The organism is Pseudomonas sp. LBUM1640, assembly GCF_059716225.1.
This window is the reverse complement of record NZ_CP166816.1, coordinates 5,111,779-5,567,238: the sequence shown is the minus strand read 5'-3', so window position 1 is coordinate 5,567,238 and position 455,460 is coordinate 5,111,779. Positions and strand designations below refer to the sequence as shown.

The 455,460-nt window shown below is 59.6% G+C and carries 421 protein-coding genes, 6 tRNA genes, 1 other RNA gene, 11 pseudogenes and 1 riboswitch (2 of these 440 cut by a window edge); of the genes and pseudogenes, 242 read left to right on the top strand and 197 right to left on the bottom strand.

The window, feature by feature from the left end; translation table 11 throughout:
* Positions 1-71: the 3' portion of a tetratricopeptide repeat protein gene (locus tag ACA065_RS24650; protein ID WP_497691910.1), read on the top strand. 304 nt of this gene lie to the left of the window's left edge; the window shows 71 of its 375 coding nt (coding positions 305-375); its start codon lies off the left edge, out of view; the stop codon is at positions 69-71.
* A 222-nt stretch (positions 72-293) separates the two neighbouring features.
* Positions 294-653, top strand: coding sequence for a PilZ domain-containing protein (locus ACA065_RS24645; RefSeq protein ID WP_497691909.1), 360 nt, complete (start codon positions 294-296; stop codon positions 651-653).
* 88 nt (positions 654-741) lie between these two features.
* On the opposite strand, the gene ACA065_RS24640 is transcribed toward ACA065_RS24645, so the two are convergent.
* From ACA065_RS24640 to ACA065_RS24615, 6 genes are read right to left on the bottom strand one after another with little or no spacing between them, the layout of a single operon-like run.
* Entirely contained in the window at positions 742-2,073 is a 1,332-nt protein-coding gene (locus tag ACA065_RS24640; protein ID WP_497691908.1) for a DUF58 domain-containing protein, read from the bottom strand.
* Positions 2,074-2,080: 7 nt separating this feature from the next.
* The gene (locus ACA065_RS24635; protein ID WP_497691907.1) at positions 2,081-3,076 is read right to left on the bottom strand and encodes an AAA family ATPase; all 996 of its coding nucleotides are present in this window, start codon (positions 3,074-3,076) and stop codon (positions 2,081-2,083) included.
* On the bottom strand, positions 3,073-4,230 hold the full coding sequence (locus ACA065_RS24630) for a DUF4350 domain-containing protein (RefSeq protein ID WP_497691906.1): 1,158 nt from the start codon (positions 4,228-4,230) through the stop codon (positions 3,073-3,075). The genes ACA065_RS24635 and ACA065_RS24630 overlap by 4 nt, the downstream gene beginning before the upstream one ends.
* The gene (locus ACA065_RS24625; RefSeq protein ID WP_497691905.1) at positions 4,227-5,756 is read right to left on the bottom strand and encodes a DUF4129 domain-containing protein; all 1,530 of its coding nucleotides are present in this window, start codon (positions 5,754-5,756) and stop codon (positions 4,227-4,229) included. The genes ACA065_RS24630 and ACA065_RS24625 overlap by 4 nt, the downstream gene beginning before the upstream one ends.
* Positions 5,743-6,723 (bottom strand): stage II sporulation protein M, encoded by a 981-nt coding sequence (locus tag ACA065_RS24620; RefSeq protein WP_497691904.1) that lies wholly within the window; start codon positions 6,721-6,723, stop codon positions 5,743-5,745. Before ACA065_RS24620 ends, ACA065_RS24625 begins: the two co-directional genes overlap by 14 nt.
* A complete protein-coding gene (locus ACA065_RS24615) occupies positions 6,720-7,412 on the bottom strand; it encodes an RDD family protein (protein WP_497691903.1) in 693 nt (230 codons plus the stop codon). The genes ACA065_RS24620 and ACA065_RS24615 overlap by 4 nt, the downstream gene beginning before the upstream one ends.
* Before the next feature lie 167 nt (positions 7,413-7,579).
* Here ACA065_RS24615 and sbcB point away from each other — a divergent pair, with 167 nt between their 5' ends.
* Positions 7,580-9,007 carry an exodeoxyribonuclease I gene (gene sbcB, locus ACA065_RS24610; protein WP_497691902.1) on the top strand — a complete coding sequence of 476 codons (1,428 nt, stop codon included), beginning with the start codon at positions 7,580-7,582 and terminating at the stop codon, positions 9,005-9,007.
* 91 nt (positions 9,008-9,098) lie between these two features.
* On the opposite strand, the gene mvaT is transcribed toward sbcB, so the two are convergent.
* On the bottom strand, positions 9,099-9,473 hold the full coding sequence (gene mvaT, locus ACA065_RS24605; RefSeq protein ID WP_005790963.1) for a histone-like nucleoid-structuring protein MvaT: 375 nt from the start codon (positions 9,471-9,473) through the stop codon (positions 9,099-9,101).
* Positions 9,474-9,823: 350 nt separating this feature from the next.
* On the opposite strand from mvaT, the gene purU reads away from it, so the two are divergent.
* Together purU and ACA065_RS24595 are read left to right on the top strand one after the other, a co-directional pair.
* Positions 9,824-10,672 (top strand): formyltetrahydrofolate deformylase, encoded by an 849-nt coding sequence (purU, locus tag ACA065_RS24600; RefSeq protein WP_497691901.1) that lies wholly within the window; start codon positions 9,824-9,826, stop codon positions 10,670-10,672.
* A gap of 90 nt (positions 10,673-10,762) precedes the next feature.
* Positions 10,763-10,933, top strand: a complete 171-nt coding sequence (locus tag ACA065_RS24595; protein WP_497691900.1) for a hypothetical protein — start codon at positions 10,763-10,765, stop codon at positions 10,931-10,933.
* Between the two features lie 35 nt (positions 10,934-10,968).
* Here the strand turns inward: ACA065_RS24595 and ACA065_RS24590 are convergent, their stop codons facing one another.
* Complete coding sequence (locus ACA065_RS24590) at positions 10,969-11,733, bottom strand: methyl-accepting chemotaxis protein (RefSeq protein ID WP_497695416.1); 765 nt, start codon at positions 11,731-11,733, stop codon at positions 10,969-10,971.
* A 93-nt stretch (positions 11,734-11,826) separates the two neighbouring features.
* Positions 11,827-12,861, bottom strand: a pseudogene (locus ACA065_RS24585) (HAMP domain-containing protein); the annotation flags it as partial.
* A 203-nt stretch (positions 12,862-13,064) separates the two neighbouring features.
* Here ACA065_RS24585 and ACA065_RS24580 point away from each other — a divergent pair.
* Complete coding sequence (locus ACA065_RS24580; RefSeq protein ID WP_497691899.1) at positions 13,065-14,543, top strand: helicase HerA-like domain-containing protein; 1,479 nt, start codon at positions 13,065-13,067, stop codon at positions 14,541-14,543.
* Positions 14,544-14,547: 4 nt separating this feature from the next.
* Here the strand turns inward: ACA065_RS24580 and ACA065_RS24575 are convergent, their stop codons facing one another.
* Positions 14,548-15,003 carry a DUF721 domain-containing protein gene (locus ACA065_RS24575; RefSeq protein WP_497691898.1) on the bottom strand — a complete coding sequence of 152 codons (456 nt, stop codon included), beginning with the start codon at positions 15,001-15,003 and terminating at the stop codon, positions 14,548-14,550.
* A gap of 305 nt (positions 15,004-15,308) precedes the next feature.
* Here ACA065_RS24575 and secA point away from each other — a divergent pair, with 305 nt between their 5' ends.
* From secA to ACA065_RS24560, 3 genes are all read left to right on the top strand, one after another.
* A complete protein-coding gene (secA, locus tag ACA065_RS24570; RefSeq protein WP_497691897.1) occupies positions 15,309-18,044 on the top strand; it encodes a preprotein translocase subunit SecA in 2,736 nt (911 codons plus the stop codon).
* Positions 18,045-18,166: 122 nt separating this feature from the next.
* Positions 18,167-19,384, top strand: a complete 1,218-nt coding sequence (gene argJ / locus ACA065_RS24565) for a bifunctional glutamate N-acetyltransferase/amino-acid acetyltransferase ArgJ (protein ID WP_497691896.1) — start codon at positions 18,167-18,169, stop codon at positions 19,382-19,384.
* Positions 19,385-19,404: 20 nt separating this feature from the next.
* On the top strand, positions 19,405-20,349 hold the full coding sequence (locus ACA065_RS24560; RefSeq protein ID WP_497691895.1) for a Nudix family hydrolase: 945 nt from the start codon (positions 19,405-19,407) through the stop codon (positions 20,347-20,349).
* A 173-nt stretch (positions 20,350-20,522) separates the two neighbouring features.
* Here the strand turns inward: ACA065_RS24560 and ACA065_RS24555 are convergent, their stop codons facing one another.
* From ACA065_RS24555 to ACA065_RS24545, 3 genes are read right to left on the bottom strand one after another with little or no spacing between them, the layout of a single operon-like run.
* Positions 20,523-21,101 (bottom strand): cob(I)yrinic acid a,c-diamide adenosyltransferase, encoded by a 579-nt coding sequence (locus tag ACA065_RS24555; RefSeq protein ID WP_497691894.1) that lies wholly within the window; start codon positions 21,099-21,101, stop codon positions 20,523-20,525.
* Between the two features lie 2 nt (positions 21,102-21,103).
* Entirely contained in the window at positions 21,104-23,137 is a 2,034-nt protein-coding gene (locus ACA065_RS24550) for a sensor histidine kinase (protein WP_497691893.1), read from the bottom strand.
* A 46-nt stretch (positions 23,138-23,183) separates the two neighbouring features.
* Positions 23,184-24,101 (bottom strand): putative 2-dehydropantoate 2-reductase, encoded by a 918-nt coding sequence (locus ACA065_RS24545; RefSeq protein ID WP_497691892.1) that lies wholly within the window; start codon positions 24,099-24,101, stop codon positions 23,184-23,186.
* Between the two features lie 123 nt (positions 24,102-24,224).
* Here ACA065_RS24545 and ACA065_RS24540 point away from each other — a divergent pair, with 123 nt between their 5' ends.
* Positions 24,225-24,710 carry a YajQ family cyclic di-GMP-binding protein gene (locus ACA065_RS24540; protein WP_053135814.1) on the top strand — a complete coding sequence of 162 codons (486 nt, stop codon included), beginning with the start codon at positions 24,225-24,227 and terminating at the stop codon, positions 24,708-24,710.
* A gap of 136 nt (positions 24,711-24,846) precedes the next feature.
* On the top strand, positions 24,847-25,689 hold the full coding sequence (locus ACA065_RS24535) for a mechanosensitive ion channel family protein (RefSeq protein ID WP_497691891.1): 843 nt from the start codon (positions 24,847-24,849) through the stop codon (positions 25,687-25,689).
* Between the two features lie 190 nt (positions 25,690-25,879).
* Here the strand turns inward: ACA065_RS24535 and ACA065_RS24530 are convergent, their stop codons facing one another.
* Positions 25,880-27,178, bottom strand: coding sequence for an OprD family porin (locus ACA065_RS24530; RefSeq protein WP_497691890.1), 1,299 nt, complete (start codon positions 27,176-27,178; stop codon positions 25,880-25,882).
* Between the two features lie 740 nt (positions 27,179-27,918).
* Here ACA065_RS24530 and ACA065_RS24525 point away from each other — a divergent pair.
* Both ACA065_RS24525 and ACA065_RS24520 read left to right on the top strand, forming a co-directional pair.
* Positions 27,919-28,344: an HIT domain-containing protein gene (locus ACA065_RS24525; protein ID WP_497691889.1), complete on the top strand. Its 426-nt coding sequence runs from the start codon at positions 27,919-27,921 to the stop codon at positions 28,342-28,344.
* Between the two features lie 3 nt (positions 28,345-28,347).
* On the top strand, positions 28,348-28,554 hold the full coding sequence (locus tag ACA065_RS24520; protein ID WP_017847119.1) for a SlyX family protein: 207 nt from the start codon (positions 28,348-28,350) through the stop codon (positions 28,552-28,554).
* 77 nt (positions 28,555-28,631) lie between these two features.
* On the opposite strand, the gene ACA065_RS24515 is transcribed toward ACA065_RS24520, so the two are convergent.
* The gene (locus ACA065_RS24515) at positions 28,632-29,234 is read right to left on the bottom strand and encodes a cold-shock protein (protein ID WP_083356990.1); all 603 of its coding nucleotides are present in this window, start codon (positions 29,232-29,234) and stop codon (positions 28,632-28,634) included.
* 442 nt (positions 29,235-29,676) lie between these two features.
* Here ACA065_RS24515 and ACA065_RS24510 point away from each other — a divergent pair, with 442 nt between their 5' ends.
* The 19 genes from ACA065_RS24510 to ACA065_RS24420 all read left to right on the top strand — a co-directional run bounded on the left by ACA065_RS24510 (position 29,677) and on the right by ACA065_RS24420 (position 44,825).
* The gene (locus ACA065_RS24510) at positions 29,677-30,150 is read left to right on the top strand and encodes a Dps family protein (protein WP_003193874.1); all 474 of its coding nucleotides are present in this window, start codon (positions 29,677-29,679) and stop codon (positions 30,148-30,150) included.
* A gap of 181 nt (positions 30,151-30,331) precedes the next feature.
* Positions 30,332-30,673, top strand: coding sequence for a ribbon-helix-helix domain-containing protein (locus ACA065_RS24505; RefSeq protein ID WP_497691888.1), 342 nt, complete (start codon positions 30,332-30,334; stop codon positions 30,671-30,673).
* 168 nt (positions 30,674-30,841) lie between these two features.
* On the top strand, positions 30,842-31,063 hold the full coding sequence (locus tag ACA065_RS24500; RefSeq protein ID WP_497691887.1) for an FmdB family zinc ribbon protein: 222 nt from the start codon (positions 30,842-30,844) through the stop codon (positions 31,061-31,063).
* Between the two features lie 107 nt (positions 31,064-31,170).
* Positions 31,171-32,946 carry an aspartate--tRNA ligase gene (gene aspS / locus ACA065_RS24495; protein ID WP_497691886.1) on the top strand — a complete coding sequence of 592 codons (1,776 nt, stop codon included), beginning with the start codon at positions 31,171-31,173 and terminating at the stop codon, positions 32,944-32,946.
* Positions 32,947-33,096: 150 nt separating this feature from the next.
* Complete coding sequence (locus ACA065_RS24490) at positions 33,097-33,843, top strand: YebC/PmpR family DNA-binding transcriptional regulator (protein ID WP_497691885.1); 747 nt, start codon at positions 33,097-33,099, stop codon at positions 33,841-33,843.
* A 157-nt stretch (positions 33,844-34,000) separates the two neighbouring features.
* Positions 34,001-34,525: a crossover junction endodeoxyribonuclease RuvC gene (gene ruvC / locus ACA065_RS24485; protein ID WP_024077147.1), complete on the top strand. Its 525-nt coding sequence runs from the start codon at positions 34,001-34,003 to the stop codon at positions 34,523-34,525.
* A 67-nt stretch (positions 34,526-34,592) separates the two neighbouring features.
* A complete protein-coding gene (gene ruvA / locus ACA065_RS24480; RefSeq protein WP_025854761.1) occupies positions 34,593-35,204 on the top strand; it encodes a Holliday junction branch migration protein RuvA in 612 nt (203 codons plus the stop codon).
* Positions 35,205-36,263, top strand: coding sequence for a Holliday junction branch migration DNA helicase RuvB (gene ruvB, locus ACA065_RS24475; protein WP_122306421.1), 1,059 nt, complete (start codon positions 35,205-35,207; stop codon positions 36,261-36,263).
* A 140-nt stretch (positions 36,264-36,403) separates the two neighbouring features.
* Complete coding sequence (ybgC, locus tag ACA065_RS24470; RefSeq protein WP_497691884.1) at positions 36,404-36,859, top strand: tol-pal system-associated acyl-CoA thioesterase; 456 nt, start codon at positions 36,404-36,406, stop codon at positions 36,857-36,859.
* A gap of 1 nt (position 36,860) precedes the next feature.
* Complete coding sequence (tolQ, locus tag ACA065_RS24465; RefSeq protein WP_048727035.1) at positions 36,861-37,556, top strand: protein TolQ; 696 nt, start codon at positions 36,861-36,863, stop codon at positions 37,554-37,556.
* A 23-nt stretch (positions 37,557-37,579) separates the two neighbouring features.
* On the top strand, positions 37,580-38,032 hold the full coding sequence (gene tolR / locus ACA065_RS24460; protein ID WP_161630238.1) for a protein TolR: 453 nt from the start codon (positions 37,580-37,582) through the stop codon (positions 38,030-38,032).
* The gene (gene tolA / locus ACA065_RS24455; protein ID WP_497691883.1) at positions 38,032-39,105 is read left to right on the top strand and encodes a cell envelope integrity protein TolA; all 1,074 of its coding nucleotides are present in this window, start codon (positions 38,032-38,034) and stop codon (positions 39,103-39,105) included. The genes tolR and tolA overlap by 1 nt, the downstream gene beginning before the upstream one ends.
* A gap of 17 nt (positions 39,106-39,122) precedes the next feature.
* On the top strand, positions 39,123-40,403 hold the full coding sequence (gene tolB / locus ACA065_RS24450; RefSeq protein ID WP_205900072.1) for a Tol-Pal system beta propeller repeat protein TolB: 1,281 nt from the start codon (positions 39,123-39,125) through the stop codon (positions 40,401-40,403).
* A 55-nt stretch (positions 40,404-40,458) separates the two neighbouring features.
* Positions 40,459-40,959 carry a peptidoglycan-associated lipoprotein Pal gene (gene pal, locus ACA065_RS24445; protein ID WP_003209827.1) on the top strand — a complete coding sequence of 167 codons (501 nt, stop codon included), beginning with the start codon at positions 40,459-40,461 and terminating at the stop codon, positions 40,957-40,959.
* Positions 40,960-40,965: 6 nt separating this feature from the next.
* Positions 40,966-41,799: a tol-pal system protein YbgF gene (gene ybgF, locus ACA065_RS24440; RefSeq protein WP_497691882.1), complete on the top strand. Its 834-nt coding sequence runs from the start codon at positions 40,966-40,968 to the stop codon at positions 41,797-41,799.
* Between the two features lie 165 nt (positions 41,800-41,964).
* A complete protein-coding gene (queE, locus tag ACA065_RS24435) occupies positions 41,965-42,612 on the top strand; it encodes a 7-carboxy-7-deazaguanine synthase QueE (protein WP_497691881.1) in 648 nt (215 codons plus the stop codon).
* A gap of 1 nt (position 42,613) precedes the next feature.
* The gene (queC, locus tag ACA065_RS24430) at positions 42,614-43,291 is read left to right on the top strand and encodes a 7-cyano-7-deazaguanine synthase QueC (protein ID WP_497691880.1); all 678 of its coding nucleotides are present in this window, start codon (positions 42,614-42,616) and stop codon (positions 43,289-43,291) included.
* 63 nt (positions 43,292-43,354) lie between these two features.
* Positions 43,355-43,430: transfer RNA gene (locus ACA065_RS24425), tRNA-Lys, on the top strand.
* Between the two features lie 360 nt (positions 43,431-43,790).
* Positions 43,791-44,825, top strand: coding sequence for a hypothetical protein (locus ACA065_RS24420; RefSeq protein ID WP_497691879.1), 1,035 nt, complete (start codon positions 43,791-43,793; stop codon positions 44,823-44,825).
* Positions 44,826-44,996: 171 nt separating this feature from the next.
* On the opposite strand, the gene pstB is transcribed toward ACA065_RS24420, so the two are convergent.
* The 6 genes from pstB to ACA065_RS24390 form a co-directional block, all read right to left on the bottom strand.
* Positions 44,997-45,776: a phosphate ABC transporter ATP-binding protein PstB gene (pstB, locus tag ACA065_RS24415; protein ID WP_497691878.1), complete on the bottom strand. Its 780-nt coding sequence runs from the start codon at positions 45,774-45,776 to the stop codon at positions 44,997-44,999.
* Entirely contained in the window at positions 45,776-46,648 is an 873-nt protein-coding gene (gene pstA, locus ACA065_RS24410) for a phosphate ABC transporter permease PstA (RefSeq protein ID WP_497691877.1), read from the bottom strand. The genes pstB and pstA overlap by 1 nt, the downstream gene beginning before the upstream one ends.
* Entirely contained in the window at positions 46,645-47,640 is a 996-nt protein-coding gene (gene pstC / locus ACA065_RS24405) for a phosphate ABC transporter permease subunit PstC (protein WP_497691876.1), read from the bottom strand. Before pstC ends, pstA begins: the two co-directional genes overlap by 4 nt.
* A gap of 55 nt (positions 47,641-47,695) precedes the next feature.
* Positions 47,696-48,712 (bottom strand): phosphate ABC transporter substrate-binding protein PstS, encoded by a 1,017-nt coding sequence (pstS, locus tag ACA065_RS24400; protein WP_497691875.1) that lies wholly within the window; start codon positions 48,710-48,712, stop codon positions 47,696-47,698.
* A gap of 171 nt (positions 48,713-48,883) precedes the next feature.
* On the bottom strand, positions 48,884-53,839 hold the full coding sequence (locus tag ACA065_RS24395) for a hemagglutinin repeat-containing protein (RefSeq protein ID WP_497691874.1): 4,956 nt from the start codon (positions 53,837-53,839) through the stop codon (positions 48,884-48,886).
* 105 nt (positions 53,840-53,944) lie between these two features.
* Positions 53,945-55,615, bottom strand: a complete 1,671-nt coding sequence (locus ACA065_RS24390; protein ID WP_497695415.1) for a ShlB/FhaC/HecB family hemolysin secretion/activation protein — start codon at positions 55,613-55,615, stop codon at positions 53,945-53,947.
* Between the two features lie 382 nt (positions 55,616-55,997).
* On the opposite strand from ACA065_RS24390, the gene ACA065_RS24385 reads away from it, so the two are divergent.
* The 4 genes from ACA065_RS24385 to nadA all read left to right on the top strand — a co-directional run bounded on the left by ACA065_RS24385 (position 55,998) and on the right by nadA (position 60,566).
* Entirely contained in the window at positions 55,998-56,132 is a 135-nt protein-coding gene (locus ACA065_RS24385) for a hypothetical protein (protein WP_497691873.1), read from the top strand.
* 147 nt (positions 56,133-56,279) lie between these two features.
* Complete coding sequence (locus ACA065_RS24380) at positions 56,280-57,566, top strand: OmpP1/FadL family transporter (protein WP_497691872.1); 1,287 nt, start codon at positions 56,280-56,282, stop codon at positions 57,564-57,566.
* Between the two features lie 129 nt (positions 57,567-57,695).
* Positions 57,696-59,273: a lactate dehydrogenase gene (locus tag ACA065_RS24375; protein WP_497691871.1), complete on the top strand. Its 1,578-nt coding sequence runs from the start codon at positions 57,696-57,698 to the stop codon at positions 59,271-59,273.
* 234 nt (positions 59,274-59,507) lie between these two features.
* Positions 59,508-60,566, top strand: coding sequence for a quinolinate synthase NadA (gene nadA, locus ACA065_RS24370; RefSeq protein ID WP_122542851.1), 1,059 nt, complete (start codon positions 59,508-59,510; stop codon positions 60,564-60,566).
* Between the two features lie 132 nt (positions 60,567-60,698).
* Here nadA and ACA065_RS24365 read toward each other — a convergent pair whose 3' ends face one another.
* From ACA065_RS24365 to arcD (ACA065_RS24310), 12 genes are all read right to left on the bottom strand, one after another.
* Positions 60,699-61,187 (bottom strand): RDD family protein, encoded by a 489-nt coding sequence (locus ACA065_RS24365; protein ID WP_497691870.1) that lies wholly within the window; start codon positions 61,185-61,187, stop codon positions 60,699-60,701.
* A gap of 94 nt (positions 61,188-61,281) precedes the next feature.
* The gene (locus ACA065_RS24360; protein WP_003220045.1) at positions 61,282-61,494 is read right to left on the bottom strand and encodes a cold-shock protein; all 213 of its coding nucleotides are present in this window, start codon (positions 61,492-61,494) and stop codon (positions 61,282-61,284) included.
* Between the two features lie 390 nt (positions 61,495-61,884).
* Positions 61,885-63,009, bottom strand: coding sequence for a glycine cleavage system aminomethyltransferase GcvT (gcvT, locus tag ACA065_RS24355; RefSeq protein ID WP_497691869.1), 1,125 nt, complete (start codon positions 63,007-63,009; stop codon positions 61,885-61,887).
* A 39-nt stretch (positions 63,010-63,048) separates the two neighbouring features.
* On the bottom strand, positions 63,049-64,425 hold the full coding sequence (locus ACA065_RS24350) for an L-serine ammonia-lyase (protein WP_263273898.1): 1,377 nt from the start codon (positions 64,423-64,425) through the stop codon (positions 63,049-63,051).
* Positions 64,426-64,589: 164 nt separating this feature from the next.
* The gene (gene gcvP, locus ACA065_RS24345; protein ID WP_497691868.1) at positions 64,590-67,430 is read right to left on the bottom strand and encodes an aminomethyl-transferring glycine dehydrogenase; all 2,841 of its coding nucleotides are present in this window, start codon (positions 67,428-67,430) and stop codon (positions 64,590-64,592) included.
* Between the two features lie 10 nt (positions 67,431-67,440).
* On the bottom strand, positions 67,441-67,824 hold the full coding sequence (gene gcvH, locus ACA065_RS24340; RefSeq protein ID WP_497691867.1) for a glycine cleavage system protein GcvH: 384 nt from the start codon (positions 67,822-67,824) through the stop codon (positions 67,441-67,443).
* 1,356 nt (positions 67,825-69,180) lie between these two features.
* Positions 69,181-70,689, bottom strand: a complete 1,509-nt coding sequence (gene gcsR / locus ACA065_RS24335; RefSeq protein WP_497691866.1) for a transcriptional regulator GcsR — start codon at positions 70,687-70,689, stop codon at positions 69,181-69,183.
* A gap of 227 nt (positions 70,690-70,916) precedes the next feature.
* Complete coding sequence (locus tag ACA065_RS24330; RefSeq protein ID WP_497691865.1) at positions 70,917-71,279, bottom strand: DUF5064 family protein; 363 nt, start codon at positions 71,277-71,279, stop codon at positions 70,917-70,919.
* Positions 71,280-71,297: 18 nt separating this feature from the next.
* Positions 71,298-72,227: a carbamate kinase gene (gene arcC / locus ACA065_RS24325; protein WP_497691864.1), complete on the bottom strand. Its 930-nt coding sequence runs from the start codon at positions 72,225-72,227 to the stop codon at positions 71,298-71,300.
* Between the two features lie 137 nt (positions 72,228-72,364).
* Entirely contained in the window at positions 72,365-73,375 is a 1,011-nt protein-coding gene (locus ACA065_RS24320; RefSeq protein WP_027605559.1) for an ornithine carbamoyltransferase, read from the bottom strand.
* Positions 73,376-73,444: 69 nt separating this feature from the next.
* Positions 73,445-74,701, bottom strand: a complete 1,257-nt coding sequence (gene arcA / locus ACA065_RS24315; protein WP_497691863.1) for an arginine deiminase — start codon at positions 74,699-74,701, stop codon at positions 73,445-73,447.
* 24 nt (positions 74,702-74,725) lie between these two features.
* A complete protein-coding gene (gene arcD / locus ACA065_RS24310) occupies positions 74,726-76,153 on the bottom strand; it encodes an arginine-ornithine antiporter (RefSeq protein WP_497691862.1) in 1,428 nt (475 codons plus the stop codon).
* 446 nt (positions 76,154-76,599) lie between these two features.
* Between arcD (ACA065_RS24310) and arcD (ACA065_RS24305) the strand changes: the two are divergent.
* Both arcD (ACA065_RS24305) and ACA065_RS24300 read left to right on the top strand, forming a co-directional pair.
* Positions 76,600-78,027: pseudogene (gene arcD, locus ACA065_RS24305) on the top strand (arginine-ornithine antiporter).
* Positions 78,024-78,887: a DNA-3-methyladenine glycosylase family protein gene (locus tag ACA065_RS24300; protein ID WP_497691861.1), complete on the top strand. Its 864-nt coding sequence runs from the start codon at positions 78,024-78,026 to the stop codon at positions 78,885-78,887. The pseudogene arcD (ACA065_RS24305) and the gene ACA065_RS24300 overlap by 4 nt, the downstream one beginning before the upstream one ends.
* Before the next feature lie 1,277 nt (positions 78,888-80,164).
* Here ACA065_RS24300 and ACA065_RS24295 read toward each other — a convergent pair.
* The 7 genes from ACA065_RS24295 to ACA065_RS24265 all read right to left on the bottom strand — a co-directional run bounded on the left by ACA065_RS24295 (position 80,165) and on the right by ACA065_RS24265 (position 86,700).
* Positions 80,165-81,514 (bottom strand): CoA transferase, encoded by a 1,350-nt coding sequence (locus ACA065_RS24295; RefSeq protein ID WP_497691860.1) that lies wholly within the window; start codon positions 81,512-81,514, stop codon positions 80,165-80,167.
* 40 nt (positions 81,515-81,554) lie between these two features.
* Positions 81,555-82,898: a sensor histidine kinase gene (locus ACA065_RS24290; protein WP_497691859.1), complete on the bottom strand. Its 1,344-nt coding sequence runs from the start codon at positions 82,896-82,898 to the stop codon at positions 81,555-81,557.
* A 67-nt stretch (positions 82,899-82,965) separates the two neighbouring features.
* On the bottom strand, positions 82,966-83,430 hold the full coding sequence (locus tag ACA065_RS24285; RefSeq protein WP_497691858.1) for an LTXXQ domain protein: 465 nt from the start codon (positions 83,428-83,430) through the stop codon (positions 82,966-82,968).
* Positions 83,431-84,589: 1,159 nt separating this feature from the next.
* Positions 84,590-85,267 (bottom strand): response regulator transcription factor, encoded by a 678-nt coding sequence (locus ACA065_RS24280; RefSeq protein WP_497691857.1) that lies wholly within the window; start codon positions 85,265-85,267, stop codon positions 84,590-84,592.
* Positions 85,268-85,274: 7 nt separating this feature from the next.
* Positions 85,275-85,682 (bottom strand): SH3 domain-containing protein, encoded by a 408-nt coding sequence (locus ACA065_RS24275; RefSeq protein ID WP_497691856.1) that lies wholly within the window; start codon positions 85,680-85,682, stop codon positions 85,275-85,277.
* A 120-nt stretch (positions 85,683-85,802) separates the two neighbouring features.
* A complete protein-coding gene (locus ACA065_RS24270; RefSeq protein WP_497691855.1) occupies positions 85,803-86,102 on the bottom strand; it encodes a YciI family protein in 300 nt (99 codons plus the stop codon).
* Position 86,103: 1 nt separating this feature from the next.
* Positions 86,104-86,700: a septation protein A gene (locus ACA065_RS24265; RefSeq protein ID WP_497691854.1), complete on the bottom strand. Its 597-nt coding sequence runs from the start codon at positions 86,698-86,700 to the stop codon at positions 86,104-86,106.
* Between the two features lie 87 nt (positions 86,701-86,787).
* Between ACA065_RS24265 and ACA065_RS24260 the strand changes: the two genes are divergently transcribed.
* The 7 genes from ACA065_RS24260 (at position 86,788) to rluB (ending at position 92,326) form a co-directional block, all read left to right on the top strand.
* On the top strand, positions 86,788-87,651 hold the full coding sequence (locus ACA065_RS24260) for a PHP domain-containing protein (RefSeq protein ID WP_497691853.1): 864 nt from the start codon (positions 86,788-86,790) through the stop codon (positions 87,649-87,651).
* Positions 87,652-87,664: 13 nt separating this feature from the next.
* Positions 87,665-88,294, top strand: a complete 630-nt coding sequence (locus tag ACA065_RS24255; protein WP_017139161.1) for an L-threonylcarbamoyladenylate synthase — start codon at positions 87,665-87,667, stop codon at positions 88,292-88,294.
* Positions 88,295-89,113: a segregation and condensation protein A gene (locus tag ACA065_RS24250; RefSeq protein WP_159959409.1), complete on the top strand. Its 819-nt coding sequence runs from the start codon at positions 88,295-88,297 to the stop codon at positions 89,111-89,113.
* Between the two features lie 12 nt (positions 89,114-89,125).
* A complete protein-coding gene (scpB, locus tag ACA065_RS24245; RefSeq protein WP_497691852.1) occupies positions 89,126-90,082 on the top strand; it encodes an SMC-Scp complex subunit ScpB in 957 nt (318 codons plus the stop codon).
* 171 nt (positions 90,083-90,253) lie between these two features.
* Positions 90,254-90,664: a hypothetical protein gene (locus tag ACA065_RS24240; RefSeq protein WP_497691851.1), complete on the top strand. Its 411-nt coding sequence runs from the start codon at positions 90,254-90,256 to the stop codon at positions 90,662-90,664.
* Between the two features lie 81 nt (positions 90,665-90,745).
* Positions 90,746-90,937 carry a DUF1289 domain-containing protein gene (locus ACA065_RS24235; RefSeq protein WP_497691850.1) on the top strand — a complete coding sequence of 64 codons (192 nt, stop codon included), beginning with the start codon at positions 90,746-90,748 and terminating at the stop codon, positions 90,935-90,937.
* Positions 90,938-91,081: 144 nt separating this feature from the next.
* Complete coding sequence (gene rluB / locus ACA065_RS24230) at positions 91,082-92,326, top strand: 23S rRNA pseudouridine(2605) synthase RluB (protein ID WP_497691849.1); 1,245 nt, start codon at positions 91,082-91,084, stop codon at positions 92,324-92,326.
* A 193-nt stretch (positions 92,327-92,519) separates the two neighbouring features.
* Here the strand turns inward: rluB and ACA065_RS24225 are convergent, their stop codons facing one another.
* Positions 92,520-93,479 (bottom strand): CgnE/CgnB domain-containing protein, encoded by a 960-nt coding sequence (locus ACA065_RS24225; RefSeq protein ID WP_497691848.1) that lies wholly within the window; start codon positions 93,477-93,479, stop codon positions 92,520-92,522.
* A gap of 73 nt (positions 93,480-93,552) precedes the next feature.
* Positions 93,553-93,690: a hypothetical protein gene (locus ACA065_RS24220; RefSeq protein ID WP_003175756.1), complete on the bottom strand. Its 138-nt coding sequence runs from the start codon at positions 93,688-93,690 to the stop codon at positions 93,553-93,555.
* A 647-nt stretch (positions 93,691-94,337) separates the two neighbouring features.
* Here ACA065_RS24220 and ACA065_RS24215 point away from each other — a divergent pair.
* Positions 94,338-95,759 carry an amino acid permease gene (locus ACA065_RS24215; protein WP_497691847.1) on the top strand — a complete coding sequence of 474 codons (1,422 nt, stop codon included), beginning with the start codon at positions 94,338-94,340 and terminating at the stop codon, positions 95,757-95,759.
* 58 nt (positions 95,760-95,817) lie between these two features.
* Here ACA065_RS24215 and ACA065_RS24210 read toward each other — a convergent pair whose 3' ends face one another.
* Together ACA065_RS24210 and ACA065_RS24205 are read right to left on the bottom strand one after the other, a co-directional pair.
* Positions 95,818-96,444, bottom strand: a complete 627-nt coding sequence (locus tag ACA065_RS24210; protein WP_497691846.1) for an RloB family protein — start codon at positions 96,442-96,444, stop codon at positions 95,818-95,820.
* 2 nt (positions 96,445-96,446) lie between these two features.
* The gene (locus ACA065_RS24205; protein ID WP_497691845.1) at positions 96,447-97,769 is read right to left on the bottom strand and encodes an AAA family ATPase; all 1,323 of its coding nucleotides are present in this window, start codon (positions 97,767-97,769) and stop codon (positions 96,447-96,449) included.
* Between the two features lie 115 nt (positions 97,770-97,884).
* On the opposite strand from ACA065_RS24205, the gene ACA065_RS24200 reads away from it, so the two are divergent.
* Both ACA065_RS24200 and arfB read left to right on the top strand, forming a co-directional pair.
* Positions 97,885-98,568: a pentapeptide repeat-containing protein gene (locus tag ACA065_RS24200; RefSeq protein ID WP_497691844.1), complete on the top strand. Its 684-nt coding sequence runs from the start codon at positions 97,885-97,887 to the stop codon at positions 98,566-98,568.
* Between the two features lie 12 nt (positions 98,569-98,580).
* Entirely contained in the window at positions 98,581-98,994 is a 414-nt protein-coding gene (arfB, locus tag ACA065_RS24195; protein WP_024077108.1) for an alternative ribosome rescue aminoacyl-tRNA hydrolase ArfB, read from the top strand.
* On the opposite strand, the gene ACA065_RS24190 is transcribed toward arfB, so the two are convergent.
* The 3 genes from ACA065_RS24190 to ACA065_RS24180 all read right to left on the bottom strand — a co-directional run bounded on the left by ACA065_RS24190 (position 98,991) and on the right by ACA065_RS24180 (position 101,158).
* Positions 98,991-100,187, bottom strand: a complete 1,197-nt coding sequence (locus ACA065_RS24190) for an MFS transporter (protein ID WP_497691843.1) — start codon at positions 100,185-100,187, stop codon at positions 98,991-98,993. The genes arfB and ACA065_RS24190 overlap by 4 nt on opposite strands.
* A gap of 104 nt (positions 100,188-100,291) precedes the next feature.
* The gene (locus ACA065_RS24185) at positions 100,292-100,474 is read right to left on the bottom strand and encodes a hypothetical protein (protein WP_497691842.1); all 183 of its coding nucleotides are present in this window, start codon (positions 100,472-100,474) and stop codon (positions 100,292-100,294) included.
* A 372-nt stretch (positions 100,475-100,846) separates the two neighbouring features.
* The gene (locus tag ACA065_RS24180) at positions 100,847-101,158 is read right to left on the bottom strand and encodes an Mpo1-like protein (protein WP_497691841.1); all 312 of its coding nucleotides are present in this window, start codon (positions 101,156-101,158) and stop codon (positions 100,847-100,849) included.
* 161 nt (positions 101,159-101,319) lie between these two features.
* Here ACA065_RS24180 and ACA065_RS24175 point away from each other — a divergent pair, with 161 nt between their 5' ends.
* Entirely contained in the window at positions 101,320-102,378 is a 1,059-nt protein-coding gene (locus ACA065_RS24175; protein ID WP_497691840.1) for an AraC family transcriptional regulator, read from the top strand.
* Here ACA065_RS24175 and ACA065_RS24170 read toward each other — a convergent pair.
* The 7 genes from ACA065_RS24170 to ACA065_RS24140 form a co-directional block, all read right to left on the bottom strand.
* Entirely contained in the window at positions 102,335-103,789 is a 1,455-nt protein-coding gene (locus tag ACA065_RS24170) for a TrkH family potassium uptake protein (protein WP_497691839.1), read from the bottom strand. The genes ACA065_RS24175 and ACA065_RS24170 overlap by 44 nt on opposite strands.
* A 251-nt stretch (positions 103,790-104,040) precedes the next feature.
* The gene (locus ACA065_RS24165; protein WP_497691838.1) at positions 104,041-105,384 is read right to left on the bottom strand and encodes an imelysin family protein; all 1,344 of its coding nucleotides are present in this window, start codon (positions 105,382-105,384) and stop codon (positions 104,041-104,043) included.
* A 127-nt stretch (positions 105,385-105,511) separates the two neighbouring features.
* Positions 105,512-107,563, bottom strand: coding sequence for a putative bifunctional diguanylate cyclase/phosphodiesterase (locus ACA065_RS24160; RefSeq protein ID WP_497691837.1), 2,052 nt, complete (start codon positions 107,561-107,563; stop codon positions 105,512-105,514).
* Positions 107,564-107,779: 216 nt separating this feature from the next.
* Complete coding sequence (locus tag ACA065_RS24155) at positions 107,780-108,037, bottom strand: hypothetical protein (RefSeq protein WP_497691836.1); 258 nt, start codon at positions 108,035-108,037, stop codon at positions 107,780-107,782.
* 147 nt (positions 108,038-108,184) lie between these two features.
* On the bottom strand, positions 108,185-108,781 hold the full coding sequence (locus ACA065_RS24150; protein WP_003212997.1) for a superoxide dismutase: 597 nt from the start codon (positions 108,779-108,781) through the stop codon (positions 108,185-108,187).
* Positions 108,782-108,959: 178 nt separating this feature from the next.
* The gene (locus tag ACA065_RS24145) at positions 108,960-109,559 is read right to left on the bottom strand and encodes a LysE/ArgO family amino acid transporter (protein WP_497691835.1); all 600 of its coding nucleotides are present in this window, start codon (positions 109,557-109,559) and stop codon (positions 108,960-108,962) included.
* 5 nt (positions 109,560-109,564) lie between these two features.
* On the bottom strand, positions 109,565-109,966 hold the full coding sequence (locus tag ACA065_RS24140; RefSeq protein ID WP_497691834.1) for an ACT domain-containing protein: 402 nt from the start codon (positions 109,964-109,966) through the stop codon (positions 109,565-109,567).
* A gap of 98 nt (positions 109,967-110,064) precedes the next feature.
* On the opposite strand from ACA065_RS24140, the gene ACA065_RS24135 reads away from it, so the two are divergent.
* From ACA065_RS24135 to ACA065_RS24090, 10 genes are all read left to right on the top strand, one after another.
* Positions 110,065-110,958 carry a LysR family transcriptional regulator ArgP gene (locus ACA065_RS24135; RefSeq protein ID WP_497691833.1) on the top strand — a complete coding sequence of 298 codons (894 nt, stop codon included), beginning with the start codon at positions 110,065-110,067 and terminating at the stop codon, positions 110,956-110,958.
* Positions 110,959-111,010: 52 nt separating this feature from the next.
* The gene (locus ACA065_RS24130) at positions 111,011-112,009 is read left to right on the top strand and encodes an NAD-dependent epimerase/dehydratase family protein (protein ID WP_497691832.1); all 999 of its coding nucleotides are present in this window, start codon (positions 111,011-111,013) and stop codon (positions 112,007-112,009) included.
* Positions 112,010-112,137: 128 nt separating this feature from the next.
* The gene (locus ACA065_RS24125) at positions 112,138-112,962 is read left to right on the top strand and encodes an ATPase (RefSeq protein WP_497691831.1); all 825 of its coding nucleotides are present in this window, start codon (positions 112,138-112,140) and stop codon (positions 112,960-112,962) included.
* 273 nt (positions 112,963-113,235) lie between these two features.
* Complete coding sequence (locus ACA065_RS24120; protein ID WP_497691830.1) at positions 113,236-114,495, top strand: D-mannose isomerase; 1,260 nt, start codon at positions 113,236-113,238, stop codon at positions 114,493-114,495.
* 104 nt (positions 114,496-114,599) lie between these two features.
* Entirely contained in the window at positions 114,600-115,886 is a 1,287-nt protein-coding gene (locus ACA065_RS24115; RefSeq protein WP_497691829.1) for an ABC transporter substrate-binding protein, read from the top strand.
* A gap of 92 nt (positions 115,887-115,978) precedes the next feature.
* Entirely contained in the window at positions 115,979-116,887 is a 909-nt protein-coding gene (locus ACA065_RS24110; RefSeq protein ID WP_053257700.1) for a carbohydrate ABC transporter permease, read from the top strand.
* Positions 116,880-117,725 (top strand): carbohydrate ABC transporter permease, encoded by an 846-nt coding sequence (locus tag ACA065_RS24105; protein ID WP_178925093.1) that lies wholly within the window; start codon positions 116,880-116,882, stop codon positions 117,723-117,725. Before ACA065_RS24110 ends, ACA065_RS24105 begins: the two co-directional genes overlap by 8 nt.
* 2 nt (positions 117,726-117,727) lie before the next feature.
* Positions 117,728-118,888, top strand: a complete 1,161-nt coding sequence (locus tag ACA065_RS24100; protein WP_497691828.1) for an ABC transporter ATP-binding protein — start codon at positions 117,728-117,730, stop codon at positions 118,886-118,888.
* A 97-nt stretch (positions 118,889-118,985) separates the two neighbouring features.
* On the top strand, positions 118,986-120,332 hold the full coding sequence (locus tag ACA065_RS24095; protein ID WP_497691827.1) for a carbohydrate porin: 1,347 nt from the start codon (positions 118,986-118,988) through the stop codon (positions 120,330-120,332).
* A 162-nt stretch (positions 120,333-120,494) separates the two neighbouring features.
* Positions 120,495-121,340, top strand: coding sequence for a D-hexose-6-phosphate mutarotase (locus tag ACA065_RS24090; RefSeq protein WP_497691826.1), 846 nt, complete (start codon positions 120,495-120,497; stop codon positions 121,338-121,340).
* Positions 121,341-121,463: 123 nt separating this feature from the next.
* Here ACA065_RS24090 and ACA065_RS24085 read toward each other — a convergent pair whose 3' ends face one another.
* The gene (locus tag ACA065_RS24085; RefSeq protein WP_170039859.1) at positions 121,464-122,324 is read right to left on the bottom strand and encodes a MurR/RpiR family transcriptional regulator; all 861 of its coding nucleotides are present in this window, start codon (positions 122,322-122,324) and stop codon (positions 121,464-121,466) included.
* A 219-nt stretch (positions 122,325-122,543) separates the two neighbouring features.
* Between ACA065_RS24085 and zwf the strand changes: the two genes are divergently transcribed.
* Genes zwf through ACA065_RS24070 form a run of 3 tightly spaced genes read left to right on the top strand, consistent with a single transcriptional unit; the run spans position 122,544 to position 125,393 of the window.
* Positions 122,544-124,010, top strand: coding sequence for a glucose-6-phosphate dehydrogenase (gene zwf, locus ACA065_RS24080; protein ID WP_497691825.1), 1,467 nt, complete (start codon positions 122,544-122,546; stop codon positions 124,008-124,010).
* On the top strand, positions 123,997-124,710 hold the full coding sequence (gene pgl / locus ACA065_RS24075) for a 6-phosphogluconolactonase (protein WP_497691824.1): 714 nt from the start codon (positions 123,997-123,999) through the stop codon (positions 124,708-124,710). Before zwf ends, pgl begins: the two co-directional genes overlap by 14 nt.
* A 17-nt stretch (positions 124,711-124,727) precedes the next feature.
* Entirely contained in the window at positions 124,728-125,393 is a 666-nt protein-coding gene (locus tag ACA065_RS24070; protein WP_026067364.1) for a bifunctional 4-hydroxy-2-oxoglutarate aldolase/2-dehydro-3-deoxy-phosphogluconate aldolase, read from the top strand.
* 217 nt (positions 125,394-125,610) lie between these two features.
* Here the strand turns inward: ACA065_RS24070 and ACA065_RS24065 are convergent, their stop codons facing one another.
* Together ACA065_RS24065 and ACA065_RS24060 are read right to left on the bottom strand one after the other, a co-directional pair.
* Positions 125,611-126,786, bottom strand: coding sequence for an aminotransferase class V-fold PLP-dependent enzyme (locus ACA065_RS24065; protein ID WP_497691823.1), 1,176 nt, complete (start codon positions 126,784-126,786; stop codon positions 125,611-125,613).
* A gap of 11 nt (positions 126,787-126,797) precedes the next feature.
* Positions 126,798-127,034, bottom strand: coding sequence for a DUF3820 family protein (locus tag ACA065_RS24060; RefSeq protein ID WP_057704239.1), 237 nt, complete (start codon positions 127,032-127,034; stop codon positions 126,798-126,800).
* A 206-nt stretch (positions 127,035-127,240) separates the two neighbouring features.
* Between ACA065_RS24060 and ACA065_RS24055 the strand changes: the two genes are divergently transcribed.
* On the top strand, positions 127,241-127,708 hold the full coding sequence (locus ACA065_RS24055) for a ferritin-like domain-containing protein (RefSeq protein WP_497691822.1): 468 nt from the start codon (positions 127,241-127,243) through the stop codon (positions 127,706-127,708).
* Between the two features lie 154 nt (positions 127,709-127,862).
* Here the strand turns inward: ACA065_RS24055 and ACA065_RS24050 are convergent, their stop codons facing one another.
* The 3 genes from ACA065_RS24050 to ACA065_RS24040 form a co-directional block, all read right to left on the bottom strand.
* On the bottom strand, positions 127,863-129,224 hold the full coding sequence (locus tag ACA065_RS24050; RefSeq protein WP_497691821.1) for a Kelch repeat-containing protein: 1,362 nt from the start codon (positions 129,222-129,224) through the stop codon (positions 127,863-127,865).
* Positions 129,225-129,714: 490 nt separating this feature from the next.
* The gene (locus ACA065_RS24045) at positions 129,715-130,185 is read right to left on the bottom strand and encodes a MaoC family dehydratase (RefSeq protein WP_003175719.1); all 471 of its coding nucleotides are present in this window, start codon (positions 130,183-130,185) and stop codon (positions 129,715-129,717) included.
* A gap of 60 nt (positions 130,186-130,245) precedes the next feature.
* A complete protein-coding gene (locus ACA065_RS24040; RefSeq protein ID WP_497691820.1) occupies positions 130,246-131,190 on the bottom strand; it encodes an alpha/beta hydrolase in 945 nt (314 codons plus the stop codon).
* Between the two features lie 211 nt (positions 131,191-131,401).
* Here ACA065_RS24040 and fadD2 point away from each other — a divergent pair, with 211 nt between their 5' ends.
* Positions 131,402-133,090 carry a long-chain-fatty-acid--CoA ligase FadD2 gene (gene fadD2 / locus ACA065_RS24035; protein ID WP_497691819.1) on the top strand — a complete coding sequence of 563 codons (1,689 nt, stop codon included), beginning with the start codon at positions 131,402-131,404 and terminating at the stop codon, positions 133,088-133,090.
* A 384-nt stretch (positions 133,091-133,474) separates the two neighbouring features.
* Positions 133,475-135,166: a long-chain-fatty-acid--CoA ligase FadD1 gene (gene fadD1 / locus ACA065_RS24030; protein ID WP_497691818.1), complete on the top strand. Its 1,692-nt coding sequence runs from the start codon at positions 133,475-133,477 to the stop codon at positions 135,164-135,166.
* A gap of 165 nt (positions 135,167-135,331) precedes the next feature.
* Here the strand turns inward: fadD1 and ACA065_RS24025 are convergent, their stop codons facing one another.
* The gene (locus ACA065_RS24025) at positions 135,332-135,709 is read right to left on the bottom strand and encodes a hypothetical protein (RefSeq protein WP_497691817.1); all 378 of its coding nucleotides are present in this window, start codon (positions 135,707-135,709) and stop codon (positions 135,332-135,334) included.
* 198 nt (positions 135,710-135,907) lie between these two features.
* Between ACA065_RS24025 and ACA065_RS24020 the strand changes: the two genes are divergently transcribed.
* From ACA065_RS24020 to def, 3 genes are all read left to right on the top strand, one after another.
* Entirely contained in the window at positions 135,908-136,093 is a 186-nt protein-coding gene (locus ACA065_RS24020) for a CsbD family protein (protein ID WP_497691816.1), read from the top strand.
* A 182-nt stretch (positions 136,094-136,275) separates the two neighbouring features.
* On the top strand, positions 136,276-137,226 hold the full coding sequence (locus tag ACA065_RS24015; protein ID WP_497691815.1) for a YihY/virulence factor BrkB family protein: 951 nt from the start codon (positions 136,276-136,278) through the stop codon (positions 137,224-137,226).
* Between the two features lie 3 nt (positions 137,227-137,229).
* The gene (gene def / locus ACA065_RS24010) at positions 137,230-137,769 is read left to right on the top strand and encodes a peptide deformylase (RefSeq protein ID WP_497691814.1); all 540 of its coding nucleotides are present in this window, start codon (positions 137,230-137,232) and stop codon (positions 137,767-137,769) included.
* A gap of 134 nt (positions 137,770-137,903) precedes the next feature.
* Here the strand turns inward: def and ACA065_RS24005 are convergent, their stop codons facing one another.
* On the bottom strand, positions 137,904-138,722 hold the full coding sequence (locus ACA065_RS24005; protein ID WP_497691813.1) for a class I SAM-dependent methyltransferase: 819 nt from the start codon (positions 138,720-138,722) through the stop codon (positions 137,904-137,906).
* A gap of 67 nt (positions 138,723-138,789) precedes the next feature.
* The gene (locus tag ACA065_RS24000) at positions 138,790-139,221 is read right to left on the bottom strand and encodes a GNAT family N-acetyltransferase (RefSeq protein ID WP_497691812.1); all 432 of its coding nucleotides are present in this window, start codon (positions 139,219-139,221) and stop codon (positions 138,790-138,792) included.
* Positions 139,222-139,522: 301 nt separating this feature from the next.
* On the opposite strand from ACA065_RS24000, the gene ACA065_RS23995 reads away from it, so the two are divergent.
* From ACA065_RS23995 to ACA065_RS23970, 6 genes are all read left to right on the top strand, one after another.
* Positions 139,523-140,452, top strand: a complete 930-nt coding sequence (locus ACA065_RS23995; RefSeq protein WP_497691811.1) for a fatty acid desaturase — start codon at positions 139,523-139,525, stop codon at positions 140,450-140,452.
* Between the two features lie 9 nt (positions 140,453-140,461).
* Positions 140,462-141,253 carry a phosphate/phosphite/phosphonate ABC transporter substrate-binding protein gene (locus tag ACA065_RS23990; RefSeq protein ID WP_497691810.1) on the top strand — a complete coding sequence of 264 codons (792 nt, stop codon included), beginning with the start codon at positions 140,462-140,464 and terminating at the stop codon, positions 141,251-141,253.
* Positions 141,254-141,361: 108 nt separating this feature from the next.
* Positions 141,362-141,943, top strand: a complete 582-nt coding sequence (locus ACA065_RS23985; protein ID WP_497691809.1) for a sigma-70 family RNA polymerase sigma factor — start codon at positions 141,362-141,364, stop codon at positions 141,941-141,943.
* A 174-nt stretch (positions 141,944-142,117) separates the two neighbouring features.
* Entirely contained in the window at positions 142,118-143,131 is a 1,014-nt protein-coding gene (locus tag ACA065_RS23980; RefSeq protein ID WP_497691808.1) for an ABC transporter substrate-binding protein, read from the top strand.
* Positions 143,132-143,259: 128 nt separating this feature from the next.
* Positions 143,260-144,189, top strand: coding sequence for an aliphatic sulfonate ABC transporter substrate-binding protein (locus ACA065_RS23975; protein WP_497691807.1), 930 nt, complete (start codon positions 143,260-143,262; stop codon positions 144,187-144,189).
* Entirely contained in the window at positions 144,170-144,430 is a 261-nt protein-coding gene (locus tag ACA065_RS23970; protein ID WP_497691806.1) for a hypothetical protein, read from the top strand. The genes ACA065_RS23975 and ACA065_RS23970 overlap by 20 nt, the downstream gene beginning before the upstream one ends.
* A gap of 125 nt (positions 144,431-144,555) precedes the next feature.
* Here ACA065_RS23970 and gstA read toward each other — a convergent pair whose 3' ends face one another.
* Positions 144,556-145,158, bottom strand: a complete 603-nt coding sequence (gene gstA, locus ACA065_RS23965; protein WP_497691805.1) for a glutathione transferase GstA — start codon at positions 145,156-145,158, stop codon at positions 144,556-144,558.
* A gap of 96 nt (positions 145,159-145,254) precedes the next feature.
* On the opposite strand from gstA, the gene ACA065_RS23960 reads away from it, so the two are divergent.
* From ACA065_RS23960 to ACA065_RS23945, 4 genes and pseudogenes are all read left to right on the top strand, one after another.
* Positions 145,255-146,124, top strand: a complete 870-nt coding sequence (locus ACA065_RS23960; RefSeq protein ID WP_497691804.1) for a LysR family transcriptional regulator — start codon at positions 145,255-145,257, stop codon at positions 146,122-146,124.
* Between the two features lie 167 nt (positions 146,125-146,291).
* Positions 146,292-147,020: pseudogene (locus tag ACA065_RS23955) on the top strand (PAS domain-containing protein); the annotation flags it as partial.
* 18 nt (positions 147,021-147,038) lie between these two features.
* Positions 147,039-147,611, top strand: a complete 573-nt coding sequence (locus ACA065_RS23950) for a methyl-accepting chemotaxis protein (RefSeq protein ID WP_497695414.1) — start codon at positions 147,039-147,041, stop codon at positions 147,609-147,611.
* A 117-nt stretch (positions 147,612-147,728) separates the two neighbouring features.
* Complete coding sequence (locus ACA065_RS23945) at positions 147,729-148,619, top strand: amino acid ABC transporter substrate-binding protein (RefSeq protein ID WP_497691803.1); 891 nt, start codon at positions 147,729-147,731, stop codon at positions 148,617-148,619.
* A 55-nt stretch (positions 148,620-148,674) separates the two neighbouring features.
* Here the strand turns inward: ACA065_RS23945 and ACA065_RS23940 are convergent, their stop codons facing one another.
* The 12 genes and pseudogenes from ACA065_RS23940 to gntR form a co-directional block, all read right to left on the bottom strand.
* Positions 148,675-149,187: a hypothetical protein gene (locus ACA065_RS23940; RefSeq protein WP_497691802.1), complete on the bottom strand. Its 513-nt coding sequence runs from the start codon at positions 149,185-149,187 to the stop codon at positions 148,675-148,677.
* 189 nt (positions 149,188-149,376) lie between these two features.
* A complete protein-coding gene (locus tag ACA065_RS23935) occupies positions 149,377-149,790 on the bottom strand; it encodes a hypothetical protein (RefSeq protein WP_497691801.1) in 414 nt (137 codons plus the stop codon).
* Between the two features lie 177 nt (positions 149,791-149,967).
* A complete protein-coding gene (locus ACA065_RS23930) occupies positions 149,968-150,393 on the bottom strand; it encodes a hypothetical protein (protein WP_497691800.1) in 426 nt (141 codons plus the stop codon).
* Positions 150,394-150,515: 122 nt separating this feature from the next.
* On the bottom strand, positions 150,516-151,931 hold the full coding sequence (locus tag ACA065_RS23925; RefSeq protein WP_497691799.1) for an MFS transporter: 1,416 nt from the start codon (positions 151,929-151,931) through the stop codon (positions 150,516-150,518).
* A 161-nt stretch (positions 151,932-152,092) separates the two neighbouring features.
* Positions 152,093-152,503: a hypothetical protein gene (locus tag ACA065_RS23920; protein WP_497691798.1), complete on the bottom strand. Its 411-nt coding sequence runs from the start codon at positions 152,501-152,503 to the stop codon at positions 152,093-152,095.
* A gap of 153 nt (positions 152,504-152,656) precedes the next feature.
* A complete protein-coding gene (locus ACA065_RS23915) occupies positions 152,657-153,400 on the bottom strand; it encodes an NAD-dependent epimerase/dehydratase family protein (protein ID WP_497691797.1) in 744 nt (247 codons plus the stop codon).
* A gap of 15 nt (positions 153,401-153,415) precedes the next feature.
* The gene (locus tag ACA065_RS23910) at positions 153,416-154,048 is read right to left on the bottom strand and encodes a glutathione S-transferase family protein (protein WP_497691796.1); all 633 of its coding nucleotides are present in this window, start codon (positions 154,046-154,048) and stop codon (positions 153,416-153,418) included.
* 190 nt (positions 154,049-154,238) lie between these two features.
* A complete protein-coding gene (locus tag ACA065_RS23905) occupies positions 154,239-154,478 on the bottom strand; it encodes a DUF6124 family protein (protein WP_497691795.1) in 240 nt (79 codons plus the stop codon).
* Positions 154,479-154,922: 444 nt separating this feature from the next.
* A pseudogene (locus tag ACA065_RS23900) lies at positions 154,923-155,042 on the bottom strand (HTH-type transcriptional regulator GntR); the annotation flags it as partial.
* Between the two features lie 121 nt (positions 155,043-155,163).
* Positions 155,164-155,286, bottom strand: a pseudogene (locus tag ACA065_RS23895) (HTH-type transcriptional regulator GntR); the annotation flags it as partial.
* 118 nt (positions 155,287-155,404) lie between these two features.
* Positions 155,405-155,527: pseudogene (locus ACA065_RS23890) on the bottom strand (HTH-type transcriptional regulator GntR); the annotation flags it as partial.
* A gap of 118 nt (positions 155,528-155,645) precedes the next feature.
* Positions 155,646-156,677, bottom strand: coding sequence for an HTH-type transcriptional regulator GntR (gene gntR / locus ACA065_RS23885; protein ID WP_497695413.1), 1,032 nt, complete (start codon positions 156,675-156,677; stop codon positions 155,646-155,648).
* 211 nt (positions 156,678-156,888) lie between these two features.
* On the opposite strand from gntR, the gene ACA065_RS23880 reads away from it, so the two are divergent.
* Positions 156,889-157,422, top strand: a complete 534-nt coding sequence (locus tag ACA065_RS23880) for a gluconokinase (protein WP_497691794.1) — start codon at positions 156,889-156,891, stop codon at positions 157,420-157,422.
* An 84-nt stretch (positions 157,423-157,506) separates the two neighbouring features.
* The gene (locus tag ACA065_RS23875; protein ID WP_497691793.1) at positions 157,507-158,859 is read left to right on the top strand and encodes a GntP family permease; all 1,353 of its coding nucleotides are present in this window, start codon (positions 157,507-157,509) and stop codon (positions 158,857-158,859) included.
* Between the two features lie 139 nt (positions 158,860-158,998).
* Here the strand turns inward: ACA065_RS23875 and alaC are convergent, their stop codons facing one another.
* Complete coding sequence (gene alaC, locus ACA065_RS23870) at positions 158,999-160,210, bottom strand: alanine transaminase (protein ID WP_497691792.1); 1,212 nt, start codon at positions 160,208-160,210, stop codon at positions 158,999-159,001.
* Positions 160,211-160,406: 196 nt separating this feature from the next.
* Here alaC and ACA065_RS23865 point away from each other — a divergent pair, with 196 nt between their 5' ends.
* The gene (locus ACA065_RS23865; RefSeq protein WP_497691791.1) at positions 160,407-160,889 is read left to right on the top strand and encodes a GyrI-like domain-containing protein; all 483 of its coding nucleotides are present in this window, start codon (positions 160,407-160,409) and stop codon (positions 160,887-160,889) included.
* A 40-nt stretch (positions 160,890-160,929) separates the two neighbouring features.
* Here ACA065_RS23865 and ACA065_RS23860 read toward each other — a convergent pair whose 3' ends face one another.
* Genes ACA065_RS23860 through ACA065_RS23845 form a run of 4 tightly spaced genes read right to left on the bottom strand, consistent with a single transcriptional unit; the run spans position 160,930 to position 163,587 of the window.
* Entirely contained in the window at positions 160,930-161,535 is a 606-nt protein-coding gene (locus tag ACA065_RS23860; protein ID WP_497691790.1) for a pyridoxamine 5'-phosphate oxidase family protein, read from the bottom strand.
* Positions 161,536-161,571: 36 nt separating this feature from the next.
* A complete protein-coding gene (locus ACA065_RS23855; protein ID WP_497691789.1) occupies positions 161,572-162,780 on the bottom strand; it encodes a type II toxin-antitoxin system HipA family toxin in 1,209 nt (402 codons plus the stop codon).
* A complete protein-coding gene (locus tag ACA065_RS23850) occupies positions 162,773-163,027 on the bottom strand; it encodes a helix-turn-helix domain-containing protein (protein ID WP_497691788.1) in 255 nt (84 codons plus the stop codon). Before ACA065_RS23850 ends, ACA065_RS23855 begins: the two co-directional genes overlap by 8 nt.
* Before the next feature lie 26 nt (positions 163,028-163,053).
* Positions 163,054-163,587, bottom strand: coding sequence for a GNAT family N-acetyltransferase (locus ACA065_RS23845; protein ID WP_497691787.1), 534 nt, complete (start codon positions 163,585-163,587; stop codon positions 163,054-163,056).
* A gap of 148 nt (positions 163,588-163,735) precedes the next feature.
* On the opposite strand from ACA065_RS23845, the gene ACA065_RS23840 reads away from it, so the two are divergent.
* Genes ACA065_RS23840 through ACA065_RS23825 form a run of 4 tightly spaced genes read left to right on the top strand, consistent with a single transcriptional unit; the run spans position 163,736 to position 166,271 of the window.
* On the top strand, positions 163,736-164,155 hold the full coding sequence (locus ACA065_RS23840; RefSeq protein ID WP_497691786.1) for a YybH family protein: 420 nt from the start codon (positions 163,736-163,738) through the stop codon (positions 164,153-164,155).
* Between the two features lie 42 nt (positions 164,156-164,197).
* Complete coding sequence (locus tag ACA065_RS23835; protein WP_497691785.1) at positions 164,198-164,542, top strand: YciI family protein; 345 nt, start codon at positions 164,198-164,200, stop codon at positions 164,540-164,542.
* Between the two features lie 35 nt (positions 164,543-164,577).
* Positions 164,578-165,054, top strand: a complete 477-nt coding sequence (locus ACA065_RS23830; protein WP_497691784.1) for an SRPBCC family protein — start codon at positions 164,578-164,580, stop codon at positions 165,052-165,054.
* Positions 165,051-166,271, top strand: a complete 1,221-nt coding sequence (locus ACA065_RS23825) for an RNA polymerase sigma factor (RefSeq protein WP_497691783.1) — start codon at positions 165,051-165,053, stop codon at positions 166,269-166,271. Before ACA065_RS23830 ends, ACA065_RS23825 begins: the two co-directional genes overlap by 4 nt.
* Before the next feature lie 42 nt (positions 166,272-166,313).
* On the opposite strand, the gene ACA065_RS23820 is transcribed toward ACA065_RS23825, so the two are convergent.
* Positions 166,314-167,168, bottom strand: a complete 855-nt coding sequence (locus ACA065_RS23820) for a LysR family transcriptional regulator (protein WP_497691782.1) — start codon at positions 167,166-167,168, stop codon at positions 166,314-166,316.
* An 88-nt stretch (positions 167,169-167,256) separates the two neighbouring features.
* Here ACA065_RS23820 and ACA065_RS23815 point away from each other — a divergent pair, with 88 nt between their 5' ends.
* Complete coding sequence (locus ACA065_RS23815; protein WP_497691781.1) at positions 167,257-167,697, top strand: multidrug/biocide efflux PACE transporter; 441 nt, start codon at positions 167,257-167,259, stop codon at positions 167,695-167,697.
* Here the strand turns inward: ACA065_RS23815 and ACA065_RS23810 are convergent.
* Together ACA065_RS23810 and ACA065_RS23805 are read right to left on the bottom strand one after the other, a co-directional pair.
* On the bottom strand, positions 167,684-168,589 hold the full coding sequence (locus ACA065_RS23810; RefSeq protein WP_497691780.1) for a LysR family transcriptional regulator: 906 nt from the start codon (positions 168,587-168,589) through the stop codon (positions 167,684-167,686). The two genes, ACA065_RS23815 and ACA065_RS23810, sit on opposite strands and share 14 nt — an antisense overlap.
* 50 nt (positions 168,590-168,639) lie before the next feature.
* Positions 168,640-169,398 (bottom strand): SDR family NAD(P)-dependent oxidoreductase, encoded by a 759-nt coding sequence (locus ACA065_RS23805; RefSeq protein WP_497691779.1) that lies wholly within the window; start codon positions 169,396-169,398, stop codon positions 168,640-168,642.
* 106 nt (positions 169,399-169,504) lie between these two features.
* On the opposite strand from ACA065_RS23805, the gene ACA065_RS23800 reads away from it, so the two are divergent.
* Positions 169,505-170,401: a LysR family transcriptional regulator gene (locus ACA065_RS23800; RefSeq protein ID WP_497691778.1), complete on the top strand. Its 897-nt coding sequence runs from the start codon at positions 169,505-169,507 to the stop codon at positions 170,399-170,401.
* Here the strand turns inward: ACA065_RS23800 and ACA065_RS23795 are convergent.
* Entirely contained in the window at positions 170,398-171,315 is a 918-nt protein-coding gene (locus ACA065_RS23795; RefSeq protein ID WP_497691777.1) for a LysR family transcriptional regulator, read from the bottom strand. The two genes, ACA065_RS23800 and ACA065_RS23795, sit on opposite strands and share 4 nt — an antisense overlap.
* Before the next feature lie 151 nt (positions 171,316-171,466).
* Here ACA065_RS23795 and ACA065_RS23790 point away from each other — a divergent pair, with 151 nt between their 5' ends.
* The 3 genes from ACA065_RS23790 to ACA065_RS23780 are packed head-to-tail and all read left to right on the top strand — an operon-like array spanning position 171,467 to position 174,130.
* Entirely contained in the window at positions 171,467-172,225 is a 759-nt protein-coding gene (locus tag ACA065_RS23790) for a 5-oxoprolinase subunit PxpA (RefSeq protein WP_497691776.1), read from the top strand.
* A gap of 55 nt (positions 172,226-172,280) precedes the next feature.
* Positions 172,281-173,159, top strand: coding sequence for a 5-oxoprolinase subunit B family protein (locus tag ACA065_RS23785; RefSeq protein ID WP_497691775.1), 879 nt, complete (start codon positions 172,281-172,283; stop codon positions 173,157-173,159).
* A complete protein-coding gene (locus tag ACA065_RS23780) occupies positions 173,156-174,130 on the top strand; it encodes a 5-oxoprolinase subunit C family protein (protein ID WP_497691774.1) in 975 nt (324 codons plus the stop codon). Before ACA065_RS23785 ends, ACA065_RS23780 begins: the two co-directional genes overlap by 4 nt.
* Before the next feature lie 123 nt (positions 174,131-174,253).
* On the opposite strand, the gene ACA065_RS23775 is transcribed toward ACA065_RS23780, so the two are convergent.
* From ACA065_RS23775 to ACA065_RS23755, 5 genes are all read right to left on the bottom strand, one after another.
* The gene (locus ACA065_RS23775) at positions 174,254-175,870 is read right to left on the bottom strand and encodes an inorganic phosphate transporter (RefSeq protein ID WP_497691773.1); all 1,617 of its coding nucleotides are present in this window, start codon (positions 175,868-175,870) and stop codon (positions 174,254-174,256) included.
* A 233-nt stretch (positions 175,871-176,103) separates the two neighbouring features.
* Positions 176,104-177,126, bottom strand: coding sequence for a transporter (locus tag ACA065_RS23770; RefSeq protein ID WP_497691772.1), 1,023 nt, complete (start codon positions 177,124-177,126; stop codon positions 176,104-176,106).
* Between the two features lie 100 nt (positions 177,127-177,226).
* Complete coding sequence (locus tag ACA065_RS23765; RefSeq protein WP_497691771.1) at positions 177,227-178,399, bottom strand: GAF domain-containing sensor histidine kinase; 1,173 nt, start codon at positions 178,397-178,399, stop codon at positions 177,227-177,229.
* 185 nt (positions 178,400-178,584) lie between these two features.
* Positions 178,585-178,890 carry a PepSY domain-containing protein gene (locus ACA065_RS23760; RefSeq protein ID WP_497691770.1) on the bottom strand — a complete coding sequence of 102 codons (306 nt, stop codon included), beginning with the start codon at positions 178,888-178,890 and terminating at the stop codon, positions 178,585-178,587.
* 101 nt (positions 178,891-178,991) lie between these two features.
* A complete protein-coding gene (locus ACA065_RS23755) occupies positions 178,992-180,119 on the bottom strand; it encodes a glycerophosphodiester phosphodiesterase (protein ID WP_497691769.1) in 1,128 nt (375 codons plus the stop codon).
* A 231-nt stretch (positions 180,120-180,350) separates the two neighbouring features.
* On the opposite strand from ACA065_RS23755, the gene ACA065_RS23750 reads away from it, so the two are divergent.
* On the top strand, positions 180,351-180,674 hold the full coding sequence (locus ACA065_RS23750; RefSeq protein ID WP_497691768.1) for a DUF2025 family protein: 324 nt from the start codon (positions 180,351-180,353) through the stop codon (positions 180,672-180,674).
* A gap of 1,196 nt (positions 180,675-181,870) precedes the next feature.
* Here the strand turns inward: ACA065_RS23750 and ACA065_RS23745 are convergent.
* Together ACA065_RS23745 and ACA065_RS23740 are read right to left on the bottom strand one after the other, a co-directional pair.
* Positions 181,871-182,191, bottom strand: a complete 321-nt coding sequence (locus ACA065_RS23745) for an antibiotic biosynthesis monooxygenase family protein (RefSeq protein ID WP_497691767.1) — start codon at positions 182,189-182,191, stop codon at positions 181,871-181,873.
* On the bottom strand, positions 182,188-182,895 hold the full coding sequence (locus tag ACA065_RS23740; protein WP_497691766.1) for a CTP synthase C-terminal region-related (seleno)protein: 708 nt from the start codon (positions 182,893-182,895) through the stop codon (positions 182,188-182,190). Before ACA065_RS23740 ends, ACA065_RS23745 begins: the two co-directional genes overlap by 4 nt.
* Before the next feature lie 80 nt (positions 182,896-182,975).
* On the opposite strand from ACA065_RS23740, the gene ACA065_RS23735 reads away from it, so the two are divergent.
* Positions 182,976-183,860 (top strand): LysR family transcriptional regulator, encoded by an 885-nt coding sequence (locus ACA065_RS23735; protein ID WP_497691765.1) that lies wholly within the window; start codon positions 182,976-182,978, stop codon positions 183,858-183,860.
* Positions 183,861-184,039: 179 nt separating this feature from the next.
* Here ACA065_RS23735 and ACA065_RS23730 read toward each other — a convergent pair whose 3' ends face one another.
* The 4 genes from ACA065_RS23730 to ACA065_RS23715 all read right to left on the bottom strand — a co-directional run bounded on the left by ACA065_RS23730 (position 184,040) and on the right by ACA065_RS23715 (position 188,093).
* Positions 184,040-184,558 (bottom strand): DUF1003 domain-containing protein, encoded by a 519-nt coding sequence (locus ACA065_RS23730; RefSeq protein WP_497691764.1) that lies wholly within the window; start codon positions 184,556-184,558, stop codon positions 184,040-184,042.
* A gap of 75 nt (positions 184,559-184,633) precedes the next feature.
* The gene (locus tag ACA065_RS23725) at positions 184,634-185,953 is read right to left on the bottom strand and encodes a methyl-accepting chemotaxis protein (RefSeq protein ID WP_497695412.1); all 1,320 of its coding nucleotides are present in this window, start codon (positions 185,951-185,953) and stop codon (positions 184,634-184,636) included.
* A 263-nt stretch (positions 185,954-186,216) separates the two neighbouring features.
* Positions 186,217-187,275, bottom strand: coding sequence for a diguanylate cyclase (locus ACA065_RS23720; protein WP_497691763.1), 1,059 nt, complete (start codon positions 187,273-187,275; stop codon positions 186,217-186,219).
* 191 nt (positions 187,276-187,466) lie between these two features.
* Entirely contained in the window at positions 187,467-188,093 is a 627-nt protein-coding gene (locus ACA065_RS23715) for a TetR/AcrR family transcriptional regulator (protein WP_497691762.1), read from the bottom strand.
* A gap of 122 nt (positions 188,094-188,215) precedes the next feature.
* Between ACA065_RS23715 and ACA065_RS23710 the strand changes: the two genes are divergently transcribed.
* The 3 genes from ACA065_RS23710 to ACA065_RS23700 all read left to right on the top strand — a co-directional run bounded on the left by ACA065_RS23710 (position 188,216) and on the right by ACA065_RS23700 (position 191,756).
* Positions 188,216-189,274, top strand: a complete 1,059-nt coding sequence (locus ACA065_RS23710) for an MBL fold metallo-hydrolase (protein WP_497691761.1) — start codon at positions 188,216-188,218, stop codon at positions 189,272-189,274.
* Positions 189,275-189,384: 110 nt separating this feature from the next.
* Positions 189,385-190,164 carry a hypothetical protein gene (locus tag ACA065_RS23705; protein ID WP_497691760.1) on the top strand — a complete coding sequence of 260 codons (780 nt, stop codon included), beginning with the start codon at positions 189,385-189,387 and terminating at the stop codon, positions 190,162-190,164.
* 89 nt (positions 190,165-190,253) lie between these two features.
* The gene (locus tag ACA065_RS23700) at positions 190,254-191,756 is read left to right on the top strand and encodes an amidase family protein (RefSeq protein WP_497691759.1); all 1,503 of its coding nucleotides are present in this window, start codon (positions 190,254-190,256) and stop codon (positions 191,754-191,756) included.
* A 12-nt stretch (positions 191,757-191,768) separates the two neighbouring features.
* Here ACA065_RS23700 and ACA065_RS23695 read toward each other — a convergent pair whose 3' ends face one another.
* Positions 191,769-192,560 (bottom strand): SDR family NAD(P)-dependent oxidoreductase, encoded by a 792-nt coding sequence (locus tag ACA065_RS23695; protein ID WP_497691758.1) that lies wholly within the window; start codon positions 192,558-192,560, stop codon positions 191,769-191,771.
* Positions 192,561-192,675: 115 nt separating this feature from the next.
* On the opposite strand from ACA065_RS23695, the gene ACA065_RS23690 reads away from it, so the two are divergent.
* Both ACA065_RS23690 and ACA065_RS23685 read left to right on the top strand, forming a co-directional pair.
* On the top strand, positions 192,676-193,614 hold the full coding sequence (locus tag ACA065_RS23690; RefSeq protein WP_497695411.1) for a GlxA family transcriptional regulator: 939 nt from the start codon (positions 192,676-192,678) through the stop codon (positions 193,612-193,614).
* A 38-nt stretch (positions 193,615-193,652) separates the two neighbouring features.
* Positions 193,653-194,210, top strand: a complete 558-nt coding sequence (locus tag ACA065_RS23685) for an AAA family ATPase (RefSeq protein ID WP_497691757.1) — start codon at positions 193,653-193,655, stop codon at positions 194,208-194,210.
* Here the strand turns inward: ACA065_RS23685 and ACA065_RS23680 are convergent.
* The 7 genes from ACA065_RS23680 to argH all read right to left on the bottom strand — a co-directional run bounded on the left by ACA065_RS23680 (position 194,140) and on the right by argH (position 201,108).
* A complete protein-coding gene (locus tag ACA065_RS23680; protein WP_497691756.1) occupies positions 194,140-194,520 on the bottom strand; it encodes a helix-turn-helix domain-containing protein in 381 nt (126 codons plus the stop codon). The genes ACA065_RS23685 and ACA065_RS23680 overlap by 71 nt on opposite strands.
* A 107-nt stretch (positions 194,521-194,627) precedes the next feature.
* Complete coding sequence (locus ACA065_RS23675) at positions 194,628-195,575, bottom strand: hypothetical protein (protein WP_497691755.1); 948 nt, start codon at positions 195,573-195,575, stop codon at positions 194,628-194,630.
* A gap of 92 nt (positions 195,576-195,667) precedes the next feature.
* Positions 195,668-196,843, bottom strand: a complete 1,176-nt coding sequence (locus ACA065_RS23670) for an MFS transporter (protein ID WP_497691754.1) — start codon at positions 196,841-196,843, stop codon at positions 195,668-195,670.
* A gap of 161 nt (positions 196,844-197,004) precedes the next feature.
* Positions 197,005-197,826, bottom strand: coding sequence for an ABC transporter substrate-binding protein (locus ACA065_RS23665; protein ID WP_497691753.1), 822 nt, complete (start codon positions 197,824-197,826; stop codon positions 197,005-197,007).
* Between the two features lie 25 nt (positions 197,827-197,851).
* Positions 197,852-198,616 carry an amino acid ABC transporter ATP-binding protein gene (locus ACA065_RS23660; RefSeq protein ID WP_017134648.1) on the bottom strand — a complete coding sequence of 255 codons (765 nt, stop codon included), beginning with the start codon at positions 198,614-198,616 and terminating at the stop codon, positions 197,852-197,854.
* Positions 198,617-198,640: 24 nt separating this feature from the next.
* Positions 198,641-199,519, bottom strand: coding sequence for an amino acid ABC transporter permease (locus ACA065_RS23655; protein ID WP_497691752.1), 879 nt, complete (start codon positions 199,517-199,519; stop codon positions 198,641-198,643).
* Between the two features lie 161 nt (positions 199,520-199,680).
* Positions 199,681-201,108 (bottom strand): argininosuccinate lyase, encoded by a 1,428-nt coding sequence (argH, locus tag ACA065_RS23650; RefSeq protein WP_497691751.1) that lies wholly within the window; start codon positions 201,106-201,108, stop codon positions 199,681-199,683.
* Between the two features lie 228 nt (positions 201,109-201,336).
* Between argH and ACA065_RS23645 the strand changes: the two genes are divergently transcribed.
* Positions 201,337-202,296 (top strand): LysR family transcriptional regulator, encoded by a 960-nt coding sequence (locus ACA065_RS23645; protein ID WP_497691750.1) that lies wholly within the window; start codon positions 201,337-201,339, stop codon positions 202,294-202,296.
* A 187-nt stretch (positions 202,297-202,483) separates the two neighbouring features.
* Positions 202,484-202,708, top strand: coding sequence for an AbrB/MazE/SpoVT family DNA-binding domain-containing protein (locus tag ACA065_RS23640; protein WP_497691749.1), 225 nt, complete (start codon positions 202,484-202,486; stop codon positions 202,706-202,708).
* Between the two features lie 123 nt (positions 202,709-202,831).
* On the opposite strand, the gene ACA065_RS23635 is transcribed toward ACA065_RS23640, so the two are convergent.
* The 5 genes from ACA065_RS23635 to ACA065_RS23615 all read right to left on the bottom strand — a co-directional run bounded on the left by ACA065_RS23635 (position 202,832) and on the right by ACA065_RS23615 (position 207,367).
* Positions 202,832-203,473, bottom strand: a complete 642-nt coding sequence (locus tag ACA065_RS23635; RefSeq protein ID WP_497695410.1) for an HAD-IB family hydrolase — start codon at positions 203,471-203,473, stop codon at positions 202,832-202,834.
* A gap of 70 nt (positions 203,474-203,543) precedes the next feature.
* Positions 203,544-204,257 carry an HNH endonuclease gene (locus ACA065_RS23630; RefSeq protein ID WP_497691748.1) on the bottom strand — a complete coding sequence of 238 codons (714 nt, stop codon included), beginning with the start codon at positions 204,255-204,257 and terminating at the stop codon, positions 203,544-203,546.
* A 99-nt stretch (positions 204,258-204,356) separates the two neighbouring features.
* A complete protein-coding gene (locus ACA065_RS23625; RefSeq protein ID WP_497691747.1) occupies positions 204,357-204,935 on the bottom strand; it encodes a BRO-N domain-containing protein in 579 nt (192 codons plus the stop codon).
* A gap of 312 nt (positions 204,936-205,247) precedes the next feature.
* The gene (locus ACA065_RS23620) at positions 205,248-206,498 is read right to left on the bottom strand and encodes a ribonucleotide-diphosphate reductase subunit beta (RefSeq protein ID WP_167663725.1); all 1,251 of its coding nucleotides are present in this window, start codon (positions 206,496-206,498) and stop codon (positions 205,248-205,250) included.
* Positions 206,499-207,097: 599 nt separating this feature from the next.
* Positions 207,098-207,367, bottom strand: a complete 270-nt coding sequence (locus ACA065_RS23615) for a DUF2790 domain-containing protein (RefSeq protein WP_497691746.1) — start codon at positions 207,365-207,367, stop codon at positions 207,098-207,100.
* A 397-nt stretch (positions 207,368-207,764) separates the two neighbouring features.
* Here ACA065_RS23615 and acs point away from each other — a divergent pair, with 397 nt between their 5' ends.
* From acs to ACA065_RS23580, 7 genes are all read left to right on the top strand, one after another.
* Positions 207,765-209,720: an acetate--CoA ligase gene (gene acs / locus ACA065_RS23610; RefSeq protein ID WP_497691745.1), complete on the top strand. Its 1,956-nt coding sequence runs from the start codon at positions 207,765-207,767 to the stop codon at positions 209,718-209,720.
* A 693-nt stretch (positions 209,721-210,413) separates the two neighbouring features.
* Positions 210,414-211,199, top strand: coding sequence for an ABC transporter substrate-binding protein (locus ACA065_RS23605; protein ID WP_497691744.1), 786 nt, complete (start codon positions 210,414-210,416; stop codon positions 211,197-211,199).
* Between the two features lie 92 nt (positions 211,200-211,291).
* The gene (locus ACA065_RS23600; protein WP_053257623.1) at positions 211,292-211,981 is read left to right on the top strand and encodes an ABC transporter permease; all 690 of its coding nucleotides are present in this window, start codon (positions 211,292-211,294) and stop codon (positions 211,979-211,981) included.
* The gene (locus ACA065_RS23595) at positions 211,978-212,676 is read left to right on the top strand and encodes an ABC transporter permease (RefSeq protein WP_497691743.1); all 699 of its coding nucleotides are present in this window, start codon (positions 211,978-211,980) and stop codon (positions 212,674-212,676) included. The genes ACA065_RS23600 and ACA065_RS23595 overlap by 4 nt, the downstream gene beginning before the upstream one ends.
* A 1-nt stretch (position 212,677) precedes the next feature.
* Positions 212,678-213,790: a succinylglutamate desuccinylase/aspartoacylase family protein gene (locus ACA065_RS23590; RefSeq protein ID WP_497691742.1), complete on the top strand. Its 1,113-nt coding sequence runs from the start codon at positions 212,678-212,680 to the stop codon at positions 213,788-213,790.
* 27 nt (positions 213,791-213,817) lie between these two features.
* Positions 213,818-214,582, top strand: coding sequence for an ABC transporter ATP-binding protein (locus ACA065_RS23585; protein ID WP_003214336.1), 765 nt, complete (start codon positions 213,818-213,820; stop codon positions 214,580-214,582).
* A 245-nt stretch (positions 214,583-214,827) separates the two neighbouring features.
* Positions 214,828-215,808, top strand: coding sequence for a GlxA family transcriptional regulator (locus tag ACA065_RS23580; protein ID WP_497691741.1), 981 nt, complete (start codon positions 214,828-214,830; stop codon positions 215,806-215,808).
* Here ACA065_RS23580 and ACA065_RS23575 read toward each other — a convergent pair whose 3' ends face one another.
* Positions 215,809-220,854, bottom strand: coding sequence for a dermonecrotic toxin domain-containing protein (locus ACA065_RS23575; RefSeq protein ID WP_497691740.1), 5,046 nt, complete (start codon positions 220,852-220,854; stop codon positions 215,809-215,811). It lies immediately after the preceding gene.
* A 305-nt stretch (positions 220,855-221,159) separates the two neighbouring features.
* On the opposite strand from ACA065_RS23575, the gene ACA065_RS23570 reads away from it, so the two are divergent.
* The 7 genes from ACA065_RS23570 to astE all read left to right on the top strand — a co-directional run bounded on the left by ACA065_RS23570 (position 221,160) and on the right by astE (position 229,041).
* Positions 221,160-222,380, top strand: coding sequence for an aspartate aminotransferase family protein (locus ACA065_RS23570; protein WP_497691739.1), 1,221 nt, complete (start codon positions 221,160-221,162; stop codon positions 222,378-222,380).
* Between the two features lie 247 nt (positions 222,381-222,627).
* Positions 222,628-223,647, top strand: a complete 1,020-nt coding sequence (aruF, locus tag ACA065_RS23565) for an arginine/ornithine succinyltransferase subunit alpha (protein WP_159959192.1) — start codon at positions 222,628-222,630, stop codon at positions 223,645-223,647.
* 51 nt (positions 223,648-223,698) lie between these two features.
* The gene (gene astA / locus ACA065_RS23560; RefSeq protein WP_497691738.1) at positions 223,699-224,727 is read left to right on the top strand and encodes an arginine N-succinyltransferase; all 1,029 of its coding nucleotides are present in this window, start codon (positions 223,699-223,701) and stop codon (positions 224,725-224,727) included.
* A complete protein-coding gene (gene astD / locus ACA065_RS23555) occupies positions 224,724-226,190 on the top strand; it encodes a succinylglutamate-semialdehyde dehydrogenase (protein ID WP_497691737.1) in 1,467 nt (488 codons plus the stop codon). Before astA ends, astD begins: the two co-directional genes overlap by 4 nt.
* Before the next feature lie 174 nt (positions 226,191-226,364).
* Positions 226,365-227,711 (top strand): N-succinylarginine dihydrolase, encoded by a 1,347-nt coding sequence (gene astB / locus ACA065_RS23550; RefSeq protein ID WP_497691736.1) that lies wholly within the window; start codon positions 226,365-226,367, stop codon positions 227,709-227,711.
* A 23-nt stretch (positions 227,712-227,734) separates the two neighbouring features.
* Positions 227,735-228,025: a topoisomerase II gene (locus tag ACA065_RS23545; RefSeq protein ID WP_497691735.1), complete on the top strand. Its 291-nt coding sequence runs from the start codon at positions 227,735-227,737 to the stop codon at positions 228,023-228,025.
* An 11-nt stretch (positions 228,026-228,036) separates the two neighbouring features.
* Positions 228,037-229,041, top strand: a complete 1,005-nt coding sequence (gene astE / locus ACA065_RS23540; protein ID WP_497691734.1) for a succinylglutamate desuccinylase — start codon at positions 228,037-228,039, stop codon at positions 229,039-229,041.
* Between the two features lie 132 nt (positions 229,042-229,173).
* Here the strand turns inward: astE and ACA065_RS23535 are convergent, their stop codons facing one another.
* Positions 229,174-229,683: a 6,7-dimethyl-8-ribityllumazine synthase gene (locus ACA065_RS23535; protein WP_242166764.1), complete on the bottom strand. Its 510-nt coding sequence runs from the start codon at positions 229,681-229,683 to the stop codon at positions 229,174-229,176.
* A gap of 113 nt (positions 229,684-229,796) precedes the next feature.
* A riboswitch (FMN riboswitch) is annotated at positions 229,797-229,966 on the bottom strand.
* Between the two features lie 191 nt (positions 229,967-230,157).
* On the opposite strand from ACA065_RS23535, the gene ltaE reads away from it, so the two are divergent.
* From ltaE to mgtE, 8 genes are all read left to right on the top strand, one after another.
* Complete coding sequence (ltaE, locus tag ACA065_RS23530) at positions 230,158-231,162, top strand: low-specificity L-threonine aldolase (protein ID WP_497691733.1); 1,005 nt, start codon at positions 230,158-230,160, stop codon at positions 231,160-231,162.
* A 146-nt stretch (positions 231,163-231,308) separates the two neighbouring features.
* Positions 231,309-233,927, top strand: coding sequence for an alanine--tRNA ligase (gene alaS / locus ACA065_RS23525; protein WP_497691732.1), 2,619 nt, complete (start codon positions 231,309-231,311; stop codon positions 233,925-233,927).
* Between the two features lie 97 nt (positions 233,928-234,024).
* Entirely contained in the window at positions 234,025-235,266 is a 1,242-nt protein-coding gene (locus ACA065_RS23520) for an aspartate kinase (RefSeq protein WP_424489160.1), read from the top strand.
* Positions 235,267-235,441: 175 nt separating this feature from the next.
* Positions 235,442-235,630, top strand: a complete 189-nt coding sequence (gene csrA / locus ACA065_RS23515; protein WP_003175645.1) for a carbon storage regulator CsrA — start codon at positions 235,442-235,444, stop codon at positions 235,628-235,630.
* 62 nt (positions 235,631-235,692) lie between these two features.
* Positions 235,693-235,783: transfer RNA gene (locus ACA065_RS23510), tRNA-Ser, on the top strand.
* 108 nt (positions 235,784-235,891) lie between these two features.
* A tRNA-Arg gene (locus tag ACA065_RS23505) sits at positions 235,892-235,968 on the top strand.
* Between the two features lie 72 nt (positions 235,969-236,040).
* Positions 236,041-236,117, top strand: a tRNA-Arg gene (locus tag ACA065_RS23500).
* 338 nt (positions 236,118-236,455) lie between these two features.
* The gene (gene mgtE / locus ACA065_RS23495) at positions 236,456-237,898 is read left to right on the top strand and encodes a magnesium transporter (protein ID WP_497691731.1); all 1,443 of its coding nucleotides are present in this window, start codon (positions 236,456-236,458) and stop codon (positions 237,896-237,898) included.
* A gap of 173 nt (positions 237,899-238,071) precedes the next feature.
* On the opposite strand, the gene ACA065_RS23490 is transcribed toward mgtE, so the two are convergent.
* The 3 genes from ACA065_RS23490 to ACA065_RS23480 all read right to left on the bottom strand — a co-directional run bounded on the left by ACA065_RS23490 (position 238,072) and on the right by ACA065_RS23480 (position 239,218).
* On the bottom strand, positions 238,072-238,398 hold the full coding sequence (locus ACA065_RS23490) for an Arc family DNA-binding protein (protein WP_003193592.1): 327 nt from the start codon (positions 238,396-238,398) through the stop codon (positions 238,072-238,074).
* A 405-nt stretch (positions 238,399-238,803) separates the two neighbouring features.
* Positions 238,804-238,983 (bottom strand): PA3371 family protein, encoded by a 180-nt coding sequence (locus ACA065_RS23485; protein WP_497691730.1) that lies wholly within the window; start codon positions 238,981-238,983, stop codon positions 238,804-238,806.
* Positions 238,984-238,993: 10 nt separating this feature from the next.
* Positions 238,994-239,218, bottom strand: coding sequence for a hypothetical protein (locus tag ACA065_RS23480; RefSeq protein WP_497691729.1), 225 nt, complete (start codon positions 239,216-239,218; stop codon positions 238,994-238,996).
* Between the two features lie 322 nt (positions 239,219-239,540).
* Between ACA065_RS23480 and ACA065_RS23475 the strand changes: the two genes are divergently transcribed.
* Positions 239,541-239,617, top strand: a tRNA-Arg gene (locus ACA065_RS23475).
* Positions 239,618-239,897: 280 nt separating this feature from the next.
* Positions 239,898-241,283, top strand: coding sequence for an MFS transporter (locus tag ACA065_RS23470; RefSeq protein WP_497691728.1), 1,386 nt, complete (start codon positions 239,898-239,900; stop codon positions 241,281-241,283).
* A 61-nt stretch (positions 241,284-241,344) separates the two neighbouring features.
* Here the strand turns inward: ACA065_RS23470 and ACA065_RS23465 are convergent, their stop codons facing one another.
* The 4 genes from ACA065_RS23465 to flgA all read right to left on the bottom strand — a co-directional run bounded on the left by ACA065_RS23465 (position 241,345) and on the right by flgA (position 243,943).
* Positions 241,345-242,094, bottom strand: coding sequence for a flagellar brake protein (locus ACA065_RS23465; protein ID WP_497691727.1), 750 nt, complete (start codon positions 242,092-242,094; stop codon positions 241,345-241,347).
* A 96-nt stretch (positions 242,095-242,190) separates the two neighbouring features.
* On the bottom strand, positions 242,191-242,661 hold the full coding sequence (locus ACA065_RS23460) for a flagella synthesis protein FlgN (RefSeq protein ID WP_497691726.1): 471 nt from the start codon (positions 242,659-242,661) through the stop codon (positions 242,191-242,193).
* A gap of 48 nt (positions 242,662-242,709) precedes the next feature.
* Positions 242,710-243,036, bottom strand: coding sequence for a flagellar biosynthesis anti-sigma factor FlgM (flgM, locus tag ACA065_RS23455; RefSeq protein WP_497691725.1), 327 nt, complete (start codon positions 243,034-243,036; stop codon positions 242,710-242,712).
* Positions 243,037-243,178: 142 nt separating this feature from the next.
* The gene (gene flgA, locus ACA065_RS23450; protein ID WP_497691724.1) at positions 243,179-243,943 is read right to left on the bottom strand and encodes a flagellar basal body P-ring formation chaperone FlgA; all 765 of its coding nucleotides are present in this window, start codon (positions 243,941-243,943) and stop codon (positions 243,179-243,181) included.
* A gap of 81 nt (positions 243,944-244,024) precedes the next feature.
* Between flgA and ACA065_RS23445 the strand changes: the two genes are divergently transcribed.
* Both ACA065_RS23445 and cheR read left to right on the top strand, forming a co-directional pair.
* Positions 244,025-244,957: a chemotaxis protein CheV gene (locus tag ACA065_RS23445; RefSeq protein WP_159959138.1), complete on the top strand. Its 933-nt coding sequence runs from the start codon at positions 244,025-244,027 to the stop codon at positions 244,955-244,957.
* A gap of 43 nt (positions 244,958-245,000) precedes the next feature.
* Complete coding sequence (gene cheR / locus ACA065_RS23440) at positions 245,001-245,828, top strand: protein-glutamate O-methyltransferase CheR (RefSeq protein WP_497691723.1); 828 nt, start codon at positions 245,001-245,003, stop codon at positions 245,826-245,828.
* Positions 245,829-245,919: 91 nt separating this feature from the next.
* Here the strand turns inward: cheR and ACA065_RS23435 are convergent, their stop codons facing one another.
* Complete coding sequence (locus tag ACA065_RS23435) at positions 245,920-246,285, bottom strand: hypothetical protein (protein ID WP_497691722.1); 366 nt, start codon at positions 246,283-246,285, stop codon at positions 245,920-245,922.
* 759 nt (positions 246,286-247,044) lie between these two features.
* On the opposite strand from ACA065_RS23435, the gene flgB reads away from it, so the two are divergent.
* The 5 genes from flgB to ACA065_RS23410 all read left to right on the top strand — a co-directional run bounded on the left by flgB (position 247,045) and on the right by ACA065_RS23410 (position 251,284).
* Entirely contained in the window at positions 247,045-247,452 is a 408-nt protein-coding gene (flgB, locus tag ACA065_RS23430) for a flagellar basal body rod protein FlgB (protein WP_003214246.1), read from the top strand.
* Between the two features lie 3 nt (positions 247,453-247,455).
* Entirely contained in the window at positions 247,456-247,908 is a 453-nt protein-coding gene (gene flgC / locus ACA065_RS23425; protein WP_017138385.1) for a flagellar basal body rod protein FlgC, read from the top strand.
* A 16-nt stretch (positions 247,909-247,924) separates the two neighbouring features.
* On the top strand, positions 247,925-248,650 hold the full coding sequence (flgD, locus tag ACA065_RS23420; RefSeq protein ID WP_497691721.1) for a flagellar hook assembly protein FlgD: 726 nt from the start codon (positions 247,925-247,927) through the stop codon (positions 248,648-248,650).
* 31 nt (positions 248,651-248,681) lie between these two features.
* Positions 248,682-249,992: a flagellar hook protein FlgE gene (gene flgE, locus ACA065_RS23415; RefSeq protein ID WP_497691720.1), complete on the top strand. Its 1,311-nt coding sequence runs from the start codon at positions 248,682-248,684 to the stop codon at positions 249,990-249,992.
* A gap of 233 nt (positions 249,993-250,225) precedes the next feature.
* A complete protein-coding gene (locus ACA065_RS23410) occupies positions 250,226-251,284 on the top strand; it encodes a hypothetical protein (RefSeq protein WP_497691719.1) in 1,059 nt (352 codons plus the stop codon).
* A 103-nt stretch (positions 251,285-251,387) separates the two neighbouring features.
* Here the strand turns inward: ACA065_RS23410 and ACA065_RS23405 are convergent, their stop codons facing one another.
* Complete coding sequence (locus ACA065_RS23405) at positions 251,388-254,282, bottom strand: ribonucleoside-diphosphate reductase subunit alpha (RefSeq protein ID WP_497691718.1); 2,895 nt, start codon at positions 254,280-254,282, stop codon at positions 251,388-251,390.
* A gap of 715 nt (positions 254,283-254,997) precedes the next feature.
* Between ACA065_RS23405 and ACA065_RS23400 the strand changes: the two genes are divergently transcribed.
* The gene (locus tag ACA065_RS23400) at positions 254,998-255,723 is read left to right on the top strand and encodes a response regulator (RefSeq protein WP_497691717.1); all 726 of its coding nucleotides are present in this window, start codon (positions 254,998-255,000) and stop codon (positions 255,721-255,723) included.
* Complete coding sequence (locus ACA065_RS23395; RefSeq protein WP_497691716.1) at positions 255,720-257,330, top strand: ATP-binding protein; 1,611 nt, start codon at positions 255,720-255,722, stop codon at positions 257,328-257,330. The genes ACA065_RS23400 and ACA065_RS23395 overlap by 4 nt, the downstream gene beginning before the upstream one ends.
* An 82-nt stretch (positions 257,331-257,412) precedes the next feature.
* Here ACA065_RS23395 and ACA065_RS23390 read toward each other — a convergent pair whose 3' ends face one another.
* Entirely contained in the window at positions 257,413-258,129 is a 717-nt protein-coding gene (locus ACA065_RS23390) for a 4'-phosphopantetheinyl transferase family protein (protein WP_497691715.1), read from the bottom strand.
* Between the two features lie 137 nt (positions 258,130-258,266).
* On the opposite strand from ACA065_RS23390, the gene ACA065_RS23385 reads away from it, so the two are divergent.
* From ACA065_RS23385 to ACA065_RS23375, 3 genes are read left to right on the top strand one after another with little or no spacing between them, the layout of a single operon-like run.
* Positions 258,267-258,575, top strand: coding sequence for a hypothetical protein (locus ACA065_RS23385; RefSeq protein ID WP_497691714.1), 309 nt, complete (start codon positions 258,267-258,269; stop codon positions 258,573-258,575).
* Positions 258,576-258,593: 18 nt separating this feature from the next.
* Complete coding sequence (locus tag ACA065_RS23380) at positions 258,594-259,271, top strand: response regulator (protein WP_497691713.1); 678 nt, start codon at positions 258,594-258,596, stop codon at positions 259,269-259,271.
* Complete coding sequence (locus ACA065_RS23375; protein WP_497691712.1) at positions 259,268-260,614, top strand: ATP-binding protein; 1,347 nt, start codon at positions 259,268-259,270, stop codon at positions 260,612-260,614. Before ACA065_RS23380 ends, ACA065_RS23375 begins: the two co-directional genes overlap by 4 nt.
* 130 nt (positions 260,615-260,744) lie before the next feature.
* On the opposite strand, the gene ACA065_RS23370 is transcribed toward ACA065_RS23375, so the two are convergent.
* A complete protein-coding gene (locus ACA065_RS23370) occupies positions 260,745-261,743 on the bottom strand; it encodes an AraC family transcriptional regulator (RefSeq protein WP_497691711.1) in 999 nt (332 codons plus the stop codon).
* Positions 261,744-262,082: 339 nt separating this feature from the next.
* On the opposite strand from ACA065_RS23370, the gene ACA065_RS23365 reads away from it, so the two are divergent.
* From ACA065_RS23365 to ACA065_RS23355, 3 genes are all read left to right on the top strand, one after another.
* Positions 262,083-263,414, top strand: coding sequence for a dicarboxylate/amino acid:cation symporter (locus ACA065_RS23365; RefSeq protein WP_497691710.1), 1,332 nt, complete (start codon positions 262,083-262,085; stop codon positions 263,412-263,414).
* A gap of 239 nt (positions 263,415-263,653) precedes the next feature.
* The gene (locus ACA065_RS23360) at positions 263,654-264,640 is read left to right on the top strand and encodes an XdhC family protein (RefSeq protein ID WP_497691709.1); all 987 of its coding nucleotides are present in this window, start codon (positions 263,654-263,656) and stop codon (positions 264,638-264,640) included.
* Entirely contained in the window at positions 264,637-265,227 is a 591-nt protein-coding gene (locus tag ACA065_RS23355) for a nucleotidyltransferase family protein (RefSeq protein WP_497691708.1), read from the top strand. The genes ACA065_RS23360 and ACA065_RS23355 overlap by 4 nt, the downstream gene beginning before the upstream one ends.
* Before the next feature lie 176 nt (positions 265,228-265,403).
* Here ACA065_RS23355 and rne read toward each other — a convergent pair whose 3' ends face one another.
* The gene (rne, locus tag ACA065_RS23350) at positions 265,404-268,607 is read right to left on the bottom strand and encodes a ribonuclease E (RefSeq protein ID WP_497691707.1); all 3,204 of its coding nucleotides are present in this window, start codon (positions 268,605-268,607) and stop codon (positions 265,404-265,406) included.
* Between the two features lie 758 nt (positions 268,608-269,365).
* Between rne and rluC the strand changes: the two genes are divergently transcribed.
* Genes rluC through ACA065_RS23335 form a run of 3 tightly spaced genes read left to right on the top strand, consistent with a single transcriptional unit; the run spans position 269,366 to position 271,979 of the window.
* Positions 269,366-270,325 (top strand): 23S rRNA pseudouridine(955/2504/2580) synthase RluC, encoded by a 960-nt coding sequence (gene rluC / locus ACA065_RS23345; RefSeq protein WP_071483181.1) that lies wholly within the window; start codon positions 269,366-269,368, stop codon positions 270,323-270,325.
* Entirely contained in the window at positions 270,312-270,974 is a 663-nt protein-coding gene (locus tag ACA065_RS23340) for an HAD-IA family hydrolase (protein WP_497691706.1), read from the top strand. The genes rluC and ACA065_RS23340 overlap by 14 nt, the downstream gene beginning before the upstream one ends.
* 21 nt (positions 270,975-270,995) lie before the next feature.
* Entirely contained in the window at positions 270,996-271,979 is a 984-nt protein-coding gene (locus tag ACA065_RS23335) for a S49 family peptidase (RefSeq protein ID WP_497691705.1), read from the top strand.
* A 133-nt stretch (positions 271,980-272,112) separates the two neighbouring features.
* On the opposite strand, the gene ACA065_RS23330 is transcribed toward ACA065_RS23335, so the two are convergent.
* On the bottom strand, positions 272,113-272,691 hold the full coding sequence (locus ACA065_RS23330; protein WP_497691704.1) for a Maf family protein: 579 nt from the start codon (positions 272,689-272,691) through the stop codon (positions 272,113-272,115).
* A gap of 105 nt (positions 272,692-272,796) precedes the next feature.
* Between ACA065_RS23330 and ACA065_RS23325 the strand changes: the two genes are divergently transcribed.
* From ACA065_RS23325 to ACA065_RS23225, 21 genes are all read left to right on the top strand, one after another.
* A complete protein-coding gene (locus tag ACA065_RS23325) occupies positions 272,797-273,327 on the top strand; it encodes a YceD family protein (RefSeq protein ID WP_497691703.1) in 531 nt (176 codons plus the stop codon).
* Between the two features lie 13 nt (positions 273,328-273,340).
* Complete coding sequence (gene rpmF / locus ACA065_RS23320; protein ID WP_008152339.1) at positions 273,341-273,523, top strand: 50S ribosomal protein L32; 183 nt, start codon at positions 273,341-273,343, stop codon at positions 273,521-273,523.
* Positions 273,524-273,527: 4 nt separating this feature from the next.
* A complete protein-coding gene (gene plsX / locus ACA065_RS23315) occupies positions 273,528-274,538 on the top strand; it encodes a phosphate acyltransferase PlsX (protein ID WP_497691702.1) in 1,011 nt (336 codons plus the stop codon).
* A gap of 143 nt (positions 274,539-274,681) precedes the next feature.
* Complete coding sequence (gene fabD / locus ACA065_RS23310; RefSeq protein WP_497691701.1) at positions 274,682-275,620, top strand: ACP S-malonyltransferase; 939 nt, start codon at positions 274,682-274,684, stop codon at positions 275,618-275,620.
* A 30-nt stretch (positions 275,621-275,650) separates the two neighbouring features.
* Entirely contained in the window at positions 275,651-276,394 is a 744-nt protein-coding gene (fabG, locus tag ACA065_RS23305) for a 3-oxoacyl-ACP reductase FabG (protein ID WP_497691700.1), read from the top strand.
* A gap of 191 nt (positions 276,395-276,585) precedes the next feature.
* On the top strand, positions 276,586-276,822 hold the full coding sequence (acpP, locus tag ACA065_RS23300; protein WP_004371293.1) for an acyl carrier protein: 237 nt from the start codon (positions 276,586-276,588) through the stop codon (positions 276,820-276,822).
* A 127-nt stretch (positions 276,823-276,949) separates the two neighbouring features.
* Positions 276,950-278,194: a beta-ketoacyl-ACP synthase II gene (gene fabF, locus ACA065_RS23295; protein WP_497691699.1), complete on the top strand. Its 1,245-nt coding sequence runs from the start codon at positions 276,950-276,952 to the stop codon at positions 278,192-278,194.
* Positions 278,194-279,009 carry an aminodeoxychorismate lyase gene (gene pabC, locus ACA065_RS23290; RefSeq protein WP_497695409.1) on the top strand — a complete coding sequence of 272 codons (816 nt, stop codon included), beginning with the start codon at positions 278,194-278,196 and terminating at the stop codon, positions 279,007-279,009. The genes fabF and pabC overlap by 1 nt, the downstream gene beginning before the upstream one ends.
* A 1-nt stretch (position 279,010) precedes the next feature.
* Positions 279,011-280,156 carry an endolytic transglycosylase MltG gene (gene mltG / locus ACA065_RS23285; RefSeq protein ID WP_497691698.1) on the top strand — a complete coding sequence of 382 codons (1,146 nt, stop codon included), beginning with the start codon at positions 279,011-279,013 and terminating at the stop codon, positions 280,154-280,156.
* Positions 280,157-280,175: 19 nt separating this feature from the next.
* Entirely contained in the window at positions 280,176-280,808 is a 633-nt protein-coding gene (gene tmk, locus ACA065_RS23280) for a dTMP kinase (protein ID WP_497691697.1), read from the top strand.
* Complete coding sequence (locus ACA065_RS23275; RefSeq protein ID WP_497691696.1) at positions 280,801-281,790, top strand: DNA polymerase III subunit delta'; 990 nt, start codon at positions 280,801-280,803, stop codon at positions 281,788-281,790. Before tmk ends, ACA065_RS23275 begins: the two co-directional genes overlap by 8 nt.
* A 77-nt stretch (positions 281,791-281,867) precedes the next feature.
* A complete protein-coding gene (locus tag ACA065_RS23270; RefSeq protein ID WP_497691695.1) occupies positions 281,868-282,653 on the top strand; it encodes a TatD family hydrolase in 786 nt (261 codons plus the stop codon).
* 445 nt (positions 282,654-283,098) lie between these two features.
* Positions 283,099-283,767, top strand: a complete 669-nt coding sequence (locus ACA065_RS23265) for a TetR/AcrR family transcriptional regulator (protein ID WP_497691694.1) — start codon at positions 283,099-283,101, stop codon at positions 283,765-283,767.
* 139 nt (positions 283,768-283,906) lie between these two features.
* A complete protein-coding gene (locus tag ACA065_RS23260; RefSeq protein ID WP_159959073.1) occupies positions 283,907-284,875 on the top strand; it encodes a GTP 3',8-cyclase MoaA in 969 nt (322 codons plus the stop codon).
* Between the two features lie 241 nt (positions 284,876-285,116).
* The gene (locus tag ACA065_RS23255) at positions 285,117-285,722 is read left to right on the top strand and encodes a DUF4823 domain-containing protein (RefSeq protein ID WP_122720832.1); all 606 of its coding nucleotides are present in this window, start codon (positions 285,117-285,119) and stop codon (positions 285,720-285,722) included.
* Between the two features lie 16 nt (positions 285,723-285,738).
* Positions 285,739-286,299: a DUF1285 domain-containing protein gene (locus ACA065_RS23250; protein ID WP_497691693.1), complete on the top strand. Its 561-nt coding sequence runs from the start codon at positions 285,739-285,741 to the stop codon at positions 286,297-286,299.
* Positions 286,300-286,369: 70 nt separating this feature from the next.
* Complete coding sequence (locus ACA065_RS23245; protein ID WP_497691692.1) at positions 286,370-287,083, top strand: GntR family transcriptional regulator; 714 nt, start codon at positions 286,370-286,372, stop codon at positions 287,081-287,083.
* Positions 287,080-288,081, top strand: a complete 1,002-nt coding sequence (locus ACA065_RS23240) for an ADP-ribosylglycohydrolase family protein (RefSeq protein ID WP_497691691.1) — start codon at positions 287,080-287,082, stop codon at positions 288,079-288,081. The genes ACA065_RS23245 and ACA065_RS23240 overlap by 4 nt, the downstream gene beginning before the upstream one ends.
* Positions 288,082-288,275: 194 nt before the next feature.
* The gene (locus ACA065_RS23235) at positions 288,276-289,742 is read left to right on the top strand and encodes a purine-cytosine permease family protein (RefSeq protein ID WP_497691690.1); all 1,467 of its coding nucleotides are present in this window, start codon (positions 288,276-288,278) and stop codon (positions 289,740-289,742) included.
* Complete coding sequence (locus tag ACA065_RS23230; protein WP_497691689.1) at positions 289,735-290,652, top strand: PfkB family carbohydrate kinase; 918 nt, start codon at positions 289,735-289,737, stop codon at positions 290,650-290,652. Before ACA065_RS23235 ends, ACA065_RS23230 begins: the two co-directional genes overlap by 8 nt.
* Positions 290,653-290,678: 26 nt before the next feature.
* Positions 290,679-291,407 (top strand): class I SAM-dependent methyltransferase, encoded by a 729-nt coding sequence (locus tag ACA065_RS23225; RefSeq protein ID WP_497691688.1) that lies wholly within the window; start codon positions 290,679-290,681, stop codon positions 291,405-291,407.
* A gap of 140 nt (positions 291,408-291,547) precedes the next feature.
* Here ACA065_RS23225 and ACA065_RS23220 read toward each other — a convergent pair whose 3' ends face one another.
* From ACA065_RS23220 to ACA065_RS23210, 3 genes are all read right to left on the bottom strand, one after another.
* Positions 291,548-291,814: a hypothetical protein gene (locus ACA065_RS23220; RefSeq protein WP_497691687.1), complete on the bottom strand. Its 267-nt coding sequence runs from the start codon at positions 291,812-291,814 to the stop codon at positions 291,548-291,550.
* 50 nt (positions 291,815-291,864) lie between these two features.
* Entirely contained in the window at positions 291,865-292,218 is a 354-nt protein-coding gene (locus tag ACA065_RS23215; RefSeq protein ID WP_497691686.1) for a hypothetical protein, read from the bottom strand.
* Between the two features lie 85 nt (positions 292,219-292,303).
* Positions 292,304-293,500 (bottom strand): MFS transporter, encoded by a 1,197-nt coding sequence (locus ACA065_RS23210; RefSeq protein ID WP_497691685.1) that lies wholly within the window; start codon positions 293,498-293,500, stop codon positions 292,304-292,306.
* 189 nt (positions 293,501-293,689) lie between these two features.
* Between ACA065_RS23210 and ACA065_RS23205 the strand changes: the two genes are divergently transcribed.
* The 6 genes from ACA065_RS23205 (at position 293,690) to ACA065_RS23180 (ending at position 299,716) form a co-directional block, all read left to right on the top strand.
* The gene (locus ACA065_RS23205; RefSeq protein ID WP_497691684.1) at positions 293,690-294,169 is read left to right on the top strand and encodes a GNAT family N-acetyltransferase; all 480 of its coding nucleotides are present in this window, start codon (positions 293,690-293,692) and stop codon (positions 294,167-294,169) included.
* A 235-nt stretch (positions 294,170-294,404) separates the two neighbouring features.
* Positions 294,405-295,226, top strand: a complete 822-nt coding sequence (locus ACA065_RS23200) for an SDR family oxidoreductase (RefSeq protein WP_497691683.1) — start codon at positions 294,405-294,407, stop codon at positions 295,224-295,226.
* A gap of 32 nt (positions 295,227-295,258) precedes the next feature.
* Positions 295,259-296,239, top strand: a complete 981-nt coding sequence (locus ACA065_RS23195) for a substrate-binding domain-containing protein (protein ID WP_497691682.1) — start codon at positions 295,259-295,261, stop codon at positions 296,237-296,239.
* Positions 296,236-297,735 (top strand): L-arabinose ABC transporter ATP-binding protein AraG, encoded by a 1,500-nt coding sequence (gene araG / locus ACA065_RS23190; protein WP_497691681.1) that lies wholly within the window; start codon positions 296,236-296,238, stop codon positions 297,733-297,735. Before ACA065_RS23195 ends, araG begins: the two co-directional genes overlap by 4 nt.
* A 17-nt stretch (positions 297,736-297,752) precedes the next feature.
* The gene (gene araH, locus ACA065_RS23185; RefSeq protein WP_497691680.1) at positions 297,753-298,718 is read left to right on the top strand and encodes an L-arabinose ABC transporter permease AraH; all 966 of its coding nucleotides are present in this window, start codon (positions 297,753-297,755) and stop codon (positions 298,716-298,718) included.
* A gap of 194 nt (positions 298,719-298,912) precedes the next feature.
* Positions 298,913-299,716: an IclR family transcriptional regulator gene (locus ACA065_RS23180; RefSeq protein ID WP_497691679.1), complete on the top strand. Its 804-nt coding sequence runs from the start codon at positions 298,913-298,915 to the stop codon at positions 299,714-299,716.
* Here the strand turns inward: ACA065_RS23180 and ACA065_RS23175 are convergent, their stop codons facing one another.
* The gene (locus ACA065_RS23175; RefSeq protein WP_497691678.1) at positions 299,717-300,769 is read right to left on the bottom strand and encodes an NAD(P)-dependent alcohol dehydrogenase; all 1,053 of its coding nucleotides are present in this window, start codon (positions 300,767-300,769) and stop codon (positions 299,717-299,719) included.
* Between the two features lie 181 nt (positions 300,770-300,950).
* On the opposite strand from ACA065_RS23175, the gene ACA065_RS23170 reads away from it, so the two are divergent.
* Positions 300,951-301,841: an AraC family transcriptional regulator gene (locus ACA065_RS23170; protein WP_497691677.1), complete on the top strand. Its 891-nt coding sequence runs from the start codon at positions 300,951-300,953 to the stop codon at positions 301,839-301,841.
* 166 nt (positions 301,842-302,007) lie between these two features.
* On the opposite strand, the gene ACA065_RS23165 is transcribed toward ACA065_RS23170, so the two are convergent.
* Positions 302,008-303,672 (bottom strand): electron transfer flavoprotein-ubiquinone oxidoreductase, encoded by a 1,665-nt coding sequence (locus ACA065_RS23165; protein ID WP_497691676.1) that lies wholly within the window; start codon positions 303,670-303,672, stop codon positions 302,008-302,010.
* A 531-nt stretch (positions 303,673-304,203) separates the two neighbouring features.
* Here ACA065_RS23165 and ACA065_RS23160 point away from each other — a divergent pair.
* The 14 genes from ACA065_RS23160 (at position 304,204) to ACA065_RS23095 (ending at position 315,807) form a co-directional block, all read left to right on the top strand.
* Positions 304,204-304,953, top strand: coding sequence for an electron transfer flavoprotein subunit beta/FixA family protein (locus ACA065_RS23160; RefSeq protein WP_025857810.1), 750 nt, complete (start codon positions 304,204-304,206; stop codon positions 304,951-304,953).
* A 2-nt stretch (positions 304,954-304,955) separates the two neighbouring features.
* Positions 304,956-305,885, top strand: a complete 930-nt coding sequence (locus ACA065_RS23155; protein WP_497691675.1) for an electron transfer flavoprotein subunit alpha/FixB family protein — start codon at positions 304,956-304,958, stop codon at positions 305,883-305,885.
* 81 nt (positions 305,886-305,966) lie between these two features.
* Positions 305,967-306,776: a substrate-binding periplasmic protein gene (locus ACA065_RS23150; protein ID WP_497691674.1), complete on the top strand. Its 810-nt coding sequence runs from the start codon at positions 305,967-305,969 to the stop codon at positions 306,774-306,776.
* A gap of 9 nt (positions 306,777-306,785) precedes the next feature.
* Positions 306,786-307,148, top strand: coding sequence for a DUF4398 domain-containing protein (locus ACA065_RS23145; protein ID WP_497691673.1), 363 nt, complete (start codon positions 306,786-306,788; stop codon positions 307,146-307,148).
* Positions 307,145-307,960, top strand: coding sequence for an OmpA family protein (locus ACA065_RS23140; protein WP_497691672.1), 816 nt, complete (start codon positions 307,145-307,147; stop codon positions 307,958-307,960). The genes ACA065_RS23145 and ACA065_RS23140 overlap by 4 nt, the downstream gene beginning before the upstream one ends.
* A 252-nt stretch (positions 307,961-308,212) precedes the next feature.
* The gene (locus tag ACA065_RS23135; protein WP_159959031.1) at positions 308,213-309,655 is read left to right on the top strand and encodes an aminotransferase-like domain-containing protein; all 1,443 of its coding nucleotides are present in this window, start codon (positions 308,213-308,215) and stop codon (positions 309,653-309,655) included.
* Positions 309,656-309,769: 114 nt separating this feature from the next.
* Positions 309,770-310,261 (top strand): translation initiation factor 2, encoded by a 492-nt coding sequence (locus ACA065_RS23130; RefSeq protein WP_497691671.1) that lies wholly within the window; start codon positions 309,770-309,772, stop codon positions 310,259-310,261.
* A gap of 162 nt (positions 310,262-310,423) precedes the next feature.
* Positions 310,424-310,678: a YkgJ family cysteine cluster protein gene (locus ACA065_RS23125; RefSeq protein WP_497691670.1), complete on the top strand. Its 255-nt coding sequence runs from the start codon at positions 310,424-310,426 to the stop codon at positions 310,676-310,678.
* A gap of 41 nt (positions 310,679-310,719) precedes the next feature.
* On the top strand, positions 310,720-311,325 hold the full coding sequence (locus ACA065_RS23120; RefSeq protein WP_497691669.1) for an START domain-containing protein: 606 nt from the start codon (positions 310,720-310,722) through the stop codon (positions 311,323-311,325).
* A gap of 103 nt (positions 311,326-311,428) precedes the next feature.
* Entirely contained in the window at positions 311,429-311,665 is a 237-nt protein-coding gene (locus ACA065_RS23115) for a hypothetical protein (RefSeq protein ID WP_015885396.1), read from the top strand.
* Positions 311,666-311,878: 213 nt separating this feature from the next.
* Entirely contained in the window at positions 311,879-312,220 is a 342-nt protein-coding gene (locus tag ACA065_RS23110) for a ribonuclease E inhibitor RraB (protein ID WP_003193463.1), read from the top strand.
* Positions 312,221-312,642: 422 nt separating this feature from the next.
* Positions 312,643-314,052 (top strand): circularly permuted type 2 ATP-grasp protein, encoded by a 1,410-nt coding sequence (locus tag ACA065_RS23105; protein ID WP_497691668.1) that lies wholly within the window; start codon positions 312,643-312,645, stop codon positions 314,050-314,052.
* A gap of 4 nt (positions 314,053-314,056) precedes the next feature.
* Positions 314,057-315,007: an alpha-E domain-containing protein gene (locus tag ACA065_RS23100; protein WP_497691667.1), complete on the top strand. Its 951-nt coding sequence runs from the start codon at positions 314,057-314,059 to the stop codon at positions 315,005-315,007.
* Positions 315,004-315,807: a transglutaminase family protein gene (locus ACA065_RS23095; RefSeq protein ID WP_497691666.1), complete on the top strand. Its 804-nt coding sequence runs from the start codon at positions 315,004-315,006 to the stop codon at positions 315,805-315,807. The genes ACA065_RS23100 and ACA065_RS23095 overlap by 4 nt, the downstream gene beginning before the upstream one ends.
* Before the next feature lie 146 nt (positions 315,808-315,953).
* On the opposite strand, the gene ACA065_RS23090 is transcribed toward ACA065_RS23095, so the two are convergent.
* On the bottom strand, positions 315,954-316,760 hold the full coding sequence (locus tag ACA065_RS23090; RefSeq protein ID WP_497695408.1) for a c-type cytochrome: 807 nt from the start codon (positions 316,758-316,760) through the stop codon (positions 315,954-315,956).
* Between the two features lie 647 nt (positions 316,761-317,407).
* Between ACA065_RS23090 and ACA065_RS23085 the strand changes: the two genes are divergently transcribed.
* The 3 genes from ACA065_RS23085 (at position 317,408) to ACA065_RS23075 (ending at position 321,677) form a co-directional block, all read left to right on the top strand.
* Positions 317,408-318,613, top strand: coding sequence for an acetyl-CoA C-acetyltransferase (locus ACA065_RS23085; protein WP_497691665.1), 1,206 nt, complete (start codon positions 317,408-317,410; stop codon positions 318,611-318,613).
* 16 nt (positions 318,614-318,629) lie between these two features.
* Positions 318,630-320,777: a 3-hydroxyacyl-CoA dehydrogenase NAD-binding domain-containing protein gene (locus ACA065_RS23080; protein WP_497691664.1), complete on the top strand. Its 2,148-nt coding sequence runs from the start codon at positions 318,630-318,632 to the stop codon at positions 320,775-320,777.
* 174 nt (positions 320,778-320,951) lie between these two features.
* A complete protein-coding gene (locus ACA065_RS23075; RefSeq protein WP_497691663.1) occupies positions 320,952-321,677 on the top strand; it encodes an amidotransferase in 726 nt (241 codons plus the stop codon).
* Here ACA065_RS23075 and ACA065_RS23070 read toward each other — a convergent pair.
* The 3 genes from ACA065_RS23070 to ACA065_RS23060 all read right to left on the bottom strand — a co-directional run bounded on the left by ACA065_RS23070 (position 321,674) and on the right by ACA065_RS23060 (position 324,429).
* The gene (locus ACA065_RS23070) at positions 321,674-322,645 is read right to left on the bottom strand and encodes a magnesium and cobalt transport protein CorA (RefSeq protein ID WP_497691662.1); all 972 of its coding nucleotides are present in this window, start codon (positions 322,643-322,645) and stop codon (positions 321,674-321,676) included. The two genes, ACA065_RS23075 and ACA065_RS23070, sit on opposite strands and share 4 nt — an antisense overlap.
* Before the next feature lie 137 nt (positions 322,646-322,782).
* Positions 322,783-323,523 carry a 1-acylglycerol-3-phosphate O-acyltransferase gene (locus ACA065_RS23065; protein ID WP_497691661.1) on the bottom strand — a complete coding sequence of 247 codons (741 nt, stop codon included), beginning with the start codon at positions 323,521-323,523 and terminating at the stop codon, positions 322,783-322,785.
* Positions 323,524-323,736: 213 nt separating this feature from the next.
* Complete coding sequence (locus ACA065_RS23060) at positions 323,737-324,429, bottom strand: crotonase/enoyl-CoA hydratase family protein (RefSeq protein ID WP_497691660.1); 693 nt, start codon at positions 324,427-324,429, stop codon at positions 323,737-323,739.
* A gap of 335 nt (positions 324,430-324,764) precedes the next feature.
* On the opposite strand from ACA065_RS23060, the gene ACA065_RS23055 reads away from it, so the two are divergent.
* Positions 324,765-324,854, top strand: a tRNA-Ser gene (locus ACA065_RS23055).
* Positions 324,855-325,358: 504 nt separating this feature from the next.
* Positions 325,359-326,894, top strand: a complete 1,536-nt coding sequence (locus ACA065_RS23050) for a sensor domain-containing diguanylate cyclase (RefSeq protein WP_497691659.1) — start codon at positions 325,359-325,361, stop codon at positions 326,892-326,894.
* A 72-nt stretch (positions 326,895-326,966) separates the two neighbouring features.
* Here the strand turns inward: ACA065_RS23050 and ACA065_RS23045 are convergent, their stop codons facing one another.
* The 4 genes from ACA065_RS23045 to ACA065_RS23030 all read right to left on the bottom strand — a co-directional run bounded on the left by ACA065_RS23045 (position 326,967) and on the right by ACA065_RS23030 (position 329,891).
* Positions 326,967-327,344 (bottom strand): c-type cytochrome, encoded by a 378-nt coding sequence (locus ACA065_RS23045; RefSeq protein ID WP_497691658.1) that lies wholly within the window; start codon positions 327,342-327,344, stop codon positions 326,967-326,969.
* A 319-nt stretch (positions 327,345-327,663) separates the two neighbouring features.
* The gene (locus ACA065_RS23040; protein WP_497691657.1) at positions 327,664-328,704 is read right to left on the bottom strand and encodes a DMT family transporter; all 1,041 of its coding nucleotides are present in this window, start codon (positions 328,702-328,704) and stop codon (positions 327,664-327,666) included.
* Between the two features lie 48 nt (positions 328,705-328,752).
* Complete coding sequence (locus tag ACA065_RS23035; RefSeq protein ID WP_497691656.1) at positions 328,753-329,106, bottom strand: gamma-glutamylcyclotransferase family protein; 354 nt, start codon at positions 329,104-329,106, stop codon at positions 328,753-328,755.
* 206 nt (positions 329,107-329,312) lie between these two features.
* Complete coding sequence (locus tag ACA065_RS23030; protein WP_497691655.1) at positions 329,313-329,891, bottom strand: DUF4337 domain-containing protein; 579 nt, start codon at positions 329,889-329,891, stop codon at positions 329,313-329,315.
* A gap of 122 nt (positions 329,892-330,013) precedes the next feature.
* Between ACA065_RS23030 and ACA065_RS23025 the strand changes: the two genes are divergently transcribed.
* Positions 330,014-330,163, top strand: coding sequence for a hypothetical protein (locus tag ACA065_RS23025; protein ID WP_497695446.1), 150 nt, complete (start codon positions 330,014-330,016; stop codon positions 330,161-330,163).
* On the opposite strand, the gene ACA065_RS23020 is transcribed toward ACA065_RS23025, so the two are convergent.
* Both ACA065_RS23020 and ACA065_RS23015 read right to left on the bottom strand, forming a co-directional pair.
* Positions 330,150-330,506 (bottom strand): DUF2784 domain-containing protein, encoded by a 357-nt coding sequence (locus ACA065_RS23020; RefSeq protein WP_497691654.1) that lies wholly within the window; start codon positions 330,504-330,506, stop codon positions 330,150-330,152. The genes ACA065_RS23025 and ACA065_RS23020 overlap by 14 nt on opposite strands.
* A gap of 105 nt (positions 330,507-330,611) precedes the next feature.
* Positions 330,612-330,938: a helix-turn-helix domain-containing protein gene (locus ACA065_RS23015; RefSeq protein WP_497691653.1), complete on the bottom strand. Its 327-nt coding sequence runs from the start codon at positions 330,936-330,938 to the stop codon at positions 330,612-330,614.
* Positions 330,939-331,238: 300 nt separating this feature from the next.
* Between ACA065_RS23015 and ACA065_RS23010 the strand changes: the two genes are divergently transcribed.
* A complete protein-coding gene (locus ACA065_RS23010; protein ID WP_497691652.1) occupies positions 331,239-331,928 on the top strand; it encodes an HAD-IA family hydrolase in 690 nt (229 codons plus the stop codon).
* A gap of 141 nt (positions 331,929-332,069) precedes the next feature.
* On the opposite strand, the gene ACA065_RS23005 is transcribed toward ACA065_RS23010, so the two are convergent.
* A complete protein-coding gene (locus ACA065_RS23005) occupies positions 332,070-332,816 on the bottom strand; it encodes a 3-oxoacyl-ACP reductase family protein (protein WP_497691651.1) in 747 nt (248 codons plus the stop codon).
* A 106-nt stretch (positions 332,817-332,922) separates the two neighbouring features.
* Here ACA065_RS23005 and ACA065_RS23000 point away from each other — a divergent pair, with 106 nt between their 5' ends.
* Positions 332,923-333,846 (top strand): LysR family transcriptional regulator, encoded by a 924-nt coding sequence (locus ACA065_RS23000; RefSeq protein WP_497691650.1) that lies wholly within the window; start codon positions 332,923-332,925, stop codon positions 333,844-333,846.
* A gap of 105 nt (positions 333,847-333,951) precedes the next feature.
* Here the strand turns inward: ACA065_RS23000 and ACA065_RS22995 are convergent, their stop codons facing one another.
* From ACA065_RS22995 to ACA065_RS22985, 3 genes and pseudogenes are all read right to left on the bottom strand, one after another.
* A complete protein-coding gene (locus tag ACA065_RS22995) occupies positions 333,952-334,671 on the bottom strand; it encodes an aspartate/glutamate racemase family protein (RefSeq protein ID WP_497691649.1) in 720 nt (239 codons plus the stop codon).
* 13 nt (positions 334,672-334,684) lie between these two features.
* Positions 334,685-334,879 (bottom strand): annotated as a pseudogene (locus ACA065_RS22990) (NCS1 family nucleobase:cation symporter-1); the annotation flags it as partial.
* Between the two features lie 452 nt (positions 334,880-335,331).
* Positions 335,332-336,066, bottom strand: a complete 735-nt coding sequence (locus tag ACA065_RS22985) for a phosphoadenylyl-sulfate reductase (protein WP_497691648.1) — start codon at positions 336,064-336,066, stop codon at positions 335,332-335,334.
* Between the two features lie 152 nt (positions 336,067-336,218).
* On the opposite strand from ACA065_RS22985, the gene thrH reads away from it, so the two are divergent.
* Positions 336,219-336,836, top strand: a complete 618-nt coding sequence (gene thrH / locus ACA065_RS22980; RefSeq protein ID WP_497691647.1) for a bifunctional phosphoserine phosphatase/homoserine phosphotransferase ThrH — start codon at positions 336,219-336,221, stop codon at positions 336,834-336,836.
* Positions 336,837-336,967: 131 nt separating this feature from the next.
* Here the strand turns inward: thrH and ACA065_RS22975 are convergent, their stop codons facing one another.
* From ACA065_RS22975 to rloA, 6 genes are all read right to left on the bottom strand, one after another.
* Positions 336,968-337,324 carry a helix-turn-helix domain-containing protein gene (locus tag ACA065_RS22975; RefSeq protein ID WP_497691646.1) on the bottom strand — a complete coding sequence of 119 codons (357 nt, stop codon included), beginning with the start codon at positions 337,322-337,324 and terminating at the stop codon, positions 336,968-336,970.
* Complete coding sequence (locus tag ACA065_RS22970; protein WP_497695407.1) at positions 337,324-337,626, bottom strand: type II toxin-antitoxin system HigB family toxin; 303 nt, start codon at positions 337,624-337,626, stop codon at positions 337,324-337,326. Before ACA065_RS22970 ends, ACA065_RS22975 begins: the two co-directional genes overlap by 1 nt.
* A gap of 224 nt (positions 337,627-337,850) precedes the next feature.
* The gene (pabB, locus tag ACA065_RS22965) at positions 337,851-339,194 is read right to left on the bottom strand and encodes an aminodeoxychorismate synthase component I (protein WP_497691645.1); all 1,344 of its coding nucleotides are present in this window, start codon (positions 339,192-339,194) and stop codon (positions 337,851-337,853) included.
* 172 nt (positions 339,195-339,366) lie between these two features.
* On the bottom strand, positions 339,367-340,353 hold the full coding sequence (locus tag ACA065_RS22960) for an alpha-L-glutamate ligase-like protein (protein ID WP_497691644.1): 987 nt from the start codon (positions 340,351-340,353) through the stop codon (positions 339,367-339,369).
* Positions 340,353-341,885, bottom strand: a complete 1,533-nt coding sequence (gene rloB / locus ACA065_RS22955; protein WP_497691643.1) for an osmotic stress tolerance membrane protein RloB — start codon at positions 341,883-341,885, stop codon at positions 340,353-340,355. Before rloB ends, ACA065_RS22960 begins: the two co-directional genes overlap by 1 nt.
* Positions 341,886-341,890: 5 nt before the next feature.
* Positions 341,891-342,427, bottom strand: coding sequence for a retropepsin-like aspartic peptidase RloA (gene rloA, locus ACA065_RS22950; RefSeq protein WP_497691642.1), 537 nt, complete (start codon positions 342,425-342,427; stop codon positions 341,891-341,893).
* A gap of 272 nt (positions 342,428-342,699) precedes the next feature.
* Here rloA and ACA065_RS22945 point away from each other — a divergent pair, with 272 nt between their 5' ends.
* The 6 genes from ACA065_RS22945 to prpD all read left to right on the top strand — a co-directional run bounded on the left by ACA065_RS22945 (position 342,700) and on the right by prpD (position 351,193).
* Positions 342,700-343,422 (top strand): GntR family transcriptional regulator, encoded by a 723-nt coding sequence (locus ACA065_RS22945; protein ID WP_497691641.1) that lies wholly within the window; start codon positions 342,700-342,702, stop codon positions 343,420-343,422.
* Positions 343,419-344,312 carry a methylisocitrate lyase gene (gene prpB / locus ACA065_RS22940; protein ID WP_016979248.1) on the top strand — a complete coding sequence of 298 codons (894 nt, stop codon included), beginning with the start codon at positions 343,419-343,421 and terminating at the stop codon, positions 344,310-344,312. Before ACA065_RS22945 ends, prpB begins: the two co-directional genes overlap by 4 nt.
* Positions 344,313-344,355: 43 nt before the next feature.
* A complete protein-coding gene (gene prpC / locus ACA065_RS22935) occupies positions 344,356-345,483 on the top strand; it encodes a bifunctional 2-methylcitrate synthase/citrate synthase (RefSeq protein WP_497691640.1) in 1,128 nt (375 codons plus the stop codon).
* Between the two features lie 202 nt (positions 345,484-345,685).
* On the top strand, positions 345,686-348,280 hold the full coding sequence (gene acnD / locus ACA065_RS22930; RefSeq protein WP_497691639.1) for a Fe/S-dependent 2-methylisocitrate dehydratase AcnD: 2,595 nt from the start codon (positions 345,686-345,688) through the stop codon (positions 348,278-348,280).
* 10 nt (positions 348,281-348,290) lie between these two features.
* A complete protein-coding gene (gene prpF / locus ACA065_RS22925; protein WP_497691638.1) occupies positions 348,291-349,481 on the top strand; it encodes a 2-methylaconitate cis-trans isomerase PrpF in 1,191 nt (396 codons plus the stop codon).
* A gap of 227 nt (positions 349,482-349,708) precedes the next feature.
* Complete coding sequence (prpD, locus tag ACA065_RS22920; RefSeq protein WP_497691637.1) at positions 349,709-351,193, top strand: 2-methylcitrate dehydratase; 1,485 nt, start codon at positions 349,709-349,711, stop codon at positions 351,191-351,193.
* Positions 351,194-351,352: 159 nt separating this feature from the next.
* Here prpD and ACA065_RS22915 read toward each other — a convergent pair whose 3' ends face one another.
* Positions 351,353-352,672, bottom strand: coding sequence for an ABC transporter ATP-binding protein (locus ACA065_RS22915; RefSeq protein WP_497691636.1), 1,320 nt, complete (start codon positions 352,670-352,672; stop codon positions 351,353-351,355).
* 14 nt (positions 352,673-352,686) lie between these two features.
* Positions 352,687-354,432, bottom strand: coding sequence for an ABC transporter permease (locus ACA065_RS22910; RefSeq protein WP_497691635.1), 1,746 nt, complete (start codon positions 354,430-354,432; stop codon positions 352,687-352,689).
* 401 nt (positions 354,433-354,833) lie between these two features.
* Between ACA065_RS22910 and ACA065_RS22905 the strand changes: the two genes are divergently transcribed.
* The gene (locus ACA065_RS22905; RefSeq protein ID WP_497691634.1) at positions 354,834-355,814 is read left to right on the top strand and encodes a hypothetical protein; all 981 of its coding nucleotides are present in this window, start codon (positions 354,834-354,836) and stop codon (positions 355,812-355,814) included.
* Between the two features lie 58 nt (positions 355,815-355,872).
* Here the strand turns inward: ACA065_RS22905 and ACA065_RS22900 are convergent, their stop codons facing one another.
* From ACA065_RS22900 to ACA065_RS22880, 5 genes are read right to left on the bottom strand one after another with little or no spacing between them, the layout of a single operon-like run.
* Complete coding sequence (locus tag ACA065_RS22900; protein WP_497691633.1) at positions 355,873-356,601, bottom strand: alanyl-tRNA editing protein; 729 nt, start codon at positions 356,599-356,601, stop codon at positions 355,873-355,875.
* Between the two features lie 2 nt (positions 356,602-356,603).
* Entirely contained in the window at positions 356,604-357,596 is a 993-nt protein-coding gene (locus ACA065_RS22895; RefSeq protein ID WP_497691632.1) for a serine O-acetyltransferase, read from the bottom strand.
* 37 nt (positions 357,597-357,633) lie between these two features.
* Positions 357,634-358,548, bottom strand: coding sequence for a PLP-dependent cysteine synthase family protein (locus tag ACA065_RS22890; RefSeq protein WP_497691631.1), 915 nt, complete (start codon positions 358,546-358,548; stop codon positions 357,634-357,636).
* 15 nt (positions 358,549-358,563) lie between these two features.
* A complete protein-coding gene (gene moeB / locus ACA065_RS22885; RefSeq protein WP_497691630.1) occupies positions 358,564-360,426 on the bottom strand; it encodes a molybdopterin-synthase adenylyltransferase MoeB in 1,863 nt (620 codons plus the stop codon).
* A gap of 35 nt (positions 360,427-360,461) precedes the next feature.
* On the bottom strand, positions 360,462-361,355 hold the full coding sequence (locus ACA065_RS22880; protein ID WP_497691629.1) for a DMT family transporter: 894 nt from the start codon (positions 361,353-361,355) through the stop codon (positions 360,462-360,464).
* 160 nt (positions 361,356-361,515) lie between these two features.
* Here ACA065_RS22880 and ACA065_RS22875 point away from each other — a divergent pair, with 160 nt between their 5' ends.
* Positions 361,516-362,940 carry an aminotransferase-like domain-containing protein gene (locus ACA065_RS22875; protein WP_497691628.1) on the top strand — a complete coding sequence of 475 codons (1,425 nt, stop codon included), beginning with the start codon at positions 361,516-361,518 and terminating at the stop codon, positions 362,938-362,940.
* Positions 362,941-363,112: 172 nt separating this feature from the next.
* Here ACA065_RS22875 and ppsR read toward each other — a convergent pair whose 3' ends face one another.
* Positions 363,113-363,931: a posphoenolpyruvate synthetase regulatory kinase/phosphorylase PpsR gene (ppsR, locus tag ACA065_RS22870; protein WP_058412273.1), complete on the bottom strand. Its 819-nt coding sequence runs from the start codon at positions 363,929-363,931 to the stop codon at positions 363,113-363,115.
* 178 nt (positions 363,932-364,109) lie between these two features.
* Between ppsR and ppsA the strand changes: the two genes are divergently transcribed.
* The 8 genes from ppsA (at position 364,110) to ACA065_RS22830 (ending at position 372,248) form a co-directional block, all read left to right on the top strand.
* Positions 364,110-366,485 (top strand): phosphoenolpyruvate synthase, encoded by a 2,376-nt coding sequence (gene ppsA, locus ACA065_RS22865; protein ID WP_497691627.1) that lies wholly within the window; start codon positions 364,110-364,112, stop codon positions 366,483-366,485.
* A gap of 105 nt (positions 366,486-366,590) precedes the next feature.
* Entirely contained in the window at positions 366,591-367,580 is a 990-nt protein-coding gene (locus ACA065_RS22860; RefSeq protein WP_497691626.1) for an alpha/beta fold hydrolase, read from the top strand.
* 230 nt (positions 367,581-367,810) lie between these two features.
* Positions 367,811-368,302, top strand: coding sequence for a ribonuclease E activity regulator RraA (gene rraA / locus ACA065_RS22855; protein WP_032887592.1), 492 nt, complete (start codon positions 367,811-367,813; stop codon positions 368,300-368,302).
* Positions 368,303-368,327: 25 nt separating this feature from the next.
* Complete coding sequence (cmaX, locus tag ACA065_RS22850) at positions 368,328-369,323, top strand: divalent cation transporter CmaX (RefSeq protein ID WP_497691625.1); 996 nt, start codon at positions 368,328-368,330, stop codon at positions 369,321-369,323.
* 86 nt (positions 369,324-369,409) lie between these two features.
* Positions 369,410-369,655: a hypothetical protein gene (locus tag ACA065_RS22845; protein WP_005790375.1), complete on the top strand. Its 246-nt coding sequence runs from the start codon at positions 369,410-369,412 to the stop codon at positions 369,653-369,655.
* Positions 369,656-369,657: 2 nt separating this feature from the next.
* Positions 369,658-370,482, top strand: coding sequence for a mechanosensitive ion channel family protein (locus ACA065_RS22840; RefSeq protein WP_003175519.1), 825 nt, complete (start codon positions 369,658-369,660; stop codon positions 370,480-370,482).
* A gap of 87 nt (positions 370,483-370,569) precedes the next feature.
* The gene (sigX, locus tag ACA065_RS22835; RefSeq protein ID WP_497691624.1) at positions 370,570-371,160 is read left to right on the top strand and encodes an RNA polymerase sigma factor SigX; all 591 of its coding nucleotides are present in this window, start codon (positions 370,570-370,572) and stop codon (positions 371,158-371,160) included.
* 107 nt (positions 371,161-371,267) lie between these two features.
* Complete coding sequence (locus ACA065_RS22830; RefSeq protein ID WP_497691623.1) at positions 371,268-372,248, top strand: OmpA family protein; 981 nt, start codon at positions 371,268-371,270, stop codon at positions 372,246-372,248.
* Between the two features lie 60 nt (positions 372,249-372,308).
* On the opposite strand, the gene cobA is transcribed toward ACA065_RS22830, so the two are convergent.
* The 8 genes from cobA to ACA065_RS22790 all read right to left on the bottom strand — a co-directional run bounded on the left by cobA (position 372,309) and on the right by ACA065_RS22790 (position 383,853).
* A complete protein-coding gene (gene cobA, locus ACA065_RS22825; protein WP_497691622.1) occupies positions 372,309-373,052 on the bottom strand; it encodes a uroporphyrinogen-III C-methyltransferase in 744 nt (247 codons plus the stop codon).
* Positions 373,053-373,061: 9 nt separating this feature from the next.
* A complete protein-coding gene (locus ACA065_RS22820) occupies positions 373,062-375,770 on the bottom strand; it encodes a nitrate reductase (RefSeq protein WP_497691621.1) in 2,709 nt (902 codons plus the stop codon).
* Complete coding sequence (nirD, locus tag ACA065_RS22815) at positions 375,770-376,087, bottom strand: nitrite reductase small subunit NirD (RefSeq protein WP_497691620.1); 318 nt, start codon at positions 376,085-376,087, stop codon at positions 375,770-375,772. Before nirD ends, ACA065_RS22820 begins: the two co-directional genes overlap by 1 nt.
* Positions 376,084-378,552, bottom strand: coding sequence for a nitrite reductase large subunit NirB (gene nirB, locus ACA065_RS22810; protein WP_497691619.1), 2,469 nt, complete (start codon positions 378,550-378,552; stop codon positions 376,084-376,086). Before nirB ends, nirD begins: the two co-directional genes overlap by 4 nt.
* Before the next feature lie 234 nt (positions 378,553-378,786).
* Positions 378,787-380,457: a bifunctional protein-serine/threonine kinase/phosphatase gene (locus ACA065_RS22805; protein WP_497691618.1), complete on the bottom strand. Its 1,671-nt coding sequence runs from the start codon at positions 380,455-380,457 to the stop codon at positions 378,787-378,789.
* Complete coding sequence (locus ACA065_RS22800) at positions 380,457-381,668, bottom strand: nitrate/nitrite transporter (protein ID WP_497691617.1); 1,212 nt, start codon at positions 381,666-381,668, stop codon at positions 380,457-380,459. The genes ACA065_RS22805 and ACA065_RS22800 overlap by 1 nt, the downstream gene beginning before the upstream one ends.
* 369 nt (positions 381,669-382,037) lie before the next feature.
* Positions 382,038-382,613, bottom strand: coding sequence for an ANTAR domain-containing response regulator (locus ACA065_RS22795; RefSeq protein ID WP_053257467.1), 576 nt, complete (start codon positions 382,611-382,613; stop codon positions 382,038-382,040).
* 13 nt (positions 382,614-382,626) lie between these two features.
* The gene (locus tag ACA065_RS22790; protein ID WP_497691616.1) at positions 382,627-383,853 is read right to left on the bottom strand and encodes a CmpA/NrtA family ABC transporter substrate-binding protein; all 1,227 of its coding nucleotides are present in this window, start codon (positions 383,851-383,853) and stop codon (positions 382,627-382,629) included.
* 249 nt (positions 383,854-384,102) lie between these two features.
* On the opposite strand from ACA065_RS22790, the gene sctC reads away from it, so the two are divergent.
* The 4 genes from sctC (at position 384,103) to ACA065_RS22770 (ending at position 387,755) form a co-directional block, all read left to right on the top strand.
* Positions 384,103-385,581: a type III secretion system outer membrane ring subunit SctC gene (gene sctC, locus ACA065_RS22785; RefSeq protein ID WP_497691615.1), complete on the top strand. Its 1,479-nt coding sequence runs from the start codon at positions 384,103-384,105 to the stop codon at positions 385,579-385,581.
* Between the two features lie 212 nt (positions 385,582-385,793).
* On the top strand, positions 385,794-386,195 hold the full coding sequence (locus ACA065_RS22780) for a winged helix-turn-helix domain-containing protein (RefSeq protein ID WP_497691614.1): 402 nt from the start codon (positions 385,794-385,796) through the stop codon (positions 386,193-386,195).
* Entirely contained in the window at positions 386,188-386,643 is a 456-nt protein-coding gene (locus ACA065_RS22775; RefSeq protein ID WP_497691613.1) for a transglycosylase SLT domain-containing protein, read from the top strand. Before ACA065_RS22780 ends, ACA065_RS22775 begins: the two co-directional genes overlap by 8 nt.
* A gap of 86 nt (positions 386,644-386,729) precedes the next feature.
* On the top strand, positions 386,730-387,755 hold the full coding sequence (locus tag ACA065_RS22770; RefSeq protein WP_497691612.1) for a quinone-dependent dihydroorotate dehydrogenase: 1,026 nt from the start codon (positions 386,730-386,732) through the stop codon (positions 387,753-387,755).
* Between the two features lie 119 nt (positions 387,756-387,874).
* Here the strand turns inward: ACA065_RS22770 and rmf are convergent, their stop codons facing one another.
* Positions 387,875-388,090 carry a ribosome modulation factor gene (gene rmf, locus ACA065_RS22765; RefSeq protein ID WP_002553055.1) on the bottom strand — a complete coding sequence of 72 codons (216 nt, stop codon included), beginning with the start codon at positions 388,088-388,090 and terminating at the stop codon, positions 387,875-387,877.
* A gap of 532 nt (positions 388,091-388,622) precedes the next feature.
* Between rmf and rlmKL the strand changes: the two genes are divergently transcribed.
* Together rlmKL and ACA065_RS22755 are read left to right on the top strand one after the other, a co-directional pair.
* Positions 388,623-390,887 carry a bifunctional 23S rRNA (guanine(2069)-N(7))-methyltransferase RlmK/23S rRNA (guanine(2445)-N(2))-methyltransferase RlmL gene (rlmKL, locus tag ACA065_RS22760; RefSeq protein ID WP_497691611.1) on the top strand — a complete coding sequence of 755 codons (2,265 nt, stop codon included), beginning with the start codon at positions 388,623-388,625 and terminating at the stop codon, positions 390,885-390,887.
* Between the two features lie 149 nt (positions 390,888-391,036).
* Entirely contained in the window at positions 391,037-393,421 is a 2,385-nt protein-coding gene (locus ACA065_RS22755) for a sensor domain-containing diguanylate cyclase (protein ID WP_497691610.1), read from the top strand.
* Positions 393,422-393,530: 109 nt separating this feature from the next.
* On the opposite strand, the gene dacB is transcribed toward ACA065_RS22755, so the two are convergent.
* The gene (gene dacB, locus ACA065_RS22750; protein WP_497691609.1) at positions 393,531-394,991 is read right to left on the bottom strand and encodes a D-alanyl-D-alanine carboxypeptidase/D-alanyl-D-alanine endopeptidase; all 1,461 of its coding nucleotides are present in this window, start codon (positions 394,989-394,991) and stop codon (positions 393,531-393,533) included.
* 236 nt (positions 394,992-395,227) lie between these two features.
* On the opposite strand from dacB, the gene ACA065_RS22745 reads away from it, so the two are divergent.
* On the top strand, positions 395,228-395,572 hold the full coding sequence (locus ACA065_RS22745; RefSeq protein ID WP_033900540.1) for a YggL family protein: 345 nt from the start codon (positions 395,228-395,230) through the stop codon (positions 395,570-395,572).
* Positions 395,573-395,609: 37 nt separating this feature from the next.
* Here the strand turns inward: ACA065_RS22745 and ACA065_RS22740 are convergent, their stop codons facing one another.
* A complete protein-coding gene (locus ACA065_RS22740; protein ID WP_497691608.1) occupies positions 395,610-396,800 on the bottom strand; it encodes a benzoate/H(+) symporter BenE family transporter in 1,191 nt (396 codons plus the stop codon).
* 225 nt (positions 396,801-397,025) lie between these two features.
* Between ACA065_RS22740 and ACA065_RS22735 the strand changes: the two genes are divergently transcribed.
* Positions 397,026-397,790, top strand: a complete 765-nt coding sequence (locus tag ACA065_RS22735) for a GntR family transcriptional regulator (RefSeq protein WP_003175499.1) — start codon at positions 397,026-397,028, stop codon at positions 397,788-397,790.
* A gap of 139 nt (positions 397,791-397,929) precedes the next feature.
* Here ACA065_RS22735 and guaD read toward each other — a convergent pair whose 3' ends face one another.
* From guaD to xdhA, 4 genes are all read right to left on the bottom strand, one after another.
* Positions 397,930-399,234 (bottom strand): guanine deaminase, encoded by a 1,305-nt coding sequence (gene guaD / locus ACA065_RS22730; RefSeq protein WP_497691607.1) that lies wholly within the window; start codon positions 399,232-399,234, stop codon positions 397,930-397,932.
* A gap of 7 nt (positions 399,235-399,241) precedes the next feature.
* On the bottom strand, positions 399,242-400,084 hold the full coding sequence (gene xdhC / locus ACA065_RS22725; RefSeq protein ID WP_497691606.1) for a xanthine dehydrogenase accessory protein XdhC: 843 nt from the start codon (positions 400,082-400,084) through the stop codon (positions 399,242-399,244).
* 120 nt (positions 400,085-400,204) lie between these two features.
* Complete coding sequence (gene xdhB, locus ACA065_RS22720; protein WP_497691605.1) at positions 400,205-402,592, bottom strand: xanthine dehydrogenase molybdopterin binding subunit; 2,388 nt, start codon at positions 402,590-402,592, stop codon at positions 400,205-400,207.
* Positions 402,585-404,033, bottom strand: coding sequence for a xanthine dehydrogenase small subunit (gene xdhA / locus ACA065_RS22715; protein WP_497691604.1), 1,449 nt, complete (start codon positions 404,031-404,033; stop codon positions 402,585-402,587). Before xdhA ends, xdhB begins: the two co-directional genes overlap by 8 nt.
* Before the next feature lie 280 nt (positions 404,034-404,313).
* Between xdhA and ACA065_RS22710 the strand changes: the two genes are divergently transcribed.
* The 10 genes from ACA065_RS22710 to ACA065_RS22665 all read left to right on the top strand — a co-directional run bounded on the left by ACA065_RS22710 (position 404,314) and on the right by ACA065_RS22665 (position 417,229).
* Positions 404,314-404,973, top strand: a complete 660-nt coding sequence (locus tag ACA065_RS22710) for a GntR family transcriptional regulator (protein ID WP_497691603.1) — start codon at positions 404,314-404,316, stop codon at positions 404,971-404,973.
* Positions 404,974-404,975: 2 nt separating this feature from the next.
* Positions 404,976-408,464: a chromosome segregation protein SMC gene (gene smc, locus ACA065_RS22705; protein WP_497691602.1), complete on the top strand. Its 3,489-nt coding sequence runs from the start codon at positions 404,976-404,978 to the stop codon at positions 408,462-408,464.
* Positions 408,465-408,723: 259 nt separating this feature from the next.
* Positions 408,724-409,587, top strand: coding sequence for a cell division protein ZipA (zipA, locus tag ACA065_RS22700; protein ID WP_497691601.1), 864 nt, complete (start codon positions 408,724-408,726; stop codon positions 409,585-409,587).
* A gap of 87 nt (positions 409,588-409,674) precedes the next feature.
* Positions 409,675-412,032: an NAD-dependent DNA ligase LigA gene (gene ligA / locus ACA065_RS22695; RefSeq protein ID WP_497691600.1), complete on the top strand. Its 2,358-nt coding sequence runs from the start codon at positions 409,675-409,677 to the stop codon at positions 412,030-412,032.
* Between the two features lie 79 nt (positions 412,033-412,111).
* Positions 412,112-413,275 carry a zinc-binding metallopeptidase family protein gene (locus ACA065_RS22690; protein ID WP_497691599.1) on the top strand — a complete coding sequence of 388 codons (1,164 nt, stop codon included), beginning with the start codon at positions 412,112-412,114 and terminating at the stop codon, positions 413,273-413,275.
* A 115-nt stretch (positions 413,276-413,390) separates the two neighbouring features.
* Positions 413,391-413,487: signal recognition particle sRNA small type (ffs, locus tag ACA065_RS22685), an RNA gene on the top strand.
* Between the two features lie 238 nt (positions 413,488-413,725).
* Positions 413,726-414,727: an N-acetylmuramidase family protein gene (locus ACA065_RS22680; protein ID WP_497691598.1), complete on the top strand. Its 1,002-nt coding sequence runs from the start codon at positions 413,726-413,728 to the stop codon at positions 414,725-414,727.
* A gap of 156 nt (positions 414,728-414,883) precedes the next feature.
* Positions 414,884-415,930: an N-acetylmuramidase family protein gene (locus ACA065_RS22675; RefSeq protein ID WP_497691597.1), complete on the top strand. Its 1,047-nt coding sequence runs from the start codon at positions 414,884-414,886 to the stop codon at positions 415,928-415,930.
* Position 415,931: 1 nt separating this feature from the next.
* Positions 415,932-416,522 (top strand): SH3 domain-containing protein, encoded by a 591-nt coding sequence (locus ACA065_RS22670; protein WP_497691596.1) that lies wholly within the window; start codon positions 415,932-415,934, stop codon positions 416,520-416,522.
* Positions 416,523-416,611: 89 nt separating this feature from the next.
* Positions 416,612-417,229: a hypothetical protein gene (locus ACA065_RS22665; protein WP_497691595.1), complete on the top strand. Its 618-nt coding sequence runs from the start codon at positions 416,612-416,614 to the stop codon at positions 417,227-417,229.
* A 55-nt stretch (positions 417,230-417,284) separates the two neighbouring features.
* Here the strand turns inward: ACA065_RS22665 and ACA065_RS22660 are convergent, their stop codons facing one another.
* Entirely contained in the window at positions 417,285-418,187 is a 903-nt protein-coding gene (locus ACA065_RS22660) for a DUF2167 domain-containing protein (RefSeq protein ID WP_497691594.1), read from the bottom strand.
* 60 nt (positions 418,188-418,247) lie between these two features.
* Positions 418,248-419,111 carry a LysR family transcriptional regulator gene (locus tag ACA065_RS22655; RefSeq protein WP_497691593.1) on the bottom strand — a complete coding sequence of 288 codons (864 nt, stop codon included), beginning with the start codon at positions 419,109-419,111 and terminating at the stop codon, positions 418,248-418,250.
* Between the two features lie 101 nt (positions 419,112-419,212).
* Here ACA065_RS22655 and ACA065_RS22650 point away from each other — a divergent pair, with 101 nt between their 5' ends.
* Positions 419,213-420,172 carry a DMT family transporter gene (locus ACA065_RS22650; RefSeq protein ID WP_497691592.1) on the top strand — a complete coding sequence of 320 codons (960 nt, stop codon included), beginning with the start codon at positions 419,213-419,215 and terminating at the stop codon, positions 420,170-420,172.
* Here the strand turns inward: ACA065_RS22650 and ACA065_RS22645 are convergent.
* Entirely contained in the window at positions 420,086-420,457 is a 372-nt protein-coding gene (locus ACA065_RS22645; RefSeq protein ID WP_497691591.1) for a VOC family protein, read from the bottom strand. The two genes, ACA065_RS22650 and ACA065_RS22645, sit on opposite strands and share 87 nt — an antisense overlap.
* A 78-nt stretch (positions 420,458-420,535) precedes the next feature.
* Positions 420,536-420,634: pseudogene (locus ACA065_RS22640) on the bottom strand (amino acid ABC transporter substrate-binding protein); the annotation flags it as partial.
* Between the two features lie 133 nt (positions 420,635-420,767).
* Between ACA065_RS22640 and dnaX the strand changes: the two are divergent.
* From dnaX to ACA065_RS22615, 5 genes are all read left to right on the top strand, one after another.
* Positions 420,768-422,834 (top strand): DNA polymerase III subunit gamma/tau, encoded by a 2,067-nt coding sequence (gene dnaX, locus ACA065_RS22635; protein ID WP_497691590.1) that lies wholly within the window; start codon positions 420,768-420,770, stop codon positions 422,832-422,834.
* A 43-nt stretch (positions 422,835-422,877) separates the two neighbouring features.
* A complete protein-coding gene (locus ACA065_RS22630; protein ID WP_083357362.1) occupies positions 422,878-423,216 on the top strand; it encodes a YbaB/EbfC family nucleoid-associated protein in 339 nt (112 codons plus the stop codon).
* Positions 423,217-423,397: 181 nt separating this feature from the next.
* Positions 423,398-424,432, top strand: a complete 1,035-nt coding sequence (gene curA, locus ACA065_RS22625; protein ID WP_497691589.1) for an NADPH-dependent curcumin/dihydrocurcumin reductase — start codon at positions 423,398-423,400, stop codon at positions 424,430-424,432.
* A gap of 66 nt (positions 424,433-424,498) precedes the next feature.
* The gene (recR, locus tag ACA065_RS22620; RefSeq protein WP_497691588.1) at positions 424,499-425,101 is read left to right on the top strand and encodes a recombination mediator RecR; all 603 of its coding nucleotides are present in this window, start codon (positions 424,499-424,501) and stop codon (positions 425,099-425,101) included.
* A gap of 189 nt (positions 425,102-425,290) precedes the next feature.
* Positions 425,291-426,439, top strand: a complete 1,149-nt coding sequence (locus tag ACA065_RS22615; protein ID WP_497691587.1) for an acyl-CoA dehydrogenase family protein — start codon at positions 425,291-425,293, stop codon at positions 426,437-426,439.
* A 132-nt stretch (positions 426,440-426,571) separates the two neighbouring features.
* On the opposite strand, the gene ACA065_RS22610 is transcribed toward ACA065_RS22615, so the two are convergent.
* On the bottom strand, positions 426,572-427,120 hold the full coding sequence (locus ACA065_RS22610; RefSeq protein ID WP_497691586.1) for an adenine phosphoribosyltransferase: 549 nt from the start codon (positions 427,118-427,120) through the stop codon (positions 426,572-426,574).
* Between the two features lie 80 nt (positions 427,121-427,200).
* Positions 427,201-427,935, bottom strand: coding sequence for a fumarate/nitrate reduction transcriptional regulator Fnr (gene fnr / locus ACA065_RS22605; protein WP_497691585.1), 735 nt, complete (start codon positions 427,933-427,935; stop codon positions 427,201-427,203).
* A gap of 153 nt (positions 427,936-428,088) precedes the next feature.
* On the opposite strand from fnr, the gene ACA065_RS22600 reads away from it, so the two are divergent.
* A complete protein-coding gene (locus tag ACA065_RS22600) occupies positions 428,089-428,559 on the top strand; it encodes a hypothetical protein (protein WP_497691584.1) in 471 nt (156 codons plus the stop codon).
* 7 nt (positions 428,560-428,566) lie between these two features.
* Here ACA065_RS22600 and hemN read toward each other — a convergent pair whose 3' ends face one another.
* From hemN to ccoN (ACA065_RS22520), 16 genes are all read right to left on the bottom strand, one after another.
* Positions 428,567-429,949, bottom strand: coding sequence for an oxygen-independent coproporphyrinogen III oxidase (hemN, locus tag ACA065_RS22595; RefSeq protein ID WP_497691583.1), 1,383 nt, complete (start codon positions 429,947-429,949; stop codon positions 428,567-428,569).
* A gap of 103 nt (positions 429,950-430,052) precedes the next feature.
* Positions 430,053-430,736: a sulfite exporter TauE/SafE family protein gene (locus ACA065_RS22590; RefSeq protein ID WP_497691582.1), complete on the bottom strand. Its 684-nt coding sequence runs from the start codon at positions 430,734-430,736 to the stop codon at positions 430,053-430,055.
* On the bottom strand, positions 430,729-430,941 hold the full coding sequence (ccoS, locus tag ACA065_RS22585) for a cbb3-type cytochrome oxidase assembly protein CcoS (RefSeq protein ID WP_017735332.1): 213 nt from the start codon (positions 430,939-430,941) through the stop codon (positions 430,729-430,731). The genes ACA065_RS22590 and ccoS overlap by 8 nt, the downstream gene beginning before the upstream one ends.
* A 22-nt stretch (positions 430,942-430,963) precedes the next feature.
* Positions 430,964-433,414, bottom strand: coding sequence for a heavy metal translocating P-type ATPase (locus tag ACA065_RS22580; RefSeq protein ID WP_497691581.1), 2,451 nt, complete (start codon positions 433,412-433,414; stop codon positions 430,964-430,966).
* A gap of 134 nt (positions 433,415-433,548) precedes the next feature.
* On the bottom strand, positions 433,549-434,088 hold the full coding sequence (locus ACA065_RS22575) for a FixH family protein (RefSeq protein ID WP_497691580.1): 540 nt from the start codon (positions 434,086-434,088) through the stop codon (positions 433,549-433,551).
* Between the two features lie 18 nt (positions 434,089-434,106).
* Positions 434,107-435,522: a cytochrome c oxidase accessory protein CcoG gene (gene ccoG / locus ACA065_RS22570; RefSeq protein ID WP_497691579.1), complete on the bottom strand. Its 1,416-nt coding sequence runs from the start codon at positions 435,520-435,522 to the stop codon at positions 434,107-434,109.
* 206 nt (positions 435,523-435,728) lie between these two features.
* Positions 435,729-436,139: a type II toxin-antitoxin system VapC family toxin gene (locus ACA065_RS22565; RefSeq protein WP_497691578.1), complete on the bottom strand. Its 411-nt coding sequence runs from the start codon at positions 436,137-436,139 to the stop codon at positions 435,729-435,731.
* Positions 436,139-436,393 (bottom strand): type II toxin-antitoxin system Phd/YefM family antitoxin, encoded by a 255-nt coding sequence (locus ACA065_RS22560; RefSeq protein WP_016979309.1) that lies wholly within the window; start codon positions 436,391-436,393, stop codon positions 436,139-436,141. Before ACA065_RS22560 ends, ACA065_RS22565 begins: the two co-directional genes overlap by 1 nt.
* Positions 436,394-436,550: 157 nt before the next feature.
* Positions 436,551-437,528 carry a cytochrome-c oxidase, cbb3-type subunit III gene (ccoP, locus tag ACA065_RS22555; RefSeq protein ID WP_497691577.1) on the bottom strand — a complete coding sequence of 326 codons (978 nt, stop codon included), beginning with the start codon at positions 437,526-437,528 and terminating at the stop codon, positions 436,551-436,553.
* The gene (locus ACA065_RS22550) at positions 437,525-437,710 is read right to left on the bottom strand and encodes a cbb3-type cytochrome oxidase subunit 3 (protein WP_497691576.1); all 186 of its coding nucleotides are present in this window, start codon (positions 437,708-437,710) and stop codon (positions 437,525-437,527) included. The genes ccoP (ACA065_RS22555) and ACA065_RS22550 overlap by 4 nt, the downstream gene beginning before the upstream one ends.
* A 5-nt stretch (positions 437,711-437,715) precedes the next feature.
* Complete coding sequence (gene ccoO / locus ACA065_RS22545; RefSeq protein ID WP_078738505.1) at positions 437,716-438,324, bottom strand: cytochrome-c oxidase, cbb3-type subunit II; 609 nt, start codon at positions 438,322-438,324, stop codon at positions 437,716-437,718.
* Positions 438,324-439,766: a cytochrome-c oxidase, cbb3-type subunit I gene (gene ccoN / locus ACA065_RS22540; RefSeq protein ID WP_497691575.1), complete on the bottom strand. Its 1,443-nt coding sequence runs from the start codon at positions 439,764-439,766 to the stop codon at positions 438,324-438,326. Before ccoN (ACA065_RS22540) ends, ccoO (ACA065_RS22545) begins: the two co-directional genes overlap by 1 nt.
* Positions 439,767-440,234: 468 nt before the next feature.
* Positions 440,235-441,182, bottom strand: a complete 948-nt coding sequence (gene ccoP, locus ACA065_RS22535) for a cytochrome-c oxidase, cbb3-type subunit III (RefSeq protein WP_497691574.1) — start codon at positions 441,180-441,182, stop codon at positions 440,235-440,237.
* Positions 441,179-441,379: a cbb3-type cytochrome oxidase subunit 3 gene (locus ACA065_RS22530; RefSeq protein ID WP_083357379.1), complete on the bottom strand. Its 201-nt coding sequence runs from the start codon at positions 441,377-441,379 to the stop codon at positions 441,179-441,181. Before ACA065_RS22530 ends, ccoP (ACA065_RS22535) begins: the two co-directional genes overlap by 4 nt.
* A gap of 3 nt (positions 441,380-441,382) precedes the next feature.
* Positions 441,383-441,991, bottom strand: a complete 609-nt coding sequence (gene ccoO, locus ACA065_RS22525) for a cytochrome-c oxidase, cbb3-type subunit II (protein WP_017134815.1) — start codon at positions 441,989-441,991, stop codon at positions 441,383-441,385.
* A 10-nt stretch (positions 441,992-442,001) separates the two neighbouring features.
* Positions 442,002-443,426 carry a cytochrome-c oxidase, cbb3-type subunit I gene (gene ccoN / locus ACA065_RS22520; protein WP_497691573.1) on the bottom strand — a complete coding sequence of 475 codons (1,425 nt, stop codon included), beginning with the start codon at positions 443,424-443,426 and terminating at the stop codon, positions 442,002-442,004.
* A 79-nt stretch (positions 443,427-443,505) separates the two neighbouring features.
* On the opposite strand from ccoN (ACA065_RS22520), the gene ACA065_RS22515 reads away from it, so the two are divergent.
* On the top strand, positions 443,506-444,198 hold the full coding sequence (locus ACA065_RS22515; RefSeq protein WP_497691572.1) for an alpha/beta family hydrolase: 693 nt from the start codon (positions 443,506-443,508) through the stop codon (positions 444,196-444,198).
* Positions 444,199-444,282: 84 nt separating this feature from the next.
* Here the strand turns inward: ACA065_RS22515 and ACA065_RS22510 are convergent, their stop codons facing one another.
* Positions 444,283-445,848 (bottom strand): methyl-accepting chemotaxis protein, encoded by a 1,566-nt coding sequence (locus ACA065_RS22510; protein ID WP_497691571.1) that lies wholly within the window; start codon positions 445,846-445,848, stop codon positions 444,283-444,285.
* Positions 445,849-446,836: 988 nt separating this feature from the next.
* On the opposite strand from ACA065_RS22510, the gene ACA065_RS22505 reads away from it, so the two are divergent.
* From ACA065_RS22505 to ACA065_RS22475, 7 genes are all read left to right on the top strand, one after another.
* Positions 446,837-448,282, top strand: a complete 1,446-nt coding sequence (locus tag ACA065_RS22505; RefSeq protein WP_497691570.1) for a mannose-1-phosphate guanylyltransferase/mannose-6-phosphate isomerase — start codon at positions 446,837-446,839, stop codon at positions 448,280-448,282.
* 96 nt (positions 448,283-448,378) lie between these two features.
* Positions 448,379-449,473, top strand: coding sequence for a GDP-mannose 4,6-dehydratase (gmd, locus tag ACA065_RS22500; protein WP_497695406.1), 1,095 nt, complete (start codon positions 448,379-448,381; stop codon positions 449,471-449,473).
* Positions 449,424-450,413 (top strand): NAD-dependent epimerase/dehydratase family protein, encoded by a 990-nt coding sequence (locus ACA065_RS22495; protein WP_497691569.1) that lies wholly within the window; start codon positions 449,424-449,426, stop codon positions 450,411-450,413. The genes gmd and ACA065_RS22495 overlap by 50 nt, the downstream gene beginning before the upstream one ends.
* Positions 450,410-451,633, top strand: a complete 1,224-nt coding sequence (locus ACA065_RS22490; protein WP_497691568.1) for a glycosyltransferase family protein — start codon at positions 450,410-450,412, stop codon at positions 451,631-451,633. The genes ACA065_RS22495 and ACA065_RS22490 overlap by 4 nt, the downstream gene beginning before the upstream one ends.
* Before the next feature lie 71 nt (positions 451,634-451,704).
* On the top strand, positions 451,705-452,451 hold the full coding sequence (locus ACA065_RS22485; protein WP_497691567.1) for an ABC transporter permease: 747 nt from the start codon (positions 451,705-451,707) through the stop codon (positions 452,449-452,451).
* A gap of 2 nt (positions 452,452-452,453) precedes the next feature.
* Entirely contained in the window at positions 452,454-453,161 is a 708-nt protein-coding gene (locus ACA065_RS22480; RefSeq protein WP_497691566.1) for an ABC transporter ATP-binding protein, read from the top strand.
* 59 nt (positions 453,162-453,220) lie between these two features.
* Entirely contained in the window at positions 453,221-454,336 is a 1,116-nt protein-coding gene (locus ACA065_RS22475; RefSeq protein WP_497691565.1) for a glycosyltransferase family 4 protein, read from the top strand.
* Positions 454,337-454,485: 149 nt separating this feature from the next.
* Here ACA065_RS22475 and ACA065_RS22470 read toward each other — a convergent pair.
* A pseudogene (locus ACA065_RS22470) lies at positions 454,486-454,719 on the bottom strand (transposase domain-containing protein); the annotation flags it as partial.
* A gap of 137 nt (positions 454,720-454,856) precedes the next feature.
* Between ACA065_RS22470 and tnpB the strand changes: the two are divergent.
* Positions 454,857-455,048, top strand: a pseudogene (tnpB, locus tag ACA065_RS22465) (IS66 family insertion sequence element accessory protein TnpB); the annotation flags it as partial.
* A gap of 81 nt (positions 455,049-455,129) precedes the next feature.
* On the opposite strand, the pseudogene ACA065_RS22460 reads toward tnpB, so the two are convergent.
* Positions 455,130-455,460, bottom strand: a pseudogene (locus ACA065_RS22460) (GNAT family N-acetyltransferase); its annotated part runs 131 nt beyond the window's last position; the annotation flags it as partial.

The window sequence follows — 455,460 nt, the reverse complement described above, 5'->3', positions numbered from 1 at the left end:
TCGACACCCTGCAGCAGTTAGGGCATTACCCCGGCGCCAGCGCTGCGCAGCCACGTCCGGCGTCTTTATAATGATATTTGTCAGACTATTGCTGGCCGGGCGTCAGTCTTGGGCTATTCTTTGAGTGTTCGTTTGTACAAGTTTCCACTCGAACGAATGCGAGGCCCGGATTCGGCAGCTGTTTAGTGACTAAAGCAATGTGTTGTCACACCGAGATCCAGGGAGAGCGAGCCATCGGCTCGTTCCGAATCACTGGCACGGCCAAAAACATGGCCATTGGATGGCAATCTCACATGTTTACCCACCGACGGATCGAGCGGCACCAACTACATTGCTTCCTGCAAGTGTTCAATCGTCTTACCGACAAGCCTATCGGCTTTCTGGGCAATGTTTCTGAAGGCGGGCTGATGTTGATTAGCCAGCTGCCCATGATGGTCGACGCGGACTTCGAGTTACGCTTGAAAATCCCTGGGCCAGACGGCGAACTCCAGGCCATTGACCTCACAGCGAACTGCTTGTGGAGCCATGAGGATATCAATCCTCAGCATTATGACTCCGGGTTCAGCGTGACTCAGGCGTGTGAAGAGTACGGGCAACTGATCACTGCCTTGTTGAATTACTTCAGTTTCGATCCCTTACGGGCATCCGCCTAGGCGCTGTGCATTCTCGGCCCGGTTCGGGTTGTTACCCGAACTCGGTCGTATATTCGCTTTTAGAGCAGGTTTTTCCAGCGTATTCGTTTCAGAACACGCCGGCTTTCTTCCAACCCAGATAACGCGTAACCAAGGCGGCTCCCAGCGCCGAAGGTGACGTATCCAATATTGACAACCCATGCGCGGTCAGCCGGTCGTGGAGTTCGTTTCGAGTATTGAGATAGTCCACCGTGCCGCTATAAACCAACGCCTCGGGCAAGGTGTGTACGGGGGCCTGGCGCAGTTGATCAAGAACCTCCTCGCGCAGGCTCGCCACCAGCACCCGGTGCTGTCGACTGATGCGCTTGACCGCCGTCATCAGTGCTTCATCGTCCTCATCCCGCAGGTTAGTGACCATGATCACCAGGGCCCGACGTTTCTGCCGAGCCAGCAGTTGGCTGGCGGCAGCCTGATAGTCTGCGGTTCGCCGGGTGGTATCCAGGTCGTACACCGCATTGAGCAGCAGGTTCAACTGGCCACTGCCCTTGACCGGCGCCAGGTAGCGTGGCTGATCACCGGCAAAGGTGCACAGGCCCACGGCATCGCCCTGGCGCAGCGCAACATAGCTGAGCAGCAGGCAGGCATTAAGCGCGTGGTCGAAGTGCGATAACTCGTCATCCTGGCTGCGCATGCGTCGGCCGCAATCAAGCATGAACACAATTTGCTGGTCGCGCTCATCCTGGTATTCCCGGGCGATGGGCGTGCGTTGTCGTGCGGTGGCCTTCCAATCTATCTGGCGCAGGCTGTCGCCTTCGCGAAACTCACGCAGTTGATGGAATTCCAGCCCCAATCCCCGGCGCTGACGTTGTTGCACACCGAGTTGACTCAGCCAGTTATCCACACCCAATAACTGCGCGCCGTACAACCGAGCGAAGTCCGGGTAGACGCGGGTCGTATCGTCAACCTCGATAAAGCGTCGCGCGGACCACAGCCCAAAGGGGCTGGGCAGGTGAATTTCACAGCGGCTGAAACGGAAGTGCCCACGACGCAGAGGGCGTAGCCGATAACCCAGCTCACTGCGTTCACCAGGGCGCAGTTCGATGGACTGAGGCAGGTTCTCCACACTCAGGCCGTCCGGGACGTGATCGAACACCCGCACGGTCAGTGGTTGCGGGTAGTTGTGGGCCAGGGTCAGGCGAACATCCCCCCAGCGTCCGAGCGCCAGGCTGCCGGGCATTTGCCGTTGCACCTGCACAGAAGGGCGGCCACGCAGGCGTGCAGCATCCAACAGGGTCAGCAGCAACAGCGCCAGCAACAGGCCCCAGGCCACCGAGTGCAAGGTGTCGGGCACCTTGAACTGCAATGCTGCAGCAAAGCCGAGCAAGGTGTTCAGGCCCAGTAGCGCACCCAGCCAGGTCAACAATAGTCGGGTCGGCTTCATGGGCACGTCACTGCCGGGGCGCCGGGATCTGGTCCAGCAACTGCTTGAGCACCTGGTCTACCTCGAGGCCGTCGATGTCCAGCTCCGGTGCAATTCGCACCCGATGACGTAATACCGCCAGCGCACAACCCTTGATGTCGTCCGGGGTAACGAATTCCCCCCCGCGCAACAAGGCCCGGGCGCGGGCGCCGCGAACCAGGGCGATGGAGGCCCGAGGGCCGGCGCCGATGGCCAGCCCTGGCCAGGTGCGGGTAGCGCGCGCCAGGCGCACGGCGTAGTCGAGCACTTGTTCGTCCAAGGGCAGTTCACTGGCGATCTGCTGCAGTTGCAGCACGTCTTCGGCTTGCAGCACGGTGCGTAGCGGTTGCACATCGAGCATGTCCGCTCTGGATGAGCGGGTCACCTCGCGCACCATGTCCAGCTCTTGCTGTGCATCGGGGTAGTCCATGCGCACTTTGAGCATGAACCGGTCCAGCTCGGCCTCGGGCAGGGGATAGGTGCCTTCCTGTTCGATGGGGTTCTGGGTCGCCAGCACCATGAACGGTTGGCCGATAGGCAGCGCCTCGCCCTCAAGGGTGACTTGGCGTTCCTGCATGGCTTCGAGCAGGGCGGCCTGGGTTTTGGCCGGGGCGCGGTTGATTTCGTCGGCCAGCAACAAGTGCGTGAACAGCGGCCCCTTACGCAATTTGAACTGTTCGGTATGCAGGTCGTATACGGCGTGGCCGGTAACATCGCTGGGCATCAGGTCCGGTGTGAACTGGATACGCGCGAAATCGCCCCCGAAACACCGGGCCAAGGCGCGTACCAGCAGCGTCTTGCCCAGGCCCGGTACGCCTTCGAGCAGTACGTGGCCGCCGGCGATCAATGCGGTGAGTACGTCGTCAATCACCTGGTCCTGGCCAATCACGGCCTTGCGCAGTTCAACGCGCAAGGCGTGTGCCTGCCCGCTGGCGTGTTGAAGGCTTTCGCGGGTCGGAGCCGTGGCTGCTGGAAAATCGCTCATAGGGCATTCCTGAGAGTTTGCAGGCACGCCACCTGACGGCAGAAATCGGCGCTGCTGAGCCGTTTTGCCGGGAGTGGGCCGAGGGCCTGACTGATAACGTGGGAGGGTTGGCGCGTCAGGCGTTCAAGCACCTGCCACTGTGCGGCGGTTTCGAGATGTTCAAAGCCTGGGTGACGCCGCCTTGCCGCGCGTTGGACGTCACGCTGCAAGGCTTGCAGGAGTGGGCCTTGGCCGCTGCGGCGCAGCAGGAAGTCGGCGCTGGCCTTCAAGTGTTCCTGCAACTGCCGGCGAGCTTTGGGCGCCGAGGCCTGGATTGGGCCTTGGCGCATACCGGCCTGCCACAGCGCCAGGGCAATCAGCGCAATAAGTGCCACCAAGGCCTGGGGGAAATAGCGCATCAACAGGGTCAGTAGATTGTCTACGTCACTGTTGAACAGCAAGGTCACGTCAGTGCCTTGGTTGAGATACCACAGCAGCCAGGCATTATCGTGTTTGCCAATGGCTGGGGTTTTCCACAGGTCGCTGTCGGTCACAACCGTCACGGTGCCGTGCCCGAGATCGCGTTGCATCAGGTGGCTGGACTTGGCGCTATTAGCGGAAAACTGCGCCACGTGCTTGGGGTCGGTGAGGTTAAAGGCGGTATCGAAGCTGAAATAGGCCGGGGCGGTTTCATTGTCGACATAAAGTTTGGTCAGGTCCGGCGCTTTCTTTTTGCGCGGGGAGGCCGATTCGTCAACGACGTCACTCATCAGCTGATGGATGTTCAAGCGATCGAGCAGCAAGTCGCCGCTTTTACCTGTTTCTTCATCCCATAACGCTTCGGCAACCACTAGCAGGTGACCGCCGGATTTCGCCCAGTCCAGCAGGTGATCCACTTGGCGCGGGGTCATGTTGCTGCGATCGCCCAGGATTAGCAGGCTATTGCCTTTGGCGGGGAGGTTGGCGAGCCGTTCAAGGCTGTTGGCATGCTCAACTGCCAGGCCTTGTTGACGCATGAAGTACTCGGCGGCCAGATAGGGGTTTTGCCGGGCCTGGGGCGATGGGCCGCGATCCACCACTTCGTCATAAGGGATTGCCTTGTGCCAGGCATAAAATGCCCCGGCTCCCAGCAGGCATGCCAGCAGCACCGCGACCCATACTAATGGGCGGTTCATCGGGCGGCCCCCGAATTGAACAACGCACGCCAATCGGTGCAGAGTTTCTGCTGGGCAGAGGCGGGAGGCAGGTGGTGACCGTAGGCGAGGTTCTGCCAGTGACGGGTTAATTCTTCACTGAACGCCAGCAGATGCGGTTGATGCAACTGGTGAATACGCTCCAGGACCTGGCCTTCGGTATCGGCGCTTTTCAGTGGCAGGTTGTAGTCATGCAGCAACCGGCTGAGCAGGCCTCGATAGAGAAGGCCAAGGGCTTCCCGTGGCTGAGTGAGCCACAGTTGCTCGGCGGTACTGGCGAGGTCTTCCGGCAACGTCTCGATACCCAGTTCCAGGCCGAACAATTGTGCAGGCGCGGGCTTGGCGATTTTGGGGCTGCGTTGCGGACGCCGCCCGACAAAGGCGTGTAGCCAGTCACGGTAGCGCCACACCAGCAGGGCCAAGAGGCCGATCACCACGCTCCACAGGAGTATTTCCAACCCTTGGCCTACATGTTTGAAGGTGTTGCTATTGAGGCTGTCCAGCAGCGACTGAAGCCAGGCTGGTAATTTGCCGTCACCGTGCGCTTTGTTTTTAGCTGCAGGCTTTTCTTCGCCAAAACGATAACGAGTGACGGTCTCCGGGTTTTTGAACGGGGGCTGCTCCAGCACTGCCTTGATCGACTGGGCGGAGGCTTGAGTGCTGAGTGGGGCGTGCGCGTTTGAATCGTCAGCCATGGCTGGCGGGCTGGCCGGTATCAGCAACAGCCCGACAACCAGCAGTAGCAGCGGTGCAACAGTGCTCAGGCGCTGGCGCAATCTGCGGAATACCAATTCCAGGTCCCAGGCTTCCAGTACGGTGCGACGGTTGAGGTACAGGCTGAAACCGCAGGCAACATAGATGGGTTCCCAGAACACCAGGATCAGGGCGTAGAAAGCATTGGTCAGGTGTTCCAGCCACAGCCAGTCCGAGCCCGTGGTGAGCGCAAGGCGTTGCCAGTCCCAATCCAGCTCAATCTGATCCGGGATAAACAGATAAAACATCGCCATGCAGCCAAACCACAGGGCAAATTCCAAGGTTAACCCGATGACGGTCAGCCAGCGTGCGGCGCCGGCGTTGCGTTGCAGCAGTACCCCCAGGCGTTGCTGGCGTGCCTGGCCACCCAGGCCTTCCAGTTGGCTTACCGGCAACACGAAACTGCGACTAAGGCTGAGTCGACGCCAGGTCAGGCTGACCAGCAACTGGCTTTTAAGCAGGCGCGGCCAATGGCGCACGGCGTTTTTGACGCTCGGGGTTTCACCAAACAGGGCCTTGGACAGGATGTGCAGTGGCAAGCGATCAAAGGCCGGCTTCAGCCACCAGAACACGAACATTGCAATGGACGGGCGCTCCCAAAACAGGACGGTGAGCAAGGCGAACACCGGCAAGCTCACCAGCGCCCAACTGCTCATCAATAGCAGGCGATGTTGCTGGGCCATTAATACGCCGAGGTCCATGGCTTCCCAGGCGGTACGTGGGCGAATCACCACGCTGGCATCACTCAGGCGCATGGCGAGTCCGTCCAGCCAGGGTCAGGTAAGCGGCCACCAACAGCCAAAGCGCAGCGCCGACGAGGTATTTGGCCCATGGGGCGATCGTTGTGGTGGAAGACCAGTAAGCTTCAATAAAGGCTGCAATCAGCAGGAACACCATGACGCCACAGAGCATCTGCACGCTTTTGCGGGCCGCCAGGCGCAGGGATTCGCTGCGAGCCAACGGCCCCGGAGCGATCAGCGCCCAGCCCAATTGCAAGCCTGCCGCGCCTGCCAGGGCGATGGCGCTTAGCTCGAATGCACCGTGACCGATGACGAATGACCAGAAGGTCTGGCCATAGCCAATTTCGGTCAGGTGGCCGGAGATAGCCCCGATGATCAAGCCGTTGAAGATCAGGAAGAACACGCTGCCGAGGCCAAACAGCAGGCCAGCGGCGAAGGTTTGGAAGGCAATGCCGATGTTATGCATCACGTAGTAGCCAAACATCATCCAGTCTTCGCTGGACGCACGCTCGGCAGCGCGGCCCAGACGGCTGGCGTCCGGGTCGTACATGCTTTGCATCTCTGCGACCTGCTGGGGGCTGACGATGCTGTAGATCAGGTCGGGAAACACGTAGACCAACAGGGCTATGCCCACCAGGCTGCCGAAGAACAGCAGGCTGGCGATCAGCACGAAACGCCACTGTTCGCGCACCAGCCGCGGGAAGTCGGCCAGAATGAAGGCCAATACGTTCGTGCCCAATTGGCTGCGGTGACGATACAACTGTTGATGGCCACGCAGGGCCAGTTGCTGCAGCGGATCGACCAAGTAACTGCTGTAGCCACGCTCTTGGGCGAGGGCCAGGTGCTGGCATAAACGTCGATAGTGATGGGGAAAGTCGGCCACGTCACTCGGCTTGGCTTTACCTTGCTCCAGCTGTTTCAGCTGCTCGGCAAAGGCCTGCCATTGGGCCTGGTGACGGTTTTCGAACTGGCTCTGTTTCATGTCGGCCCCAACAAGCCACGGGCCACACCATTGAGCTGTTCCACGGCCCGCGCCGGAGACACTTGCAGGGGGGCGGCGAGGATTGAGGCCAGTTCATGCACCCGTTCGCTGGACAGTTCGCCCTGGCGTTCGGCGAAGCCGAGAAGGGCGCGTTGTTCGCTCAGGTCCAGGGCAAAGGGCAGGCGCAGGGCGGCAGCTTGAGGAATCTGGGGGCGAACCAGCGGCTGTTCACGGTAGATCACCAGGGTGCCGGCAGCCAAGTCGCCGAGACGCTTGAAATGCGGATGTTGCAGGCAACTGATAGCGCCTAGGAAGTATCCGAAGGGCAGCATATCGACGAAGCGCAGTAAGTTGCGGATCAGTGATGCGGACCAGCCGACAGGTGTGCCGTCGTCCTGTACCACCCGCAGGCCCATGACCTGTTTACCGGGGGAGCAGCCCTGATTGAGCACCTCAAACAGGACCATGTACCACCAGCTGACCAGGAACAGCAGCAATGAGCCCAGGCCGATACCAATATTGCCCAGCAGGGCCAAAGGCACGAGCAGGATACCCATGACCAGCCCACGCAAACCCAGGTCGAAAGCGAAGGCCAGTGCGCGTGGCAGAAGGCCTGCCGGGCGCAAGGGCAGATCAATGCCCTCCGGGGTCTCGATCTGATAGCGGGTATCCAACGGGGGTGATGGCATTGCGATCCTTGGCAGTGCGAAGCAGCTGAGAGACACGGATGCTAGCAGTGTCGACGGTGGAAGCAACCCTTCCAGTTTTTACTGGATGTTTGTACAGCTAATGTATCGCTGGCCCCGGACGCCTTGCAGCGCCTAGACTTTGACGGTCTTCAGTACAGGAACAGCCCGTGACCTCCATTTTCTGGTACGACTATGAAACCACCGGCATTAACCCGCGCAGCGATCGCCCGCTGCAGGTTGCCGGTATTCGTACCGACCTCGAACTCAACGAGGTCGGCCCGCCGATCAATCTTTATTGTCAGCCCAGCGACGATATCCTGCCTCATCCGGCCGCCTGCGCGATCACCGGTATCACCCCGGGCGTTCTGGCGGAAAAAGGCTTGGCCGAAGCCGATTTCATGACTCGCGTGCACGCCGAGCTGGCCGCGCCAGGCACTTGTGGCGCCGGTTACAACACGCTGCGGTTTGACGATGAAATGACGCGCTACAGCCTGTATCGCAACTTTTTTGACCCCTATGCCCGTGAATGGCAGGGCGGCAACAGCCGCTGGGATTTGATCGATGTCGTGCGCACAGCCTACGCGCTACGCCCCGAAGGTATCGTCTGGCCTGAGCAGGATGGGCGCGTCACGCTCAAGCTTGAGCGCTTGACCGCGGCCAATGGGATTGATCATGGCCAGGCTCACGATGCCTTGTCGGACGTGCGTGCCACGATTGCCCTGGCCCGCTTGGTCCGGGAAAAACAGCCCAAGCTATATGAGTGGCTGTTCCAGTTGCGCACTAAGCAGCGGGTGATGGATCAGGTGCGCCTGCTGCAACCCATGGTACATATTTCCGGGCGTTTTTCCGCCGAGCGTCATTACCTGGGCGTGGTGCTGCCGCTGGCCTGGCACCCGCGTAATCGTAATGCGCTGATTGTCTGTGACCTGGGGCTCGACCCGCAGGGTTTGCTGGACCTGGACGCCGATACCTTGCGCCAGCGCCTCTATACACGGCGCGATGATCTGGCGAAAGGTGAACTGCCGGTGCCGCTCAAGTTGGTGCATATCAACCGCTGTCCGGTGGTTGCCCCGTTGAATGTGCTGCGGGCACAGGATTGTGAGCGACTGCAGTTGGATAGGCAGGTGTGTCAGGCGCGGGCGCTGCGGCTAACTGACGCACAGGAAGTTTGGCGCGATAAGTTGGCGGCCATTTACGCCGAGGAAGATTTTGCGCCGAGTACCGACCCGGAGCAGCAGCTCTATGAGGGTTTTATTGGTGACCGCGACCGTCGTTTATGCGAACAAGTCCGGGCGGCTGAACCGGCGCATCTAGCGCGTCAGCAGTGGCCTTTCGATGATCATCGTTTGCCGGAACTATTATTCCGCTACCGCGCACGTAACTTTCCTGAAACCTTGAACAGCGAGGAGCAACAGCGCTGGAAACTTTTCTGCCAGCAACGTTTGTCGACGCCCGAATGGGGCGCGCCCAATACCCTCCTGGCATTTAAACAGGCGCGTGAGGAGTTGGCCGTTAGTGCTACATCGTTTCAGTGCCAGGTGCTTGATGAATGGCAGGAGTATGCGGACTCTTTAGCCGCTCGGCTGAGCCTGTAGTCGGGTAATTACAGAATATTCGGACAATAAAAAACGCCAGCAAGCTGGCGTTTTTTATAGTGTTGCATATCAGGCGAGAGCCCGACCAGGCTTAGCCCAGCAGGGTAGCCCAGCCTTCAACCACGTCGCCGCCCCACTTGGCTTTCCACTCTTTCAGAGTCTTGTGGTTGCCACCTTTGGTTTCAATCACTTCGCCATTGTGCGGGTTCTTGTATTGCTTGACCTTGCGAGCACGCTTGGTGCCGGTAGTTTTCACAGCGCCACGCGGTGCTTTAACTTTCGACTCTGGATCCAGCAGCGCGATGATGTCACGCAGGGATTTGGAGTATTCACCCATCAGGGTGCGCAGTTTGCCTTCGAATTCCAGCTCGGTTTGCAGCTTGTCGTCTTGTGACAGGTTCTTCAAACGGGCTTGCAGCTCTTTGATAGCTTCTTCGGTGGCGCGGTATTCGTTGATCAGTGACATGTGGACTACCTTATGTAGAGCGCTGATTGACAGGGAGAGTGGGCCAATAATAGTCAGGCTACTTCCTCAAGTAAACATTTAAGGGCGCATTTATGTGAATTACTTTGAATGTTTGTAGCCAAGCTACGCAATCGAGTTAATTAGTAGGTGGTAGGCCTAAAGATAATCTCAGTTATTTTCCGATAACTGCCCGTGCTTGACGTTGTACAGACATATAGCGGTAGTAAAACCTTACGCTATTAAGGGCTGTCGCCTGGGCGCGAGGGCAGAATAAGACGCAAGGAATACTGCAGTTTTTCTGCGTAATCGCTAGAATGGCGGCCTTTGCGAAGTTCTGGAGTTTCCCCCTAATGCGCACTTTTCGGCTGGTGATTGCTTGCCCGGACCGGGTTGGCATCGTTGCCAAAGTCAGTAACTTTCTGGCCTCCCACAACGGCTGGATCACCGAGGCGAGCCACCACTCGGACGATCTCAGCGGTTGGTTTTTCATGCGTCACGAAATTCGTGCCGACACGCTGCCCTTTGGTCTTGAAGCCTTCCGTGAGGCGTTTGCGCCGATCGCCGAAGAGTTTTCGATGACCTGGCACATCACCGACACCGAGCAGAAAAAGCGCGTCGTGCTGATGGCCAGCCGTGAGTCGCACTGCCTGGCCGACCTGCTGCATCGCTGGCACAGCGATGAGCTGGACTGCGAGATCGCTTGCGTGATTTCCAATCATGACGACCTGCGCAGCATGGTCGAGTGGCATGGCATTGCGTACTACCACGTGCCGGTCAACCCGCAGGACAAGGAGCCGGCATTTGCCGAAGTCTCCCGCCTGGTCAAGCAACACCAGGCTGATGTCGTGGTGCTGGCGCGCTACATGCAAATTCTGCCGCCGGAACTGTGCCGGGAATATGCCGGCAAGGTGATCAACATTCACCACAGCTTTCTGCCGTCATTTGTCGGTGCCAAGCCTTACCACCAAGCCTCGCTGCGTGGCGTGAAGCTGATTGGCGCAACTTGCCACTACGTTACCGAAGAACTGGACGCCGGGCCGATCATCGAGCAAGACGTGGTGCGGGTCAGCCACAGCGACAGTATTGAAGACATGGTGCGTTTCGGCCGTGACGTCGAGAAGATGGTGCTGGCCCGTGGGCTGCGTTACCACTTGGAAGACCGCGTGCTGGTTCACGGCAACAAGACAGTGGTGTTCTGATAACCGCGTTTTGAACGATTGAAGAATAAGGGGCCTGGGCGTTAAATCGTCCCAGGCCCTTTTTCTTTGCCTGCCCTTGAGGATTGATCGATGAGCGATCCACTGGACAAAGCCACCTCCAAAGCCCCGGCGACGCTGGGGGAGGGGTGTTTGAGTCGATTTGACCCGGATGACCTGGACGCCGAGGACGGCACCGAGTTTCCCGGTGCCGCCGAGCTGTGGGAGCGCGAGCACGGTAAATCCGAGCCCGAAAAAGAATAATCGCCCGCTGTCGTATCAGGCAGCGGGCACTGGGTTCAGATCCGGAAACTGCCCACCAGTTGCTTCAAGCGTGCCGCCTGTTGTTCAAGGTCGGTGCAGGCGCGCAGGGTTGAGTGCAGGTTTTCCACACCTTCCTGGTTGAGGGTGTTGATCTCGGTTATGTCCATGTTGATTGACTCCACCACAGAGGTTTGTTCCTCGGTGGCGGTGGCGACCGACTGGTTCATGCCGTCGATCTCGCCAATGCGCTGGGTCACGCTGTTCAAGCGCTCGCCGGCCAGGTTGGCAATTTCCACGCTGTCCTGGCTGTGGCGCTGGCTTTCGCTCATGGTGCTGACCGACTCCCGGGCGCCGACCTGCAGTTCCTCAATCATCTTTTGTACTTGTTGCGCCGACTCTTGAGTGCGATGGGCCAGGTTGCGCACCTCATCGGCCACCACCGCAAACCCGCGCCCGGCTTCCCCGGCACGCGCCGCTTCGATCGCGGCGTTCAGTGCCAGCAGGTTGGTTTGCTGGGAGATGCTGGTGATTACTTCCAAAATTTGCCCGATATTCACGGTCTTGCTGTTAAGCGCTTCTATATTGCTGCTGGAGGCACTGATCATCGCGGACAGTTGCGTCATCGCCTTGATATTGCGATCAACGACCTGTTGGCCGTCTTCTGCCAGGTGCCGCGCATCGCTGGCCTGGTTGGAGGCTTGCGCCGCATTGCGCGCGATTTCCTGGGCAGCGGCGCCCAGTTCATTGATAGCGGCGGCGACGCTGTTGGTGCGGTTGGCCTGCTCATCGGAGTTGACCATCGAGGAGTTGGACGCGCTGACCACGCGCAAAGCGACTTCGTTGACCTGCTGGGTGGCCGAGGATACTTCGCGAATCGATGTATGAATCCGCTCTACGAAGCGATTGAAAGCGTTACCCAACGTGCCGAACTCGTCGTTGCTCTGGATGGTCAGGCGGCGGGTCAAGTCACCCTCGCCATCGGCGATGTCCTGCATGGCGCGGGTCATCACGTGCAAGGGTTGCAGCAGCACGCGGATCAACATGCCCAGCAGCGCGATGATGATCACCACGGCAATGAGCGTGGCAATCACCGCCGAGGTGCGGAATTCGCTGAGCATGGCGAAGGATTTGTCTTTATCCACCGAAATACCCAAATACCAGTTCACCGACGGCAAACCCTTGATCGGCGTAAAGGTCACGATGTTGTCTTTGCCGTTGGTCTGGACTTCGCTGAAGTCGGCACTGATCTTTGGTGTGTTTTTCGGGTACACGTCAGCCAGGGTTTTCATCACCAGGTTCTTGTCCGGGTGCACCAGCACTTTGCCGTCAGCACTTACCAGGAACGCATAGCCCATGCCGCCGAAGTCCAGCGCGCCGATGTTATCCACAAGCGTTTGCAGGCTCAGGTCGCCGCCTACCACGCCGATGCTCTGGCCGGTCTTGGTGGTGCTCGGGGTGGCAACAGAAATGATCAACTGCCCGGTAGCGGCGTCAATGTAGGGTTCCGTCAGGGTTGAGCCGTTGCTGCTTTGGGCGCCCTTGTACCAGGGGCGGACCCGCGGGTCGAAGCCGTCCGGCATCTTGGTGTCGGGGCGGATGGTGAAGGCGCCTTTGCTGTCGCCCACGTAGGTCGCCATGAACGAGGAGGTCAGGGCTTTCTGCTCGAGCAGGCCGGTAACCACGCTGGGTTCAGGATTGATGGCGATGTTTTGTGCCGCGTTTTCCACCAACGCGATGCGCCCGGTGAGCCAGGTTTGAATATTGCTGGCAGTGACGTCGCCCATTTCATGCAGGTAATTATTGAGGTCGTCACGAATCGCGTTGCGTTGCAGGTAGTCGTTATAGAGGGTAAACAGCGCGAAGGCGGCGATGACGATAAGGGAGGCTGCAAGCAGGATTTTATGGCTGAAACGCAGGTTTTTATTCATGGCTTGTAGGGTCCGCTAAGGTCTTAATATCCCAAGCGCGTCCTTGTGGGATGCGCAAAATGACAGCGTCAAAAAAGGTGTGATACTTCTTGTGATAGCTCTGCTGGTCCCTTTAGGAACTATCTGACCTATTTTTAGACTTTGTGGGTCTTACATCTGTTATATCGACCTGGCGGCACTAAAGATTAACCAAAGGTGACGAAATGCCTGACTCCTCGCAACTGCTTATCGGCGCCGGCCTCGATGGCCAGCCTATCGCCCAGGCCATGCGCCTGGCCAACCGCCACGGGTTGATTGCCGGCGCCACCGGCACCGGCAAGACCGTCACGTTGCAGCGCCTGGCGGAGGCCTTCAGTGATGCCGGCGTGGCGGTGTTCGCCGCCGACATCAAGGGCGACCTGTGTGGTTTGGGCGCTGCGGCCAACCCTCAAGGTAAAGTGGCTGAGCGCATTGCTGGTATGCCCTTCCTTAACTACACCGCGAAGGCCTATCCGGTAACGCTGTGGGATATTCACGGGGAGTCGGGTCATCCGCTTCGCACCACCATCAGCGAAATGGGGCCGTTATTGCTCGGCAGCCTGCTGGAGCTCACCGACAGCCAGCAATCGGCACTCTACGCAACCTTCAAGGTGGCAGACCGCGAAGGTCTGTTGCTGCTCGACCTTAAAGACCTCAAGGCATTGCTCAACCACCTGCGCTATCACCCGGAACTGCTCGGTGACGACGCGGCGCTGATGACTACGGGTTCAAGCCAGGCGCTGTTGCGGCGCCTGGCGGTGCTGGAACAGCAGGGCGCCGAAGCCTTGTTTGGCGAGCCGGCCCTGCAACTTGAAGACATTTTGCAGCCGGCCAGTGACGGCCGTGGGCGCATCCACTTGCTCGACGCCAGCCGCCTGGTGCACGAAGCGCCGAAGGTCTACGCGACGTTCCTGCTGTGGCTGCTGGCCGAGCTGTTCGAGCAGTTGCCGGAGCGTGGCGATGCCGACAAGCCGTTGCTGGCGCTGTTTTTCGACGAGGCGCATTTGTTGTTTGCCGACACGCCCAAGGCGTTGCAGGATCGCCTGGAGCAAGTGGTACGGTTGATTCGCTCCAAAGGTGTGGGTGTGTACTTTGTCACTCAGTCCCCAGGTGATTTGCCTGACACGGTATTGGCGCAACTCGGCCTGCGTATCCAGCACGGCTTGCGTGCGTTCACCACGAAAGAGCAGAAATCCCTGCGCGCGGTGGCGGAGGGTTTTCGGCCCAACCCGGCGTTCGATGCGTTGTCGGTGCTGACTGAGCTGGGCACGGGTGAAGCACTGGTGGGTACTTTGCAGGAAAAGGGCACGCCGGAAGTGGTCCAGCGCGTCCTGGTTGCGCCGCCGCAATCGCGAATCGGGCCACTCAGTGCGGCCGAGCGCGCGGCATTGATCGCCAGTTCGCCGCTGCAGGGGCGCTACGACAAGCCGATTGACCGCGAGTCGGCCTATGAAGTGTTGATGGCGCGCAAGGAACTGGGGCCTACCGAAGACGCTAAACCCTCCACTGAAGAGCCCAGCTTTACTGACAAGGCCGGCGTGTTTTTGGGCACTGCGGCAGGCAAGGCACTCAAATCAGCCATGCAACAGGCCGCCAATCAGATGGGGCGGCAGCTGGTGCGGGGGTTGCTGGGCTCGTTGCTGGGCGGCAGCAAGCGTAAATAGCGCGTCAGGGTTTGGGCTTGGCGTGGGCGGCCAACCGCTCCAGTGCAGCGCGCAAGCCCGGGTCACTGATCCCGTCGGCCGTCGCCTGAATGGTTTCGGCCGCGTTCACCGAGAGGTCCATCGTGTGCCCGACCGCGCCTTGTTGCACGGTAGGTGGCTGCACCTTGAACTGGATACGGGTCAAACTGGCAAACTCATCAAATGCCATCAACTGTCGCTGCAGGCGTTTTTGCTGGTAGCGCAAACGGGTAGCCCAATGGCCGTCGGTGACAATTAACAGCAAATTACCTTCGCGCCAGGACGCCACATGGCAATGTTCGCGCGCGGCCGGTTGCAGCTGGCTTTCGACCAAGCGTTGTAAATGGCCCAGGCGTTGCGCATGGCCGAAGATGGCTTTCAACGGTTTGGCTTCGCGGAGCAACACGCTTGGCGCGCGGGCTGTAAGAGGGCGAAACGCCATGTTTAGACACCTTAGGTAACAGAGCCGCCATCTTAGCAGAAAGCGCCTGCGCGCCCCCAGGCAATGCATTAGCAGGGCTTTACGCGTGAAATCAATAGGTAACTTCTGCGCTCCATGGGTTGAAGTTCCAGCAAAAGCCCTTATTTTAAACAAGCCCTCTCACAGCACCATGCCAGCATCGGGGAACAACGCCACTTTCCTCACCCACGATTCCGGGTAGAATGCGCGTTCGCATGCGGCCGTGAGGGCTGCTCGGGCCACTCACGGTGCGCCCTCCATCCCTATGTGTGGAAGAACCTGCCGATATGTTTGCGCCTTTGTTAAAGAAACTTTTTGGAAGCAAGAATGAGCGCGAAGTTAAACGCATGCTCAAGACGGTGCAGCTGGTTAATGCCTTCGAAGAGCAGATGGTTGCCCTTTCGGACGAGCAATTGCGCGCCAAGACCGAAGAGTTCAAGGCCCGCATAGCCAAAGGTGAGACCCTCGACAAGCTGCTTCCCGAAGCCTTTGCGGTCGCCCGTGAAGCCGGTAAGCGTGTCATGGGCATGCGCCACTTCGACGTCCAGTTGATCGGCGGCATGACCTTGCATGAAGGCATGATTGCCGAAATGCGTACCGGTGAAGGCAAGACCCTGGTGGCAACCCTGGGTGTTTACCTCAACGCACTGTCCGGCAAGGGCGTGCACGTTGTGACGGTGAACGACTACCTGGCTCGCCGGGACGCCAACTGGATGCGCCCGCTGTATGAATTCCTCGGCCTGACCGTCGGCGTGGTAACGCCGTTCCAGCCGCCGGAAGAGAAGCGCGCCGCCTACGCTTGCGACATTACCTACGGCACCAACAACGAGTTCGGTTTCGACTACTTGCGCGACAACATGGCGTTCAGCATGGATGAGAAATTCCAGCGCGAACTCAACTTTGCCGTGATCGACGAAGTCGACTCCATCCTGATCGACGAAGCCCGTACCCCGCTGATCATCTCCGGCCAGGCCGAAGACAGCTCGCGCCTGTACACCGAGATCAACAAGTTGATCCCGCGTCTGGAGCAGCACATCGAGGAAGTGGAAGGCGTGGTGACCAAAGAAGGTCATTTCTCCATCGACGAGAAGACCCGTCAGGTCGAACTCAACGAAGCCGGTCACCAGTTTGTCGAAGACATGCTGACCCAGATCGGCCTGCTGGCTGAAGGCGAAAGCCTCTACTCGGCGCACAACCTGGGTCTGTTGACCCACGTCTATGCCGGCTTGCGCGCGCACAAGCTGTTCCATCGCAACGTCGAATACATCGTGCAGGACGGCCAGGTCGTACTGGTTGACGAACACACCGGCCGTACCATGCCGGGTCGTCGTTTGTCCGAAGGCCTGCACCAGGCTATCGAAGCCAAGGAAGTGCTCAACATTCAGGCTGAAAGCCAGACGTTGGCCTCCACGACCTTCCAGAACTACTTCCGTCTGTACAACAAACTGTCCGGCATGACCGGTACGGCCGACACTGAAGCGTTCGAGTTCCATCAGATCTACAGCCTGGCCGTAATGGTGATTCCACCGAACAAGCCGCTGGCGCGTAAAGACTTCAACGACCTGGTGTTCCTGACGGCCGAAGAGAAATACGCGGCAATCATCAACGACATCAAGGATGGCATGGCCCAGGGCCGTCCGATCCTGGTGGGTACTGCCACCATCGAAACCTCCGAGCACGTGTCCAACCTGCTCAACAAGGAAGGTATCGAGCACAAGGTTCTGAACGCCAAGTTCCACGAAAAAGAAGCCGAGATCATCGCCCAGGCCGGTCGCCCAGGCGCACTGACCATCGCCACCAACATGGCCGGTCGTGGTACTGACATCCTGTTGGGCGGTAACTGGGAAGTTGAAGTGGCTTCGCTGGACAACCCGACCCCAGAGCAAATCGCCCAGATCAAGGCCGACTGGCAGAAACGCCACCAGGCCGTGCTGGAATCCGGTGGCCTGCAGGTGATCGCGTCCGAGCGTCACGAATCGCGCCGTATCGACAACCAGCTGCGTGGTCGTGCCGGTCGTCAGGGTGACGCCGGTTCCAGCCGTTTCTACCTGTCGCTGGAAGACAGCCTGATGCGTATCTTCGCCTCTGATCGGGTGAAGAACTTCATGAAGGCCCTGGGCATGCAGTCCGGTGAAGCGATCGAGCACCGCATGGTGACCAACGCTATCGAGAAAGCCCAGCGCAAGGTTGAAGGCCGCAACTTCGACATTCGTAAGCAACTGCTCGAGTTCGATGACGTCAACAACGAACAGCGTAAAGTGATCTATCACATGCGTAACACGTTGCTGGCCGCCGACAACATTGGCGAGACCATCGCCGATTTCCGTCAGGACGTGCTCAACGCCACCGTCAGCGCGCATATCCCGCCACAGTCCCTGCCTGAGCAGTGGGATGTTGCGGGTCTGGAAGCGGCGTTGAAGAGCGACTTCGGTGTCGACTTGCCGGTTCAGCAATGGCTGGACGAAGACGACCACCTGTACGAAGAAACCCTGCGCGAGAAGCTGATGACCGAGCTTCTGGCCGCGTACAACGAGAAAGAAGAGCAGGCGAGTGCCGAAGCACTGCGCACCTTCGAGAAGCAAATCGTACTGCGCGTGCTGGACGACCTGTGGAAAGACCACCTGTCGACCATGGACCACTTGCGTCACGGTATCCACCTGCGTGGCTACGCCCAGAAGAACCCGAAGCAAGAGTACAAGCGCGAGTCGTTCACGCTGTTCTCCGAGCTGCTGGATTCGATCAAGCGCGATTCGATTCGCGTGCTGTCCCACGTTCAGGTGCGTCGCGAAGACCCGATCGAGGAAGAAGCTCGTCTGCGCCAGGAAGCCGAAGCACTGGCTGCGCGCATGCAGTTCCAGCACGACGAAGCGCCGGGCCTGGAAGCGCCGGAAGTGTTGGGCGAAGAGGTCGATGTGGCCTTGGCTCAAAGCCCGGTTCGCAATGATCAGAAGCTGGGCCGCAACGAACTGTGCTGGTGCGGTTCGGGCAAGAAGTTCAAACACTGCCACGGCGAAATCAACTAAGATTTTTGCCTGAAGCTGCAACACCCCGCGCCGCGACCGGCTTCTGCCGTCGCGGCGTTTTGCCATTAATTCACCGTCGATCGCGACGGCACAGACATCACCTATTTTTAAGGAGCGCATTCATGGCTGTTGGTCTTGGTCCTTTGCCCACATTGCACCCGGTTGCCGGTTTTGAACTCGGTATCGCTTCGGCCGGCATCAAACGCCCGGGGCGCAAGGATGTGGTGGTGATGCGCTGTGCCGAAGGCTCGACGGTCGCGGGTGTGTTCACCCTCAACGCGTTCTGCGCGGCGCCGGTGATCCTGGCCAAGCAACGTGTGGCCGGCCCGATTCGTTACCTGCTGACCAACACCGGTAATGCCAACGCAGGCACCGGCGAGCCAGGCCTGGCGGCCGCTGCGCGCACCTGCGCCAAGCTGGCCCAGTTGACCGGCGTGGACGCCAGCCAAGTGCTGCCGTACTCCACCGGCGTGATCGGTGAGCCACTGCCCGTGGAAAAAATCGAAGGCGCCCTGCAAGCCGCGCTGGACGACCTGTCTGTGGATAACTGGGCCGCCGCTGCAACCGGCATCATGACCACCGACACGCTGCCCAAAGGCGCGAGCCGCCAGTTCGTGCATGACGGCGTGACCATCACCGTGACCGGTATCAGCAAAGGCGCGGGCATGATCCGCCCGAACATGGCCACCATGCTCGGCTACATTGCCACCGACGCCAAAGTTTCCCGTGACGTGTTGCAGCGCCTGATGCTGGACGGCGCCAACAAGTCGTTCAACCGCATCACCATCGATGGTGATACCTCGACCAACGACTGCTGCATGCTGATTGCGACCGGCCAGGCCAACCTGCCGGAAATCACGTCCACCGAAGGCCCGCTGTTCGCCGCGCTGAAGCAGGCGGTGTTTGAAGTGTGCATGGACGTGGCCCAGGCCATCGTGCGTGACGGCGAAGGCGCAACCAAGTTCGTTACCGTTGAAGTCAACGGCGGCGGCAACCACCAGGAATGCCTGGATGTGGGCTACACCGTGGCGCATTCGCCGCTGATCAAGACCGCACTGTTTGCCTCTGACCCGAACTGGGGCCGTATCCTTGCCGCCGTTGGCCGTGCCGGCGTGCCGGATCTGGACGTGAGCAAGATCGACGTGTTCCTGGGCGACGTGTGCATCGCCAGCCGTGGCGCCCGCGCCGAAACCTACACCGAAGCCCAGGGCTCGGCGGTGATGCAGCAGGAAGAAATCACCATCCGCATCGAGTTGGGTCGCGGCGAGTGCAGCGAAACCATCTGGACCACCGACCTGTCCCACGAGTACGTGAAGATCAATGCGGAATACCGCACCTGATAGCAAAGAGGATAAGCGCGGTGAAACGAGTGCATGTAGCAGCAGCGGTGATCCGTGGCGTCGATGGCAGGATTCTGCTGGCACGCCGCGCCGATACCCAGCATCAAGGCGGCCTCTGGGAGTTTCCCGGTGGCAAGGTGGAGGCCGATGAGTCGGTCGCCACTGCGCTGTCGCGCGAGTTGCAGGAAGAATTGGGCATTGCGGTCATCACGGCGCGGCCGCTGATCAAGGTGCAACATGACTACCCGGACAAACAGGTGTTGCTGGATGTCTGGGAAGTCTCGGCCTTTACCGGCGAGCCCCATGGTGCCGAAGGGCAGCCGTTGGAATGGGTGGCTCCTCGGGATTTGATCAACTATGAATTCCCGGCGGCCAACGCCCCGATCGTTGCGGCGGCGCGGCTACCGGCTGAGTACCTGATCACTCCTGGCGAGCTGGAAACCCCGGTGTTGCTGCGCGGTATTCAACAGGCCGTTGCCGGTGGTATCAAGCTGATCCAGTTGCGTGCGCCTAATGGCTACGACCCGAAATACCGCGACCTGGCCGTAGACGCTGTTGGCCTGTGTGCCGGCAAGGCGCAACTGATGCTTAAGGGCCCGTTTGAGTGGCTGGGGGATTTTCCGGCTGCCGGCTGGCACATGACCGCGGCGCAGTTGCGTAAATACGCGAGCAAGGGCCGCCCGCTGCCGAAAGACCGCTGGTTGGCGGCCTCGTGTCACAACGCTGAAGAGTTGGCGCTGGCGCAAATGATGGACGTGGATTTTGTCACGCTGTCGCCGGTGCAGCCGACCCAGACGCACCCGGATGCTCAGCCGTTGGGTTGGGAGCAGGCGGCGCAGTTGATCAGTGGGTTCAGCAAGCCGGTGTTCTTGCTCGGCGGCGTTGGGCCGGCTGAGCGGGAACAGGCTTGGGCCGCTGGGGCTCAGGGTGTGGCAGGCATTCGGGCGTTCTGGCCGCAGGTTTGATGTTGTTCTGACGGGCCTCTTCGCGAGCAAGCCCGCTCCCACATTCGATCGAGTTCCAACGTTGGAATGCAGTCAAATGTGGGAGCGGGCTTGCTCGCGAAGGGGCCAGATCAGTCACCAAAAAAATCAGTGTGGCTTTGATGATCGTGCCCACGCAGAGCGTGGGAACGATCTTAGTGGGGTTTTGCGGCGGCCTGCCACAACACCTCCGCAACACCCTGTCGCTTGGCTATCACCCGCGCCGCGACAAACAGCAAATCCGACAACCGATTGATATACGCCAACCCCACGCCTTCCAGCGGCTCCACCGTGTTCAAGTGCTGACAGCGCCGTTCCGCACTGCGCGCCAGGCTGCGGCATACGTGGGCTTGGGCGATCAGCGCTGAACCACCGGGCAAGATGAAGTTTTCCAGCGGCCCGACTTCTTCATTCCAGCGATCAATCGCCGCTTCCAACCGGTCGACCTCGGCCGCATTCAGTGCCTTGTACACCGGCATTGCCAGCTCACCGCCCAAGTCGAACAACCGATGCTGGCAAGGCGTAAGCACCTCAATCACATCATTGAGTTGCGGGTGCTTGCCGCTCTGTTCTTCGAGGTTGGCCAGCAGTAAACCCAACTGACTGTTCAGCGTGTCCACTTCGCCAATGGCTTCTACCCGTGGGTGGTCCTTGGGCACGCGACGGCCGTCGCCCAGGCCCGTTTCGCCCTTGTCGCCGGTACGCGTGTAGATCTTCGACAGGCGAAAGCCCATGGTCATTGCTCCAGTTGAGTCAGGTCTGATGGAATTTGGCTGCCGGCCAACGGCAGGCGCAGGGTGAAGCAGGTGCCTTGGCCGAGGGTGGAGTGCACCTCCATCTGGCCCTTGTGGTTATTGGTGATGATGAAATATGACACCGACAGCCCAAGCCCGGTGCCTTGGCCGATCTCCTTGGTGGTGAAGAACGGTTCGAAGGTACGTTTGCGCACGTTTTCGCTCATGCCGATGCCGTTGTCTTCCACCTGGATCTCCGCCCAAGGTGGATTGAGGCGGGTGCGCAGGATAATGCGCCCAGGTTCACGGTCGTCTTCTCGCAGGTGAATGGCTTGAGCGGCGTTTTTCAGCAGGTTGAGCAACACTTGCTCAAGCTCGTTGGCGGTGCCTGGCACCGGGCCGAGTTGCGGGTCGAATTGGCGGATGATCGCCTGGCCCTTGAAGTCGAAACCTATCGTCAGGTCAAAGTCATTACCGGCAATTTCTACCGCTTGGTCAATCAGTGCCGGCAAGTCACAGGGCGCCATCCGGCGATTGCTGAGGCGGCTGAAACTGAGCATGTGGGTGACGATCTTCGCTGCCCGTGCGCCGGCTTGCTGAATGCCGTCGAGCAGTTGCGGCACTTCGCGGCTTTGCAGGTAACGGTTGACCGTGTCCAGTTCGATGCCTACCTGTTCGGCGTGTTCCAGGTTCTTCGGCAGGTCGGGGGACAGGCGACGGCGAATGTTCTGCACGTTGTGCAGGATCGCGCCCAGCGGGTTGTTGATCTCATGCGCCATGCCTGCGGCAAGGCCGCCGACGGAGAGCATTTTCTCCGACTGCACCATCATCTCTTCCAGGGACAAACGCTGGGTGATGTCGTCGATACGGATGACCACGCCGCGCCCGGCGCCGCCCATCAGCGGGTAAAACGTCAGGGCGTAATGCTTGGCCTCGTCGTCCTTGACCCATGTCACACGCTCAATACGTTCCACGCTGTGTTGCTCAACTGTGGCCTTGATTTGCGGCAGGTAGGGCTTGAGTGGCTGGAACGCGAGGAAGATCGGCTGGTTCAGCGCTTCGTCCAGGCGCGTGCCGGAAAGTGCGCTGGCCTCCTGGTTCCACTGCGTCACATAGAGCTGTTCGTCCAGGGCGATCAGCGCCGAGGGCATCGAGTCGATGATGCTGTTCAGGTAGTTCTGGAAACCGGTGAGCTTCTTCTCGATCTTGCTGCGCACCTGCACTTCCAGCTCCAGTTTGCGGTTGGTGTGACGCGTTTCTTCAGCCAGGCCTTGGGCTTGATCGTAAGCCGCCTGGGAGTCGTCGCGCGCGCGCTTGAGCTGCTGCTCGCGGGCCTCGATGCGCGACAGCATGGTGTTGAACGCTTCGGCCAGGCTGCCGATTTCATCATGGTTGCCGCGCCCGGCACGCAGGGCGTAGTTCTCTTCGCGGGTGACCTGGCGCGAGAGTTCTTCCAGCTCGTGGATAGGGCGGGTGATCAGGCGTTTGATCTGCCGGGCGATGACCAGCCAGAGCAACACACTGAAAATCAGGATGCCCAGGCTGGCAGTCAGTGTGCCGGTGTAGAAGGCCACCGGCAGTTCACTGCTGGCCACCAACAGCAAATGCCCGGAAGGCTGGCCGGTGCGGGGCAGGGTGATGACTTGGTTACTGCGAAACTCGGTAACGCGCCAAGCTTCGATATGCCGGTAGTTTTCCGGCAACTGCAGGCGATTGCCGTGTTGCATCTGCGCCAGGCGCGTGCCATCACCGTCGTACAACGCCGCAGCGCGCAGAGGGGAGTAGCTGGTCAGCTCATTGAGCAGGGCTTCGGCTTTGGCCGGGGATTCCAGGGCTTCACCGGCAAGGGAGGGGTTCGATACCAGCCGACCGATGGCCTGCAGCGCCTGGGGCGCCATGCTTTCCTGGGAGATCCAATAGGCGGCGCTGATAAACGTCAGGTTGGCCACCAGCAATACGGTGGTCAACAACACCAGCAGGGCGGCCAGCAGTTTCTGCCCTACCGGTAGATTTTCAAGACGCTGGCGCAGTGGCATCAGGGGTTTCCCAGGTGATAGACAGTTAGGCAGGGTAGCGCGTGCCTCAGTCGCTGGCCAATCCGCGTGCGTGCAAGTGGTCTACCAGGCGCGCTTGCAGCTGTTGCAGATGTGGCAGGACCAATTGGTGACGGGCGGCCGCTGAGCAGGCATAGCCCAGCAGATAACTGATTTCGGTGCGCCGGGCGTTGGCCACGTCCTGATACATGGAAGAGTAGTTGGCTGCAGTGGCCTGGATCACCCGTTCCACTTCGCTGTGCAACGCCTCGGCGGCTGCCGGTTGGCCGCAACACTCAAGTAGCTCGGTCAACTCGGCGCACAGGGTCGCGACTTCACATTGATGCGCTTGCAGGCCGCCATTGCGGCACTGGTACAGCACGGTCAATGGGTTGATGGCGCAATTGAGGGCCAGCTTGCGCCACAGGCGCGTAAGAATGTCGGTGCTCCATTCGTGGGGAATGCCGGCGGCGTTCAGCTCGTCCAGCCACAGCGGTGGCGTAGGGTGGCCCACGTCCCCCAGCCAGGTGTAGCCATGGCCGGCAAACACCACGCGCCAATCGCCATCGCGGAATGCGCCTTCGGTGCTGGAGGCAAAGATACAGCGCACCTGGGGAAGCTGTGCGGCCACCGCGTCCTGGCTGCCGAGGCCGTTTTGCAACAGGATCAGTTCGGCATCCGGCACCAATCGGTGTTGCAGCTTCGCGATGGCGCTTTGGGCATCGTAGGCTTTGCACGCCACCAGCAGTCGATGAATCGGCTCAGGGCTGTCAGGTGTTTCGCCGATCACCGGGTAGGTGTGTTCTACGCCTTGCTCAACCAGTGTCAGACCTTTAGCCGACTGATAGCTGGCCAGGCGCGCAGCGTCGCGCAGGATCAGTTTGACGGGCAGGCCCGCGCGGGCCAGACGGGTGGCCCAGAGTGTGCCCAGGCTGCCGGCGCCGAGAATGTGCCAGGTGGTCGACATCAGTTTATGCTCCGTGGGGTCGCTCACAGTGAACGGGGCGAAAGAACCGCTATAATGCCTCGGCATTTTAGCTCGGGCGCGCTCCATCTCTACTGAGCCCGCCCCTTATATTGGAGAAATGACATGCCTTCGTTCGACGTGGTATCCGAACTGGACAAACACGAAGTCACCAACGCCGTCGAGAACGCCGTCAAGGAACTGGACCGTCGCTATGACTTGAAAGGCAAGGGCAGCTTCGAATTCAAGGAAAAGGAACTGACCGTCAACCTGACCGCTGAAGCCGATTTCCAGCTGGAAGCGATGATCGAGATCCTCAAGCTGTCCCTGGTCAAGCGCAAGATCGACGCGCAGTGCCTTGAAATCAAAGATGCTTACGCCTCCGGCAAGCTGATGAAGCAGGAAGCGGTACTCAAGGAAGGCATCGACAAAGAGCTGGCGAAGAAAATCGTTGCGCATATCAAGGATGCCAAGCTGAAAGTGCAGGCTGCGATCCAGGGTGAGCAGGTGCGTGTGACCGGCAAGAAGCGTGATGACTTGCAGGACGCGATTGCCGCCCTGCGCGCCAAGACCTTCGACATGCCACTGCAGTTCAATAACTTCCGCGACTGATGGCACATTGCGGAACCTGTGGGCGTTTTTGACGTCCCACGCCCCAGAAACAGTGCCTACACTTGAGCCCTTCGGGGCTCATTTGCGTTTTAAGGCAGTCAATAAAGCCGCACATCCGCGCAACAGGAGAAGATAGATGGATTTGAACGCTGAAGTGGATCACCTGATCAAGACCTCACAGTCCTGGATCCCAATGATCATGGAATACGGCAGCCGGGTACTACTGGCTGTGATCACGCTGGCCATCGGCTGGTGGTTGATCAACAAACTGACCCATAAGATGGGTCGTCTGTTGGCCATGCGTAACGCTGACCTGGCGCTGCAGAGCTTTGTTACCAGCATTGTGAACATCCTGCTCAAGATCATGCTGGTGATCAGCGTGGCGTCGATGGTCGGTGTGGAAACCACTTCGTTCGTTGCGGCTATCGCAGCTGCAGGCTTTGCCATCGGCATGGCGTTGCAAGGCAGCCTGACCAACTTCGCCGGTGGCGTGCTGATTCTGTTGTTCCGTCCGTTTCGCATTGGTGACTGGATCGAAGCTCAGGGCACTTCCGGCACCGTCGACAGCATCCAGATTTTCCACACCGTGCTGCGTACCGGCGACAACAAGACCGTGATCGTGCCGAACGGCATCCTGTCCAACGGCATCATCACCAACACCAACCGCCAGCCGACCCGCAAGGTGGTGTTTGACGTGGGTGTCGACTACGAAGCCGACCTGCAGAAAGCCCGCGAAGTGCTGTTGGAGCTGGCAAAAGACCCGCGCGTGCTGGCTGATCCTGCGGCGGTAGCCGTGGTGTCGACCTTGGGCGACAGCTCGATCACGGTGTCTTTGCGTTGCTGGACCAAGACGTCAGATTACTGGGACGTGGTGTTCATGCTTAATGAACTGGCACGTGATCGGTTGAAAGGCGCAGGGATTGATATTCCTTTCCCGCAGCGAGTTATTCGAGTGATGCAGGAATCGGCGACTAAGTAACTAAGCAGCACGGTTTCGAACTTGGCCGATAGGTCAGGTTCGACGCGGGCCATTAATCTCGTTAGTTAGCTTGCTAGTTATTTTTCGAATGAAATAAAACTGCAATAAAAAAGCCGCTCCCTTGTAAACAGGGGAGCGGCTTTTTGTTTAAGGCCGAAGCCTTAAGTCATCGTTGTAATTAAACGGCCAATTACAAGATGTTCAGCGGGTATTGTGCGATCAGACGCAGTTCGTCGATAGACGCCGAACCGTAGTAAACACCGTCAGACGAACGATAGGTCGCTTGGCGGATACGCAGGCTCAGGTCTTTGGCTGGGCCGCTCTGGATCACGTATTTGCCTTCGATATCGCGTTCCCACTCTTTACCGTTCGACGTGGTGCCGGTGTTCGCGCCGCTACCCGTTACGTAACGCGTCATGAAGCTCAGGCCAGGAATGCCGAAGGTGGCCATGTTGATGTCGTAACGCGCCTGGAAGGACTTTTCGCCTTCAGCGTTGAAGTCGGAACGGGCGATGGAGTTGGCCAGGAAGATCGTGCCGCCGCCGTCGATGCCGTAGCCGTAGTCGCCGTCGCCGGTGACTTTCTGGGCTGCCAGGGTGAAGGTATGAGCGCCAATGGTGTAGGCACCCTGCAAGCTGAACGCGCGGTTGTCGAGCTTGGTGGTGTTGTCTTTCTCTGCGCGTTGCAGGCCGGCACCTTCGCTCTTGGTGTCGTAGATGTTGAAGTCGAAAGCCAGTGACTGGTCATTGCTCAGAGCATGGGTCCAGTTGACGTTGGCGTAGTATTTGCGCCAGTAGTCTTCGACTTTGGAGTAGTAGAGGCTGGTGGTGAGCTCTGGAGTCCAGGCATATACGCCGCCGACGAAGTTAGCTTCCTTGAGGCCTACGTTGCCCACGTTACTGCTGTCGCTGATACTGTCTTTGTAGGTTTGCGACTGTGCGACGATCGAAGTGAAGTGACCGGCTTCGAGCTTCAGGCCCTTGATCTCGTTGCTGGTGATCGAAACGCCCTGTGGCAGCTCTGGAAGCAAGCGGCTGTCGTCAGAGGCGAAAACAGGAGCGGTGGTGTACTGGTCGCCGATTTTCAAGACGGTATCAGAGATACGGAACTTGATGGCTGCGCCGCCCTTGGAGTAATCGTCCTGCGAACGACCGTCAGCACCCGTAGGGAACAAGCCCGTACCGGCGCGGCCCTTGCCGCTGTCGAGCTTGACGCCCAGCAGGCCAATGGCGTCAACACCTACACCGATGGTGCCTTGGGTGAAGCCCGACTGGTACAGGCCGTTGAAGCCCAGGCCGGTTTCTTCGCTGCGGCTTTGGCCGGAATCATTGTTACGTTTGTCGCGGCTGAAATACAGCGCACGCGTATTAATGCTGAAAGTGCTGTCTTCAACAAAGCCTTTGGAATCGCTTTGGGCGGACGCCATTGCGAACTGCGAGGTGCCTGCTGAAACAGCCAGGGCGATCATGCTCCACTTCATCACGCGCATCGTGATTTGCTCCTTTGGTTTTAGGAAGAGTACTGCCGTCCCACCTGTATTTTTATCTGGGCGGCTCTTTCTTTTTTGTGTCGGCGCAAAGTTATATCACGCAGACCCTATTGACGATACTGAGTCATCTATCCTTTCAGCTTCTTTACGAGGCTGTCGTAAATTGCTAGTTCCGTGTCGCAAATTCACAGCCCGAATGTCACCAGGCTGACAACTTAAGTGCTGTTTTCAGACCCCTTTCGAAGTTTGAATTCGTCCTTGGAGTGCACTCAAACGCTACTGTTTTTATCGCGAAACACTCGCTTCCAAACGGGTGCCGTTGCCGACGATACGAGTGTGAATGCAACAAGCGTGCACAAAGCCGTAACCGAATGTCATTTTTTCGTGAAAAACGTTACGGCCGTGTAAAAACCGCATAAGCACGGGCTTTTTACGTCGTTTGGTTTGGGCTTGACGCCCGGGTGTTTCACCTGTGGGGGCGTACATAAATCGTGTGCCAGAGCAAAACGTTACCGGTTCACCCCGCTGAGTGGGTAGTTGGCGGATCCCTTTGAGGCACAGGTGGGTCATTTTGGTGCATCCCGTTCAGGCCCGATTTAGCGTAGCTCAAATATTCGCCTGCCTCGAAAGGGTGCGGTTTTTTATTGAGCCGCTTCAAAGCTCCTCGTATTCGCGGTGAAGCCTTGAGCATTCGAAGGTATGCTGGGCGCCTGAACTGACTTGCCGAACGGAGTGCCCGCGTGTTCGCCTTAGATCAACGCCTGCAACAAGACACACTGGCTATTGGGGACTTCCCACTCTGCCGCCTGCTGCTGTCCAATGACGCGAATTACCCTTGGTTCATCCTGGTGCCGCGGATAAACGGTATCAGCGAAGTGTTTCAACTGGATGTCGCCGATCAACACACGTTGTGGGAAGAAACGACGGCTCTGGCACAACGGCTCAATGAAGGCCTGGCGGCCGACAAGATGAACATTGGCGCGCTGGGTAACGTCGTCAGCCAGTTGCATGTGCATGTGATCGTGCGCAAACGCGACGATGCTGCCTGGCCGGCACCGGTCTGGGGCAAGCACCCGGCCCGGCCGTATACCGAAGAGCAAGTGGCGGCGATTCGCACCCGACTGCGCGCGCTATTGCCTGCCGACTTCATCTTTACCCAGGACTGAGCCATGGACCTGCAAGACCGCGTCACCGATCTGGAAAGCCGCCTGGCGTTTCAGGACGACACCATTGAGACCCTCAATGACATCCTCGTCACCCAGCAGCGTGCGGTTGAGCGCCTGCAACTGCAGATGACGGCGCTGCTCAAGCGCCAGGAAGAAATGGGTGGGCAGTTTGAGTCATCCGAAGAAGAAGCGCCGCCGCCGCATTATTAATGCTTCAGTGCAGCGCATAAAAAAACCGCGACCCAGCAGTGCTGGATCGCGGTTTTTTATTGCGCCGAGGGTGGGAATCAGCGACGCGGCAATGCCGCGATCACGTCTTCGGCTTGCAGGCCCTTGTCGCGGTTCATGACGGAGAACTCCACGCGCTGGCCTTCGACCAGAACGCGATGACCTTCGCCGCGGATGGCCCGGAAGTGGACGAAGATATCGTCGCCCGAATCGCGGGAAATAAAGCCGAAGCCTTTGGAGGTGTTGAACCACTTGACGGTCCCGGTATCCCGGTTGGTCATGTCGTAGTTTTGCGACGCAGCGGCGGGAGACGAACGGTAGAAGCTGATGGCCAGGTGAAGAACGATGGCGACCACAGCAATCACCAGGCTGAGCAGGATGGCCGGGTGGCCGCCAACTTCAGGCATCGGTGCGAGGAGGGTGAGGGTTTGAACGACAACGGTCAGTACCAGCAGCGCGCTGACCAGGTTTTGCAGTTGATGACGCGTGCCTTTGTTCCAGTAAGGGATCACCGGTGCCAGCGTCAGGTTAAGAAGGCCGAACAAGGCCAGGTACAGAGCGTCGTGTTGTTCCAGGTAGGGAGGGCTTCCCTGTTGCAAGCTCGGTATAAAGGACAGCAGCAACGCTGCAACGCCCGTTAGCAGGTGGACGATTTTCAACATTTTGATTAACTCACGTTAAGAAGGATCACAAGGAAGAGCTGACTGGCACGGTTCGCTTCTGAACAATGGGAGGCGTTGGGCACGTGCACGGGTATCAGCCTATGTGGCGTGCCGCAGAAATAAACGGCTCACCACACGACGTCTATTTAACAGCAAAGGCTGTGCCTACTCAAATCAAGCATTTCGGGGTGTTGCGAGCGCGATGGCATTTCTGCGTCAAACACTTGTCCTAGACAGGTGCGGGCTTTTTGAACGGCATTTTTAGCGTTTTCCTACTCTGCGCAAAGGCTTGTGCGCCGCTGTCAGGCGGGGGGCAGAGGTAGGCGCAGAGGGGCGATTTGTCGCACACAAGCTGTGTGTGTCGGGCTGCGCACAGCCTGCACTCTTGCTAGAGTGGTCCTGCACCTGATCAATGAATGCTCGTCAATTGAAGGGGAAAAACATGGCAATCGATATTGGTATCAGTGAAGAAGACCGTAAATCCATCGTCGACGGACTTTCACGACTGCTGTCCGATACCTACGTACTGTATTTGAAGACCCACAACTTTCATTGGAACGTCACGGGCCCCATGTTTCGTACGCTGCACTTGATGTTTGAAGAGCAGTACAACGAACTGGCGCTGGCAGTGGACTCCATTGCCGAGCGTATCCGTGCCCTGGGTTTCCCGGCGCCGGGTGCCTATTCGATCTACGCCCGTCTGTCTTCGATCAAGGAAGAAGAGGGTGTGCCCAGCGCTGAAGAGATGATCAAGCAGCTGGTGGCGGGCCAGGAGGCGGTGACTCGCACCGCGCGCGGCATCTTCCCATTGCTTGACAAGGTCAGTGATGAGCCGACCGCGGATTTGCTGACCCAGCGTATGCAGGTTCATGAAAAAACCGCGTGGATGCTGCGTTCTCTGCTCGAAAACCAGTAAGCCAACGCCTGAGTGGCGCCGCCCTGGCGCCGCTCAGTTGTTTCGCCGCGCTTCCTAGCGTTGTCCTACGACTATCGACTCCCCGTCTTCTGGCCGCCCCGCGCATCCTGATGTTTTATAGACCCCACTGTTCCATGGGAGAAACCCATGGGCTGTTGTTTGGCAATGGAGTGTCAGGTGTATGTCACGCGGAGTGGGTAATGGAGTGATGGAAACCTGTGGTTTTCATAAGATAAAGGTCGACCCCTTTGCAAAAGGGTTCGACATGGGACTGGCCAAGCCATTATCCCGGTCGGTCAGGCTCAACGGGTTTTCCACCTGCCTGCGGCTCGAACAGATCTATTGGAATATCCTCACGGAGATAGCCAGGATCAATGCCTGCTCAGTCAGCGCGTTGTTGTCTTATGTCGATCGGGAAGTGCATTTGCGTTATGGGGGAGTGAAGAACTTCAGTGGGCTGGTCAGGGTGGTATGCGTGGTTCACGTATTAAAAGCTCACACAACCCCGATGAGCGCCGATTAATCCGGCGGTTTCGGAGCCGGCCTTCCGTCATGGTGGGCCGGCCTTGGGGCGCAAAGCCGGCTGCGCTGTGTCGATTTACCAGATATAATGCCGCGCTTTGCTACGCGTCCCGGGCTTGTCCACAGGGCTGGCGTGGCGCCGTTACGATCTGATCGCCGAGACATCTCCATGCCCATGTACGACTATCAATGTGCTTCCTGTGGTCATCAGTTGGAAGCCATTCAGAAGATCAGCGCCGCGCCGCTGGTCGATTGCCCTGCCTGCCAGGCGCCTGAGCTGAAGAAGATGTTGTCCATGCCGGGCTTCCGCCTTAGCGGTGGTGGCTGGTACGAGACCGACTTCAAGACCGGCGCCAAGAAGAATCTGGCGGTCGGCGACAAAGCAGACTGAGTTGAACTCTACGCGCAGGCTCCTGCATTATCCGTCCCCTGCTTAACTGTACGGTGACGAGGCGAGCCTCCACCGAATTTCGAATTACGAGAAGTGAAACCACTACCATGATGCGCAGCCACTATTGCGGCCAACTGAACGAGACCCTGGAAGGTCAGGAAATCACCCTTTGCGGATGGGTTCACCGTCGCCGCGACCACGGCGGGGTGATCTTCCTCGATATCCGTGATCGTGATGGTCTGGCCCAGGTGGTGTTCGACCCGGACCGCGCTGAAAGCTTCGCCGCCGCCGACCGCGTGCGCAGCGAATACGTCGTTAAAATCACCGGCAAGGTTCGCCTGCGTCCGGCCGGCGCGGTGAACGCGAACATGGCCTCCGGCGCCATCGAAGTGCTGGGTTACGAGCTGGAAGTGCTGAACGAGTCGGAAACCCCGCCGTTCCCACTCAACGAGTACTCCGATGTGGGCGAAGAAACTCGCCTGCGCTACCGCTTCCTGGACCTGCGTCGCCCGGAAATGGCCGAGAAGCTGCGTCTGCGCTCGCGCATGACCACCAGCATCCGCCGCTTCCTCGACGAAAACGGCTTCCTTGACGTCGAGACGCCGATCCTCACCCGGGCCACCCCGGAAGGCGCGCGTGACTACCTGGTGCCGAGCCGGACTCACGCCGGTTCCTTCTTCGCCTTGCCGCAATCGCCGCAGCTGTTCAAGCAACTGCTGATGGTGGCCGGCTTCGACCGTTACTACCAGATCGCCAAGTGCTTTCGCGACGAAGACCTGCGCGCTGACCGCCAGCCTGAATTCACCCAGATCGACATCGAGACCAGCTTCCTCGATGAAAAAGAGATCATGGGCCTGACCGAGCAAATGATCCGCAACCTGTTCAAGGAAGTGCTGGACCTGGAATTCGGCGAATTCCCGCACATGACCTTCGAAGAAGCCATGCGCCGCTACGGTTCCGACAAGCCAGACCTGCGTAACCCGCTGGAACTGGTGGACGTGGCCGACCAACTCAAAGCAGTCGACTTCAAGGTGTTCAGCGGCCCGGCCAACGACCCTAAATGCCGCATCGCCGCCCTGCGCGTACCTGGCGGCGCCAGCATGCCGCGCAAGCAGATCGACGACTACACCAAGTTCGTCGGCATCTACGGTGCCAAGGGCCTGGCGTACATCAAGGTCAACGAGCGTGCAAACGGCGTTGATGGCCTGCAGTCGCCAATCGTGAAAAACATTCCGCTGGACAACCTGAACGCGATCCTGGATCGCGTCGGTGCGGTCGACGGCGACATCGTGTTCTTCGGCGCCGACAAAGCCAAGATCGTCAGCGAAGCGTTGGGTGCACTGCGCATCAAGCTGGGCCACGACCTGGACCTGCTGACCTGCAAGTGGGCCCCGATGTGGGTGGTCGACTTCCCGATGTTCGAAGAGAACGACGACGGCAGCTTCAGCGCCTTGCACCACCCGTTCACGGCGCCGAAGTGCTCGCCTGAAGAGTTGGCAGCCAACCCGGCCGGCGCGCTGTCGCGTGCCTACGACATGGTCTTGAACGGCACCGAGCTGGGTGGCGGTTCGATCCGTATTCACCGCAAAGAGATGCAGCAAGCGGTATTCCGTCTGCTGGGCATCAACGAAGCGGAACAGGAAGAGAAATTCGGCTTCCTGCTCGACGCCCTGAAGTACGGCGCACCGCCGCACGGTGGCCTGGCGTTCGGTCTGGACCGCTTGGTGATGCTGATGACCGGCGCCCAGTCGATCCGTGAAGTGATCGCCTTCCCGAAAACCCAGAGTGCTGCGGACGTCATGACCCAGGCTCCAGGTGTAGTGGATGCCAAGGCGTTGCGCGAACTGCACATCCGTCTGCGCGAGACGCCGAAGGCTGAGTAAGGCTGCTGCGTGAAAGCGCACTGAGGTTTACGCAGTCTAAAAAGGCGCATCTTCGGATGCGCCTTTGCGTTACAAGGGTTGTGCTTTTAAGAGGGAAATCCTGCCTGGGGCGGGATTGTTAAGGTTTCTAGAGAATTTCGGAGTTGTGTTATGGCTGGCCATTCCAAGTGGGCGAACATCAAGCACCGCAAAGAGCGTCAGGATGCCAAGAAAGGCAAGATCTTCACCAAGTGGATTCGCGAGCTGACCGTCGCTGCCCGCCAGGGTGGCGGTGACCCGGGCTCCAACCCGCGTCTGCGCCTGGCGCTGGACAAGGCCTTGGGCGCGAACATGAGCCGCGACATCATCGACCGCGCCGTGGCCCGTGGGGCCGGCGCGGCCGACACCGACGACATGGTCGAGCTGAGCTACGAAGGCTACGGCCCGGGCGGCGTGGCGGTGATGGTCGAGTGCATGACCGACAACCGCAACCGTACTGCGGCAGCCGTGCGCCACGCGTTCAGCAAATGCGGCGGTAACCTGGGCACCGACGGTTCGGTGGCGTACCTGTTCGAGCGCAAGGGGCAGATCACCTTTGCACCGGGCGTGGATGAAGACGCACTGATCGAAGCCGCAATGGAGGCCGATGCCGACGACGTGGTGACCAACGAAGACGGCTCCATCGACGTATTCACCTCGTTCGCAGGTTTCTATGCGGTGCGCAACGCCTTGGAAGCCGCGGGTTTCAAAGGCACTGATGCGGAAATCGTGATGTTGCCGACCACCAGCGCCGAGCTGGACCTGGACGGTGCGCAGAAGGTGCTGAAGATGTTGGACATGCTCGAAGACCTGGATGACGTGCAGAACGTGTACTCGAACGCCGACATCCCGGAAGAAGTGGCAGCACAGCTGGTCTGAAGGATGATGTAGATCAAAATGTGGGAGCTGGCTTGCCTGCGATAGCATCACCTCGGTTCAGAAGAAGCACCGAGGTGTCTGCATCCCAGGCAAGCCAGCTCCCGCATTTGATCGATGTTGGCCGCAAAAATTGAGTTTTACCCAACCCGCAGGCGTTATGACTTTAATCCTAGGTATCGACCCCGGTTCGCGCATCACCGGTTTTGGCGTGGTGCAACACACCCCGCGCGGCTGCGTCTACGTCGCCTCGGGCTGCATCCGCACGGGTGCGGGCGAGTTGGCCGAGCGCCTGCAGATCGTCTATCGCGGCGTGCGTGAAGTGATCCAGACCTACGGCCCGGTGACCATGGGTATCGAAAAAGTGTTCATGGCCAAAAACGCCGACTCCGCACTCAAACTTGGCCAGGCGCGGGGCGCGGCTATCGTCGCCGGTGCCGAGGAAGGCATGGAAATCGCCGAATACACCGCGACCCAGGTCAAGCAGGCCGTGGTCGGCACCGGTGCAGCAAATAAAGAGCAAGTGCAGATGATGGTTATGCACATGCTCAAACTCACCTCAAAACCGCAGATCGACGCCTCCGACGCCCTGGCTATTGCCATTTGCCATGCGCACACTCGCTCAAGCTTGCTGCCGCATGGCCTGGGCACGGCACGCAGTCGTGGCGGGCGGCTGCGTCTCTGATAGCATCAGCGCAATCGTAATTTCCGGTCAGGCCTTGATCTGACCTCAAGCTTTAAGGATCTGAACCGTGATTGGACGCTTGCGCGGCACCCTGGCTGAGAAACAGCCGCCGCACCTGATTCTGGATGTCAATGGGTTGGGGTATGAGCTGGAAGTGCCCATGACCACCCTTTACCGCTTACCGTCGGTCGGCGAACCGCTGACCCTGCACACCCATTTGGTGGTGCGTGAAGACGCGCAATTGCTCTATGGTTTCATTGGCAAGCGTGATCGCGACTTCTTCCGCGAGTTGATTCGCCTGAACGGCGTGGGCCCCAAGCTCGCGCTGGCGTTGATGTCGAGCCTGGAAGTGGATGAGCTGGTACGTGCGGTTTCGGCCCAGGACACCTCGGCGTTGACCAAGGTGCCGGGGGTGGGCAAGAAAACCGCTGAGCGCCTGCTGGTGGAACTCAAGGACCGCTTCAAGGCCTGGGAGGTCGTACCGAGCATGTTTGCCCTGGTGCCGAACCAGCCGGATATGCCGGCAGGCCAGGTTGCCAGCGCCGAAAGCGATGCGGTCAGCGCGCTGATCTCCCTGGGCTACAAGCCGCAGGAAGCGAGCAAAGCCGTATCGGCCATCAAGGACAAGAACCTGAGCAGCGAAGACATGATCCGCCGAGCCCTGAAGGGAATGATTTAAGTGATTGAAGCTGATCGTCTGATCGCGGCCACCGGCCCGCGCGACCGTGAAGAAGTCCAGGACCGGGCCATCCGCCCGCTGAGCCTGGCCGACTACATCGGCCAGCCCACCGTGCGCGAGCAAATGGAGTTGTTCATCCAGGCGGCGCGCGGGCGCAGCGAGTCCCTGGATCACACGTTGATCTTCGGCCCGCCGGGGCTGGGTAAAACCACCTTGGCAATGATCATCGCCAATGAAATGGGCGTGTCGATCAAGTCCACCTCCGGCCCGGTGCTGGAGCGTCCGGGTGACCTGGCAGCATTGCTGACCAACCTTGAGCCGCACGACGTACTGTTTATCGACGAGATTCACCGGCTGTCGCCGATTGTCGAGGAAGTGCTGTACCCGGCCATGGAAGACTTTCAGCTCGACATCATGATCGGCGAAGGCCCGGCGGCCCGCTCGATCAAGCTCGACCTGCCGCCGTTCACGCTGGTGGGCGCGACCACCCGTGCGGGCATGCTGACCAACCCGTTGCGAGACCGTTTCGGCATTGTTCAACGTCTGGAGTTCTATAGCACTGCAGACCTGGCCACCATCGTCAGCCGTTCGGCGAGCATCCTCGGCTTGCCCCTGGACCCGGAAGGCGCGTTTGAGATCGCCCGCAGGGCGCGTGGCACGCCACGGATCGCCAACCGTTTGTTGCGGCGTGTGCGCGATTTTGCCGAGGTGCGGGCCAAGGGGCATATCACCAAGGCCGTGGCCGATCTGGCGTTGAACCTGTTGGATGTGGACGAGCATGGCTTTGATCATCAGGATCGACGTCTACTCTTGACCATGATCGAGAAGTTCGATGGCGGCCCGGTGGGCGTGGACAGCCTGGCGGCGGCGATCAGTGAAGAGCGCCACACTATTGAGGATGTGCTGGAGCCGTACCTGATCCAGCAGGGCTACATCATGCGTACGCCAAGGGGCCGGGTGGTGACGCGCCACGCCTATTTGCACTTCGGGTTAAACATTCCGTCACGATTGGGCGAGATGCCTGTAGTAGACGAATTCCTCGATGCAGTGGACGATTAAAAAGGTCACGCCAGTCGATTTATCTTAGCTTTGTGCTGTCCTAGTGGCTGGTAGCGTCATTCAGTTGCTGCAAATGTTTCAGAGAATGGAAAAAACAGTTGCCCAGCCGGATTGGCAACCTGAGGAGTAAGCACTAGAGTATGCGCGCGCAAAACGGGGATCAGTCGTTCGCACATCGCTGTCGCGTTTATTACGAGGACACCGATGCTGGCGGCATCGTTTATTACGTTAACTACCTCAAGTTCATGGAGCGGGCTCGAACCGAGCGGCTACGGGAGCTGGGCTTTGCCCAATCCCAGCTTGCAGGGGAGGATCTGTTATTCGTCGTGCATTCCAGCGAGGCGCGCTACCACGCGCCGGCGCGGTTGGACGACGAGTTGCTGGTCAGCGCTGATGTAATCGAATTGAACCGTGTCAGCCTGCGTTTTAAACAGCAAGTCAGGCGGGCAACGGATGCAACGCTGCTCTGTGAGGGGCAGTTCCTGGTGGCCTGTGTGCGCACCAATAGTTTGAAACCCCGGGCCATTCCCGAAGCTCTACGTGCGGCCTTTGCCGGCGTAAGCGGCGCGGGTAAACAATCAAAGCAGGAGATTTAGCGTGGAACCTACCGTCGTCGACCATTCCTCCATGTGGAGCCTGGTCAGCAATGCCAGTGTTGTGGTTCAACTGGTGATGCTGATCCTGGTAGCCGCATCGGTTACCTCTTGGGTCATGATTTTTCAGCGCAGCAACCTGCTGCGTGCCGGTCGACGTGCCCTGGAGAGCTTCGAGGAGCGCTTCTGGTCGGGTATCGACCTGTCCAAGCTGTACCGTCAGGCTGGCAGCAACCCGGACCCGGATTCGGGCGTCGAGCAGATCTTCCGCGCCGGTTTCAAGGAGTTCTCCCGCCTGCGCCAGCAACCGGGTGTTGACCCGGAAGCGGTCATGGAAGGCGTGGCCCGTGCCATGCGCGTCGCCATTTCCCGCGAAGAAGAGAAGCTTGAGCAAAGCTTGCCGTTCCTTGCCACCGTGGGTTCCGTCAGCCCGTACATCGGCCTGTTCGGTACTGTGTGGGGGATCATGAACTCCTTCCGCGGCCTGGCCCAGGCCCAGCAAGCGACCTTGGCCACCGTGGCCCCAGGTATCGCCGAAGCCCTGATCGCCACCGCGATCGGCTTGTTCGCTGCTATCCCCGCAGTCATTGCCTACAACCGTTTTGCCGCGCGTGGCGAAACCTTGATCAGCCGTTACTACACCTTCGCCGATGAATTCCAGGCGATCCTGCACCGTAAAGTGCACACCAGCGAAGAATAAGCAGGTAATTCCCAATGGCTTTAATCGCTCGAGCTCGCAAAAAGCGCAAGCCGGTCGCCGAGATGAACGTAGTGCCTTACATCGACGTGATGCTGGTGCTGCTGGTGATCTTCATGGTGACCGCGCCGATGCTCAATCAGGGCGTGAAAGTTGATCTGCCCAAGGTTTCCAGCGAAGCCTTGCCGCAAGACAACAACACTCAGGTCCTGACCATTTCGATCAAGGCTGACAAGACCTATTACTGGAACCTTGGCAGCGAAGTCGATACCCAGAAACAGCAGGACAAGGCCATGACCTTGCCGCAGATGACCGATGCCGTGACCAAGATCATCCGGTCCGGCAACGAAGGCGGCAAGCACACCCAGGTGTTCATTCGCGGCGACAAAGTGGTCGACTATGGCTCCGTCATGGGTGCCATGGGCGGCCTGCAGAAGGCCGGCGTGGGTAACGTTGGCTTGATTACCGAGGCGCCCTGATGCAGCAACAGCGAGAGCCGTCCGCCTCGGAAAGCTACTTCTGGCCTAGCGTCTGGGCAATTGCCCTGCACGTCCTGGTGTTTGGCATGCTGTTCGTCAGTTTTGCCATGACCCCGGACCTGCCGCCAGCCAAGCCGATCGTGCAGGCGACCCTGTATCAGCTGAAATCGAAAAGTCAGGCCACCACCCAGACCAATCAGAAGATTGCGGGTGAGGCCCAGAAGTCGGCTGCGCGCCAGACTGAAGTCGAGCAGATGGAACAGAAGAAGGTCGAGCAGGAAGCGGTGAAGGCTGCTGCGGAACAAAAGAAAGAAGAGGCGGCTCAAAAGGCCGAGGAATCGAAAAAGGCTGACGAAGCCAAGAAAGCTGACGAGGCGAAAAAGGCTGATGAAGCCAAGAAAGCCGACAAAGCTGCCGAAGCTAAAAAAGCCGAAGAGAAACAATTGGCTGATATAGCCAAGAAGAAGTCTGAAGAAGAAGCCAAGAAAGCTGCCGAAGAAGAGGCCAAGAAAAAGGCCGCTGAAGACGCCAAGAAAAAGATAGTCGAAGACGCGAAGAAAAAAGCCGCCGAAGACGCCAAGAAAAAAGCTGAAGCAGACGAGGCGAAGAAGAAAGTCGCCGACGACGCGAAGAAGAAAGCTGCCGCCGACGCCAGCAAGAAAAAGGCCCAGGAAGCAGCGCGTAAATCCGCCGAAGAGAAAAAGGCCCAGGCCTTGGCAGATTTGCTTTCCGACACGCCGCAGCGTCAGCAAGCCTTGGCCGATGAACGTGGTGATGAAGTCGCGGGCAGTTTCGACGACCTGATTCGGGCACGGGCAGCAGAAGGTTGGACACGTCCACCTTCGGCACGCAAAGGCATGACAGTAGTGCTGCAGATCGGCATGTTGCCGGACGGTACGGTGACTTCGGTCACGGTGGCCAAGTCCAGTGGTGACGGTTCGTTCGACAGTTCGGCGGTTGCCGCGGTCAAGAACATTGGCCGGTTGACCGAGATGCAGGGAATGAAACCAAGCGACTTCGCTCCCTATCGTTCATTCAAGATGACATTCACACCTGAGGATCTAGCCTTGTGAGAAACCTTCTTCGAGGAATGCTTGTCGTTATTTGCTGTATGGCAGGGATAGCGGCGGCGGATGAAAAGAACATCCTGGTCACCAGCGGTAGCGATCGGGCCACCCCGATCGCCGTAGTACCGTTCGGTTGGCAGGGCGGCAGCGTGCTGCCGGACGACATGGCTCAGATCGTCAGTGACGACCTGCGCAACTCCGGTTACTACGCGCCGATTCCAAAAGGCAACATGATCAGCCAGCCTAACCAGGCCAGCGAAGTGGTGTTCCGTGACTGGAAAGCCGTGGGCGCGCAGTACCTGATGGTCGGCAACATCACGCCGGCCGGCGGTCGTCTGCAGATCCAATACACGTTGTTCAACGTGGCCACCGAGCAGCAGGTCTTGACCGGCAGCGTATCGGGCACCGCCGAGCAACTGCGGGACATGGCGCACTACATCTCGGACCAGTCGTTTGAAAAGCTCACCGGTATCAAAGGTGCTTTCTCGACGCGTCTGCTTTATGTAACGGCTGAGCGTTTCTCCGTAGACAACACTCGTTATACATTGCAGCGTTCGGACTACGACGGTGCACGGGCTGTGACCTTGCTGCAATCGCGTGAGCCAATCCTGTCGCCGCGCTTCGCACCGGATGGCAAGCGTATTGCCTATGTGTCGTTCGAACAGCGCCGTCCGCGCATTTTCGTGCAGCATATCGATACGGGCCGTCGTGAGCAGATCACCAACTTCGAAGGCCTCAACGGCGCACCTGCGTGGTCTCCGGATGGTTCGCGCCTGGCGTTCGTGCTGTCCAAAGACGGCAACCCGGATATCTACGTGATGAACATGGCTTCGCGCCAGATCAGCCGTGTTACCAGCGGCCCTGGCATCAACACCGAGCCGTTCTGGGGTAAAGATGGTTCTACTATCTACTTCACCTCTGACCGGGGCGGCAAGCCACAGGTCTACAAGGCAAATGTGAACGGCGGCAGCGCGGAACGAGTGACCTTTATCGGTAACTACAACGCAAATCCGAAGCTTTCGGCTGATGAAAAGACGTTGGTGATGATTCACCGTCAGGATGGTTTCACTAATTTCCGGGTTGCGGCCCAGGATTTGCAGCGCGGAACGGTAAAAATCCTTACAGATACCAACCTTGATGAGTCAGCTACTGTTGCGCCCAACGGCACCATGGTAATCTACGCCACCCGCCAGCAGGGCCGGGGAGTCTTGATGCTCGTATCCATTAATGGACGCGTAAGGCTCCCACTTCCTACCGCACAAGGCGAAGTCAGAGAACCATCCTGGTCCCCTTACCTGAACTGACGCGGCGCTACAAAAAGAAGTACTTAACACACTGGGGTTCATTAGGAGTTTCACGATGGAAATGCTGAAGTTTGGTAAGTTTGCTGCTCTGGCTCTGGCTCTGTCCGTAGCCGTTGGTTGCTCCTCTAAAGGCGGCGACAATGCCGGTGAAGGCGCAGCTGTTGATCCAAACGCTGGTTACGGCGCTAACACTGGTGCAGTTGACGGCTCCCTGAGCGAAGAAGCTGCTCTGCGCGCTATCACCACTTTCTACTTCGAATACGACAGTTCGGACCTGAAACCAGAAGCCATGCGCGCTCTGGACGTTCACGCGAAGGACCTGAAAGCTAACGGCGCTCGCGTTGTTCTGGAAGGTAACACTGACGAACGTGGTACTCGTGAGTACAACATGGCACTGGGCGAGCGTCGTGCGAAAGCCGTTCAGCGCTACCTGGTACTGCAAGGTGTTGCTCCAGGCCAACTGGAACTGGTTTCCTACGGTAAAGAGCGTCCAGTTGCTACTGGCCACGACGAGCAGTCCTGGGCTCAAAACCGTCGCGTCGAACTGCGTAAGTAATTCGTCATGCGAACGTGCCGTCGTGCTCTAACTGTATTGGCTCTCAGCCTCGCACCGCTCGCGGTGTGGGCTGCGGTTCCTGTGGAAGATAGCAACTCTGGCTATAACAATAGCGGGAGCAGTTATCCGCCAGCGGGTTATGGCACGAACGGCGCCTATGCTGGGGGAGCGGCTACGTCCGCTCCCTCGGCACAGGGCGAACTGTTCAACCAGCTGCAACGCATGCAGGATCAATTGTCGCAGCAACAAGGCGCGATTGAGGTTCTGCAAAATCAAGTGAACCAGCTGAAGCAAGAAGGCCTGGAGCGATACCAGGATCTTGATCGACGCATTGGAGCCGGTGTTACACCTGCCGCCACTCCTGATAATTCTTCTGCCGGTGGCGCACCAAGCGCCGCCGGTGGTGCAGCGGCGGGGGCCGCGGCTGCAAGCCAAGCCCCTGCCGCCAGCAGCGAACCGGGTGATCCGGCCAAAGAAAAGCTGTATTACGATGCAGCCTTCGACCTGATCAAAGCCAAGGATTTCGATAAAGCCAGCCAGGCTTTTACCGCATTCCTGCGCAAATACCCGAACAGCCAATACGCGGGCAACGCCCAGTATTGGTTGGGCGAGGTCAACTTGGCCAAGGGTGATTTGCAAGGTGCAGGCCAGGCGTTTGCCAAGGTCAGCCAGCTTTACCCAAAGCATGCCAAGGTGCCTGATTCGCTGTACAAACTCGCTGACGTAGAACGCCGCCTGGGTCATACCGACAAGGTCAAAGGCATTCTCCAGCAGGTCGTTGCCCAATACCCGGGGACGTCCGCTGCCCAGTTGGCCCAGCGGGATCTGCAGCGCTTGTAAGCGATGCTTTCCCGTTTAGAAGAAACCCGCGCCTGGCGCGGGTTTTTTCGTTAGAATCCACGCCCTTTTATGAAACACGCTTCCTGGGGTTTACGCGTTGGCGCAATCCCTTGAAGTGCCTGACGGAGGCGGACAGCCTGTTTAGCTGTTACGCCCGTGGCGACTATGCAAGACACATTACGTATTACCGAAGTTTTTTACTCGTTGCAGGGTGAAACGCGAACTGCTGGCCTGCCCACCGTATTTGTACGGCTGACCGGCTGCCCTTTGCGTTGCCAATACTGTGACAGCGCCTACGCCTTCAGCGGCGGCACCGTGCGCAGCCTCGACGACATTCTCGAGCAGGTTGCCGGCTTTAAGCCGCGCTACGTCTGTGTCACTGGCGGCGAGCCCCTGGCCCAACCCAATGCCATCCCGTTGCTTAAGCAGCTGTGTGACGCCGGTTACGAGGTCTCGCTGGAAACCAGCGGCGCCTTGGACATCTCGGCGGTGGACCCGCGCGTCAGCCGAGTGGTCGACCTCAAGACCCCAGGCTCCAAAGAGGCGCACCGTAACCTCTACGAGAACATGGACCTGCTGACGGCCAACGATCAGGTCAAGTTCGTGATCTGTTCCCGTGACGATTATGACTGGGCGGCTTCCAAGCTGATCCAGTACGGCCTGGACCGTCGCGCAGGTGAGGTGCTGTTCTCTCCGAGCCATCACGACCTGAACGCCCGCGACCTGGCCGACTGGGTAGTGGCGGACAACCTGCCGGTGCGCCTGCAATTGCAACTGCATAAATACCTGTGGAACGACGAACCGGGGCGCTGACATGGCCGATGAGAAACGCGCAGTCATTCTGCTCTCCGGCGGCCTCGATTCCGCCACCCTGGTGGCCATGGTCCGCGCCCAAGGCTACAGCTGCTACACCCTGAGCTTCGACTACGGCCAGCGCCATCGCGCCGAGCTGGACGCCGCCGCGCGAGTCGCCCGTGACCTGGGCGTGGTCGAGCACAAGGTGATCGGCCTCAACCTAAATGGCATCGGCGGTTCGGCGCTCACCGACAGCAGCATCGACGTACCCGAGGCGCCCAGCGAAGGCATCCCGGTGACCTACGTGCCGGCGCGCAACACAGTGTTTCTGTCCCTGGCCCTCGGCTGGGCCGAAGTGTTGAATGCCCGCGACCTCTTCATCGGCGTCAATGCACTGGACTACAACGGCTATCCGGACTGCCGTCCAGAGTATGTCGAGTCGTTCGAGCGCATGGCCAACCTGGCCACCAGGGCCGGTGTAGAGGGGCAGGGCTTTCGTATCCAGGCACCGCTGCAGAACATGACCAAGGCAGACATTGTGAAGGCTGGTGTAGGGCTTGGTGTCGATTACGCGCTGACAGTTTCCTGCTACCAGGCGGACAATGCCGGCCGTGCTTGTGGGAAATGTGACGCCTGCAGACTGCGTGCAGAAGGCTTCCAAGCGGCCGGAATGACTGACCCAACGCGTTATTTCTGATTTATTTCAAATAAGGTGTTGAATAATCCTTAGAAATCAGTATTATACGCGCCACCACACAGCGGGTCGTTAGCTCAGTTGGTAGAGCAGTTGGCTTTTAACCAATTGGTCGTAGGTTCGAATCCCACACGACCCACCATTTTTGGCGGTTTAGAAAATCCGGAAGGCCCACGCAAGTGAGGATTTCCGGGTTTTTTTTTGCCTGCGATTTGGTGGCGCTTGAGTCTCCAACAGTGACTGTCAGTTACTGACCTTTTTCGTTTTAGGAAAACCCCGGGCTCACCAGGCGCTTTTTCTGACAGCCTGTTTTGGCGTCAACCCTCTACCGTTGCGTTATGAAAAATTAACGAGCCTGAGCCAGTGTCCAGCAAGGGGGACGTTCCCTAGGCACGCTTTACGTTAGTTATTCAAATTGGACAGGACGCCTTGTGATCATGCCAATGAATAGGCACTGGATTAACGTGGGTTAATTGCTTTTTTCAAAAAGGGCCTAGCTATCATGGATATTTATCGTCCTCAACTTTTTCCACAAGCGGCTCTCGAGTCGTTTGTCCTCCCTCAAATGCCACCGTTCGCCGAAGTCTCAGAAAAACAACACAGCGACCAGGACAAAGCACATCGCAACAGCCGTCAGTTGACCGCGCGTGATATCGCGTCGAAAAACGTGCGCTTTCGCACAAGCGGTGAGGCGGGCGTACGAACTGTTCTACCGAAGCTCAATAGCGATTCTTCAAAACTTGATAAAGTAAGCGATCCACGACACGAAATTAAAAAAGACGCCACATCGCCCAATGGTTTATTTGCTGTGAGCTACTCACTTGCTGCGCCCAACCCTGGGTTGAGCAATATCACCTTTCCAATGTCTATCGACGAAGGCCTTCAAAGAAAGAGTGGCAAGGATGCGGGGATTTATTACGCGATGATGTTCGGTGTTAATACTGAGCGAGGTACACCACTTGGTCGCGGCTATATCGGCATGCAGCCACGTGGGAATGGCAAGGCGCTGATTATTTTTTCTGGGTATGGCCCACACTTCAAAGCGTCACAAGGCACCGCCGAGTTTGATGGCGAAAAGGGCGCCAGCAATAGCACATTAGTAGACTTTAAATTTGGCAATAAATATAACCTTACGGTTGAGCGAGATCCTGCGAACGCCAAAAAGTTGAAAGCCTTTATCCAGGATGTTACGGACCCCGATAACCCTGAGCCCAAGCAGCATGTCAAAGATATATCTGTCGATCAGAAGGTTGCATTGGTCGGCCGGGATACAGGTTTCGTCGAGCAGTACGGCTCGAAAATAAATCAAAGTTCACAGATAGCCCCGACGCGCGGTAGTTTTTTTGCACCCTTTACAACCGATGAGGCGGGGACTATCAAAGTGGGTGAAATTAAAAGTAATGGTTTATATGGCCGGTACAAAAACTCGGTGGTAGGCCACCAGCAGATTGTCAAAGCAGGGGGCGTAGGTAAGGAGCTAGAGTTTTCTTTGCGGGGTATTGGTAAAGAGGAAACACCGGCAGGTGTAAAGTTATAGGCGCTGATCTCGAAACGCCCTTCTTTCGATATTGCCGTTGTCTTTTGAAATGCGGGGCGTTTGTTAGAACCCCGCACGCCTCACTATTACAGTGGGGGCCTATAAAATCCGGACGACCCGCGCGAGTGCGGGCTTCCGGATTTTCTGGTGGTAAAAGACATTGCCAACGGTTCAGCCAAACCGCCCCGTAATATAGTCCTCGGTCTGCTTCATCTTCGGCTTGGTGAAGACCTCGTCGGTATTGCCATACTCAATCAATTCCCCCATGAACATGAACGCGGTGTTGTCCGACACCCGCGCGGCCTGCTGCATGTTGTGGGTCACGATGATCACCGTGTACTGCGCCTTCAACTCCGTAATCAACTGCTCGATACGCCCGGTGGAAATAGGGTCGAGTGCTGAGGTCGGTTCGTCCAGCAGCAACACCTGTGGGCGCAGCGCAATGGTGCGCGCGATGCACAGCCGCTGTTGCTGACCCCCGGAGAGGCTCTGCGCACTTTGGTTGAGTTTGTCTTTCACCTCATCCCACAGCGCGCCGCCGCGCAGGGCTTGTTCGACGCGGTCGTTCATTTCGCGGCGGGACAGTTTTTCGTGGTGGCGCACGGCGTAGGCGATGTTGTCGTAGATCGACATCGGGAACGGCACTGGTTTTTGGAACACCATGCCGACGTGGCTGCGCAGGCGGTTCATCGAATAGCCGGGGGCGAGAATGTTTTCGCCATTGAGCAACACTTCGCCACGGGCTTCCTGCTTCGGGTACATCGAATAGATGCGGTTGAACACGCGAAGCAAGGTGGACTTGCCGCAGCCTGAGGGGCCGATAATGGCGGTGATGCGTTTTTCCGGGATATCGATGTCGATGGATTTGAGCGAGCGTTGGTTGTTGTAGAAAAACTCCAACCCACGCACCTGGATTTTGGTTTTTTCGTGAGCAATGCCGGTGGCGTCCATCAGTGAGACCTATTGCGTAAAAGGATCAAGCGAGATGCCAGGCTGAGCACCAGCACGAACAGCGTGAGGACCAATGCACCGGCCCATGCAAGCGCGTGCCAGTCGTCGAACGGGCTCATGGCGTACTGGAAGATAACCACGGGCACACTGGCAATCGGCTTGAGCAGGTTGCTGCTCCAGAACTGGTTGCCGAAGGCGGTGAACAGCAGTGGGGCGGTCTCCCCGGTGATCCTGGCCAGGGCGAGCAGGATGCCGGTGACCACGCCGGCCTTGGCGGCCCTTAACACGATCTGCAGCGTCAGTTTCCATTGCGGCACACCCAGTGCCAGAGCTGCCTCTCGCATGGTCGAGGGTTGCAGCTGGAGCATTTCATCGGTGGTGCGCACCACTACCGGGATCACCAATAACGCCAGGGCCAAAGCACCGGCAATGGCGGAGAACCCGACCTGATGATTGGTCAGCAGGTTCAGCGGCAGGATCACGCCGGTGTAGATAAACAGGCCCAGCACAATCGACGGCGCAGACAGCAGGATGTCGTTGATAAACCGCACCGTGGTGCCCAGGCGCGAGTGCCGCGCGAACTCCGCCAGCCAGATCCCCGCCATCAGCCCGATAGGTGTGCCGATCAACAACGCGATGGCAGACATCAATGCGCTGCCATAAAACGCATTGGCCAAGCCGCCTTCGGTGCCAGGTGGCGGGGTCATCTGGGTAAACAGCCGCAGGTTGAGGGCCTGGAAGCCGTTGATGAGGGTGGTCAGCAGAATCCACGCCAGCCACAGCAAACCGAAGGCTGTGGCGCCGCAGCTGAGGAACATGGCCACGCCATTTTTAAGCGCACGTTTGCGGTACAGGCGTTCGTTGGCATTCATAACCCTTCCTTGCGCGACAGGCGCATCAGCATCAGGCGCGCCAGCGCCAGCACCACGAAGGTCACGATAAACAGCAAGAAGCCCAGGGCGATCAGCGCGGAGCGATGCAGGTCGGTGTAGGCCTCGCTGAACTCGTTGGCGATGACGGATGCGATGGAACTGCTGGGCATCAGCAGGGAGGCGGAAAACTGCTGGGCGTTACCCAGTACGAAGGTCACGGCCATGGTCTCGCCAAGGGCGCGGCCCAAACCGAGAAAGATCCCGCCGACGACTGCCGAGCGTGTGTAGGGCAAGACGATGTCCCACACCACTTCCCAGGTAGTGCTACCAAGCGCGTAGGCCGATTCTTTCAACTGCGTTGGCACACTGCGAAACACCTCATGCATCACCGAGGTGATAAACGGCATGATCATCACCGCCAGCACAATGCCGGCCGTCAACATGCCGATCCCCAGTGGCGGGCCCTGGAACAGCGAGCCGACAAAGGGCAGGGCGCCCAGGTAGTCATTGATCAAGGGCGACAGGTGTTCAGCCATAAACGGCCCGAACACGAACAAGCCCCACATGCCATAGATGATCGAAGGTATGCCGGCGAGTAATTCAATGGCCGACGCGACCGGCATTTTGAGCCAGGGCGGCGCGACTTCGGTGAGAAAAATCGCAATGCCAAAACTCACCGGCACCGCAATCAGCACCGCCAGAAACGAGGTGACCAAAGTGCCGTAGATCGGCACCACAGCGCCGAAGTGGTTGTTTACCGCATCCCATTCGGTGCTGGTGATAAAGCCGAAGCCAAAGGTCTTGAAGGCCAACCCACCGCCCCACAGGGTCGAGGCCGCAATGGCGCCCAGCAGCACTAACACCAGCATGGCGGCGCCGAACATCGAGCGTTTGAACCACAGATCGTGGCGTTGATCGCGGGTGGCACGACGGTCGCCCGGTGTGTCGCCTGCGTGAGTCGTTAAAACCTGCGGGTAGACGATGTCGTTCATATCAGATGTGCTCACCGCCTTGCGCAATCACTGCGCAAGGCGGTCGTAGGGCGAATCAGTTGGCGAAGTCAGACTTCCAGTAACCTTCGATTCGCGACACCAGGGAGTCCGGCAGTGCTACATAGTCGAGTGCCGCTGCCTGTTGCTGGCCTTTTTCCAGCGACCACTTGAAGAAGCTGAACGCCGCCTGGCTTTGCTCAGCATTCTTCGGCTGCTTGTACATGATGATCCAGGTGGTCGCCGTGATCGGCCACGCGCCTTCGCCTGGGGCGTTGGTCATGATCAAGTTAAAGTCTTTGGCATTCGCCCAGTCGGCGGTATCCGCGGCGGCCTGGAAGGCCTTGGCGTCAGGTTTGACGAATTTGCCCGATGCGTTCTTCAACTGGGCGTACGTCATTTTGTTCTGCAGCGCGTAGGCGTATTCCACAAAGCCGATGGAGTTCTTGATCTGCTTCACGTAGGCCGAAACACCTTCGTTGCCCTTGCCGCCAACGCCAACCGGCCACGGCACGGTGGTGCCGAAACCAATCTTGGTTTTCCAGCTGTCACTGACTTTGGCCAGGTAGTTGGTGAAGTTATACGAAGTGCCCGAGCCGTCGGAGCGGTGCACCACGGTGATGTTCGCCACCGGCAGGTTCAAGCCCGGGTTGAGCGCAGCGATGGCCGGGTCGTTCCAGGCCTTGATGTCACCGAGGAAAATCTTCGCGAGCACATCGCCATCGAGTTTCAATTGCCCAGCCGCTACGCCCTCGACGTTCATTACCGGCACGATGCCGCCAATCACGCTGGGGAACTGGCCCAGGCCGCCGGCTTTGAGCTCATCGGCTGACAGCGGGGCGTCGGAGGCGCCGAAGTCAACGGTAGCGGCCTTGATCTGGGCAATGCCGCCGCCGGAGCCGATCGATTGATAGTTGATGCGGTTGCTGGAATTCTTGCTGTAGTCCTGCGACCACTTGGACAGCACCGGGTAGACGAAGCTGGAGCCGGCACCGGTAACGTCGGTGGCGTGGGCCACGCCGCTCAAGCACAGGGCAGCGAACAGAACAGACAGACTTTTTTTAGTCGGCAACATCACGACAACACCTCAAGGGAAGGGGTAAGTGGATAGGTCCACCTGTCTAAGACGTGACGATTTAATTCCTGAGATATGTCTGTTTAATGACGGTTTGGGTTTATGAAGAAACATTTAGAAATGTTTGCGGCGGTGAACGCAGGTTGCCCACGTCCACCGCCGCCGTGCGACTTAGTTGATGCTCTGCTCGATCCCGGCCTGCAACACTTGGCTATCACTGTGCCCGCCGACCCGCAGCGGCCCAAGGTTGATGGCTTGATCCTTACGCGTGGCGTCGTCCTGTTTCCGGGTCAATTCGTCCTTGGCGCCCAGCACCAGGTTGACCGGTGACTTCGACAGGTTCAGCCCCACATCCGCGCGGTAGTCGCTGCCGGCCAGTGTCGTCGCCTTTACCTTGGAGCCCCCCAGGTCGACCTTGCCCTGGTCTGCGCTGATCTGGGCGCCCGTGAGGCGTGTTTCGCCACTCACCTGCAAATTGACGCCTTGAGTACCACGGATGCCCGAGGCCTGGGTGACGCTGTCTTTCACCACATGGCTGACGTCCAGATTCAACGTCGGGGTGTACGTGGTATCGCCGCTCTTGTCGCCGAACAGCACGCTTTGGGCGGTATTGGCCACCGAGTTGCCGGTGGTGTTCTTGCCGCTGACGGCGTAGCTGTCAGTGGTTTTTGGCCAGACCTTTTCCTTGAGATTGGACAGGCGAGTGCCCACCGCCTCCTTTTTGTCCGCCAAGTAAGCCTTGGCTTTATCCACGCGTGTGCCGAAGGCGCCACGGGGCTCGGGGTTCACGTCGTAGCTAGCGCTGCGGGTGAGTTTTTCGCCCAGGCGTTCCTTGGCGTTGCCAAGACTGTTGACCACGCTGTCCTTGGCCGAGGCCAGGTGCTCGGTGCCCTTGTCGACGGCGTTCTCGAGCTTTTCGCGGTGCTTGTCGAACGCGCCCTCAGCCTTGGCTTGCACCTTGTCCTTGAGCGGGCCGCTGGCCTTGGCCAGTTTGTCGACCACGCCGGGTTGGTTTTTCTCGACGTCAAGCCGGGTGTCGACGTTGACCTGGGTGCTGCTGACGTGGTCCTTGCGGCTCTCGACGACGAGGTCGCCGCCCACTTTGCCGCTGACCTGCTGCGCTTCAATCCGCGCGCCGGCCAGATGGGTATCACCGGCACTGTTGATCACCACCTTGTTCGCCTTGATCAGGCTGTCGTGCTCAGTGCTGCCTTGCTGGTGGTCCACGTCGACCTTGACCCGCGCATTGATGCCGAACTGGGTCTTGGGGGTGTCGTGCTCACCGGCGTCGGCCAGGCTGGTTTTGCCGCCATTGCCACCTGCGCCGAGGGTCACGCCCCAGCTGTTATGGGCCTGGGTCGATTGCGCCGACTCTTGCAGAATGCCGCCGTTTTGCGCCGCCAGGTTGACCTTGTCGGCCACGACTTGAGTGCCTTGCAGGTGGATGGCGTCCGCCGCGTCGGCGCCGCTGGCGAGGGTGACGTTGCCGTTGCTGTGCAACTGCCCGACGGTAACGCCCAGGTCGTTTTCGGCCACTTTGCCGATGTTGACGTTGGCGCTCAGGCTGCCGGTGGTGCCGCTGCTTTCGGCGCTGCTGGTTTTGCCGGCACCGACCGTCAGGCCGCCGCCCAGGTTGCTGCCGCTGCTCACGTGAGTGTCGGTAGCCGCTTGCAGGTTCAGCTTGCCGCCGGCGTTGAGGCTGATGTCACCGGCCTTTGCGGTGCTGCTGCCGACCTGAGTGCCTTGCAGGGTCATGTCGCCGCCGCTGCTGAGCTGAATCGGGCCGTTGCCCTGAAGCGTCGCGACCCGCGCCTGGCTGTCCTGAGTGTCCAGGCGCTTGTTATCCAGTTGCACGCCGGCACCGAGGTTCATGTTCGTACCGTTGGTGCCCGGTGCCGTGCCCAGGGTCAATGAACCGCTGCCGCGCAGGCTGTTGTCTGTTTTGCTCTGGGTATCGTTGGCCTGGTTCAGCGCCAAATCGCCACCGGCCTTGAGGTTGACGCCTGCCTGGCCTGCGTTGAACTGGCTGCCTTGATAACGCGCGTCGCCTTGCGTCTCGATGTTCACGCCTTGCGCCCCGGTGTAACTGCCGACCACCGCCGTGCTGCTGGATTCGCGCACATCGCTGCTGCCGCCGGTGCCGCTGCCACGTATGTTCAAGTCTTCACCGGTTGTGGTGTAAACCCGCACGCCTACCTTGGCGTCCACGCCTTGCTCGCTGCTGCTGTGGGTGTTGGCGGCGGCGGTGGCGAGGTGCTCGCCGGCATTGATCTTCAGCCCGCCCTCAGTGGCACGGTAGTGCGTGCCTTCATCGTGCAACGTGCCGGCGACATTGACCTGCACCGTGCCACCACTGAACTGGCTGACCACGGCGGTGCTGTCCTGTTGTGTGCGGGTCTTGTTTGTATGGCCGACTTCGACATCGAGCCCGACATTCGGCTGCTCGAATGCATCCAGCAGACCGGGTTGATGGAACTTGGCCTGGGCCACGCCTTCGACGGCTTTTTCGATGGGCCGAGTAATGCCTTTGTATTCGAGATTGCCGCCGACATCAGCAGTCCAGCCATTCTCCTTGTGGGTGCTGGTCTCGGTGTTATGCGCCGCCTGGTTATCGACTTGGGCCGCGTTGACCTGCAACCCGGAGCCGGCCTTGACCTGTGCGCCCTGGCTGGCGAGGGTGTTGCCGGCGTTGATCGTCAGTGTGCCGGTCGCCGCCACGTTGCTGGTTTGCGCGGTGGTTTTGTTGCTGGTGTCATTGCTGCTCTGATGGCTGAACTGAGCACCATTGCCGGCCCGGTCCAGGCCGCCTGTGTAGTACACGCCGCCAGCGGTGGTGGTCTTGTCGGTTTCGTTGCGTGTGCTGTCATGCGCCGCCAACAGCTCGACGTTTTTGCCACTCACGCTCGCATCGCCCTTTGTGGCCTTGAGGTCGGAGCCCTTGATGCTCACATCGCCACCCGCCGTGACGGCCAGGCTGCCACCGCTGAGGCTGGAAGCCTGCTGCTTCGTAGTGTCGGTCTTACGGGTTTGCTGTTGATCCTGGTAGGTGACACCCGCCCGATATTGGCGGCTGCCGGCGGCGGTTTCCTTGGCGTAGCCATCAACACCACGGGTGTGAGTGCGGGTGGTGTTGAGGGCGGTGTTTTCAGCGGAAGCGACCTTGATATCGCCCTTGGCCTGCGCGTGCAGTTCACCCGCGGCAGAGACTGTTGAGCCACTGACGTTGAGGTCCTTGGCGCTTTGCAGCGTGAGGTTGCTGTCCGAGCGCAGGTTGCTGGCGACGGTGGTGCTGTCCTTGAGGTTCTTGCGGCTTTCATCCTTGGCGATGCCGAAGAACTTGCTGTCGTTGCTGTAGCTGTTGTCGTGGGAGGTGTCTTGCACGCCGTCGATCACCAGCGAACCTTTGTCGCTGACCACGCTGGCTTGCTGGCCGCCACGCGCCTGACTGCCGCTGATGCGCACCTCGTCTGCCTTGACGATCAGCTTGCCGTCGGCGTTGACCTTACTGCCGGTGTTCAAGGTTTTGCCCTTGTCGCCGTCGCCATGCTTGCCAAAGAAGCTGCCGCCCGTGAGGTCGCCGGAGTAGGCGTTGTCGCTGCTGCTCTGGGTGCGGCTGGCGCTGGTGATGTCCACTTGACGGCCGGCCAATTGGATATCGCCCGCCGATTTCAGCTCGGCGCCCTGCAGTTGCAGTTTTTGCTGGCTGGACAGGTCCAGCGTCTTGCCGGCCTTGAGGCTGCTGGTGACGCTGCGTTGTTCGCGGTTGGACTTATCCCAATTGGCTTTCCACAGGTGCTTGCGGTGGTTGCCCTGATCGCGGGTTTCATGGGTTTCGGTGGTGGCGTTCACCTGCAGGTCGGCGCCGCTGTTGACGCGCAAGGCGTCGCCCGCTTCGACCTTGCTGGCGGTGATCGTGGTGTTGGCGCCGGACGATAGCGCGGCATTCTGTTGTGCGACGACGCTGTTGCCGTGCTGGCGCGAGTCCTGGTCGCTGGTGGTGCGCTCATAGGTTTCATAGGTGAACAGGAAGTTGCTGTTGTTCCACTGTTCACGCTTTTCCTGGAGCTTGCGGCTTTCCAGGCTGCTGAGGGTCAGGTTGCGGCTGGCGTCGAGTTTGACGTTGCGCCCGCTGACGTCGGTGGCGGCCAGGTTCAAGTCCTTGGCACTGTGCAAGTCGACATCGCCCTGGCGGCTGTGCACGCCGGCGCGCGTGGCCTCAAGGCTGTTGGCGTGGACCTGGCCGCTGATAGCGAGGTCGCCGGCCGAGCTGACCTTCACCCCGTCGCGACCTTCCACTTGTACGGCGCCCACGCGCACGCCGGCACCTTCGGCAGTGCTGATGATATTGATGCGCCCGGCTTGCATCGCGCCAAACAGGCTGGCGTCGATGCGCTGGTCCTGGGTGTTGCTGGCCGGGTCGACCTGGCGCACTTGGCCGCTGGCGAAATCGACCTGGTTACGGCCCACGGTGAGGTTCAATTGATCACGGGCACTGAGGCGCCCATCGCTGTCAATGCGCGGCGCGATCAGGTTGATGGAGCCCGCGCCGTTTTGCAGGCCCTGGCCGTGCACCGTCAGTTGGCCGCTTGCATCGCGCGTGTTCAAGCCTTGCAGCTTGCCGTCGTTGAGCTCAGGGCGGCCCACCACCAGGTTGGCATTCGGGGTGTTGATGAAGCTGCCACCATTCACGGAAATGCCGTTGGGGTTGGCCAGTACATAATCGGCGGCGCGGCCAAAAATCTCTTGGGCGCCGTTGATGGCCGAGGCATTGCGGCTGACCACTTCGTTGAGGATCACGCTGGCCGCCTGGCCCTGGAACTGCGGGTTGGCCGCCAGTTGCCCGGCGAGTTGCGATTGGCCGGCCTGCAAGGCGTTGTTCAACACCACGCCCTGGCGGTCGACGTTGTAGTCCAGGAACTGGTTGTGGGACAGGCCGCCGGCATTCGGCGCGACGATGTTGACGATGGGCACGCCGCCCTGGTTTTGCAGTTGCGGCGTGCCGCCAGGCCCTTCGACGACGGTCACGCCACCGGCCAGCACCAGCTGCGGCAGCAGGAACAGGCTGGCGATGGCCCAGCGCAGTTTGCCCTGAGGGGAAAGGTGAAACGTGTGTGTGGTAGTCGGCATAAGTAAATTCGCTCTGTGTTGGCTGATCCGCGACGTGCGTTGTTCGTTGCAACGCTGCTGTGGTGGTCAGGTACGGCGGTTATTTCAGGCTAAACAGGTGTCAGCTCATATCTGCAGGCTCAAGCGCGTCAGCCAGACCTCCGGCTCCTGGCCAAACCCTGTGGGGGTGTTGAGGTTGCGTTGGTAATCGACGTCGAGCTGCACGTTCTTCCAGCTCAGGTTGAGCCCGACGCTGGCGCCGCTCAGGCGTTGGCTTTGGGCGCCGTGTTCGCGCTTGACCCAGCCGTTATCCAGGCCCAGGCGCGGGGTAATTTTGACCGGCAGGTCGCTGTTGAGTGGCAGGCGCAAGGTGTTGCGCCATACCGCTCCGATGGCGCCGGACGCGCTGTTTTCGCGGTAGCCACGCACCGCCGAATCGTCGGTGCCCAGCAGCTGTTCGATGGCCGGTAATGCATCCGGGCTGTACTGCGCCGACAGCTGGCTTTGCCACTGCCAGGGTTGCCCCCGCCATTGGCCGTTGCGCCATTGGGTGAGGTTGGCGCGGTACTTGTGGAATTGCGCCTGGGGCAGGTTTTTCTGCGTTTGGTCGGCATCGCGGTCGGCGCCGAACCAGGTCAGGCCTTGGGCGTAATTGACGTCGAGGTTCCACACCGCGCTGTTGAGCCAGAACAGATTCACGCCAGCCTCGGCCACCGTCAGTGTTGGGCTCTGGATGCCCAGGCGAACCTTTTGCAGGTAGCTGTCGACGTCTTTGTAGGCCAGTTGCAGGTTGGCGCTGAGTTGATGGCCCTGGTCGCGCCACAGCACCCGGTCGGTGCGCAAGCTGACTTGATCGGTACGGCCGCTGTTATAAAGCGTGGTGCGACTGAGCTTGAACGGCGAGCGGTATTCGGCATGGCTGGCGAACAGGCTGTAGGTCCAGTACCCGTACGGGATGGCGTAAAACAGGCTGTTGCTGCGGCTATAACGCGGCCCGTGGTTGAGTGTGTCGCTGAAGCTCAGGTTGAGTGAATCGTTAAGCTCTAATGGGCTATCCAGGCTCAGACTGATGGCATTGCGATCACGCCCGGTGCCGGCACTGCCGAGGTTATCCACCCCAAGCCCCAGCCCCCAGCGCGAGGCTGAACTGCGCGAGCGCAGGATGATGCGCGAGGCGCCGGGTTCACTGCCGGGGGCGATGTCGGCGGTGAGGTCCACCGAGCGCAGCCGGTTGAGCTGGTCGAGGCCCTGTTCCAGGTCGCGCAGGTTCAGCGGCTGGCCGAGCATGCCGGGGAACGCCCCGGCTAACGACACGGGCAGGCTCTGGTCGGCCAGCTCGATGGCTTCCAGGTAACCTTCTTCGACGTGAATATCCAGCGGCTGCCCGGCGGCGGGCGTGCTGATCAGGTAGGGACGGCTGGCGATATAACCGGCCTCGACATACAGCCGGGTGATCTCGGCCAGCAGGCGATTGATCTGGGTGACGCCCATGCACGGCGCCACGTAGGGCTCGATGCGTTTATTCAGCTCGGCCTTGCTGAACAGCGTGACCCCGGCCAGGCGCGTACCGCTCAGCGGCCAGCAACGCTCATCCTGGGTGATGTCTTTGGGCAAGGCCGGCGTTGTCGGTGGCGTACCGAAACTGCCTCGTTGCATCTGCCGCTGGCGCTGCTCCAGTTGTAATTGCTGCAGGTCGCGCTGCTGTTGTTGCTGCAAGCGCAGGGTTTCCTGGCCTGCCTGCGGTCCATCGGCGGCGGCCACTGGCAGCGCGCACAGGCAGAGCAGGGCGACACTCAGTCTCTGGATACAGCGCTGGCGTTCGGTTGAGGGCAGGCTTGGCACTCGACATCCTTAACGTAGAAATACACACGATTAGTGCCCCTGAGCCAAACCATGAACTCAGGGGTGTGCCGCACTTGAGTCATCATTAAACGGATTGTTACATCGGCCGTAGGATTTATTACATAAAACGTGAGGAATGCCGCGTTATTCACAAAATAAATGCACAAAATTAGTGCGCAGGGGCAGGCGATAGCCTGATAAGGCGGATATTTTCGCGGTTGATGGGGAAGAAAAGGTACGAAGATCGTTTTTGATTGTTGCAGCGAAATCGCTTAATCGCAGTGTTTAAGGTAAAGCCTGCATCCCCTATTGAGCGGTGTCGCACAGGCACTTGCTCATGTTGCCTGAGGTATTTGCTGCCGACCGGTTGCCGGCCCGCGGTACCCCTGGCGTGTACTCGTTGCCGATGGGGATTGGCGTGGAAATCGACAGCATCTTCGTGTTGAAACCAGTCGGTCACAACGCGGTTTAAAGGTCATAACGGGAAACCGCAAAACAGCCAAAGTCTTTGAAATACATGGGATTGTCGGACAATCGTGCAGATGAAAAACTCTTCATAAACGCCCCGCTCGAACGTTGGTAGTTTTCCCAGCGCTGCCCAATAATTCGAGTCCTAATAATGAATAACAAAAGGCTTAAAGGCGCCTTGGCGCTGTCCGTTTCGCTCGCCTCCACACAACTGCTCGCCGGTGGTTTTGCGCTCAATGAACAAAGCATCAGTTCAATGGGCACGGGCTACGCCGGCCGTTCTTCCTCGGCCGACGACGCCAGCACGGTGTTCGGCAACCCGGCCGGCATGTCCCGCCTCAAGCACAATGAAGTCAGCATCGGCGCGACTTACCTCGATGCCAAAACCACAATCAAGGACGCCAGCTCCAGCCAGGGCGGCGTCGATAACCCCGGCACCAACAAGGGCGACATGGTGCCTGGCATTGCCGTGCCGATGGGTTACCTGGTCACGCCGATCGATGAGCACTGGGCGTTTGGCCTGGGGATCTACGCACCGTTTGGCCTGGTGACCGACTATGAACACAGCTTCCAGGGCAATGGCTTTGGGAATAAGAGCAAGATTCAAGTCACCACCGTGCAGCCGACGGTCAGCTACGCGTTCAATGACAAGGTGTCGGTAGGTTTCGGCCCGACCTTCAACAAGATCAGCGGCGAGCTGGACTCCAAAGTCCCGACGTTCGGCCTCGGCACCGAAGCGGTGAAGATCAAGGGCGACGATACCGCGATGGGCTTTAACGCCGGTATCCTGGTGCAGGCGCTGGACACTACCCGTGTCGGCGTCACCTACCATTCGCAAGTGGTGTATCACCTCAGCGGCCATACCCAAGCATCGGGCGTGCTGTCCGACCTGTTGGACGGTGGGCCGCAGAAGTATGACGCCAAGCTGAATGTCACCACGCCGTCTTCCGTGGACTTCTCGGTCACTCACCCGTTGACCGATGCCTTGACCCTCTATGTCGGCAGCACCTACACCCGCTGGAGCCAGTTGAAGAAAATCACGGTGAACAACACGGGCGTGTCCGACCTTGCCGCTCAACTGGCAGGCTTGGACTCCATTACCGAAGAGCAGCACTGGCACGACACTTGGTCCCATGCAATTGGCCTGTCGTATCAGCTCAACAAACAACTGGTGCTGCGTACCGGTTTTTCGGTGGACCAGACGCCGACCAACAACACCGACCGTTCTGTACGTATTCCTACGGGCGACCGCAGCGTATTCAGCGTGGGTGCCGGCTGGACGCCTGTGGATAACCTGACCTTTGACGTGGCCTATTCCTACCTGAAGGAAGAACCGATCAAGGTTCGCGACAACAACCCTCAGTTAGCGCTGAACTACGACGCCAAGTATGAAAACAGCGCCAATGGTTTTGGTGGTTCGGTGACTTACCGCTTCTGATCGATGCAATCCGGCGAAGAGCCAGTTTTTTGGCATGGCTCTTTGCCAGTCTTGTTGACATCAATGCTGTCATTTACGGCGCGTGTTGGTTAGATTGAAAGCTACTCAGCTTTTAAGACATGGACTGTCATGACTACGTTAACGCCTGTTATCGCGACCAATCCCCTTATTGTTCGGGCTGCGACCACCGCGCCTCCCGCCACCCTGGCGAACACTGTCGATGTCTCACCGACGCGGCCTTCCGCAGTGGTCAGCCTTGGCAATCCGGCAGCCGATGTCGTCGATACCTATTCTCGAAACGGCTTGTTGCCCGGCCAGGAAAGCGTGCGGACCTGGGAAAACAACAGCGATGATTCGATCACCTGGGTCATCAACTCCAGCTTCCACTCGGTCACTACGGCCAGCCGCTACAGTGGGCTGGGCGCTGCGTTGGTGGACCAATTCACCAAAGGTGGCGGTGCCGCTATTTCCCAGTCGCTGCTCAACACCACCGCTGACCGCGCCGGCGACACCGATGCAATCAAGGCGGACCAGACGCTGCTGCACAGCAAGGCCGACAACCAAGTCAGCCTCAGCATCAAGACTGCCAGCGGCAAGACGGTGACGTTCAGCCTGTCCAGCCAGAAAGATGGCCTGGGCGTACAGGCCACTGTAGAAGGCGGGGAGTTGACCGCCGATGAACTCAAGGCCGTCGGCCAGTTGGGCAGCGCATTCCAGGCCTCGGTCGACGGGCTGACCGCCGTGCCGCCGAAACTCGACTTGAGCAAGCTGACTCAGTTCGACGCCAAGCTGCTGTCGTCGGTGGACCTCAATGCCAAGGTGAAGGCCTCGAACGGTGAGGACATTACTCTGGCCTTTCATGCCGACAGCGAGAGCCGTACCACGCGCATGAGTGGCCCGGCGGGTCAGATTGACCTCACGGTGGACCTGAGAAACGCGGCGATCCTCGGCAATGCCAAGCAGCAGGCCAAGGCGCTGCAAACCTACCTAGCGCAGTTCCACCGCGTCGAGCAGCGCGGCAGTGCCAACGCGGACCTGATGACCATGTTCAAGGACGCGTTCAGCGCCATGAACAGCAACTATCCGCCCGGGGCTGGCGCTGCGAACCCGCTGACTCATAACCCGACCGACAAAGGCTTGCTGACGGGCCTGGCTGACTTCAAGGCCTCGATCAAACAGGCGGCGGGCGCGCCCAATTCGATGCGTCGGTCGGAAGTTGAGGGCTTTTCCTACAGCGTGTCGCAGAAGACCCAGGTCAATGGCCGCAGCACGGGCGACCGCAGCGTCACCCAGAACCAGCAATCGCTGCTGTCGGCCAGCTTCCATAAAGGCCTCGACGGTGGCAAACCGCCGGTTTTTGACGGCTCTCGCGAATCGCAGAATTACCTGTATGTGCAAGTGCAGGACAAGGCCAGCAGCACCGCAACCTTCGCCTATAAAGACGGCCGACTGACGAATGCGTCCGTTGCCCAATCGGCTTCCCAGAACACCCACACGCAGAAGTACGTGATGGGCAACCGGGTGCAAGACAGCGTGGTGCCGAAGGAAGCCTCAACCAGGCGCGACTACCTGGCGCTGCTTGAGCACGCCGCCCAGGCGAGCAAAAAGTCCAAGGATGCCTTGGAGCAGTCAACCTTGAAGGATGCCTTGGCCAACATGCATGACTCGATCCTGTTGCAGAACGACCCGGATGTGCTGATGCGCTGACGTTCGGCGTGATAAAGCGGGAAGGCCCAGTGATGAGCCTTCCCGTTTTTTTTGCCCGATGAGCGTGCCTGCGCAGGCCAGATTAGGCTTTTGAATCCATTCGATATTCTGTAGCCTTGCGCAGCTTCACCCGTGCTTGATGAACACAATCACTTCGTCCGGCGGCGCCCGAAGGGCTCCAGAGCCGGTGGTACACTCGACTTTCGCGCAACTGCGCCTGCAGGTCTTGCGAACATGACGCAAATTTCCGAACGCCTTCTGGTTCAAGCCCACCTCGATGCCAAGCAGCCCAAGGCTCTGAGCGCCGAAGAAGAGGCGAGCCTGCGTGCCGCCATCGCCGCCGAGCTCAAGGCTCAGGACGCGGTGCTGGTCGCCCACTTCTATTGCGACCCGGTGATTCAGGCCCTGGCCGAAGAAACCGGCGGCTGTGTCTCCGACTCCCTGGAAATGGCCCGCTTCGGTGCGGCCCACCCGGCCAAGACCGTACTGGTCGCCGGTGTGCGTTTCATGGGCGAGACCGCCAAAATCCTTACGCCCGAAAAACGCATCCTCATGCCCACGCTGGAAGCCACTTGCTCCCTGGACTTGGGCTGCCCGGTGGATGAGTTTTCGGCGTTTTGCGACCAGCATCCCGAGCGCACCGTGGTGGTGTATGCCAACACCTCGGCGGCGGTCAAAGCCCGGGCGGATTGGGTGGTTACCTCAAGCTGCGCACTGGAAATCGTCGAAAGCCTGATGGACAACGGAGAGACGATTATCTGGGGCCCGGACAAGCACCTGGGCACTTACATCCAGCGCCAGACCGGTGCCGATATGTTGCTGTGGGACGGCGCGTGCATCGTTCACGAGGAGTTCAAGTCCAAGCAACTGGAGGACATGAAGGCGCTGTACCCGGATGCGGCAATCCTGGTGCACCCGGAGTCGCCGACGGCGGTGATCGAGCTGGCGGATGCGGTAGGTTCTACCAGCCAGTTGATCGCCGCGGCCCAGCGTTTGCCGAACAAGACCTTTATCGTCGCCACCGACCGCGGCATCTTCTACAAGATGCAGCAGCTGTGCCCGGACAAAGTCTTCGTTGAGGCACCGACTGCCGGTAACGGCGCGGCGTGCCGCAGCTGCGCGCATTGCCCGTGGATGGCGATGAACACGCTGGAGCGTACGCTGCAGTGCCTGCGTGAGGGCAGCAATGAGATTTTCGTTGAGCCGTCGGTGATTCCACAGGCGGTGCGACCGCTCAAGCGCATGCTCGACTTCACCCAGGCGGCGCGCCTCAAACTGGCCGGCAACGCATAACCCAAGCTTTAAACACGGTCGAACTGTGGGAGCTGGCTTGCCTGCGATAGCATCACCCTGGTCTGCTTGATAGACCGAGGTGCCTGCATCGCAGGCAAGCCAGCTCCCACAGTTGATTTGCGTTGCCTTGAATTACTTCTTTTGTTTCGGGATACGCACCAGCTGCGTATCCGAATAAATGTCATGCCAACTGCGTTTGTGCTTATCAAACAGCGACCAGATAAACCCCAGCCCCACGCACAACCACGACGCAATCGCCACCACAAAGCGCAACAGCGCCTGCCACAGGCTGATGCGCGAGCCATCGGCGTTCTGTACGCGCACGCCCCACACCTGCATGCCCAAGGTCTGCCCGGAATAGGTCCAGAACTTGGCGAAAAACCCAAACAACACAAAAAACAAAATCGTCGAGAGTAATGGGTCACCGTCCAGCGCGCCGGACTCGGTAAGCGTGCGCATCTTTGCTTCGCCGATAAACGCCATCCACACCAGCTTGTAGACAAAAGCGGTAACGATCAGCAGGGCGGTGCACAACAGAAAGTCATAAAACATCGCTGCCAGACGACGGCCCAGGCCAACGGCGGGGAATTCGCCTTGGGGGCTCAGCAGGGGTTTGGACATGGCAGTCTCTCTTGAGAAAAAAGCCATTTTACGAGCAAACGCATATAAAAAAGCCCCTGATGTCACCATCAGGGGCTTTTTGTCGCAGCAGGGATCAGCCTTCTGCTTGTACTTCGTCAGCCTGCATGCCTTTCTGGCCTTGCACGGCGATGAAAGTCACTTTCTGGCCTTCTTTCAGGCTCTTGAAACCGTTGCCCTGGATAGCGCGGAAATGGACGAACAGATCCGGACCGCTTTCTGGAGTGATAAAACCAAACCCTTTCTCGTCGTTAAACCACTTGACGGTACCGCTCTGACGATCAGCCATTTTCTTATTTCCTTGACGCTAAAAATTAATGACAGCCCCTTTCACATGAAAGAGTACTGGGCTGGGTTGCAGGAAAGTAAGAGACGTCGAACGGGTTGTAGCAAACATATGGCTACTGCCCAGGTCCAGGTTCAAAGCGACCCATGCAAACACAGTGGGCAAACTCTACGCCAACTAATACAGAAAAAACAAGCCCCGCCAAAAGCCCAGCGTTTGCTTGGCTTCATGACTGTTTGATCAACAATGTGGATCCAACTTATTCGATAGAATTGATCACTTGTTATAGGCGCGCGCCTATTACATTGACTATCGCCAGTGCACTGTTTTATGGCGGTTGCGTTACACTTTAGTGCACGTTAACGCAACCGCGTTACTTATAGGAACAGTCAATCAGCCACGGTAGTAACGTTGCGGTACAAATGGCATTTTACTTACACGTAATGGCACCTTTTTCCCACGTACCAACGCAGACACTTCGGTATCCAATGCGATGAATGCACTGTCCAGGTAACCCATGGCCAGCGGGCCGCCCAATGTTGGGCCGAAACCACCGCTGCACACGCTGCCGATCACAGTGCCGTGTTCGTCAACGATTTCTGCGCCTTCGCGCACCGGGGTGCGTTCCTGTGGCAGCAGGCCGACACGCTTGCGGCTCACGCCGGCTTGCTGTTGGGTGAAGATGCGGTCGGCACCGGGGAAGCCACCGGCACGTGCGCCGTCAGCGCGACGAGCCTTGGAGATGGCCCACAGCAGGCTGGCTTCAATCGGCGTGGTGTCGGTGTTCATGTCGTGGCCGTACAGGCACAGGCCGGCTTCCAGGCGCAGCGAGTCACGCGCGCCCAGGCCGATGGCCTGCACTTCGGCCTCGGCCAGCAGGCTGCGCGCCAGCGATTCTGCGTTGCTGGAAGGTACGGAAATTTCAAAACCATCTTCGCCCGTGTAGCCGGAACGGCTGACGTAGCAGTCCACACCCAGCAGGCGCAGGGTGGCGAACTGCATGAACGTCATCTTGGTCACTTCAGGCGCCAGGCGCGCCAGTACCTTCACCGCTGCCGGGCCTTGCAGGGCCAGCAGGGCACGTTCTTCGAACAAGGGCTCGATGCTGCACTGCTCGCCAATGTGTTTGCGCAGGTGCGCCAGGTCCTGATCCTTACAGGCGGCGTTGACCACCAGGAACAGTTCGTCGTTACCCAGGTTGGCTACCATCAGGTCGTCGAGAATGCCGCCTTGGTCGTTGGTGAACATGGCGTAGCGCTGCATGCCGACCGGCAGGTCGATGATGTCGACAGGCACCAGGGTTTCCAGGGCTTTGGCGGCGTTCGCGCCGGTCAGGCGGATCTGGCCCATGTGCGACACGTCAAACAACCCGGCGTGTTCACGGGTGTGCAGGTGTTCTTTCATCACGCCCAGTGGGTATTGCACGGGCATGTCGTAGCCGGCGAAGGGCACCATGCGTGCGCCCAGTTCGAGGTGCAGCGCATGCAATGGGGTTTTCAACAGGGTTTCGGTGGACATATTCAGCTCCTGAAAAACGTGCGGACGCGCTTGTAGGCGTCAGCACTCGATAATGTTGACCGCCAAACCGCCACGGGCGGTTTCCTTGTATTTGCTTTTCATGTCGGCGCCGGTCTGGCGCATGGTGCGGATGACTTTGTCGAGGGACACAAAGTGCTGCCCATCGCCGCGCAAGGCCATGCGCACCGCATTGATCGCCTTGACCGAGCCCATCGCATTGCGCTCGATGCACGGCACCTGCACCAGCCCGCCAATCGGGTCGCAGGTCAGGCCGAGGTTGTGTTCCATGCCGATCTCGGCGGCGTTTTCCACTTGCGACACGCTGCCGCCGAGCACTTCACACAGTGCACCGGCGGCCATCGAACAGGCCACGCCGACTTCACCCTGGCAGCCGACTTCGGCGCCGGAGATCGAGGCATTTTCCTTGTACAAAATGCCGATGGCGGCGGCGGTGAGCAGAAAGCGCACCACGCCGTCCTCGTTCGCGCCGGGGATAAAGCGCATGTAGTAATGCAGCACCGCCGGCACAATTCCGGCTGCACCGTTGGTGGGTGCTGTGACCACGCGCCCGCCGTTGGCGTTTTCTTCGTTGACGGCCAGCGCATACAGGTTGACCCAGTCGAGCACCGACAACGGGTCGCGCAGCGCTGATTCCGGGTTCTTGCACAGCTGTCGATGCAACGCAGCCGCACGGCGCTTGACCTTCAAGCCACCGGGCAAAATCCCTTCGTTGCGACAACCGGCGTCCACGCAGTCTTGCATCACTTGCCAGATCTTCAGCAAGCCGGCGCGAGTCTCGGCTTCCGGGCGCCAGGCACTTTCATTGGTCAGCATCACCTGGCTGATCGACAGCCCGTAGGTGGCGCAATGGCCTAGCAAGTCCTTGGCGTGTTTAAAGGGAAAGGTCAGCGGCGTGGTGTCTTCGACAATCCGGTCGGCACCGGCCGCGTCTTCATCCACCACAAAACCGCCGCCGACCGAGTAGTACTCGCGGCTGCGAACCTGGATGCCGGCGGCGTCGAAGGCACGAAAAATCATGCCGTTGGGATGGTAGGCGAGGGGTTTGCGAATCATCGCCAAATGTTCTTTCTCGTTGAACGCAATGCTGTGTTCACCGAGCAGGTTCAAGCGACCGTCGCTGCGCATCTGCGCGAGGCGTGCGGCGACAGTTTCGGTATTCACGGTGTCCGGGTGTTCACCTTCCAGGCCCAGCAGCACGGCTTTGTCGCTGCCGTGGCCTTTGCCGGTGGCGCCCAGCGAGCCATAGAGTTCCACCTTGATGCCGGTGGTGGCGCTCAGCAGGTTGTCGCGCTTAAGGCCCTCGACAAATCGGGCGGCGGCGCGCATCGGGCCAACGGTGTGGGAGCTGGAGGGGCCGATGCCAATCTTGAACAGGTCGAACACGCTAAGGGACATGGTTGTTCTCCGGTTTCTTATTATTTTTGAAGACTGGCTCGGTTCAAATGTGGGAGCGGGCTTGCTCGCGAAAGCGTTGGTTCAGTCACCAGATGTATCAACTGGTACACCGCATTCGCGAGCAAGCCCGCTCCCACATTTTTGACCGTGTTCCTCCAGTCAGATCAGGCGTAGCTCTCGATCGACGGGCACGCACACACCAAATTGCGGTCGCCAAACACGTTGTCGACCCGGCCAACCGGCGGCCAGTACTTGCCTTCGATCAGCGACGCAACCGGGTACACCGCTTGTTCACGGCTGTACGGGTGGCTCCATTCACCGACGATTTCAGCGGCGGTGTGCGGCGCGTTTTTCAGTGGGTTGTCGTCCTTGTCCAGGGTGCCGTTTTCCACTGCACGGATCTCTTCGCGGATGGCAATCATCGCGTCGCAGAAGCGGTCCAGTTCTTCCTTGGATTCACTTTCGGTCGGCTCGATCATCAAGGTGCCGGCCACCGGGAACGACATGGTCGGCGCGTGGAAGCCAAAATCGATCAGGCGCTTGGCCACGTCGTCGACGCTGATGCCGCTGCTGTCTTTGAGTGGGCGCAGGTCCAGGATGCACTCGTGCGCCACCAGGCCGTTGCTGCCGGTGTAGAGCACGGGGTAATGCTCTTCAAGGCGACGGGAAATGTAGTTGGCATTCAGGATCGCCAACTGCGACGCGCGCTTGAGGCCCGCGCCACCCATCATGGTGATGTACATCCAGGTGATCGGCAGGATGCTCGCACTGCCGAACGGCGCCGCGCATACCGCGCCTTCCTTGCGTTCCATGGCCGCGTGGCCGGGCAGGAACGGCGTGAGGTGCGATTTGACGCCAATCGGGCCAACGCCCGGGCCGCCACCGCCGTGGGGAATGCAGAAGGTCTTGTGCAGGTTCAGGTGGGACACGTCGCCGCCGAACTTGCCCGGTGCACACAGGCCGACCATCGCGTTCATGTTGGCGCCGTCGATGTACACCTGGCCGCCGTTGTCGTGAATGATGCCGCAGATTTCGCGGATGCCTTCTTCGAACACGCCGTGGGTGGACGGGTAGGTGATCATCAGTGCGGCGAGGTGCTCGCGGTGCTCGATGGCCTTGGCGCGCAGGTCTTCGATGTCGACGTTGCCGCGTGCATCGCAGGCGGTCACCACCACGCGCATGCCGGCCATGTTGGCGGTGGCCGGGTTGGTGCCGTGGGCCGACGACGGGATCAGGCAGATGTCGCGGCGTTCTTCGCCACGGCTCTGGTGATAGGCACGAATGGCCAGCAGGCCGGCGTATTCACCCTGGGAGCCGGCGTTCGGTTGCAGCGAGATCGCGTCGTAACCGGTAGCGGCGCAGAGCATGGCTTCCAGCTCGGACGTCAGTTGCAGGTAGCCGGCGCTTTGCGAGGCCGGGGCGAACGGGTGCAGGGCACCGAACTCGGCCCAGGTTACCGGGATCATTTCGCTGGCAGCGTTGAGCTTCATGGTGCACGAGCCCAGCGGGATCATGGTGCGGTCCAGCGCCAGGTCCTTGTCGGCCAGCTTGCGCAGGTAGCGCATCAGCTCGGTTTCGGAGTGGTAACGGTTGAACACCGGGTGACTGAGGATCGGCGACTGACGCAGCAGCGCGGCGGGCAGGGTGCTTTCGACCTTGGCGTCGAAGGCCGGCAGGGCTTTGCCGTCGGCGAAAATCGACCACAAGGTTTCGATATCAGCCTGGGTGGTGGTTTCGTCGACCGACAGGCCAACACGCTCAGCATCGACCACACGCAGGTTGATGCGCTGGGCGCGCGCCTTGTCGTGCAGGGCGGCGGTGTTGGCGCCAGTATTAAGGGTCAGGGTGTCGAAGAAGTGTACTTGCTCAACCTTCAGGCCCAGCGCGCTCAGGCCTTTGGCGAGAATCGCGGTCAGGTGATGAATGCGGTTGGCGATCTGGGTCAGGCCTTTAGGGCCGTGGTACACGGCGTACATGCTGGCGATGTTGGCCAACAGCACTTGGGCGGTGCAGATGTTGCTGGTGGCCTTCTCGCGGCGGATATGTTGCTCGCGGGTCTGCATGGCCAGGCGCAGGGCCGGCTTGCCGAAACGGTCGACCGACACACCGACCAGACGGCCCGGCATGTCGCGCTTGAACGCATCCTTGGTGGAGAAGTACGCCGCATGCGGGCCACCAAAGCCCAGCGGCACGCCGAAGCGTTGCGCGCTGCCGATGGCCACGTCGGCGCCGAACTCGCCCGGAGGCGTCAGCAGGGTCAGGGCCAGCAGGTCGGCGGCCACCGCGACCAAGGCATTGGCGGTGTGGAAGCGCTCGGTCAGTTCGCGGTAATCAAACACGTCACCGTTGCTGGCCGGGTATTGCAACAGGGCGCCGAAGAACGCGCTGACGTCGGTCAGCTCACGCTCGTCGCCCACCACCACGTCGATACCCAGAGGCTCGGCACGGGTGCGCAGTACGTCGAGGGTTTGCGGGTGGCTGTGGACCGACGCGAAGAAGGCGTTGCTGCCCTTGTTCTTGCTCAGTCGCTTGCAGAAGGTCATGGCTTCGGCGGCGGCGGTGGCTTCGTCGAGCAGCGAGGCGTTGGCGATCGGCAGGCCGGTGAGGTCGCTGATCAGGGTCTGGAAGTTCAGCAGCGCTTCCAGGCGGCCTTGGGAAATTTCGGGTTGATACGGGGTGTAGGCGGTGTACCAGGCCGGGTTTTCCAGCAAGTTGCGCAGGATCGGCGACGGCGTGTGGCAGTTGTAGTAACCCTGGCCGATATAGGTCTTGAACAGTTGGTTCTTGCCGGCGATGGCCTTGATCTTGGCCAGGGCCTCGGCTTCGCTCATGCCGTCTTCCAGGCCGAGCACGCTGGTGCCCTTGATGCTTTCCGGGATCACGCTGGCGCTCAGGGCTTCCAGGGAATCGAAGCCCAGGCTGGTGAGCATTTTTTGCTCATCTTCCTGGCGCGGGCCGATGTGGCGGGCGATGAATTCGTTGGCGGTGCTCAAATTAACAGTCATGGCGCGCTCCTCAGGCTTCAGCGTTGGCTTTGATCAGGCGGTCGTACGCATCCTGATCCAACAGCTTAGCCACTGCATCGGCATCGGCGGGTTTAAAGCGGAAGAACCAGCCTTCGCCCATCGGGTCTTCGTTGACCAGTTCCGGGCTGCCATCGAGCTTGTCGTTGACTTCGAGGACGTCGCCGTCCAGCGGCATGTAGACGCCGCTCGCTGCCTTGACCGACTCAACGGTGGAGGCTTCTGCGCCCTTGTCGTAGGACTGCAACTCTGGCAGTTGCACGAAAACCACATCACCCAGCGCGTTCTGCGCGAAAGCGGTGATACCCACGGTGACGCTGCCATCGGCTTCGGCGCGCAGCCATTCGTGATCTTCAGTGAAGCGCAACTCGCTCATGGAAACTCCTCAAGGCCAGATTCGTCTGGTGGACGGGATTGGAATAATGGGGAGTTGCTTAGCAATATCGCGGCCAACGTTATTAATTCGTTATAAATCAATGAATTAGTAAAAATGGTTATGACGGTATGAGTTCTGGCTGTAGCGATTTCGCTACACTCGGCGCTGTGAAAAAAAGCCTATGTGGATCAAAGCCTTGCATGGCGCGTAAAAAACAGGGTTGTAGCGATTTCGTTACGCTGTAGCGCTTTCAGTACAGTGGGTGTCGTTCTCAGACCAAAACTGCCATGCGATCTCTGGGGGAGCTGGGTGGTTGCGGGGGGCGCTGAGGGGCATATCCGGCATTTGGGTAACGGCTGATATGGGTTCCGCTCTTACAGCGGGTCACTTTTGAAAAGAGCCCAAAAGTAACCAAAAGGCTCTTGCCCCACCACTCGGCACCTCGCCTCCGGCTCGGTGTGCCCTCACACAGGCTTTGGAGCGGGGGCCGCCGCGATGGGCCATCCTTGGCCCAGCGCGGCTAAACCGGCGTCCTGCCGGTTTACCCCCGCTCCAAAGCCTGCGTTCGGCCAGCGTGGTTTAACGGGGCGCCTAAGATCAAAATCAAGATCAAGATCTACAGCACGGCGGCCTAGTAGCCGACCTGAGTGGTTAGATCAAAAGCAAATGCGAGGCGGCCTGACAGCCGACCTGATCTTGGAAGCTGAACTCAATCAAATGTGGGAGGGGCTTGCTCCCGATGGCGGTGTGTCAGTCAGCTTATTTGTAACTGACACACCGCATTCGCGAGCAAGCCCGCTCCCACATTTTGAGCTCAGTGCATCAGGTAGATGTGTGTGGCTCGGTCAAAGGTGGGAGCTGGCTTGCCTGCGATGGCATCAGCTAGGTATGCCTGATGTACCGAGGTGTCTGCATCGCAGGCAAGCCAGCTCCCACAGAAAAGCAGCTCTGCTTCTGATCTGCTTTTGCCCTGCTTTTGCTTCAACCACTCAGGTCGGCTACTAGGCCGCCGTGCTGTAGATTTTGATCTTGATCTGACAGGCCCCGTTAACCACGATGGCCGAACGCAGGCTTGAATCCGTGGGTAACCCGGCAGGACGCCGGGTTAGCCGCGCTGGGCCAAGGATGGCCCATCGCGGCGGCCCACGGATTCAAGCCGGAGTGAGGGCATGCCGAGCCTAGGCGAGGCACCGAGTGGTGGGGCAAAGACCTTTTGGTTACTTTTGGGGCGTTTGCCAAAAGTGACCCGCTGTAAGAGCGGAACCCTACGAAGCCGTTACCGCAGCAACGGATATGTACTCAATCTACCTAAACCCATCGCAGGCAAACCAGCTCCCACATTTAGAGTGGGTGCGTTCAGGGCTTGTTGGGAATGCCGTACTTGCGCAGACGATGGGCGATAGCCGTGTGCGAGGTCTGCAAGCGGCTAGCCAGTTGGCGGGTCGAGGGGTAACTGGCGTACAACTTCTCCAGCAGGCCGCGTTCGAAGTCTTCCACCGCCTGTTCCAGGCTGTCGACTTCGCCGTCGCTCTGACGTGCCACCGAGGTGCCGGCGATGTCCAGGTCACCGATGTCCACCAAGCTGCTTTCGCAAATGGCAGCGGCGCGGAAGATCACGTTTTGCAGTTGACGCACATTGCCCGGCCAACGGTTGCCCAGCAGCGCCGGATAAGTGCCAGGCGCCAGGCGGCATACCGGGCGCTGGATCTGCGCGCAAGCCTGCTGCATGAAGTAGCGGGCCAGCAGCAAGATGTCCTGGCCGCGCTCACGCAGCGGCGGCACTTCGACGTTGAGCACGTTGAGGCGGTAGAACAGGTCTTCGCGAAATGTGCCCTCGCTGACCATCTTTTCCAGGTCGCGGTGGGTGGCGCTCAGGATGCGCACATTGACCTTCACTTCGCGGTCGCCGCCCACGCGGCGGAAGCTGCCGTCATTCAGAAAGCGCAGCAGCTTGGCCTGCAAATACGGCGACATTTCGCCGATCTCATCGAGGAACACCGTGCCCTGGTTAGCCAGCTCCATCAGCCCTGGTTTGCCGCCACGCTGGGCGCCGGTGAAGGCGCCGGGGGCGTAACCGAACAGTTCACTCTCGGCGAGGTTTTCCGGCAGCGCCGCGCAGTTCAAGGCCAAAAACGGCGCACTGTGGCGCGCACTGATAGCGTGGCAGGCACGCGCCACCAGCTCTTTGCCGGTGCCGGTCTCGCCTTGGATCAACAGCGGTGCATCCAATGCCGCCACCCGTTGCGCACGCGCCTTGAGGGTGCGAATTACCGGGGACTCGCCCAACAACGCGTCAAACCCTTCGGCATGGTCATGGTGCAGCGCCGACAGTTGCTCACCGATGCGGTTGGGTTGGTAGAGGGTCAGCAAGGCGCCGGCATCGGTGATCGGCGTGGCGTCGAGCAAAAAGGTCTGGCCGTTGACACTGATTTCGCGCAGGGGCAGGCGAAAGCCATGCTCCAGCAAGGTCTCCAGCAGCGCCGGGTCATTGAACAGTTCGCTGATGCTTTCCCCGGCCGGTTCGCGGCCGTACAGGGCGATCAGCGCCGGGTTGGCCAGCAGGATCTTGCCGGCGCTGTCCAGCGCCAACACCGGGTCGGTCATGGCGGCCAGCAGGGCGTCGAGTTGCAAGTGGCGGCGCTGGCCCGGAAGGATGTCCACCACCGTGACCGCCTGTACGCCGTGCACGCTGAACAGCGCGTCGCGCAGCTCTTCGAGGACCTCGGCGCTCAGCGTCGGGGCGTCGATGTAGACGTTGGGCGGCACCATCTCCACCGCATCCAGGTTGAGATTGCGCCCACCGAGCAAGGCCAGGACTTCCTGGGTAATGCCGACGCGGTCGATGAAGCTGACGTGGATACGCATGGGGCGGTTAAAGATTCTGGAGAGCGTGAGGCGGCAAGTATGCCTGAGAGGTGATGGAGAACAAAAATGTGGGAGGGGGGTTGCTGTGGCGAGGGCGCTTGGCGAGTCGTCGCACCGTCCCGTTCGACAGCGCAGCTGGAGTCGGCTTTTTGGGGGCGCTTCGCACCCCAGCGGGAGCAAGCTCCCTCGCCACAAAAGCCTGCTCCCACATTGGATTTGCGCTGTTCTTATTCCAAGTGTTCGGGTTTGACCGGGTCGCCGGGCTTCACATCCAACTGGTTGCGCACGTCCTCGAACATCTCGTCGTACTGTTTGTGCATCTTGCCGTTGAGCGTCGCGATTTTGGGCATCCCGTATTTATGCGTGATGTTCATCGCATGCCGCGCAAAATCAAACGCCTGGTCCTTGGGTAAAAAGAACTCCTCCTTGAGGTCCTTGCCCTGCACCGAACCGTGCAGTTTGAAGAGCATTCCCTTGCCTTCCTTTGGATCCTGGCTGACCTCGTAGTCGATGCACAGGTTGTAGCTGTAGTCATCCTTGTTGAGCGCGTGACGTTCGATGTGCAAGTGACCGGGTTCAAAGGTGGCCATAGGCGTTTCTCCTCTACTTCACAGGTAGGTGATGCCAGGTTTTGCCGTGCTGATACGCGTACCGGCGTGGCCCTGGACGATGGCTTCGATGTCTGAGAGTGAACCGATGACGGCGGTTTTGCCAGTCTGGCGGGCGAACTCGCAAGCGGCTTGCACCTTCGGGCCCATGGAACCGGCGGCGAAGCCGAGCTTTTCCATTTCGTCGGGGTGCGCCTGGCCGATGGCTTTTTGGCTCGGCTTGCCGAAGTCGATAAAGGCGGCGTTGACGTCGGTGGCGATCACCAGCAAATCGGCGTCCAGTTGCGCGGCCAGCAAGGAGGAGCACAGGTCTTTGTCGATCACGGCTTCAATGCCGCGCAGCTTGCCGTCTTCGCCATACATCGTTGGAATGCCGCCACCACCGGCGCAGATAACAATCGCGCTTTTTTCCAGCAGCCACTTGATCGGGCGGATTTCAAAGATACGTTTCGGGCGCGGGCTGGCAACGACGCGGCGGTATTTATCGCCGTCCGGGGCGATGGCCCAACCTTTTTCGGCGGCGAGTTTTTCGGCTTCGGCTTTGGAGTACACCGGGCCGATGGGCTTGGTCGGGTTCTGGAAGGCCGGGTCCTTGGCGTCCACTTCTACCTGGGTGAGCAAGGTCGCGAACGGCACTTCGAAGTCCAGCAGGTTGCCCAGTTCCTGTTCGATGATGTAGCCGATCATGCCTTCGGTTTCGGCGCCGAGCACGTCCAGCGGGTAAGGCGACACGCTGGTGTAGGCCGCGGCCTGCAACGACAGCAGGCCGACCTGCGGGCCATTGCCGTGGGCGATCACCAGCTCATTGCCGGCGTGGATCTTGGCGATCTGTTCGGTGGCGATCCGAATGTTCGCGCGTTGGTTGTCCGCGGTCATGGGTTCACCACGGCGGAGCAGGGCGTTGCCGCCCAGGGCTACGACGATACGCATAATGCGATCCTTCTAGAATTGATCGTTCCCACGCTCTGCGTGGGAATGCCTCACTGGACGCTCTGCGTCCGCTCTTGTGACGCAGAGCGTCACCGGCTGCATTCCCACGCAGAGCGTGGGAACGATCAGTGTGAGGGTTAGATATCCGCCAACGCCGACACCAGAATCGCCTTGATGGTATGCATGCGGTTTTCCGCCTGCTCAAAGGCGATGTTGGCCGGCGACTCAAACACCTCTTCGGTCACTTCCACGCCATTGGCCAGGTTCGGATAACGCGCGGCGATGTCCTTGCCCACCTTGGTTTCGCTGTTATGGAACGCCGGCAAGCAGTGCATGAACTTCACGCGTGGGTTGCCCGAGGCCTTCATCATCTTGGCGTTGACCTGGTACGGCAGCAGTTGCTCGATACGCTCGTCCCACGCTTCCACCGGCTCGCCCATCGACACCCAGATATCGGTGTGGATGAAGTCCACGCCTTTCACGGCTTCTTTCGGGTCTTCAGTGATGGTGATACGCGCGCCGCTTTCCTCGGCAAAGGCCTGGCACTGCTTGATGAAATCTTCGTGCGGCCACAGCGCTTTCGGCGCGCCGATGCGCACGTCCATGCCCAGCTTGGCGCCGATCATCAGCAGCGAGTTGCCCATGTTGTAGCGCGCGTCGCCCAGGTAGGCGTAGCTGATGTCATGCAGCGGCTTGTCGCTGTGCTCGCGCATGGTCAGGGTGTCGGCGATCATTTGCGTTGGGTGGAATTCGGCGGTGAGGCCGTTGAACACCGGCACGCCAGCGAACTTGGCCAGCTCTTCGACGATTTCCTGCTCAAAGCCACGGTACTCGATGGCGTCGAACATGCGGCCCAACACGCGGGCGGTGTCTTTCATGCTTTCTTTGTGGCCGATCTGCGACGACACCGGGTCGATATAGGTGACGTGGGCGCCCTGATCATGGGCCGCCACTTCGAACGCGCAACGGGTGCGGGTCGAGGTTTTTTCGAAGATCAGCGCGATGTTTTTGCCCTGCAGGTGCGGACGCTCGGTGCCAGTGTATTTGGCGCGTTTGAGGTCGCGGGACAGGTCCAGCAGGTAGTGCAGCTCGCGGGTAGTGTGGTGCATCAGCGAGAGCAGGCTGCGGTTGCGCATATTAAAAGCCATTGTGGATCTCCTTCTGTTTAGGTTATCCCCTTGGCCGGCGCCTTATGGGCGGCGGCCAAGGCCTGAAAATTAGTAGTCGATTGGGTCGCGGATGATCGGGCAGGTCATGCAGTGGCCGCCGCCACGGCCACGGCCGAGTTCACCGGCGCTGATGGTGATGACTTCCACACCGGCCTTGCGCAGCAGGGTATTGGTGTAGGTGTTGCGGTCGTAACCAATCACCACGCCAGGCTCTACGGCCACCACGTTATTGCCGTCGTCCCACTGCTCGCGCTCGGCGGCGAAGCTGTTGCCGCCGGTCTCGACCACGCGCAGGGCCTTGAGGTTTAGCGCTGCGGCGACCGTGTCGAGAAAGTTGGTTTTCTCCCGTTGGATATCGATGCCGTGTGGCTTGCTTTCATCGGGGCGCAGGGTGAAGGGGATGATCTGGTTGACCACTTCCGGGAAGATCGTGACCAGGTCGCGGTCGCAGAAGCTGAACACGGTGTCCAGGTGCATCGCTGCGCGGGATTTCGGCAGGCCGGCAACGATCACGCGTTCCACGGCTTTGTTTTTGAACAGGTTGCGCGCCAGTTGGCCAATTGCCTGGTGGGACGAGCGTTCGCCCATGCCGATCAGTACGACACCATTGCCAATCGGCATCACGTCGCCGCCTTCCAGCGTGGCGGCACCGTGCTCCTGGTCGGGGTCGCCGTACCAGATCTGGAAGTCTGCGTTGGTAAACTCAGGGTGGAATTTGTAGATGGCCGAGGCCAGCAGGGTTTCCTGACGTCGCGCCGGCCAGTACATCGGGTTAAGCGTCACGCCGCCGTAGATCCAGCAGGTGGTATCGCGGGTGAACTGGGTGTTGGGCAGCGGCGGCAGAATGAAGCTTGCGTGGCCGAGGAAATCGCGGAACATCTCGATGGTTTTGCCACCGAAGCTGCTCGGCAGGTCATCGGCCGACACGCCGCCAATCAGGAACTCAGCGACCTTGCGCGGCTCCAGGCTGCGCAGCCAGGAGCTGACTTCATCGACCAGGCCCAGGCCAACCGTGTTGGCGGTGATCTTGCGCTCCAGGATCCAGTCCAGCGCTTCGGGGATGGCGACGATATCGGTCAGCAGGTTGTGCATTTCCAGCACATCAATGTCCCGCTCGCGCATCTTGGTGACGAAGTCGAAATGGTCGCGCTTGGCCTGGGCCACCCACAGCACGTCATCGAACAGCAGTTCATCGCAGTTGTTGGGGGTCAGCCGCTGGTGGGCCAAACCTGGGGAGCACACCATGACTTTGCGCAGTTTGCCGGCTTCGGAATGTACGCCGTACTTCACTTTTTCCGTGGTCATTACAGATCCTCCAGTGAACAAAAGTTACAGAGTCAAGAAGCCGTCGTAGAGGCCATAGGCAGCCACCAGGGCGCCAATGACTACTGCGGCAAAAATCAGCTTCTCGACATGGGTGAAAATCGGTTTGCCCAGTTCATGCTTGGCCTTGGCGAACAGGATCACGCCGGGGGCGTAGAGCAGGGCGGAGAGCAGCAGGTATTTGGTGCCGCCGGCGTAGAGCAACCAGACCGCGTAGATCAAGGCGATGGCGCCGATGAACAGGTCTTTCTTGCGTTCGCGCAGGGCGTTTTCGTAGGTCTCGCCGCGCACGGCCAGCAGCAGGGCATAGGCCGCCGACCACAGGTAAGGCACCAGGATCATCGAGGTGGCGAGGTAAATCAGCGACAGGTAAGTGCTGGCGGAGAACAGCGTGATCACCAGGAAGATCTGCACCATCGCGTTGGTCAGCCACAGGGCATTGGCCGGCACATGGTTGGCGTTTTCGCGGCGCAAAAACTCCGGCATGGTGTGGTCCTTGGCGGCGGCGAACATGATCTCCGCACACAGCAACACCCACGACAGCAGTGCACCGAGCAAGGAAATGATCAAGCCGACGCTGATCAGCACCGCGCCCCAGTGGCCCACCACATGCTCAAGCACGGCGGCCATCGACGGGTTCTGCAGCTTGGCCAATTCCGGCTGAGTCATGATGCCCAGGGACAATACGTTCACCAGCATCAGGAACAGCAGCACGGTGATAAAACCGATCACGGTGGCCTTGCCCACGTCGCTGCGTTTTTCCGCGCGGGAGGAGAAGATGCTCGCGCCTTCGATGCCGATAAATACCCACACGGTGACCAGCATCATGTTGCGTACCTGGTTCATCACGCTGCCCAGGTCCGGGTTTTTCACGCCCCAGATGTCAGCGGTGAAGATGTCCAGCTTGAACGCGAACAGGGCGATCAACACGAACAGCACCAGCGGCACGATCTTGGCGACGGTGGTCACCAGGTTGATGAACGCCGCTTCCTTGATCCCGCGCAGCACCAGAAAGTGCACGGCCCACAGCAGCACTGACGCGCCAATCACAGCAGCCGGCGTGTTGCCTTCACCGAAAACCGGGAAGAAGTAACCGAGGGTGCTGAACAGCAACACGAAGTAGCCGACGTTGCCCAGCCAGGCGCTGATCCAGTAGCCCCAGGCTGACGAGAAGCCCATGTAGTCGCCGAACCCCGCCTTGGCGTAGGCGTACACGCCGCCGTCGAGGTTGGGTTTGCGGTTGGCCAGGGTCTGGAATACGAACGCGAGGGTCAGCATGCCGATGGCGGTAATCACCCAACCGATCAATACTGCACCCACATCGGCACTGGCGGCCATGTTTTGCGGCAGTGAGAAGATCCCGCCACCAATCATTGAGCCCACGACCAGTGCAACCAGTGCGCCTAATCGAAGTTTTCCGGGAGATTCAGACATTGCATGACTCCAATGCAGGAGAAGAGAGACCACAGAATAATTCTGTGCGCTAATCAAACAGCTGACTCAGATCACTTCATTGGCACATTCCATTGTGAATTAATGACTTAGGGGGGAAACCCTTGGGCAATACGTTTCCCCGCAAAGGCGCGTTCCAGAGCGTCTCTGCGTTTTGATTAATGAGTGAGTCCGGTGATGTGGACCTTTGAAACTAGCCCTTTTTGCTGAATGTGCAAACTATTTCGGGACGGATTGCTAAATAACTAGAGGCTGGCGAAGTGCCTGCCTTATTGAATTTTTAAATAAACCTGAACTTTACAAGCTGTCATGACATTACGTTAAGCGCTTGACGGTTTTATCGCTGCCTTTAATAAACGCTACACTCGCTGAATTAATTAGTTGAGTGCACGGTTGTCAGCTCAATTGTTATTTATTCAGGAGTGTCCATGTCCCAACCGGCCCAAAAACTCAAACTCAGTGCGCTGATCGCACTGGTGGTGGGCTCGATGATCGGCGGGGGGATTTTCTCCTTGCCGCAGAACATGGCCGCACGTGCCGAAGTGGGCGCCGTGTTGATCGGCTGGGCGATCACCGCCGTCGGCATGCTGACCCTGGCCTTTGTGTTCCAGACCCTGGCCAACCGCAAACCCGAACTGGATTCCGGGGTGTATGCCTACGCCAAGGCCGGTTTTGGCGATTACATGGGGTTCTCATCCGCCTGGGGTTACTGGATCAGCGCGTGGATGGGCAACGTCGGTTACTTCGTGTTGCTGTTCAGCACCCTCGGCTACTTTTTCCCGGTGTTCGGCCAGGGCAATACGCCGGTGGCCATCGGCTGCGCATCGCTGTTGTTGTGGGCTGTGCACTTTCTGGTGCTGCGCGGGATCAAGGAGGCAGCGTTCATCAACCAGATCACTACGGTGGCGAAGATTGTGCCGCTGCTAATGTTTATCGTGATCGCCGGCGTCGCGTTCAAGGCGGATATTTTTACCCGTGATATCTGGGGCCTGGGTAATCCTCAGGTCGGTAGCGTAGTCGATCAGGTGCGCAACATGATGCTGGTCACTGTGTTCGTGTTTATCGGCATCGAGGGCGCCAGCGTGTATTCGGCGCGGGCCGAGAAGCGCTCCGACGTCGGCCGGGCCACCGTGATCGGTTTTCTTGGCGTGCTGGCGCTGTTGGTGCTGGTGAATGTGTTGTCGCTGGGGATCATGAGCCAGCCGGAACTGGCGCAATTGCAAAACCCGTCCCTGGCGGGTGTGCTGGAGCATATCGTCGGGCCTTGGGGCGCCATGTTGATCAGCATCGGCCTGGCGGTGTCGTTGCTCGGCGCGTTGCTGTCATGGGCGCTGCTCTGTGCGGAAATCCTCTACGCCACGGCCCATGACAAGACCATGCCGGCGTTTCTGAAAAAAGAGAACGCCAACCAGGTGCCGGTCAACGCGTTGTGGCTGACTAACGTGATGATCCAGATCTTTCTGGTGATCACGCTGTTTTCCCACAGCACCTACACCACCCTGATTTACCTGGCCTCGTCGATGATTCTGGTGCCGTACCTGTAGTCGGCGGCCTATGCGGTGCTGCTCAGCGGGCGCGGCGAAACCTATGAGGGCGCCCAGCGCCAGCGCTACAAGGATTTGCTGGTCGGCCTGATTGCGCTCGGCTATGCGGTATGGCTGCTGTACGCGGGCGGTTTGAAGTACTTGCTGCTCTCGGCGCTGCTGTATGCGCCTGGGGTGATTCTGTTTGCCCTGGCCAAGCGAGAGCAGGGCCAGCCCTTGTTTACCCACCTGGAAAAAGGCATTTTCAGCTGCGTGATCGCTGGCGCAGGGCTGGCGGCATATGGGCTGTATAGCGGGGTGTTGTCGTTGTGAGACTGGCGTATCGGCCGCCCTACGACTGGGCGGCGATGGTGGTTTTTTTAGCGGCGCGGGCGATCACGGGGCTGGAGACCGTCGAGGCCGGCGTGTATCGGCGCAGTATCAGCGTGAACGGGCAGCACGGTTGGCTCCGCGTGGCGCCGGGCGCGGGCGATTGGCTGGAGGTGGGCGTCGAGTTTCCTGACCCAGCGGCGCTGCCCGAGATCGAGCGGCGCCTGAGGGCCATGTTCGATCTGGATGCCCGGCCTGATTGGATCAATGCACAGTTGGCCGCCGACCCGTTGATGGCGCAACGGGTTGCTGCGCGCCCTGGCCTTCGCGTGCCGGGGACTTGGGACGGCCTTGAGGTGGCGATTCGCGCTGTGCTGGGCCAACAGATCACGGTGGCGGCGGCGATTCGCCTGGCGGGCAAATTGGTGGCGCAGTATGGCCAGGCACTGGCAACCCCATACGCCGGTATCAGCCATGTTTTCCCGACGCCCGAGGTCTTGGCGGCAGCGGATTTGGCGACGTTGGGCATGCCCAAAGCGCGGGGCCGCACCTTGTCCGGGGTGGCCCAGGCGTTGCTGGATGACCCACAGTTGTTTGAGCCCAAAGCCAGCCTCAAGGAAGGCGTGGCGCGGTTGGTGGCGTTGCCGGGGATTGGCGACTGGACGGCGCAGTACATCGCCATGCGCCAGTTGCGTGAGCCGGATGCGTTTGCGTCGGGGGATATCGGGTTGATCAATGCGTTGGCGGCGTTGGAAGGTGGGCCGGTAAGTGCACGCCAGTTGTTGGCGCGGGCCGAGGCGTGGCGGCCGTTGCGGGCTTATGCGGCGCAGCATTTGTGGACGTCGTTGAGCCGGGTGGATTGATGGCGGCTGGCAGGGCCTCTTCGCGGCATAGGTATCTACGCATCTTTTTTACGAATTTAGTTTTGTGGTGGTTGTGGGGGCCGCTGAGGGGCATATCCGTTATTTGGGTTAGGGCGGCTATTGGTTCCGCTCTTACAGCGGGTCACTTTTGGAAAAGAGCCCCAAAAGTAACCAAAAGGGCTCTTGCCCCACCACTCGGTGCCTCGCTTAGGCTCGGCATGCCCTCACTCCGGCTTTGGAGCGGGGGCCGCCGCGATGGGCCATCCTTGGCCCAGCGCGGCTAAGCCGGCGTCCTGCCGGTTTACCCCCGCTCCAAAGCCTGCGTTCGGCCAGCGTGGTTTAACGGGGCGCCTAAGATCAAAATCAAGATCAAGATCAAGATCTACAGCACGGCGGCCTAGTAGCCGACCTGAGTGGTTGAATCAAAAGCAAAAGCGAGGCGGCCTGACAGCCGACCTGATCTTGGAAACTTAACTGGGTTAATGTGGGAGGTGCGGTGCGACGGTTCGACTTGCTCCCGATGGCGGAGTGTCAGTCAGTTTATTTGTAACTGACACACCGCATTCGCGAGCAAGCCCGCTCCCACATTTTGAGCTCAGTACATCAGGTAGATGTGTGCACTCGGTCAAAGGTGGGAGCTGGCTTGTCGGACCGCCGAACCGCTGCGAAGGCATCAACTGGGTATGCCTGATGTACCGAGGTGTCTGCATCGCAGGCAAGCCAGCTCCCACAGAAAAACAGCTCTGCTTCTGATCTGTTTTTGCTGTGCTGTGCTGTTGCCCTGCTTTTGCTTCAACCACTCAGGTCGGCTACTAGGCCGCCGTGCTGTAGATCTTGATCTTGATCTTGATCTGACAGGCCCCGTTAACCACGATGGCCGCACGTAGGCACGGTGGAGCGGGTAAACCGGCAAGGATGCCGGTTTAGCCGCGCTGGGCCATGGATGGCCCATCGCGGCGACCCGCGGAAACGGGCCGGAGTGCGGGCATGCCGAGCCTAAGCGAGGCACCGAGTGGTGGGGCAAAGACCTTTTGGTTACTTTTGGGGCGTTTGCCAAAAGTGACCCGCTGTAAGAGCGGAACCATACGAAGCCGTTACCGCAGCAACGGATATGTACTCAATCTACCTAAACCCATCACAGGCTCAGCACCACACAAAGAGTTGCATAGACACCTATGCTCATCGCGTGCAAGCCCGGCTCTCACAGTTGACCGAGATGTCTGAACGGTACTCGGCCAAGTGTGGGAGCGGGCTTGCTCGCGAAAGCGATCTTCAGGTCACCACTGAGCCCGATGCGAGCCCAATTCCCCCGCCGGCAAATCCCACTGTAGCGGCGTACCGCTGATGGTCACCGGCGCCAGCAAGCGATGGGCCTGGCCCCAGGCCGTTTGCTCCACCACCAAGCCCTGATCACCTGCCTCTTCAGCCCGTAACGCCGGTTGCTCCGGCACTTGCCCGGCCTCCACCAGCAACTTCGCCGTACGCGCCAGTGACAAAAGCGCCGAGCCACCACGGCCGGTGTTCAAGCGTTCACTCAATGCCTGAATCGCACTGGCCGCCATCAAATACCCGGTGGCGTGATCCAGCGCCTGAAGTGGCAGCGGCACCGGCTTATCCGCCTGTTTCCAGGCCATGCCTGCGTCGGCAATCCCGCTGCTCATTTGCACCAGGCTGTCGAAGCCGCGGCGGTTACGCCATGGGCCGCTCCAGCCGTAAGCGTTGAGGCTCACGTCGATCAGGCCAGGGGCGAGGGTTTGCAGCTCAGCGGCGGTGTAGCCGAGTTGCTCCAGGGCATCGGCGCGGTAGCCGTGGAACAGGATGTCGGCGTCCTTGAGCAGGCTTTCAAACACCTGTCGGCCTTCGGCGGTTTTCAGGTCGAGGCGTGCGCAACGTTTGCCCAGGGTCATTTCCGGCACCACGCCGGGTTCGTTCCAGCTCGGTGAGTCGATGCGCAGCACATCGGCGCCGAGCCCGGCGAGGAAACGACTGGCCACGGGGCCGGCCAATACGCGGGTCAGGTCCAGCACCTTGATGCCGGCCAGCGGGCGCGCCACCGAGCCGAGCCAGGGTTTGTCGGTGGGGGTGTCGAAGGCCTCACGCTGCACCAACGCCTCAGCATTCACCGCCAACCCTTGGGGATGACTTTGCCAGGCCTGCCACGAACGCATCTGTGCTGCGCAGCCGCCGGCATCGACAATCGCTTGTTCCAGTTCGGCGGCGTTCCAGGTTGCGACGTTGCTGGCCATGTCGGCGCGGTCATTGACCTTGCCCAATACCTGTTCGGCGGCGGCACGGTGGTGTGGCGCATTGGTGTGCAGGCGTATCCAGCCATCGGCGCTGGCGTAGTCACCGGCCACTGAGTCCCACAGCGGTGGCACTTGCCAACCCACCGGGCGCAGCGAGGACGAGAACCAGAACGAGGCCAGGCGCCGGTCCACACTGACGCCGGGCAAGCGGCCGGTCTGTTGCTGGATAAGTTGAGCGACGGCCTGGCCAGCGGCGCCGAGGCTGGCGCTGGCCAGCTCAGTCACGGCAAAGGCCGAGGGCAGGGCGCCGGCTTCGGTGAAAGTCAGCGGGGCTTGCGGTAGTTCGAGTGCGGCTTGGATGGGAGTCAGCAGGTCAGTCATCAAAGGCCCTCCGTTAGAGAAGGGCCACTATAGAAGATCCTCACACCGGTGTGACAACCCCCGGCTCCAACGGCAGGTCGATGCTGGCGATAAAACCGCCCTCGGCGTGGTTCGCCAGGAACAGGCTGCCGCCATGGCGTTCGGCTGCGCGCCGTGCGATGGCCAGGCCCAGGCCGTGGCCTTGGGTGGTTTGGCCGGGGGCGCGGTAGAACGGCTCGCTCAATTGGCTGAGGTGTTCGGCCTCAACACCGGGGCCATGGTCACGCACACTGATGATGATGTGCTCACCGTGGAGATGGGCGTGCAACTCGATCGGCTGGCCTTTCGGGTTAAAGCGCTGGGCGTTGCGCAGCAGGTTGTCCACGGCGCGCTCGATCATGGTCGGCCAGCCCTTGAGTTGCAGCTCGTTGTCGGCGGTCAGTTGCACCACCTGATCGGGTGCGCCGAGCTGGGCGTCTTTCTGCAGGGTCTTGAGCAGCGCGTTGAGGTCCACCTCTTCAGCACTGGCGTTGTCGGCATCGACGCGGGCCAGCACCAGGATTTCGCTGATTAAGGCTTCCAGGCGATCACATTCGCGGGTCAGGCGCGGCCAGAGCTTTTCCCGCTCTTCGGGGCTGGCGCGTTCGGCCAACGCCAAGGCGATGCGCAAGCGGGCCAGCGGTGAGCGCAGTTCGTGGGACACGTCGCGCAGCAATTGGCGCTGGCTGCCGATCAGGCTTTGCAGACGCGCGCCCATGCGGTTGAAGTCGGTGGCCAGCACGCCGAACTCATCGCGCCGGTTGGCCAGTTGCGCCAGGCTGTTTTGCTGGTAGGTGGTCTGGCCGAGGTCATGCACCGCGCCACGCAAACGGCTCAGCGGGCGGGTGATGGACAGCGTCACCAGCAGGCTGAACAGGGTCAGCACCACCAGCGCAATCGTCAGCGCGCTCAACGGCCACGTCAGGCTGCTGCGGTGCCATTCGTCCAGTTCCGGGTGCGGGATGCGGTAGATCAGCAGGTAAGTGTCACCGGTTTTTTCGCTGGTGTACTCGGCGGTCAGGCGGCGCCAGGGCAGGTGGCCGTCTTTGTTGTCATTCTGCCGGGCCTCAAAGGCCGCAGCACGCCGCGGGAAAGTGCCGCGCACCACTGGCTCGCCGCTTTCATTGAGCACCTGCACGTCGATGTGGTACTGGCGTTTGCGTTGTTGCAGCAAATCCTGGGCAGCGTCCTCGCCCTGGGCTTCGTAGAGTTGCGTCCACTCCTGCGCCAGGTTGTTGAGGCCGGGGTGGCGGCTGAGAATCCAGGCATCCTGGTTGAGCATGTGCCCAAGCAGGATCGACAACCCGGCAACCAAGGCGATGGCCAACCAGAAACTGGCCAGGATGCGCCAGAACAATGAACGCACAGGAAACCCTCAAGCAGGAAAAGCCCAGCGGCGCGAGCCACTGGGCTGGGGGAGTGAAGCTAACGCATTATTGCGCTTTTTGCGGCTGTTGGGCTTTCCAGGCCTGGAATTCCTTCCACTCGGCACGGCGCTCGGCTTGTTTCTTGACGATCTCGTCGAATTTCTTCTGTTGATCGGGTTTCAGCACGGCGCGGATGTCGGCCTGGGTTTTCTGCTTGGCGGCGGCCATGTCGTTTTTCATGGCTTGCTGGTCAGCGGCCGGCAGTTTGTCCAGGTACTTGCGCACGATCTCTTTGCGGCCGTGCCATTGTTCGCCCATCAGTTTGCCGATTTGCTCGCGCTGTTCGCGGCTCAGGTCGAGCTGGCTGAATGGGCCGCCTTTGCCACGCGGACCGTGTTCACCGCCGTGGCCTGGGCCACCCATCATGTGGCCTTCAGGGCCGCCCATCGGGCCTGGGCCTTCTGGCATGGCGGCCATGGCAACGGTGGGCAGGGCAGTGGCGAACATCAGAGCGATAAGGGTCTTGCGCATGGTGATTCTCCTGTCTCTATTCCGGTGAGTCCGGATGTGAGTAGATTACGGAGATCAAGGTCAGCGGCGGTCAGGTGTGGGTAAAGCTTGGGTAAAGAGAGTTTTGGTGGAAGCTGACAAAACTTGAGTACATATCCGTTGCTGCGGTAACGGCCGCCTATGGTTCCGCTCTTACAGCGGGTCACTTTTGGCAAACGCCCGGAATGCCGGCCCAGCCAAAAGTAACCAAAAGGTCTTTGCCCCACCACTCGGTGCCTCGCTTAGGCTCGGCATGCCAGAACGAAGGCCCGGTTCCGCGGGTCGCCGCGATGGGCCATCCCTGGCCCAGCGCGGCTAAACCGGCGTCCTGCCGGGTTACCCACGGATTCAAGCCTGCGTGCGGCCATCGTGGTTAACGGGGCCTGTCAGATCAAGATCAAAATCTACAGCACGGCGGCCTAGTAGCCGACCTGAGTGGTTGAAGCAAAAGCAGGGCAACAGCAGAGCAAAAACAGATCAGAAGCAGAGCTGCTTTTGTGTGGGAGCTGGCTTGCCTGCGATGCAGACACCTCGGTACATCAGGTACACCGAGTTGATGCCTTCGCAGGCAAGCCAGCTCCCACCTTTGACCGAGTACACACATCTACCTGATGTACTGAGCTCCAAAATGTGGGAGCGGGCTTGCTCGCGAAGGCGGTGGGTCAGTTATAAATACACTGACTGACACACCGCATTCGCGAGCAAGCCCGCTCCCACAATTAGACCGAGAACAGCTTCAGTAAACAGGTCGGCTGTCAGGCCGCCTCGCATTTGCTTTTGATCTAACCACTCAGGTCGGCTACTAGGCCGCCGTGCTGTAGATTTTGATCTTGATTTTGATCTTAGGCGCCCCGTCAACCACGCTGGCCGAACGCAGGCTTTGGAGCGGGGGTAAACCGGCAGGACGCCGGTTTAGCCGCGCTGGGCCAAGGATGGCCCATCGCGGCGGCCCCCGCTCCAAAGCCTGCGTGAGGGCACACCGAGCCGGAGGCGAGGTGCCGAGTGGTGGGGCAAGAGCCTTTTGGTTACTTTTGGGCTCTTTTCAAAAGTGACCCGCTGTAAGAGCGGAACCAATAGAGGCCATCACCCAAATAACGGATATGCCCCCAACCTCAAGCCCCACAAGCAAACCACGCGAGGCTCAAAGACTGTAGTAGTACCCGCGACTACGCAACGCCACAATCCGCGGCCGGCCGTCCGCGTGTGGGCCGATCTTCTTGCGCAGGTTGCTCACATGCATGTCCAGGCTACGATCATAAAGCGTCAGCTTGCGGCCCAAGGCAATCTGCGCCAGTTCCTGCTTGTCCAGCGGCTCACCAGGCTGGCGCAGCAAAGCTTCGAGCAGGCGGCTTTCAGAGACAGTGAGAGCAAATTCCTGCTCATCAATGGTGACCACCCCGCGCACCGGGCTGAAACACAGGTCGCCGAGTTCCAACTGGGTAGACACGGCTGCCGGGTGACTGCGGCGCAATACGGCGCGCAGGCGGGCCGTCAGTTCGCGTGGATCGCAGGGCTTGGCCAGGTAATCGTCGGCGCCCAGTTCCAGGCCGAGAATGCGATCCAGTGGTTCGCCACGCGCCGAGAGCATCAGCACAGGCAATTCCGGATGATCGTTACGCAATTGCTTGAGCAACTCCAGGCCACTGCCATCGGGCAGCATCACGTCGAGTACCACCGCCGCAGGCGCGCTGTCGGCCAAGGCTTTGCGCGCGCTCAAGCCATCGTGACAGGCGCGCACCTGGAAACCTTCCTGGCTAAGCCAACTGGTCAGCAGCTCACAGAGCTCCTGGTCATCATCTATCAGTAACAGCTCGCTCATGACTCACTCAATTTAGCCATTGTCGACGGCGACGGTGCCCACCGCTGGCGAAGATCCCGCACAGCAAGGCGATCAGTGCGACGGCCCCACCGGTGACGAACCACTGCTGTTGCTCGGTCAGCCAGCGGGTCAAGGCACCGCCCTGTGAATCTTTGAGTTGCTGGGCCAGGCGTTGGTTCTCTTGGCGCAAGCGACTCAGTTGGGCGCTTTCGCGGGCAGCGTCTGCGGTTTGCAGTTGCTTGCTCAGTTCTTCACGCAGCCGTTCGCTTTCTTTTAAACGTTGCTGCAACTCGGTGATCTGGCTGCCGGCACTCAAGGACAGGGGCGTGGAGCTGCCGGTGTTCGAGGTTTCTTCAGCGTGGGCCGTAGCCCCGATCGTTAACACTGCCAACAGACACAACTGACGTAAGCGCATCGGAACTCCTGATTCCACACGAATATTCAGAACGTTGTCGGCAGGTTACCGGGAATAATGAGCAATTAGGAGCGCGCCGGACGCAATTGGTTCGGCGCGACTTCACTCAAGACAGCTCGCTTAAGGCAGGACTTGTTTGAACGGCTTGATCACTACATCGGCGTAGACGCCCGCCGTCACATACGGGTCGGCTTTGGCCCAGGCCTGGGCGTCGGCCAGGGAGGCAAACTCGGCGACGATCAGGCTGCCGGTGAAACCGGCATCGCCCGGGTCATTGCTGTCAACCGCAGGATGCGGGCCGGCCAGCACAATACGGCCTTCGGCTTGCAGCTGTTTCAGGCGCTCGACGTGGGCCGGGCGCACAGACAGGCGTTTTTCCAGTGAGTTGGCAACGTCGGTTGCAATGATGGCGTAGAGCATTTCAATCCTCGGTTTTCGGCGTGGTTGGGGTGGTGTCATGCAGATGGCGCGACAGGTAAATGCCTTGGCCGATCAGGAACAATACGGTCATGCCCAGGCTGCCGAAGACTTTGAAGTCGACCCAGTAGGCTTGGAAGGTAAAGGCCACGAACAGGTTGGCGGCGCCGCAGAACAGGAAAAACACGATCCAGGCCACGTTCAAACGTGTCCACACCGGCTCCGGCAGGGTCAGCGCGTGGCCCATGATCCGCTTGATCAGCAGGCGATCACCGATGAAGTGGCTGCCGATAAAGACCAGGGCGAACAGCCAGTTCACCACGGGGGCTTTCCATTTAAGGAAGGTTTCGCTGTGGAAGGCCAGGGTCAGGCCGCCGAATACCAGGCAGGCGATGAGGGTCAGCCATTGGCTTTTTTCCAGCTTGCGCTGGGAGATGAAGATAGCGCCGTAGACCACGATAGAGCTGATGATCAGCACGGCGGTGGCACTGTAGATGCCCCCGAACGACAGCGGGTGACCGGCGATTTCGATGACCCTGGGGTCGAGTTTGGTAACGATGAAAAACAGCAACAGCGGGATGAAGTCGATGAATTGTTTCACAGTAAGAGCCAGAAGCTGGATGTGGCGGCATAATAACAAACATCCTTGGTAGCGAAAGCGCCAGCTGACTTGAGGTTACATAACCCCGTGAATGTTGATTTGCATTGCCATAGCACAGCCTCCGACGGCGCCCTGGCGCCCGCGGTACTGGTTGCGCGTGCGTTTGAAAAAGGCGTGCGAGTCCTGTCGTTGACCGACCACGACACCCTCGAAGGCCTCGATGAGGCCCGCACAGCGGCGCATGCGTTGGGTATGCAACTGGTCAACGGCGTGGAACTGTCCTGCACCTGGGGCGGCGCCACCATTCATGTGCTTGGCTACGGCTTTGATCAAAACGCCCCGGCGTTAGTCGCCGCCATCGCCCAATTGCACGATGGCCGCTGGCTGCGGTCCGAAGAAATAAGCCGCAAACTCAGCCTTAAAGGCATGCCCAATGCCCTTGAGGGCGCTCGCGCCATCCAGCAGGAACTGGGTGACAGCGGCAATGCACCGGCCCGCCCGCACTTTGCCGACTGGATGGTGCGTGAGGGTTTTGTTAAAGACCGCGCCGAGGCCTTTCGTAAATGGCTGGGGGCCGGCAAGTTGGGCGACGTCAAGCAACACTGGCCGACGTTGGAAGACACGGTCGGGACCCTGCGGGCCTCTGGGGCCTGGGTGAGCCTGGCGCATCCCTGGCATTACGATTTCACCCGCAGCAAGCGCCGCAAGCTGATTGGCGACTATATTGGAGCGGGCGGCCACGCAATCGAAGTGGTCAACGGGCACCAACCCGCCGAACAGGTGGGCAGCCTGGCGATTCTTGCCCGCGAATTTGGTCTGCTGGTCAGCGCCGGCAGTGATTTTCATGGCCCAGGCGGCTGGTCCGAGATTGGCGAGTACCGCCAGGTCCCGGAAGATCTGCCGCTGTTGTGGGGGCGATTCAAGCATGACCCCATTATTGCCACCGTCTGAACAGGTAGAACACGTGAGTCAATTCTTCCAGATTCATCCGGAAAACCCTCAAGCGCGCCTGATTAAACAGGCCGTGGAGATCATCCGCGCCGGTGGCGTGGTGATCTATCCAACGGACTCGTCCTACGCGATTGGTTGCCAGATCGGCGATAAAAGCGCGGTTGAGCGGGTAAGACGCCTGCGTGACCTGGACAAGAACCACAACTTTGCGCTGATTTGCAGCGACCTGTCCCAGCTGGGGCTGTTCGCCAAAGTTGACACCGGCACGTTCCGCCTGCTCAAGGCCCACACGCCGGGGCCTTACACCTTTATTCTGAACGCCACACGCGAAGTGCCGCGCCTGTTGCTGCACCCGAAGAAGCGCACCATCGGCTTGCGTGTGCCGGAACACCCGATTGCCCTGGCGTTGCTGGCGGAACTGGGTGAGCCGTTGATGAGTGTGTCGTTGATTCTGCCCGGTGAAGAAGAGCCGCTGTACGACCCCTACGAAATGCGCCGCCTGCTGGAAAAACACGTCGACCTGATCATTGACGGCGGCTACGGCGGCAACAAAGCCTCCACCGTGATCAACCTGGCCGACGGCGAGCCGGAAGTGGTGCGTGTGGGCTGCGGCGACCCGACGCCATTTATGGTCGAGGCCTGAATGTCGGTCGTGGAGACTGTCGACAGCCAGGCCGGCGCCCAGCAGGAACTGCCCTTTGCCATGGTGTATGGCCAGGCGGTCATGGAAATGCCCCTGGATTTGTACATTCCGCCGGACGCCCTGGAGGTCTTTCTTGAAGCCTTCGAGGGCCCGCTGGACTTGCTGCTGTACCTGATCCGCAAGCAGAACATCAACATCCTGGATATCCCGGTGGCGGAAATCACCCGCCAATACATGGGTTATGTCGAGCTGATGCAGTCGGTGCGCCTGGAGCTGGCCGCTGAGTACCTGGTGATGGCCGCGATGCTCGCCGAGATCAAGTCGCGCATGCTGTTGCCGCGCTCGGAGACCATCGAAGCCGAAGAGGATGACCCGCGCGCCGAACTGATCCGCCGCCTGCAAGAGTACGAGCGTTTCAAGGCCGCCGCCGAAGGCATTGACGGCTTGAGCCGCGTTGGCCGTGATGTGGTAGTGCCCAAGCTTGACGCCCCGGAGGCGCGGGCGCGCAAGCTGCTGCCGGACGTCAGCCTGGAAGAATTGCTGATGTCCATGGCTGAAGTACTGCGCCGTGGCGATATGTTTGAAAGCCACCAGGTCAGCCGCGAGGCCCTGTCGACCCGTGAGCGCATGAGCGATGTGCTCGAACGCCTCAAAGGTGGAGGGTTTGTACCCTTTGTCGAACTGTTCACCAAAGAGGAAGGGCGCCTGGGGGTGGTGGTGACCTTTATGGCGATCCTCGAACTGGTCAAGGAATCCTTGGTCGAGCTGGTCCAGAATGAGCCTTTTGCGGCTATCCACGTGCGGGCGCGAGCCGAATAAAGAGCTGAATCGATGAATTTGACTGAACCGCGCGAACTGGCGCCGCTGCTGGAAGCCTTTCTCCTGGCCTCGGGTAAACCGCAATCACTGGAGCGCCTGTTCGAACTCTTTGAAGAGGCCGAGCGCCCTGAACCGCCGGTGTTCAAGAAAGCGCTGGAGATTTTGCGCAAGTCTTGCGAGGGCCGCGCCTTTGAGCTGCGCGAAGTGGCGTCGGGTTATCGCCTGCAGATTCGTGAGAAGTTTTCCCCGTGGGTCGGCCGCTTGTGGGAAGAGCGCCCGCAGCGTTATTCACGGGCGATGCTGGAGACCATGGCGCTGATCGCCTATCGCCAGCCGATCACGCGGGGCGAGATCGAGGATGTACGGGGCGTGGCGGTCAACAGCCATATCGTCAAGACGCTGCTGGAGCGCGAGTGGATCCGCATCGTCGGTTACCGCGACGTGCCCGGCAAGCCGGCAATGTTCGCCACCACCAAGGTGTTCCTCGACCACTTCAACCTGAAAAACCTGGATGACCTGCCGCCGTTGGCTGAGCTGCGCGAGATGGAAGCCGAGCCTGTGCTCGACTTCGACGACGCACCGGTCCCGGCCAGCCTGCAGGAACTCGCCGACGCCACGGCCGAGCCGGAGGAGCCTAAGGACGAAACCAGCTTCCACACGTTGTTGCTGGAACTGGACGATATGGAGCAGGGCATCAAAACCGACTTCGATGACTTGCTGCGCGATGGTGCAGCCGAGCCTGACGCCCAGGCCAGCGCTGAAACTCAGCCTGAAGTCGATATTGAAGCTGACCCGGCACCCGAGCCTGAACCTGAACCAGAGGAAGACATCCTCGGCGTTGCCCAAGCGCGTGAAAAGCTCCTGGCCGCCGTCGCCGCCTTGGGACAACCCGAATTGACTGATGAAGAGGCTGAAGCACAAGCCTTGGCCGAAGCCATCGAAAACGAGCGCCGCTCGTTCGAACCCTGATTCACCCGCAGGTCCGAGCCGTCAACGCGCGCCATGGCACGCGCGTTACCTGTTAGATCTGACAGTTGTTTCGCAATGGCGCTGGGCGTTTACTCGCTGAACGCCATTGCGCCTGTGCCGTTTCATTCGTGGTGGTCGTATTCCCTTCTCTTTTGACATGGATGACCCATCATGAAAAACACGCGTAAACACTTCATGGCTTCGCTGGGCGCGATGGCTTTAATCGGCTCGGCAGTTTTCTCCTCCGCTTATGCGGTGGCCGCGACTTATAATCCTTACGTTGACGACAAGGGCGTCAAGGACGACAGCGTCAATATTGTCGCGGGTGCCGCGCCCACCGGCGCAATCGGCCTAAGCATCAGAAAGGGCGTCGAGCGCCCTGTGTATTATCGCCCAGGTTCCTCTGACGCGTTGTGGATCGGTAATAAGAACGCGTTACCACAGGGCTGCAAACCCACGGAATTCAAGGATGATGACGGAACTACGATTCCGGTCTGGGTTAAGTTGAAGTGCAACGGAGCAGACTGGCAAGGCAAACTGTCCAAGGAGGGTAAGTTATTCAGCGTCAAGCGCTTGCCCTGATACAGGCCATACGACCGGCCCTGGGCACCTGCATTTTGATCGGCCCCACGCTTGGCGCGGGGCCGAACTCAGAGGATTCCCATGAGCTCCACCAAGGACCCCTGCATCAGCATTTGCAAATTCACCGATGACATTTGTGTCGGCTGCGGGCGCAGCAAGCGTGAAATCCGCGCCTGGAAGAAACTCGACAAAGTCGACAGACGCACGGTTCTGGCGCAAGCCGAACTGAGATTGCTGGCCCTGGGCGCCACCGGTCGGCGGAAAAGCAAATGACTTGGGCCTTATCGACTAGTCTGTGATGCGCAACGCACGCCATGCGCGTATGATTCGCGACCCTTCGGCGACGTATTCGCCAGAAGCCCCGCTTTCAACACTCTTCAGGCCACGCCTGAATCGACCCACCGGGAGGTGCTTAAGATGAACGACCAAGACCAGAACGACAGCCAGGAAATCGGCCCAGCAGGCGAAAAACTGCAGAAGGTGCTGGCGCGTATCGGCGTGGGCTCGCGCCGCGACGTCGAAGCCTGGATCACCCAGAAGCGCATCAAGGTCAACGGCGTTGAAGCCACCCTTGGCCAGCGCGTCGATTTGCACGATGCAATCACCATTGATGGCAAAGTCATCAAGCGTGAAGAGGCCGCCGAATCGGTGCGCCGCGTGATCATGTACAACAAGCCCGACGGCGAGATCTGCACCCGTGACGACCCGGAAGGCCGTCCGACCGTGTTCGACAAGATGCCCAAGCCCAAAGAAGGCCGCTGGATCAACATTGGCCGTCTGGACATCAACACCACTGGCTTGCTGATGTTCACCACCGACGGTGAGCTGGCCAACCGCCTGATGCACCCGTCCTACGAGATGGACCGTGAATACGCCGTGCGTGTACGCGGTGAAGTCGATGACGAGATGATCGAGCGCTTGAAAGCCGGCGTAGTCCTTGAAGACGGCCCGGCCAAGTTCACCGACATCAAGCAGGCGCCAGGCGGCGAAGGCTTCAACCACTGGTATCACTGCGTGGTGATGGAAGGCCGTAACCGTGAAGTGCGTCGCCTGTGGGAATCCCAGGGCCTGGTGGTTAGCCGCCTGAAGCGCGTGCGTTTCGGTCCGGTGTTCCTGAACTCCGACCTGCCGATGGGCCGCTGGCGCGAAATGAGCCAGTACGAAGTCGACATCCTCAGCGCCGAAGTTGGCCTGACGCCGGTTGCCATGCCGCAGATGAACGCCAAGAGCAAAGACAAGCTTGAGCGTATGCAGCGTAAATCGTCGCGCCCTGTGGCCCGTACCGAACGTGTTGCCCGCACCTTGCGCCCGGCGCTGAATGCTCCGGCTACCGGTGGTCGTATCTCCCGTGAGCCGCACATCGAAGGCGAGCGTCGCCCAACGGCGCCATCCCGTCAGGAAGGCGAGCGTGCGCCACGCACCCCGCGTCCTGCCCGTGGTGGTGAAGCACCAAGCGGTGGTCGCGGCAACCGTGGCGAAGGCCGTGGTGCTCCGGCATCCGACCGCCCAGCCGACAGCGCCAACACCAAGCGCCCAGCCAAGCCCGCGCCGAAAAAGCGCCCAGGCCTGAAGCTGGTCGCCGATGAGCCGTCGGGCAAGCGCCGTGGCGCACCGGCCGGTTCCGGTCAGCGTCCTGGTTTTGGTCGCAAGAAGCCGCAGTGATGTAAGTGCGGCACAAAAAAACGCCAACCTCAGGGTTGGCGTTTTTTTTTGCTCTCATTTTGAAATGCAATCAACTGTGGGAGCTGGCTTGCCTGCGATGGCGGTGGGTCAGGCGACAAATGGGCCAACTGACCCTGCGCCATCGCGGGCAAGCCCGGCTCCCACAGGAATCTCTGTGATACTGATGTTTTTGCTAGAACGCAAACGTCCCATCAAACACCGGCGTGTCATCCAGCGCCAAAACGCCGCTGGCAAAGATCAGGTCCAAGTGATGGCTGCCTTTCTGCCCGCCACCCAAGCCCAGGTGCAAACCGCAATGGCGCTCCTCGAACCCGGCGTTACGCGCATACAAATCCTTGACCCCTTCATTGGTGCCAATCCCCAATTCCTCCACGCGGCGATTGGACGGGTTGGCATTCAGGTATTTGTTGAAGTCATCCGCCAGCCCCGGCACCTCGCTGGCCACGCTGCAAATTGTCGAGTTTTCGATCCACAGCTCCAGCGGTGATTGCAGTACGCCGTACTTGCGCGCAAACGGGATAGTGCTGAGGAAGGTGCCCACAAACCGCACTTGGCCGTTGATCGCCTCGCTGTGGGTGGCGATTTCACCCGGCGCCAGGTCGTGGTTGCCGACGCCGTTGATATTGGTCCACTTCTTGATGCTGCTCATCGGCGCTTCCAGGCGTGAGCCGTGTTTGTCGGTGAAGCTCAGCACGTTGGCCTGGGACATGCGCCGGATCAGCGTGGCGTTGAGGTCGGCGATGCGCTGTGGCTCGACGCTGAAGGTGTCGTAGAAGTAGTCGCCATAATCCTTGAACAACAGGGATTTCTTCCAGTGCTCAGCCATCACGCCTTGCAGCGCGCGGATAAAGTCCGGGCCTTCGGCGCGTGGGTTGGGCAAGGTCGAGGAGTCGTAGAGAAACAGGTACAGGTCGCAGGTTTCGATGGCGTGGGCCAGGGTCTCGCTGGCGGCCAGGTCCAGGCGCTGTACCTGGAAATTAAAACGGGCGGCGCTGCCGTGGGTGATCGCCTGGGCGATGGCGTCGTAGCGCTCGGTATGGCCCAGCAGCACGGTAGGGTGGCTCAGGCCGTTGAGGGCCGGGTGGTGCGCGAGGTAGTAGAGAAAGTGTTCGACGGCGCGGGCCTTGTCCATGACGTGTGTCCTTGTGTGCCTTGGGTAAGGAGGCAGATGCAGTGCACTGCATCTGCCGGATGCCTGCCGGGTGTTAGAAAGGCCACATCGCAGTGCCAAACGGCACAACGGCATCAGCTTGCATCATTTCAACGGCGGCCTCATGGGTCGGCGCTTCAAACCAATCGTCGAGTTGCAGTTCGGTTTCCAGGTCGTTTTCCAGTGCTTGCATGGTGTATCTCCTAGAGGACGTTGTTTGAGAACGGCTTGCCAGCGGGCTTCGCTGGGCAAGTGGAAGAACCTAGGCGAGAGTGTTTCAGAATGCAAAAAATTTATTGACACGGTTTCATTTGGATTTTTTCTTCTGTTTTTTAGCCACTTATGTTTTTCCAGAAAAAACAGAGGGCTGGCTGAACCGATTGATCAGAAATTTCCTGCCGACAATTTTTTGGTGGCTGACGGATTGAGCTGTCTGTAACGCAGGGTTTACGGGGTGTAACGTGAAATTTACGCTATCGGCCAGTCATTTCTAGTTGGCGTCTTGCTGTAAGGATTACCTGACAGATTGTCGCGGGCGCTCTGCGGGGGCGGTCAGAAGCTGTCGAGCGATGTACAATGCGCCGCGTTTTACTGTGACCCCCCTTGCGTACCCACGCAAAAGGCCAAGACCCAGGGCTTACCCGCCCTGATCACTCCGCCCGACCACGAGCCGGACGGGTTCGATTTCGTCACAGATAAAAACAAACAGGTGACGCATGACCGTTAGAAAGACGCTGTACTCCTGGTGCCTGCGCTGGGGTTTGAGCGGCGCTGCTTGAGTCGACATTCAAGACAGCAACGTGCATTCAACATCATCAAACCTTGCGTGAGACCCTTTTCATGAGTGGACCCCATTCCTCTTCAGGCGAGCTGAAACGCGGCCTGAAAAATCGGCATATCCAGTTGATCGCCCTCGGTGGCGCCATCGGCACCGGCCTGTTCCTGGGCTCGGCCGGAGTGCTCAAATCCGCCGGCCCGTCGATGATCCTGGGTTATGCCATCTGCGGCTTTATTGCCTTCATGATCATGCGCCAGCTCGGCGAAATGATCGTCGAAGAGCCGGTCGCCGGTTCCTTCAGCCATTTTGCCCACAAGTACTGGGGCGGTTTCGCCGGCTTCCTGTCGGGCTGGAATTGCTGGATTTTGTACATTCTGGTGGGTATGTCCGAGCTGACCGCCGTCGGCAAATACGTGCACTACTGGTGGCCGGAGATCCCGACCTGGGTCTCGGCGGCGGCGTTCTTCGTGCTGATCAACCTGATCAACCTGGCCAACGTCAAAGTCTTCGGTGAGGCCGAATTCTGGTTTGCCATTATCAAGGTGGTGGCCATCGTCGGCATGATCGCCCTGGGCAGCTACTTGTTGGTCAGCGGCAGTGGCGGCCCGCAGGCCTCGGTGAGTAACCTGTGGGATCACGGCGGCTTCTTCCCCCACGGCGTCGGTGGCTTGGTCATGGCCATGGCGATCATCATGTTTTCGTTCGGCGGCCTGGAAATGCTCGGTTTTACCGCTGCCGAAGCCGACCAGCCACGCACCGTGATCCCAAAAGCAATCAACCAGGTGATCTACCGCATCCTGATTTTCTACATCGGCGCACTGGTGGTGTTGTTGTCGCTGACACCGTGGGACAGCCTGCTGGCGACTCTCAACGCGTCCGGCGATGCTTACAGCGGTAGCCCATTCGTGCAGGTGTTCTCGATGCTAGGCAGTAACACCGCCGCGCACATCCTCAACTTCGTGGTGCTGACCGCGGCGCTGTCGGTGTACAACAGCGGCACCTACTGCAACAGCCGCATGCTGTTGGGCATGGCTGAGCAAGGCGATGCGCCGAAAGCCTTGGCGAAGATCGACAAGCGTGGCGTGCCGGTACGTTCGATTCTGGCCTCGGCGGCGATCACGCTGGTGGCGGTGCTGATGAACTACCTGATCCCGCAACACGCGCTGGAACTGCTGATGTCGCTGGTCGTGGCCACACTGGTGATCAACTGGGCGATGATCAGCTTCTCGCACTTCAAGTTCCGCCAGCACATGAACCGCACCGGCCAGGTGCCGTTGTTCAAGGCGTTGTGGTATCCGTACGGCAATATCATCTGCGTGGCATTCGTGGTGTTTATCCTGGGGACCATGTTGATGATCCCGGGCATCGACCGCTCGGTGTACGCAATCCCGGTGTGGGTGGCGTTCATGGCGGTGTGTTACTGGATCAAGAACAAGCGCAAGGCAAATGAGCGGCTGGGAGTGGTCACTCCAGTCGTGGAGTGAAACAGCCCAGTTTGAATGACAAACCCGACTTTAGCGTTGGGTTTGTTTTTTCAGGGTTTTACAGTTCTTTGGGCTTTGAGATAGCCTCAAACTCATCCATCAGCAGATGAATTTCGGTACTTGGATTTCTATCGCCGCTCTTGAGTGCATCCTGCAAGCTCTTCGGCGCCAGCTTACGCGCGTTCTCGAATGGCTCGCCTACCAGCATTCTAAAGTAGCCCTTCAAGCCCGACTTGGCGTAGTCCGCCATTCCAGGCTTGGTGCGCAAATCTGCCCCGACACGATCACCTGCTGAATGCTTGCCTGAGCGTGAATAAGGTTTACGCGTGTAGCCGAAATGCAGCAGTAGCCAATATTCGAAGCAGGGGTATGACGCGATGATCGTTATTTTGTCGTGTGCCTTTGAAAGCCGGATGGCATCGTCAAATGATTCGTGTGTATCCCGATCAATGGCACAGAAAACTTTGTCGAATTTTCGCTGCCGCTCGATTGCATACTCAACGATTCCCTTGGGGTGGGTGACGCCGCAGTGCATGATTTCGATCTCTGCATGAGATCGAAAGTGCATGGCGGCGTCCTCAAGATAAACCTTGCTGGACTGTAGGTCTTCACAGATGACCAGTACTGTTGGTTGCTGCTGAAACCTGGGTTCTCTTCTACGAAATGAGTCAGCTGTACGAGCCATTGTTAGCTCCTGCTGAGTATCGGCAAACCGCGATAACGACCTTCGTAGTAACGTTTTTCGATATCCTCACTGTCTCTTCCTTGAAAGTCGTGTATGGAGAAAATTTGGGTTGCGCCGGTGGTATCGCGTTCAGTGACCCAAAATTGATCTCTTCTCAAAAGTTTTGTATTCATTAGGTGGGTGTCATGCGTGGTAAATATTAACTGAGAATTTACCTCGCTTTTTAAATGATCCTGAACTAAGCGCTCAACGATTTTAGGGTGCAAGCTACTATCCAATTCATCTACGATTACAACGCCGCCGTTTGTAGCCTCGCAAAGTGTAATCCAAGGTAGCCAAAAGCCCATCAGGTTTTGCGTGCCACCAGACTCGTCATCGAAGTCGAACTCAGCCTCACCCAGTGAGGTTGTGTGGGTGATTTTTGTTTTTGAATCGTTTTTTATAGCTTCTACATAATCGTTAAAGGCTGCGTCAGGGCCTATTTTGCTCTTTGACTTGTCACTCTGCTCAAACCTGACATTAGTAATAGGGATGTCTGCCCGTTGTAAGAATTCCTTAAGGTTATCTATTTTTTTTGGATCTCGCATGAGAACTGATCGTGACATTAATGACCAATCGTTCATGCTGTCTTGAGCGATGCATACTGTCGAATTTCGAAACCAGTTATAGGGTTTTTTTAACTGATTTAGTTTTTCGCTACTGTTTCGGACGGCCTGTGCCAAGAAAAGAGTCTTTGGTCCGGTCAGTTGTTTCCAAGCGTCATGGACAATGTCACCTCCCTCCAGTTGGTCGCCTATTTTATAGACTTCACCTAGTTCAGTATCGTACTTTCTTGAGTAAAGGAGCGTTTCTTTTCCTTTTGGATAGAAACTTAGTGATTCCTCGAGTACACGTTGTGAAGTCGCCGACAATATATATTGATATCGAACGCCGCTCTCGATGAAATGTGTTTCGAAACAGCTAGGTTGCGCACTTAATTCTGCGTCGAATCGAAACGATTGAACGCCAATTGAATCACGTTCTGCTGGTGGTTTGCCAAGCAGGTCAGATATCAAGTTTAGTGCTTTTATGAGATTTGACTTGCCAGAGGCGTTAGGCCCATAAATGGCGGCGACTTTCAGAAGCTTCGGTAGAGTGTCTCCTACGAGCTTGGGGTCAAAGACATTTCGTTTTTTACCTAGGCGAGGCGAGGCCACCATTGAAAGGGTTTGTCTGTCTCTAAAGGAACGATAATTGCTGACAGAAAATTCGATTAACATGCAGAAAACCCGCAGTTGAGGATGCTGATAGGCGACCAATATAGCTAATAATAAAGTTAGCTGCATTTTTTCTGCATTTCCTGATTTTTCTCCGGTTCGAATTTTCTCGTGCTCATCGAGTTCCTAGCCAGACGGGTTAGACTCTGCCGCCAATCAAGTCCATCAGTCACCCGGAGGCCCCATGCAGCACACCGACATCGACGGCGGCAGCTTGCAGCGCGATGATCTGGAAGACCTGATCAACCAGCACGGCGGGCCACTGCGCCTGATTGGCGTGGACTTGAGCGGGGCGGATCTATCGCGAATGGCGCTGGACCATTGGGTGTTCGAGCGTTGCATACTGGTCCAGACTTCCTTCCTGGGGTCGCGTCTGGAAGGCACTCAATGGACCCGTTGCCGCGCCGCTCACGCCATATTCGAAGCGGCGAACCTGCTGGAAGCGCAGTTCCACAGCTGCGACTTGAACAACACTCGCTGGCAGCGCAGCAAACTGTCCCAGGCCAGCTTTGCCCACTGCAAGCTGACCGGCGCCAACTTTACCCACTGCGCGTCCTTGGGGTTGAGCTTCAGCGAAACCCGGCTCAACAGCGCGTTTCTGTCCGGCCTGTCGTTTGCCCGCACGGTGCTCAATAACCTGGATTTCTCCGACAGCGACTTGTCGGATGCTGACTTTCGCAAGGCCGAACTGATCGATTGCAGCCTCGCTCATGCCCGCATCAACGGCGCCAACTTTGCCGGTGCCGACTTGCGCGGTGCGGATTTGAGCGGCTTTCGCCTCAATGATGCCAAACTGTTCAAAGGCGCCGTGATTTCCAAAGCCCAGGCGTCGATGCTGTTATCCGAATTGGGTTTGTCCGTTGCCTAAGGTTTTTGAGTGATGCTGGTAATTTCCAACAACGTGCAGCTGCCCGACGCCGAGATCGAGCTGACCGCCATTCGCGCCCAGGGCGCCGGTGGGCAGAACGTCAACAAGGTGTCGAGTGCGGTGCACTTGCGGTTTGATATTCCGGCGTCGTCGCTGCCGGACTTCTACAAAGAGCGGCTGCTGGCGTTGCGTGACAGCCGTATCACCAGTGAAGGCGTGCTGGTGCTCAAGGCCCAGCAATATCGAACTCAGGAACAGAACCGCGCCGATGCACTGGAGCGTTTGGTTGAGCTGATCCTCAGCGCCACCAAGGTCGAGAAGAAGCGCCGCCCGACCAAACCTACTTTGGGCTCAAAGAAGCGTCGCCTGGAATCCAAGACCAAGCGCGGCAGCATCAAGGCCGGGCGCGGCAAGGTCGACTTCTAGGCGTCACGCCCCTCGCGGGCCTTGGGCGCTTGCCGGTACAGGTACACGCTCAGCAGCAAGCCACCTGCAGCGGCGAGGGCGGCGAACAGGAAGATCGATGCAAAGCCGAAGCCTGCCGCCACCGCACCTGCCAGCGGGCCGGTGATGCCCAACGACAAGTCGATAAACAGCGAGTAAGCCCCCACTGCCGACCCGCGGCTGGAGGCCGGCACCAGGTTGACCGCCTCCACCCCCAGCGCCGGAAACACCAGCGAAAAGCCGAACCCGCTCAACGCCGCGCCAGCGAGTGCCAAGTGCGCATCCGGCGCCAGCCACAACAACAGCAGGCCGAGGATTTCCACCGACAAGCAGGCAATCGCCACGCGAAAGCCGCCGATACGGTTGATCAAATTGCCGAACAGCAGGCGCGCGCCGATAAAGCTGGCGCCGAACAGGCTCAGTGCCCACACCGCGTTGTCCCAGTGCTGGGTGGTGTAATACAGGGTGATAAACGTCGCGATGGTGCCAAAGCCGATCGAGCCCAACGCCAGCGCGCAGCCGTGGGGCAACACCCGGCCCAGCACATTCATGAACGGCAAGCGCACCCCGGCCACAATCGGCGCCGCTTCCTTGTTCCAGGCCAGCAGCACGCCTACCACTGCCAGCAGAATGATGCTGACGCCCATGCTCCACAGCCCCAAATGACTGACCAGCACCACCCCAAGCGGTGCGCCGACGGCGAGCGCGCCGTAACTGGCGATGCCGTTCCACGAAATAACTTTGGCTGTGTTGGCGGCGCCGACCCGGCCAATGCCCCAGCCGATGGCGCCCGAACCCACCAGGCTTTCCGCGCTGCCCAGTACCAGTCGCCCAATCAGCAGGCTAACCAGGCTGAAAGCTGGCAGGCTGGAAAACCACGCCGCAAGCAACATGAACACGCCACTCAGGCCGCAACCTGCCAAACCGATCAACACTGCGCGCTTGCTGCCCAGGTTGTCGATGATTTTGCCGGCATAGGGACGGCTCAGCAGCGTGGCCAGGTATTGCACGCTGATCACCAGGCCGGCGATGACCGCGCCGTAGCCGAGTTCACTGTGGACATAGCCCGGCAATACAGCCAGGGGAATGCCGATGTTCAGGTAACCGATAAAGGTGAACAGCACGATCGAAACGACTTGCAGCGTGACCGCCATGGGGCGCTGGGTATCTGGCATGGGAGAGGTCCACTGGCGCAGCAGGTAAAGATAGGCTGCTAATGATACCGGCGCTTACGCCTCGCGGGGCGGTAAAACAGCAAAAACTTCAGATTAACCAACGATCAGGATTTGGCAGGCGCCAGCATTTGTGTGGTCACCAAGGCGGCCAGGGCGTTTTCCTGGGTGCCGAAGCGCTTGAGCAGCAGGGCTTGTTTGTCGGCGCTGAGGCGGTTCCAGATTTCGATCATCTGCAAGGCTGCATCGAGTACAGCGGCGTCGGGGGTGTCGGGGAGGGTGTCTGTCATGGCGGGTATCTCGTGGGTTCAGGCAGTGTGGAAAGCGCTCAATGGTGCGCTTTCCACACGGTCTGGTACGGCGTCAGTCTTGGCGTTTGCTGTCGACTGGTTTTGCTTCTTTGGCTTCAGGCTGTTTGTTGCTGGCGTGCTGCGGTGTTGGCTGCTCAGTTGGGTGCAGGCTTGGGAAGGGGAGATTAGGTATCTCGTGCATCGTGGTCGCTCCTCGCAAGGTCTGTTTTATCAATCGCAGTGTGATTGGCGCTCTCAAAAAGCCTAGGCAGGATACAGCACTGAAAATGACAAAAAGAATTTTATGTCGACGGATGTACGAATTTTCATTTTTTAAGCAAGTGACAAGAGGTCACAGGTAAAACGCGCGCACTAGAAAGGCACTTTGCCCAAAATCATGTCGCGGTACATCACGAAATCCCCCAGCAAGCTATAGAAGGGGTGTTGAAACGTCGCCGGGCGGTTCTTTTCGAAGAAGAAGTGGCCGATCCAGGCAAAGCTGTAGCCGGCGATGGGCAGGGCCAGCAACAGGCCTAACGAACCTCTGCCGATGGCATAGGCCAAAATGCCGATCACCAGCGTCGTGCCGATAAAATGCAGGCGCCGGCAGGTGCTGTTGCCGTGTTCGCTCAAGTAGTAAGGGTAGAACTCGGCGAAGCTATTGAATTGTTTGATATTTTCCACGATGGCCGGCCCTTGGGTAGTGGTGCCGCCCAACAGATGTTCGGCGGGGAGCTTATTTGAGTCTAGAGTGATCAGTGGTAACAGCCAGTGACAATAGATGCCACTTTAGTATCCTTGGCTTCCTGGCTGCCGTTTAAGCCTGCTTTTTTCAAGAAGACGCCATGAGCGAACGAACAACTTCTGCAAGCTGGGCGATGGGTATAGTCAAGGCGTTGGAAATGGACGGCCTGGATTGCCGTGTCTTGTTCAAGCAGCTGGGCCTGGACTACGCCGCCCTCAGTGACCCCGACGCGCGTTTTCCACAGGACTCCATGACCAGGTTGTGGCAGCGGGCGGTGGAGTTGTCGGGCAACCCGGCGATTGGCTTGAACATGGGCAAAGTGGTGCGCCCGGCGTCGTTTCATGTGGCCGGTTATGCGCTGATGTCCAGCAACACCCTGGCCGAAGGCTTTATGCGCCTGGTGCGCTACCAGCGCATCATCGCCGAAAGCGCCGACCTGAGTTTTCGCCTGTTGCCCGAAGGCTATGCGTTGATTCTGACGGTGCACGGCGACCACCTGCCGCCCACGCGGCAAAGCGCCGAAGCGTCGCTGGCCAGCGCCTTGGCGCTGTGCGGCTGGTTGACCGGGCGCACCCTGCACCCGCGCAAAGTCTTACTGCAAGGTGGTCAACCGGTGGACTTGGCGCCTTACAAACACGCTTTTCATGCGCCCCTGGAATTCAATGCGCCGTATGACGCGCTGATTTTTCAGCAGGCTGACATGGATGCGCCGCTGCCCACGGCCAACGAGGCCATGGCGCTGTTGCATGATCGGTTTGCCGGTGAATACCTGGCGCGGTTTTCCGAGAGCCGCGTGACCCATAAGGCGCGGCAGGTGTTGTGCCGTCTGTTGCCCCAGGGCGAACCCAAGCGCGAAGTGGTCGCCCAGACCTTGCACCTGTCCCAGCGCACCTTGCAGCGGCGTTTGCAGGAGGAGGGCACCAGTTTCCAGACCTTGCTCGACGACACCCGCCGCGAACTCGCCGAGCAGTACCTGGCGCAGCCGAGCATGACCCTGCTGGAAATTGCCTACCTGTTGGGGTTCGCCGACCCGAGCAATTTCTTCCGTGCGTTTCGCCGTTGGTTCGATGCCACGCCCGGCGAATACCGGGCGCGGTTGTTGGCAACGTCGACGGTCAGTGCCGCCAAAACGCCGGGATGCACAGAACAAAGACTGTAATGATCTCCAGTCGCCCCAGCAGCATGCCGAGCGACAAGATCCATTTGGCCGCATCCGGCAAGCTGGCGAAGTTGCCGGCCGGGCCGATGGTTTCGCCCAGCCCTGGGCCCACGCCCGAGACGGTGCTGGCGGCGCCGGTCAATGCGGTCATCCAGTCCAGCCCGAGCAGCGACAGGGCCAGGGCGATGGCGCAGATGGTGATGGCGAAGAAAAACGAAAAGGTCAGAATCGAACGCACGATCTCTTCGTCGAGGCGGTGGCCGTTGTACTTCTGCTTGATCACCGCGCGCGGGTGAATCAGCTGGTTCAAGTTGGCCTTGAGCAAGATATAGGCGACCTGGAACCGGAAAATCTTGATCCCGCCTGCCGTGGAGCCCGAGCAGCCACCGACAAAGCCCAGGTAGAAGAACAGCATCAGTGAGAAATTGCCCCAGATGCTGTAGTCCCCGAGTGCAAAACCGGTGGTGGTCACCACTGATGTGACGTTCACCGCCACGTGACGCAGCGCGTCCAGCCAATGCAAATCGGTGGTCCACCAGTACCAAGTGCCCAGTACCAGCCAGGTCACCAGCAACAAACCCAGCAAGCCTTGCACCTGTTGATCCTTGATCAGCGCCCGCCGATTGCCGCGCAACGTGGCGACATACAAGGTGAACGGCAAGCTGCCGAGGATCATCACCACCACCGCTACCCAGTGCACAGCCGGTTGTTTCCAGTGGGCCAGGGACTCATCGGAGGTGGAAAACCCACCGGTGGAGATGGCCGACATCGCGTGGTTGATCGCATCGAACAAGCCCATCCCCGCCCACCAGAACGCCAGGCTGCCGAGGATGGTGATGCCCACATACGCCGCCACAATCAGCCGCGCCACCATGTGCGAGCGCGGCATGACCTTTTCTGAGCGGTCCGAGGATTCGGTCTGGAACAGGCGCATGCCACCAATGCGCAGCAGCGGCAGGATCGCCACCGCCATGCCGATAAAACCAATACCACCGAGCCAGTGCAGCAGCGAGCGCCACATCAGGATGCCCGGTGACATGCTGTCCAGCCCGCTCAATACGGTGGAGCCGGTGGCGGTGATGCCGGACATGCTTTCAAAGAAGGAGTCGGTGTAGCTGATGTGCTGGGTCAGCAAAAACGGCAGCGCGGCGAACACACAGACCACCAGCCAGCTACTGACGGTCAGCAGGTACATGTCGCGGGGGCGCAGGTGTACGTGTTCGGGCCGACCGGGGATGACCAGCGCCAGGCCGGCGAGAAAGGTGATCAGGCTGGCCCACAGGAACGAGGGCAGGTCGGCGGTGCGTTCGAAGATCACCAGGGTGGCCATCGGGACGACCATGGCGATCGCGAGGGTGATCAGGAAGATGCCGATGATGAAACCGATGATGCGTAGGGTCGGCAACGCCATGAAGTTCGCTCGGGTGCTGGAGGACAGGCGCCATTCTACCTGCGGTGCAGGGCATGTAAACCTGAAGCCTGAGGTCAATGAAGATCAACTGTGGGAGCTGGCTTGCCTGCGATAGGGGTGTGCCGTTCGACAACTCAGCCGCCTGACCCACCGCCATCGCCGGCAAGCCAGCTCCCACAAGGGTGATGGGGTGGTCTAGAACGCGCACAAAAAAGGCGACCCAAAGGTCGCCTTGTTCAACACGGCACCGATCAGAACTCGTGATCAGCGCTATCCGGGTTCAAGTCGCCGATGCCCAGCTTGCCTGCAGCCGCTTCGATGGAGCCGGTCTGCTTGACCAGCGCAGCGATGGCGTCACGCACGATCTGGTTGCCCGCATCGTTACCTGCTGCAATCAGCTGGTCGTAGTGCTCACCCTTGTTGGCGTGGTCAACCATGACCTGGATCTTCGCTTCGGTCGACGCCAGGTCAGCCTTCAGCGCGGTGTCGGCAGCCGGGTCAGCCTTGGCCACCAGCGACGACAAGCTCGCGCCCGTCATCTTGGTGCCATCGGTGCGGGTGTACTCGCCCAGGTAAACATTACGAATACCTTTGGCATCGTAGAAGTGCGAGTTGTGCGTGTTGTCGCTGAAGCAATCCTGCTCGTCTTCCGGCGAGTTGGCTTCCAGGGAAACCTTCATGCGCTCACCGGCCAGCTCGCCCAGGGACAGGCTGCCCATGCCGAACAGCATTTTGCGCAGGCCGTCGGTGGCAGGTTCTGCCTCCAGGGTGGCGCGGTAGTTGTCTTCGACGTTGGGCTTCCAGTTGCCGACCATTTCTTCCAGGTCGCTGACCAGCAGCTGAGTCACGGCGCGCAGGTAAGTGCGGCGGCGTTCGTTGTGGCCACCGGTGGCGCCATCGCCCGTCAGGTAGTCCGAGGCCGGGCGGTTGCCCGCGCCAGGGCCGGTGCCGTTGAGGTCTTGGCCCCACAGCAGGAATTCGATGGCGTGGTAGCCAGTGGCGACGTTGGCTTCAGAGCCGCCCAGCTCATTGAGGCTGGCGAGTTTTTCCGGGGTGATCTCTTTGACGTCGACCTTGTCTTCGCCCACCTGGATCTCGGTATTGGCGATGATGTTGGCGGTGGCGCCTGGGTTACCCAGGGCGTGCTCGTAGGATTTGTCGACGTAGTCGATCAGGCCCTCGTCCAGGGGCCAGGCGTTCACTTGGCCTTCCCAGTCGTCGATGATGGTGTTGCCGAAACGGAACACTTCGCTCTGCAGGTACGGTACGCGAGCGGCTACCCAGGCGGTACGGGCCGCTTTCAGGGTTTGGTCATTCGGGTTGGCGAGGAAGGTGTCGATTGCGGTTTGCAGGGTTTTTGCCGTGGATTCGGCATCGCTGTACACCGCGAACACCATGTCAGCGTAATGCGCGACCACAGCCTTGGCGGCCGCTTCGTCGACCTGGCCGGCAGGGGTGGCAGCCGCTGGAGCGGTAGTGCTGGCAGCCGGGGTCGGCGCCTGGTTTGCTGCGGCCTTGTCTTTACCTTCGCCGCAACCGGCGAGAGAAATGGCAATGGCCAGCAGACTGGCGGTGGCCAGGGGCATACGAATCATGGCGAACATCCTGCTTCGGTTGTTGATAGGGCGCGCGGGGGGGCGCAAAAGCTGCGACATAATGCGAAAGATTTGCATTTTGTGTAAAGGGTTATACGCAGGAAATATTTAGTATCGGTTGGTTATTTCAGAGAATCGCCGCGTTATTGCGCTCGGACTGTTTCAAGTACGCCGCCAGCTCCCGGGCCGGCAGCGGTTTACTGTAGTGGTAGCCCTGGCCCTCGTGGCAGCCCTCGGAAATGATGTAGGCCTCCTGCTCGGCGGTTTCCACGCCTTCGGCGATCACCTGCATGCCCAGGCTTTTGCCCAATTGGATGATGGCGCGCACGATGGTTGCATCGTCGTCGTCATCGAGCAGGTCCTGGACGAAGCTTTTGTCGATCTTGATCTTGTCCAGCGGCAGGCTTTTCAGGTAGCTGAGGGACGAATAGCCGGTGCCAAAATCATCAATGGCGATCAACGCGCCGGAACGACGCAGGCTCAGCAAATGCTGGGCGGCGGTGCTGATGTCTTCCATCAGGCCGGTCTCGGTCACTTCCAATTCAAGGCTGCGTGGCGGCAGGCGATAAATCTGCATCAGGTTGTTGACCACCCGTGGCAGCTCGGTGTGGTGCAGCTGCACGGTGGACAGGTTGACCGCCATGCGCAGGGTGGTGAAGCCCAGGTCATGCCACTCGCGTAATTGGCGGCAAGCCTGGTCCAGTACCCATTCGCCAATCGGAATAATCGTGCCGTTCTGTTCCGCCAAGGGGATGAACAAGTCGGGCGGCACCAGGCCGTGCTCCGGGTGCTGCCAGCGGATCAGCGCTTCCACACCGACCACGCGGTGGTCGCGGTAGCTGATCTGCGGTTGGTACACCAGGTGGAACTGGTCACGGCTGAGGGCATCGCGCAGGTCTTTTTCCAGTTCGCGGCGCCGACGCATTTCGCTGTCGACGCTGGCGATATAGAACTGATAACGGTTGCGCGAGCGGCTTTTGGCCAGCGTCATGGTCTGTTCGGCTTTTTGCAGCAACTTCTCGGTGCTGTCGCCGTCTTCAGGGAACAGGGTGATGCCGATGGTGGCGCGCAGGCGAATCTGCTCGTGCTCAAGGGCGAATTCGGCTTCCAGGTCATCCAGGATGCTTTGCGCCAGTTCGGCAGCTTCGTAGGGTTGGTCGATGTCGGCCTGCACCAGTGCGAACTGATCGCCGCCCAGTCGGGCCAAAGCGCCGAGGCGGCCGCTGTGGGCGCGCAAACGGTCGGCCAGGGCCAGCAGCAGTTTGTCGCCGGCCTGATAAGTGAACTGTTCGTTGACGCTTTTGAAGTCATCCAAGCCTACGCACAACACCGCGACTCGGCGCTGTCGGCGGCCGGCGTCGGTGAGGATCTTGTCCAGTTGTTCCTGCAGTTTCTGGCGATTGGGCAGGCCGGTGAGAAAGTCGTACTGGGCCATGCGCAGCAGGCTGGACTCGGCCTCGTGGCGCAGGTGGGTGTTGCGCTCAATGGATTCGAGCAACTGGTTGGCGGTGTTGATCCACAGCCCCAGCTCGTTGCGTTCGTGGCCTTTGAGCTGGGGGATCTTGTGTTCGCTGGGCCGGTCCGGGTTGATCGAGGTCAGGTGCTCGATGATCCGTGACAACGGTTTGGTCAGCAGCCAGTGATAGACCAGGTACAACACCAGGCCCATGGCCAGGGCGCGCAGCACGCCGGAAATAAAGATGATCACCGAGCTGACCAGAAAACCTTTGCCGTAGGTGGCCGTGTCGAGGGTGATGCTCAGGTCGCCGTAATACTCGCTATACGGGCCTTTACCGACCAGCGCAGTGGTAAATGTGCGTTCCTGGCCAAGAATCAGGTCGGTCAACCAGCGGGTAGGCGATTGCTGCAAGGCGCGGCTTTTTTCCGCGAGCATGGTTTCGTTGGGGTGGCCGATGGAGGCCATGCGCACGGCGTCGTCCTGAAACAGGCCTTCGATCACCTGCATACCCATCTCGCGGTCCAGGCTGTAGACGGCCTGGGTCGAGGGGTCGCGAAACATGTCGAGGATGCGCTGGGCATCACCGGCCACAGCCTGGCGTGTCTTGTAGGCATCGAAAACAATCTGCGCCGCGCTCAGCGCCACGCCCACGATCAATGCCGACAGCAGCACAACCCGTAGCAACTTCACCGACAAGCTGTTTTTGAGTTCCAGCTTCAAAGGGGCATTCCTTGTTCCATGCGGGTGGCCTCAATATGCCATGAGTATTGGCAATCTGGGGATGGCAGTCAAAGGAACATTAGGGCATCGGCGGGTGTGGGAGCGAACTTGAGGCGGATGATGGATCAGGGGCGAGGGCGAGGCGGATATGTATCCGCCTGCCTGAGACCGCGCCGTGGGCGCACAGGCTGCGCCTGTGGCCGGCGCTATCAATTTTTAAGCAGCGCTGGAATTGACGTTGGCGTTGATATTGATGTTGCTTGCCGAACCACCACCGGAACCGGAGAAGTCCACACGCTTGTTGTTGTGCATGTCCTCATGAGCGATCTTGTGTTGATCACCGCCACCCTCTTTGCCCGATTGCGATTTGGCCATTTGAGTGGCCATTTTGGCCATCTCGGTGCCCATTTTTAACACTTCGCCAACAAGACCCATAGCTGGGCCGGCGAGACCGGCTATTGCTCCAATGCTCATGTAATTTCTCCGACAGGTAAGAGAGGTGAATTCCTCACACTCACTACGTGGCAAGATTCGCGCACTGAGTTCCAACGACCTGAGCACAATTCACTGCGCATAAAAAAGCCCGGCACTATGCCGGGCTCTCTTTACTGCAAGCAGTGCTTAGGCTGTGAAGGTTTTGCCTTCGAACTGCTCAGCCACGAACTTCCAGTTGACCAGGTTCCAGAACGCTTCCACATACTTTGGACGCACGTTGCGGTAGTCGATGTAATAAGCGTGTTCCCAGACGTCGCAGGTCAGCAGCGGAGTGTCGCCGCTGGTCAGCGGGTTGCCGGCGCCGATGGTGCTGGCCAGGGCCAGGGAACCGTCAGCCTTTTTCACCAACCAGCCCCAGCCGGAACCGAAGGTGCCGACGGACGTTTTGGTGAACTCTTCCTTGAACTTGTCGAACGAACCGAAGGCTGCGTTGATGGCTTCAGCCAGCGCGCCGGTAGGTTGGCCGCCGGCGTTTGGCGCCAGGCAGTTCCAGTAAAAGGTGTGGTTCCAGACCTGAGCGGCGTTGTTGAAGATGCCGCCCGAAGAAGATTTGACGATTTCTTCCAGGGTCTTGCCTTCGAACTCGGTGCCTGGCACCAGGTTGTTCAGGTTCACGACATAGGTGTTGTGGTGCTTGTCGTGGTGGTATTCCAAGGTTTCCTTGGAAATGTGCGGCTGCAGGGCATCGTGTGCGTAGGGCAGCGGCGGCAATTCGAAAGCCATGATGATTCTCCTAATCAGGTCAGTTGCGGTGAGCGCAAGGCCGATCACGGGCGGCCAAACAAGCGCCGGGGAGTTTGTACTCTTTGCGGCGCAGGGGCAGGATCATAGCACCGGGGTTGCGGCATAACCACGCAACAACTGTGTGGGATAGAGGTTCCAGAGCGTTTTGGAATATTCATCAAGCACTGATCAATTGGTAGGCCACGCTGAACATCATCGCCGCTACCAGAAAGTCCAACAGCCGCCAGGTCGCCGGGCGCGCCAACCAGGGTGCCAGCCACGCAGCGCCCAATGCCAGGGTGGCGAACCACAGGAACGACGCGCTGGCTGCGCCGGCCACATAGGCGCCGGGCTCAGTTTGTTGAGCGCCCAATGAACCAATCAGCAGCACGGTATCCAGATACACATGCGGGTTGAGCAGCGTCACCGCCAAGGCACTGAGCAGCACGGCGCGCAAGGAGCGCACCTTAAAGTTTGCGCCTTGCTCCAGGCTCTGCCTGGAAAACGCCCGGCGCAGCGCCAAGGTGCCGTACCACAACAGGAACGCCGCGCCGCCCCAACGGGCAATCGCCAGCAGCAGCGGGTTTTGTGCCAGCACCGTGGCCAGGCCGAATACGCCAGCCGCCACCAGAATCGCATCACACACGATGCACAGCGCCGCCACCGGCAGGTGGTGTTCACGGCGCAGGCTTTGCGCCAGCACAAACGCATTCTGAGTGCCGATCGCCATGATCAGGCCGAGGGCCACCAACAGCCCATTCACGTAGCTTTGCCACATAACCGTTACTCCGCGTTTGCTGCCAGTTGGCGCAATACATCCATGGCCCGTTCGGCATCGTTGCGGCCGACAAACAAGTGGTCGTGATAAAAGCCGGCGATCACGTTGCAACTGATGCCAGCCTTGCCCAAGGCGCTGGCGAAGGCGGCAGTCAGGCCGACCGCTTCCAAGGCCGAATGCACATTCAAGGTGATCCACGCGGCGACGTAGTCGAAGGCCAGCCCGGCCTGTTCGGCTTGCTGGCGCTCCAGGATCAAGGTCAGGCCTTCCTGCTCGCGAAAGCTGCCGATGACCTCGCAACCTTTAGGGATACAGTTGTCGGGCAAGGTGCAGAACACGTAGTCGCCGTTATTAAGCGCGGGGCTCATGCTGCGCAGTAGGGTCGCCAGGGCGGTTTCGCCAGCCATGTGAGAGTTCCTTAATAGAGAGAAGCAATGCTGGTCATTCTCACGGGCTAAGCTGTATAAGAAAAACCAATATTGCTGATCGCTCATTAGAGAAACTGATGTTCGACTATAAATTGCTTTCCGCCCTGGCGGCCGTGGTGGAACAAGCCGGCTTCGAACGCGGCGCCCAGGTGCTGGGCTTGTCCCAGTCGGCGATCTCCCAGCGCATCAAGTTGCTCGAAGCGCGTGTTGGCCAGCCGGTGCTGGTGCGCGCGACGCCGCCCACACCCACCGAAATAGGCCGGCGCTTGCTCAACCATGTGCAACAGGTTCGGCTGCTTGAGCGCGACCTGCAAAGCCAGGTGCCGGCGCTGGACGAGGAGGGCATGCCCGAACGCCTGCGCATCGCGCTGAATGCCGACAGCCTCGCCACGTGGTGGGCCGAGGCCGTCAGCGACTTTTGCGCCGAGCAGCATTTGCTGCTGGACCTGGTGGTGGAAGACCAGACCGTCGGCCTCAAGCGCATGCGCGCCGGTGAAGTGGCGGCCTGTATCTGTGCCAGCGAGCGCCCGGTGGCGGGTGCTCGCAGCCTGTTGCTCGGCGCCATGCGCTACCGGGCGCTGGCCAGCCCGGCGTTTATTGCCCGGCATTTCCCTGACGGCGTGCGTGCCGATCAACTGGCGCGCACACCGGCACTGGTGTTTGGCCCGGATGATTTCCTGCAACACCGTTACCTGGCTTCCCTTGGCGTGGACGGCGGTTTCGAACACCATTTATGCCCATCCTCCGAAGGCTTTATCCGTTTGACGGAGGCCGGCCTGGGCTGGGGCCTGGTGCCTGAATTACAGGTGCGCGACCAACTGCAAACCGGCGTATTGGTCGAGTTGTTGCCAGATAAGCCCATCGACGTGCCGCTGTACTGGCATCATTGGCGCAGTGGCGGGCAGCTATTAGGCTTGTTGACCGACCATCTGGCCCACGCGTGTGGCCAGTGGTTGGTGCCGTTGGAATGATGGCGGGCGTCAACGCAACAGCGATGAAAAACGAAAGAACACGGGGTAATACATGAAAATTCTGGTCACCGGCGCAAGCGGCTTCATCGGCGGGCGCTTTGCGCGTTTCGCCCTGGAGCAGGGCCTGGACGTGCGGGTCAACGGGCGGCGCGCCGAAGGTGTGGAGCATCTGGTACGGCGCGGCGCCGAGTTTATCCAGGGTGATTTGAATGACGCCGACCTGGTGCGCAACCTGTGCCGCGATGTCGAGGCTGTGGTGCATTGCGCCGGCGCTGTCGGGCTGTGGGGCAAGTATCAGGACTTCCATCAAGGCAATGTGCTGGTGACCGAAAACGTCGTCGAAGCCTGTCTCAAACAGCGCGTCGGGCGGCTGGTGCACCTGTCGTCGCCGTCGATTTACTTCGATGGGCACGACCACCTCGGGCTGACTGAAGAGCAAGTCCCCAAGCGCTTCAAGCATCCCTACGCCGCCACCAAGTACCTGGCGGAACAGAAGGTGTTCGGTGCCCAGGAGTTCGGCCTTGAAGTAGTGGCCCTGCGCCCGCGTTTTGTCACCGGTGCTGGTGACATGAGCATCTTCCCGCGCCTGTTGAAAATGCAGCGCAAGAACCGCCTGGCCATCGTCGGTGACGGCCTGAACAAGGTCGATTTCACCAGTGTGCATAACCTTAATGAGGCGTTGCTGAGCAGTTTGCTGGCGACCGGCTCGGCACTGGGCAAAGCCTACAACATCAGCAACGGCACGCCAGTGCCGGTGTGGGATGTGGTGAACTACGTGATGCGCCAGATGGACATGCCTCAAGTCACGCGTTATCGCTCTTACGGTTTGTCCTACAGCGTGGCGGCGTTGAACGAGGCATTCTGCGCGATGTGGCCGGGGCGCCCCGAGCCGGCGTTGTCACGATTGGGTATGCAGGTGATGAACAAAGATTTCACCCTCGACATCAGCCGGGCGAGGCATTATCTGGACTACGAGCCCAAAGTCAGCCTGTGGACCGCCCTCGATGAGTTCTGCAGTTGGTGGCGAGCCCAGGATCCGGGGCGTCAGTAAGCTCACAACCAGCAACACTTCGGGAACCGAATTCGCGGTTCCGGGTCGATCAGTGCGGCGCAAGCGCGGTTTATACTGCCGTCGCTCGGCTTTTTCAGGTAGCCATCTCACCGATTCAGGGTTGATTCATGCGTAACGATGCTAAAGACGACTTCGACAACGTTCCCAGCCTGCGGGCCGACATCGGGGACGATGATGATTTCGAACCAAGCCCGGCCACGTCCGTGCGTTCGCGCAATACGCCTGTGGTCAAGGTCAAGAGTGCCAGCACCGGCCCGCTGTGGGCGTTGGTCGGTGCGCTGCTGATCGCCTTTGCGGGCCTTGCCTGGTGGAGCTTCCAGCAGATCTCCCTGATGGGCCAGCAACTGGTCGCCACCCAGGAAAGCTTTGCGCGCATCAGTGAGGAAGCGGCGGGGCGCCTGCAGGATATTTCCGGCAAAGTAGTGGCCAGCGAAGCCAACGTGAACAACGGCAGCGAAGCGCTGAAATTGCAGATCAAGCAGTTGGAAGCCCAGTTGCAGGAGCAAGGCAAGCAGCAGATCGGCGTCGCTGGCCAGGCCACCGAGCTCGACCAGCGCCTGGCACAAATGACCGCCAGCACCACTGACCTGTCGACCGCCAACAGCAAGTTGCAAGGCCAGGTCCAGGCCCTGACCGAGGCGGTGGCGACGCTCAAGGCGGCGCAAGGTGACGTCAAGGACCTCTCCGCCGACGTGGCCGCCCTGAAGAAACAGGGCAACCCGAGCGCAGCGATTGCCCGCATAGAGCAGGACCTGGTGGTGCTCAAAAGCGCACAGGACAGCCAGCCGGCCAACAGCGATGCGCCGACCAATAAAGAGTTCGACGTGTTCCGCATCCAGACCACGCGCAATATCACCACCTTGCAGAGCCAGGTGCAGAACCTGCAACAACAACTCAACGCGCCCGCGAAGATTCGGCCGCTGGGCCAGTGATAGCAGGTGTAAACCGGCTTTCAACGGTGTGAGCGGGCTTGTGTGGGAGCGGGCTTGCTCGCGAATGCGGTGGTTCAGTTAAAGCACTTTTGGCTGACACTGCGCATTCGCGAGCAAGCCCGCTCCCACAATTAAATCGCGCCCACCTGTTAAATATAGATCGCTTGCCCAATTGTCACCGGCTGGTGACATTTCCCATCCCCTTCGTTACTTGCCCCTACCGCGCCCTTGTTTAGACTCCCGCCATCCCATAAAAAATAATAAGGGCTACCTATGACCACGCAACCACTGCCTGCCAGCAGTTGGCTGAACGCACCTGCCCATCACACCTGGCTTGCCAGCGAAGGCCAGCGCCTGCTGGCATTCGCCAAGGCCTCGCGCCTGCCTGACGGCTTCGGCAACCTCGACGATCACGGCCAACTGCCGGCCGATGCCCACGCTGAAACCATGAACACCGCCCGCATGACCCACAGTTTCGCCATGGCCCACGCCATGGGGCTGCCCGGTTACGCCGACCTGGTGGCGCACGGCGTTGCAGCGCTCAGCGGCCCGTTGCGCGATAGCGAGCACGGCGGCTGGTTCGCAGCGCCGCATGCGCTTGACGGCAACCGTGGCAAGGCCGCGTACCTGCACGCATTCGTCGCCTTGGCCGCCAGCTCTGCGGTGGTCGCCGGCGCGCCCGGTGCGCAGAATCTGTTGACCGACGCCGTGCACATCATCGACCAGTTCTTCTGGAGCGAGGAGGAGGGCGTCATGCTCGAATCCTTCGCCCAGGACTGGAGCGGTGTTGAGGCTTATCGCGGTGCCAACAGCAACATGCACGCCACCGAAGCGTTCCTGGCCCTGGCCGATGTCACGGGTGATACGCGCTGGCTGGACCGCGCGTTGCGCATCGTCGAGCGCGTTATCCATACCCACGCCGCCGGCAACCAGTTCATGGTCATTGAGCATTTCGACGCCCACTGGAAACCGCTGCTCAGCTACAACGAAGACAACCCCGCCGACGGCTTTCGCCCGTATGGCATCACCCCCGGCCACGGTTTTGAGTGGGCGCGGCTGGTGCTGCACCTGGAAGCTGCGCGCCTGCAAGCCGGGCTGGCCACGCCGGACTGGCTGGTGAGCGATGCTCAAGGCCTGTTCGCCAGTGCCTGCGAATACGCCTGGGCCGTGGACGGCGCGCCCGGCATTGTCTACACGCTGGACTGGAATCACCGCCCGGTGGTGCGCGAGCGTCTGCACTGGACCCATGCCGAAGCCAGCGCCGCGGCCCAGGCATTGCTCAAGCGCACCGGTGAGCTGCATTACGAAACCTGGTATCGGCGGTTCTGGGAGTTTTGCGAAACGCATTTTATCGACCGCATCAAGGGCAGCTGGCACCACGAACTCAGCCCGCACAACCAACCCAGCAGCAAGATCTGGGGCGGTAAACCGGACCTTTATCACGCCTGGCAAGCGGTGGTGCTGCCTGCGCTACCCTTGTCACCCAGCATGACCAGTGCGTTGGGGCAGGGCTGCTATGTCACCAAGTGGTGACATTTGTACGTCCCTTTGTTACCTGCGCCTGGAAAATCCCTGTTTAAACTCCGTGCAGCGCAAGCTCTAGACTTGCATGCATAACAACAAGAAAAGGTACTCAGATGAACGCGATTAATCGCCTCGCCGTTGCTATTTCCATTGCCTCGTTGTTTCCCCTCAGTGCATTTGCCGCCGACTCGAAAGGGACGGTTGAAGTTGTGCATTGGTGGACCTCTGGCGGTGAAAAAGCAGCTGTAGATGTCCTGAAGGCCCAAGTTGAAAAAGACGGCTTCACCTGGAAAGACGGTGCCGTCGCAGGTGGTGGTGGCGCCACGGCCATGACCGTGCTGAAAAGCCGCGCAGTCGCCGGCAACCCACCGGGCGTTGCCCAGATCAAAGGCCCCGACATTCAGGAATGGGCATCGACTGGCTTGCTCGACACTGACGTCCTGAAACAAGTGTCCAAGGACGAGAAGTGGGATTCCTTGCTCGACAAGAAAGTCTCCGACACCGTGAAGTACGACGGTGACTACGTCGCCGTACCGGTCAACATCCACCGCGTGAACTGGCTGTGGATCAACCCGGAAGTCTTCAAGAAAGCCGGTATCACCAAAAACCCAACGACCCTCGAAGAATTCTACGCGGCCGGCGACAAGCTGAAAGCGGCGGGCTTCATTGCGCTCGCCCACGGTGGCCAGCCTTGGCAGGACAGCACCGTATTTGAAGCGGTGGTGTTGTCGGTCATGGGCGCTGATGGCTACAAGAAAGCCCTGGTCGACCTGGATAACGCCGCGCTGACCGGCCCAGAAATGGTCAAGTCCCTGACTGAGCTGAAGAAAGTCGCGACCTACATGGACGTCGACGGCAAAGGCCAGGACTGGAACCTCGAAGCAGGCAAAGTCATCAACGGCAAGGCCGGCATGCAGATCATGGGTGACTGGGCCAAGTCCGAATGGACCGCCGCCAAGAAGGTCGCCGGTAAAGACTACGAGTGCGTAGCCTTCCCAGGCACCGACAAAGCCTTCACCTACAACATCGACTCCCTGGCGGTGTTCAAGCAGAAAGACAAAGGCACTGCTGCGGGTCAGCAGGACATCGCCAAAGTCGTGCTGGGTGAGAACTTCCAGAAAGTCTTCAGCATCAACAAAGGCTCGATCCCGGTTCGGGTCGACATGCTGAACAAAATGGACTCCTACGGCTTCGACTCCTGCGCCCAGACCGCTGCCAAGGACTTCCTGGCTGACGCCAAGACTGGCGGCCTGCAGCCAAGCATGGCGCACAACATGGCCACCACCCTGGCTGTGCAAGGTGCGTTCTTTGATGTCGTGACCAACTTCATCAACGACCCGAAAGCTGACCCGGCCGACACCGCCAAGAAACTCGGCGCTGCGATCAAGTCTGCCAAGTAACGGTTAGCACTGCTGGTCCTTGTGAGGGGAAACCCCCTGACCCCTCACAAGGCATGCTCCTGTAGTCCTTTTTCCCTGTACTGGATTTTCCCATGAGTTCTGTTGCTGTGTTCAGCAAGGCCTCGCCGTTCGATGCACTGCAGCGCTGGCTCCCTAAACTGGTGCTGGCGCCCAGCATGTTCATCGTTCTGGTGGGCTTTTATGGCTACATCCTGTGGACGTTCGTTCTGTCGTTCACCACTTCCACGTTCCTGCCAAGCTACAAATGGGCGGGTCTTGCGCAATACGCGCGGTTGTTCGACAACGACCGCTGGTGGGTAGCGAGCAAGAACCTGGCTGTTTTTGGCGGGATGTTTATCGGCATCACCCTAGTGATCGGCGTGACCCTGGCGATCTTCCTCGACCAGAAAATCCGCCGCGAAGGCTTTATCCGCACCATTTACCTGTACCCGATGGCGCTCTCGATGATCGTCACCGGTACGGCCTGGAAATGGCTGCTCAACCCGGGCATGGGCCTGGACAAACTTCTGCGCGACTGGGGCTGGGAAGGCTTCCGTCTGGACTGGCTGATCGACCCGGACCGCGTCGTGTACTGCCTGGTGATTGCCGCCGTGTGGCAAGCTTCCGGCTTCATCATGGCGATGTTCCTCGCCGGCCTGCGTGGCGTTGATCAGTCGATCATCCGTGCTGCCCAGATCGACGGCGCCAGCCTGCCGCGCATCTACTGGAGCGTGGTGCTGCCAAGCCTGCGCCCGGTGTTCTTCAGTGCGGTGATGATCCTCGCGCACATCGCGATCAAGAGCTTTGACCTGGTGGCGGCGATGACTGCCGGCGGCCCGGGCTACTCGTCCGACCTGCCCGCAATGTTCATGTACTCGTTCACCTTCAGTCGTGGCCAGATGGGCATGGGTTCGGCCAGTGCAATCCTGATGCTCGGCGCGATCCTCGCGATCATCGTGCCTTACCTGTATTCCGAGCTGAGGACCAAGCGTAATGACTAGTCTCGCCTCCAAACCCTCCATCAGCCTGAGCCGCATCGCGATCTACGCGGTGCTGATCCTCGCTGTGCTGCTGTACCTGGTGCCGCTGGTGGTGATGCTGCTGACCAGCTTCAAAACCCCGGAAGACATCAGCACCGGTAACCTGCTGAGCTGGCCGACCGTGGTCACCGGCATCGGCTGGGTCAAGGCCTGGGCCACCGTTGACGGTTACTTCTGGAACTCGATCAAGATCACTGTTCCCGCCGTACTGATCTCCACCGCCATCGGCGCGTTGAACGGCTACGTGCTGTCGTTCTGGCGCTTCAAGGGCTCGCAGCTGTTCTTCGGCCTGCTGTTGTTCGGCTGCTTCCTGCCGTTCCAGACCGTGCTGCTGCCCGCCTCGTTTACCCTCGGCAAGATGGGCCTGGCCAGCACCACCACGGGCCTGGTGTTTGTGCACGTGGTCTACGGGTTGGCGTTCACTACACTGTTCTTCCGTAACTATTACGTGAGCATTCCTGATGCGCTGATCAAGGCGGCCCGGCTGGACGGTGCAGGTTTCTTTACCATCTTCCGTCAGATCATTCTGCCGATGTCGACGCCGATCATCATGGTCTGCCTGATCTGGCAGTTCACCCAGATCTGGAACGACTTCCTGTTCGGTGTGGTGTTCTCCAGCGGTGACTCGCAGCCCATTACGGTGGCGCTGAACAACCTGGTCAACACCAGCACCGGGGCCAAGGAATATAACGTGGATATGGCGGCGGCGATGATCGCCGGGCTGCCGACCCTGCTGGTCTATGTGATCGCAGGCAAGTATTTCGTGCGCGGCCTCACGGCCGGCGCGGTCAAGGGGTAATCATGGCTACGCTTGAACTTCGCAATGTAAACAAGACCTATGGCGCCGGCCTGCCCGACACCTTGAAGAACATCGAACTGTCGATCAAAGAAGGTGAATTCCTGATTTTGGTCGGCCCTTCGGGTTGCGGTAAATCCACGCTGATGAACTGCATCGCCGGGCTTGAGACCATCACGGGTGGCGCGATCATGATCGGCGACCAGGACGTGAGCGGCATGAGCCCCAAGGACCGTGACATCGCCATGGTGTTCCAGTCCTATGCGCTCTACCCGACCATGAGCGTGCGCGAGAACATCGAGTTCGGCCTCAAAATCCGCAAGATGGCTCAGGCCGATATCGACGCCGAAGTGGCGCGCGTGGCCAAGCTGCTGCAGATCGAACACCTGCTTAATCGCAAGCCGGGCCAGCTCTCCGGTGGCCAGCAACAGCGTGTGGCCATGGGCCGCGCCTTGGCGCGCCGGCCGAAGATCTACCTGTTCGACGAACCGCTGTCCAACCTCGACGCCAAGCTGCGCGTCGAGATGCGCACTGAAATGAAACTGATGCACCAACGTCTGAAAACCACCACCGTCTACGTTACCCACGATCAGATTGAAGCGATGACCCTGGGCGACAAAGTGGCGGTGATGAAGGACGGCATCATCCAACAATTCGGCACGCCGAAAGAAATCTACAACGACCCGGCCAACCTGTTTGTGGCAAGCTTTATCGGTTCACCACCGATGAACTTCATTCCTTTGCGCCTGCAACGCAAGGAAGGTCGTCTGGTGGCGCTGCTCGACAGCGGCCAGGCTCGTTGCGAGTTGCCGCTGAGCATGAATGACGCAGGCCTTGAAGACCGTGACGTGATCCTGGGTCTGCGTCCGGAGCAAATCCTGCTGGCGACAGGCGAGGGCAATGGTTCTTCGAGCATTCGTGCCGAGGTCCAGGTGACTGAGCCGACCGGCCCGGACACGCTGGTGTTTGTGCAACTCAACGAAACCAAAGTCTGCTGCCGTTTGGCACCCGACGTGGCACCGCAGGTGGGCGAGACCCTGACCCTGCAGTTTGATCCTACCAAGGTGCTTTTGTTCGACGCCAACACCGGCGAGCGCCTGGGCACTGCCGCTTCATTGCCAGCACAGGACCGTGCCGACAATGTCGCCCAATTCAAGGGACGTTGAGCGTTGCGCCTGAATGGATAACTTGTTGTTTTGGTTAAAAAAAGTAACCCGCGTTAGATAAAAACAGTTTAATAACAATAAAGACGAGGATGTAGGGATGAAAAAGCAACACAACAACACTCGGCTGATCTGCCAACTGTCAGCAGCAGCAGCCCTCGTATTGTCCGCCAATGCGATGGCGGCCGATGCATTCAGCTCCGATTCCAAGTGGATGACCGGCGATTGGGGTGGCGAGCGTACCAAGCTGATCGAGCAAGGTATCGACATCAAGGCTGACTACGTTGGGGAAGTCGGTGGCAACCTCAGCGGTGGCTACAACAACGACAAAACTGCCCGTTACGCTGACCAGTTCGGTCTGGGCGTAGCACTGGATCTGCAAAAGCTGTGGGGCTGGGATAACACCCAGGCCAAGATCCAACTGACCAACCGTAACGGCGCGAACATCTCCAATGACCGTATTGGTGACCCGCGTGCCGGCACCTTGAGTTCGTCTCAAGAAGTTGATGGCCGTGGCCACATGGTGCGTCTGACCCAGTTCTGGATTCAGCACCAGATGTTCGACAACAAGCTGGACGTGAAGCTCGGTTACTTCGGTGAAGGCGAAGACTTCAACACCTTCCCATGCGACTTCCAGAACCTGTCGTTCTGCGGCTCGCAAGTGGGTAACTATGTAAACACCTGGTACAACTGGCCAGTCAGCCAGGCCGCGATCCGCGTGAAGTACAACATCACGCCTGAGCTGTATGCGCAAATCGGTGCGTACAACCAGAACCCGTCGCAGCTCGAGCATGGCAACGGCTTCAAACTCAGCGGCAGCGGCACCAAGGGCACCGTATTGCCGGTGGAATTGGTCTGGTCGCCGAAGGTCAATGGCCTGCCGGGCGAATACCGTGTGGGTTACTACAAGAGCACCGCCGACGCTACCGACGTACGTGAAGACGTTAACGGCGGCGATGCTGGCAGCACTGGCGCGGCCTTCCGCGTGCGCAGCAGCAAAAGCGGCTACTGGGGTGTTCTGCAACAACAACTCACCACGCACAATGGCGACGCTTCGCGCGGTCTGAACATCGCGGCCAACGTGACCTTCCACGACAAAGACACCAACCTGGTCGACAACTACCAGTCGCTGATGCTTGTGTATAAAGGCCCATTCGACGCGCGTACCAAAGATGACGTCGGTATCGGTGTGTCGCGCATCCACGCTAACAGTGACGTGAAGAAAACGGCTGAGTTGCTCAATGCGGCCGGCGGCTTCACCGATTACGACCAATCGGGCTACGCGCCGCTGCGTAACACCGAGTACAACGTCGAACTCAACTACGGCATCCACGTCACCAACTGGCTGACCGTGCGTCCTAACCTGCAATACATCGCCAACCCAGGTGGTGTGAAACAAGTCGACAACGCGGTAGTAGCGGGCCTGAAAATTCAGTCTACGTTCTAACGCTGTTGCGATAAGCTCCTTCTCTCTGTGCGCATTTTGCGGGTAGCCATGGCTATCCGCTTTTTTTTGGGCAGCCGTGCACAACTCATGTGGGATCCGACAAGCCAGCGCCCACAGGGTCACCCAAGGTTTGGGCAACAATGAATTTCAGGACCGTGGCACATGCATGAGCATCCGCTGCAACGCTTTTTCAAATCCCTGCGCGAGCAACCGGTGTTCGCCTGGGAGCGCTTTCAGATGCGCGACGTGTTAGTGATCGACCATCCGCTGTGTCAGGCGGTGTTCAGTCGCCAGGGCGCGCAATTGCTGCACTTTCAGCCCCGTGGCCAGAAACCCTGGCTGTGGTGCGCGGCCAAGTGGCCACAAGTCGGCGCCATCCGTGGCGGCGTGCCGGTGTGTTGGCCTTGGTATGGGCGCCACCCAAGCGAAAACGCGTGGCCGTCCCATGGCTGGGCGCGACTGATCGATTGGAAACTGCGCAGCAGCAGCGCCGACGACGATGGCGTACGCCTGCACTGGCAATTGCAGCTGTGCGACTGGCAGGTCGACCTGCATGCACACCTGGGCAAAACCCTGGAACTGCGTCTGTGCACCGAGCACCAGGACGAGTTGCCTTGCCAGTTGAGCCATGCTTTGCACGCCTATTGGCGTATCGGTAACGTCGGTGAGATAGCGCTGTCTGGCCTCGACGGTGCGCAAGGTTATGACCAACTCAATCGCCAGGTTTGCCAGCAGGAAGGCGAGCTAAGGGTGGAGGGCGGCTGCCAGCGCGTGTTCCAGCATGACGGCGAATTGCAGCTCAAGGACCACGCCTGGCAACGCGAGCTGTGCATCGACACCGGCGACAGTGCCGACACCGTGGTGTGGCACCCGGGCAGCCGGCCACTGTTGGGCGTGAGCTTTAACGAGGCGGCGGGGTTTGTGTGCGTGGAGTCGGCGATGGCCGGGGCCAGCCTGGCGCCGGGGGAAAGGGCGCATTTGAGTTTGCAGGCGAGGGCTGGGGCATGATCGTTCCCACGCTCCGCGTGGGAATGCCGCCTTGGACGCTCTGCGTCCGCTCTGAAGTCGTGACGCGGAGCGTCACAGGATGCATTCCCACGCAGAGCGTGGGAACGATCTGGAGATTCGAGCTTAGTTAAACTCATCCCCAACCGGATACCGGCTGTCATTCAAGCTCTCTTTGATCTTGCGCAAATGCGGCTGGAAATCCACCCCACGACGCAACGTCATGCCGGTGGCCAGCACGTCCAACACCGTCAGTTGGATGATCCGCGACGTCATCGGCATATAGATGTCGGTGTCTTCCGGCAGCGGAATGTTCAAGCTCACCGTACTGGCTTTGGCCAATGGCGAGTTCTCGGCGGTCACGCCCAGCACTGACGCACCGTTTTCCCGCGCGATGCGTGCCACTTCCACCAACTCCCGGGTACGCCCGGTGTAGGAAATAATCACGAACAGCTCGCCCGTGTGCGCCACCGACGCGATCATGCGCTGCATCAGCACGTCGGCATGGGCGGTGACGGCCAGGTTGAAGCGGAAAAACTTGTGCAGCGCATCCATGGCTACCGGCGCCGAAGCGCCCAGGCCGAAAAAGTGGATCTGCCGCGCCTGAATCAACAGGTCCACGGCCTTGCTGATCAGGGCCGGGTCCAGGGCCTGGCAGGCGCTGTCCAGCGAGGCAATGGCGCTGCCAAAGATCTTCTGCGTGTACGCCTCAGGGTTATCATCGGCTTCCACGGCACGGCTGACATACGCCGCGCCACTGGCCAAACTTTGCGCCAGCTGCAATTTAAGTTCAGGGTAACCACTGACGCCGAATGAACGGCAGAAGCGGTTGACCGTCGGCTCACTGACCGAGGCGGCTTGGGCGAGGGCTGCGATAGAGAAGCGGGTCGCCTGCTGCGGGTTGAGCAGGATGACCTCGGCGACTTTTTTCTCAGCCTTGTTCAATTCTTCGAGGCGGTTCCGGATTTGTTCCAGAAGATTTCGCACGCGGTCCATTCAGTCTTTCCTTCGGGCGACGATGCAAATAGTGGGCGGTAACCAATCGACGAGTGGCCCTTTGCGGTGGCCTATCCTACTGAGGGTAGCTGAACACCACCACTCGGAATGCATATTTTGGGAAAATGTTGTGGTTATTACTACATTTTTCCTTGAGTGATGCCTTGAAAAAAGGTATTTGTAGCTTAACTTGATAAAAGAACAAACATCATGCCTTCGATAACCGTAGAACCCTGCACCTTTGCCCTGTTTGGCGCGTTGGGTGATCTGGCGCTGCGCAAGTTATTTCCTGCCCTCTATCAACTCGATGGCGCCGGGCTCCTGCACGACGACACGCGCATCCTGGCCCTGGCCCGCGAAGCCGGCTCCGAGCAGCAGCACCTGGCGCATATCGAAAAAGAACTGCGCAAGTACGTCGGCAAGGAACTGGACGAAGCCATCGCGCAACGGTTCCTGTCGCGCCTGACCTACGTGCACGTCGACTTCATGAAGGCTGACGACTACGTGGCCCTGGCTGAAATAGCCGGCACCGAGCAGCGCCTGATTGCCTATTTCGCCACCCCGGCGGCAGTGTATGGCGCGATCTGCGAGAACCTGTCCAAGGTCGGCCTGGCGGAAAACACCCGCGTGGTGCTGGAAAAACCCATCGGTTCGGACCTGGAATCCTCGCGCAAGGTCAACGACGCCGTGGCGCAGTTTTTCCCGGAAAATCGCACTTATCGCATCGACCACTACCTGGGCAAAGAAACCGTCCAGAACCTGATCGCGCTGCGTTTCGCCAACAGCCTGTTCGAAACCCAGTGGAACCAGAACTACATTTCCCACGTGGAAATCACCGTGGCCGAGCAGGTCGGTATCGAAGGCCGTTGGGGTTACTTCGACAAGGCCGGCCAGCTGCGCGACATGATCCAGAACCACCTGCTGCAGCTGCTTTGCCTGATCGCCATGGACCCGCCGGCCGACTTGTCCGCCGACAGCATCCGCGACGAGAAGGTCAAGGTGCTCAAGGCCCTGGCGCCGATCAGCCCGGACGGCCTGACCACCCAAGTAGTGCGTGGCCAGTACATCGCCGGCTACAGCGCCGGAAAAGCGGTGCCGGGTTACCTGGAAGAAGAGAACTCCAACACCCAGAGCGACACCGAAACCTTCGTCGCCCTGCGTGCCGATATCCGCAACTGGCGTTGGGCCGGGGTGCCGTTCTACCTGCGTACCGGCAAGCGCATGCCGCAAAAGCTGTCGCAGATCGTCATCCACTTCAAGGAACCGTCCCACTACATCTTCGCCCCCGAGCAGCGCCTGCAGATCAGCAACAAACTGATCATCCGCCTGCAACCGGACGAAGGTATTTCCTTGCGTGTGATGACCAAGGAGCAGGGCCTGGACAAGGGCATGCAACTACGCAGTGGCCCGCTGCAACTGAATTTTTCCGACACCTACCGCAGCGCGCGCATCCCGGATGCCTACGAGCGGTTGTTGCTGGAAGTGATGCGCGGCAATCAGAACCTGTTTGTTCGCAAAGATGAAATCGAAGCCGCGTGGAAGTGGTGTGACCAGTTGATCGCCGGGTGGAAAAAATCCGGTGATGCGCCCAAGCCGTACGCGGCGGGGTCCTGGGGGCCGATGAGCTCGATTGCACTGATCACGCGGGATGGGAGGTCGTGGTATGGCGATATCTGAATTGAAACTGCCTCAGGGCGTGACTGCCCATGAGTTCCGCACGCCTGTGCTGCTGGCTGACGGCTTGGCCAATGACGTGGCCGAGCAACTGCGCGCGGCCATCAGTGCGCGTGGCGAGGCTACCTTGGTGGTGTCCGGTGGCCGCAGCCCCGTGGCGTTTTTCCAGAACCTGGCCAAGCAAGGCCTGGACTGGTCCAAGGTCACCATCACCCTGGCCGACGAGCGCTGGGTGCCGGTGGAGCATGCCGACAGCAATGCCGGCCTGTTGAAGAAGTACTTGCTGCAAGGCCCGGCCGCCAAGGCCAAGTTCCTCAGCCTGTACAACGTTGCCGCGAATCTTGAAGACGCCGCCCAATTGGCTGATCGCCAGTTGGCAGAGTTGGCCGCCATTGATGTGCTGGTACTCGGCATGGGCGATGACGGCCACACCGCGTCGCTGTTCCCCAACAGCCCCAACCTGGGCGAGGCACTGAAGGCCGACGGCACCCGCCGTTGCTGGCCGATGCTGGCGCCGACGGTGCCGCACCAGCGCCTGACCATGAGTCGTGCGTTGCTGGCCACAGCCAACTACACCGTGCTGTCGATTTCCGGCAGCTCGAAATTGACCACCTTGAGCGCCGCGCTGGCCAGTGACGACGTCGCTGCCATGCCGATTCGCGCGTTTTTGCAACCTACTTTAGAGATTTACTGGTGCCCATGAGCCAAGGATCAGCCGCTATGAAAAGCCCTCAACCGACCGTGTCCATGGCGGATAAAGTTGCCCTGATCGACAGCCTCTGCGCCAAGGCGCGGATCCTGCCAGTGATCACCATCGCCCGCGAACAGGACATCCTGCCGCTGGCCGATGCCCTGGCAGCGGGCGGTCTGACCGCATTGGAAGTGACCCTGCGTTCGGAGTTCGGCCTCAAGGCCATTCAGGTGCTGCGCGAGCAACGGCCTGAACTGTGCACCGGTGCCGGCACCGTGCTCGACCGCCACATGCTCGAAGCGGCTGAAGTGGCCGGCTCGCAATTCATCGTTACCCCAGGCATTACCCGCGACCTGCTGGAAGCCTCGGTGCACAGCCCGATCCCGTTGCTGCCGGGCATCAGCAATGCCTCCGGCATCATGGAAGGCTATGGCCTGGGTTATCGCCGCTTCAAGCTGTTCCCGGCTGAAGTCAGTGGTGGCGTTGCTGCGATCAAGGCCCTTGGCGGCCCGTTCGGCGAAGTGAAATTCTGCCCAACCGGCGGCGTTGGCCCGGCCAACATCAAGAGCTACATGGCGTTGAAAAACGTGATGTGCGTGGGCGGTAGCTGGATGCTCGACCCAGAGTGGGTCAAGAACGGCGACTGGGCCCGCATCCAGGAAGTCACCGCACAGGCGCTGGCACTGCTCGATTGAGCTGATTTACCGAATCGTTGTTGCTGTGCTTAACGGCATTTTTGCGGTGCACTTGGTCGGTGTACCGCTTTTTTTTGCCTGCAAAAAACTCAAGTTCAACGCCGATCAATGTGGGAGCGGGCTTGCTCGCGAATACGGTGTGTCAGTCGGCGAATATGCCAGCTGAGCCACCGCATTCGCGAGCAAGCCCGCTCCCACACAAGCCCGCTCCCATATTTTAATCCGTGCTTAGCTCGATTATTGCGTTGACCAACACATTGATGTCCGCCGCCGACGTCACCAGCCCCGGTGTCACCCGAATACAGGTGCCAAACGCTGCACCGGTTCGCGTCGTGGTAAACACGTCATAGCCCTTGAGCAGCCGATCCGCCATCGCCTGCTGATCCCGCCCAATAAACTTGAACGCCGTGATCCCGCAATACAGCCGTGGATCATCCGGCGTCAGCACCTCGATCCCCGGTAACGCACGCACCTGGCTCACCCAAAGATCGCGCAGGTAATTGACCCGAGCACCCTTGGCCGCCGAACCACCCAAGTCACGGTGTTCTTCAAACACCAGCGGCAAGGTCATCAGCGCCGGAAAATTCGGCGTGCTGTAGGACGTACGCGCACGTACATCAGTGGCCGGGTAATGAAACTCGCCCATGTCGGGGTCGATGTCGGCCAGGCGCTCCGGGGCGATATACAAAAAGCCCAAGGTCAGCGGCGCGCCGATCCATTTGTGCAGGTTGAAGCCGGCGAACTGGATGCCCAGCTGGGCGAGGTTTAATTCGATCTGGCCCAGGGCGTGAGCGCCATCGAGGATCACGTCAATGCCATGCTCACGCGCGGCCTTGGCAATCGCCTCAACCGGCATCACCAAGCCTGTGCGATGGGTCACGTGGGTCAGCGCCATCAGCTTGAGGCGCGGGTACTGCACAAACGCATCGCGATAAGTCTGCACCAGGCTGTCGAAATTGGCCGGGTGAGTGTGGGACACCTCGATCACCTCCACACCGCGATAGCCTGCCAGCCAGCGCATTGCGCCTTTGACCGTGTCGTACTCCAGGTCGCTGATCAGCACCTGGTCGCCCGGTTGCAGGCAGTTGTAGTTACGGATGAGTGATTGCAAAGCCTCGGTGGCGTTACGGGTGAAGGCGACCGCCTCGGGGTCGGCCTCTATCAGCCCGGCCAGTTGGCGGCGGATCTCGACGTTTTCACCCTGCTCGAAGCGCTGGCGCACATACAGCGAGTTGCTGCGGTTGATAAACGCAACGTGCTCCAGGTACTGCGCCCGTACCACGCGGCTCATGCGCCCGAAGTAGCCGTTTTCCAGGTTGATCGGCCCAGGTTCCAGCTCATAGCGCTGGGCAATGGCCTGCCAGTGGCGTTCGTTATCTGCATTCCTTGGCATGGCGTGGGCTCTTAATGGCGAGGGGCGGGTTTGCCGTGTTTTACACGTAACGGTTCCAACAGTTCGGACAGGCCGTTGTGGTCGATTTCCTGCATCAGCGCCAGCAAACCGCCCAGCTCGCCGTGGGGGAAGCCTTCACGGGCGAACCAGTTCAGGTAAGGGCCGGGCAAGTCGGCGATGATCCGCCCTTTGTATTTGCCGAAAGGCATTTGGCGGGTGATCAGCAGTTCGAGTTTTTCGGGGTTCATGGGGTTTCAGTGAGAGGAGTCGAGGTCTTCGAAAATACAGGCATTCTGCATGAAGGCCAAATGACAGATCATGCAAATAACGTACATACAGATGGTTCAATAATTTGTAAGCTGTTGAAATATAACGAATAGTTTGTTTTCGAAAACCTGGCACGGGCGCTGCAATCATTAAGGTAAGTTTCTTAACCCGCACAAGGAATTGAAAAATGACTGACATCAATAAAGAATCGATCTCCGTACTCAACGACCTGATCGAGACCAGCAAAGACGGCCAGAAAGGCTTCGCGACTTGTGCTGAAGACATCAAGCACCCAGAGCTCAAAGCCCTGTTCGTAAAACGCTCCACTGACTGCGCTACCGCAGCTGCTGAGCTGCAAACTGCAGTTAGAGCATTGGGCGGCGACCCGGAAAAGTCCGGTTCGGTGGCTGGCGCACTGCACCGTGGCTGGGTCGACGTGAAGTCGATGGTGACCGGCAAAGATGAAGAGGCCGTGCTGAACGAAGCCGAGCGCGGTGAAGACCACGCATTGAAGGCTTACAAGGAAGCGATCGAGAAGATCAACAAGCACAACCTGCTGGGTATTCGTGACTTGGTTGAGCGTCAGTTCCACGGCGCACAACGTAACCACGACCAGGTCAAAGCCCTGCGTAACCAGGCTCGCGCTCAGTCTTGAGTGAGGCCTGTTGAACGATCGGGACTTGTCCTGCTGGTTTAACGCGTATAAAAAATCCGAGACTCGAATAGGTCTCGGATTTTTTATGCGTGCGTAGGTGACTGGCGTCTCTGTTGCAGTGAGAGTTGCGCCGAACCACTCGCAGCAAGAGTGTTTAGTTTCTGTGTTTTTCATACCCAAAGACGGGGTGAAAATTGTTCGAAATCTGATCAAGTGGCGCGGGAAGGTTGGACGCGTCGATGGGCTTAAGGCGGTACCTATTTCTATTTTCGAAAACACCTCTATCGGTGAGGGACGGGTCAAATAGAAAAACTTGCCCACCGATTGCCAGCACCCGTCCTATTTCGTCAGCGACCCGGGCAGTAATAGGCGCACCCATCAGTGTTACCGTTTGAACTTTCTCGCAGGTAATCGGAAAGTCAGGCTCGCCGTATTCTGAGACCGGCATGATGTTGGGGATTGCACTGTGGCGGTTAAGGCCATTGGAAACCTGCTGTTTATAGAGATTCAGATTGATGGCGCCTTCGAAGCCGGAGATATTACCGTCCGCATAGATGCGCCCTTCTCCCCATACATCGAGTAGTGGAATAGGCTTGTCGACAATTCTATAATGTTTATATTTGTAAGATAAGGTGTGGTTGGCATTACGGTAGAAGCAATAAAGACTGCCCTCATACTCGACTAAGCAGGGAGTGTCGGTTATGTCGTCTGATCGTAGGGATCTGTCGGCAGACCAAGTGCCATTTTCCAAATAGTTTATACATAAGTTATCGCCGTTGTTATCGATAACCCGTGCGGCATAGAGTCTATTGTTGTAGGTAAAAATAGAAGGGCTTTGCGACGCTCTCGCAGACATGCTCATCTCGTGAGACCAAGTGACCCCGTCACATTTTATGCACCAGGTTGTATGGGTGCCGTCGGCCCGATGATAAGCGCAGTAGAGCTCGCCATTGTATACGGCAAGGGAGGGGGAGTCAGACATGCGTAGTCCGGGAAGGCGATGATCTGGGCTCCACTGATTGCCATCAAAGGTCGAATACCATATCGATCCATGATCCTCCTCCCACCCTTGGTGTAAGCAGTACAGTTTGCTCTCATAAACGGCGAGGGCGGGTGACGTCATAATCCCTTTTTGCGTATTGATCGGGCTTGACCACTTTTCCCCATCAAACGTGGTGTAGGTCAGTTTTTGCGAATCGCCTCCCGGCCGATAGGCGCAATAAATCATATTGCCATAGACCGCTACGGCAGGCCTGCCGGTGACATAGACGTTGGGGATGGTGTTTTTCGAAACAGTGGTTAATTCGCCTGATGCAGACGTGCGGCATATTAAGTAATTGATCTGGCCGTTGTTAAATTCACCGTGGTGTTGGAAAAAAATATACAGTTCGCTTCGAAAGGTGACGGCGTAGGGGCCGGCAGAAGTTTTGTCGGGCAAACTATAGCCTGCCAGCCAGGTGCCGGCTACCTGGAATGGGTTGTTTTCATAGGTCATGGGTTCTTGTATGTTAGGCATTTACATTTCCTGAAAGGTTTTGGGCTATTTGAATTTTGAAGTTGGGTGGGGCAGGCATGTGTTATTTGTTTAAGCGTGTTCGATGTTATCGAAGGTGACAGGAATAAAAAGTCAGTTTTGAAGGTTGTCGGTGTGAGAAAATGCCTGAAACAATGAACGTTCATGTCAGCAGGTTTGTATACGTTGTAATGGCGTGTGGCGTATTGAAAACCAGCGATATGAAGCCATTCGCCGTGAGTTTGGCTTGGCGTGTACGCGACGTCATGAGTATGAGGGGCACCTCGACGCCTGTTAGCGGGAGCACATGGAGGTGGGGTCGAAAGACCGCAGCCAACTAACTAATAAGTGTCGGGTAACAAAGCGGTGGGGCGGGTTTAGTACGGGGCGAGATAGACTAACTTAACTGAGTAGTGTGAGTGGCTCGATAGGCACTCATAGGTACGTTTAGAAGGACGGCCGCTACGAAGCCGCCCTTCACCCATAGCTCGAATCAGCCGATGCTGATTGGCGGCAACTCAGTCAACGTCACGACTTGCTGCTTGCGGGGCGCAAGAATTTCCGCCTCGCCATCCACCACCAGCTCATCGCGCTGGTTGAATACACGGGTGGCAATGCGCACGCGAAACTTGGGCAGCTTCTCGAGGATTTCCAGACGCACGGTCAGGGTGTCGCCGATTTTCACCGGCTTCTGGAAGCTCATTTGCTGGCCGATATAGATAGTGCCCGGCCCAGGCAACTCGCAGGCAACCGCCGCGCTGATCAGTGCGCCGCTGAACATGCCGTGGGCGATACGCTCCTTGAACATGGTCGCCTTGGCGTACTCGGCATCCAGGTGCACCGGGTTGTGGTCGCCGGACATCGCGGCGAACAACTGGATATCGCGCTCCTCGACGGTCTTGCTGTAGCTGGCAGTCTGGCCGACTTCGAGGGCTTCGTACGGGGTGTTGGTAACCTGAGTCATCTAAAGGTGCATCCTGTGGCTAATCGGTAATTAATTAACTATCTGATTATAAACGATAAATTACTCGCAGCGAGTCGGCCGGCGCAACGTCAAAGCCTGCTCCAGCCACGTCAGTACATCGGCGGTGACTTCATCACGGTTGGTTTCATTGAACACTTCGTGACGCGCCTGCGGGTAGACAGTCAAATGCAGGTTCTGGCAGCCGGCCTCACGCAACGCATGGGCCAGGCTTTTGAGACGCTTGCCTTCACTCACCGGATCACATTCACCGCCCATCACCAAAATAGGCAGGCCCGGATCGATCTGCGCGAGATTGGACGCTTTACTGATTTGCTGCAAGCCGCCCAGCAGGTCGACCCACAACTGGTTGGTGCAGCGGAATCCGCAGAGTGGGTCGTTGATGTACTTGTCGACTTCATCCGGGTCGCGGCTGAGCCAATCAAATGCCGTGCGATTGGGCTTGAATGCCTTGTTGAACGAGCCGAATGACAAAAAGTCGATCAGCGCACTGCGCCCGCGCAAACCCTGGCGTGCCCGTTCGATCCGGGCAATGACGGCGGCGGCGCGGTACAGCGCAATCGGCTGAAAATTCGAACCGCTGAGAATCGCACCCTTCAAGCTGGCGCTGTGGTGCAGCAGGTAGGCCTGGGCGATATAGCTGCCCATGCTGTGGCCCAGCAGGATGATCGGCAGCCCCGGTTGCTGCTGGCCGATGTGCTGGTTGAGGCTGGCCAGGTCGCCCACGACTTTGTTCCAGCCATCTTTTTCGGCATACAGCCCCAGCGTCCCTTCGTCGGCGGTGCGGCCATGGCCGCGCTGGTCCAGGGCATACAGGCCGTAGCCGGCTGCGCACAAGGCCTCGGCCAGGCGCGCATAGCGGCCACTGTGCTCGGCCATGCCGTGGGACAACATGATCATGGCCTTGGCTTCGCCTTCCGGCAGCCATTGATTGACGTACAGGCGGCTGCGGTCATTCGCGGTCAGCCAGAAGGTGCTGTGGTTCATGACGCTTCCTTTGCTCAGGGTCGTTGCAGTGTATAGCTCATCTGTCAGAGGCCGGTGTATCTGCCTACACGTTAGGGGCAAGATTCATACAATAAATGACACAGTTGGGTGTATTTGCCTGTTTGGCCATAGCTGCTAACGTCCCCAAAGCTCCGCTTTTTATAGATGCAAAAAAGGCGGCCGGACACACTCAGGTAAGAGGACAAGAATAATGCAACCTGATTTCTGGAATGACAAACGCGCGGCGGGCGTTCCCAATGACATCGACCTCACTACCTACAAGTCGGTGGTTGAAGTCTTCGAACGCTCCTGCAAGGCCTTTGCCGACCGTCCGGCGTTCAGCAACATGGGCATCACCCTGACCTACGCCGAGCTTGAGCGCCAGAGTGCGGCGTTCGCCGGTTACCTGCAGCAGCACACCGACCTCAAGCCGGGCGAGCGCATCGCGGTGCAAATGCCCAACGTGCTGCATTACCCGATTGCCGTGTTCGGCGCATTGCGCGCCGGGCTGATCGTGGTCAACACCAACCCGCTGTACACCCCGCGCGAGATGCGTCACCAGTTCAAGGATGCCGGCATTCGCGCGCTGGTCTACCTCAACCTGTTCGGTTCGCGGGTGCAGGAGGTGTGCGCCGACACCGAGATCGACTACCTGATCGAAGCCAAGATGGGCGACTTCATGCCCGCCGCCAAAGGCTGGCTGATCAACACCGTGGTCGACAAAGTCAAGAAGATGGTCCCGGCCTATAACCTGCCACGTGCTGTGTTGTTCAAACGCGCCTTGCGCATGGGCGCGGGGCAGGGCCTGACCCGGCATCCGGTGACCCTGGACGACATCGCCGTGCTGCAATACACCGGCGGCACCACCGGCCTGGCCAAGGGCGCGATGCTCACCCACGGCAACCTGGTCGCCAATATGCAGCAGGCGCGGGCGTGCATGTCCCAGGTCAGCGACGACGGCCAGCCGCTGGTAAAGGAAGGGCAGGAGGTGATGATCGCGCCGCTGCCGCTGTACCACATCTATGCCTTCACCGCGAACTGCATGTGCATGATGGTGACCGGTAACCACAACGTGCTGATCACCAACCCACGGGACATCGGCGGCTTCATCAAGGAGCTGAAAAAGTGGCGGTTCTCCTGCTTGTTGGGGCTGAACACGTTGTTTGTAGCGCTGATGGACCATCCGGATTTCAAGACCCTGGATTTCTCCCACCTCAAGATCACCAACTCCGGTGGCACGGCCTTGATCAAGGCCACCGCCGAGCGCTGGAAGGCGGTGACCGGTTGTTCCATCGGCGAAGGCTACGGGCTGACCGAAACTTCACCGGTGGCCAGCACCAACCCCTACGGCAGCCAATCGCGCCTGGGCACTGTGGGTATTCCCGTGCCGGGTACGGCGATGAAGGTGATTGACGATGAAGGGCGCGAGTTGCCACTGGGTGAGCGCGGCGAGCTGTGCATCAAGGGCCCGCAAGTAATGAAGGGCTACTGGCAGCAGCCGGTCGCCACTGCCGAAGCCCTGGACGCCGAAGGTTGGCTGAAAACCGGCGACATTGCGGTGATCGACAACGATGGCTTCGTGAGCATTGTCGATCGCAAGAAAGACCTGATCATTGTCTCGGGCTTTAACGTGTACCCCAACGAGATCGAAGACGTGGTGATGGCGCATCCGGCGGTGGCCAACTGTGCAGTAATCGGCGTGCCGGATGATCGCACCGGGGAGGCGGTGAAGCTGTTTGTAGTGGCGCGCACGCAGGGCGTGAGCCTTGAAGAGCTGAAGGCGTACTGCAAGACCAATTTCACCGGCTACAAGGTGCCCAAGCACATTGTGTTGCGCGACTCGTTGCCGATGACGCCGGTGGGCAAGATTCTGCGGCGGGAGCTTCGCGACATCGCCTGATATGAAATGCGGTTAAAAATGTGGGAGCGGGCTTGCTCGCGAATGCGGTGTATCAGTCAGCAGATGTATCGACTGAAGCACCGCATTCGCGAGCAAGCCCGCTCCCACATTTGCTATTTATCGTCTTGAAGGCCCATTCCAGAGCATTTTGCTGGGTGATTTTACCCTGGTTTAAAGTGTGACCAAATATTGTAGGACAGTCATGTTTATGACCGTAGGGGCCACCTTTGGCTCTAGGCGGCCCTTGGCAAAGCTGCTACTCTCGGCGCGCTTTGTGACTTCTCGGCCTGCTTTAAAGCGCCAGACTCACCTTAAAAAAACATACACCAATAATAATCGCATCAAATGCGATGATGAATTCGCGTCGCTGAGGAGTGGGCTTCCATGAATGAAGACTTTTGGAAGGATAAGTACCCCGCCGGGATTGCTGCAGACATCAATCCAGACGAGTATCAGAATATTCAGGCGGTACTGAAACAGTCCTGCCAGCGCTTCGCCGACAAACCGGCTTTCAGCAACCTGGGCAAGACACTCACCTACGGTGAACTGTACGAACTGTCCGGCGCCTTCGCCGCTTACCTGCAACAACATACCGACTTGAAGCCTGGCGATCGAATCGCCGTGCAACTGCCCAACGTCCTGCAATACCCGGTTGCCGTGTTCGGCGCCATCCGTGCCGGCCTGATTGTGGTCAACACCAACCCGCTGTATACCGCGCGGGAAATGGAACACCAATTCAATGATTCCGGGGCCAAGGCCCTGGTCTGCCTGGCGAACATGGCGCACCTGGCTGAAAAAGTCGTGCCCAAGACCGCCGTCAAACACGTGATCGTTACCGAAGTCGCTGACCTGTTGTCGCCGTTCAAGCGCCTGCTGATCAACAGCGTCATCAAGTACGTGAAGAAAATGGTCCCGGCGTATCACTTGCCCAAGGCGATCAAGTTCAACGACGTGCTGGCCAAGGGGCATGGCCAACCGGTCAACGATGCCAGCCCGGCCAGCGGTGATGTCGCCGTGCTGCAATACACCGGCGGCACCACCGGCGTGGCCAAGGGCGCGATGCTCACCCACCGCAATTTGGTCGCCAACATGCTGCAGTGCAAGGCGCTGATGGGCTCCAACCTCAATGAAGGTTGCGAGATCCTGATCACGCCGCTGCCGCTGTACCACATCTATGCCTTCACCTTTCATTGCATGGCGATGATGCTGATCGGCAACCACAACATCCTGATCAGCAACCCGCGCGACCTGCCGGCGATGGTCAAGGAACTGTCGAAGTGGAAGTTCAGCGGCTTTGTCGGCTTGAACACCCTGTTCGTGGCGCTGTGCAACAACGAAGGCTTCCGCAAGCTGGACTTCTCCGCGCTGAAGGTCACCCTGTCGGGCGGCATGGCCCTGCAACTGGCAGCGGCCGAGCGTTGGAAAGACGTGACCGGCTGCAACATCTGCGAAGGCTACGGCATGACCGAAACCAGCCCGGTGGCGACGGTCAACCCGATCCAGAATATCCAGATCGGCACCATCGGCATTCCGGTGCCGTCGACCGTGTGCAAAGTCATCACCGATGACGGCGTCGAGCTGGCCCTGGGTGAAATCGGCGAGCTGTGCGTCAAAGGCCCGCAAGTGATGAAGGGCTACTGGCAGCGCGAAGATGCCACCGCTGAGATCCTCGACAGCGAAGGCTGGTTGAAGACCGGTGATATCGCGATCATCCAGCCGGATGGCTACATGCGCATTGTCGACCGCAAGAAAGACATGATTCTGGTCTCCGGTTTCAACGTGTACCCCAACGAGCTGGAAGACGTGCTGGCAGGCCTGCCGGGCGTGCTGCAATGCGCGGCTATCGGCGTGCCGGATGATAAGTCCGGGGAGCACATCAAGCTCTTCATCGTGGTCAAGCCGGGGGCGACCCTGACCAAGGACCAGGTGATGGAACACATGCGTGCCAATGTCACCGGCTACAAGGTGCCCAAGGCCGTTGAGTTCCGTGATTCGCTGCCGACCACCAACGTGGGCAAGATCCTGCGCCGTGAGTTGCGCGATGAAGAACTGAAGAAGCTCGGTCTTAAAAAGTAACCCAATAAAAAACCCCGCGAATGCGGGGTTTTTTATTGCCAGGATTGAAAGGCAATCCAAGTGTGGGAGCGGGCTTGCTCGCGAATGCGGTGGGTCAGTAACACATCCGGCGACTGACACACTGCATTCGCGAGCAAGCCCGCTCCCACATTTTGCTCTGCATTCCTACAGGGCGAACTGCGCGAAGCTCACACCAGCACCTGCCGGGCGTACATCTTTGAGGAACGAATCCTTGTCTGCGCTCAGCTCCAGGGTGATCTCCGGCTTGCGCTTGCCTGCATTGCGCACCACCAGCCCTTCGAGTTTTTCACGCATGAACGCCGTCGGCACCTTCAGGTGCAGCAACTGGTCGGACTCGGCGTTGTGCATCAACAGGTGAATCCACTCGTACTGGCCCACGGCAATACGGCCCACCGGCAGATCGAACCACCAGATGTTGCGTTTTTGGTCCAGGTCGGTGAAGTGGCAGTTGTTGACGCCGAGTATGGCACCGCCCAGTTCCAGGTTTCTGCGGGCGATGGCCTGTGCTTTATTGAGTTTCATAACCTTCCTACGGGATCTGTTATTCAGCGTTATAGCCTGAATGTGCCGGGCATTCTCGTGGGTTGGCTGCAAAACATAAAGCCAAACCTGCAGGCGGCGATGAAATGCCCGCTGAAAAATAATTGAAACTCTGCCGAACGGCTTCAGGTCAATCTCTACGTAATGACCAAAAACCTCGATTGTTCCAGGAGAAATACCATGAGCAGCACATCGGATAAGGCAAAAGGTTTGGCAAATGAAGCGGTTGGCAACATCAAGCAAGGTGTTGGCAAAGTAACTGACAACGACAAGCTGCGTGCTGAAGGCGTTGTGCAGGAAAAGAAAGGTGAAGTGCAGAAAGCCGTCGGCGATACCAAAGACGCGGTTAAGAAAGCCACCAAGTAAGCCTGAATCGTTGGCTGTATGCGTGCAGCCGGACGGCCATCCACGGATGGCCGTTTTTATGTCGGGCGTTGCAACTAAAATCTGGTAATTGTTTCAAAGTCGCCAAGTAGGCTACTTTTGATGTAGAAAACGGCCCCTGAGTCGCCCACGACCTCACCCTTTTTGCGGCGAAAGGAGACGCTATGATTTTTCCGGTATTGCAAGGCTTGCCACTGCACAAAGTGCTGGTGCGCACCGTCAAGGAGTTCGTCGACGACGAAATGCCCACCTATGCCTCGGCACTGGCCTACCAGATGCTGTTCTCGTTGTTTCCCTTCCTGCTGTTCCTCATCGCCCTGATCGGGTTCCTGCACCTGCCGGACTTCTTCACCTGGCTGCGCATGCAATCGGAACTGGTGTTGCCGCCCCAGGCGCTGGAGCAGGTCAACCCGGTGATCGACCAGTTGCAGCAATCCAAGGGTGGCTTGCTGTCCGTCGGTATCGTGATTGCGTTGTGGACCGCCTCGGCGGGCGTACGCCTGATGATGAGTGCGATGAACGCCGCCTACGACGTGGTCGAAGGCCGCCCGATCTGGAAGCGTTTCCCGCTCTCGGTGTTCTACACCGTCGGCATCGCCGGCATGCTGCTGGCTGCCGCCGCGTTGATGGTGCTTGGCCCGCAGGTGATGGAGTGGCTCGCCGGGCAGATCGGCATGCAGGAATTCGTGGTTACCTTGTGGACCATCCTGCGCTGGCCGCTGATCGTGGTTTTGCTGATGTTCGCCGTGGCCCTCATGTATTACGTGATGCCCGATGTGGAGCAGAAATTCCGCTTCATCACGCCAGGCTCGGTGCTGGCTGTGGTGGTGTGGATCGTCGCGTCCCTGGGCTTTGGCTACTACGTCAAAACCTTCGCCGATTACAACGCCATGTATGGCAGTATCGGGGCGATCATCGTGCTGCTCCTGTACTTCTACATTTCTGCCGCCGTGCTGCTGCTGGGCGCGGAGATGAATGCCGTGATCGAACACATGTCGGCCGAAGGCAAGGACCCAGGGGAAAAGGAGTTCGATGAGCATTCCAGCACGGATGAAAAACAGCACGTCTCAGGCCTAGGCCGGGACCACTCCAAGCCCCTAACTGACGAAGTCTGATTGATGATCCGTGAAATCCTGAAAATGGGCGACGAGCGCCTGCTGCGAATTGCACCCCCGGTTCCGCCTGAGATGTTCGACAGCCCTGAGCTGTGGCAGTTGATTGATGACATGTTCCAGACCATGGAACACGTCGGCGGCGTGGGGCTTGCCGCACCGCAGATCGGCGTTGACCTGCAACTGGTGATCTTTGGTTTCGAGGCCAGCGAGCGCTACCCGGATGCGCCGCCGGTGCCGCAGACCATCTTGATCAACCCCTTGATCACGCCGCTCAGCCCAGTGCTCGAACAGGGTTATGAAGGCTGCCTGTCCGTGCCCGGCCTGCGTGGCGCGGTGGACCGATACCAGCAGATTCGCTACGAGGGTTTCGACCCTAAAGGCGAGCCGATCGTACGCATCGCCGAAGGCTTCCATGCGCGGGTGGTGCAGCATGAATGCGATCACCTGATCGGCCGGTTGTACCCCTCGCGGATTACCGACTTCAGCAAGTTCGGGTTTATCGAAGTGATGTTTCCGGATATGGATCCGAACGCGGACGAATAGCTTTCAGGCCCAATGAGATCCAAATGTGGGAGCGGGCTTGCCTGCGATTGCGGTGTAACAGTCACAGTGATGTTGGCTGACCCACCGCCTTCGCAGGCAAGCCAGCTCCCACATTGTTTTTGCATGCATTAAAACTATTTGGCCGGTTTGACGAACCGCAACGTCATCCGATCCGATTCCCCAATCGCCACATACTTGGCCTTGTCCTGCTCGCCCAATTTCAACGCAGGCGGCAACGTCCACACCCCACCCGGATAGTCCTTGGTGTCTTTCGGGTTGGCATTCACCTCACTCTGCCCAGCCAGCTTGAACCCGGCGTCTGTCGCCAACTTCACCACCTGCGCGGTGGTCAGGTAACCACTGTCCTTGATGGCTTGCAGGTTCGCCCCATCCTTGGCGCGGTGATCTTCCACGCCCAACACACCACCGGGCTTGAGCACCGTGTAGAACGCGCTGAAGGTGGCCGGCGCGGTGCCCGCGTCAACCCAGTTATGCACATTGCGAAAGGTCAGCACCGCGTCGGCCGAAGCCGGTTTGCCGAACACGGGCGCCTTGGGGTCGAACTCCACCACGTTAGCCTTGGCGTAACGCGCCGGGTCGGCGGCGAATTTCTTTTTCAGATTCTGTTCGGACGTCGCGGCGTAAGCACTGCTGCTGGCAGCCTGCACGGCGGCGATGTAATGCCCGTGATCCTTGAGCAACGGCGCCAGCACTTCGCTGTACCAGCCGCCGCCCGGCGTGATCTCGATCACGGTCTGCTTGGCGCCCAAGCCGAAAAACTCCAACGTCTGCTGCGGGTGGCGATAGCCGTCGCGCGCGCTGTTGGCCGGGTCGCGCCAACTGCCGGCGAGTACGCTGGCGTACTGCTTGGCGGTTATCGGTGCGTCGGCTGCCTGGCTGAACGTTGGAGCGAGGAGGGCGGTGAGGGACAGCGCTGCAAGCGTCGTTTTCATGATCATCCTGTAAAAGGGCCACTGTGCCGTCGAGGCTAGCATGGGCCTTCTACCTGCCGATCACACATTATCCGAGGTCGACCTTCGCGTTGGTTATAAGCCCCATCGCGATCATTGGCTTGTTACGTTTATAGCGCACGAACCGCTCGCTGAGGGATTGCGGCAACACCGTGTCCTGGGTGAAGCCCATACGCTGATACATACCTTCCAGATCAGGATGGCACAACAGCCATACGGCGCCCTCCACGTCAGCCACCGCCTTTAGAATCAAGCGCGCCGCCAACCCTTGGCCGCGATAGGCCGGGTCGACAAACACCCCAGTCAACCACTGCCCGCCGACCACCGGCGTGAGGCACAAACCGGCCACAATCTCGCCGTCGCGCGCCACCCACAAACGCCCACCTTTGATGGCTTTCATCGACGAATCGTGGCGGCGGTAAAACTTGTTCAGCAGCGGCCACAGGGGCTCTTCCAGCGGTTCGAGGTGCAGTTCGGGCATGGTCGTCAAGCCAGCGTTTTCAAGGGGCCGGGATTATAAGCGCCTTCTGCCCGGCAATAGGTGGTATACCCATGCTTACATCCTCTTCAGTTGAGCAAGCATCATGGCCAAAGGTATGGATTCAAAGAAAGCCGCGAAGAAGAAACCGGCAAAAACCGCCGATGAAAAACGCGCCGACAAGAAAGCCAAGAAAACCGAGACAGGCCTGTTCGGTCACTGAGTTACAAGCTTAGAACCAAACGATCTGCAAGATTTTTGCGTCTCGCTGCACAGAGCAGGAAACACCTGCTCTGAGCTGCCGATGGCCAACTACCTTGATCTGACCCAACGCCGGGAAATCGAAGCCCTGGCGCACAGTTTTACCGCCAGAACCGAATGGCCGACCTGGCTGTTGCTGATCGGCGTGTATACCGGCTGGTTCGCCGTGATGCTCGCCAGCCCTTGGCTGGGCGTGTGGCTGAGCACCCTGTTGCTGATTCCCTTGGTGACGTTGTGGCTGTCGGTGCAACATGAATTGCTCCACGGCCATCCCACCCGTTCCCTACTCGTGAACAAACTGCTCGGCTATGCGCCCTTTGCCGTGTGGTATCCCTACACGCTGTATCGCAACAGCCACTTGTTGCACCACAACGATGAAGACCTCACCCTGCCGGGCATCGACCCGGAAAGCCGCTACCTGAATCAATCTCAATGGGACACCAGTTCGTTGTTCGAACGTGGCGTGCATTGGCTGACCAAAACCGTGCTCGGCCGCTTTGTGCTGGCCGCGCCTTTGGCGATTGGCCGCTTGGCCCGGCATGAGTTTCGACGCCTGCCGCAGGTGTGGCCGATGTGGCTGGCCCACGGCGCCGTGACGATTCTGATGCTCGCCTTTATCGCCTACTACAGCGCAGTGCCGGTGTGGCATTACCTGCTGCTGGTCACCGCGCCGGCCTTGTCCCTGGCCTCGATCCGTTCCTACTATGAACACCGCCCGCACCTGCAGCCGGAGCAGCGCACCGTGCTTAACGAAGCATCCTGGCCGTGGACCTGGCTGTTCCTCAACAACAACTTGCACCTGGTGCACCACGACCTGCCAAAACTGCCGTGGTACTTACTGCCCACGGTCTACCACGCGCGCCGCGAACAATGGGTGGCGCGCAGCGGTGGGTTCCTGGTGCAAGGTTACGGCCAATTGATCAGCCGCCACGGCCTCAAGGCCATCGACAGCCCCCGGCACCCTTTTGCTTGAGAGACGCCCATGAGTGATCACTATGCCGAGCTGCTGATGTACGTCGCCCCTGAAGCGGTGCAGCACGCCAACCAACAGTGGCTGACGCGGATATTCGAGCGCCTGAACCTGAGCCGCCGCAACGCCGGCCACCTTGACCTGCACGGCCTATGGCTGGCGCCCGAACTGCTCGTGACGCAAACGTGCGGCTACCCGCTGATGACCCAACTGCGCGGCCAGGTGCGTGTGATCGGCCGACCACGGTATGAATTGGCGCACAGCAGCCATGGCCAACATTGCAGCCTGCTGCTGACCCGCGACGACAACCCAGGCACCGCCCTGGCCGACTTCTACAACAGCCGCGGCGTGATCAACGGCCACGACTCCAACAGCGGCATGAACCTGCTGCGCGAACGCCTTGCGCCATTGCAGCGCGACGGCCGTTTCTTCGCCAGCGTCGGCATCAGCGGCGCCCACCGCGAAAGCCTGCGCTGGCTGCGCGAAAACCGTGCCGACCTTGCCGCTATCGACAGCGTCACCTACGACTACCTCGCCCGCTTTGCCCCGCAGGAAGTAGCGGGGCTGCGCATCGTCACCCACAGCGCGCCAAGCCCGACCTTGCCTTACATCGGGCCGCTGCAGTTGAGCGATGAACAGGTGGTGCAGATCCGTCAGGCGATGAACCTGGCGTTGCAGGACTTGCCGCAGGTCGTGGACGCGTTGGGTATTCAAGAAGTTCTATCCGCCAGCGAAGACGACTACCACGTGCTGTTGGGCTACCAGCAGCAAGCCGCCAGTGCCGGTTACGCGAGGCTTCAATGAGGTTATATAAAAATGCCTTTTAAATATTATTAAAGAATAAGCAGCCTTGCTAGGATCGCTCCACCGGAACACCGGACATAACGCGCAACCTACTTAGATGGAGCCACTATGTCCGGCGCCGACACTTCTCACAGCGATTACGTGGGCGGACTGTTTCGCAGTCATTACGACTGGCTGTGCAGCCGTTTGCACCGCCATCTCGATTCGCGTGCCCACGCCGAAGACATCGCCGCCGACACCTTCGCCCAACTGCTGAGTTCGCCGGGGGTGGTGCCTATTCGCCAACCCCGCGCCTTGCTCACCACCATCGCCCAGCGCCTGATGTACCAGCTGTGGCGCCGGCGTGATCTGGAGCGCGCTTACCTCGACGCCCTGGGCAGCGATGAAACCTGCAGCGCACCGTCCCCTGAAGACCTGGCGCAAATACTCCAAGCCCTGCAGGCCATCGACCAATTGCTCGACGGCTTGCCGGCCAAGGTCAAGGCGACCTTCCTGCTGTCGCAACTCAATGGCCTGACGTATCCCGAGATCGCTGCCGAACTGGGAATTTCCCAGCGTTCGGTCAGCGACTACATGGCCCGTGCGCTCAACCGTTGCCTGCGCCAGACGCCAGGCCAGCAACACAGCTACCTGTCGCCGACCGCGCCGGTAGGGGCGTTCTACTGCACGCGGCTCAGTTATGACTTTTAACAATGACCCGCGATCCAGAGGTTGCTGAAGATCAAATGTGGGAGCGGGCTTGCTCGCGAAGGCGTCGTGTCAGTTAGCACATGTACCAACTGATACGACGCCTTCGCGAGCAAGCCCGCTCCCACACTGACGCTGCCCACATTGGATCTGTTTTGAATCTCCCAGAGGCTGCTCATGAAAACAATCAAAAACCTGCTCGGTGGCTCGCTATTGGCACTGACCGTATTGGCACAGCCGGCCACGGCTGCCGAAGCCATCAAACCCATCCACTTCGGCGACATTACCTGGGAAAGCGGCAGCCTGATCACCGAAGTGCTGCGCCTGATCGTTGAGAAAGGCTACGGCCTGCCCACCGACACCTTGCCCGGCAGCACGGTGAGCCTGGAAGCCGCCTTGGCCAAGGACGACATCCAAGTGATCGGCGAAGAGTGGGCCGGGCGCAGTCCGGCGTGGGTCAAGGCCGAAGGCGAAGGCAAGGTGTATGGCCTGGGCGACACGGTCAAAGGTGCCACCGAAGGCTGGTGGGTGCCGGAATACGTGGTCAAGGGCGACGCCGAACGCGGCATCAAGCCACTGGCGCCGGACCTCAAGTCGGTGGCCGACCTGCCGCGCTACAAGGACGTGTTTCGCGACCCTGAAGACCCAACCCGTGGCCGCTTCCTCAACAGCCCCACCGGCTGGACGTCGGAAATCGTCAACAGCCAGAAGCTCAAGGCGTATGGCCTGACCGACACCTTCGTCAACTTCCGCACCGGCTCCGGCGCGGCGCTGGATGCCGAAGTGGCGTCGTCGATTCGCCGTGGCAAACCGGTGTTGTTCTACTACTGGTCGCCGACGCCGCTGCTGGGCCGCTTCAAATTGATCAAGCTGGAAGAGCCGCCGTTCAACGCGCAAGCCTGGAAAACCCTGGCCGACGGCAACAACCCGCACCCCATTGGCACCCGCTCGCTGCCGGCGCAACTGGCGATTGGCGTGTCGGCGCCGTTCAAGGCGCAGTACCCGCAACTGGTCAGTTTTTTTGAAAAAGTCGACCTGCCGATTGACCTGCTCAACGGCATCCTCGCGCAGATGAGCGAAAAACGTGAACAGCCGCGCCAAGTGGCGCTGGCGTTCCTCAAAGAGCAGCCGCAGGTCTGGCAACAATGGGTGCCGGCGGATGTAGCGGCCAAGGTCAAGGCCGGCCTGTAACCGATCGTCCCCACGCTGCGCGTGGGAATGCCGCCCCGGACGCTGCGCGTCCCGCTCTAAAGTCGTGACGCAGAGCGTCACAGGATGCATCCCCACGCGGAGCGTGGGAACGATCAGAGGTGACAGTGATGGTTAAGTTTTTCAGCGTGATTCTGGCTTCAGTTGTGTTTTCGGCAGCGGTTTTAGCCGCCGAACCTTCCACCTTGCGCATCGGCTACCAGAAAAGTTCGGTGAGCATGGTGCTGGCCCGTGAGCACAAGCTCTTCGAAGAGGCGTTGCCCGGCACCCAGGTGCAGTGGATCGAATTTCTCGGCGGCCCGCCGCTGATCGAAGCGCTGAACGGCGGCAGCCTGGACATCGGCAATATCGGCGACATCCCACCGATCTTCGCCCAGGCCGCCGGCATCGATTTGCAGTACTTCGCCGTCGAGCCCAATGAGGGTAAGACCGAAGCGGTGCTGGTGCCTAAAACCAGCACGATTCAGAACGTGGCCGAACTCAAAGGCAAGCGTGTGGCGCTGCTCAAGGGCTCCAGCGCGCACAACCTGTTCCTCAAAAGCCTGCTGCGCGCCGGGTTGCAATGGAAGGATGTGAACGTGGTGTACCTGTCGCCATCCGACGGCCGTGCTGCGTTTGAACAAGGCAAAGTCGATGCCTGGGTAGTGTGGGACCCGTACTACTCCGCCGCCGTGGTCGACGGCTCCGCCCGTGTGCTGGGCGACGGCCAAGGCCTTAACCCGGCCGGCAGTTTCTTCGTGGTCAGCAGCCCGTTTGCCAAACAGCACCCGCAGGCGGTGAGCGCGATTATCAAGACGTTGTCCAAGGCCCAGCGCCTGTCCCTGGACCAACCCGAGGAAAGCATTGCGCTGATGGCCAAGACCCTGGGCCTGCCACCGGCCGTGGTCAAAAGCTACTTCGAACACCGCTCACCTGCACCGATTCGCCCGCTGGAGGCCGTCGACATCGCCAACCAGCAACGCACTGCCGACCTGTTTTTTGCCAACGGCCTGATCCCGAAAAAGGTCGATGTGCAGCAGATTGTGTTCAAGGCCCCATAAGCACAAAAAAGCGCTAAAACCTCCCGTCAGTGAGCAGACCATACAACCGATCTACATCGACGAACTCAACCTTTCCCGCGATGAAATCCTCACCGCCATCGAAGCCAGCCTGACAGGGGTGTTGGCGAATGCGGCGAGTGTCGGGCAGGGCGCGCAGCAGGTTCATGACGCGGTGCGCAGCCAGGTGGCGCATCTGGATCATGACCGGTTGGGTTCGGTGGATTTGAAACCCTTTCTCTAAAACGAAGCAGATCAAATGTGGGAGCGGGCTTGCTCGCGAATACGGTGTATCAGTTAATGCATGTGCTGACTGACCCACCGTATTCGCGAGCAAGCCCGCTCCCACATTTTTGATTGCATTTCAGGTCATGTATTTTCGGCGGCCAGGGCAGCAATCACGGCTTGCCGCTCGCCCACCCGCTGCTGAAACGCCGCCAGCGCCGGCCACTGTTGCAAATCAATGTCGTGAAACCCCGCCCAACGCAGCACCACAAACAAATACGCATCCGCCACCGAATACTGCTCGCCCAGCAGGTAAGCCTGGCCCGCCAAGGTCTGCACCAGAATCGCAAACCGCTTGTACAGCGTGGCCACAAACATCGCCCGCACTTCGCCTTGAATCGCCGGGTTGAAGAATATCGCCAGCCCGCCATGAATCTCGCTGGCGATAAAATTCAGCCATTCCTGTAAGCGCACACGCTCCCAGCTGCCATTGGCCGGGGCGAGGTGGGCGGTGGGTTTGAGGTCGGCCAGGTATTGCAGGATCGCACTGGCTTCGGTCAGCACGTGGCCGTTGTCCAGTTGCAGCGCTGCCACGTAGCCCTTGGGGTTGATCTGCAGGAAGTCCTCGCCGTCGGCGAAGGTTTTAGCCTGGTTATTCACCAGCACCAGCTCGAACGGCAACGCCAATTCGCGCAGCACAATATGCGGCGCGAGCGAACAGGCATTCGGGAAAAAATACAGTTTCATCTAAGGCGGCTCCGTTGGATTTGCGCCAGTCTCACGGGCATGGCACCTTGCGTAAAATTAAACCTTCAGACCCTATCCATAAGGACAGCTACTGCCATGATGAACCTGATGCATTGGCGTTTGCTGGTGGCGGTAGCCGATCGCGGCAGCATCACGGCGGCGGCCGAACAGGTGGGCATGACCCAGTCGGCCGCCAGCCAAGCCATGGCGTCCATGGAGGCGACGCTGGGTGCGCAGTTGTTTACCCGTGAACCGCGCAAGACCTTACCCACAGCCCTGGGGCTGAGTGTGATTGAGCAAGCGCGAGTGATGATGGGCGCGTTGCAGGCCATTCGCACAACGGTCGATGAAGCCCGCCCGCTACTGCGTGGGAGCATTCGCATCGCCAGTTTCCCGATGGTGCTGGCGACTTTTCTGACGCCGCTGCTGCAGCGGTTTCGTCAGTTGAACCCAGGCATTGAGGTCACCACCCTGGATGTCACGGACAGTGAAGTGCACACCTTGCTCGACGCGGGCCTGATCGACCTCGGCGTGGTGCTTAACCCCAAGCCCGAGCGCAACGCCACGGTATTGGGCCGCGACTTATGGATGGCCGTGTTGCCGACGAACCATCCACTGGCGCAGCGCGTGGCCGATGCCAGCGTGTCGCTTGAGGAATTGCTCGAACAACCCTTCGTGCTGGCCACTGGCGGCTGCACCGCAAATGCCCGCAGCCTGGGCGCCGCTGCGGGGTTGACCCTGAAGGATATCCGCGTGGAAGTGCGCGAATGGAACAGCGCCTACAGCCTGGTGCGCGAAGGCGTCGGTGTGACGTTGGTGCCTGAAATGGCCCTGCCGAGCCAGCGCAATGGCTTGCGCGTAATGCCGCTGACCGTCCCGCTGCACCGTGAATTTGCTTTGGTCGGATCACAAACCCTTCCACCCTCGGCTGCCGTCAGCGCATTGTTAAAAATGCTGGCTGACTAGTGGCCTTGCATAGCGCCAAGCCCTGTCTATGCTCACCCAGAACCGTTGATGACGCTTGGCATATAAAGCGATTCGGATGGTTTTTTCCCCTGAAGGTGTGCCAGCAATAGCCAACTGAAGAATGGAATGCGCCTATTCAGGCGCCGGGAATCAAGGGTGATCTGACCATGTTCAACCGCCAGCACAAATCCGACCTGCAAGAAATCGAACGCTTTTCCTGTGCCCTTACCGAAGCCAACGCCAAACTCGCCGCCATCAGCCGTTCCATGGCGATGATCGAGTTCGACCGCAACGGCGTGATTCTCGACGCCAATAACAACTTCTGCAAAACCATGGGCTATAACGTCGAGGAGATTCGCGGCAAACATCATCGGGTCTTTTGCGAAGACGCCTACACCCACACCGAGGCGTACGCCAAGTTGTGGCGTGACTTGGCGCGGGGTGAAGCCCTCAGCGGCACGTTCATGCGCCTGAACAAGCGCGGTGACGAAGTGTGGCTCGAAGCCAGTTACATGCCGGTGCTGGACAGCAGCAACCAGGTGCAGAGCGTGATCAAAGTGGCGTCGGATATTTCTGCACGGGTCCACCACGAACACGAGAACCAGAGTTTGATCGACGCCATCAGCCGCTCCATGGCAGTGATTGAATTCACGCCCCAAGGCCAGATCCTCAATGCCAACGACAACTTCCTGCGCACCGTGCAGTATTCGCGCGAAGAAATCATCGGCCAGCACCACAGCATGTTCTGCCATCGCGCCGAGGTTGAATCACCGGCGTACAAGGCCTTTTGGGCCTCACTCAACCGTGGCGAATACCATTCCCATCGCTTTGAGCGCAAAAACAAATACGGCAAAACCCTGTTTCTGGAAGCGTCCTACAACCCGATCTTCGACACCAACGGGCGCCTGTACAAAGTGGTGAAGTTCGCCAGCGACATCACCGACCAGGTCACCACCCTGCGCACGGCTGCCGACTCGGCCCACGCCACCTCGATACAAAACGACGCCTGCGCACGCAAAGGCTCGGAGGTGGTGCAGCAAACGGTGCAGATCATCGAAGAAATTTCCCAGGATCTGAACCAGGCGGCGCAGAGCATCGACGCGGTGAGCAAGCAGTCGGACATCATTGGCGCCATCGTGCAGACCATCCGTAGCATTGCCGAACAAACCAATATGCTGGCGCTCAACGCGGCCATTGAAGCGGCGCGGGCCGGCGAACATGGGCGCGGGTTCGCGGTGGTGGCCGACGAGGTGCGCAGTCTAGCGGCGCGCACCAGCCAGGCGACGGTGGAGATTGTGGACGTGGTGCGCAAGAACCACGACCTGTCGCTGAGCGCAGTGTCGAGCATGCAGTCGAGCTTGAGCCGCACAGGGCTCGGGGTGGAGCTGGCGAATGAGGCGGGGCAGGTGATCCTGGAGATTCAGGAAGGCTCACGGCATGTGGTGGATGCGATCAGCCAGTTCAACTCGACGTTGCAGTTGCAGTAGCGGTCTTGCGGCTCGCTGTCGACCCAGGGTCGCCAGCGAGCTTTGCGATTAAACCTACAGAGCGGTTCCAAGGGGGGACGTATAAGGCTCAGGTTTAATCACTGAATAGGACGAACTATGAAGTTGCAAGGTGCCTTATGCCTGTCGCTGTGCATGCTCTCAGCCGGCGTGACTGCGAACGATGCCGTTATGGAAAAAATCCACGCAACAAAACACATGGTGATTGGTTACCCGGCCGAGGCCCTGCCGTTCTCTTACCAGCCCGGCGCCGGTGAACCGGTTGGCTATTCCATCGACCTGTGTCGGCGAATCGCCGGTGACATCCAGAAAAACCTCAAGCTTGATGAGCTGGTCTTGAGCTTTAAACCCTTGAGTTTCAAAGACCGTATCAGTGCCGTCAGCAGCGGCGCGGTGGACCTGGAATGCGGCTCCACCACCAATACGCTGGAGCGTCAGAAGCAGGTTGATTTCAGCGTTTCAACCTTTGCAGCCTCGATTAAAGTGGTCTCCAGGGTGGGCGAGAAGCTGGACACCTTGAAGCAGCTCAATGGCCGGTCCGTAATAATCGTCGAGGGCACCACCGTGGGCGAGGTGGTTAAGCAGCTTGAGAAACGCGAAGGCTGGAGCCTTAAAAAGGTGCCTGCCAAGAACCTGACCGAGGGCTTCAAGTTGTTGGTCGACAACCAGGCCGACAGCCTGGTGTTTGATGAAGTGGTGGTGGCCCCGTTAATGGCGAGCGCCGCCGAGCCTGCGCGTTATCAGTTTTTGAAGGACGTGCTGGTGGTGGAACACTTGGGGTTGATCATGCCGAAAAATAACCCCGCGTTAAAACGCACGGTGGACACGACCCTGAAGGGCTTGATGGCCTCCGGGGAAGCCAAGACACTGTATGCCAAGTGGTTTGAAACGCCGATAGTGACCAAGACGCTGAATGTGAACGTGCCGTTTTCCGCGCAGATGGACCAGATGTTCGGTGCGCCGACGGATCAGCCGGGTAAGGCGTTGTAAGGTGCTTTGAGCCAGCAAGGGAGCGGCTCTGCTCCCTTGCTCCAGGGCTGCGTATTCAGATCGCGGCCAAGGTCTCTTTGACGGTCTGCGCTTGCGGGTCAGCGGTCTTCGCCGCGACTTGCTGCTCTTGCTGCTGCTTCACGCGATCAGCCACTTGCTTGGCAATTGCATCCTGTTTTTCCTGCGGCATTGCCTGCACTTGCGCCTCGGTCAAACCCTGCTCCTTGAGCAGTTGTTCGCGAATGCGTTCGGCCGGGGATTTGCTCATGTAGTCGGTGAAGTCAGCGCGCGCGGTGCTGGTGCTCGAACCGGCCGCCGGCACATCGGTCGACGCCGTCGGGGCTGCGGTGGTCGCTTGCAATTGCACGCGCGTCTTGGCGAAGGCTTCGTCGATACGGTCGTTGGCCTTGTCCAGGTCCTTCTGCGCGGTCGGCACGGTTACGCTCTGTTGCGCCGCTTGCACGGCACCGCTGTACAGCGCGCTGGCGGCGGCGTTGGCGGGGTCCATGTCAGGGCGCTTGAGCTGTTGCACGGTCGACACAGCTTGAGTGTTGTTGTTAACCAGCATGATCGGTCACCTGTGGATATGTTCGGTGCGTCAGGTGGAGCAAATAGCATGCCGGGTGCGATAGGCCCGGTTTTATTGGGGATGGTGCGACCGTCGCGGCAAACATTGTCCTGCTGGCGGCCAAGCATTGCCGTCAGAAGGTAGGTGCAAAACGTTCGAGGTCGCGCCGAGGTGAATTCGCAGGCAGTGTTACCCACTCAAGCCTGTAATGTTGAAGTCGAAGGCGGATTCAACCTTTTTACCCGCGATGGTTGATTGGAAATGAGCTTTCCCGCTCACGTTCTGGGTGGCTTTGTTATACGTTAATTCGTAGTCGCCGCTTTCTGCATCGTAATAAATTCCTCCATCGTCTTTGTGATAACCAATGTTGGCGAAAGGGACCTTGTCATTGTTGGCGAACGTTCCTTTAGAGGGGCCTGTTACGAGGTTAACGGTTAATGAAACGGTGACTGACTCGCCAGATGCAATGCGTAAGCGACCATTCAGGTTAAGGGTTCCTCTGTCCTCGTAGATTTCTAAATCAGCAGCCTTGAAGGGGCCGCGAGGGGCTTTTGTGACGTTTAAAGTGCCGGTGGTTTTTTGTGCCGGTGTTGTAGTGGTCATGGAGGGGCGCTCTATTAATAATATTAATATGCGGGGCGCTGTCATCACGATAAGGATGAAGGCCTCGATTGTATTTACTGCAACTTTTAAGTTGCACAGGGAATATGGTTAAACGTAACTGTGCATCACTTTATTGGTGGTGTAACCGATCACGTTATAGGCGGTATGTATGTCTGCCTACTGCACGGGTGTCTGCTCCTTAAGGCGCAGTTTTCCATCGCTAAGTTTGAGTGTGAAGCCAGAAGCGGCGCCGGCGCCCATGAAGCCCGCATCCGCTGGGAGCGTCGCTCCCTCCCAGCTGAGGGTTTTAGTGACATTGAAGGATCCCTGGTCTACCCGGATGCGGAGCGGCGGTGTTTTGCTGGTATCAATAAAATACATCTCTACGTCTGAGCGGGTTGTGCCAAACAGATAATTACCCAGCGTGATGTTTTTGGATGTAACGACCTCTATCGAGATATTTCTATCGCGCCTGAAAGAAAGGCGGTATTTGGCACCGTCAATTGTCCACTCCATACCCGTTGAGGTGATGTTGTAGTGATCGTCTCTTGTCACGGCGAATGAGGTGAGCTCGCCTGTCAGGAATTTCGGGGTCTGTGTCATCATCAACTCCTTATTGACCCTGCGTCAGGCAGGGTCATGAAGGCTATTTAGTGATGTATAAAACAGACCGTCTACTGTCAATATTCACAGGTTGAGCGAATAACCGACCAGTGGGTTGCACGTCAGTGCGCAATATTTTCCAGCGCCAAATTGCGCGTGCGCGGGCCGAACCAACTGATGGTGATCATCACGATCAACATGCTGCTGGCAATAAACGCCAATACGCCCGGCGTGCCCAAGTGCTCGAGGATAAAACCGATCAACAGGCTGCTGAACACCGTGGACAAGCGGCTGAACGAATAGCAGAACCCCACCGCCCGCGCGCGGATATTGGTGGGGAACAGTTCGCTTTGGTACGAGTGATAACTGAAGCTCAGCCAGGCGTTGCAGAAGGTAATCATCACCCCGCAGATCACCAGCCCCACCGCCGTGGTTTGCAGGGCGAACAGGCTGCCGAAGATCACCGCGCCCATGGCCGAGCCGACAATCTGCCATTTGTTTTCGAAACGGTTGGCGACCTTCACAAACAGCAATGGGCCCAACGGGTAGGCGAGGGTGATGATAAAGGCGTACAGCAAACTGTGGGTCACGCTCACACCCTGGCCCGACAGCAGCGCCGGCAACCAATTGCCGAAGCCGAAAAAGCCGATGGCCTGGAACACATGAAACACAATCAGCATCAACGCGCGGCGCCGATAAGGCGGTTGCCAGATATCGGCAAAACGGCCGTTGCCCTGCACGCTGACGGCTTGTGGCTCGGGTTCATCCAGCGGTTTGCCGTGGTCTTTCTGGCAGCGTGCCTCCAGGCTGTCCATGATCTGCCCGGCTTCGTCAAAGCGGCCTTTTTGTGCCAGCCAGCGCGGTGACTCCGGCAGACGTTTGCGCAATTGCCAGATAAACAGCGCAAACACTGCACTGCTCAACACCACCCAGCGCCAGCCCGCGACCCCGAACGGCGCCTGGGGCACCAGCCACCATGACATCAGCGCCACCGCGGGCACCGAGAGAAACTGGATAAAAAACGCAAAGGCAAACGCCGAACTGCGCATGCGCTTGGGCACCAGTTCCGAGAGGTAGGCGTCGATGGTTACCAGTTCAATCCCTAAGCCGATGCCCACTAGAAAGCGCATGCCGATGATGCCCAGGGCGGACGTCTGAATGCCCATCAACACCGTGGCGACGGTGTACCAGATCAGTGCAAAGGTGAAGATTGCCCGGCGCCCGAAGCGGTCGGCAATGGGGCTGAGCAGGCTGGCGCCGAGGAACAGGCCCAGGAAAGTCGCCGAGGCGAACGCGGCCTGGTCGGAGAAACCGAATACGCCTTCGCTACCGGCGTGAAAAATCCCGTCGCTGATCAGGCCGGGGCTGATGTAGGCGGTCTGGAACAGGTCATACAGCTCGAAAAAACCGCCAATCGACAGCAGCGCCACCAGGCGCCAAACGGTGGCGACGGCGGGCAAGCGGTCAATGCGCGCGCTGATATGGGCGGCACGGATCGGGTCGATGCCGTCCGTGGCTGAGGCGGTGAGTGTCGACATGGGCAAATTCCAGGGGCAGTGGCCTGGAATCTTAGCTGGCTAACGGAAATCGGCGCTTGTGAAATTGCATACGACAGGTCACACAAACGCCGATTTATTGCGCCAGGGCTTCAGGTTTCAAGCTTTTATGGCGCTGGGGCTCAGTAGGGGCTCTACGTTTGTCAGAGCTCCACATTAATATTAAATGTACCTGCGCACTCGACTTCTTTTCCTTGGTGCTCAATGAAGAATTGATACCGACCGCTTATATTTTTTAAGCGCGAATAGTTAGCTTCGAAGGTTCCGCGTTTTGCATCAAAACTCGTACTGCCATGGTCTGTGTGCTGTACATAGCCCGCGTGGTTTTTAGAGTCGGGTATGCCGAACTTGCCCGATTTTTTACCTTCGAAATACTCGAAGTCCAGTCCAATTGCGATTTCTGGGGACAACGTGGTGGACCGTGCCGTAACGGTTAGAAATGACCCATCGCGACCGGTCATTGAAGCGTAGGAAGTATTGAAGGCGCCATTCAGCGACTTTTCAACGACGAAGGGGCCAGCGTAATTTTGTTGAGTTGAGGTATCTGCGGGCATGTGTGCGTTCTCCAGCGTTAAATGGAATTACGGTTTTTCATTCCATAGAGGGGTGAAAACCTGCTCCATTGAGGACCCGGTTCTGGAGGCGCGCAACTGTCAGAAACCACAGTTATTTTTTACGATTAAACGCTGCATGCTGAGGGTTTTTATTCATGTCAGGCGATCAACCTTAATGTCGAACGCTTGGAACGCATCATCCACTGGCTGGTAACCCAACACCCGTGTGGTCTCACTCAAGTCCAGGCGCTTGAAGCGGTTATTGGAAATGCCGTGGGCGATCAGGTGCTTTACACCTTCAGCTTCCACCGAACGTTGCAGCAATTGCACCGCATCACGCGGGCTGAGCCAGGCGCTGAGGTCGCGGGCGTTATTCAGATCGTGGGTTTCGGGGAATTCGAAGGCGCCGATGCGCAGGGCAATCGTCGACAGTGGCGTCTTGGCGGCGTAATAACCGCATAGCGCTTCGCCATAGCATTTGCTCACGCCATACAGGTTGGCGGGCAGCACCGGCATGCCGGGCGTGATCTGCCGATCCACCGGGTAGCCTTCAATGGTTTGCGCGCTGCTGGCGAATACCAGGCGTTTTACACCGCCAGCCACGGCGGCTTCGAACAGGTAAGTGGTGGCGAGGATATTGTTTGGCAGCAATTCGTCGAACGAGGCGCTGGCGTGGGGGATGCCCGACAGGTGCACGATCACGTCGATGCCGTCGAGCAGGGTCGCCAGGCTGGATTTATCGCTGAGGTCGGCGTGCACAAAGCGGTGCTCGCCCAGCTCGAAACCCGGCGCGACGCGATCAGTGAGGGTGAAGCGGTAGCGGTCTTTGCAGGCTTGGAAAAACGTCTTGCCGATTCTGCCGCAGGCGCCGGTAAGCAGTACGTTGAGTCCTTTCACGGGGGTGTCCTTATTTTAGTTATGACCGTCGAGGGCGAAAGTCTTGAAGCCCTGGCGCTGGCTGAGGCGTTGGTAATAGGCCGCGATGGCGGGGTAGGGCGGGCGCTCCATGGGCGTGTTCTGCCAACGGTGCACCGAGAGGCCGATGAGGATATCGGCCAGGGTGAATTCATCGCCGGCTACATAGGCACCGGTTTTGGCCAGCTGTTGTTCCAGCAGGCCCATCTTGTCATTCCACAGGTGTACAGCGGCGGCAATCTGCGCAGCGTCGAGGCCGTCCGGGTTGTTGCGCACCAGCGCGGTAAAGGCATCGCCCCAGGCGCGGTTGAGTTCGATGGCTTGCCAGTCGACCCATTGCTCGACCCGCGCACGTGGCGCGGGCTCGGCGGGCAGCAGGTCAGTGCGTTGGTAAAGGCCGACGAGGTAGCGGCAGATGGTGTTGGATTCCCACAGCACGCCGTGGTCGTCGATCAGCACCGGCACTTGGGCGTTGGGGTTCAGCGCGAGGAACTCGGCGGATTGGGTGGGCTTGAAGCCGATGCCCCAGTCTTCGCGCACGTAGTCGATGCCCAGTTCCTGGCAGGTCCAGAGCACTTTGCGCACGTTGATGGAGGACGTGCGGCCGAGGATTTTCAGTGAGTGTCCCATGGTGCTTCCCTGACGATGGAGAATGGCCAATCTAGCAGGGGGCGCAGATGACCGCGAGAGTCTTAAGCGGGCACGGTCAAAATGTGGGAGCGGGCTTGCTCGCGAATGCGGTGGTTCAGTTAGCCCGTTTGTAGCTGACCCACCGCATTCGCAGGCAAGCCAGCTCCCACATGGTTGACCGAGCAGGGCTTTAGGTTCGCGGTGTGTGCTGGTCCATGGCTTTGCCGACCATCAAGACTGATAACTCGCTCAGTTGATGAATCGCCAATGCAACATCGCGGTGTTTGCCGTTTAGGTCATTGGATAGGTCGAGCAGTAATGCGCTGACGGAGCACACGGTTTCGTAGCTGTTGATCAACAGGGTTTCGGTCGGCGTGTCGGGTGTGATGGTGAAAAGAGTGATTGGCGGTTTTTCAGTTTCTTTGATCATTTAAGCGTCCTGGAATAGGCCGCCGCCGTATCGCTACTAAACGAAGGGTGGCAGCTGTACGCAGGTTAGTAGACCGGTGGACACTCAAAGCCGGCGCACCCGAAAGTGCCCTACGCACAGCCGCCATCAAACTCAGATGAGGCTCATGCACTAAGAGTGTCCAAAAGTCGGGCTACTAAACCCGATCACCGAGAAATTCAGTGACCGGCAAACCTTAGAACTCCATACCCAAGCGCACAAGCCGGCGGATTCTGACGTAAGCGTAGGCAACCGGGCAAGGCGCTTACCGCAATGTCAGCCGCGTCCTACAGACGTCCCACACCACTCTGATCGTTCCCACGCTCCCGCGTGGGAATGCAGCCCTGGACGCTCTGCGTCCAAAGCATGACGCAGAGCGTCACAAGAGGCGTACCCACGCAGAGCGTGGGAACGATCAGGCCGCGCTCATGTGCTCTCGCGCACCTGCAACTCAAACCCCATATCCACCACCGGCTTGGCAATCTTGTTGCCCGCCATGATCGTCAGCAAATGCTCCGCCGAACGCCGCCCAATGGCTTCACGCGGTGCCTGATCGTTCCCACGCTCCCGCGTGGGAATGCAGCCCTGGACGCTCTGCGTCCAAAGCATGACGCAGAGCGTCACAAGAGGCATTCCCACGCAGAGCGTGGGAACGATCAGGCCGCGCTCATGTGCTCTCGCGCACCTGCAACTCAAACCCCATATCCACCACCGGCTTGGCAATCTTGTTGCCCGCCATGATCGTCAGCAAATGCTCCGCCGAACGCCGCCCAATGGCTTCACGCGGTGTCTGATCGTTCCCACGCTCCCGCGTGGGAATGCAGCCCTGGACGCTCTGCGTCCAAAGCATGACGCAGAGCGTCACAAGAGGCATTCCCACGCAGAGCGTGGGAACGATCAGGCCGCGCTCAGGTGCTCTTGCGCACCTGCAACTCAAACCCCATATCCACCACCGGCTTGGCAATCTTGTTGCCCGCCATGATCGTCAGCAAATGCTCCGCCGAACGCCGCCCAATGGCTTCACGCGGCGTCTGATCGTTCCCACGCTCCCGCGTGGGAATGCAGCCCTGGACGCTCTGCGTCCAAAGCATGACGCAGAGCGTCACAAGAGGCGTACCCACGCAGAGCGTGGGAACGATCAGGCCGCGCTCAGGTGCTCTCGCGCACCTGCAGCTCAAACCCCATATCCACCACCGGCTTGGCAATCTTGTTGCCCGCCATGATCGTCAGCAAATGCTCCGCCGAACGCCGCCCAATGGCTTCACGCGGCGTGCTGATACTGCTCAAGCGCGGCACCATGAAGGATGACGCAGGCAAGTCGTTAAAACCCAGCACCGCCACGCGTTCCGGCACTTGGATACCGTGGCGCATGGCCTCCAGCAGCGCGCCCTGGGCCAAGTCATCGTTGCCAAAGAAAATCGCATCCACATCCGGATGCGCCGCCAGCAACTGCAAAAACAGCTCGCCACCCAAACCCACGGAGGAAGGGCGCGGCGTCAGCAATTCCAGCGCCGGGTCGTACAGGCCCGCCTGTTGCAGCGCGCGGCGAAAACCTTCACCGCGCAGCAACGTGCGTTGGTCCAGCTGTGCGCCGATGTACGCCAGGCGCTTGCGCCCGCGCGAGATCAGATGCGCAGCCGCCGTTTCACCCGCGGCCAATTGTGAGAAGCCCACGCAGTTCACACCGGCATTCGGGTCCAGGTCCATCATGTACACACACGGCACATTGCTGGCCTCGACCATCCGTCGCGCGCTTTCGGTGCGGTCAAACCCGGTCAGCAGCAAACCGCGTGGCTGGTAGGCCATGTAATTGCGCAGCAGGTTTTCTTCTTCGTCGCGTGAATAGTGGGAGTTGCCGATCAGCACTTCAAAGCCCTTGGGCCGCAGCACCTGGTGGATGGCTTCGAGGGTTTCGATAAACAACAGGTTGGACAGCGACGGCACGATGACCACCACCGAGTGACTTTGCGCCGAGGCCAGCGCGCGGGCGGCGGGGTTGACCACGTAGTTGAGTTCGGCGGCGGCCAATTGCACCTTTTCGACCAGTTCGATGGCCACGGTGCTGATGCCGCGCAGGGCGCGTGAGGCGGTAATCGGGCTGACGCCGGCCAGGCGGGCAACTTCATTGAGGGTCGGGCGACCGGTGGTGCGGGTATTTTTATCGTTCTTGGAGGTCATCAGGCGGTTGCCAAACAAAAATCGAGGCACTAAGGTAGCGCTGTCTCCAAACGGCTGCAAATTCTTGAACGTTGGGTTGCCTGATCCTGTTCAAACTGTTGGAGAGGATGCACGCGTCACTCCATAAAAATGACAAGACGGCGCGGGAAAAGCCTGTTTTTGCACTAGCCTTACAGCGTGCAAAGGTAGCGCTATCTGCGTCCTGAGGTGTTTCATGAGTCAACCTGTTACCGCCCTGGTCATCATGGGTGTTTCCGGCTGTGGCAAGTCCAGCGTCAGCGAAGCCTTGTGCCGCCTGAACGGCGCCACTGCCATTGAAGGCGACAGCTTTCACCCCGCCGCGAACATCGAGAAGATGAGCGCCGGCCACCCCCTCAACGACGACGACCGCGCCGGCTGGCTCGACATCCTGTGCGATGAACTGCGCCGCTCGCTCAAAGCCGGCGAGCATCCCGTGCTCACCTGTTCAGCGCTGAAGAAAAAATACCGCGACCACCTGCGCGAAGCCGCGCCGGGCCTGGGCTTTGTATTCCTGGAGCTGACCCGCGCCGTGGCCGCCGACCGCGTGTCCCATCGCCCCGGCCATTTCATGCCGGCAAGCCTGATCGAGAGCCAGTTCGCCACCCTTGAATCGCCCGTGGGCGAACCGCTGACCCTGGCGCTCAACGCCAGCGAAGACAGCGTCGAGGACCTGGCCGAGCAAACCAATGCCTGGTGGCTGCAACACGGCTTTGAACCAACCCATTAATTTTTTGCCGGAAAAGATAGCGCTATCCCCGGCAGGAAATTCAACACCGGCTTTAATAACAACAACAAACAGGAGAGACCCCCCATGTTTGGCATGTCCCACGAGTCCTACCTGCTGCTAGATGCAGTGGTCACTATCATCGGGCTGATCGTTCTGATCACCAAGTTCAAGGTGCACCCGTTCATTGCACTGATCATCGCGGCCGGCTTCCTCGGCCTGACCTCGGGCATGCCCGTGGACAAGATCATCAAGGCGTTCCAGGACGGCTTCGGCGGCGTGCTTGGCTTTGTCGGCATCATCCTAGCGCTGGGCACGATGCTCGGTAAAATGATGGCCGAATCCGGCGGTGCCGATCAGATTGCGCAGACGTTGATTCGCGCCTTCGGCAAAGAGAAAGTCCAGTGGGCCATGATGTTCGCCGCGTTCCTGGTGGGCATTCCGCTGTTCTTCGAGATCGGCTTTGTGCTGCTGATCCCGCTGGTGTTTATCGTTGCGCGCCGCACCGGCGTGTCGCTGATCAAAATCGGCATCCCGCTGCTCGCCGGCCTGTCGGCGGTGCATGGTCTGGTGCCACCGCACCCGGGCCCACTGCTGGCCATCGGCGTGTTTGGCGCGGACATCGGCAAGACCATCCTGTACGGCCTGATCGTCGCACTGCCGACCGCCATCATTGCCGGGCCGATCTTCGGTACGTTTATCGCCAAGTACATCCCGGGCAACCCGTCCCAGGAACTGGTCGACCAACTGGCCCGCGAGCCGGAGTCCAAAAACCTGCCGAGCTTCAGCATTACCCTGATCACCGTGCTGCTGCCGGTGTTCCTGATGCTGCTCAAAACCTTCGCTGACGTGGCACTGCCGGACGGCCACGCCATCCGCAACTGGATGGACATGATCGGTCACCCGATCACCGCGTTGCTGCTGGCGTTGCTGCTGTCGCTGTACACCTTTGGCCATCGCCAGGGCATTCACTCCAAGCAAATCCTCAAGCTGCTCGACGCCAGCCTGGCACCGACCGCCGCGATTATCCTGATCATCGGCGCCGGCGGCGGTTTCAAGCAGATGCTGGTGACCAGCGGCGTGGGTGATGTGATCGGCCATATGGCGGTGAACGCGCAGATCAACCCGATTTTGCTGGCGTGGCTGGTGGCGGCGGTGATTCGTGTGGCCACCGGTTCCGCGACCGTGGCGACCATTACCGGTGCAGGCATTGTGGTGCCGGTGGTAGGCATGATTCCGGGCGTGAACCGTGAGTTGCTGGTGTTGGCGACGGGTGCGGGTTCGTTGGTGTTGTCTCACGTCAACGATGCGGGGTTCTGGCTGGTGAAGCAGTACTTCAACATGACCGTGCTCGAGACCTTCAAGACCTGGACGGCGATGGAAACCATCCTGTCGGTGGTGGCGCTGATCTTTATCATGTTGCTGTCGTTGGTGGTGTAACAGGCACACCACAAAACCTATGTGGTAACCCAATCAAATGTGGGAGCTGGCTTGCCTGCGATAGCAGTGTTGGATTCACCATCGCCATCGCAGGCAAGCCAGCTCCCACATTAATTCGGTTTCTTCAGGGCGTTAAGGGTCAGGCTTTAGTCACCAGCCCATCCGCCCGAAACATCCCGCGAATGCCGCGCACCGCTTGGCGAATCCGGTCCTGGTTCTCGATCAGTGCAAAGCGCACGTGATCGTCCCCATACTCACCAAAGCCAATCCCCGGCGACACACACACCTTCGCTTCCAGCAGCAGTTTCTTGGCAAATTCCAGCGAGCCCATGGCGGCATACGCCTCGGGAATCTTCGCCCACACGTACATCGACGCCTTCGGGTTCTGGACCATCCAGCCCAACTCATGCAGGCCTTTGACCAGCACATTACGGCGCTGGCGGTACTGCTCGGCGATATCCTTTACGCATTGTTGGTCGCCTTCCAGCGCCGCAATCGCGGCCACTTGCAATGGCGTGAAGGTGCCGTAGTCGTGGTAGCTCTTGATGCGCGCCAGGGCGTTGACCAGTTCCGGGTTGCCGACCATGAAACCAATGCGCCAGCCGGCCATGTTGTAGCTCTTGGACAGGGTGAAAAACTCCACCGCAATGTCCTTGGCGCCCGGCACCTGCATGATCGACGGGGCTTTCCAGCCGTCGTAGACGATGTCGGCGTAGGCCAGGTCGTGCACCACCAGTACGTCGTACTGTTTGGCCAGCGCAATCACGCGTTCGAAAAAGTCCAGCTCCACGCACTGCGCGGTAGGGTTGGACGGGAAGCCCAGAATCATCATTTTCGGCTTGGGGATCGAGCCACGAATCGCCCGTTCCAGCTCGGCGAAGAAGTCCACGCCGGGAATCAGCGGCACTGAACGCACCTGGGCGCCGGCAATCACGGCACCGTAGATGTGAATCGGGTAGCTCGGGTTGGGCACCAGCACGGTATCGCCCTGGTCCAGGGTGGCCAGCATCAAGTGCGCCAGGCCTTCCTTGGAACCAATGGTCACGATGGCTTCCGTTTCCGGATCAATGTCCACGGCATAGCGGTCTTTGTACCAGCGCGAAATCGCCCGGCGCAGGCGCGGAATGCCTTTGGAAGTGGAGTAGCCGTGGGTGTCTTCACGCTGGGCGACGGTGACCATTTTTTCCACGATGTGTGGAGGCGTGGCGCCGTCAGGGTTACCCATGCTCAAGTCGATGATGTCTTCGCCGTGCCGACGCGCAGCCATCTTCAGCTCGGCAGTGATATTAAAAACGTAAGGGGGGAGTCGATCTATGCGCGCAAAGCGGCGCGGCGAACCTTGGTCGGCCATTGTTGCCTCGAAATACGTAAGCGCCCGGAACCGTCCGAGCGACGTCGGCCACTGCGGTGGCCTGCGGGGCAGACAATACGGTCGATGATGGCCAGTTGTCCAGATGCTGCCGCAAAAATTTCTGCTTGGAGTACGGCGTGGATATGCCCCTATACTCGATGCGGGTTTGTTCCCTCATAAGAAGGAGACTGTTCAGATGGATCAGCAGACAAAACAACCGTTAGCGCCACGCATGGAAGCCGGTAAAGCCCTGGTGATCGCAGGCGTCCAAGGGCGTTATTCAAAGGCCACCGTGGGTGATATCCCCAAGCTGTGGGAGTTGTTCGATACCTGCATCAAGGACCTCAAGCGGCGCGTCGGCGGCGTGACGTATGGCGTTTGCCACAACCCCAAACATGGCGAATTCGACTATATGGCCGGTGCTGAAGTACCCACCCGGGGCGACGTGCCGAGCAACTTCGAGTGCATCGAAATCCCGCCGCTCAATTACGCCGTGTTCCCGCATTACGGGCCAGTGCAGGCACTTGAGCAAACGTACGAGCGCATCATGTTCGAATGGCTGCCCCATTCGGGCTATAAGGTGATGGGGGCGGATTTTGAGCGCTACAGTGCCGATTTTGATGGGCGCAAAGGTACGGGCACGGTGGAAATCTGGTTACCGGTTGGCGAAAGAGGCTGACCCTCCTGCAGGAGCCGGCAAGCCGGCTCCTGCAGATGTATCAATACAACGTGCTTCTGACCCGCTCCGGCATCTCCCGGTCATACGCTTCGGCGTCAAATTGCCCGTCATTGAGCCGCTTGTGAAACGCCCCGGCCGACGGCAAAGCCGAGCGGTCCAGATGCTTCTCGGGGTTCCAGCAGTCCGAGCGCACAAAAGCTTTGGAGCAATGGAAGTACGCGGCCTCCACCTGCACCAGAATCACCGACCGCGCGGGTTTGCCATTCACCGCAAAACTCTCCAGCAGCTCAGGCTCGATGGAAATCTGCGCCCGGCCATTCACGCGCAATGTTTCGCCGATGCCGGGGATGATGAACAGCAATGCAATGCGTGGGTCCTGCAGCAGATTGCGCAGGGTATCGACGCGGTTATTGCCCGGCCGGTCGGGGATCGCCAAAGTGCGCTCATCCACAATGCGCACAAACCCCGGCACATCGCCGCGCGGCGATCCATCAATGCCGTCCGGCCCGGATGAACTCACCACCACCAACGGCGAAGCCCGCACCATGGCCTGGTAATCCTCGTTGAGAAACGCGATTTCCTTGCGCACCGCCCGTTCGTGCGGGAGGCCGTAGAGGGTTTCAAGTTGTTCTAGGGTTGTCAGCATGGTAGTGACCTTGTCCTTGAATGAATGCGCAGGTGTTCAGCCCCCGAAACTGTACTGGTAGTTTTGCGCCGACTGTCGAATCGCTTTCGCGACATGAGGGGCTAACCGGCAGTAATCTTCCTCGCGCTTGAGCACAGCTTCAAGCGTTTGAAGCAGCGCCTGAATGCGCGCTTCGGGCTTTTCGACTTCGCAGGTCCTTGCAAACTCAAGAATGCCCAGGCGTGAGGCAAACATTGATTTGTTGCCGGAGAGGTCTAGCGCGAGTGTGTCTTCAGGGATATACGCGGTGGTATTTACGATGTCGTAAGCCGGCGCGAGCCGAGCATCCGCCTTAACCGGATCACTGTAGAGCACGCCGAAGTTTTTCAGGTGAGCATCGCCGTTACCCACGATGCAACTCAGCGCCACGCTATCGAACAATTGGTCCAGCGAACTGCGCTGGTTTTCCGGTGAACAGAATACGCGTACGGCCTTGGCCATGGCTGCGTAGCTTTTGGTGTATTTCTGCTCCGCAGAGAGGCCCATCAGCGTGGTCATGTCTTCGAAGCCAAGCGGGTTGAGCTGCTCGTCTCTGTCAAAGCGCCGCATGATGAATAGCTTATGGTTCTGCGACAGGTAAAACGGCGGTACTGGCAGGCCTGCATCCCGAGCAATAGACATGCACAGGTATTCATTGATGGCCAACCCCGCAAACTCCTCGCGCCCGCTTTTGATGATCAGGTCGTTGGTTTTCGAGGTGAGTTTTTGCTCGGGAGCAGGCGGTTTTTCCGGCACCACCACTTTGGGCTGCACACCAGAAATACCTGCTCGCAGGATGTAGCGATCCACCAGTTCTGCGAACAGATCTTCTGCTCCGTCCCACGCGAGAATCTCGTCGAGGTTCTCTCCGGTTGCGGGAGGGCCGTTGCGTTGGATTAACTCGTTTACCTGATCCGAAGACACGAACACCCGGCCAATCGGCGCACTGCTTCCCGATAAAGCCAGCAGTAGCATAGGATCAACCTTGACCGTCTTGGAGAGGCGATTACGCAACTGTTCAAGTACGTAACCTTCCGGCAAATTCATTTGGAAGATGGGATGCAATTCTCGGCGCCGATATTCTTCTACGCGCACTGGCATCGAAAGGCTGATCGCGCTTTGGGCCTGGGTCTTAGCGTCGTAGCGAAACAGGTAATCATCGGCGCCCATCAAAACGCTGCCGCTTTCACCTTCAGGGGTATGAACGCGAAGAGTAGGGCTATTCATTGAACAAGTCCTCCAGCTCTTCAAGCGTCGGCATGCTGACGGGCACTAATTTGACTTCGCTGCCCAAGGCTGCAATCACGCGGGCATAGGCATTCATGGAAACCGAGAGGCTTCCCTTCTCGATTTCGATCAGTTTTTGCCGAGTCACGCCTGCAAGTTTCGCCAGGTCCGCTTGCTTATAGCCACGATTGAGGCGCATGGCGCGGATCTGATGACCGAGCCGTTGGGTGATAATCGAAATTTCCATGTCACGTATTCATTACTTATGATTAGTTAAGTCATATATACGTTACATTTTTTCGTGTCAATACCGTCCTGACCAAACACCCATCTTAACTTCCGCTCATACCCAACCCGCCCCTTATACGCTTCCCCGCTGTCCACCCATCCGGCGCCCAGATACAAGCCCATCGCCGCCACATTGTCGGTGTCCACCGACAATTCTAACCCCTTGATCTGCGGCCAGGCCTGCAGCGCCGCCGCCGGCAGCGCTTGCAAGCACGCCTTGCCAAAGCCACGGCCTTGCTGATGCCGATCAACCTGCAGCGCATGCAGCGTGGCGCTGTGTTCATCGGCCCAATGGGGCAGGCACGGCGGGCGTTTGAGCAGCAGAAAGGCCACGGGTAAATCGTCGGCGAGCAGGGCGAAGCCTTTGATCGCGTCGGGGCTGGGGTTGACCAGCAGGCTGTTCAGCGCGCAGTAGATATCGCCCGAATAGGCCAGTTGCTCAGGGTGCACTTGCAGCGTGTCGAGCTGCTGCTTTTGCACAAGGCTCAGCGTCTCATAGGGGACGAGGCGGGTTTCCATCGGGGGCGCATCCGAAATCCTACAAAGAGGCCTGGATTCTAGCGGGTTTGCACGTGGCGAAATTATTTTTCAACAGGCTGTCGATTTACCCGCAAGCCATTCGACTAAGGGTGTTCTTCGTGATTTTCCAACCCTCAGGAGTATCGCCATGAGTACTGCAATCAACACCCTGATCGAGCAATGGAAGTTCGCTGTACTTGACCGAGATATCGACAAGGTTGTCAGCTTTTACGCCGACGATATCGTCGCGTTCGATGCCGTCACCGCGCTGCAATTCAAAGGCAAGGCCGCCTACCGCGCCCATTGGGACGACTGCATGAAGCATTGCCCCGGCCCCGGTATTTTCGAGTTCCATGAGCTGCATATCGTGGAGGCCCAAGACAGCGCCTTTGCCCACTGGCTGGCCCATTGCGGCGGTGCCGGGCCGGATGGCGTGGTAAAGGCGTGCTGGATGCGGGTGACCGCCGGTTACCAACGGCTCAACGGCCAATGGCGCGTGGTGCATGAACACTGGTCGGCGCCTTTCGACATGGAAAGCGGCACGGCGCTGTTCGACCTGAAACCCTGACCGCCACGAACTATAGTCAGTAGTCCGAAAACGGAGACGCACATGAAATACCTCTGCCTGATTTACAGCAACGAGCAGGTGCTGCACACCTCACCGGACAGCCCGGCAGACCCTGAGTGTTTTGCCTACGCCGAGGCGATCCAGGCCAGCGGGCGCATGCTTGCCGCCGAGCCGCTGGAGTCGGTGAGCACTGCCACCACCGTGCGCATGCGCAATGGCAAGTTGTCGATCACCGACGGGCCATTTGCCGAAACCAAGGAGCAGCTCGCCGGGTTTTACCTGATCCAAGCCAAGGACTTGAACGAAGCGATCCAGGTGGCCGGGGGCATTCCGGCGGCAAGGGTCGGCAGTGTGGAAGTACGCCCCGTGCGTGAATTGAATCTCTGAACACAACAACCAAAAGACTTCAGGAGGTTTACCCCATGACCACCCAACCCGCTGAATTTGAACTGTCCATCAGTCGCTTGATCGACGCCCCGCGCAATCGTGTGTTTCGCGCCTGGACCGAGCCTGCCTTGCTGCAACAATGGTGGGGCCCACACGGCATGACCACCCCCGAATGCGAAATGAACCTGTGGGTCGGCGGCCTGTTTCGCACCTTGATGCGCGCGCCGGATGGCGCCGAATACCCGACCCAAGGCGTGTTCCTGGAGATCGAAGCGCCGAGCCGGCTGGTGTTTACCGACGCTTACTCGCCAGGCTGGATCCCTTCCGGCAAGCCCTTCATGACCGCCGAAGTCACCTTCGAAGAGGTCGACGGCAAAACCCTCTACACCGCCCGTGCCATGCACTGGAGCGAGGCCGACAAGCAGGCCCACGAAGCCATGGGCTTTCATGATGGCTGGGGCCAAAGCCTGGACCGCCTGGTGACGCTGGTGACCCAAGGCCTGCCCGATTGACGCCGCAGATCGAGGCCATTTACCGCAGCGAATCACGGCGCGTGCTCGCCACGCTGATTCGCCTGCTGGGGGATTTCGACCTCGCCGAAGAGGCCTTGCATGAGGCGTTCTTCGTCGCGGTCGAACGCTGGCAGCAGGACGGCGTGCCGAGTAACCCACGCGCCTGGCTGGTGTCGACCGGCCGTTTCAAAGCCATCGACCGCCTGCGCCGCCAGGCCCGGTTTACCCCGTTATTGCAGGAGCAGGCCGACGCGCTGCAAGCGGCTGACTGGTGTGAGGACGACGTGGAAGACGACCGCCTGCGCCTGATCTTCACCTGCTGCCACCCGGCCCTGGCGCCCGACGCCCAGGCGGCGCTGACCTTGCGTGAGATCTGCGACCTCACCACCGAAGAAATCGCCCGCGCCTTTTTGGCCACGCCCACCACCATTGCCCAGCGCATCGTGCGTGCCAAAGGCAAGATCCGCGAGGCGAAGATCCCCTACCAAGTGCCGTCCCTGGACGCGTTGCCCGAGCGACTCGACAGCGTGTTGCGCGTGGTTTACCTGGTGTTCAACGAGGGCTACTCGGCGTCCATCGGCGCGGGGCTCACCCGTGAGGATTTGACCCGCGAAGCCATTCGCCTGGGGCGCCTGCTGCTGGAGTTACTGCCGGAACCTGAAGTGATGGGCTTGCTGGCGTTGATGCTGCTGCACGAATCGCGGCGTGCGGCGCGCACTTCGGCAGACGGCGAGTTGGTGTTGCTGGGTGAGCAGGCGCGTGAGTTGTGGGACGCGTCCTTGATTGCTGAAGGCTGTGCGCTGGTGGAGCAGGCGCTGCGAACACAGCGCTTTGGACCGTATTGCCTGCAAGCGGCGATTGCGGCGGTGCATGCCGAAGCGCCGAGCGCAGGGGAGACGGATTGGCCGCAGATTGTCGGGCTCTATGACGTATTGCTCAGGCAGGTGCCGTCGCCGGTGATCGAGCTGAACCGCGCGGTGGCCGTGGCGATGTGTGATGGGCCGTTGGCGGGCCTGCAATTGGTGGAAGGGATTCTGGCACGGGGTGCGTTGCTGGATTACCACTTGGCGCATTCAGCGCGAGGGGAATTTTGTCGGCAGTTGGGGCAGGTTGAGGCCGCTCGCGAGGCCTACGAAAAAGCCCTGTTACTGACCCAGCAAACCCCCGAAAAACGCTTCCTCGAACGTCGCCTGGCCGAACTCAAATCCCCCAGATAATGATGATCAAAACTCATTTAGATCTGTATTGTCTGGGGGCAATCACTCCAACATCTTGCCCAGCAACCAACTTCCCGCCGGCCCCGGCGGGTGGTGCCTTGACCACAGCGCATCGACCGCCACCGAGCGCGGCCAACTGCGGGCCTTGAGCTGCACCAAATGGTCGCCGCCAAAACGCTCCACCAACCAACGCGGAATCGGTGCCCAGCCGAACCCCAGCTGTGCCATTTCCATCAGCATCAAATAACTGGGCGCCGACCACACACGCCCGGTGGCGCGGGTTTCATTCGGGTTGATGATGCTCGCCAGGCGCAGTTCGCGGTGTTGCTGCAAGGTGTGTGCAGAGATGTTTTTAAGGTGAGCCAATGGGTGGGTGGGCGCAACGAACAGGGCAATTTCCGTGCGTTCTTCCACCGGTGCGCCAGTCAGGTCGGGCGGGTAAGTGTCCTGTTTTTCAATAAACGCTATCTGTGCTCGTCCGCTCTGCACCAAGGCAATCAGGTCTTCGCATTCGGCGATCAAACATTCCAGCTCAAGGTCTGGATAGCGTTGTTCAAAGGCTTTGAGGGCGATTTCAAAACGGTCGGATTGGTAGGTGTCCGACATGGCAATCGTCAACTTCGGCTCCAGGCCTTGTGACAGCTGACTCGCCGCCAACGCCAGGCGGCTGCTGGCCTCCAGCACCTGCTCGGCCCGCTGCAACACCACATGGCCAGCCGGCGTGAGGGTCGGTTTGCGGCTGCTGCGATCAAACAGCACCACGTCCAGGTCAATTTCCAAACTCGCCACCGCCGCGCTGACCGTGGACTGGCTTTTGCCCAACTTGCGCGCCGCCGCAGAAAACGAGCCCTGGGTGGCCGCTTGCACAAACGCCTGCAGCACTTCGTTAGAGGCCATGTCTATCGCCTTGATCGATGGTTATTAGTTATGAAGTATCGAGTCAAAGGGTAATGATGGCAACCATCGTCACTCACGGAGCCGGGTCATGAACCCTACCAAGTCGATTACTGAACGTGTTTGCCAGGCCATTGGTTTTGAAGGTTTGGCGTTGTTGATCTGCACCCCGTTGCTGGCGTGGATCATGGACAAACCCGCCCTGGAAATGGGCATGGTCACCCTTGCGATCAGCCTGATGGCGCTGACCTGGAACGTAATCTTCAACGGCCTGTTCGACCGCCTGAAGGCGCGCTGGCAACTCGCCAATAATGGCTGGACCCGTGTGCTGCACGCGCTGATGTTCGAAGGCGGCCTGATTTTGGTGTGCGTGCCGTTGATCGCAGCGTGGCTGAATATCAGCCTGATGCAGGCGTTTATTCTCGACATCGGCGTACTGCTGTTCTTCCTGCCGTACACCTATGTGTATCACTGGGGGTATGACGTGCTGCGGGAAAAGTTCGTACAGCGCCGCCTGGTCAGCCAAGTTTGAGCGACGCGACAAAATCCAGAAACGCCCGCACCTTGGCGGCGGGCAGATGCCGCGACGGGTAGTAGGCGTACAACGGAAAACGCTCGTCGGGCCAGTCGGGAAACAGGTCGACCAGGCTGCCGGTCTTGAGCGCCGGCGCCAGGCCCAGGTCGAGCATTTGCGCTACCGCGTGCCCGTGTTCACACACGCTGTATAACGTGCTGGCGTCGTTGACCACCAAGCGACCGTCGGTGCGCACGATCACCTGCTCGCCCGGGCGGTGGAACTCCCAGGCAAACGGGCGCCCGGTCTGCGAGTCGCGAAAGTCCAGGCACATATGCCCGGTTTCAAGATCTTGCGGGATGGCCGGTCGGCCGTATTGCTCAAGGTAAGCGGGGGAGGCCAGGGTGAGCACGCGCACTTCCATCAGCTTGCGCGCGATCAGCGAGGAGGATTGCGGGATGCCGAAACGAATCGCCACGTCAAAACCGTCGGCCACCAAGTCGCCGAGTTGGTCACGGGTGTGCAGGTCCAGCTGCAATTGTGGGTAGCGGCGCATGAAGTCGCCCAGCACCGGGCCCAATACCAGGCGCGAGAAGTAGGGGTCGATATTCACCCGCAAGCGCCCGCGTACGGTCAATGCACTGTCGGCGGCGGAGTGGGCGGCCTCTTCGAGACCGGCCAGCAGCGGGGCGATTTGTTGGTAGAAACGGCGGCCTTCGTCGGTCAGTTGCACCGAGCGTGTGGTGCGGTCGAACAGGCGAATCCCCAAGCGTTTTTCCAAGCGTGAAATTGCCCGGCTGACCCCCGAAGGCGTCATCGCCAGGCTGTCGGCGGCGCGGGCAAAACTGCCGCTGTCGACCACGGCCGCCAATACGCCCATGCCACCGGCCAAACCTGGATCAAAACTCATCGGTGATTGCCTGTCAGTGATCTGAAGGCATGAATGCTAGCGCACAATGCCTACAGAAACATGCCGCCCGAGGCTTCGATGCGCTGCCCGGTGATCCAGTGACTGCCATCGGCCAGCAAGGTCGAAATCGCCCCGCCAATATCGTCCGGCAAACCGGCACGGCCCAGCGCGGTGTTGTTGGCGACCATCGCGTTCACTGCCGGGTTATCGCGCACGGCGCCGCCGCCGAAGTCGGTGGCAATCGCGCCCGGTGCCAGGGTGTTCACGGTAATGCCGCGGGGGCCCAACTCCTTGGCCTGGTAGCGCGACAGCACTTCTACCGCGCCTTTCATCGAGGCATACGCCGCATACCCCGGCAGGCTGAACCGCGCCAGGCCGCTGGAGATATTGATGATGCGCCCGCCATCGCTGATCAGCGGGAGCAATTTTTGCGTGAGGAAAAACGGCGCCTTGAAGTGGATCGCCACCAGGCGGTCGAACTGCTCTTCGGTGGTTTCGGCGAAGCTGGCATGCGCACCGATGCCGGCGTTGTTGATCAGAAAATTGAAGTGATCCTGTGCGAAAACATCCTTGAGTACCGTGGCGATTTGGCCGACGAAAGCGTTGAATGTGCCGCTTTGGCTGACATCCAGTTGCAGCATGGCGGCGCGGCCACCCAGCGCTTCAATCTGGTCGACCACCGCTTGGGCTTCTGCTGCTGCGCTGTGGTAAGTGCCGATAATATCGACGCCTTGTGCCGCCAGGTGCAGCGCGGCGCTTTTGCCCAGGCCGCGGCTCGCGCCGGTGATGAGTGCGATTTTACGGGTCATGGTGAGTGCCTCTGTGAGTGATTGTGGGAGCAAGTGTATTTGTCCGACCATAACGTGATAAACAGAGATAAATCGGAATCACTGGCCGGATAAGGCGAACAATCCCATGAACAAACTTGAGCTGTTGCGCACCTTCGTGCGGGTCACCGAACTGTCGAGTTTTACCCAGGCGGGCGAGAGCCTGGGCCTGCCGCGCTCTACGGTATCCGAGCATGTGCAGGCACTCGAAGAGCTGCTGGGGGCGCGCTTGTTGCAGCGCACCACGCGCAAAGTGCAGGCCACCCAGGACGGCCGCGTACTGTATGAGCGCAGCAAGGATGTGCTCGCGCATATGGAGGAACTTGAAGGGTTGTTTCGCCAGGATGAAGCACAACTCACCGGGCGCATTCGCGTGGACATGCCCAACGTAATGGCGCGGGACTTGATCCTGCCGCGCCTGCCCGAGTTCATGCACGCGCACCCGTTGATCGAGTTGGAAATCAGCACCACCGACCGCCAGGTCGACCTGCTCGCCGAAGGGTTCGATTGCGTGTTGCGTGTGGGCGCGCAGCCCGACCAGACAGTGGTAGCGCGCCTGCTGTGCAGCATGCCGATGATCAACTGTGTCAGCGCCGAGTATGTTCAGCGCCATGGCATGCCCGAGACCTTGGCCGACCTGGCGCATCACCAGTTGGTGCATTACGTGCGGCCATTGGGTTCACGTTCGGCGGGGTTCGAATACCAGCAGGGCAACAAGGTGCACCGCGTACCGATGGCCGGGCGCGTCACGGTCAACAGCACCGATGCGTATAAATCCGCGTGCCTGGGTGGCTTCGGCATCACGCAAGTACCGGCCCTGGGAATTCGCGATTTACTCGACAGCGGCGAACTGGTGGCCGTGTTGCCCGACTACCCCGCTCCGGCGCTGGACGTATCGTTGCTCTACGCCGGGCAACGGCATTTACCGCAACGAGTGCGGGTGTTCATGGATTGGCTGGCCGCCACGTTGCAAGCCCAGCTCTAACGCCGCGCCGACAACTGCTGCGGCGCCAGGAACGCATCGTGGAAATAATCCCGAAACGCCTGCATGGCCGGGGTAAATGCGCGCTCGCGGTGCCAGGCCAGGCCGACGCTCATGGGCGTCACCGGGTCGGTCACGGTCAGCGTCTCGATGCGCTTGCCTTCCAGCGACCAGGGCCTGTGCACCAGGTCTGACAGTATCGCCACGCCGCTGCCATTGGCGACCATGCTGCGCACCGCCTCCACTGAGCTGGTGCGCAGCCGCACCTTGGGTGTTTGCCCGGCCTGTTCCCAGTAGCGCATGGCGCTGTGTTCGGCCTCGTCCACGGTGAGCAGAATGTAGGGTTCTTGCGCCACATCGGCCAGGCTCACCGCGCCACGTTCGCACAACGGGTGGTGGCTGGGCAGCCATAGGCGGCGTTCTGAGTTGAACAGAATTTCGGACACGATATCCGGGTGAGTGAGGTTGGCGGTGAGCACCACGGCCATGTCGAACTGGCCGTCGAGCAGGCCGTGTTCGATGGCCTGGCGCTCCTGCTCGAAGACCTCGATGGTCACGTCCGGGTGCCAGTGTTCCATGCGCTGCAGGTGATGCGGCAGGAAATAGCCAAGCACCGTGTAGCTGGCCGCCACGCGCAGCACGCCGCTGGCGCGGTAATCCGGCAGCGGGCTGTTCAGCGCGTCGTCTACGCTGCGTACGATCACGTAGGCGCGGTTGAGAAAGTGCCGCCCGGCGTCGGTCAGGTTCATGCCCTGGGCCGAACGCACAAACAGCTGCACGCCGAGCATGGCTTCCAGTTCCTTGATCGCCGTGGTCACCGCCGACTGGGAGATGTTCAAGTGGATGGCCGCCTGGGAAATCTGGCCGATCTCGGCGGTGGCGACGAAGTAGCGGATTTGGCGCAAGGTCAATGACATTCAGCACTCCGGTCCGATCGCTCCCACACAGAGCGTGGGAGCGATCCGCGTGTATCTGTTTTTCAGAAGATACCCTATCTGATAATAGATCTTCCCAAGGGGTCAAGCGCCAGCCTACTTTCAGCCATCACCTTTTGGCGGAGCTAACCCGATGCAGGCAGTGGATTTCAATTCAGACATGGGCGAAGGCTTCGGCCCCTGGACCATCGGCGATGGTGTCGACGCGGAACTGATGGCCTACATCAGCTCGGCCAACATCGCCACCGGCTTCCACGCCGGTGACCCCGGCACCATGCGCCGCACCGTCGCGCGCGCCAAGCAACTCGGCGTGGCCATCGGCGCACATCCGGGGTTTCGCGACCTGGTGGGGTTTGGCCGTCGGCATATCAATGCACCGGCCCAGGAGCTGGTGGACGACATCCTCTACCAACTCGGTGCCCTGCGCGAAATCGCCCGCGCCCAAGGCGTGCCCCTGCAACACATCAAGCCCCACGGCGCGCTCTACATGCACCTGGCCCGCGACGAGGAAGCCGCACGGCTTCTGGTGCAAAACCTGCAAGTCATCGAGCCGACGCTGTTGCTGTACTGCATGCCCAACTCGGTGATCTGGCGTGTTGCCAAGGAGCTCGGGCAGCCGGTGGTGCGCGAGTTTTATGCCGACCGTGAGTACGACCTGACCGGCTCCATCGTGTTTACTCGCAATGTGCGCGCGCTGGATCCTGCAACGGTGGCGGCGCGGGTACTGCGTGCTTGTCAGACCGGCTTGGTGCGCACCGTGGAAGGCGAAGACCTGGTGATCGAATTCGATTCCATCTGCCTGCACAGCGACACACCCGGCGCGCTGGAACTGGTGGAGGCCACCCGCGAAGCGTTGGACCAGGCGGGCATTGAAGTCAGAACCCCACAATAAGATCGAACCATCACTTTTTGCCTGCCTTTCTACAATGATTCCAAGAGGAACAGACATGGCTGAAACGTCCCCCATCCGCTACAGCTTCGGCGGTGATGAACACCTGTTTGCCGAGGTCAGCGACAGCATGTCCCTGCAGGCCTTTTTCAAAGGCATGGCGGTGACTCGCGCCGTGGAGCGCCTGGCGCTGGAAGGCGTGCTGGATGTGTGCCTGGCCAATGCGTCGTTCCAGATTCGCTTCGACCCTGACCGTATTGCGCCGCATGTACTGCTCGACGCCGTGCAAAGCGCCGAAGCCCAGGCCGTGGCCGAACGCACGTTGCACACGCGCATCATCGAAATCCCGGTGCTCTACAACGACCCGTGGACCCATGAAACCCTGATGCGTTTTCGCGACCGCCATCAAGACCCTACCGGCACGGATCTGGAATACGCCGCGCGCATCAACGGCCTGGCCGATGTGGACGCGTTTATCGCTGCCCACAGCGGCGCGCCGTGGTTTGTGTCGATGGTCGGGTTTGTCGCGGGCCTGCCGTTCATGTTCCAGATGGTCGAGCGTGAACGGCAATTGCAGGTGCCCAAGTACCTGCGCCCGCGCACCGACACGCCCAAGTTGACCCTCGGCCATGGTGGCTGTTTTGGCTGCATCTACTCGGTACGTGGCGCTGGTGGCTACCAGATGTTTGGCGTGACCCCGGCGCCGATCTACGACCCGGCGCAGCAGTTGGCGTACCTCAAAGAACACATGGTGTTCTTTCGCCCAGGCGACATTGTGCAATTCAAACCCATGGACCGTGACGCCTATGACCTGGCGGTTGCCGAGGTGGACGCCGGGCGTTTCGACCTGCGTATCCGCCCGGTGGAATTTTCCCTCGACGCCTTTCTCGCCGACCCCGTCGGCTATCCGAAAACCCTGCAGGAGGCGCTGGCATGATCAAGGTCCTCAAACCCGGCCTCGCCACGTCCGTGCAGGACCTGGGCCGCGAAGGGTATTACCACTTGGGTATTCCGCCATCCGGCGCGCTGGACCAGTACGCCTTGAGCGCCGCCAACCATCTGGTGGGCAACCCGCTCGGCGCGGCGGGTTTGGAATGCACGCTGATTGGCCCCGAATTGCTGTTTCAACACGATGCGTTGGTGGCACTCAGCGGTGCGCTGATGTCGCCGCGCCTGGACGGTGAAGTGGTGCACCAGGACACCGCGTTCCAGGTGCGTGCCGGGCAGGTGTTGCGCTTTGAATTTCCCAAGGCGGGCGCGCGTACGTACCTGGCCGTAGCGGGCGGTATTGATGTGCCGTTGGTACTCGGCAGCCGCTCGACTTACACCCTCGGCGCGCTCGGTGGGTTTCAGGGGCGGCGTTTGCAGGAAGGTGATGAACTGCCGGTTGGCGAGGCCAGCGGGCAGGGCCGTGCGGGCAACAGTTTGCCGATGGCGTTGCGCCGCTCAGTGGGCGGTGATGTGACCTTGCGCGTGGTGCCGGGGCTATATTACGAACGCCTGACGGACGGCGCCAAAAGCAGCTTTTTCGCCGAGCCGTGGACGGTGGGCTCCGAGGCGGATCGGATCGGCTATCGCTTCAAGGGCGGCAGTGCGTTGAGCTTCCAGCCGCGCGAGCAGCCGTTTGGCGCGGGGTCGGATCCGTCGAACATCGTCGACAGTTGCTACCCGATTGGCTCGATCCAGGTGCCGGCCGGGTTGGAGCCGATTGTGTTGCACAGGGATGCGGTGTCGGGCGGTGGCTACGCGATGATTGGCACGGTGATCAGTGCGGACCTGGACTTGATCGGCCAGATGCAGCCGAACCAAAGGGCGGGGTTTGTGGCGGTGACACTGGACGAGGCGTTGGAGGCGCGGCGGGTGTACAAGAAGCGGCTGAAAATAATGGGCGGTTTGTTCAATACCTGAAAACACATAGGACCAATGTGGGAGCGGGCTTGCTCGCGAAGGCGGTGTGTCAGCCAGCCTATTCGGTACTGACACACCGCCTTCGCGAGCAAGCCCGCTCCCACAGTTTTTAACAGTGTTGTGTCAGAACAGTTTGGTGAATAGCCAGTACAGACTGCCTGACAGCAGAATCGCCGCCGGCAACGTCAGCACCCAGGCCATCAGCAAATTGCGGATGGTCTTCATCTGCAACCCACCGCCATTGGCCACCATGGTCCCGGCCACACCCGACGACAGCACATGGGTGGTCGACACCGGCAAGCCATACATATCCGCTGCGCCGATGGTCAGCATTGCGACCATTTCAGCCGACGCACCTTGAGCGTACGTGAGGTGGGTCTTGCCGATCTTCTCGCCCACCGTTACCACGATGCGCTTCCAGCCAACCATGGTGCCCAGCCCAAGGGCGATGGCCACGGCGATCTTCACCCACAGCGGGATAAAACGCGTGGAATTGTCGATCTGTTGCTTGAACAGTTTCAGCTTGCCTTGGGTGTCGGCGTCGAAGTTGCCGACCTTGTCCTTGTCCATCAGGCGAATGGTTTCGCTGCTCAGGTACATGTCGTTACGCACGTTGCCGACGGCCTCGGCGGGGACTTTGGCCAGAGAGCCGTAGCCTTTTACTTCGTCACCAATCTGGCCGGCGAGGGCGGCGAGGGCCGGCACCAGCTCCGGGGTGGCTTCCTTGGTGCGCACGTAGGTCGAGAGGATTGGGCGCGGGTCGCCCGGCAATACCTGCGAGGCGCTTTTCATCAGTGCCACTTGGGTCACCTCGGCCACCGCCGCAAACTGCAAGGACTGCTCGGCGGGCATGGTGCGGTTCAGCGCATAGGCCATCGGCAGGGTGCCGACCAGGATCAACATGATCAGGCCCATGCCTTTCTGGCCATCGTTGGAACCGTGGGCGAACGACACGCCGGTGCAGGTCACGATCAACATGCCGCGAATCCACCAAGGCGGCGGGGTGTCGCCCTTCGGTGCTTTGTACAGCGAGCGGTTTTTCACAAACGCGCGCAGGGCCAGCAACAGCAAGGCGGCGAAGGCGAAGCCGATCAGCGGCGACAGCAGCAAGGCATAACCGATCTTGATCGCCTGGCTCCAATCCACGCCGCTGGTGCCGTCACGCCCGTGCATCAAAGCGTTTGCCACGCCGACGCCAATGATCGAACCGATCAAGGTGTGCGAAGACGATGCCGGCAAGCCCAGCCACCAGGTGCCGAGGTTCCACAGGATCGCGGCGATCAGCAAGGCGAAGATCATCGCAAAACCGGCCGACGAACCCACCTGCAAAATCAGCTCGACCGGCAGCAGGGCAATGATGCCGAACGCCACGGCGCCGCTGGACAGCAGCACCCCGAGGAAGTTGAAAAAGCCCGACCACACCACCGCAAAATGCGGCGGCAGCGAGTTGGTGTAGATCACCGTCGCGACCGCGTTGGCGGTGTCGTGGAAGCCGTTGACGAACTCAAAACCCAGCGCGATCAACAACGCCACGCCGAGCAGCAGGAATGGCGTCCAGGTGGTCACCACCGTGCCGAGTTCGTGCATGTCGTGCATCAGGCTGTAGGCGGTGAACAACAGGCCCATGGCGAGCACGGCGAAGAAAATGATCACCGTCACCAGGCCGGGTTTCTTGTCCAGCCGGGGTTTGGGGTCTGCGTGTGACGCGGTGGAGGAGGCAGTCAGGGAAGGGGTGGCCATGCCGGAGCATCCAGTGTGGGGAGGATGTCATTGATGATCATTGCAGAATGTTACAGAGATGCTGCGGTAAGTCAGTGTTTAGGGAAATTGGGCGTGCCACTGGTCCAATAAACACCACAGGTCCAATGTGGGAGCGGGCTTGCTCGCGAATGCGGTGTGTCAGTCAACTTCTCTTTAACTGACCCACCGCATTCGCGAGCAAGCCCGCTCCCACAGTTTGATTGCATTCCAAGTTAGTAATCTTTGCTTTTGCGAAACGCCCAGCGCCCGGCAATCAAGGTAAACGTCGCCACCAATGCCACCAGAATCCAGAAGCCTTCCGGGTCGGTGGAAAGCGGCACGCCGCCCACGTTCATGCCGAAAAAACCGGCAATGATATTGATCGGCAGCGCCAGCACCGTCACCACCGTGAGGGTGAACAGCGTGCGGTTGCTTTGTTCGTTGAGGTTGGCGGCGATTTCTTCCTGCAACAACTTGATGCGCTCACCCAAGGCCATCAGGTCGTTGATGATCAGCGCAAACTCCTCGGTGGATTTGCGCAACTCCTTCACGTCTTCCTTTTGCAGCCACTGCGGCGGGCGATTAAGCAGGCGCAGCAGCGAGCCGGGCTCCAGCGCCAGCAGGCGCTGCAGGCGCACCAGCACCCGGCGTGCGGCACCCAGTTCGGCGCGGTTGGTCGACAGCCGCGAAGACAGCAACTGGTCTTCGATATGGTCGACGCTGATGCTGGTCTTGCGCACGATCTGCGTCAGCACTTCGCCTTGGTCGCGCAGCAAATGCACCAGCAACTCCAGTGGCGAGCGAAAGCGTTCACCGGCCTTCACCGACGAGCGCAATTTATCCACCGAGTGCAACGGTTGCAGGCGCGCACTCACCAGCAGACGGCTGCGAGCACACACCCACAGCGTGGAAATATCCGATGAAACCATGCTGCTGAAATTGAACACCACGTCGTTGACCACCGCCAGCAGGGCTGAGTCGACGTGTTCAATTCGGGTAGAGCGTGAGCCTTCGTGCAAGGCTTCAAAAAACTCTTCAGGCAGCGACAGGTGCGTCTGCATCCAGCGTTCGCACGCAGCGTGGGCCAGGTTCAAATGCAGCCATAGAAACTCTTCCGGGTCTTGCGGCGCCTGTAAGGCTACGAGCGCGGCAGCCGAATCAATCTGCTCGCCTTTTTCACCGGGTCGAAAACGAAAACCGTAAAGCAGGCCAAACAGATCGGGATCCTGATGGCCGTGGTCGATGCTGTGGTTCATGGAGGCTCGCAGAGAAAGCGCCTGTAGGACGTTTCACAGGTTCGCGTGGGCGAATCATTGCAAGGCGGGATGACGATTTTGTGACGGTTTGAAAACCTGATCAGCGGGTTTTCAGGGAGAAGGTGAAGAGCGTGCCATTTTGCGCGCTGGACGACACTTGCAGCTGCCCGCCGTGGGCATCGGCAATCTGCTTGACGATGAACAGACCCAGGCCCAGGCCGGCTTGCGGCGTGTCTTTGACCGGCCGCGAGTAGGGCTGGAATAGCCGCGGCAAAGCGAGCTCGTCGATCTGGCCGGGGTTTTTCACCGTCAGCCTGAACTGGCCATGTTCAACCCGCGCCGTGACGTCCACTGGACCATCATGGCTGCCATGGTGGATCGCATTGGCCACCAGGTTGGAGAGCAATTGTGCGAGCCGATCGCGGTCGCCGTAGACGCCGCGCAGGTCGCCGATATCGGCCTGGATCAGGCGCTGCGGGTGCACACTTTGCACCTCCAGCACCACATGCTGCAAAGCGTCCTGCAAGTCCTGGCAGTCGTTAAGGTGCAGCGGGATGCCACTGCCCATGCGGCCTCGGGCGAAATCCAAGACATCTTCAACCAGTTGCGAGGCGCGCCGGCCGCTGGCGAGGATGTGGCGTACAAGGGTGTCGGTTGCGGGGTTCGAGTGTTTGCGCAGCAACCGCTCGGCGCCGAAGTTGATGGCGAACAGCGGGTTGCGCAGGTCATGGCCGAGCACGGCGATGAATTGCTCGCGCAGTTCGGCGGTGCCGCGTTCTTCCTGCAATTGCGCCTGGGTGTTTTGCAGCGCTTCCTCGGCTTCAATCTGCAACGACAGCACCCGGGCGAACGACTCCATGGTCGATTGGATCGTGCTGCTGCGCAGTTCGGCCGGGTTGGGGTCCAACGCGCAAATAGTGCCGAAGAAGCGCCCGTCTGTGCGGAACACCGGCACCGAGATGTAGCTTTCAAAGTGGTACATGCGCGGGGTGTGGTGGTCGTGGTAGAGCGGGTCTTCGCTGGCCTTGTCGATCACCACGCTGACGTGGGAGCCGCGTATTTCGTGGCAGATCGTTGTGGACAGGTCCAGTTCACCACCGACGCCGAGGCCGAACTCCAGTTGGTCGAGCACGGCGCAGGCGGTCCAGGTGTCTTCGGTTACCCGCGCCACGGCGGCAAAACGCAGGCCGGTCATGTCGCTGATGACTTTGAGCATCGCGGGTACGGCACTGATTCGGCCAATAGTGGCGATGTCGACGGCTTTCTGCCCCATGCAGCGATCTCGATCCGAAAAGGTGGTGGGCGTTATGCCCAGGCCAATGAGTGGGATTCTAGCGACCTTGCGCGCTGTGGGTGTAATTTCATTAACTATGTGGATACTTTTCCTGCGCTTGGCTTTTGAGCGAGCATAAAAAAACCGCGCCACTTAAAAAGTGGCGCGGTTTTTTGGCGGTTGACTCAGGTGTCTTGCTTGTTTTCCAGCACTGCGCCGGTCTTGGCGTCGAGCTTCACTTCAAAGCGCTTGCCGGCGGTGTCGGTCACGTCAACTTCATAAACCAGTACACCGTTTTTGTGGTCCAGCTCGGTGTCGGTGATGCTGGCACCCGGGTGGGTGGCCACGGCAGCGGCATTGAGTTTCTCGAATGGCGTGACTGCGCCGGACTTGAGCAGGCCTTCAATATGATCCGGGCGAACATCCGCCTGGGCCAAACCGGCAGTCAGGGTCAGGGCGGTAGCGGCGAACAAGGCAGTCAAAGTTTTCATGGTGTGTGTCCTTCTGGTTGAGCTGTTTAAGTGGCGCCAGATTAACCGGCGCAACTTAACTCATCCTTAATGGCGCACTGACACCTATTGTGGCCTGACGCTTAGTAACCGTTGTCCTTCAGCAGGTCCTGCACACTCGACGACGGCCAGCGCTTGTAGAACTTCAGCAGCTCGGCGGCACGGTTGGTGAAGATGCCATCGACGCCGGCTTTCATCACTTTCTCGAAGTCCACTGGCTCATCGACGGTATAGACGTGCACCAGCAGGCCTTTGTCGTGGGTCAGCTTGTTCATTTCAGGCTTCACCAGGTCGGTGTAGCTCTGGTCGCCATGGTTGGTCAGCTCGGCCGAAGGGCCGGTGCCGATGGCGCCGAGGCTCTTGGCTTCGTCGACCCACTTTTCGAACTCGGCGGCATCCTTCGGCTCTTGCTTGGCGTAGTAAGCGGCTTTGGTTGGCTCGCCGGACTCGGCGAAGGTCTGCGCGGATTTGGGCTCGATGCTGCCTGGGCCAACCCACAACAGCAGGATTTTCGGGGTGTTGGGCATTTCTTTCTGCAGCTCTTTCAAGCTGTCTTTTTCAAACGTTTGCAGCACCACGCGACCCTTGCCCTGGCCTACGCCGGTGTTGCTCTTGCCCAGCTTGGAGCCGGCGGAGCTCAACCAGCCCTTGTCCAGCAGCTTGTTTTTCAGGTCGGCTTCGATGCCCGGGAACTGCTTGGGCTCTTTGGTCTCGATGTACAGGCCGGGTTTGTGCTGCGGGTTGCCTTCGGCGATCTTGATGATCTCGTCCAGGCTCTGGATTTTCAGGCCGACGAACGCAGGGCGGGCGCGGTCCGGGTAGGCGGTGTTGAACCAGCTGCCGGCGTCCAGGGTGCGCAATTCGGCCCAGGTGAATTCGTTGGCCGGGGCGTCTTTACGCTCCGGGAACTTGGTGGCCACGTCGGTGGTGCGCTGCAGGTTGTTGTCGTGCAGGGCGAACAGCACGCCATCTTTACTGCGCTGCAGGTCCATTTCCAGGTAGTCGGCACCCAGGTCGCGGGCCAGCTTGTAGGCCGCGGCGGTGGATTCGGGGGCGTCGTAGGAAGCGCCACGGTGCGCAATGACGGCCGGGTACGGAATGCCTTCGTTTGTCGCCAATTCAGCCGGGCTGATCGGGTCGCTAGCCTGCGCCTGGCCAAGGCCGAGCATCAGCGCGAGCAGCAAGGCGCTCTTGGAAAACGTGACAGGCATATGCGAAGTCCTTTCGTGGAGGTAACTTTGAGAAGGTGTCCTTTTTAACAATTGATTGCGAAAGGCGCTATCTCCAAACCGACATTAAGGTGCTCACGAGGCATTTTTCTGGGTTTTTTTGTGTTGCATTGCAGTATTCTGGGCCGAGCTGCCCGTTAGAGAGCAGTAATTTCTGCCACGCGTGTAAACCATCTTTCCAGTCCCAGGTGGGACTTTTCAGTGAGGTTTACCATGCGCATCACGTCCGAGCTTATCTGCCAGGCCGCCGACCAACTCCACGGTTTTGTCGGCCTGAACCGCAAAACCGGCCAGTACATCGTACGTTTCAGCGAAGACTCCTTCGGCATGGACGTCGCCGATGACGGCATCATCCCCACCGCCGAGTTTGTCTGGCTGCCGGCCGCCGACCACGCCATGACTTTGTCGCGAGAGCGCATTCAACTGCTGTTGGACCAGAACATCGACGATCGCGTCAACATCACCGAGCCGCTGCGCGTGTACATGCGCCGGGTGGAGATCCCGCAGATCAGTGCGTTGCGCAGTTTGGTCAGCTAAGCGGATGTCGTTTTGCAGGCAAATGTGGGAGCTGGCTTGCCTGCGATGGCCATAGGTATTTACGCAACTTTTTGTGTGGCATTAGGCCTGTGGCGGGTTTAGGTAGATTGAGTACATATCCGTTGCTGCGGTAACGGCTTCGTATGGTTCCGCTCTTACAGCGGGTCACTTTTGGCAAACGCCCCAAAAGTAACCAAAAGGTCTTTGCCCCACCACTCGGTGCCTCGCCTAGGCTCGGCATGCCCGCACTCCGGCCCGTTTCCGCGGGTCGCCGCGATGGGCCATCCCTGGCCCAGCGCGGCTAAACCGGCATCCCTGCCGGTTTACCCGCTCCACCGTGCCTACGTGCGGCCATCGTGGTTAACGGGGCCTGTCAGATCAAGATCAAAATCTACAGCACGGCGGCCTAGTAGCCGACCTGAGTGGTTGAAGCAAAAGCAGGGCAAAAACAGGGCAAAAACAGATCAGAAGCAGAGCTGCTTTTCTGTGGGAGCTGGCTTGCCTGCGATGCAGACACCTCGGTACATCAGGCAAACCCAGTTGATGCCTTCGCAGGCAAGCCAGCTCCCACCTTTGACCGAGTACACACATCTACCTGATGTACTGAGCTCCAAATGTGGGAGCGGGCTTGCTCGCGAATGCGGTGGGTCAGTTAAGAATAAGCTGACTGACACACCGCATTCGCGAGCAAGCCCGCTCCCACAATTAGACCGAGAACAGCTTCAGTAAATAGGTCGGCTGCCAGGCCGCCTTGGCTTTGCTTTTGATTCAACCACTCAGGTCGGCTACTAGGCCGCCGTGCTGTAGATCTTGATCTTGATTTTGATCTTAGGCGCCCCGTTAAACCACGCTGGCCTCACGCAGGCTTTGGAGCGGGGGTAAACCGGCAGGACGCCGGTTTAGCCGCGCTGGGCCAAGGATGGCCCATCGCGGCGGCCCCCGCTCCAAAGCCTGCGTGAGGGCACACCGAGCCGGAGGCGAGGTGCCGAGTGGTGGGGCAAGAGCCCTTTTGGTTACTTTTGGGGCTCTTTTCCAAAAGTGACCCGCCGTAAGGGCGGAACCCATCTCAGCCATCACCCAAACAACGGATATGTACTCAATCTACCTAAACCCGCCACAGGTCTAATTCAACACAAAAAGTTGCGTAGATACCTATGGCCATCGCAGGCAAGCCAGCTCCCACAGCGGAAAGCATTTCAATGTTGGAAGGCGTAAGCCCGCTCCACCTTGCACACGCGTGTTTGAAACGCCGAGTACCAAGTGGCGCGCCCGTGCTCGCGCACCTCGCGATGTTCGGCCTGCTGCTTCCAGGCCAGGATCGCCGCCTCGTCCTGCCAATAGGACACGGTGATCCCCAAGCCGTCTTCGCGTGCCGACTCTACCCCCAGAAACCCCGGTTGTTCGCGCGCCAGTTCCAGCATGCGCGTGGCGGCCTGGGCGTAGCCTTGATCGCCGTCGGTGCGCAATGAGCTGAAAATCACCGCGTAGTACGGCGGGGCGGGTGTGTTGGCGATCATTGCGACACCTGCTGGCAGGCCTTGAGCAGGGCAGTGGCCAACGGCGGGGTAATGCCCTTAAGCGCGGCGCGTTCGGGTTGGAACAGGGTGGCGACGAAAAACGGGTGGTCCATCAGCTCAATGGCGCGCAGATCACCCGCCGAATCGTGGCCGCTGGGGATCATGTCGCCCTCGAGCAGTGCGTCGGCGAACGCGGGGTTGATGCCGTAGCGGCAGCGATAACCTTCATGGATATCCAGGCTGGCGTAGGCCTCGGCGATGCGGGTGTACGGCACCAGTCGCACAGTGTCAGTCGCCTCTACCAGTGCGCAGTTGAGCGGCGTTATCACCGCGCGCTTGGCCTCTGGGGCCAGTTCGCCATGATCCGCATCCGCCCAGCCCAATACGTTACGGGCATATTCCAGCACTGCGTGTTGAAAACCACCGCAGGTGCCGAGGAAAGGGCGCTTGTGCTCGCGGGCAAAACGGATCGCGAGCAGGGCGCCGTCGGTGTCGCGGTAGGGGCTGGCGGGCACGCACCAGAAGCCGTCGAAGCTATGCAGTTGGGTGGTGGGCGTGATCGAGTCTGTGTCGAGCCATTGCACGTCGACGTTCAGGCCCAAGGCGTCGGCCGCCTGTTGCAGCGCCACGGGAATGGCTTGGTGCGCAATCACGTCAGGGTTGTAGTCGCCGATCAGAGCGAGGTGCAGGGTGCTGGCTGTCATCGTGTGGGTCCCTTGGCTTGTTGTGTCCTGGTGCTCACTATAGATTGGCGCCCACGCAATCAAAATTGGCGTTCGCCCACATGCTCAATGCAGCCACGCACTATCAAATCGACTACCCGGACCTGGCGTTGATCCTCGCCTTGGTGCGTGGCGGCACCCTGGCGCGGGCGGCGGCGCTGTTGCGGGTGGATGTGTCTACGGTGTTCCGCGCGGTGCGTCGGCTGGAGGCCGCCCTGGGCCAGACACTGTTTGAAAAAAGCCGCGCCGGTTACTTGCCCACCAGTTTGGCCAGCAACCTGGCGCAGCAGGCTGAACACGCGGAGCAGGCCTTGGAAGCGGCGCGCATTGGTGTGGAACAGGGCGGTGAAGTGATCAGCGGCACCGTGCGCCTGACCTGTACCGACTCGGTGCTGCAAGGTTTGCTGCTGCCGGCGCTGGCGCAGTTCATGCCCGAGTATCCGGCGTTGACCCTGGAGTTGAGCACCTCGAATGATTTCGCCAACCTCAGCCGCCGCGATGCGGACATTGCCCTGCGCCTGACCAAGACACCGCCGGAGCATCTTGTCGGCCGTTGCCTGGGCTCGGTGGCCTATCAGGTGTGTGCCAGTGCAGGTTTCGCCCGTCAGCATGCAGGCCGCGAGCTGGCCGACCTGCCCTGGATCGCGCCGGATGACTTCCTGCCCGATCACCCCACCGTCGCCTGGCGCCGTGAGCACTTGCCGGGCGTGCGTCCCAGTTATCGCTGCAACAGCATGTTGTCGGTCACCGAACTGGTGCGCGCGGGTATGGGCGTGGCGGCGCTGCCGGATTTTCTCTTGGACGATGGCCTGCAGCCGCTGGGCCCGGCATTGGCCGGGCGCGGCAGCGCATTGTGGCTGCTGACCCGCCCGGATTGCCGGGCGCTGCGTTCGGTGGTGACGTTATTTGATGAGCTGGGGCGACACATTCGGTTGCCTCGTGACTAGGGCTTGCGCTAATGCCATTCAGTTAAGCGAACACAATGCTCAATGCAGCGAGGATCTCCCCGTGGGAGCGGGCTCGCCCGTGAAAGCGGTGGTTCAGTCAACATCAATGTTTGCAGGGCCGACGTCTTCGCGGGCAAGCCCGCTCCCACAGGCGTTACTCGCGCAAGATCGCTGTTTTTTCAGGGTTTGCGCATGAACTGCTCATGCATTTCGCAGGTCAGGGTCTCGATACGCTCGGTCAGTTGCTTGGTCATCTCCGTCAGGCGGGTGTTTTGCTCCAGCAGTTCCATCAGCTGTTGGGTGGTCTGCTCGGCCTGGGCCTGGCGCTCGGTATTGGCGATGGCCAGGGCTTCACGGTGCTGGGCATCGGCGTCGGACTGGGCTTTGTCGCGGGCCGCCTGGCGTGTCTGGGCCAGCAGGATCAGCGGCGCGGCGTAGGCCGATTGCAGGCTGAAGGCCAGGTTGAGCAGGATGAATGGGTACACGTCGAAGTGTGTGATGCCGGTGATGTTCAACACGACCCACAACACCACGATTGCGGTTTGTGCACCGAGAAAGGTGGGCGTCCCAAAAAAACGCGCGAAGGCTTCGGCCTTGAGGGCAAAGGTGTCGTTACCGAAGGTCGGCGCCAGGTGCGCGTGGCCGCGGTGAAAACGCAGGTGATCGACGGGGGCGGCGTCTGGCTTGTCGGGGGTCATGGCGGGCTCGAATCCTTAGCGTAAGACTAGTCAGCACTATAGACCGAGCCCCCGGCCAGACACATGAAGATCGGGTCAGTTGTTGCCCCGCTCGTTGGCAAACGCGCTCACCGCCTGGACTGCCTCGCCGGTACCTTCGCGAATCTGCAGGATCACTGTGCCGGCCTGGTTGGCCAACTCCACGCCCAGGGCCGCCCGGTCGCGCGTGCCTTCCATGCTGTCGATGGCTTGGCGGGTTTGCTCTTGGATCATCGCGATCATGCTGGAGATTTCCGCCGTCGACCCGCTGGTACGCGCCGCCAGTTGCCGCACCTCATCGGCGACCACGGCAAACCCGCGGCCTTGTTCGCCGGCACGCGCGGCTTCGATGGCGGCGTTGAGGGCCAGCAAGTTGGTCTGGTCGGCGATGCCGCGAATGGTATTGACGATGGCGGTGATCTGCAGCGAGCGCTCGCCCAGCTTGGCGATCAACTGCGAAGAGCTGTCAATGTCGGCGGCAATTTCGCGCATGCCACTGGCGGTTTGCTGGATCACATCGGCGCCTTTTTCGGCGATGTCGCGGGTGTTCAGGGAGATGTGGTAGGCCTGGGCGGCGCTTGCGGCGTCGGCCGCATGTTGTTGCACCCTGGCGGTGACGTCGGAGGCGAATTTCACCACTTTGCACAGGCGTCCGCTGGCGTCGTAAACCGGGTTGTAGTTGGCTTCGAGCCAGACGGTTTGGCCATTTTTATCGATGCGCTCGAACTGGCCGCTGAACAGCTCGCCCTGGTTCAAACGTTTCCAGAACTCGCTGTAGGTCGAACTGTTGGCCAGCTCCGGCTTGCAGAACAGGCGGTGATGCTTGCCCTGGATCTGCGCCAGGCTGTAGCCCATGCGCTGCAGGAAATTCGGGTTGGCGGTAATGATGGTGCCATCGAGGGTGAACTCGATCACCGCCATGGCGCGGTCGATAGCGCCGAGCTTGGCGTTGGCCTCGCTTTCGGCCTGCAGGCGGGGAGTGACGTCCATCGCGTACTTCACCACTTTGATGACCTGGCCTGTGTCATCACGCACCGGGTTGTAGCTAGCCTCCAGCCACACCGACTGGCCGTTTCCGGCCACCCGTTCAAAGGTGCCGGATTGGTATTGGCCATGGCGCAACTGCGTCCACAACTGGTTGTACTCGGCGCTACGGGCGAACGCGGGTGTGCAGAACGTGCGGTGGGGCTGGCCCACCACCTGTTCGGCGCGATAGCTCATGGTCTTCAGAAAATTGTCATTGGCCCGCAGCACGGTGCCCTGCAGGTCGAATTCGATCACCGCCATGGAGCGCTCGATGGCATCCAGCATGCTGGCTTGTTGGGCGTTGGTGTGTTGCAGGGTATTGATGGTTTTTTTATGGGCGTTGAATAGCATGGTCGAAGGCTCGGGGAAGCACGCGTCTGAGGTATCCATGAATATGCGCCTGCCCCCGTAGGGCGCCGGGCCTTACGGTTGACTTGCTCATTGTCAGCTTCCTTGTGCCGACAGGGGGGGGTGAACAACGGACTCAGAGTGATTGGCCTGCCAAGAAGTTCGCTACCACAGCCGCGTTCTTGATGGCTGTGTGGCCAATAGCGGCATTATGCTATCGCGGCAGGGCGGCGGCAGAAGATTCAGACGAGATGTCGTAGGACGACTTAGGCGGAATGGGCGACAACGTAGTCGCTGACATTGACCCGGTTGCGGCCGGTGGCCTTTGCCGCGTACAGCGCGCGGTCCGCAGCGTTGAGCCACATCGCGGCATTGCTGAAGGAGGGCTGGAAGTCCGCCAGGCCAATGCTCAGGCTCACGCGCAGTTCGGGGATCTGCGGGTTGCGGTAGTTACTGAACGTTTCACGCATGTGTTCCATGACCTTCGCGGCTTCTTCCAGGCGCATTTGCGGAAGAATCACACAGAACTCATCGCCTCCATATCGGCCGGCCAAGTCGTTGGCCCGCAGGACTCTGCGCAATTCCAGGCTCAGTTGCCGCAGCACGGCATCCCCCACGATATGGCCGTGGGTATCGTTGATTTGCTTGAAGTGGTCAATATCAATCAGGGCGACGGTGGCGTGGCTTTGCAGCTGTTGGCACTTGTGGAATTTCAAGTGCAGCAGGTCTTTCCAGGAACCGTGGTTGAGCAGGCCGGTCAGGCTGTCTGTGCGGCTCAGGGCACTGAGGGAGCGTTTGTGTTCCGACAGTTTGATTGCCAGCTGATAGCAGGCCATGCCGATGGCCATCGGATACAGCGTCAGCATCGGCAGGCAGGTATACACCTGGGTCAGGCTGACATTGGGATTGAACTTGATCCCGAACAGCCCCCACGCCATTCCGATACCCGCAGCCTGTGCCAGCAACCCGCGCAGGAACAGGCGCTTGCCTCCGGCCGCGACATTGTTCATGGCCATCATCGACAGGATGGTCACGGCCGTGAGTGGCGTGAATTGGGTGGCAGCGGCCCAGAAGCCGCCCAATAGCGAGTCGTAGAGCAAATTGCGCTGTTCAGCCTGGTAGGGAAACTGCGAGCGTGTTGAAAGCTGGTACGCCACATGCGCCCAGGCATAACCGTTGAATAACAGGAGCGCCCAGACCCAGCCTGGCATCGCCAGAGGGTAAAGGGCGCCGACGACACTGATACAACCGATACCCAGGCCGATGATCCTTGGCTTGTAGATACGCCTGGCAAATGAAAGCCCTTTGCCTCGTCTGTTTTCCATAATCTTCCGGGTCAGCTCTTTTTTGCAGATACGACAGCGTGCGTCAGCGGCTGGAACCGTTGATCGGATAAAATTTGTGAATATTGTCAGTTATTCGCGTGGGAATAATCAGTGTCCTTCCAGGCCATTTGCGCAACACAGCGTGCGAATTGGCTAAAAACGACCCGGAATGTCGTTCATGCAATCAACTTTTACTGCAGGCGCGGCGCGCTGACTTCGTAGCCGGCCAGGAACAGGTCGATAGCCGACTCGATAACGCTGGCTTGGCTGGCGTCGTCAAGCGTCGGTTGGCCCAGGGTAATCTGGGGCCAGAAGGCGAACGCCTTGAGCAGGCTTTGTATCTGGTGAGCGGCGAAAGCCGGGTCGGTGCAGCTCAGTCGCCCATCTTGCTGGGCGGCGCGCACCCACTGGGTGAAACCCTCTTCGCGTTTGCTCAGGCGGTTGACCATGTCTTGCGCGCGTTCCGGCGAATGAATGGTGGCGGCAATCGCGACACGGGCCAGGTCGAGGAAATTGGCGTCCGACATCATCTGCATTTTCGCCTGCAGCAAACCGCGCAATTGCTCGCGCAGCGGGCGGTCACTGGCGTAGCTGACGTCCAACTGGGCAACGCTACTGGCCCACAATTGGTGAAGGATTTCTGCAAACAGCTCTTCTTTGCTGGGGAAGTGGTTGTACACCGTGCGCTTGGAAACCCCGGCGGTGGCGGCGATTTTGTCCATGCTGGTGACCTCGAACCCGTTAGCCCGAAACTCGGCGATGGCCGCGGCCACGATGGCTTCGCGTTTACGGTCGGTGAGGCGCTGGGGAGCAGTCATGGATAGCGTTCGGCTCTAAAGGTAAATTACACTCGGTAGTTTACTTGCTCCGGGTTTTGTTGCAATCTAGAAACTACACTGTGCAGTGTAATTATAGAGCGGAATGTAGGAGTCACTCAGCAATGGCCACGATTTCAAGCCGACTCGACCCAGCGCCAGCGGCACCCAAGCCTGCCGAGCAGGAGCAAGGGCATTTCAGCAACGACGCCCCGGTGCAACACGGCGGCTTTGGCAAGACGTTGCGGATTTTCTGGAACATGCTTTTCAACAAGCCACGCAGCACGCGGCCCGTTGGCAAGATCCCGGTGCAACCGCTGACGCGCGAGCAACTGTTGGCCGCTCCCGATCACAGCGTTTTCCGCCTGGGGCATTCCACTGTATTGCTGAAGATGCGCGGTAAATTCTGGGTTACCGACCCGGTGTTCGCCGAGCGCGCCTCACCGTTCAGTTGGGCCGGGCCCAAGCGCTTCCACCAGCCGCCTATCAGCCTTGAAGACCTCCCGCCGCTGGAGGCAGTGATTCTTTCGCACAATCATTACGACCATCTTGACCATAAGGCTGTGGTCCAACTGGCCGACAAAACCCGGTATTTTCTCGCGCCACTGGGTGTGGGCGACACCCTGATTAAATGGGGCGTGGACGCCAGCAAGGTTCGTCAAATGGATTGGTGGGAAGGCACCGAGGTGGATGGCATTCGTTTTGTCGCCACGCCGGCCCAGCACTTTTCCGGGCGTGGCCTGTTTGATGGTAACCAGACCCTGTGGTGTTCCTGGGTGATGATCGACGGCGCACGGCGGATCTTTTTCAGCGGCGACACGGGGTATTTCGACGGCTTCAAACGGATTGGCGAACACTATGGCCCGTTTGACCTGACGCTGATGGAAACAGGTGCTTACAACGTCGATTGGCCCCACGTGCACATGCAGCCGGAGCAAACCCTGCAAGCACACATCGACCTCAAGGGCCGTTGGTTGCTGCCGATTCACAACGGCACCTTCGACTTGGCCTTCCACGCCTGGCACGAACCGTTCGACCGCATCATGGCGCTGGCCTGGGAGCGCAACGTGTCGATCACCACGCCGGCGATGGGTCAGGCCTTCAGTTTGAACCAGCCTGAACGTGGGCATGCGTGGTGGTTGGAGGTGGAAACTCAAGGTGCGAAAGAGCACGCTGCGGGCTGAAGCGAAGGGCACCGGAAAAAATGAGTTTTCAGGGTGTTTCAGCCTTGCGACAAACGTCAGATGAGAGTGCGATGATCCCGGGAATGTAATTCTCGGGGGGGCAGGTTCTGATGGAAAAAAATTGTAGGGAGCATTGGCGATTGGGTTTGCCCTGTCGCTTTGAACCTTATTTGCCGGGGGCTTGCGAAGCGCTCGGCATGCGGCCAGAGCCAGCCCTGGCGCAAACCAATAAAGCCAGCCCAGGCGGTATTGTCTTCGGCGCCGAACACCCTAAGGGGCACGCGCTTATTCCCGGCTATAACGCCATCGGCCCGCTGATTAAACCTTTGCGAGATCCTGCGCTGTCCCTCGTCGCCTTGAGCGGTGTCGATCCCACCGGGCCGGTGATGGTGGAAGTGCCCCTGGTAATGAATAACACCACCTTCACCGCTTCCCTGACGCTGTCGGGCTGGCGCATCGGGTTCGCTGAACGGTACGTGCGCGAGGGGCATTACGAGCCCGTCCAACACAGCGCAGCCTTGCTCCGAGCTTTCGACATCCTGCGCCAGGCCGGTGCGCAATTGGTGCCGGTGGACGCACGACGTGAAGATTCCAGCCTTCAATTCACTTTGCAGCGTAATGAGATTGATGACCTCGTGATCGAGCATCGTCTTGATGCCTTAGTGTCCGACGGCCAGAGCGCAGCGTTTCATGGTGCTTGCACCAGCGGCTATCCCTCGCTTTGCGAACCGCTGGAGGGTGGGGCAAAGCTCTGGTTTTATGCCGCACGTTGGGCACGTAGTGCATTGCCCACATTGCTGTGCGCCTATCGACAGAGCACCGGTGGTGGGTCGCGCGGCCAAGGGGTAACTACGCCGCGTGTTGAACCCTCCTACGATGTGAGTAGTTAAGGTCTTAACGTCGGGAATAGGCTGGGGTTCTTAGAATGGCGAACGGGTCAGCGTTGATCCTTCATGTTTCGGAACTCAGGAGAGTCCAAATGGTTGCCGTTGCTTATGGCATGTATTCGATCATCCGACAGGGTGCGCAGTCGCTGGCCGCGGGCGGCCCACCTGCCGATGCGAAACCTATTCTCCCTGGCACCGAGTACGCCGGTGTTCGCGAACTTGGCGAGCAAATGGCCAGACCGAACGGTCTCACCTCGGTTGATTTGGTCAGCTACCTGCAGGCACGTATCCGCCAGTTGGACCCGCAACTGCGCGCGGTCATTGAAACCAACCCCAAGGCGCTGGCGAGCGCGCGCGAGCTGGATCGCGAACGTGCCAATGGCAACGTGCGCGGGCCGTTGCATGGCATTCCCATTTTGCTCAAGGACACCATCGAAACCACGGGCATGCAAACCAGTGCAGGTGCATTCGGGCTGGTGGGTACACCTGCCGACAAGAATGCTCCGATTGTGGATTACCTGCTCAAGCAAGGCGCGGTGATCCTGGGTAAAACCAATATGACTGAACTGGCCGGTTTTCGCGGTGGGCCCGACGGCAGCAGCAGCCGCGGTGGGCAAACCCGCAACCCGCACCACCCGGATGCCGATGTCGGCGGCTCCAGTTCGGGGTCTGCCGCAGCGGTTGCTGCCGGGCTGGCACCTTTGGCCGTAGGCGCTGAAACGAATGGCTCGATCATCGTGCCGGCGGCATTCAACGGTGTGGTGGGGCTCAAGCCCAGCGTCGGCTTGTTGAATCGCAACGGGATCATTCCCGCCAGCCACCGGCAAGACACGCCTGGCCCAATGGCTCGTTCGGTACATGATGTGGCGTTGATGCTCAATGCGATGTCGGGCAGTGACCCTCACGACCCTGAAAGCCTGGGAGCACCGCAAGGTATCGATTACACCAACCTGTTGGTTCCGGGTGCTTTAAAGGGTAAGCGTATCGGCTACCCCACGATGTTTACCTCGAACGGTGAAAGCCTGCCGGTGGAAAACAGCCCACAATTTAGTAGGACACTGGAAGTGCTTCGCGAGCAAGGCGCCATTCTGGTCCCGGTCAATTTACGTCTGGCCGACGCGTCACGCTACGACGAACTGCTGCTCTCTGATGTGAAGGAGGAGTTGAATGCCTACTTGGCCAATCGCCCAGGATTGCCAGTCAAGTCATTGACCGAGTTGATAAAGTTCAACGAAGACCGCGATGGCACTGAGACCGATCACCAACCCCTGCTCAAGGAAGTCAGCGCCTCCACCCTGACTCCGCAGCAGCGCAAGACGCTGTGGGACGAGCTTATCCAGGATTTTCGCAACACCGTGGATGACCCGATCAGTGCGCAAAACCTGGACGTCATGGTGTCTGACTTCGCCACCAACAGTTACTTTGGTACGGCAGTCGCCGGTTACCCAGGGATCACTTTGCCTTCCGGAACCGATGAGGACGGCCTACCGACTGGCGCCTACTTTTTCGGCACCCGTTGGTCCGAACCCACCTTGTTGGCTGTCGCCTATGGCTATGAACAGGCGGCCCAGGCGGCAACAAAGCCTGGGCTTTAACTGTTGAGCTGACTACACGGCGTAACGTGCCGCAGGGCTGCGATGTGACAGGTTAGGGCCCAGGGCCAGGCGCGCTGTTTCGTAGGCCTCCCAATCCAGGCTGTCGGGCAGCGATGGAATGGTGACCGTCTCACCTTGGGCGAGCCCTGCCAGGGCCGCATCCACCAGATTTTCGGCGGTCATCACCATCGTCTCGGGCAGGTTATTCACTGGCAGTCCTGCGACATCCCAGAACTCAGTGGCGGTGGCCCCAGGCAGCACCACTTGAACGCGCACACCCTTGTCGCGCAGTTCATGCTCGAGCGACTCGCTGAACGCCTGCACAAATGCTTTCGTACCGCCGTACACACCGTTCAGCAATTTTGGCGCGACAGCCACGATCGAGCCAATGTTGATCAAGGTGCCGCGCCCCTGGGCGACAAAATTGGTCGCAGCGGCCTTGGCCAGGCGGGTCAGGGCCAGCACATTGAGCAGGATCATTGCGTCCATCTTGTCTGCATCCGACTCCAGTAAGGATGCGGTGGCGCCGACACCGGCATTGTTCACCAGCAGGCTGATGCGGCTGTCTTCATGCAGGATGTGTTCGATACGTGCCAGGTCGGACGCCAGGTTAAGGTCGGCAACCACGACTTGGACGTCCCGTTGGGTATCGGCCTGGAGTCGCGTCGCCAATTGCTCCAATCGCTGCTGATTACGTGCCACCAGAATCAGGTCGTAACCCTGGCGAGCCAGGCGGTCGGCGTAGAGGGCACCAATGCCGGAAGAGGCGCCGGTGATCAAGGCATAACCTTTGGTTTGAGTCATTGCAGTTGCTCCAGGATGGCCGAGGAAGGGGCGGCCTTGTTGGAACCCAGATTATGGGTGTAACGTAATGGCTGCAATGTCATATATCCCTCCTTTAAAGACATGAGGTTTGACCATGGTGTCTGTCGGTATTTTGCTGTTTCCGCAGTTTCAGATGCTCAATTTGAGCACGAGCACGGTGTTCGAATTCGCCAACCTGGAAATGCAGCAGCCGTTCTATCGGGTAGACCTGGTCTCTGAGAAGGGCGGCCTGGTCAAAAGCTCCATGGGGTTTGCCATTGATACCGTGCCCTTCGGTCTGCGCCCATATGACACGTTGTTAGTGGCGGGAGACAACGACGTACTGGAAACCAGCCCCGGCATGCTCGCCTACTTGCAACAAGCCGTGGTGACGTCGCGCCGCGTTACCAGCGCCTGCACCGGCGCCTTCCACCTGGCAGCGGCCGGTTTGCTGGAAGGACGCAAGGCAACCACCCACTGGTATCACGCCCGCGCCTTTCGCCAGGCCTACCCCAATGTAAGGTTGGAGGAAGACCGCATCTTCACTGTCGACGGCCCACTTTGGACCTCCGCCGGCATGACCGCCTGCCTCGACCTGGCACTGGCTCTGGTCGAAAACGACCTGGGCGTAGAGGTGGCGCGCGAGGTGGCGCGCAAGTTGGTGATCTACCATCGGCGTGCAGGCGGCCAGTCGCAGTTTTCCGCATTGCTGGAGATCGACCCCAAATCCGACCGTGTGCAAACGGCCCTGGCCTACGCTCGCCAGCACTTGCAGGAGGAGCTGTCGGTCGAGCAACTCGCGCAAGTCGCCCACCTCAGCCCGCGCCAGTTCAGCCGCCTGTTTCGCAGCGAAACCGGGCAAACCCCAGCCAAGGCAATCGAACGGCTGCGTATTGAAGCGGCGCGCCTGATGCTTGAGTCCGGCGACCACCCCATCGACATCATCGCCCGAGATACCGGCTTCGGTGACCCGGAGCGCATGCGCCGTGCCTTCCTACGCGCCTTCGGCCAGCCGCCACAAATGATGCGCCGCGCGCTGCAACTGCAAGCCTGATGCGCCAACGGATTACACTCACTGCAACGGGGGAAACCATGAGCTACAAAATTCACATCCTCGGTGCGGCGGGTGCGGGCACCACGACCCTGGGCAAAGCCCTGGCCGAACGCCTGAATGTGGTTTATTTCGACTCCGACGACTTCTACTGGCAGCCAACCGAGGAGCCTTTCACCGTTGCCCGGTTGCGGGATGAGCGCACTCGTCTGTTACAGGAACAGAGTGCCGGCCTCGAAGGCTGGGTGCTCTCGGGCTCACTGTGCGGCTGGGGCGATGTGATGATCGCGCAGTTCACCCATGTGGTGTTCCTGCGTGTAGACCCGCACGTTCGCCTGCACCGTTTGCAGGCGAGGGAAGTGCAGCGCTACGGCGACCGGATACTGGAGGGCGGCAGCCGCCATGAAAACAGCGTCGCGTTTCTCGCCTGGGCTGCCCGTTACGATGGCGGCAACCATAGCCTTCGCAGCCTGCGCCGGCATGAAAGCTGGTTGAAGCCGCTGACCTGCCCGGTGATCCGGTTGGACTCTACGCACCATTCGGTTGAGGCGCTGGTGAATCAGTTGATGCCGCTGCTGAGCCCATCAACCGCGAGATAATGCTTTGTGCGGCGGGTTCGGCCGGGGCGCTGTCAAACCTGCGCGCACTCATGCCCCACCCCGGCGCAAACCCCGGGAAAAACACCAGCCCTTCAGCTTCCAGCCGAAAGGCCAATGCCAAACGGGTGTCATCATCCACATCGCCCTGGCTTTCAAAGCGTTGCACCGCTTCAACCGCCTGCCCGGCCTGGCGGGCCAGTTCTTCCCGGCTCCAACCGAGCATCGCGCGGGCCTGCACACTGTGCTTGGCGGTGAATTGATGCAGGACGATCTGCTGTTCTACAAAAGAGCTCATTGCCAGAGAGGACATGGGGTTTCTCCAGGGTTCGACGGGGGAGGGCAAACTATACTGTGTTTTTGTACAGTTGTTTTGACCGCTCATCAACTGGATTTTTTTGATGGCATTTCAGCCACCCACTATTCCACCCCCGGCGCCTCCCGAATGATCAAGCGATCCAAGTTCTCGATATTCGCGCTGAACACCCCGAACGTCTGCTCGGGGTTCTTCTTGCTAGGCACCTGTTTCAATTCCGGCGTTACCCCATAGAAGAAGCAATACAGCGCTTTTTCACTGTCCACCGCCGCCTTGATCTGCTCCAAAAAGGCCGTGCGCTTGCGGTAGTTCTCGATGAGTTTTTTGCTCAGGTAGACGTTGACCGAGTAGGGCTTTTTGTCGAGCCACACTTTCTTTTCGAAGTCGATGCGAACGCTGGCGGTGTAGTCCTTGATCTCTTTGATTTTCCCCCAGTAGATCAGGCCCTTGTTGTCCTGCAGGTATTCGATTTTCTTGAAAAACGTCCAGTAGGTTGCCGTGTGATCGCCGATCTTCAAGGGCATGCGCTTGAGCTTGTCTTTGTCGTCGATGTTGGACACATAGCATTCCACCGGATGAGCGAACACGCTGGTTTTATCCGGGGTGGTATCGCTGGCGCTGTGGGAAACGACGGCGCGATTTGAAGGTGCTTTCGTTGGCGTTTGTGGGGCAGAACCTTCATTGCCAATCACCGCTGTCTTGCGTTCGTACTGACGTCGCGTCAGTACAAATTCCGATGGGAAATTTTCCTCGCGCTCGTCATCACTTTCACTGGTAGCGGTCTTGTGCGTGCTGGCATAGCGGCAGCCGTCAATGTGTTGAGTGCTGGCCTTGTTCTTGAAGTGCGGCGTGCGCTGGTAGTTGACGTTTTTCGCGTTGAAGGTGCTCAGCGCATTGCCCGTATCGAACGCCGCGCGGCATTCGTCGTTGGGGCACAGAAAGCTGTCCTTGTCGGAGTCGAAAGGGCTGGTTTCGTCGAAATTCAGGTCTCGTACGTCGTAGATCGACAGCTTTTCATCGAGACTCAGGCTGTAGGCCGTGTCGAATTTCATGGGGCTCGGATCCGTGAGATGAATTACTGGATATTACGCAAAACTTCGCCGTTACGGAGATCAAAAAATGTGGGAGCAAGCTCGCTCCCACATTAGATATGAGGCGTGCCAGCCACACGCCGCCCGCTTAAGAAGCATAACGTGCCACCCGCGGCGGTCAGCGCGCCGAGGGCATAGAACATGCTGACCGGGGCCGCATTGATCAGCAAGTAACCGCAAATCACCGGGCTCATCGCCCCGCCAAACGCTGCCAGGTTCTGCGCGCCGTAGTAACTGCCGCGTAGCGCGTCCGGGGCGATGGTGTCGATAAACAGGAATTCCGAGGGGTAGATGATCATCTCGCCCAAGGTAAACACGAACATCGCCAGGCACCAGGTGACCAGGCTGTCCGCCAGGCTAAAACCGATCAGCCCGACAATGAACAACAACGTGCCCAGCACAATCCAGTAGCGCAGCTGTTCGCGCTTGAGAAAACGGCCGATCTGGTATTGCATCAAAATCACGGTGATGGCGTTGCAGGCCAGCACCGCCGACAGAATCTTCAGCGCCTCGGCGGGCTTGTAGGCCACTAGCAAGAACTGCGACAGATAAAGGGTGTAGCGCCCGTGGACAATGGTGCTCAACAGGCTGCCGCTGGTGAACAGAATCAGCGTGCGGTCGCTGCGCAAGGTGCGCAGGGTGGTCAGAAAACTCAAGGGCTTATTGCTGTCGTCGCGCTGAGTCGGGGCAATGCCGATCATCAGGAACATACTGCCCAAGGCGATGGCGCTGGCGATCAGGAACGGCGCCCAAGGCACCTGCCCGGCGATCACCACGCCCACCATCGGGCCGGTGGCGTAACCGACGTTGGTGAGGGTGTAGCGCAGGGAAAACACTTTGGCGCGATCACCCACCGGCAGGTTTTCGCTGATGATGGCCTTGGAGCCAATCAGGAACAACGCCGATGCGGCTTCGGTAATCACCAAGGTCAGGGTGGTGAGGTAGAGGTTGCTGGCAAAGGTCAGCAACAAAAAACCGATGGAGCTGGAAAGCATGGCCAGGATCAGCAGTTTGCGCTTTTCCAGGCGGTCGATGATGTAGCCGCCGTAGAGCCCGAGCAGTGTGGCGATGAACACGGCGATGCCCATCAGCAGGCCGATGTCCTGCTGGTTGAGGCCCAAGCGCGTGCTTAGCCAAAGGGCCAGCAGCGGGCTGGTCATTGCGCGGCTGACGACGATGGTCACCGAGCAGATCATCAGGCGGCGGATTACCAGGGAGTAGGTGGCCACGGTGGGGGCGGATGTCCTTATTCTTATTACTGATCGGGATCTTTCATACGCAGCTGAACCCTGTGGGAGCGGGCTTGCTCGCGAAAGCGGTGGATCAGTCGGTACATTTGGCACTGACAGACCGCATTCGCGAGCAAGCCCGCTCCCACATTTAGATCGAGTTACTGGCCGGCATTGATGGTGATTTTTTCCACGGCACCCTGTTCCAGATCCCACTTCTTCAGGATCTTGCCGTAGGTCCCATCATCAATCATGCCCTGCAACGCCTCACTGATCGCTGTGACCAACTCGGTGTTGCTCTTCTCAATCCCCAGCCCCGTGAACTGCTTGGAAATCGCCAGGCCTACCGGCTTGTACTTGCCCTTATCCAGCGACATCAAATAAGGAATCGTCTCGCTGCCCTGCATCGCCGCGTCCAAACGGTTCTGCTGCAACTGCGCGCGTGCATCCGCCGAGCCTTCAGTGCCGATCACCACGATCGCCGGTTTACCCGCCGCTTCGCAGTTTTCCTTGCTCCACGCGGCAATTTCCGACGGCCAGGTAGTACGGCGGCTGGTGCCGACTTTTTTACCGCACAGGTCAGTCAATTCCTTGAGGTCTTCACGTTTGGCCAGGGTGTACAGCTGCGGGCCGCTGGTGAAGTAATCGATGAAGGTCACGGCCTTTTGGCGCTCGGCGGTGTCGCTCATGCCTGACAGCACGATATCCACGCGCTTGGTGGTCAGGCCGCTGAGCATCTGCTCGAAGCCGGTTTCCTGCCACTTGATCTTCACGCCCAGCCGCTCGGCCAGGGCATTGCCCAGGTCGAAGTCCAAACCGGTGAGTTTATTGGTGGCGGTGTCCTTGAAATCCATCGGCGGGTAGTTCGGCACGATGGCCGCGCTGATCTCACCCTTGTCCTTGATTGCCGCCGGCAATGCCGCGAATACACACGAGGAGGCCATCAGGCCTGCGAGCAACGTTGGGATAAACATTTTTTTCATGGGGGCGTTCTCGTTAGTTTTTTAGTTAAGTGCGAACGGCAGAAATAAAGCTTTGGGTACGCGGGTTTTGTGGGCTTATTAGAATTTCTTCGGGGCTGCCGGCTTCCACAATCTGGCCGGCGTCCATAAACACCATGCGGTTGGACACTTCGCGGGCGAAGCCCAACTCATGGGTGACCACAATCATGGTCATGCCGGTGGTGGCCAAATCGCGCATCACCGACAGCACTTCGCCTACCAGCTCCGGGTCGAGGGCTGACGTGGGTTCGTCAAACAACATCAACTTGGGGCGCATCGCCAACGCGCGGGCAATGGCCACACGCTGTTGCTGGCCGCCGGACAATTCCACCGGGTAGGCATTGCGCTTGTCCGCCAGGCCGACGCGGGCCAGCAACTCCAGCGCGTCCTCGATGGCTTCCTTGGGCGAGCGCTTGAGCACCTGCACCGGGCCTTCGATGATGTTTTGCAACACGGTCATGTGCGGGAACAAATTGAAGCGCTGGAACACCATGCCGGTCGCCAGGCGCTGGCGGGCGATCTGCGATTCATTCATCTCATGCAGCTTGTTGCCGACGACGCGGTAACCCACCAGTTCGCCGTCGACCCACAGGCCGCCCTTGTCGATTTTTTCCAGTTGGTTGACGCAGCGCAGCAGCGTGCTTTTACCCGAGCCGGACGGGCCGATGATGCACATCACTTCGCCTTGCTCGACCTCGATATTGATGTCGCGCAGCGCGTGATACTGGTCGTAATACTTGTTCAGGTTGACGGCCTTGACGATGCTTCTCATGGGGCAAATCTCCTCAACCCAGACTTACGAACGCTTGCCGGCGCCGCGGGCAAAACGACGCTCGAGGCGGCTTTGACCAAATGAAAGAACAGTCACCACCGCCAAGTACCAGATGCCGGCCACAATCAGCAGCTCCATGACACGGGCGTTGGCGTAGTAGATGTTTTGCGCGTTGTGCAACAGCTCCGAGTACTGGATCACGCTGGCCAGGCTGGTCATTTTCACCATGCTGATGAACTCGTTGCCTACCGGCGGAATGATCACCCGCATCGCCTGCGGCAGAATTACCCTACGCAACGCTTGCAGGCTCGGCATGCCAATGGACTTGGCGGCTTCGTACTGGCCAGTGTCGACCGACAGCAAACCCGCGCGCACTACTTCGGCGGTATAGGCGCCCTGGTTGATACTCAGGCCGAGCAGGGCGGCCACGAACGGTGTCATCAGGTCGACGGTGTCGATGCTGAACACACCGGGAATCGCGATCACCGGGAAAATCAGCGCCAGGTTGAACCACAACAACAGCTGCAGAATCAGCGGCGTGCCCCGGAACAGCCAGGTGTAGGTGATCGCTACATACCGCAGGATCGGGTTGGCCGACATGCGCATGATCGCCGTGATCACCCCGATCACCACGCCCAGCGCCATCGCCAGAACCGACATGACGATGGTGTTCACCAGGCCCCACAGAATGGCCTCAGACGTAAGGAACTGCCCGATGTAGGACCATTCGATCTGGCCATTGGCAAAGGCGCGCAACAACGCGGCCAGGGCGATTACGATCAACGTGGCAAAAAACATCCGCCCGTAATAACGACGCGGCACGTGCTCGTACTGCGTGATATCGAACTGGTTCTCGGACAACTTGCGCTCAGCTTCCAAGCGCTCCGCCGGGGTTTGGTTCATGGTGATTCTCCAAAAAAATACGTGTTGCTTGATCGTTCCCACGCTCCGCGTGGGAATGCATCCCGCGACGCTCCGCGTCACCCTCGCGCAGGACTTGAGCCTTACAACGGGACGCGGAGCGCCCTAGGCGGCATTCCCACGCGGGAGCGTGGGAACGATCGTCAGATACGAAACCCGGTGTAGCTCTCAGCCCACTTCTGCTGTTCAGCCAACGCCACCTTCAACCGCCCAATCTGCTCCCGCACCCGCTCCGGCGCCGTGCCACCCCAACCACTGCGGGCCGCAATCGCCGCCTCCAGGGTCAAGCAGTCCCGCGCCTCAGGCAGCAGCCGAGCATCCACCTGCGCCAACATCGCCGGCGAGGCTTCCCACAACTCAATCTCATGCTTCTCACAGGCCTGCACCAAGGCGCCGGTAATCTCATGCGCCTCTTTAAACGGTACACCCCGCGTGGCCAGCCAATCCGCCACCTCAGTCGCCAAGGTGAAGCCCATCGGCGCTTGCCGGCGCAGCTCTGCCACTTGCACCTTCATGGTCGCGACCATTCCGGCCATTGCCGGCAGCACCAGCAGCAACGTATCCACGCTGTCCAACACGCTGTGTTTGTCTTCACTCAAATCGCGGTTGTACGATAGCGGCAACGACTTGAGTGTCGACATCAACCCGGTCAGGTTGCCAATCAAACGCCCAGCCTTGCCGCGCGCCAGTTCGGCAATGTCCGGGTTCTTTTTCTGCGGCATGATCGAGCTGCCAGTGGCGTAGGCATCGTCCAACACCACCCAGCGAAACTGGCGCGACGACCACAGGCAAAACTCCTCCGACAGCCGCGAAATATTCACCCCGAGCATGCCCGCCACAAACAGAAACTCCGCCACATGGTCACGGCTGGCGACGGCATCAATGGAGTTTTCGCACGGCCCGGTGTAGCCCATTTCCTTGGCCGAATGCTCCGGCTGCCGCGCAATCGCCGAGCCTGCCATCGCCGCCGCACCCAATGGCGACAACGCCGTGCGCGCATCCCAATCCACCAGGCGCTGCACATCACGCAGCATCGACTGCGCGTGGGCCAGCAAATGGTGGGCAAACACAATCGGTTGCGCCTGCTGCAAATGCGTAAAGCCCGGGCAGATGCTTTCGATGTGCTGCTCAGCCTGCTCGACCAACGCCTGCTGCAAACCCAATACTTCGGTGGTGATGGTGCGCGCATGGTCGCGTAGGAAAAGACGCAGGTCATTGGCGGTTTGATCATTACGCGAACGCCCGGCGCGCAGCTTGCCGCCCAAGGCGCCCAGGCGCTCGGTCAATACGCGTTCGATAAAGGTGTGCACGTCCTCGTCACCCAGGGTTGGATGCAGGCGCCCAGCGGCGAAGTCTTCACCGATACGGTCCAGGGCCTCCAGGGTGCGCAGGGTCTCGGACTCATCCAGCAAACCGGCGCGCTGCAACTCTCGGGCATGGGCACGGGAGCCGGCCAGGTCGTAGGGCGTCAGACGGAAATAGCGCTCGGGGCAACGCGACAACGCGGCCAAAGCAGCAGACGGGCCGGTCTTGAAACGAGCGCCCCAAAGGCGGTCGGTGGGCTGGGACATCGGTATTCCTCACGCTTGTTTTTAGAAGAGTCGGAGGCAGTAAAAAACTAAAAAGACCTGATCGTAGTGTCAGGTTTTTACGGGTGTTAAATCAGCCTCTGTGTGCTGTTCAACCCGCTATATTCAAGGTTGCCAAGGGCCGATGTTTACGGCCATTATCGCCGCCTGGCTATGTTCAAGGATTGGGTTGAAGCCTGTTGAATATGGCACTTGAGGTCAACGCGTATTATGGAAACCCCACTTTCCACTTCTGGAAACATGCCACCAAAACCCGGCACTCGGCCGCCCCTGCAACTGAGCGGGCTGGACTTCAAATTGCTGCGCGTGTTCATGGCCGTGGTGGAAGCAGGCGGCTTCAGCGCCGCGCAAAACGAGCTGAACGTGGGCCTGGCGGCCATCAGCAAACAGATCTCCGACCTCGAAATCCGCATCGGCATGCGCCTGTGTACGCGGGGCCGGGAAGGCTTCGGCCTGACCGAAGAGGGCAAGTTGGTGTATCAAGCCTCCATCGAGTTATTTACCTCGGTGGACAGTTTTCGCGACAAGCTTAGTTCGGCGCAAAACGAACTCATCGGCGACCTTAGTGTGGGCGTTATTGATAACACCGTCTCCGACGTTAATTCGCCGCTTATTACCGCCCTGGGGAAACTACACAGCGAATCACCAAAAATTAGATTGCGCCTACATGCCTCGCAACTGGACGAAGTTGAACGCGGCGTGGTGGAAGGGCGGCTAATCGTCGGCATCGTCCCGGTGTACCAACGTCGCGAAGAATTCGACTACTTCCCGCTGTACGAAGAAAAAGCCCACGCCTACTGCGCCGTAGGACACCCGCTGTTCAACGCGAGCGACATCACACCGGAAGTGCTGCGCCAATACGAAGTGGTCAACCACCGGTACGCGATCCACCGCGACAAAGCCAATTTCGTCACCTACGACAGCCAGTCCGCCTCGGCCTCACAGGTTGAAGCCGTCGCCATCCTGATCCTCACCGGCCGCTTCCTCGGCTTCCTGCCGCAACACTACGCCGCGCCGCTGGTAAGGGAAGGGCGCCTACGCGCTTTATGCCCGGAGCAAGTCTACCTGAGCACCGCCTTCAACCTGATCCTGCGCCACAACGCGCCAAGAAGCCCGATGGTAAAAGCCTTCGCCACAGCGCTGGGCGTAGACCTCAAAGCCGCGACATAAACCACGCCGAACACCGATCAACAAGCTCACGAAGCTCAAATGTGGGAGCTGTCGAGCCCCAGCGAGGCTGCGAAGGGATCGCCTCGGTTTCCCTGTCGAGCCTGCCATTCACATCGATACATTTTCCGCCTAGGCAACAAACAACCTGACTTGTATTGTCTTTAGCCAAATCGAAGGAGGGATACTCATGACTCAAACAAAAAACAGTCCCCCAGCAGAAAGCACTTGGGACAGCTACTTCCTCCATGGCGAATCAGCGTCCGACGACTTTATGCCTGAGGATGACCGATTGGAGGTTCTTGAGTTGAATCACATAGTTCAGGAACGGCTCGACGCCAACGAGATGCCCATCCACGGTTACCTCGACGATCTGATCAACGAGGCTGAGACAGAAACCGTCCGTAAGAATTGAGTTAGGTATCGAATTACTGCGCGTGTAAAAAAGCCCAACCTTCTAGATTGGGCTTAATGGAAACTAAATTCGGGGCAATGTGATTCACTCTCTCAACCCCTATCACCCCATGCTAGTGCACGACTACCGCAGCTGCTTGCGCTTCTTCTTCGCATGAAAATGCCGAAAATGCGCATCCTGCGCCGCCGCCAACAACTCCCGATCCCCACGCGTATCGCCCCAAGCCCGCAGCCGATACTCGCCCAAATCCCCATACACCGCCTCAAGGCGCAGCACCTTATTCTCACAGCGGCAATTATTCCCCGTGAGCTTGCCCGTCAACACCCCGTCGACCACCTCAAGCTCAGTGCCGATCAACCTGATCCCCAGCCGATTCGCAAACGGCTGCAACACCAACGCCGGCGACGCCGAACACAGCGTCACCACCGCCCCCGACCCCAACTCCTGCTCCACCGAGAGCACCCCAGCCGGGCGCATCAACCGCGCCCAATTACGCTGGCAGTACTCCTCGGCCTTCTGCTGCACCCACGCCTTCTCCACCCCCGTCATAAAGGTGCGGATCAACTGCGCCTTCAACTCATCCCGGCTGATCTGGCGCAGCAAAAAGCGCAGCCCAGGCACCGCCAGCTTGACCATCCGGCCATAAAACTCGCCGGTGCCAAAGGCAAACTTGAGGAATGGCACGAAACTGTCGTGGTGGGTCAGGGTGCCGTCGAAGTCAAAGACGGAGAGTACTTTGGCGTCTACGGGGCCGGCTTCGAGCATGTCTGGGTTCACGGGTGGCCTCGGTCCTATCTAGTATTTTTGAGCGTGCATCAGCTGTGACAACAGGAGTTTACTCGCGTATCAATCGGCTTATCTTTGAGTAAAGCCCAGCGGTGAATTCGTCCCGATCACTCGACCGGTGACAACGCTGATGGCAATTGGGGCACAAGGCTACAGCATTGGTGATGCGATCCGAACCCTTCTGGGCGAGGTGCTTGACGTGATGTACTTCAAGAAATGGCAAACCATCGACCTCGAAAGGTGCGTTTGAACCGCAGCCTTCGCAGATGCCCTTGGCTTCTTTTAGTACCCAGGCGCGTACCTTTGGGTCGCGGACAAAGGCGGTGCTGACGGTCGATACTTTCTGCGGCTGGGCGATGCCATCCGGTAGCTTTTGGAAAGGTTGCTGCTGCAGTTTGGATGCGCGGCGGATAAGCGTTTGCTCATCTGCCGTTTGGGCTGCGTCTTCGGATTCGAATACACCCTGCGCGGCAAGCGCTTGACGGATGCGTTGCTCTACGCCTGTACCCACGTTCTTTGCGGGCTTATAACCTTCAATACGGTCCCAGCCCAGACGAACGAGCACGGTGGAAATATTTTGCATGCGAAATTCAATAGAACCCTTCGCACGGCCTGCCACTGGGCCTTCACGCAGAAGGCGGTTTTCGAGCGCTTTGTTGAAAGGTTGGCCGCTCTTTTCCCAGGCCAACATCTTCAAGTACGCCTCGACCGCCGCTGCCAATTCCGCGTCGTTCCAGTCCGTTTTGTCTTTTGCAATATCCATACAGCCGCCGAGGGTAGAAAACCCTCGGACGATACTGAGTAGCCATTATGGCGTCTACGAAATTTCCTACGACTCGGTCGGATTTGGTTGTCGCCGAATTTAGTGAAATCGCTGCTTCATTCGGAAAGGTTGAATGAGCTTGCGCCACCACGGAGTCTTTGCTGATTCTCTCCGATAGGTTCGATTCACTAACAAATACGGCATATCCCGAAGCCTAATCCAGCCTTCATCCTGCCAATGCAGCAGATTCAACGACATCTCTGGCCAATCCAACATGCTCAACAACGGTCGCTCTACCGTTCGTGGCTGGCGCTCGTCCCGCAACGTGGGAACCACTTCATGAGTCAGCCAGCTACGCAGTAGGCGATTCCCCGGTGTGTAGTGATAGACCAACAACGCGTAAGCACCGGACTCACTGATCATCAGCATTTCTTGCGGCTGGCCGTGAAACAGTAGCTTTAGGGTTCTTCGTTGGTCCTCATCGAGCTTGCGCGTCGTTCGCTCATCCAAGTACCAGCCCATCAAACGCCCAAGGTCGCGAGCGCAGAACCAGGGTTGGTTTTCTAAAAGGAGGGTGTGAAGTTGAAGGTTTTGGCGGGTGAAAACGACGGCAACAAGGGGCTCAGCCGTGGCAACCTTCTTGGCTGTCGGCAAGTCGAGCAGATATTGGCTAGGCATTTCCTATGATCTCTACGTGATTGTCGCAAGGGCAGTAGCCCAACGTAGAGAGCGGATTTAAGAAACTCCAACGGGCCGGGTCTCAACCCAGCATTAAGTTCGCATGACTGAGATCAGGCGGATTTTGGCTGTAAGTGAGGCTAGCTTCTACGTTGGGCGTTTCTTAGGCACCGGTGGGCGAGACTATTCAGCATTGAAAATCGCATCAACCCTTGTATGGATGATCTTGGTGTAAGAAGGCTCCTATTTAGATCCCTGAGCATAAAAAAGCCCTGAACATGTCAGGGCTTCTTGATGTTGCCGGCTTAGGAATTAATCCCAGCTCAGCGCGCCGCCAGTCTGGTACTCGATCACGCGGGTTTCGAAGAAGTTCTTCTCTTTCTTCAAGTCCATAATCTCGCTCATCCACGGGAACGGATTCGTCGTGCCTGGGTACTCTTCCTTCAAGCCAATCTGCGACAAACGACGGTTAGCGATGAACTTGAGGTAATCCTCCATCATCGCCGCATTCATGCCCAACACGCCGCGCGGCATGGTGTCGCGAGCATATTCAATCTCCAGCTGAGTCCCTTGCAGGATCATCTGGGTCGCTTCTTCCTTCATCTCAGCATCCCACAAATGCGGGTTTTCGATTTTGATCTGGTTGATCACGTCGATACCGAAGTTCAGGTGCATCGACTCATCACGCAGGATGTACTGGAACTGCTCGGCCACGCCGGTCATTTTGTTGCGGCGGCCCATGGACAAAATCTGGGTGAAGCCGCAGTAGAAGAAGATGCCTTCCAGGACGCAGTAGTAAGCGACGAGGTTGCGCAGCAGTTCTTTGTCGGTCTCGACGGTGCCGGTTTCGAACTTCGGATCGGAGATCGAACGGGTGTACTTGAGGCCCCAGGCTGCCTTTTTGGCGACCGATGGGATCTCGTGGTACATGTTGAAGATCTCGCCTTCATCCATGGCCAACGATTCGATGCAGTACTGGTAGGCGTGGGTGTGGATCGCTTCTTCGAAGGCCTGGCGCAGGATGTACTGGCGGCACTCCGGGTTGGTGATCAGGCGGTACACGGCCAGCACCAGGTTGTTGGCAACCAGGGAGTCGGCGGTGGAGAAGAAGCCGAGGTTGCGCATGACGATGCGGCGTTCGTCGTCGGTCAGGCCTTCGGGGGTTTTCCACAGGGCGATGTCGGCGGTCATGTTGACCTCTTGCGGCATCCAGTGGTTGGCGCAGCCGTCGAGGTACTTCTGCCAGGCCCAGTCGTACTTGAACGGCACGAGTTGGTTGAGGTCGGCGCGGCAGTTGATCATGCGCTTTTCGTCAACGGCGACGCGGGCGGCGGAGCCTTCAAGCTCGGCTAGGCCTTCGGCGACGTCGAGTTTGTCGAGGGCGGCCTTGGCGCGCACGATGGCGGCGGAGTCATTGGCGGTGACGGCGCGGGCTTCGATGGCGGCAGCAGCGCCGGCGCCGTCAAGGCGGTCCATGTTGGCTTCGGTGGCGTGGCCGGCGTTGGCGCCTTTGGCAACTACTTCGCCGTCTTCTTCTTTGTCGAATTCGTCCCAGCTCAGCATGACGTGTCGTCTCCTGCGTGAGGGCTCAAGGTGCCCGTGTGAAACCGGATGGTTGGGTGTTCACACGGCCCAGAGGCCGCGGTGGATCTTAAGGAATCGTTTGTTGCAACAGCTCGCGCAGGCATTAAACGGAATAGGGTAACGGGTGTTCTGCGTGAGGCTTGAGGGGCGGAGCGACAGGTGCATGCTCCAGCGAAGGCCTCAGGTCTGGCTCTTCATCCCGGTGTAAAGGGATATTGCAGGCCCGATTTACCCGCGCATTATAGGGAAAAATTCGACTTTGTGTTGCGGCGGATGGTCTCGGATCACAGACAAAAAGCCTGCTATTTGAGCCAGAGTGAAGGTTTACAGGGGTTTGGCAGGTGAGGATTTTTTTGACGGACGGTGGGCTATTTATAACCGAGGGCAGAAGCAGCCTTTTTGAGGCCGGGGAGGGCTGGCTGGGTGGAGGGGGTTGGTGCTGGGTGATGGCTGAAATTGCCATCGCAGGCAAGCCAGCTCCCACATTTATAGCGTGGTGGGTTCTAGATAGGTTCTTGGCCGCAAGAACGATTGCTTGCGGCGACCAAGATCCGGGGTTAAACCTGACTCAATAACTATTACCCGTTAGAACAACCATTGCCCATTACTTGGTAATTAAGAATATGGCGCTGACCGTGTGAGTCTTCATATTCCATTTGTACCGGTACAACGTGGCAGACTTCCGGAACAGTGCTCATGGACAATACTTTGGCAACATCCAAGTCAGTGCTGTAGGTGTACTCTTCAACAATCGGGGCGTTCTGGCCGGCCAGCTCGGTCGGGGCCTCGTCGGCCAGGGCGGCGGTGGCGCACAAGCTGCTGAGGGCCATAACTACGAGAGCTTTCATTACTGTATTTACCTTCTTCAGGGCGAAAGGGGTCACGTGGCCTTTATGAGGCCGCGTGTGTAACTTAAGAGTTGGTTAGTTCGGATTAACGTTGCCTTCGTGGGGGCTGTTACGTTGTTAATCACGGTGTCGTGTTGACGGAGTGGATTCTAGGCTTGCGCGTTATATTCATATACCCGTGCTTTTGATAAACACTATTGGCGGTTTTTGTAACAATCCCGTGGTAAAGGTTTTTTCATCGGGCGCCAAGGCCACGCAGGGCGCGGGCCAGAGCCGCAAACGGGCATAGCAGGGCAATTTGTAGGGGCTTGTTACTACCATCGTCGAATGGTTCTATGGGTGCGCCCCAGCTACAACAGGGCATACAAAAACAACTATTGTCACCGAGGTAAGAAAGATGAGTGCGGCTTCCCTGTACCCCGTTCGCCCCGAAGTAGCAGCCAACACGCTGACCGACGAGGCGACCTACAAGGCCATGTACCAGCAGTCGGTGGTCAACCCCGATGGCTTCTGGCGCGAGCAAGCCAAGCGCCTTGACTGGGTCAAGCCTTTCACCGCGGTGAAGCAGACCTCTTTCGACGACCACCATGTCGACATCAAATGGTTCGCCGATGGCACCCTCAACGTTTCCTACAACTGCCTGGACCGTCACCTCGCCGAGCGTGGCGATCAGGCGGCGATCATCTGGGAAGGCGATGACCCTTGCGAAAGCCGCACCATCACCTACCGCGAGCTGCATGAAGAAGTCTGCAAGTTCGCCAACGCCCTGCGCGGCCAGGATGTGCACCGCGGCGACGTGGTGACTATCTATATGCCGATGATCCCCGAAGCCGTGGTCGCCATGTTGGCCTGTACCCGCATCGGTGCGATCCACTCCGTGGTATTCGGCGGCTTCTCGCCGGAGGCGCTGGCCGGTCGCATCATCGACTGTAAGTCGAAGGTGGTGATCACCGCCGACGAAGGCATCCGTGCCGGTAAGAAAATTCCACTGAAGGCCAACGTCGACGACGCGCTGACCAACCCGGAAACCAGCAGCATCCAGAAGGTCATTGTGTGCAAGCGCACCAATGGCAATATCAAGTGGAACCAGCATCGCGACATCTGGTACGAAGACTTGATGAAAGTGGCGGGCACCGTGTGTGCGCCCAAAGAGATGGGCGCCGAAGAGGCGCTGTTCATCCTTTATACCTCCGGCTCCACCGGCAAGCCTAAAGGCGTGCAGCACACCACTGGCGGCTACTTGCTGTACGCGGCTCTGACTCACGAGCGCGTGTTCGACTACCGCCCTGGCGAAATCTACTGGTGCACCGCCGACGTCGGCTGGGTCACCGGCCACACCTATATTGTCTACGGCCCGCTGGCGAATGGCGCGACCACGCTGCTGTTCGAAGGCGTGCCGAACTACCCGGACATTACCCGTGTCGGCAAGATCGTCGACAAGCACAAGGTCAATATCCTCTACACCGCGCCTACCGCGATCCGCGCGATGATGGCGTCCGGCACCGCCGCCTGCGAAGGTGTGGATGGCAGCAGCTTGCGCCTGCTCGGTTCTGTCGGTGAGCCGATTAACCCGGAAGCGTGGGACTGGTACTACAAGAACGTCGGCCAATCCCGTTGCCCGATCGTCGACACCTGGTGGCAGACCGAAACCGGCGCCACCTTGATGAGCCCGCTGCCGGGTGCTCATGCACTCAAGCCGGGTTCGGCTGCTCGCCCGTTCTTCGGCGTGGTGCCGGCGCTGGTGGACAACCTGGGCAACATCATCGAGGGCGCTGCCGAAGGCAACCTGGTGATCCTCGATTCGTGGCCGGGCCAGGCGCGTACGCTGTACGGCGACCATGACCGTTTTGTCGACACCTACTTCAAGACCTTCCGTGGCATGTACTTCACCGGTGACGGCGCGCGTCGCGATGAAGATGGCTACTGGTGGATCACCGGCCGTGTGGATGACGTGTTGAACGTGTCTGGCCACCGCATGGGCACCGCCGAGATTGAAAGCGCGATGGTTGCGCACCCTAAAGTCGCCGAAGCGGCGGTGGTGGGCGTGCCGCATGACATCAAGGGGCAGGGCATCTATGTGTATGTCACGCTGAAAAACGGCGAAGAGCCGAATGAGGCGCTGCGCCTGGAGCTGAAAAACTGGGTGCGTAAAGAGATCGGGCCGATTGCTTCGCCGGATGTGATCCAGTGGGCGCCGGGCTTGCCAAAGACGCGCTCGGGGAAAATCATGCGCCGCATTTTGCGCAAGATTGCCACGGCTGAGTATGACGGGCTGGGGGATATCTCGACCTTGGCGGACCCGGGTGTGGTGGCGCACTTGATTGAAACGCACAAGACCATGAACGTCGCGTAAGGCGGGGTTGTGGGACAAAGCCCCATTCGGCGTGAGCCGGGTGGGGCTTTTTTGCAGGATCTCGAAACCGATGCAAATCCCCTGTGGGAGCGGGCTTGCTCGCGAATGCGGTGTATCAGTTAGCAGATGTGCAGCTGACCCAGCGCATTCGAGAGCAAGCCCGCTCCCACATTTGGAGGGTATTTCAAGCTGGCTGAAGTGGTGGTCTGACAGACCCGCATAACCCCCAAGCCAATAAATATCGACTTTCATCGTAGGGCGTTTCTGAATGTTACCGAGCGCCATAAATGTGTAACCCTACGCCCAAACCTGAGGCAAAGTGCTACGCCCGTGCCCCGAAAACCCCCGTTTTAGACACCCTCACAAATAAGATTAAACGCCAGACTTGCCGTGCTAGAAGGGTTTGCGAATAATAGGCCCGCAATTTGCAGCATCAACAGGTTTAATATCTTTTGTCTCTGCATAAAATTCAGAGGCTGTCAATGTGCTGGAACCGCTTTCTCAGTGCTTCTGTAAATTGTTGTCGCATTGAGGAAATATCGGCTTCCGGGCTGTCGTTAGAATGCCGATCACTCGCTCGTCGTTGCAGGTATGCACCTGCGTAGGACGCAGCACCGCTATTCGGTTTCACCTAAGTCGCATCGTGGGCCACGGCTCATACTGCTTTTTGCCCTATACCGATGGAGTCCCAAGATGAAGAAACTTGTGCTGTTGGGCGCCCTGGCGCTGTCCGTGCTGTCCATGCAGGCCTTCGCTGATGAAAAGCCCCTGAAGATTGGTATCGAAGCGGCTTACCCTCCGTTTGCCTCGAAGGCGCCGGATGGCAGCATCGTCGGTTTTGACTACGACATCGGCAACGCCCTGTGCGCCGAGATGAAGGTCAAGTGCGTATGGGTCGAACAAGAGTTCGACGGCCTGATCCCTGCGCTTAAAGTGCGCAAGATCGACGCGATCCTGTCGTCCATGTCCATCACCGAAGACCGCAAGAAATCCGTGGACTTCACCACCCGCTACTACCTGAGCCCGGCGCAGCTGGTGATGAAGGAAGGCACCACCGTCAGCGACAGCCTGGATGAGTTGAAAGGCAAAAAAATTGGCGTGCAGCGCGGTTCGATCCATGACCGTTTCGCCAAGGAAGTCCTGGCCCCTAAAGGCGCCACGGTTGTGCCTTACAGCTCGCAGAACGAAATCTACCTGGACGTGGAAGCCGGTCGCCTCGATGGCACCGTGGCTGACGCCACCCTGCTGCAGGACGGCTTCCTGAAAACCCCGGCCGGTAAAGGCTACGCGTTCGTGGGCCCACAGTTCACCGACGCCAAGTACTTCGGTGACGGCATCGGTATCGCCGTACGCAAAGGCGACAAGGCCAACCTGGACAAGATCAACGCAGCTATCGCCGCGATCCGTGCCAACGGCGAGTACAAGAAAATCCAAGACAAATACTTCGACTTCGATATTTACGGCGCAGACCCTAAGTAACGCGTCGCAGCTGTCTGTCCTAAATGGCGCAAGCAACAGAATTCCTGCGGTTTGCGCCATTTTTTCATCCCCCCTTTTCGAGGACCTGAATCATGTTGAAAGGCTACGGGGCCGTCATCCTCGATGGCGCATGGTTGACGCTTCAGCTCGCCTTGTCGTCCATGGCCTTGGCCATCGTTCTGGGTCTGATCGGGGTCGCGTTACGCCTGTCGCCGGTGCGCTGGTTGGCCTGGCTGGGTGACTTGTACTCCACGGTGATCCGCGGGATCCCCGACTTGGTGCTGATCCTGCTGATTTTCTACGGCGGTCAGGACCTGCTCAACCGCGTCGCGCCGCTGCTGGGCTACGACGACTATATTGACTTGAACCCCTTGGCCGCCGGTATCGGCACCCTGGGTTTCATCTTTGGCGCCTACCTCTCGGAAACCTTCCGTGGCGCCTTCATGGCCATTCCCAAGGGCCAGGCCGAGGCCGGCCTTGCGTATGGCATGAGCAGTTTCCAGGTGTTTTTCCGGGTGATGGTGCCGCAGATGATTCGGCTGGCGATCCCTGGGTTTACCAACAACTGGCTGGTACTCACCAAGGCCACAGCACTGATTTCGGTGGTGGGCCTGCAAGACATGATGTTCAAGGCCAAGCAGGCGGCAGATGCCACGCGCGAGCCTTTTACCTTCTTCCTCGCAGTGGCGGCGATGTACCTGGTGATCACCAGCGTGTCGTTGCTGGCCCTGCGCTATCTTGAGAAGCGCTACTCGGTAGGCGTAAGGGCGGCTGATCTATGATCTTCGACTACAACGTCATCTGGGATGCCATGCCGCTGTACCTCGGCGGCTTGGCAACCACCCTGAAATTGCTGGCTATCTCGCTGTTCTTCGGCCTGCTCGCGGCCTTGCCCCTGGGCTTGATGCGCGTGTCCAAGCAGCCGATTGTCAATGGCGCCGCCTGGCTCTACACCTACGTGATTCGTGGCACACCGATGCTGGTGCAGCTGTTTTTGATCTACTACGGCCTGGCGCAATTTGAAGCGGTGCGCGAAAGCTTTCTGTGGCCGCTGCTCTCCAGCGCCACGTTCTGCGCGTGCCTGGCCTTTGCGATCAACACCAGCGCCTACACCGCCGAGATCATTGCCGGTAGCCTCAAGGCCACCCCGAATGGCGAGATCGAAGCGGCCAAGGCCATGGGCATGTCGCGCTATAAGCTATACCGCCGCATCCTGCTGCCGTCGGCCCTGCGCCGTGCGCTGCCGCAGTACAGCAACGAAGTGATCATGATGCTGCAGACCACGAGCCTTGCGTCCATCGTCACCTTGATCGACATCACCGGTGCGGCGCGCACGGTCAACGCCCAGTTCTACTTGCCGTTCGAGGCCTACATCACGGCCGGCGTGTTCTACCTGTGCCTGACCTTTATCCTGGTACGCCTGTTCAAGTTGGCCGAGCGCCGCTGGCTGAGCTACCTGGCTCCACGGAAGCACTGATATGGAACGTATCGATCACCGGTTGCCCTGGGGCCACCTGGGCTGCGAGCGCCAGCTGAGCGTGTTTCGTTTCGGCAGTGGCGAGCGCAAGGCCTATATCCAGGCCAGCCTGCACGCCGACGAATTGCCCGGCATGCGTGCGGCCTGGGAGCTGAAAAAGCGCCTGACCGAACTGGAACAGCAAGGTGCGCTCAATGGCGTGATCGAGCTGGTGCCGGTGGCCAACCCGATGGGCCTGGGCCAACTGCTGCAAGGCAGCCACCAGGGGCGCTTCGAAGTCGGCAGCGGCAAGAATTTCAACCGCGATTTCGTTGAGTTGAGCGAGCCGGTTACCGAGCTGCTCAAGGGCAAGCTGGGCGATGACCCGCACGCCAATGTGCGCATGATTCGCCAGGCAATGGCCGATGTACTCGCCGCCTTGCCCGAGCCGAGCAGCCAGTTGCAAGGCATGCAACGTGTACTGCTGAGCCACGCGTGCAGCGCCGATATCGTCCTCGACCTGCATTGCGACGCCGAAGCCGCACTGCACATGTACGCGCTGCCGCAGCACTGGCCGCAGTGGCGTTCGCTGTCGGCGCATTTGAATGTGAAAGTCGGCCTGCTGGCGGAAGATTCCGGCGGCAGTTCGTTTGACGAAGCCTGTTCGTTGCCGTGGTTGCGTCTGTCTCGGGCATTTCCCGAGGCGCAGATTCCGCTGGCGTGCCTGGCGACCACCCTGGAACTGGGTGGCCAAGCCGATACCGGTCGCGATGAGGCGATCTTCCACGCCGAAGGAATCCTCGCGTTCCTGGCCGAGCAAGGCCTGATCCAAGGTGAATGGCCCGCGCCGCAACACGAGCCATGCGAAGGCCTGCCCTTCGAAGGCACCGAATTGCTGTTCGCACCCCACGCCGGGGTGATCAGTTACCTGCGTAAAGCCGGTGATTGGGTGGAGACCGGCGAGCCGATTTTTGAAGTGATTGACCCTCTGGAAGACCGCGTGAGCATCATCCGCGCGGGCACCTCGGGGGTGTTGTTTGCCGTTGAACGGCTACGTTATGCCCAAGCGGGTTTCTGGCTGGCCAAGGTGGCGGGGCGCGAAGCGCTGCGTCACGGGCGCTTGCTCAACGACTGACCACCTGTTTTTGTGAGAACCGACCGCATGTACAAACTTGAAGTCCAAGACCTGCATAAACGCTATGGCAGTCATGAAGTGCTCAAAGGCGTGTCCCTGGCCGCCGCGGCCGGTGATGTGATCAGCATCATCGGTTCCAGTGGTTCGGGCAAAAGTACCTTTTTGCGCTGCATCAACCTGCTCGAGCAACCCCACGCCGGCAAGATTCTGCTCAACAACGAAGAGCTCAAGCTGGTGGCCAACAAGGACGGCGCCATGAAGGCCGCCGACCCAAAACAGCTGCAACGCATGCGTTCGCGCCTGTCCATGGTGTTCCAGCATTTCAACCTGTGGTCGCACATGACTGCGCTGGAAAACGTGATGGAAGCGCCGGTGCACGTGCTGGGCATGTCCAAGAAAGACGCGCGTGAAAAAGCCGAGCACTACCTGGCCAAGGTCGGCGTGGGCCATCGTAAGGATGCGTTCCCCGGCCACATGTCCGGCGGCGAGCAGCAGCGCGTGGCGATTGCCCGTGCGCTGGCGATGGAGCCTGAGGTGATGCTGTTCGACGAACCCACCTCGGCGCTCGACCCGGAGCTGGTCGGCGAAGTGCTCAAGGTGATGCAGGACCTGGCCCAGGAAGGCCGCACCATGGTGGTGGTCACTCACGAAATGGGCTTTGCCCGTGAAGTGTCCAACCAACTGGTGTTTTTGCACAAAGGCATCGTTGAAGAACGTGGCAACCCGCGCGAAGTGCTGGTTAACCCGCAATCGGAGCGGTTGCAGCAGTTCCTTTCGGGCAGCCTGAAATAATCAAGACTGCTTTTGTGCACTGAGTTAGTGCATGCTTCACAGTCTTGAGATCGGCTCAATCCCCTGTGGGAGCGGGCTTGCTCGCGAAAGCGGTGGATCAGTCAGCAGATGTGTAGCTGGCCCACCGCATTCGCGAGCAAGCCCGCTCCCACATTGGATCTCCATATGTTTTGAGATTTGTGTTGGTTTACCGGCTAGCATTGGCCCTTGTCTTCATTACCGTTCTTCGCTTCGGATAGCATTCCATGACCGCCCATAAAATTGGTTTCCTGATTTGGCCCAGCACAAAAGCCCTGACGCTTGCGCTGGCTGAGGAGGCCTTGCGCGTTGCTCAGCGGGTGCATCCGGACGTGGTCTACGAGTTGTCGTTCCTGCTCGCCGAGCCTGCCACCAACGGCGCCTGGCAATTGCCGGGCGAGCCGTGGGCCGGCAAGCTCGAAGGCTTCCAGAAACTGTTCCTGCTGGCGGACGAGCCGCCGACCGTCATTGCCTCCCAGCTGAGCACTGCGCTCAAGCAGTTGGTGCGCGCCGGGTGTGTGATCGGCGGTTTGTCGGCGGGTGTGTACCCGCTGGCCCAGCTCGGCCTGCTCGACGGCTACCGCGCCGCCGTGCACTGGCGCTGGCAGGATGATTTCGCCGAGCGGTTCCCCAAGGTCATCGCCACCAGCCATCTGTTCGACTGGGACCGTGATCGCCTGACCGCCTGCGGCGGCATGTCGGTACTTGACCTGCTGCTGGCGGTATTGGCCCGTGACCACGGCGCCGAACTGGCCGGTGCCGTCTCCGAAGAATTGGTGGTAGAGCGCATTCGCGAAGGCGGCGAGCGCCAGCGCATTCCGCTGCAAAACCGCCTGGGCTCCAGCCATCCGAAGCTGACCCAGGCCGTGTTGCTGATGGAAGCCAATATCGAAGAGCCGCTGACCACCGACGAAATCGCCCAGCACGTGTGCGTGTCGCGACGACAGCTGGAGCGCATCTTCAAGCAATACCTTAATCGTGTCCCCAGCCAGTACTACCTGGAACTGCGCCTGAACAAGGCCCGCCAGATGCTCATGCAAACCAGCAAGTCGATCATCCAGATCGGCCTGTCGTGCGGTTTTTCCTCGGGGCCGCACTTCTCCAGCGCCTACCGCAACTTCTTCGGCGCCACCCCGCGCGAAGACCGCAACCAGCGGCGCAGCAGCAGCCCCTTCGAGTTGTCGTCGGTGCCGTCCGAACGCGGCTGATTACTCCTCCATCGGTTGCGCAGCTTGTACAACCAGGTTCACGCCATACTCATCCTGGGTGGCTGCCTCCACCTTAAAACTATTGCCGGTGCGCACGTAATGCTGACGCAGATAGTTCAGGCTCTGTGGCGATAACGGGTTGCTGCTGAAGTCGCAATCGTTGTCGTAGGGCGTTGTCGACTCCAGCAGGTCGGCCGGAATTTCGCTGATCATATTGTTGCTCAGGTCCACCGTTACCAGCTCCTGGAGGCTGAACAGCCCGCGGGGCACTTCGGTGATCCCCGTGTTGGACAGATACAGTGCGTTCAACTGGCTCAGGTTGCTGACATCAGGGGCCACTTCCAGCCGGTTGTTTCTCAGGCTCAGGAACTCAAGCTCTGGCGCGCTGCCCAGGATATCGATGTTCGGCGACGTCAAGCGGATATGGCAGTTCTCAAGGCTCAGGCTGTTGAGTTTGGGCATGTGGGCAACGATGTCAGGAATCTTCCCCAGGTTGCATCGGCTCAGCAGCAATGTTTGCAGGTGGGTGAAGCGTTGGAGTAAGCCGTCGACGTCATTGATGCCGCCAGCTCCAATAATTTCCAGCGATGACACATGATCGAACGTTGCGCTCAGGCGCGGCAGCGAGCCCATGACCGTTGTATCCAGCACCACCGCGTGGGTGAATTGCTCATCCAGGCTTTCCTCGTCTTCCTCGCTTTCGCGACGCCAGGCCTCTTCAAGCAAGGCCTTGAAGCGCTCGCGTTCGTGTTGTTCCAGGGCGGCGGTCTGTTCGTCCAGCGGGATGCCGAGGACCGGGTGGTGGTCGGGTACATTCAGTGCCCATTGCTGAAGGTCGGTTTCCAGTTGGGTGTACTCGGCTTCAAGGCGGGCCAAGGTCGGGGCGACGGCGGCCATGTCGCCGGGCAGGCGAAAGATGAAGCGATCCGCTTCGGGCTCCAGCAATGTCGGATACAGGTTCATGACCCTGGCACGTTCTGCGCTGGGGGCTTGGGCCGCGAACGACTCACCGTGGGCCTGACAGTAGTGTTTGATCAGGTCCAGTGTCGGCCCAGTGAACGAGTTGCCGGAAAGGTCGAACTTTCTGGCGGTGTCCGGGCTGACGCTGAACAGCTCCAGGGGTAACTCGGTGATTCGGTTGTCACTGAGCATGGCTAATTCCAACCGCGGGTGACCCACTGCGCCGTTTGGCACGCGGTCGATGTCGGTGACCGACAGGTCCAGCAGGGTCAGGTCGGGCATCCCTTGGACATCGGGTATCAGCCCCAGGGTATTGTTGTGCAGGTCCAGCGCGTGCAAGCCGCTCATGGCGTTCAATCGCTCAAGGCTTTGCGGGGTGAGGGTGATGTCGCAGTCGCTCAGTATCAGGCTGTTCAGCGTAGGCAGGCTGCTGAGCTGTGGCGGCAAGTCGCCCAGCGGGATGGACCTGATTTCCAGGTGGCGCAGGTTGGGGAACCGATTAAGAAAAGCGTCGATGCCCAGCAGGGGGCCGTCACCCACCAGGGACAGCATCGAGACATGGTTGAAGGTCACGCCCAGCTCCGGCAGATCAGTCGGGCCTGGGCCGTAGAGCCTGAGGGTATGGCCGTTGAGTTCGGGGTTATTGAAGTACTCGTCCCGCTCGGTTTCCCGGCGCCAGCACGCTTGCAATTGCTCGGCCACTATCTTGCGGGTCTGCACCTCGTCATAGCGGCGCTCGGCGGTCATCTCAAGCTGGGTTTCGGGGTCGATGCGCGGGATCGCGGCCTGCCAGGCTTGCAGGTTCTGGCGCACCAGTTGGCGTTGCTCACGCAGGCGGGCGAGGTGGTTGCTGGCGCCTGTCGGCAGGGCCAGCAGGTGTTCGAGCACGGACTGAGCCTGCACATCGTCGAGCGCGGGGAACAATTCGCGTACCTGTGCCAGCAGGGGCGGCGGCCCGTCGCCATAGTCAGCCTGGGCCGGGTAGCCGTCCATGCCGCCCAGCAGTTTCATGGCTTGCGGGTCATAAGTCGGTTTGCGGATCGGGTCTGCGCCGAGCAGCTCGCGCAGTGGATTACGCGCGACGGGATGCCGCGCAAGGTACTGGCGCAGACGGGGCCCCTGATCGATGCCCAAATGAATGGCTTGGCGTTGAGGGTCGGGCAGTGCGTTGAGGATGGCCGAGTAAAAGTCGGTGGGGGCGCTGAGTGCGTCACTGCCGTCATAGGCGGTGTATTCGCCGGTTTCGCTGCGCACCAACGTGCGCACGATGGGCGCCTGCGCCGCACCGATCTGGTCACGCAAGGTGCCGTTGGCAGCATAGTCCCTGAGCTCCAGGCGCACCTGCGCTGGCCAGCCCGGTATCGCGGGCAGTGAGTGCAGGGCCAGGCGCTGGGTGTCTAGGCTTTGATCGCCAAAATGCAAGCCTTCATACGCGCGACTCAGGCGTACCTCTTCGAAGGCGCTACGCGCCAGCAGGTTCAGGCGCTGGGGCGTGCGCTGGTTATCCAGCTCTGCCAGTTCTTTGGCGCTGGCGTGCTCCAGCAGTTTTTGCGCAACGCGCGCGGGCAGGCCTGGCGCGGCGTCCATCAAGCGCTGTGCCCGTGGGTTGCGGGTGGCTTGGTAGGTTGCATAGTGTGACTGGAATAAGGACGCGCGATTTTGCTGGGCAATCGCCGCGAGTTTTTTACGCAGGTGAGCGGCGCGCAGGTCCAGGCTCAGGCTCGAATCACCGACCGCTGCGCCAAAGGCATCGGCGGCATCTTTTGGCGGCAGCAGGGTGAGGATTGCCTTGAGCAGGTCGCCATTGTTCAAGTGGCTCTCGGGTATCTGGATGGCGGGCAGTTGGCTGTCGCCAAACGACCAGGCGATCTGCCCTTGGGCATCGATAAATTGCAGGCAGCGGGTTGGGGGCCAGTCGCCTTGGCTGGTCAGCAGTTGCAGGTTGGCCTGTGGGTCCACTTTGCCGTAAGTCTTGGGGTCATCGCTATTGAGCCGGTCGATCAGGGTTTGAATGTCCCGATCAACCCGCAAGCGCTCCAGGGTGTCCATCAGCAACGCAGGGGGCGCCTCACGGTTGACGTGCATTTTGCGCAGGGCGTTTTCGTCAATGCCGCTGATGCTCAGCGCCAGTGCCTGGTCGGCTTCACTGAGGCCTTCCACGCTGGGCCCCAGGCGGCGCAACAGGGTTTTTTGGTCCCATTGCAGCGGGTGCTCCAGTTCCGTGTGCCAGGCGCCATGACCGTTGTGATGGGCTTTTGGGCGGTAGGCGTCAGGGCGTGAAGGGTGCTGGATGAGCATCGTGTCCGACGCCGGGTGTTCCTCCACCGAGTAAACCTTGTCTTCGAGCTTCAGCAGGTTTTTACGCGAGTGCTGGATCAGGCCGGCCGTGTCACGCTGGGCGTTGGCCGGTACGCTGATGGGGTGCTCGTAGGCCGTGAGGTCGGGTTTCCAGTAGCGGGTCTGGCCATTGGGCAGCGCTACCGGTTTGAAGCGGTCGATAAAGTCGACGATCTCTTTGGGCAGGACCTTGCGAAACTCCCCGATGACGAGCGTGCTGCCAGCGACAAAGGCGCCCAGTTGCACCAGGGTTTCGACCACGCCCACCAAGTGCCCGACCGCCTCGCTGCCCAGGCCTTCGCTCCAGTCGATGATCCCTTCGAACACCTCATCGAGCAGTTGGTAGGCCATGTAACCCAGCATCAATTCACCGGCAAACGGCACGAAGGGCGCGATGATCAGGGTGGCGGCCTCCAGGATTGAGGACGCGATATTCACGAATGAATCCCACAGCGCCCAGCGCGCGTTGCGGTCCACGGTTGCCGTGGCGACAGCGCGGCTGCGCCCGTCGTTGAGGATTTGATTAAGCCTGCGCTGGTACTGGTGGCGCCACAGGTCGTGACCGCCTGGGGTGGCGACGAAACGCACGCGTGGGTTGTCGGTCGGGGTTTGACGCCAGATCGGCTGGCTGCTGCCCTGAACGTAGGGGTGCCAAGTGATCTTGCCGAGCAGTTGGCTCAGGTTGGCGAAAAAGTGGCCGCGTTGTGCATGCGGCACAAACCGGCTGAAGAACCGTTGGTAAGGCTCATCGCGCAGTTGGCGCACCAGTTCTTTTTGCAGCGCCTGGGACGAGGGGTATTCCTTGATCGGGTGCTCGGGGTCACCCGGCACATAAGCCACGATGCGGGCTGCCCCGCGTGAAAGTTCCAGGTCGGGACCGAAGACGATGATGCCGGGCAAGTCCGCGCCCATCAGGCTCAGGTCGTGGTAGCGCAGCGCCTGGCCGTCCAGGCGCATGCCGGCCAGGCCGTCGAGCAGGCCCTGGATCAAACGGAAATAGCTCGGTTGCAGGTCGCCGCTGATCAACGCCCACTGCAGTGCGGCCTGTAACTCGGCTTTCTGGCTGCGTTCGACTTTGAGCTGTAAGGCGGCCTGGGTCACCGGCTCGGTCATGCCCAGTTGTTGTTGCAGGTAGGCGGCATACAGCGCGCCGATGTCCAGGTCGCGGCAAAGCTGGGTAAAGGCGCGAATCGACAGCACACGTTTGATGTCTGGCAACGTGTCGAATTGGCCTCTGGCGTCAGGGCGGGTAATAAAGGTCGACGCGCTTTCATGGGCGTCTGCCTGGGTTTCCTGGTGTTCGAAGTTGTGCAGGGCGGCCTCCAGCAGCGAGACGGTCCAGGTACGCGCGGCGCCCGAGGGGATCGGGAAGCCGGGGATCGTTTGTGGGATGTAGAGGCGCAGGAAGGTGTTGTTCACATCCAAGTCCAGGCCGAACCGCGTTTTCAGGGCGAGGCTGAGGATCGGTGCGCCAAAGTGCTGGGCGTCCTGCACGTGGGCGAGGGCGTGCTCGACGGTGTTTTGCGCGTCCCAGTGGGCGGTGGCCAGGCGCTTGAGCTCGCGTTGGCCCGGTTCGGCGCCGTCGCGTAACGGCTGAGGCAGGCGCACAACGCTTTGGCCCAGCGCCTGGCGACGGCGCGGGGAGGCTTCGCCGAGCCAGCGCGGGATCGCGCTTTTGAGCAGTGCGTAATGCCGGTCGGGCTGAACGAAAAGGTGGTTATGCGGCGTTTGTTGTACAGAGTCAGGCATGTTGCCAATCCTTGAGGGTGCTTAAAGTGCTCAAGTAAATCGGCAGGCGGCGAGGGCGGGGTGCTATTGGATTATCGCAATGGGCATGGGTTGATCGGATGCCGGAGCGTTGTGCCGAAAAATTCGCCGCTGGTTTACACTGCGCCATTGCGACGCAATATGTCGCATTGCCGTAAACCCGCGTAAAACCGGGGTTGGCGCTATAAGAAGTTGTCGCTTGGCGACAAGGTGGCGCTGAAAACTGTCCTTACAATCCCTGCATCGTCTGCCAGTTCCAGGCAGGCGTTCCTCTTCAGGAGACTCCGATGTCCGTTGAGCAAGCCCCGGTGCAACGTGCCGATTTCGACCAGGTCATGGTTCCCAACTACGCACCTGCCGCATTCATCCCTGTGCGTGGCGCGGGTTCGCGCGTGTGGGACCAGGCGGGTCGCGAGCTGATCGACTTTGCCGGCGGCATCGCGGTTAACGTACTGGGCCACGCCCACCCGGCGCTGGTCGGTGCACTGACCGAACAAGCCAACAAGCTGTGGCATGTCTCCAACGTGTTCACCAATGAGCCGGCCCTGCGCCTGGCGCATAAGCTGATCGACGCCACCTTTGCCGAGCGCGTGTTCTTCTGCAACTCCGGCGCCGAAGCCAACGAGGCCGCGTTCAAGCTGGCCCGTCGCGTCGCGTTCGACCGTTTCGGCACTGAGAAGTACGAGATCATCGCCGCGCTGAACAGCTTCCACGGCCGTACCCTGTTCACCGTCAACGTCGGTGGCCAGTCGAAGTACTCCGATGGTTTCGGGCCTAAAATTACCGGCATCACCCACGTTCCTTATAACGATCTGGATGCGCTGAAAGCCGCCGTATCAGGCAAGACCTGCGCCGTGGTGCTCGAACCGATCCAAGGCGAAGGCGGCGTGCTGCCGGCCGAGCTGGCTTACCTGCAAGGTGCCCGCGAGCTGTGCGACGCCAACAACGCGTTGCTGGTGTTCGATGAAGTGCAAACCGGCATGGGCCGCAGCGGCCACCTGTTCGCTTATCAGCACTACGGCGTGACGCCAGACATCCTCACCAGCGCCAAGAGCCTGGGCGGCGGTTTCCCGATTGCGGCCATGCTCACTCGCGAAGACCTGGCCAAGCACCTGGTGGTCGGTACTCACGGCACCACCTACGGCGGCAACCCGCTGGCGTGCGCGGTGGCCGAAGCGGTGATCGACGTGATCAACACCCCAGAAGTGCTGGCTGGTGTGAACGCCAAGCACGACCTGTTCAAGGCGCGCCTGGAACAGATCGGCAAGCAATACGGCATCTTCACCGAAGTACGCGGCATGGGCCTGCTGATCGGTTGCGTGCTCAGCGATGCGTTCAAAGGCAAGGCCAAGGACGTGTTCAACGCGGCCGAAAAAGAAAACCTGATGATCCTGCAAGCCGGCCCCGACGTGGTGCGTTTCGCCCCGAGCCTGGTGGTGGAAGAGGCCGACATCAACGAAGGCCTGGATCGTTTTGAACGTGCTGTGAAAACGCTGACCCAAGCCTGATAGACCGTTCGATGCTCAAACGATTGGGCATCGAACCCAAATTTTATAATGCCGGACCGAGTCAACTGTGGGAGCCGCTTTTGTGGCGAGGGAGCTTGCTCCCGCTGGGCTGCGCAGCGGCCCCAAGATTTTGGGAGCGCTTCGCACTCCAGCGGGAGCAAGCTCCCTCGCCACAAAAACCCTCTCTGAATCAGAGCCTGTCCGGCATTTTTCCCTCTGTGAGTTTTTCGAGTTAAGGAGTGACACCATGCTGGTGATGCGCCCCGCGCAAATGGCTGATCTGGGCGAGGTACAGCGTCTGGCTGCGGACAGCCCGATTGGTGTCACCTCCTTGCCGGATGATGTGGAACGCCTGAGCGACAAGATCGCCGCCAGCGAAGCGTCCTTCGCGGCCGAGGTGAGTTTCAACGGTGAAGAGAGCTACTTCTTTGTGCTCGAAGACACCGAGACCGGCAAGCTCGCCGGCTGTTCGGCCATTGTGGCCTCGGCCGGTTACTCGGAGCCGTTCTACAGTTTCCGTAACGAAACCTTCGTGCACGCCTCCCGCGAGCTGAAGATCCACAACAAGATCCACGTGCTTTCCCAGTGCCACGACCTCACCGGCAACAGCCTGCTCACCAGTTTCTACGTGGTGCCCGAGCTGGTTGGTTCGCCGTGGTCGGAGCTCAATTCGCGTGGCCGCCTGCTGTTTGTCGCCAGCCACCCCGAGCGCTTTGCCGACTCGGTGGTGACCGAAATTGTCGGCTACAGCGACGAGAACGGTGACTCGCCTTTCTGGGACGCCATCGGCCGTAACTTCTTCGACCTCAACTACGCCGCTGCCGAGCGCCTGTGCGGGCTGAAAAGCCGCACCTTCCTCGCCGAGCTGATGCCGCACTACCCGATCTACGTGCCGTTGCTGCCGGACGCAGCGCAGGAAGCCATGGGCCAGGTGCACCCGCGTGCGCAGATCACCTTCGACATCCTGATGCGTGAAGGCTTTGAAACCGACCACTACATCGACATCTTCGACGGCGGCCCAACGCTGCACGCGCGGGTTTCGGGCATTCGCTCGATCGCCCAGAGCCGCGTGGTGCCGGTGAAGATCGGCGAGATGGTCAAGGGTGCCGGCCGTCAGTACCTGGTGAGCAACGCGCAATTGCAGGATTACCGCGCGGTGATGCTGGACCTGGACTACGCGCCCGGCAAACCAGTGACCCTGGACCTGGAAACGGCCGAAGCCCTGGGTGTTGGCGAAGGTGCCAGCGTGCGCCTGGTCGCGGTTTAAAGCAGAGTTTTGCGGGTGGCCTGGAGCAGGCGGCCCGTCTGAGGAGATAGCATGATCGTTCGTCCCGTACGCAGCAGCGATTTACCGGCCCTGATTGATCTGGCGCGCAGCACTGGCACCGGCCTCACCACCTTGCCGGCCAACGAAGAGCGCCTGGCCCACCGGGTCGGCTGGGCAGAAAAGACCTTTCGCGGCGAAGCCGGGCGCGGTGATGCCGACTACCTGTTCGTGCTGGAAAACGACGAAGGCCGCGTGGTGGGCATTTCCGCCATCGCTGGCGCCGTCGGCCTGCGCGAGCCTTGGTACAACTTCCGGGTCGGCCTGACGGTCAGCGCCTCCCAGGAGCTGAACATCTACCGCGAAATCCCGACGCTGTTTTTGGCCAACGACCTCACCGGCAATTCCGAGTTGTGCTCGCTGTTCCTGCACGCCGATTACCGCAACGGCCTCAACGGCCGCATGCTGGCCAAGGCGCGCATGCTGTTTATCGCTGAATTCCCGCAGTTGTTCGGCAACAAGATCATTGCCGAGATGCGTGGCGTGTCCAACGACGCCGGGCGCTCGCCGTTCTGGGAAAGCCTGGGCCGGCATTTCTTCAAGATGGAATTCAGCCAGGCTGATTACCTGACCGGCGTGGGCAACAAGGCGTTTATCGCCGAGCTGATGCCGAAGTTTCCGCTGTACAGCTGCTTCCTGTCTGAAGACGCGCGCAATGTGATCGGCAAGGTTCACCCGGACACCGAACCGGCGCTGAGCATGCTCAAGAGCGAAGGCTTCAGCTACCAGGGCTATGTCGATATTTTCGACGCCGGCCCGGCGGTGGAGTGTGAGACCAGCAAAATCCGTGCGGTGCGCGACAGCCAGTCGCTGGTGCTCGCCATCGGCACGCCGGGGGACGACGCCACGCCGTTCCTGATTCATAACCGCAAGCGCGAGGAGTGCCGCATTACCGCCGCTCCGGCCCGTCTGGCGGCAGGCACTTTGGTGGTCGACCCACAGACCGCCAAGCGCTTGCAACTGGTGGTGGGTGATCAAGTGCGCGCTGTTGCGTTGTCTGCTGCTCGGGAGTCGAAGTCATGAATTCGCTGTATATCGCAGGTAGCTGGCTGGCTGGCCAGGGTGAACTGTTTGAATCGCGCAACCCGGTCACCCAGCAAGTGCTGTGGGCCGGCAATGGCGCCACTGTCGAACAGGTTGAGTCCGCCGTGCAGGCCGCGCGCCAGGCGTTTCCAAGCTGGGCCCGGCGCCCGCTGGAAGAGCGCATCAGCGTGCTGGAAACCTTCGCCGCCACGCTGAAAAGCCGCGCCGATGAAATCGCCCGTTGCATCGGCGAAGAAACCGGCAAGCCGCTGTGGGAGTCGGCCACCGAAGTCACCAGCATGGCCAACAAGATTGCCATTTCGGTGCAAAGCTACCGCGAACGTACCGGCGAGAAGAGCGGCCCGTTGGGCGATGCCACCGCCGTATTGCGCCACAAGCCTCATGGTGTGGTGGCAGTGTTTGGGCCTTACAACTTCCCTGGCCACTTGCCGAACGGGCATATCGTCCCGGCCTTGCTGGCGGGCAATACCGTGCTGTTCAAGCCGAGCGAGCTGACCCCGAAAGTCGCCGAGTTGACCGTGCAGTGCTGGATCGACGCCGGCTTGCCGGCGGGCGTGTTGAACCTGCTGCAAGGCGCGCGGGAAACCGGCATCGCGCTGGCGGCCAACCCGGGTATCGACGGGTTGTTTTTCACCGGTTCCAGCCGCACCGGCAACCACCTGCATCAGCAATTCTCCGGGCGCCCGGACAAGATCCTCGCGCTGGAAATGGGCGGTAATAACCCGCTGGTGGTCGATGAAGTCGCCGACGTGGATGCGGCGGTCTACACGATTATCCAGTCGGCGTTCATTTCGGCCGGCCAGCGTTGCACCTGTGCCCGTCGCCTGCTGGTGCCGCAAGGCGCCTGGGGCGATGCGTTACTGGCGCGTCTGGTGGCGGTGAGCGCGACAATTGCAGTCGGTGCGTTCGACCAGCAGCCGGCGCCGTTCATGGGCTCGGTGATTTCCCTCGGCGCAGCCAAAGCCTTGATGGACGCTCAGGAGCTGATGTTGGCCAATGGCGCGGTGGCGCTGCTGGAAATGACCCAGCCCCAGGCTCAAGCCGCGTTGCTGACCCCAGGCATTATTGACGTGACCGGTGTGACCGAGCGCGAAGATGAAGAGCTGTTCGGCCCGCTGTTGCAGGTGATCCGCTACGCTGACTTTGCCGCGGCGATCGCGGAGGCCAACAACACCCAATACGGGTTGGCCGCGGGTTTGTTGTCGGATTCCGAAGTACGCTACCAGCAGTTCTGGCTGGAAAGCCGCGCCGGTATCGTCAACTGGAACAAACAGCTGACCGGCGCGGCCAGCACCGCGCCGTTCGGTGGGGTAGGTGCCTCGGGCAATCATCGCGCCAGTGCTTATTACGCGGCGGATTATTGCGCGTACCCGGTGGCCTCGCTTGAGACCCCGAGCCTGGTGGTTCCAGCCACGCTGACCCCTGGTATTACACTGATCTAAATGTGGGAGCGGGCTTGTGTGGGAGCTGGCTTGCCTGCGATGCAGGCGACGCGGTCTTTCTGCACAACCGAGGTGACGCCATCGCAGGCAAGCCAGCTCCCACACTTGATCGGGTTTACAGCTATAGATCTGCACTAGATGCCTATAAAAACAGATGTTCGTGGAGCCTCGCCGATGAAATCCTATGAAGTCAATTTTGACGGTCTAGTGGGGCCGACCCATAACTACGGCGGTTTGTCCTACGGCAACGTCGCGTCCCAGAGCAACAGCCAGCAGTCTTCGAACCCCAAGGTTGCGGCGTTGCAGGGCCTGCAGAAAATGAAAGCCCTGATGGACATGGGCTTTGTGCAAGGTGTGCTGGCGCCGCAGGAGCGTCCTGACGTGGCGGCCTTGCGCAACCTCGGTTTCAGCGGCACCGACGCTCAAGTCATCCAGCAAGCGGCCAAGCAAGCCATGCCTTTGCTGGTTGCCAGCTGCTCGGCATCGAGCATGTGGGTGGCCAACGCCGCCACCGTCAGCCCGAGCGCCGATACGGCGGATGGTCGCGTGCATTTCACCGCCGCCAACCTCAACTGCAAATACCACCGCAGCATCGAGCACCCGACCACCAGCCGCGTGCTGGGCGCGATGTTTGCCGACCAAAAGCACTTCGCCCACCACGCCGCGTTGCCGGCGGTGGCGCAGTTCGGCGACGAAGGCGCGGCGAACCACACGCGTTTTTGCCGTGAGTATGGCGAGGCCGGCGTTGAGTTCTTCGTGTTCGGCCGCAGTGCCTTCGACACCCGCTACCCGGCGCCGCAAAAATACCCGGCGCGCCAGACCCTCGAAGCGTCCCAGGCCGTCGCACGCCTGCACGGCTTGAAGGACGACGGTGTGGTCTACGCCCAGCAAAACCCGTCGGTGATCGATGCCGGTGTGTTCCACAACGATGTGATCGCGGTGGGCAACGGCGAAGTGCTGTTCTATCACGAGGACGCGTTCCTCAACACCGAGCAGATGCTGGGCGAGCTGCAAGGCAAGTTGGCCAAGCTGGGCGGTAACTTCCAGTCGGTGTGCGTGCCCCGCGCCCAGGTCAGCGTTGAAGACGCGGTGCGTTCCTACCTGTTCAACAGCCAGTTGCTGACCCGCGCCGACGGCTTGATGCTGCTGATCGTGCCGGAAGAATGCCGCGCCAACGAGCGCGTCTGGCGATACCTGCAAGGCTTGACCGCGTCCGGTGGGTTGATCCGCGAGGTGAAAGTATTTGATCTCAAGCAAAGCATGCAGAATGGCGGTGGCCCGGCGTGCCTGCGGTTGCGCGTGGCCTTGAATGAAACTGAACTGGCGGCGGTGAACCCAGGCGTTATCATGACCGCGCCGTTGTACGAAACACTGACCCAATGGGTCGACAAGCACTACCGCGACAGCCTGCGTGAAACCGACCTGGCTGACCCGCAATTGCTGCTTGAGTGCCGGACGGCACTGGATGAACTGACGCAAATCCTTAAACTGGGCTCGGTTTATCCTTTCCAGATCAATTAATTGCGCATGGCTGAGAACTATTTATGACCACCGATACCCTGAAACTGATCCTTGAAGACACCGATGGCACCCAGCTGGAAACCTCCTGCACCCGCGTTGCCGTGGTCTGGCAGGGCAAGGAAGTCTGGATCCAGCACGACGGCCGTGGCCAACTGCTGATCGGTGTGGACGTGGAAGAAGGCGACGCCGAGTACGCCAACCTGCTGATGCGCCCACTGGCCACCAACCTGATGAGCCTGCAACTGGAAATGGAGCCGGCTGACGTCGAAGGTGATGACGACGATCACGTCCACGGCCCTGGCTGCAACCACTAAGGAAGCTGCTTATGCTCGCCCTCGGCAAACTGCTTGAACTGACCCTCGCCGGTCGTGAACCGGCGCAAAAAATTCAACTGACTGTCGACGGCGTGCAGATGCGCTGGCTCAGCGAGGGCGCGCTCGAAGTGCGCCCGCCGCAGGCGTTGGACAACGGCTGCGACCTGCTGCTGTCGTCCGGCATCCATGGCAACGAAACGGCGCCGATCGAACTGCTCGACCGCCTGTTGCATGGCATCGCCCGTGGGGAGATCAAACCCCGCAGCCGTATTCTGTTCCTGTTCGGCAACCCCGAGGCCATGCGCCGCGGCGAGCGTTACCTGGAACTGGACGTCAACCGGCTGTTCAACGGCCGTCACGAACAAAACATCGGCCCGGAGGCCATGCGCGCCGCCGAGCTTGAGCAACTGGCCCGCACGTTCTTCAGCCTGCCGGGCCGCTCGCGCCTGCATTACGACCTGCACACTGCCATTCGCGGCTCGAAGATCGAGCAGTTCGCGCTGTACCCGTGGAAGGAAGGCCGCCCGCATTCGCGCCACGAACTGGCCCGTTTGTGCGCGGCCGGCATGCACGCGGTGCTGTTGCAGAACAAAACCTCCATCACCTTCACCGCGTTTACCTACGAGCAGCTGGGCGCCGAAGCCTTCACCCTGGAATTGGGCAAGGCCCGGCCGTTCGGGCAGAACCAGGGCGTGGATGTTTCCCGCCTGGAGACGCGCCTCAAGCACATCATCGAAGGCACCGAACCTGCCACCGAGAGCCTGGAAGGGCTGCAGCTGTTTGCGGTGTCGCGTGAAGTGATCAAGCACAGCGACGCGTTCCTGCTGCACTTGCCGGCGGATGTGGAAAACTTCTCGCCGCTGCCCAAGGGTTATCTGCTGGCCGAAGACGTGGCCAAGACCCGCTGGGTGATCGAGGAGGAGGGCGCGCGCATCATCTTCCCGAACCCGAAGGTGAAGAATGGTTTGCGGGCGGGGATATTGATTGTGCCGACCACGGATGTCGGGTTGGCATAAAACTCAAGACTTAGCTGAATCTAAATGTGGGAGCGGGCTTGCTCGCGAAGGCGGTCTGTCAGTCATTTATAGGTTGACTGACACTCCGCTTTCGCGAGCAAGCCCGCTCCCACATTGGTTTTGCGGTGTGCTTTAGACTGCTACGGCACGCGGCTCACTGCGGCGAATTGCGCGAACCTTGTGCAGCGTATCGGCGCAGGTGCGCGCAGCTTCCTGGCCCTTGTGCACGAAGTGCTCGTAGAAAAAGGTGTGGTGCTCAGTGCCCGCATGGAAGTGATGCGGTGTCAGCGATACCGAGAACACCGGCACTTCAGTTTCCAGCTGCACTTGCATCAGGCCGCTGACCACCGATTGGGCGACGAATTCGTGACGGTAGATGCCGCCGTCCACCACCAGTGCAGCGGCAACGATACCGGCGTAACGGCCGGTCTTGGCCAACAGCTTGGCATGCAGGGGCAGTTCAAAGGCGCCGCCGACTTCGAAGAAATCAATGTCCGATTCCTGGTAGCCCTGGGCGATCATTTCGGCGAGGAAGCCTTTGCGGGATTGGTCGACAATATCCTTGTGCCAGCAGGCCTGGATAAACGCGACGCGCTCGCCGTGATGGTTTTTGCTTTTGCTGTCGATTGCGGTGGGTTGCATGTTCTGACTCCTGTTTAAGAAAAAAACAGGGCGTTATGAATCGAATGGGATTTAAGGGTACGAACCACTGCGTCATGCAAGCATGAACCCAGCGCGCGGCCCTTAGGTGCCAATCCCGTTCTCTCTTCATCCGGACTATGACCGTCGGCCCCGGGATCACACCGGGTCTGCTGACCTTGTCGCCGTCCTGCGTGAGCAGTTCGAGGCGCCAAGCGCTCGCGGGCTATGCACCTTGCGTGCAATTACCGCCGGTGGGGAATTACACCCCGCCCTGAGAACGTTGCCGCCAGAACCCTGGCGGCGGAGAGTTTTTAACATGGTTTTTCGAAAACTGCACGATTGCCGTATCGATAACCTATATCGGTTTGTTTGGTTGGTATTCGATTGAAGTGAGTGGGGGCTTGATATTGCGTGGCTTTGCCCGCAGTAATCATCCATAAAAGGCACTTACCTAACCCGTTAGAGGCGTGTTTCATGTCTGTGATCGACCTGCGTAGCGACACCGTGACCCAACCCACCCCCGGCATGCGCGACGCGATGGCCAGTGCCGTCAGCGGCGACGATGTCTACGGCGAAGACCCCAGCGTCAACCACCTGGAGGCTGAACTGGCCAAGCGCCTGGGGTTCGACGCGGCGTTGTTCGTGCCCACTGGCACCATGAGCAACCTGCTGGCGTTGATGGCCCACTGTGAGCGCGGCGAGGAATACATCGTCGGCCAGCAGGCCCACACCTACAAATACGAAGGCGGTGGCGCGGCTGTGCTCGGTTCGATCCAGCCGCAGCCGTTGGAAGTGCAGGCGGACGGCTCCCTTGACTTGAATCACGTGCTGGCGGCGATCAAGCCCGATGACTTCCACTTCGCCCGCACCCGCCTGCTGGCGCTGGAAAACACCATGCAGGGCAAAGTATTGCCGCTGGAGTACCTGGCGAAGGCCCGCGCGTTTACCCGTGAACATGGCCTGGCCCTGCATCTGGACGGTGCGCGGGTCTATAACGCGGCAGTCAAGCTGGGCGTCGATGTGTGGGAAATTGCCCAGCATTTCGACTCGGTGTCGGTGTGCCTGTCCAAAGGCCTGGGCGCGCCGATTGGCTCGGTGTTGTGTGGCTCCACGGCGTTGATCGCCAAGGCGCGCCGCCTGCGCAAGATGGTCGGCGGCGGTATGCGCCAGGCCGGTTCCCTGGCGGCAGCAGGGCTGTATGCCTTGGATCATCAGGTGCAGCGCCTGGCCGATGACCATGCCAATGCCCAGTGGCTGGGTGATGAACTGCGCAAGGCTGGCTACACGGTGGAGCCGGTGCAGACCAACATGGTCTATGTGGATATCGGTGATCGGGCCCAGGCCTTGAAGGTGTTTGCCGCCGAACGCGGGATCAAGTTGAGCGCCGCGTCGCGCCTGCGCATGGTCACTCACTTGGACGTCAGCCGGGCACAGATCGAGCAAGTGCTGGCGACATTCGTCGAGTTTTCCCGAAAATGACAGTGCAGACCGTCTAATTGACTGTTTCTATCACATAAACACGCTGTACCACGGGCAAAGGGCCGATATAATGCGGCCCTTTGCCGTCGCTCCGTCTGATGACGTTTAGCACTGGCCTTTGGCCGCAGCCTCCGTGGAAGAACCTAATGAAAAGCGCAGAAATCCGTGAAGCCTTCCTTCGCTTCTTCGAAGAGCAAGGTCACACCCGTGTCGCCTCCAGCTCCTTGATCCCAGGCAATGACCCAACCCTGCTGTTCACTAACGCGGGGATGAACCAGTTCAAGGACTGCTTCCTGGGCCAGGAAAAACGCGCCTACACCCGCGCCACCAGCAGCCAGAAGTGCGTACGCGCCGGCGGCAAGAACAGCGACCTGGAAAACGTTGGTTACACCGCTCGCCACCACACGTTCTTCGAGATGCTGGGTAACTTCAGCTTCGGTGACTATTTCAAGAAAGATGCGATTACCTTCGCCTGGACCTTCCTCACCGGCGTGTTGAAGCTGCCCAAGGAAAAGCTCTGGGTCACCGTCTACGCGACGGACGACGAAGCGTATGACATCTGGACCCAAGAGATCGGTGTGCCGGCCGAGCGGATGATTCGCATCGGCGACAACAAAGGCGCGCCTTACGCGTCCGATAACTTCTGGACCATGGGCGATACCGGCCCGTGCGGCCCTTGCACCGAGATTTTCTACGATCACGGCGCCGACATCTGGGGCGGCCCGCCGGGCTCGCCGGAAGAAGACGGCGACCGTTACATCGAAATCTGGAACAACGTGTTCATGCAGTTCAACCGCACCGCCGATGGCGTGTTGCATCCGCTGCCTGCACCGTCGGTCGACACCGGCATGGGCCTGGAGCGGATCAGTGCGGTGATGCAGCACGTTCACTCCAACTACGAGATCGACCTGTTCACCAACCTGCTGAGCGCTTCGGCTGCGGCGATTGGTTGCGCCAACGACAACCAGTCTTCGCTCAAGGTGGTGTCCGACCACATCCGTTCCTGCGGCTTCCTGATCGCCGACGGCGTGTTGCCGTCGAACGAAGGCCGTGGCTACGTGCTGCGCCGCATCATCCGTCGCGCCTGCCGTCACGGTAACAAGCTGGGCGCTACCGGCAGCTTCTTCTACAAGATCGTTGCCGCGCTGGTGGCCGAGATGGGCGATGCCTTCCCGGAACTCAAGCAGCAGCAAGCCAACATCGAGCGCGTGCTCAAGGCTGAAGAAGAGCAGTTCTCCAAGACCCTGGAGCACGGCTTGAAGATTCTTGAGCAGGACCTGGCTGAGCTCAAAGGCACCGTGGTGCCGGGCGATGTGGTGTTCAAGCTGTACGACACTTACGGTTTCCCGATGGACCTGACCGCCGACATCGCGCGTGAGCGCGAGCTGACCGTCGATGAGGCGGGTTTTGAGCGTGAGATGGAAGCCCAGCGTGTACGTGCGCGTTCCGCCAGCTCCTTTGGCCTGGACTACAACACCCTGGTCAAGGTGGATGTGGCCACCCAGTTCACGGGCTACAAGGCTACCGTTGGCTCGGCCAAGATTGTTGCGATCTATAAAGACGGCAAATCGGTCGACGTGTTGAACGAAGGCGAAGAGGCTGTAGTGGTCCTGGACCAGACGCCGTTCTACGCCGAGTCCGGTGGCCAGGTGGGTGACTGTGGCTTCTTGAGCTCCACCTCCGGCCGCTTTGAGGTGCGCGACACCACCAAGACCGGTGGTGCATTCCTGCACCACGGTGTGTTGGTGTTGGGCAACTTGACCGTCGGCGCGCCGGTAGACACTCAGGTGGATGCCGACGTACGGCATGCAACTGCCTTGAACCATTCTGCCACTCACTTGCTGCACGCCGCGTTGCGTCAGGTGTTGGGTGAGCATGTGCAGCAGAAGGGATCGTTGGTCGATAGTCAGCGCCTGCGTTTCGACTTCAGCCATTTCGAGGCGATCAAGCCTGAGCAGTTGAAGGCGCTGGAAGACATCGTCAACGCCGAGATTCGCAAGAACACCCCGGTGGAAACCGAAGAAACCGATATCGAGACAGCCAAGCAAAAAGGCGCCATGGCGTTGTTTGGTGAGAAGTACGGCGACGAAGTGCGTGTACTGAGCATGGGCGGCAGCTTCTCGGTAGAACTGTGTGGTGGTATTCACGCCAACCGTACGGGCGACATCGGCCTGCTGAAAATCATCAGCGAAGGCGGTGTGGCCTCCGGTGTGCGGCGTATTGAGGCGGTCACCGGTGCTGCGGCCCTGGCCTACCTCAATGCGGCTGAAGAGCAACTCAAGGAAGCGGCCGGCCTGGTCAAGGGTAGCCGCGACAACCTGATCGACAAACTGTCCGCCGTACTGGAGCGCAACCGCGCGCTGGAGAAACAGCTGGAGCAGTTGCAAGCCAAGGCAGCCAGTGCGGCGGGCGACGATCTGTCGGCCTCGGCGCTGGACGTCAAGGGTGTGAAAGTCCTGGCGGTACGCCTGGACGGTCAGGACGGCAAGGCGCTGTTGGCCTTGGTCGATCAGTTGAAGAACAAGCTCGGCCGCGCAGTGATCCTGCTCGGCGGTGTCCATGAGGAGAAGGTCGTTCTGGTTGCCGGTGTAACCAAGGACCTGACTGGCCAACTCAAGGCCGGTGATTTGATGAAGCAAGCCGCCGCGGCAGTGGGCGGGAAGGGCGGTGGTCGTCCGGACATGGCGCAAGGCGGTGGTGTAGACGCTGGTGCCCTGGACGCGGCCCTGGCCCTGACCGTGCCGTTTGTCGAGGCTGGCATTTAAGGCGCTGGTAATGAGCCCATGGTCTAGTCATGGGCTCGCTCAGGTGCTGGAAAATTTGTTTATTGGGCACCCCTTTACGGGCTGAGGCGGCTTAGAAATGGCTTTGATCGTACAGAAATTTGGAGGCACCTCGGTCGGCTCTGTCGAAAGAATCGAGCAGGTCGCCGACAAGGTTAAGAAATTCCGCGACGCCGGCGACGACCTGGTGGTGGTGCTGTCGGCGATGAGCGGCGAGACCAATCGCCTGATCGATCTGGCCAAGGCAATCAGTGGTGATCAACAGCCGCTGCCGCGTGAGCTGGATGTGATCGTTTCCACCGGCGAGCAGGTGACGATTGCCTTGCTGGCCATGGCGCTGAACAAGCGTGGCGTGCCAGCCGTGTCCTACACTGGCAGTCAGGTGCGCATCCTCACCGACAGCGCACATACCAAGGCGCGCATCCTGCAGATTGATGATCAGAAAATCCGCACAGATCTGAAGGCCGGACGCGTGGTAGTAGTAGCCGGCTTCCAGGGTGTGGACGAGCACGGCAACATCACCACCCTCGGGCGTGGTGGTTCGGACACCACCGGCGTGGCCCTGGCAGCCGCGCTGAAGGCTGATGAATGCCAGATCTATACCGATGTGGACGGTGTGTACACCACCGACCCGCGTGTGGTGTCCGTGGCCCAGCGCCTGGACAAGATCACCTTTGAAGAGATGCTGGAAATGGCCAGCCTCGGATCCAAAGTGTTGCAGATCCGTGCGGTGGAGTTCGCCGGCAAGTACAACGTTCCGCTGCGCGTATTGCACAGCTTCAAAGAGGGTCCGGGCACCCTCATTACTATTGATGAAGAGGAATCCATGGAACAGCCGATCATTTCCGGCATCGCTTTCAACCGCGATGAAGCCAAGCTGACGATCCGTGGCGTGCCAGACACCCCCGGCGTGGCCTTCAAGATCCTCGGTCCTATCAGTGGCGCGAACATTGAAGTCGACATGATCGTGCAGAACGTTTCGCACGATAACACCACCGATTTCACCTTCACCGTGCACCGTAACGAGTACGATGCGGCGGAGCGGATCCTGCAGAACACCGCGAGCGAGATTGGCGCCCGTGAAGTGGTTGGCGATACCAAGATTGCCAAGGTGTCGATCGTGGGCGTGGGCATGCGTTCCCATGCCGGCGTTGCCAGCCGCATGTTCGAGGCCCTGGCCAAGGAAAGCATCAACATCCAGATGATCTCCACCTCGGAAATCAAAGTCTCGGTGGTGATCGAAGAGAAGTACCTGGAACTGGCTGTACGCGCGCTGCATACCGCTTTTGAGCTGGACGCTCCGGCCCGACAGGGCGAGTGATGCGATACCTGGAAGGCGCGGCTTACCGCGCCTTTCATTTTTTTGTAGGGCGCATGTTCTTTTTGGTGCGCTCGACAATACTTAGGCGAGTAGGGCTATGACCTTTGGGTCGTAGGTTGAAGGCCTTTTTTTTGCAGACTGTTGTTCCTGAACTGAAATGCGTGAGGAGAAAGGTATGCTGATTCTGACTCGTCGTTGCGCAGAAAGCCTGATTATCGGTGATGGCGAAATCACCGTGACCGTGCTCGGCGTTAAAGGCAATCAAGTACGTATTGGGGTTAACGCTCCGAAAGAGGTAGCGGTCCACCGCGAGGAAATCTACCTGCGGATCAAGAAAGAGAAGGACGAAGAACCAAGCCTTTAATTTTTATCGTTTTTTATGTTTGCAAACGGGGATGAACGTGGTTAATATACGCCCCGTGTTGCGGAGAGCTGGCCGAGTGGCCGAAGGCGCTCCCCTGCTAAGGGAGTACACCTCAAAAGGGTGTCGGGGGTTCGAATCCCCCGTTCTCCGCCATTATTTGCTTAGTACGTTGCAATCTGGTTTTTTCGGTAAGTTGTTGAAATTGCTCGAAAAAATAGCTTTACATAGAGATTGAACGGCCTATAATGCGCGGCAACAAATGCACTCGTAGCTCAGCTGGATAGAGTACTCGGCTACGAACCGAGCGGTCACAGGTTCGAATCCTGTCGAGTGCACCATTTAAGAGTCAGTTGCAGCGATGCAGGTGACTCGGCTTCAACCAGTTGTGATCTGGTCTAAAAACACAATCTGCACTCGTAGCTCAGCTGGATAGAGTACTCGGCTACGAACCGAGCGGTCACAGGTTCGAATCCTGTCGAGTGCACCATACAAACAAAAAGCCCGCCTAGTGCGGGCTTTTTGCCGTCTGGGGTTTGTGTAGGATTTCATCTTTTTCTCCAGCGCCATGTGTTTTCCTTATCCGCTGCGTCGTCGCAGTTCTAGATGCAGCCAATGCTCAACTTTGGCTCGCAAGCGCTTGTTCTTTCCAGTTTTTTAACGTTTAAAACGGCCGGGCGGTGTATGATTGCGCCCGTCAGCCCCGCCGGGGCTTGTGGAATACCTCCATGGACTTACCCAGTAGTTGCTCAGTACCCCGTTTTTCCAATCACGAATTGACTGATTGATCCTTCCGGCGTGCCCCGCTGCTGGGAGTGGAGTTCGCCTATGACCGAAGTAGAAGTAAAGAAAACACAAGACAGCCTGCAGGATCGTTTGGCTCAAGTTATCGAGCTGCTGCAGCGCCAGCGCGTGGTCGAAGACCTCACGCACCGCCAGGAAGGTCCGCACCACGACCGCGTTGAAAACCTGGTGCACCGGCAAAACCTCGTCGAGTTGCAGCGCAAGCTCGACGACCTGCACTCCGCCGACGTCGCCTATATCCTCGAAGCTTTGCCGCTGCATGATCGACTGACTCTCTGGCAGTTGGTCAAGGCCGACCGCGACGGCGACATCCTCCTCGAAGTATCCGACTCGGTGCGTGAAACCCTGATCGCCGACATGGACGATCACGAGCTCCTGGCTGCAGCCAGGGAGATGGATGCCGACGAGCTGGCTGACCTTGCCCCTGAGCTGCCGCGTGATGTTGTCCATGAGCTGATGGAAGCGCTCGACAGCCAGCAGCGTGAGCGTGTGCGGTCCGCCTTGTCCTACGATGAGGACCAGGTCGGCGCGCTGATGGACTTCGAGATGGTCACCATCCGCGAAGACGTCAGCCTGGAAGTGGTATTGCGTTACCTGCGCCGCCTCAAAGAATTGCCCGGCCACACCGACAAATTGTTCGTGGTCGACTACGAAGGCATCCTCAAGGGCGTGTTGCCGATCAAGCGTCTGTTGGTGAATGATCCGGACAAGAAAGTTGCCGATTTGATGGCCAGCGATACGGTCAGTTTTCACCCGGATGAAGATGCCTACGAGGCCGCGCAGGCGTTTGAGCGTTATGACCTGATCTCGGCCCCGGTGGTCGACAAGAACGGCAAGCTGATCGGCCGTTTGACCATCGATGAAATGGTCGACCTGATTCGTGAAGAGAGTGAAACCGAAGTCCTCAACATGGCAGGTTTGCGTGAAGAGGAAGATATTTTTGCCTCGGTCTGGCGCTCTCTGCATAACCGTTGGGCATGGCTGGCGATCAACCTGATCACCGCCTTCATTGCCTCGCGCGTGATCGGTTTGTTTGAAGGCTCCATCGAGAAACTGGTGGCCCTTGCGGCACTCATGCCGATTGTGGCCGGTATCGGCGGCAACTCCGGTAATCAGACCATCACCATGATCGTGCGCGCGATGGCACTGGATCAGGTGAGTACTGCCAATTCCTCGCGCCTGCTGCGCAAAGAGTTGGCTGTTGGCCTGATCAATGGCTTGGTGTGGGGTGGCGTGATCGGTGTGGTGGCTTACTTGCTGTATGGCAGTTGGTCGCTGGGCGTCGTGATGACGGCCGCCATGACCCTCAACCTGCTGTTGGCGGCGTTGATGGGGGTGTTGATCCCGATGACCCTGGCGCGCATTGGGCGTGACCCTGCGATGGGTGCCAGCGTTATGATCACCGCTATGACCGACAGTGGTGGCTTCTTCATCTTCCTGGGTCTTGCGACCATATTCTTGCTCTGATCCCCTTCTGGGTGCGGGCTTGCTCGCGAATGCTGCCTGTCAATAATAGATAGGTTGACTGATCCACCGCATTCGCGAGCAAGCCCGCTCCCACACAAGCCCGCTTCGGGCATTCCTCAAAATGCGCGCAAAAAAAAGCCAGCACATGGCTGGCTTCGGCTTTCAACTGCAGATTAATTGGCTTCTGCGGCCGCCTCAACGTCGTGCGCGATAAGCGAGACGAGAGCATTTTGCTGGCGGTGGGAGAGCTGACGAAAACGCTGCAGCAGTTCGCGTTCGTGCAGTGACAGCTCGGGGCTGTCCAGGCGCATGCTCAACTCTTCGCCCAGCGCACCTTCCTGAATGAGGCTCTGTTCCAGGCGCGCGATGATTTCGGAGTTCATGCTGCGGTGATGATTGCGAGCCACCTCGGCAATGCGTTCCCGCATTCCGTCTGGCAGACGTACGACGAACTTGTCAGCCGTACGGCTGGAATAAATTGCCTGTTTCAATGGGCGCATATATTTAACCGGTTAGTTCAGGGGAGCGGTTTTTGGAATTGGCCGCAAGATGAGTGTTAAGACAAGGCTCACGACCAAAGTTCAACCCGAATTGCAAAGAGGCCGCATCATGCCTCAGATTTGACAGTTCCTTGGCGTCAATTCTGTGACAAATATTGAACTGCCTAAAGGCTTTATGCCAGCACTGATTTGTATTTTTGCGGACTGGTTTGAAAACTTTCCAACGAGTGATTCCGCAAGGGAACTTCTCGTAAGTCCAGGCTACGACAGGGTTTGAGGCCGCACATCCTATAGCAATATGGCCTTTTGCCCTTGTCTTTATGACTAAGGCTAAGACTAGTGGCATTTTGCCGATTTACTAGGCCAAGGCGACATAAGGTAGGGAGAGGTGACGCAAGGAGGGTCTTAGCGCAGCACGGGATCAAATTTGATGCGGCGGCCAACCAAGAGTGCGATGACCAGCAAGCCAGCGAACACGCTGCAGCCTATGAGCGCTGTGGTTTCGCCGTCTTGAGAGGAGGTGCTCAAGCCAAATACGCCGGTTGCCAGGGTCAGGCACAGGAATAACCAGGCGGACTTTGTCATAAAGGCTTCCTCAGAAAACCCAGTGTTCAGATACGGGCGCGGCCTGGGTGTCTTGAGTGACACGAATCGGTGACTGCACCGTAGGCGTCATCACCGCCAACTGCGGGCGCTGTTGCAGGTGGTGCGGTACTGGTTGGCTGATACGCGCGACGTCATCATGGGTTGACTGGAAATGGAACATGACCAGTGCAGCCAAGGCCACAGCGTTGAGGCTTAACAGAAGGGCGCTGTTCATGTGCTTGTTCTCCGCGGTGGCTGGGCCAAATGGTTCATAGGTTAAGTATTGCAGGTCCCGTGCCAACCAGTTAATTCAATAAAAACAATGGGTTAACTATGTTTTTAAGCGCCGCTTCGTTGCAATTTGCAATGCGGGCATTTTGAGGGAGTGCAATTTGCACGATGGCGCCAAGTGCCCGGCTTTGCACGGCGAAACCTGGGCCCTCTGTGCAAGGATCGGCCTACACTCAAAAAGCCAACGGACGACATGACAAAACCTACCCCGGCCGTTAACATGCACGCCGTCCGTCGCCGTGCCTTTGGCCCGATGGCTGTCATTTGTCCCAGTAGCTCAATTGGATAGAGCATCCCCCTCCTAAGGGGAAGGTTGGCCGTTCGAACCGGCCCTGGGACACCAGATTCAACGCCCCTGAAAATGCCCCGTACAGAGTGCTCTGGCGGGGCTTTTTTGTGGGTGTTCGTCAAACACCGGTCGAACCTTGCAGGCGATCGGGGTTCACAGCAGGTGCTCGATGTATTTATCGCAATCTGTGTACCTTGCACGCGACCATGCAACGTCTGAGCTATTAGCAAAATTATTCCCCGGATAAGGACTTATCGCCTGTCCGGACCCGGCAACCCCGGACTATCATGCCGATAGCCCTGTCTCTTACTGCAAGGAGCCGCTCGGAACGCCGATGCGCCAGATCTGGAAATCTTTTCGAGCCCTTTATTTCGCCTCCTTGATGATGCTGATCGGCTCCGGCCTGCTCAGTACTTACCTTGCCCTGCGCTTGGCGGCCGACCACGTCGACAGCCTGTGGGTGGGTGCGTTGATGGCGGCCAACTACTTCGGCCTGGTACTGGGCGGCAAGATCGGGCACCGCCTGATCGCCCGGGTCGGGCATATCCGTGCATATGCCACCTGTGCCGGGATTGTGGGTGCGGCGGTGTTGGGTCATGGCCTGGTTAACTGGTTGCCTGCCTGGATCGTGCTGCGGATGATCGTGGGCTTGGGCATGATGTGCCAGTACATGGTCATTGAAAGTTGGCTCAATGAGCAGGCGGACGCCAAGCAGCGTGGTGTGGTGTTCAGCGGTTACATGATCGCGTCCTATCTCGGCCTGGTGCTGGGTCAACTGATTCTTGTGATGCACCCCGAGCTCGGTCTCGAATTGTTGATGCTGGTCGCGCTGTGCTTTGCCCTGTGTCTGGTGCCGGTGGCCATGACTCGACGTATTCACCCGGCGCCCCTGCATCCCGCGCCGATGGAGCCGCGATTCTTTATCAAGCGAGTGCCGCAGTCGTTAAGCACTGTATTGGGTGCAGGCGTGATCGTGGGCTCGTTCTATGGTCTGGCACCGCTTTATGCCTCCCAGCAAGGCCTGACGACTGAGCAGGTCGGTTTGTTCATGGGGTGCTGCATTTTCGCCGGCCTGTTGGTGCAGTGGCCGCTGGGCTGGTTGTCGGACCGTTATGATCGGGCATTGCTGATTCGCTGCTTCGCCGGGTGCCTGGCCGTGGCGGCGTTGCCGCTGGCGATCATGACTCAGGTGCCGTTGGAAGTGCTTTTTATCGCAGGGTTTTTGTGTTCGTTGGTGCAGTTCTGCCTGTACCCGTTGGCGGTGGCATTTTCCAACGACCATGTGGAAGGTGATCGCCGTGTGTCGCTGACGGCCATGTTGCTGGTGACTTACGGTATTGGCGCGAGTGTCGGGCCGCTGTTGGCCGGTGTGGCGATGAAGCTGTTTGGCAGCCATATGCTGTATGCATTTTTCAGCCTGTGTGCAGTGATTCTGGTGTGGCGTATTCGGCCGAAGGCGGTGACCAACCTGCATCAGGTGGAGGATGCGCCGCTGCATCACGTGGCGATGCCCGACAGCATGTCCAGCTCGCCGTTGGTGGCGTGCCTGGACCCGCGGGTAGACGAGGCGGTGGTGCAGGAGCAAATGCAGAACGCCGTCCCGGAGCCGGAGTCTGAAACTGACCCGCAACAACCCGCCGATGAGCCGGCTTTCGAAGGGCCGCCAGAGCCTCTGGGGCCGGACGAACACCCGCACGACTTGAGCAGGGCGCGCCCCTGAAAGCAAAAACGGGCAGCTCCCATCAGGAGCTGCCCGTTTTTTTTGCCGCGACCTTTAGTCTTTAAAGATCGTCGTCTTTGTCAAAGCGCCGCGCTTCACGCTGCAATTGGTACACAAAGCGCTCCACCTGGCGCTGCACCAAGCCGCTCATGTTGTGGAAGCGCACGCCGGCGAACGTGGTGTTGATCTTGTCTTCGAAGTGCAGGTAACGCAGTTCGACAGAGGTGGTCATGCTGCCGAAGGGCAGGGCGGCGATAAAGCGGTCGTAGACTTGGCCCAGTTGCAAACGCTCGGAGATGTCGCCTTCAAAGCGCAGCTTGCAGCCGGTGGCGGAGATATCCAGTAGTTTGCCGCTGACGGGGGCCTTGAGCTTTTCGCCGCCCAGCTCGATGTTGACCAGCTGTGCCAGCTTCAGCGCAGCGCGGAAGGCGTTGCGGCGCTGATGGTAGACCACCTCGTCGGGCATGCTGCCGGTATAGATGCGGTGGCCGCCTTTTTCGCTGATGGTCAGCGTGCCGTTGCTTTCCCAGGCGATACGCACGCCATCATGAAAGCCTTCGATTCGAAAGGGTTCGCCATTCTCAAGATAGCGTTCGCCGTCACGCGGAACCATTTCGTCCAGGGCCAGCGTCTTGCTGTCCCGGTCAACGTCTACCAGATAGCTTTGGAAGCGCTGGCTGCGTTCGTGGAAAGTGATGATCAGCGGATCATGGCTTTCTTGCAGCATCCGCAACGTGCCGGCGATTTCCAGAGGCGTGGTGAGCACCTTGGGTGGCTGCGGGGCATCTTCCGCATTAAGGGCGTTGAACACGGTTCTTCCATCTCCAGACAAAATACGACTACACGCAAGAACCGGCATTTTGCCAGCATGTAGCGCGCCTTGGATAGGGCGCGCTGTAAACCGGCGTCAGGCTTGGCTGCGGGTGCTTGGCTTGACCAGGCGTGAAGTGGAGCCTTGGGCGTTGTACAGGGCCGGAGGCTCTCCGCCGTGAAGTATGCGCAACTGGTTGGCGGTCGTCGCTTGCTGCAGCTGGATCGACTGACCGTTAAGCAGGTTGGCTTCCTGGCACTGGGCGAGCAATTGATTGAGTGCGGTGCTCTGCGTCAGCAACTGATCGCCAACCGAGGAGTGGCTGGCCAGTTGTGCGAGGCCGTCATGATCAGCCGGGAGGCCCAGGCTGATGAGAATTTCGCTGCGCTTCTTGCCATGCTGCTCCAGCAGCACGATCAGCGACTGTTTGCGCGCCAGGATTTCTTCCAGCAAGCGCATATCCCGGCCGTACAGGGCCAGGGACTCTTCTTTGAGCAGCTCGAGCAAATGTTGCGTCGGCGCCAGATCATCAATGATCAGTTGAAGCAAATGTTCGTCGTGGTGCATGGCTGGCCTTGGGTTTTAAGCGTCCAAAAGCCCTGCGCAGGCCTTTGCCTAGCGCTCGGCTTCGAAGTTAAGCAGTTTGCTGGCTACACGGTTGCTGTCGACTTTATAGCTGCCATCGGCGATTGCCTGTTTCAATTCGGCCACACGGGCTTTATTGACAACCGGCTGGTCGCGCAGCGAGTCAGTGACCTTCTGCAACTGTTGAGCCTCATTGCTCAGGTGTACGGATTCCCCGCTTTGGCTGGCGCTGGCCTGTTCTGCTTTGGCAGCAGGAGCTGGCTGGGCCTTGGCTTCCACGCTGTCCTTGGCACCGCTGGTGCGCGTGTTGCCGGGCAAAGCCGGGGTGTTATTCAAACGACTGAAATCGATGACCATGTTAAAAAAACCTCTGGGTATTTGGACGCTTGCCATGTTTTCGGCCATACCCGGACAAACTTTAGGCTCGATTGACAATAAACCTGCACGTGCGGATGTCTCACGCACAGTGTAGGAAAAGCAGGCGTCCTGTGCCAGTAAACTATAAAGCAACCTCGACTTGCCCGGGTGCCGTTACTTGCGCCTTGATCACCCGGTTGGAGTTGAGGTTTTTGACCCTGATCTGTTCGCTCATGCCGCCGTTGGACAGCGCTTCACCCGGCATTTTTACGGTCAGCCCGCCACTGCTGGCGGAAATGACCACCTGATCGCCTTTGCGAATCACCTCGGCCTGCTCCAGATGGACCAGAGTGATAACTTGGTCGGCGACCATTGGTCGGGTAAGTTTTTGCCCCACCGCCTGGTCAAGCGAGGTGAGGTAGCCCTGATTGATCAGGCTTATATCGCGTTCACGCATGGCCACGTCGTCGAAACCGATGATGCCGGTGCGTTTTAATGGCCGTGTCACCACCACCACATCGCGGAACAGTTTCACCTGTGCCGGTACGAACACAGTCCAGGGCGAAGCGCCTTCGCAGCGCACTTTGACTGTCACACGGCCGATGGGCTGGGCCGGGCTTTCCAGGGTGGCTGTCAATTCCTTGTCGCACATTGGCATGCGCAAGCGCGGGTCCAGTTGGTTGACCTGAATTTCATATCGCCCAGGCGTCTGTGTGGTTGCCAGATAATCTTCTACAGTGAACTCAAGAAAGCCTTGAGTGACGCCGATAAGGAGATCAGGCAGGGTGACATTATCTGCACGGGCCGTGGCGCCTGAGCCCACGGCAAACAAAGCCATCGTGACGCAGAGCAATCTGCAGTACCGTTGGAGGTTGGGGCGTCGGGAAACTGTCGTTTTGATATCCATGAATAATAAATAGCAAAGCTCGTGCCGTTTAGTGTTGGGTGCGCGTCGCACCCCCAAAGGTTTTAGCGTAGGAGTCTGGGCATGGCAGGAGTAATGGATTCAGTAAACCAGCGTACACAGCTGGTGGGGCAGAACCGCCTGGAGCTGTTGCTTTTTCGCCTCGATGGCAAGCAGCTATACGGCATCAATGTGTTTAAAGTTCGGGAAGTGTTGCAGTGCCCCAAGCTGACCATAATGCCTAAATCCAGCCCAGTGGTCTGTGGCGTGGCCAATATCCGTGGCGCAACTATCCCGATTCTTGACTTGGCCATGGCCACCGGTTCCGCCGGGTTGCAGGATCGCCAGAGCCCGTTTGTGATTATCACGGAGTACAACACCAAGACTCAGGGTTTCCTGGTGCGCTCGGTGGAGCGCATCGTCAACATGAACTGGGAAGAGATCCATCCGCCGCCCAAGGGCACCGGTCGTGATCACTACCTCACGGCGGTGACGCGGGTTGATAACCAGTTGGTGGAAATCATCGACGTGGAGAAAATCCTCGCCGAAGTGGCGCCCACCTCGGAATCGATCTCGGTGGGTGTCGTGGATGCCGAGACGGCGCACAAGGCTATTTCGCTGCGCGTGCTGACCGTGGACGATTCTTCGGTGGCCCGTAAGCAGGTAAGCCGTTGCCTGCAAACGGTGGGTGTAGAAGTGGTAGCCCTCAACGATGGGCGCCAGGCCCTGGATTACCTGCGCAAGCTGGTGGATGAAGGCAAGAAGCCGGAAGAAGAATTCTTGATGATGATCTCCGACATCGAGATGCCGGAAATGGACGGCTATACCCTCACGGCCGAGATACGCAACGACCCACGCATGCAAAAATTGCATATCATCCTGCATACTTCGTTGTCGGGTGTATTCAATCAGGCGATGGTCAAGAAGGTCGGTGCTGATGACTTTTTGGCCAAGTTCCGCCCTGATGACCTGGCATCCCGGGTAGTCGACCGGATCAAGGCAGCAGATCACGGCTAGGGGCTTTTTCCCTGGCGGTCTTACGATTTTAGAGGCGGTATCAGTGTCTACGGGTAATTTGGATTTTGAACAGTTCCGGGTCTTCCTGGAAAAAGCCTGTGGCATATTGCTCGGTGAAAACAAGCAGTACCTGGTATCCAGCCGTCTCAACAAACTGATGGAGCAGCAGGGCATCAAGTCCCTGAGTGAGTTGGTGCAGCGCATTCAGGGGCAGCCGCGCAGCGGGCTCAAGGAAATGGTGGTCGATGCAATGACCACCAACGAAACCTTGTGGTTTCGCGACACCTACCCCTTCGAGGTGCTCAAGAGCAAAGTGCTGCCGGAGGCTATCAAGGCAAGCCCGGGCCAGCGCCTGCGTATTTGGTCGGCTGCCTGTTCTTCGGGGCAGGAACCGTACTCGATCTCGATGTCCATCGACGAGTTCGAGCGCACGAACATGGGCCAGTTGAAGGCTGGGGCGCAAATTGTCGCCACGGACTTGTCCGGCACCATGCTCACCAACTGCAAGACCGGCGAGTACGACAGCCTGGCCCTGGGCCGTGGTTTGTCCCCGGAACGCCTGCAACGTTTCTTCGACCCCAAAGGGGCCGGGCGTTGGGCGATAAAGGCGCCGATCAAGAGCCGAGTAGAGTTTCGCTCGTTCAACCTGCTCGACAGCTATGCCAGCCTGGGCAAATTCGACATGGTGTTCTGCCGCAACGTGCTGATCTATTTCTCGGCCGAAGTGAAGAAAGACATCCTGTTGCGTATCCACGGCACGCTCAAGCGCGGTGGTTACCTGTTCCTCGGTGCGTCCGAGGCGCTGAACGGCTTGCCGGAACATTACCAGATGGTGCAGTGCAGCCCCGGTATCATTTACCAGGCCAAGTGATCGGCGTTTGAGCATAAAAAAACGGGAGGCCCCGCAAAGGCCTCCCGTTTTTTATGCGCGCAACGTTCCGACGGCGCCGCATCGGATGTAGTCAGGGCCGGGGTATCATTCGGATATTGCCAAGGATTATGGAGTGAGGCCCGTTGTTGGGCACCGTCGCGTTGAAAATACCTAGCCGCCCATCACCTGTCGTGGTGGCCGCGTAGGTTCCGTTCCCGGTTTGCGGCTGGGCTTGAGTGATGTTCTGTACGGTGGGACCGATTCGGGTGCCATTCATCGTCAGATACAAGGTCGAACCATCGCTGGTGGCCGCGCCGCCAATCACGACAAAGCTGAAGTCGTATGTGCGCCCTGCGATCATGGGTACGGCACGGGTGATGATATGGGCGCTGGCTGCCCGGCTGTTTGGCACGTCAACGACCACGCTCGAATTGATCACGTGCAGCAACATGCCCACATAAGGCCCCTGCGGTACCCAGCCCTGGAATGAGCCATCGCTGAAATCCCATATTGTGGGTGTAGGTGGAGTAACGATGGGGCTTGGGTTGATGTTCACCCTCACGGTGGGGGCTGGGGAAATTTGCAGGTTGCGTATGACCTGCAACACCAGACTTATAGTAGTTCCCGTGCTGGCTACCACGAAGGTCCTTGGTATGAGTATTTCGCATCGTGGAGCGTTTTGGGCAATGTAAAAGCTTTGATTGTGCTCACCGCCAAGGACGCTACTGAGCAACCTCAGAAATATCTGGTCTCCTGCAAGCATGGGGAAATCCAGGGTCAATCTGGCAGAGTCTCCGACGATAGTACGGGTAAAAAAATTCGGGATCGGGACCGCCGAATCCTGGTCGATAAATTTTGGTGCCGGGAGATTTAGCATTTTTGATGTCTCAGCAATGCGATGAAGTAACGTCTGCCCGATCAGACACCTGGGTGGGGGGTACCGCAACTGTCAGAACTGACAGTGCTGACGAGTGGTTAGGAATGGTTAGGAATGGTCAATCTTGAAAGTGGTGTTCTCCCCTCATGTGCTTCAATCCAAAAAAAGCGGCAATCCCATTGCCGCTTTACTGGCGCCACGCGGAAACCCGTTGCCGCTTTTCTGGCATTGCCGCCGGCAACCTCCCCGCAAACCCTTGAGTTACGGGGCTCTGGAAAACTGGCATGGGCCTTGCTATGACCTTGTTACGAAAAGCAGGTCAGCCTAAAGGTTTCCGCCATGAGCATCAGCTTCGATAAAGCGCTCGGTATCCACGAACAAGCCCTGGGCTTCCGCGCCCAGCGTGCCGAAGTCCTGGCTAACAACATTGCCAACGCCGACACCCCGAACTACAAGGCTCGGGACCTGGACTTCTCCGCCGTGCTCGCCGCACAGCAGGACAAGACCAAGAACGGCACCTTCGCCTTGAACATGACCAACAGCCGTCATATTGAAGCGCAAGGCCTGGGCAATGGTGACGAGTCGCTGCTGTATCGCACGCCGATGCAGCCGTCGATCGACCAGAACACCGTCGACGCCCAGCTGGAACAATCGGCCTACGCCGAGAACTCGGTGAACTTTCAGGCCAGCTTTACCCTGCTCAACAGCAAATTCAAAGGGCTGATGTCAGCCCTGCGTGGAGAGTAAGCCATGTCCTTAGCCAGTGTTTTCAATATTGCCGGCAGTGGCATGAGCGCGCAGACCACGCGTTTGAACACCGTCGCCAGTAACATCGCCAACGCCGAAACCGTGTCTTCGAGCATTGACCAGACCTACCGCGCCCGTCACCCGGTGTTCGCCACCATGTTCCAGGGCGGCCAGGCTGGCCAGAGCGGTAGCGGCGATTCGCTGTTCCAGAACCAGGATGCCGCCGGTCAAGGTGTGCAGGTGCTCGGCGTAGTGGAAGACCAGAGCAATCTGGAGGCGCGTTATGAGCCTAACCACCCCGCCGCGAACGAAAAGGGTTATGTCTACTACCCCAACGTCAACGTGGTCGAGGAAATGGCCGACATGATCTCCGCCAGCCGCTCGTTCCAGACCAACGCGGAAATGATGAACACCGCCAAAACCATGATGCAGAAGGTCCTGACCCTGGGTCAGTGATAAGGGGCGCCAAATAATGGCCATCGTTGATACGACTAACAACACGGCAGTCCAGGACCTTTTCAATTCCAAGGTCAAGACCGCGACGGACAACAGCAGCCTCGGTAGCGCTGCCAATGCGGCGACGGGTAACCAGTCGCTGGGCAAGGACGCATTCCTGCAACTGCTGGTGACCCAGCTCAAAAACCAGAACCCGCTGTCGCCTCAGGACAACGGCGCGTTCGTGGCGCAACTGGCGCAGTTCAGCAGCCTGGAAGGCATCAACACCCTTAACGACTCGGTGAATGCGATCTCCAGCAACTTCAGCTCCTCGCAAGCGCTGCAAGCATCGTCGCTGGTGGGACGCTCGATCATCACCCAAACCGACAAGGCCATGGTTGATACCAGCAAGAGCATGACCGGCTCGGTGGCGGTGACGGCGGCCACGGGTAACGTCTCGGTGAAGATCACCGACAAAGACGGCAACGTGGTGCGCACCCTCGACATGGGCGCCCAGAGCGCCGGCGATGCCAGCTTTATATGGGATGGCAAGAACGACAAGGGTGAGGTCGCACCAGCCGGCACTTACACCTTTGCGGCCACCACCAAGAATGACAAAGGCGATTCGGTTGCCATGGCAACGTCGTTGCCGGCAACCGTCACCAGCGTGACGTTGAGCAAGACCGGCGGCGAAATGCTGCTGAACCTCGCGGGCGGCATGGGCAGCGTCAAGCTGTCGCAAATTCAGACTATCGGTACATAGAGCCGGCTAAATACGGCAGAAGGAGAGAAACATGTCTTTTAACATCGGCCTTAGCGGCCTCTATGCGGCCAACAAACAACTGGACGTGACCGGCAACAACATTGCCAACGTTGCGACCACTGGCTTCAAATCGTCCCGTGCCGAGTTCACGGATATCTATGCAGCGTCCAAGCTGGGCACCGGCCAGAACAGCATCGGCAACGGTGTGAACCTGGCGGCGGTGTCCCAGCAGTTCACCCAGGGTGATGTGAACAACAGCGGCGGCATCCTGGACATGGCGATCCAGGGCGGTGGCTTCTTCGTACAGAAGGGTAGCGACGGTTCACTGGAATACACCCGCAGTGGTGCGTTCCGTGCCGACAAAGACGGCTACATCACCAACAACACCGGTACTTCGCGCCTGCAAGGTTATGCGGCCGACGATAACGGCAAGATCAACAAGGGCGGCCTGACCGACCTGCAACTGAACCTGTCGAATCTGCCGCCGAAGGCCTCTACCAAGGTGGATTCCACCAGTAATCTGAACTCCTCGGAGCCGGTGATCGACCAAACGGCCAAGCCGTTTGATCCTACCGACACCAGCACCTTTACCACCCAGTACAGCACCACCTTGTACGACTCCCAGGGTAACGCGCACCCGATGGTGCAGTACCTGGTTAAAACCGACGGCAACAAGTGGAATGCCTATACCCTGATTGATGGTCGTAACCCGGATGGCAGCCCGCCTACAGGTACTGGTGCTGTCGCGCCTGTGCCGTCCACCTTGACCTTTGATGGTGCCGGCAAGCTCACGAGCATCGTCGGCCCTGCTGTGTCCGGCACCACCCTGACCATTACCGGTTGGGTCCCTGGTACAGTGACTAACGGCGTATGGACGAAAAACGGCGCGGATGCCAACCCTACGGGCATTGCCATCAACATGGCCAGCATCACCCAGTACAACTCGGCTACCTATCGCAACCCGCCGACCACTGACGGTTATGCCACCGGCCAGATCACCGGCTTGAAAATCGACGGCAGCGGCGTACTGTTTGCAACGTTCAGCAACCAGCAGAGCAAGGCGATCGGCCAGATCTCCCTGGCCAGCTTCAATAACGAGCAGGGCCTGCAGCCTGCTGGCGGCACCACCTGGAGGGAGACCTTCGCGTCTGGCCAGCCGGGCTTTGACACCCCGCAAGCTGGCACCTTGGGTTCGATCGTGGCCAACTCCCTGGAGAACTCCAACGTCAACCTGACCAACGAGCTGGTGGACCTGATCAAGGCCCAGAGCAACTACCAGGCGAACGCCAAGACCATCTCTACCCAGAGCACCATCATGCAGACCATCATTCAGATGACCTGATGCTGTTGGCCTGACGCGCAAGCGCAACGAAAGCCCCTCGATCGAGGGGCTTTTTTTGCCTGTCATTTGGCATCAGGCACGACTCCCACCGCCCGCCCGATTACGAGACCACCTGTTTTTGCTGGAACTGACTACACCCTTCTTTCCACTTATCAAGCCAGAGGCTTTGGGTCTTGTCATTACAAGGGGGCGGTATGTGGAGTTCGTCGATGCCTGGCCATGGAGCTGGGGCTGTGCGATATGACGTGGGTAGTGCAGGGCAGTACCAGGGCGGCGTAAGCCGCGCTGAAGAAAAAAAGGCTGATCCGGATTCCAATAAGGAAGTTGTCGGCAAGCTGCTCAAAGCGCTTGATGTCGCCGAGAAAACGTCCAAGAACCAGACCGTCCAGGATCTGCGTGACAAGCTGAATGAAAAGAGAGCGGAGCTCGGGGACGAGAAGTTCAAGGCGATCCTTGAACAGTTAAAGAAAGAAATGTACGGAGATTTGCTCGCGCTTTTGAAGCGGCTGTTTCCGGATCTGTTTCCTGATGACGCGGATACGTCACCGCCCTCATCACCACCGTCAAGTGCTCGCAGTGCCGGTGGTGATGGCGGCGGTCGCGTAAGAGCAGATCCAGCCAATTATGGCGCGGCTCAATCCATGAGTGACAAGCCGTTCACCGAAGGGGCTGGTTACATTGACTACAAGGTGGACAAAAATAATCCCGGGAAGAAGCCGGGGATGAACAGAGAGGCTGGCAATATCTGGAGTGGTTTCAGCCAGGGGCCGGATGGAAACTGCGTCACGGTTTCAGCGATAAAGGCTGCAATGATGAGGTTTGGCCAGAAGGCCACGGATATTTTCGAGGACGTTCGCGAATCAGGTAATGGTTGGGACGTTCAGATGCGGGACGGGGATAAGATTTACCATTTGAGAAAGGACGAACTGGAGGTGGCTGCACAGCAGGCCCGATTCAAGGGGGATGATCCTGCCATGATAACTGAAGCCAACTTCCTGTACGCCGTCAGTGCCAAGCGGGCGCAAATGGAGGGCAATGATGGCAAGACAGGTCTCACTTTCCTGGAGGCAACTCAGACTTTGAACAATACCGAGAACAGCCTTGAAGGGTTGCATCGTCTTGGGCTTAAAGCCTATGTCAGGCCGACGTCGAGTTCTTTGCTGTCAAATAGTATGGGATTAGGGATTGTGGACGATGGCCAGCACTCAATGGCGGTGATCGGCGGGAGGATAGAGTTATATGGACGGCGTGGTGGCAATCCAACGCAACCCAATGCGTTCGCACTGATCTAGAGGCTGAGAACGCTGCCAGCCATGCAAAAAAAACCGACAGCCCCAAGATGTTCAGGGCAGTCGGTTTTATAATCCCGGGCATCAAGCCCGGGACGGACTCAGCTTATTGGCAAGCTTCGCAATCCGGCTCGTCAATCGCGCAAGCCTTTGGCACTGGCGCTGGGCCGGCGGGTGCTGCGAGTACCGAATCATCACCGTGGTTGCCGCTGGAAACAGCGTTCAGCTTACCGGTGTTGATGGTCGACTTCTCGGTGCTGGTCGCGGCCAGGGCACGGAGGTAGTAAGTGGTTTTCAGGCCACGATACCAAGCCATGCGGTAGGTCACGTCCAGTTTCTTGCCCGAAGCACCGGCGATGTACAGGTTCAGCGACTGAGCCTGGTCGATCCACTTCTGACGACGGCTGGCGGCGTCAACGATCCACTTGGTGTCCACTTCGAAGGCTGTCGCGTAGAGCTCTTTGAGTTCTTGCGGGATGCGCTCGATCTGCTGCACCGAACCGTCGTAGTACTTCAGGTCATTGATCATGACCGAGTCCCACAGGCCGCGGGCTTTGAGGTCGCGAACCAGGTACGGGTTGATCACGGTGAATTCGCCCGACAGGTTCGATTTCACATACAGGTTCTGGTAAGTCGGTTCGATCGACTGCGATACGCCAGTGATGTTGGCGATGGTCGCGGTCGGCGCGATGGCCATGATGTTGGAGTTACGAATGCCTTTCTGCACGCGGGCACGTACCGGCGCCCAGTCCAGGGATTCGTTCAGGTCAACGTCGATGTACTTCTGGCCACGCTGCTCGATCAGGATCTGTTGCGAATCCAGCGGCAGGATGCCTTTGGACCACAGCGAGCCCTGGAACGTCTCGTAGGCGCCGCGCTCGTCGGCCAGGTCGCAGGAAGCCTGGATCGCGTAGTAGCTGACCGCTTCCATGGACTTGTCGGCGAATTCGACTGCTGCATCCGAACCGTACGGAATGTGCTGCAGGTACAAAGCGTCCTGGAAGCCCATGATGCCAAGGCCGACAGGGCGGTGCTTGAAGTTGGAGTTCTGCGCCTGTGGCACCGAGTAGTAGTTGATGTCGATAACGTTATCGAGCATGCGAACGGCGGTGTTGACGGTGCGTTCCAGCTTGGCGGTGTCCAGCTTGCCGTTGACGATGTGGTTCGGCAGGTTGATCGAGCCCAGGTTGCAAACGGCGATCTCGTCCTTGTTGGTGTTCAAGGTGATCTCGGTGCACAGGTTCGAGCTGTGAACCACGCCCACGTGCTGCTGCGGGCTACGCAGGTTGCACGGGTCTTTGAAGGTCAACCATGGGTGGCCGGTTTCAAACAGCATCGACAGCATTTTGCGCCACAGGTCTTTGGCCTGGATGGTCTTGAACAGCTTGATCTTGCCTGGGTACTGGGACAGGGCTTCGTAGTACTCATAACGCTCTTCGAAGGCCTTGCCGGTCAGGTCGTGCAGGTCCGGCACTTCGGAAGGCGAGAACAGGGTCCACGGGCCGTCATCGAAGACGCGCTTCATGAAGAGGTCAGGGATCCAGTTGGCGGTGTTCATGTCGTGGGTACGACGACGATCATCACCGGTGTTCTTGCGCAGCTCGATGAACTCTTCAATGTCCATGTGCCAGGTTTCCAGGTAGGCACACACCGCGCCTTTGCGCTTGCCGCCCTGGTTAACCGCAACGGCGGTGTCGTTCACTACTTTCAGGAACGGTACAACGCCCTGGGACTTGCCGTTGGTGCCCTTGATGTACGAACCCAGTGCACGCACCGGGGTCCAGTCGTTACCCAGGCCGCCGGCGAATTTGGACAACATGGCGTTGTCGTGAATCGCGTGGTAGATGCCCGACAGGTCATCCGGCACGGTGGTCAGGTAGCAGCTCGACAGCTGTGGACGCAGGGTGCCGGCGTTGAACAGCGTCGGGGTCGACGACATGTAGTCGAAGGACGACAGCAGGTTGTAGAACTCGATGGCACGGTCTTCTTTGTGCTTCTCTTCAATCGCCAGGCCCATGGCCACGCGCATGAAGAACACTTGCGGCAGTTCGAAGCGGATACCGTCCTTGTGGATGAAGTAACGGTCGTACAGGGTTTGCAGGCCCAGGTAAGTGAACTGCTGGTCGCGCTCGTGGTTGATTGCCTTGCCGAGTTTTTCCAGGTCGAAGGTGGCCAGGATCGGGTTCAGCAATTCGAATTCGATACCCTTGGCGATGTAGGCCGGCAGAGCCTTGGCGTACAGGTCGGCCATTTCGTGGTGGGTGGCGCTGTCGGCCACGCCGAGGAAGCCCAGGCCTTCGGCACGCAGGGTGTCCATCAGCAGGCGCGCGGTCACGAACGAGTAGTTCGGCTCACGTTCAACCAGGGTACGGGCGGTCATCACCAGGGCGGTGTTGACGTCGGTCAGAGCCACGCCGTCGTACAGGTTTTTCAGGGTTTCGCGCTGGATCAGGTCGCCGTCGACTTCTTCCAGGCCTTCGCAGGCCTCGGTGATGATGGTGTTCAGGCGGCCCAGGTCCAGCGGTGCAAACGAACCGTCAGCCAGGCTGATGCGGATCGACGGGTGAGCCTGTACGGCTGCTTCTTCGGCCGGGGTGCGTACCGCGCGTTCCTTGGAACGGGCATCACGATAGATGACGTAATCGCGCGCGACTTTCTGCTCGCCGGCACGCATCAGGGCCAGTTCAACCTGGTCCTGGATTTCTTCGATGTGGATGGTGCCGCCCGATGGCATGCGACGCTTGAAGGTCGCGGTGACTTGTTCGGTCAGGCGGGCAACAGTGTCGTGGATGCGCGACGAGGCGGCAGCGGTGCCGCCCTCAACTGCAAGAAACGCTTTGGTGATGGCGACGGTGATCTTGTCATCGGTGTAAGGAACGACAGTGCCGTTACGCTTGATCACGCGCAATTGGCCAGGTGCGGTGGCGGACAGATCCATATTCGAATCAGCGGCCTGCGGCACGGAGCCTTGCGGGTTCTCGCGAGTTGTGTCGGTTTGCATGGGGGGTTGTCTCCACATTCTATATTTATTTGGGCACCATCACGGTGCCCACCGTTCCGTCCTGAAGCACTTACAGCAGGCCTGGGCCTGGCATAACAACTTCGGGACAGGAGGAAGGGAGCTCATCGCGCCGCTTCCATGCCGAAGTCTTCGGTTCGGGCCTTGAAGTGCCCTTCGCCGTATTCCTGGTGGGTGACAGTTGCTCGCTTCAAGCACTGCAACACCCGTACCGCTTTCTGCTGTTGAGGCTGGAAAACGGCTGCCGTCCGCGTGCGCGGTTTGGGCTTTTAAAAAATACTTTGGTTCAACCAAACAGGAGCAAGAAAGCACTTGAGTTTCTTGTCTGATCTGTGTTTGGTTTTTTCGCTTAAAACCCTACATGTAGGGTTTTTTTAGCGCCGAGGTACAAGATAATGCGTTTTCGGGGGCTTAGCAACGCACTACCTGTGGATAACGCTGTGGGTAAAATGTGTATGAAACGTGGAATGCCCGTGTAGGCCGCAGTACTGCTGGATTACGCCGTTTGTCACCGAATATTCCAAGGCAAAAACCGTCTGTTGGATTTTTGAGGGCGCGAACCCTATCACAAAAAAACGCGATCACCGAATGGATTTCCCGGCTTGTGCTAGAGGGCTGGCCCATGGCTACAATCGGCCTTCAATAAAGGCAGTATTGTGTTTGCCATACATGACAATAATTAGAACCGAGGTAGGGCATGGAGCAAGAAACCTGGCAAATATTGATTGTCGAAGACGACGAGCGATTGGCCGAGTTGACCCGTGATTACCTGGAGAGCAACGGCCTGCGGGTGTCGGTGGAAAGCGACGGCGCGCTGGCGGCGGCACGCATCATCGCCGAACAGCCTGACCTGGTGATCCTTGACCTGATGCTGCCCGGCGAAGACGGCCTGAGCATCTGCCGCACAGTGCGCGAGCGCTATGACGGTGTGATCCTGATGCTCACCGCGCGCACCGACGATATGGACCAGGTGCAGGGCCTGGACATGGGCGCCGACGACTACGTGTGCAAACCCGTGCGCCCGCGCTTGCTGCTGGCGCGTATCCAGGCCTTGCTGCGGCGTAGCGAGCCGGCGGAACCTGTGGTCGTGGAAAACCAGCGCCGCCTGCAATTTGGCCCGCTGGTAGTCGACAACGCCCTGCGCGAAGCCTGGCTGCACAACGGCGGCATCGAGCTGACCAGTGCCGAATTCGACCTGCTGTGGCTGCTGGTGGCGAATGCCGGCCGCATCCTGTCCCGCGAAGAGATTTTCATCGCCCTGCGCGGCATCGGCTATGACGGCCAGGATCGCTCCATTGATGTACGCATTTCACGTATCCGCCCCAAGATTGGCGATGACCCGATCCACCCGCGTCTGATCAAGACCATCCGCAGCAAAGGCTACCTGTTCGTGCCCGAAGCCGCCGCCGATATGCTGCTGTGAACTCGATCTTCCTGCGCATCTACGGCGGCATGTGTGCGGCGCTGATTCTGGTTGCATTGCTGGGTGTGCTGGCCTTGCACCTGCTCAATGAAGTGCGCAGCGGCCAATACCGTGAGCGCCTGGCCCACGGCACGTTTGCGTTGATGGGCGACAACCTGCAACCCATGAGCCCCATCGAGCGCCAACGGGCCCTCGCCGTGTGGGAGCGTTTGCTCGGCATCCCCTTGGAGCTGCGCCCGCTGGCCGATGCTCAGCTGGATCTGGGCCAACGCAACCGCCTGCAACGTGGCCAGGTGCTGGTGGAGCAGACCGGGCCGCATGCGGCGCGAGTGCTGCGCCTGGTCAGCGAGCACGAACAGTGGGTACTCACGGGCGAAGTGCAGCAGATCAGCGAGCAACTGGCCCGTGCGACGATTTACCTGCTGGCTGACGAACTGGTGCGCTTCCCGGTCGCTGAGCAGCCGCAAAAATTGGCCGACATCAAGGAGGCCAAGGGCTTTGGTTTTGACATGCACCTGATGACCCTGGATCAGGCCGACATGGACGATGACCAGCGCCGCCGGGTCTCGGAAGGCGATACGGTGATGGCCTTGGGCAAGGGCGGCGATTCGATCCGCGTGTTTGCCGGCATGGTCGGTACGCCGTGGGTGCTGGAGATCGGCCCGCTGTATCAAATGAACCCCTATCCGCCGCAATGGTTGATTCTGATCGCGCTGATCAGCCTGACCCTGATCGGCTTGATCGTGTATTTATTGGTGCGCCAGCTCGAGCGGCGTCTCAAGGGCCTGGAAGCGGCGGCCACGCGCATTGCCAAAGGCAACCTGGAAGTACGCGTACCGGCGCGCGGCGCCGATTCGGTGGGGCGCCTGGCCGCTGCTTTTAATGGCATGGCCGAGCACCTGCAGCAGTTGCTGGCGATCCAGCGTGAACTGGTGCGCGCGGTGTCCCACGAACTGCGCACCCCAGTGGCGCGCCTGCGCTTTGGCCTGGAGATGATCGGCGACGCCGCTACCCCTGAGGCGCGGCGTAAATACATGGATGGCATGGACAGCGATATCCAGGACCTCGATGGCCTGGTTGACGAAATGCTCACCTACGCACGCCTGGAGCAGGGTGCGCCGGAGCTGAATTTCCAGCGGGTCGACCTCAGCGCGTTGCTCGATCAGGTGATCGGCGAATTGTCGCCACTGCGCCCGCAGGTCACGGTGACCCGCGGCGTGTGTTTGTCATCGCCGCACTGGGATGACGCCTGGGTCGACGCCGAGCCGCGCTACCTGCACCGTGCCCTGCAAAACCTGGTGAGCAATGCGATGCGCCATGCCCAGGGCCACGTGTTGATCAGTTATCAGGTGGGCCAGGTGCGTTGCCGCATCGATGTCGAAGACGATGGCCCCGGCGTGCCGGAAAGCGCCTGGGAGCGCATTTTCACGCCGTTCCTGCGCCTGGACGACAGCCGCACCCGCGCCTCGGGCGGGCATGGCCTGGGCTTGTCGATTGTGCGCCGGGTGATCTATTGGCACGGCGGGCGGGCGTTGATCAGCAAGAGCAACAACCTGGGTGGGGCGTGCTTTAGCCTGAGTTGGCCCAGGGATCAGGAGAAGGCTTGAGGTCGCTATCGCAGGCAAGCCAGCTCCCACAGGGGGGATGCATTTCAACTGTGGGAGCTGGCTTGCCTGCGATGGCGTCAGATCAGGCCCTGACGGCCACCAGACTCAACAACTGCTCCCCATCCACCCCAAATTGCCCCTCCAACTCTTTGCCATGGCACCACTCGGCCGACAGGTCGGTCAGCAACCGCAACCGCACACGCCCGGTCACTGACCACTCCAGCACCTCGGCATGCTCAAAGTAAAAGCGCTTCTGCACAATCGGGTAGAGCGCCTTGAACAAACTCTCCTTGATCGAAAACGTCAGCGTCACCAACAAAGCGACCTGCTCACGCGCCAAGGCGGCCATGCGCTGCAACTCCTCAGCGGTAAGAATTTCCCCGGCCAGGCGTTCCGCCCGTTCCAGTGTCAGCACATTCTCCAGGTCCATCCCCAGCCCACGCCATTGCGCCTTGTGCCCGACAATCGCCGCTGCATGCCCGGTGCTGTGGGTGATGGAGCCGCTGATGTGCCCAGGCCACACCGGTGCACGGTCTTCGCCGATGGCCGGCACGCAATCCAGGTGGTCGAGCTGTTGCAGCGCCGCGCGCGCGCACAGGCGGCCGGCGAGGAACTCCGCCTGGCGCTTGGCCACCGAGCGCTGGATGCTGGCCGGTGGCGGCACGGCGCTGCGCTGGAAATCACCGGCGGCTAATAAGGCCGGATCGAATCGAGTGCTCAGAAACACCGTGCCCGGCAACGGGGAGGGTAGCGGCCAATGGGCATCGAGTGGGGTGCAGCAAGCGGGTAGGGGCGTCATGCGCGGTATTTTGCGTCAGTTGGCGCGCCAGTGGATAGCCCGTAACGGTTCAGGCCCGGTTCAGAGCCTGTTCAGGGGGAGTTCAGGGGCACTTGCGTAGTCTGGCTTCAACAGCCAAACGCGTAGAGGTAAGCACCATGACTGCGATCAAAAAGCTGATGTTGGCGTTAACCATGCTCAGTGCCACGGCCGGAGTCCAGGCTTCGGATGGCGCTTTTGCGGCATTTGGTGGCGAGAAAACCAAGAAGTCCAGCAACCTGATCCAGCGCGTCAGCTTTGAAGACGCCGGCAGCCAGGCCGCGCCATGGGGCCAGTCCTTGGGCCAGGCCAACCCGCAACCGGCCTACCGCACCGGCTACGAACACCTTACGGGCCACTACAATGGCATTAAACTACGCCCGCAAGACCTGCAGGGCCGCTATGATATGCCCCTGTCGGACAGTTGAATTGCCTTGGAGAGCTTTATGAAATTGCTGGTAGTGGAAGATGAGGCGCTGTTGCGTCATCACCTGTTCACCCGCCTGACAGACAGTGGGCACGTGGTCGAGGCCGTGGCCAATGCCGAGGAAGCCCTGTACCAGACCGGGCAATTCAACCACGACCTGGCCATCATTGACCTGGGTCTGCCCGGCATGGGTGGCCTGGACCTGATCCGCCAACTGCGCAACCAGGCCAAGACCTTTCCGATTCTGATCCTCACCGCGCGCGGCAACTGGCAGGACAAGGTCGAAGGCCTGGCCGCCGGCGCCGACGACTACGTGGTCAAGCCGTTCCAGTTCGAAGAGCTGGAGGCGCGGATGAACGCCTTGCTGCGCCGCTCCAGCGGTTTCACCCAGTCGACCATTGTCGCCGGGCCCTTGCTGCTGGACCTTAATCGCAAGCAAGCATCGCTGGACGAGCAGCCGTTGGCGCTGACGGCCTACGAGTACCGGATTCTCGAATATTTGATGCGTCACCACCAGCAAGTCGTCGCCAAGGACCGCTTGATGGAGCAGCTCTACCCCGATGACGACGAGCGTGATCCGAACGTGATCGAAGTGCTGGTCGGGCGCCTGCGTCGCAAGCTGGAAGGTCCGGCCGGGTTCAAACCGATCGACACGGTGCGCGGCCTTGGCTACCTGTTTAATGAGCGCTGCCGTTGATTCGCTCGTTACGTGTGCGCTTGATGCTGGCGGCCACCACCCTGGCCGTGCTGTTTATGCTGGGCTTATTGCCCGCCATGCAAGGGGCGTTCAGCCTGGCGCTGCAGGATTCCATCGAGCAGCGCCTGGCCTCTGACGTCACTACGCTGATATCGGCGGCGCGGGTTGAAAACAACCGTTTGTTGATGCCGGCGCAGTTGCCGGACGAACGTTTCAACCTCACCGACAGCCGCCTGCTTGGCTATATCTACGACCGTGAAGGCCACCTCGTTTGGCGCTCACGGGCGACCCAGGAAGAAAACATCAACTACAAGCCGCGCTACGACGGGCGCGGTAACGAGTTTGCACGCATCCGCGAGGCCAATGGCCAGGAGTTTTTCGTGTATGACGTCGAGGTCAAGCTGCTGGGCGGCAAGAGCGCGGCGTTCAGTATCGTCGCCCTGCAACCGGTGCGCGAATACCAGCTGACCCTCGAAGGTCTGCAGGAGAACCTCTACCTCGGCTTCGGCGCGGCCTTGCTGGTGTTGCTGACCCTGTTGTGGCTGGGCCTGACCTGGGGCTTGCAAGCCCTGCGGCGGTTGAGCCAGGAACTTGACCAGATCGAAGGCGGCACCCGCGAAAGCCTCTCCGAAGAACACCCTCGCGAACTGCTGCGCCTTACCGGCTCGCTTAACCGTTTGCTGCACAGCGAGCGCGAGCAGCGTGCGCGCTATCGCGATTCCCTGGATGATTTGGCCCACAGCCTGAAAACCCCACTGGCGGTGTTGCAAGGCGTGAGTGAAGACATGGCCCAGCGCCCCGAAGATCGCGGCCAGGCCTGGGTGCTGCAATCGCAGATCGAGCGCATGAGCCAGCAGATCGGCTACCAGTTGCAACGCGCCAGCCTGCGCAAAAGTGGCCTGGTACGCTACCAGGTGCGTTTGGAGCCGGTGCTGCAAAGCTTGTGCGACACCTTGGACAAGGTCTACCGCGACAAGCGCGTGACGGTGACGTTTGATTTGCCACCAGAGTGCGACCTGCCGATTGAGAAGGGCGCCTTGCTCGAGATGCTTGGCAACCTGTTGGAAAACGCTTACCGCCTGTGCCTGAGCGAAGTGCGCATCAGCCTGACGGAAGATCTTGAAGGCACTGAGCTGTGCATCGAGGATGACGGCCCTGGCGTGCCGCCTGATCAGCGTGCGCGGATTCTGCAAAGGGGCGAACGGCTGGACCGCCAGCATCCGGGGCAGGGCATCGGTTTGGCGGTGGTCAAGGACATTATCGAAAGCTACAGCGCGCGGCTGACTCTTGGGGATTCACCGCTGGGTGGCGCGGCGTTCAAGATTCACTTTCCGGCCTTGTGATCTCTGTTGACTCCACTGGCCCCTTCGCGAGCAAGCCCGCTCCCACATTCGACCGCATTCCTACAGGATAAACGCGGTTAAATGTGGGAGCGGGCTTGCCCGCGATGAGGCCCGGCCAGGCAACACACCTCTAACTCTCTTGGGCCCGATACGCCCCCGGCGTCAGCCCAGTCCACTTCTTGAACGCCCGATGAAACGCCGACGGTTCGGAAAACCCCAATTGCTCGGCGATCTCCTGCAAGGACAAATCCGCCCGCCCCAAATGGTAGATGGCGATGTCCCGCCGCAACTCATCCTTGAGCGCTTGAAAACTGGTGCCTTCCTCACGTAAATGCCGGCGCAGGGTTTGCGGGCTGATGTGCAGGTGCTGCGCAACGGCTTCCAGGTCTGGCCAGGGCGTGCGGTCGCGGCTGAGTAAGCGGCGCAGCTGGCTGCTCAAGCTGTCGCCTTCATCCGGCCGCGACAGCAGGTCGGCGGGGGAATGCTCGAGAAAGTGTTTAAGGGTGCGTTCGTCCTGCAACAACGGCAGGCTCAGGTAGCGCGCGGGAAACACCAGGCTGCTATGCGGCGCGCCGAATACCTGGGGGCAGGGGAAGAGCAGGTCATATTCGCCGGCATGGGCCGGCGTCGGGTAGCTGAAGGTGGCCTGGTGCAGCCGAATACGCTGGCCAATCAACCAACTGCCCAGGCGATGCCAGATCACCAGCAGGCATTCGCTGAGGAAGTGATCCGGGTCCCACAGCTGCGAATCGTCCAAGCTCAAGCGGGCCATGTCGCCTTCTCTTGTCAGCTGCCAGCGCGGACCCTGTGGGAATAGGCTATAAAATAATAAGCCGCGCTCCAGAGCCTTCTCCAGGGTGCGGCAGTGAATCAGCGCGTGGCACATCATGGCGAAGGTGCCGCGCTTGCTCGGGCCTTCGGCAAAACCCAGGTATTCGTCGTCCAGCGCCAGCCAGAGCATTTGCAACAGCCGGGTAAATTGCTCGGGGGCGATGCGGGCGCGGGGTTCGGTGAGTAACTCCGGGGTAATGCCCACCTGCAGCAGCAGGCCCGAGTAGTCGTAGCCCGCCCGGCGCGCACCGCCGAGGGCGGCACGAGCGTAGTGACTGGCGATGGTACGTTCACGCATGTGAGGGCCTCGTCCATGGAGTGGCGGATGGTAGCCATCGCTCGGGAGGGCGGCAAGGCGGATATCCGCCAAATTGTAGGACGAGATCAGGTCGGGTGGCGGGTTTCCGCCGCCTTCTTGGCTGCACTGATGGGCCCATGTAACCCCTCAGCCCTGATGTCTAAAGGCCTTCAGGGTTTTCAAGCAAAGTGGCACGGCGTTTGCGATAAGTATTACAGCGCAGGTTGTTTCCTACAGACCTCGCAAACAACAAATCCCTCCAGTGCAGGAGGGTTCGCAATTCAAGTGTCGTGGGCAATGGCGGATATTTGCCACACGGTGCGATTGAGGAACTTTGCAATGACGACTCGTCAGCCAATCTACAAATCCCTGTATTTCCAGGTGATCGTTGCAATCGTTATCGGTATTTTGCTCGGTCACTTCTACCCGCAGACCGGCGTGGCCCTCAAGCCACTGGGTGACGGCTTTATCAAGCTGATCAAAATGGTCATCGCCCCGATCATCTTCTGCACCGTTGTCAGCGGCATCGCTGGCATGCAAAGCATGAAATCGGTCGGCAAAACCGGCGGCTACGCGCTGCTGTACTTCGAAATCGTTTCCACCGTCGCCCTGCTGATCGGCCTGATCGTGGTGAACGTTGTGCAACCGGGCGCCGGCATGCACATCGACGTCGCCACCCTGGACGCCTCGAAAGTCGCGGCCTACGTGACTGCCGGTGCAGACCAGAGCATCGTTGGCTTCCTGCTTAACGTGATCCCGAACACCATCGTCGGTGCGTTTGCTACCGGCGACATCCTGCAAGTACTGATGTTCTCGGTGATCTTCGGTTTCGCCCTGCATCGCCTGGGTGCCTACGGCAAGCCGGTGCTGGACTTCATCGATCGCTTCGCCCACGTGATGTTCAACATCATCAACATGATCATGAAGCTCGCGCCAATCGGTGCCCTGGGCGCCATGGCGTTCACCATCGGTGCCTACGGTGTAGGTTCGCTGGTGCAGCTCGGTCAGTTGATGATCTGCTTCTATATCACGTGCCTGCTGTTCGTGCTGGTGGTGCTGGGTGGTATCTGCCGCGCTCACGGGTTCAGTGTGATCAAACTGATCCGCTACATCCGTGAAGAGCTGCTGATCGTACTGGGTACTTCTTCCTCCGAATCCGCACTGCCACGCATGCTGATCAAGATGGAGCGTCTGGGCGCGAAGAAATCCGTAGTTGGCCTGGTAATCCCGACCGGCTACTCGTTCAACCTCGACGGTACGTCGATCTACCTGACCATGGCTGCCGTGTTCATCGCCCAGGCGACTGACACCCACATGGACATCACCCACCAGATCACCCTGTTGCTGGTGCTGCTGCTGTCCTCCAAAGGCGCTGCAGGCGTGACCGGCTCGGGCTTCATCGTTCTGGCTGCAACCCTGTCGGCCGTTGGCCACCTGCCGGTTGCCGGCTTGGCGCTGATCCTGGGTATCGACCGCTTCATGTCTGAAGCTCGCGCACTGACCAACTTGGTGGGTAACGCTGTTGCCACGCTGGTTGTGGCCAAGTGGGTCAAGGAACTGGATGAAGACAAGCTGCAGGTAGAATTGGCTTCCGGTGGTCGCGGTATCTCCGACACCCGTGAAGAAGATGACCTGGGTGTGGCTGAAGGCCCGGCTCCTGTTGTGAAGTAACTGTAGTGAAATAACCATGCTCAGGGCGTGATAAACCCCTAAAGCACTGCAAACGCCCCGACTTGTTCGGGGCGTTTGCGTTTCTGGCGGGTCACTTTTGGTATTTTTTGATTTACAGTCAGTCACCACTTCATCAGTCGACCTGGGTGACCTGCGCAGATGAAACTCGCGTTGGCTTACCCGTTCTATAACTCATTATTCAGTCGGTTATTTACGCCGCATCGCGTGCAGGAGTTGTGATGGACAGTGTGGATCTGAATGTCTTGCGCAGCGTGCTCGATTGGCGCCGCGCCGGGCATCGAGTGGTGCTTTACAGTGTGGTTCAAACCTGGGGCAGTGCGCCGCGTCCGCCTGGGGCGATGTTGGCCTTGCGGGGTGATGGCGTGGTGATTGGGTCGGTGTCCGGTGGCTGCATCGAGGATGACTTGATTGCCCGCTTGCAGGACGGTCGCTTGCCGGATGACGGCCCGCCGGTGCAGTTGGTGACCTACGGCGTCACCCGTGATGAAGCGGCGCGTTTTGGCCTGCCGTGCGGCGGTACGTTGCGCCTGACCGAAGAGCGGGTAGGTGACTGGCACTGGGTCGCACAATTGCTGGAACGTTGTGAGGCGCACGAAATTGTCGCCCGAGAACTGGACCTGGCCACTGGCAGCGTGAGCCTGGGCGTTGCGAGCAAGACCGATGTCGTGACCTTTGATGGCGAGCGCCTGCGTGCCATCTATGGCCCCCGTTGGCGTTTGTTGCTGATCGGTGCGGGCCAGTTGTCGCGCTACGTGGCCGAGATGGCGCGGTTGCTGGATTTCGAAGTGCTGATCTGCGACCCGCGCGAAGAATTCGTCTATGGCTGGGAGGAGCAGCATGGCCGCTTTGTGCCGGGCATGCCGGATGAGGCGGTGCTGAATATCCAGACCGATGAGCGCACCGCCATCGTCTGCCTGACCCACGACCCGCGCCTGGACGACATGGCGCTGCTGACAGCGTTGAACTCGAGCGCATTTTACATCGGTGCCCTCGGTTCGCGGGTCAACACCCAAAAGCGTCGGGAAAACCTGGCGGCGCTGGGTTTGTCGGCGCAGGCGATTGCGCGTTTGCATGGGCCGATTGGTTTGCATATCGGCAGCCACACGCCGTCGGAGATCGCACTGTCGTTGATGGCGGAAATCGTCGCGATCAAAAATGGCGTGGCACCGGTGCAAAAGAAGCCGTTGCCGGTAGTGGCTCAATGACGGTTACCGCGATTGTGTTGGCGGCCGGGCAGGGCAGTCGTTTTCGGGCTGCGGCGGGGGCCGATAAAGATAAGTTGTTGGCCGACTGCGTAGGCTTGGATGGGGTGATGCGACCGGTGATCGAGCAGGTTCTGGTGAATTTGCCCGAGTGTGTGGCTGTGCGCTGGGTGGTGACATGGCCGGATCGGCATGAAGTGATTCGCCTGGCGCGGGCCTACGGTTGCGAGGTGTTGCTGCTGCACTCCGCTGGGATGGGCGACAGCATTGCGGCGGCAGTCGCGGCCAGTGCTGAGTCTGATGGCTGGTTGGTGGTGCTGGGGGATATGCCGTTTATTCAATCGTCGACTATTGAACGGGTAGTTGGCGCGCTGACGGCAGATGGCATTAGCGTGCCGGTGCAGGCGGGTGGTTACGGGCATCCGGTGGCGTTTGGCCGGGCGCTTGGGTCGTCCTTGATGGCGCTGACGGGGGATCGCGGGGCCAAGCCGTTATTTGCCTGTGCGACGGTGAGCGAGGTCCAGGTTAGCGATCCCGGTGTGCTTTGGGATGTGGACCTGCCGCAGAGGTTAAGTTTCAGCACGGACTAATTGTGGGAGCGGGCTTGCTCGCGAACGCGGTCGATCAGTCACCCGATTCATTGGCTGGCATTGCGCGTTCGCGAGCAAGCCCGCTCCCACAGTTGATCTCCACACGTCTCAAATCAATCGCCCATAAAAAAGCCCCGCCTGATCACTCAGGCGGGGCTTTTTAGTGGCGGATGGAATCAGACGAGGGGTTTAGGCTCGTGCTCTGCTTCCAGGGCCTTGTGCTCTACCGATACTTCAGCAGCAGCGTGCTCAACCGCGATTTCAGTAACCGGGGCTGGCGCTTCAACGACGGCCGGTGCGGCAGCCGCTGCAGCGGCGGCTGCCTCAGCTTCCTTGCGACGGCGACGCACTTCACGTGGGTCGTTCGGCGCGCGGCCGTTTTCGGTCAGGGCGCTGGCAGGGGCTGCTTCAACCACCGGGGCGGCGACTTCGGCAACCACTGGCGCTTCAACCACTGGCGCAGGCTCGGCAATCACAACTGGAGCGGCTTCAGCCACTTCAGCAACCGGTGCTGGCGCTTCTTCGACCACAGGGGCAGGCGCTGGCGCTTCAACGGGGGCGGCAGGCTCGGCAGCCCATTGGAAGGCGGTCTGTTCTTCGCGAACTTCACGCACTGCCGGGGCAGCTTCTTCGACAACCGGCGCTTCAACCACGGCTTCAACCACTGGCTGAGGCTCAACCACCGGTGCAGGCTCTACAGCAGCCACTTCCACTTCGGGTTGGGCTTCACGAACCGGCGCCACTTCCACTTCCGGAACCACTGGGGCTTCGATTGGAGTCGTGGCTTCGACGGCAGGTGCTTCAACAACCGGCGCTTCAACCACTGGGGTCTCGGCAACGGGTGCTTCTACAACAGCGGTCTCTTCGACAGCAGCCGTAGCGCGTTCAGCTTGCTCGTGAGCCTGGGCTTCAGCAGGTGCGCTGATGACCGAGCTGGCAACAGCGGCTGTCACCGCCAGGCCGGCAGCCAATTCGGCGCCAGTCGGTTCGGTGGTAGTGGCTTCTGCGTTTTCGCCGGTCTCTTCCGAGCCTTCGATCACATTGCCGTTGGCATCACGTTGACGCTCGCGACGGTTGCTGCGACGACGCTGGCCACGGGAGCGGCGGCGTGGACGATCGCCTTCGGCGTTGTCCTGGCCGTCTTCCTGCAGTTGCTCTTCGCCGGTCAGTACCTCTTCTTCGCTGGCGGCAGCGGCTTGCTCGGCGCGTGGTTGGCGCTCTTCACGCGGTGGGCGCGGTTGGCGCTCTTCACGTGGGGCACGCTCTTCACGCGGCTGACGAGCCGGGCGCTCTTCGTTGGTCGCGTCGCCAGCAATGGCCGGTGCGGCATCCAGCGGCTCACGCAGTTCACGCACACGTTCTTCACGCTCGCCACGTGGCTTGCGGTCTTCACGTGGTGCGCGCGGGGTGCGGGGTGCGCGCTCTTCACGCGGTGCACGTTCTTCACGGGCTACGGCTGGGGTTTCTTCGCGGGCTTCGCGCGGTGCACGCTCTTCACGGGGTGCGCGTTCTTCACGCGGCGCACGTTCTTCGCGAGGCTTGCGCTCTTCGTCACGGCGACCGTTGCGGTTACGGCTTTGCTGACGACCGTTGCGACGCTCTTCGTTACGCGCCGGGCGCTCGGTGGCTGGTTTTTCAACCACAACCGGAGCAACAGGCTCTTCTTTGGTGGCGAACAGGCTGACCAGCGACTTCACCAGGCCTTTGAACAGGCTTGGCTCAGGCAGGGCGACCGGTGCGGCAACTGGTGCAGCGACTTCAGCAGGCACCGGTGCGTTGGCGCGAGCAGGCGCAGTCTTCACGGCCGCTTCCTGGCGAACCAGGGTGCGGGTCGCGGCGGCTGGCTGGACTTCTTCCACTTCAGCGGCGGCTGCCGCGATTTCGTAGCTGGATTGGCCGCTGTGCGCTTCCGGGCTGTCATCACGCAGGCGCTGCACTTCGAAGTGCGGCGTTTCGAGGTGATCGTTCGGCAGGATGACGATACGGGCACGGGTGCGCAGTTCGATCTTGGTGATCGAGTTGCGTTTTTCGTTGAGCAGGAAGGCTGCAACCGGGATCGGCACTTGCGCGCGGACTTCGGCGGTGCGGTCTTTCAGAGCTTCTTCTTCGATCAGGCGCAGGATCGCCAGCGACAGCGATTCAACGTCACGGATGATGCCGGTGCCGTTGCAACGCGGGCAGACGATGCCGCTGCTTTCGCCCAGTGATGGGCGCAGGCGCTGACGGGACATTTCCAGCAGGCCGAAGCGCGAGATGCGGCCGACCTGGACGCGGGCACGGTCAGCTTCCAGGCATTCGCGGACTTTCTCTTCCACGGCGCGCTGGTTCTTGGCGGGGGTCATGTCGATGAAGTCGATGACGATCAGGCCGCCGATGTCACGCAGGCGCAGCTGGCGGGCGATTTCTTCAGCCGCTTCCAGGTTGGTCTGCAGGGCGGTTTCTTCGATGTCGCTGCCTTTGGTCGCACGCGCCGAGTTGATGTCGATGGACACCAGGGCTTCGGTCGGGTCGATCACAATGGAGCCGCCGGAAGGCAGTTCGACCACGCGCTGGAAGGCGGTCTCGATCTGGCTTTCGATCTGGAAACGGTTGAACAGCGGAACGCTGTCTTCGTACAGCTTGATCTTGCTGGCGTACTGCGGCATCACCTGGCGGATAAAGGTCAGGGCTTCGTCCTGGGCTTCAACGCTGTCGATCAGCACTTCGCCGATGTCCTGGCGCAGGTAATCGCGGATGGCGCGGATGATCACGTTGCTTTCCTGGTAGATCAGGAACGGCGCGGAACGATCCAGGGACGCTTCTTTGATAGCGGTCCACAGTTGCAGCAGGTAATCGAGGTCCCACTGCATTTCTTCGCTGCTGCGGCCAAGGCCTGCAGTGCGCACGATCAGGCCCATGTCGGCAGGAGCGATCAAGCCGTTCAGCGCTTCACGCAGCTCGTTGCGCTCTTCGCCTTCGATGCGACGGGAGATACCGCCGGCACGCGGGTTGTTCGGCATCAGGACCAGGTAGCGGCCAGCCAGGCTGATGAAGGTGGTCAGGGCGGCGCCCTTGTTACCACGTTCTTCTTTTTCGACCTGAACGATGACTTCCTGGCCTTCGCTCAGGACGTCCTTGATGTTTACGCGGCCTTCAGGGGCTTTCTTGAAGTATTCGCGGGAGATTTCTTTGAGGGGCAGGAAGCCGTGGCGCTCGGAGCCGAAATCGACAAAGGCAGCCTCAAGGCTTGGTTCGATGCGAGTAATACGGCCTTTATAGATATTGGCCTTCTTTTGCTCGCGTGCACCGGATTCGATGTCCAGGTCGTAGAGGCGTTGGCCATCTACCAGTGCAACACGCAACTCTTCGGGTTGAGTTGCGTTAATCAGCATTCTTTTCATGTTGTACCGTCGGTTTCCGGGCTGCCGGAAACGGCGTTCGGCACACACGACTTCTCACGGTCGGTGTCAGGTGCGTCAAGAGTGGTTGGCCACTCCAGTGTCCAGCAATAACGAGCCAATTGGGCCGGTATCGCGACGGACGCGTCCTGCTTGTTAGCGGTGGTGACAAAGGCACCACTTCAACAAAAGCTAAGGTCAGGAGGAGGAATCAACCGGCGACTGTGGACGAGATGAAGCGTCTAAATATAAGCCTAGTGCTACACGGTCCGACGGTTGTGCATCTCCACCCTACACGTATCCCTGATAATTCGGGTGCTGCCGCGCGCAGAATCCGCAGCGGGTTGGCATTTACCGTGTACTCCAATGGGGAGTCCACGCTCATGGCTAAACAAGACTAGGTGTGGGCGACTGCGCTCTCACTCAGCTCTTAACAGGCGTTGTTTCCGAAGCATTCGCCATGGTCTGGCTCAAGACTGACTGCACTTTGTGAACTGGCCGTAAATATCGGCGCGGAATGCGAGTATTCACTCTGCTTTCTGCACTCGCTTCAGGCCTCATGTCACCTGCGCTTGTTACAATCTCGAGCCTTCCAAGGTGGCGAAAGCCCCGTAGGACGGCCTCGCGTCCTGATGAATTGCGATGGTCAGGGCCGGCAGTTTGCCGCAAGTCCTCTGTCCAGGCCGCTTTTGGCGGCGTTCGCGACTATAGCAGCAATGATTAAGTGCTTCAATTCCATAAAAATTGTTATCATCGCCGGCATGACGACTACCGCCCCCCAGACCCCCAGCGTCCAGCTGCTCGAGGTCTCGCCGGAATATGCCGGCCAACGCATCGACAATTTTCTCCTGGCCAGGCTCAAAGGCGTGCCCAAGACCCTGATTTACCGCATTTTGCGTAAAGGCGAAGTGCGCGTGAACAAGGGCCGCATCAAGCCCGAGTACAAGCTGCAGGCGGGCGATATCGTCCGTGTGCCGCCGGTGCGTGTGCCTGAACGTGACGAGCCCGTGCCGCTGGCTCAGGGCCTGCTGCAGCGGCTTGAGGCGTCGATTGTCTTCGAAGATAACAAGCTGATCGTGATCAACAAGCCCTGCGGCATTGCGGTGCACGGCGGCAGCGGCCTGACGTTCGGCGTGATCGAAGCCTTCCGTCAGTTGCGCCCGGACGCCAAGGAGCTGGAGCTGGTCCACCGCCTGGACCGCGACACGTCCGGCCTGTTGATGATCGCCAAAAAACGCAGCATGTTGCGCCACCTGCACACCGCCCTGCGTGGCGATGGTGTCGACAAGCGCTACATGGCGCTGGTGCGCGGCAACTGGGCCAGTTCCATCAAGAGTGTTCGTGCGCCGTTGCAGAAGAGCAACCTGCGCTCCGGCGAGCGCATGGTCGAGGTGGACGAGGAGGGCAAAGAAGCCCTGACCCTGTTCAAGGTGCTGCGCCGCTTCGGCGACTTCGCGACCATGGTCGAGGCTAAGCCGGTGACCGGGCGTACCCACCAGATTCGTGTGCACACCCTGCACGCAGGCCACTGCATTGCCGGCGACACCAAGTACGGTGACGAGGATTTCTCCAAGGAAATTCGCGACCTGGGCGGTAAGCGCCTGTTCCTGCACGCCTACATGCTCACGGTGCCGTTGCCCGATGGTGGCGAGTTGAAGCTGCAGGCGCCGGTCGATGAGATGTGGGCCAAGACCGTGGAGCGTTTGAGTGTCGCACCTTGATTACAAGCTGCTGATTTTTGACTGGGACGGCACCCTGTGTAATTCCATTGGTCGGATCGTCGATTCAATGCACGCAGCCTCGACCCGCTCGGGCTTCGAGTTGTGCACTGATCTGGCGGTAAAAGGCATTATCGGCCTGGGTTTGCCTGAGGCGATCCGTACCTTGTACCCCCAAATCAGCGACGCTGAGCTGGTGACCTTCCGCGACCATTACGCTGATCACTATATTGCGCTGGAGGCCACGCCTTCGCCGTTGTTCGACGGTGTAGTGCAGTCGCTGCAAGCGTTGCGCGCCGAGGGCTATCACCTGGCCGTGGCCACCGGCAAGGCGCGTCGCGGGCTTGATCGGGTGCTCAAGGCGCATGGCTTTGAAGACTATTTCGACATCACTCGCGCCGCAGATGAAACCGCCAGCAAACCCCATCCTCTGATGCTGGAGCAGATCCTGGCGCATTGCGGCGTAGCGCCGCGCCAGGCCTTGATGGTGGGCGACGCGTCCTTCGACCTGATGATGGCGCGCAACGCAGGCATGGACAGTGTGGCGGTCAGCTACGGCGCGCAGGCTGCCGAGGCTTTGCAGCAATACGAACCGCGGCTGACGATTGATCATTTTTCTGAACTGCAGGCCTGGCTCAGCCGGGCCCAATAAGTCTTTGCTGGGGTTGATGGCATGAGTGATGAGTGGAAAGCGCCCGAAAAGGCCGAGAGTGGTGATGATAAAAGCTGGAAGCTGCTGGAGAAAACGCTCCTGGCTGGCGTCCAGGAGCAGCGCCGTTCGCGGCGTTGGGGGATTTTCTTCAAGCTGCTGACCTTTGTTTACCTGCTCGGCATGCTGGCGCTGTTCAGCCCGCTGATGGACATGGAGAAAAGCGCCACCCGTGGCAGCCATTACACTGCGTTGATCGAAGTGCGTGGGGTGATTGCCGACAAGGAGTCCGCCAGTGCCGACAATATCGTCAGCAGCCTGCGGGCCGCGTTTGACGACCCCAAGGTCAAGGCTGTGATTCTGCGTATCAACAGCCCGGGCGGCAGCCCGGTGCAGTCGGGCTATGTGTATGACGAGATTCGCCGCCTGCGCGCACTGCACCCCGATACCAAGCTGTACGCAGTGATCTCTGATCTGGGCGCCTCGGGTGCCTACTACATTGCCAGCGCCGCGGACCAGATCTACGCCGACAAGGCCAGCCTGGTTGGCTCCATTGGTGTGACAGCGGCGGGCTACGGCTTTGTCGGCACCATGGAAAAGCTCGGTGTGGAGCGTCGCACCTACACCTCGGGTGAGCACAAGTCGTTCCTGGACCCGTTCCAGCCGCAAAAGGCCGATGAAACCCAATTCTGGCAGGGCGTGCTCGACACCACCCACCGTCAGTTCATTGCCAGCGTAAAGCAGGGGCGTGGCGATCGTCTGAAAGATAAAGACCATCCGGAGTTGTTCTCCGGGCTGGTGTGGTCGGGTGAGCAGGCGTTGCCGCTGGGCTTGATCGATGGGTTGGGCAGTGCCAGTTCGGTGGCGCGGGATGTGATTGGCGAGAAGGAGCTGGTGGACTTCACGGTTGAGGAATCGCCGTTTGATCGTTTCTCCAAGAAGCTCGGCGCCAGCGTGGCTGAAAAGCTGGCGCTGTATATGGGTTTCCAAGGCCCGACCTTGCGCTGAGATTTCAATTTTGTCGTAAATCAAAATGTGGGAGCGGGCTTGCTCGCGAATACGGTGGATCAGTTACAGATGTATTGACTGATACGCCGCCTTCGCGAGCAAGCCCGCTCCCACATTTGGTTTTGTGGTGGGCCTAAGGGATTTGCACGCCTTCAGCCAGCAGCATGTCCACCAAGCGAATCAGCGGTAAGCCTATCAGGCTAGTGGCGTCCGGCCCTTCAGTGGTCTGAAACAGGCTCACACCCAGGCCTTCGGCCTTGAAGCTGCCGGCGCAGTCGTACGGCTGCTCGATACGCAGGTAGCGCTCGATGCGCTCCACGTCCAATACGCGCATCTGCACGGTAAACGGCACGCAGTCGACCTGGCAGTGCCCGGTCTCGCTGTTAAGTAGTGCCAGACCGGTGAGGAAGCTCACGCGCTTGCCGCTGGCCGCCAGCAATTGTTCGCGGGCATTTTCGAAGGTGTGGGGTTTGCCGATGATTCGCCCGTCCAGTGCGGCCACCTGGTCCGAGCCGATGATCAGGTGCCCTGGATGGCTGCCGGCGAGGGCGCGGGCTTTCTCTTCAGCCAGGCGTTTGACCAGCTCGATGGCGGATTCATTTTCGCGATGGCTTTCGTCGATGTCCGGCGAGCTGCAGATGAATGGCAGGTGCAGGCGGCTCAGCAATTCCCGGCGATAAACCGAGCTGGATGCGAGTAATAAAGGCAGCATGGGCGTCTCCTTAAGGCAGTTGGAGATTCTAGCGAGGCGACCCGCTGACGCACAGGGCTGAATTTCCTTTGACATGGCTGGGTGCATCCCTATAATGCTGCGCCTATGTTGAATGACCCGATTCCACCTCACGTTGACCCGCGCAAATTGGCAGATCGTGGCACCACCCTTCAAGGTGAATTGCTGCTGGCCGATTTGGAGAGACTCTGCGACCCGCTTTCCGACACTGTCGGTACGGTGCAGGCGAAATTCGTTTTTGAACGAGATGAACGTAAATCTGTGGTAATTCACAGTTTTATCGACACCGAAGTCAAAATGGTTTGCCAGCGTTGTCTTGAGCTGGTCACCCTGCCGATTCACAGCGAATGCAGTTACGCTGTGATGAAAGAGGGTGCGAATACCCAGTCGTTGCCGAAAGGTTATGACGTGCTGGAACTGGGCGAAGATCCTTTGGATCTGCATGCACTGATCGAGGAAGAGCTTCTGCTCGCCTTGCCCATTGTGCCTGCTCATCATCCGGAAGAATGCCAGCAGCCGGAGGGTCTCGATGACGAGGCCGAGCCGAGCGAGGACGAGGTAACGCGGTCCAACCCGTTCAGTGTATTGGCGCAGTTAAAGCGTGACCCAAACGTTTAGGAGTTAATCAATTATGGCTGTTCAGCAGAACAAAAAATCCCGCTCTGCCCGTGACATGCGTCGTTCGCACGATGCCCTGACGGCAAGCACTCTGTCTGTAGAAAAAACCACCGGTGAAATTCACCTGCGTCACCACGTATCGCCAGAAGGTGTATACCGTGGTCGTAAAGTGATCGACAAGGGCGCTGACGAGTAATCACTTGTCTGCTCAAGTCATCGCGATTGACGCAATGGGCGGGGACTTCGGTCCCCGCAGCATTGTTCAGGCCTGCATTGCCAGCCTGTCTGCAACGCCCTCGCTGCACCTGACCCTCGTCGGTCAACCCACCCTTCTTGAAGAACTGATTGCCAGCCATCCGGCGGTGGATCGCGCGCGCCTGACGATTACGCCAGCCAGCGAAACCATCAGCATGGATGACAAGCCGGCGGCAGCCCTGCGTGGCAAGCCCGACTCGTCAATGCGGGTGGCCCTTGAATTGTTGCGCGATGGCAAGGTGCAAGCCTGTGTCAGTGCTGGCAATACCGGGGCCCTGATGGCGTTGTCGCGGCATGTGCTCAAGACGCTGCCCGGGATTGACCGGCCGGCGATGGTCGCGGCAATCCCCACGCAGAAAGGCTATTGCCAGCTGCTGGACCTGGGCGCGAACGTCGATTGCAGTGCCGAGCACCTGTTCCAGTTCGCCGTGATGGGCTCGGTGGCCGCTGAGGCATTGGGCGTGACCCGCCCGCGGGTGGCGTTGCTGAATATCGGCACCGAAGACATCAAGGGCAACCAACAGGTCAAGCTCGCCGCCACGTTATTGCAAGGTGCGCGGGGCCTGAACTACATCGGCTTTGTCGAAGGCGACGGTGTGTACCGGGGCGAAGCCGATGTGGTGGTGTGTGACGGGTTTGTCGGCAATATCCTGCTCAAGTCCAGCGAAGGCCTGGCGACCATGATCGCCGCGCGTATCGAGGCTTTGTTCAAGCAGAACCTGGCCTCACGCATGGTCGGCGCCTTGGCGCTGCCGTTGATGCGTCGCTTGCAGGCTGACCTGGCGCCGGCGCGGCACAACGGGGCGAGCTTTTTGGGGTTGCAGGGCATTGTGGTGAAAAGCCATGGTTCGGCGGGCGTGCAAGGCTTTCAAAGTGCGATTGCGCGGGCGCTGATCGAGATCCAGGAAAACCTCCCGCAACGCCTGCGCGGCCGTCTTGAGGATCTGTTGCCTTAGGCGAATCGGCCCGGGAGTGCTTAAATGTGACCGGCCAGTTCAATTGACCATCCAATCTGTCAGTTTCGTGCGCTCCCACCCTTGGGTTCATCTCAAAATCGGGGGCGTTTATTTTGACGACCAGATCATTAGGGGCTTGTTACATGTCTACATCCCTCGCATTCGTCTTTCCAGGGCAGGGTTCGCAGTCCCTCGGCATGTTGGCCGAGCTGGGCGCGCAACATCCGCTGATCCTGGAAACCTTCAAGGAAGCTTCCGATGCCCTGGGTTACGACCTGTGGGCGCTGACCCAGCAGGGGCCGGAAGAGCAGCTCAATCAAACTGATAAAACCCAGCCTGCCATCCTGACCGCTTCGATCGCCCTGTGGCGCTTGTGGCTGGCCGAAGGCGGCGCGCGCCCGGCTTACGTGGCCGGTCACAGCCTGGGCGAATACAGCGCCTTGGTGGCTGCGGGCAGCCTGACCCTCGGTGAAGCGGTCAAGCTGGTCGAGCGTCGTGGCCAACTGATGCAGGAAGCCGTTCCGGCCGGGCAGGGCGGCATGGCCGCTATCCTGGGCCTGGACGATGCTGTGGTGATCGAAGCCTGCGCCGAAGCGGCTCAAGGCGAAGTGGTCAGCGCAGTGAACTTCAACTCCCCAGGCCAGGTGGTGATCGCCGGTGCCAAGGCGGCGGTTGAGCGTGCCATCGAAGGCTGCAAGGCCCGTGGTGCCAAGCGCGCCCTGCCATTGCCGGTTAGCGTGCCATCCCACTGTGAGCTGATGCGCCCGGCCGCCGAGCGATTTGCCGAGTCCATCGCCGCCATCCAGTGGCAGGCGCCGCAGATCCCGCTGGTGCAGAACGTCAGCGCGGGCATCGCTGCTGATCTCGACACCCTCAAGCGCGACCTGCTGGAGCAGCTCTACAAGCCTGTGCGCTGGGTTGAATCGGTGCAGACCCTGGCCGCCAATGGCGCCACCACGCTTGTCGAGTGTGGCCCGGGCAAAGTCCTGGCCGGCCTGAACAAGCGCTGCGCCGATGGCGTGTCGACAGCCAACCTGAATACCCCGGATGCCTTCGCTGCCGCTCGCGCGGCACTGGCCTGAACTCTGAACCCTGAATTAGGAGAAGCCTGCATGAGTCTGCAAGGTAAAGTTGCACTGGTTACCGGCGCAAGCCGTGGCATTGGCCAGGCGATCGCCCTGGAACTGGGTCGTCAGGGCGCCATCGTCATCGGCACCGCCACGTCCGCCTCGGGTGCCGAGCGTATCGCCGCCACCTTGAAGGAAAACGGCGTTCAAGGCACCGGCCTTGAGCTGAACGTGACCAGTGACGAGTCGGTTGCCGCTGTCCTGGCTGAAATCACTGCACAGTTCGGCGCACCGGCTATTCTGGTGAACAACGCCGGTATTACTCGCGATAACCTGATGATGCGCATGAAAGACGACGAGTGGTACGACGTGGTCGATACCAACTTGAACAGTCTGTTTCGCCTGTCCAAGGGTGTTTTGCGCGGCATGACCAAGGCGCGTTGGGGTCGAATTATCAATATTGGCTCCGTAGTGGGTGCCATGGGCAACGCAGGCCAAGTAAACTACGCCGCGGCCAAAGCCGGTCTGGAAGGTTTCAGCCGTGCATTGGCCCGTGAAGTCGGCTCGCGGTCGATTACGGTCAACTCGGTGGCCCCAGGGTTCATCGACACCGATATGACCCGCGAACTGCCCGAAGCACAGCGTGAAGCCTTGCTGACGCAGATTCCGCTGGGCCGTCTGGGCCAGGCTCAAGAGATCGCGAATGTGGTCACTTTCCTGGCATCGGACGGTGCGGCATACGTGACTGGGGCTACAATCCCGGTGAACGGCGGGATGTACATGAGTTAAATTGTGACGGATCGCTTCAAAAAAATGTCATACGAGCTGTCTAAAATCCGTTATAAAGCTGCAACTTAATTTATAGGCAGGTGGCCGACCGGGTACAGGGTGAAGCTTTCAGTTGAAAAGCTGAAATGGCTTTCTATACACTTACCCACTGGCCAGCTGCCTGAATTTGTCCATTAGGAGTTAAACAAGGTATGAGCACCATCGAAGAACGCGTCAAGAAAATCGTCGCCGAGCAACTGGGCGTTAAAGAAGAAGAAGTGACCAACAGCGCTTCCTTCGTAGAAGACCTGGGTGCCGATTCCCTTGACACCGTTGAGCTGGTGATGGCTCTGGAAGAGGAATTCGAGACCGAAATCCCGGACGAAGAAGCTGAAAAAATCACTACTGTTCAAGCTGCTATCGACTACGTTACTAGCCACCAGGCGTAATAGTTTGTAGTCGTCGCTTGCTGTTAGGGAAAAACCGCACTGCTGTAACGGCGTGCGGTTTTTTCTTTAGCTCAGATGAAAATTGAGCGTGCAAGCGAAGTGTCGTCATTAGAAAAAGGAGAGTGCTGTGTCGCGTAGACGCGTCGTAGTCACCGGTATGGGTATGTTGTCGCCACTGGGCACGGATGTGCCAAGCAGTTGGCAGGGCATTCTGGCTGGCCACAGTGGTATTGGTCTGATCGAACACACGGACCTTTCTGCCTATTCCACCCGTTTTGGCGGCTCGGTAAAGGGTTTTAATGTCGAGGAATATCTCTCGATCAAAGAGTCCCGCAAACTCGACCTGTTCATTCAATACGGCCTGGCAGCCGGTTTTCAGGCGGTGCGTAATGCCGGCCTGGAAGTCACCGACGCCAACCGTGAACGCATCGGCGTGGCCATGGGTTCGGGTATTGGCGGTTTGACCAATATCGAAGAAACCAGCCGCACGCTGCACGATTCCGGCCCCCGTCGAATTTCACCGTTCTTCGTACCGGGCTCGATCATCAATATGATTTCCGGTTTTCTGTCCATCCACTTGGGTGCACAGGGGCCTAACTACGCCATTGCTACGGCATGCACCACAGGCACTCACTGCATCGGCATGGCGGCACGCAACATCGCCTATGACGAAGCTGACGTGATGATCGCCGGTGGCGCCGAAATGGCCGCCTGTGGCCTGGGCATGGGCGGCTTCGGCGCGTCCCGTGCGCTGTCGACCCGCAATGATGAGCCGACGCGCGCCAGCCGTCCGTGGGACAAGGGCCGTGACGGTTTTGTGCTGTCCGACGGCGCCGGTGCCCTGGTGCTGGAAGAGTTGGAACACGCCAAGGCGCGCGGTGCCACCATCTACGCCGAGCTGATTGGCTTTGGCATGAGCGGTGACGCCTACCACATGACTTCGCCGCCGTCCGACGGTGCCGGTGCTGCACGTTGCATCACCAACGCGTTGCGTGATGCCAAGGTCAACGCCGACCAGGTGCAGTACATCAACGCCCACGGCACCTCGACCCCGACCGGCGATTTGGCGGAAGCCGAAGCGATCAAGTCGGTGTTCGGCGAGCACGCCTACAAGCTGGCGGTCAGCTCCACCAAGTCCATGACCGGCCACCTGTTGGGTGCGGCGGGCGCGGTCGAGGCGATCTTCAGTGTGATGGCCATCAAGGATCAGGTCGCTCCGCCGACCATCAACCTCGATGAGCCGGACGAAGGCTGCGACCTGAACTTCGTGCCTCACGAAGCGCAGCCGATGCCGATCGACGTGGTGATCTCCAACTCGTTCGGGTTTGGTGGCACCAACGGCTCGCTGGTGTTCCGCCGGTTCGCTGAATGATGCACAGCTGGGTCGACGGTCAGCCAGCGGGCAGCGTGCCCCTGAAAGATCGCGGCCTGGCGTATGGCGATGGGTTGTTTGAAACCATCGCCGTCAAGGCCGGGCGGCCTGTGCTGCTCGACCGCCACCTGCAACGCCTTGATGAGGGTTGCGGGCGCCTTGCCTTGGTGGCGGATCATACGCTGATCCGCAACGAAGTGCTGGCTTATGCCGCCGCCCTGGGTGACGGTGTTCTCAAGTTGATCCTCACCCGCGGCGACAGCCTGCGCGGTTATGGCATCAACCCAGGCGCCCCGGTGCGCCGTATCTTGCAGGGCAATCCGCCCGCTACTTATCCTCCCGCGCATGGAACCGACGGCATCCGCCTGTTTCCGTGCGCCACCCGCTTGGCCGAGCAGCCGTTGCTCGCCGGTCTCAAGCACCTTAACCGCCTGGAACAAGTCATCGCCCGTGCTGAGTGGCAGGACGCCGAGCATGCCGAAGGATTGATGCTGGATATGTCCGGTCGCGTCATCGAGGGCGTGTTCAGCAACCTGTTCCTGGTGCGCAACGGCATGTTACTGACCGCTGATCTGAATCGTTGCGGGGTTGCCGGGGTCATGCGCGCCGAGCTTCTGGAACAGGCGCAAGTGCTGGGCATCCCGCTGGCCGTGGCCGACATCAGCCTTGAGCAATTACAGCAGGCCGACGAAGTCTTTGTGTGCAACAGCGTCTATGGCATTTGGCCGGTGCGTGGTTGCGCTGCGATGAGCTGGTCGGTTGGGCCACTCACCCGTAAACTGCAGGGCATTGTTCGCGCGCTATTGGATATTTGAGTTGATACGAAAACTGGTTTTACTGCTGCAGATCGGCCTGGTCTCGGCAGGCTTGCTGCTGGGCTTCTCGGCCTGGAAGCTCGACTCTGCGCTGAAGCAGCCCCTGAATCTGACCCAGGAACAATTGCTGGATGTGCCTGCCGGGTCGACCCCGACGGGCACTTTCAATCGCCTGGAAAACGAAGGCGTGCTCGATGGCGCCTTCTGGTTGCGCCTGTACTGGCGCTTCAACCTCGACGGCCAGCCGTTGCACAGTGGTGAATACCGCATGACCCCAGGCCTCACCGCCGAAGGCTTGATCGGCCTGTGGCAACGCGGCGAAGTGGTGCAATACAGCCTGACGCTGGTGGAAGGCTGGAACTTCCGTCAGGTGCGTTCGGCCCTGGCCAAGCATGAAAAGATCGTGCAGACCCTGTCGGGCCTGAGCGACAGTGACGTGATGGACAAGCTCGGTCACCCCGGTGTGTTCCCCGAAGGGCGGTTCTTCCCGGATACCTACCGCTTCGTGCGTGGCATGACCGACGTCGAATTCCTGAAAAAAGCCTACAACCGCCTGGATGATGTGCTCGCCCAGGAGTGGAGCAAGCGTGCTGCCGATGCGCCCTACACCGACCCTTACCAAGCGCTGATCATGGCTTCTCTGGTAGAGAAGGAGACCGGCGTGCCGCAAGAGCGCGGGCAAATCGCCGGCGTGTTCGTGCGGCGCATGAAGATCGGCATGCTGCTGCAGACCGACCCGACGGTGATCTACGGTTTAGGCGAGCGCTACAACGGCAAGTTGACCCGTGCGCACCTCAAGGAAGCCAACCCTTACAACACCTACATGATCGCCGGCCTGCCCCCGACGCCGATTGCCATGGTCGGCCGCGAGGCGATCCATGCCGCGTTGAACCCGGTGCCGGGCAGCAGCCTGTATTTCGTTGCCCGTGGCGATGGCAGCCATATTTTCTCCGATGACCTGGATGCGCATAATGCCGCCGTGCGCGAGTTTCAGCTCAAGCGCCGTGCCGATTACCGCTCCAGCCCGGCGCCGGCGGTGAAGCCGCTGGAAGAGGCGGCGCCCTCTGTCGATGCGCCGACCGAAGCGCCGGTTGAAAAGCCCGTCGAGCCTGCGCCGGATACCGCCTCACCGCAAAGCTCGCAATGACTCTGACTAAGGACTGCCTGTGACTGGCTTGTTTATTACCCTGGAAGGCCCGGAAGGCGCCGGCAAAAGCACCAACCGCGATTACCTGGCCGAGCGCTTGCGCGTCGAAGGCATCGAAGTGGTGTTGACCCGTGAGCCCGGTGGCACGCCGCTGGCCGAACGCATTCGTGACGTGCTGCTGGCCCCGGGTGAAGAACAGATGAACCCGGACACCGAGCTGCTGCTGGTGTTTGCCGCCCGCGCCCAGCACCTGGCCGAAGTGATTCGCCCGGCACTGGCACGTGGCGCCGTGGTGATTTGCGACCGTTTTACCGATTCGACCTACGCGTATCAGGGCGGTGGCCGGGGTTTGTCCCTGGCGCGCATCGCTACCTTGGAAACCTTCGTCCAGGGCGATTTGCGCCCTGACTTGACGTTGTTGTTCGACCTGCCGGTGGAAGTGGGCATGGCGCGCGCCAGTGCTCGCGGTCGCCTTGACCGCTTCGAGCTTGAAGGCCGGACCTTCTTCGACGCCGTGCGCAGTGCGTTCCTCGCGCGCGCCAAGGCAGAGCCTGCGCGTTATCACCTGTTGGACGCGGCCCAGCCGCTGGCACAGGTACAGCAGGCCATCGACGCCCTGTTGCCCAACCTCCTGGAGCGTGCCCGTGGCTGAAGCCTATCCGTGGCAAGACAGCCTGTGGCAGCAATTGGCCGGCCGTGCTCAGCACGCCCACGCCTATCTGCTGCATGGGCCTGCGGGTATCGGCAAGCGTGCCTTGGCCGAGCGCTTGATGGCCAGCCTGCTGTGCCAGCGCCCGGTCAATCTGGAAGCCTGCGGTGCGTGCAAATCCTGCCTGCTGCTCAAGGCCGGCAGCCACCCCGACAACTACCTGCTGGAGCCCGAGGAAGCCGACAAGGCGATCAAGGTCGACCAGGTGCGTGACCTCGTCAGCTTCGTGGTGCAGACCGCGCAAATGGGTGGGCGCAAGGTGGTGCTGATCGAGCCGGTGGAGGCGATGAACATCAACGCCGCCAACGCCTTGCTCAAGAGCCTGGAAGAACCGTCGGGCGATACGGTGCTGTTGCTGGTGAGCCACCAGTCCAGCCGCTTGTTGCCGACCATTCGCAGCCGCTGCGTGCAGCAGGCCTGCCCGTTGCCGAGCGAGGCCATGAGCTTGCAGTGGCTGGCGCAGGCGCTACCGGATTGTGCCGAAGACGAGCGGGTCGAACTGCTCACCCTGGCGGCCGGTTCACCCCTGGCGGCGGTGAAGCTGCACGCCCAAGGCGTGCGCGAGCAACGCGCACTGGTGGTGGATGGCGTGAAAAAGCTGCTCAAGCAAGAGCAGTCCGCGACCCAACTGGCTGAAGGCGCCTGGAAGGATATTCCGTTGTTGCTGCTGTTCGACTGGTTTTGCGATTGGTCGAGCCTGATCCTGCGCTACCAGTTGACCCAGGATGAACATGGCCTGGGCTTGCCGGACATGCGCAAGGTGGTGCAGTACCTCGCGCAGAAGAGTGCACAGGACAAGGTGCTGAACATCCAGGACTGGATTCTGGCCCAGCGCCAAAAAGTCCTTGGCAAAGCCAACCTCAACCGCGTGCTGTTGCTCGAAGCATTGCTGGTGCAGTGGGTCGGCTTGCTCGGCCGGCGTTAATTTCCGTGGTCGACGGGTGTATCGTTGGCCAGACACTTTGCGTAGCTCATCTTTACCGGACTAAGTTGTAAATTCCTATGCTCGTAGATTCCCATTGCCACCTTGATCGCCTCGACCTTGCCCAGCATGGCGGCTCGCTCGACGCCGCCCTCCAAGCGGCGCGCCAGCGTGGGGTAGGGCACTTCCTGTGCATCGGCGTGAGCGCCGAGAACGCCGCCGACGTCAAGGCGCTGGCTGAGCGGTATGCCGATGTCGATTGCTCGGTCGGTATCCACCCGCTGGACCTCAAACCCGGTGAAGCCCCCGCCCTCGATTGGCTGCTGGGTGAACTCAACCATCCACGTGTGGTGGCGATTGGCGAAACCGGCCTGGATTACCACTACGAGCCCGAAGCCGCCGAATTGCAGCAGGCTTCTTTCCGCCTGCACCTGCAAGCCGCCCAGCAAACCGGCAAACCGGTGATCGTCCACACCCGTGGCGCCCGCGCCGACACCCTGACCCTGCTGCGTGAGGCGGCGTTGCCCCAGGCCGGTGTGCTGCACTGCTTTACCGAAGACTGGGACATGGCCAAGGCGGCCCTGGACCTGGGTTTCTACATTTCCCTGTCGGGTATCGTCACCTTCCGCAACGCCGATGCGCTGCGCGACGTGGCGCGCCAAGTGCCGGCTGATCGTCTGTTGGTGGAAACCGATTCGCCGTACCTGGCGCCCATTCCCCATCGCGGCAAGCCGAACTTGCCGGAATATGTACGTGACGTGGCGGATTACCTGGCGATGCTGCGGGGGGAGTCGTACGAGCGCTTTGCCGAGCAGACCACCGACAACTTCAAGCGCCTGTTCCCGCAGGCTCACGTGGCGGGCTGACACGGCCAAATCGCAGGCAAAAAAAACCCGGGTTCTGGGGGGGTGAATCCGGGCTAAGACCATTAGGAGTAAAACAAGGGCACACAGTCCGTCGGTACCCAGGTCGACGCGTCACTTGGGGGAGATGCCACGTCGACAGTTCAAGTATTGATCAGTATCCCATTCAGTCCAGTCGCATCTGATCGTTTTTTAAACAGATTTGGAATACGCGCGCTTCGCTTGAGTTCTCATTGTGCAGGTGCACGGGTGTCATTTGTGCGTATTGTTTCTGACTGAGAAGGGCGAAAACGTTGGCGCGCTGAAAGTTAAGTGCATAACGGGTTCACATAGGCGTTGCCCAACGACTGTTCAGTCGGGATAATCCCTCGCACTGGGTAAATCGTATCGCCACGTATCAATGGCCCTGCGCAACCCTCCCATATTGACCTCTGCAGACCTCTCCCCCATGCAAAAAGAACCCCGTAAGGTCCGTGAGTTTCGCCGCCGTGAACAGGAAATTCTCGACACCGCACTCAAGCTGTTCCTCGAACAAGGTGAAGACAGCGTCACCGTCGAGATGATTGCGGATGCCGTGGGTATCGGTAAAGGCACGATCTACAAGCACTTCAAATCCAAGGCCGAGATCTACCTGCGCCTGATGCTCGACTACGAGCGCGACTTGAACGAGCTGCTGCATTCGGCCGATGTCGACAAGGACAAGGAAGCCTTGTCCCGGGCCTACTTCGAGTTCCGCATGCGTGACCCGCAGCGCTACCGGCTGTTCGACCGCCTGGAAGAGAAGGTGGTCAAGGGCCATCAAGTGCCGGAAATGGTCGAGGAACTGCACAAGATCCGCGCCTCGAACTTCGAACGCCTGACCTTGCTGATCAAGGGCCGCATCAGCGAAGGCAAGCTTGAAGACGTGCCGCCGTATTTCCACTACTGCGCCGCCTGGGCCTTGGTGCACGGCGCCGTGGCGCTGTACCACTCGCCGTTCTGGAGCAATGTGCTGGAAGATCAGGAAGGTTTCTTCCAGTTTCTGATGGACATCGGCGTGCGCATGGGCAACAAGCGCAAGCACAGCACCGAACTGCCCAGCGCTGAGCCGAAGAGCGGTGAAACCCCCGCTACTTAAGCTATTCCCGACAGTGATGGCGCAATGATTTACTGCCAGTTGCAGTACCCCAGGAATATACTCAGGCAAGGACCTTGCTAAAAGCTGATTTATAAGTCAGTTTTTAGCGCGCCCGAATCATCTTCTGCCGGAGTGATCCATGATCGTTGATCGTCAAGGCAGGCGGTTTCGCAATTTGCGGATCAGCCTGACCTCAGCCTGCAATTACGCGTGTACCTACTGCGTGCCTAACGGCAAGCGGCTGGTGGCTGCCCAGGACGAACTCTCGGCCGAGGCCATGGCCCGTGGCGTGGCGTATCTGATCGAAGCGGCGGGCATCGAGCGCCTGCGCATCACGGGCGGCGAGCCGCTGGTGAGCCCTAAGCTGGAAGCCTTCATGGGCGCAGTGGGCGGCATGGGCCTCAGTGATATCAGCCTGACCACTAACGGCCAACTGTTGGCGCGCAAACTGCCATTGCTGGTGGATGCCGGCATTCGTCGCATCAACGTCTCTCTCGACACCCTGGACGCCGACGCCTTCCGCAGTATTGCCCGTGGCGGTGACCTGGCCACCGTGCTCGATGGCATGGACCAGGCCCGCGCCGCCGGGATCAAGATCAAGGTCAACATGGTGCCGTTGCGCGGGCAAAACCTCGATCAGGTAATGCCGCTGCTCGATTACTGCCTGGAGCGTGGCTATGAGCTGCGCTTCATCGAACTGATGCGCATGGGCCATCTGGCCAAGGACTCCAACGCCTTCCTGCAACAATTCGTCAGCCTGCAGCAGCTGCTGAGCCTGATTGGCGAGCATCACGAGTACCTGCAAGCCAATGCCCCCGTGGACGCAACCGCGGTGCGCTACGAAGTACCGGGCAAAGGCTTCTTCGGCGTGATTGCCAACGAAAGCGTGCCGTTCTGCCGTACCTGCTCGCGGCTACGCTTGTCGTCGACCGGTTGGTTGCATGGCTGCTTGTCGTCGAGTAACCGTCACTATGTCGGCGACCTGCTCGACCAGCCGCGCCACCAAGCGTTACCGGCGTTGCAAGGGCTGTTGATGAAGGCGTTGGGTGACAAACAGGAAGTGGCTTTCTCCGGCGGTGCCACCATCATGAAGATCATCGGCGGTTAGCCCAAGCTGGCGCACAACCCTGTGGGAGCGGGCTTGTGTGGGAGCTGGCTTGTCGAATCGTCGCACCGCTGCGATAGCATCAGCTCGGTGTCACTGACACACCGAGGCGCCTGCATCGCGGGCAAGCCCGGCTCCCACACAAGTGCCTCCCACATTTTATTTGCAGCGCTGCCGAATGGCGCGGATTCTGCATCACGTGCCCATTCGCCGGTTTTCCGTCACCGGCTTCTGGAGGATTAGGATGCGTAGTCTGGTTTTGTTGCTGGCGTCGTTGACGCTGAGTGGTTGCATGACCGTCAGCGATATGGCCGAAGGCACCCGTTATCAGATGAGCGACGCCGGGTTGCTGGACCACAGCGATACCCGCCGTACCGCCTCGGTTCGCATACAGCCGGACTCCTTTGTGTTCATCGCCCAGGGCGCCTTTGTGCCGCCCGGCAGCGCGTACCCGCGACCAAACGTGGTGGCTGAGGAAGCCTTCAACGGTTTCGTCGAATATTTCCCCATGGTGCGGCGCGCACGTCAGCCGGAAGGCCTGGAACAGGCGATGTCCGAAGCCCGTGCGGCCGGGGCGCATTACCTGCTGTACTGCCGTTTTGCGGCAGCCGATGACCGGATTGGCAACGCCGATGAGTGGACTGATCAGCAGGCCCTTGACCGTGTGGGTCTGGACAGCGGCGTCATCCAGATCATGTTGATCGAGACCAGCACCCAGTATTTGATTGATACTGCACGTATTCGCAGTCGTGGCGGTTTACTGACGTTCCACGACAATAGGCCCCAAGATCTGATTGCCCGCCCTCTGGCGCAATATGCACGAGGCCTGCTGGGCATGAGCGATCAGTAAAAAACAGGAGATTTCCATGACCGATACCGCCAAGGCCAACGATCTGTTGGCGCAACTGCCCAAGGGCAAGGGGCCGGCGCCGGTGCATCTGTGGAACCCGGATTTTTGCGGCAATATCGACATGCGCATCGCCCGCGACGGCACTTGGTTCTATCAGGGCACGCCAATCGGGCGTAAGCCGATGGTCAAACTGTTTTCCAACATCATCCGCCGCGATGGCGATGATTATTTCTTGATCACTCCCGTGGAAAAAGTCGGCATCAGCGTCGATGACGCGCCGTTTGTCGCCGTAACCCTGGAAGTGGAGGGGCAGGGCGAAAACCAGGTGCTGCGTTTTACCACCAATGTTGATGATCAGATCGAGGCCGGCCTCGAACACCCGTTGCGGGTAGTCATTGACCCGGTCACCCAGGAACCTGCGCCTTATCTGCGGGTGCGCACCAACCTCGAAGCCCTCGTGCATCGCAATGTGTTTTACCAATTGGTCGAACTGGCGGTCAGCCGTCCGATCAATGGTCAAAACTGGCTGGGCGTATGGAGCGGCGGGGAGTTTTTCCGCATTGGCCTGGAGCCCTGAGGCCAGCCTTTTCATCTTTCTGAAATAATTCGCTTGCTGTAATTGGGCGCTTTCGGTTATCAATTTGTACATGATTAGACATGTCCGATTTGATAAGAAAAAACGCGTCGTCGACGAGCTCATCCGCCGTATCGAGGATGGGGTGATGGCCGACGGTTTCCTGTTGCCGGGCGAGCATCAACTGGCCGAGGAGTTCGCGGTCAGCCGTGGCACCTTGCGCGAAGCCCTGGCTGAGCTCAAACGCCGTAACTACATCGCCACCCAGAGCGGTGTAGGCTCCATCGTCACCTTTGACGGCATAGTGCTCGACCAACGCAGCGGCTGGGCCCAGGCCTTGGCCGACTCCGGCGCGCGGGTGACCACCGACATCCTGCGCCTGGAAGCCGTGACCCGCCCCGACCTCCTCAGCCGTTTCGGCAGCGACCAGTTCATCGCCCTTGACCGCCGTCGCCGCACCACGGATGGCACTGCGGTGTCCCTGGAGCGCTCGCTGATGCCTGCCATCGGTAGCCTGGAAAGCCTGCCCCGCGTCGGCCTGATCGACAATTCCCTGACCATCACGCTGGCCGCCTACGGCTACATCGGCGCCGAAGGTGACCAATGGATCGGCGCCGAGCCGTTGAGCGATGCAGACGCCGAGCTGCTCGGTCGCCCAGCCGGTACGGTGTTTCTCAAGGCCTCGCGCACCACCTACGACCGCCGCGAGCGTTTCATGGAGTACGTCGAAAGTTTGCTCGACCCTCTGCACTTTCGCCTGCACCTGCAGTTTGGAGCTTCAAAATGACCGCGCAAAACCGCGCCCTCGGTGCCTTTTACGGCCTGGCTCTGGGCGACGCATTAGGCATGCCCACACAGTCCCTGAGCCGCGAGCAGGTACAAAAGCGCTTCGGTGCCATCACCGCGCTGGAAGATGCCGACGCCGACCAGCCCATCGCGCCGAGCATGCCCGCCGGCTCCATTACCGATGACACTGAACAGGCGATCCTGGTCGGCGAGTTGCTGGTAGAAGGCCAAGGCAAGATCGAACCGACGGTGCTCGCCCAGCGCCTGATCGACTGGGAAGCCGTGATGCGCGCCAAGGGCTCCCAGGATTTGCTCGGGCCATCGACCAAGCGCGCCATCGACATGATTCTCGCCGGCCATACCCCGGAGGAATCCGGGCGCTACGGCACTACCAATGGTGCCGCCATGCGCATTACGCCTGTTGGGATCGCCGCCGATGTCAGCGACCCGGCGCCGTTTATCCAGGCGGTGATCCAGGCCTGCCAAGTTACCCATAACACCTCGCTGGGGATCGCCAGCGCGGCGGCCGTTGCGGCCGTGGTTTCGGCCGGCATCAACGGCGTGGACCTGGGCGAGGCGCTGAACATCGGCACCCAGCTTGCCCAGCAGGCCGAAAGCCATGGTCACTGGATTGCCGGTGGGCGCATCTCCACGCGCATCAGTTGGGCGCGGACCTTGAGCGTCGGCAGCGGTGACAAAGCCCTGTTTGCCGACCTGCTGTACGAATTGATCGGCACCTCAGTCGCGTCCCAGGAATCGGTGGTGGTGTCGTTTGCCCTCGCACAGCAAGTGGCGGTGGGTGCGATGAATGCTTTCGAGGCCTTGTGCCTGGCCGCCAGCCTTGGCGGCGACACCGACACCATCGCCGCGATTCTCGGCGCCATGCTCGGTGCGTGTTTGGGCATGCAGTGCTGGCCTGAAGCGATGATTGAGCAGGTCAAGCAGGTCAATGGCCTGGATTTGCAGCCACTTGTTCACGGGTTGCTTGATCTTCGCTAAGCACCGCAAATCAAAAAATGTGGGAGCTGGCTTGCCTGCGATAGCGGTGGTTCAGTCACTGAGTTTGTTAACTGGATGACCGCTATCGCAGGCAAGCCAGCTCCCACATTAAATCGTGTTTGAGTCAGGACGACCGATTAAAGCTTTAAGCATCTGCCACAACCACAACAATACAGGCACCAGGAGCACCCCTCATGAGCACCACTTCTTCCGGCCAAAGTGCCGGGCAATTGGAAACACGCGGTATCGAACCGGTCCCTGAAGGCGAGTGCAACGGCCACCCGCTGCAGCTGTTCTGGGTGTGGTTCGCGGCCAATATCAGCATCCTCGGCTTGCCGCTCGGCGCAACCCTCGTGGCGTTTCGTGGCCTGGCGATCTGGCAGGCGATCATCGTCGCCATTCTCGGCGCCGCCGGCTCTTTCGCGGTGGTAGGCATCATCTCGATTGCCGGCCGTCGCGGGCGTGCACCGAGCTTGACCCTGTCGCGCGCGATCTTCGGCGTGCGCGGCAATATCGGCCCGACCATCGTGTCTCTGATGTCGCGCCTGGGCTGGGAAACCGTCAACACCACCACCGCCGCCTTCGTGCTGCTGTCATTGTGTTCGATCCTGTTTCATTCGCCGGTCGAGGCGAAAAGCGCACCGGTGCTGACGCTGATCTTCATCGCCATTTTCGTATTGCTGACCCTGGCCGTATCCGGCCTCGGCCACGCGACCTTGTTGGTGATCCAGAAGTGGGCCACCTACGTATTTGGCGGCTTGAATATCCTGGTCGGCGGCTTCCTCTGCGCCACCATCGACTGGAGCGCGGTGTTCAACGCCACCCCGGCGCCGCTGAGCGCAATGATCATCGGCGTCGGCACCATGGCCGCCGGCACCGGTATCGGCTGGGCCAACGCCGGGGCTGACATGTCGCGCTACCAGCACCGCAGCGTCAAGGCCGTGCGCCTGGTGGCATCCGCTGCGTTTGGCGCGGGGATTCCGCTGGTCCTGCTGATCACCCTCGGCGGCCTGCTGTCGGTGGGCAACAACGACCTGGCCTCGGCCACGGACCCGATCATCGCAATCCGCGACATGCTGCCGACCTGGATGGCCGTGCCGTACCTGATCACGGCGTTTGGTGGGTTGCTGCTGTCGAATAACCTCTCGGTGTACTCGGCGGGTCTCACCACCTTGACCCTCGGCTTGAAGGTCAAGCGCGTGCACGCGGTGATCGTCGACATCGTGGCGATCTTCGCCGGTTCGATTTACTTCATGTTGATTGCCGACAGTTTCTACGGCCCGTTCATCACCTTCATCTCGCTGCTGGCGGTGCCGATTACCGCGTGGGTCGGGATCTTCGTGGTGGACCTGATTCACCGTCACTACTACAGCGCCAAGGACTTGCTGGACGTGAGCCCAAGCAGTGCCTATTGGTATCGCGGCGGCGTGGAGTGGCGTGCATTCGGCGCCTGGGCGGTGGCGATTGTGCTGGGCTTCAGCTTCACCACCATCGGCACCACGGCCGAAAATATCTGGTTCGCCGGGCCTTTGTCCGACTCCTGGCTGGGCCACAACGGTCTGGGCTGGATTGTCACCTTCCTGGTGGCCGGTGGGATTTATGCGGTACTGGGCGGCGCAGCTGACCGTCGTCCGGCTTTAGTAGAGCGCCCTAATGTCTAGATTGCTGCACACCGGCCAGGTCATCGTCGACCTGGTCATGGCCCTCGACACCTTGCCTGCGACTGGCGGCGACGTGCTGGCGCAATCCGCCAGCTTTGAAGCCGGCGGTGGTTTTAACGTCATGGCTGCTGCCCGGCGCAATGGTTTGCCGGTGGTGTACCTCGGCCGCCATGGCCACGGGCGCTTTGGTGACTTGGCCCGCGCGGCGATGCAAGCCGAAGGCGTGGAGATGGCCCAAGCAGCCAGCGACGGCAAGGACACGGGTTTATGCGTGTCGCTGACCGAGGCCACCACCGAGCGCACGTTCATTTCGCATATAGGCGCTGAAGGGGATTTGAGCGCCGAGGATTTGGCCAGTGTCGTGCCGCGTGCGGACGACTATGTGTACGTCAGCGGCTACAGCCTGTTGCTCGAAGGCAAGGCCCAGGCGTTGCTCGATTGGCTGCTGGCGCTGCCGCGTGAAATCACCGTGGTGTTCGACCCGGGGCCGCTGGTCAAGGCGCCGGATTCGCCACTGATGGTCGCCTTGCTGCCGCGCATCGATATCTGGACCAGCAACGGCCCGGAAGCCCTGGCGTTTACCGGCGCCGGGACGCTGGCCCAGGCATTGCTCGAACTCAATCGCCACCTGCCTGTAGATTCACTGCTGGTGGTGCGCGATGGGCCGAACGGCTGCTGGGTCAGTTGCCAAGGCCAGGCCGAGCATGTGCCGGGCTTCAAGGTGACCGCCGTGGACAGTAACGGCGCGGGCGATGCCCATGCCGGTGTGTTTCTTGCGGGGTTGGCCAAGGGCTTGAAACCCGCGGCTGCGGCACGCCGCGCGAATGCGGCCGCTGCGCTGGCGGTTACGCGCTGGGGGCCGGCGACGTCACCCGGTACTGACGAAGTGGATGCGTTGTTGGCAGAATAGGCGGCTATTGAGTACGGAGCGGCCCCATGACCCAGAATATCTACGACACACCTGCCTTCTTCGAGGGCTACAGCAAAATGGGCCGCTCGGTCGAAGGCCTGGCCGGTGCGCCGGAGTGGCCTGCGTTGCAGGCACTGCTGCCGCCGATGCGTGGCTTGAAGGTGGTGGACCTGGGCTGTGGCTACGGCTGGTTCAGCCGCTGGGCCCAGGAGCAGGGCGCTGCACAGGTGCTCGGCTTGGATGTGTCACAGAAGATGTTGGCGCGGGCCACCGAGATGACCACCGCGCCGACCATCACGTATGCGATGGCCGACCTGGAACAGCTCGACTTATCAACGGGTGCATTCGATCTGGCCTACAGCTCGTTGGCTTTCCATTACATCGTCGACCTTAAAGGCCTGTTCGCGCGAATTCACCAAGCGCTGGTGCCGGGCGGGCGCCTGGTGTTTTCCATCGAGCACCCGATCTTCATGGCGCCGCGTAATCCGGGTTGGTTGGTGGATGATCAGGGGCGCAAGAGCTGGCCTGTAGATGGCTATCAACTGGAAGGCCCACGGGTAACGAACTGGCTGGCCAAGGGCGTGATCAAGCAGCACCGCACGCTGGGCACGTTGCTTAATCTGTTGATCCAGGCGGGGTTTACGCTCAGACATGTTGAGGAGTGGGGGCCAAGCGAAGCGGACCTGAAAGCTCGGCCAGAATTGTCCGAAGAGCAAGAGCGCCCAATGATGCTGCTGGTTTCAGCTCAGCGCTGATTTCCAGGATGTACACCGAACAAAAATGTGGGAGCGGGCTTGCTCGCGAATGCGGTAGATCAGTCACTGAAATGTCGACTGAAACTGCGTATTCGCGAGCAAGCCCGCTCCCACATTTGGATCTTCGTTTTAGCCAGCTTTTACTGCGCGCGTTCGCCGTCGAGCTTGCGCGCCTCGTCAACGCCGGACGCGGTCAGCTTGATCGGCAGGCTCAACGAATATTCACCGGCGTCGTCGGTGGTCACATGCCCATCCTTGATAAACCCACGGTCCTGCAGGAACGCCAAGACACTGGCCACCTCCTTTTCGCCGCGGTAGTTATCCAGCACCTCCTTACCCAACCCGTTCGGGTGAGCGTGCAGCAAGCGGGTGAGGACTTCTTTCTCAAGTTTTCTATCGACGTTCATGCGTACCTCTTCACTGGGAAATGATCGGGTGTTGTGTGGCAATTGATGCATCAAGGCGCGGGTTGTTTCGGTGCACCTGGGATGTTGGAGTCGTCGCCTTTGTTGACCTTCGGCTCATTGTTGATGCCGGGGCCCATCTTGCCGTTACCGACGGCTGCCGGTGCTTGGCGTTGGGTGTCGTTGCCCTGTGTGCGTGGGTCAGCGCCGGCGCTGTTGTCGATGATTGCGCCACCATTGGTGTCGAGGCCGGTGCCCATCGATTTCTGAGATTCCTGCGTGGCAGGGCTTGGCGGGGTGCCGACCGGGTCAGTCTTGCCGGTGGACGAGGTGGCAGCAAACGCGTTCAGCGAGGCGGCAGACAACAGACCGGTGAGGGCGAGGGCGGCAAACTTGGAATTCTTCATGAGGGTGTCTCCATATGATTAATGTCCTTACCCTTTATTGGTCCGCCCCCGTTTGTGGTTCGTGCCTTGATGGCGACGAACGGTCTTAATGCACCTGTAAGATTTTGTGTGCCGAGACGCTGCGCCCTACCAGTCGCGCCACGGTAATCAGCCAATTCAACAGTGCCACGCCCACTACAATCGCCAGCAGTGTGGGCAGGCCGTTGTCGACGATGATCTTGCCCGCCAACCAGGGAAACCCGAACACGCCGACAAAGTACGCCAGGCTGAACAGCAGCAACGCTTGGGGCGTGGTGCCGGCCGGTGCTTCGTTGGCCACCAGCCCATTGATCACCGAGTACGTCAGGCCATAACCCACGCCCAGCGTGGCAGCTGCCAGCAAGTAACTGAGGTTGCCGCTCACGCCAAACGCAAACAGCGCGACGGCCCCAAGCATCACCCCGGACAACACACAGGCCGCCCAGTAGGCGTCACGCTTGACCACGTGGCCGGCAATCAACAAGCGGCTGGTGATCGCCGCACTCAGGAACCCGGCGAAGAACAGCGAATAGTCCAGCCCATGCGCGGCCGCGTAGCTGGTTTGGAACGACGAAAGACCGCCAAACACACACCCGCCCAGGCCGACCATCAAGATGGCAAACCCCGCCTTGGATGACAGCACGCGTCGGCTGGCAGCCCAGGAGATCCTCGAGGCCGGCGTATTTGCGTGTTGCCTGAGTTGGGTGCCCATGCGCCAGAACATCACCACCCCGGCGAGGCTGGCCAGCGCGGCGATATAAAACGCTGTGGTCAGGGGCAGGTCCAGCGCACTGGCGGCTCGCCCGAGCAAAGGGCCAGAACCGATCCCGCTCAACATGCTGCCCGACAGCAATGCAAAGTATTTGGCCCGCTGCTGGGGCGCCACCAGCAGGCTCACGATGATCGGCCCCAAGGTGTAGAACACGCCCCAGCCCAACCCTAAGGCCAGCCCGAACAGCATCAAGCCTTGGCCGAACCCTGGCATCAGTGCAAAACCCAGGCAGGCCACCACCAGCAATACGCCCATGCTCGCGATTGCCCGTGCGGCGCCCAATGCATCGGCTAAATGCCCGGAGAACACCACCGCCACGAAGGTGCTGAGCATCGCCATGGAGATCACACTGCCGGCGTCGTGCTCATTACCGCCGCGCGAATGAATCAGCAGCGACAGCAGAAACGTCGAGCCGTAGGACAGTGATAGCAGGAAGCTGGCGAGGCAGAACAGCGCGAAGGTCTTCGCGCCTACCGTAGACGGGGTGTGCATGAGCAAGTCTCGAATCGTTGGATTTATGCCCTCTGTTTACCATGCGTGGCCAAGCGGATAGTTCTGTGGTTAGTGGTGCTCGGGTTACTGTTCGACGGAGTAAAACGTGCTGGTCCCCGCGAAATTGCACTGCAATCAGTCATCAAAGCGCCTTAGTATGTGGCCTTTGAAATTGCCCAAGGCCCGCCCATGACCATCGAGATTCGCCCCGCCGTGCCCAGCGATGCTGCGCAGATCCTGACGTTCATCACCGAGCTTGCCGAGTACGAAAAAGCCCGGCATGAAGTGATCGCCAGTGTGGTGGATATCGAGCGCAGTCTGTTCAGCGAGGGCGCCACCGCCCATGGGCTGATCTGTTCACGGGATGGTTTGCCGATCGGCTTTGCCGTGTTCTTTTTCAGCTACTCCACGTGGCTGGGCAGCAACTGCCTGTACCTCGAAGACCTCTACATCAACCCCGAGCAACGCGGCGGCGGGGCGGGCAAGAAGTTGCTGCGCCACCTGGCAAAGATCGCCTGCGACAACGGTTGCGGGCGTTTCGAGTGGAGCGTGCTGGACTGGAATGAGCCGGCGATTGCCTTCTACAAGTCCATCGGCGCGCAGCCGCAGGAAGAGTGGGTGCGTTACCGCATGGAAGGCGACGCGCTGCGCGATTTCGCCGTCGGCTGAGTCACCCTTCTAAAACACTGAAGATCAAATGTGGGAGCGGGCTTGCTCGCGAATGCGGTAGTTCAGCCAATGATTTATTGACTGACATGCCGTATTCGCGAGCAAGCCCGCTCCCACATTTTTTGTGCTTTGTTTCACAATATGGGATGCAAATTTATATATTGAGATATTTCAAATGATGGGTTTATAGTCGGCAGCATCAGCACTCACTACCAAAAATAAAACAGGTGAAGCGATGCAGCCCCAACCGTTGTCATTACCCGCTGTGCCCGAGCCAACCTACGGCGAGCGGCTGAAAAACAAAGTAGTGATCATCACCGGCGCCGCCCAAGGCATTGGCGAGGCAATCGTCGCCTGCTTCCAGGCCCAGCAGGCACGTCTGGTGATCGCGGATATCCAGGCTGAAAAGGTCGAGAAAGTCGCCGCCCATTGGCGCGAACGCGGTGCCCAGATCGTCGCGCAACCCGTCGATATCACCTCTAAAGAGCAATGGCAGTCGCTGGTCAACCTGGCCATCGAGCGCTTTGGTCGCGTGGATGTACTGGTCAACTGTGCTGGGGTCAATGTGTTCCGCGACCCGCTGGAAATGACCGACGAAGACTGGCGTCGTTGCTTCGCCATCGACCTCGACGGCGCCTGGTTCGGTTGCCGCACAGTGCTGCCGCACATGATTGAACAGGGCATCGGCAACATCATCAACATCGCCTCCACCCATTCCAGCCACATCATTCCCGGCTGCTTTCCCTATCCCGTCGCCAAGCACGGCCTGCTCGGGCTGACCCGCGCTCTGGGCATCGAATACGCGCCCAAGGGCATCCGCGTGAATGCCATCGCGCCGGGCTATATCGAAACCCAGCTCAACGTCGACTACTGGAACGGCTTCCCCGACCCTCACGCCGAGCGCCAACGCGCGTTTGACCTGCACCCGCCCAAGCGCATCGGTCAGCCGGTCGAGGTGGCGATGACGGCGCTGTTTTTGGCGACTGACGAGGCGCCCTTTATCAATGCCACCTGCCTGATGATCGATGGCGGGCGTTCTGTGATGTACCACGACTAAATCGTTTTCCAATAACAAGAAGGAGGTGGTTCATGCTCAAAAAAACACTAGGTACCCTGGCGCTTGCGATGGCCTTCAGCGGCTTCGTCTCTGCCGAAGAAGTAAAGATTGGCTTCCTGGTCAAACAGGCCGAAGAACCTTGGTTCCAGACCGAATGGGCGTTTGCTGAAAAAGCGGGCAAGGACCAAGGCTTCACCGTGATCAAGATCGCCGTGCCGGATGGCGAGAAAACCCTCTCGGCCATCGACACCCTCGCCGCCAACGGCGCCAAAGGCTTTGTAATCTGCCCGCCGGACGTGTCCCTGGGCCCTGCAATCATGGCCAAGGCCAAGCTCAATGGGTTGAAAGTGCTGGCAGTCGACGACCGTTTCGTCGACGCCAAGGGCAAGCCCATGGAGGACGTGCCATACGTTGGCCTCGATGCCTACAAGATCGGCCAGAAACAGGGCGAAGCCATGGCCGCCGAAGCCAAGCATCGCAACTGGGACTGGAAGGAAACCTACGCCGTCATCAACACCTTTGACGAGCTGGAAACCGGCAAGAAACGCACCGACGGTTCGGTAGAAGGCTTGAAGGCTGCTGGCCTGCCCGCCGACCACATCCTGTTCAGCGCACAGAAAACCCTCGACGTGCCGGGCAGCATGGATTCCACCAACTCGGCGCTGGTGAAACTGCCGGGCACCGCGAAAAACCTGATCATCGGCGGCATGAACGACAGCACCGTATTGGGCGGCGTACGCGCCACTGAAAGCGCTGGGTTCAAGGCGGCCAACGTGATCGGTGTCGGCATCAACGGCACCGACGCCATCGAAGAACTCAAGAAGGCTGATACCGGCTTCTACGGCTCGATGCTGCTGAGCCCTGATGCCTCGGGCTACAAAACCGCCACCGCGATGTTCGAGTGGGTGACTAAAGGCACTGAGCCGGCGAAGTTCACCGCGCTGGATAACGTGACCCTGATCACTCGCGCCAACTTCAAGGAAGAGTTGAGCAAAATCGGTCTGTGGAAATGACCGGCGCGGCCTTGCGCTTCAACGGCATCGGCAAGGAATTCCCCGGGGTCAAAGCCTTGGCGCAGATCAGCTTTGAAGCGCGGCCGCATTCGGTGCACGCGCTGATGGGCGAGAACGGCGCGGGCAAGTCGACGCTGCTGAAAATCCTCGGCGGCGCCTACATTCCGAGCAGCGGCACAGTGCAGATCGGCGAGCAAACCATGGACTTCAAGTCCGCCGCCGACAGCATTGCCAACGGCGTCGCAGTGATTCACCAAGAGTTGCACCTGGTGCCGGAAATGACCGTGGCCGAGAACCTGTTCCTGGGGCACTTGCCGTCGCGTTTCGGCGTGGTCAATGGCGGCCTGCTGCGCAAGCAGGCGCTGGCGTGTCTCAAAGGCCTGGCCGATGAGATCGACCCGCAGGAAAAACTCGGGCGGCTGTCCCTGGGCCAGCGTCAGCTGGTGGAAATCGCCAAGGCGCTGTCGCGTGGCGCGCATGTGATTGCCTTCGACGAACCCACCAGCAGTTTGTCGGCGCGCGAAATCGACCGCTTGATGGCGATCATCACGCGCCTGCGCGACGAGGGCAAAGTGGTGCTGTACGTGTCGCACCGTATGGAGGAAGTGTTCCGTATCTGCGACGCGGTGACGGTGTTCAAGGACGGCCGTTTTGTGCGCACCTTTGACGACATGGCCACGCTGACCCACGACCAATTGGTGACGTGCATGGTCGGCCGCGACATTCTGGATATCTACGACTACCGCCCGCGCGAACGCGGCGAGGTGGCGCTCAAGGTCGAGGGGTTGCTTGGCCCTGGCCTGCGTGAAGCGGTCAGCTTGCAGGTGCACAAAGGCGAGATTCTCGGCTTGTTTGGCTTGGTCGGCGCCGGGCGTACCGAGTTGTTTCGGTTGCTGAGCGGGTTGACGCGTTCCACCGCCGGGCAGCTGCAACTGTGTGGTGAAAACCTGCAACTGCGTTCACCCCGCGATGCCATTGCGGCGGGCGTGCTGCTCTGCCCCGAAGACCGTAAAAAGGAAGGCATCATTGCGCTCTCCAGCGTGGCTGAGAACATCAATATCAGTGCACGCGGCGCCCATTCCACGTTTGGCTGGTTATTGCGTGAGAGTTGGGAGCAGGGCAACGCCGACCAGCAAATCAAAGCGATGAAAGTCAAAACGCCGAACGCGGAACAGAAAATCATGTACCTGTCCGGCGGCAACCAGCAGAAGGCCATTCTCGGCCGCTGGCTGTCGATGCCGATGAAGGTGCTGCTGCTCGATGAACCGACGCGGGGCATCGACATCGGCGCCAAGTCGGAGATCTATCAGATCATCCACAACCTGGCGGCCAGTGGCATTGCGGTGATCGTGGTGTCCAGCGACCTGATGGAAGTGATGGGCATCTCCGACCGCATCCTGGTGATGAGCGAAGGCGTGCTGACCGGCGAGTTGAACCGCGATCAAGCGGACGAAGCACAGCTATTGCAACTGGCACTTCCGCGTACGCGGGCTTGAAGAATTCGAGGTGAATGATGTCGCAAATGAAAACTGCAAAAAGCTTCTGGCCGGGTTTCAACCAACGCAAGTTTCTGGATGATTGGGTGATGCTGCTCGCCGCGTTGAGCATCTTTGTGCTCAGCGCGTTGTTTATCGACAACTTCCTTTCGCCGCTGAACATGCGTGGCCTCGGCCTGGCGATTTCCACGGTCGGCATTGCCGCCTGCACCATGCTGTTCTGCCTGGCGTCGGGGCACTTCGACTTGTCGGTGGGCTCGGTGATTGCCTGTGCCGGCGTGGTGGCGGGGATTGTGATTCGCGACACCGACAGCATGGTGCTCGGCGTCTCGGCGGCGTTGGCCATGGGCCTGGTGGTGGGGCTGATCAACGGCATTGTGATCGCCAAGCTGCGCATCAATGCGTTGATCGCGACCTTGGCGACCATGCAGATCGTGCGTGGCCTGGCCTACATCTTCTCCAACGGCAAGGCCGTCGGGGTGATGGACGAGCGCTTCTTTGTGTTCGGTAACGGCCAACTGATGGGCGTGCCGGTGCCGATCATCATCACCGTGCTGTGTTTTGTGTTCTTCGGTTGGCTGCTCAACTACACCACCTACGGGCGCAACACCATGGCCATCGGCGGTAACCAGGAAGCGGCGTTGCTGGCTGGGGTGAACGTTGATCGCACCAAGATCATCATCTTTGCCGTGCACGGTTTGATCGGTGCCTTGGCCGGGGTGATCCTCGCCTCGCGCATGACCTCGGGCCAGCCGATGATTGGGCAGGGCTTTGAGCTCACAGTGATTTCTGCTTGTGTGTTGGGCGGTGTGTCGCTGAGCGGCGGCATCGGCATGATCCGCCATGTGATTGCGGGTGTGCTGATTTTGGCGATCATCGAGAACGCGATGAACCTGAAGAACATCGACACCTTCTACCAGTACGTGATCCGCGGTTCGATCCTGTTGCTGGCGGTGATTATCGACCGCATGAAGCAACGTTAGAAACCCGGTCTCAACAACATTGAAAATCCAATGTGGGAGCGGGCTTGCTCGCGAATGCGGTGTATCAGAAATAGATGTGTTAACTGACACACCGTATTCGCGAGCAAGCCCGCTCCCACAGTTGGATCTCCACTGTATTGAGGTTCGCTATTTGCCATAATGGCGCCGTTTTCGTACTTCCCAATAGGCCCGATATGCAGGAAAACGCCCACATCCCCGTCAAAGACGCCGCGCCCACCGGCACCCAGACCCTGTTGCGTGGCCTGGGCGTGGTGCAAGCGGTGGCGGCCGGTGCGCGCGACTTGAAAGAGATCGCCCGGCGCATCGGCACCACCCGCAGCACCACCCACCGCCTGGCCAGTTGCCTGGTGGAAGAGCGTTACCTGCGTGTGGTGCCGCAAGTTGGTTATCTATTGGGGCCCAAGCTGATCGAGCTGGGCTTCCAGGCCCGTGAAGAGCTGCCGTTGGTGACCTTGGCCATTCCGTATCTGGATGAACTGTCGGCGCTGACTGGCGACACTATCCACCTGGCCATTCGCGAATACGACGACGTGCTGTACCTGCACAAGAACCCTGGCCGCAACGGCCCGGAAATGCGCTCGCGGGTCGGCCATCGCATGCCGTTGGCACGTACCGGTGTAGGCAAGGCGATGTTGCTGGATGATTCGGCGCAGGAGTGGCAGCGCCTGTATGAGGCCAGCTTGCCGGCCGGTGGCAAGAGCCAGCAATGGCCGCAGCACCCGGAGCAATCCTGGGCGCAGTTCGAGCAGCGCATGCATGAATACGTGGTGGGTGGTTATGCGTTCGATCTGGAAGACAACGAACCGTCGATCCGTTGCGTGGCGGCACCGGTGCGCGATGCCAGCCGGCGAATCGTCGCCGGCATCAGCATCGCCAGTACCGTGCCCTACATGCCGCTGGAAAAAATGGCCGAGCTGATCCCTGTGATCAAACAGGTTGCAGCGCGGCTGTCAGCGGAGTTGGGCGCGAAAGCCTGATCAGGCCTTCAAGGTCGCCATGTCGATGACAAAGCGGTACTTCACATCACCGGCGATCATGCGGGCGTAAGCCTCGTTGATCTGGCGGATGTCGAGCATTTCGATGTCGCAGGTGATGCCATGCTCGGCGCAGAAATCCAGGACTTCCTGGGTTTCGGCAATGCCGCCGATCAAGGAGCCGGCCAGCACTTTACGCCCCATCACCAGCTTGGCGGCGTTGACCGGCGGATCGACCGGCTCGATCAAGCCGACCAGGATATGCACGCCGTCAAAGCGCAGCACGTCGAGGTAGGGGTTCAGGTCGTGCTGCACCGGAATGGTGTCCAGCAGGAAGTCGAAGTGCCCGGCGGCGGCTTTCATTTGTTCGGCGTCAGTGGACACGATCACGTGATCGGCGCCCTGGCGACGGCCTTCTTCTGCCTTGCTCGCGGAGCGGGTGAACAGCGTGACTTCTGCGCCCATCGCTTTGGCAAACTTGATGCCCATGTGGCCCAGGCCGCCCATGCCCAGCACGCCGACTTTATCGCCAGCCTTTACGCCGTAGTGCTTGAGCGGCGAGTAGGTGGTGATGCCGGCACACAGGATCGGCGCGGCGCTGGCCAGGTCGAGCTTGGCGGGGATCTTCACCACAAAGTGCTCGCTGACCACGATGCTGTCGGAGTAGCCGCCCATGGTGTTGCTGCCGTCAACCCGGTCGGGGGTGGCGTAGGTCATGGTCGGGCCTTCGAGGCAGTATTGCTCAAGGTCCGCGTGGCAGGCGTCGCAGTGGCGGCACGAATCAACCATGCAGCCCACGCCGACCAGGTCGCCGACTTTGTGCGCGGTGACGCTGGCGCCGACGGCAGTGACTTTGCCGACGATCTCGTGGCCCGGCATCAGCGGGTACACGGCAATGCCCCATTCGTTGCGTGCCTGGTGAATGTCGGAGTGGCACACGCCGCAGTAGAGAATCTCGATGGCCACGTCATCGGCGCGCGGGCTGCGGCGCTCGAAGGACATGGGGGCGAGGGGAGTGGTCGGCGACTGGGCGGCATAACCGATGGCGGTATACATGAAAAAACCTCGCAGCAGGAATAACTAGGGAGGCGGCGCATTCTGCGCGCCAGGCCCGGAGGCGGCCATGGCGATTGCTACGAGTCTCATGCCTATTCGTCCGGCAGTGCCCTGTGTTTGGATTCATGGGCCCTCAGACCTGCGATGATGTTCTCATGCCCTTTTTGCGAAGTTTTTTGCCATGCTGTTGACCCGCCATCTCGACGCCAATGCCACGCTGGTGGCCTTGATAAAAGGGCTTACGCCCTGCGACGGTTTTTCGCCAACCAACCTTCCCGGTGTGCAGGTCTTGCGCGCCAGTTGCGACGTGGCGCGCGGGCCGCAGATCTATGAGCCGAGCCTGATGATCGTCGCCCAGGGCAGCAAAGTCGCGTACCTGGGCCCGCGTACGCTGGAGTATGGCGCCGGGCATTACTTGATTCAGGCGATGCCGGTGCCGTTTGAGTGCGAGACGTTTGCCCTGCCGAATGCGCCGCTGTATGGCGTGACGGTCGGCATTGACCGCGTGGTGTTGGGCGAATTGGTCATGGCCATGGGCATTCAGGCAGGGCCACCACCGGCCGCGCAAACCCTGGAGTCGATGAGCTCGGTGGTGTTGGATGACGCCATGCGCGGCTGCGTCGAGCGGCTGTTGCAGTGCCTGCACGATCCACTGGAAAGCCGGATCATGGGCCCGGCGCGGGTGCGTGAATTGTTATTCACCGCCTTGCGCGGGCCGCAGGCCGATGTGCTGCGTGCCTTGGTGGAACAACAGGGGCAGTTTTCGCGCATTGCCACGTCGTTGAATCACCTGCACGCCCATTACGCCGAGCCGCTGAATATCGAGACGCTGGCCGGTTATGCGCACATGAGTGCGTCGACGTTTCATGAGCACTTCAAGCGCTGCACATTGTTGTCGCCGGTGCAGTATTTAAAGCGTTTGCGCTTGCTCAAGGCCCAGCAGTTACTGCTGGTGGAGGGCATGGGCGTGGCCCAGGCGGCGCACAATGTGGGGTATCAGAGTACGTCGCAGTTCAGTCGCGAGTACAAACGCTACTTCCTGCGCAACCCAGGCGAAGAGCGCGTTGCCTAGATTCTGTTGATACAACTCGGTCAATGTGGGAGCGGGCTTGCTCGCGAAAGCGGTCTGTCAGTTGATGAATGTATTAACTGCCCCACCGCCTTCGCGAGCAAGCCCGCTCCCACATTTGATTTGTGTTGCCCATAAAAAAGGCTCCCATTTGGGAGCCTCAGCTGACTTACATATTCGGGTAAGTCGGCCCACCCGCGCCTTCCGGCGTCACCCAGGTGATGTTCTGCGAAGGGTCCTTGATGTCACAGGTCTTGCAGTGCACGCAGTTCTGGGCGTTGATCTGGAAGCGCTTCTCGCCGTCTTCCTGGGTGATCACTTCATACACGCCGGCCGGGCAGTAGCGCTGCGCCGGTTCATCGTAGAGCGGCAGGTTGGTGCCGATCGGGATGCTTGGGTCTTTCAACTTCAGGTGGCACGGCTGTTCTTCTTCGTGGTTGGTGCCGGAGATGAACACCGAGCTGAGCTTGTCGAAGCTCAGCTTGCCGTCGGGTTTGGGGTAATCGATTTTCTTGCTGTCCTTGGCGAGCTTCAGGCAGGCGTAATCCGGCTTGGTGTCGTGCAAGGTAAACGGCATTTTGCCGCCGAGGATATTCTGGTCAAACCAGTTGAAGCCAGCGCCGATGATCGGGCCAAACTTGTGCATCGCCGGGCCGAAGTTACGGCTGGCGAACAGCTCTTCGTAGAGCCAGCTGGCTTTGAAGCCGTCGACGTAGTTGGTCAGCTCGTCGCCGCCTTCGGAGTCGGCGAACAGGCGCTCGGCCACGGCGTCGGCGGCGAGCATGCCGGATTTCATCGCGGTGTGGCTGCCCTTGATCTTGGCCACGTTCATGGTGCCCAGGTCGCAGCCGATCAATGCACCGCCCTTGAACACCATCTTCGGCAGCGAGTTGATGCCGCCTTTGGCCAGGGCGCGCGCGCCGTAGCTGATGCGCTTGCCGCCTTCCAGGTACTGGGCCAGCACCGGGTGATGCTTGAGGCGCTGGAACTCGTCGAACGGCGACAGGAAGGTGTTGCTGTAGGACAGGTCGACGATCAGGCCCACGACCACTTGGTTGTTTTCCAGGTGATACAGGAAAGAACCGCCGGTGTTCTCGTTGCTCATGATGTCCAGCGGCCAGCCGGCGGTGTGTACCACCAGGCCAGGTTGGTGCTTGGCGGGGTCGATTTCCCAGATTTCTTTCAGGCCGATGCCGTAATGCTGGGCGTCGGCGTCGCTGTCCAGGTTAAAGCGCTGGATCAGTTGTTTGCCGATATGGCCACGGCAACCTTCGGCGAACAGCGTGTACTTGCCGCGCAGTTCCATGCCTGGGGTGTAGACGCCTTCTTTCGGATTGCCTTCACGGTCGACGCCGAGGTCGCCGGTGATGATCCCGCGCACCACGCCGTTTTCGTCGAACAATGCTTCCTGGGCGGCGAAGCCTGGGTAGACTTCCACGCCCAGGTTTTCAGCCTGCTGGGCCAGCCAGCGGCACAGGTTGCCCAGGGAGATGATGTAGTTGCCTTCGTTGTGCATGGTCTTGGGCACAAAGAAGTCGGGAACCTTGGTGGAGGTGTCGGCGCTGCGCAGTACATAGATGTCATCGCGCACCACGGGGGTGTTGAGCGGGGCGCCGAGTGCTTTCCAGTCCGGGAACAGTTCGTTCAGGGCGCGTGGTTCAAACACCGCGCCGGAGAGGATATGTGCGCCGACTTCGGAGCCTTTCTCGACCACGCAGACGCTGATTTCTTTACCGGCTTCGGCGGCCTTCTGCTTCAGTCGGCAGGCGGCAGACAGGCCTGCCGGGCCAGCGCCGACGATGACCACGTCGAATTCCATGTATTCGCGTTCCACAGGCTATCTCCTACTCAAGGCTCAACAGGCTTTTTTTCTAATGGGTGGAGGTTCGGTGTTGTGTCCGTCAGCGCTGCATTCGCAGCACAGATGACCCACCTTTCTCTCTAGGTGGCGCATTATATCTACACCACTGTCAGCGTCCAATACAAACGTTTGTTTGAATTGCCCGCAGGCTAGGTAAATCACAGAGACGCGGCTTATGACTGGCTATTTTGGCGTATTGACCAGAATAGGCGTTCCGGTCAATATACGGTCGGTTTTGCGCATACCGTAGGCATACCGCAGGTTTCAAGAGCACGTCCAAAAGCAGAGCAACGGCAAAACAGGTGACGCGCGTTTCATTGATGGCGCGCAGTTTACACGCCGCGATAAAGAATGACCTCTCAGTCACCACTGACGAACGGTCATCACTTCCCCATCGCTGTGTCACACGCCGAGGTTTTTGGAGGTGCCCTTGTGTGCCGATGAGCATCAACCGCCAGGTTCGCCTAGGCGACTTTCTTTTCACCGGAGAGTAACGAGGAATCCATGAAGGTTCTTGTAGCTGTCAAACGCGTTGTCGATTACAACGTGAAAGTTCGCGTCAAGGCGGACAATTCCGGCGTCGACCTCGCTAACGTCAAGATGTCGATGAACCCTTTCTGCGAAATCGCTGTGGAAGAAGCCGTACGCCTGAAAGAGAAAGGCGTGGCGACTGAAATCGTCGTGGTTTCCATCGGCCCTGCCACTGCTCAAGAGCAGCTGCGTACCGCCCTGGCACTGGGCGCCGACCGCGCCATCCTGGTTGAGTCCGCTGAAGAGCTGACCTCCCTGGCCGTGGCCAAGTTGCTCAAAGCTGTTGTCGACAAGGAACAGCCTCAACTGGTGATCCTTGGCAAACAAGCCATCGACAGCGACAACAACCAGACTGGCCAGATGCTGGCTGCGCTGACCGGTTACGGCCAGGGCACCTTCGCCTCCAAAGTCGAAGTGAGCGGCGACAGCGTAGCTGTAACCCGTGAAATCGACGGCGGCGCACAAACAGTTTCCCTGAAACTGCCGGCCATCGTCACCACCGACCTGCGTTTGAACGAGCCGCGCTACGCGTCCCTGCCAAACATCATGAAAGCCAAGAAGAAGCCGCTTGAGTCGGTTACTCCAGAAGCTTTGGGCGTTTCCACCGCCTCCACCAACAAGACCGTGAAAGTTGAAGCGCCGGCTGCACGCAGCGCAGGCATCAAGGTCAAGTCGGTGGCTGAACTGGTCGAGAAACTGAAAAACGAAGCGAAGGTAATCTAACCATGACTATCTTGGTAATCGCAGAACACGACAACAAGGTTGTGGCCCCGGCCACCCTGAACACTGTCGCCGCCGCCGCTAAAATCGGTGGTGATATCCACGTTCTGGTCGCTGGCCAAAACGTTGGCGCCGTGGCTGAAGCCGCTGCAAAAATCGCTGGCGTGAGCAAGGTACTGGTCGCCGATAACGCGGCCTACGCTCACCAACTGCCGGAAAACGTTGCCCCGCTGGTTGCAGAGCTGGGTGCGGGCTACAGCCACATCCTGGCTGCCGCCACGTCCAACGGCAAAAACATCCTGCCACGCGTTGCCGCGCAGCTGGACGTTGACCAGATCTCCGAGATCATCTCGGTTGAAAGCGCTGATACCTTCAAGCGCCCGATCTACGCCGGTAACGCCATCGCCACCGTACAGTCCAACGCGTCGGTAAAAGTCATCACCGTACGTGCCACCGGTTTCGATCCGGTTGCTGCTGAAGGCGGTTCGGCTGCCGTTGAAGCCGTCTCTGCTGCCCACGACGCTGGCACTTCCAGCTTTGTTGGCGAAGAGCTGGCCAAGTCGGATCGTCCTGAGCTGACCGCTGCCAAGATCGTCGTCTCGGGCGGGCGTGGCATGCAGAACGGTGACAACTTCAAGCACCTGTACGCCCTGGCCGACAAGCTGGGCGCTGCGGTCGGCGCTTCTCGCGCGGCCGTTGACGCAGGTTTTGTACCCAACGACATGCAGGTCGGCCAGACCGGCAAAATCGTTGCGCCACAGCTGTACATCGCCGTCGGTATCTCCGGCGCGATCCAGCACTTGGCCGGTATGAAAGACTCCAAAGTGATCGTTGCGATCAACAAGGACGAAGAAGCGCCGATCTTCCAGGTGGCTGATTACGGCCTGGTCGCGGACTTGTTCGAAGCCGTACCTGAGTTGGAGAAGCTGGTCTAATCCAGCCGCTTCACTTATAAAGAGCCCGGTCTTAGGACCGGGCTTTTTTTTGCGCGCCTTTTTTAACCTGGAGAAACCGCCATGGATCTGCGTCACGCATTGTTGGCCTTGTCGCTGCTGCCAAGCCTGGCGCTGGCCGCCGGCAAATGTGAGCGCCTGGTGATCACCGGCAGCCCGGACGCACCGCCCTTGTTGTGGCGCGACCCTCAAGACCCGACCCACCTGATCGGCGCCACCGCTGATGTGTTGCAACAAGTGGGCAAGGACCTGGGGCTGAAAATCGACCTGCTCTACGGCGGCAAACGCTCCCTGGCCCTGGATGAAGTGCGCAGCGGGCGCATGGACATTCTCGCCGATGCACCGCTGAACCTGGGCGAGCTGGAAACCCTCGATTACATCCACCCAGCGCTGATGCAGATCGACTATCTGGTCTGGACCCGCAAGGATTCGACGCTGGTCTACACCACGGCCGCCGACCTGCACGGCCATAAGGGTGCGGTCTCGGAGCGCGCACGCTTGAGTGCTGCCTTCGACACCTTCGCCGGCCAGCAGCTCAGCCTGCAACGCTTGCCCACCTTGACGCCGGCCTTTCAGAAACTACTGCTGGGGGAAGTGGACTACGTGCTCGCTGGGCGTTATTCGGGCATGGCCATGGCCCAGACTCTGGGTATGAGCAACGACCTGATCGCACGCGAAGTCCCCGTCGATCAGCCCGGCCTGTACCTGGCGATTTCCCATAACTCCGCCTGTAATGATCCGTGGCTGCGCGGACAGCTCGCCAAAAAGATGACAGAATTGCCCGCGTCCGGTCTGGTGCAGGCAGCGATGCAGCGCAACCTCGAGCGCTGGAAAGCGCAATTGCAGCAACCCGTCGGCACCCCAGCAAAGTAAGGATTTACAGTGACTATTCGACCTCTTTTCGCGGCCCTCGCCGTTGTCGCTTTGGCGGGATGTGCAGCCGATCCTGCGCCGAATGAACAAATACGCCTCACCCAGCAAGCCTTGGAACAAGCCAGCGCCGTGGGTGCCAGCGCCGACGATTCGCCAGAACTGAAACTGGCCGAAGACAAGTTCGCCAGGGCCAAGGCCAACATGGCCGATGAGTCCTACAAGCATGCACGCATGCGCGCCGAACAGGCCGAACTGGACGCGCGCCTCGCCGAAGCCAAGATTCTGACCCGCAAAAGCCAGGAACAACTGAACGTGCTCAACACGCGCATCACCCGCCTGCGCAAGCAATTGCAGTTGGGAGAAGCCCAATGAGCCCGATGATCCGTGGTTTGAGCTGCGTGTTGCTGCTGAGCAGCGCCGCCTTGGGTGGTTGCGCCAGCCAACCGAACAGCGAGCAGGCCTTGCAACAGGCAGGCACTGACTTCCAGCAGGTCAAGGAAGACGCCAATGTGCTGCGCTTCGCGCCCAAGGATGTAATTCGCGCCGGTGAATCCCTGGCCCGCGCCGATCGCTTGTCCAGCTACTGGGGCAGCAGCGCCGACGTGGTGCATTACGCCTACCTGAGCCAGCGTTACAGTGCGATTGCGCGCGAACACACCGAACAGGGGCTCAACGCAGAGCGCGGCAGCAAGCTCGAACTGGAGCGCCAACGCCTGCAATTGGCCCTGCGTGAAAACAAACTGGCCAGCGTGCAGCAACAGGGCAAGTGGCTTGAAGAGCAAATCGCCAGCCTGACCACCACCCAGACCAATCGCGGCCTGGTGATGACCTTGGGCGATGTGCTGTTCGACACCGGTGAGGCGGAACTGGAAAACTCGGCCAACCGCACGGTGCTGAAAATCGTCCAGTTCCTGCAACTGAACCCCAAGCGCGTCGTGCGTATCGAGGGCTATACCGACAACACCGGTGGCGAGCAGGAAAACCTCAAGCTGTCCCGCGACCGCGCGCAATCGGTGGCCGATGTGCTGATGGACCTGGGGATCGACGAAAAACGTATCCAGGTCGAAGGCTATGGCGACCAGTACCCGGTCGAAGCCAACGCCTCCGAGCGTGGCCGCGCGCAGAACCGTCGGGTGGAAATTGTGTTCTCCGATGAGAAGGGCCAGCTAGGCGCCGCGCGCTAACGCCTGCCGCAGATCAACCTGTGGGAGCGGGCTTGCTCGCGAATGCGGTGTGTCAGTCAACATTTTAGTGGCTGACACACCGCATTCGCGAGCAAGCCCGCTCCCACATTTTTGTTCGGGGTACACCCTTACAGTTTTTTCTATCACTGCCGCCCGCGCTCGACTATTCTCGCAACTGTCCCCGTACACTTCTAAACTGTGCCGGTATGTTTCACACAAAAATAAAATACCCGTGAAATCGAGTGCTGCGTCATGACCAATCTGTTGCTCTACCAACGTATCGCCCAGCAACTGGCTGAAGACATCCGTCGTGGTGTCTATCAACCCGGTGAGCGTGTGCCCTCGGTGCGCAAGATGAGCTCCCAGCTCAACGTCAGCCACGCCACGGTGTTGCAGGCCTACGCCAACCTGGAAGACCAGGGGCTGATCAGGGCGCGGCCGCAGTCGGGCTATTACGTGCACCAGACGCCGGCACTTACCGCACCGACGCCGGACATCGCACGGGTTGAGCGCCCGGGGTTGGTCACCCGCAGCAGCATCATCCAGCAAGTATTGGTCGAGTCACGCCGCGAAGGCGTGTTCCCGCTGGGCGCCGCCGTGCCGAGTGTGGATTACCTCCCAGTACGTGCGCTGCACCAGCAATTGGCCAAGGTCACGCGCTTCCAGAGCCCACGGGCATTCAGTTACATGTTCAGCCCCGGTTTTGAGCCGCTGCGCCGCCAAGTGGCGATTCGCATGCGCGACGCCGGTGTGGTGGTGGATCCCTCCGAAGTGGTGATCACCCACGGCTGTGTCGATGCGTTGCAGATGTCGTTGCGCGTGCTGACCCGCCCAGGTGACCTGATCGCCGCCGAATCACCGACCTATTACGGCTTGCTGCAACTGGCCGACTTGCTGGGCCTCAAAGTCATCGAGATCCCCAGCGACCCGTCCACCGGCATGAGCCTTGAGGCCCTGCAACTGGCGGCCAACCAATGGTCGATCAAGGCCTTGGTGCTGACCACGCGCCTGAGCAATCCCCTGGGCGCCACCATGCCCGAGGAGCGCCAGAAACAGTTACTGCGCCTGGCCTCGGACTTCGATATCCAGATCGTCGAGGACGATATCTACGGCGAACTGATGTTCGAGCTGGGCCGCACCAAGGCCCTGAAAGCCTACGACCGCCTGGACCGAGTGATCTACTGCTCGAGCTTTTCCAAGACCCTGTCCCCCGGCGTGCGCATCGGTTGGATGATCGCCGGCAAGTACCAGCAGGAAATCCAGCGGCTGCAGATGTTCAGCACCCACTCGGCCTGCAGCGTCACCCAGATGGGGGTTGCCGCGTACCTGGAAAACGGTGGCTACGACCGCCACTTGCGCTACATCCGCCAGGAATATCGCAAGAACCTCAGCGCCTTCCAATTGGCGGTGCAGCAGTATTTCCCGGAGGGCACACAGATGACGCGCCCCACCGGCGGCTTCATCTTGTGGGTCAGTTTGCCTGGGCGGGTCAATACCCAGGAACTGCACGTGCGCGCACTGCAGCAGGGCATCAGCATTGCACCGGGGGTGATCTTCAGTAATACGGAACAGTTCAACCACTGTATTCGCCTCAATTGCGGTACGCCGTGGAACCGCGAGGCAGAGCGGGCGCTGATGACCTTGGGCATGCTGGCCAGCCAGTTGTGTCAGGAGACTGCCGCGGGCCTTTTGTAGCGCTGGTTGTGGCGTGTAAAGGGGACAGAACCGATAGCTGGCTATTCACCAGACTTGTCAGGCCGCGCACAAAAAGCGAGCATATGGCCCTCTGCCGTAAATGCTGTTGGCGATATGACCTCTATTTTTCGCGCTGCTGTGGTGATTGGCCTGTTAAGCCTGTGCAATGTCGGCATGCTGCTGGCGGCAACCCCCGTGGCTGAAAACAAGCCCGCTGCCAGTGCTGCGCAGAAGCCTGCCGCGAAGAAGCCGGCCCCCGCTAAAAAAGCCGCGGCTACCAAGAAGAAAGCCGCCACCGTTAAAAAGCGCGCACCGATCGCGAGCAAATCCAAATCCGCCCGTGAAGTGGCCCAGACCAAACTGCCACCGGCACAGTTGGACCTGTCCCTGCCATCTGACATGGTCAGGCACTTGCAGCCCATCGGCACCATGCCAAAGCCTAAGAGTGTGCCGCTGCTCCCGCCGATGTTTGATGAAAAGCCTTCCGACAACAGCGCGTTCCAGATCAACGGGCGCTTGCTCAGCAACGAAATGAAGCTGCAATTGCGCAACGAAGAGCGCCGCGATGTGGAAGGCGCCGCGCTGGATTTCGAATTCAAGCAATAAACCTTCCCCCCAAAGGTGACGCAGGCCCTCGACCATCTGTCGCAGACTGGTCAGTCACTTTTGTTTTGTGCGAAAAACCCCTGTTAGACCATTTTAAAACGGCTGTTTAAGGGCGTACTCTAGCCCGGCCATCCACATTGAGTCGTCGAGGACCTGCTGGTCATGAAATGCCGTGAAGGCTGTGGCGCATGCTGCATTGCCCCCTCCATCAGTTCACCGTTGCCGGGAATGCCCCATGGCAAACCTGCCGGCGTTCGCTGCCTGCACCTGTCGGTCGAACAGCTATGCCAGCTGTTTGGCCAACCGGAACGCCCAGCGGTGTGCAGTGATTTCAAGGCAGATTTGGATGTCTGTGGCACCGACCAAGCCGATGCAATCCGGTTGATCGGCTGGTGGGAGCAGATGACGGCGGCTTGATGGGCTTTACTATCGGAACTTAAACAATAAGGAATACGACAATGGGTTCGCTGAAACGAATGGCTGTGTTGTGCGGTTTTACGGTGTTGTTTGCTGCCACTGCCCAGGCTGAGGATTGGCAAGTTGCCAAGGACGAAGACGGTATCAAGGTGTCCTTGAGCGAAATTGCCGGCTCCAAATACAAGGCGTATCGCGGTGTGACCGTGATCAAGGCGCCGGTCGCCAAGATCCAGGCCCTGCAGGAAGATGTGGCCGGTGCCTGCTCCTGGATCCATGAATGCAAATCGCAAAAACTGCTCAAGACTGAAGGTGACAAGAGCTGGACCTACACCCAGTTCAAAGCACCGTTCCCTGTGACCGATCGCGACTCGATCCTTGAGATCACCACCTCCAAGGCGGCTGACGGCACCGTGACCCGTAAACTGCTGGAAGTGCCGACCTATCAGCCGCAAGTAAAAGGCTACGTGCGCGTGGCCCAGGTAGATGGCTATTGGAAACTGGTGCCAAAAGGCGACAACCAGACCGAAGTGACCTACCAGGTGCACACCGAGCCAGGCGGCAGCGTGCCGTCGTGGTTGGCCAACAAGTTCGTGGTGGACGCGCCGTTCAACACCTTGAAAGCCTTGAAAGAACACGCTGAAAAATAAGCGCAGTTGATCCGGTGCCTCCGGACGTGAGTGGAACGTTTGCCGAGCCCTCAAGGTCCAGATAGTTGTAAGCCCACACACGGGTTTTATCGAGGAGGCACCGATGCAAAAGTGGCAGATTACCTTCGTTGATGATCACGGCGTACAGTCCGTTGAGCAGTTCACCTGCGACCAAAAGCCGAGCCTCGAAGATGCGGCGCACATGATTCGTAACAAGCTGGTGCCGGTGGCTGCCGAACTCGACCTCAATGACCTTGAGGGGCGTAAACCCGAGCCTACGGTCAAGATCCTCAAAGACCAGAACAGCATTCAAATCCTCGACATCTCGCCCGCCGCCTGAACATTCCCTGTATGCCATCCAAACCCCTCTGGTGGAGGTGATAGCTTCGCGCTACTCTGCAGGGGAGATCAGCGAATGAATCGCTAAGGTCTGGTCTTGTCAGCTACATGCTTGTTTTCCCGCGGTGTCGTAACTGCCGTAGCACCCGCGTCAGCAGGGCGCGGTCTTCGGGAAGCACGGAAAGTCTATCCATCAGTTTGAGGAGGACGTTTCATGAGCACAGCCTATCAAGAAGACATCAGCACCAACGTACTGCGCCGCATGAAAGAGGGCGGCTTTGACTTCTCACGTTTCCACCCCATTGAGTTCTACGCCATATTCCCGGATGAGGAACGGGCGCGCAGGGCTGCGGGTCGATTTCGTGGGGAATCCCTGAATGCCCAGGTCAGCGCGCGCGATGACGGCGCCTGGTATCTGGAGTTGAGCAAAATCATGTTCGCAACGTACGATGGCATAGGAGACTTCGAGCAAGACTTTGAAGCGGTGGTCGAGCCTTTGGGTGGCATCATCGAGGGATGGGGCGTCAAACAGGAGGTGCGTGGGTTACCCATGTAACTCACAGCATGTAGCAGCATGAGAAACGCAGCGTATCGGCTGACCTTTGGGTCGGCCGATTTTGTTTGTGTTGTACGAAAGTTGGCGGAACTTGCAGTGCATTTTCTCGCACCAAAAAAAAGCCACCCAAAGAGGGTGGCCTAAAGGGAAGAGCGGTTCGCTGAAGCTGTAGGACGCATCCTGTTCAGCCGATGAGCGTGATTATCCGCAGGCGCGGCCGGGCAGTGAAATCAACTCTGACTATGCTGTTGATAGTCAAAGCCCGCATTGCGATGAAGCGCGGGACACGACAGCGGGCATTCTGCGCACCAGGACGGTGCGTGCAGATCCGGGTGGTAATTCAACTCACTGATTTTTAAGTGTTTATGCCGATGGCACGGGCCTTGCGATGCTTCAAGCGCCCGGGTGACAAGGAGTACGGCATGACCCGCACTTATTACGATGAAATGTACGACGGGGCAGGGCAGGTCCGCCCCCATTACCGCGAGTTCGCCCGCTGGTTAGCTGAAACCCCAGCCGAACTGCTGGCGCAGCGTCGGCGTGAGGCCGATTTGCTGTTCCACCGCGCCGGGATCACCTTCACCCTTTACGGGGACGAACAGGGCACCGAGCGCCTGATCCCCTTTGACACCATCCCGCGCAGCATTCCTGCGAGCGAATGGCAGATCGTCGAGCGCGGCTGCATCCAACGGGTCAAGGCGCTGAACATGTTTCTCGCCGACCTGTATCACGAGCAGCGCATCATCAAGGCCGGGATCATCCCTGCCGAACAGGTGCTGGCCAACGAGCAATACCAGCTGGCCATGCAGGGCCTGGACTTGCACCGCGACCTGTATTCCCACATCTCCGGGGTCGACCTCGTACGCGATGGTGACGGCACTTACTACGTGCTGGAAGACAACCTGCGTACACCAAGCGGCGTCAGCTACATGCTCGAAGACCGCAAGATGATGATGCGCCTGTTCCCCGAACTGTTTGCCGCCCAGCGCATTGCGCCCATCGATCACTACCCCAACCTGCTGCTCGACACCTTGAAAAGCTCAAGCCCGCTGGATAACCCCAGCGTGGTGGTGCTGACACCGGGGCGCTTCAACAGCGCGTTCTTCGAACATGCCTTCCTGGCCCGAGAAATGGGTGTGGAACTGGTGGAAGGCGCCGACCTGTTTGTACGCGATGACCGCGTGTTCATGCGCACCACTGACGGCCCCAAGGCCGTGGACGTGATCTACCGTCGCCTTGACGACGCGTTCCTCGACCCGCTGGCCTTTAACCCGGACTCCATGCTCGGCGTGCCCGGCCTGCTCGCGGCGTATCGCTCAGGCAATGTGGTGCTGGCCAATGCGATCGGCACCGGGGTGGCGGATGACAAGTCGGTGTACCCGTTCGTCACCGAGATGATCCGTTTTTACCTGGATGAAGAGCCAATCCTGAAGAACGTTCCTACGTTTCAATGCCGCAAGCCCGATGAACTTTCCCACGTGTTGGCCAACCTTGCGGACTTGGTCGTCAAGGAAACCCAGGGCTCCGGCGGCTACGGCATGCTGGTGGGACCTGCGTCCAGCAAAGCTGAAATCGAAGCCTTCCGTGCGCGCATCAAGGCCAAGCCCCACGCCTACATCGCGCAGCCAACCCTGTGTTTATCCACGTGCCCGACCTTTGTCGAAAACGGTATTGCGCCGCGCCATATCGACCTGCGCCCGTTTGTGTTGTCCGGCAAGGAAACCCGCGTGGTCCCTGGTGGCTTGACCCGCGTGGCCCTGCGTGAAGGCTCGCTGGTGGTCAACTCGTCCCAGGGCGGCGGCACCAAAGACACTTGGGTGGTCGAGGACTGATGCCATGTTGAGTAGAACTGCCTCGGATTTGTACTGGATGTCGCGCTACCTGGAACGCGCGGAAAACCTCGCGCGCATGCTCGATGTCAGTTATTCGCTGTCACTGATGCCGCAGGATGGGCGCGGTGATGGCCTGCATGAATTGGCCATGCCGCTGCTGATCACCGGCACCTTGGAGGATTACCACGAACGCCACGGCGATTTGCATGCCGAGCGCCTGCTGCACTTTTTTGCGCTGGACGCGGCCAACCCAGCCAGCATCTACAGTTGCCTCGGTGCCGCGCGCGCCAGTGCCCATGCGGTGCGTGGGCGAATCACCGCCGACATGTGGGAAAACATCAACGCCACTTGGCTGGATATTCGCGATATTGCCCAGCAAGGGCTGAGCCGCTATGGCATGAGCCGGTTCTGTGAATGGGTCAAGGAGCGTTCGCACCTGTTTCGCGGCGCCACTTACGGCACCATCATGCGTAACGACGCTTTCCGTTTTATTCGCCTGGGCACGTTTATCGAGCGCGCCGACAACACCCTGCGCCTGCTCGACGCGCGCTATGAAATGGCGGGCGACCAAGCCGCCGCCGTCAGCGACGGCACGGCTCACGCCTACTATCAGTGGAGCGCCTTGCTGCGTGCGCTGTCGTCGTTCGAGGCCTACACCGAGATCTACCGCGACGCGCCCGGCGCCCGCCAAGTGGCGCAGTTGCTGCTGTTGCGCGCCGACGTGCCGCGCTCGCTGCGTGCCTGCAGCGAAGAGATCGACCAGATCCTTGCCAGCCTGCCTGGCCTCAACGGTCGCCCGGCCCAGCGTCTGGCCGCCGAGATGGACGCGCGCCTGCGCTTTACCGCCATCGATGAAATCCTCGAGGAAGGCCTGCACGCCTGGCTGACCGACTTTATCCCCTTGGTACGCCAGTTGGGCGACGCCATCTACAGTTCCTACTTGGAGGCGGCATGAGACTCTCCATCAGCCACGAAACCACCTACCACTACGAAGACCAGGTGCGCGCGAGCATCCAATACCTGCGTCTCACACCCCACGACAGCGAACGCCAGCGCGTACTCAGTTGGCAGCTGGATTTGCCGCGTCTGGTGCGTGCGCAGGTCGACCCGTTCGGTAACATCCTGCATGTGCTCACCCTGGATGAGCCCCACGATGCCATCATCATCGGCGCGCGTGGCCAGGTGGACATCGACGAGTTGCGCGAGGCCGAACACGAGAGCCGGTCGGCCTTCCCGTTCCTGCGCAGCACGCGCCTGACCGAGCCCGACGAGGCATTGCGTCTGTTTGCCGAACAGCACTGCCACCAACGCCGCGACCGCAGCGCATTGATCGACCTGATGCACGCGCTCAACCAATCGATGGTCTACACACCCGGCGCCACCGAAGTCGACACCTGCGCCGCCCAGGCCTTTGCCGGGCGTGTGGGTGTGTGCCAGGACCACACCCATGCGTTCCTGGCCTGCGCCCGTAGCCTGGGGATTCCTGCACGGTATGTGTCGGGGTATTTGTACACTGAGGACAACACACACCTGGCCAGCCACGCCTGGGCCGAAGCCTGGCTGGATGACGCCTGGTACAGCTTTGACGTGACCAACCAACTGGCGCGGCCCGAGCGGCATTTGAAATTGGCGGTAGGCCTGGACTACCTGGATGCCTGCCCGGTACGCGGCATGCGCCGAGGCGGCGGGCATGAGCAGATGCATGCCAAGGTGTTCGTGGCGCCGACGCCGGTTATTTCGGTGCAGCAGCAATAATCTTCAGCGTGGAGCCGATCAAATGTGGGCGCTGGCTTGCCTGCGAAAGCGGCGGGTCAGCTGTAAATGGGTTAACTGACCGACCGCCATCGCAGGCAAGCCAGCTCCCACAGTGAACGGTGGTGTTTTCAGAGTCTTTGCCAGGCTCAAGGCTGCTGTTTACGCCCCGCCATATGCTTCAAATACCCCACCAGCAAATCCAGCTCGCCTTCCGGCAACACGCTGGCAGCGAACGCCGGCATCTTCGCCTGTGGCCAATGCCGCATGCTCTGCGGGTCACGGATATAGCGCTTGAGGAAATCCCCGCTGAAATACTCGGTGGGGTTGTAGGGAATATTCAGATCCGGCCCCACCTGTGCGTCGCCGGCGCCATTGAGGCGGTGGCAGGCCAGGCAGTTTTTCTGGAACAGCGCAAAGCCCTGGTTGACGGGGTCATTCGCGGCCAATTTCGGGTCAGGCAACAATGCCGGGAAACGTTCGGCGACTGTCTGCAGTTGCTTGATTGCGGACACCTGGAACGGCCACTGTTCGGGGCTGATATTGCCGGCCTGCGGGTCGGTCCACACCAGATAAAACGGCCCGGCACTCGGCTTGCCCTGCGCCAGTGCGGGCCACGGATGAGCGGGGTCCTCCACTGCCAGCCATGCGCGGGCACCGTGTTTTGCCAGCAATGGCGCAGCCGTCAGCTCGGCGGCGAACCCATCCAGGGCCACGGCTTGCAGGTGGTTTTCAGGCTTCAGCCCTGGCAGCAGAGAGGCCAGCGGCACCGCGCGATACGTCATGTTGCGCTTGTAGGAAACGTCATCAACGATCTGTACGGTCTGCGCATCCGGGTGGTTGAGCAGGTCGGCGGTCTGCCAGGTCTTGCTGGCGTGATCCAACTCGACAGTCAATTGCGCAGCCGAAGCGGGCAGGGCTAATAGCAAGACGAGGAAGGCGAGGATAGGTTTCAAGAGTGAGCCCGGTTGCAGGTGGCGATGACGCTCACGATACCGGAAATTCGCACGCAAAAAGACAGCCCCTGCAACAGGACCGCTATACGCAATGTCCCGGCAGGTGCTGCCAAAAGCTGCAGTCCTGGTGCAATGTGTGCACCGAATGTGAGGATCGAGTCGTCACCCAATAATCTTGGTTAAATTGGGCAAGATCAGAATCAGTGTGGTGGCGAACAGAATAAGTCCCGCCTGACGTACCTTCGAATGTTTGAACATGGCTGACTGCCTTTTGTTGTTATTCCTGAGCGTCAAATGCGTGCCGGTAATTATCAGTATCGCAACGTGACGTGTCGCTTTTCTTACAGCTGCTCCAGCAAAACCCGGCAGCAACTTCTTACTGAGTGAACCTTAGAGCCCTCGTTCTTCGTGGCTTAGATCCATTTCATATCAACTAATCAGCATTTCGACTTAAAAAGGCATGAGGCATATCGCCATCTTGGCGCCAATGCCTTGGCTAGACAGCTAAAACGATTAACCCGACGTTTCCCATAGCACCCTACCGTTCGTCCGAGCGTGAGGGTCAAAAGCAATGAGCGCATCCGTCATTGAAACCGTGTCAATCGGGCCTAAGGTAGGGGCACACACGCACAGCGTTCGAGGATGTCATGACTCAAGCTTTGATCTTTGATGCGATACGCACGCCCCGGGGCAAAGGCAAGCCCGACGGCGCCCTGCACAGCGTCAAACCGGTAAACCTGGTGGCCGGCTTGCTCACCGCATTGGCCCAGCGCAGCGACCTGGATACACGCCTGGTGGATGACATCGTCCTGGGCTGCGTGACCCCGGTGGGCGATCAGGGCGCCGACATCGCCAAGACCGCCGCACTGGTGGCGGACTGGGACGTTTGCGTCGCTGGCGTACAGATCAACCGTTTTTGCGCCTCGGGCCTGGAAGCGGTGAACCTGGGCGCGATGAAAGTGCGTTCCGGCTTTGAAGACCTGGTGGTGGTCGGCGGCGTCGAATCCATGTCGCGTGTGCCGATGGGCAGCGACGGCGGCGCCTGGGTGCTCGACCCGCAAACCAATATGCACAGCCACTTCACGCCCCAGGGCATCGGCGCGGATCTGATCGCCACCCTGGAAGGCTTCACCCGCCAAGACGTCGACACCTTCGCCCTACATTCACAGCAGAAAGCGGCCAGGGCCCGCGCAGACGGTTCCTTCAGCAAGTCGCTGATCGCGGTGCAGGACCAGAACGGTATTGTGCTGCTGGACCACGACGAATTTATCCGTAGCGACTCCACCCTCGAAGGCCTCGGTAAGCTCAAGCCAAGCTTCGAGATGATGGGGCAGATGGGCTTCGACGCCACGGCGTTGCGGGTCTATAGCCATGTAGAGCGCATCAATCACGTGCACACACCGGGCAACAGCTCCGGCATCGTCGACGGCGCGGCGCTGATGTTGATCGGCTCCGAGGCCCGTGGCCGCGAACTGGGCCTGCAACCGCGAGCGCGCATTGTCGCCACGGCGGTGACCAGCACCGACCCGACCATCATGCTCACCGGCCCGGCACCGGCTACGCGTAAAGCCCTGGCCAAGGCCGGTTTGCGTGTGGAAGACATCGACCTGTTTGAAGTCAACGAAGCGTTTGCGTCTGTCGTCCTCAAATTCATCAAGGACATGGGTATCGATGCCGCGCGGGTCAACGTCAACGGCGGCTCCATCGCCATGGGCCACCCGCTGGGTGCCACGGGCTGCGCGATTCTCGGCAGCCTGCTCGACGAGCTGGAAGTGCGCCAGCAACGCTATGGCCTGGCCACCTTGTGTGTCGGCGGTGGCATGGGCATCGCCACCATTATCGAACGCCTCTGAGCCCAAGGAACCTGACATGACCGACGCCATTCGTTACGAAAAAGGCCACGACCAGATCGTGGTGCTGACCCTCGACATGCCCGGCCAGAGCGCCAACACCATGAACGGCGTATACCGCGAGGCCATGGCGGCCACCGTCGTGCGCCTGGAAGCGGAAAAGGACGACATTGCCGGTGTGGTTATCACCTCGGCGAAGAAGACCTTTTTCGCTGGCGGCGACCTCAATGAATTGATCAACGTCGACAAAGCCCACGCCAAGGATTTCTACGACGGCGTGTTGGTGTTGAAGGCGCAGTTGCGTCGCCTGGAAACCCTCGGCAAACCGGTGGTGGCTGCGATCAATGGCGCGGCACTCGGCGGCGGCTGGGAGATTTGCCTGGCCTGCCACTACCGCGTTGCCCTGGACGACAAATCGACCCAGCTCGGCTTGCCGGAAGTCACCTTGGGCCTGTTGCCGGGCGGCGGTGGGGTGGTGCGCATGGTGCGTATGTTGGGGTTGGAAAAGGCTTTGCCGTATTTGCTGGAAGGCAAAAAAGTCCGGCCGCAACAGGCGCTGCAAGCCGGTTTAATCAATGAGCTGGCTTCGAGCCGTGATGAGCTGCTGGCCAAGTCTCGCGCCTGGATTCTCGCCAACCCTGAGGCCAGGCAGCCTTGGGATAACAAGGGTTATCAGCTCCCCGGCGGCACGCCATCGAACCCGAAAGTGGCACAGATGCTGGCGATTGCGCCGTCGATTTTGCGCAGCAAAACCCATGGCTGCTTCCCGGCTCCAGAGAAAATCCTCTGCGCCGCCGTGGAAGGTGCCCAAGTGGATTTCGACACCGCGCACCTGATCGAAACCCGCTACTTCACTGAACTCGTCACCGGGCAGGTGGCGAAAAACATGATCGGCACGTTCTGGTTTCAGCTCAATGAAATCAACGCCGGCAGCTCGCGGCCACAAGGCTATGCGCCTTACGTCACGCGCAAGGTCGGTGTGCTTGGCGCTGGGATGATGGGCGCGGGTATTGCGTACGTCAGTGCGTGTGCGGGCATCGAGGTGGTGCTCAAGGACGTCAACCTGGCGGCGGCAGAGAAGGGCAAGGCGCACTCGGCTGCGCTGCTGGACAAGAAGGTCAGCCGTGGGCAATTGACCGCCGAACAGCGTGAAACCACCCTGGCGCGGATTCATCCTACGGCCTCTGATGGCGACCTGGCGGGCTGCGACCTGATCATTGAGGCGGTTTATGAAGACCGTGAACTCAAGGCCAAGGTCTCGGCCGCCGCCCAACGCGTGGTCGGCGCCGACGCCGTAATCGCCTCCAACACCTCGACCTTGCCCATCAGCGGCCTGGCCAACGCCGTGCCCGATCAAGGCAAGTTCATCGGCCTGCATTTCTTCAGCCCGGTCGACAAGATGCCGCTGGTGGAAATCATCAAGGGCGCCCACACCCGCGACGAAACCCTGGCTCGGGGTTTTGATTTCGTACTGCAAATCAACAAAACCCCGATCGTGGTCAACGACAGCCGCGGCTTCTTTACCTCGCGGGTGTTCGGCACGTTCACCAACGAAGGCATCGCCATGCTCGGCGAAGGCGTGGCCGCGCCGATGATCGAAACCGAAGCGCGCAAGGCGGGGATGCCCGTGGGGCCGCTGGCGGTATCCGATGAAGTGTCACTGAGCTTGATGAGCCATATCCGACAGCAAACGGCGAAAGACCTGCAAGCCGAAGGCAAGGCACTGCCGACGCATCCGGCGACGCAGGTGATCGACCTGTTGGTGAATGAATACAAACGCACGGGCAAGGCGGCGGGCGGCGGTTTTTACGACTACCCCGCAGGCGGGCAAAAACACCTGTGGCCCGAGTTGAAAGGGCGGTTTGAACAGCCCGACAAACAGATTTCGCCACAGGATGTGCGCGACCGTTTGCTGTTTATCCAGGCCATCGAAACCGTGCGTTGCGTGGAGGAGGGCGTATTGATGTCCACGGCTGATGCCAACGTCGGTTCGATTTTCGGCATCGGCTTTGCCGCATGGAGTGGCGGCGCGCTGCAATTTATCAACCAGTACGGCCTGAACGACTTTATTGCGCGGGCGCGTTACCTGGCTGAGCAGTATGGGGAGCGGTTCTCGCCGCCGGCGTTGTTGCTTGAGAAAGCGGCGCAAGGGGCGACCTTTCGGTGATCAAAATGTGGGAGCGGGCTTGCTCGCGAATGCGGTGTACCCGTCGACATATTTTTTAGCTGACCCACCGCCTTCGCGGGCAAGCCCGCTCCTACAGGGGGCTTGCTTTGCAGGTACATTTCAAGGCAGGCTCTGGGGTGTGCATTATTCCCATCACCGTGTCAGGTATTTTTTATGTCGCTACGCGTCTGTATCCTGGAAACCGATATCCTGCGTCCAGGTTTGATCGATCAGTACCAAGGGTACGGGCAGATGTTCAAGCGCCTGTTCTCCAAGCAACCGATTGCCGCCGAATTTGTCGTCTACAACGTAGTGCAGGGCGAATACCCGTCGGAAGATGAAGTGTTTGACGCCTACCTGGTCACCGGCAGCAAGGCCGATTCCTTCGGCACCGACCCGTGGATCCAGACCCTCAAGACCTACCTGCTTGAGCGTTATACGCGCGGCGACAAGCTGATCGGCATCTGCTTCGGCCACCAACTGCTGGCACTGCTGCTGGGCGGCAAGACTGAACGCGCCGGCCAAGGCTGGGGCATGGGCATCCACGACTACAAACTCGACGCGAAGGCGCCGTGGATGAGCCCGGAAGTGGAAGAACTGACGCTTTTGATCAGCCACCAGGACCAGGTGACCACCTTGCCGGAAAACGCCAAGGTCATCGCGTCCAGCGCGTTTTGCCCGTTCGCTGCGTACCACATCGGCGACCAGGTGCTGTGCTTCCAGGGCCACCCGGAGTTCATCCACGATTATTCCCGCGAGCTGCTGGAGATTCTTCAGACGACTCTAGGCGAAAAGGTCTACACCAACGGCGTTGCCAGCCTTGAGCGCGACCACCACGGCGTCACCGTGGCGGAATGGATGATGCGCTTTGTCGCACACAAGCCAGAGGCTGCGGCTTAAAGCCAACCCGAACGCTTGAAGCTGGCCCACAAACTGCTGCAGCCCACCGCGATAAACCCGAGCACCGCAAAATAGCCGTAGTGCCATTGCAGCTCGGGCATGTTCTGGAAATTCATCCCATAAATCCCCGCCACCGCGGTGGGGAACGCCAGGATCGCCGCCCACGCGGCGAACTTGCGCTGCACCACGCTCTGGCGCGACGCCTCGAGCAACACACCAATCTCAATGGTCTGGCTGGCGATATCGCGCAGGGTGGTGAGGTCTTCCATCTGCCGCGTCACGTGGATCTGCACATCACGGAAATACGGGCGCATGTTCTTGTCGATAAACGGGAAGTTCAGCTTCTGCAATTCCTGGCTGATCTCCACCATCGGCGCCACATAGCGTTTAAGCCGCAGCACGTCGCGGCGCAGGCCGTGGATCTTCTGAATGTCGCGTTCACTCAGCGAACTGCACAGCACATTGCGTTCCAGCTCATCGATCTCGGCATGGATGGCTTCGCTCACCGGCTGGTAGTTCTCGGTGACGAAATCCAGCAGCGCATAAAGTACGAAATCTTCCCCGTGCTCCAACAACAGTGGCCGCGCCTCACAGCGTTGGCGAACAAAGCCGTAGGACGCCGAGTGGCCGTTGCGGGCGGTGATGATGTAGCCGTTACCGGCAAAAATATGGGTTTCGATAAACTCCAGCTTGCCGTTCTCGCGCACCGGTGAGTAGGTGACGATAAACAGCGCATCGCCGAAGGTTTCAAGCTTGGGGCGGCTGTGTTTTTCCAGGGCGTCTTCGATGGCCAGTTCATGCAGGTTGAACTGGCGTTGCAGGTTGGCCAACTCGTGGGCGTTGGGCTCTTCCAGGCCGATCCACACAAAGTGATCGGGTTTGGCGGCCCAGGCCGCGCCTTCGTCGAGGGTGATATCAGTGACTTTCTTTCCGGCGCTGTAAACGGCAGCCGCAACAACTCTACCCATGGTGCTGATCGCTTCTTATTGGGAGGACAGGTGTTGGGCAGCTTAGCCTGAATGGCGTTCCCTTGTTGCAGTTGTAAAGCGGGCTTTTTGTGGCGAGCAAGCTTGCTTGCGCTGGGGCGCGAAGCGCCCCCCAACAATCACAAAGGCGCAGGCGCCCAAACGGTTTGCAGCTCACGGTCCATCTCAGCAATACACTCATCCATCTGCTTCTGGCACGCCTGCATCAAGGCCGGAATGTCATCCGCAGTCAGCCCCACGGTAGGAATCGGCGGCAACGAACGTATGAGTACGTCACCGCTGTTCCACCGATTAAGCTGCATATGCGTGACGTAATTGCTCACGCACACCTGCACGATCGGCACACCGGCTGCAATCGCCATATGAAACGCGCCTTTCTTGAACGGCAACAGCCCTTTGCCCAAGTTGCGCGTGCCCTCCGGGAACACCCAGATCGAGGTGTTTTCGTGCTGCAAGGTATGCGTGGTGGTGAGCATCGCGCGGCGTGCCTTGTGCGCATTACCGCGGTCGATCAGCACATTGCCCGCCAGCCAGAACAACTGGCCGAACAGCGGCACCCATTTCAGGCTTTTCTTGGCAATACACACCGTGCGATGCGGCACCACAGTGCCCAGCACAAACAGATCGTAGTTGGACTGGTGGTTGGCAATGATCACGCAGGTGCCAGGCTTGTTGCGCAGCGAGTCGACATCCGCTTTCACGTTTAAACGCAAAATCCACATCGCAGGCAAACCATAGAGGCGAGCACACAGCCGGCTGTTGTCCGGATTGAAAGGCCGGCAAATGCCCAATAGCACGCCAAGCACACCGGCGACCATAAAGTGCAGGCCCATCAACAACATACGTAACAGAAAAAGCATCGACACAGCCCATCGGGACAAAAGGTGGCGCAGTGTACGGATGTGCACTGTATTCGGCAATTGCCCCTACAGACGTAGGAGATAGGCGATGTTTAAGCACATGTTTCAACGCGTTCCGGTAGGGCCCGACTAGAGCGGTTTAGGGTGTTTCGGATTTATGTGTAAGAAAAAGCCCGACTCAAGGTCGGGCTCTGGCACATCAGCTGTGAGGCATCAGCTCAGGTTATGGCCCTGATCCTGGATGATTGCATCATCCAAGGCTTCCAGCAGTGCCTTACGCACCTTCAACTTGGTGTGCTTGTGGGCGTTCATGTTGATCTTCTTCAACTGACGCGCCGCTTCCAGGGCCGCCGCGTGCAACTCTTCGGGGGCGACTACCTTATCCAGGAAGCCCGCTTGCAACGCGCCCTGTGGGTCAAACATCTCGGCATTGATCACCGAACGATGGAACGCCGACTTGCGCAGACGATCCCTCGCCAACTCGATACCCGCGTGGTGCATGGTCATGCCGATCGCCACTTCATTCAGGCCAATGCTGAACGGGCCTTCCACGCCAATCCGATAATCGGCCGACAACAGCAGGAACGCACCCTTGGCCACCGCATGCCCAGGGCACGCCACAATCACCGGGAACGGGTGCGACAACAGGCGACGCGCCAACGTCGAGCCTGCCGTCACCAGGCCGATGGCCTCTTTAGGGCCGGCGGTCATCACCTTCAAATCATAACCACCCGACAGAATCCCCGGCGTCCCGGTGATGATCACCACTGCGCGATCCTTCTCGGCCTGATCCAGCGCCGCATTAAACTCACTGACCACCGCCGGAGAAATGGCATTCACCTTGCCGTTGCTCAAGGTCAGGGTCGCGATACCGTCTTCGAGGTGGTAGGCAATCAACTCACTCATGACGCGGTTCCTTGTAGGACTTGTTATAGATAGGCTGTTTATAGCAGCGCATGCGCAGACGTTACCCACCACACCCGCCCCGGTAAAGCGCCGTGACTGACTACCCAGTCAGGCTTTTGCCGCATCCCCAAGGGTAGACGGCCCGGAGCAGGGCGCAGCAGCCATCCCAGACGATGCCGCCGATGCCCGAGAATGGCAGATTCACCACCCCTCGCCGGGCAGGTAACGGCATAACCGTCTAAGCGCATGAAAATTCTGAAAAAAACCTTTGCCATCAGAAAGGCTTTCGACTACATTAGCGCGCCTCGACAGACTGAACTGGTTTGACGAGATACGGTGAAGTGTCCGAGTGGCTTAAGGAGCACGCCTGGAAAGTGTGTATACAAGAAATTGTATCGAGAGTTCGAATCTCTCCTTCACCGCCACATTAAGTAAACACAAACCCCTGGTTTTCCTAGAGAAAGCCCGGGGGTTTGTGGTTTCTGGCGTCTGGAAAATGGCCCATGTGACCCTCATGGGACCGCTCCTCTATTTTGGTGCACAAAGTTGGGCTAGTCTGGCTGATAACTCAGCCCTCTAATAGGGGTCGTTAACGCTCAGACGTACCTTAGTGAAAGGCTGCAACTCTAGAGAAGTTTCCTCAAGCCTCCATTGATATCGGGTAATCGCATCGGAGATTGTGGGCGTCAGCGTGCCTTGGAATAAAGACGGCGCGTCATGGTGCGCCGGCTCTGGTCTCCTCGCCCCGGCTGCGCCCATCACAGTGGGTTTGTAACGTTGAACTTGCGTAGATTCATAGCGTGCATGTTGGCCGTATTAAGCCCATATTGACTCAGTATCCTGATCGCTGGGGGTGCGCTAAACCTGGCTGTTGATGAATCTAGAAAATTCACAGTAAGGTTCGGCGCACCAACACTATGAAGAGGTCCATGAAAACCATAACGCTTGTGTCTGGTCGATTAACCCCTAAAGCTCTTTCTGTGGGCCTGATAGCTTTTATTTTTCTGGTCTGTGTCATGTTGGTTTCCGCAATTGCCTGGCAGTTGAAGCAATCGGCGGACGAACGATTGACGAATGCCAAAATTGCTGTCCATAACATTGTTCGGGCTTCCGGTCAGCAGGCTCAAGATACCTTGCGTCAGGCTGAAAACATTCTCAGCAACCTTGCGGAGCGCGTTGAAAATGACGAGGTTAGCGAGGAGCAGAGAGTTCGCTTATCCAAAGTAATGGCTAACAACGTTGAGGCAACCGACGGCATTCAAGGGTTGTTCATTTACGACAAGAATGGCGACTGGGTAGTCAATTCTTTCTCTCCGCAGACGGTCGCAAAGAACAATAGCGATCGCTCTTATTTTATCTACCATAAAAACCACTCTGACTTGGCCATCCATGTAGGCCAGGTCATTTTGAGCCGCACCACCGGCGACATGATCATCCCTGTCAGCCGCCGCACTCAATACCCGGATGGCAGCTTCAGTGGCGTGGTTTTGGCGACGTTGCCTGTTGCCTACTTTCAACGTTTCTTTGAGCGTTTGGACGTAGACAAACAAGGCGTCATACTGCTCGCACTGAATAACGGCGATTTGTTGGCCCGCCGACCAATGATTGACGCGCTCATGACGACTAACATTGCAAAGGGAGAGTTGTTTAGTCGATATTTAATAAACAGCGACGACGGAACAGCAACCCTGACGTCCGTGGTGGACGGGGTGGAACGCGTCTATGCCTACAGCCGCATACAGGGCCTTCCGATTGTCGCAGCAGCAGGGTTGTCATTAGAGTCAGTATTTGCAACATGGTGGACATACGTCTACCAGGCATCGATTATGGTGGGGCTTATAATTCTTGTGCTGACCAGTCTGGGCTTTCTCTTTTACCGACAAATTCAACGGTTGTTGGCGGCAGAAGAAAAACTGCGTCTGGCGCATTGTGATTTAGAATATATTGCTAAAACAGACAGCCTTACGGGCTTGCCTAACCGTAGGTGTTTCGACGCTACGCTGGCACAAGAGTGGTCGAGGGCATGCCGCACTGGAAATAGCATAGCGCTCATACTCATCGATATAGATTGGTTCAAACAGTACAACGACCATTATGGCCATGTCCTCGGTGACGAATGCTTAAGGCAAATCGCACAGTTGATAGGTAAACATATAAATCGCCCAGCCGACTTGGCTGCCCGGTATGGCGGCGAAGAGTTTGTAATTCTGCTGCCCGAGACAGAACTGGCAGGTGCAGTAAAGATCGCTGAGGAAGTACGGTTAGCAATTGAGGCAGCAAAAATTGAACACAGGGGCAGTACAGGAAGTATTGTCACCATCAGCGCAGGTGTCACTGCCAATCACCAGCGTGGCGTTATGGCAGCGATTGACTTGTTGGAAAAGGCCGACAGTCTTTTGTATCGCGCAAAAAGACTGGGGCGCAACCGTGTCGAGCATCAGTCGCTGGAAGTCCTCGAAACCTGAACCTTCAAGGCTACAGATACTAAAGAACGGGGGCAGATTTATTTAACCTCTGAAGAACCTGTCACGCGCAATTTATCGACTTCTCGAAATCACACTAATCATGTATTGATTTAAATCGCGCAGATCATTAATCGTCCACGCGTGCGGCGGTACCTTCACACCATTCTCTCGCAACGTTCTTGGAATCAAGTCTCCATTGGGGCGAAGTATTACCGACGAGACAATAACGCCTGGATAATCGTTAAGTCGTTTCTTGAAATTAGATGTTGTCAGGTCAGGTGTAGGAGGGTTGCTCTTATTCGCTAATGGTCCTGTCCCCTTGAGATCTGCGCCATGGCACATGGCACATCTCTGTAAAAAGAGGTTTTTCCCATTTGCGCTCTCCGCGAAGGACAGTGATGTTTGAATGAGCGATAACATTCCCAGCGTAGCGATGAACACTATTTTCATTTTTATAGAGTCTTGTTGTATGCGTCAGGTCTGAATTGAGGGCAAGCTCCGCAGGTGTTCGGAGGCTATGCGCTGTCTAGTGTATAGACGAGCTGTTGAGTTCTAAAGCGGGTGATGCGACATCAGCGGCGAGACAAACAAAACCCTTGGTTTCGGGAAAAACCAAGGGTTTATAATTTCTACGTTTTGAGAAAAGTGCTGTTCAAGGGTGGCAGCTGTACGCAGGTTGGCGAACCGGGACAATCGGAAAAACCGGCAGACCCGAAGGTCTCCCGCGCACAGCTACCGTTGAGCAGTTTATTGCGCGCCCCCGTCAGCCTCAATGCCGATGCCGATGATGCACATCCGGAAAATGCGCATGGCTGTGCTTCATCACACTATGAACATGCCCATGACTATGCGGCTGCGCCGGGTCCCACTCAAACCCATGCTCATGCTGATGGTGCTCATCATGCACGTGCCGATGCCCGTGTTCTGTCGCTTCATGCAGGTGCTCATGCGCATGCCGTTCCGTCAGGTGCAGCCACACGCCCACGGCCATCAACGCCGATGCAATCCAGAACGCCACCGTCACTGACTCCCCGAACGCCAGTAACGCCACCGCCGCCCCAAGGAACGGCGCCGTCGAGAAGTACGCCCCCGTGCGCGCACTGCCCAGGCCGCGCAGCGCCAGCACAAACATGACCAGGCTGATGCCATACCCCAGAAACCCCACCAGCAAAATCGGCACCAGCTGCGTCACACCCGGAACCTGCGCACCGAGGTACAGCGCCAGGCTGCAGTTCACCACGCCGGCAATCAACCCTTTGGCGCCGGCGATAAACAGCGCGTCCGACGCCGACACTTTGCGCGTCAGGTTGTTATCAATCCCCCAGCACAAACACGCGACTGCCACGGCCACCGGGCCTCGCCAATCGTGGCTTGCGCCACCGCCGTCGGACCAGGACAACACCACGCCGCCCAGCACTATCGCGAGCATCCCGAGGACGATACGGCGGTCGGCGTTTTCTTTGAATACCAGCCAGGCGATGAGGGCGGTCAGCACCGATTCAAGGTTGAGCATCAGGGAGGCGGTGGCGCCGGCGGTGCGGGTCAGGCCGAACATCAAGGCAACCGGCCCGAGGATGCCGCCGAACGCGATGGCGCCGATCAGCCAGGGCCATTCAGACGGGATGAGCCCGGTGGGTTTCCAGCCGCGATCACGCATAAGGCGCACGCAGGCTAAGCCGATGCCGCTGCCGAGGTAGAGCAGGCCGGCGAGCAGTACGGGCGAGAGGCCCAGGCCGAGGTTTTTGGCGAGCGGAGTGCTGGCGCCGAACAGGGCGGCGGCGGCGAGTGCGTAAACAATGCTGAGGTTCATGGGCCATCCTCGATAGGTGGGCCCATGATACGACGTTAGGGGTGTTGTTTAGGCCTGCACGTACACCCAAGCGCTCAGGCCCGACGTCAACGCCACGGACACGCGCTTGTAGTCCGACACTTCATAGGCGTCCGCCGCCGCCAGTTCCTGTTCGTTGATCTGAAAGACCATGCCTTCAACGCTGGCAGCCTTTTCCTCGGTCGGTGCGACGATAGGGTGGTGGGTCTTGCCGCTGGTGGCCAGCACTTCAGGGTCGGTGATTTCGACCCAGCTTTGCGAATAGCCGAGCATCGCGTCGTGCTGGCCGACGAGTTCCCGGCCGAAGTTGGCGAGTTGCACGGCTTTGTCTTGCAAGGTGCCGTAGGAAAACAACAGCACTGGGAATTGGGTGGAGCGTTCCATGGGTATTCCTTGAGATGGGCTGTGCTGGACGTTAGGTGTTTTACTATATAGCGATGTGATGGCAGAGCCCAACTCTGAAAACTTCGAAGCGCACCTGTGGGAGCTGGCTTGCCTGCGATAGCGGTGGCATAGCGGGCATTAATGCTGCCTGACCCTCCGCCATCGCAGGCAAGCCAGCTCCCACATTTTTGGCCGCGCTCGGTCAGTTAGAGGTGCAGCCAGGCCAGGCTGCCTAGGACTACGGCGACAGCTCCGGCGGTGTAGGACATACGTTTGAGCCACTCCTTGCGCGTGAGCAACGTAATCGCCGCCAACGAAATCGCGATCTGAATCGCGGTCATCGCCTGCGCCCAGCGGTGATGCTGGTGCAGGGCTTCTTCAGACTTCTGATCCCATTCCTTTGAAGTCGCCTCAAGCTTCTCGGCCTGCTTGCGCACCTCTTCCTTCTGGCCCTTGTAACGCTCGATCTCATCCTTGTAATGCGCAGCGTCCACGCCGGGAATGTGCGTGGCCAGTTCCGCCAGGTTTTGGCGGCTGGATTTGGCCTGGTAGTAGTTCCACTGGTTGGCGGCTTCGGTCTTGATGATGGCGGCGTTGTTCTTGTCCATCGCCGCTTCGCTTTCGGTAGAGCCGGCCTGGTAGCTGAGCATGGCGCCGAGGGTGGCCATCAGCGCAGTCATCACCGCGATGCGGCTGGCGAAATTGTCGCCGCGCCCGTGCGCATGTTCGGTAGTGTGTTCGATGTGTTTTTCGTGGGGGCTGGGGACTTCGAAGGCTTCGGACATGGGGGCGCCTATGAAGGGGCTGAGGGAGTCTGATTCTTCACCAACGAAGCTGTCTCAAGCCTGTACGTAACGCTGCAAACCTGCGACTAACGCATCAAAGGTCACCCGGCAGCGCGGGCTGTTTGCTGGAGATGCGCTACCTGTGGCAAACCCCGCTGCGCATGGATAACCAGCGCTTGGTGGATGCCCTGGGCCGCGAGCCCCACACGCCGTTGGATCAGGCGGTGGAAGCCACCTTGGACGACTTGGGCTGCCTGCCTACGAGCGCCTGATCAAGCGCACATACACCGCGATGTTGATCAGCAATACCAGCGCCCCGAGCGCCAGTTGAATGTTCGGGGTCAGCCCCGCCGGGTAGATCAGCGTGAGGATGTAATGCTCGATAAACCCACCGCCATAACCGTCCTGCCCGGCGAGGTGGCGCAGCAGGTTTTCCCATTGGGTCAGCGGGCAGGGCAGGTGGAACACTTCCACGGCCACACCCCAGGCTGCAGCGGGCAGGTGCAGCCACATGACCGGCCGCCATTTGAGCGCCAGCAGCCCGCCGAACAGCACGAACAGGATGAAACACAGGTGAAACAGCACCAGGCTGTCGGCGGCGACGCGATAGAGCATGTGTGGGTTCGCTTTTAAGGTTGGCCGGCTTCAGGCGCCGAGGTGTTCCAGCTGATTTTAACGTGTGGCTGAGGTAAATGAGGGCGCGGATTTTCCTGAGTAACGCTATAGCTCCAGTTGAGTGGCATTAATGCCAAACGCCTTGGCTATCTTTTCCCGCGTTGCCCGACGAGGTTTGTTCACCGCTTCTTGTTGGGCGAAAGCGGATTGTGAAATTCCCAGGCGTTTGGCGACCTCTACCTGGGTCAGGTTCAGGTGCTCGCGCCAGGCGCGGATGGGGCTGACCCCATCGATAATCAGGCTGACGACTTGATACGGAATAAGGTGGTTTCGGCCTTGCTGTGCGAGGTATTGCCCGTAAGGGATAACCACAAACGCAGGCTTGCCTTCCAGGTCATTGATGACTTGTATGTGGGGGGACGCACTGATCATGTTTTTCCTGCTTAAGCCTTATTTAAGGCTTATTTTTTGATAAGGCTTTAACAAGTTTTTAGGGCCTTTTTTGCAAATACACTAAGCAGGGTTCCTTCCAACGTTAGCCTGTCTCCCGAGGCCAGCTGATCGAAGCTGTTGCTGCATGTAAACCTGACTTCGTAAACGTCTTCAGCGCGCGGCTGCTTGGCGTAGTTGATCAGTGTGGTTATCAATACCGAGCCGCAAAGGTTGCTTGCAGGCAACCTGGGCCGTTATTGTGCTGAATCCTTTTAGTCCTTCCCCCAAGGTTCTGTTGTGATGAATGCACCGCGTACTGCAGTCGGTCCAATCAAGGCCGTGATTTTCGATATGGACGGTTTGTTGCTGGACACTGAAGGCATCTACACCGAAGTCACGCAGATCATCGCCGAACGTTATGGCCGTACCTATGACTGGGGCATCAAGCAGCACATCATCGGTCGGGGTGCTCAGGACCTGGCCGACTATGTGGTCAAGGCGCTGGATTTGCCGATCACCGCGGCACAGTTTCTCGAAATCCGCGAGCCGTTGATGAGCGAGCGTTTCCCCAAGGCCTTGGGCATGCCCGGCGCCGAAGCGCTGGTGCGGCACTTGAAAGCGCATAACATTCCGATTGCGGTAGGCACCAGTTCGTCGCGCAATTCGTTTGGCCACAAGACCACGTTGCACCGCGAATGGTTTGGCCTGTTCGGCACCATCGTCACCGCTGACGACCCGGAAGTCGGCGCTGCCAAACCGGCGCCGGACATCTTCCTGACCGCCGCACGCCGCTTGGGCGTTGCGCCAGAAGACTGCCTGGTGTTCGAAGATTCGCCGTTCGGTGTGACCGCCGCAAAAGCCGCCAACATGACCGCCATCGCCGTACCGGATGAGGCCATGGCCGACAGCAAGTACCACCACGCCGACCAGATCATCCGCAAACTCGCGGACTTCGACCTGGCCGCCTACGGCTTGCCACCTTTTCCCTGAATGAACAGGATCAAAAAATGTGGGAGCGGGCTTGCCTGCGAAGGCGGTGCGTCAGTCGATGTATTCATTGACTGACACGCCACCTTCGCGAGCAAGCCCGCTGCCACATTTGGTTTTGCAGTGTTCTAAAGGCCTTACCAATCAGGCGCTGAAACCACCATCAATGGTCAAGCTGGCCCCAGTGATATACCCAGCCTCAGGCCCCGCCAAATACGCCACAAAGCTGGCAATCTCTTCTACGTGCCCATAACGCCCCACCGCCATCAGCCCGATCAACGTCTCGGCAAACTCACCGTTGGCCGGGTTCATATCGGTGTCCACCGGCCCAGGCTGCACATTGTTAATGGTGATGCCACGCGGCCCCAAGTCCCGCGCCAAACCCTTGGTCAGCCCCACCAGTGCCGCCTTGCTCATTGCATAGGGGCCACCACCACCAAACGGCATGCGCTCGGCGTTGGTGCTGCCGATATTGATCACGCGGCCGCCTTCACTCATATGTTTGGCCGCTTCCTGAGTGGCGATAAACACGCTGCGTACATTGATCGCCAGGGTCTGGTCGAAGTCTTCCAGCTTGAAATCTTCCAGTGGTGCGATGGCCAATACACCGGCGTTGTTCACCAGGATATCCAGGCGCCCAAACGCTTCGACGGTGGCGTTGACCGCACTGCGAATCGCCGTGGCATCGGCGCTGTCGGCCTGAATCGCCAGGGCTTTGCCACCTGCGCTGATCACGCTGTTCTGCAATTCTTCGGCTTTTGCCGCAGAGCTGACGTAGGTAAAGGCGACGGCTGCGCCTTGCGCGGCGAGGCGCTTGACGATGGCGGCGCCAATACCGCGGGAACCCCCTTGAATCAAGGCGACTTTGCCAGTGAGGTTGTGTGTGGTCATGTCGATCTCCAAGTAGTTGATGGGGCGAGTATCGACTTCACCCACACAACCCGGTAGACCGTGATTGCTATAGTCTGTGTAAACCAAAAGTTTAGAATGAGCTGATATGGAAAGCTTTGGCAGTATCGAATGTTTTGTGCGCAGCGCCGAGGGCGGCAGCTTTGCCGAAGCCGCAAGGCACCTGAGCTTGACCCCGGCGGCGGTGGGTAAAAGCGTTGCCAAGCTGGAAGCGCGCCTGGGTGTGCGCCTGTTCCAGCGCAGCACCCGACGCCTGACCCTGACCGAGGCCGGCAAACTGTTTCTCGAAGAAGTCAGCGCCAGCCTCACCACCATCCAGAACGCTGTGGCTAACCTTGCCAGCGCCGAAGGGCGGCCGGTGGGTACGCTCAAGGTCAGCATGGGCACGGTGTTCGGCAATCGTTATGTGGTGCCGCTGCTGGCGGAGTTCATGCGGCGCTTTCCGGATATCAGCCCCGACTGGCACTTCGATAATCGTCAGGTCGACCTGATCGGCCAAGGTTTCGATGCCGCCATCGGCGGTGGTTTTGAACTGCCCCAAGGCGTGGTGGCACGTAAGCTGAGCCCCGCGCATCGAGTGCTGGTAGCCTCCCCGGATTACCTGGCGCGCCGCCTGCCGGTGCATGCGCCCGAAGACCTGTCGCGTTGCCTGGGCATCTTGATCCGCTCTCCGCAAACCGGCCGCGTGCGCACCTGGCAACTCACCGGCCCGGAGCGCGAACAACGCCCGTTGGTGCTCAAGCCCCGCATGACCATGAGCGACTCCGAAGCCGCCTGCTGCGCCAGCGCCCAAGGCCTGGGCATCGCGTTGGTGAGCATGCCGATGGCGGTGCCGTTCCTCGACAGCGGCGCGGTGGTGCGGGTGCTACCCGATTGGTACGTCGACGACGGCAACATCTCCCTGTACTACGCCGAACATAAACTGCTGCCCGGCAAAACCCGGGCGTTTGTGGATTTCATCATCGAGCAGTTTGCCGAGCAGCGGTTGGGCCAGCGATTCAGCGCGGTTTAAGCATGGCTGTAGACCGAGGCGCGGCCATCGCAGGCAAGCCAGCTCCCACATGAAAATGCGATCTATTGTGGGAGCCGGGCTTGCCCGCGATGCAGGCGCCTTGGTCTACCTGCCTGGCCAACCAATCACCTTCTTCGGCCGCGGCGTCGCATAGGTCCTGATCTTCGACGTCGACAAACCCAGCCGCACCAGCGATTCAGCAATGGTCACCGCCGCTGTCACCCCATCCACCACCGGCACTCCGGTGCGCTGACGAATCTGCTCATCCAGCCCGGCCATGCCGCCGCAGCCGAGGCAGATCACTTCGGCTTTGTCCTCACGGATAGCCAGTTCCGCCTGGCGCACAATGGCTTCCATGGCGGCCAGCGGGTCTTCTTCCAGTTCCAGCACCGCCATGCTGCTGGCGCGCACCGAGGCGCAGCGTTGGTACAGGCCGGCGAGTTTCAGCCGGTCTTCGATCAACGGCACGGTACGGTCCAGCGTGGTCACCACCGAATAGGCATGGCCCAAAAACATCGCCGTGCTGGCCGCCGCTTCGGTGATGTCCACCACCGGCACATTCAACAACTCCTGCAAGCCTTCACGGCCATGTTCGCCATAACCGGCCTGGATCACCGCATCAAACGGCTGGTCGTAAGCCATCACCCGGTCCATCACTGCGATGGCCGCCAGGTAACTTTCAAAATTGCCCTCCACCGACTCGGCGCCAAAGTACGGGGTGAGCCCGACGATCTCGGTGCCCGGCGCGGCCACGGCCCGCGCTTGCTGGGCGATGGTTTCGGTAATGGATTCGGTGGTGTTGACGTTGACCACGAGGATGCGCATGGAGTGTCCTTGGTTAGTGACTGACGTTATCGACTGCAATGCTTTCGCCGCTGATATCGGCGTAGAACGGCTGACGCTTGGCGATCAACAGGTACAACAGCCCTGCAATACCGGCGCCAAACAGCCAGGAAAACGGGGCGACGCTGGCAAAACCAGGCAGCAGCGCCAACAGAATCGCGATCAGCGCCGCAGGAATAAACGCCGCAATTCTGCAGGAATGCCGCAGATGGAAAAGTGTATGTATATTTTGGATTTATTGTATACAAAGCGCGTTCCACCGTAAGCCACATGCGTGCCAGTTTTCGCTCTATCAAAACAGACGATAATTTCGTTTTTATAGATTGTTCAAATAACTGACTGAATTAAAAGCGATATAAATTGACCGTTTGAACAGGTATTTATTTTTTGACGCAGAGGCGCTCTATTCAAGAGGCGAAAAGCGTACGGGGATGGGTGTTACGTTTTGGTGCTAAGGAATATAGATTGCACACATAAATGGCGCCGATAGTTACATTAGTGTGTACAGGATTTACATCCACCACAAAACAAATGTGGGAGCGGGCTTGCTCGCGAATGCGCCGTGTCAGTCACCGAATACATCAACTGAACCACCGCATTCGCGAGCAAGCCCGCTCCCACATTTTTTTACTGCGCCAGCCCTCAGGCCTTGCTGATGATATTCCCAGCGTGCAAGCCACATTCCTTCTGCGTGGCTTCTTCCCACCACCAGCGGCCTTCACGCTCATGCTGGTTGGGCAATACCGGGCGGGTGCACGGCTCGCAGCCGATGCTGATAAACCCGCGTTCATGCAGGCTGTTGTATGGCAGCTCAAGCATGCGGATATAACCCCAGACTTCCTCGCTGGTCATTTGCGCCAGCGGGTTGAATTTATACAGGGTGCGCTCGGGTGTGGAGAACGCCGTATCGATTTCCAATGCCGCCACCTGGCTACGGGTGCCGGGGCTCTGGTCACGGCGTTGGCCGGTGGCCCAGGCGCTGACGCCGGAGAGTTTGCGACGCAGCGGTTCGATCTTGCGCACGCCGCAGCATTCGCCATGGCCGTCCTTATAGAAACTGAACAGGCCCTTCGCCTTGACGAAGGGCTCCAGCTTGCTCTGGTCCGGCGAGATCAGCTCAATGTCGATCTTGTAGAACTCGCGCACCTGCTCGATAAACCGGTAGGTCTCCGGGTGCAGGCGACCGGTGTCGAGGCTGAACACCTCGACGTTCTTGTTCAGCTTCCAGGCCATGTCTACCAGCACCACGTCCTCGGCGCCGCTGAAGGAAATCCACAGGTCATCCCCGAACTGTTTGAACGCCAGCTTGAGAATGTCCTGGGCGGATTTGTTGGCATAAGTCGCGGCGAGTTCAGCGACGTCGAAGGCTTGGTTCATCAGGACGGTTCCTACAGGTCAGTGGCGCTGAGCGCTCTATAGGGGAGCGATGGTATCAAAATCCGCCCTGCGTTGCGGCGCCGAGCGTGAGTCGCTAGAGTTCGGCAGTCCTTTTGCTCGCTCAACTTAAACAATATCAATAGGGGTGTGTTGTGGAAATTGCCTGTCTCGACCTGGAAGGGGTGTTGGTTCCGGAAATCTGGATCGCCTTCGCCGAAAAAACCGGTATTGAATCCCTGCGGGCCACCACTCGCGACATTCCCGATTACGACGTGCTGATGAAGCAGCGTCTGCGCATCCTCGACGAGCACGGGCTCAAGCTTTCCGACATCCAGGAAGTGATCGCCACCCTCAAGCCGCTGGACGGCGCCATTGAGTTCGTCAACTGGTTGCGCGAGCGTTTCCAGGTGGTGATCCTGTCAGACACCTTCTACGAGTTTTCCCAACCGCTGATGCGCCAGCTGGGCTTTCCGACCCTGCTGTGCCACCGCCTGATTACCGATGAAAACGACCGGGTGGTGAGCTATCAACTGCGCCAAAAAGACCCCAAGCGCCAGTCGGTGCTGGCGTTCAAGACCCTCTACTACCGCGTGATCGCCGCCGGCGACTCCTACAACGACACCACCATGCTGGGCGAAGCTGACCGTGGGATTTTGTTTCACGCGCCGCAGAATGTGATCCGCGAGTTCCCGCAGTTCCCGGCGGTGCATACGTTCGAGGATTTGAAGAAAGAGTTCATTAAGGCGTCGAATCGGTCGTTGAGCCTGTAACTTCCAGCTGATGCTGATGGCCCCTTCGCGAGCAAGCCCGCTCCCACATTCAACCGCTTTCATCTGTGGGAACGCGATCAAATGTGGGAGCGGGCTTGCTCGCGAAGAGGCCCTTATGAACGCTAAAAATCCTAAGCGCCAGCCAGCAACCGCTCGTAAGGAATACTCAAGCCCTCATGCAGGCGCTTGATCATCGCCAAGCTCAGCTTCCGCTTGTGATTCAGCACTTCAGAAACCCGCCCGCTCGTACCTATAAACGGCTCAAGGTCACGGGCGGTCATGCCTAACTGCTCCATGCGAAATTTAATTGCTTCCACCGGGTCCGAAGGCGGCATTGGATAATGCTCCGCTTCGTACTTCTCAATGAGGACGGCGAGGATTTCCAGCTCGTCACCCTCAGGCGAGCCGATGTCAGCGCCCCATAGCTGCTCGACGCGTGTGAGCGCCGCAGCCAGGTCTTCCTGGGTATGAATAGGTTTGATGTTCATCACACGGTCTCCGCGTTGATCTGGTCGTATTGCGCGTGGGTTCCCACGAAACGTATGAACCCCAGTTGTCGCTGGTAATCGATCGCCATGATTACTCGATACTTGTTGCCGCCGACGTTGAAAACAACCCTGCCGCCTTTGAGAATGCTCGCTGTTCGCAGCGCTGCTTTGAGTGCCTGCGGCGTTGCATAAGTGGTCTTCTCCATATGGCGATACAGCTCGACCAGCGGCGTTTTAGCGTCGATATAAGCGCGATGGCTTTCCCAGAATATTCGTAAGGTGGAGAGAGCAATGATCCGCATCACTGATGTCTCCCAATTTGGGAGATAATAGGTGTGGGTTGATGGATATGCAATCGCGGAAATAATTTCTGACGAGTTGGCAGTCGTTTCATGTGATCCTTCACAGACGGCGTTGGGTGGTCAGCCGGACGCTATCGCCGAGCCGGTGCTGCGTCCACAGCCGTTCTGATTCAGGCTTTTTCGGCCGAGGGGTTCAACGTCCGAGAGTCAGGAAGCGCGAGGCGCTACAGGCTTTCCAATGTTTGTAACAACACCCGCACTTTGGTCAGCGACTCTTGATACTCCGCCTCCCACTGCGAATCCGCCACGATCCCGCCGCCGCCCCAGCAGCACACCTGCCCATCCTTGACCAGCAGGCTGCGAATCGCGATGGAACTGTCCATCTCGCCGCGCACATCCAAATACATCAGCGAGCCGCAGTACAACCCACGTCGGGTCGGCTCCAGCTCGTCGATAATTTGCATCGCACGAATCTTCGGCGCTCCCGTGATGGAACCGCCGGGGAAGCTTCCCGCGATCAGGTCGAGGGCGTCTTTGTCGTCAGCCAAGGTGCCGGTGACGCTGCTCACCAAGTGGTGCACGTTGGGGTAGCTTTCCAGGCTGAACAACTCCGGCACTTTCACTGAGCCGGTGCGGCAGGTGCGGCCGAGGTCGTTGCGCAGCAGGTCGACGATCATCAGGTTTTCGGCGCGATCCTTGGGGCTGGCCAGCAGTTCGGCGGCGTTGGCCGCGTCTTCTTTGGGCGTCAAACCGCGTGGGCGGGTGCCTTTGATGGGGCGGGTTTCGACGCGGCGCTCGCTGATGTGTACAAAACGCTCCGGCGACAGGCTCAGCACTGCGCCGTCGTTCGGCAGGCTCTGGAACCCGGAAAACGGGGTGGGGCAAGCCTCACGCAAGGCGCAGTAAGCCGCCCACGGATCGCCGTCGCACGGCGCGCGAAAGCGCTGGGCAAAGTTGACCTGGTAGCAGTCGCCCGCCTGGATATAGTCCTGGATACGCACGATGGCTTGGCGGTAAGCCTCGGCAGTGAGGTCGGGCGCCATAGGGCCTTGGAGCGCGAAGGTCGCCGATGCATCCGAGGCCGGCAGGCTGAACAGGTCGATCAAGCGTTGCCGTTCGTTGTCGGGCAGCGCCGGGTGAAACACCAACTGGCTGGTGTGCGCCTGGTGATCGCTGATCAGCGCCCACGCATACAACCCGAAGCGTGCATCCGGCAGGTGCAGGTCATCCACCGCCAAGTGCGGCATGTGTTCCAAGTGGCGGCCGAAGTCGTAGCTCAGGTAACCGATCAAGCCGCCAGCGAACGGCAACTCATAACCAGCAGGCAAACCCGCCTCACCCAACTGCGTGAGGTTTTCGCGCAAGCGTTGCAGAAAATCACTGCCGCTTTCGTCAGGCCCTACCGTTAGCGTCTCCACCGGCCAGGCGCTGAGCAGGTCATAACGCCCGCGCTCGGCGGCCGGGCGGCCGCTGTCGAGCAGCACCGCGCCGGGCGCATGGCGAATCGCTGTGAAATATTCAGCGGGGTTGGCCCGGTAGGGCAGCGGGTGTACGGAACAGGTCGACATGCGGGGTGGATCAGCTGTTGGCTTGGGGGAGGCGATTGTAGTCCCCCAAAGGGTTTGGTCCTAGAGCTCGGTTTAAATGTGGGAGCGGGCTTGCTCGCGAAGGCGGTGGGTCAGTCAATATCTATGTGTCTGAAAGACCGTATTCGCGAGCAAGCCCGCTCCCACACTGATATCAGCCCTCTACGGCAGGAATATGCCCAAACATCTCCTGCACGAACTTCACCCGCTCTTCCGGCGTTTCCGTTACGCCCGCCGCCTTCAATTCTTCCAGCCGCGCTTCCACCGCATGGGTGCGCAACGTCAGCCCGCAATCATTGGCAATCTGGATGTTCAGCCCCGGCCGCGCGTTCAGCTCGAGGATCAGCGGGCCTTTTTCCTGGTCCAGCACCATGTCCACGCCGATATAACCCAGCCCGCACAGTTCATAGCAACTGGCTGCCAGCTTCATGAAACCGTCCCAGTTGGGCAGTTGCACGCCATCCACTGCGTTCGTGGTGTCGGGGTGTTTGGTGATGATGTTGTTCAGCCAGGTGCCGCGCAACGTCAGCCCGGTGGCCAGGTCGACACCCACGCCAATCGCGCCCTGGTGCAGGTTGGCCTTGCCGCCGGACTGGCGCGTCGGCAAGCGCAGCATGGCCATCACCGGGTAGCCCATCAGCACGATGATGCGGATATCCGGCACGCCTTCGTAGCTGATGCTCTTGAAGATCTGGTCGGGCACCACGCGGTATTCGATCAGCGCGCGGTCGCGGTGGCCGCCCAGCGAATACAGGCCGGTGAGGATGCTGGAGATCTGATGCTCGATTTCTTCATGGCTGATGATCTTGCCGGACACCGTGCGATAGCGCCCCTCAAACCGGTCGGCCACCACCAGGATGCCGTCGCCGCCGGCGCCCTGGGCCGGTTTGATCACGAAGTCGCTGCGCCCACCGATGATCTCGTCGAGCTTGTCGATTTCCTTCTCGGTGGAAATGATCCCGTACATTTCCGGCACGTGAATGCCGGCGGCTATGGCGCGCTCCTTGGTGATGATCTTGTCATCCACAATCGGGTACAGGCTGCGCTTGTTGTACTTGAGCACGTAGTCGGCGTTACGCCGGTTGATGCCCATGATCCCGCGCGCTTCCAGGGCCTTCCAGGTCTTCCAGAAGCCGAACATTACGAGTCAGCCTTGAGGAAGGCCTTGAAACGCACCAGCTCGGTCAGGCGGTAGCCGCGATAACGACCCATCGCCAGCATGAAACCCACCAGGATCAACAGGATCGCCGGGAAGGTGAACACAAAGTAGATCAGCTCCGGCACGCTCATGATGATGTGCGCCAGCGAGGCGGCGAACAGCGTACCAATCGCCACTTTCAGCGCGTGGTTGGCGCCGCGCTCTTCCCAGGTGATCGACAGGCGTTCGATGGTCATGGTCAAGATCACCATCGGGAACAGCGCCACCGACAGCCCACGCTCCAGGCCCAGCTTGTGGCTGAACAGGCTGATGGCCGCGATCAACACCACCACGAAGGTCAGCACCACCGACAGCCTCGGCAGCATCTGCAGCTTCAAGTGCTCCAGGTAGGACCTGAGCGACAGGCCCAGCGCGGTAATAATGGTGAACAGCACAATACCAAAGCCCAGCTGCGTCTCGCGGAACGCCAGGGCGATCAGCACCGGGGTAAAGGTGCCCAGCGTCTGCAGGCCGATCAGGTTGCGCAGGATCAGGATCACCAGTACGCCAATCGGGATCATCACCATGATCATGAAGGTCTGCTGGGTTTGCAGCGGCAAGCCATACAGCGAGTATTCGAGGAAGTTGGCGTCGGTGTTTTCATCGGTCAGCTTGGCCAGGCGAATCGCGTTCATTTCGCTGTTGTTCAGGCTGAAGGTCACCATGGCTTTCTTGCCGCCATCCACCGTGATCAGGTTTTCATCGCCGGTCCACCACAGCAGGCGGTCGGCGGGCAGGCCTTGCTCGCCGTTTTCCGGGTTGAAATACAGCCAGTCATTGCCATTGAAGCTACGCAGCCACAGTTCCGGGGTTTGCGGTTGGTCGGCGACGAGGCGGATGGTGTGGACTTTTTCCACCGGCACATGGGCGATGGACAGCAATAACTCGACGATCTTGGCCTTGTGCGATGTCGACGGGTCGCCCGCCAGCAACAGCTTCACATTGTCGTCGTTGAGGTTGTTGGTGCGCTTGATCGCTTCAGTGATGAAGGTCTCGACATCGGCCGAATGCTGGCGGATCGGTGCCAGCAACGCTTCGGCGGCGATTTTTTCCGGGCCTTCCACGGCAATGCTGTCGCGAAAGGTCGGGCCTTTGACTTTGACCTTTTCACCGCTGTAACGCTTGGTCAGCACCAGGCGGTAATACAGCGTCTGGTTGCCCTTGGCGCGGCGGGCCGACCAGGTGACCTTGCGGTTGCCGTCGGTGCGGTTGACGCTCACGCCGTAATTATTGGAGATGAAGCTCTCGTTGAGGCTGACGAAGTCGCGGCTCAGGGGCGGCACGAACATCGAGATTTTCACCGGGTCCTTGGGGTTGGCAACGAACTCGACCTTGGCGTCGATGTTCCACAGGTCGTCGGTGGCGTCCTCGGTGACGGGAATCCCCAGCACGAAAATCTGGTAGGCGGTGACCGAAATACCCAATACCACCAGGAGGGTGATCAGGATTTTCAGGTGCAGGGTCAGAGAGCGCATTCGGTTTACTCGGCGGTAGGAGCGTCAGCGGCGCAGGCAGGTTTGCCCGCTGCGTATTTAAGACTGGGGTCGACCAGCGCATCAAAGCGTTTCAAGGCTTCGGAGCCGATCAGCAGCGGGTATTGGAATGCGCTGCGGTCAGTCAAGTTCACTTCGATGCTGCGTAAAGCGGTGCCCATGCAGATGTCCAGGGCAATCACTGGGCGGGCGGTGTAGTTCTTGTCCTCATCGGGGTCGTAGTCACCGGCGCGGCGCTTGATTTTGCTGACGCGGGCCAGGGGGCGTTCGATGGGGTGGGAATGGGCGGTGTCGATGGCCAGGTAGAAGCGTACCCAGGATTCACCGTTACGCTTGAAACGCTTGATATCGCGGGCGCTCAACGAGGCGGTCTTGGCGCCAGTGTCGAGTTTGGCCGCTACTTCCAGGTCAATACCCGCAAGTTTCGCGTATTCGTTCAGACCATACACGGTCTTCTCGGCGGCGACGCCAAGGCTCGGTATGCACACTAGGCAAAACACTGGAAGGAAGGGCTTGAGTCTCATAGATCCTGAGGCGGTGCAGTGCGATGTTTAATTCAAGGCGACTGGCATTGCTGCGCAAGCTCCCTCGTGCGCCGTTTCATCAAGTGATGTAAGGCAAATGCGGCGGCCATTCTAACATGATGCTTTTTTGGCGCCAGCGCTGGCAGGCGGCCATGCCCCGATAAAGTGCAGAAGGGGTTGTTAGACGATTGTCGACAATGTGGATTTATTCTTTGACTAATACAGGCTAATTGGCTAGTTTTTGCGGCATTACTTTTAAAGGTGTCGACAATATGCTCGATCAAGCGGAAGTCTCGCTGGCTCTGTCAGACGATTCCCAGACAATGTCGGAGAACGTCTTCCGGCGTATCCAGGCCGCCATCGTCAAGGGCGAGATCGCCCCCGGCAGCAAGATCTCCGAGCCGGAGCTGGCGCGCACCTATGGCATCAGCCGTGGCCCGCTGCGCGAAGCGATCCACCGCCTGGAAGGCCAGCGCTTGCTGGTGCGCGTGCCGCATGTTGGCGCGCGGGTGGTGTCCTTAAGCCACGCCGAGTTGATCGAACTCTACGAAATTCGCGAATCCCTGGAAGGCATGGCCTGCCGCCTGGCCGCCGAGCGTATGACCGACGTGGAAATCGAAGAGCTGCGCCAGGTGTTGCACACCCATGAGCGCGACGAAGCGTTCCAGGCCGGCCTTGGCTACTACCAGCAAGAAGGCGACTTCGATTTTCATTACCGGATAATTCAAGGCGCCGGTAATCGCACCCTCACCCAAATGCTCTGCGGCGAGCTGTACCAATTGGTGCGCATGTACCGCATCCAGTTCTCCACCACCCCTAATCGTCCACGCCAGGCCTTTGCCGAGCATCACCGCATTCTTGACGCGATTGCCGATCGTGACGGTGAACTGGCTGAACTGTTGATGCGCCGGCATATCGGCGCTTCCAAACGCAATATTGCCCGTCACTTCCCGGACGGTGCCCCCCAGACAGCCACTCAGCGAGGTGAGTCATGAGTTCCAACAATAAAACCACTCCCGGCCAGCGTTTCCGTGATGCAGTCGCCAGCGAACAGCCCTTGCAGGTCGTCGGTGCGATCAACGCTAACCACGCACTGCTGGCCAAGCGTGCCGGTTTCAAGGCGATTTATCTGTCGGGTGGCGGTGTAGCCGCGGGTTCCCTCGGCGTGCCGGACCTGGGCATTACCGGCCTGGATGATGTGTTGACCGACGTGCGCCGCATCACCGATGTGTGCGACCTGCCGCTGTTGGTCGACGTGGACACCGGCTTCGGCTCCTCGGCCTTCAACGTCGCGCGCACGGTCAAGTCGATGATCAAGTTCGGCGCGGCGGCCATCCATATCGAAGACCAGGTCGGCGCCAAGCGCTGCGGCCATCGCCCGAACAAAGAAATCGTGTCCCAGCAGGAAATGGTCGACCGCATCAAGGCCGCCGTGGATGCGCGCACCGATGACAGCTTCGTGATCATGGCGCGCACCGACGCCCTGGCGGTCGAAGGTTTGGAGTCCGCCCTGGAACGTGCCGCTGCGTGCATCGAAGCCGGCGCCGATATGGTGTTCCCGGAGGCCATCACTGAGCTTGAGATGTACAAACTCTTCGCCTCCCGCGTGAAAGCGCCGATCCTGGCCAACATCACCGAATTCGGCGCGACGCCGCTGTACACCACCGAACAGTTGAAATCTGCCGATGTTTCCATCGTGCTGTACCCGCTCTCGGCCTTCCGCGCCATGAACAAGGCCGCCGAGAACGTCTACACCGCGATCCGTCGCGACGGCACCCAACAGAACGTGATCGACACCATGCAAACCCGCATGGAGCTTTACGATCGCATCGACTACCACACCTTCGAGCAGAAGCTCGACGCGCTGTTTGCTGCGAAAAAGTAAACCCTTCGGGCTCCCTGAATAACTACAAAATTGGAGAAGAACCATGGCTGAAGCAAAAGTACTCAGTGGCGCCGGCCTGCGTGGCCAGGTGGCCGGGCAGACCGCACTGTCCACCGTGGGCCAGGCCGGTGCCGGCCTGACCTATCGCGGCTACGACGTGCGCGAACTCGCCGCCGATGCGCAGTTTGAAGAAGTCGCCTACCTGCTGTTGTACGGCGAGCTGCCGACCCAGGCCGAGCTGGCCGCCTACAGCAAAAAGCTGAGCACACTGCGCGACCTGCCCCAGGCGCTGAAAGAAGTGCTGGAACGCATCCCCGCCGACGCCCACCCGATGGACGTGATGCGCACCGGTTGCTCGTTCCTGGGCAATATCGAGCCCGAAAAAGATTTCAGCGTGCAGCGCGATGTCACCGACCGCCTGCTCGCCGCCTTCCCGGCGATCATGTGCTACTGGTATCGCTTCAGCCACGACGGCAAAAAGATTGACTGCGTGACCGACGAGCCAAGCATCGGCGGCCATTTCCTGCACCTGTTGCATGGCAAGAAGCCGAGCGCGCTGCACGAGAAAGTGATGAACGTGTCGCTGATCCTTTACGCCGAGCACGAATTCAACGCCTCGACCTTCACTGCCCGTGTGTGTGCCTCGACCCTGTCGGATCTGTATTCCTGCGTCACCGCCGCGATTGGCTCGCTGCGTGGCCCGCTGCACGGCGGCGCCAACGAGGCGGCGATGGAAATGATCGAGCGTTTCGGCTCGGCTGAAGAAGCCGTCGAAGGCACCCTGGGCATGCTGGCGCGCAAAGACAAGATCATGGGCTTCGGCCATGCGATCTACAAAGACAACGACCCGCGTAATGAAGTGATCAAGGGTTGGTCGAAAAAACTCGCCGACGAAGTGGGCGACAAGGTCCTGTTCCCGGTCTCCGAAGCCATCGACAAAACCATGTGGGAGCAGAAGAAGCTGTTCCCCAACGCTGACTTCTACCATGCCTCGGCGTACCACTTCATGGGCATCCCGACCAAGCTGTTCACGCCGATCTTCGTGTGTTCGCGCCTGACCGGCTGGGCAGCACATGTGTTCGAGCAGCGCGCCAACAACCGCATCATCCGTCCAAGCGCCGAGTACATCGGCGTTGAACAGCGCAAGTTCGTGCCAATCGAACGTCGCTGAGTGAAGAGACCGGCTATCCCGAAGTGGTAACCGAATCAAAAATGTGGGAGCGGGCTTGCTCGCGAATGCGGTGTGTCATTCAACACATAGGGCGACTGTTACACCGCCTTCGCGAGCAAGCCCGCTCCCACATTTTGACCTCATCCCAATTCTGGATCTGCTTCGGTTCTTCTTTTGTAACTACCGTGACCGAGTCCTGACGATGAACACTGAATTTCGCAAATCGCTCCCCGGCAGCCGCCTGGATTTCTTCGACGCCCGCGCGGCTGTCGATGCAATCACCCCCGGCGCCTACGCTACCTTGCCCTACACCTCGCGCGTGCTCGCCGAAAACCTCGTACGCCGTTGCGACCCGGCCACTCTGAACGCGTCGCTGAGCCAACTGATCGAACGCCAGCGCGACCTCGACTTCCCATGGTTCCCGGCGCGCGTGGTGTGCCACGACATCCTCGGCCAGACCGCGCTGGTCGACCTCGCCGGCCTGCGCGACGCTATTGCCCTGCAAGGCGGTGACCCGGCCCAGGTCAACCCGGTGGTGCCGACCCAGCTGATTGTCGACCACTCCCTGGCCGTCGAAGCCGGTGGTTTTGACCCGGACGCGTTCGAGAAAAACCGCGCCATCGAAGACCGTCGCAACGAAGACCGTTTTCACTTTATCGAGTGGACCAAAAAGGCCTTCAAAAACGTCGACGTGATCCCGCCAGGCAACGGCATCATGCACCAGATCAACCTGGAGAAAATGTCTCCGGTTATTCAGGTGCGCGACGGCGTGGCCTTCCCGGATACCTGCGTCGGCACCGACAGCCACACCCCGCACGTGGATGCCCTGGGCGTGATCGCCATCGGCGTCGGCGGCCTCGAAGCGGAGAGCGTGATGCTCGGCCGCGCCTCGTGGATGCGCCTGCCGGAAATTATCGGCGTGGAGCTCACCGGCAAACTGCTGCCTGGCATCACCGCCACCGACATGGTGCTGGCGCTGACCGAGTTCCTGCGTAAACAAAAAGTAGTCGGCGCGTGGCTGGAATTCTTCGGCGAAGGCGCCTCCAGGCTGACCCTTGGCGACCGCGCGACCATCTCCAACATGGCCCCGGAATACGGCGCCACGGCGGCGATGTTCTACATCGACCAGCAGACCATCGCCTACCTCAAACTCACTGGCCGCGAAGACGAACAAGTCACCTTGGTCGAGCAATACGCGCGCCACACCGGCCTGTGGGCTGATGATTTGAAAGGCGCGCAGTACGAGCGTGGCCTGACCTTCGACCTGTCCAGCGTGGTGCGCAACATGGCGGGCCCGAGCAACCCGCACGCCCGGGTGGCCACCAGCGACCTGGCCTCCAAAGGTATCTCTGGCCACTGGGACGAAGTGCCGGGGCAAATGCCTGACGGCGCGGTGATCATCGCCGCCATCACCAGCTGCACCAACACCAGTAACCCCCGCAACGTGATCGCTGCCGGACTGCTGGCGCGTAACGCCAATAAGCTTGGGCTGACCCGCAAGCCGTGGGTCAAATCCTCGTTGGCGCCGGGTTCGAAAACCGTGGCGATGTACCTTGACGAAGCGGGCTTGACCCACGAGTTGGAGCGGCTGGGTTTTGGTGTCGTGGCGTTCGCGTGCACCACCTGCAACGGCATGTCGGGCGCGCTCGACCCGGTGATCCAACAGGAAATCATCGACCGCGACCTGTACGCCACCGCCGTGCTGTCGGGCAACCGCAACTTCGACGGGCGCATTCACCCCTACGCCAAACAAGCGTTCCTGGCCTCGCCGCCGTTGGTGGTGGCCTACGCGATTGCCGGCACCATCCGTTTCGACATCGAAAAAGACGTGCTGGGCCTGGACGCCAACGGCAAGGAAATCCGCCTGCAAGACATCTGGCCGAGCGACGAAGAAATCGACGCGGTGGTCAAGGCCTCGGTCAAGCCGGAGCAGTTCCGCGCGGTGTATATCCCGATGTTCGCGATTCACGAAGACACCGGCCCTAAAGTCGCGCCGCTGTACGACTGGCGCCCGCAAAGTACCTACATCCGTCGCCCGCCGTATTGGGAAGGCGCACTCGCCGGTGCGCGGCCGCTCAAGGGCATGCGCCCGCTGGCGGTGTTGCCGGATAACATCACCACCGACCACCTGTCGCCGTCCAACGCGATCATGCTCGATAGCGCCGCCGGCGAATACCTGGCGAAAATGGGCTTGCCGGAAGTCGACTTCAACTCTTATGCGACTCACCGTGGCGACCACTTGACCGCGCAACGTGCGACGTTCGCCAACCCGAAACTGTTCAACGAAATGGTCCAGGAAAACGGCAAGGTCAAGCAGGGTTCCCTGGCGCGTATCGAGCCGGAAGGCCAGGTCACGCGGATGTGGGAAGCCATCGAAACCTACATGGAACGCAAGCAGCCACTGATCATTATTGCCGGCGCCGACTACGGCCAAGGCTCGTCCCGTGACTGGGCGGCCAAGGGCGTGCGCCTGGCCGGTGTGGAGGCGATTGCCGCCGAAGGCTTTGAGCGTATCCACCGCACCAACCTGGTGGGCATGGGCGTGTTGCCGCTGGAGTTCCTGCCGGGCACCGACCGCCACACACTGAACATCGATGGCAGCGAAACCTATGACGTGGTCGGCCAACGCACTCCGCGTGCGCAGCTGACCCTGGTGATCAACCGCAAGAATGGCGAACGTGTCGAAGTGCCGGTGACCTGCCGCCTGGACACCGCCGAAGAAGTGTCGATCTACGAGGCGGGCGGCGTGTTGCAACGTTTTGCCCAGGACTTCCTGGAATCGGCGGCGACCGCCTGAGAGGTTAACCATGGCACACGCAGCGCAAATCAAGATCCCCGCCACCTACATGCGTGGCGGCACCAGCAAGGGCGTGTTTTTCAGCCTCAAGGACTTGCCCGAATCGGCGCAGGTGCCGGGGGCCGCGCGCGATGCCTTGCTGTTGCGGGTGATCGGCAGCCCCGATCCCTACGACAAGCAAATCGACGGCATGGGCGGCGCCACCTCGAGCACCAGCAAAAGCGTGATCCTGGCCAAGAGCACCCGCGCCGATCACGACGTGGACTACTTGTTTGGCCAAGTGTCCATCGACAAGCCTTTTGTCGACTGGAGTGGCAACTGCGGCAACCTGTCGGCGGCGGTGGGTTCGTTCGCCATCAGCGCCGGGTTGGTTGACCCGGCACGCGTGCCCCGCATTGGCGTAGCCGTGGTGCGCGTGTGGCAGGCCAATATCGGCAAGACCATCATCGCCCATGTGCCGATTACCGATGGCGCGGTGCAGGAAACCGGCGACTTTGAACTCGACGGCGTGACCTTTCCGGCCGCCGAAGTGCAGCTTGAATTCATGGACCCGGCAGCGGAAGAAGAGGGCGGCGGTGGCTCGATGTTCCCCACCGGCAACCTGGTCGACGACTTGGAAGTGCCCGGTGTCGGCACCTTCAAGGCAACGCTGATCAACGCGGGCATTCCGACGATTTTCATCAACGCCGAAGACCTCGGCTACACCGGCACCGAGCTGCAAGGTGCAATCAACAGCGACCCGAAAGCCCTGGCAATGTTTGAAACGGTGCGCGCCTACGGCGCCTTGCGCATGGGCTTGATCAAGCATCTGGACGAAGCTGCCCAGCGCCAGCACACGCCGAAGGTCGCGTTTGTGGCCAAGCCTGCGGATTACGTGGCGTCCAGCGGCAAGGCGATCAAGGCCGCTGATGTGGATTTGCTGGTGCGCGCGCTGTCCATGGGCAAGTTGCACCACGCAATGATGGGCACCGCGGCGGTGGCGATTGGCACGGCGGCGGCGATTTCCGGCACCTTGGTGAACCTGGCGGCCGGTGGTGTGGAGCGTAATGCGGTGCGCTTCGGGCACCCGTCCGGCACCTTGCGTGTCGGTGCCGAGGCCACCCAAGTGAACGGCGAATGGGTGGTGAAAAAAGCCATCATGAGCCGCAGCGCGCGGGTGCTGATGGAAGGCTTCGTACGCGTGCCGGGCGACGCTTTCTAAAGCCCACCACTGTCCCTTGTGGGAGTGGGCTTGTGTGGGAGCGGGCTTGCTCGCGAAAGCGGTGTGTCAGCTGCACATTAGATGACTGGTCCACCGCATTCGCGAGCAAGCCCGCTCCCACAGGGTTCAATGTTATCCGCACTACCAAGGCAGGCAATCAGACCTGCCAAACCACGATCAACCCTGACCCTGAGGATGGAACAACCCCTAACTTTTGGAGAACTGCCATGAGCGCCAACGTCGACCAGAACAACCGCCCCGACTACGACCAGGTCCTGCAGGACATCGCCGATTACGTCCTCAATTACCTGGTCGACTCCCCGACCGCATTGGACACCGCCCGCAACTGCCTGATGGACACCCTCGGCTGTGGGCTTTTGGCCTTGCGTTTCCCAGAGTGCACCAAGCACCTGGGGCCCATTGTGGAGGGCACCGTCGTCCCGTTCGGCGCGCGAGTGCCTGGCACCTCGTTGCGCCTGGACCCGGTCAAAGCCGCCTGGGACATTGGCTGCATCGTGCGTTGGCTCGACTACAACGACACTTGGCTCGCCGCCGAATGGGGCCACCCTTCGGATAACCTCGGCGGCATTCTCGCCGTGGCCGATCATCTTTCGCAAAAACGCGTGGCCAATGGCGACGCACCGCTGACCGTGCGCGCGGTGCTGGAAGCGATGATCATGGCCCACGAAATCCAAGGTGTGATTGCCCTGGAAAACTCCTTCAACCGCGTCGGTCTTGACCATGTGCTGCTGGTGAAAGTCGCCTCCACGGCGGTGACCGCCAAGCTGATGGGCGCCAACCGCGAGCAGGTACTGGCGGCCTTGTCCCACGCGTTTGTCGACGGCCAGGCCCTGCGCACGTACCGCCATGCGCCGAACGCCGGCTCGCGCAAATCCTGGGCGGCGGGCGATGCGTCAAGCCGGGGCGTGCGCCTGGCGGATATCGCCCTGCGCGGCGAGATGGGCATTCCGGGCGTGTTGAGCGCGCCGCAATGGGGTTTCTATGACGTGTTGTTCAGCCACACCAACAAGGACTTGGCGCTCAAGCCTGAGGACAAGCGCGCGTTTAGCCTGTCCCAGCCCTACGGCACCTACGTGATGGAAAACGTGCTGTTCAAGATCAGTTTTCCCGCTGAGTTCCACGCGCAAACCGCTTGCGAAGCGGCGGTGACGTTGTATCCGCAAGTCAAAGATCGCCTGCATGAGATCGAGCGGATCGTGATCACCACCCACGAGTCGGCGATCCGCATCATTTCCAAGGTTGGCCCACTGGCCAACGCCGCGGATCGCGACCACTGTCTGCAATACATGACCGCCGTGCCGCTGGCCTTCGGCAACCTGGTGGCGGAGCAGTACGAAGATGAATTCCACGCCGCGCACCCGATCATCGATGAGCTGCGCGACAAGATGGTCATCGTCGAAGACCCGCGCTACAGCCGTGAATACCTGGAGGCCGACAAGCGTTCCATCGCCAACGCGGTGCAGGTGTTTTTCAAGGATGGTTCCAGCACCGAGCAGGTGGCGGTGGAGTACCCGATTGGGCATCGTCGGCGTCGGGTGGACGGCATTCCGTTGCTGGAGGACAAGTTCAAGGCCAACCTGGCCACGCGGTTTACTGCGCAGCGCAGTGGGGAGATTTTTGCGCTGTGCAAGGATCAGGCGCGGCTTGAGGCCACGCCGGTTAACCGATTTGTGGACTTATTTGTAATCTGACAAACACCACCGCGCCAATGTGGGAGCGGGCTTGCTCGCGAAAGCGGAGTGCCAGGCAATTCATCTGTCACTGACCCACCGCATTCGCGAGCAAGCCCGCTCCCACAATTTGACCGAGTTCAAGTGCAAGACCGCGGTGATCTGCTTTTCTGTGGGAGCCTACATACTGCCTTCCACATCATCCAGGCTGAACGTCTCGGTATGGTCGTCATACGAGAAAATCTCCGCATAGCGCCCCCACGCCACCACGCTTTCCAGGGTTTTCTGCACAAAGGCTTCGGTCATCGAGTCTTCCAGCTCCTGCTCGAAACGCACCCGTGGAGCCCGGTGCCGGCTGCGTTCCAGCAGCACATGATGAATGCGCGCGGCCAACGGCACGTGGCGGATCAAGTGCTCGGCAAACAGCGTTTTGCGTTCCTGGGTGCCATAGTCGGCAAACAGCTTACCGGCGTCGGTGAGGGTGATGTCGGCGCCCTTGAGTTCGGCGAAACCCAAATGCTCAAGCATTTCCGCCACCGGGAACAGGTCGTCCACTTCCAATAGGCGCCGTTCGGCCACGGTCGGTAATCCGGCGTGCCCGTTGTAAGGCTCGGCGGCCAGGGTTTCGATCAGGCCGGCCATCAGGTTGGTGGACACTTCCGGCAACAGGCTGCCCATTTTCAGCTCAGGTATGCCTTTGGCATCGGCGCTGCGCCGGTCGGTCATCAGCGCGTAGATGTCGTCGACCATTTGCCGGAAGGTCGGGTCCAGGCGGTTGCGCGGGTGTGCGAACGGTACTTTGATTTCGGCGACCACGCGGCCGGGGTTGGACGACAACACCAGGATGCGGTCGCACATCAATACCGCTTCTTCGATGTTGTGGGTCACGATCAGGATCGACTTGATCGGCAGCTGTTTGCCGCTCCATAAATCCAGCAAGTCGGTACGCAGGGTTTCGGCGGTGAGCACGTCCAGGGCCGAGAAGGGTTCGTCCATCAGCAGCAAGGTCGGGTTGACCACCAGGCCGCGGGCAAACCCCACGCGCTGGCGCATGCCGCCGGACAATTCGCGCGGGTAGGCGTTTTCAAACCCGTCCAGGCCGATCAGGTCGATGGCAGCCAGGGCACGGCGGCGGCTTTCCTTGCGTTCGACTTGCAAGGCCTGCAGGCCGGCTTCCACGTTTTCCAGCACGGTCAGCCAGGGGAACAGCGCAAAAGTCTGGAACACCATGGCCACACCTTCTGCCGGGCCGTTGAGTGGCGCGCCGTTGTAGTGCACTTCGCCCGACGACGGCTGGATCAGCCCGGCGATGATGCGCAGCAGCGTGGACTTACCCGAGCCGGAGCGGCCAAGCATGCCGACGATCTCGCCTTCATGCAGGCTCAAGTCCACGCCGCTGAGCACTTGCAGCTCGTCTTTGCCTTTGCCGAAGACTCGGTTGACGTTTGTCAGCGAGTAGATTTGCGGGGTATCAGCAGTGTGTTCGGTATTGGTATTCATCACAGCGAATCCCGTCAATTCAAGCGGAGTTTGTTTTCAGCCAGGGCGTACATCGGCCGCCAGACTGCACGGTTGAAGGCCACCACAAAGATCGACATCACCACCACGCCCAAGGCGATTTTCGGGAAGTCGCCGGCGGCGGTGGTCTGTGCGATGTAGGCGCCCAGCCCGTGGGCGACCACGTTGTCCTGGCCCCAGGACACGTACTCGGAAACGATACTGGCGTTCCATGCGCCGCCCGAGGCGGTAATGGCGCCGGTGACGTAGTACGGGAAAATCCCCGGCAGCATCACCTTGCGCCACCACAGCCAGCCGCGAATGCGGAAGTTGGCGGCGGCTTCCTTGAAGTCATTGGGGAACGCGCTGGCCCCGGCGATCACGTTGAACAGGATGTACCACTGGGTGCCCAGCACGATCAGCGGGCTCAGCCAGATATCCGGGTTGAGCTGGTAGTGCAGGATCACGATGACGAACACCGGGAACAGCAGGTTGGCCGGGAACGCGGCGAGGAACTGCGCCAGCGGCTGGATTTTTTCCGCAAGGGCGGGGCGCAGGCCGATCATCACGCCCAACGGCACCCAGATGAGTGAGGCGATCAAAATCAGGCCGGTTACCCGCAGCAGCGTGATCAAGCCCAGCACGAACACATGGCCGACCTCGGCGAAGGTCACTTCGGTACCGACGTACTGCACGATGTGGTACAGCGCATAAGCGGCCAGCAGCGCTATGAGTGTGCCCCACACCCAATCGATCACTTTTGACGCCTTCGGTGTTTCGCTCGGCAATGCCTTGAACGCACCGCCTGGCAGGCTGAAGCGCTTGTTGCCGATACGGCTGATGGCGCGGGTGATCGGGCGCAGAATGCGCTGAACCACGCGCGTGCGCTGGATCAGGTTGAGTACCCAGGATTGCGGCGCGGCGCCCTGGGAGGCGGTAGTTTCCATGCGGAACTTGTCGGCCCAGGCTACCAGTGGGCGGAACAGGAACTGGTCGTAGATCAGGATTACCGCAATCATCGCCACAATCACGTAGCCCACGGCGTGCAGGTCTTTCTGGGCAATGGCCAGGGCCAGGTACGACCCAACGCCCGGCAGGGTAATGGTCTTGTCGCCGACGGTGATCGCTTCGGAGGCGACCACAAAAAACCAGCCGCCGGACATGCTCATCATCATGTTCCACACCAGCCCAGGCATGGCGAAGGGCACGTCGAGCTTCCAGAACTTCTGCCAGCCGGACAGCCGCAGGTTGGTCGACACTTCCACCAGGTCATGGGGCAGCATGCGCAGCGACTGGTAGAAGCTGAACGTCATGTTCCAGGCCTGGCTGGTGAAAATCGCAAAGATCGCCGCAAACTCGGCACCCAGCACGCGCCCGGGAAACAGCAGCAGGAAAAACGTCACGGTAAAAGAGATGTAACCGAGCACCGGCACCGATTGCAGGATGTCGAGCACCGGCACCAGCAGTTTCTCGGCGCGTCGGCTTTTGGCCGCCAGGGTGCCGTACAACAAGGTGAAAATCAGCGCCGCGACCATCGCCGCAAGCATGCGCAAGGTGGTGCGCATCGCGTATTCCGGCAGGTTGGCCGGGTCCAAGGAAATAACTTCACTTTGTAACGTGGCGATGGGCGCCCAGGTTTCACGGGCAGTGATAGAGAAAAACAGTAGAAAGCCAATTACCAACGGCAGGGCGACCAAGTCCCAGCGGTTGGGCAGCAAGCGCAACGTGGACGCCGGTAAATAGTGACGGAACACTTTGTTCATAGGCAGTCAGTCCTGCAGCGTTCAGGTTCAGGGGCGTGATGGGCGCGAGCTTAGCTGCTGCACGAATGCCCCACCGAGAGGGGCGGGCGCTGTTTTCGTGAGTCAGGGGCAACGAGGCGTTGCTGGCGGAATTGTACGTTTCTGAATGTTACAAGCACATAAATTTGCTGTCAGTTTGCTGTACGAACTGCGGCTAAGGCGGTGGTGCCCAGCCGCGCGCCCGTTAAGCAAACCCTGGGGCACAGCTGTTTTTGCCTCTGATACAAACAGCTACTCTCCTGTCCGAGAGCCACGGAACCCTCTTTCAGATAAATGCCAATCAGGTAACAGATGGCCTGCGCATGCAGGCCTTCCGGTAACCGGCAATTGCGAATTCAATACCTGAATCTGGGAAGGTACCAATGACTAACGTAAACACTCGGCCAGCACCCTACACGGTTGGCTATGAACCGCCTCAAAAACCGGCGCCGATCCGCTACGAAGACAGCGCCGAAGCCGCTGGGCAAGCCGGCGGCCAGCCCGATGCGGCACCTCCCCGTGCCCCAGTGACGCCCGAACAGCGCGGTCAGTTTTCGAGCCACAGCAAAATCGTCAACCAGCCGCCTCAGGGCGCTGACTCAAAGGACGAGATAGCTGAGCTGACTCAGAAAAATCAAAGTCTTATCGGCAAATACAACGCGTTGGGTAAAAAGTTTGGGGCGAAGATCGCTGAACTCAGTGAGAAAATACAACGCTTGACTCAGCAACTTACTACTTCGGGTAACGCGCCTGAACAGGCGCCCCATGCGCCTGATGCCAAGCCACAGAACCGTCGCGCCGATGGTCAGTCTGCACCGCCTGAAACTTCTTCGCCGCCGGATACCCAGGCCCAGGGTACTGAGGATGCTCAGAACACTCAGAACACTCAGAACACTCAGGGCACTCAGGGCACTCAGGGCACTCAGGGTACTGAGCAAAGCCAGCCTCCGGGGCTTGATATATTGGCTGCTCAAATCACCCAGATTGAAAGTGCGTTCAAACAATTACTCAGTCGATTCGATGCTGAGCTGAAAAAGCTGACGGATAGCTTGGATAAATTGACTCAACTACTCAGCAAGGGTGTTCCTCAAAACCCGACACCTCCTGCGCCGTCAGACACCTCGCAGACTGCTTCGTCCGACCGCGTGGCGCCTGAACCGACCGCCCCTGCGCAAAATGAAGTGTCAGCCCCAGCCAATGACTCAACAGCGCCAGCTGCTGGCACCGTTCAATACCTGAAGCAGGAAAACCAGAAGCTTGAGGCTCAAATTGAGAAGATGGAACAGTACTTTGAGCAGGCGATGTCGAAACTTGAAACGCAGTTCGACACGTTGACTCAGCAAGTCCGCGAGCAAAAACAATAACGCTCGATGCCGCTAGTGTGGGTTAACGCCCACACAAGCCCGCGTCAGCATCAATCGCTCACTCAAACCGCAGAATCACCCGGCGGTTATGCTTGCTCTTCTTCTCGATCTTCTCGCAGAACACCCGACCGATTTCTTCGGTGTTGATCACATGGGTGCCGCCGCACGGCTGGATATCGATGCCGGCAATTTCGATCACTCGAACTGAACCCTGGATTACCGGTGGCGCGACCGCTTGCGTGCGTGTGATCTGCAGCAGCGTCGAATACTCCGAGGCAGGCATCGAAAGGGTTTTCACCGTATGGGCCTGCTCGATCAATGCGTTAAGGTCGCGGGTGATGCTGTCTTTGTCGAGGGTCATTTCCGGCAGATCGAAATCCAGGCGGCCCTTGTCGGCGCTGATGCTGCAACCGGTCACGGGCGCATCGATGATCGAGCACAGCAAGTGCAGGCAGGTGTGCATTTTCATGTGCTGGTAGCGCCGTTCCCAGTCCAGGCCTGCATCCACTTGCACCCCTGCGGTCAACTGCTCAGGGCAATGTTCCACTTGATGCCAGATGATCGAGCGCAGCACCGGGTCGCGCACGGTGCCGATTACGTCGACCCGCGTGCCATCGGCCAGGGTGAGGTGCCCGGTGTCGCCCGGTTGCCCGCCGCCGGTGGGGTAGAACAACGTGTGCTCCAGGGCGATGCCGTGTTCGCTGACGGCAATCACCCGGGCGCTGAAGGCGTTCTGGTAGGGTGCGCTGTCGAACAGCGCCAGGGTTTCCATGGTGTGCACAGACATGTTCAACCTCCGACAATCAGTGGGCTGGCTTGCAACAGGTGACGCACCATTGCACTCAAGCCAGGGGGGGAAAGCAGGGTGATTTCAAATTCCGGCCCGCAGACTTTCAGGTTCAGCGGCAGACGTGGCAGCTGCTCGCCGATGTCGAGGCGGCGCAGGCGAAATTGCAGGTGATGGCGCTCTTTGACCGTGGGTTCAAGCATCAGCCCCTGCAGCGGGTGAAAGTCGGCGTCCAGCACCGTGACCTTGTGGCTGGCGCTGACTTCGCCGACCACGTGCAAGCGCTCATCCAGGGCGAAAGCGCCCAGATAATTACCGTGGTCTGATTCATCGTTTTTCTGCAACTGAACCTGGTTGACCACCTTGACCTTGGTGCCGGTCGGCACGTCCTGGGTGATCACACACGAGGGGCTGATAAATACGTTGTCGCCGATCAGCACATAGCCCAGCACGCGGGCGCCGGAGCCGACCTCGACATTGTTGCCCAAACGCGGGTGGCGTTTGCCATCCGGGTTGTTGGCAATGCCGCGTGCGCCCAGGGTGACGCCGCAGAGGATGTAGCAGTCGTTGCCGATCTCGCAGGTTTCGCCGATGACCGTGCCGTAGCCGTGATCCAACACGAAGCGTCGGCCGATTTTTGCCGCCGGATGAATCTCCGCGCCGGAGAGGATTTTGCCCTGGTTGCTGAGCTTGAGCGCGATGCGCGAAAACTCGCCGTTGGTCTGGTCGGGGAAATTCCACACCAGGTGTGCAAGGCGGTAAAACAGCACCGCCTTGAACGAGGCATAGGACTCCAGGATCAACTCGCCGCGCCCGCGTGATGCGGGGTCGCGATAGGCATAGGCGATCAGGTCTTCGGCCACTGCCTGGGCGGCGTTCTGGATCAGCGGCGCCAGGTGCGGTTCCAGCTGCTTCATCTGCGCAGGTGTCAGGGTCTTGATGAGGTGGGTGAGCAGCTCATCGTGCAGCTGTTGCATGTCGATAAAGCCTCCCATGGAGGCACCCCCGCATTCTGGATGGTTGGGAAACCGGTTATTCGAAACTGGGCAGGTAGCTGTCAGCATTGTCGTAGACCATGGTCAACACCACCGTTTCGGGCGGCAGTTCGGGGGCGAGCTGCGCGATGGCAACCATGTTGGCCGCAGAGGACAAACCCAGGCTGATGGCGTCGGTGCGCATGATGCGTTTCATCATGTCGATGCACGCCTGGCGCGACACCTTGAGCATGCCGTCGATTACGTCCACGTTGAGAATGCTTGGGATCAAGCCAATCGACAGGCCCTGGATATGGTGTGGCGCGTGCTGGTCTTTGAGCAGGTCGCACTCCTCGGGCTCCACGCCCATCACGCGCATGGCCGGCCAGGCAGCCTTGAGGATTTCGCCGATACCGGTGATGTGGCCGCCCGTGCCGATGCCGCTGACGAAGTAATCCACGCGCCGCTCACCGAAGGCGCGGAGGATCTCCGGCGCGGTGGTGTCGCGGTGGGTTTGCGGGTTGGCGCCGTTGCGCTGCTGGTTGAGCATCACGTAGCTGGGGTTTTCCAGCTGCAGTTCCATGCACTTTTCGCCGTGGGAGTTATTTCCCAGGCGGCTGTCCGACAGCACCACTTTGGCGCCGTACAGACGCAGCAGTTTTTGCTTTTCGGGGCTGTAGTTGTCGGGGATCACCAGCACCACTTTGTAGCCCAGTACATTACCGGCCATTACCAGGCCAATGCCGGTATTGCCGCCGCTGGGTTCGATGATGGTCTGGCCGGAATCACGCATCAGCACGCCCCGGCGCTCGGCATCGAGGATCATGCCCAGGGCGATGCGCGCCTTGTGGCTGCCCCCTGGGTTGAGTGATTCCAATTTGGCGTAGACCTCGATGCCGAGGTCTTCGGAAAACTGTGCCAGACGCACAATCGGCGTATGGCCGATGACGTCGAGAATTGAGTTATGCAACATCGGTCAGTCCCCGAATCAGTACAAAGGCATGTCGGGCTCGACGTCGCGCACCCAATGTTTCATGCCGCCCTGCAGGACTTTGGTATTGGCGAAACCGGCTGCCAGCAAGGTGCTGGCGGCTTGCTCGGCACGGGTCCCGGCGTAGCAGATCAGGTAATGGGTATTGTCGCGGCTGAGGCTGTCGAGCTGCCCATCCAGTTCGGCCAGCGGGATATGCACCACGCCCGGTAATTTGCACACCTCCAGCTCACTGGCATCGCGCACATCCAGCAATACGTCGGCGCTGCGGTGGTGTTCAAGCACTTGCTTGAGTACGCGCGGCTTGATGTAGCGTTCCTCGGCGAGGGAGGGTTGGCTTGGCACGGCGTCTGCGCAAACCGCTGGCGCTACGCTTTCGCTGTGGCGCAGTTCCGAGCAGCAGGGGCAGTCGGCACGGCGCTTGAAGCGAATTTCGCTGAATTTCATCGCCAGCGCATCGAAGCGCATCAACCGACCGGACAAGGGCTCGCCAATGCCGATCAGCAACTTGATGGCCTCGGTAGCTTGAATCATCCCGACCACCCCCGGCAGCACGCCGATCACGCCACCGGCGCTGCAGTTGGGCGCCAGTTCCGCAGGTGGGGCGCTGGGGAACAGGCAGCGGTAGCACGGCCCACCTTTATAGTTGAGCACGCTGATCTGCCCGTCGAAGCGGTAGATGGCGCCGTATACCAAGGGTTTGCCAAGCTGCACGCAGGCGTCGTTGACCAGGTAACGGGTGTCGAAATTGTCGGTGCCGTCGATCACCAGGTCATAGGCACCCACCAGCTCCAGGGCGTTGTCGGCGTTGAGCGCGGTGTTGTGCGCGTTGATCTGGATATGTCGGTTGAGGTCTTGCAGGCGTTGCTTGGCGGACTCGACCTTGGGCATGCCCAGTGTGCTGTTGCCGTGGACGACCTGGCGTTGCAGGTTGCTGCTTTCCACCACGTCAAAATCCACCAGGCCCAGGGTGCCGATGCCGGCCGCCGCCAGGTACAGGCTGATGGGCGAGCCCAGGCCGCCGGTGCCGATGATCAGCACCTTGGCTTTTTTCAGGTTCAACTGACCTTCGCGGCCAACGCCCGGCAGGGTGATGTGGCGCACATAGCGTTGTACTTCTTCGTTGCTTAAAGCCTCTACGTCCATGCCGCCGGAGGTGGCGAGCAGGACTTCGATTTTGGCCTTTTCCGGCAAAGGATCGTCGGCGCCGATCAGCTCTTGCTCGGCGGTGAACAGGAAGTGTTCCTTGAGCTGATTGTTCTTCTCGTGAAACAGATGTGCACGTAACTGCGAGTGCTTGATGCAGAGGTTTTCAATGACTTCGCGCAATGTCGATCCGGTGCCCTCAAGGGTCGATTCCGGCAGCTTGGCCACGCGAACCAGAATATCGGGGAAAGAGACAGCGTTCATGGACAACTCCGTGTGCAGGTCGTTGAAAGGTTGAAGAGCAAAATGCTTGCCGTCCCAGGCAAACAGCTTTGAGCCCAGGGCGTGGCCCTGGCGAACGTCCACCACCAGGTAGCTGACGGGGTAGATCGGCTCACCCAGGAACAGTGCCTTGTCCTGGTCTTCGTCACTGAAATAGGCGCCGACGTCCGGGTGAGAGTGGTAGATCACCACCACGGGGTTATCACTGCGAAACGCCTTGTTCATCAGCAGGGTGTCGGCCACGGAAAACGTGTAGCCATTGGCCGCGCTGCGCGGGTACATCTGGGGGTTCTTACGGTGCAACTCATTCTGGATATTGCTGCCCAGGTACACACTGCCGTCGGCGAAGACAAAACCACAGCATTCCTCGGGGTAGCTGCGGCTGGCGTGGGCGTAGATCTGTTCCAGGGCGGTGGGGCGGAGGACGTCCATGTTTCTCTCGCGTTGCTGTTGGATAGTCGGAAAGGTCAATTTTTCTTGGCCAGGAGTTTTTCGACCGGCAACTTGGTGATCGCAAAGCCGGCCAGCAGGATGGCCGAGTACAGCATCAGGTCACGGGAAATTTCCATGCCTTCGTACCAGGCGCCGATGATCACCGCGAACACCGGGAAGATGATGAACACGAACGACAGAATGATCGGGCTCAAGCGTTTGAGCAGCATGAAATACACGATAAAACCGCCCACCGATGCCACCAGCCCCAGGTAAAACAGCGCACTCCAGGAGCGCAGGGTGATGTTTTCGAAGGTCGGTGTTTCAAACCACAGGCCGGCCACGAACAGCATCAGCCCGGCAATGCCGATGGGCAGGGTGTTGTAGGTGATCACGCTGATGGCGCTGCCTTTTTGCTTGGTAATGACGTAGCACAAGGCATGCATGATCGCGGCGGTCAAAATCGCCAGTACCCCGAAGAACTCGGCGTGGTCCAGGTGCAGGCCCTGGCTTTTGATGATCATGTAGAGGCTGCCGAAACCGATGCCGATGCCGACCACCTGGGAAAAGTAGATGCGCTCGCGCAGAAACAGCGCGGAGAAGATCAGGATAAACACCGGCATGCAGCTGAACAGCAGCGCGGTGAGGCCCGAAGAGACATGCATCTCGCCATAGTTGAGCAGGTAATAGGGAACGCTGAAGTAGGACAGGGTCACGAATACGAAGAACCAGCGGCTTTCGCGCGGGAACAGGATCGGCTCGCGGCGCACCAGGGCAAAACACAGGAACAGCGGGAACGCGATCAGGAAGCGCAGGCCCGCAGAGGTCAGCGGTGGCACGCTTTCGACGGCGATCTTGATCCCCAGCCACGTGGTGCCCCAACTCAGGCACACGATAAGAAACATCACGCTGGTGACCAGGCCGGCCAACCACTGTTTCTGAGTTTTTGTTTTTGTTGTGTTTTCAAGAACGGCGGACATTGGCATCGTTTATTGCTTCCCTGAGCCGGAATTGAACTCTATATTGACTGTGTATTAAGTTGTTTCATCCGGTGATTGAACCCGTAAAAGCACACTATTAGGGCGAATGATGGCTGTCAAAACAAATATTGACATGGTGTCAATTATGCGTGAGGGGTTGTCCAGCGGTCAGGGCGTGAAGTACAAGCGCCTGTCCGATGTGATGGAGCGGGGCATCCTTGAAGGCCTGATTGAACCCGGACGAAAACTGCCGCCCCATCGGGTGCTTTCCGACAATCTGGGTGTGACCATCGGCACCATCAGCCGCGCCTACGGCGAGCTGGAACGCCTGGGGTTGGTCGTGGCGCGAGTGGGTGACGGCACTTTCGTGCGCAAGCGTGGGATGGAGCGCCAGCGTGATGAAGGCTTTCGCAACGTCAGCGAGGAGCCGCGCCATTATTTCGATATGAGCCGCAACATGCACATTCCTGGGCAGGAAACAGTGTTTTTGGCTCAGAGCTTCCAAACCTTGTCGACCAACGCCAAGTTCCTCCAGGACATCAGCGCCTACACCCCGGATGCCGGTTTGCCACGCTACCGTGAAGCCGGTGCGCAGTGGCTGGTGCAGCGTGATTTTCACCCGATTCCCGAGCAGGTTATCTGCGTGAATGGCGGCCAGCATGGCCTGCTCTGCGCGATGATGGCGCTGTTGCGGGCGGGCGATACAGTGGTCACCGAACAACTTACCTATCCTGGGCTGATCACGGCTGCGCGCATGCTCGGCGTGCGGCTGATCGGCCTGGAGATGGATGAAGAGGGCGTGCTGCCGGGCGCGCTGGATGAAGTCTGTCGTAATCACCGGGTTTCAGCGTTGTACTGCACACCCACCATCCAGAACCCGACGACGGCGGTGTTATCGGTTGCGCGCCGGGAAGCCTTGGTCAAGGTGTGCCGTGAGCACAACCTGCTGATTCTTGAAGACGAAGCCCACGGCGTACTGGTAGAAGACCGGCCACCGCCCCTCAGCCATTTCGCGCCTGAGCGTACGATTTTGATCAGCAGCTTGAGCAAGGCAGTGTCCGCCGGCTTGCGGGTGGGTTATGTGCATGCGCCACCGGCGTTGGTCAGCCGTATTTCGGCGGCCTTGCGCTCGACCTGCTGGATGGCCACGCCGGTGACCCTGGATTTGGCGACCCAGTGGATCGAAAACGGCACGGCGGAATACCTGCTACGCCAGCAGATCAACGAGATCAGCCGCCGCAAAGACTTGGTGCGCGACCTGCTGGCCGGCCTTGAATACCGCACCCACCTCAACAGCCCACACTTTTGGATTGAAGTGCCGGAGCCGTGGCGCGCGTCGGAAATAGAGGCAGAGCTCAAGCAGAATAATTACCTGATTGCCACCGCCGAGGCGTTTGCCGTAGGGCAAACGGCGGTGCCGCAGTTTATTCGGGCGAGCATTTGTAATACCTCGGGGGATGATCAATTGTTGCGTGAAGGGTTTGATGCGCTGGCGACCGCGTTGGGGCAGGGCGGCGGCAGGTTTCATCTGTAGGCGCGGTCTCTTGTGGCGAGGGAGCTTGCTCCCGCTGGGCTGCGCAGCAGCCCCATAGCCATTGACCGAGTAATGTCAGTTAAATACTCGCCAGCTTATTTACGACTGCTTCGCAGCCGAGCGGGAGCAAGCTCCCTCGCCACAGAGGCGCTTCGGTTGCGATAGTTTGAAGTTACTTGAAGCGCCGCTCCACGCCTTTCTCCACCAAAATCTTCGCCGAAATCTCTTCCACCGAAAAATGCGTGGAATTGATGTGCGCAATATTCTCGCGACGGAACAGGTTTTCCACTTCGCGCACTTCAAACTCGCACTGCGCATAGCTGGAATAACGGCTGTTGGGCTTGCGCTCGTTACGAATCGCCGTGAGGCGGTCCGGGTCGATGGTCAGGCCGAACAGCTTGTGCTGGTGCGCGCGCAGGGCGGCCGGCAGCGTCAGGTGCTCCATGTCGTCTTCGGTCAGCGGGTAGTTGGCCGCGCGGATGCCGAATTGCATGGCCATATACAGGCACGTCGGCGTCTTGCCGCAGCGGGATACGCCCACCAGGATCAAATCGGCCTTGTCGTAGTAGTGAGTGCGGGCGCCGTCATCGTTGTCGAGGGCGAAGTTCACCGCCTCGATACGCTCCATATAGTTGGAGTTGTGCCCAATGGAATGGGACTTTCCTACGGAATAAGAGGAATGTTCACTCAACTCCTGTTCCAGTGGCGCCAGGAACGTGGAGAAAATGTCGATCATGAAACCATTGGAGGTTGCGAGGATCTCACGGATGTCTTGATTGACGATGGTGTCGAAAATGATCGGCCGAAAACCGTCTTTTTCAGCCGCCAGATTGATTTGTTGTACCATGGCCCGCGCTTTATCCACGCTGTCGATATAGGGCCGCGTGAATTTGGCGAAGGTAATGTTTTCGAACTGCGCGAGCAGGCTCTGACCCAATGTTTCGGCTGTTATGCCGGTGCCGTCGGAGATAAAGAAAGCAGATCGTTTCATTTGAGCCCTGGGCCTTAAGCTGATGGCGAATCTTGGATATGATAGGCGCGATTTTGCCGTCCCGCAGTGGGCCGCATTCTCACTTATTTTCCAGGTCCAGGCCACAAGCGCTGGCGTTTGCTCCTACTGAGCCGCCGGCGTCCTGAGCTTTTCCAACACAGAAAGTGGAGAGATCACCTTGGTAGAGTACGTAGTTTCCCTCGATAAGCTCGGCGTCCATGATGTAGAGCATGTGGGGGGCAAGAACGCATCCCTCGGCGAGATGATCAGTAATCTTGCAGGCGCTGGTGTCTCGGTGCCCGGTGGTTTCGCCACCACGGCCCAGGCCTACCGCGATTTCCTCGAATTGAGCGGCCTTAATGCTCAGATCCACGCCGCGCTGGACGCCCTGGACGTCGATGACGTCAACGCTTTGGCCAAAACCGGTGCCCAGATCCGTAAATGGATCATGGAAGCCGAGTTCCCCGAGAAGCTCAACGAAGAAATCCGTACCGCCTTCGCCACCCTGTCGGCCGGTAACCCGGACATGGCCGTCGCCGTGCGCTCCTCGGCCACCGCCGAAGACTTGCCCGACGCCTCCTTTGCCGGCCAGCAAGAAACCTTCCTGAATATCCGCGGCGTTGAAAACGTGATCCGCGCGGCCAAGGAAGTATTCGCCTCGCTGTTTAACGACCGCGCTATTTCCTACCGTGTGCACCAGGGTTTCGACCACAAACTGGTGGCCCTGTCTGCCGGCGTACAGCGCATGGTGCGTTCGGAAACCGGCACTGCCGGCGTGATGTTCACCCTCGACACCGAATCCGGTTTCCGTGACGTGGTGTTTATCACCGGCGCCTACGGCCTGGGCGAAACCGTCGTACAAGGCGCGGTCAACCCGGACGAATTCTACGTCCACAAGCACACCCTTGAGGCCGGTCGCCCGGCCATCCTGCGCCGCAACCTGGGCAGCAAGGCGATCAAGATGATCTACGGCGACGAGGCCAAGGCCGGTCGCTCAGTCAAAACCGTTGATGTCGACAAGGCCGAACGCGCACGTTTCTGCCTGAGCGACGCTGAAGTCAGCGAATTGGCCAAACAAGCGATGATCATCGAAAAGCACTACAAGTGCCCGATGGACATCGAGTGGGCCAAGGACGGTGACGACGGCAAGCTGTACATCGTGCAGGCGCGCCCTGAAACGGTAAAAAGCCGCACCTCGGCCAATGTCATGGAACGTTACCTGTTGAAAGAAACCGGCACCGTGCTGGTAGAAGGCCGTGCCATCGGCCAGCGCATCGGCGCCGGCAAAGTGCGGATCATCAAGGATGTGTCCGAAATGGACAAAGTCCAGCCCGGCGACGTGCTGGTCTCCGATATGACCGACCCGGACTGGGAACCGGTGATGAAGCGCGCCAGTGCCATCGTCACCAACCGTGGCGGGCGTACCTGCCACGCGGCGATCATCGCGCGTGAGCTGGGGATTCCAGCGGTTGTCGGTTGCGGCAACGCCACCCAACTGTTGAAAGACGGCCAGGGTGTGACCGTTTCCTGCGCCGAAGGCGACACCGGTTTTATCTTCGAAGGCGAGCTGGGCTTCGACATCAAGCAAAACTCCATCGACGCCATGCCCGACCTGCCGTTCAAGATCATGATGAACGTCGGCAACCCGGACCGTGCCTTCGATTTCGCACAGCTGCCGAACGCCGGTGTGGGCCTGGCCCGCCTGGAGTTCATCATCAATCGCATGATTGGCGTGCACCCCAAGGCCCTGCTGAACTACGACGGCCTGCCGCCGGACATCAAGGAAAGCGTCGACAAGCGCATCGCCGGCTACAACGACCCGGTGGGTTTCTACGTCGAGAAGCTGGTGGAAGGCATCAGCACCCTGGCGGCGGCGTTCTACCCGAAAAAGGTCATCGTGCGCCTGTCGGACTTCAAGTCCAACGAATACGCCAACCTGATCGGCGGCAAGCTCTACGAACCCGAAGAAGAAAACCCGATGCTGGGCTTCCGTGGCGCCTCGCGTTACATCAGCGAAGCCTTCCGCGACTGCTTCGAGCTTGAGTGCCGTGCGCTTAAGCGCGTGCGTAATGAGATGGGCCTGACCAACGTTGAGATCATGGTGCCGTTTGTCCGTACCTTGGGCGAAGCGAGCCAGGTGGTCGACCTGCTGGCGGAAAACGGCCTGAGCCGTGGTGAAAACGGCCTGCGCGTGATCATGATGTGCGAACTGCCGTCCAACGCCATTCTGGCCGAGGAATTCCTGGAATTTTTCGACGGTTTCTCCATCGGCTCCAACGACCTGACCCAGCTGACCCTGGGCCTGGACCGTGACTCGGGGATCATCGCGCACCTGTTCGATGAGCGTAACCCTGCGGTCAAGAAGCTGCTGGCCAACGCCATCCAGGCCTGTAACAAGGCCGGCAAGTACATCGGCATCTGCGGCCAAGGCCCTTCCGACCACCCGGACCTGGCCAAATGGCTGATGGAACAGGGCATCGAGAGCGTCTCGTTGAACCCCGACTCCGTGCTGGAAACCTGGTTCTTCCTGGCGGAAGGCCAAGCGCCCGCCTAAGGTCGATACGTCAAAAGTGCCGGTCACTCGCCAGGGTGACCGGCATTCTTATCTGTGCTGGGCGGGAATCCTTGCGGACGCCGCCCTTTTTTGTGCAAGAGCATTATGCAAAGCAGCAGCAACCTGTTTCCCGTCGCCCTGATCAGCGCTGAACGTCGTGGCGACCTGAGTGAAGATGTGTACCGCCTCAAACCCGGCAACAGCCCAGACGGCACCGTCGAGTTGGCCGTGACCCGTTTGGGCCTCGCCGATGTCCCGGAAAACCGGGGCACGCCGGTTATTTTGTTGCACGGTAGTTTTTCCAATCGGCGCTTCTGGTACTCGCCCAAAGGCATTGGCCTGGGGGCTTACCTGGCGCGCCAGGGGTTTGATGTGTGGATCCCGGAAATGCGCGGGCATGGCTTGTCCAAGCGCAATCACGACTATGCCCGGAACCGCGTCGCCGACTATGCGCGTTACGATTTACCGGCCATTGGCGCGTTTGTGCGTGAGCAAAGTGCGCAAATTCCGCACTGGGTCGGGCACTCCCTGGGCGGCACCGCGCTGGCGGCGGCCCTCGGCGGTCAACACCTGGGCGCGCCGGCGGTGGCCTCAGTGGCACTGTTTGGCTGTCAGGTGAGTCGCACCCACTGGCCATTGAAAATTCCACCGGTGGAGTGGACCGCCCGTTTGCTCCTGAAGCGCTTTGGCGAGGTCTCGGGCGCGCGGCTCAAGCGCGGTCCGGAGGACGAGCCGGCGGGCGTGATGATCGAAGCCATGCGCTGGAACGGCCTGTTCGGTCGTTTTGGCGATGGCAAGCAGGATTGGTGGAAAGGCCTGGCCGACGTCGACGTGCCGCTGCTGTCGGTGAGTGCGGCGGGCGACCGGCAGGACCCGGATTGGGCGTGCCGCAAGCTGTTCGAGCAGGTCGGTTCTGAGCACCGCCAATACCTGTGCCTGGGGCGCCAGCAGGGCTTTAGCGATGATTTCGGGCATGTCGAGATGCTGGTCAGCAAAGCCGCCCAGGCTGAGGTGTGGCCGATGGTGGCGCGATGGTTGAAAGATCCGCTGACACCTTTGGCCGGGGCACACGCCCAGGTACTCGCAGCGGTTTGAGCAAGCGCTCTGCCAAGGGCGTTTCACTTGGGAGTGGTTGCGGCTAAGATATGACGCGTTAAACGCATCTGGTCATATTCAGTCGCGCAGTGGCTATTGCGTTGCGACGAAGTGAGTCTGATCATGGCCGCCGCCAACGGGTAAACCCTTAAAGAATGCCTGTTGCGCCACGTTTTTCTGATGTACACCGTGGGATGTTCGACCTCTTCTTTAACGACAGGAGTTTCTCGATGAACCATTACGTGACGCCCGACCTGTGCGACGCCTACCCCGACCTGGTGCAGGTGGTTGAGCCGATGTTCAGTAATTTCGGTGGCCGAGACTCCTTTGGCGGCGAAATCGTCACCATCAAATGCTTCGAAGACAACTCCTTGGTCAAGGAACAGGCCGACCAGCCAGGCGCCGGCAAGGTGTTGGTAGTTGACGGCGGTGGTTCCCTGCGTCGCGCTTTGCTGGGCGACATGATCGCTGAGAAAGCCGCCAAAAATGGTTGGGAAGGGCTGGTGATCTACGGCTGCATCCGTGATGTCGATGTCATCGCCCAGACTGATCTGGGGGTACAGGCGTTGGCCTCTCACCCGATGAAAACCGACAAGCGCGGTATTGGCGACCTGAATGTGGTGGTGACCTTCGCCGGCGTGACCTTCCGCCCGGGCGAATACATCTATGCGGACAATAATGGCGTGATCGTCTCGCCAAGCCCGCTGAAAATGCCTGAATAAACCGCAGTAGCCGATAGGGGTGAGGATGTTCGAGGAAGAAAACGCGCAATGGGGGCTGGTGCATGCCCTGGTGCTGGACGGTAAAGGCGGTGCGCGTTCGATTGCCCGGACAGAGCTCGACGACTTACAGCTGCAGCCTCAGGAAAGCCTGTGGCTGCATTGGGATCGCAGCCATCCGCAGACCCAGACCTGGCTGCGTAAATCCAGCGGCTTGAGCGAATTCGCCTGCGACTTGCTGCTGGAGGAAAACACCCGCCCGCGCCTGTTGCCGCTGCCCGACGCCCAATTGCTGCTGTTCCTGCGTGGGGTCAACCTTAACCCGGGTGCCGAGCCGGAAGACATGGTTTCGGTGCGCATTTTCGCTGCGGCCAGTCGAGTGATTTCCCTGCGCCTGCGCCCGCTGCGCGCGACCGATGAGTTGCTGGTGCAGCTGGCAGACGGCAAGGGGCCAAAAAACGCGTCCGAGCTCATCCTTTATATGGCGCAGTACCTGACCAATAAAGTGCAGGATCTGGTCACCGACCTGTCCGAAATCGTCGATGTTGAAGAAGAAAAAATTGATACCGACGAACGGTATACTCCGGAGCATGGCAGTGTTTTGCAGATCCGTCGGCGAGCGGCAGGGCTCAAGCGTTTCCTGGCCCCACAGCGGGATATTTTTGCCCAGCTGACACGCATCAAATTGCCATGGTTCTGTGACGACGATGCCGACTACTGGAATGAATTACACAACAGCCTGACGCGTTACCTGGAAGAGCTCGAATTGGCCAGGGAGCGCGTGGGGCTTGTGCTGGAGGCCGAAGACCGGCGCTTGAGCGTGCGTATGAATCGCACCATGTACCGCTTCGGGATCATCACCGGGATCTTCCTGCCGATGAGTTTTCTCACCGGTTTGCTGGGTATAAATGTGGGGGGTATTCCGTTCTCTGGCAGCCCTTACGGATTCGCGATTGCGTGCCTGATGATGGTGACCGTCGCACTGGGGCAGTGGTGGCTATTTCGACGATTGCGCTGGGTTTGACCTGAATATGAGCTGAACGTACGAAGGGGCTCATGTGACCCCGGGAATTTAACCCTCGTCTTTTAAAACACTTGCGAGAGGTCTTTATGCACGATCCGTTCGAACAGTCTTTGCGTGACATGCTCAATGCGTCGCCGTCCAACCGTGACGACGATGCTTGCCTTGGCCGCGTGTTGAAAACCGCCAACCGTCAGGTAGGGGCGGGTGACCTGTTCGGTCTGCTCGGTCGTTGGCTGCCGGCGTTGATGATGGCCCTGAACAATGGTTCGGCCCACGTATCGCCGGTGTCCCGTCGTAAACCTCTTGCTCGCACTGCTGATAAGGCTGATTGAATATGGAACTTGATCTCTGGACCCAGAGCCTGGTCACTGCGATGACCGCATTGTGGACCAAGGTGGCGAATTTCATTCCCAACCTGTTTGGTGCCCTGGTCCTGGTATTGCTCGGCTTTGTCGTGGCAAAGTTGCTCGACACCTTGCTGTCCAAATTACTCGCTAAACTCGGCCTGGACCGCTTGATGGCAGGCACCGGCCTGACCAAGCTGTTGGGGCGCGCCGGGCTGCAAGTGCCGATCTCTACCCTGATCGGGAAGATCGTCTACTGGTTCGTTTTGCTTATTTTTCTGGTTTCTGCGGCTCAATCCCTTGGACTTGAGCGAGTTTCAGCTACGCTCGACATGCTGGCGCTGTATTTGCCGAAGGTTTTCGGCGGCGCGCTGGTGTTGCTGGTAGGCGTTTTACTCGCGCAATTGGCCAATGGGCTGGTGCGCGGGGCCGCTGAAGGCGTGGGGTTGGATTATGCTGCGGGCCTGGGGCGCATCGCCCAAGGCCTGGTGATTATCATCAGTATTTCGGTCGCGATCAGCCAGTTGGAGGTCAAAACTGACCTGCTCAACCACGTGATTGTGATTGTTTTGATTACCGTTGGTCTGGCCGTTGCGCTGGCCATGGGCTTGGGAAGTCGCGAAATTGCTGGGCAGATTCTTGCGGGAATCTATGTGCGTGAGTTGTATCAGGTTGGGCAACAGGTGCGTGTGGGCGAGGTCGAAGGGCAAATCGAGGAGATCGGTACTGTGAAAACAACGGTGCTGACCGATGACGGTGACCTGGTGTCGCTGTCCAACCGGATTCTCCTGGAGCAGCAGGTCAGTAGCCGCTAACCCGGCAAACCCTGCTAATGTACGCCGCCGCAAACCCGGGTGACCGGGCTGTAGCGGACATTGACCTGACTGTCGGCACGACTTGTTTTGAATAAAGCCCAAACGCTGTCCACGCGCTATGACCCCCGTGAGCTCTCTGATGAGGAGTTGGTCGCGCGCGCGCACACGGAGCTGTTTCACGTAACACGCGCGTACGAAGAATTGATGCGCAGATATCAACGCACTCTGTTCAACGTTTGTTCAAGGTATTTAGGGAACGATAGAGATGCGGATGATGTCTGTCAGGAAGTGATGCTCAAGGTGTTGTATGGCCTGAAGAACTTCGAGGGCAAATCGAAGTTCAAGACATGGCTCTACAGCATCACGTACAACGAGTGCATCACGCAGTATCGTAAGGAACGGCGAAAGCGTCGCTTGATGGACGCTTTGAGTCTGGACCCCCTTGAGGAAGCGTCTGAAGAAAAGGCGCCGACACCCGAGGAGAAGGGCGGACTCGATCGCTGGTTGGTGCATGTGAATCCGATTGACCGAGAAATTCTGGTGCTTCGATTTGTCGCAGAGCTGGAGTTTCAGGAAATTGCTGACATCATGCACATGGGTTTGAGTGCTACAAAAATGCGTTACAAACGCGCTCTTGATAAATTACGTGAGAAATTTGCGTGCGAGACTGAAACTTAGTGCGTGGCAAATATCTCTTACGTGTAGGCAAGTTCTGTTAGACTTGTCGCCGAGTTGTCCCCCGGTTTGTGGGACTGCTTTACAATCACCAGATGGGGATTTAACGGATGAAACTGAAAAACACCTTGGGCTTGGCCATTGGTACTCTTATTGCCGCTACTTCTTTCGGCGCACTGGCACAAGGCCAAGGCGCAGTTGAAGGCCAGCTGTTCTACAAAAAGCAGTTCAACGATAGCGTCAAGCACATCGAAGACGGCTACAACCCTGGCGCCAGCATCGGTTACTTCATTACCGACGACGTGTCGGTTAACCTGAACTACGACACCACCAACCACACCCGTTCGAACGACGGTACTGGTAGCCAGAAGATCAAAGGTGACACTGGCAGCGTGACTGCTCAGTACCACTTCGGTCAGGCCGGTGTTGACTCCCTGCGTCCATACGTAGAAGGTGGTTTCGGTCACCAGAGCCGTACCAACGTTGAAGCTGACGGCCACAAAGGTCGCGACCAGTCCACCCTGGCTATCGCTGGCGCTGGTGTGAAGTACTACTTCACCAACAACCTGTTCGCACGTGCCGGTGTTGAGTCTGACTACAACCTGGACAACGGCAAGTGGGATTACTCCGCACTGGTCGGCCTGGGCGTAAACTTCGGCGGTAACGCTGGCGCAGTAGCTCCAGCTCCTACCCCAGCACCAGCTCCAGAGCCAACTCCAGAGCCAGAAGCTCCAGTTGCTCAGGTTGTTCGTGTTGAGCTGGACGTTAAGTTCGACTTCGACAAGTCGGTTGTTAAGCCTAACAGCTACGGCGACGTGAAAAACCTGGCCGACTTCATGGCTCAGTACCCAGCTACCAACGTAGAAGTTGCTGGTCACACTGACTCCATCGGTCCAGACGCCTACAACCAGAAGCTGTCCCAGCGTCGTGCTGACGCTGTTAAGCAAGTCCTGGTTAAAGACGGCGTAGCGCCTAGCCGCGTTACCGCGGTAGGTTACGGCGAATCCCGCCCAGTTGCTGATAACGCAACTGAAGCTGGTCGCGCTGTAAACCGTCGTGTAGAAGCGTCGGTTGAAGCTCAAGCTCAGTAATTACTGAGTGGTAGAAAAAAGCCCGGCTTAGGCCGGGCTTTTTTTCGCCTGACGTTTGCCTCAGGCGCGGGCTGACACCGCAATGAAGGCTGCCCGGTCAGTGGCGGCAACACTGCCGATTACCAGAATCGCCGGGCTCTTTAAGGCAAAGGCCTGCGCATCCGCATGCATTTGCGCCAGATGACTGCGGCATTCCCGCTGTTGCGGCAGCGACGCATTTTCGATCATTGCTACCGGCATATCCTCAGCCATTCCACCCTCCAGCAATTGCTGACGAATCTCCTCAAGTTTCGCCACCCCCATATACACCACCAACGTCGTCCCGCCCTCGGCCAGTGCGCGCCAGTTCAGGCGGCTGTCGTCCTGGGTATGTGCCGTGACCAGCGTTACGCCTCGGCTTACACCGCGCAAGGTCAGCGGAATGTCGCAATTCGTTGCCCCCGCCAGGCCCGCCGTGATCCCATTGACCAACTCTACCACCACCCCGCGTTCGCGCAGCCACATCGCTTCTTCGCCGCCTCGGCCGAAAATGCACGGGTCGCCGCCCTTAAGCCGCACCACGCACTTGCCTTGGCGTGCATAACGCAGCATCAAGCGGTGGATAAAATCCTGAGGCGTCGAACGGCAACCGCCGCGCTTGCCGACGGTGACCACTCGCGCGTCAGCGCAGTGTTCCAGCACGGCCGGGTTGACCAGATCATCGATCAGCACCACATCGGCTTCGTGCAGGGCCCGCACCGCCTTGAGGGTCAACAGCTCCGGATCACCAGGGCCTGCGCCCACCAGCCAGACTTTTGCGCTCATGTTCTTACCTCACACACCGATTGCGATTGGCTGCGGACTGGCGGCCAAAAGACGTTTGATTTCTGGTACACACGAGCCGCATTGCGTGCCGCAGCCGAGTTCCTGTTTGAGCCCATCCAAGTTCAGGCCGCGAGCAATAGCGGTGCACACCGCGTTTTCGCTGACGTTCTTGCAGTTGCACAGGACCTTGCCGCTGGCTGCCGCACCGCCCGGTGGTGCACTGAGCGGCGCCAACAGCCAGCGGCGCAGTTGATCATCGGTACGGCCTTGCAGCCACAAGCTTTGCAGCCAATGCCGGGCCAGGGTTTCGCCAGCCAGGCGCAGCGCGGTAATACGGCCTTTTTCGATTTTCACCCGCTTGCCGATCGAGCGGCGCGGGTCGTCATACGCCATGACAGGGCCGTCGTTGAGGCCCAGCAGTTCGTCGATGCGGGTCAATAGTTGCAGGTCGGGCGCCTCGGTATGTGCCGCACGCACCAGCAGCGCCGGACGTTCGCGCCCTGCCAGGCTGAGGCTGACGTAGGCAAAGCCCTCGCACAGCGGGCGTAGTGCCTCAAAGTGTTGCTGCACATTGCCCTCAATCAGCGCGAACAACTGCCACGGCAGTTGCACCGCTTCCAGGCGCACGCCGCTGTGCTTGAGTTCCGGCTGTTTCGACAAAGGGTCGAACGCCGGTTGGGTCAACGCATTAACGCCCCCCTTGAGAAAACGGTCCCCCCAATGCATCGGCAGGAACGCCTGGCCTGGTCGCACACTGTCATCGCTGGTGACGGCGACGATCACGCTGGCGCGACGGCTCTTCAGGTTGACCAGATCACCTTCTTTTAAACGATGACGGCGCAGTTCATCCGGGTGCAGGCTCAGCAAGGCCTCGCTGACATGGCCGAACAACTGCGCTGCAGTGCCAGTGCGGCTCATGCCGTGCCATTGATCACGCAAGCGTCCGGTAATCAGGGTCAGCGGGAAGCGCGCGTCGCGCTGCTCCTTGGCGGCGCGGTAAGGGTCGGCGACAAAGTGCGCCCGGCCGCTGTCAGTCGGGAATACGCCGTTGCTGTACAGACGCGGCGTTCCCATTTGCGCGCCCACGGGAAACGGCCACTGCTGCGGCCCGATCTGGTCGAGCAACGCATGGCTGATACCCGACAGGTCAAGGTCGCGGTAGCGGGTCAGTACCTTGTATTCATCAAAAATCTGCGCCGGTTGCTCAAAGGCAAACAGGCTGGCCAATCCCGGCCGCAAGCGACGCTCCAGTCGCTGTGCGAAATCCACGGTAATCGCCCAATCCGGCCGTGCTTCTCCCGGTGGGGCAATCGCGCGGCGCACGTGGGAAATACGCCTTTCTGAGTTGGTCACCGTGCCTTCCTTTTCGCCCCAACTGGCGGCGGGCAGCAGCAGGTCGGCATAGGCGGCAGTCTCGGTTGTAAGAAAAGCCTCCTGCAAGACCACGAAAGGGCAAGCCGCTAACGCCGCACGCACGCTGTTCTGGTCCGGCAGCGATTGCGCGGGGTTGGTGCAAGCGATCCACAGTGCCTTGATCTTGCCGGCCTGGGCCTGCTCGAACAGTTCGATAGCCGTCAACCCGGCAGGCGCCGGCAGCGATTCAACGCCCCAGTAGGCGGCGACTTCTGCACGATGTTCAGGGTTGGCGGCTTCACGATGGCCCGGCAGCAAGTTCGACAAGCTGCCGGTCTCGCGCCCGCCCATGGCGTTCGGCTGCCCGGTCAGGGAAAACGGCCCACAGCCTGGGCGGCCAATGGTGCCAGTAGCCAAGTGCAAGTTGATCAGCGCACTGTTTTTTGCACTGCCGGCGGTGGATTGGTTGAGGCCCATGCACCACAGCGACAGAAAGCTGCTGGAGGTGCCGACCCACTGCGCGCACAGGCCCAGTTGCTCGACGCTGATCCCGCACAGCTGCGTCACCATTTGCGGCGTGTAGTCATGCACCAGCCGCTTCAGTTCGACCAACCCATCGGTATGCGCCTGGATAAACTCGCGGTCGATCCAGTCTTCCCACAGCAACAGATGCAAAATCCCATGAAACAGGGCCACATCCGTCCCCGGCAGAATCGCCAGGTGCAGGTCAGCCAAATCGCAGGTGTCGGTGCGCCGTGGGTCGATCACCAGCACTTTCATGTGCGGGCGCCGGGCTTTTGCTTCCTCCAGGCGTCGGAACAATATCGGGTGGGCGTAGGCCATGTTGCTGCCGACGATCATCACGCAGTCGCTGGATTCCAAATCTTCATAGCTGCACGGCGGCGCGTCGGCGCCCAGGCTGCGCTTGTAGCCCACCACCGCCGAAGACATGCACAGCCGCGAGTTGCTATCGATGTTATTGGTGCCCACCAACGCCCGGGCCAGTTTGTTGAAGCTGTAGTAGTCCTCGGTCAGCAACTGCCCGGAGATGTAGAACGCCACGCTGTCCGGCCCGTGCTCGGCGATAGTGTCGGCGAATACATTGGCCGCGTGTTCCAGGGCGGTTTCCCAATCGGTGCGCGCGCGTGCCAGGCCTTTGCCCAGGCGCAGTTGCGGGTACAACGCACGGGCGCTCAAGTCGCCGGTCAGGTGCAGGCTTGCGCCCTTGCTGCACAATTTTCCGAAGTTCGCCGGGTGGCTTGGGTCGCCTTGCACGCCAAGGATCTGTGCGCCGTCATGCTCGATCAGCACGCCGCAACCTACCCCGCAATAACAGCAGGTGGACGCGGTGGTCTGGCGGTTCATCAACCCGCGTCCCGCAGGGCCAGCATGACCCGGCCGTTTTCCACGCGGGCGGGGTGATGGTGGGCGCAGCCGATGTCCGGCGCCTGCGCTTCACCGGAGGCCAGATCAATCTGCCAATTGTGCAGCGGGCAGGCTACGCGCTTGCCGTAGATCAAGCCTTGGGACAACGGGCCACCTTTGTGAGGGCAGCGGTCGTCGAGGGCGAATACTTCGTCGTCACTGGTACGAAAAATCGCGATGTCACCTTTTGGCCCATCGATGATGCGCGAGCCCAGGGCATTGATTTCATCAAGGGCGCAGATATCCAGCCAGTTCATAGCGACACCTCCAGCTGTTTGACGGGGATGACTTCGAATTCCTTTTTCAGCAGCGGCTGCTCCAGGCGCTCTTTCCACGGGTCCTGCTCGAACGACAGCGAGAATTGCAGCCGCTCATTGAGTGCCTGGCGCCGAGCCGGGTCTTCCAAAACGGCTTTTTTGATGTGTTCCATGCCCACCCGTTGCAGGTAGTGCACGGTGCGCTCGAGGTAGAAGGCTTCTTCGCGGTACAGCTGTAGGAAAGCGCCGTTGTATTCACGCACTTCTTCGGCGGTTTTGAGTTTGACGAAGAACTCCGCGACTTCAGTCTTGATCCCGCCGTTGCCGCCGATATACATCTCCCAGCCGGAATCGACGCCGATAATTCCCACGTCCTTGATGCCCGCTTCCGAGCAATTGCGTGGGCAGCCGGACACCGCCAGCTTGACCTTGTGCGGCGACCACATATTGAACAGGTCATGCTCCAGTTCGATGCCCAACTGCGTCGAGTTCTGCGTGCCGAAGCGGCAGAACTCGCTGCCGACGCAGGTCTTTACGGTACGGATGGATTTGCCATAGGCGTGGCCGGACGGCATGTCGAGGTCTTTCCAGACACCCGGCAAGTCCTGCTTCTTGATGCCGAGCAGGTCGATGCGCTGGCCGCCGGTGACCTTGACCATCGGCACGTTGTACTTGTCGGCCACGTCGGCGATGCGCCGCAGCTCAGACGGGTTGGTCACACCGCCCCACATCCGGGGGACTACGGAGTAGGTGCCGTCTTTTTGGATATTCGCGTGGGCGCGTTCGTTGATCAGGCGCGATTGCGGGTCGTCCTTGGCTTCGCCCGGCCAGGTGGAAATCAGGTAATAGTTGAGGGCCGGGCGGCAGGTGGCGCAGCCGTTGGGTGTACGCCAGTTCAGGTAGCTCATGGTGCCGGCGATGGTCAGCAGATGCTGGTCGCGGATGGCCTGGCGGATCTGCCCATGGTTGAGATCGCTGCAACCGCAGATAGCCTTTTCGCTCTTCGGTTTGACGTCGGCGGCACCGCCCACGGTGTTGATCAGGATCTGCTCCACCAGCCCGGCGCAGGAACCGCAGGAGCTGGCAGCCTTGGTGTGCTTTTTTACCTCGTCGACACTGAACAGCCCGTGTTGCTGGATCGCCTTGACGATGGTGCCTTTGCACACGCCGTTACAGCCGCAGACTTCGGCGTTGTCGGCCATGCTCATGGCGTTGTCCTGGCCTTGATGGCCTACGTCGCCTAAAGCATGCTCCATTAAAGAAGAGCCGCCGAACATCAGGTGATCGCGGATCTCACCAATCGCGTGCTTCTCACGGATCTGACGGAAATACCAACCGCCGTCAGCGGTGTCGCCGTACAAGCAGGCGCCGACCAGGATGTCGTCCTTGATCACCAGTTTTTTGTACACGCCGCCAATCGGGTCGGAGAGGGTGATGGTCTCGGTGCCTTCGCCGCCCATGAAGTCACCGGCGGAGAACAGGTCGATACCGGTCACCTTCAACTTGGTCGAGGTCACCGAGCCTTTGTAAGTGGCAAAACCCAGCTGCGCCAGGTGGTTGGCGCAGACCTTGGCCTGTTCGAACAGCGGCGCGACCAGGCCATACGCGATGCCACGATGGTTGGCACACTCGCCGATGGCATAGATGCGCGGGTCGTAGGTTTGCAGAGTGTCGTTGACCAGAATCCCACGGTTGCAGGGGATGCCGGATTTCTCCGCGAGTTCGGTGTTAGGGCGGATGCCGGCGGCCATCACCACCAAGTCGGCGGGGATGATGTCGCCGTTCTTAAATTGCACCGAACCGACGCGGCCATTGCCGGCATCGTGCAGGGCCTGGGTCTGTTCGCACAGACGAAACACCAAGCCACGGCTTTCCAGCTCGGTTTGCAGCAACTGGCCGCTGGTCTTGTCCAGTTGCCGCTCCAGCAGCCATTCGCCGATATGTACCACGGTCACGTGCATGCCGCGCAGCATCAGCCCGTTGGCGGCTTCCAGGCCGAGCAGGCCGCCGCCGATGACCACGGCGTGCTTGTGGGTCTTGGCGGTGTCGATCATCGCCTGGGTGTCGGCGATGTCGCGGTAGCCGATCACGCCCTGCAAGGTGTTGCCGGGGATCGGCAGGATAAACGGGGTCGAACCGGTGGCAATCAGCAGGCGGTCGTAGGCGGCTTCGGTGCCGTCTTCGGCAATTACAATGCGTTTGACGCGGTCGATCTGCACCACTTTGCGGTTGAGCAACAGCTTGATGTGGTTTTCCAGATACCAACTCAGATCGTTGAGCACGATCTCTTCGAAGGTCTGCTCACCGGCCAGCACCGGCGACAGCAGGATGCGGTTGTAGTTGGTGTGTGGCTCGGCGCCGAACACGGTGATGTCGTAAAGGTCGCTGCTCAGCTTGAGCAATTCTTCAAGGGTGCGAACCCCGGCCATGCCGTTGCCGATCATCACCAATTTGAGTTTTTTCATGTCGTTCTCCGCAAAGGCTCGACCAATCACGCGCAAACAAAAAAAGGCGTCCCCGCTAGTTACCTAGCGAGGACGCCTTTGTCCTGGTCCCGTTCTCTCGGGAAGCTCGCCCCTTCGACGTTGAAGGGGCGGCTATATGTGGGGTGTTGATAAACCTAATGCAGTGGTTGTGCCAAGTCGCCGGGCCTCAGGTTTTAAGGGGTTGGCCACCCAAACCGAATAGGGATTTGCCCTTTAGTGGTGCAGCAGCCAGTACAGCAGCACCAGATTGACCAACAGCGAAACCATGGCCAGGGTTCGCCAGACCTTGAGCGGCTCGCGCTCCAGCAACGGCCGTGGTCGTACGCTTAATTCGCGGCGGTCGGCCTGCTCGAGCGCCAGCAGCCACTCTTCGGCGGTTTCATAACGTTGCGCAGGTTGAGCCGCCACGGCGCGCTCCAGGCTCAGCGGCAACCAGTCCGGCAGGTCGGGGCGGTAGCGGCTGGCGCTGACCGGCTGGGCGAACCGCGGCCGTTGGAAAGCTTCGATTTCGCCATAGGGGTAATGCCCGGTCAGCAGGTAATAGAGCGTGACGCCGACACTGTACAAGTCCTGTTGTGGCGTAGGCCGCTCGCCACTGAACGCCTCCGGAGCGATAAAACTCGGCGTACCGGGAAGCAAGTGGGCGCGGTCTTCGGAAAGGCCTGGGCAGTAGGCCAGGCCGAAATCCAGCACGCGCAGTTCGCCATCGTCACCCAGCAGCAGGTTTTCCGGCTTGATGTCGCGGTGCAGGATCTGTCGTCGATGCAGCAGGCCCACCGCCCGCAGCAACCGCTCGGCGATGGACTGCCACTGTGCCAGGGGCAATGGGCCTTGCTGCTGAAACAGCTGCGCGAGGGTTTGCCCCGAATATTCGCGCATCACGTAGTACAAATGCTGACGCCCACTGGCCGCATGGACTTCCGGAAACGCGCGCCCGGCAACCCGTCGCAGAAACCACTCTTCCGACAACAAGGCTTGGCCGGCATCGCTGTCATCGTCGCGGCTGATCGGCAAGGTTTTCAGCAGCCACGGTTGCTGTTGGGCATCGCGTACCCGATACAGCAAGGATTGCCGGCTCTGCGCCAGCAGGCTTTCAACCTGCCAGCCTTCAAAGCGTTGCCCAGGTTTCAGCGGCGGTGGCAGCGGCCATTGCTGCAACTGCACCAGCGCGTCGCCGAGTGTGGCGGCGCCGAGTTTGTCGATGCGCACCAGCAGGGCGCTGGCATTGTCCTGGCTCGCGGCCAGGTGCGCGGCGTTGACCAGGGTATTTACCGCCATGTCGAGATCAGCCTGCTCGCGCAGGATCGCGCTGATGTTGTGATCGCCCAAGGTGGCCCACACGCCATCGCTGAGCAGCAGGAAACATTCGCCTGCGCGCAGTTCGCCATCGAGAAAATCCAGCACCAAATGTTGGTCCAGGCCGAGGGCGCGCTTGAGCACGTGCTGCATGCCCGGTTGCTCCCACACGTGGTCTACGCTGATGCGCTGCAACTCGCCGTCCAGCCAGCGATACACCCGGCAATCGCCGACATGCGCGAGGGTGAAGCGTTGGCCGCGAAACACTACGGCGCTGAGGGTGGTCAACAGCGGCTGGCCACCGCCGTTGGCCTGCAGCCAACGATTCTGCGCCAGCAACAAACGTTCAAGCGCCTGGGCCACGCCCCAGGTTTGCGGCGTGGCGTAGTAGTCCAACGCCAGCGCCTGCAGGGTCGAGCGCGCAGCCAGGCCGCCATCGGCGCATTGGCTCACGCCGTCGGCGATGGCGCACAGGTAGCCTTTACTTGCCGCCAGTTCTGCCACGGGGGTGACCACGCGCAAGGCGTCCTGGTTCTCTGCCCGTGGGCCAATGGCGCTGGCTTGGGCGATGCTCAGTTGCAAGCTCATCAGACGCGCGCGGCGGTCACGGCGGCCGAACCCCAGGTGGTTCTCCAGCGCCGCTTGACGCCGTGCAGGCCAAACCAGGCCAACACGCCCAGGCTGGCGAACAACCACAGGGCCATCTGATAACTGCCGGTGCTTTGTTTGATCGCGCCCATGCCTGCCGCGAGGGCGAAGCCGCCGATACCGCCGGCCATGCCGATCAGGCCGGTCATCACGCCGATTTCGCGGCGAAAACGCTGGGGCACCAGTTGAAACACGGCGCCATTTCCTGCGCCGAGGCCGAGCATGGTGCAGACGAACAGTGCCAGGGCAGCGTAGGAACTTGGCAGGTTGAAACCCACCGCCGCGATGCAGATTGCCGCCACGCTGTACATGCCGAGCAGGGTGCGAATCCCGCCGAAACGATCCGCCAGGGCGCCGCCCAAGGGGCGCATCAAACTGCCGCCAAACACACAGGCGGCGGTGTAGTAGCCGGCCGTCACCGGGCTCAGGCCGTACTGGTCGTTGAAGTAACCGGGCAGGGCGCTGGCCAGGCCGATAAAGCCGCCGAAGGTCACGCTGTAGAAGAACATGAACCACCAGCTGTCGCGGTCGCCCAGGGCCTTGAAGTAGTCGGCCATGGATTTGGCTTTCGGGCGTTCAGGCGCATTGCGTGCCAGCCAGGCGAAGACGACCAGGGTGATGACCAATGGAATCAGCGCAAAGCCGAACACATTGCTCCACCCAAACGCGGCGGCGAGTACCGGTGCAAGCAAGGCGGCAAACACCGTCCCGGAGTTGCCGGCACCGGCGATGCCCATCGCCTTGCCTTGGTGCTCAGCGGGATACCACTGGGATGCCAGGGGCAGCGCGACCGCAAACGATGCACCGGCCATGCCCAGGAACACGCCCAAGAGCAGAGCTTGCTCGTAGCTGTGGATGCCGATTTGCCAGGCGCCGAACAGTGCGGCAATCACAATGACCTGGCCAATCAGCCCGGCGGTCTTGGGTGATAGCTTGTCGGCCAGCATGCCCATCAGAAAACGCAGTACCGCGCCGGCCAGGATCGGCGTCGCCACCACCAGGCCGCGCTGTTGAGTGGTTAGATGCAAGTCGGCGGCGATCTGCACCGCCAGCGGGCCCAACAAGTACCAGACCATGAAACTCAGGTCGAAATACAGGAACGCGGCAAACAGGGTCGGGGTGTGCCCGGATTTCCAGAAGCTTGATTTCATCACGCACCTCAACGGTTGGGGTCTTGTAAGAAGGCCAAGTGATGGGGCTGCCGGTAAAAGGCCACCCCACCGGCCCCAGGCTCTGGGGCCAAAACGAAAAAACGCCGCCACCGGGTTCGCGAGGGCAAACCGGATGGGCGACGTCTTTGTCGTAGAAGGGGCAACCGCCGTTGGTTACCTGTGATGAATGCTTAGCAAGAGCTGCGCCAAAACGCGTTGATCCTGATCGTTCCCACGCTCCGCGTGGGAATGCATCCTGTGACGCTCCGCGTCGCCTATGCAAAACGTGCGTCGGATGGCGGGACGCGGAGCGCCCCTGGCGGTATTCCCACGCGCAAGCGTGGGAACGCTCCTTAGTGCTGCGCCAGATCAGCCGAGCAACTCGCTCATGGCGATGATCTGCTCCGCCACCTGGATCAGTTTCTGCTGGCGGCTCATGGCCTGGCGGCGCATCAGGGTGTAGGCCTCTTCTTCATTGCAGTGCTTCATTTTCATCAGCATGCCCTTGGCCAGCTCGATGCGTTTGCGCTCGGCCAACTGCTGATCGCGAGCCTGGAGCTGGGCGCGCAGGGCCTGGTCGCTTTCAAAGCGGGCCATGGCCACGTCCAGAATCGGCTGCAGGCGCTGGGCCTGGATGCCTTCGACGATGTAGGCGCTGACCCCGGACTTGATCGCTTGGCGCATCACGTTCGGGTCGTGCTCGTCGGTAAACATCACGATTGGCCGCGGCTGGTCACGACTGACCAGCACCACTTGCTCCATCACGTCGCGGCCGGGTGACTCGGTATCGATCAGGATCACGTCCGGGCGCACTGTTTCGACGCGCGCGGGCAGGTCGATGGTCAGGCCAGACTCATCGATTACCTCGAATCCGGCTTCGGTCAATGCGGCTTTGAGACGCCCGACCTTGCGCGGGGTGTCGTTGATCAACAGGATTCGCAACATAGGGGGCGTCCTGTCAACGCAGCGCTTGGCGGCTGGAGTGGTCCGCCATGGCGTGCAAGCGGAAACTGCGGGCGTAGGCCGCGGGGTCGGAACCGTCCCAGATTTTGCCGTCGATCAACTGGCTGCTGCGCATGTTTTGGGCGTTTGCCGGGACGCCGACGGCAGCGGCGGCCTGGCGATACAGGTCCAGTTGCTGCACTTGGCGCGCGATGCCCAGGTAGTCCGGATCTTCGCGCAGCAAGCCCCAACGTCGAAACTGGGTCATGAACCACATACCGTCGCAGAGGTAGGGCAGGTTCACCTCGCCATCGCCGAAAAATCGCAGGGCATGCGGGTCTTGCCACTGGTTGCCGAGGCCGTCGTCATACGCGCCGAGCAGGCGTGGCTCGATGCAGTCCAGTGGTGCATCCAGGTAGTCGCGGGCGCTGAGTAATTGCGCGGTGGAGCGGCGGTTTTCCTGGCTTTCTTCGATAAAGCGGCTGGCTTCCAGAATCGCCATGACCAGCACGCGGGCCGTGTTCGGGTATTGATCGACGAAGGCCTGAGTGCAGCTTAGAACCTTTTCCGGATGGTTCGGCCAGATCGCCTGGGTGGTCGCCAGTGTGAACCCTTGGTTCTGCTTGACCGCGCTGGCACACCAAGGCTCGCCGACACAAAACCCGTCGATGCGCCCGGCTTGCAGGTGCGCGACCATCTGCGGCGGTGGCACCACCACGCTGTCGACGTCCTGCAAAGGATGAATGCCTTGGCTTGCCAGCCAGTAATACAGCCACATGGCGTGGGTGCCGGTGGGAAACGTCTGGGCGAAGGTCAGTTTTGTTCGGCTTTGGTGCACATGGCGGTCCAGTGCCTCAGGAGTGGTCACCCCTTGCTGTTGCAAGCCATGTGACAGGTTTATGCTCTGGCCGTTCTGGTTGAGCCCCATCAGCACGGCCATGTCGGTGGGCGCAACGCCGCCGATACCCAGGTGCACGGCATAGATCAACCCGTACAGGCTGTGCGCGGCGTCCAGTTCACCGCTGACCAGTCTGTCGCGCAAGTTAGCCCATGAGGATTGGCGCTTGAGGTTGAGTGTCAGGCCATAGGGTTGCGCGAAACCCTGGGTGGCGGCGACCACCAGCGAGGCGCAATCGGTCAGCGCCATGAAACCCAGGTCGAGGCTGCTCTTTTCCGGGGCGTCACTGCCGTTTACCCAGGCCAGCGGATTATTCACCGGGCTGTTGCCGACCGAATCGTTCATCAACACCTACCTTTTTCGCTCAAAAAAAAAGCATCGCGCCCTCGGATGGCGATGCAGGCCATTGCAGGGTACGACGCCTTTGTCCGTAAGCTCGCACCGACGGTGGCGCGCGCTTTGATGCAATCTCCGTAGCAAGGCACATGCCACGGGCGCATAGGCGTGGGCTGCGTCAGCTTTCCATCAAGATTGAAACTCGCCTGCCGCTCAGTATGCCCGCCTCTTTGCGCCAGAATGCCAGGAACCCCTACGGTGACTTTCGATCCGCCAGCCATGATGCGCCACCACGGGTTGCATCGCTGGCTGCTGTGCTTCGCGCTGTTGTTGGCCATCGCACCCGCCCTTGGGCAGAGTTATCAGGCGCGGGATGAAAGCCTGCATACCTTTTTTACCGCGCTGTCGGTGCCTTTGGGCGTGCCCGTCGTGGTCAGCCGCGAGGTGGCGCGTAGAACCATTTCCGGTGCCTTCGACCTCGGGGCGGCGCAGCACACCCTGGAGGCGGTCGCCGAGCAGCAAGGCCTGATCTGGTACAGCGACGGGCAGGTGCTTTACCTCTATGACGCCGGGGAGGCAAAAAGCTCGGCGGTGGCGCTGCGGCATATTTCGATCGACAGGTTGCGCGGGTTCATGCGCCGTTCGGGCCTTGATGAATCCCGCTACCCGCTCAGGGAAAGTGGGGGGCGGACCTTTTATGTGTCCGGGCCACCCAACTATGTCGACCAGGTGCTGCACTTGGCCCAGTTGATGGACAGGCAACGCACCGAAGTACGCGTGGGCACCCAGACCTTCGGCGTGGTGCAGGTGTTCAACACCCACGTGGCAGACCGTCAGTACGTCATGGGCGGCGAAAAAGTCAACGTATCGGGCATGGCCTCGATGATTGAAACCGTACTGGCCAGCGAGCAGAAGAATGGCACGCAGCGCCCGGCGAGTTTGCTGGCCGACAAGAGCCTGGTGGTGATTGCGTACCCCGACTCCAACAGCCTGCTGATCAAGGGCAAGCCTGCGCAGGTCAAGGCGATCGAGGAACTGGTTGCCCAGCTCGACAAACCCAAACGGCCGATTGAGGTGTCGCTATGGCAGATCGACGTGGAGCGTAGCGAATTCGAGAAAATGGCCGCGGACTGGGCTCAGGCAGCAGACACCGGGGCTTCGGTGACGCGCGTGCTGGAACCGTTGGACGATAACCGCTTGATGGCGCAACTCGGCGTGCTGGAGCGCCGGCGCAAAGCCAGGATCGTTGCGTTTCCGGTGATCCTGACCCAGGAGAATGTGCCGGCGGTTTTCCAGGATAGCCATACGTTCTACCTGCCCAATTCCGTGAGCGATAGCCGTGAATGGCAGCCCGTGCAGTATGGCACCGAAGCCAGTGTGCTACCGCGCTTTGTCGAAGCCAATCAGATCCAAATGCAACTCACTGTCGAGGATGACCGTCAGCTGGACAGCAAGCTCAAACCTGGCTCGGCAGGGGCCGTGGGGCGAGTGGGGATCAGCACGATGGTGCGTGTACCTCCAGGCAGGCGCCTGTGGCTGGGCGGTTTTCGACGTGAGCGCGAAGGCGCCGGGCGCGGGCCACGTGCCGAGGTGCGGCTGTTTGTGATCCAGGCGCGGGCCGTTGGGAGCGAGCTCAAGATGCTCGCGGGTGCCGTCGGGCCGCCGCCGTTGACGCAGCGCCAATATGAGCGTGTGCAACGTGCGTTCGTACGAGAAAACCGTGAAGTCCCGGAATGAAATAGCCCCTAAAGCACGCTTCTGAACGCCGGCCTGAGCGCATGCAGTCAGCGCTGACGAAAAATCCTACGCAATGCGTGCCTAAAGCCTCGATTACATGAGCCTTTTCCTAACGTTGTTTGCTGCTCAGGTTTTTATAGTCGTGCGGTTGCCGTATCGGCCGTTTCTGGAAGCAAGGAATTCAATGTCAGTAGTCGGATGCAGAGGTGTGTATGACCATCGCGAATGATGCGCCGACGGCCTCACGGGTTTTTGCCGGATGGACCTTATATGGCGACGGCCAGTTGACCGGCGAAGGCGTGGATATCCAGTTGCCGCCCAAGGAATGGCATGTGCTGCGGCTGCTGTTGGCGTCCGATGGCGCGCTGATGACCAAGGACCGTTTGCTGGAGTTGGCCTGGCCCCGTGGCGAGGTTGCCGAGGAGTCACTCACGCGCTGCATCTATGCCTTGCGCAAGCACCTGAGGAAAGACAAAGGGTTTATCAAGACCATCTATGGCAGAGGCTATCGCTTTACCTGTGAGGTGAAAGTCGAACTGCACGAATCGCGTCAGGCTGGGCGGGGACGTGCGCAGTACATCTGTTCGGCGTGTGGCCAGGTGGCACATGATTAAGCGATTGGGCAAAGGTCTACTGTTGAGCATGCTGATGGGCAGCCATCATGCCTGGGCCAGTTGCTGGGATGAGGTTGCCAGCCGCTACGATATCGAGCCGGAGCTGTTGCAGGCTATTGCCGCCGTGGAGTCGGGTTACCGTGCGCAGGCGATGAACCCTACCAACAGCGATGGCTCGCGCGACATCGGCCTGATGCAGATCAACAGCATGCACCTGCCTCGTCTGGCCAAGCAGGGGATTACCGAGGAGCGGTTGCTGAGTGAGCCTTGTTTGTCGGTGGAGGTAGGCGCTTCGATCCTTGCCGAGTTCATCCAGCGTTTCGGTTACAACTGGACCGCCGTAGGCTCCTACAATGCAGGTGTGGCACCGGAGCGCGAGACGTTGCGCCTGCGTTATGCAGAAAAAATCTGGGCGCAGTATGAGGCGTTGGTTGCACAACGCCGCTGACGATTGGACGGCGTACCTCGCGCCTGGCGTGCCACCCCGGCTATAATCGGCGCCACCTTTCGCCGCCATCCGAGTCTAGCCCGCCCATGTATACCCTGGCCCGCCAGCTGTTGTTCAAACTCTCCCCGGAAACTTCCCACGATCTGTCCCTGGACCTGATCGGCGCCGGTGGCCGCCTGGGGCTTAATGGCCTGGTATGTAAAGCGCCGGCAAAAATGCCGGTGTCGGTGATGGGGCTCGATTTCCCTAACCCGGTCGGGCTGGCGGCAGGCCTGGACAAGAACGGCGCGGCCATCGATGGTTTTGCGCAACTGGGTTTCGGCTTTGTCGAAATTGGCACCGTGACGCCCCGGCCACAGCCGGGTAACCCCAAGCCACGGATCTTTCGCTTGCCGGAAGCCGAGGCGATCATCAACCGCATGGGCTTCAATAACCTGGGCGTTGATCACCTGTTATCGCGGGTTCATGCCGCGAAATACAAAGGCATCCTCGGCATCAATATCGGCAAGAACTTTGACACCCCCGTAGAGCGTGCCGTTGATGATTACCTGATTTGCCTGGACAAGGTTTACGCCCACGCCAGCTACGTCACTGTCAACGTCAGCTCGCCTAATACGCCAGGCTTGCGCAGCCTGCAGTTCGGCGACTCGCTCAAGCAACTGCTTGAAGCCTTGCGTCAGCGCCAGGAAGACCTGGCCGCGCGCCATGGCAAGCGCGTGCCGCTGGCCATCAAGATCGCCCCGGACATGAGTGATGAAGAAACCGTGCTGGTTGCCCAGGCCCTGGTGGATTCGGGCATGGACGCGGTAATCGCCACCAATACCACCCTCAGCCGTGTCGGCGTTGAAGGGCTGGCCCATGGGGATGAAGCGGGCGGTCTGTCGGGTGCGCCGGTGCGAGACAAGAGCACCCACATCGTCAAGGTGTTGGCGGCTGAGTTGGCGGGGCGCTTGCCGATCATCGCCGTGGGCGGCATCACCGAAGGCAAGCACGCCGCCGAGAAGATCGCCGCCGGCGCCAGCCTGGTGCAGTTGTACACAGGCTTTATCTATAAAGGGCCGGCGTTGATTCGCGAGTCGGTGGATGCGATTGCAGCTTTGCCAAAAGCTTGAGGCAATAAAAAGGGCTCCCTAAAGGAGCCCCTGGGCCGAAGCCCGCCGCCCTGATGGGGCGTGCGTGGTTAAGTCGTTACATAATCTTCAAGGTGGTGTGTCGGATTAAGTGCCCTGTGTTAGCCGACGGCGTGAAGTTCGTTGAGTCTGTGGATTCCCGCAGTGCCAGTCATACCGTCCCAGTTGTCGCCGCGTCCTTCTCGCCAGCCGTTAATCCAGGCTTGGCGTACCGACGGTAGAGTAAATGGGCAAAGCTCACGGGATTTGCCATGAACGCCATATTGATATCCGCGTAAAAATGCTCTTTCCAACGGATCACGCTTAAGTCTTCTCATAGGGTGTTTCCCTCACTTGTTGACTGTCTTGATATCCTTCGGCCTCGTCTGAGGCCGGGCAGAGTTTTTCTGCCGTTGGTGGGCTCGCTGCCGGCGTGGCGAGCCGATGTGTCGACGTCGTTACGGCGCCAACCTGTGTTGAGTTCTAACCAATAGGTCACATGGATTCAATGATCGTTTTGTCATAAGCACGTAACGATAACGATGCTATAGCCATAAGCTGGGCTGGCTTTTAGCCCCATTTATTGGGCAAACCCAGCTATGATGTGCCCTGCAAAGAGGATGGGTTTAATCCTTTAGTGAGAATGCCCGCCCATTGCAGTCGGTTATTATTCGACGAAGGGTCGGAATATTTCTTTTTGTTGCGATCAATTATTTATCTGCACCGGCAATTACGGCCAAAAGGCCTGGCAGCCGGGGTGGAACGGCACATTCGTGCCACGCGAGCGCTCTTCAAGAAAAGTGCTTGATTGAAAACCGAGCCGGCGATGCGTCGCCCGTTCATTTATTGCTGAAAAGCCTGGAATGCCCCATGTCGGACCGTTTTGAACTCTTCCTCACTTGCCCCAAGGGCCTCGAAGGCCTGCTGATCGAGGAAGCCGTCGGGCTTGGCCTTGAGGACGCCCGCGAGCACACCTCGGCCGTGCGCGGCATGGCCGACATGGAAACCGCTTATCGCCTGTGCCTCTGGTCGCGCCTGGCCAACCGCGTGCTGCTGGTGCTCAAGCGCTTCCCGATGAAGGACGCCGAAGACCTCTACCACGGTGTGCTGGATATCGAGTGGGCTGACCATATGGTCTCCGACGGCACCCTGGCTGTGGAATTCAGCGGCCACGGTTCGGGCATCGACAACACCCACTTCGGCGCGCTGAAGGTCAAGGATGCGATCGTCGACAAACTGCGCACCCCGACCGGCGAACGCCCGTCCATCGACAAGATCAACCCGGACCTGCGCATTCACCTGCGCCTGGACCGTGGCGAAGCCATTTTATCCCTCGACCTCTCCGGCCACAGCCTGCACCAGCGCGGTTATCGCCTGCAGCAGGGCGCGGCGCCGTTGAAAGAAAACCTGGCCGCTGCGATTTTGATTCGCGCCGGCTGGCCGCGCATTGCGGCCGAAGGCGGCGCGCTGACGGACCCGATGTGCGGTGTCGGCACCTTCCTGGTCGAAGGCGCGATGATCGCCGCCGACATGGCCCCCAACCTCAACCGCGAACTGTGGGGCTTCACCACCTGGCTCGGCCACGTCCCGGCGCTGTGGAAAAAGCTGCACAGCGAAGCCACCGAGCGTGCGGCCATCGGCATGAACAAGCCGCCGTTGTGGGTGCGTGGCTACGAAGCCGACCCACGCTTGATCCAACCCGCGCGCAATAACATCGAGCGCGCAGGCCTGAGCCACTGGATCAAGGTGTACCAAGGCGAAGTCGGCACCTTCGAGCCGCGTCCGGACCAGAACCAAAAAGGCCTGGTGATCTGCAACCCGCCTTACGGCGAGCGCCTGGGTGACGAAGCCAGCCTGTTGTACCTCTACCAGAATCTCGGCGAGCGTCTGCGCCAGGCGTGCATGGGTTGGGAGGCGGCGGTGTTCACCGGCGCGCCGGACCTGGGCAAGCGCATGGGCATCCGCAGCCACAAACAGTATTCGTTCTGGAACGGCGCGTTGCCGTGCAAGTTGCTGCTGATCAAGGTCAACCCGGACCAGTTCGTGACGGGCGAGCGCCGCACGCCGGAACAGCGTCAGGCCGAACGTGAGCAAGCCGCTTACGATCAGGCCCCGACCGAGCCGGTAGAGCGCCAGTACAACAAGAACGGTAACCCGATCAAGCCAGCCCCGGCGCCGGTGGTTGAGCAGGCACGCCTGAGCGAAGGCGGGCAGATGTTCGCCAACCGCCTGCAGAAGAACCTCAAGCAACTGGGCAAGTGGGCCAAGCGTGAAGGCGTGGACTGCTACCGTGTGTACGATGCCGACATGCCGGAATACTCCATGGCCATCGACCTGTACCACGATTGGGTGCACGTGCAGGAATACGCCGCGCCGAAATCCATTGACCCGGAAAAAGCCTCCGCACGTATGTTTGATGCCTTGGCCGCGATTCCCCAGGCGCTGAACGTCGACAAGAGCCGCGTAGTGGTCAAGCGTCGCGAGCGTCAGAGCGGCACCAAGCAGTACGAGCGCCAGAGTGCCCAGGGCAAGTTCACCGAGGTCAGTGAAGGCGGCGTGAAGCTGCTGGTCAACCTCACCGACTACCTGGACACCGGCCTGTTCCTCGACCACCGCCCGATGCGCATGCGCATTCAGAAAGAAGCGGCCGGCAAGCGTTTCCTCAACCTGTATTGCTACACCGCCACCGCCAGTGTGCACGCGGCCAAGGGCGGCGCGCGCAGCACCACCAGCGTCGACTTGTCCAAGACCTACCTGGACTGGGCGCGTCGCAATTTCTCGCTCAACGGTTTCTCCGACAAGAACCGCCTGGAACAGGGTGATGTGATGGCCTGGCTGGAAGCCAGCCGCGATGAGTTCGACCTGATCTTCATCGACCCGCCGACCTTCTCCAACTCCAAGCGCATGGAAGGCATCTTCGACGTACAGCGTGACCACGTGCAGTTGCTCGACCTGGCGATGGCGCGCCTGGCACCGGGCGGCGTGCTGTACTTCTCGAACAACTTCCGCAAGTTCGTGCTGGAGGACAACCTCAGCGAACGCTATGCGGTTGAGGAAATCAGCGACAAGACCCTCGACCCGGATTTCGCGCGCAATGCGAAGATTCACCGGGCCTGGAAAATCACCGCGCGCTGATCGCCGCACGACGTGGCACCAAAAAGCCGCAAGCCCGGATTATTCCGGGCTTGCGGCTTTTTTGCGCTGGTCAAACACAGGGCCGATGGCTATAACTTAATGCCTAGCCAAAGTGACAGCCCCGCACGCTGGCGTAGTGAGTGTTGCCTATGCCGATGCATGCCGTCCGCCCCAAAATCCTAGGCTTTATCAGTGAGCAGGCCTCGGCTTGGCTGGTGGCATTGGTGGTGTTACTGGCAGGTTGCGCGCTGACGGTGATTGTTGCCTGGGCCGCTGCCGATCTTTATCGGCAACAGGTTCGTCAGCGCTTCCAACTGCTGGTCAACGAGCGCTACACCCGCCTGCAGGAACGCTTTGAAGACCAGGAGCAGCGCCTGGCCAGCCTGCAGCGCTTTTTCGTCAACTCCAGTGATGTGTCCCGTGCCGAGTTTGATGGTTTCGCCCAACCCTTGCTGCTGCGCGCCCGCGCCTATGCCTGGGCGCCGCGGATATTGCGCGATCAACGCAGCGCGTTTGAACAAGAGATCTCGCGCCAGCGCGGCGTCGCCTTCAGCATCCGCGAATTGAATTCGTCGGGTGAGCTGGCGCCTGCTGCCGAGCGTGATGAATACGTCCCCGTGTTGTACAGCCAGACCCAAAGCCTGCTGGGCTCGCCGCTGGGCTTTGATTTGCTGGCCCAGCCGTTGCGGCGCTCGGCCCTTGAGCGTGCGCAAAAAAGCGGTAAGCCTGCGGTGTCCCAGCCTATGCAACTGGTGGGCGTGGAACCAGCCTATGCGGCCGGGGTTTTGCTGGTGGCGCCCGTGAGCAAGCTACCCGACGCTGACCCCAGCGGTTTTGTGATGGCGGTGATCAGCATGCGTCAGTTGGTAGCCGATGGTCTGCCCAAGCCGAACCGGGACAACCTGGTGATGCAAATCGTCGACACCTCCGACGCCCAGCAACGCGTGCTGTATGCCTCCAGCAATGCGGTCGGCACCAGTGACCTCAGCGCCGCGCGCCGTCTTACCTTGGGCGACCATGTGTATGCGCTGACGTTGCGTGCCAGTCAGGTGTTCGATCGGGCCAACCATTCCTCAATGAGTACGATCCTGACCATGGGCGGGTTGCTCAGCCTGCTGCTCAGCGCGTTGCTGTACGTGCTGGTCAGCCAGCGCCAGCGCGCGCTCAAACTGGTGGAGCAGCGCACCGTGCAATTGCGCCTGCGCGAGCAGGAGCTGCGCGGGGCGCACGGGCAATTGCGCAGCGTGCTGAATGCAGCTACCCAGGTCGCGATCATCGCCACTGACCTGCGCGGTGTGATCAATACGTTCAATGCCGGTGCCGAGCAGATGCTGGGCTACACGTCCGAGCAGGTGCTGGGGCGCATGACCCTGGAAAGCCTGCACCTGGCCGCTGAGCTCGAGGCGCGCTCCGCCAGTTTAAGTGTGGTCATGGGCAAGCGCATCCCGCCGAGCCAGGCGATGCTGGTGGAGAGCCCTGACACCCTGCACGAGGCCCGGGAGTGGACCCTGTTGCGCGAGAATGGCAGCCCTTTGACCGTGAACATGCTCGGCACCGTGCTGCTGGATGACCATGGTTTGTGGGTCGGGCATTTGGCGATTTACCTGGATGTCACCGAGCAGAAACGCGCCTACGAGGCGTTGGCGGCGCGCGATCGTCTGCTGAAAAAACTCAGTGCTCATGTGCCCGGCGGGATCTTTCAGTTCATCCTGGAACACCAGGACAACGGTCGCTTCATCTACGCCAGCGATGGCATGCGCGATATCTATGAAATTGAAGCGGGTGTGCTGCAGCAGGACGCGGGCAAGGTCTTCGAGCGCATCCATCCTCAGGATGTCGAGCGGGTACGCCTGTCGATTCGCTTGTCGGCGCTGCAGTTGAGCCACTGGCGCGAAGAGTACCGCGTGCTGTTGCCGCAACGCGGCCTGCGCTGGATTCGCGGCGAAGCTACGCCGGAAGAGTTACCAGGGGGCGGTACGCTGTGGCACGGCTACGTGTCGGATATCTCCGATCTCAAGCGGGTGGAGGAAGAGCTGCGCGCGCTGTCGATCACCGACTCGCTGACGGGCATTCATAACCGGCGTTATTTTCAGGACCGCCTCAAGGCCGAAATGCTCAGGCTTAACCGTACCGATGGCGCGCTGTCGTTGATCATGCTCGATATCGACCACTTCAAGCGCATCAACGACCAATATGGGCACGCGGTAGGCGATGGGGTGTTGCAAGAGGTGTGCAAGCGGATCAGCCAGCGCCTGCGGCGTACGGATGTGTTCTGTCGCCTGGGTGGCGAAGAGTTCGTGGTGTTGTGCCCGCACACCGATCGTGATCAGGCGTACAGCCTGGCGATGGAATTGTGGCAGTCGCTGCGCAGTGCACCGATGGAAACGGTGGGCATCGTGACCGCCAGCTTCGGAGTGGCGAGCTGGCGCATCGATGAAGGCATCGATGGGCTGCTGCTGCGCGCGGATTCGGCGGTGTATGTGGCCAAGCAGGCGGGCAGGGACCGAGTGGAAGCCGAAAGATTACGTGCCTGAATAATGTGGGAGCTGGCTTGCCTGCGATCGCATCACCGCAGTGTGACGGATACACCTCGGTGCCTGCATCGCAGGCAAGCCAGCTCCCACATTTGATCTGTGTTGCCTTTTAAAGTACCGGTGCCGCGGCCGTCAGCTTCGGCTGGCGATACAGGTCCAGTAGCACCTGATCGAGCACCGAAGACGCGCCCCACGGTTTTGAATCGTTGAGGATCGCCACCACCACCCAGGTATTGCCGTTGTTGTCGCGGCTGAACCCGGCAATGGCACGCACGGTGTTCAGGGTGCCGGTCTTGACGTGGGCTTCGCCGCGCATGGCCGTGGTTTTCAGGCGTTTGCGCATGGTGCCGTCGGTGCCGGCAATTGGCAGCGAGCTGATGTATTCCGCCGCGTACGGGCCTTTCCAGGCGGCTTGCAGCATGGCCGCCATCTCACGGGCACTGACCCGTTCGGCGCGCGACAGGCCGGAGCCGTTCTCCATCACCAGGTGCGGCGCGGTGATGCCTTTCTTCGCCAGCCACTGACGCACCACGCGTTGCGCAGCCTTGGCGTCGTCGCCGTCGGCATCGTTGCGAAACTGCGCGCCCAGGCTCAGGAACAACTGCTGGGCCATGGTGTTGTTACTGTATTTGTTGATGTCGCGGATGATTTCCGCCAGGTCCGGCGAAAAGGCGCGGGCGAGTACTTTGGCGTCCTTAGGCACTGGCGCCTGGATATCGCGGCCCTGGATGGTGCCGCCCAATTCCTGCCAGATCGCGCGCACGGCGCCGGCGGTGTAGGTGGCGTGGTCGAGCAGCGACAGGTAAGTCTGCGAACTGCAGCCATCGCCCAGCTGGCCGCTGACGGTCACGGTGACACTGCCATCGGCGGCCGTGACCGGGTTGTAGCGCACGTCGCCGGTGCACTGCTTGGCGTTGGACACCTTGACCTGGTTGTCGATGCGAATGCTCGCAATCGGCGGCTCGACCGACACGATCACGCGGCCCGAGTCGTTGCGGGTCACGAAACGCAGCGCCTTGAGGTTGACCAGCAGGGCGTCGGGCTTGACCAGGAACGGCTTGTTCTCGTCGTTGCCGTCATCATTGAATTCGGGCAATTGCGGCTGGTTGAAGAAGCTGCGGTCGAGCACCAGGTCGCCGGTGACTTGCTGCACGCCATTGGCGCGCAGGTCGCGCATCAGCAACCAGAGCTTTTCCATGTTCAGCTTGGGGTCGCCGCCGCCCTTGAGGTACAGGTTGCCGTGCAACACGCCACCGCTGAGGCTGCCGTCGGTGTAGAACTCGGTTTTCCACTGATGGTTGGGGCCGAGCATTTCCAGGGCCGCGTAGGTGGTAACCAGCTTCATGGTCGAGGCCGGGTTCACCGACACGTCGGCGTTGAACACGGTCGGCGTGCCGGGGCCGGTGAGGGGCAGCATCACCAGAGACAGTGCGGTGTTTTGCAGTTTGGCTTTTTGCAGAGCCTGCGCAACGTTGGGTGGCAGGGTGTTGTTGATCGGGGCGGCAGAGACGGAAAGGGCCAGTGGTAGAAAAAAACCGGCCAGTAGCGCTGAGCGAAAAGATTTGATCATAAAGAATAAAACCCTACTGCTGAGGAGGGTGAAAAAGGCGAGGGGTATGGAAGAAAATCCCTCATTGGTCACGAAAGTGTCGGCATTATGCCCCAAGGTGGATCCAGTTGTAGCTGAACGATAGCTGGTATTGCGCGTTTTTTTGCAGACAAATGCCCGCCTGTCCCAGAGAGTCGGGCAATTGCCGTCTTAAACTGCTAAAGTGCCGCCCGTTATTACTTATGAGGATTGTTCCAATGGCGACTAACCGTTCCCAGCGTCTGCGCAAAAAACTGTGCGTTGATGAATTTCAAGAGCTGGGTTTCGAACTGAACCTGGACTTCAAAGAAGACCTGAGTGAAGAAGCTACCGATGCTTTCCTCGAAGCATTCATCAAAGAAGCCATGGAAGCCAATGGTCTGGGCTATGTCGGCGGCGATGACTTCGGTCTGGTTTGCCTGCAGAAGCGTGGCTCGGTCAACGAAGAACAGCGCGTAGCTGTTGAAAGCTGGCTCAAAGGCCGCAGCGAACTGAAAAGCGCTGAAGTCAGCCCGCTGCTGGACGTGTGGTATCCGGAAAAGCCGATCAACGCGGCTAAGTGATACTGAAAAAAACGGCGACCTGAGGGTCGCCGTTTTTTTATGCCTTGCGCCCGTTCAGAATCAGCAGCGTCAACACCCCCGCCACAATCCCCCAGAACGCTGAACCGATGGAAAACAACGTCAAGCCTGACGCGGTGACCATAAAGGTGATCAGCGCCGCTTCGCGTTCCTTCGGCTCATTCATGGCGATGCTCAAGCCATTGATGATCGAGCCAAACAGTGCCAACGCCGCAATCGACAGCACCAGCTCCTTTGGCAGCGCTGCGAACAACGCCGCCAATGTCGCGCCAAAGACCCCGGCAATCCCGTAGAACACCCCGCACCACACGGCGGCGGTATAGCGCTTGTTGCGGTCTTCATGGGCATGCGGCCCGGTGCAGATGGCTGCGCTGATCGCCGCCAGGTTGATGCCGTGGGAGCCGAACGGCGCCAGTACCAATGAAGCCAGGCCGGTGGCGGTGATCAGCGGCGAGGCGGGCACGTTGTAGCCGTCGGCGCGCAGCACGGCGACGCCGGGCATGTTCTGCGAGGTCATCGCCACCACGAACAACGGGATGCCGATACTGATGGTCGCCGCCAGCGAGAAGTGCGGCGTGGTCCATACCGGTGTCGCCACTTCGAGGTGAAACCCACTGAAATCCAGCAGCCCCATCAGCCCCGACAGCACGGTGCCAAGCACCAGCGCGGCGAGGACCGCATAGCGTGGCGACAGGCGCTTGATGATCAGATACGTGAAAAACATCCCCAGCACCAGCCCGGTGCGATGCTGTGCGGCGACGAAAATCTCGCTGCCGATCTTGAACAGAATCCCCGCCAGCAAGGCTGCCGCCAGCGAAGACGGGATGCGCTTGACCAGTTTTTCGAAGCTGCCGGTCAGCCCACACAGCGTGACCAATACCGCACAGGTGATGTAGGCGCCGATGGCCTCGCCGTAGCTCACGCCACCCAGGCTGGTAATCAGCAGCGCCGCGCCGGGTGTCGACCAGGCAATGGTGATCGGCGTGCGATAGCGCAGGGACAGGCCGATGCTGCACACCGCCATGCCGATGGAGATGGCCCAGATCCACGAAGAAATCTGCGCCGTGGTCAAGCCGGCGGCTTGGCCGGCCTGGAACATCAGGACCAGCGAGCTGGTGTAGCCGGTCAGCATGGCGATGAAGCCGGCGACGACGGCCGACGCAGAAGTGTCGGCCAACGGGCGCAAAGGCGCTTGGGTGGCGTCGGTCATGGGGAGGTGTTCCTTTTACCTGGGTTTAGCCGGTGAAGGCGCGGATTCAAGCCTAAACTCAAACGTAACTACTCATTGCAATACAGCCGACGCCGCAAACAGCCGTACAGTGTGTTGGCGCATTGGGTTGTGTACAATGTGCCCTGTTTTTAGGTGATACTTGCCAGCGACACGTTGTTGCCGTATTACCGTTAATTCGCCGCCGTTCTCCAAACCCGAGTGCCCATGAACGAACAGTTGCAACCTCTCAAGAAACAACCGCGAGCCGGCAAGGCCGGTCGCAGCGGAACCCAGGACGATATCGTTTACGCGCATATCTTCGAGGCCATCCTTGAACAACGCCTGGCGCCCGGAACCAAATTGAGTGAAGAGGCACTGGGCGAAATCTTCGGCGTCAGCCGCACCATCATTCGCCGCGCGCTCTCGCGTCTGGCCCATGAAGGCGTGGTGTTGCTGCGGCCCAATCGAGGTGCGGTGGTGGCGAGCCCAAGTGTAGAAGAGGCGCGCCAGGTGTTCCTGGCCCGGCGTCTGGTCGAACGGGCAATTACCGAGTTGGCAGTGCAGCACGCCACGGCCGAACAGTTGGCCGAGCTGCGCCAGATGGTCAACGACGAGCGCGACAGCTTCTCACGCGGTGATCGCGGTGCCGGTATCCGCCTCTCCGGCGAGTTCCACCTCAAGCTGGCAGAAGCGGCGAAGAACGCGCCGCTGATCAGCTTCCAACGCAGTTTGGTTTCCCAGACCTCGTTGATCATCGCCCAGTACGAAAGCGGCAACCGCTCGCACTGCTCCTACGATGAGCACACCCAGTTGATCGATGCGATTGAAGCACGCGACGCGGCGCTGGCAGTGAATTTGATGATGCACCACATGGATCACATCGACAGCAAGCTCAACCTCGATGAGGAAAGCGCGTCGGATGATTTGCACGCGGTGTTTTCGCATTTGTTGCAGACCAAGAAACCAGGGCGTTCTTCAGTAAAACTGTAATTTTCCAGGTTCGCCTGGGACTAAAAATGTGGGAGCGGGCTTGCTCGCGAATACGGAGTGTCAGTCACCAGATGTAGTGACTGATCCACCGCATTCGCGAGCAAGCCCGCTCCCACATTGATTTATGGCGGCCCCGAAATTAGCGCTGGTGCACGAGCTGACCCGCTGCATACGTCTGCAACACCGCCCGATCATCCCCCAGCGTCATCAGCACAAACAACGTCTCGGCAATGTTATTGGCCTGCTTCAAGCGATAGCTCAGCAGCGGCGTGGCGTTGTAATCCAATACCAGGAAGTCCGCGTCAGTGCCCGGCTGCAATGTGCCGATCCTGTCTTCCAGGCGCAGCGCTCGCGCACCGCCCAAGGTGGCCAGGTACAGCGACTTGAACGGGCTCAACCGCGCGCCCTGCAACTGCATGACCTTGTAGGCTTCGTTCAAGGTTTGCAGCAGCGAAAAGCTGGTGCCGCCGCCCACGTCGGTGCCCAGGCCGACATGCAGTTTGTGTTTCTCAGCCATCGGCAAGTTGAACAACCCACTGCCGAGGAAGAAGTTCGAGGTTGGGCAGAACGCCACCGCCGAACCCGTCTGCGCCAACCGCGCGCACTCGTCATCACACAGGTGTACGCCATGGGCAAACACGGAGCGCTCGCCGAGCAGTTTGTAGTGGTCGTAGACGTCCAGGTAGCTCTTGCGCTCTGGGAACAGCTCCTTCACCCATTCCACTTCTTGCAGGTTTTCACTGATGTGCGTCTGCATGTACAGGTCTGGGTACTCGCCCAGCAGATGCCCGGCCAATGCCAACTGTTCCGGCGTGCTGGTCGGCGCAAAGCGCGGCGTGACCGCATAGTGCAAACGGCCCTTGCCGTGCCAGCGCTCGATCAGCGCCTTGCTTTCCTGGTAGCCGGATTCGGCGGTGTCGGTCAGGTAGTCCGGCGCGTTGCGGTCCATCATCACCTTGCCGGCGATCATGCGCAGGTCGAGTTTCTCGGCCGCTTCAAAGAATGAATTCACCGACTGCGGGTGCACGCTGCCGAACACCAGCGCGGTGGTGGTGCCATTGCGCAGCAGCTCTTTGATGAAAATGTCCGCGACTTCCTCGGCGTGGGCCTTGTCGGCGAATTGGCTTTCACACGGGAAGGTGTAGGTGTTGAGCCAATCCAGCAATTGCTCGCCGTAGGCGCCGACCATGCCGGTTTGCGGCAGGTGGATGTGGGTGTCGATCAAGCCTGGGGTGATCAGTGCATCCTGGTAATGGGTGATGTCGATGTCGGCGGGCAGCGTCGGCAGTAAATCGCTGGCGTGGCCCAGGGCGCTGATCTGGCCGTTATCGATCACCAGCAGGCCGTCTTCGAAATACTCATAGGAGGCTTCTATCCCCACTTCAGCAGGGTCGGCGATGCTGTGCAGGATGGCGGCACGGTAGGCTTTACGAGTCAAAGGCATGGTTTTCTCAATTGATAGCTTGGCTGCGGCGCGAAGCCGGCAGCAGTTTGGCAATGGGTTCGGCGCTGGCGGTGTGCTGGCCGAAATTGGCGTTATAGGTGGCGATGATTTCGCCGGCGATGGAGATGGCGATCTCCACCGGTAATTTGCCCTTCACCTCAGTGAGGCCCATCGGGCAGCGCATGCGTTGCAGTTGCGCGGTGTCGAAACCGCGATCACGCAGGCGGTGTTCAAATTTGACGCGCTTGGTCTTGGAACCGATCAAGCCGAAGTAGGCAAAGTCATTGCGCTTGAGCAGGGCGGCGGTCAGTTCCAGGTCCAGCGCGTGGTTGTGGGTCATGACGATGCAGTAACTGCCCACCGGCAAGTCGGCAATTTCGTCGACCGGCTCTTCGCTGACGATTTTACGCACGCCCTGGGGGATATGTTCCGGAAACTCCTGATCCCGGGAGTCGATCCAGCGCACCCGGCACGGCAGGCTCGCCAACAATGGCACCAGCGCGCGGCCGACATGGCCTGCGCCAAACACGGCGATCTGCGCCTGCACCTGGCCCATCGGTTCGAACAGCAGCACGGTCACACCGCCACAGCACTGGCCCAGGCTCGCACCGAGGCTGAAGCGTTCCAGATGGGTGTTCTGCTGGCCGCGCACGAGCATGTCGCGGGCGATCTGCATCGCCTTGTATTCCAGGTGCCCGCCACCGATGGTGTCGAAGGTGTGCGCGGCGCTGATCACCATCTTCGAACCGGCATTGCGCGGCGTGGAGCCGAGCTCTTCGATGATGGTCACCAGCACGCAGGGTTCACCCTGGTTCTGCAGGTCGGCGAGGGCGCTGATCCAGTTGTTCATAGTCACCTCCAGTCAGATCGTTCCCACGCTCCGCGTGGGAATGCATACCGTGACGCTCTGCGTCACACGAGCGGACGCAGAGCGTCCATGCCGGCATTCCCACGCAGAGCGTGGGAACGATCAAGCCAACTCGGTTTCCACCGCTTTCGCAGCCGTCAACTGCCGCATCTGCTCACACCCCCACAACACCCGCTCCGGCGTCGCCGGCGCATCGATTTTCGGCTGATGGCGATACTCAGCCAAACTCGCCACCGCATCCTTGATCGCACACCACGAAGCAATCCCAAGCATGAACGGTGGCTCACCCACGGCCTTGGAATGGAACACCGTGTCTTCCGGGTTCTTGCGGTTCTCCACCAGCTTCACGCGCAAATCCAGCGGCATGTCGGCCACCGCCGGGATCTTGTAGCTGGCCGGGCCGTTGGTCATCAGCTTGCCCTTGTTGTTCCACACCAGCTCTTCCATGGTCAGCCAACCCATGCCCTGGATAAAACCGCCTTCGACCTGGCCGATGTCGATGGCCGGGTTCAGCGACGCGCCCACATCGTGAAGGATGTCGGTGCGCAGCATCTTGTATTCGCCGGTCAGGGTGTCGACGATCACCTCGCAGCAGGCCGCGCCGAACGCAAAGTAATAGAACGGCCGACCGCGCGCCTGGCTGCGGTCGTAGAAGATTTTAGGAGTCTTGTAAAAACCGGTGCTCGACAGCGACACCTGGGCGAAATACGCCTGCTGGATCAGGCTTTCAAAGGTCAGGATCTGGTCGCGCACGCGCACATGGCCGTTGTGGAATTCCACATCCGCTTCACTCACGTCGTACTTGCGCGCGGCAAATTCCACCAGGCGCTGCTTGATGGTTTCGGCGGCGTTCTGCGCGGCTTTACCGTTCAAGTCGGCACCGCTGGAAGCCGCGGTCGGTGAAGTGTTGGGCACTTTATCGGTGTTGGTGGCAGTGATCTGTACGCGGTCGATTTCCACCTGGAACACTTCGGCCACCACCTGCGCGACCTTGGTGTTCAAGCCCTGGCCCATCTCGGTGCCGCCGTGGTTCAAGTGGATGCTGCCGTCGGTGTAGATGTGGATCAAGGCGCCGGCCTGGTTGAGGAAGCTGGCGGTAAACGAGATGCCGAATTTCACCGGTGTCAGTGCCAGGCCTTTTTTCAGGATCGGGCTGTGCGCGTTATACAGGCGAATGGCTTCACGGCGCTCGGCGTATTGGCTGCTGGCCTCAAGCTCGGCGGTCATTTCCTCGAGCATGTTGTGCTCGACGGTCTGGTAATAGTGCGTGACGTTGCGCTCGGTCTTGCCGTAGTAGTTGGCCTTGCGCACGGCCAATGGGTCCAGCGCCAAATGGCGGGCGATGGCGTCCATGACCTCCTCGATGGCGACCATGCCTTGCGGGCCGCCAAAGCCACGATAGGCGGTGTTGGACGCGGTGTTGGTCTTGCAACGATGGCCGTTGACCGTGGCGTCACCGAGGTAATACGAGTTGTCGGCGTGGAACATCGCGCGGTCGACAATCGAGTTGGACAGGTCGGGCGAGCAGCCGCAGTTACCCGCCAGTTCCAGGTTGATCCCGTGCAGGCGGCCGCTGTCGTCGAAGCCCACGTCGTATTCGATGTAGAAGGGGTGGCGCTTGCCAGTCATCAGCATGTCTTCGACGCGCGGCAGGCGCATCTTGGTCGGCTGGCCGGTGAGGCGTGCGACGACTGCACACAAGCACGCCGGGCTGGCGGCCTGGGTTTCCTTGCCGCCAAAACCGCCGCCCATGCGGCGCATGTCGACGACGATTTTGTTCATCGACACGTCGAGCACTTCGGCCACCAGCTTCTGCACTTCGGTGGGGTTTTGTGTGGAGCAGTAGACGATCATGCCGCCGTCTTCGGTGGGCATCACCGAGGAGATCTGGGTTTCCAGGTAGAAGTGTTCCTGGCCGCCGATGTGCAGCGTGCCCTGAATGCGGTTTTTTGCCGTCGCCAGCGCACCGACTGAATCACCGCGTTGGTGGGTGTGGCTGTCCAGCACAAAGTGCTTGTTACGGAAGGCCTCGACCACGTCCAGCACCGGCTCCAGGTCTTCGTATTCGATCACCGCGGCCATGGCGGCTTTGCGTGCGGTTTCCAGGTCGCGGGCGGCGACAGCCAGCACCACTTGGCCGACAAACTGCACGGTGTCGATGGCCAGCAACGGATCACCAGGCATCAGTGGGCCGATGTCTTTCAGGCCCGGCACGTCTTCGTGGGTGATAGCGATGCGCACGCCGTCAAAGGCGTAGCAGGGCGCGGTATCGATGCTGATGATGCGGGCGTGGGCGCGGTCGGACATGCGCGCATACAGGTGCAGCTGGTTGGGGAATTCCAAACGGTCATCGATGTACTGCGCCTCGCCGCTGACGTGCTTGGCGGCGCTGTCATGCTTGACGCTGCGCCCGACTCCGGAGGTCAAGTCCTGGGCAAACAGCTCGGCGAGCTCGGCTTGGGTTTTAACGACGGCGTGATGGTTAGACATAAGCGGTCACCCGAGTCTCGATGTGCGGCGTTTGCAGTTCGATGAAGTATTTGCGCAGCAGGTTCTGTGCGCTGAGCAAGCGGTATTCCTTGCTGGCGCGGAAGTCCGACAGCGGGGTGAAGTCCTCGGCCAGGGCGGCGCAGGCTTTCTCCACGGTGGCGGCGTTCCAGGTGGCGCCGACCAGCACGGCTTCGCAGCTTTTCGCGCGTTTTGGGGTGGCGGCCATGCCGCCGAAGGCCACGCGTGCTTCGCTGATCACGCCGTTGTCGATCTTCAGGTTGAAGGCCGCGCACACAGCGGAAATGTCATCGTCCAGGCGCTTGGACACCTTGTAGGCGCGGAACAGTTCGTGGCCCTTGGGCACGATGATTTTTTCGATGAACTCGCTGTCCTGGCGCGCAGTAACGCGGTAGTCGATGAAGTAGTCTTCCAGCGCCAAGGTGCGACGGGTGTTGCCTTTGCACAGCACGATCTGTGCGCCCAAGGCGATCAGCAGCGGCGGTGAATCACCAATCGGCGAGGCGTTACCGATGTTGCCGCCCAGCGTGCCCTGGTTGCGGATTTGCAGGGAGGCGAAGCGGTGCAGCAAGTCGCCGAAGTCCGGGTATTCGAGGTGCAGCGCGCTGTAGCAGTCGGACAGCACCGTAGCGGCGCCGATTTCCAGGCGGTCGTCGAAGCTTTCGATGCGCTTCATTTCTTCAATGTTGCCGACGTAGATCATCACCGGCAGGGTGCGATGGAACTGGGTGACTTCCAGCGCCAGGTCGGTGCCGCCGGCCAGCAGCCGGGCTTGCGGGTAGGCGTCGTAAAGGTCGGCCAGGTCGGCGACGGTCAGCGGCACCAGGCAGCGCTTGTCGCCGCTGTTGAGTTCACCGGTTTGCGTCGGCGCGATGGCTTTAAGGCGCGCGATGGTCTCGGCTTGGCGGCTGTCGAACTGGTCCACCGGCTTGTTGCAGCAGGCCTGTTCGGCAGCGGCAAGGATCGGGCGGTAGCCGGTGCAGCGGCACAGGTTGCCGGCCAGGGCTTCATGGGCTTTTTGGCTGTCGGGGGCGTCGCTGTTCTTTTGCAGGGCGAACAACGACATCACAAAACCCGGTGTGCAAAAGCCGCATTGCGAGCCGTGGCACTCGACCATCGCCTGTTGCACGCTGTGCAGTTGGCCCTGGTGCTTGAGGTCTTCGACGCTGATCAGTTGTTTGCCGTGCAACGACGACACAAAGGTCAGGCACGAGTTGAGGCTGCGATAACGAATCTGTTCCACGCCTTGCGCGTCGCTGTGCAACTCGCCGACCACCACGGTGCACGCGCCACAGTCGCCGCTGGCGCAGCCTTCCTTGGTGCCGGATTTGCCCAGGTGCTCACGCAAATAGTTGAGCACGGTCAGGTTGGGGTCCAGGGCGTGCTCACTACGGAGTTCCTGGTTAAGTAAAAACTGGATCACGGAAGGCCTCGCAGACTCATTATTGTTGTTAACCGCTTTGCGCCGAATCTAGTCATGTCTGACTTTTCGGTCAACGATTTTCTGACCAGAAGGTCAAGAAATTGCGATCACACCACTTTCAATTATGGTTCAGTCTTCTGGAACCGGTGTTTTTGGCGGCTTCTGGCTTTTCAACGCTGCTTATTTCATGCCAAATTCGCCACGGTGGGCGTAGCGCCATCAGCGGGCCAATGCGCTACACTGCCGCGCTTGTACTGATAGAAGATTCTGAAGGGAAAACATGACGTTCAAGGCGCCGGACAGTCTCGCCGAGCAAATCGCTCACCACCTCGCCGAACGTATCATTCGCGGCGATCTCAAGCCTGGGGAGCGGATCCAGGAACAGAAAGTCACGCTGGCGCTTAACGTCAGCCGTGGTTCCGTGCGTGAAGCGTTATTGATCCTCGAACGCCGCCACCTGATCGCGATCCTGCCGCGCCGTGGCGCGCACGTCACCGAGCTTACTGCGCACAAGGTGCAGAGCCTGTGCACGTTGATGGGCGAGCTGTACATCCTGCTCGGTAACGCCGTTGCCGAAGGCTGGCAGACCCAGGCCGACATGGCGCCGTTCCTGCAGATCCAGCAGCGGCTGGTGGCCAGTTTTGAGCGCCAGGACATCCGCGCCTTCGTCGAAGAAAGCTTCAACGTGATGCGCGCTGCGTACCCGTTCGCCAACAACCCGTATTTGCAGGAAACCGTCGAGAACCTGCAGCCGGCGATGAACCGCGCCTATTACCTGGCGCTGGACCAACGCAAGGCGTCCATGAGCGAGTACCTGGCGCTGTTCGAGCAACTGCTCGCCGCCGTGCTGGCGCGTGACCTGACGCAAATCCGCCTGGTGCTCTCGGCCTATGGCCAGCGCAGTTGCTCGCTGGTCATCGCTGCATTGGCGGACGCCTAAACGTGCGGCTCAAGTGCATCAAACTGGCGGGGTTCAAATCCTTCGTCGACCCGACCACGGTGAACTTCCCCAGTAACATGGCGGCAGTGGTGGGGCCCAATGGCTGCGGCAAGTCGAACATCATCGACGCCGTACGCTGGGTGATGGGCGAGAGCTCGGCAAAAAACCTGCGCGGCGAGTCGATGACCGACGTCATCTTCAACGGCTCCACCAGCCGTAAACCCGTGAGCCAGGCCAGCATCGAACTGGTGTTCGACAACTCCGACGGCACCCTGGTCGGCGAATACGCGGCCTACGCGGAGATTTCCATTCGCCGCAAAGTAACGCGCGACAGCCAGAACAGCTACTTCCTCAACGGCACCAAGTGCCGGCGCCGGGACATTACCGATATCTTCCTCGGCACCGGCTTGGGCCCGCGCAGCTACTCGATCATCGAGCAAGGCATGATCTCCAAACTGATCGAAGCCAAGCCCGAAGACCTGCGTAACTTTATTGAAGAAGCGGCCGGCATCTCCAAGTACAAGGAGCGCCGCCGCGAGACTGAAAACCGTATCCGCCGTACTCACGAAAACCTCGCCCGCTTGACGGACTTGCGCGAAGAGCTGGAGCGCCAGTTGGAGCGCCTGCACCGCCAGGCCCAGGCGGCCGAGAAGTATCAGGAATACAAGGGCGAAGAACGCCAGCTCAAGGCGCAACTCTCGGCGTTGCGTTGGCAGGCGCTGAATGATCAGGTCGGCCAGCGCGAAGCGATTATCGGCACCCAGGAAATCAGCTTTGAAGCGCTGGTGGCCGAGCAGCGCAACGCCGACGCCAGCATTGAGCGCCTGCGCGACGGTCACCATGACCTGTCCGAGCGCTTCAACTTGGTGCAAGGGCGTTTCTACTCGGTGGGCGGCGATATCGCCCGCGTCGAGCAGAGCATCCAGCACGGCCAGCAGCGTCTGCGCCAGTTGCAGGACGACTTGAAGGAAGCCGAACGCGCGCGCCTCGAAACCGAATCGCACCTGGGCCACGACCGCACCTTGCTGCTGACCCTCGGCGAAGAGCTGGACATGCTCACCCCGGAGCAGGAAATCACCAGCGCCGCCGCCGAAGAAGCCGCCGCCGCCCTGGAAGAATCCGAAACCACCATGCACGGCTGGCAGGAGCAGTGGGACGCTTTCAACCTGCAATCCGCCGAGCCGCGCCGCCAGGCTGAGGTGCAGCAGTCGCGTATTCAACAGCTGGAAACCAGCATGGAACGCTTGGCCGAACGCCAGCGTCGTTTGCAGGAAGAACGCGTATTGCTCGCCGCCGATCCGGAAGACGCGGCGATCATGGAGCTGAGCGAGCAGCTCGCCGAAAGCGAGATGACCCTGGAAGAACTTGAGGCCAGCGAAGAACAGCAAGTGGAGCGCCTGGAGCAATTGCGTCAGCAGTTGCAACAGGCGACCCAGGCGCAGCAGCAGGCCCAGGGCGATTTGCAGCGGCTGAACGGGCGCTTGGCGTCCCTTGAAGCCTTGCAGCAAGCCGCCTTGGACCCCGGCACCGGCACTGCTGAGTGGCTGCGCGACCAGCACTTGGCCGAGCGCCCGCGCCTGGCTGAAGGGTTAAAAGTGCAAGCGGGTTGGGAGCTGGCGGTGGAAACCGTGTTGGGCGCCGACCTGCAGGCTGTATTGGTCGACGATTTTGGCGGCTTTGACCTGGCCGGCTTTGCCCAGGGCGATCTGCGTTTGCTCAGCCCGGCGGCCGATGGCACCCGCGTGCCGGGCAGTCTGCTCGACAAAGTTGAAGCGGCGATTGATCTGTCGCCTTGGCTGGGCCAAGTCAAACCGGTGGAGTCGCTGGAGCAGGCCCTGGCCCAACGCGGTCAGCTGGCGGCCGGTGAAAGCCTGATCAGCCGAGACGGCTACTGGGTGGGTCGGCACTTCCTGCGCGTGCGCCGCGCCAGCGAAGCGGAAAGCGGCGTGTTGGCTCGCGGCCAGGAGATCGTCAACCTGAGCGCCGAACGCGAAGAGCGCGAAGCCACCCTCGAAAGCCTGGAAGCCGAACTGCAAACCCTGCGCGCCACCCAGCGCCAGCAAGAAACCGGCCGCGAACACCTGCGCCGTTTGTTGCAGGACGAAGCGCGCCAGCAAGGCGAACTCAAAGCCCAATTGTCGGCGAGCAAGGCCAAGGCCGAGCAACTGACCCTACGCCGCACGCGTCTTGATGACGAAGTGGCAGAGATGGGCGAGCAGCGCGCGCTCGAGCACGAACAGGTCGGCGAAGCGCGCCTGCAATTGCAGGAAGCCCTCGACAGCATGGCGCTGGACACCGAGCAGCGCGAACTGCTGCTGGCCCAGCGCGACAGCCTGCGCGAACGCCTCGACCGCGTGCGCCAGGAAGCGCGCCAGCACAAAGACCACGCCCACCAACTGGCCGTGCGCCTCGGCTCGCTGCAAGCTCAGCACACTTCCACGCGCCAGGCCCTTGAGCGCCTGGAGATGCAGTCCGAACGCCTCACCGAAAAACGCGAGCAACTGAGCCTCAACCTGGAGGAGGGCGAAGCGCCGCTGGAAGAGTTGCGCTTGAAGTTGGAAGAGTTGCTCGACAAGCGCATGAGCGTCGACGAAGAACTCAAGACCGCGCAGATCGCCCTGGAAGACGCCGACCGCGAACTGCGCGACGCAGAAAAACGCCGGACCCAGGCCGAGCAGCAGTCCCAGCTGATTCGCGGCCAACTCGAACAGCAACGCATGGAATGGCAAGCCTTGACCGTGCGCCGTAAAACCCTGCAAGACCAGTTGCTGGAAGACGGCTACGACCTGCACGGCGTGCTCAACACGCTGACCGCCCAGGCCAACGAAAAAGACGCCGAAGAAGAACTTGAACGCATTGCTGCACGTATCCAACGGCTCGGCGCGATTAACCTTGCGGCCATCGACGAATACCAGCAGCAGTCCGAGCGCAAACGTTATCTGGACGCCCAGAACGCCGACTTGGTAGAAGCCCTGGACACCCTGGAAAACGTGATCCGCAAGATCGACAAGGAAACCCGTAACCGCTTCAAAGATACCTTTGATCAGATTAATGGCGGTTTACAGGCGTTATTCCCGAAAGTTTTCGGTGGAGGCAGCGCCTACTTGGAACTGACGGGCGAAGATCTACTCGATACAGGGGTAACGATCATGGCGCGGCCTCCGGGCAAGAAGAACAGCACCATCCATTTGTTGTCCGGTGGCGAGAAGGCACTGACGGCATTGGCGCTGGTATTTGCGATCTTCAAGTTGAACCCGGCGCCGTTTTGCATGCTCGACGAAGTTGACGCCCCGCTGGATGACGCTAACGTTGGACGCTACGCTCGGTTGGTTAAGGAGATGTCCCAGACCGTGCAGTTCATCTATATCACCCACAACAAGATCGCCATGGAAATGGCGGATCAGCTGATGGGTGTGACGATGCACGAACCGGGCTGTTCGCGATTGGTGGCGGTGGATGTCGAAGAAGCGATGGCGATGGTGGAATCCTGAACCGCGTCAGGAAAGAATTTTTTCAGCACGCTGTAGGCGGGTTTACCGGTCTGGCGAAAGTGGCAAATGGACATATTTGTTCAAGGCATTTTGACAGACGGTGTAAAGTTATCTTTGGTCGTGCTAGTTTAATGTCAATTTTTCGTATGCGTGGGCAAAACGTCAGTCAGAACATAGAGTTGGCGCCACGTTTTAAAGCGGTTTGCACGGTGCTAAACCCCTTATTTTTCAGCATTTTTTATTAGAGGCACGGGATTACATGGAAATCGGTCTGCGCGAGTGGCTGATCGTCATCGGCATTATTGTCATTGCCGGTATTCTTTTTGATGGCTGGCGCCGCATGCGCGGTGGCAAGGGCAAGCTTAAATTCCGTCTGGACCGCAACCTGTCCAACTTGCCCGACGACGACGGCAGCGCCGAGCTGCTGGGGCCGCCGCGTGTGCTGGACACGCATAAAGAGCCGCAACTGGACGAGCACGACTTGCCGTCGATGAGCGCGCCGGTGCGTGAAGCCCGTGAACCGTCTTCCAAGCGCGGCAAACGCGGCGGCGCTGCCGTTGCCGAACCGCATCAGGGCGACCTGAACCTCGACGTCGATGATGGCCCGAGCTTCAGCAGCCGCGATGACGACTTCCCTGACGAGACCCCAACCAAAAGCGCGCCACGCCAATCGGTAAACGATCAGCCGGCCGCCGAAGAGGTCTTGGTGATCAGCGTGATCTGCCGCGACGCTGCGGGCTTCAAAGGCCCGGCGCTGTTGCAGAACATCCTCGAAAGCGGCCTGCGCTTTGGCGAAATGGACATTTTCCACCGCCACGAAAGCATGGCGGGTAACGGCGAAGTGCTGTTCTCGATGGCCAACGCGGTCAAGCCAGGCACCTTTGATCTGGACGATATCGACCTGTTCAGTACCCCGGCGGTCAGCTTCTTCCTCGGCTTGCCAGGCCCGCGTCACCCCAAACAAGCGTTCGACGTGATGGTGGCCGCAGCCCGCAAACTGTCCCAGGAGCTCAACGGCGAGCTCAAGGACGACCAACGCAGCGTCCTGACCGCCCAGACCATCGAACACTACCGTCAGCGCATCGTCGAGTTCGAGCGTCGCGCCCTGACACAGAAACGCTGAGGATTGGTCTTCAGCGTTGTCAGTAGAATAAGCGCACTAACATATTGAGCAGCTTCGGCTGCTCTTTTGCTTTCTGAGAGAACACCCATGACCGCCGCCCACACCCGCATCCTCCAATTGCGCGCTGAACTGGATCAGCACAATTACCGTTACCACGTCCTCGACGAGCCGAGCATCCCGGACGCCGAGTACGACCGGCTGTTCCACGAGCTCAAGGCCCTGGAGGCCGAGCATCCGGAACTGGTGACGCGTGATTCACCGACGCAGCGGGTCGGCAGTGCGGCGTTGTCGGCGTTCACTCAGGTCAAGCACGACATTCCGATGCTCAGCCTGGGCAACGCCTTTGATGAAACCACCATGCTTGAGTTTGATCGCCGGGTCACCGAAGGGCTCGACCTGCCGGTGGGCGATCTGTTTGGCGGTGGCGCGGCCGTGGAATACAGCTGCGAGCCCAAGCTGGACGGCCTGGCGGTCAGCCTGCTGTATCAAGACGGCGAGCTGGTGCGCGGTGCTACCCGTGGCGACGGCACCACTGGCGAAGACATCAGCGTCAACGTGCGCACCGTGCGCAATATCCCGCTGAAGCTGCACGGCAGCGGCTGGCCGGCGACCCTGGAAGTGCGCGGCGAAGTGTTCATGTCCAAGGCCGGTTTCGAGCGGCTGAATGCCTCGCAGCTGGAAGTGGGTGGCAAGACCTTCGCCAACCCGCGTAACGCCGCGGCCGGCAGCTTGCGTCAGTTGGACTCGAAGATTACCGCCAGCCGCCCGCTGGAATTCTGCTGCTATGGCGTGACCACGGACATCAGCGACACCCATATCGGCAACCTGCAGCAACTCAAGGCGTGGGGCATGCCCATCAGCCATGAGCTGAAGCTGGCCAAGGGCATTCAGGATTGCCTGGAGTATTACCGCGATATCGGCGAGCGGCGTAACAGCCTGCCGTATGAAATCGACGGCGTGGTGTTCAAGGTCAACAGCATTGCCTCGCAGCGTGAACTGGGTTTCCGCGCCCGTGAGCCGCGCTGGGCCATCGCGCATAAATTCCCGGCCATGGAAGAGCTGACCGAACTGCTCGACGTGGAATTCCAGGTTGGCCGTACCGGTGCCGTCACGCCCGTGGCGCGCCTCAAACCGGTCAAGGTCGCGGGCGTCACCGTGTCCAACGCCACACTGCATAACATGGACGAAGTCGCGCGCCTGGGCTTGATGATCGGCGATACCGTGATCATCCGCCGCGCCGGTGATGTGATCCCACAAGTGGTGTCAGTGGTCACCGAGCGTCGCCCGGAACATGCTCGCGCCGTGCAAATTCCTGAAAGCTGCCCCGTGTGCGGTTCCCATGTGGAACGCACGCAGCTGGTCAAGCGCAGCAAGGGCAAGGAGACCGTCAGCGAAGGCGCGGTGTACCGTTGCGTTGGGCGCCTGGCCTGTGGCGCGCAGCTCAAGCAGGCGATTATTCACTTCGTCTCGCGCCGCGCCATGGATATCGACGGCCTGGGCGACAAGACCATCGAGCAATTGGTGGATGAAAAGCTCATCGGTTCGCCGGCCGACCTCTACAAGCTCAAGTACGAGCAGATCATCGACCTGGAAGGCTTTGCCGATATTTCCAGCAAGAAGCTGATCACTGCCATCGAAAACAGCAAGACGCCGACCCTGGCGCGCTTTATCTACGCGCTGGGCATTCCCGACGTGGGCGAGGAGACCGCCAAGGTGCTGGCGCGCTCGCTGGCGTCCCTGGAGCGCGTGCAGAAGGCCTTGCCGGAAGTGCTGACGTACTTGCCGGACGTCGGCCTGGAGGTGGCGCACGAGATTCACAGCTTCTTCGAAGACAGCCACAACCAGGACGTGATTGGCGCGCTGTTGTCGCCGGACGAATGCGCCCTGCAATTGCAGGATCAGGGCGACCTGAGCGCCGAGTTCGCTGCCAGCACCACGCTGGGCGGCTTGCTCGACAAGCTGCACGTGCCAAGCGTCGGCCCCGGCGCCGCGCAGAAACTGGCGGATAAATTCGGCTCGCTGGAAGGCGTGATCAAGGCCGACTGGCTGGATATGCGCCAGGCGCTGCCCGAGAAGCAGGCCAAGGCCGTGCGCGACTTCTTCGATAATACCGACAACGCCAATCACGCCCTGGCCATCGAGCTGCAGCTCAAGGACTTCGGCATGCACTGGCAGAGCGAGAAGAAGGTCGTCGAAGGCTTGCCAGAGGCGGGGCATACCTGGGTGCTCACCGGCTCCCTGGAGTTGATGAGCCGCGACGTGGCCAAGGACAAGCTCGAAAGCCTGGGCGCCAAGGTGGCGGGTTCGGTGTCGGCGAAAACCCACTGCGTGGTGGCCGGGCCGGGCGCCGGTTCGAAATTGGCCAAGGCCACCGAGCTGGGCCTCAAGGTCCTCGACGAAGAGGCATTTGTGGCTTTCCTGGCCACGCACAACATCACCGTCTGATTGATCGTTCCCACGCTCCGCGTGGGAACGATCTTTAGTGGTAAATGATCTAGTCTTGGTCACCCAGGGAGAGATCGCCATGTTCCGCTACTTCGAGCAACTCAGTTCGCGCATCGCCGCACCGTTCATGGCCGACACCACGCGCAACAGCAAGGTGTGGCAATGCCGTTGCGGCCAGCCGCTGTTCTTTCGCAACAGCCAGTGCCTGGCCTGCCAGGCGCTGCTGGGCTATCAGCCGCAACAGAGCCGATTATCGTCCCTGCAACCTGGCCCCGTCGCCGGCACCTGGCTGGCGGACGACAACCTCGCTGCCGGCGCCTTCCGTCGCTGCGCCAACCTCAATACTCCCGCGGCGTGCAACTGGCTGATTCCTGCCCACAGCACTGCACCGCTGTGCGTGGCCTGCAGCCTCAATCGCACGATTCCCGACCTGTCCGTAGCGGAAAACCCCGAACGCTGGCGCAAAGTAGAGACCGCCAAGCGTCGACTGGTGGCGCAACTGATCAGCCTGGGCTTGCAAGTGGTGCCTAAAAGTGTGGACGAAGACACTGGGCTCGCCTTCGATTTCGTCGGCATCGACCTGGAGGGCAACGCGCCCACCACCGGCCACGCCAATGGCTTGATCACCCTGGACATCAAGGAAGCCGACGACGCCCACCGCGAAAAAATCCGCGTACAGATGCGCGAGCCCTACCGTACGCTGCTTGGCCACTTTCGCCATGAAGTCGGCCATTACTATTGGGACCGGTTGATCGCCAACAGCCATTGGCTCGAACCCTTTCGCAACCTGTTTGGCGACGAGCGCGCCAGCTATGCCGACGCTCTCGACCAGCACTACCAGAACGGCCCGCGTCCCGACTGGCAACAGACCTGCGTCAGCGCCTACGCCACCATGCACCCCTGGGAAGATTGGGCTGAAACCTGGGCCCACTACCTGCACATGATGGATGCCGTCGACACCGCCCTGGGTTTTGGCATGAGCGCCCGTGAGATGGACCTGGACTATCAGCCGTTCCCGCTCTCGACACTCTACGACCCCGAACACCCTGGCGGTGCGGCGTTCCTGTCATTCGTCAACGCCTGGATTGAGCTGGCCGGCATGCTCAACGAACTGTCGCGCAGCATGGGCCAGCCGGATTTCTATCCCTTCGTGTTGCCGCCGGCGGTGATTGCCAAGCTGCATTTCATTCACTTGGTGATTCAGGAGGAGGGCGGCAGGGCTGATGAGGCTGTGATTCTGTAGCGGCACAAGTGCTTGAGTCGCTTCATATTTTAATCCGGCATCAACGGTTGTAACTTCCGATGAGATCGGTACAATGGCCCCGCTTGCCGAGAGGCCAGCGTCGTTATGGTGACCCCATCGGTCCCCCCGCAACGATTACCCGTGAACCTGGTCAGAGCCGGAAGGCAGCAGCCACAGCGGGAACATTGTGTGCCGGGGTGTGGCTGGTGGGGTTGCCTCCATAACGCTCTTCCTTGCAATACCCCATCCGTTTCACCTCAGAACATCACTCTCTGTTCATCTGCGCAGTTACCTCGCGCGGTGCAGACTTGTTCTCGTAAGTCTCAACAACTCCACTGGACAACCCCGCGTCGCCTGCTAGCGTTGTTCATGCGCATTTTTCAAAAATGACCGTGGTGCTGGAGTAGTGAAGAAGTGATGGCACTCACCTTTCTAACAAGGATGATTGCCATGACCAGCTTTCAAGAGTTACCCAGTGGTATCAGTGCCTCTGTCGGCACTCCAGGCAAGGCCCGTAATGTGCCTGCTGATGTTCAAAACATTCAACGTCTGTTCAATCTGATCGCGCCCAAATTTGCTTCACCCTTGATGGTGGATGGCAAGTGCGGCCCTCTGTTGGTTCAGCGCATCAGCGAGTATCAGTCGAATCGTCTGAATGTCGCCAAACCGGACGGGGTGATTGACCCGGCAGGCCGGACGTTCAACAGCTTGGTCGAGGACGCGCGCAAGGCCAATGCGGATGCCCAGCCCCATGACGCGATCGCTGCCAAGGTGAGTCAGAGCCCAGTGCGCGCACCGGCGCCGATCCCGGCTGAGCCAGACAAGCAGCAGTTGGTATTGAAGGCCACGTGCGACGGTGGCGTCACGTTGACCGACGCGGACTTTCAGAACGCCGCCACGCAGTTGGGCAATGTTATTTCAGTGAATATGATCAAGGCCTTCGCTATGGTTGAGTCCGGCGGGCGTTCCGGATTTGGGCCAGCCAACATGCCGATCATTGCCTATGAGAGGCACATCTTTCACAAGTACACCAAAAATAAATACGACAAGAGCTATCCCAATTTATCAGCCCCTTATACGGTCAAGGCCGACGCGCAATGGAGGGCCAATAACAAGGATCAGGCGACTGCGTGGCGGACCCTGGCCCATGCGTTTAGTTTGGACCAGCAGGCGGCGCTGATGTCGGCGTCCTACGGCATGTTTCAGATCATGGGTTTCAACTTTGCTGCTTGTGGTTACAAGAACGTCTTCGATTTTGTCGCGGCGATGAAGCTCAATGCTGGCCAGCAATTGAAGGCGTTCGTCGGGTTTTGCAGCAAGAACCCTGCCTTGTTCAAAGCCATGAAGAGTAAGAATTTTGCCGGCATGGCCTACAATTACAACGGCAGTGACTATGGCGACTACGACAGGCGAATCCAAAAAGCCTATGAGGCGCTGGAAAGGAAAAAGTAGCCATGCATGACGGCTGTTTCACAGCATTCAAAGCGCCCACTGGACAACCCAAAACCATATTGTTAGTTTCCGCCGGCCACCTGTTTCAATTTGTGACAAGTGCGCCGGCCTGATATTGAAGTGCTATCACTTCTTTAACTAACAAGGATGTCTGTGATGAAAAGCCTGCAAGGGTTGCCCCGTCTTATCAGTGCTTCGGTCGGCGCGCCGGGTAAAGCGCGCAACTTGCCTGCCGATGTTCAGTGCATTCAGTATCTATTCAATTTGATCATTCCCAAGATGGGTTTTGCGCTGGCCGAAAACGGCAAGTGCGACGGCCAGTTGGTGCAGTGCATCAGCCAGTATCAGTTTCGCCATCTCAAGTACGCGCACCCCGACGGCGTGATCGACCCTACAGGTCGCACCTTCAATAGCCTGATCGAAGAGGCGGTGAAGGTGCCGGTCAAAGCCTTCCCGACGATGCGCATTCCAAGCTTTTTGAATGTATTCGGCAATAACAACGGCGATGCCGTGCAGGCCACGGTCAATGTGTACCTGGACCGCATGCGCGCGATGGTCGAGGCCGAGCGGCGTAACCGGCAGTTGATGCTCCAGGCCACGTGCGACGGGGGCATGACGCTCACCGAGACCGACTTTCAGAACGCCGCCACACAGTTGGGCAGTGGTATCTCGGTGAATATCATCAAGGCCTTCGCCACCGTCGAGTCCGGTGGGCGCTCCGGTTTCGGGCCGGCCAAGTTGCCGGTGATCGCCTTCGAAGGGCACCTGTTTCGCAAGTACACCAAGCACATCTACGACCAGGCGCACCCGCTGCTGTCGTATGTCTATGTGAGGAAGGCCGGGCCGCAGTGGCAGGCCAACAACAAAGACCAAGCCAAGGCCTGGGAAACCATGGCCACCGCGTTTGCGCTGGATCAGGAGGCGGCCTTGATGTCGGCGTCCTGGGGAATGTTTCAGATCATGGGTTTCAACTTTACTTCGTGCGGTTACAAAACCGTGTTTGAGTTCGCGGCGGCCTTAAAGATTAATGCCGGCAACCAACTAAAGGCCTTCCTCGGCTTCTGCAGTCAGAGCCCGGCGTTGATCAAGGCCATGAAAGATAAAGATTATGCCGCCATGGCGCGTAACTATAACGGCAAGGATTACGGCGACTATGACAGCCGAATCAAGAAGGCCTACGAAGCACTGGAAGGGAAAAAATAAGATGACGCGTTTTCTAGCAGTGGGTGTTTTGTCGTGGTGCGCTATCGCGCCGGCATTTGCAGACGAAACAGCCTTGCATTCAGGCAAGTACGAAGAGCTGATGCTGGCGGTGACGCCTGAGCATCAGGTCGAGGGTTATTACGCGCAAGAACTGGGCGAGGGTGTGACCCGCAATTGTACGTTCTACCTGCAAGGCAAGCCCGAAGCCCTCACCACCTGGCTCGACGAGGCCTACCCCGGCAGTGTGGCGGCTTCGTCCGATGGCGTGACCCTGACCGTGGAGCAGGGCCGCCAGCATCCGGGCTGCCTGAGCGTGCTGATGCCGGAAATCGCCACCGGCCTGGAGCTGACCCAGACCGCCGCTACACAATGGATTGGCCTGGTGACGGTGTCGGCCGACAAGGCTTACTTGCTCAAAGAACCGGGCGCCGATGCGGCCAAGCGCCCGTATATCGTCAAGGATGATGTGGTGGGGGTGTTGGCGTTCAAGGACGGTTGGGCCCACGTTGAATTCACCAATGCCAAGGACCATACGTACACCGGCTGGATCAGCCAGGACGAATACAGCCGCCTGTCTGCACCCAAAAACTGAGCTGTACCGCCCGCACTCACTCAAGGGCGGCTGTTGTTTCAACGGCCGCCTCAGGTAGCATGCGCCTCCCGTAGACATGGAGGTCCCACATGCGTTTCTCTTCCCTCGCCGTGTTATCCGCGCTGGTGCTCGGTTTGCCCGGCTGCGTGATGATCCCTTATGAAAGCCCCGAAGCTCGAGCGAAGATCGAACACGACCTGAGTGTTGCCCCGGCCGATATCATTGGGATCACCGAGACTAACTGGTGCCCGTACACCTACGGGATTGCAGAGATCTGTCATCCCACCCAGGGCTTGGGTGTGCTGACCAAAAAGGGCTTTATTCTCAGCCTCTACCAGAACAAGTCCTACGTGCCGGTCAGAACCTTGCGCGTCGATGAGGTGGTGTGCGCAAAAGTGACGGACGGGCGCGGCAAGCCCGAGACCTTCTACGTGTTTACCAAAGACGATGCCTTCATGCTGGCCCCCATTACGCCGGGCGGCCGTATCAATATCCCGATGAAGGACAAGATTGTCGATTACTTGGTGGGCAATCAGCAGAAGGTGTTCACCGGTATTGAGGGCTCATTTGTGAAGCTCACCGGTAATCGGGTTTTGCGCTATGTAACAACGCCAGGCTTCAAGCCAGGGATGGCGAAAGTGGATGAGTTTGCGATCGTCAATCCGTGCCCGGGCGCTGAGCAGCCAGGGCCGACTGCGCAGAATTGAGCCAACCCTTACGCCGCAACGTGCCATGCACGCTGCGGCGTTTTTACGCTAGGGCTCAGGCTTTGTTGCGGTTGAACAGCTTGCGGATGACGGCGAACAGCGCCACCACACCGATCACCAGAAACTTCTTCGCCGCCAGCAGGAATATACCGATCTTGGCAAACAAGCCGGCCTTGGCCGCGATCCCGCCAGCCACCAAGGCCGCCAGGCCGTAAGTGGCAAGTTTGTCGGTCTTTGGGTTGAAGTCGGTGTACAGGTTGCCGTCGGTGAAGTTGGTAAAGGCCAGGACCTTGGGCATTTCCTGCTTGATGGTTGCCAGGTCTGCCATGGCGGCGACGGCGTTGAGTTCCAGCACGCCTTCGCGGCCCAGCACGCGGATGCTGTAGTTGAGGGTGGTCTGCTGAGCGTCGTCGGCTTTCAGTTCGCGCGCCCAATACATCTTGTGGGTGGTGTCGTCGTAGTGGGGCGGCTCAGCCCAACCGAGCAGGTGCAGGCCGGCGTAGCCTTGCTTCTGGCGCTGCTTGTTGTCTTCGGCGTCTTCTTCCTGCATTTGCGTGAGCAGTTCGGCGTAGTCGATTTTCGCGGCATCCTCATCGGAAACATGCCCGTCAGCCTTGTAGCTGACGATCACCCCCCAGCCACGTTCCGACAACGGGCTGACCGCTTTTGGCACGATCATGCCCAGGGTCTTGAAGCCTGGCGGGTTGCCCCAGCCATCGGTCAGCAGACGCTCGGTGTCCGATGGGTCAAGGTAGTAGAACTCATCGTTGAGCTTGAGGGTGGCGATGCCGCTCGGCAGGGTGACGGTGCCGGTCTTCTGCTTGAGTGAAGCGAGGAAGTGTTCGGCCGTTTCGGCGGGAGCGCTGGCTTCTTCGGGTGCAGGCGTAGGGGCAGCAAAAGCGGGTACGGCAGACAGGCTCAGAGCCGCCGCCGCTATCAACGCGCGGAAGTAATTCATGGTAGTCCCTTACATTTTGAATTAATTTCGCGAGAGAATATCTGAAATTTGTTGCTTGAGTTAGCCAAAAGTCTCCCGCAGCAGCCCGGCAAACGCATCCCGTGCCAGGTGCCGCTGGGTGTCTTTGTGCCAGAACAGCAGGTTGTCCACCGCCTGCAGTTCCTCAAACCGGTAGGACGCCAACTGATTGGCCTGCTCATAGCGCGCCAGGATGCCTTCCGGCGCCAACGCCACGCCAATGCCCGCGCTGACACAGCCGATGATCGTGCCCCAGCTGGCATAGCTGGCGATGCTCGGCTTGAAGTCGTGGGGCTTGACCCAGTTTTCCAGTGCGGCGCGATACGGGCAGCCGGGTGGCCACACCAACAAGGTGCGCCCGGCCAGGTCTTCGGCGCTGCTGATCGGGGCGCTGGAGGCGCTGGCGATCAGCACCAGGCGTTCGCTGTAGACCACGCTGTGTTCGAGCTTGGTGCGTTTGCCTCCAGCCGCCACCAGCGCTACATCGAGGCGGTGGTGTTGCAAGTCATCGAGCAGCTCGGCCCATGCGCCGGTCACCAGTTCCAGGCTGACATCGGGGTAGCGCCGGTGGTACTCCGCCAGTAACGGCGGCAGACGGCCGCTGGCGCTGGACTCCACGGCGCCGATGCGCAAGGTGCCACGGGGAATCGCATTGGCATCCACGGCGCGTTTGGACTCATCCACCAACGCCAGGATGCGTTCGCAGTAATCCAGGAAGATCTCACCGGCGGCACTGATCGCCAGCCCACGCCCCGCACGAATGAACAGCGGTGTGCCCAACTCGCTTTCCAACTGCTTGATGCGCGTGGTGATGTTGGATGGCACGCAGTGCAATTGCAGGGCGGCCTGGGCCACGCTGCCGGTTTGCGCCACGGCTCGCACCATTTTCAGTTGGGCCAGTTCCATTGCTCAGTTCCAGTGATTTCAGAAGTCAGAAACGCTTAATTGTCCTACGCCTTGCGCGGGCCAAGACTGACGGTATTCCTTCCAACAGCCGGACGCCGTCGATGAATACCCCCTCACCCCTAAAGCTAACGCTAGTCATCGCCGGCGTCATCCTCTGTTGGGCTTACTCACCGATTGGCGTGCACATGGGCCTGCACAGCTACAGCCCCGGCCAACTGGCGCTGCTGCGGTTTCTGATCGCGTCGGTATTCATGGGCGGTGTGGCGTTGGTGGTAGGCATAGGCCGCCCGCGTTGGCGCGATCTGCCGTGGTTGCTGGTGCTGGGTTTTTTCGGCGTGTTCCTGCACCACACCAGCCTCAATTACGGGCAGCAATGGGTAACGGCAGCAGCTTCGAGCGTGCTGGCGCAGTCGGCACCGCTGTTCAGTGCGCTGATCGCGTTTTTTTGCTTGAAAGAACGGGTCAGTGCCTGGCGTTGGGGCTGCGTGCTGCTGGGTTTGCTCGGCGTGCTGGTGGTGATCTGGGGCGATCACGGCGTGGGGCGCATCGACCCGCGTGGTTTACTGATCCTGTTGGCGGCGGTCTCGTGGAGCGTTTACTTCGCTATCCAGAAGCACTATGCCCATCGCTACAGCCCGCTGACCATGGCGTGCTACATGGTGTGGGCGGGCACCCTGATGCTGTGCGTGAACCTGCCAGGCCTGGCCGATGCCGTCGGGCAGGCGCCGCTGCCGGAAAACCTGGCGGTGCTGATTCTCGGCATTTTCCCCAGCGCTTTGGCTTACCTCGCCTGGGCCTACGTGTTGAAGCACGTCGAGGTCAGCCGCGCGTCGGTGGCGATGTACCTGATTCCGCCGGTGGCCATGCTGATGGCCGCGACGCTGCTGGGCGAACACATTGCCGTGCAGGTGATGCTGGGCGGTGTGATGGTGCTGGCCAGCGTTGCCGCCATCAGCCTGGAGGGCCGCTGGCGGTCAGTCGCTCAGGCTGAACGCGCGCAACCGGTGGCCATCGAGGTCCTGGGCGACAAAGGTGTAGCCGAAGTCCAGGGTGGTCGGTGACTGGATAATCGTGGCGCCACGCGCGACCCACTGATCGTGCAGGGCATCCACGGCAGCCGGGTCGGGCAACGAAAACCCAACCTCGCCACCACCACCGGTGATTTGAGCGGCGGGTTCCACGGTGTGCCGCGACCACAACCCCAGCTTCACGCCATTGTCGAGGATGAACAGCGCAAAGGTCGGGTTCAGCTCCACCGGGGGCTTGCCCAGCAGGCGGCTATAGAAATTGGCACTGGTGGCCGGGCTGTCGACGTAGAGCAGAAAGTAATGGGCGACGGTGTTCACGTTGGCTCCTTGAGAACGGGCGTTAAGTGAGCCCAGTCTATAAGGCAGCCCTGTCAGTTCTTGTCAGGAGTGTGCAGGGGGCATGCTCCAGCTGTCGGAAACCGAGAAGCGCAACGGCACGGGTGCCGCGAGGCTGGCATCGGAAATCATCCATAAAGCGCCCAGGACTACGCGCATACACTCTCCAGGTTCAGGCCTTTGCGGGGCCAATCAGAAGAGCTTAGTCAGATTAGACGAGCGTGCCGGATGCAATTTCCCCCTTGCTCCGCTAGCATTACCGGCTCCCGCTTCCCAGTTGCGACGGTTTTCGATGAGTTATCAGGTTCTTGCACGTAAATGGCGTCCGCGCTCGTTCCGCGAAATGGTCGGCCAGACCCATGTGCTCAAGGCTCTGATCAATGCCTTGGACAGCCAACGGCTGCACCACGCCTACCTGTTCACCGGTACGCGAGGGGTGGGCAAGACCACCATTGCGCGGATCATCGCCAAATGCCTGAACTGTGAAACAGGTATCACGTCCACGCCCTGCGGCACCTGCTCGGTGTGCCGCGAGATCGACGAAGGGCGTTTTGTCGACCTGATCGAGATCGACGCCGCGAGCCGCACCAAGGTCGAAGACACCCGTGAGCTGCTCGACAACGTGCAGTACGCGCCCAGCCGTGGCCGCTTCAAGGTCTACCTGATCGACGAAGTGCACATGCTGTCCAGCCATTCCTTCAACGCGCTGTTGAAAACCCTGGAAGAGCCGCCGCCCTACGTCAAATTCATCCTGGCCACCACTGACCCGCAGAAACTCCCTGCAACTATTTTGTCGCGGTGCCTGCAGTTTTCCCTGAAAAACATGACCCCCGAGCGCGTGGTCGAGCATTTGACCCACGTGCTGGGTGTCGAGAACGTGCCGTTCGAAGACGACGCCCTGTGGCTGCTTGGCCGCGCCGCCGATGGTTCGATGCGCGATGCCATGAGCCTCACCGACCAGGCCATCGCCTTTGGTGAAGGCAAGGTCATGGCCGCTGACGTGCGCGCCATGCTCGGCACCCTCGACCACGGCCAGGTGTTTGACGTGCTGCACGCGCTGATCGAAGGCGACGCCAAAGCGTTGCTCGAAGCCGTGCGCCACTTGTCGGAGCAAGGCCCGGACTGGAACGGCGTGCTCTCGGAAATCCTTAACGTCTTGCACCGCGTTGCCATCGCCCAGGCCTTGCCTGAAGGTGTCGACAACGGCCATGGCGACCGCGACCGCGTGTTGGCGCTGGCCCAGGCGTTGCCGGCCGAAGATGTGCAGTTCTACTATCAGATGGGCCTGATCGGCCGACGGGACCTGCCCCTGGCGCCGGACCCGCGCGGTGGTTTTGAAATGGTCCTGCTGCGGATGCTGGCGTTCCGGCCTGCTGATTCGGCCGATGCGCCGAGACAGCCGCTAAAGCCAGTGGGGATCAGCCAGGCCACAGTTGATTCCGCCAAACCAGTGGCTGGCGCGGCCGTGGTCGCGCCAGTAGTAGCTGCGCCCGCAACGGTTGCCCCGGCGCCTGAGCCTGAGCCTGTTGCGGCCGCGCCTGTGGTTGAGCCAAAGCCTGTGATCGAGCCAGAGCCTGAACCCGCCCCGGTGGTAGATTTGCCCTGGAACGAGCCGGTGTACGCCGAGCCTGAAGTCGAACTGCAGCCTGCCGTGGAGCCCGTACTGGAAACCAGTGGCGAGCAGCCTGAGCTGACGCCGATGCCTGCACCGACGCCAGACAGTGTGGTGCCGGCAGCCCCCGAGTGGGTGTCTGCCCCCGTTCCAGAGCCGACCGTTGCCCAAGTCGAAGCCGCCACCCCGGGCATCGACCTCGACGACGAGCCGCCACTGGACGAAGATTACATCGAGCCGGACATCGATTCGGCCTACAGCTACCTCGATGACTTGGCCAGCGAACACACGGCGGAGCCTGCACCCGAGCCCGAAGCTGAACCCGCTGCTGCCCCGGCCACCGGCCTGGCGTTGCAATGGCTGGAATTGTTTCCGAAGTTGCCGATCTCTGGCATGACCGGCAGCATCGCCGCCAACTGCACCTTGATCGCCATTGAGGGTGACCACTGGCTGTTGCACCTGGACCCGGCCCATAGCGCCTTGTTCAACGCGACCCAGCAACGCCGGCTCAACGATGCGCTGAACCAGTACCATGAGCGCACGCTGACCATCGCCATCGAGTTGATCAAGCCCGAGCAGGAAACCCCGGCCCAGGCTGCATCCCGTCGACGTATCAACCGTCAGCGCGAGGCCGAAGAATCGATCCAGGGTGATCCACTCATCCAGCAAATGATGCAACAGTTCGGCGCGGTCGTGCGTCACGATACTATTGAACCTGTCGAAGCCCCGGTGCCCCAAGCGTCATAACACCGGGCTATTAATTGATCCACGTACTTTTGAGGTGATTCCCATGATGAAAGGTGGCATGGCCGGCCTGATGAAGCAGGCGCAGCAGATGCAGGAAAAGATGGCCAAGATGCAGGAAGAACTGGCCAACGCCGAAGTCACCGGTAAAGCCGGTGGCGATATGGTCAGCGTGGTGATGACCGGTCGTCACGACATCAAGCGCGTGAGCATCGACCCAAGCGTATTGCCAGGCACCAGCGAAGATGACCTGGAAATGCTTGAAGCGCTGTTCGCCGCGGCCGTCAACGACGCGGTGCGCAAGATCGAAGCCAACAGCCAGGACAAAATGTCCGGCGTGACGGCCGGCATGCAATTGCCGCCGGGCATGAAGATGCCGTTCTGATCCTCTAGCCTTGGCTGGAATCAAATGCCAGGCCACGTGCCTGGCATTTTTGTTTGGGGTGTGATCGTTCCCACGCTCTGCGTGGTAATGCCGCTGCGCACGCTCCGCGTTCAATATGAACCCTGGCCCGCCAGGCAAGGTCTGCACCCTATACCGATGAATTCGATAAAGGAGCTCCCCGATGCCTCAAGAACCGATTCTGAACCAGCGCATTGTCCTGGTTTCGCGCCCTCAAGGCGCACCGACACCGGAAAACTTCCGCCTCGAGCGGGTCAACTTGCCGGAATTGGCGGACGGCCAAGTGCTGCTGAAGACCCTGTATCTGTCGCTCGACCCCTACATGCGCGGCCGTATGAGCGACGCGCCATCCTACGCAGCGCCGGTAGAAATCGACGAGGTGATGACCGGTGGCGCTGTCAGCCGTGTTGAGCAATCGCGGTGTCCGAAATTCGAAGTGGGCGACCTGGTGGTCGGTTCTACCGGCTGGCAGAGCCATAGCATTTCCGATGGCCATAACCTGATCCCGGTGCCCAAGGGCCTGGCCAGCCCGTCGATGGCGTTGGGTGTGCTCGGTATGCCGGGCATGACCGCGTACATGGGGCTGATGGATATCGGGCAGCCCAAGGCCGGGGAAACCCTGGTCGTGGCGGCAGCGTCCGGCGCCGTCGGCTCGGTGGTGGGCCAGGTGGCCAAGCTCAAGGGGTTGCGCGTGGTGGGCATTGCCGGTGGCGCGGACAAGTGTCGCTACGTGGTGGACGAGCTGGGTTTTGATGCCTGTATCGACCACAAGAGCGCCAACTTTGCCAATGAGCTGGCCCTGGCGTGCTCTGAAGGCGTGGACATCTACTTTGAAAACGTCGGCGGCAAGGTGTTCGACGCGGTGTTGCCGCTGCTCAACCCCAAGGCACGGGTTCCTCTGTGCGGGTTAATTGCCGGCTACAACGCCCATGAAGCCCCCAGCGGTCCCGACCGTCTGCCGGCGCTGCAACGCACCTTGTTGACCAAGCGCGTGCGCATCCAGGGCTTTATCGTGTTCGACGACTATGGTGATCGCCAGCCGGAATTCCTCAGCGCCATGGCGCCCTGGGTGCGCGACGGCAAGATCAAGTTCCGCGAAGACGTGGTCGAGGGCCTGGAACAGGCGCCCGAAGCCTTTATCGGTTTGCTCGAGGGGCGCAACTTCGGCAAGTTGGTGGTGCGGGTCGCGCAGGATTGACCATTTGACGCTAATCCGAGGCGCGGGTATAAACCGCGTCTCGTTGTTTTGTCGGACCATTCGCTCATGAGCTTCAGCCCCCTGATTCGCCAACTGATCGACGCCCTGCGCACCTTGCCGGGCGTGGGTCAGAAAACCGCCCAGCGCATGGCGCTGCAACTGCTGGAGCGTGATCGCAGCGGCGGCACAAGGTTGGCCCAGGCCTTGAGCCAGGCCATGACCGGTGTAGGCCACTGCCGTCAGTGCCGCACCCTCACCGAAGAAGACCTCTGCCCGCAATGCGCCGACCCACGTCGCGACGACACGCTGCTGTGCGTGGTGGAAGGGCCGATGGACGTGTACGCGGTGGAACAAACCGGCTATCGCGGGCGTTACTTTGTGCTCAAAGGCCACCTGTCGCCGCTCGATGGCCTGGGGCCGGAAGCTATCGGCATTCCGCAACTGGTGGCGCGCATTCAAGAGCAGGGCACCTTTACCGAGGTGATCCTGGCGACCAACCCAACGGTGGAAGGTGAAGCGACCGCGCACTACATCGCCCAATTGTTGACCAACAAAGGCTTGATCACCTCGCGTATCGCCCATGGCGTGCCGCTGGGTGGCGAGTTGGAACTGGTGGATGGCGGCACGTTGGCGCATTCGTTTGCGGGTCGTAAGCCGATCGCGCTCTAAAGAACAAAACATCCAAATTGTGGGAGCGGGCTTGCTCGCGAATACGGAGTGTCAGTCACCGGATGTATTGACTGACCCACCGCCTTCGCGAGCAAGCCCGCTCCCACAATGGTTTTGTGTTGTAAGTGAAATCTTGAAAACCAAGCAAGCGCTTGGTAAGTTCGCTCCACCTCACCGTGGAGCTTGCCGATGTCTGCCTTCCAGGACTACTTCGACCCCAGCCACCAATTGGTCCGCGACAGCGTGCGCCGTTTTGTCGAGCGCGAGATGTTGCCGGGCATCGAGCAGTGGGAGGAGGCCGAAAGCTTCCCCCGTGAGCTGTACCTCAAGGCCGGCACGGCGGGGATTCTGGGCATCGGTTACCCCGAAGCCCTGGGCGGCAGCCATGAAGGCGATGTGTTCGCCAAGGTGGCTGCCAGTGAAGAATTGATGCGCTGTGGTTCCGGTGGGGTAGTGGCAGGCCTTGGTTCTCTGGATATCGGCCTGCCGCCGGTGGTCAAATGGGCGCTGCCCGAGGTGCGCGAACGTGTGGCGCCGCAGGTGCTGGCCGGCGAAAAGATCATCGCCCTGGCCGTCACCGAGCCGGGTGGCGGCTCCGATGTCGCCAACCTGCAAACCCGCGCTATTCGTGACGGCGACTATTACCGCGTGAGCGGCAGCAAAACCTTTATCACCAGCGGCATCCGTGCCGACTTCTACACCGTCGCCGTGCGCACTGGCGGGCCGGGCTTTGGCGGCATCAGCTTATTGCTTATCGAAAAACACACGCCCGGTTTCACCGTCGGTCAGCCGCTGAAGAAAATGGGCTGGTGGGCGTCGGACACGGCTGAGTTGTTCTTCGACGATTGCCGTGTGCCGGTGGGCAACCTGATTGGCGTCGAGAACATGGGCTTTGCCTGCATCATGGGCAACTTCCAGAGCGAGCGCCTGGCCTTGGCGTTGATGGCCAATATGACCGCGCAGTTGGCATTGGAAGAAAGCCTCAAGTGGGCCGCCCAACGCGAAGCCTTCGGCAAACCCATCGGCAAATTCCAGGTGCTCAAGCATCGGCTGGCGGAAATGGCCACGGCGGTGGAAGTCTCGCGGGAATTCACCTATCGCCAGGCGGCGAAGATGGCCGCCGGCATTAGTGTGATCAAGGAGATTTCCATGGCCAAGAACCTGGCCACCGACACCGCCGACCGCGTCACCTACGACGCCGTGCAGATCCTCGGCGGCCAGGGTTATATGCGGGGCAATCTGGTGGAGCGGCTGTATCGCGATAACCGCATCCTGTCGATTGGCGGGGGCACGCGTGAGGTGATGAATGAAATCATCAGTAAGCAGATGGGCCTTTGATCTGCAGTGTTTTTAAGGGCCTCTTCGCGAGCAAGCCCGCTCCCACATTTTGATTTGTGAACACATTCAAATGTGGGAGCGGGCTTGCTCGCGAAGACGGCCGCCCAGGCAACGCACAGATCAACTGAGTGACTAACGCTCGGTCAACGCAAACTGCGTCAGGCAAAACGTCGCAATACCCATGTCTTCCAGACGCTGCGAACCACCCAACTCCGGCAGGTCGATGATCGCCGCCGCTTCGAAGATTTTCGCGCCCATGCGCCGTACCAAATTCGCCGCCGCGATCAAGGTGCCACCGGTGGCGATCAGGTCATCGAACATCAGCACCGAGTCGCCTTCACACAGGCTGTCGGCGTGCACTTCGAGGAAGGCTTCACCATATTCAGTCTGGTAACCCTCGGCCAGCACGTCCGCCGGCAGCTTGCCCTGCTTGCGGAACAGGATCAGCGGTTTGTTCAGTTGGTAGGCGATGATCGAGCCGATCAAAAAGCCCCGCGCATCCATTGCGCCGATGTGGCTGAAATCGGCCTCGACATAGCGCTGCGCAAAACTGTCGGCGACCAGGCGCAGGGCCCGCGGCGATTGGAACAGCGGCGTGATGTCACGAAAGATCACCCCAGGCTTGGGGAAGTCTATGACGGGGCGGATCAGGGATTTGATGTCGAACGAATCGAAGGTCATCGTCGAAGAGTCCTGGGAGCGGAAAACGGACTCGAAGTATACCTGCGGCCTCACCGATTGGCGCGGCCGCGGCGGCTGAATCAGCCTTCCAGGGAGCCTCCGGCCAATGCGCACAGCTGGATCGGGTCGAGGATATGCACTTCCTTGCCTTCAGCGGCAATCAACGCGTTCTGTTGGAAACGCGTGAACACGCGGGACACGGTTTCTACCGCCAGGCCCAAGTAGTTGCCGATTTCATTGCGCGACATGCTCAGGCGGAACTGGTTGGCCGAGAACCCACGGGCACGGAAGCGTGCCGACAGGTTGACCAGGAACGTGGCGATGCGCTCGTCGGCGGTTTTCTTCGACAGCAGCAGCATCATCTGTTGGTCGTCACGAATCTCGCGGCTCATGACACGCATCAACTGGCGACGCAGTTGCGGCAATTGCAGGGCCAGTTCATCCAGGCGTTCGAAAGGGATTTCGCACACCGAGGTCGTCTCCAGGGCCTGGGCCGATACCGGGTGAATCTCGGTGTCCATGCCCGACAGCCCGACCAGTTCGCTGGGCAGGTGGAAACCGGTGATTTGCTCTTCGCCGCCGTCGCTCAGGCTGAACGTCTTCAATGCGCCTGAACGTACTGCATAAACGGAATCGAATTTGTCGCCCTGGCGAAACAGAAACTCGCCTTTTTTCAGCGGGCGACCGCGTTTTACGATTTCGTCCAGCGCTTCCATGTCTTCCAAATTCAACGAAAGTGGCAGGCAGAGGGGAGCCAGGCTGCAATCCTTGCAGTGAGTCTGGCTATGAGCGCGCAGTTTGACTGGCTCGGACATTTCTTAAATCCTTGTGGGAAAACACACATAAGACGTAAGGGTAACGCACCGAGGGTAGCTGAGGCCAGCGTGTACAAAAAAGCAGCAGGTGGATAAAGGTTTATGTATCGGTGCCGATACAAAGATGAATCCCTATGAGCTGGAGCTCAGGTCATGTCGGTAATCCCTGTCAATAACCCTGTCATTACTACGAAGGCCCCTCAGGTGCTGACGGCCGCTGATGCGCTTGCGGGCAAAAAGGTCGATGACAAACCTGCCCCGCCACCTACGCCCGGTGAAGGCGTGGTGGTGACGATATCCGGTGCGGGGCTTAAAGCCTCTCAGGCCCGTAGCAACCCCAACAAAGATATCGACGACAGCAGTCTGAAAGACAACATCAAGCAGTTGCTGAAAATGATCCGCGAGCTCAGAAAGCAGCTTGCCGAGAAAATGGCTCAGCTGTCGGCGGCCATGAATGACACCACCCTGAGCCCGGAAGCACGCCAGGCGAAGGTCGCGGGTTTGCAGGGCGACATCGCTACCATTCAGTCCGGTTTGATGACCGCCCAAGGGCAACTGGCCAAGTCGCTGAAAAATGAATCAGCTGAAGCCAATATGCAAGCAATGAGCCTGCTCGCGAAGTAATTCAGGCTCAAATCACCCGTGAAAAGCGTTGCCTGTTCTGGTGTTCCAGATAGGCATCGAACACCATGCACACCGAGCGCACCAACAAGCGCCCGGCGGGCAGTACGCGAATGCCCTGAGCATCGAGCTCGATCAGCCCGTCTGCGGCCATCGTCTCCAACTGTGGCCATAGTTCGTCGAAATACCCGCGAAAATCGATATTGAAGGCCTGTTCGATCTGCTCGAAGCCCAGGCTGAAATTGCAGATCAGCTGCTGAATCACTTCACGCCGTAACCGATCATCCGTGGTGCACACCAGGCCACGGCTGGTGGCCAGCTGCGCGCCGGCCAGGGCGTTCTGGTAGTGGTTGAGGTCGCTGCTGTTCTGGCAGTACAGGTCGCCGATCTGGCTGATCGCCGACACACCCAGCCCAATCAAATCGCAATGCCCGTGGGTGGTGTAGCCCTGGAAATTACGCTGCAACCGACCTTCTTCCTGGGCGACGGCCAGTTCGTCATCCGGCAGGGCGAAGTGGTCCATGCCGATGTAGCGATAACCTGCCCGCGTCAACTGCTCGATGGTGGTTTGCAGCATCAGCAGTTTTTCCGCCGGGGAGGGCAACTCGTCGGTGTTGATCCGCCGCTGCGGCATGAAGCGCTCTGGCAGGTGCGCGTAATTGAACACCGACAGGCGGTCTGGTTGCAGGCTGATCACTTCCTCCACGGTGCGCGCGAAGTTGATCGGCGTTTGCTTGGGCAGGCCGTAGATCAGGTCGATATTGATCGAGCGAAATTGCAGGGTGCGCGCCGCGTCGATCACCGCGCGGGTTTCTTCCAGGCTCTGCAGGCGGTTGACCGCGCGTTGCACCTCGGGGTCGAGGTCTTGCAGGCCGATGCTCACGCGGTTGAAGCCTAGCTCACGCAGCAGGCCCATGGTCGCCCAATCGGCTTCGCGTGGGTCGATCTCAATGCCGTAGTCACCGGAATCATCGTCGAGCAAATTGAAGTGCTGGCGCAGGCGGGCCATCACTTGGCGCAGCTCGTCGTGGCTGAGAAAGGTCGGCGTGCCGCCGCCGAAGTGCAACTGCTCCACCGGCTGTTTGGGGTCAAGGTGGCAGGCCACCAGTTGAATTTCCTGCTCCAGGCGTTGCAGGTACGCCTGGGCGCGGCCACGGTCCTTGGTGATGACCTTGTTGCAGGCGCAGTAGTAGCAAATGTTCGCGCAGAACGGCACATGCACATACAGCGACAGGGGCCGCGCGGCCTTGCGGCTGTCGCGCAGGGCGTGGAGCAGGTCGAAGGTGCCGACCTGGCTGTCCAATTGTACGGCCGTGGGATAGGACGTGTAGCGCGGCCCCGCCAAGTCGTAGCGGTGAATCAGATCTGTGTCCCAACGAATGGCGTCGAGCATGCGGGCGGTCCCCGGGATAGGCTAGTGGGCCGAGTCTAGGGGCAGTGCTGCGACGGCATCTTGATTTGCATCAACGGGGAGCGGCGCTATGCCACATGGCCTTTTAATGGCCCATCAACCAATGCTGGTGCGGACCTGGCAATGTCCATAGACCGAACAGAATCACCAGCAGGCCACCTGCCACGCGCACGCTGCGTTTGCGCAGCACGGCTGTGACACGCTCAGCGGCCAGCCCGGTAGCGAGTAGCACCGGCCACGTGCCCAGCCCAAACGCCAGCATCAGCAACGCACTGTCCGCCGCATTGCCCTGGCTGGCCGCCCACAGCAATGTGCTGTAGACCAACCCACACGGCAACCAGCCCCACAGCGCGCCCAGCAGCAACGCGCGCGGCAGGCTGGACACCGGCAGCAAACGGTTGGCGACAGGCTGTATGTAGCGCCACAGGCCGCGACCGAGGCTTTCGATACGCGTGAGGCCGCTCCACCAACCGGCCAGGTACAAGCCCATGCTGATCAGCAGCAAACCGGCGAGCACGCGCATGAACATCGCCGCCGGGCTGTTGGCCACTGCCCAACCGGCCAGGCCGATCAATAAACCCGCGGCGCCATAGCTGAGGATGCGCCCCAGGTTGTACGCCAGCAGCAGGCGAAAGCGCCGGCTGCGTTGTTCCTTGGGGATCGCCAGCGTCAGCGCGCCCATCAGCCCGCCGCACATGCCCAGGCAATGGCCGCCGCCCAGCAGGCCAAGGATGAGCGCAGAGACCAGCAGGGGCGCCAATTCAAGCATGGGGCGGGTCTTTGGGCGGTTGTTCCGGGCCGTTGGCTTCGTCGACGGCAGCCAGGTGGTTCGGGTCCTGGTCGTCAAACAGCACGCTATGGGCCGGGCCGTCGAGGTCGTCGTACTGGCCGCTGTCCACCGCCCAGAAGAAGATGTAGATGGCCACGCCCACTAACAGCAGCGCCGCCGGAATCATCACGTATAGAGCTGGCATCTGCACTCCATGCCCGCGCGGCTCAAGCCGGCAGCGAGCGGGTTACTAAGGTGGCACTGTGGGTCGGCGCGCTCGGCTGGCGAGTCAGGCGCAAGGCGTTGAGCACCACGGTCAACGAACTGAGGGACATGCCGATCGCCGCCCAGATTGGAGTGATCCAACCGAGGGCGGCAAACGGCAGCATAAGGCCATTGTACAGCCCGGCCCACAGCAGGTTCTCAATGATTACCCGACGGGTGCGCCGCGCCAGGCTAAACGCCTGCACCAGCGCGTCGAGGCGGTTGGAGAGCAGCACGGCATCGGCGCTGGTTTTCGCCAGGTCAGTGGCCGAGCCCATCGCCACACTGATATCGGCGGCGGCGAGCACTGGCACGTCGTTGACGCCATCACCGAGCATCAGCACCTTGCGGCCTTCCTTGTGCAGTTGTTGCAGCACTTGCAGTTTGTCGTCGGGGCGCAGGCCGCCGTGGGCTTCGTCGATGCCCAGCTCAAGGGCGACACTGGCGACCATCGGCGAGCTGTCGCCCGACAGTAGCAACGTGCGCCAGCCGCGCGCCTTGCACGCGGCCAGCAGGGCGGGCGCGTCGCTGCGCAGGCGGTCATCCAGCACGAACCAGGCGAGCGCGCTGTCACGGTCGCCGAGCAACAGCCACTGTCCGGCTTCGTCCGGCGAAGTGGGGATTGGGCAACCACTCAGTTCGCAGACAAAACCGGGCTGGCCGATACGCAGCTGGCGTTCACCCACGCGACCTTCCAGGCCCTGGGCGGGGAAACTCAGGACTTCATCGGCGGCCAGCGGCGCGCGGCCGAACGCTCGGGCAATCGGGTGTTCTGAGCGGTTTTCCAGGGCGGCGGCGAGGCTCAGGCATTCATCGCTGTTCAGCCCGCCCAAGGGGCGGATTGCACGCAGTGCCAGGCGGCCTTCGGTCAAGGTGCCGGTCTTGTCGAAAATCACCGTGTCGATCTGGTTCAGGCCTTCCAGCACATGGCCACGGGTCAGCAGCAACCCGAGTTTGTGCAAGGTGCCGGTGGCGGCGGTGAGGGCGGTTGGTGTGGCCAGCGACAGCGCGCACGGGCAGGTCGCCACCAGCATGGCCAGTACAATCCAGAACGCCCGTGAGGCATCCAACTGCCACCACAGCAAGCCGATCAACGCCGCCGCGATCAGTGAGCACAGCAGGAACCACTGCGCCGCGCGGTCGGCGATTTGCGCCAGGCGCGGTTTCTCGGCCTGGGCGCGCTCCAGCAGGCGCACAATGGCGGACAGGCGCGTGTCATGGCCCAGCGCGCGGACCTCCACCGTCAGCGCACCTTCGACATTAAGCGTGCCGGCGGTGACCGCATCGCCCACACACCGAGGCTGCGGCAGGTATTCGCCAGTGAGCAGGGATTCATCAACGCTGGATTGGCCGTCGAGAATCACCCCGTCTGCCGGCAGCACCGCGCCGGGATGCACGGATACGCGGTCACCTACGGCCAATTCACTGAGCAGGATGCGTTCACTCTGGCCATCCTCTTTGAGGCGCAGGCACGAGGCGGGCAGCAGGTTGACCAGCTGCGCGGTGGCGGCGGCCGTGCGTTCGCGCGCGCGCCGCTCCAGGTAACGGCCGGCCAGCAGGAACAGGGCGAACATGCCCACCGCGTCGAAATACAGCTCGCCGACGCCGGTGATCGCGGTCCAGATGCCAGCCAAATACGCCCCGCCAATCGCCAGGGAGACCGACACATCCATGGTCAGGTGCCGCGTGCGCAAGTCACGCAGGGCCCCTTTGAAAAACGGCGCGCAGCTGTAGAACACAATGGGCGTGGTCAGGAACATCGCCACCCAGCGCAGGATCACGTGCAGCTCCGGGCTCAGGTCGATGTTGAATTCCGGCCAGGTGGCCATCGTCGCCATCATCGCCTGGAACCACAGCAACCCCGCTACACCCAGTTGGCGCAAGGCCAGGCGGTTTTCGCCGGCCATTTGCTCGGTGGCGCGATCCGCCTGATACGGGTGGGCGGCGTAGCCGATGTGGCGCAGCTCGCTGAGCAGTTGGCTCAACGGCAATTGCCCGTCGGCCCAGCGCACCTGCAGGCGGTGGTTGGACAGGTTCAGCCGCGCCTCAGCCACGGCGGGCAGGCTGCGCAGGTGTTTCTCGATCAGCCAGCCACAGGCGGCGCAGCTGATGCCTTCCATCAACAGGGTGGTTTCGGCGAGTTCGCCGTCGTGGCGCACAAAGGGTTTTTGCACGTCGGCGCGGTCGTACAGGGCCAGTTCGTCGACCAATTGCACCGGCAGCGCCTCGGGGTTGGCTGAGGCTTCGCTGCGGTGCTGGTAATAGCTTTCCAGCCCACCGGCCACAATGGCCTCGGCCACCGCCTGGCAGCCCGGGCAGCACAGCTCGCGACGCTCGCCGAGGATCACGGCGGTGAACCGGCTGCCGGGCGGGACGGGCAGGGCGCAGTGGTAGCAGGGGGTTGGGTTGCTCATGGCTCAGTTCCGATGATCGTTCCCACGCTCTGCGTGGGAACGCCTCGCTGGACGCTCGGCGTCCGCTGTTGTGACGCAAAGCGTCATGGCTGCATTCCCACGCAGAACGTGGGAACGATCTAAGCGCAGGCTTTTTACTTCTTCAGGTCTTCAGCGCCCTGCAACGGCTCATCACCCAGCAGCAAGTCTTTGTCGTGGCTGACCTGTTCCTCTTCGAACATGCGCCAGGTCCTGTCGCCTTCCACGCCGAGCAATTCCACGAAGCGCCGGCCTTCGACCTTGTCGGTGACCTGGCCGATGTAACGGCCCGGTTCACTGTCGCTACGGGCCAGGTTGATCTTGCGATCCTTCTCGGGCTGGGTCGGGGAAATCAAGTTGAGTTCCAGGGTGGTCGGGTTGCTGTTGCCGGTGAGGTGCAGGTCGACTTCACCGGTCAGTTCGTCCAGGTGCACCGTGGCGCGCAGTTGCAGGGTCTGGGCCAGCAGTTCGCGGTCAAGGGAGCGGTTAATGCCTTTGCCGGCTTCGTAATAGTTGTCGTTGACCAGGTTGTCCGGGTTCTTCACCGCAATGGTCACCATGGACAAGGTCAAGGTCACCGAGCAGGCCAGGATCCCGATGATGATCCAGGGCCAGAGGTGCTTGTACCAAGGGCTTGCGGCAGTCGCTACGGGCATTGTTTCGCTCTCTGTTTATTAACGGACTTGAGGGCCGATGAATCGGCTCTTGGCTTCAATGTGGACGCTGTCGTCATCGGCATCCCTGAGGATGAATTCCACCTCGTTGGTGCTCGACGGTAATTGTTCCGGCGCGCTGGACAGCTCTACCGGCATGCTGAAAATCTCCCCGGCGGCCACCTTGATCTCACGTCGGCCTTGCAGTTTGAGGTCGGGCAGGCCGGAGGCGTCGAGCACGTAAGTGTGGTCGCGCTGGTCCTTGTTCATGATCTTCAGGCTGTAGACGTTTTCGATCCGGCCTTCGGCGTTCTCGCGAAATAGCACACGGTCTTTGCTGACGTCGAAACCGACCAGCGAACGCATGAAAAATGCGCCGACCAGCAGGCTGATCATCGCCAACAATACCAGGGCATAACCGATCAGGCGCGGGCGTAGCTTGTGGGTCTTCTGCCCGGAAAGGTTGTGCTCGGTGGTGTAGCTGATCAGGCCGCGCGGGTAGTCCATCTTGTCCATGATGTTGTCGCAGGCGTCGATGCACGCCGCGCAGCCGATGCATTCGATTTGCAGGCCGTCGCGGATGTCGATACCGGTGGGGCACACCTGCACGCACATCGTGCAATCAATGCAATCGCCCAGGCCCTCGGCTTTGTAGTCGATACCTTTTTTGCGCGGGCCACGCACCTCACCCCGGCGTGGGTCGTAGGAGACAATCAGGGTGTCCTTGTCGAACATTACGCTCTGGAAGCGCGCATACGGGCACATATAGATGCATACCTGTTCACGCAGCCAGCCAGCGTTGCCATAGGTGGCGAGGGTGAAAAACCCCACCCAGAAATACGACCAGCCATCGGCCTGGCCGGTGAAGAAGTCAAACACCAGTTCGCGGATCGGCGAGAAGTAGCCGACGAAGGTCATGCCGGTGACAAAACCGATCAGCAGCCACAGCGTGTGCTTGCTGAATTTTCGCAGGAATTTGTTGGCGCCCATTGGCGCTTTGTCGAGCTTGATGCGCTGGTTACGGTCGCCTTCGGTGACCTTTTCGCACCACATGAAGATCCATGTCCACACGCTTTGCGGGCAGGTATACCCGCACCACACACGCCCGGCGTACACGGTGATAAAGAACAGGCCAAAGGCGGCAACAATGAGAATGCCCGAAAGCAGGATGAAATCCTGAGGCCAGAAGGTTGCGCCAAAAATGAAGAACTTACGCTCCGGCAAGTTCCACCACACGGCCTGGTGGCCACCCCAGTTCAGCCACACCGTGCCGAAGTACAGCAGGAACAACCCGGCACCACCCAGCATGCGCAAATTGCGGAACAGGCCGGTGAAAGCGCGGGTGTAGATTTTCTCTCGCGACGCATAGAGGTCGACGGATTGACTTGAGTTTTTGGCAGGCGGGGTAACGTCATGTACCGGTATTTGGTTGCTCATCATTGCATCCCACGGCGGTGGAGATTGCCTCGGCCAGTACGTGCCAACCGGGGTCAAAAATAGGGTGTTGCAGTGGCGTAATGATACGCCCCTGGTACGGCTGAAAGGGTGCGACCTTTGGTCGCGTTGGGGGAAATCAATTGATGGTATATGTGATCTGGATCAATTGACTTGTGAAGTATGGCTGGTTTTTGCACGTAGGCCGGTCATTCGTCCCATGGATTAAGCAACGCAACGCCGCTCGATTTGAAGTCACCGACATTGCGCGTGACGACGGTAAGCCCATGAACCAGAGCGGTGGCAGCAATCAGCGCATCACTTTCATTGGCCTGGTCTGGCACATGCAGATGGGCGCAACGTAAAGCGACGGCGGCATCGACCGGCAGAATTCTGGCATCGAACGCGGGCATCACGTGACGCTTGAGCCAGGTACGCAAAACCTTTCCCTGGGCCGGGTCTCTGCGCTCCATGCGCAGTATCCCGGTTTCCAATTCTTTAAGCGTAATCGCGGAGATAAACATACGCAGCGCGACGACGCTTTTGGCCCAGGCGACGACGTTTGCGTCGGCCTGGGGTTTACGAAGTTCAGAGATTACGTTGGTGTCGAGTAGATACATCAAGAGAGGTCCACGGGGCGGTGAGTGATCACGGCACGTTCGGTTTCGAAGTCGATTTCGGCCGCTTCCGGCATCACCAACAAGTCAACAATGTCGGCATTGAGGCCTGTCAGTTTCTGGTAGTCCTCAATGCTTAGCAGTACATGGGCAGGCTTGCCGCGATCGGTGATAAAAACCGGCCCCTGACGGGCGGCTTTTTTGGCACCGCTTGTGTCTTGATTGAATTCACGGCTGGAAATGGTGGTGATGGTCATGGGGAATCCCCCTTCGGCAGACTGGATGTAGTTACGTTACTACTTGTAGATGGGGGGCATCAAGGCTGTCGTTACCAGCGGTCATGCACCCATTGAGTCGGTCAGAGGTTAGAAACGAAAAAGCCCCGCAATGCGGGGCATTTTCGTTACCAAGGCCTTACTGCTCCTCAGTCTTTTTGTCCCCATGGGACAAGCTGTAAACATACGCCGCCAGCAAGTGCACCTTGTCATTGCCTTGCAGCAATTCTTGCGCAGGCATCTGGCCCTGACGGCCATAACGAATGGTTTGCTGCAGTTGCGCGAAGCTCGAACCGTAGATGAAGGCGCCCGGATGCGTCAGGTCGGGCGCGCCCATCGCTGGTGTACCTTTACCGGCAGGGCCGTGGCAGGCCACGCAGTTGGCGGCGAAGAGTTTCGCGCCGTTGGCCACGTCAGCCTTGGCGCCTTCCGGCAGCTTGCGGCCGTCGAGGTTGGTCACCACAAAGCCCGCCACGTCGGCCACGCCTTGCTCGCCAATGACTTCGGCCCACGCCGGCATCACCGCGTGGCGGCCCTTCATGATGGTTTCCTTGATGGTCGCAGGCTCGCCGCCCCAGCGCCAGTCGGCGTCGGTCAGGTTGGGAAAGCCGTAGGCACCCTTGGCGTCGGAACCATGACACACCGAGCAGTTGGAGGCGAACAGGCGGCCGCCCATCTTCAAGGCTTGCGGGTCTTTGGCGACGTCTTCAATCGGCATCGAGGCGAACTTGGCGAAGATCGGCCCGAACTTGGCCTCCGACTTGGCCATTTCCTTTTCCCATTCGTGCACACCGGTCCAGCCGGTCTGCCCGTTGGCGAAGGCCGTTTGCTTGTCGTTGTCGAGGTAGTTGTAGCCCGGCAGCAGGCCTTTCCAGTTGCCCAGGCCTGGGTACAGCACCAGGTAGCCGAGGGCGAAGATGATGGTGCCGACGAACAGCATGAACCACCATTTGGGCAGCGGGTTGTCGTACTCCTCGATGCCGTCGAACGAGTGGCCGACGGTCTCATCCGTCTGTTCGGTGCGCTGGCCCTTGCGGGTCGACAGCAGCAGCCAGGTCAGGGCGAAGATGGTACCCAGACTGAGGACTGTGACGTACAGACTCCAGAACGTAGTCATTCTTTGTTACTCCTAGACGCTTGCTCGACGTGCTTGATGGCTTGCGGATCATCCGCAAAAGGCAACATGGTCGCGTCGTCAAACTCCGACTTGCGCCGCGGGCTGAACACCCACAACGCCAGGCCGATAAAGGCCACCATCACCACAACGGTGCCCAGGCCACGAATCATCCCGATATCCATGAAGATCACCGTTTGCTTTTGATGATGGTGCCAAGGCCTTGCAGGTAGGCCACCAGTGCATCCATTTCGGTCTTGCCCTTCACGGCGGCGGCTGCACCGGCGATGTCTTCATCGGTGTAGGGCACGCCCAGGGTGCGCAAGACTTCCATCTTCTTGGCGGTGTCCTTGCCGTCGAGCTTGTTTTCCACGAGGAACGGGTAGGCCGGCATTTTCGACTCCGGCACTACGTTGCGCGGGTTGTACAAGTGCGCGCGGTGCCAGTCATCCGAGTAACGTGCGCCGACACGGGCCAGGTCCGGGCCGGTGCGCTTGGAGCCCCACAGGAACGGGTGGTCCCACACGCTTTCACCGGCGACCGAGTAGTGGCCGTAGCGTTCGGTTTCGGCGCGGAACGGGCGGATCATCTGCGAGTGGCAGCCCACGCAACCGTTGGCGATGTAGACATCGCGACCTTCCAGTTCAAGCGCGGTGCGCGGCTTCATGCCTTCGACCGGCTTGTTGGTCACGTCCTGAAAAAACAACGGAACGATCTGGGTCAGGCCGCCGATACTCACGGCGATGACCATGAAGAAGGCCAGCAGGCCGATATTCTTCTCGACTACTTCATGCTTCATCAGTGGGCTCCCACTACAGCGATCTGAGCGGCGGCTTCAGCTTCAGCCGGGTTCGAGGCGCTAACGGTGCGCCAGACGTTGTAGGCCATGAGCAACATGCCACTGGCAAAGAACGCACCACCGATGGCGCGCACAATGTAGCCAGGGTGGCTGGCTTGCAGCGCTTCGACGAAGGAGTAGGTGAGGGTGCCGTCATCGTTGATCGCACGCCACATCAGGCCCTGGGTGATGCCGTTGACCCACATCGAGGCGATGTAGAGCACGGTGCCGATGGTGGCCAGCCAGAAGTGCGCATTGATCAGCCCGACGCTGTGCATCTGCGCACGGCCGAACAGTTTGGGGATCATGTGATACAGCGCGCCGATGGAGATCATCGCCACCCAGCCGAGTGCACCGGCGTGTACGTGGCCGATGGTCCAGTCGGTGTAGTGGGACAGCGAGTTGACGGTCTTGATGGCCATCATCGGCCCTTCGAAGGTCGACATGCCGTAGAACGCCAGCGACACCACCAGGAAACGCAGGATCGGGTCGGTGCGCAGCTTATGCCAGGCGCCCGACAGGGTCATCATGCCGTTGATCATGCCGCCCCAGCTTGGCGCCAGCAGGATGATCGACATCGCCATGCCCAGCGACTGCGCCCAGTCCGGCAACGCGGTGTAGTGCAAGTGGTGCGGGCCGGCCCAGATGTACAGGGTGATCAGCGCCCAGAAGTGCACGATGGACAGGCGATACGAGTAGATCGGGCGTTCGGCCTGTTTGGGCACGAAGTAATACATCATCCCCAGGAAGCCAGTGGTGAGGAAGAAGCCCACGGCGTTGTGGCCGTACCACCACTGGATCATCGCGTCAGTCGCCCCGGCGTAGGCCGAGTAGGACTTGAACAGGCTGACCGGCAGAGAGGCGTGGTTGACGATGTGCAGCATCGCCGTGACCAAGATGAAAGCGCCGTAGAACCAGTTGCCCACATAGATGTGCTTGGTCTTGCGCTTGACGATAGTGCCGAAGAACACCACGGCGTAAGTCACCCAGACGATGGCGAGCAAAATCGCGATCGGCCATTCCAGCTCGGCGTATTCCTTGGTGGTGGTGTAGCCCAGCGGCAGGGTAATGATGGCGCCGAGGATGACGGCTTGCCAGCCCCAGAAGGTGAAGGCGGCGAGGCCATCGGAGATCAGTCGCGTCTGGCAGGTTCGCTGCACGACATAGTAGGAGGTGGCAAACAATGCACATCCGCCGAAGGCGAAAATCACCAGGTTGGTGTGCAGCGGGCGCAGGCGGCCAAAGGTCGTCCATGGCAAACCGAAATTCAATTCCGGCCAAACCAGTTGCGAGGCGATGAACACCCCGAGCCCCATGCCAAGGATCCCCCAGACCACCGTCATGATGGCGAACTGGCGGACTACCTTATAGTTATAAGCAGTCGGACTGATTGCTGTGCTCATTCTAAGGTTCCACGGTTTAGGTTTTTTTATAGGTAAAATCGGTCGCAAGTATGTAGAAAGCGAGGGGCCATTGCAACGCAATGGCTGACCTGTATCAACGCGTTCCACGCCAGATTCTGCGCCCTTTCCATGTTTGGCGTAAGGACAAAATAAGAAATCGAAAGCTGATCGAGTGGACAGGAATTTTTTCAGGTTGCGACGGCACGGGCTGCGCGCGCCAAAACCGGTCCGCTGTGCAGGAAGCGTAGACCCGAATGGCGGGTGGGGAAAGTGGGTGTCGGGAAGGGTGCGACACTGGGTCGCTTAACCTGAACCTGTGGCGAGGGAGCTTGCTCCCGCTGGACCGGGCTGGCGCTCCAGTGCGTAGCGCTCCCAGGATTTTGGGGCCGCTGCGCAGCCCAGCGGGAGCAAGCTCCCTCGCCACAAGTGAGCGGTGCCGCCCCTGATGAGAGGGCGGCAGTCAGCGGGTTACTCAGGTTGGCTTTCTGGCGTTGCACCATCAGCGTTGTGGGACAGGCTGTACACATAGGCCGCGAGCAAGTGCACCTTGTCATTGCCCTGCAGCACTTCCTGCGCGGGCATCTGGCCTTGGCGGCCGTGGCGAATGGTCTGCTGCAACTGCGCCAGGCTGGTGCCGTAAATGAAACCGGCAGGCTCGGTCAGGTTCGGCGCGCCCATGGCTTCCACGCCGTGGCCTTGCGGGCCGTGGCAAGCCACGCAAGTGGTGCTGAACGCCGCTTGCCCCGCCGCGAGGTCGGCGCTGGTGTTGGCTGGCAATGGCAGCTTGGCCAGGTCGTGACGCACATAGGCGGCGACGTTTTTTACACCGTCTTCGCCCAGTATTTCACCCCAGGCCGGCATCGCCGCGTGGCGACCATTCAGGATGGTCGCTTTGATCGCTTCAGCCGAACCGCCCCAGCGCCAGAGGTTATCCGCCAAGTTCGGGAAGCCGTAAGCACCCTTGGCATCCGAGCCATGGCACACCGCGCAGTTGGACGCGAACAGGCGGCCGCCCATTTTCAGCGCCTGCGGGTCCTTGGCCACGTCTTCCACCGGCATAGCTGCAAATTTGGCGAAGATCGGCCCGAACTTGGCGTCGGCCTTGGCCATTTCCTTGTCCCATTCCTTGGTCTGGGTCCAGCCGCCTTCATAGCCCGGCAACACGCCTTTCCAGTTGCCCAGGCCCGGGTAGAGGATCAGGTAGCCGACGGCAAACACCAACGTGCCGGCGAACAGCATGAACCACCACTGGGGCAGCGGGTTGTCGTATTCCTCGATACCGTCGAAGGCGTGGCCCATGGTCTGGTCGACGCTGCCTTTGGTCTCGCCCTTGCGGGTGCCGACCAGCAGCCAGGTCAGGCCGATCAGGCTGCCGAGGGTCAGTACGCAGATCCATGTACTCCAAAAGGTAGTCATGGCCGGTTGCTCCTTGTTGCAGGCTCTTCTTGAGCGTCGGATGGAGAAGGTTCATCGGCAAAGGGCAGCAGGCGGGCCTGCTCGAATTCCGCATTGCGCTTGTTGTTGAACACCCACAACGACAGGCCGATAAAGGCGATGGCGACCACCAGCGTGCCAAGGCCGCGGATGGTGCCCGCATCGAATTCAAATCCCATGGTTCACCTCTTGCTCTTGATGGCAGTGCCGAGCACTTGCAGGTAGGAAACCAGCGCGTCCATCTCGGTCTTGCCCTTGAGGCTGGCGACGGCGCCACTGATGTCGTCGTCGGTGTACGGCACGCCGAGGGTGCGCATCACTTTCAACTTGGTCTCGGTGTGGCTGCTGTCGACCGGCGCCGTGACCAGCCACGGGTAGGCCGGCATTTTCGACTCCGGCACCACGTTGCGCGGGTTGTACAAGTGCGCGCGGTGCCAGTCGTCCGAGTAACGCGCGCCGACGCGAGCCAGGTCCGGCCCGGTGCGTTTGGAGCCCCACAGGAACGGGTGGTCCCATACGCTTTCGCCCGCCACCGAGTAGTGGCCGTAGCGTTCGGTTTCGGCGCGGAACGGGCGGATCATCTGCGAGTGGCACTGCACACAGCCTTCGCGGATGTAAATGTCGCGGCCTTCCAGTTGCAGCGCGGTGTAGGGCTTCATGCCCTCCACCGGCTTGTTGGTCACGTCCTGGAAGAACAGCGGGACGATCTGGGTCAGGCCGCCGATGCTCACGGCGAGCACCATCAGCAGCATCAGCAGGCCGACGTTCTTTTCAATCGTTTCGTGTTTCATCACTGACTCCTCAGGCCATCTGCGCGACAGGGGCGGCTTCGACGGGTTGCGCCGAGCGCACAGTGCGCCACGTGTTGTAAGCCATCAGGAACATGCCGCTGAGGAAGATCGCACCGCCCACCAACCGCACGATGAAGCCTGGGTGGCTGGCCACCAGGGTTTCGACGAAGGAGTAGGTCAAGGTGCCGTCTTCGTTGACTGCGCGCCACATCAGGCCCTGGGCGATGCCGTTGACCCACATCGAGGCGATGTAGAGCACGGTGCCGATGGTGGCCAGCCAGAAGTGCGCGTTGATCAGGCCAAGGCTGTACATCTGCTCGCGTCCGAAGATTTTCGGGATCATGTGGTACAGCGCGCCGATGGAAATCATCGCCACCCAACCCAGCGCCCCGGCGTGTACGTGGCCGATGGTCCAGTCGGTGTAGTGGGAGAGGGCGTTGACCGTCTTGATGGCCATCATCGGCCCTTCGAACGTCGACATGCCGTAGAAGGCCAGGGACACGACCAGGAAGCGCAGGATCGGGTCGCTGCGCAATTTATGCCAGGCGCCCGAGAGGGTCATCATGCCGTTGATCATGCCGCCCCAGCTGGGCGCCAGCAGTACCAGCGACATCACCATGCCCAGCGACTGCGCCCAGTCCGGCAGCGCGGTGTAGTGCAAGTGGTGTGGGCCGGCCCAGATGTACAGGGTGATCAGCGCCCAGAAGTGCACGATGGACAGGCGATAGGAATACACCGGGCGCTCGGCCTGTTTCGGCACGAAGTAATACATCATGCCGAGGAAGCCTGCGGTCAGGAAAAAGCCTACCGCGTTATGCCCATACCACCACTGCACCATGGCATCTGTCGCACCGCCATAGAGGGAGTAGGACTTGGTCAGGCTGACCGGGATTTCCAGGTTGTTGACGATGTGCAGGATGGCCACGGTGATGATGAACGCACCGAAGAACCAGTTACCGACGTAGATGTGCTTGGTGTTGCGCTTCATGATCGTGCCGAAGAACACGATGGCGTACGCGACCCAGACGATGGTGATCAGGATGTCGATCGGCCATTCCAGCTCGGCGTATTCCTTGGAGCTGGTGTAGCCCAGCGGCAAGGTGATCGCGGCCAGCAGAATGACCAGCTGCCAACCCCAGAAGCAGAACGCGGCGATTTTCGGCGCGAACAGCTGCGTTTGGCAGGTACGTTGTACCGAGTAGAAGGAGCTGGCGAACAGTGCGCAGCCACCGAAGGCGAAGATCACCGCGTTGGTGTGCAGCGGGCGCAAGCGGCCGAAGCTGGTCCACGGCAAATCGAAGTTGAGTGCAGGCCAAACCAATTGGGCGGCGAGAAAAACCCCGAGCCCCATGCCGACGATGCCCCACACCACCGTCATAATGGCGAATTGGCGGACCACCTTGTAGTTATAGGCGGTACTTAAAGTAGTGTTCATGGTTCCCCATCCACGGTTCAACCCAAGCAAATGCGGCACTTGGGCTGGAGTTATAGGCAGACTAAAAAGCGAGGCAAGCATGGGCAAAGAGCACAAGGCCAGTATTGACGGGGATCAATGGGCGCAGTGTGTGCGGGAGCGCGGCTGGTTGTGGGATGCGGCGACGGGGTCTATCGCGCGCGCGCCTGTGACGTTGATCCTGGCTCACGGCGCCGGCGCCCCGATGGACTCATCCTTCATGAACGACATGGCTGCACGCCTTGCCGGGCATGGCGTGAACGTGTTGCGCTTCGAGTTCCCCTACATGGCGCAGCGCCGCTTGGACGGGGGCAAAAGGCCGCCGAACCCGGCGCCGAAGCTGCTGGAATGTTGGCGTGAGGTGTATGCCGAGGTGCGACGTCATGTCGCTGGGAAACTGGCGGTTGGCGGCAAGTCCATGGGCGGGCGGATGGCCAGTTTGCTGGCCGATGAGTTGCGTGCCGATGGGCTGGTGTGCCTGGGTTATCCGTTCTACGCGGTGGGCAAGCCGGAAAAACCACGGGTCGAGCATCTGGCCGGGCTGAAGACGCCGACGTTGATTGTGCAGGGCGAGCGCGATGCGCTGGGCAATCGGGCGGCGGTGGAAGGCTATGACATATCGCCGAGCATCGAGGTGATGTGGCTGGTGGCGGGGGATCATGACCTGAAGCCGTTGAAGGCCTCGGGGTTCAGCCATGAGCAGCATCTGGAGGCTGCGGCGGGGAAGATAGCTGAGTTTCTGAGCGCCTGTTAGGGCCTCATCGCAGGCAAGCCAGCTCCCACATTTTGATGTGTGAATACAGTCAAATGTGGGAGCGGGCTCGCCCGCGATAGCGGTTTACCGGTTAAAACGCTCCACCAGCGAATACTGGGTATTCGCGGTATGGGTCAGCTCTTCACTCAACTGCGCCGAGTTCATCGCCTGTTCCGAGGTCTGATCCGCCAACAGCGCAATCGTGCTGATGTTACGGCTGATCTCTTCCGCCACCGCGCTTTGCTCTTCGGTGGCAGCGGCGATCTGGGTGGTCATGTCGGTGATATTGGCCACCGCTTCACTGATGCCCACCAACGCCTGATCCGCCTCCATCACCCGCGCCACACCTTCTTCGGCCTGGCGATGCCCGGCGTCCATGGTTTGCACGGCAGCGGCTGCCGTGTGCTGCAGCTTGGCGATCAAGGCATGAATCTGCCCGGTGGACTCAGCGGTGCGCTGCGCCAGTTGACGGACCTCGTCAGCCACCACCGCAAAACCACGGCCCATCTCACCGGCACGGGCCGCTTCGATGGCGGCGTTCAAGGCCAGCAGGTTGGTCTGGTCGGCAATGCCCTTGATTACATCAACCACGCCGCCGATTTCATCACTGTCCTTGGCCAGTTGGGTGACGGTCACACCGGTTTCACCCACGGCGATCGACAGCCGCTGAATTGCCTCGCGGGTTTCCCCGGCGATGTCGCGGCCGCGACCGGTCAGGCGATTGGCCTCCTGAGTGGCATCAGCCGTACGCTGCACGTGGCTGGCGACTTCTTGAGTCGTCGCCGCCATCTGGTTGACCGCAGTGGCCACCTGCTCGGTTTCCACGCGCTGGCGCTCCAGGCCGCTGGAACTGTTGTGCGCCAGGGTATTGGACTGCGCCGCCTGGTCGTTGAGGTGCTCGGCCGTATCCTGCAAGCGCGTAAGGCAGGTCTTCAGACGCGCTTCCTGGCTGAGGATCGACATCTCCAGCCGCGCTTGTGCACCACGGCTGTCGGTGTACATCTGCGCGATCAACGGGTCGGACGTGGTCTGCTCCGCCAGGCGCAGCAGACGCTTGAGGCCGCGCTGCTGCCAGCTCAGGCCCAGCAAGCCCAACGGCACAGACAACCCCGCCGCCAAGGCAAAGCCCCAGTGGGAGTTGAGTGACGCACCAATCATGAAGCTGAGCTGGCTGACCAGGATAAACGGCAGCCAGTCCTGCAACACCGGCAGCCACTTGTCCCGCTGAGGAACGGCCGACTTGCCCTGGTTGATGCGTTGATAGAGCGCTTCGGCCCGGCGGATCTGCTCGGCGGTGGGCTTGATGCGCACCGATTCATAGCCGACCACCTGGTTGCCATCGAAGACCGGCGTCACATAGGCGTTAACCCAATAGTGATCGCCCGTCTTGCAGCGGTTCTTAACGATGCCCATCCATGGCAAGCCTTGTTTGAGCGTGGACCACATGTGTGCGAACACGGCCGACGGCACATCCGGGTGACGCACCAGGTTGTGCGGGGCACGGATCAGCTCGTCGCGGGTGAACCCACTGATTTCGACAAAAGCGTCGTTGCAGTAGGTGATCACGCCTTTGGCGTCTGTGGTGGAGATCAACCGTTGCTGAGCGGGAAAGGTACGTTCGCGCTGGGTAACGGGTTGGTTATTACGCATGGTTGTTCAATCCGCAAGGCTTTCAGGGGGTATCGGCAGAAGGCGGGAGTTGTTGAGAAAATTCTTTTGCCTCTCCTGCAAATCGGGGGCGTTCAGGAAGTGGCTTAGGTCGGTTGTGCTCCGCGCGAGCAGCTATAAAGAACGCTGAAAAGAGAGGGATTGATACATTCGACACGGGGTCGAATTACGTAAAAGCGCAATTACCGGCTAAGGTTGAATATGCGATCTGTCGAACCTATGGATGGCGCGAAAACGATTGTTGGATACAGGAGCGGCGCGCCTGTAATACGGGATAATCGCCCAGAAATACTCAGGTCATAGGAAAAAAATGAAATAATTGAAGGGGCGAAGTGTCTGTTTTTCGACAGGTTCAGCGCGCTGAACATTAAGCATCGATAGCATCAAAAAAAGGTGGGTACTTGCCTCCCTTGGGGCCTGGCGCCGATAGTTTGACGCTGTTTAGTGCGAGCCTGCTTTTTAACGGGCGGGTGTGTTGGGCCCATTGAACTAAAAGTGCCCATGTCGATCGTACTGTAATCTTGGGGCTCTCATTGGATAATGGACTGGCAAGTGATTCGCAAATTTTTCATTTCTGCTTACCCTTGTGTGGGTCTGCGCGGTGATCCTCGTGACGCGGTTCTTCAGTTGATCAGCCTGGTGCCACCCAGTTTGCCGCCTGATCCGTGATCATTAGCCTCCGCCGTTGCTGTGAGTACCCTTCAAGCGCCTCCTTTAGTGGTGCAAAACCACGCGACAGCCTATTAAAATGCGATACCCGGAAGTGCCTGAGTTTGGCCAGGCAAGCAGCCTTTTTCAGAGTTTCATGGCTCCGCTCTTCTCTGGTATAGTTTTGGGCTGAAGCAGATTCAGGTGCAGCATTAGAACATTGGACGATGGGGCTTACAGGGATGCCCGGCTACTTAGGACGAATGAGGACCACCAGGCCCTCTTCGTGGTGAAACGTTATCGCCATTTATGAGTGTTTTATATGGATGTAAATTTGATCCCTGTGATTTTATCTGGCGGCGTGGGCAGCAGGCTCTGGCCTGTCTCCCGGGAAGCGCATCCGAAGCCATTCATGACATTACCGGATGGGCAGAATCTGATTCAGAAGACGTTCGTGCGGGCAGCGAAACTGCGCGGTGTCACTGAGGTAGTAACGGTTACCAACCGCGAGCACCTTTTCAAAACTGAAGACGAATATAGCCTCGTTAATACCCAAGGCCACTCTCAGATTTACATCCTTGAGCCCTTTGGAAGGAACACCACTGCCGCCATTGCTCTTGCCGCTCTTCAGTTGCGAGAGAAGTATGGTGATCAAACGCATATGCTGGTGCTTGCCGCCGATCATATGATTAAGGATGACGCAGCGTTTGCAGAAGCTGTTGCCCGCGCCACTCACCTGTCTTCGCAAGGTTGGCTTGTCACTTTCGGCATTCGGCCGCAGTACCCGGAAACCGGCTTCGGTTATATTGAGGCTCGTGTCAACACGCCGGTAGACGGTGGTTTCAAAGTCGAAAATTACGTCGAGAAACCAGACCTGGAAACCGCTGAGTCATATATCGCCGCCGGGAATTATTTCTGGAATTCGGGGATGTTCTGTTTTCAGGTCGGGACCCTACTTGGCGAGCTGGAAAAACACGCGCCTAAGATCCTGGCTCAAGTCAGTGAATGTTTGGCGCATTCGCGGGTGGCAGTGGCAACCGGGTACAGCTGTCTGACGGTCGATGCCGACACCTTTGCCAAGGTAACGGATATATCGATTGATTATGCCGTTATGGAGTGCTCTCAGAACGTCGCGGTGGTGCCGTGCGATATCGGTTGGACGGATATTGGCTCCTGGAATGCTGTGAGTGACCTCACCTGCGAGGACGCTGAGGGCAATCGCTTCGATGGCGAAGTAATCAGCCACGGTGCACGCAACAACTATGTGAAGAGCGAAGATCGCCTCACCGCGTTGGTAGGTGTCGAAGACTTATTGGTGATCGACACGGCTGACGCGCTACTTATCGCGCACAGGGACAAGGCTCAGGATGTGAAGCACATCGTCGGTCAACTGAAAAGCAGCGGTCATACGTTGCATAAGTTGCACCGTACCGTGCATCGCCCATGGGGCACTTACACGACGCTGGAAAATGGCGAGCGATTCAAGATAAAGCGTATCGTTGTCAAGCCGGGTGCTTCGCTTTCACTGCAAATGCATCACCACCGGAGTGAGCATTGGATAGTGGTGAGTGGGATGGCAGTGGTCGTCAATGATCAAGCCGAACTCATGTTGAACACAAATGAGTCGACGTTTATTCGTGCTGGTCATAAGCACAGGTTGAAGAATCCAGGCGTTATTGATCTTGTCTTAATAGAAGTTCAGAGCGGAGACTACTTGGGTGAGGACGATATCGTCCGTTTCGAAGATGTATATGGTCGAGTAACGTAGGCGCGCATGACCATTGAATGATTTGTGGTTGGGTATGGAAGTCCGTACCTAGCTTGAAGAGTTTTAGAAAATTAAAGAATATTCTAGAGGGATTGGATTTTGACTAAGAAAAAAGCGCTCATTACAGGTATTACCGGCCAAGACGGCGCTTACCTCGCGGAATTTTTGTTGGCTAAAGGTTATGAGGTTCACGGCATTCGCCGTCGCGCCTCAATGTTCAATACGCACCGTATCGATCATCTGTACACCGATCCACACGCCAAAGGCTACGATCTGACGTTGCATTACGGCGATCTTACAGACTCTTCAAGTTTGATCCGGATTGTCCAGCAGGTTCAGCCGGACGAGATCTACAACTTGGCCGCACAGAGCCACGTTGCAGTATCCTTCGAAGAGCCTGAATACACAGCAAACTCTGACGCGTTGGGCACCCTGCGCTTGTTGGAAGCGATCCGAATCGCTGGCCTGGAGAAGAAAACCAAGTTCTACCAGGCGTCTACGTCTGAGCTGTATGGCCTGGTGCAGGAAACTCCTCAGAAGGAAACTACGCCATTTTACCCACGCTCGCCGTACGCAGCTGCCAAGCTATATGCCTACTGGATCACTGTTAACTACCGTGAGTCGTACGGGATTTATGCGTGCAACGGTATTCTTTTCAACCACGAATCACCTATCCGTGGCGAAACATTTGTAACGCGTAAGATCACCCGTGCGCTGGCACGTATCAAGCTGGGTCTGCAAGAGTGCTTGTACTTGGGCAACATGGACGCCCTGCGGGATTGGGGTCACGCCCGTGATTACGTCGAGATGCAGTGGCTGATGCTCCAGCAGGAAGTAGCGGAAGACTTCGTCATCGCCACTGGCGAGCAACACTCTGTGCGCGAATTCGTTGACCTTGCTGCCAAAGAAATCGATATCGCGATTCGCTGGGAAGGCAAGGGCGTCGAGGAGAAGGGCTACGACGTAGCCACCGGCAAGTGCATCGTGGCAGTTGATCCAGTCTATTTCCGTCCTGCAGAAGTAGAGACGCTTTTGGGCGACCCTACCAAAGCCAAAGACAAGCTGGGTTGGACGCCGACCACGACTTTCCACGAGCTGGTTCAGGAAATGATGCGCGAAGACCTGAAAGAAGCGCAGCGTGATGAGTTGGTTAAAAAGCACGGGTTCAAGTATTTCAATCACCATGAATAAGATCCATCAGAACTCTACAGTTCTAGTGACGGGCGCTGGGGGCGGCTTGGGTAAAGCGCTCGTCGCCGCCTTAGCCCGTCAGGGATTTAGCAACGTACTGTCACCCGCAAGACACGATCTGGATTTATTGGATACCAGATCCGTTGACGATTATTTTGCGCACCATCGGCCAGATGCAGTATTGCATCTGGCTTCTATCGTATTCGGTTTGCAAGGTAATCTTGACAATCAGATGCGTTCGTTGGCTGAGAACTCGCAAATTAACGCTAATGTGTTTGCTGCGATAAACAACCATCCTGTGAGCTATGTATTTTTTGCAGGGACCGTTGCTTCATATGCATTCCCGTATAAAAACATCCCGCTGGTGGAGTCCGATTTTTTTGATGGGCTTCCTCACGGAGGTGAGTTCGGCTATGCCATGTCAAAACGGCATGCGTTCGCTTATCTTAAAGTTTTAAAAGATACCAAAGGTTTGGATTATACTTACGGTGTCTTAACCAATCTGTATGGCGAAAATGATCGTTTTAACGATAATACCGGGCATGTAATCCCTTCGTTAATCATGAAAGCCCATAGCTCGAAAGTTAAAGGCGAGCCCTTTATGGTGTGGGGTGATGGTTCCGCGGAACGGGATTTCCTGCACTTCGAAGATGCCGCGGATGCCATCCTTGTTTGCATGAACAAAGGTTCGACGCCTGAACTTGTGAATATCTCAAGTGGGCAGAGTACTACGATCAAGCATTTGAGTGAGCTGGTTTGCAAGGCGGCGGGTGTTGGCGACATACAGTTTCAGCTTGATAAGCCCGTTGGCATTAAATCTCGCGTGGTCGACAACAACAAGCTGGAACAGCTGGGCTTTACTCAACGTGTCAGCCTTGAGGTCGGTATTGAGCGACTTTACGATTGGTATTCGAAAAACGTAATAGAGGTCCGCGTGTGAGCAGCAATATGAAGATGGCGATTGTTTCCAGTTATTCTGAGAGCTGCGGTAATGCGGCATTCACACGCATCGTCCATGACAGCGTTGAATATTTTCATCCTAACATTGAGGTTGATGTTGTCGAGCTGGACCTGAAACTTCTCCAGTCGATCAGTCTTGATGTTCGTAAAAAAGCGGACGCCCATATTGCGGATATATGTGCACGTTTAAAAGATTATGATATCGTCAATATTCAGATGGAAGCCGGCCTTTACGGTACGTTGCCAAAAGATATTACCAGTCGTTTCAGAAAGATGGTGTCGGCTAATAAAAATACATCGGTGACCCTCCATTCGCCACGGTTGGTAGGCTCGGCTCAATCGGGCGCTCGCTCAGCAATCAAGAAGTTCCTGCATTTTGACATCAGAGGCGGTTTTAAAGATCTCTTGGGTGGTAAGTATGCGCAGGTTCACATTAATATAAACAAGAAGATCATCGACTACTCTGCACGGTCGAACGCTCGGCTTATTGTGCATACCTCGCGGGCCAGAAAGCAAATTCACGATTTTTTCTCCTACAACAATGTTGACGTGCACCCGCTGAAAATGGTGCCTATCAATTATGTAGAAAATCCAGCGACTTACGATAAAATCGTTCATGACGCGGGCTTCGCTGAAGAAGACGTCCTGATTGGTATGTTCGGTTATATCAGCGCTTATAAAGGACACGTTGATGCGTTGAAGGCGTTGGAGCAACTTCCCGCCAACTACAAACTCTTGATATTCGGGCGCCAGCACCCTCAGACGCTTAAGGCGAATGGTCATCCGGATGCTTATCTAGAACACTTGCAGGCACTGGTTCTAAGGAATAAGAAATTAAGAGGTCGTGTCTATTTCATGGGCGAGCTGAACGATAACGACTTCCTTGATGTTGTGGGTTCCGTCGATATTTCGTGGCTGCCGTACTATGAAAATGGCCAAGACGGTTCAGGCATTGCTTCCATATGCCTAGACCGGTCGCCTCGTGTGTTGTGCTCCGCCTCGTTCGCGTTTGATGAGTTATTTCAACTTGTCGAATATAAGAACGTTAAGCGCTTCGACATCGGTAATACGATGGAGATGGCCCTCAAGACAAAAATGTTTTTGAAGTCGGGCAAGACCAGCAGGCCTTTCTGTGATGAGTCGCGCTTCAGCATCAAGTCACAAGCCGATAACTACGTGAAAGGTAGCCAAGCTAAATGACGGATAGTCATAGCGTTACGATTAAAGTGAACTCCCCATTCAGAGAAGGTCTTCACGATATAGCGCAAAGCATGAAGAAATTCGGCATGGCGCTTTTCTTCGCGTGGGGAGACACGAAGGCGCGCTACCGTCGAAGTATTTTAGGTCCGTGGTGGATGGTGCTCAGTACTGCCGTCAGCGTGGCTGGGTTGGGTTTCCTCTGGAGCATGCTGCTAAAAGATGACCCGGTTAAACTGGTTCCATCACTGACGGTGGGGTTGGTCATATGGCAGTTTTTATCTGGATGTATTCTGGAAGCCCCGTCCATCTTTTCAAGGAATGCACATTTTATTCGGAATATAAAGATTCCGTTCTTTGTGTTCCCGCTGCAGTTGCTGTTACGACAGCTGATTAACTTATGCCATAACGCCGTTGTGGTCGTAGCTGTTATCGCTTATTTTGGTGTTAAACTCTCTTACGTGCACTTGCTTATTATACCAGGCATGCTGTTAGTGGTTTTGAATCTGGCATGGATTGTTGTCCTGGTTGCATTGGTGGGCGCGCGTTTTCGAGACGCCGAACAGATAATAGGCGCGATCATGCCGCTGATGTTTTTCTTGAGTCCTGTCATCTTTCGTCCTAGCCAACTTGCAATGGCGCAAGAAATTGTCTGGCTCAATCCGTTCAGTTATTTTATAACCTTGGTTCGTGACCCGATCATGGGTTCGGCGCCTCCCATTTTTGTTTATCAGGTAAGTATTGTTTCCCTCTGCGTAGGGGGGATGTTCACGCTTTACATGCTGGGCAAGCATCGTCGTCACATTTCATTCTGGATTTAAAAATGGCTCACCTGATATTCGACAATGTGACGATTAAATATCCCGTTTATAACGGAGGAGGGAAGTCGCTTAAAAAAACCTTGGTGAACGTCGGTACGGGTGGGCTGTTGTCCCGGGATCCAGGCGAAGTAATGACTGTTACGGCTTTGGATCAAGTCTCCTTTAAGCTCAATGATGGCGATTCAGTTGGGCTGATGGGACATAACGGCGCGGGTAAGACTACCCTCCTGCGTGCGATGGCGGGCATTTATTCACCGAGCCAAGGAAGTATTTCGAGTCAAGGTAAAATTTCTACCATCATCGAATTGGGTGCAGGGCTGGATTCTGAGTTGTCTGGGTATGAAAATATTTTCCGACTCGGCTTGCTGCTCGGAATGTCGAAATCGGCAGTCGTTAAAATGATGCCTTCTATCGAAGAATTTACCGAGCTTGGTAATTTTTTGAATGCCCCTGTCCGGACTTACTCCTCCGGCATGTTGATGCGTCTGATGTTCGCAGTGAGCACATCAAACCAGCCAGAAATTCTGCTGGTTGATGAGATGTTCGGGACTGGCGATAAAGGCTTTCAGGAAAAGGCCAAGGCCCGAATGGAGGGGTTGATCTCGTCTGCTAAGATATTTGTATTTGCTTCCCACTCAGAGGAACTTATTGAGAAGTTTTGCAATCGAATTTTTGAACTTAGGCATGGCTCTGTGAAAGAAGTTACCTAGCTAGGTATCTGATTCTTAGAATATCTTGAACATTTGTTTTTGGTACCTTGGGGTTCGCTATGGTAAGAGTTCTGCATTTTTTCAAGACGTATTATCCGGACACGCTGGGCGGTGTCGAGCAGGTGATATGTCAACTCGCCGAGGGCGGTAAAAGTTACGGTATTGATTCCGAGGTTCTCTTTTTAAGTCCTCGAGGCAGTGCGGATAATGAAAAATTCAAGAATCACTTAACGCATCGTGTGAACTTGGATTTGAATGTTGCGTCCACAGGGATGTCTTTTTCAGCGTTGAAGGAGTTCGTTAAACTGGCGCGCCAAGCCGATGTCGTACATTATCATTTTCCATGGCCGTTCATGGACGTGATTCATTTTCTATCGCGGCTGAAAAAGCCTACCGTTGTTACTTATCATTCTGATATTGTCAAGCAAAAGATCCTGCTTTCGCTGTACTCACCTTTGATGCGCAAGTTTCTCTCCAGTGTCGACGTAATCGTTGCATCCTCACCGAACTACCTCGCCAGCAGTAACACACTTAAGGCATTCAGAGAAAAAGTTAAAGTTATTCCGTTCGGCTTAGCGCGCTCTTATTTTCCTGAGAACAATGCCGTCCGCAAAGAGTATTGGCAGAGGCAGGTAGGCGATAAGTTCTTTCTTTTTGTTGGTACGCTTCGCTACTACAAGGGCCTTGAGTACCTGCTGGAAGCAGCAGCGCTGACGTCTTGTCAAATTGTTATTGCGGGTGGTGGTCCTCAAGAGTGTGCTTTAAAAGAGCAGGCTGCGCAGTTGAAACTCAGCAATGTACGTTTTATCGGGCTTGTTTCCGATGAGGATAAAGGGGCTCTGTTAGAAGCGTGTACAGGTTTTGTCTTCCCGTCTCATCTAAGGTCTGAGGCGTTCGGCATCTCGCTTCTGGAAGGTGCGATGTACGGTAAACCCCTGATATCGTGTGAAATCGGAACAGGTACGTCCTATATCAATATCCATGGGGAAACAGGCTATGTGGTTGCCCCAGGTGATCCGGTTTCCTTGGCGAAGGCGATGGATTCACTCTGGGCTGATCCCGAACGATGCGATCGCCTGGGGCGTGCCGCTCTTGAGCGCGCTGAGCGGCATTTCAGTGTTAACGAGATGGTTGAAGGTTACGCGGATATCTACAACAGTCTGGTTAATAAGTAGTCTTAATGGGTATCTACGTAACTGATCCATACCCGTCTATTCAAAAAGGTAGGCCGCTGAACTGCGGCTCTTGATTGGTAAGCGCTTAATAAACCCCACCTGTTCAAAAATAGGCGGCGCGCTTAGCGAGGCGATGCGGGCGAGCAATTTCACGGCAGCAAGGCTTCGTAATCTTTAACCAAGGTTGCCTGTGTCAGGCGCTCAAGTGCGTGGCGCAGCCACGCATAGGGCTCTTGGTCGTTGGCTTTGGCAGTCTCGACCAGGCTGTAAAGTAGAGCACTGGCCGTCGCGCCTTTGGGTGTATCGCTAAACAACCAGTTCTTTCTTCCGATGACGAAGGGCTTGATCGCACGTTCGGCAGCGTTGTTGTCGATCGGCAAATTGTAGTGGTCTAATGAAACCGGACACCCATTTAGGCGAGAATGCTCGCCAGATCGTAAGCGCTCCATGAACCCCACATTCAAAGTGCTTAGCTGATGCAGGATGCTGTGCTCCCGATTCTCTCAGGAGCCCGCTCGTCATGATGCGACCCGACGCTAAAGTCGAAAAACTGTACCTCTATCCCAAGGCCGTGGACTTCCGAAAATCCATCGACGGCCTGGCCGCCTTGGTCGAGCTGGATATCAAGGTCGCGGTGTTCGACCCTGTGCTTTTCGTCTTTCTGAATCGCCACCGTAATCGAGTGAAAATTCTTTACTGGGAGCGCAACGGCTTCTGCCTTTGGCTCAAGCGCCTGGAATCCGAACGTTTCAAAACATCCCCCGACGCTACCGTATGCGTCGGGCCAAGTCATCTATGGCCGATGCATGAGGTAGGCCTCACCGGTAACGCGGATCATCGAATGGGGCACGACCTGGCAAGTCTTTACGATCTTGAAGCCCTGTCGCTCGTAGAAACGCCGGGCTCCCGTGTTTGCCGCGTAGTCTATGAGGCTTAGGCCGTTTAGCTCTAGTTCCTCGGCGCGCACCTGAGCGAACTCAAGAAAGCGCACTCCAAAGCCCAAATTTCGCCAGCCATCGTGAAGCGCTAAGCTTGAAATATAGAGTGTGCCGGGGATCTCCATTTCGCAATAGGGCGCCAGCACAGGGTCGGAGGTGGGAAGAGTGGTGGGATCTTCACGCATC

Excerpts from the sequence above, each read along its gene's own strand:
- ACA065_RS23880 (WP_497691794.1), top strand. The coding sequence starts at position 156,889 with ATGAGTCAACCTGTTACCGCCCTGGTCATCATGGGTGTTTCCGGCTGT.
- prpD (WP_497691637.1), top strand. The coding sequence starts at position 349,709 with ATGAGCGCCAACGTCGACCAGAACAACCGCCCCGACTACGACCAGGTC.
- ACA065_RS23445 (WP_159959138.1), top strand. The coding sequence starts at position 244,025 with ATGGCAGGAGTAATGGATTCAGTAAACCAGCGTACACAGCTGGTGGGG.
- mgtE (WP_497691731.1), top strand. The coding sequence starts at position 236,456 with ATGACCGAAGTAGAAGTAAAGAAAACACAAGACAGCCTGCAGGATCGT.
- ACA065_RS22680 (WP_497691598.1), top strand. The coding sequence starts at position 413,726 with ATGACCAGCTTTCAAGAGTTACCCAGTGGTATCAGTGCCTCTGTCGGC.
- dacB (WP_497691609.1), bottom strand. The coding sequence starts at position 394,991 with ATGATCAAATCTTTTCGCTCAGCGCTACTGGCCGGTTTTTTTCTACCA.
- ACA065_RS23160 (WP_025857810.1), top strand. The coding sequence starts at position 304,204 with ATGAAGGTTCTTGTAGCTGTCAAACGCGTTGTCGATTACAACGTGAAA.
- ccoN (WP_497691573.1), bottom strand. The coding sequence starts at position 443,426 with ATGAACACTACTTTAAGTACCGCCTATAACTACAAGGTGGTCCGCCAA.
- ACA065_RS23150 (WP_497691674.1), top strand. The coding sequence starts at position 305,967 with ATGGATCTGCGTCACGCATTGTTGGCCTTGTCGCTGCTGCCAAGCCTG.
- ACA065_RS24105 (WP_178925093.1), top strand. The coding sequence starts at position 116,880 with ATGACTAGTCTCGCCTCCAAACCCTCCATCAGCCTGAGCCGCATCGCG.
- ACA065_RS22505 (WP_497691570.1), top strand. The coding sequence starts at position 446,837 with ATGGATGTAAATTTGATCCCTGTGATTTTATCTGGCGGCGTGGGCAGC.
- scpB (WP_497691852.1), top strand. The coding sequence starts at position 89,126 with ATGAATTTGACTGAACCGCGCGAACTGGCGCCGCTGCTGGAAGCCTTT.
- ACA065_RS24350 (WP_263273898.1), bottom strand. The coding sequence starts at position 64,425 with ATGTCCCTTAGCGTGTTCGACCTGTTCAAGATTGGCATCGGCCCCTCC.
- ACA065_RS24140 (WP_497691834.1), bottom strand. The coding sequence starts at position 109,966 with ATGGCTGGCGAAACCGCCCTGGCGACCCTACTGCGCAGCATGAGCCCC.
- ACA065_RS24095 (WP_497691827.1), top strand. The coding sequence starts at position 118,986 with ATGAAAAAGCAACACAACAACACTCGGCTGATCTGCCAACTGTCAGCA.
- ACA065_RS23005 (WP_497691651.1), bottom strand. The coding sequence starts at position 332,816 with ATGACCACACACAACCTCACTGGCAAAGTCGCCTTGATTCAAGGGGGT.
- pstA (WP_497691877.1), bottom strand. The coding sequence starts at position 46,648 with ATGAATGCCAACGAACGCCTGTACCGCAAACGTGCGCTTAAAAATGGC.
- ACA065_RS24005 (WP_497691813.1), bottom strand. The coding sequence starts at position 138,722 with ATGAAAACGACGCTTGCAGCGCTGTCCCTCACCGCCCTCCTCGCTCCA.
- nirD (WP_497691620.1), bottom strand. The coding sequence starts at position 376,087 with ATGAACTGGCTGGATATCTGCGCCCTTGATGAAATCAATGCCCTGGGC.
- ppsR (WP_058412273.1), bottom strand. The coding sequence starts at position 363,931 with ATGAAACGATCTGCTTTCTTTATCTCCGACGGCACCGGCATAACAGCC.
- purU (WP_497691901.1), top strand. The coding sequence starts at position 9,824 with ATGCGCACTTTTCGGCTGGTGATTGCTTGCCCGGACCGGGTTGGCATC.
- ACA065_RS24615 (WP_497691903.1), bottom strand. The coding sequence starts at position 7,412 with ATGCCATCACCCCCGTTGGATACCCGCTATCAGATCGAGACCCCGGAG.
- ACA065_RS23115 (WP_015885396.1), top strand. The coding sequence starts at position 311,429 with ATGCAAAAGTGGCAGATTACCTTCGTTGATGATCACGGCGTACAGTCC.
- ACA065_RS24645 (WP_497691909.1), top strand. The coding sequence starts at position 294 with ATGTTTACCCACCGACGGATCGAGCGGCACCAACTACATTGCTTCCTG.
- gcsR (WP_497691866.1), bottom strand. The coding sequence starts at position 70,689 with ATGCGTATCCACGTCAGCTTCATCGACCGCGTCGGCATTACCCAGGAA.
- ACA065_RS24365 (WP_497691870.1), bottom strand. The coding sequence starts at position 61,187 with ATGTCCAAACCCCTGCTGAGCCCCCAAGGCGAATTCCCCGCCGTTGGC.
- ccoP (WP_497691577.1), bottom strand. The coding sequence starts at position 437,528 with ATGACTACGTTCTGGAGTCTGTACGTCACAGTCCTCAGTCTGGGTACC.
- ACA065_RS24220 (WP_003175756.1), bottom strand. The coding sequence starts at position 93,690 with ATGCAAGCACTGGAAAACGACCTGGAAACCGAACTGCAACTCGACGAT.
- ACA065_RS23865 (WP_497691791.1), top strand. The coding sequence starts at position 160,407 with ATGGATCAGCAGACAAAACAACCGTTAGCGCCACGCATGGAAGCCGGT.
- ACA065_RS23850 (WP_497691788.1), bottom strand. The coding sequence starts at position 163,027 with ATGGAAATTTCGATTATCACCCAACGGCTCGGTCATCAGATCCGCGCC.
- ruvC (WP_024077147.1), top strand. The coding sequence starts at position 34,001 with ATGACTTTAATCCTAGGTATCGACCCCGGTTCGCGCATCACCGGTTTT.
- ACA065_RS23630 (WP_497691748.1), bottom strand. The coding sequence starts at position 204,257 with ATGGATATTGCAAAAGACAAAACGGACTGGAACGACGCGGAATTGGCA.
- queE (WP_497691881.1), top strand. The coding sequence starts at position 41,965 with ATGCAAGACACATTACGTATTACCGAAGTTTTTTACTCGTTGCAGGGT.
- ACA065_RS23765 (WP_497691771.1), bottom strand. The coding sequence starts at position 178,399 with ATGGGGCAGAAAGCCGTCGACATCGCCACTATTGGCCGAATCAGTGCC.
- ACA065_RS23230 (WP_497691689.1), top strand. The coding sequence starts at position 289,735 with ATGTCTAGATTGCTGCACACCGGCCAGGTCATCGTCGACCTGGTCATG.
- pgl (WP_497691824.1), top strand. The coding sequence starts at position 123,997 with ATGGCGATATCTGAATTGAAACTGCCTCAGGGCGTGACTGCCCATGAG.
- ACA065_RS23265 (WP_497691694.1), top strand. The coding sequence starts at position 283,099 with ATGCAAAAAGAACCCCGTAAGGTCCGTGAGTTTCGCCGCCGTGAACAG.
- ACA065_RS22790 (WP_497691616.1), bottom strand. The coding sequence starts at position 383,853 with ATGAACGATTCGGTCGGCAACAGCCCGGTGAATAATCCGCTGGCCTGG.
- ACA065_RS23635 (WP_497695410.1), bottom strand. The coding sequence starts at position 203,473 with ATGCTCGAAGCCGGCCCCGTAGACGCCAAAGTACTCTCCGTCTTTGAC.
- ACA065_RS23205 (WP_497691684.1), top strand. The coding sequence starts at position 293,690 with ATGACCATCGAGATTCGCCCCGCCGTGCCCAGCGATGCTGCGCAGATC.
- ACA065_RS23490 (WP_003193592.1), bottom strand. The coding sequence starts at position 238,398 with ATGCGCCCATTGAAACAGGCAATTTATTCCAGCCGTACGGCTGACAAG.
- queC (WP_497691880.1), top strand. The coding sequence starts at position 42,614 with ATGGCCGATGAGAAACGCGCAGTCATTCTGCTCTCCGGCGGCCTCGAT.
- ACA065_RS23330 (WP_497691704.1), bottom strand. The coding sequence starts at position 272,691 with ATGCTGCCTTTATTACTCGCATCCAGCTCGGTTTATCGCCGGGAATTG.
- ACA065_RS23785 (WP_497691775.1), top strand. The coding sequence starts at position 172,281 with ATGGCTGAAACGTCCCCCATCCGCTACAGCTTCGGCGGTGATGAACAC.
- flgM (WP_497691725.1), bottom strand. The coding sequence starts at position 243,036 with ATGGTCATCGATTTCAGTCGTTTGAATAACACCCCGGCTTTGCCCGGC.
- ACA065_RS24175 (WP_497691840.1), top strand. The coding sequence starts at position 101,320 with ATGAGCGAACGAACAACTTCTGCAAGCTGGGCGATGGGTATAGTCAAG.
- astA (WP_497691738.1), top strand. The coding sequence starts at position 223,699 with ATGATCGTTCGTCCCGTACGCAGCAGCGATTTACCGGCCCTGATTGAT.
- ACA065_RS22800 (WP_497691617.1), bottom strand. The coding sequence starts at position 381,668 with ATGAAATCAAGCTTCTGGAAATCCGGGCACACCCCGACCCTGTTTGCC.
- ACA065_RS22630 (WP_083357362.1), top strand. The coding sequence starts at position 422,878 with ATGATGAAAGGTGGCATGGCCGGCCTGATGAAGCAGGCGCAGCAGATG.
- ccoP (WP_497691574.1), bottom strand. The coding sequence starts at position 441,182 with ATGACTACCTTTTGGAGTACATGGATCTGCGTACTGACCCTCGGCAGC.
- araG (WP_497691681.1), top strand. The coding sequence starts at position 296,236 with ATGACCGGCGCGGCCTTGCGCTTCAACGGCATCGGCAAGGAATTCCCC.
- def (WP_497691814.1), top strand. The coding sequence starts at position 137,230 with ATGATCCGTGAAATCCTGAAAATGGGCGACGAGCGCCTGCTGCGAATT.
- nirB (WP_497691619.1), bottom strand. The coding sequence starts at position 378,552 with ATGAAAAAACTCAAATTGGTGATGATCGGCAACGGCATGGCCGGGGTT.
- astB (WP_497691736.1), top strand. The coding sequence starts at position 226,365 with ATGAAATCCTATGAAGTCAATTTTGACGGTCTAGTGGGGCCGACCCAT.
- recR (WP_497691588.1), top strand. The coding sequence starts at position 424,499 with ATGAGCTTCAGCCCCCTGATTCGCCAACTGATCGACGCCCTGCGCACC.
- rluC (WP_071483181.1), top strand. The coding sequence starts at position 269,366 with ATGACGACTACCGCCCCCCAGACCCCCAGCGTCCAGCTGCTCGAGGTC.
- rraA (WP_032887592.1), top strand. The coding sequence starts at position 367,811 with ATGAACCATTACGTGACGCCCGACCTGTGCGACGCCTACCCCGACCTG.
- ACA065_RS24100 (WP_497691828.1), top strand. The coding sequence starts at position 117,728 with ATGGCTACGCTTGAACTTCGCAATGTAAACAAGACCTATGGCGCCGGC.
- ACA065_RS23700 (WP_497691759.1), top strand. The coding sequence starts at position 190,254 with ATGGTTGCCGTTGCTTATGGCATGTATTCGATCATCCGACAGGGTGCG.
- ACA065_RS24015 (WP_497691815.1), top strand. The coding sequence starts at position 136,276 with ATGATTTTTCCGGTATTGCAAGGCTTGCCACTGCACAAAGTGCTGGTG.
- ACA065_RS23740 (WP_497691766.1), bottom strand. The coding sequence starts at position 182,895 with ATGACAGCCAGCACCCTGCACCTCGCTCTGATCGGCGACTACAACCCT.
- ACA065_RS23975 (WP_497691807.1), top strand. The coding sequence starts at position 143,260 with ATGGTTAAGTTTTTCAGCGTGATTCTGGCTTCAGTTGTGTTTTCGGCA.
- ACA065_RS23545 (WP_497691735.1), top strand. The coding sequence starts at position 227,735 with ATGACCACCGATACCCTGAAACTGATCCTTGAAGACACCGATGGCACC.
- ACA065_RS24580 (WP_497691899.1), top strand. The coding sequence starts at position 13,065 with ATGCCTGACTCCTCGCAACTGCTTATCGGCGCCGGCCTCGATGGCCAG.
- ACA065_RS24275 (WP_497691856.1), bottom strand. The coding sequence starts at position 85,682 with ATGCGCTTACGTCAGTTGTGTCTGTTGGCAGTGTTAACGATCGGGGCT.
- ACA065_RS23180 (WP_497691679.1), top strand. The coding sequence starts at position 298,913 with ATGCAGGAAAACGCCCACATCCCCGTCAAAGACGCCGCGCCCACCGGC.
- aruF (WP_159959192.1), top strand. The coding sequence starts at position 222,628 with ATGCTGGTGATGCGCCCCGCGCAAATGGCTGATCTGGGCGAGGTACAG.
- ACA065_RS23750 (WP_497691768.1), top strand. The coding sequence starts at position 180,351 with ATGCGCATCACGTCCGAGCTTATCTGCCAGGCCGCCGACCAACTCCAC.
- ACA065_RS22900 (WP_497691633.1), bottom strand. The coding sequence starts at position 356,601 with ATGTCTGTGCACACCATGGAAACCCTGGCGCTGTTCGACAGCGCACCC.
- ACA065_RS23760 (WP_497691770.1), bottom strand. The coding sequence starts at position 178,890 with ATGAAAACTTTGACTGCCTTGTTCGCCGCTACCGCCCTGACCCTGACT.
- ACA065_RS23745 (WP_497691767.1), bottom strand. The coding sequence starts at position 182,191 with ATGATCGCCAACACACCCGCCCCGCCGTACTACGCGGTGATTTTCAGC.
- ACA065_RS23945 (WP_497691803.1), top strand. The coding sequence starts at position 147,729 with ATGAAGTTGCAAGGTGCCTTATGCCTGTCGCTGTGCATGCTCTCAGCC.
- ACA065_RS24520 (WP_017847119.1), top strand. The coding sequence starts at position 28,348 with ATGGACCTGCAAGACCGCGTCACCGATCTGGAAAGCCGCCTGGCGTTT.
- ccoO (WP_017134815.1), bottom strand. The coding sequence starts at position 441,991 with ATGAAACACGAAACGATTGAAAAGAACGTCGGCCTGCTGATGCTGCTG.
- ACA065_RS23730 (WP_497691764.1), bottom strand. The coding sequence starts at position 184,558 with ATGACCCCCGACAAGCCAGACGCCGCCCCCGTCGATCACCTGCGTTTT.
- zwf (WP_497691825.1), top strand. The coding sequence starts at position 122,544 with ATGCCTTCGATAACCGTAGAACCCTGCACCTTTGCCCTGTTTGGCGCG.
- ACA065_RS23470 (WP_497691728.1), top strand. The coding sequence starts at position 239,898 with ATGCGCCAGATCTGGAAATCTTTTCGAGCCCTTTATTTCGCCTCCTTG.
- ACA065_RS22945 (WP_497691641.1), top strand. The coding sequence starts at position 342,700 with ATGCTCGATCAAGCGGAAGTCTCGCTGGCTCTGTCAGACGATTCCCAG.
- ACA065_RS24540 (WP_053135814.1), top strand. The coding sequence starts at position 24,225 with ATGCCTTCGTTCGACGTGGTATCCGAACTGGACAAACACGAAGTCACC.
- acpP (WP_004371293.1), top strand. The coding sequence starts at position 276,586 with ATGAGCACCATCGAAGAACGCGTCAAGAAAATCGTCGCCGAGCAACTG.
- ACA065_RS24635 (WP_497691907.1), bottom strand. The coding sequence starts at position 3,076 with ATGAGCGATTTTCCAGCAGCCACGGCTCCGACCCGCGAAAGCCTTCAA.
- ACA065_RS24055 (WP_497691822.1), top strand. The coding sequence starts at position 127,241 with ATGACTGACATCAATAAAGAATCGATCTCCGTACTCAACGACCTGATC.
- ACA065_RS23040 (WP_497691657.1), bottom strand. The coding sequence starts at position 328,704 with ATGAACCTCAGCATTGTTTACGCACTCGCCGCCGCCGCCCTGTTCGGC.
- ACA065_RS23390 (WP_497691715.1), bottom strand. The coding sequence starts at position 258,129 with ATGACGCCCCTACCCGCTTGCTGCACCCCACTCGATGCCCATTGGCCG.
- ACA065_RS23720 (WP_497691763.1), bottom strand. The coding sequence starts at position 187,275 with ATGGAAAACAGACGAGGCAAAGGGCTTTCATTTGCCAGGCGTATCTAC.
- ACA065_RS23095 (WP_497691666.1), top strand. The coding sequence starts at position 315,004 with ATGAGACTCTCCATCAGCCACGAAACCACCTACCACTACGAAGACCAG.
- ACA065_RS23010 (WP_497691652.1), top strand. The coding sequence starts at position 331,239 with ATGAATGCACCGCGTACTGCAGTCGGTCCAATCAAGGCCGTGATTTTC.
- ACA065_RS23360 (WP_497691709.1), top strand. The coding sequence starts at position 263,654 with ATGGACAGTGTGGATCTGAATGTCTTGCGCAGCGTGCTCGATTGGCGC.
- ACA065_RS24625 (WP_497691905.1), bottom strand. The coding sequence starts at position 5,756 with ATGCGCCTGAGTGATGCCAGCGTGGTGATTCGCCCACGTACCGCCTGG.
- gstA (WP_497691805.1), bottom strand. The coding sequence starts at position 145,158 with ATGAAACTGTATTTTTTCCCGAATGCCTGTTCGCTCGCGCCGCATATT.
- ACA065_RS23875 (WP_497691793.1), top strand. The coding sequence starts at position 157,507 with ATGTTTGGCATGTCCCACGAGTCCTACCTGCTGCTAGATGCAGTGGTC.
- gcvT (WP_497691869.1), bottom strand. The coding sequence starts at position 63,009 with ATGTCCACCGAAACCCTGTTGAAAACCCCATTGCATGCGCTGCACCTC.
- ACA065_RS23905 (WP_497691795.1), bottom strand. The coding sequence starts at position 154,478 with ATGATCAAAGAAACTGAAAAACCGCCAATCACTCTTTTCACCATCACA.
- prpF (WP_497691638.1), top strand. The coding sequence starts at position 348,291 with ATGGCACACGCAGCGCAAATCAAGATCCCCGCCACCTACATGCGTGGC.
- ACA065_RS23715 (WP_497691762.1), bottom strand. The coding sequence starts at position 188,093 with ATGACTGCTCCCCAGCGCCTCACCGACCGTAAACGCGAAGCCATCGTG.
- arfB (WP_024077108.1), top strand. The coding sequence starts at position 98,581 with ATGCTGGTAATTTCCAACAACGTGCAGCTGCCCGACGCCGAGATCGAG.
- ACA065_RS22530 (WP_083357379.1), bottom strand. The coding sequence starts at position 441,379 with ATGGGATTTGAATTCGATGCGGGCACCATCCGCGGCCTTGGCACGCTG.
- ACA065_RS23245 (WP_497691692.1), top strand. The coding sequence starts at position 286,370 with ATGATTAGACATGTCCGATTTGATAAGAAAAAACGCGTCGTCGACGAG.
- ACA065_RS23030 (WP_497691655.1), bottom strand. The coding sequence starts at position 329,891 with ATGTCCGAAGCCTTCGAAGTCCCCAGCCCCCACGAAAAACACATCGAA.
- ACA065_RS23110 (WP_003193463.1), top strand. The coding sequence starts at position 311,879 with ATGAGCACAGCCTATCAAGAAGACATCAGCACCAACGTACTGCGCCGC.
- ACA065_RS22960 (WP_497691644.1), bottom strand. The coding sequence starts at position 340,353 with ATGTTCGGCTTCTGGAAGACCTGGAAGGCCCTGGAAGCGCGCGGGATC.
- fabD (WP_497691701.1), top strand. The coding sequence starts at position 274,682 with ATGTCTACATCCCTCGCATTCGTCTTTCCAGGGCAGGGTTCGCAGTCC.
- ACA065_RS23335 (WP_497691705.1), top strand. The coding sequence starts at position 270,996 with ATGAGTGATGAGTGGAAAGCGCCCGAAAAGGCCGAGAGTGGTGATGAT.
- ACA065_RS22710 (WP_497691603.1), top strand. The coding sequence starts at position 404,314 with ATGACGTTCAAGGCGCCGGACAGTCTCGCCGAGCAAATCGCTCACCAC.
- flgB (WP_003214246.1), top strand. The coding sequence starts at position 247,045 with ATGAGCATCAGCTTCGATAAAGCGCTCGGTATCCACGAACAAGCCCTG.
- ACA065_RS23070 (WP_497691662.1), bottom strand. The coding sequence starts at position 322,645 with ATGGGTAGAGTTGTTGCGGCTGCCGTTTACAGCGCCGGAAAGAAAGTC.
- ACA065_RS22875 (WP_497691628.1), top strand. The coding sequence starts at position 361,516 with ATGGCTGTCAAAACAAATATTGACATGGTGTCAATTATGCGTGAGGGG.
- ACA065_RS22970 (WP_497695407.1), bottom strand. The coding sequence starts at position 337,626 with ATGCGGATCATTGCTCTCTCCACCTTACGAATATTCTGGGAAAGCCAT.
- zipA (WP_497691601.1), top strand. The coding sequence starts at position 408,724 with ATGGAAATCGGTCTGCGCGAGTGGCTGATCGTCATCGGCATTATTGTC.
- ACA065_RS24120 (WP_497691830.1), top strand. The coding sequence starts at position 113,236 with ATGACCACGCAACCACTGCCTGCCAGCAGTTGGCTGAACGCACCTGCC.
- ACA065_RS23220 (WP_497691687.1), bottom strand. The coding sequence starts at position 291,814 with ATGAACGTCGATAGAAAACTTGAGAAAGAAGTCCTCACCCGCTTGCTG.
- ACA065_RS23250 (WP_497691693.1), top strand. The coding sequence starts at position 285,739 with ATGACCGATACCGCCAAGGCCAACGATCTGTTGGCGCAACTGCCCAAG.
- ACA065_RS23685 (WP_497691757.1), top strand. The coding sequence starts at position 193,653 with ATGAGCTACAAAATTCACATCCTCGGTGCGGCGGGTGCGGGCACCACG.
- ACA065_RS24575 (WP_497691898.1), bottom strand. The coding sequence starts at position 15,003 with ATGGCGTTTCGCCCTCTTACAGCCCGCGCGCCAAGCGTGTTGCTCCGC.
- ACA065_RS24025 (WP_497691817.1), bottom strand. The coding sequence starts at position 135,709 with ATGAAACTCAATAAAGCACAGGCCATCGCCCGCAGAAACCTGGAACTG.
- ACA065_RS22615 (WP_497691587.1), top strand. The coding sequence starts at position 425,291 with ATGTCTGCCTTCCAGGACTACTTCGACCCCAGCCACCAATTGGTCCGC.
- ACA065_RS23035 (WP_497691656.1), bottom strand. The coding sequence starts at position 329,106 with ATGGAACGCTCCACCCAATTCCCAGTGCTGTTGTTTTCCTACGGCACC.
- ACA065_RS23200 (WP_497691683.1), top strand. The coding sequence starts at position 294,405 with ATGCAGCCCCAACCGTTGTCATTACCCGCTGTGCCCGAGCCAACCTAC.
- ACA065_RS23140 (WP_497691672.1), top strand. The coding sequence starts at position 307,145 with ATGAGCCCGATGATCCGTGGTTTGAGCTGCGTGTTGCTGCTGAGCAGC.
- ACA065_RS23795 (WP_497691777.1), bottom strand. The coding sequence starts at position 171,315 with ATGTCATTGACCTTGCGCCAAATCCGCTACTTCGTCGCCACCGCCGAG.
- moeB (WP_497691630.1), bottom strand. The coding sequence starts at position 360,426 with ATGGACGTCCTCCGCCCCACCGCCCTGGAACAGATCTACGCCCACGCC.
- ACA065_RS23780 (WP_497691774.1), top strand. The coding sequence starts at position 173,156 with ATGATCAAGGTCCTCAAACCCGGCCTCGCCACGTCCGTGCAGGACCTG.
- flgD (WP_497691721.1), top strand. The coding sequence starts at position 247,925 with ATGGCCATCGTTGATACGACTAACAACACGGCAGTCCAGGACCTTTTC.
- ACA065_RS24070 (WP_026067364.1), top strand. The coding sequence starts at position 124,728 with ATGAAAAGCCCTCAACCGACCGTGTCCATGGCGGATAAAGTTGCCCTG.
- ACA065_RS22890 (WP_497691631.1), bottom strand. The coding sequence starts at position 358,548 with ATGTTGCATAACTCAATTCTCGACGTCATCGGCCATACGCCGATTGTG.
- ACA065_RS22590 (WP_497691582.1), bottom strand. The coding sequence starts at position 430,736 with ATGCTTGAATTGGCGCCCCTGCTGGTCTCTGCGCTCATCCTTGGCCTG.
- ACA065_RS23595 (WP_497691743.1), top strand. The coding sequence starts at position 211,978 with ATGATCTTCGACTACAACGTCATCTGGGATGCCATGCCGCTGTACCTC.
- ACA065_RS22755 (WP_497691610.1), top strand. The coding sequence starts at position 391,037 with ATGCCGATGCATGCCGTCCGCCCCAAAATCCTAGGCTTTATCAGTGAG.
- ACA065_RS23590 (WP_497691742.1), top strand. The coding sequence starts at position 212,678 with ATGGAACGTATCGATCACCGGTTGCCCTGGGGCCACCTGGGCTGCGAG.
- ACA065_RS23155 (WP_497691675.1), top strand. The coding sequence starts at position 304,956 with ATGACTATCTTGGTAATCGCAGAACACGACAACAAGGTTGTGGCCCCG.
- flgC (WP_017138385.1), top strand. The coding sequence starts at position 247,456 with ATGTCCTTAGCCAGTGTTTTCAATATTGCCGGCAGTGGCATGAGCGCG.
- ACA065_RS23835 (WP_497691785.1), top strand. The coding sequence starts at position 164,198 with ATGAAATACCTCTGCCTGATTTACAGCAACGAGCAGGTGCTGCACACC.
- ACA065_RS24420 (WP_497691879.1), top strand. The coding sequence starts at position 43,791 with ATGGATATTTATCGTCCTCAACTTTTTCCACAAGCGGCTCTCGAGTCG.
- ACA065_RS23105 (WP_497691668.1), top strand. The coding sequence starts at position 312,643 with ATGACCCGCACTTATTACGATGAAATGTACGACGGGGCAGGGCAGGTC.
- arcD (WP_497691862.1), bottom strand. The coding sequence starts at position 76,153 with ATGTCTGAATCTCCCGGAAAACTTCGATTAGGCGCACTGGTTGCACTG.
- mvaT (WP_005790963.1), bottom strand. The coding sequence starts at position 9,473 with ATGTCACTGATCAACGAATACCGCGCCACCGAAGAAGCTATCAAAGAG.
- ACA065_RS23400 (WP_497691717.1), top strand. The coding sequence starts at position 254,998 with ATGGAGCAAGAAACCTGGCAAATATTGATTGTCGAAGACGACGAGCGA.
- ACA065_RS24490 (WP_497691885.1), top strand. The coding sequence starts at position 33,097 with ATGGCTGGCCATTCCAAGTGGGCGAACATCAAGCACCGCAAAGAGCGT.
- tolB (WP_205900072.1), top strand. The coding sequence starts at position 39,123 with ATGCTTGTCGTTATTTGCTGTATGGCAGGGATAGCGGCGGCGGATGAA.
- xdhB (WP_497691605.1), bottom strand. The coding sequence starts at position 402,592 with ATGTCTAACCATCACGCCGTCGTTAAAACCCAAGCCGAGCTCGCCGAG.
- pstC (WP_497691876.1), bottom strand. The coding sequence starts at position 47,640 with ATGAACGACATCGTCTACCCGCAGGTTTTAACGACTCACGCAGGCGAC.
- ACA065_RS24375 (WP_497691871.1), top strand. The coding sequence starts at position 57,696 with ATGACTACGTTAACGCCTGTTATCGCGACCAATCCCCTTATTGTTCGG.
- ACA065_RS23585 (WP_003214336.1), top strand. The coding sequence starts at position 213,818 with ATGTACAAACTTGAAGTCCAAGACCTGCATAAACGCTATGGCAGTCAT.
- ACA065_RS24115 (WP_497691829.1), top strand. The coding sequence starts at position 114,600 with ATGAACGCGATTAATCGCCTCGCCGTTGCTATTTCCATTGCCTCGTTG.
- rluB (WP_497691849.1), top strand. The coding sequence starts at position 91,082 with ATGAACGACCAAGACCAGAACGACAGCCAGGAAATCGGCCCAGCAGGC.
- ACA065_RS22735 (WP_003175499.1), top strand. The coding sequence starts at position 397,026 with ATGAACGAACAGTTGCAACCTCTCAAGAAACAACCGCGAGCCGGCAAG.
- ACA065_RS24065 (WP_497691823.1), bottom strand. The coding sequence starts at position 126,786 with ATGCCAAGGAATGCAGATAACGAACGCCACTGGCAGGCCATTGCCCAG.
- ACA065_RS23920 (WP_497691798.1), bottom strand. The coding sequence starts at position 152,503 with ATGCCCGCAGATACCTCAACTCAACAAAATTACGCTGGCCCCTTCGTC.
- ACA065_RS23675 (WP_497691755.1), bottom strand. The coding sequence starts at position 195,575 with ATGAAATTCGACACGGCCTACAGCCTGAGTCTCGATGAAAAGCTGTCG.
- ACA065_RS23135 (WP_159959031.1), top strand. The coding sequence starts at position 308,213 with ATGACCAATCTGTTGCTCTACCAACGTATCGCCCAGCAACTGGCTGAA.
- ACA065_RS23655 (WP_497691752.1), bottom strand. The coding sequence starts at position 199,519 with ATGAACCAAACCCCGGCGGAGCGCTTGGAAGCTGAGCGCAAGTTGTCC.
- ACA065_RS24060 (WP_057704239.1), bottom strand. The coding sequence starts at position 127,034 with ATGAACCCCGAAAAACTCGAACTGCTGATCACCCGCCAAATGCCTTTC.
- ACA065_RS23050 (WP_497691659.1), top strand. The coding sequence starts at position 325,359 with ATGAAAACCATAACGCTTGTGTCTGGTCGATTAACCCCTAAAGCTCTT.
- ACA065_RS23195 (WP_497691682.1), top strand. The coding sequence starts at position 295,259 with ATGCTCAAAAAAACACTAGGTACCCTGGCGCTTGCGATGGCCTTCAGC.
- ACA065_RS23480 (WP_497691729.1), bottom strand. The coding sequence starts at position 239,218 with ATGAACAGCGCCCTTCTGTTAAGCCTCAACGCTGTGGCCTTGGCTGCA.
- ACA065_RS23255 (WP_122720832.1), top strand. The coding sequence starts at position 285,117 with ATGCGTAGTCTGGTTTTGTTGCTGGCGTCGTTGACGCTGAGTGGTTGC.
- ACA065_RS23065 (WP_497691661.1), bottom strand. The coding sequence starts at position 323,523 with ATGCTTTTTCTGTTACGTATGTTGTTGATGGGCCTGCACTTTATGGTC.
- ACA065_RS23575 (WP_497691740.1), bottom strand. The coding sequence starts at position 220,854 with ATGCCTGACTCTGTACAACAAACGCCGCATAACCACCTTTTCGTTCAG.
- ACA065_RS24210 (WP_497691846.1), bottom strand. The coding sequence starts at position 96,444 with ATGGCTCGTACAGCTGACTCATTTCGTAGAAGAGAACCCAGGTTTCAG.
- ACA065_RS22690 (WP_497691599.1), top strand. The coding sequence starts at position 412,112 with ATGTTCCGCTACTTCGAGCAACTCAGTTCGCGCATCGCCGCACCGTTC.
- ACA065_RS23625 (WP_497691747.1), bottom strand. The coding sequence starts at position 204,935 with ATGCCTAGCCAATATCTGCTCGACTTGCCGACAGCCAAGAAGGTTGCC.
- ACA065_RS23460 (WP_497691726.1), bottom strand. The coding sequence starts at position 242,661 with ATGCACCACGACGAACATTTGCTTCAACTGATCATTGATGATCTGGCG.
- ACA065_RS23535 (WP_242166764.1), bottom strand. The coding sequence starts at position 229,683 with ATGCAACCCACCGCAATCGACAGCAAAAGCAAAAACCATCACGGCGAG.
- ACA065_RS23620 (WP_167663725.1), bottom strand. The coding sequence starts at position 206,498 with ATGCTGAGCTGGGACGAATTCGACAAAGAAGAAGACGGCGAAGTAGTT.
- rlmKL (WP_497691611.1), top strand. The coding sequence starts at position 388,623 with ATGTCGGACCGTTTTGAACTCTTCCTCACTTGCCCCAAGGGCCTCGAA.
- ACA065_RS23985 (WP_497691809.1), top strand. The coding sequence starts at position 141,362 with ATGTCCGGCGCCGACACTTCTCACAGCGATTACGTGGGCGGACTGTTT.
- alaS (WP_497691732.1), top strand. The coding sequence starts at position 231,309 with ATGAAAAGCGCAGAAATCCGTGAAGCCTTCCTTCGCTTCTTCGAAGAG.
- ACA065_RS22830 (WP_497691623.1), top strand. The coding sequence starts at position 371,268 with ATGAAACTGAAAAACACCTTGGGCTTGGCCATTGGTACTCTTATTGCC.
- ACA065_RS22665 (WP_497691595.1), top strand. The coding sequence starts at position 416,612 with ATGCGTTTCTCTTCCCTCGCCGTGTTATCCGCGCTGGTGCTCGGTTTG.
- ACA065_RS23380 (WP_497691713.1), top strand. The coding sequence starts at position 258,594 with ATGAAATTGCTGGTAGTGGAAGATGAGGCGCTGTTGCGTCATCACCTG.
- pstS (WP_497691875.1), bottom strand. The coding sequence starts at position 48,712 with ATGTTGCCGACTAAAAAAAGTCTGTCTGTTCTGTTCGCTGCCCTGTGC.
- ACA065_RS24225 (WP_497691848.1), bottom strand. The coding sequence starts at position 93,479 with ATGGACAAGGCCCGCGCCGTCGAACACTTTCTCTACTACCTCGCGCAC.
- ACA065_RS24530 (WP_497691890.1), bottom strand. The coding sequence starts at position 27,178 with ATGCGCGTGATGAAGTGGAGCATGATCGCCCTGGCTGTTTCAGCAGGC.
- ACA065_RS22820 (WP_497691621.1), bottom strand. The coding sequence starts at position 375,770 with ATGAACCGCCAGACCACCGCGTCCACCTGCTGTTATTGCGGGGTAGGT.
- ACA065_RS23840 (WP_497691786.1), top strand. The coding sequence starts at position 163,736 with ATGAGTACTGCAATCAACACCCTGATCGAGCAATGGAAGTTCGCTGTA.
- ACA065_RS23980 (WP_497691808.1), top strand. The coding sequence starts at position 142,118 with ATGAAAACAATCAAAAACCTGCTCGGTGGCTCGCTATTGGCACTGACC.
- ACA065_RS23995 (WP_497691811.1), top strand. The coding sequence starts at position 139,523 with ATGGCCAACTACCTTGATCTGACCCAACGCCGGGAAATCGAAGCCCTG.
- ltaE (WP_497691733.1), top strand. The coding sequence starts at position 230,158 with ATGTCTGTGATCGACCTGCGTAGCGACACCGTGACCCAACCCACCCCC.
- ACA065_RS22745 (WP_033900540.1), top strand. The coding sequence starts at position 395,228 with ATGGCGACTAACCGTTCCCAGCGTCTGCGCAAAAAACTGTGCGTTGAT.
- ACA065_RS24500 (WP_497691887.1), top strand. The coding sequence starts at position 30,842 with ATGCCCATGTACGACTATCAATGTGCTTCCTGTGGTCATCAGTTGGAA.
- ACA065_RS23910 (WP_497691796.1), bottom strand. The coding sequence starts at position 154,048 with ATGGGACACTCACTGAAAATCCTCGGCCGCACGTCCTCCATCAACGTG.
- ACA065_RS23845 (WP_497691787.1), bottom strand. The coding sequence starts at position 163,587 with ATGGAAACCCGCCTCGTCCCCTATGAGACGCTGAGCCTTGTGCAAAAG.
- ACA065_RS23855 (WP_497691789.1), bottom strand. The coding sequence starts at position 162,780 with ATGAATAGCCCTACTCTTCGCGTTCATACCCCTGAAGGTGAAAGCGGC.
- ACA065_RS22655 (WP_497691593.1), bottom strand. The coding sequence starts at position 419,111 with ATGGAACTGGCCCAACTGAAAATGGTGCGAGCCGTGGCGCAAACCGGC.
- ACA065_RS23860 (WP_497691790.1), bottom strand. The coding sequence starts at position 161,535 with ATGCTGACAACCCTAGAACAACTTGAAACCCTCTACGGCCTCCCGCAC.
- ACA065_RS23000 (WP_497691650.1), top strand. The coding sequence starts at position 332,923 with ATGGAAAGCTTTGGCAGTATCGAATGTTTTGTGCGCAGCGCCGAGGGC.
- ACA065_RS23940 (WP_497691802.1), bottom strand. The coding sequence starts at position 149,187 with ATGCTGGTTAACAACAACACTCAAGCTGTGTCGACCGTGCAACAGCTC.
- ACA065_RS22480 (WP_497691566.1), top strand. The coding sequence starts at position 452,454 with ATGGCTCACCTGATATTCGACAATGTGACGATTAAATATCCCGTTTAT.
- ACA065_RS23130 (WP_497691671.1), top strand. The coding sequence starts at position 309,770 with ATGACCTCTATTTTTCGCGCTGCTGTGGTGATTGGCCTGTTAAGCCTG.
- prpB (WP_016979248.1), top strand. The coding sequence starts at position 343,419 with ATGAGTTCCAACAATAAAACCACTCCCGGCCAGCGTTTCCGTGATGCA.
- ACA065_RS22675 (WP_497691597.1), top strand. The coding sequence starts at position 414,884 with ATGAAAAGCCTGCAAGGGTTGCCCCGTCTTATCAGTGCTTCGGTCGGC.
- alaC (WP_497691792.1), bottom strand. The coding sequence starts at position 160,210 with ATGGCCGACCAAGGTTCGCCGCGCCGCTTTGCGCGCATAGATCGACTC.
- ACA065_RS24360 (WP_003220045.1), bottom strand. The coding sequence starts at position 61,494 with ATGGCTGATCGTCAGAGCGGTACCGTCAAGTGGTTTAACGACGAGAAA.
- ACA065_RS24135 (WP_497691833.1), top strand. The coding sequence starts at position 110,065 with ATGTTCGACTATAAATTGCTTTCCGCCCTGGCGGCCGTGGTGGAACAA.
- ACA065_RS23580 (WP_497691741.1), top strand. The coding sequence starts at position 214,828 with ATGACCGCCCATAAAATTGGTTTCCTGATTTGGCCCAGCACAAAAGCC.
- ybgC (WP_497691884.1), top strand. The coding sequence starts at position 36,404 with ATGCGCGCGCAAAACGGGGATCAGTCGTTCGCACATCGCTGTCGCGTT.
- ACA065_RS24050 (WP_497691821.1), bottom strand. The coding sequence starts at position 129,224 with ATGCCTAACATACAAGAACCCATGACCTATGAAAACAACCCATTCCAG.
- ACA065_RS24285 (WP_497691858.1), bottom strand. The coding sequence starts at position 83,430 with ATGCGCAAGACCCTTATCGCTCTGATGTTCGCCACTGCCCTGCCCACC.
- fnr (WP_497691585.1), bottom strand. The coding sequence starts at position 427,935 with ATGTCCGAGCCAGTCAAACTGCGCGCTCATAGCCAGACTCACTGCAAG.
- argJ (WP_497691896.1), top strand. The coding sequence starts at position 18,167 with ATGGCTGTTGGTCTTGGTCCTTTGCCCACATTGCACCCGGTTGCCGGT.
- ybgF (WP_497691882.1), top strand. The coding sequence starts at position 40,966 with ATGCGAACGTGCCGTCGTGCTCTAACTGTATTGGCTCTCAGCCTCGCA.
- ACA065_RS23930 (WP_497691800.1), bottom strand. The coding sequence starts at position 150,393 with ATGACACAGACCCCGAAATTCCTGACAGGCGAGCTCACCTCATTCGCC.
- secA (WP_497691897.1), top strand. The coding sequence starts at position 15,309 with ATGTTTGCGCCTTTGTTAAAGAAACTTTTTGGAAGCAAGAATGAGCGC.
- ACA065_RS24535 (WP_497691891.1), top strand. The coding sequence starts at position 24,847 with ATGGATTTGAACGCTGAAGTGGATCACCTGATCAAGACCTCACAGTCC.
- ACA065_RS23260 (WP_159959073.1), top strand. The coding sequence starts at position 283,907 with ATGATCGTTGATCGTCAAGGCAGGCGGTTTCGCAATTTGCGGATCAGC.
- argH (WP_497691751.1), bottom strand. The coding sequence starts at position 201,108 with ATGTCCCAGCCCACCGACCGCCTTTGGGGCGCTCGTTTCAAGACCGGC.
- gcvP (WP_497691868.1), bottom strand. The coding sequence starts at position 67,430 with ATGACTGTTAATTTGAGCACCGCCAACGAATTCATCGCCCGCCACATC.
- ACA065_RS24150 (WP_003212997.1), bottom strand. The coding sequence starts at position 108,781 with ATGGCTTTCGAATTGCCGCCGCTGCCCTACGCACACGATGCCCTGCAG.
- ACA065_RS23605 (WP_497691744.1), top strand. The coding sequence starts at position 210,414 with ATGAAGAAACTTGTGCTGTTGGGCGCCCTGGCGCTGTCCGTGCTGTCC.
- ACA065_RS23660 (WP_017134648.1), bottom strand. The coding sequence starts at position 198,616 with ATGAGAAGCATCGTCAAGGCCGTCAACCTGAACAAGTATTACGACCAG.
- rloA (WP_497691642.1), bottom strand. The coding sequence starts at position 342,427 with ATGAGACTCAAGCCCTTCCTTCCAGTGTTTTGCCTAGTGTGCATACCG.
- ACA065_RS22895 (WP_497691632.1), bottom strand. The coding sequence starts at position 357,596 with ATGGGAGGCTTTATCGACATGCAACAGCTGCACGATGAGCTGCTCACC.
- ACA065_RS24000 (WP_497691812.1), bottom strand. The coding sequence starts at position 139,221 with ATGCCCGAACTGCACCTCGAACCGCTGGAAGAGCCCCTGTGGCCGCTG.
- xdhC (WP_497691606.1), bottom strand. The coding sequence starts at position 400,084 with ATGAACAACTGGATCAGCGCCCTCGCCGACCTGCAGAACCAGGGTGAA.
- ACA065_RS23935 (WP_497691801.1), bottom strand. The coding sequence starts at position 149,790 with ATGACCACTACAACACCGGCACAAAAAACCACCGGCACTTTAAACGTC.
- flgE (WP_497691720.1), top strand. The coding sequence starts at position 248,682 with ATGTCTTTTAACATCGGCCTTAGCGGCCTCTATGCGGCCAACAAACAA.
- ACA065_RS22560 (WP_016979309.1), bottom strand. The coding sequence starts at position 436,393 with ATGACCATCACCACCATTTCCAGCCGTGAATTCAATCAAGACACAAGC.
- flgA (WP_497691724.1), bottom strand. The coding sequence starts at position 243,943 with ATGGATATCAAAACGACAGTTTCCCGACGCCCCAACCTCCAACGGTAC.
- pstB (WP_497691878.1), bottom strand. The coding sequence starts at position 45,776 with ATGGACGCCACCGGCATTGCTCACGAAAAAACCAAAATCCAGGTGCGT.
- cobA (WP_497691622.1), bottom strand. The coding sequence starts at position 373,052 with ATGAGCGCAAAAGTCTGGCTGGTGGGCGCAGGCCCTGGTGATCCGGAG.
- ACA065_RS24240 (WP_497691851.1), top strand. The coding sequence starts at position 90,254 with ATGAAAAACACGCGTAAACACTTCATGGCTTCGCTGGGCGCGATGGCT.
- ACA065_RS22910 (WP_497691635.1), bottom strand. The coding sequence starts at position 354,432 with ATGAACAAAGTGTTCCGTCACTATTTACCGGCGTCCACGTTGCGCTTG.
- ACA065_RS23520 (WP_424489160.1), top strand. The coding sequence starts at position 234,025 with ATGGCTTTGATCGTACAGAAATTTGGAGGCACCTCGGTCGGCTCTGTC.
- ACA065_RS22845 (WP_005790375.1), top strand. The coding sequence starts at position 369,410 with ATGCACGATCCGTTCGAACAGTCTTTGCGTGACATGCTCAATGCGTCG.
- ACA065_RS22495 (WP_497691569.1), top strand. The coding sequence starts at position 449,424 with ATGAGTTGGTTAAAAAGCACGGGTTCAAGTATTTCAATCACCATGAAT.
- ACA065_RS23665 (WP_497691753.1), bottom strand. The coding sequence starts at position 197,826 with ATGAAAAAAATGTTTATCCCAACGTTGCTCGCAGGCCTGATGGCCTCC.
- ACA065_RS23755 (WP_497691769.1), bottom strand. The coding sequence starts at position 180,119 with ATGCCTGTCACGTTTTCCAAGAGCGCCTTGCTGCTCGCGCTGATGCTC.
- ACA065_RS22515 (WP_497691572.1), top strand. The coding sequence starts at position 443,506 with ATGGGCAAAGAGCACAAGGCCAGTATTGACGGGGATCAATGGGCGCAG.
- hemN (WP_497691583.1), bottom strand. The coding sequence starts at position 429,949 with ATGCTCGACGCCATTCGTTGGGACACAGATCTGATTCACCGCTACGAC.
- ACA065_RS24200 (WP_497691844.1), top strand. The coding sequence starts at position 97,885 with ATGCAGCACACCGACATCGACGGCGGCAGCTTGCAGCGCGATGATCTG.
- rloB (WP_497691643.1), bottom strand. The coding sequence starts at position 341,885 with ATGCGCTCTCTGACCCTGCACCTGAAAATCCTGATCACCCTCCTGGTG.
- ACA065_RS22860 (WP_497691626.1), top strand. The coding sequence starts at position 366,591 with ATGCAAAGCAGCAGCAACCTGTTTCCCGTCGCCCTGATCAGCGCTGAA.
- ACA065_RS24515 (WP_083356990.1), bottom strand. The coding sequence starts at position 29,234 with ATGTTGAAAATCGTCCACCTGCTAACGGGCGTTGCAGCGTTGCTGCTG.
- ACA065_RS23485 (WP_497691730.1), bottom strand. The coding sequence starts at position 238,983 with ATGACAAAGTCCGCCTGGTTATTCCTGTGCCTGACCCTGGCAACCGGC.
- ACA065_RS24170 (WP_497691839.1), bottom strand. The coding sequence starts at position 103,789 with ATGGCGTTGCCGACCCTACGCATCATCGGTTTCATCATCGGCATCTTC.
- ACA065_RS23235 (WP_497691690.1), top strand. The coding sequence starts at position 288,276 with ATGAGCACCACTTCTTCCGGCCAAAGTGCCGGGCAATTGGAAACACGC.
- ACA065_RS22660 (WP_497691594.1), bottom strand. The coding sequence starts at position 418,187 with ATGAATTACTTCCGCGCGTTGATAGCGGCGGCGGCTCTGAGCCTGTCT.
- ACA065_RS23120 (WP_497691669.1), top strand. The coding sequence starts at position 310,720 with ATGGGTTCGCTGAAACGAATGGCTGTGTTGTGCGGTTTTACGGTGTTG.
- ACA065_RS24040 (WP_497691820.1), bottom strand. The coding sequence starts at position 131,190 with ATGAACCACAGCACCTTCTGGCTGACCGCGAATGACCGCAGCCGCCTG.
- ACA065_RS23960 (WP_497691804.1), top strand. The coding sequence starts at position 145,255 with ATGATGAACCTGATGCATTGGCGTTTGCTGGTGGCGGTAGCCGATCGC.
- ACA065_RS24110 (WP_053257700.1), top strand. The coding sequence starts at position 115,979 with ATGAGTTCTGTTGCTGTGTTCAGCAAGGCCTCGCCGTTCGATGCACTG.
- cmaX (WP_497691625.1), top strand. The coding sequence starts at position 368,328 with ATGTTCGAGGAAGAAAACGCGCAATGGGGGCTGGTGCATGCCCTGGTG.
- ACA065_RS22510 (WP_497691571.1), bottom strand. The coding sequence starts at position 445,848 with ATGCGTAATAACCAACCCGTTACCCAGCGCGAACGTACCTTTCCCGCT.
- ACA065_RS23790 (WP_497691776.1), top strand. The coding sequence starts at position 171,467 with ATGCAGGCAGTGGATTTCAATTCAGACATGGGCGAAGGCTTCGGCCCC.
- ACA065_RS23215 (WP_497691686.1), bottom strand. The coding sequence starts at position 292,218 with ATGAAGAATTCCAAGTTTGCCGCCCTCGCCCTCACCGGTCTGTTGTCT.
- ACA065_RS23645 (WP_497691750.1), top strand. The coding sequence starts at position 201,337 with ATGGAAACCCCACTTTCCACTTCTGGAAACATGCCACCAAAACCCGGC.
- arcA (WP_497691863.1), bottom strand. The coding sequence starts at position 74,701 with ATGACCACGGAAAAAGTGAAGTACGGCGTACATTCCGAAGCCGGCAAA.
- ACA065_RS24045 (WP_003175719.1), bottom strand. The coding sequence starts at position 130,185 with ATGACTCAGGTTACCAACACCCCGTACGAAGCCCTCGAAGTCGGCCAG.
- ACA065_RS24385 (WP_497691873.1), top strand. The coding sequence starts at position 55,998 with ATGTTGCCTGAGGTATTTGCTGCCGACCGGTTGCCGGCCCGCGGTACC.
- rmf (WP_002553055.1), bottom strand. The coding sequence starts at position 388,090 with ATGAGAAGACTTAAGCGTGATCCGTTGGAAAGAGCATTTTTACGCGGA.
- ligA (WP_497691600.1), top strand. The coding sequence starts at position 409,675 with ATGACCGCCGCCCACACCCGCATCCTCCAATTGCGCGCTGAACTGGAT.
- acs (WP_497691745.1), top strand. The coding sequence starts at position 207,765 with ATGAGTGCGGCTTCCCTGTACCCCGTTCGCCCCGAAGTAGCAGCCAAC.
- ACA065_RS23385 (WP_497691714.1), top strand. The coding sequence starts at position 258,267 with ATGACTGCGATCAAAAAGCTGATGTTGGCGTTAACCATGCTCAGTGCC.
- ACA065_RS22485 (WP_497691567.1), top strand. The coding sequence starts at position 451,705 with ATGAAGAAATTCGGCATGGCGCTTTTCTTCGCGTGGGGAGACACGAAG.
- ACA065_RS22995 (WP_497691649.1), bottom strand. The coding sequence starts at position 334,671 with ATGCGCATCCTCGTGGTCAACGTCAACACCACCGAATCCATTACCGAA.
- ACA065_RS23210 (WP_497691685.1), bottom strand. The coding sequence starts at position 293,500 with ATGCACACCCCGTCTACGGTAGGCGCGAAGACCTTCGCGCTGTTCTGC.
- ACA065_RS24380 (WP_497691872.1), top strand. The coding sequence starts at position 56,280 with ATGAATAACAAAAGGCTTAAAGGCGCCTTGGCGCTGTCCGTTTCGCTC.
- ACA065_RS23125 (WP_497691670.1), top strand. The coding sequence starts at position 310,424 with ATGAAATGCCGTGAAGGCTGTGGCGCATGCTGCATTGCCCCCTCCATC.
- ACA065_RS22600 (WP_497691584.1), top strand. The coding sequence starts at position 428,089 with ATGTCGGTAATCCCTGTCAATAACCCTGTCATTACTACGAAGGCCCCT.
- ACA065_RS23240 (WP_497691691.1), top strand. The coding sequence starts at position 287,080 with ATGACCGCGCAAAACCGCGCCCTCGGTGCCTTTTACGGCCTGGCTCTG.
- ACA065_RS23810 (WP_497691780.1), bottom strand. The coding sequence starts at position 168,589 with ATGAGTTTTGATCCAGGTTTGGCCGGTGGCATGGGCGTATTGGCGGCC.
- ACA065_RS22740 (WP_497691608.1), bottom strand. The coding sequence starts at position 396,800 with ATGACCGACGCCACCCAAGCGCCTTTGCGCCCGTTGGCCGACACTTCT.
- ACA065_RS23175 (WP_497691678.1), bottom strand. The coding sequence starts at position 300,769 with ATGTATACCGCCATCGGTTATGCCGCCCAGTCGCCGACCACTCCCCTC.
- ACA065_RS24555 (WP_497691894.1), bottom strand. The coding sequence starts at position 21,101 with ATGGGCTTTCGCCTGTCGAAGATCTACACGCGTACCGGCGACAAGGGC.
- ACA065_RS24590 (WP_497695416.1), bottom strand. The coding sequence starts at position 11,733 with ATGGTCAACTCCGATGAGCAGGCCAACCGCACCAACAGCGTCGCCGCC.
- ACA065_RS23370 (WP_497691711.1), bottom strand. The coding sequence starts at position 261,743 with ATGCGTGAACGTACCATCGCCAGTCACTACGCTCGTGCCGCCCTCGGC.
- curA (WP_497691589.1), top strand. The coding sequence starts at position 423,398 with ATGCCTCAAGAACCGATTCTGAACCAGCGCATTGTCCTGGTTTCGCGC.
- ACA065_RS23060 (WP_497691660.1), bottom strand. The coding sequence starts at position 324,429 with ATGAGTGAGTTGATTGCCTACCACCTCGAAGACGGTATCGCGACCCTG.
- ACA065_RS24330 (WP_497691865.1), bottom strand. The coding sequence starts at position 71,279 with ATGGCCACCTTTGAACCCGGTCACTTGCACATCGAACGTCACGCGCTC.
- fadD2 (WP_497691819.1), top strand. The coding sequence starts at position 131,402 with ATGCAACCTGATTTCTGGAATGACAAACGCGCGGCGGGCGTTCCCAAT.
- ACA065_RS24595 (WP_497691900.1), top strand. The coding sequence starts at position 10,763 with ATGAGCGATCCACTGGACAAAGCCACCTCCAAAGCCCCGGCGACGCTG.
- csrA (WP_003175645.1), top strand. The coding sequence starts at position 235,442 with ATGCTGATTCTGACTCGTCGTTGCGCAGAAAGCCTGATTATCGGTGAT.
- ACA065_RS24235 (WP_497691850.1), top strand. The coding sequence starts at position 90,746 with ATGAGCTCCACCAAGGACCCCTGCATCAGCATTTGCAAATTCACCGAT.
- ccoG (WP_497691579.1), bottom strand. The coding sequence starts at position 435,522 with ATGAGCAACCAAATACCGGTACATGACGTTACCCCGCCTGCCAAAAAC.
- astE (WP_497691734.1), top strand. The coding sequence starts at position 228,037 with ATGCTCGCCCTCGGCAAACTGCTTGAACTGACCCTCGCCGGTCGTGAA.
- ACA065_RS22985 (WP_497691648.1), bottom strand. The coding sequence starts at position 336,066 with ATGAACCAAGCCTTCGACGTCGCTGAACTCGCCGCGACTTATGCCAAC.
- acnD (WP_497691639.1), top strand. The coding sequence starts at position 345,686 with ATGAACACTGAATTTCGCAAATCGCTCCCCGGCAGCCGCCTGGATTTC.
- pal (WP_003209827.1), top strand. The coding sequence starts at position 40,459 with ATGGAAATGCTGAAGTTTGGTAAGTTTGCTGCTCTGGCTCTGGCTCTG.
- ACA065_RS23085 (WP_497691665.1), top strand. The coding sequence starts at position 317,408 with ATGACTCAAGCTTTGATCTTTGATGCGATACGCACGCCCCGGGGCAAA.
- gcvH (WP_497691867.1), bottom strand. The coding sequence starts at position 67,824 with ATGAGCGAGTTGCGCTTCACTGAAGATCACGAATGGCTGCGCGCCGAA.
- ACA065_RS23270 (WP_497691695.1), top strand. The coding sequence starts at position 281,868 with ATGCTCGTAGATTCCCATTGCCACCTTGATCGCCTCGACCTTGCCCAG.
- ACA065_RS24125 (WP_497691831.1), top strand. The coding sequence starts at position 112,138 with ATGCGTAACGATGCTAAAGACGACTTCGACAACGTTCCCAGCCTGCGG.
- ACA065_RS22770 (WP_497691612.1), top strand. The coding sequence starts at position 386,730 with ATGTATACCCTGGCCCGCCAGCTGTTGTTCAAACTCTCCCCGGAAACT.
- ACA065_RS22780 (WP_497691614.1), top strand. The coding sequence starts at position 385,794 with ATGACCATCGCGAATGATGCGCCGACGGCCTCACGGGTTTTTGCCGGA.
- rne (WP_497691707.1), bottom strand. The coding sequence starts at position 268,607 with ATGAAAAGAATGCTGATTAACGCAACTCAACCCGAAGAGTTGCGTGTT.
- ACA065_RS23680 (WP_497691756.1), bottom strand. The coding sequence starts at position 194,520 with ATGTCCTCTCTGGCAATGAGCTCTTTTGTAGAACAGCAGATCGTCCTG.
- ACA065_RS24320 (WP_027605559.1), bottom strand. The coding sequence starts at position 73,375 with ATGGCTTTTAATATGCGCAACCGCAGCCTGCTCTCGCTGATGCACCAC.
- ACA065_RS22610 (WP_497691586.1), bottom strand. The coding sequence starts at position 427,120 with ATGACCTTCGATTCGTTCGACATCAAATCCCTGATCCGCCCCGTCATA.
- ccoO (WP_078738505.1), bottom strand. The coding sequence starts at position 438,324 with ATGAAGCATGAAGTAGTCGAGAAGAATATCGGCCTGCTGGCCTTCTTC.
- ACA065_RS22580 (WP_497691581.1), bottom strand. The coding sequence starts at position 433,414 with ATGAGCAACCCAACCCCCTGCTACCACTGCGCCCTGCCCGTCCCGCCC.
- ACA065_RS23830 (WP_497691784.1), top strand. The coding sequence starts at position 164,578 with ATGACCACCCAACCCGCTGAATTTGAACTGTCCATCAGTCGCTTGATC.
- ACA065_RS24545 (WP_497691892.1), bottom strand. The coding sequence starts at position 24,101 with ATGTCGACCACCTGGCACATTCTCGGCGCCGGCAGCCTGGGCACACTC.
- aspS (WP_497691886.1), top strand. The coding sequence starts at position 31,171 with ATGATGCGCAGCCACTATTGCGGCCAACTGAACGAGACCCTGGAAGGT.
- ACA065_RS24165 (WP_497691838.1), bottom strand. The coding sequence starts at position 105,384 with ATGATTCGTATGCCCCTGGCCACCGCCAGTCTGCTGGCCATTGCCATT.
- ACA065_RS24250 (WP_159959409.1), top strand. The coding sequence starts at position 88,295 with ATGTCGGTCGTGGAGACTGTCGACAGCCAGGCCGGCGCCCAGCAGGAA.
- ACA065_RS23710 (WP_497691761.1), top strand. The coding sequence starts at position 188,216 with ATGGCCACGATTTCAAGCCGACTCGACCCAGCGCCAGCGGCACCCAAG.
- dnaX (WP_497691590.1), top strand. The coding sequence starts at position 420,768 with ATGAGTTATCAGGTTCTTGCACGTAAATGGCGTCCGCGCTCGTTCCGC.
- ACA065_RS22565 (WP_497691578.1), bottom strand. The coding sequence starts at position 436,139 with ATGTATCTACTCGACACCAACGTAATCTCTGAACTTCGTAAACCCCAG.
- nadA (WP_122542851.1), top strand. The coding sequence starts at position 59,508 with ATGACGCAAATTTCCGAACGCCTTCTGGTTCAAGCCCACCTCGATGCC.
- ACA065_RS23080 (WP_497691664.1), top strand. The coding sequence starts at position 318,630 with ATGACCGACGCCATTCGTTACGAAAAAGGCCACGACCAGATCGTGGTG.
- ACA065_RS24280 (WP_497691857.1), bottom strand. The coding sequence starts at position 85,267 with ATGAGCGAGCTGTTACTGATAGATGATGACCAGGAGCTCTGTGAGCTG.
- ACA065_RS24190 (WP_497691843.1), bottom strand. The coding sequence starts at position 100,187 with ATGCCAGATACCCAGCGCCCCATGGCGGTCACGCTGCAAGTCGTTTCG.
- ACA065_RS23690 (WP_497695411.1), top strand. The coding sequence starts at position 192,676 with ATGGTGTCTGTCGGTATTTTGCTGTTTCCGCAGTTTCAGATGCTCAAT.
- fabG (WP_497691700.1), top strand. The coding sequence starts at position 275,651 with ATGAGTCTGCAAGGTAAAGTTGCACTGGTTACCGGCGCAAGCCGTGGC.
- ACA065_RS22840 (WP_003175519.1), top strand. The coding sequence starts at position 369,658 with ATGGAACTTGATCTCTGGACCCAGAGCCTGGTCACTGCGATGACCGCA.
- ACA065_RS23925 (WP_497691799.1), bottom strand. The coding sequence starts at position 151,931 with ATGTCGACACTCACCGCCTCAGCCACGGACGGCATCGACCCGATCCGT.
- ACA065_RS24620 (WP_497691904.1), bottom strand. The coding sequence starts at position 6,723 with ATGAAACAGAGCCAGTTCGAAAACCGTCACCAGGCCCAATGGCAGGCC.
- ACA065_RS24020 (WP_497691816.1), top strand. The coding sequence starts at position 135,908 with ATGAGCAGCACATCGGATAAGGCAAAAGGTTTGGCAAATGAAGCGGTT.
- ACA065_RS24215 (WP_497691847.1), top strand. The coding sequence starts at position 94,338 with ATGAGTGGACCCCATTCCTCTTCAGGCGAGCTGAAACGCGGCCTGAAA.
- ACA065_RS23805 (WP_497691779.1), bottom strand. The coding sequence starts at position 169,398 with ATGACCCGTAAAATCGCACTCATCACCGGCGCGAGCCGCGGCCTGGGC.
- ACA065_RS23100 (WP_497691667.1), top strand. The coding sequence starts at position 314,057 with ATGTTGAGTAGAACTGCCTCGGATTTGTACTGGATGTCGCGCTACCTG.
- ACA065_RS22670 (WP_497691596.1), top strand. The coding sequence starts at position 415,932 with ATGACGCGTTTTCTAGCAGTGGGTGTTTTGTCGTGGTGCGCTATCGCG.
- ACA065_RS24130 (WP_497691832.1), top strand. The coding sequence starts at position 111,011 with ATGAAAATTCTGGTCACCGGCGCAAGCGGCTTCATCGGCGGGCGCTTT.
- ACA065_RS23015 (WP_497691653.1), bottom strand. The coding sequence starts at position 330,938 with ATGATCAGTGCGTCCCCCCACATACAAGTCATCAATGACCTGGAAGGC.
- ACA065_RS23600 (WP_053257623.1), top strand. The coding sequence starts at position 211,292 with ATGTTGAAAGGCTACGGGGCCGTCATCCTCGATGGCGCATGGTTGACG.
- ACA065_RS23615 (WP_497691746.1), bottom strand. The coding sequence starts at position 207,367 with ATGAAAGCTCTCGTAGTTATGGCCCTCAGCAGCTTGTGCGCCACCGCC.
- ACA065_RS23355 (WP_497691708.1), top strand. The coding sequence starts at position 264,637 with ATGACGGTTACCGCGATTGTGTTGGCGGCCGGGCAGGGCAGTCGTTTT.
- arcC (WP_497691864.1), bottom strand. The coding sequence starts at position 72,227 with ATGCGTATCGTCGTAGCCCTGGGCGGCAACGCCCTGCTCCGCCGTGGT.
- ACA065_RS23170 (WP_497691677.1), top strand. The coding sequence starts at position 300,951 with ATGCTGTTGACCCGCCATCTCGACGCCAATGCCACGCTGGTGGCCTTG.
- pabC (WP_497695409.1), top strand. The coding sequence starts at position 278,194 with ATGCACAGCTGGGTCGACGGTCAGCCAGCGGGCAGCGTGCCCCTGAAA.
- ACA065_RS24395 (WP_497691874.1), bottom strand. The coding sequence starts at position 53,839 with ATGCCGACTACCACACACACGTTTCACCTTTCCCCTCAGGGCAAACTG.
- ACA065_RS22975 (WP_497691646.1), bottom strand. The coding sequence starts at position 337,324 with ATGAACATCAAACCTATTCATACCCAGGAAGACCTGGCTGCGGCGCTC.
- ACA065_RS23365 (WP_497691710.1), top strand. The coding sequence starts at position 262,083 with ATGACGACTCGTCAGCCAATCTACAAATCCCTGTATTTCCAGGTGATC.
- ACA065_RS23075 (WP_497691663.1), top strand. The coding sequence starts at position 320,952 with ATGTCGCTACGCGTCTGTATCCTGGAAACCGATATCCTGCGTCCAGGT.
- fadD1 (WP_497691818.1), top strand. The coding sequence starts at position 133,475 with ATGAATGAAGACTTTTGGAAGGATAAGTACCCCGCCGGGATTGCTGCA.
- ACA065_RS24295 (WP_497691860.1), bottom strand. The coding sequence starts at position 81,514 with ATGACTGACCTGCTGACTCCCATCCAAGCCGCACTCGAACTACCGCAA.
- ACA065_RS22915 (WP_497691636.1), bottom strand. The coding sequence starts at position 352,672 with ATGAATACCAATACCGAACACACTGCTGATACCCCGCAAATCTACTCG.
- ACA065_RS24505 (WP_497691888.1), top strand. The coding sequence starts at position 30,332 with ATGTCACGCGGAGTGGGTAATGGAGTGATGGAAACCTGTGGTTTTCAT.
- ACA065_RS22795 (WP_053257467.1), bottom strand. The coding sequence starts at position 382,613 with ATGTTGCGAATCCTGTTGATCAACGACACCCCGCGCAAGGTCGGGCGT.
- araH (WP_497691680.1), top strand. The coding sequence starts at position 297,753 with ATGTCGCAAATGAAAACTGCAAAAAGCTTCTGGCCGGGTTTCAACCAA.
- ccoS (WP_017735332.1), bottom strand. The coding sequence starts at position 430,941 with ATGCCAGCTCTATACGTGATGATTCCGGCGGCGCTGCTGTTAGTGGGC.
- ACA065_RS24145 (WP_497691835.1), bottom strand. The coding sequence starts at position 109,559 with ATGTGGCAAAGCTACGTGAATGGGCTGTTGGTGGCCCTCGGCCTGATC.
- ACA065_RS23405 (WP_497691718.1), bottom strand. The coding sequence starts at position 254,282 with ATGCAAACCGACACAACTCGCGAGAACCCGCAAGGCTCCGTGCCGCAG.
- ACA065_RS24550 (WP_497691893.1), bottom strand. The coding sequence starts at position 23,137 with ATGCCACTGCGCCAGCGTCTTGAAAATCTACCGGTAGGGCAGAAACTG.
- ACA065_RS23045 (WP_497691658.1), bottom strand. The coding sequence starts at position 327,344 with ATGAAAATAGTGTTCATCGCTACGCTGGGAATGTTATCGCTCATTCAA.
- prpC (WP_497691640.1), top strand. The coding sequence starts at position 344,356 with ATGGCTGAAGCAAAAGTACTCAGTGGCGCCGGCCTGCGTGGCCAGGTG.
- ACA065_RS24155 (WP_497691836.1), bottom strand. The coding sequence starts at position 108,037 with ATGAGCATTGGAGCAATAGCCGGTCTCGCCGGCCCAGCTATGGGTCTT.
- pabB (WP_497691645.1), bottom strand. The coding sequence starts at position 339,194 with ATGTCGACCTGTTCCGTACACCCGCTGCCCTACCGGGCCAACCCCGCT.
- tolA (WP_497691883.1), top strand. The coding sequence starts at position 38,032 with ATGCAGCAACAGCGAGAGCCGTCCGCCTCGGAAAGCTACTTCTGGCCT.
- guaD (WP_497691607.1), bottom strand. The coding sequence starts at position 399,234 with ATGCCTTTGACTCGTAAAGCCTACCGTGCCGCCATCCTGCACAGCATC.
- ACA065_RS23800 (WP_497691778.1), top strand. The coding sequence starts at position 169,505 with ATGAACAAACTTGAGCTGTTGCGCACCTTCGTGCGGGTCACCGAACTG.
- ACA065_RS23695 (WP_497691758.1), bottom strand. The coding sequence starts at position 192,560 with ATGACTCAAACCAAAGGTTATGCCTTGATCACCGGCGCCTCTTCCGGC.
- ACA065_RS22905 (WP_497691634.1), top strand. The coding sequence starts at position 354,834 with ATGACTAACGTAAACACTCGGCCAGCACCCTACACGGTTGGCTATGAA.
- ACA065_RS23815 (WP_497691781.1), top strand. The coding sequence starts at position 167,257 with ATGAACCCTACCAAGTCGATTACTGAACGTGTTTGCCAGGCCATTGGT.
- ACA065_RS24270 (WP_497691855.1), bottom strand. The coding sequence starts at position 86,102 with ATGCTCTACGCCATCATTGCAACCGACGTTGCCAACTCACTGGAAAAA.
- ACA065_RS23725 (WP_497695412.1), bottom strand. The coding sequence starts at position 185,953 with ATGCTATTCAACGCCCATAAAAAAACCATCAATACCCTGCAACACACC.
- ACA065_RS23325 (WP_497691703.1), top strand. The coding sequence starts at position 272,797 with ATGTTGAATGACCCGATTCCACCTCACGTTGACCCGCGCAAATTGGCA.
- ACA065_RS23820 (WP_497691782.1), bottom strand. The coding sequence starts at position 167,168 with ATGGCCTCTAACGAAGTGCTGCAGGCGTTTGTGCAAGCGGCCACCCAG.
- ACA065_RS24090 (WP_497691826.1), top strand. The coding sequence starts at position 120,495 with ATGCATGAGCATCCGCTGCAACGCTTTTTCAAATCCCTGCGCGAGCAA.
- ACA065_RS24185 (WP_497691842.1), bottom strand. The coding sequence starts at position 100,474 with ATGACAGACACCCTCCCCGACACCCCCGACGCCGCTGTACTCGATGCA.
- ACA065_RS22775 (WP_497691613.1), top strand. The coding sequence starts at position 386,188 with ATGATTAAGCGATTGGGCAAAGGTCTACTGTTGAGCATGCTGATGGGC.
- ACA065_RS23225 (WP_497691688.1), top strand. The coding sequence starts at position 290,679 with ATGACCCAGAATATCTACGACACACCTGCCTTCTTCGAGGGCTACAGC.
- ACA065_RS24205 (WP_497691845.1), bottom strand. The coding sequence starts at position 97,769 with ATGCAGCTAACTTTATTATTAGCTATATTGGTCGCCTATCAGCATCCT.
- ACA065_RS23775 (WP_497691773.1), bottom strand. The coding sequence starts at position 175,870 with ATGGCCACCCCTTCCCTGACTGCCTCCTCCACCGCGTCACACGCAGAC.
- ACA065_RS23735 (WP_497691765.1), top strand. The coding sequence starts at position 182,976 with ATGCTCAATGCAGCCACGCACTATCAAATCGACTACCCGGACCTGGCG.
- ACA065_RS23570 (WP_497691739.1), top strand. The coding sequence starts at position 221,160 with ATGTCCGTTGAGCAAGCCCCGGTGCAACGTGCCGATTTCGACCAGGTC.
- ACA065_RS23020 (WP_497691654.1), bottom strand. The coding sequence starts at position 330,506 with ATGCTCTATCGCGTCGCCGCCGACAGCCTGGTGCTGTTTCACCTGTGT.
- ACA065_RS22550 (WP_497691576.1), bottom strand. The coding sequence starts at position 437,710 with ATGGATATCGGGATGATTCGTGGCCTGGGCACCGTTGTGGTGATGGTG.
- ACA065_RS23705 (WP_497691760.1), top strand. The coding sequence starts at position 189,385 with ATGGAAAAAAATTGTAGGGAGCATTGGCGATTGGGTTTGCCCTGTCGC.
- ACA065_RS23990 (WP_497691810.1), top strand. The coding sequence starts at position 140,462 with ATGAGTGATCACTATGCCGAGCTGCTGATGTACGTCGCCCCTGAAGCG.
- ACA065_RS22575 (WP_497691580.1), bottom strand. The coding sequence starts at position 434,088 with ATGCCCGTAGCGACTGCCGCAAGCCCTTGGTACAAGCACCTCTGGCCC.
- ACA065_RS22475 (WP_497691565.1), top strand. The coding sequence starts at position 453,221 with ATGGTAAGAGTTCTGCATTTTTTCAAGACGTATTATCCGGACACGCTG.
- ACA065_RS23640 (WP_497691749.1), top strand. The coding sequence starts at position 202,484 with ATGACTCAAACAAAAAACAGTCCCCCAGCAGAAAGCACTTGGGACAGC.
- ACA065_RS24510 (WP_003193874.1), top strand. The coding sequence starts at position 29,677 with ATGGCAATCGATATTGGTATCAGTGAAGAAGACCGTAAATCCATCGTC.
- ACA065_RS23770 (WP_497691772.1), bottom strand. The coding sequence starts at position 177,126 with ATGAACCACAGCATCGACCACGGCCATCAGGATCCCGATCTGTTTGGC.
- rpmF (WP_008152339.1), top strand. The coding sequence starts at position 273,341 with ATGGCTGTTCAGCAGAACAAAAAATCCCGCTCTGCCCGTGACATGCGT.
- ACA065_RS22650 (WP_497691592.1), top strand. The coding sequence starts at position 419,213 with ATGAATACCCCCTCACCCCTAAAGCTAACGCTAGTCATCGCCGGCGTC.
- ccoN (WP_497691575.1), bottom strand. The coding sequence starts at position 439,766 with ATGAGCACAGCAATCAGTCCGACTGCTTATAACTATAAGGTAGTCCGC.
- ACA065_RS24640 (WP_497691908.1), bottom strand. The coding sequence starts at position 2,073 with ATGAAGCCGACCCGACTATTGTTGACCTGGCTGGGTGCGCTACTGGGC.
- astD (WP_497691737.1), top strand. The coding sequence starts at position 224,724 with ATGAATTCGCTGTATATCGCAGGTAGCTGGCTGGCTGGCCAGGGTGAA.
- ACA065_RS24630 (WP_497691906.1), bottom strand. The coding sequence starts at position 4,230 with ATGAACCGCCCATTAGTATGGGTCGCGGTGCTGCTGGCATGCCTGCTG.
- ACA065_RS22805 (WP_497691618.1), bottom strand. The coding sequence starts at position 380,457 with ATGAGCTTGCAACTGAGCATCGCCCAAGCCAGCGCCATTGGCCCACGG.